This window comes from Brevundimonas balnearis (assembly GCF_042434805.1).
GTDB classification, from domain to species: Bacteria; Pseudomonadota; Alphaproteobacteria; order Caulobacterales; family Caulobacteraceae; genus Brevundimonas; species Brevundimonas balnearis.
Genome location: NZ_JBHLSW010000003.1, coordinates 214801 through 654822 on the forward strand (window position 1 = coordinate 214801; position 440022 = coordinate 654822).

General features: G+C 70.2%; 438 protein-coding genes, 8 tRNA genes, 1 other RNA gene, 3 pseudogenes and 1 riboswitch (1 of these 451 only partly in view). Of the genes and pseudogenes, 188 read left to right on the forward strand and 262 right to left on the reverse strand.

Features of this window, described 5'->3' with window-relative positions:
• Window positions 1-104 precede the first annotated feature (104 nt).
• Together ACFFGE_RS02140 and trpE are read left to right on the forward strand one after the other, a co-directional pair.
• On the forward strand, window positions 105-2003 hold the full coding sequence (locus ACFFGE_RS02140; RefSeq protein ID WP_376833850.1) for a peptidylprolyl isomerase: 1899 nt from the start codon (window positions 105-107) through the stop codon (window positions 2001-2003).
• Window positions 2000-3520, forward strand: coding sequence for an anthranilate synthase component I (gene trpE / locus ACFFGE_RS02145; RefSeq protein WP_376833852.1), 1521 nt, complete (start codon window positions 2000-2002; stop codon window positions 3518-3520). Before ACFFGE_RS02140 ends, trpE begins: the two co-directional genes overlap by 4 nt.
• On the opposite strand, the gene ACFFGE_RS02150 is transcribed toward trpE, so the two are convergent.
• Both ACFFGE_RS02150 and ACFFGE_RS02155 read right to left on the reverse strand, forming a co-directional pair.
• Window positions 3517-4512, reverse strand: a complete 996-nt coding sequence (locus ACFFGE_RS02150) for an NAD(P)/FAD-dependent oxidoreductase (protein WP_376833854.1) — start codon at window positions 4510-4512, stop codon at window positions 3517-3519. The two genes, trpE and ACFFGE_RS02150, sit on opposite strands and share 4 nt — an antisense overlap.
• Window positions 4513-4551: 39 nt before the next feature.
• Window positions 4552-6402, reverse strand: a complete 1851-nt coding sequence (locus tag ACFFGE_RS02155) for a phosphoenolpyruvate carboxykinase (GTP) (protein WP_446680606.1) — start codon at window positions 6400-6402, stop codon at window positions 4552-4554.
• 213 nt (window positions 6403-6615) lie between these two features.
• Here ACFFGE_RS02155 and ACFFGE_RS02160 point away from each other — a divergent pair, with 213 nt between their 5' ends.
• Window positions 6616-7248: a DUF938 domain-containing protein gene (locus tag ACFFGE_RS02160; RefSeq protein WP_376833856.1), complete on the forward strand. Its 633-nt coding sequence runs from the start codon at window positions 6616-6618 to the stop codon at window positions 7246-7248.
• A gap of 78 nt (window positions 7249-7326) precedes the next feature.
• Here the strand turns inward: ACFFGE_RS02160 and ACFFGE_RS02165 are convergent, their stop codons facing one another.
• The gene (locus ACFFGE_RS02165; RefSeq protein ID WP_376833858.1) at window positions 7327-7743 is read right to left on the reverse strand and encodes a type 1 glutamine amidotransferase family protein; all 417 of its coding nucleotides are present in this window, start codon (window positions 7741-7743) and stop codon (window positions 7327-7329) included.
• 301 nt (window positions 7744-8044) lie between these two features.
• Between ACFFGE_RS02165 and ACFFGE_RS02170 the strand changes: the two genes are divergently transcribed.
• Entirely contained in the window at window positions 8045-8803 is a 759-nt protein-coding gene (locus ACFFGE_RS02170) for a pseudouridine synthase (protein WP_376833859.1), read from the forward strand.
• Here ACFFGE_RS02170 and ACFFGE_RS02175 read toward each other — a convergent pair.
• The 4 genes from ACFFGE_RS02175 to ACFFGE_RS02190 are packed head-to-tail and all read right to left on the reverse strand — an operon-like array spanning window position 8800 to window position 13344.
• Entirely contained in the window at window positions 8800-9531 is a 732-nt protein-coding gene (locus ACFFGE_RS02175) for a class I SAM-dependent methyltransferase (RefSeq protein ID WP_376833861.1), read from the reverse strand. The genes ACFFGE_RS02170 and ACFFGE_RS02175 overlap by 4 nt on opposite strands.
• Before the next feature lie 49 nt (window positions 9532-9580).
• The gene (locus tag ACFFGE_RS02180) at window positions 9581-10648 is read right to left on the reverse strand and encodes an enoyl-CoA hydratase/isomerase family protein (RefSeq protein WP_376833863.1); all 1068 of its coding nucleotides are present in this window, start codon (window positions 10646-10648) and stop codon (window positions 9581-9583) included.
• Window positions 10649-10688: 40 nt separating this feature from the next.
• Entirely contained in the window at window positions 10689-12194 is a 1506-nt protein-coding gene (locus ACFFGE_RS02185) for a tryptophan halogenase family protein (RefSeq protein WP_376833865.1), read from the reverse strand.
• 10 nt (window positions 12195-12204) lie between these two features.
• A complete protein-coding gene (locus tag ACFFGE_RS02190) occupies window positions 12205-13344 on the reverse strand; it encodes an acyl-CoA dehydrogenase family protein (RefSeq protein ID WP_376833867.1) in 1140 nt (379 codons plus the stop codon).
• An 88-nt stretch (window positions 13345-13432) separates the two neighbouring features.
• Between ACFFGE_RS02190 and hemB the strand changes: the two genes are divergently transcribed.
• Window positions 13433-14434, forward strand: a complete 1002-nt coding sequence (gene hemB, locus ACFFGE_RS02195) for a porphobilinogen synthase (protein WP_376833869.1) — start codon at window positions 13433-13435, stop codon at window positions 14432-14434.
• A 3-nt stretch (window positions 14435-14437) separates the two neighbouring features.
• On the opposite strand, the gene ACFFGE_RS02200 is transcribed toward hemB, so the two are convergent.
• The 3 genes and pseudogenes from ACFFGE_RS02200 to ACFFGE_RS02210 all read right to left on the reverse strand — a co-directional run bounded on the left by ACFFGE_RS02200 (window position 14438) and on the right by ACFFGE_RS02210 (window position 16271).
• Entirely contained in the window at window positions 14438-14965 is a 528-nt protein-coding gene (locus ACFFGE_RS02200; RefSeq protein ID WP_376833871.1) for a hypothetical protein, read from the reverse strand.
• Window positions 14920-15807, reverse strand: a pseudogene (locus tag ACFFGE_RS02205) (NAD(P)-dependent oxidoreductase); the annotation flags it as partial. The pseudogene ACFFGE_RS02205 and the gene ACFFGE_RS02200, both read right to left, overlap by 46 nt.
• On the reverse strand, window positions 15777-16271 hold the full coding sequence (locus ACFFGE_RS02210) for a flavin reductase family protein (RefSeq protein ID WP_376833873.1): 495 nt from the start codon (window positions 16269-16271) through the stop codon (window positions 15777-15779). The pseudogene ACFFGE_RS02205 and the gene ACFFGE_RS02210, both read right to left, overlap by 31 nt.
• 114 nt (window positions 16272-16385) lie before the next feature.
• Here ACFFGE_RS02210 and ACFFGE_RS02215 point away from each other — a divergent pair, with 114 nt between their 5' ends.
• Together ACFFGE_RS02215 and ACFFGE_RS02220 are read left to right on the forward strand one after the other, a co-directional pair.
• A complete protein-coding gene (locus ACFFGE_RS02215) occupies window positions 16386-17288 on the forward strand; it encodes a flagellar motor protein MotB (protein ID WP_376833875.1) in 903 nt (300 codons plus the stop codon).
• 112 nt (window positions 17289-17400) lie between these two features.
• Complete coding sequence (locus tag ACFFGE_RS02220; RefSeq protein WP_376833876.1) at window positions 17401-18132, forward strand: arginyltransferase; 732 nt, start codon at window positions 17401-17403, stop codon at window positions 18130-18132.
• On the opposite strand, the gene hflX is transcribed toward ACFFGE_RS02220, so the two are convergent.
• The 6 genes from hflX to dusB form a co-directional block, all read right to left on the reverse strand.
• Complete coding sequence (gene hflX / locus ACFFGE_RS02225; protein ID WP_376833878.1) at window positions 18129-19439, reverse strand: GTPase HflX; 1311 nt, start codon at window positions 19437-19439, stop codon at window positions 18129-18131. The genes ACFFGE_RS02220 and hflX overlap by 4 nt on opposite strands.
• Window positions 19436-19684: an RNA chaperone Hfq gene (gene hfq, locus ACFFGE_RS02230; RefSeq protein ID WP_376833879.1), complete on the reverse strand. Its 249-nt coding sequence runs from the start codon at window positions 19682-19684 to the stop codon at window positions 19436-19438. The genes hflX and hfq overlap by 4 nt, the downstream gene beginning before the upstream one ends.
• A gap of 93 nt (window positions 19685-19777) precedes the next feature.
• The gene (locus ACFFGE_RS02235) at window positions 19778-20641 is read right to left on the reverse strand and encodes a D-amino-acid transaminase (RefSeq protein ID WP_376833881.1); all 864 of its coding nucleotides are present in this window, start codon (window positions 20639-20641) and stop codon (window positions 19778-19780) included.
• Window positions 20641-22050: a nitrogen assimilation response regulator NtrX gene (gene ntrX, locus ACFFGE_RS02240; RefSeq protein WP_376833883.1), complete on the reverse strand. Its 1410-nt coding sequence runs from the start codon at window positions 22048-22050 to the stop codon at window positions 20641-20643. Before ntrX ends, ACFFGE_RS02235 begins: the two co-directional genes overlap by 1 nt.
• 10 nt (window positions 22051-22060) lie before the next feature.
• Entirely contained in the window at window positions 22061-24307 is a 2247-nt protein-coding gene (locus ACFFGE_RS02245) for a sensor histidine kinase NtrY-like (protein ID WP_376833885.1), read from the reverse strand.
• A gap of 9 nt (window positions 24308-24316) precedes the next feature.
• Window positions 24317-25360, reverse strand: coding sequence for a tRNA dihydrouridine synthase DusB (gene dusB, locus ACFFGE_RS02250; RefSeq protein ID WP_376835190.1), 1044 nt, complete (start codon window positions 25358-25360; stop codon window positions 24317-24319).
• A 65-nt stretch (window positions 25361-25425) separates the two neighbouring features.
• Here dusB and ACFFGE_RS02255 point away from each other — a divergent pair, with 65 nt between their 5' ends.
• Window positions 25426-26568 carry a bifunctional 2-C-methyl-D-erythritol 4-phosphate cytidylyltransferase/2-C-methyl-D-erythritol 2,4-cyclodiphosphate synthase gene (locus ACFFGE_RS02255; RefSeq protein ID WP_376833887.1) on the forward strand — a complete coding sequence of 381 codons (1143 nt, stop codon included), beginning with the start codon at window positions 25426-25428 and terminating at the stop codon, window positions 26566-26568.
• Window positions 26569-26689: 121 nt separating this feature from the next.
• Here ACFFGE_RS02255 and ACFFGE_RS02260 read toward each other — a convergent pair whose 3' ends face one another.
• A complete protein-coding gene (locus ACFFGE_RS02260; RefSeq protein ID WP_376833889.1) occupies window positions 26690-28933 on the reverse strand; it encodes a spermidine synthase in 2244 nt (747 codons plus the stop codon).
• Between the two features lie 210 nt (window positions 28934-29143).
• Here ACFFGE_RS02260 and ACFFGE_RS02265 point away from each other — a divergent pair, with 210 nt between their 5' ends.
• On the forward strand, window positions 29144-29635 hold the full coding sequence (locus ACFFGE_RS02265; protein ID WP_376833891.1) for a CinA family protein: 492 nt from the start codon (window positions 29144-29146) through the stop codon (window positions 29633-29635).
• The gene (locus ACFFGE_RS02270) at window positions 29632-29868 is read left to right on the forward strand and encodes a sulfurtransferase TusA family protein (protein WP_376833893.1); all 237 of its coding nucleotides are present in this window, start codon (window positions 29632-29634) and stop codon (window positions 29866-29868) included. Before ACFFGE_RS02265 ends, ACFFGE_RS02270 begins: the two co-directional genes overlap by 4 nt.
• On the opposite strand, the gene ACFFGE_RS02275 is transcribed toward ACFFGE_RS02270, so the two are convergent.
• Window positions 29834-30757, reverse strand: coding sequence for a YihY/virulence factor BrkB family protein (locus ACFFGE_RS02275; RefSeq protein ID WP_376833895.1), 924 nt, complete (start codon window positions 30755-30757; stop codon window positions 29834-29836). The genes ACFFGE_RS02270 and ACFFGE_RS02275 overlap by 35 nt on opposite strands.
• A gap of 141 nt (window positions 30758-30898) precedes the next feature.
• Here ACFFGE_RS02275 and ACFFGE_RS02280 point away from each other — a divergent pair, with 141 nt between their 5' ends.
• Entirely contained in the window at window positions 30899-32203 is a 1305-nt protein-coding gene (locus tag ACFFGE_RS02280) for a diguanylate cyclase domain-containing protein (RefSeq protein WP_376833897.1), read from the forward strand.
• Window positions 32204-32211: 8 nt separating this feature from the next.
• Here the strand turns inward: ACFFGE_RS02280 and mfd are convergent, their stop codons facing one another.
• Both mfd and ACFFGE_RS02290 read right to left on the reverse strand, forming a co-directional pair.
• A complete protein-coding gene (mfd, locus tag ACFFGE_RS02285) occupies window positions 32212-35664 on the reverse strand; it encodes a transcription-repair coupling factor (RefSeq protein ID WP_376833899.1) in 3453 nt (1150 codons plus the stop codon).
• The gene (locus ACFFGE_RS02290; RefSeq protein WP_376833901.1) at window positions 35664-35951 is read right to left on the reverse strand and encodes an FAD assembly factor SdhE; all 288 of its coding nucleotides are present in this window, start codon (window positions 35949-35951) and stop codon (window positions 35664-35666) included. The genes mfd and ACFFGE_RS02290 overlap by 1 nt, the downstream gene beginning before the upstream one ends.
• Before the next feature lie 93 nt (window positions 35952-36044).
• On the opposite strand from ACFFGE_RS02290, the gene recG reads away from it, so the two are divergent.
• Window positions 36045-38129, forward strand: a complete 2085-nt coding sequence (recG, locus tag ACFFGE_RS02295) for an ATP-dependent DNA helicase RecG (protein WP_376833903.1) — start codon at window positions 36045-36047, stop codon at window positions 38127-38129.
• Here the strand turns inward: recG and ACFFGE_RS02300 are convergent.
• Window positions 38074-39225: a DUF3089 domain-containing protein gene (locus ACFFGE_RS02300; protein WP_376833905.1), complete on the reverse strand. Its 1152-nt coding sequence runs from the start codon at window positions 39223-39225 to the stop codon at window positions 38074-38076. The genes recG and ACFFGE_RS02300 overlap by 56 nt on opposite strands.
• Window positions 39222-40100 (reverse strand): 3-deoxy-8-phosphooctulonate synthase, encoded by an 879-nt coding sequence (gene kdsA, locus ACFFGE_RS02305; protein WP_376833907.1) that lies wholly within the window; start codon window positions 40098-40100, stop codon window positions 39222-39224. The genes ACFFGE_RS02300 and kdsA overlap by 4 nt, the downstream gene beginning before the upstream one ends.
• 99 nt (window positions 40101-40199) lie before the next feature.
• Between kdsA and ACFFGE_RS02310 the strand changes: the two genes are divergently transcribed.
• Window positions 40200-41663, forward strand: coding sequence for a cryptochrome/photolyase family protein (locus ACFFGE_RS02310; protein WP_376833909.1), 1464 nt, complete (start codon window positions 40200-40202; stop codon window positions 41661-41663).
• Between the two features lie 3 nt (window positions 41664-41666).
• On the opposite strand, the gene ACFFGE_RS02315 is transcribed toward ACFFGE_RS02310, so the two are convergent.
• Entirely contained in the window at window positions 41667-43229 is a 1563-nt protein-coding gene (locus ACFFGE_RS02315; protein WP_376833911.1) for a cryptochrome/photolyase family protein, read from the reverse strand.
• Here ACFFGE_RS02315 and sseA point away from each other — a divergent pair.
• Window positions 43228-44055 (forward strand): 3-mercaptopyruvate sulfurtransferase, encoded by an 828-nt coding sequence (sseA, locus tag ACFFGE_RS02320; RefSeq protein ID WP_376833913.1) that lies wholly within the window; start codon window positions 43228-43230, stop codon window positions 44053-44055. The genes ACFFGE_RS02315 and sseA overlap by 2 nt on opposite strands.
• Here the strand turns inward: sseA and ACFFGE_RS02325 are convergent.
• Together ACFFGE_RS02325 and ACFFGE_RS02330 are read right to left on the reverse strand one after the other, a co-directional pair.
• On the reverse strand, window positions 44052-45380 hold the full coding sequence (locus ACFFGE_RS02325) for a dicarboxylate/amino acid:cation symporter (protein ID WP_376833915.1): 1329 nt from the start codon (window positions 45378-45380) through the stop codon (window positions 44052-44054). The genes sseA and ACFFGE_RS02325 overlap by 4 nt on opposite strands.
• Before the next feature lie 34 nt (window positions 45381-45414).
• Window positions 45415-46500, reverse strand: a complete 1086-nt coding sequence (locus tag ACFFGE_RS02330) for an amino acid ABC transporter substrate-binding protein (RefSeq protein ID WP_376833917.1) — start codon at window positions 46498-46500, stop codon at window positions 45415-45417.
• Between the two features lie 77 nt (window positions 46501-46577).
• Here ACFFGE_RS02330 and metC point away from each other — a divergent pair, with 77 nt between their 5' ends.
• On the forward strand, window positions 46578-47729 hold the full coding sequence (metC, locus tag ACFFGE_RS02335; RefSeq protein ID WP_376833919.1) for a cystathionine beta-lyase: 1152 nt from the start codon (window positions 46578-46580) through the stop codon (window positions 47727-47729).
• A 3-nt stretch (window positions 47730-47732) separates the two neighbouring features.
• Here the strand turns inward: metC and ACFFGE_RS02340 are convergent.
• Both ACFFGE_RS02340 and ACFFGE_RS02345 read right to left on the reverse strand, forming a co-directional pair.
• Window positions 47733-47809, reverse strand: a tRNA-Arg gene (locus ACFFGE_RS02340).
• A gap of 14 nt (window positions 47810-47823) precedes the next feature.
• Window positions 47824-48129: an ETC complex I subunit gene (locus ACFFGE_RS02345; protein WP_376833921.1), complete on the reverse strand. Its 306-nt coding sequence runs from the start codon at window positions 48127-48129 to the stop codon at window positions 47824-47826.
• Window positions 48130-48226: 97 nt separating this feature from the next.
• Between ACFFGE_RS02345 and ACFFGE_RS02350 the strand changes: the two genes are divergently transcribed.
• A tRNA-Pro gene (locus tag ACFFGE_RS02350) sits at window positions 48227-48303 on the forward strand.
• Between the two features lie 5 nt (window positions 48304-48308).
• Here ACFFGE_RS02350 and ACFFGE_RS02355 read toward each other — a convergent pair.
• The 7 genes from ACFFGE_RS02355 to ACFFGE_RS02385 all read right to left on the reverse strand — a co-directional run bounded on the left by ACFFGE_RS02355 (window position 48309) and on the right by ACFFGE_RS02385 (window position 54576).
• On the reverse strand, window positions 48309-48785 hold the full coding sequence (locus ACFFGE_RS02355; protein WP_376833923.1) for a DUF192 domain-containing protein: 477 nt from the start codon (window positions 48783-48785) through the stop codon (window positions 48309-48311).
• A gap of 25 nt (window positions 48786-48810) precedes the next feature.
• On the reverse strand, window positions 48811-49314 hold the full coding sequence (locus ACFFGE_RS02360; RefSeq protein ID WP_376833925.1) for a cold-shock protein: 504 nt from the start codon (window positions 49312-49314) through the stop codon (window positions 48811-48813).
• Window positions 49315-49474: 160 nt separating this feature from the next.
• On the reverse strand, window positions 49475-51067 hold the full coding sequence (locus ACFFGE_RS02365; protein ID WP_376833927.1) for a histidine kinase famiy protein: 1593 nt from the start codon (window positions 51065-51067) through the stop codon (window positions 49475-49477).
• A gap of 106 nt (window positions 51068-51173) precedes the next feature.
• Window positions 51174-51248 (reverse strand) — tRNA-Glu (locus tag ACFFGE_RS02370).
• Between the two features lie 57 nt (window positions 51249-51305).
• A complete protein-coding gene (gene recJ, locus ACFFGE_RS02375) occupies window positions 51306-53117 on the reverse strand; it encodes a single-stranded-DNA-specific exonuclease RecJ (RefSeq protein WP_376833929.1) in 1812 nt (603 codons plus the stop codon).
• A gap of 3 nt (window positions 53118-53120) precedes the next feature.
• Window positions 53121-54074 carry a class II fructose-bisphosphatase gene (gene glpX, locus ACFFGE_RS02380; protein ID WP_376833931.1) on the reverse strand — a complete coding sequence of 318 codons (954 nt, stop codon included), beginning with the start codon at window positions 54072-54074 and terminating at the stop codon, window positions 53121-53123.
• 61 nt (window positions 54075-54135) lie between these two features.
• Window positions 54136-54576 carry a hypothetical protein gene (locus tag ACFFGE_RS02385; protein ID WP_376833933.1) on the reverse strand — a complete coding sequence of 147 codons (441 nt, stop codon included), beginning with the start codon at window positions 54574-54576 and terminating at the stop codon, window positions 54136-54138.
• Between the two features lie 72 nt (window positions 54577-54648).
• On the opposite strand from ACFFGE_RS02385, the gene phaC reads away from it, so the two are divergent.
• Window positions 54649-56631: a class I poly(R)-hydroxyalkanoic acid synthase gene (gene phaC, locus ACFFGE_RS02390; RefSeq protein ID WP_376833935.1), complete on the forward strand. Its 1983-nt coding sequence runs from the start codon at window positions 54649-54651 to the stop codon at window positions 56629-56631.
• The gene (locus ACFFGE_RS02395) at window positions 56628-57008 is read left to right on the forward strand and encodes a hypothetical protein (RefSeq protein ID WP_376833937.1); all 381 of its coding nucleotides are present in this window, start codon (window positions 56628-56630) and stop codon (window positions 57006-57008) included. The genes phaC and ACFFGE_RS02395 overlap by 4 nt, the downstream gene beginning before the upstream one ends.
• A gap of 9 nt (window positions 57009-57017) precedes the next feature.
• On the opposite strand, the gene msrB is transcribed toward ACFFGE_RS02395, so the two are convergent.
• From msrB to ACFFGE_RS02415, 4 genes are read right to left on the reverse strand one after another with little or no spacing between them, the layout of a single operon-like run.
• Window positions 57018-57506, reverse strand: a complete 489-nt coding sequence (gene msrB / locus ACFFGE_RS02400) for a peptide-methionine (R)-S-oxide reductase MsrB (RefSeq protein WP_376833939.1) — start codon at window positions 57504-57506, stop codon at window positions 57018-57020.
• Window positions 57507-57545: 39 nt separating this feature from the next.
• Window positions 57546-58523, reverse strand: coding sequence for an L-threonylcarbamoyladenylate synthase (locus tag ACFFGE_RS02405; protein WP_376833941.1), 978 nt, complete (start codon window positions 58521-58523; stop codon window positions 57546-57548).
• Complete coding sequence (locus tag ACFFGE_RS02410; protein WP_376833943.1) at window positions 58457-59014, reverse strand: YceI family protein; 558 nt, start codon at window positions 59012-59014, stop codon at window positions 58457-58459. Before ACFFGE_RS02410 ends, ACFFGE_RS02405 begins: the two co-directional genes overlap by 67 nt.
• Window positions 59014-59559 (reverse strand): cytochrome b, encoded by a 546-nt coding sequence (locus ACFFGE_RS02415; RefSeq protein ID WP_376833945.1) that lies wholly within the window; start codon window positions 59557-59559, stop codon window positions 59014-59016. Before ACFFGE_RS02415 ends, ACFFGE_RS02410 begins: the two co-directional genes overlap by 1 nt.
• Before the next feature lie 135 nt (window positions 59560-59694).
• Here ACFFGE_RS02415 and ACFFGE_RS02420 point away from each other — a divergent pair, with 135 nt between their 5' ends.
• Entirely contained in the window at window positions 59695-61485 is a 1791-nt protein-coding gene (locus tag ACFFGE_RS02420) for an acyl-CoA dehydrogenase (RefSeq protein WP_376833947.1), read from the forward strand.
• Here the strand turns inward: ACFFGE_RS02420 and ACFFGE_RS02425 are convergent.
• Window positions 61482-62279 (reverse strand): S1 family peptidase, encoded by a 798-nt coding sequence (locus tag ACFFGE_RS02425; RefSeq protein WP_376833949.1) that lies wholly within the window; start codon window positions 62277-62279, stop codon window positions 61482-61484. The genes ACFFGE_RS02420 and ACFFGE_RS02425 overlap by 4 nt on opposite strands.
• Window positions 62280-62364: 85 nt before the next feature.
• Here ACFFGE_RS02425 and ACFFGE_RS02430 point away from each other — a divergent pair, with 85 nt between their 5' ends.
• Window positions 62365-64533, forward strand: a complete 2169-nt coding sequence (locus ACFFGE_RS02430; protein ID WP_376833951.1) for a S9 family peptidase — start codon at window positions 62365-62367, stop codon at window positions 64531-64533.
• A gap of 39 nt (window positions 64534-64572) precedes the next feature.
• Here the strand turns inward: ACFFGE_RS02430 and ACFFGE_RS02435 are convergent, their stop codons facing one another.
• The gene (locus ACFFGE_RS02435) at window positions 64573-65043 is read right to left on the reverse strand and encodes a response regulator (RefSeq protein ID WP_376833953.1); all 471 of its coding nucleotides are present in this window, start codon (window positions 65041-65043) and stop codon (window positions 64573-64575) included.
• A 112-nt stretch (window positions 65044-65155) separates the two neighbouring features.
• Here ACFFGE_RS02435 and ACFFGE_RS02440 point away from each other — a divergent pair, with 112 nt between their 5' ends.
• Window positions 65156-65770: an ATP-binding protein gene (locus ACFFGE_RS02440; protein ID WP_376833955.1), complete on the forward strand. Its 615-nt coding sequence runs from the start codon at window positions 65156-65158 to the stop codon at window positions 65768-65770.
• A gap of 195 nt (window positions 65771-65965) precedes the next feature.
• On the opposite strand, the gene ACFFGE_RS02445 is transcribed toward ACFFGE_RS02440, so the two are convergent.
• Genes ACFFGE_RS02445 through ACFFGE_RS02465 form a run of 5 tightly spaced genes read right to left on the reverse strand, consistent with a single transcriptional unit; the run spans window position 65966 to window position 72060 of the window.
• Entirely contained in the window at window positions 65966-66733 is a 768-nt protein-coding gene (locus tag ACFFGE_RS02445) for a heme ABC transporter ATP-binding protein (protein WP_376833957.1), read from the reverse strand.
• Window positions 66734-66743: 10 nt separating this feature from the next.
• Window positions 66744-67826, reverse strand: coding sequence for a FecCD family ABC transporter permease (locus tag ACFFGE_RS02450; protein ID WP_376833959.1), 1083 nt, complete (start codon window positions 67824-67826; stop codon window positions 66744-66746).
• On the reverse strand, window positions 67823-68683 hold the full coding sequence (locus ACFFGE_RS02455; protein ID WP_376833961.1) for a heme/hemin ABC transporter substrate-binding protein: 861 nt from the start codon (window positions 68681-68683) through the stop codon (window positions 67823-67825). The genes ACFFGE_RS02450 and ACFFGE_RS02455 overlap by 4 nt, the downstream gene beginning before the upstream one ends.
• Window positions 68680-69744, reverse strand: coding sequence for a hemin-degrading factor (locus tag ACFFGE_RS02460; protein ID WP_376833963.1), 1065 nt, complete (start codon window positions 69742-69744; stop codon window positions 68680-68682). The genes ACFFGE_RS02455 and ACFFGE_RS02460 overlap by 4 nt, the downstream gene beginning before the upstream one ends.
• A gap of 54 nt (window positions 69745-69798) precedes the next feature.
• A complete protein-coding gene (locus ACFFGE_RS02465; protein ID WP_376833965.1) occupies window positions 69799-72060 on the reverse strand; it encodes a TonB-dependent hemoglobin/transferrin/lactoferrin family receptor in 2262 nt (753 codons plus the stop codon).
• A 164-nt stretch (window positions 72061-72224) separates the two neighbouring features.
• Window positions 72225-72332: riboswitch (SAM riboswitch) on the forward strand.
• Window positions 72333-72406: 74 nt separating this feature from the next.
• Between ACFFGE_RS02465 and ACFFGE_RS02470 the strand changes: the two genes are divergently transcribed.
• Window positions 72407-74863 carry a TonB-dependent receptor plug domain-containing protein gene (locus tag ACFFGE_RS02470; protein ID WP_376833967.1) on the forward strand — a complete coding sequence of 819 codons (2457 nt, stop codon included), beginning with the start codon at window positions 72407-72409 and terminating at the stop codon, window positions 74861-74863.
• 73 nt (window positions 74864-74936) lie between these two features.
• Window positions 74937-76214: pseudogene (locus ACFFGE_RS02475) on the forward strand (APC family permease).
• A gap of 211 nt (window positions 76215-76425) precedes the next feature.
• Here ACFFGE_RS02475 and ACFFGE_RS02480 read toward each other — a convergent pair.
• Window positions 76426-76499 (reverse strand) — tRNA-Gln (locus tag ACFFGE_RS02480).
• 154 nt (window positions 76500-76653) lie between these two features.
• Here ACFFGE_RS02480 and ACFFGE_RS02485 point away from each other — a divergent pair.
• Window positions 76654-76730 (forward strand) — tRNA-Pro (locus ACFFGE_RS02485).
• A 15-nt stretch (window positions 76731-76745) separates the two neighbouring features.
• Here ACFFGE_RS02485 and ilvC read toward each other — a convergent pair.
• Window positions 76746-77768, reverse strand: coding sequence for a ketol-acid reductoisomerase (gene ilvC / locus ACFFGE_RS02490; RefSeq protein ID WP_376833969.1), 1023 nt, complete (start codon window positions 77766-77768; stop codon window positions 76746-76748).
• On the opposite strand from ilvC, the gene ACFFGE_RS02495 reads away from it, so the two are divergent.
• Window positions 77767-78318, forward strand: a complete 552-nt coding sequence (locus ACFFGE_RS02495; RefSeq protein ID WP_376833971.1) for a DUF924 family protein — start codon at window positions 77767-77769, stop codon at window positions 78316-78318. The two genes, ilvC and ACFFGE_RS02495, sit on opposite strands and share 2 nt — an antisense overlap.
• On the opposite strand, the gene ACFFGE_RS02500 is transcribed toward ACFFGE_RS02495, so the two are convergent.
• Window positions 78309-78767 carry a hypothetical protein gene (locus tag ACFFGE_RS02500; RefSeq protein ID WP_376833973.1) on the reverse strand — a complete coding sequence of 153 codons (459 nt, stop codon included), beginning with the start codon at window positions 78765-78767 and terminating at the stop codon, window positions 78309-78311. The genes ACFFGE_RS02495 and ACFFGE_RS02500 overlap by 10 nt on opposite strands.
• A 105-nt stretch (window positions 78768-78872) precedes the next feature.
• Between ACFFGE_RS02500 and ACFFGE_RS02505 the strand changes: the two genes are divergently transcribed.
• From ACFFGE_RS02505 to ACFFGE_RS02515, 3 genes are read left to right on the forward strand one after another with little or no spacing between them, the layout of a single operon-like run.
• Window positions 78873-79724, forward strand: coding sequence for a thymidylate synthase (locus ACFFGE_RS02505; protein ID WP_376833975.1), 852 nt, complete (start codon window positions 78873-78875; stop codon window positions 79722-79724).
• Window positions 79721-80233: a dihydrofolate reductase gene (locus ACFFGE_RS02510; protein WP_376833977.1), complete on the forward strand. Its 513-nt coding sequence runs from the start codon at window positions 79721-79723 to the stop codon at window positions 80231-80233. The genes ACFFGE_RS02505 and ACFFGE_RS02510 overlap by 4 nt, the downstream gene beginning before the upstream one ends.
• A 19-nt stretch (window positions 80234-80252) precedes the next feature.
• A complete protein-coding gene (locus tag ACFFGE_RS02515; RefSeq protein ID WP_376833979.1) occupies window positions 80253-80573 on the forward strand; it encodes a YbjQ family protein in 321 nt (106 codons plus the stop codon).
• On the opposite strand, the gene ACFFGE_RS02520 is transcribed toward ACFFGE_RS02515, so the two are convergent.
• Complete coding sequence (locus tag ACFFGE_RS02520) at window positions 80540-81295, reverse strand: sterol desaturase family protein (RefSeq protein WP_376833981.1); 756 nt, start codon at window positions 81293-81295, stop codon at window positions 80540-80542. The two genes, ACFFGE_RS02515 and ACFFGE_RS02520, sit on opposite strands and share 34 nt — an antisense overlap.
• A gap of 9 nt (window positions 81296-81304) precedes the next feature.
• On the reverse strand, window positions 81305-82375 hold the full coding sequence (locus ACFFGE_RS02525; protein WP_376833983.1) for an Mrp/NBP35 family ATP-binding protein: 1071 nt from the start codon (window positions 82373-82375) through the stop codon (window positions 81305-81307).
• Between the two features lie 85 nt (window positions 82376-82460).
• Between ACFFGE_RS02525 and miaA the strand changes: the two genes are divergently transcribed.
• From miaA to ACFFGE_RS02550, 5 genes are all read left to right on the forward strand, one after another.
• On the forward strand, window positions 82461-83384 hold the full coding sequence (miaA, locus tag ACFFGE_RS02530) for a tRNA (adenosine(37)-N6)-dimethylallyltransferase MiaA (protein WP_376833985.1): 924 nt from the start codon (window positions 82461-82463) through the stop codon (window positions 83382-83384).
• A 10-nt stretch (window positions 83385-83394) separates the two neighbouring features.
• Window positions 83395-83685: a hypothetical protein gene (locus ACFFGE_RS02535; protein ID WP_376833987.1), complete on the forward strand. Its 291-nt coding sequence runs from the start codon at window positions 83395-83397 to the stop codon at window positions 83683-83685.
• Window positions 83685-84050: a transfer-messenger RNA gene (gene ssrA, locus ACFFGE_RS02540) on the forward strand. The genes ACFFGE_RS02535 and ssrA overlap by 1 nt, the downstream gene beginning before the upstream one ends.
• A gap of 81 nt (window positions 84051-84131) precedes the next feature.
• A complete protein-coding gene (locus ACFFGE_RS02545; protein ID WP_376833989.1) occupies window positions 84132-84614 on the forward strand; it encodes an SspB family protein in 483 nt (160 codons plus the stop codon).
• A 3-nt stretch (window positions 84615-84617) separates the two neighbouring features.
• Window positions 84618-85385: a C13 family peptidase gene (locus ACFFGE_RS02550; RefSeq protein WP_376833991.1), complete on the forward strand. Its 768-nt coding sequence runs from the start codon at window positions 84618-84620 to the stop codon at window positions 85383-85385.
• Here the strand turns inward: ACFFGE_RS02550 and ACFFGE_RS02555 are convergent.
• From ACFFGE_RS02555 to ACFFGE_RS02565, 3 genes are read right to left on the reverse strand one after another with little or no spacing between them, the layout of a single operon-like run.
• Complete coding sequence (locus ACFFGE_RS02555; RefSeq protein ID WP_376833992.1) at window positions 85354-85713, reverse strand: RusA family crossover junction endodeoxyribonuclease; 360 nt, start codon at window positions 85711-85713, stop codon at window positions 85354-85356. The two genes, ACFFGE_RS02550 and ACFFGE_RS02555, sit on opposite strands and share 32 nt — an antisense overlap.
• Window positions 85710-86129 carry a type II toxin-antitoxin system VapC family toxin gene (locus ACFFGE_RS02560; protein WP_376833994.1) on the reverse strand — a complete coding sequence of 140 codons (420 nt, stop codon included), beginning with the start codon at window positions 86127-86129 and terminating at the stop codon, window positions 85710-85712. Before ACFFGE_RS02560 ends, ACFFGE_RS02555 begins: the two co-directional genes overlap by 4 nt.
• The gene (locus tag ACFFGE_RS02565; protein WP_376833996.1) at window positions 86126-86365 is read right to left on the reverse strand and encodes a type II toxin-antitoxin system Phd/YefM family antitoxin; all 240 of its coding nucleotides are present in this window, start codon (window positions 86363-86365) and stop codon (window positions 86126-86128) included. Before ACFFGE_RS02565 ends, ACFFGE_RS02560 begins: the two co-directional genes overlap by 4 nt.
• A gap of 75 nt (window positions 86366-86440) precedes the next feature.
• On the opposite strand from ACFFGE_RS02565, the gene fumC reads away from it, so the two are divergent.
• Window positions 86441-87832 carry a class II fumarate hydratase gene (gene fumC / locus ACFFGE_RS02570; RefSeq protein ID WP_376833998.1) on the forward strand — a complete coding sequence of 464 codons (1392 nt, stop codon included), beginning with the start codon at window positions 86441-86443 and terminating at the stop codon, window positions 87830-87832.
• A gap of 4 nt (window positions 87833-87836) precedes the next feature.
• Window positions 87837-88025 carry a DUF4169 family protein gene (locus ACFFGE_RS02575; RefSeq protein ID WP_376834000.1) on the forward strand — a complete coding sequence of 63 codons (189 nt, stop codon included), beginning with the start codon at window positions 87837-87839 and terminating at the stop codon, window positions 88023-88025.
• On the opposite strand, the gene ACFFGE_RS02580 is transcribed toward ACFFGE_RS02575, so the two are convergent.
• The 3 genes from ACFFGE_RS02580 to ACFFGE_RS02590 form a co-directional block, all read right to left on the reverse strand.
• A complete protein-coding gene (locus ACFFGE_RS02580; protein ID WP_376834002.1) occupies window positions 88016-88906 on the reverse strand; it encodes an FAD:protein FMN transferase in 891 nt (296 codons plus the stop codon). The genes ACFFGE_RS02575 and ACFFGE_RS02580 overlap by 10 nt on opposite strands.
• 125 nt (window positions 88907-89031) lie before the next feature.
• Window positions 89032-91035 (reverse strand): TonB-dependent receptor, encoded by a 2004-nt coding sequence (locus ACFFGE_RS02585; RefSeq protein ID WP_376834004.1) that lies wholly within the window; start codon window positions 91033-91035, stop codon window positions 89032-89034.
• A gap of 70 nt (window positions 91036-91105) precedes the next feature.
• A tRNA-Lys gene (locus tag ACFFGE_RS02590) sits at window positions 91106-91181 on the reverse strand.
• 128 nt (window positions 91182-91309) lie between these two features.
• Here ACFFGE_RS02590 and ACFFGE_RS02595 point away from each other — a divergent pair.
• Window positions 91310-91651 (forward strand): Hpt domain-containing protein, encoded by a 342-nt coding sequence (locus ACFFGE_RS02595; RefSeq protein WP_376834006.1) that lies wholly within the window; start codon window positions 91310-91312, stop codon window positions 91649-91651.
• Here the strand turns inward: ACFFGE_RS02595 and ACFFGE_RS02600 are convergent.
• Both ACFFGE_RS02600 and ACFFGE_RS02605 read right to left on the reverse strand, forming a co-directional pair.
• Window positions 91648-91995, reverse strand: coding sequence for a chorismate mutase (locus tag ACFFGE_RS02600; protein ID WP_376834008.1), 348 nt, complete (start codon window positions 91993-91995; stop codon window positions 91648-91650). The genes ACFFGE_RS02595 and ACFFGE_RS02600 overlap by 4 nt on opposite strands.
• Window positions 91967-92782 carry a ferredoxin--NADP reductase gene (locus ACFFGE_RS02605; RefSeq protein WP_376834010.1) on the reverse strand — a complete coding sequence of 272 codons (816 nt, stop codon included), beginning with the start codon at window positions 92780-92782 and terminating at the stop codon, window positions 91967-91969. The genes ACFFGE_RS02600 and ACFFGE_RS02605 overlap by 29 nt, the downstream gene beginning before the upstream one ends.
• Before the next feature lie 103 nt (window positions 92783-92885).
• On the opposite strand from ACFFGE_RS02605, the gene ACFFGE_RS02610 reads away from it, so the two are divergent.
• The 3 genes from ACFFGE_RS02610 (at window position 92886) to ACFFGE_RS02620 (ending at window position 96950) form a co-directional block, all read left to right on the forward strand.
• Window positions 92886-95126 (forward strand): S9 family peptidase, encoded by a 2241-nt coding sequence (locus tag ACFFGE_RS02610; RefSeq protein ID WP_376834012.1) that lies wholly within the window; start codon window positions 92886-92888, stop codon window positions 95124-95126.
• A complete protein-coding gene (locus ACFFGE_RS02615) occupies window positions 95069-96613 on the forward strand; it encodes an amidase (protein ID WP_376834014.1) in 1545 nt (514 codons plus the stop codon). The genes ACFFGE_RS02610 and ACFFGE_RS02615 overlap by 58 nt, the downstream gene beginning before the upstream one ends.
• A 61-nt stretch (window positions 96614-96674) precedes the next feature.
• A complete protein-coding gene (locus ACFFGE_RS02620; RefSeq protein ID WP_376834016.1) occupies window positions 96675-96950 on the forward strand; it encodes an SWEET family sugar transporter in 276 nt (91 codons plus the stop codon).
• 42 nt (window positions 96951-96992) lie between these two features.
• Here the strand turns inward: ACFFGE_RS02620 and ACFFGE_RS02625 are convergent, their stop codons facing one another.
• Window positions 96993-97571 carry a sugar transferase gene (locus tag ACFFGE_RS02625; protein WP_376834018.1) on the reverse strand — a complete coding sequence of 193 codons (579 nt, stop codon included), beginning with the start codon at window positions 97569-97571 and terminating at the stop codon, window positions 96993-96995.
• Between the two features lie 416 nt (window positions 97572-97987).
• Here ACFFGE_RS02625 and ACFFGE_RS02630 point away from each other — a divergent pair, with 416 nt between their 5' ends.
• On the forward strand, window positions 97988-98155 hold the full coding sequence (locus tag ACFFGE_RS02630; protein ID WP_376834020.1) for a hypothetical protein: 168 nt from the start codon (window positions 97988-97990) through the stop codon (window positions 98153-98155).
• Between the two features lie 16 nt (window positions 98156-98171).
• Here ACFFGE_RS02630 and ACFFGE_RS02635 read toward each other — a convergent pair whose 3' ends face one another.
• The 5 genes and pseudogenes from ACFFGE_RS02635 to ACFFGE_RS02655 form a co-directional block, all read right to left on the reverse strand.
• Window positions 98172-99545, reverse strand: a complete 1374-nt coding sequence (locus tag ACFFGE_RS02635; protein WP_376834022.1) for an O-antigen ligase family protein — start codon at window positions 99543-99545, stop codon at window positions 98172-98174.
• Entirely contained in the window at window positions 99542-99730 is a 189-nt protein-coding gene (locus ACFFGE_RS02640; protein ID WP_376834024.1) for a hypothetical protein, read from the reverse strand. The genes ACFFGE_RS02635 and ACFFGE_RS02640 overlap by 4 nt, the downstream gene beginning before the upstream one ends.
• 127 nt (window positions 99731-99857) lie before the next feature.
• Window positions 99858-100400, reverse strand: a pseudogene (locus ACFFGE_RS02645) (NAD-dependent epimerase/dehydratase family protein); the annotation flags it as partial.
• Window positions 100401-100572: 172 nt separating this feature from the next.
• Complete coding sequence (locus ACFFGE_RS02650) at window positions 100573-101469, reverse strand: DMT family transporter (RefSeq protein WP_376834026.1); 897 nt, start codon at window positions 101467-101469, stop codon at window positions 100573-100575.
• Between the two features lie 59 nt (window positions 101470-101528).
• Window positions 101529-102281 (reverse strand): Coq4 family protein, encoded by a 753-nt coding sequence (locus ACFFGE_RS02655; protein WP_376834028.1) that lies wholly within the window; start codon window positions 102279-102281, stop codon window positions 101529-101531.
• A 43-nt stretch (window positions 102282-102324) separates the two neighbouring features.
• Here ACFFGE_RS02655 and ACFFGE_RS02660 point away from each other — a divergent pair, with 43 nt between their 5' ends.
• Window positions 102325-102609 (forward strand): ribbon-helix-helix domain-containing protein, encoded by a 285-nt coding sequence (locus ACFFGE_RS02660; protein ID WP_376834030.1) that lies wholly within the window; start codon window positions 102325-102327, stop codon window positions 102607-102609.
• Here the strand turns inward: ACFFGE_RS02660 and ACFFGE_RS02665 are convergent.
• Together ACFFGE_RS02665 and ACFFGE_RS02670 are read right to left on the reverse strand one after the other, a co-directional pair.
• The gene (locus tag ACFFGE_RS02665; RefSeq protein WP_376834032.1) at window positions 102525-102836 is read right to left on the reverse strand and encodes a hypothetical protein; all 312 of its coding nucleotides are present in this window, start codon (window positions 102834-102836) and stop codon (window positions 102525-102527) included. The genes ACFFGE_RS02660 and ACFFGE_RS02665 overlap by 85 nt on opposite strands.
• Before the next feature lie 2 nt (window positions 102837-102838).
• Entirely contained in the window at window positions 102839-103030 is a 192-nt protein-coding gene (locus tag ACFFGE_RS02670; RefSeq protein WP_376834034.1) for a hypothetical protein, read from the reverse strand.
• A 128-nt stretch (window positions 103031-103158) separates the two neighbouring features.
• On the opposite strand from ACFFGE_RS02670, the gene ACFFGE_RS02675 reads away from it, so the two are divergent.
• From ACFFGE_RS02675 to ACFFGE_RS02700, 6 genes are all read left to right on the forward strand, one after another.
• Window positions 103159-105480, forward strand: a complete 2322-nt coding sequence (locus ACFFGE_RS02675; protein ID WP_376834036.1) for an ATP-dependent helicase — start codon at window positions 103159-103161, stop codon at window positions 105478-105480.
• 35 nt (window positions 105481-105515) lie between these two features.
• Window positions 105516-105767: a hypothetical protein gene (locus ACFFGE_RS02680; protein WP_376834038.1), complete on the forward strand. Its 252-nt coding sequence runs from the start codon at window positions 105516-105518 to the stop codon at window positions 105765-105767.
• Window positions 105767-106045 (forward strand): type II toxin-antitoxin system RelE/ParE family toxin, encoded by a 279-nt coding sequence (locus tag ACFFGE_RS02685; RefSeq protein ID WP_376834040.1) that lies wholly within the window; start codon window positions 105767-105769, stop codon window positions 106043-106045. The genes ACFFGE_RS02680 and ACFFGE_RS02685 overlap by 1 nt, the downstream gene beginning before the upstream one ends.
• 131 nt (window positions 106046-106176) lie before the next feature.
• Entirely contained in the window at window positions 106177-107487 is a 1311-nt protein-coding gene (locus ACFFGE_RS02690; protein WP_376835192.1) for an O-antigen ligase family protein, read from the forward strand.
• Window positions 107405-109510: a DNA topoisomerase IV subunit B gene (parE, locus tag ACFFGE_RS02695; protein ID WP_376834042.1), complete on the forward strand. Its 2106-nt coding sequence runs from the start codon at window positions 107405-107407 to the stop codon at window positions 109508-109510. Before ACFFGE_RS02690 ends, parE begins: the two co-directional genes overlap by 83 nt.
• A gap of 72 nt (window positions 109511-109582) precedes the next feature.
• On the forward strand, window positions 109583-110386 hold the full coding sequence (locus ACFFGE_RS02700; RefSeq protein WP_376834044.1) for a hypothetical protein: 804 nt from the start codon (window positions 109583-109585) through the stop codon (window positions 110384-110386).
• A 1-nt stretch (window position 110387) separates the two neighbouring features.
• Here the strand turns inward: ACFFGE_RS02700 and ACFFGE_RS02705 are convergent, their stop codons facing one another.
• Complete coding sequence (locus tag ACFFGE_RS02705) at window positions 110388-110741, reverse strand: hypothetical protein (protein WP_376834046.1); 354 nt, start codon at window positions 110739-110741, stop codon at window positions 110388-110390.
• A gap of 232 nt (window positions 110742-110973) precedes the next feature.
• Here ACFFGE_RS02705 and ACFFGE_RS02710 point away from each other — a divergent pair, with 232 nt between their 5' ends.
• From ACFFGE_RS02710 to ACFFGE_RS02720, 3 genes are all read left to right on the forward strand, one after another.
• A complete protein-coding gene (locus ACFFGE_RS02710) occupies window positions 110974-112368 on the forward strand; it encodes a DEAD/DEAH box helicase (RefSeq protein ID WP_376834048.1) in 1395 nt (464 codons plus the stop codon).
• A 101-nt stretch (window positions 112369-112469) separates the two neighbouring features.
• Window positions 112470-113525 (forward strand): GGDEF domain-containing protein, encoded by a 1056-nt coding sequence (locus ACFFGE_RS02715; protein WP_376834050.1) that lies wholly within the window; start codon window positions 112470-112472, stop codon window positions 113523-113525.
• 6 nt (window positions 113526-113531) lie between these two features.
• Complete coding sequence (locus tag ACFFGE_RS02720) at window positions 113532-114302, forward strand: lysophospholipid acyltransferase family protein (RefSeq protein ID WP_376834051.1); 771 nt, start codon at window positions 113532-113534, stop codon at window positions 114300-114302.
• A 7-nt stretch (window positions 114303-114309) separates the two neighbouring features.
• Here ACFFGE_RS02720 and ACFFGE_RS02725 read toward each other — a convergent pair whose 3' ends face one another.
• Entirely contained in the window at window positions 114310-116154 is a 1845-nt protein-coding gene (locus ACFFGE_RS02725) for an ABC transporter transmembrane domain-containing protein (protein ID WP_376834053.1), read from the reverse strand.
• A 130-nt stretch (window positions 116155-116284) separates the two neighbouring features.
• Here ACFFGE_RS02725 and rpmE point away from each other — a divergent pair, with 130 nt between their 5' ends.
• The gene (gene rpmE, locus ACFFGE_RS02730; RefSeq protein ID WP_376834055.1) at window positions 116285-116509 is read left to right on the forward strand and encodes a 50S ribosomal protein L31; all 225 of its coding nucleotides are present in this window, start codon (window positions 116285-116287) and stop codon (window positions 116507-116509) included.
• A 160-nt stretch (window positions 116510-116669) separates the two neighbouring features.
• Window positions 116670-118238, forward strand: coding sequence for a L,D-transpeptidase family protein (locus ACFFGE_RS02735; protein ID WP_376834057.1), 1569 nt, complete (start codon window positions 116670-116672; stop codon window positions 118236-118238).
• Here ACFFGE_RS02735 and rcdA read toward each other — a convergent pair whose 3' ends face one another.
• Both rcdA and ACFFGE_RS02745 read right to left on the reverse strand, forming a co-directional pair.
• On the reverse strand, window positions 118239-118760 hold the full coding sequence (rcdA, locus tag ACFFGE_RS02740; RefSeq protein ID WP_376834059.1) for a protease adaptor protein RcdA: 522 nt from the start codon (window positions 118758-118760) through the stop codon (window positions 118239-118241). It lies immediately after the preceding gene.
• Window positions 118761-118834: 74 nt separating this feature from the next.
• The gene (locus ACFFGE_RS02745) at window positions 118835-119035 is read right to left on the reverse strand and encodes a DUF1192 domain-containing protein (protein ID WP_376834061.1); all 201 of its coding nucleotides are present in this window, start codon (window positions 119033-119035) and stop codon (window positions 118835-118837) included.
• 95 nt (window positions 119036-119130) lie between these two features.
• On the opposite strand from ACFFGE_RS02745, the gene ACFFGE_RS02750 reads away from it, so the two are divergent.
• Window positions 119131-120102: an NAD(P)H-quinone oxidoreductase gene (locus ACFFGE_RS02750; RefSeq protein ID WP_376834063.1), complete on the forward strand. Its 972-nt coding sequence runs from the start codon at window positions 119131-119133 to the stop codon at window positions 120100-120102.
• A 1-nt stretch (window position 120103) separates the two neighbouring features.
• Here ACFFGE_RS02750 and ACFFGE_RS02755 read toward each other — a convergent pair whose 3' ends face one another.
• Window positions 120104-120994 carry a beta/gamma crystallin-related protein gene (locus ACFFGE_RS02755; RefSeq protein ID WP_376834065.1) on the reverse strand — a complete coding sequence of 297 codons (891 nt, stop codon included), beginning with the start codon at window positions 120992-120994 and terminating at the stop codon, window positions 120104-120106.
• A gap of 225 nt (window positions 120995-121219) precedes the next feature.
• Between ACFFGE_RS02755 and ACFFGE_RS02760 the strand changes: the two genes are divergently transcribed.
• Complete coding sequence (locus ACFFGE_RS02760; RefSeq protein ID WP_376834067.1) at window positions 121220-121891, forward strand: DUF1013 domain-containing protein; 672 nt, start codon at window positions 121220-121222, stop codon at window positions 121889-121891.
• A gap of 65 nt (window positions 121892-121956) precedes the next feature.
• Here the strand turns inward: ACFFGE_RS02760 and ACFFGE_RS02765 are convergent, their stop codons facing one another.
• Window positions 121957-122130, reverse strand: coding sequence for a YdcH family protein (locus ACFFGE_RS02765; RefSeq protein ID WP_376834069.1), 174 nt, complete (start codon window positions 122128-122130; stop codon window positions 121957-121959).
• Window positions 122131-122258: 128 nt separating this feature from the next.
• On the opposite strand from ACFFGE_RS02765, the gene ACFFGE_RS02770 reads away from it, so the two are divergent.
• From ACFFGE_RS02770 to ACFFGE_RS02780, 3 genes are read left to right on the forward strand one after another with little or no spacing between them, the layout of a single operon-like run.
• Window positions 122259-122864, forward strand: a complete 606-nt coding sequence (locus tag ACFFGE_RS02770; protein WP_376834071.1) for a UbiX family flavin prenyltransferase — start codon at window positions 122259-122261, stop codon at window positions 122862-122864.
• Window positions 122857-123324, forward strand: a complete 468-nt coding sequence (locus tag ACFFGE_RS02775) for a TIGR02444 family protein (RefSeq protein WP_376834073.1) — start codon at window positions 122857-122859, stop codon at window positions 123322-123324. The genes ACFFGE_RS02770 and ACFFGE_RS02775 overlap by 8 nt, the downstream gene beginning before the upstream one ends.
• Before the next feature lie 41 nt (window positions 123325-123365).
• On the forward strand, window positions 123366-123590 hold the full coding sequence (locus tag ACFFGE_RS02780; protein WP_376834075.1) for a YdcH family protein: 225 nt from the start codon (window positions 123366-123368) through the stop codon (window positions 123588-123590).
• Window positions 123591-123603: 13 nt separating this feature from the next.
• Here ACFFGE_RS02780 and ACFFGE_RS02785 read toward each other — a convergent pair whose 3' ends face one another.
• A complete protein-coding gene (locus ACFFGE_RS02785) occupies window positions 123604-124173 on the reverse strand; it encodes a GGDEF domain-containing protein (RefSeq protein ID WP_376834076.1) in 570 nt (189 codons plus the stop codon).
• Window positions 124174-124290: 117 nt separating this feature from the next.
• Here ACFFGE_RS02785 and purE point away from each other — a divergent pair, with 117 nt between their 5' ends.
• Complete coding sequence (gene purE, locus ACFFGE_RS02790) at window positions 124291-124794, forward strand: 5-(carboxyamino)imidazole ribonucleotide mutase (protein ID WP_376834078.1); 504 nt, start codon at window positions 124291-124293, stop codon at window positions 124792-124794.
• A gap of 1 nt (window position 124795) precedes the next feature.
• Entirely contained in the window at window positions 124796-125887 is a 1092-nt protein-coding gene (locus ACFFGE_RS02795) for a 5-(carboxyamino)imidazole ribonucleotide synthase (RefSeq protein WP_376834080.1), read from the forward strand.
• Here ACFFGE_RS02795 and ACFFGE_RS02800 read toward each other — a convergent pair.
• Window positions 125884-126489, reverse strand: a complete 606-nt coding sequence (locus ACFFGE_RS02800; RefSeq protein WP_376834082.1) for an SOS response-associated peptidase family protein — start codon at window positions 126487-126489, stop codon at window positions 125884-125886. The two genes, ACFFGE_RS02795 and ACFFGE_RS02800, sit on opposite strands and share 4 nt — an antisense overlap.
• On the reverse strand, window positions 126489-127163 hold the full coding sequence (locus tag ACFFGE_RS02805) for a COQ9 family protein (RefSeq protein WP_376834084.1): 675 nt from the start codon (window positions 127161-127163) through the stop codon (window positions 126489-126491). Before ACFFGE_RS02805 ends, ACFFGE_RS02800 begins: the two co-directional genes overlap by 1 nt.
• 190 nt (window positions 127164-127353) lie before the next feature.
• On the opposite strand from ACFFGE_RS02805, the gene rpsU reads away from it, so the two are divergent.
• Entirely contained in the window at window positions 127354-127587 is a 234-nt protein-coding gene (gene rpsU, locus ACFFGE_RS02810) for a 30S ribosomal protein S21 (protein WP_292258513.1), read from the forward strand.
• Window positions 127588-127680: 93 nt separating this feature from the next.
• Here the strand turns inward: rpsU and ACFFGE_RS02815 are convergent, their stop codons facing one another.
• The 6 genes from ACFFGE_RS02815 to ACFFGE_RS02845 all read right to left on the reverse strand — a co-directional run bounded on the left by ACFFGE_RS02815 (window position 127681) and on the right by ACFFGE_RS02845 (window position 136116).
• Window positions 127681-129117 carry an ABC transporter permease gene (locus ACFFGE_RS02815; protein ID WP_376834086.1) on the reverse strand — a complete coding sequence of 479 codons (1437 nt, stop codon included), beginning with the start codon at window positions 129115-129117 and terminating at the stop codon, window positions 127681-127683.
• Window positions 129114-130064, reverse strand: a complete 951-nt coding sequence (locus ACFFGE_RS02820) for an ABC transporter ATP-binding protein (protein WP_376834087.1) — start codon at window positions 130062-130064, stop codon at window positions 129114-129116. The genes ACFFGE_RS02815 and ACFFGE_RS02820 overlap by 4 nt, the downstream gene beginning before the upstream one ends.
• Window positions 130065-130118: 54 nt before the next feature.
• Window positions 130119-130730: a M23 family metallopeptidase gene (locus tag ACFFGE_RS02825; protein WP_376834089.1), complete on the reverse strand. Its 612-nt coding sequence runs from the start codon at window positions 130728-130730 to the stop codon at window positions 130119-130121.
• A gap of 156 nt (window positions 130731-130886) precedes the next feature.
• Window positions 130887-132689, reverse strand: a complete 1803-nt coding sequence (locus tag ACFFGE_RS02830) for an autotransporter domain-containing protein (protein ID WP_376834091.1) — start codon at window positions 132687-132689, stop codon at window positions 130887-130889.
• A gap of 95 nt (window positions 132690-132784) precedes the next feature.
• Complete coding sequence (gene serA, locus ACFFGE_RS02835) at window positions 132785-134674, reverse strand: phosphoglycerate dehydrogenase (RefSeq protein WP_446680607.1); 1890 nt, start codon at window positions 134672-134674, stop codon at window positions 132785-132787.
• A gap of 53 nt (window positions 134675-134727) precedes the next feature.
• Window positions 134728-136116, reverse strand: coding sequence for an SDR family NAD(P)-dependent oxidoreductase (locus ACFFGE_RS02845; protein WP_376834093.1), 1389 nt, complete (start codon window positions 136114-136116; stop codon window positions 134728-134730).
• A 119-nt stretch (window positions 136117-136235) separates the two neighbouring features.
• Between ACFFGE_RS02845 and ACFFGE_RS02850 the strand changes: the two genes are divergently transcribed.
• Entirely contained in the window at window positions 136236-137156 is a 921-nt protein-coding gene (locus tag ACFFGE_RS02850; protein WP_376834095.1) for an Hsp33 family molecular chaperone, read from the forward strand.
• On the opposite strand, the gene ACFFGE_RS02855 is transcribed toward ACFFGE_RS02850, so the two are convergent.
• From ACFFGE_RS02855 to ACFFGE_RS02885, 7 genes are all read right to left on the reverse strand, one after another.
• Window positions 137157-138992, reverse strand: coding sequence for a gamma-glutamyltransferase family protein (locus ACFFGE_RS02855; RefSeq protein WP_376834097.1), 1836 nt, complete (start codon window positions 138990-138992; stop codon window positions 137157-137159).
• A gap of 62 nt (window positions 138993-139054) precedes the next feature.
• The gene (phoB, locus tag ACFFGE_RS02860; protein WP_376834099.1) at window positions 139055-139744 is read right to left on the reverse strand and encodes a phosphate regulon transcriptional regulator PhoB; all 690 of its coding nucleotides are present in this window, start codon (window positions 139742-139744) and stop codon (window positions 139055-139057) included.
• Between the two features lie 14 nt (window positions 139745-139758).
• A complete protein-coding gene (gene phoU, locus ACFFGE_RS02865; protein WP_376834101.1) occupies window positions 139759-140472 on the reverse strand; it encodes a phosphate signaling complex protein PhoU in 714 nt (237 codons plus the stop codon).
• 8 nt (window positions 140473-140480) lie between these two features.
• A complete protein-coding gene (pstB, locus tag ACFFGE_RS02870; protein WP_376834103.1) occupies window positions 140481-141440 on the reverse strand; it encodes a phosphate ABC transporter ATP-binding protein PstB in 960 nt (319 codons plus the stop codon).
• Window positions 141441-141444: 4 nt separating this feature from the next.
• A complete protein-coding gene (gene pstA, locus ACFFGE_RS02875; protein WP_376834105.1) occupies window positions 141445-142734 on the reverse strand; it encodes a phosphate ABC transporter permease PstA in 1290 nt (429 codons plus the stop codon).
• The gene (pstC, locus tag ACFFGE_RS02880; protein ID WP_376835197.1) at window positions 142727-144154 is read right to left on the reverse strand and encodes a phosphate ABC transporter permease subunit PstC; all 1428 of its coding nucleotides are present in this window, start codon (window positions 144152-144154) and stop codon (window positions 142727-142729) included. Before pstC ends, pstA begins: the two co-directional genes overlap by 8 nt.
• A gap of 117 nt (window positions 144155-144271) precedes the next feature.
• Window positions 144272-145702: a sensor histidine kinase gene (locus tag ACFFGE_RS02885; RefSeq protein ID WP_376834107.1), complete on the reverse strand. Its 1431-nt coding sequence runs from the start codon at window positions 145700-145702 to the stop codon at window positions 144272-144274.
• Between the two features lie 161 nt (window positions 145703-145863).
• On the opposite strand from ACFFGE_RS02885, the gene ACFFGE_RS02890 reads away from it, so the two are divergent.
• Window positions 145864-148149: a hybrid sensor histidine kinase/response regulator gene (locus tag ACFFGE_RS02890; protein ID WP_376834109.1), complete on the forward strand. Its 2286-nt coding sequence runs from the start codon at window positions 145864-145866 to the stop codon at window positions 148147-148149.
• Window positions 148150-148298: 149 nt separating this feature from the next.
• Here the strand turns inward: ACFFGE_RS02890 and ACFFGE_RS02895 are convergent, their stop codons facing one another.
• On the reverse strand, window positions 148299-149054 hold the full coding sequence (locus ACFFGE_RS02895; protein WP_376834111.1) for an SDR family oxidoreductase: 756 nt from the start codon (window positions 149052-149054) through the stop codon (window positions 148299-148301).
• 87 nt (window positions 149055-149141) lie between these two features.
• Between ACFFGE_RS02895 and ACFFGE_RS02900 the strand changes: the two genes are divergently transcribed.
• Window positions 149142-149486, forward strand: a complete 345-nt coding sequence (locus tag ACFFGE_RS02900; RefSeq protein ID WP_376834113.1) for an ArsR/SmtB family transcription factor — start codon at window positions 149142-149144, stop codon at window positions 149484-149486.
• Here the strand turns inward: ACFFGE_RS02900 and aceB are convergent.
• The 3 genes from aceB to aceA all read right to left on the reverse strand — a co-directional run bounded on the left by aceB (window position 149465) and on the right by aceA (window position 152708).
• On the reverse strand, window positions 149465-151048 hold the full coding sequence (gene aceB, locus ACFFGE_RS02905; RefSeq protein ID WP_376834115.1) for a malate synthase A: 1584 nt from the start codon (window positions 151046-151048) through the stop codon (window positions 149465-149467). The genes ACFFGE_RS02900 and aceB overlap by 22 nt on opposite strands.
• Window positions 151049-151206: 158 nt before the next feature.
• Window positions 151207-151413: a hypothetical protein gene (locus ACFFGE_RS02910; RefSeq protein ID WP_376834117.1), complete on the reverse strand. Its 207-nt coding sequence runs from the start codon at window positions 151411-151413 to the stop codon at window positions 151207-151209.
• A gap of 14 nt (window positions 151414-151427) precedes the next feature.
• The gene (aceA, locus tag ACFFGE_RS02915; protein ID WP_376834119.1) at window positions 151428-152708 is read right to left on the reverse strand and encodes an isocitrate lyase; all 1281 of its coding nucleotides are present in this window, start codon (window positions 152706-152708) and stop codon (window positions 151428-151430) included.
• 147 nt (window positions 152709-152855) lie between these two features.
• Between aceA and ACFFGE_RS02920 the strand changes: the two genes are divergently transcribed.
• The 5 genes from ACFFGE_RS02920 to ACFFGE_RS02940 all read left to right on the forward strand — a co-directional run bounded on the left by ACFFGE_RS02920 (window position 152856) and on the right by ACFFGE_RS02940 (window position 159174).
• Window positions 152856-154274 (forward strand): helix-turn-helix domain-containing protein, encoded by a 1419-nt coding sequence (locus tag ACFFGE_RS02920; RefSeq protein WP_376834121.1) that lies wholly within the window; start codon window positions 152856-152858, stop codon window positions 154272-154274.
• A gap of 61 nt (window positions 154275-154335) precedes the next feature.
• Window positions 154336-155862 (forward strand): exopolysaccharide biosynthesis polyprenyl glycosylphosphotransferase, encoded by a 1527-nt coding sequence (locus tag ACFFGE_RS02925; protein WP_376834123.1) that lies wholly within the window; start codon window positions 154336-154338, stop codon window positions 155860-155862.
• Entirely contained in the window at window positions 155862-157304 is a 1443-nt protein-coding gene (locus ACFFGE_RS02930) for a lipopolysaccharide biosynthesis protein (RefSeq protein ID WP_376834125.1), read from the forward strand. Before ACFFGE_RS02925 ends, ACFFGE_RS02930 begins: the two co-directional genes overlap by 1 nt.
• Window positions 157301-158239 carry a glycosyltransferase family 2 protein gene (locus ACFFGE_RS02935; protein ID WP_376834127.1) on the forward strand — a complete coding sequence of 313 codons (939 nt, stop codon included), beginning with the start codon at window positions 157301-157303 and terminating at the stop codon, window positions 158237-158239. Before ACFFGE_RS02930 ends, ACFFGE_RS02935 begins: the two co-directional genes overlap by 4 nt.
• Complete coding sequence (locus ACFFGE_RS02940) at window positions 158236-159174, forward strand: glycosyltransferase family 2 protein (RefSeq protein WP_376834129.1); 939 nt, start codon at window positions 158236-158238, stop codon at window positions 159172-159174. Before ACFFGE_RS02935 ends, ACFFGE_RS02940 begins: the two co-directional genes overlap by 4 nt.
• Window positions 159175-159405: 231 nt before the next feature.
• Here the strand turns inward: ACFFGE_RS02940 and ACFFGE_RS02945 are convergent, their stop codons facing one another.
• Together ACFFGE_RS02945 and ACFFGE_RS02950 are read right to left on the reverse strand one after the other, a co-directional pair.
• Window positions 159406-160107: a P-loop NTPase family protein gene (locus ACFFGE_RS02945; RefSeq protein WP_376834131.1), complete on the reverse strand. Its 702-nt coding sequence runs from the start codon at window positions 160105-160107 to the stop codon at window positions 159406-159408.
• A gap of 44 nt (window positions 160108-160151) precedes the next feature.
• A complete protein-coding gene (locus tag ACFFGE_RS02950) occupies window positions 160152-161573 on the reverse strand; it encodes a GumC family protein (RefSeq protein WP_376834132.1) in 1422 nt (473 codons plus the stop codon).
• A 135-nt stretch (window positions 161574-161708) separates the two neighbouring features.
• Here ACFFGE_RS02950 and ACFFGE_RS02955 point away from each other — a divergent pair, with 135 nt between their 5' ends.
• Complete coding sequence (locus tag ACFFGE_RS02955; RefSeq protein ID WP_376834134.1) at window positions 161709-162440, forward strand: polysaccharide biosynthesis/export family protein; 732 nt, start codon at window positions 161709-161711, stop codon at window positions 162438-162440.
• A gap of 108 nt (window positions 162441-162548) precedes the next feature.
• Here ACFFGE_RS02955 and ACFFGE_RS02960 read toward each other — a convergent pair whose 3' ends face one another.
• Window positions 162549-162848: a sel1 repeat family protein gene (locus ACFFGE_RS02960; RefSeq protein ID WP_376835199.1), complete on the reverse strand. Its 300-nt coding sequence runs from the start codon at window positions 162846-162848 to the stop codon at window positions 162549-162551.
• A 165-nt stretch (window positions 162849-163013) separates the two neighbouring features.
• Window positions 163014-163733, reverse strand: a complete 720-nt coding sequence (locus ACFFGE_RS02965) for a glutathione S-transferase N-terminal domain-containing protein (RefSeq protein WP_376834136.1) — start codon at window positions 163731-163733, stop codon at window positions 163014-163016.
• A gap of 126 nt (window positions 163734-163859) precedes the next feature.
• Between ACFFGE_RS02965 and ACFFGE_RS02970 the strand changes: the two genes are divergently transcribed.
• The 4 genes from ACFFGE_RS02970 to dprA all read left to right on the forward strand — a co-directional run bounded on the left by ACFFGE_RS02970 (window position 163860) and on the right by dprA (window position 166979).
• On the forward strand, window positions 163860-164117 hold the full coding sequence (locus ACFFGE_RS02970; protein ID WP_376834138.1) for a hypothetical protein: 258 nt from the start codon (window positions 163860-163862) through the stop codon (window positions 164115-164117).
• 91 nt (window positions 164118-164208) lie between these two features.
• Window positions 164209-165153, forward strand: a complete 945-nt coding sequence (locus tag ACFFGE_RS02975; protein WP_376834140.1) for an RcnB family protein — start codon at window positions 164209-164211, stop codon at window positions 165151-165153.
• Between the two features lie 111 nt (window positions 165154-165264).
• Entirely contained in the window at window positions 165265-165903 is a 639-nt protein-coding gene (gene plsY / locus ACFFGE_RS02980; RefSeq protein WP_376834142.1) for a glycerol-3-phosphate 1-O-acyltransferase PlsY, read from the forward strand.
• Window positions 165900-166979, forward strand: coding sequence for a DNA-processing protein DprA (gene dprA / locus ACFFGE_RS02985; RefSeq protein ID WP_376834144.1), 1080 nt, complete (start codon window positions 165900-165902; stop codon window positions 166977-166979). Before plsY ends, dprA begins: the two co-directional genes overlap by 4 nt.
• 3 nt (window positions 166980-166982) lie before the next feature.
• Here dprA and ACFFGE_RS02990 read toward each other — a convergent pair whose 3' ends face one another.
• Entirely contained in the window at window positions 166983-167141 is a 159-nt protein-coding gene (locus ACFFGE_RS02990) for a hypothetical protein (RefSeq protein ID WP_376834146.1), read from the reverse strand.
• A gap of 88 nt (window positions 167142-167229) precedes the next feature.
• On the opposite strand from ACFFGE_RS02990, the gene ACFFGE_RS02995 reads away from it, so the two are divergent.
• The 4 genes from ACFFGE_RS02995 (at window position 167230) to lexA (ending at window position 170417) form a co-directional block, all read left to right on the forward strand.
• Complete coding sequence (locus tag ACFFGE_RS02995; protein ID WP_376834148.1) at window positions 167230-167820, forward strand: anthranilate synthase component II; 591 nt, start codon at window positions 167230-167232, stop codon at window positions 167818-167820.
• Between the two features lie 8 nt (window positions 167821-167828).
• Complete coding sequence (gene trpD, locus ACFFGE_RS03000) at window positions 167829-168863, forward strand: anthranilate phosphoribosyltransferase (protein WP_376834150.1); 1035 nt, start codon at window positions 167829-167831, stop codon at window positions 168861-168863.
• A complete protein-coding gene (gene trpC / locus ACFFGE_RS03005) occupies window positions 168860-169654 on the forward strand; it encodes an indole-3-glycerol phosphate synthase TrpC (RefSeq protein ID WP_376834152.1) in 795 nt (264 codons plus the stop codon). Before trpD ends, trpC begins: the two co-directional genes overlap by 4 nt.
• A gap of 67 nt (window positions 169655-169721) precedes the next feature.
• On the forward strand, window positions 169722-170417 hold the full coding sequence (lexA, locus tag ACFFGE_RS03010) for a transcriptional repressor LexA (RefSeq protein WP_376834154.1): 696 nt from the start codon (window positions 169722-169724) through the stop codon (window positions 170415-170417).
• Here lexA and ACFFGE_RS03015 read toward each other — a convergent pair.
• Window positions 170414-172576, reverse strand: coding sequence for a ComEC/Rec2 family competence protein (locus ACFFGE_RS03015; RefSeq protein WP_376834156.1), 2163 nt, complete (start codon window positions 172574-172576; stop codon window positions 170414-170416). The genes lexA and ACFFGE_RS03015 overlap by 4 nt on opposite strands.
• On the opposite strand from ACFFGE_RS03015, the gene gltX reads away from it, so the two are divergent.
• A complete protein-coding gene (gene gltX / locus ACFFGE_RS03020; RefSeq protein WP_376834158.1) occupies window positions 172575-173981 on the forward strand; it encodes a glutamate--tRNA ligase in 1407 nt (468 codons plus the stop codon). The two genes, ACFFGE_RS03015 and gltX, sit on opposite strands and share 2 nt — an antisense overlap.
• A gap of 67 nt (window positions 173982-174048) precedes the next feature.
• A complete protein-coding gene (gene gltA / locus ACFFGE_RS03025; protein ID WP_376834159.1) occupies window positions 174049-175350 on the forward strand; it encodes a citrate synthase in 1302 nt (433 codons plus the stop codon).
• Window positions 175351-176547: 1197 nt separating this feature from the next.
• On the opposite strand, the gene ACFFGE_RS03030 is transcribed toward gltA, so the two are convergent.
• The 16 genes from ACFFGE_RS03030 to rpsB form a co-directional block, all read right to left on the reverse strand.
• The gene (locus ACFFGE_RS03030) at window positions 176548-176763 is read right to left on the reverse strand and encodes a cold-shock protein (RefSeq protein WP_376834161.1); all 216 of its coding nucleotides are present in this window, start codon (window positions 176761-176763) and stop codon (window positions 176548-176550) included.
• Between the two features lie 166 nt (window positions 176764-176929).
• Window positions 176930-178111, reverse strand: a complete 1182-nt coding sequence (gene lpxB / locus ACFFGE_RS03035; RefSeq protein WP_376834163.1) for a lipid-A-disaccharide synthase — start codon at window positions 178109-178111, stop codon at window positions 176930-176932.
• Window positions 178112-178291: 180 nt separating this feature from the next.
• A complete protein-coding gene (lpxI, locus tag ACFFGE_RS03040) occupies window positions 178292-179134 on the reverse strand; it encodes a UDP-2,3-diacylglucosamine diphosphatase (protein ID WP_376834165.1) in 843 nt (280 codons plus the stop codon).
• Complete coding sequence (gene lpxA, locus ACFFGE_RS03045) at window positions 179131-179916, reverse strand: acyl-ACP--UDP-N-acetylglucosamine O-acyltransferase (protein WP_376834166.1); 786 nt, start codon at window positions 179914-179916, stop codon at window positions 179131-179133. The genes lpxI and lpxA overlap by 4 nt, the downstream gene beginning before the upstream one ends.
• A 2-nt stretch (window positions 179917-179918) precedes the next feature.
• Window positions 179919-180386, reverse strand: a complete 468-nt coding sequence (gene fabZ, locus ACFFGE_RS03050; RefSeq protein WP_376834168.1) for a 3-hydroxyacyl-ACP dehydratase FabZ — start codon at window positions 180384-180386, stop codon at window positions 179919-179921.
• A gap of 1 nt (window position 180387) precedes the next feature.
• A complete protein-coding gene (gene lpxD, locus ACFFGE_RS03055) occupies window positions 180388-181398 on the reverse strand; it encodes a UDP-3-O-(3-hydroxymyristoyl)glucosamine N-acyltransferase (protein WP_376834170.1) in 1011 nt (336 codons plus the stop codon).
• Between the two features lie 3 nt (window positions 181399-181401).
• Window positions 181402-182001: an OmpH/Skp family outer membrane protein gene (locus tag ACFFGE_RS03060; RefSeq protein WP_376834172.1), complete on the reverse strand. Its 600-nt coding sequence runs from the start codon at window positions 181999-182001 to the stop codon at window positions 181402-181404.
• A gap of 33 nt (window positions 182002-182034) precedes the next feature.
• Window positions 182035-184428: an outer membrane protein assembly factor BamA gene (bamA, locus tag ACFFGE_RS03065; protein ID WP_376834174.1), complete on the reverse strand. Its 2394-nt coding sequence runs from the start codon at window positions 184426-184428 to the stop codon at window positions 182035-182037.
• A gap of 29 nt (window positions 184429-184457) precedes the next feature.
• Complete coding sequence (locus ACFFGE_RS03070) at window positions 184458-185675, reverse strand: M50 family metallopeptidase (protein WP_376834175.1); 1218 nt, start codon at window positions 185673-185675, stop codon at window positions 184458-184460.
• A gap of 22 nt (window positions 185676-185697) precedes the next feature.
• A complete protein-coding gene (dxr, locus tag ACFFGE_RS03075) occupies window positions 185698-186897 on the reverse strand; it encodes a 1-deoxy-D-xylulose-5-phosphate reductoisomerase (RefSeq protein ID WP_376834177.1) in 1200 nt (399 codons plus the stop codon).
• Window positions 186894-187709: a phosphatidate cytidylyltransferase gene (locus ACFFGE_RS03080; protein ID WP_376834179.1), complete on the reverse strand. Its 816-nt coding sequence runs from the start codon at window positions 187707-187709 to the stop codon at window positions 186894-186896. The genes dxr and ACFFGE_RS03080 overlap by 4 nt, the downstream gene beginning before the upstream one ends.
• A complete protein-coding gene (gene uppS, locus ACFFGE_RS03085; RefSeq protein WP_376835201.1) occupies window positions 187709-188482 on the reverse strand; it encodes a polyprenyl diphosphate synthase in 774 nt (257 codons plus the stop codon). Before uppS ends, ACFFGE_RS03080 begins: the two co-directional genes overlap by 1 nt.
• The gene (frr, locus tag ACFFGE_RS03090) at window positions 188482-189039 is read right to left on the reverse strand and encodes a ribosome recycling factor (RefSeq protein ID WP_376834181.1); all 558 of its coding nucleotides are present in this window, start codon (window positions 189037-189039) and stop codon (window positions 188482-188484) included. Before frr ends, uppS begins: the two co-directional genes overlap by 1 nt.
• 36 nt (window positions 189040-189075) lie before the next feature.
• Window positions 189076-189816 carry a UMP kinase gene (pyrH, locus tag ACFFGE_RS03095; protein ID WP_376834183.1) on the reverse strand — a complete coding sequence of 247 codons (741 nt, stop codon included), beginning with the start codon at window positions 189814-189816 and terminating at the stop codon, window positions 189076-189078.
• A gap of 125 nt (window positions 189817-189941) precedes the next feature.
• Window positions 189942-190877 (reverse strand): translation elongation factor Ts, encoded by a 936-nt coding sequence (gene tsf / locus ACFFGE_RS03100; RefSeq protein WP_376834184.1) that lies wholly within the window; start codon window positions 190875-190877, stop codon window positions 189942-189944.
• A gap of 92 nt (window positions 190878-190969) precedes the next feature.
• On the reverse strand, window positions 190970-191851 hold the full coding sequence (gene rpsB, locus ACFFGE_RS03105) for a 30S ribosomal protein S2 (RefSeq protein ID WP_376834186.1): 882 nt from the start codon (window positions 191849-191851) through the stop codon (window positions 190970-190972).
• 211 nt (window positions 191852-192062) lie between these two features.
• Here rpsB and ACFFGE_RS03110 point away from each other — a divergent pair, with 211 nt between their 5' ends.
• Window positions 192063-192749: a hypothetical protein gene (locus ACFFGE_RS03110; protein WP_376834188.1), complete on the forward strand. Its 687-nt coding sequence runs from the start codon at window positions 192063-192065 to the stop codon at window positions 192747-192749.
• Window positions 192749-193558 carry a M23 family metallopeptidase gene (locus tag ACFFGE_RS03115; RefSeq protein ID WP_376834192.1) on the forward strand — a complete coding sequence of 270 codons (810 nt, stop codon included), beginning with the start codon at window positions 192749-192751 and terminating at the stop codon, window positions 193556-193558. Before ACFFGE_RS03110 ends, ACFFGE_RS03115 begins: the two co-directional genes overlap by 1 nt.
• Window positions 193559-193570: 12 nt before the next feature.
• On the opposite strand, the gene ACFFGE_RS03120 is transcribed toward ACFFGE_RS03115, so the two are convergent.
• The 14 genes from ACFFGE_RS03120 to ACFFGE_RS03185 all read right to left on the reverse strand — a co-directional run bounded on the left by ACFFGE_RS03120 (window position 193571) and on the right by ACFFGE_RS03185 (window position 208775).
• A complete protein-coding gene (locus tag ACFFGE_RS03120; RefSeq protein WP_376834194.1) occupies window positions 193571-194143 on the reverse strand; it encodes a DUF4142 domain-containing protein in 573 nt (190 codons plus the stop codon).
• Window positions 194144-194204: 61 nt separating this feature from the next.
• Window positions 194205-197648 (reverse strand): DNA polymerase III subunit alpha, encoded by a 3444-nt coding sequence (dnaE, locus tag ACFFGE_RS03125; RefSeq protein ID WP_376834196.1) that lies wholly within the window; start codon window positions 197646-197648, stop codon window positions 194205-194207.
• 533 nt (window positions 197649-198181) lie between these two features.
• Window positions 198182-198889 (reverse strand): ABC transporter ATP-binding protein, encoded by a 708-nt coding sequence (locus tag ACFFGE_RS03130; protein WP_376834198.1) that lies wholly within the window; start codon window positions 198887-198889, stop codon window positions 198182-198184.
• Complete coding sequence (locus tag ACFFGE_RS03135; RefSeq protein WP_376834200.1) at window positions 198882-200156, reverse strand: lipoprotein-releasing ABC transporter permease subunit; 1275 nt, start codon at window positions 200154-200156, stop codon at window positions 198882-198884. The genes ACFFGE_RS03130 and ACFFGE_RS03135 overlap by 8 nt, the downstream gene beginning before the upstream one ends.
• Window positions 200157-200331: 175 nt before the next feature.
• Window positions 200332-201648 (reverse strand): proline--tRNA ligase, encoded by a 1317-nt coding sequence (gene proS, locus ACFFGE_RS03140; protein WP_376834202.1) that lies wholly within the window; start codon window positions 201646-201648, stop codon window positions 200332-200334.
• Window positions 201649-201819: 171 nt separating this feature from the next.
• Entirely contained in the window at window positions 201820-203235 is a 1416-nt protein-coding gene (locus ACFFGE_RS03145; protein ID WP_376834204.1) for an NAD(P)(+) transhydrogenase (Re/Si-specific) subunit beta, read from the reverse strand.
• A complete protein-coding gene (locus ACFFGE_RS03150; protein ID WP_376834206.1) occupies window positions 203232-203579 on the reverse strand; it encodes a HepT-like ribonuclease domain-containing protein in 348 nt (115 codons plus the stop codon). Before ACFFGE_RS03150 ends, ACFFGE_RS03145 begins: the two co-directional genes overlap by 4 nt.
• Complete coding sequence (locus tag ACFFGE_RS03155; RefSeq protein WP_376834208.1) at window positions 203576-203875, reverse strand: nucleotidyltransferase family protein; 300 nt, start codon at window positions 203873-203875, stop codon at window positions 203576-203578. The genes ACFFGE_RS03150 and ACFFGE_RS03155 overlap by 4 nt, the downstream gene beginning before the upstream one ends.
• Window positions 203872-204156 (reverse strand): hypothetical protein, encoded by a 285-nt coding sequence (locus tag ACFFGE_RS03160; RefSeq protein WP_376834210.1) that lies wholly within the window; start codon window positions 204154-204156, stop codon window positions 203872-203874. The genes ACFFGE_RS03155 and ACFFGE_RS03160 overlap by 4 nt, the downstream gene beginning before the upstream one ends.
• Window positions 204153-204488, reverse strand: a complete 336-nt coding sequence (locus tag ACFFGE_RS03165) for a proton-translocating transhydrogenase family protein (protein WP_376834212.1) — start codon at window positions 204486-204488, stop codon at window positions 204153-204155. Before ACFFGE_RS03165 ends, ACFFGE_RS03160 begins: the two co-directional genes overlap by 4 nt.
• Window positions 204489-204490: 2 nt before the next feature.
• Window positions 204491-205066, reverse strand: coding sequence for an endonuclease domain-containing protein (locus ACFFGE_RS03170; RefSeq protein ID WP_376834214.1), 576 nt, complete (start codon window positions 205064-205066; stop codon window positions 204491-204493).
• A 381-nt stretch (window positions 205067-205447) separates the two neighbouring features.
• Window positions 205448-206581, reverse strand: coding sequence for a Re/Si-specific NAD(P)(+) transhydrogenase subunit alpha (locus ACFFGE_RS03175; protein ID WP_376834216.1), 1134 nt, complete (start codon window positions 206579-206581; stop codon window positions 205448-205450).
• Between the two features lie 61 nt (window positions 206582-206642).
• On the reverse strand, window positions 206643-206903 hold the full coding sequence (locus ACFFGE_RS03180) for an aa3-type cytochrome c oxidase subunit IV (protein ID WP_376834218.1): 261 nt from the start codon (window positions 206901-206903) through the stop codon (window positions 206643-206645).
• Window positions 206904-206984: 81 nt separating this feature from the next.
• Window positions 206985-208775, reverse strand: coding sequence for a M3 family oligoendopeptidase (locus ACFFGE_RS03185; protein ID WP_376834220.1), 1791 nt, complete (start codon window positions 208773-208775; stop codon window positions 206985-206987).
• Window positions 208776-208918: 143 nt separating this feature from the next.
• Between ACFFGE_RS03185 and ACFFGE_RS03190 the strand changes: the two genes are divergently transcribed.
• Window positions 208919-210364: a sigma-54-dependent transcriptional regulator gene (locus ACFFGE_RS03190; protein ID WP_376834222.1), complete on the forward strand. Its 1446-nt coding sequence runs from the start codon at window positions 208919-208921 to the stop codon at window positions 210362-210364.
• Between the two features lie 111 nt (window positions 210365-210475).
• Window positions 210476-213142, forward strand: a complete 2667-nt coding sequence (locus ACFFGE_RS03195; RefSeq protein WP_376834224.1) for a TonB-dependent receptor — start codon at window positions 210476-210478, stop codon at window positions 213140-213142.
• A 6-nt stretch (window positions 213143-213148) separates the two neighbouring features.
• On the opposite strand, the gene ACFFGE_RS03200 is transcribed toward ACFFGE_RS03195, so the two are convergent.
• The 3 genes from ACFFGE_RS03200 to ykgO all read right to left on the reverse strand — a co-directional run bounded on the left by ACFFGE_RS03200 (window position 213149) and on the right by ykgO (window position 214048).
• Entirely contained in the window at window positions 213149-213454 is a 306-nt protein-coding gene (locus ACFFGE_RS03200; protein WP_376834226.1) for a hypothetical protein, read from the reverse strand.
• Window positions 213455-213482: 28 nt separating this feature from the next.
• On the reverse strand, window positions 213483-213755 hold the full coding sequence (gapR, locus tag ACFFGE_RS03205; protein WP_376834228.1) for a nucleoid-associated protein GapR: 273 nt from the start codon (window positions 213753-213755) through the stop codon (window positions 213483-213485).
• A 167-nt stretch (window positions 213756-213922) separates the two neighbouring features.
• Window positions 213923-214048, reverse strand: coding sequence for a type B 50S ribosomal protein L36 (ykgO, locus tag ACFFGE_RS03210; protein ID WP_031448545.1), 126 nt, complete (start codon window positions 214046-214048; stop codon window positions 213923-213925).
• A gap of 456 nt (window positions 214049-214504) precedes the next feature.
• On the opposite strand from ykgO, the gene ACFFGE_RS03215 reads away from it, so the two are divergent.
• From ACFFGE_RS03215 to ACFFGE_RS03230, 4 genes are all read left to right on the forward strand, one after another.
• Window positions 214505-215773: a lytic murein transglycosylase gene (locus ACFFGE_RS03215; RefSeq protein ID WP_376834230.1), complete on the forward strand. Its 1269-nt coding sequence runs from the start codon at window positions 214505-214507 to the stop codon at window positions 215771-215773.
• 76 nt (window positions 215774-215849) lie between these two features.
• A complete protein-coding gene (gene bcp / locus ACFFGE_RS03220) occupies window positions 215850-216314 on the forward strand; it encodes a thioredoxin-dependent thiol peroxidase (RefSeq protein ID WP_376834232.1) in 465 nt (154 codons plus the stop codon).
• Window positions 216315-216477: 163 nt separating this feature from the next.
• Window positions 216478-217623 carry a M23 family metallopeptidase gene (locus tag ACFFGE_RS03225; protein ID WP_376834234.1) on the forward strand — a complete coding sequence of 382 codons (1146 nt, stop codon included), beginning with the start codon at window positions 216478-216480 and terminating at the stop codon, window positions 217621-217623.
• Window positions 217607-218152, forward strand: coding sequence for a bactofilin family protein (locus ACFFGE_RS03230; protein ID WP_376834236.1), 546 nt, complete (start codon window positions 217607-217609; stop codon window positions 218150-218152). The genes ACFFGE_RS03225 and ACFFGE_RS03230 overlap by 17 nt, the downstream gene beginning before the upstream one ends.
• Window positions 218153-218197: 45 nt before the next feature.
• Here ACFFGE_RS03230 and prfB read toward each other — a convergent pair.
• From prfB to ACFFGE_RS03245, 3 genes are all read right to left on the reverse strand, one after another.
• Window positions 218198-219323 (reverse strand): peptide chain release factor 2 gene (prfB, locus tag ACFFGE_RS03235; RefSeq protein WP_376834238.1). Its coding sequence is split into 2 segments (ribosomal slippage): window positions 218198-219253 and window positions 219255-219323, totalling 1125 coding nucleotides; the frame shifts between segments, so codons are not numbered across the junction.
• Between the two features lie 75 nt (window positions 219324-219398).
• Window positions 219399-221825, reverse strand: coding sequence for a penicillin-binding protein 1A (locus ACFFGE_RS03240; protein WP_376834240.1), 2427 nt, complete (start codon window positions 221823-221825; stop codon window positions 219399-219401).
• A gap of 88 nt (window positions 221826-221913) precedes the next feature.
• On the reverse strand, window positions 221914-223125 hold the full coding sequence (locus ACFFGE_RS03245) for an N-acetylmuramoyl-L-alanine amidase family protein (RefSeq protein ID WP_376834242.1): 1212 nt from the start codon (window positions 223123-223125) through the stop codon (window positions 221914-221916).
• Window positions 223126-223562: 437 nt separating this feature from the next.
• Between ACFFGE_RS03245 and ACFFGE_RS03250 the strand changes: the two genes are divergently transcribed.
• The 3 genes from ACFFGE_RS03250 to ACFFGE_RS03260 are packed head-to-tail and all read left to right on the forward strand — an operon-like array spanning window position 223563 to window position 228374.
• Window positions 223563-226151, forward strand: a complete 2589-nt coding sequence (locus ACFFGE_RS03250) for an Rne/Rng family ribonuclease (protein WP_376834244.1) — start codon at window positions 223563-223565, stop codon at window positions 226149-226151.
• Window positions 226152-226209: 58 nt separating this feature from the next.
• Window positions 226210-227610 carry a M48 family metalloprotease gene (locus ACFFGE_RS03255; RefSeq protein WP_376834246.1) on the forward strand — a complete coding sequence of 467 codons (1401 nt, stop codon included), beginning with the start codon at window positions 226210-226212 and terminating at the stop codon, window positions 227608-227610.
• A gap of 14 nt (window positions 227611-227624) precedes the next feature.
• Entirely contained in the window at window positions 227625-228374 is a 750-nt protein-coding gene (locus ACFFGE_RS03260) for a thioredoxin domain-containing protein (protein ID WP_376834248.1), read from the forward strand.
• 161 nt (window positions 228375-228535) lie between these two features.
• Here ACFFGE_RS03260 and ACFFGE_RS03265 read toward each other — a convergent pair whose 3' ends face one another.
• Window positions 228536-229315 (reverse strand): thiazole synthase, encoded by a 780-nt coding sequence (locus ACFFGE_RS03265; RefSeq protein WP_376834250.1) that lies wholly within the window; start codon window positions 229313-229315, stop codon window positions 228536-228538.
• Between the two features lie 64 nt (window positions 229316-229379).
• On the opposite strand from ACFFGE_RS03265, the gene ligA reads away from it, so the two are divergent.
• Window positions 229380-231701, forward strand: coding sequence for an NAD-dependent DNA ligase LigA (gene ligA, locus ACFFGE_RS03270; RefSeq protein WP_376834252.1), 2322 nt, complete (start codon window positions 229380-229382; stop codon window positions 231699-231701).
• 89 nt (window positions 231702-231790) lie between these two features.
• Window positions 231791-232486, forward strand: a complete 696-nt coding sequence (locus tag ACFFGE_RS03275) for a pirin family protein (RefSeq protein WP_376834254.1) — start codon at window positions 231791-231793, stop codon at window positions 232484-232486.
• A gap of 78 nt (window positions 232487-232564) precedes the next feature.
• Here ACFFGE_RS03275 and ACFFGE_RS03280 read toward each other — a convergent pair whose 3' ends face one another.
• Genes ACFFGE_RS03280 through petA form a run of 3 tightly spaced genes read right to left on the reverse strand, consistent with a single transcriptional unit; the run spans window position 232565 to window position 235346 of the window.
• A complete protein-coding gene (locus ACFFGE_RS03280; protein WP_376834256.1) occupies window positions 232565-233443 on the reverse strand; it encodes a cytochrome c1 in 879 nt (292 codons plus the stop codon).
• A gap of 5 nt (window positions 233444-233448) precedes the next feature.
• Window positions 233449-234777, reverse strand: a complete 1329-nt coding sequence (locus tag ACFFGE_RS03285; RefSeq protein ID WP_376834258.1) for a cytochrome b — start codon at window positions 234775-234777, stop codon at window positions 233449-233451.
• Between the two features lie 14 nt (window positions 234778-234791).
• A complete protein-coding gene (gene petA / locus ACFFGE_RS03290; protein WP_376834260.1) occupies window positions 234792-235346 on the reverse strand; it encodes a ubiquinol-cytochrome c reductase iron-sulfur subunit in 555 nt (184 codons plus the stop codon).
• 193 nt (window positions 235347-235539) lie between these two features.
• Between petA and ACFFGE_RS03295 the strand changes: the two genes are divergently transcribed.
• From ACFFGE_RS03295 to ACFFGE_RS03305, 3 genes are all read left to right on the forward strand, one after another.
• Complete coding sequence (locus tag ACFFGE_RS03295; RefSeq protein ID WP_376834262.1) at window positions 235540-236001, forward strand: tRNA (cytidine(34)-2'-O)-methyltransferase; 462 nt, start codon at window positions 235540-235542, stop codon at window positions 235999-236001.
• Between the two features lie 17 nt (window positions 236002-236018).
• Window positions 236019-236417 carry a DUF1489 family protein gene (locus ACFFGE_RS03300; RefSeq protein WP_376834264.1) on the forward strand — a complete coding sequence of 133 codons (399 nt, stop codon included), beginning with the start codon at window positions 236019-236021 and terminating at the stop codon, window positions 236415-236417.
• 159 nt (window positions 236418-236576) lie between these two features.
• Window positions 236577-237908, forward strand: coding sequence for an MATE family efflux transporter (locus ACFFGE_RS03305; protein WP_376834266.1), 1332 nt, complete (start codon window positions 236577-236579; stop codon window positions 237906-237908).
• On the opposite strand, the gene ACFFGE_RS03310 is transcribed toward ACFFGE_RS03305, so the two are convergent.
• From ACFFGE_RS03310 to ACFFGE_RS03325, 4 genes are all read right to left on the reverse strand, one after another.
• Complete coding sequence (locus ACFFGE_RS03310; RefSeq protein WP_376834267.1) at window positions 237905-238807, reverse strand: cobalamin biosynthesis protein CbiG; 903 nt, start codon at window positions 238805-238807, stop codon at window positions 237905-237907. The genes ACFFGE_RS03305 and ACFFGE_RS03310 overlap by 4 nt on opposite strands.
• Before the next feature lie 85 nt (window positions 238808-238892).
• Window positions 238893-239408 carry a hypothetical protein gene (locus ACFFGE_RS03315; RefSeq protein WP_376834269.1) on the reverse strand — a complete coding sequence of 172 codons (516 nt, stop codon included), beginning with the start codon at window positions 239406-239408 and terminating at the stop codon, window positions 238893-238895.
• Complete coding sequence (gene xth, locus ACFFGE_RS03320; protein ID WP_376834271.1) at window positions 239408-240187, reverse strand: exodeoxyribonuclease III; 780 nt, start codon at window positions 240185-240187, stop codon at window positions 239408-239410. The genes ACFFGE_RS03315 and xth overlap by 1 nt, the downstream gene beginning before the upstream one ends.
• 113 nt (window positions 240188-240300) lie before the next feature.
• A complete protein-coding gene (locus ACFFGE_RS03325) occupies window positions 240301-241608 on the reverse strand; it encodes a hypothetical protein (protein ID WP_376834273.1) in 1308 nt (435 codons plus the stop codon).
• Window positions 241609-241741: 133 nt separating this feature from the next.
• On the opposite strand from ACFFGE_RS03325, the gene ACFFGE_RS03330 reads away from it, so the two are divergent.
• The 7 genes from ACFFGE_RS03330 to ACFFGE_RS03360 are packed head-to-tail and all read left to right on the forward strand — an operon-like array spanning window position 241742 to window position 247253.
• Complete coding sequence (locus ACFFGE_RS03330) at window positions 241742-242812, forward strand: MBL fold metallo-hydrolase (protein ID WP_376834275.1); 1071 nt, start codon at window positions 241742-241744, stop codon at window positions 242810-242812.
• Window positions 242809-243582: an enoyl-CoA hydratase gene (locus ACFFGE_RS03335; RefSeq protein ID WP_376834277.1), complete on the forward strand. Its 774-nt coding sequence runs from the start codon at window positions 242809-242811 to the stop codon at window positions 243580-243582. Before ACFFGE_RS03330 ends, ACFFGE_RS03335 begins: the two co-directional genes overlap by 4 nt.
• A 57-nt stretch (window positions 243583-243639) precedes the next feature.
• Window positions 243640-244125, forward strand: coding sequence for a GNAT family N-acetyltransferase (locus ACFFGE_RS03340; RefSeq protein WP_376834278.1), 486 nt, complete (start codon window positions 243640-243642; stop codon window positions 244123-244125).
• 41 nt (window positions 244126-244166) lie between these two features.
• Complete coding sequence (locus ACFFGE_RS03345; RefSeq protein WP_376834281.1) at window positions 244167-244724, forward strand: DUF1285 domain-containing protein; 558 nt, start codon at window positions 244167-244169, stop codon at window positions 244722-244724.
• Window positions 244721-245362, forward strand: coding sequence for a CoA pyrophosphatase (locus ACFFGE_RS03350; RefSeq protein ID WP_376834283.1), 642 nt, complete (start codon window positions 244721-244723; stop codon window positions 245360-245362). Before ACFFGE_RS03345 ends, ACFFGE_RS03350 begins: the two co-directional genes overlap by 4 nt.
• Entirely contained in the window at window positions 245359-246561 is a 1203-nt protein-coding gene (locus ACFFGE_RS03355; RefSeq protein WP_376834285.1) for a CCA tRNA nucleotidyltransferase, read from the forward strand. The genes ACFFGE_RS03350 and ACFFGE_RS03355 overlap by 4 nt, the downstream gene beginning before the upstream one ends.
• On the forward strand, window positions 246558-247253 hold the full coding sequence (locus ACFFGE_RS03360; RefSeq protein ID WP_376834287.1) for a type 1 glutamine amidotransferase: 696 nt from the start codon (window positions 246558-246560) through the stop codon (window positions 247251-247253). Before ACFFGE_RS03355 ends, ACFFGE_RS03360 begins: the two co-directional genes overlap by 4 nt.
• A gap of 60 nt (window positions 247254-247313) precedes the next feature.
• Here the strand turns inward: ACFFGE_RS03360 and rplA are convergent, their stop codons facing one another.
• Both rplA and rplK read right to left on the reverse strand, forming a co-directional pair.
• The gene (gene rplA, locus ACFFGE_RS03365; protein ID WP_376834289.1) at window positions 247314-248003 is read right to left on the reverse strand and encodes a 50S ribosomal protein L1; all 690 of its coding nucleotides are present in this window, start codon (window positions 248001-248003) and stop codon (window positions 247314-247316) included.
• A gap of 4 nt (window positions 248004-248007) precedes the next feature.
• On the reverse strand, window positions 248008-248439 hold the full coding sequence (gene rplK / locus ACFFGE_RS03370) for a 50S ribosomal protein L11 (RefSeq protein ID WP_376834291.1): 432 nt from the start codon (window positions 248437-248439) through the stop codon (window positions 248008-248010).
• Between the two features lie 148 nt (window positions 248440-248587).
• Between rplK and ACFFGE_RS03375 the strand changes: the two genes are divergently transcribed.
• Genes ACFFGE_RS03375 through ACFFGE_RS03390 form a run of 4 tightly spaced genes read left to right on the forward strand, consistent with a single transcriptional unit; the run spans window position 248588 to window position 251452 of the window.
• Window positions 248588-249028, forward strand: a complete 441-nt coding sequence (locus ACFFGE_RS03375; RefSeq protein WP_376834293.1) for a DUF3429 domain-containing protein — start codon at window positions 248588-248590, stop codon at window positions 249026-249028.
• A 9-nt stretch (window positions 249029-249037) separates the two neighbouring features.
• A complete protein-coding gene (locus tag ACFFGE_RS03380) occupies window positions 249038-249649 on the forward strand; it encodes a TIGR02466 family protein (protein ID WP_376834295.1) in 612 nt (203 codons plus the stop codon).
• A 47-nt stretch (window positions 249650-249696) separates the two neighbouring features.
• Entirely contained in the window at window positions 249697-250899 is a 1203-nt protein-coding gene (gene mnmA / locus ACFFGE_RS03385) for a tRNA 2-thiouridine(34) synthase MnmA (protein ID WP_376834297.1), read from the forward strand.
• On the forward strand, window positions 250892-251452 hold the full coding sequence (locus ACFFGE_RS03390; RefSeq protein ID WP_376834299.1) for a hemerythrin domain-containing protein: 561 nt from the start codon (window positions 250892-250894) through the stop codon (window positions 251450-251452). Before mnmA ends, ACFFGE_RS03390 begins: the two co-directional genes overlap by 8 nt.
• On the opposite strand, the gene ACFFGE_RS03395 is transcribed toward ACFFGE_RS03390, so the two are convergent.
• Complete coding sequence (locus ACFFGE_RS03395) at window positions 251449-251940, reverse strand: winged helix-turn-helix transcriptional regulator (RefSeq protein ID WP_376834301.1); 492 nt, start codon at window positions 251938-251940, stop codon at window positions 251449-251451. The genes ACFFGE_RS03390 and ACFFGE_RS03395 overlap by 4 nt on opposite strands.
• Window positions 251941-252110: 170 nt before the next feature.
• Between ACFFGE_RS03395 and ACFFGE_RS03400 the strand changes: the two genes are divergently transcribed.
• The 14 genes from ACFFGE_RS03400 (at window position 252111) to ACFFGE_RS03465 (ending at window position 261814) form a co-directional block, all read left to right on the forward strand.
• Window positions 252111-252947 carry an acyl-CoA thioesterase gene (locus ACFFGE_RS03400; protein WP_376834303.1) on the forward strand — a complete coding sequence of 279 codons (837 nt, stop codon included), beginning with the start codon at window positions 252111-252113 and terminating at the stop codon, window positions 252945-252947.
• Window positions 252948-253004: 57 nt separating this feature from the next.
• The gene (locus tag ACFFGE_RS03405; protein ID WP_376834304.1) at window positions 253005-254186 is read left to right on the forward strand and encodes an acetyl-CoA C-acyltransferase; all 1182 of its coding nucleotides are present in this window, start codon (window positions 253005-253007) and stop codon (window positions 254184-254186) included.
• Between the two features lie 14 nt (window positions 254187-254200).
• The gene (locus ACFFGE_RS03410; RefSeq protein ID WP_376834305.1) at window positions 254201-255076 is read left to right on the forward strand and encodes a 16S rRNA (uracil(1498)-N(3))-methyltransferase; all 876 of its coding nucleotides are present in this window, start codon (window positions 254201-254203) and stop codon (window positions 255074-255076) included.
• Window positions 255077-255145: 69 nt separating this feature from the next.
• Window positions 255146-256507, forward strand: a complete 1362-nt coding sequence (locus ACFFGE_RS03415) for a glutamate--cysteine ligase (RefSeq protein WP_376834307.1) — start codon at window positions 255146-255148, stop codon at window positions 256505-256507.
• A gap of 58 nt (window positions 256508-256565) precedes the next feature.
• Entirely contained in the window at window positions 256566-256850 is a 285-nt protein-coding gene (locus ACFFGE_RS03420; RefSeq protein WP_376834309.1) for a 2TM domain-containing protein, read from the forward strand.
• Window positions 256851-256887: 37 nt separating this feature from the next.
• A complete protein-coding gene (locus ACFFGE_RS03425; protein WP_376834311.1) occupies window positions 256888-257142 on the forward strand; it encodes a type II toxin-antitoxin system ParD family antitoxin in 255 nt (84 codons plus the stop codon).
• On the forward strand, window positions 257139-257441 hold the full coding sequence (locus ACFFGE_RS03430; RefSeq protein ID WP_376834313.1) for a type II toxin-antitoxin system RelE/ParE family toxin: 303 nt from the start codon (window positions 257139-257141) through the stop codon (window positions 257439-257441). Before ACFFGE_RS03425 ends, ACFFGE_RS03430 begins: the two co-directional genes overlap by 4 nt.
• Entirely contained in the window at window positions 257438-258187 is a 750-nt protein-coding gene (locus tag ACFFGE_RS03435) for a DUF72 domain-containing protein (protein WP_376834315.1), read from the forward strand. Before ACFFGE_RS03430 ends, ACFFGE_RS03435 begins: the two co-directional genes overlap by 4 nt.
• A gap of 64 nt (window positions 258188-258251) precedes the next feature.
• Window positions 258252-259316 (forward strand): NAD(P)-dependent alcohol dehydrogenase, encoded by a 1065-nt coding sequence (locus tag ACFFGE_RS03440; protein ID WP_376834317.1) that lies wholly within the window; start codon window positions 258252-258254, stop codon window positions 259314-259316.
• A gap of 100 nt (window positions 259317-259416) precedes the next feature.
• Complete coding sequence (locus tag ACFFGE_RS03445; RefSeq protein WP_376834319.1) at window positions 259417-259851, forward strand: hypothetical protein; 435 nt, start codon at window positions 259417-259419, stop codon at window positions 259849-259851.
• Between the two features lie 4 nt (window positions 259852-259855).
• On the forward strand, window positions 259856-260053 hold the full coding sequence (locus ACFFGE_RS03450) for a helix-turn-helix transcriptional regulator (protein ID WP_376834321.1): 198 nt from the start codon (window positions 259856-259858) through the stop codon (window positions 260051-260053).
• 2 nt (window positions 260054-260055) lie between these two features.
• A complete protein-coding gene (locus tag ACFFGE_RS03455; protein ID WP_376834322.1) occupies window positions 260056-260637 on the forward strand; it encodes a hypothetical protein in 582 nt (193 codons plus the stop codon).
• A 29-nt stretch (window positions 260638-260666) separates the two neighbouring features.
• The gene (locus ACFFGE_RS03460) at window positions 260667-261602 is read left to right on the forward strand and encodes a TraB/GumN family protein (RefSeq protein ID WP_376834324.1); all 936 of its coding nucleotides are present in this window, start codon (window positions 260667-260669) and stop codon (window positions 261600-261602) included.
• The gene (locus tag ACFFGE_RS03465) at window positions 261599-261814 is read left to right on the forward strand and encodes a hypothetical protein (RefSeq protein ID WP_376834326.1); all 216 of its coding nucleotides are present in this window, start codon (window positions 261599-261601) and stop codon (window positions 261812-261814) included. The genes ACFFGE_RS03460 and ACFFGE_RS03465 overlap by 4 nt, the downstream gene beginning before the upstream one ends.
• A 58-nt stretch (window positions 261815-261872) precedes the next feature.
• Here ACFFGE_RS03465 and gmk read toward each other — a convergent pair whose 3' ends face one another.
• The 7 genes from gmk to clpS all read right to left on the reverse strand — a co-directional run bounded on the left by gmk (window position 261873) and on the right by clpS (window position 268925).
• A complete protein-coding gene (gene gmk / locus ACFFGE_RS03470; RefSeq protein WP_376834328.1) occupies window positions 261873-262514 on the reverse strand; it encodes a guanylate kinase in 642 nt (213 codons plus the stop codon).
• 21 nt (window positions 262515-262535) lie between these two features.
• Window positions 262536-263693 carry an endolytic transglycosylase MltG gene (mltG, locus tag ACFFGE_RS03475; RefSeq protein ID WP_376834330.1) on the reverse strand — a complete coding sequence of 386 codons (1158 nt, stop codon included), beginning with the start codon at window positions 263691-263693 and terminating at the stop codon, window positions 262536-262538.
• A gap of 1 nt (window position 263694) precedes the next feature.
• Entirely contained in the window at window positions 263695-264975 is a 1281-nt protein-coding gene (gene fabF / locus ACFFGE_RS03480; RefSeq protein WP_376834332.1) for a beta-ketoacyl-ACP synthase II, read from the reverse strand.
• A 113-nt stretch (window positions 264976-265088) separates the two neighbouring features.
• Window positions 265089-265328 (reverse strand): acyl carrier protein, encoded by a 240-nt coding sequence (locus ACFFGE_RS03485; RefSeq protein ID WP_376834334.1) that lies wholly within the window; start codon window positions 265326-265328, stop codon window positions 265089-265091.
• A gap of 114 nt (window positions 265329-265442) precedes the next feature.
• Window positions 265443-266183 (reverse strand): 3-oxoacyl-[acyl-carrier-protein] reductase, encoded by a 741-nt coding sequence (gene fabG / locus ACFFGE_RS03490; protein WP_376834336.1) that lies wholly within the window; start codon window positions 266181-266183, stop codon window positions 265443-265445.
• A 92-nt stretch (window positions 266184-266275) separates the two neighbouring features.
• Window positions 266276-268585 carry an ATP-dependent Clp protease ATP-binding subunit ClpA gene (clpA, locus tag ACFFGE_RS03495; RefSeq protein WP_376834338.1) on the reverse strand — a complete coding sequence of 770 codons (2310 nt, stop codon included), beginning with the start codon at window positions 268583-268585 and terminating at the stop codon, window positions 266276-266278.
• A gap of 7 nt (window positions 268586-268592) precedes the next feature.
• Window positions 268593-268925 carry an ATP-dependent Clp protease adapter ClpS gene (clpS, locus tag ACFFGE_RS03500; protein WP_376834340.1) on the reverse strand — a complete coding sequence of 111 codons (333 nt, stop codon included), beginning with the start codon at window positions 268923-268925 and terminating at the stop codon, window positions 268593-268595.
• Window positions 268926-269057: 132 nt separating this feature from the next.
• On the opposite strand from clpS, the gene ubiA reads away from it, so the two are divergent.
• The gene (gene ubiA / locus ACFFGE_RS03505) at window positions 269058-269987 is read left to right on the forward strand and encodes a 4-hydroxybenzoate octaprenyltransferase (protein WP_376834342.1); all 930 of its coding nucleotides are present in this window, start codon (window positions 269058-269060) and stop codon (window positions 269985-269987) included.
• A gap of 13 nt (window positions 269988-270000) precedes the next feature.
• On the forward strand, window positions 270001-270822 hold the full coding sequence (locus ACFFGE_RS03510) for a PdaC/RsiV family protein (protein WP_376834344.1): 822 nt from the start codon (window positions 270001-270003) through the stop codon (window positions 270820-270822).
• Here the strand turns inward: ACFFGE_RS03510 and ACFFGE_RS03515 are convergent, their stop codons facing one another.
• Window positions 270823-272493, reverse strand: a complete 1671-nt coding sequence (locus tag ACFFGE_RS03515) for a sensor histidine kinase (RefSeq protein ID WP_376834345.1) — start codon at window positions 272491-272493, stop codon at window positions 270823-270825. It lies immediately after the preceding gene.
• Between the two features lie 121 nt (window positions 272494-272614).
• Between ACFFGE_RS03515 and ACFFGE_RS03520 the strand changes: the two genes are divergently transcribed.
• A complete protein-coding gene (locus ACFFGE_RS03520) occupies window positions 272615-273295 on the forward strand; it encodes a TorF family putative porin (protein ID WP_376834347.1) in 681 nt (226 codons plus the stop codon).
• A gap of 4 nt (window positions 273296-273299) precedes the next feature.
• Here the strand turns inward: ACFFGE_RS03520 and ACFFGE_RS03525 are convergent, their stop codons facing one another.
• The 3 genes from ACFFGE_RS03525 to ACFFGE_RS03535 are packed head-to-tail and all read right to left on the reverse strand — an operon-like array spanning window position 273300 to window position 274902.
• Window positions 273300-274265, reverse strand: a complete 966-nt coding sequence (locus ACFFGE_RS03525; RefSeq protein ID WP_376834350.1) for an alpha/beta fold hydrolase — start codon at window positions 274263-274265, stop codon at window positions 273300-273302.
• Between the two features lie 35 nt (window positions 274266-274300).
• Window positions 274301-274498 (reverse strand): helix-turn-helix transcriptional regulator, encoded by a 198-nt coding sequence (locus ACFFGE_RS03530; RefSeq protein WP_376834352.1) that lies wholly within the window; start codon window positions 274496-274498, stop codon window positions 274301-274303.
• Complete coding sequence (locus ACFFGE_RS03535; RefSeq protein WP_376834354.1) at window positions 274495-274902, reverse strand: hypothetical protein; 408 nt, start codon at window positions 274900-274902, stop codon at window positions 274495-274497. Before ACFFGE_RS03535 ends, ACFFGE_RS03530 begins: the two co-directional genes overlap by 4 nt.
• A gap of 133 nt (window positions 274903-275035) precedes the next feature.
• Here ACFFGE_RS03535 and ACFFGE_RS03540 point away from each other — a divergent pair, with 133 nt between their 5' ends.
• The 3 genes from ACFFGE_RS03540 to ACFFGE_RS03550 are packed head-to-tail and all read left to right on the forward strand — an operon-like array spanning window position 275036 to window position 277992.
• The gene (locus ACFFGE_RS03540; RefSeq protein ID WP_376834356.1) at window positions 275036-275974 is read left to right on the forward strand and encodes a fatty acid desaturase family protein; all 939 of its coding nucleotides are present in this window, start codon (window positions 275036-275038) and stop codon (window positions 275972-275974) included.
• Window positions 275975-276019: 45 nt separating this feature from the next.
• Window positions 276020-277339, forward strand: coding sequence for an ABC1 kinase family protein (locus ACFFGE_RS03545; protein WP_376834358.1), 1320 nt, complete (start codon window positions 276020-276022; stop codon window positions 277337-277339).
• Between the two features lie 2 nt (window positions 277340-277341).
• The gene (locus ACFFGE_RS03550; RefSeq protein ID WP_376834360.1) at window positions 277342-277992 is read left to right on the forward strand and encodes a class I SAM-dependent methyltransferase; all 651 of its coding nucleotides are present in this window, start codon (window positions 277342-277344) and stop codon (window positions 277990-277992) included.
• On the opposite strand, the gene ACFFGE_RS03555 is transcribed toward ACFFGE_RS03550, so the two are convergent.
• The 6 genes from ACFFGE_RS03555 to ACFFGE_RS03580 all read right to left on the reverse strand — a co-directional run bounded on the left by ACFFGE_RS03555 (window position 277989) and on the right by ACFFGE_RS03580 (window position 280688).
• Window positions 277989-278270 carry a GNAT family N-acetyltransferase gene (locus ACFFGE_RS03555; protein WP_376834362.1) on the reverse strand — a complete coding sequence of 94 codons (282 nt, stop codon included), beginning with the start codon at window positions 278268-278270 and terminating at the stop codon, window positions 277989-277991. The two genes, ACFFGE_RS03550 and ACFFGE_RS03555, sit on opposite strands and share 4 nt — an antisense overlap.
• The gene (locus ACFFGE_RS03560) at window positions 278267-278647 is read right to left on the reverse strand and encodes a hypothetical protein (protein ID WP_376834364.1); all 381 of its coding nucleotides are present in this window, start codon (window positions 278645-278647) and stop codon (window positions 278267-278269) included. The genes ACFFGE_RS03555 and ACFFGE_RS03560 overlap by 4 nt, the downstream gene beginning before the upstream one ends.
• A gap of 7 nt (window positions 278648-278654) precedes the next feature.
• Window positions 278655-279290 carry a DUF4870 family protein gene (locus ACFFGE_RS03565; protein ID WP_376834365.1) on the reverse strand — a complete coding sequence of 212 codons (636 nt, stop codon included), beginning with the start codon at window positions 279288-279290 and terminating at the stop codon, window positions 278655-278657.
• A gap of 66 nt (window positions 279291-279356) precedes the next feature.
• Window positions 279357-279755, reverse strand: coding sequence for a dihydroneopterin aldolase (gene folB, locus ACFFGE_RS03570; protein ID WP_376834367.1), 399 nt, complete (start codon window positions 279753-279755; stop codon window positions 279357-279359).
• Window positions 279756-279757: 2 nt separating this feature from the next.
• The gene (locus ACFFGE_RS03575) at window positions 279758-280513 is read right to left on the reverse strand and encodes an SDR family oxidoreductase (RefSeq protein ID WP_376834368.1); all 756 of its coding nucleotides are present in this window, start codon (window positions 280511-280513) and stop codon (window positions 279758-279760) included.
• Window positions 280506-280688, reverse strand: a complete 183-nt coding sequence (locus ACFFGE_RS03580; protein ID WP_376834370.1) for a hypothetical protein — start codon at window positions 280686-280688, stop codon at window positions 280506-280508. Before ACFFGE_RS03580 ends, ACFFGE_RS03575 begins: the two co-directional genes overlap by 8 nt.
• Between ACFFGE_RS03580 and ACFFGE_RS03585 the strand changes: the two genes are divergently transcribed.
• On the forward strand, window positions 280687-281157 hold the full coding sequence (locus ACFFGE_RS03585; protein ID WP_376834372.1) for an NUDIX domain-containing protein: 471 nt from the start codon (window positions 280687-280689) through the stop codon (window positions 281155-281157). The two genes, ACFFGE_RS03580 and ACFFGE_RS03585, sit on opposite strands and share 2 nt — an antisense overlap.
• On the opposite strand, the gene ACFFGE_RS03590 is transcribed toward ACFFGE_RS03585, so the two are convergent.
• Window positions 281158-281595, reverse strand: a complete 438-nt coding sequence (locus tag ACFFGE_RS03590) for a hypothetical protein (RefSeq protein WP_376834374.1) — start codon at window positions 281593-281595, stop codon at window positions 281158-281160.
• A gap of 120 nt (window positions 281596-281715) precedes the next feature.
• Between ACFFGE_RS03590 and ACFFGE_RS03595 the strand changes: the two genes are divergently transcribed.
• Window positions 281716-282171 (forward strand): DMT family transporter, encoded by a 456-nt coding sequence (locus tag ACFFGE_RS03595; protein WP_376834376.1) that lies wholly within the window; start codon window positions 281716-281718, stop codon window positions 282169-282171.
• Between the two features lie 16 nt (window positions 282172-282187).
• On the opposite strand, the gene ACFFGE_RS03600 is transcribed toward ACFFGE_RS03595, so the two are convergent.
• Entirely contained in the window at window positions 282188-282679 is a 492-nt protein-coding gene (locus tag ACFFGE_RS03600; RefSeq protein ID WP_376834377.1) for an Lrp/AsnC family transcriptional regulator, read from the reverse strand.
• Between the two features lie 145 nt (window positions 282680-282824).
• On the opposite strand from ACFFGE_RS03600, the gene ACFFGE_RS03605 reads away from it, so the two are divergent.
• The 6 genes from ACFFGE_RS03605 (at window position 282825) to lpdA (ending at window position 288514) form a co-directional block, all read left to right on the forward strand.
• Window positions 282825-284057, forward strand: a complete 1233-nt coding sequence (locus ACFFGE_RS03605; protein ID WP_376834379.1) for a 3-methyl-2-oxobutanoate dehydrogenase (2-methylpropanoyl-transferring) subunit alpha — start codon at window positions 282825-282827, stop codon at window positions 284055-284057.
• Between the two features lie 2 nt (window positions 284058-284059).
• The gene (locus tag ACFFGE_RS03610; protein WP_446680608.1) at window positions 284060-285184 is read left to right on the forward strand and encodes an alpha-ketoacid dehydrogenase subunit beta; all 1125 of its coding nucleotides are present in this window, start codon (window positions 284060-284062) and stop codon (window positions 285182-285184) included.
• Window positions 285184-286470: a dihydrolipoamide acetyltransferase family protein gene (locus ACFFGE_RS03615; protein WP_376834381.1), complete on the forward strand. Its 1287-nt coding sequence runs from the start codon at window positions 285184-285186 to the stop codon at window positions 286468-286470. Before ACFFGE_RS03610 ends, ACFFGE_RS03615 begins: the two co-directional genes overlap by 1 nt.
• 61 nt (window positions 286471-286531) lie before the next feature.
• Complete coding sequence (locus ACFFGE_RS03620; RefSeq protein ID WP_054110286.1) at window positions 286532-286750, forward strand: ribbon-helix-helix protein, CopG family; 219 nt, start codon at window positions 286532-286534, stop codon at window positions 286748-286750.
• On the forward strand, window positions 286744-287109 hold the full coding sequence (locus tag ACFFGE_RS03625; RefSeq protein WP_376834382.1) for a type II toxin-antitoxin system VapC family toxin: 366 nt from the start codon (window positions 286744-286746) through the stop codon (window positions 287107-287109). Before ACFFGE_RS03620 ends, ACFFGE_RS03625 begins: the two co-directional genes overlap by 7 nt.
• A 10-nt stretch (window positions 287110-287119) precedes the next feature.
• Window positions 287120-288514 carry a dihydrolipoyl dehydrogenase gene (gene lpdA, locus ACFFGE_RS03630; protein WP_376834384.1) on the forward strand — a complete coding sequence of 465 codons (1395 nt, stop codon included), beginning with the start codon at window positions 287120-287122 and terminating at the stop codon, window positions 288512-288514.
• 43 nt (window positions 288515-288557) lie between these two features.
• Here lpdA and pdeM read toward each other — a convergent pair whose 3' ends face one another.
• Together pdeM and ACFFGE_RS03640 are read right to left on the reverse strand one after the other, a co-directional pair.
• Complete coding sequence (gene pdeM / locus ACFFGE_RS03635) at window positions 288558-289289, reverse strand: ligase-associated DNA damage response endonuclease PdeM (protein ID WP_376834386.1); 732 nt, start codon at window positions 289287-289289, stop codon at window positions 288558-288560.
• 169 nt (window positions 289290-289458) lie between these two features.
• On the reverse strand, window positions 289459-292089 hold the full coding sequence (locus ACFFGE_RS03640) for a ligase-associated DNA damage response DEXH box helicase (protein WP_376834388.1): 2631 nt from the start codon (window positions 292087-292089) through the stop codon (window positions 289459-289461).
• A gap of 226 nt (window positions 292090-292315) precedes the next feature.
• Here ACFFGE_RS03640 and ACFFGE_RS03645 point away from each other — a divergent pair, with 226 nt between their 5' ends.
• Complete coding sequence (locus tag ACFFGE_RS03645; protein ID WP_376835205.1) at window positions 292316-295015, forward strand: ATP-dependent DNA helicase; 2700 nt, start codon at window positions 292316-292318, stop codon at window positions 295013-295015.
• Window positions 295016-295131: 116 nt separating this feature from the next.
• Here ACFFGE_RS03645 and ACFFGE_RS03650 read toward each other — a convergent pair whose 3' ends face one another.
• The 4 genes from ACFFGE_RS03650 to ACFFGE_RS03665 form a co-directional block, all read right to left on the reverse strand.
• A complete protein-coding gene (locus tag ACFFGE_RS03650) occupies window positions 295132-296043 on the reverse strand; it encodes a hypothetical protein (RefSeq protein WP_376834389.1) in 912 nt (303 codons plus the stop codon).
• Window positions 296044-296082: 39 nt separating this feature from the next.
• A complete protein-coding gene (locus ACFFGE_RS03655; RefSeq protein ID WP_376834390.1) occupies window positions 296083-296949 on the reverse strand; it encodes a 4-(cytidine 5'-diphospho)-2-C-methyl-D-erythritol kinase in 867 nt (288 codons plus the stop codon).
• Between the two features lie 6 nt (window positions 296950-296955).
• Window positions 296956-298713, reverse strand: a complete 1758-nt coding sequence (locus ACFFGE_RS03660) for a tetratricopeptide repeat protein (protein WP_376834392.1) — start codon at window positions 298711-298713, stop codon at window positions 296956-296958.
• Window positions 298714-298806: 93 nt separating this feature from the next.
• Window positions 298807-300567: an electron transfer flavoprotein-ubiquinone oxidoreductase gene (locus ACFFGE_RS03665; protein WP_376834395.1), complete on the reverse strand. Its 1761-nt coding sequence runs from the start codon at window positions 300565-300567 to the stop codon at window positions 298807-298809.
• Between the two features lie 89 nt (window positions 300568-300656).
• Between ACFFGE_RS03665 and ACFFGE_RS03670 the strand changes: the two genes are divergently transcribed.
• Entirely contained in the window at window positions 300657-301481 is an 825-nt protein-coding gene (locus tag ACFFGE_RS03670) for a uracil-DNA glycosylase (RefSeq protein WP_376834396.1), read from the forward strand.
• Window positions 301482-301483: 2 nt separating this feature from the next.
• On the opposite strand, the gene ACFFGE_RS03675 is transcribed toward ACFFGE_RS03670, so the two are convergent.
• The 5 genes from ACFFGE_RS03675 to ACFFGE_RS03695 form a co-directional block, all read right to left on the reverse strand.
• The gene (locus tag ACFFGE_RS03675; protein WP_446680609.1) at window positions 301484-302965 is read right to left on the reverse strand and encodes a DEAD/DEAH box helicase; all 1482 of its coding nucleotides are present in this window, start codon (window positions 302963-302965) and stop codon (window positions 301484-301486) included.
• Between the two features lie 256 nt (window positions 302966-303221).
• A complete protein-coding gene (locus ACFFGE_RS03680) occupies window positions 303222-303932 on the reverse strand; it encodes a lysophospholipid acyltransferase family protein (protein WP_376834398.1) in 711 nt (236 codons plus the stop codon).
• A 10-nt stretch (window positions 303933-303942) separates the two neighbouring features.
• Entirely contained in the window at window positions 303943-304605 is a 663-nt protein-coding gene (locus ACFFGE_RS03685; protein WP_376834400.1) for a YdcF family protein, read from the reverse strand.
• Entirely contained in the window at window positions 304602-305492 is an 891-nt protein-coding gene (locus ACFFGE_RS03690; RefSeq protein WP_376834402.1) for an ABC transporter permease, read from the reverse strand. The genes ACFFGE_RS03685 and ACFFGE_RS03690 overlap by 4 nt, the downstream gene beginning before the upstream one ends.
• Window positions 305489-306196 carry a cell division ATP-binding protein FtsE gene (locus ACFFGE_RS03695; protein ID WP_376834404.1) on the reverse strand — a complete coding sequence of 236 codons (708 nt, stop codon included), beginning with the start codon at window positions 306194-306196 and terminating at the stop codon, window positions 305489-305491. The genes ACFFGE_RS03690 and ACFFGE_RS03695 overlap by 4 nt, the downstream gene beginning before the upstream one ends.
• Window positions 306197-306265: 69 nt before the next feature.
• On the opposite strand from ACFFGE_RS03695, the gene ACFFGE_RS03700 reads away from it, so the two are divergent.
• Entirely contained in the window at window positions 306266-307219 is a 954-nt protein-coding gene (locus tag ACFFGE_RS03700; RefSeq protein ID WP_376834406.1) for an MJ0042-type zinc finger domain-containing protein, read from the forward strand.
• Window positions 307212-307748 carry a phosphoribosyltransferase gene (locus tag ACFFGE_RS03705; protein WP_376834408.1) on the forward strand — a complete coding sequence of 179 codons (537 nt, stop codon included), beginning with the start codon at window positions 307212-307214 and terminating at the stop codon, window positions 307746-307748. The genes ACFFGE_RS03700 and ACFFGE_RS03705 overlap by 8 nt, the downstream gene beginning before the upstream one ends.
• A 3-nt stretch (window positions 307749-307751) precedes the next feature.
• Here the strand turns inward: ACFFGE_RS03705 and ACFFGE_RS03710 are convergent, their stop codons facing one another.
• Entirely contained in the window at window positions 307752-309143 is a 1392-nt protein-coding gene (locus ACFFGE_RS03710) for a serine hydrolase (protein ID WP_376834410.1), read from the reverse strand.
• Between the two features lie 294 nt (window positions 309144-309437).
• Between ACFFGE_RS03710 and ACFFGE_RS03715 the strand changes: the two genes are divergently transcribed.
• Window positions 309438-309908, forward strand: a complete 471-nt coding sequence (locus ACFFGE_RS03715) for a phasin family protein (protein WP_376834412.1) — start codon at window positions 309438-309440, stop codon at window positions 309906-309908.
• Window positions 309909-309979: 71 nt separating this feature from the next.
• On the opposite strand, the gene ACFFGE_RS03720 is transcribed toward ACFFGE_RS03715, so the two are convergent.
• From ACFFGE_RS03720 to ACFFGE_RS03735, 4 genes are all read right to left on the reverse strand, one after another.
• On the reverse strand, window positions 309980-310501 hold the full coding sequence (locus ACFFGE_RS03720; RefSeq protein ID WP_376834414.1) for a methylated-DNA--[protein]-cysteine S-methyltransferase: 522 nt from the start codon (window positions 310499-310501) through the stop codon (window positions 309980-309982).
• A complete protein-coding gene (locus tag ACFFGE_RS03725; RefSeq protein WP_376834416.1) occupies window positions 310482-311573 on the reverse strand; it encodes a bifunctional transcriptional activator/DNA repair enzyme AdaA in 1092 nt (363 codons plus the stop codon). Before ACFFGE_RS03725 ends, ACFFGE_RS03720 begins: the two co-directional genes overlap by 20 nt.
• A 65-nt stretch (window positions 311574-311638) precedes the next feature.
• Complete coding sequence (locus ACFFGE_RS03730) at window positions 311639-312001, reverse strand: DUF6481 family protein (RefSeq protein WP_376834418.1); 363 nt, start codon at window positions 311999-312001, stop codon at window positions 311639-311641.
• A gap of 188 nt (window positions 312002-312189) precedes the next feature.
• A complete protein-coding gene (locus ACFFGE_RS03735; RefSeq protein WP_376834420.1) occupies window positions 312190-312381 on the reverse strand; it encodes a hypothetical protein in 192 nt (63 codons plus the stop codon).
• Here ACFFGE_RS03735 and ACFFGE_RS03740 point away from each other — a divergent pair.
• Both ACFFGE_RS03740 and ACFFGE_RS03745 read left to right on the forward strand, forming a co-directional pair.
• The gene (locus tag ACFFGE_RS03740) at window positions 312380-312541 is read left to right on the forward strand and encodes a hypothetical protein (protein ID WP_376834422.1); all 162 of its coding nucleotides are present in this window, start codon (window positions 312380-312382) and stop codon (window positions 312539-312541) included. The genes ACFFGE_RS03735 and ACFFGE_RS03740 overlap by 2 nt on opposite strands.
• A 287-nt stretch (window positions 312542-312828) precedes the next feature.
• Window positions 312829-313965, forward strand: coding sequence for a cell wall hydrolase (locus tag ACFFGE_RS03745; RefSeq protein WP_376834424.1), 1137 nt, complete (start codon window positions 312829-312831; stop codon window positions 313963-313965).
• Window positions 313966-314047: 82 nt separating this feature from the next.
• On the opposite strand, the gene ACFFGE_RS03750 is transcribed toward ACFFGE_RS03745, so the two are convergent.
• The 6 genes from ACFFGE_RS03750 to ACFFGE_RS03775 form a co-directional block, all read right to left on the reverse strand.
• Window positions 314048-314263: a hypothetical protein gene (locus tag ACFFGE_RS03750; RefSeq protein ID WP_376834426.1), complete on the reverse strand. Its 216-nt coding sequence runs from the start codon at window positions 314261-314263 to the stop codon at window positions 314048-314050.
• A gap of 60 nt (window positions 314264-314323) precedes the next feature.
• Complete coding sequence (gene nadC / locus ACFFGE_RS03755) at window positions 314324-315172, reverse strand: carboxylating nicotinate-nucleotide diphosphorylase (RefSeq protein ID WP_376834428.1); 849 nt, start codon at window positions 315170-315172, stop codon at window positions 314324-314326.
• On the reverse strand, window positions 315169-316683 hold the full coding sequence (locus ACFFGE_RS03760; RefSeq protein WP_376834431.1) for an L-aspartate oxidase: 1515 nt from the start codon (window positions 316681-316683) through the stop codon (window positions 315169-315171). Before ACFFGE_RS03760 ends, nadC begins: the two co-directional genes overlap by 4 nt.
• Complete coding sequence (locus ACFFGE_RS03765) at window positions 316683-317507, reverse strand: metalloprotease (RefSeq protein WP_376834433.1); 825 nt, start codon at window positions 317505-317507, stop codon at window positions 316683-316685. Before ACFFGE_RS03765 ends, ACFFGE_RS03760 begins: the two co-directional genes overlap by 1 nt.
• 52 nt (window positions 317508-317559) lie before the next feature.
• On the reverse strand, window positions 317560-318642 hold the full coding sequence (nadA, locus tag ACFFGE_RS03770) for a quinolinate synthase NadA (RefSeq protein WP_376834434.1): 1083 nt from the start codon (window positions 318640-318642) through the stop codon (window positions 317560-317562).
• Window positions 318643-318783: 141 nt separating this feature from the next.
• Window positions 318784-321870, reverse strand: coding sequence for a PAS domain S-box protein (locus ACFFGE_RS03775; protein ID WP_376834435.1), 3087 nt, complete (start codon window positions 321868-321870; stop codon window positions 318784-318786).
• A gap of 194 nt (window positions 321871-322064) precedes the next feature.
• Between ACFFGE_RS03775 and ACFFGE_RS03780 the strand changes: the two genes are divergently transcribed.
• The 4 genes from ACFFGE_RS03780 (at window position 322065) to ACFFGE_RS03795 (ending at window position 326261) form a co-directional block, all read left to right on the forward strand.
• Entirely contained in the window at window positions 322065-322544 is a 480-nt protein-coding gene (locus ACFFGE_RS03780) for a Dps family protein (RefSeq protein WP_376834437.1), read from the forward strand.
• Window positions 322545-322606: 62 nt separating this feature from the next.
• The gene (locus ACFFGE_RS03785; RefSeq protein WP_376834439.1) at window positions 322607-323782 is read left to right on the forward strand and encodes a cell wall hydrolase; all 1176 of its coding nucleotides are present in this window, start codon (window positions 322607-322609) and stop codon (window positions 323780-323782) included.
• A 79-nt stretch (window positions 323783-323861) separates the two neighbouring features.
• Window positions 323862-325802 carry a PAS domain-containing protein gene (locus tag ACFFGE_RS03790; RefSeq protein ID WP_376834442.1) on the forward strand — a complete coding sequence of 647 codons (1941 nt, stop codon included), beginning with the start codon at window positions 323862-323864 and terminating at the stop codon, window positions 325800-325802.
• A gap of 51 nt (window positions 325803-325853) precedes the next feature.
• Complete coding sequence (locus ACFFGE_RS03795; RefSeq protein ID WP_376834444.1) at window positions 325854-326261, forward strand: response regulator; 408 nt, start codon at window positions 325854-325856, stop codon at window positions 326259-326261.
• Between the two features lie 9 nt (window positions 326262-326270).
• Here ACFFGE_RS03795 and trxB read toward each other — a convergent pair whose 3' ends face one another.
• On the reverse strand, window positions 326271-327290 hold the full coding sequence (trxB, locus tag ACFFGE_RS03800; protein ID WP_376834446.1) for a thioredoxin-disulfide reductase: 1020 nt from the start codon (window positions 327288-327290) through the stop codon (window positions 326271-326273).
• 47 nt (window positions 327291-327337) lie between these two features.
• Here trxB and ACFFGE_RS03805 point away from each other — a divergent pair, with 47 nt between their 5' ends.
• A complete protein-coding gene (locus tag ACFFGE_RS03805) occupies window positions 327338-327643 on the forward strand; it encodes a glycine zipper domain-containing protein (RefSeq protein WP_376834448.1) in 306 nt (101 codons plus the stop codon).
• On the opposite strand, the gene ACFFGE_RS03810 is transcribed toward ACFFGE_RS03805, so the two are convergent.
• From ACFFGE_RS03810 to ACFFGE_RS03825, 4 genes are all read right to left on the reverse strand, one after another.
• Entirely contained in the window at window positions 327644-328594 is a 951-nt protein-coding gene (locus tag ACFFGE_RS03810) for a mitochondrial fission ELM1 family protein (protein ID WP_376834450.1), read from the reverse strand.
• 20 nt (window positions 328595-328614) lie between these two features.
• On the reverse strand, window positions 328615-329088 hold the full coding sequence (gene greA, locus ACFFGE_RS03815; protein ID WP_376834452.1) for a transcription elongation factor GreA: 474 nt from the start codon (window positions 329086-329088) through the stop codon (window positions 328615-328617).
• Window positions 329089-329205: 117 nt separating this feature from the next.
• Window positions 329206-329394, reverse strand: a complete 189-nt coding sequence (locus tag ACFFGE_RS03820; RefSeq protein WP_376834454.1) for a hypothetical protein — start codon at window positions 329392-329394, stop codon at window positions 329206-329208.
• Window positions 329395-329442: 48 nt separating this feature from the next.
• Window positions 329443-329871 carry a DoxX family protein gene (locus ACFFGE_RS03825; protein ID WP_376834456.1) on the reverse strand — a complete coding sequence of 143 codons (429 nt, stop codon included), beginning with the start codon at window positions 329869-329871 and terminating at the stop codon, window positions 329443-329445.
• A gap of 81 nt (window positions 329872-329952) precedes the next feature.
• Between ACFFGE_RS03825 and ACFFGE_RS03830 the strand changes: the two genes are divergently transcribed.
• Window positions 329953-330378, forward strand: a complete 426-nt coding sequence (locus ACFFGE_RS03830; protein WP_376834458.1) for a winged helix-turn-helix transcriptional regulator — start codon at window positions 329953-329955, stop codon at window positions 330376-330378.
• Window positions 330378-330542 (forward strand): DUF2256 domain-containing protein, encoded by a 165-nt coding sequence (locus ACFFGE_RS03835; protein ID WP_376834460.1) that lies wholly within the window; start codon window positions 330378-330380, stop codon window positions 330540-330542. Before ACFFGE_RS03830 ends, ACFFGE_RS03835 begins: the two co-directional genes overlap by 1 nt.
• Here the strand turns inward: ACFFGE_RS03835 and ACFFGE_RS03840 are convergent.
• Window positions 330506-331936, reverse strand: coding sequence for a protein adenylyltransferase SelO (locus ACFFGE_RS03840; RefSeq protein WP_376834462.1), 1431 nt, complete (start codon window positions 331934-331936; stop codon window positions 330506-330508). The genes ACFFGE_RS03835 and ACFFGE_RS03840 overlap by 37 nt on opposite strands.
• 227 nt (window positions 331937-332163) lie before the next feature.
• Between ACFFGE_RS03840 and nhaA the strand changes: the two genes are divergently transcribed.
• Window positions 332164-333363: a Na+/H+ antiporter NhaA gene (gene nhaA / locus ACFFGE_RS03845; protein ID WP_376834464.1), complete on the forward strand. Its 1200-nt coding sequence runs from the start codon at window positions 332164-332166 to the stop codon at window positions 333361-333363.
• Between the two features lie 197 nt (window positions 333364-333560).
• Window positions 333561-336158: a TonB-dependent receptor gene (locus ACFFGE_RS03850; protein ID WP_376834465.1), complete on the forward strand. Its 2598-nt coding sequence runs from the start codon at window positions 333561-333563 to the stop codon at window positions 336156-336158.
• Window positions 336159-336259: 101 nt separating this feature from the next.
• On the opposite strand, the gene ACFFGE_RS03855 is transcribed toward ACFFGE_RS03850, so the two are convergent.
• Window positions 336260-338059 carry a long-chain-acyl-CoA synthetase gene (locus tag ACFFGE_RS03855; RefSeq protein WP_376834467.1) on the reverse strand — a complete coding sequence of 600 codons (1800 nt, stop codon included), beginning with the start codon at window positions 338057-338059 and terminating at the stop codon, window positions 336260-336262.
• 162 nt (window positions 338060-338221) lie between these two features.
• Here ACFFGE_RS03855 and ACFFGE_RS03860 point away from each other — a divergent pair, with 162 nt between their 5' ends.
• The 5 genes from ACFFGE_RS03860 (at window position 338222) to ACFFGE_RS03880 (ending at window position 342627) form a co-directional block, all read left to right on the forward strand.
• Complete coding sequence (locus ACFFGE_RS03860; RefSeq protein WP_376834469.1) at window positions 338222-338707, forward strand: MerR family transcriptional regulator; 486 nt, start codon at window positions 338222-338224, stop codon at window positions 338705-338707.
• A 3-nt stretch (window positions 338708-338710) separates the two neighbouring features.
• Window positions 338711-340492 carry an acyl-CoA dehydrogenase C-terminal domain-containing protein gene (locus tag ACFFGE_RS03865; protein WP_376834471.1) on the forward strand — a complete coding sequence of 594 codons (1782 nt, stop codon included), beginning with the start codon at window positions 338711-338713 and terminating at the stop codon, window positions 340490-340492.
• A 2-nt stretch (window positions 340493-340494) separates the two neighbouring features.
• Complete coding sequence (locus ACFFGE_RS03870) at window positions 340495-341673, forward strand: acyl-CoA dehydrogenase family protein (protein WP_376834473.1); 1179 nt, start codon at window positions 340495-340497, stop codon at window positions 341671-341673.
• A gap of 89 nt (window positions 341674-341762) precedes the next feature.
• Window positions 341763-342224 (forward strand): peptidase S1, encoded by a 462-nt coding sequence (locus ACFFGE_RS03875; RefSeq protein WP_376834475.1) that lies wholly within the window; start codon window positions 341763-341765, stop codon window positions 342222-342224.
• 67 nt (window positions 342225-342291) lie between these two features.
• Entirely contained in the window at window positions 342292-342627 is a 336-nt protein-coding gene (locus ACFFGE_RS03880) for a VOC family protein (RefSeq protein ID WP_376834478.1), read from the forward strand.
• 16 nt (window positions 342628-342643) lie between these two features.
• Here the strand turns inward: ACFFGE_RS03880 and ACFFGE_RS03885 are convergent, their stop codons facing one another.
• The 7 genes from ACFFGE_RS03885 to ACFFGE_RS03915 all read right to left on the reverse strand — a co-directional run bounded on the left by ACFFGE_RS03885 (window position 342644) and on the right by ACFFGE_RS03915 (window position 347661).
• On the reverse strand, window positions 342644-343153 hold the full coding sequence (locus ACFFGE_RS03885; RefSeq protein ID WP_376834480.1) for a TspO protein: 510 nt from the start codon (window positions 343151-343153) through the stop codon (window positions 342644-342646).
• 58 nt (window positions 343154-343211) lie between these two features.
• Complete coding sequence (gene bfr, locus ACFFGE_RS03890; protein ID WP_376834482.1) at window positions 343212-343700, reverse strand: bacterioferritin; 489 nt, start codon at window positions 343698-343700, stop codon at window positions 343212-343214.
• A 134-nt stretch (window positions 343701-343834) separates the two neighbouring features.
• Complete coding sequence (locus ACFFGE_RS03895; RefSeq protein ID WP_376835209.1) at window positions 343835-344020, reverse strand: (2Fe-2S)-binding protein; 186 nt, start codon at window positions 344018-344020, stop codon at window positions 343835-343837.
• A 67-nt stretch (window positions 344021-344087) separates the two neighbouring features.
• Window positions 344088-344582, reverse strand: coding sequence for a hypothetical protein (locus ACFFGE_RS03900; RefSeq protein ID WP_376834485.1), 495 nt, complete (start codon window positions 344580-344582; stop codon window positions 344088-344090).
• A 13-nt stretch (window positions 344583-344595) separates the two neighbouring features.
• Window positions 344596-345996, reverse strand: a complete 1401-nt coding sequence (locus ACFFGE_RS03905; protein WP_376834488.1) for an MBOAT family O-acyltransferase — start codon at window positions 345994-345996, stop codon at window positions 344596-344598.
• Window position 345997: 1 nt separating this feature from the next.
• Window positions 345998-346771, reverse strand: a complete 774-nt coding sequence (locus tag ACFFGE_RS03910; protein WP_376834490.1) for a GDSL-type esterase/lipase family protein — start codon at window positions 346769-346771, stop codon at window positions 345998-346000.
• Window positions 346772-346773: 2 nt separating this feature from the next.
• Window positions 346774-347661: an SGNH/GDSL hydrolase family protein gene (locus tag ACFFGE_RS03915; protein ID WP_376834492.1), complete on the reverse strand. Its 888-nt coding sequence runs from the start codon at window positions 347659-347661 to the stop codon at window positions 346774-346776.
• Between the two features lie 186 nt (window positions 347662-347847).
• On the opposite strand from ACFFGE_RS03915, the gene ACFFGE_RS03920 reads away from it, so the two are divergent.
• The 5 genes from ACFFGE_RS03920 to ACFFGE_RS03940 are packed head-to-tail and all read left to right on the forward strand — an operon-like array spanning window position 347848 to window position 350942.
• Window positions 347848-348552: a CoA transferase subunit A gene (locus ACFFGE_RS03920; protein WP_376834494.1), complete on the forward strand. Its 705-nt coding sequence runs from the start codon at window positions 347848-347850 to the stop codon at window positions 348550-348552.
• A gap of 23 nt (window positions 348553-348575) precedes the next feature.
• Window positions 348576-348779, forward strand: a complete 204-nt coding sequence (locus tag ACFFGE_RS03925; protein WP_376834496.1) for a hypothetical protein — start codon at window positions 348576-348578, stop codon at window positions 348777-348779.
• Window positions 348776-349189, forward strand: coding sequence for a carboxymuconolactone decarboxylase family protein (locus tag ACFFGE_RS03930; protein ID WP_376834498.1), 414 nt, complete (start codon window positions 348776-348778; stop codon window positions 349187-349189). Before ACFFGE_RS03925 ends, ACFFGE_RS03930 begins: the two co-directional genes overlap by 4 nt.
• 4 nt (window positions 349190-349193) lie before the next feature.
• Window positions 349194-349853 carry a 3-oxoacid CoA-transferase subunit B gene (locus ACFFGE_RS03935; RefSeq protein ID WP_376834500.1) on the forward strand — a complete coding sequence of 220 codons (660 nt, stop codon included), beginning with the start codon at window positions 349194-349196 and terminating at the stop codon, window positions 349851-349853.
• Between the two features lie 39 nt (window positions 349854-349892).
• Window positions 349893-350942, forward strand: a complete 1050-nt coding sequence (locus ACFFGE_RS03940; protein ID WP_376834502.1) for a hypothetical protein — start codon at window positions 349893-349895, stop codon at window positions 350940-350942.
• A gap of 60 nt (window positions 350943-351002) precedes the next feature.
• Here ACFFGE_RS03940 and ACFFGE_RS03945 read toward each other — a convergent pair whose 3' ends face one another.
• Window positions 351003-351854: a DUF817 domain-containing protein gene (locus ACFFGE_RS03945; RefSeq protein ID WP_376834504.1), complete on the reverse strand. Its 852-nt coding sequence runs from the start codon at window positions 351852-351854 to the stop codon at window positions 351003-351005.
• Window positions 351855-351922: 68 nt separating this feature from the next.
• Window positions 351923-352384, reverse strand: a complete 462-nt coding sequence (queF, locus tag ACFFGE_RS03950; protein ID WP_376834507.1) for a preQ(1) synthase — start codon at window positions 352382-352384, stop codon at window positions 351923-351925.
• 237 nt (window positions 352385-352621) lie between these two features.
• On the opposite strand from queF, the gene ACFFGE_RS03955 reads away from it, so the two are divergent.
• Both ACFFGE_RS03955 and ACFFGE_RS03960 read left to right on the forward strand, forming a co-directional pair.
• Entirely contained in the window at window positions 352622-353554 is a 933-nt protein-coding gene (locus ACFFGE_RS03955; RefSeq protein ID WP_376834509.1) for an NAD(P)H-dependent flavin oxidoreductase, read from the forward strand.
• Window positions 353555-353660: 106 nt separating this feature from the next.
• A complete protein-coding gene (locus tag ACFFGE_RS03960) occupies window positions 353661-354236 on the forward strand; it encodes a fasciclin domain-containing protein (RefSeq protein ID WP_376834511.1) in 576 nt (191 codons plus the stop codon).
• Window positions 354237-354280: 44 nt separating this feature from the next.
• Here the strand turns inward: ACFFGE_RS03960 and ACFFGE_RS03965 are convergent, their stop codons facing one another.
• A complete protein-coding gene (locus tag ACFFGE_RS03965) occupies window positions 354281-355444 on the reverse strand; it encodes a cystathionine gamma-synthase (RefSeq protein ID WP_376834513.1) in 1164 nt (387 codons plus the stop codon).
• 4 nt (window positions 355445-355448) lie between these two features.
• Window positions 355449-356852: a pyridoxal-phosphate dependent enzyme gene (locus tag ACFFGE_RS03970; protein ID WP_376834515.1), complete on the reverse strand. Its 1404-nt coding sequence runs from the start codon at window positions 356850-356852 to the stop codon at window positions 355449-355451.
• Between the two features lie 193 nt (window positions 356853-357045).
• Here ACFFGE_RS03970 and rnr point away from each other — a divergent pair, with 193 nt between their 5' ends.
• From rnr to ACFFGE_RS03990, 4 genes are all read left to right on the forward strand, one after another.
• The gene (gene rnr / locus ACFFGE_RS03975; protein WP_376834517.1) at window positions 357046-359307 is read left to right on the forward strand and encodes a ribonuclease R; all 2262 of its coding nucleotides are present in this window, start codon (window positions 357046-357048) and stop codon (window positions 359305-359307) included.
• 15 nt (window positions 359308-359322) lie between these two features.
• Window positions 359323-360801 (forward strand): GSCFA domain-containing protein, encoded by a 1479-nt coding sequence (locus ACFFGE_RS03980; protein ID WP_376834519.1) that lies wholly within the window; start codon window positions 359323-359325, stop codon window positions 360799-360801.
• A gap of 87 nt (window positions 360802-360888) precedes the next feature.
• Entirely contained in the window at window positions 360889-361302 is a 414-nt protein-coding gene (locus ACFFGE_RS03985; protein WP_376834521.1) for a hypothetical protein, read from the forward strand.
• Window positions 361303-361335: 33 nt separating this feature from the next.
• On the forward strand, window positions 361336-362112 hold the full coding sequence (locus tag ACFFGE_RS03990; protein ID WP_376834523.1) for a helix-turn-helix domain-containing protein: 777 nt from the start codon (window positions 361336-361338) through the stop codon (window positions 362110-362112).
• 34 nt (window positions 362113-362146) lie between these two features.
• On the opposite strand, the gene ACFFGE_RS03995 is transcribed toward ACFFGE_RS03990, so the two are convergent.
• Window positions 362147-364981 carry a M16 family metallopeptidase gene (locus tag ACFFGE_RS03995; RefSeq protein WP_376834524.1) on the reverse strand — a complete coding sequence of 945 codons (2835 nt, stop codon included), beginning with the start codon at window positions 364979-364981 and terminating at the stop codon, window positions 362147-362149.
• Window positions 364982-365171: 190 nt separating this feature from the next.
• Here ACFFGE_RS03995 and ACFFGE_RS04000 point away from each other — a divergent pair, with 190 nt between their 5' ends.
• Window positions 365172-366836, forward strand: coding sequence for an MFS transporter (locus tag ACFFGE_RS04000; protein WP_376834526.1), 1665 nt, complete (start codon window positions 365172-365174; stop codon window positions 366834-366836).
• Window positions 366837-366848: 12 nt separating this feature from the next.
• Here ACFFGE_RS04000 and ACFFGE_RS04005 read toward each other — a convergent pair.
• Window positions 366849-366940 (reverse strand) — tRNA-Ser (locus ACFFGE_RS04005).
• A gap of 99 nt (window positions 366941-367039) precedes the next feature.
• Here ACFFGE_RS04005 and ACFFGE_RS04010 point away from each other — a divergent pair.
• On the forward strand, window positions 367040-367453 hold the full coding sequence (locus ACFFGE_RS04010; protein WP_376834528.1) for a VOC family protein: 414 nt from the start codon (window positions 367040-367042) through the stop codon (window positions 367451-367453).
• Between the two features lie 10 nt (window positions 367454-367463).
• On the opposite strand, the gene ACFFGE_RS04015 is transcribed toward ACFFGE_RS04010, so the two are convergent.
• Window positions 367464-368873 (reverse strand): trypsin-like peptidase domain-containing protein, encoded by a 1410-nt coding sequence (locus ACFFGE_RS04015; protein ID WP_376834530.1) that lies wholly within the window; start codon window positions 368871-368873, stop codon window positions 367464-367466.
• A 143-nt stretch (window positions 368874-369016) separates the two neighbouring features.
• Between ACFFGE_RS04015 and ACFFGE_RS04020 the strand changes: the two genes are divergently transcribed.
• Both ACFFGE_RS04020 and ACFFGE_RS04025 read left to right on the forward strand, forming a co-directional pair.
• Complete coding sequence (locus ACFFGE_RS04020; RefSeq protein ID WP_376834532.1) at window positions 369017-369943, forward strand: ABC transporter ATP-binding protein; 927 nt, start codon at window positions 369017-369019, stop codon at window positions 369941-369943.
• Window positions 369933-370805 carry an ABC-2 transporter permease gene (locus ACFFGE_RS04025; protein ID WP_376834534.1) on the forward strand — a complete coding sequence of 291 codons (873 nt, stop codon included), beginning with the start codon at window positions 369933-369935 and terminating at the stop codon, window positions 370803-370805. The genes ACFFGE_RS04020 and ACFFGE_RS04025 overlap by 11 nt, the downstream gene beginning before the upstream one ends.
• An 82-nt stretch (window positions 370806-370887) precedes the next feature.
• On the opposite strand, the gene rplQ is transcribed toward ACFFGE_RS04025, so the two are convergent.
• The 31 genes from rplQ to ACFFGE_RS04180 all read right to left on the reverse strand — a co-directional run bounded on the left by rplQ (window position 370888) and on the right by ACFFGE_RS04180 (window position 389462).
• Window positions 370888-371313 (reverse strand): 50S ribosomal protein L17, encoded by a 426-nt coding sequence (rplQ, locus tag ACFFGE_RS04030; protein ID WP_376834536.1) that lies wholly within the window; start codon window positions 371311-371313, stop codon window positions 370888-370890.
• A 114-nt stretch (window positions 371314-371427) separates the two neighbouring features.
• The gene (locus ACFFGE_RS04035) at window positions 371428-372447 is read right to left on the reverse strand and encodes a DNA-directed RNA polymerase subunit alpha (RefSeq protein ID WP_376834538.1); all 1020 of its coding nucleotides are present in this window, start codon (window positions 372445-372447) and stop codon (window positions 371428-371430) included.
• Between the two features lie 84 nt (window positions 372448-372531).
• Entirely contained in the window at window positions 372532-372921 is a 390-nt protein-coding gene (gene rpsK / locus ACFFGE_RS04040; RefSeq protein ID WP_092309809.1) for a 30S ribosomal protein S11, read from the reverse strand.
• Window positions 372922-372937: 16 nt separating this feature from the next.
• Entirely contained in the window at window positions 372938-373306 is a 369-nt protein-coding gene (rpsM, locus tag ACFFGE_RS04045; protein WP_376834540.1) for a 30S ribosomal protein S13, read from the reverse strand.
• A 134-nt stretch (window positions 373307-373440) separates the two neighbouring features.
• The gene (locus ACFFGE_RS04050; protein WP_376834542.1) at window positions 373441-374190 is read right to left on the reverse strand and encodes an energy transducer TonB; all 750 of its coding nucleotides are present in this window, start codon (window positions 374188-374190) and stop codon (window positions 373441-373443) included.
• 88 nt (window positions 374191-374278) lie between these two features.
• Window positions 374279-374842: an adenylate kinase gene (locus ACFFGE_RS04055; protein WP_376834544.1), complete on the reverse strand. Its 564-nt coding sequence runs from the start codon at window positions 374840-374842 to the stop codon at window positions 374279-374281.
• 25 nt (window positions 374843-374867) lie between these two features.
• The gene (gene secY / locus ACFFGE_RS04060) at window positions 374868-376244 is read right to left on the reverse strand and encodes a preprotein translocase subunit SecY (protein ID WP_376834546.1); all 1377 of its coding nucleotides are present in this window, start codon (window positions 376242-376244) and stop codon (window positions 374868-374870) included.
• Between the two features lie 92 nt (window positions 376245-376336).
• A complete protein-coding gene (rplO, locus tag ACFFGE_RS04065; RefSeq protein WP_446680613.1) occupies window positions 376337-376930 on the reverse strand; it encodes a 50S ribosomal protein L15 in 594 nt (197 codons plus the stop codon).
• A 168-nt stretch (window positions 376931-377098) separates the two neighbouring features.
• Window positions 377099-377290, reverse strand: coding sequence for a 50S ribosomal protein L30 (gene rpmD / locus ACFFGE_RS04070; protein WP_376834548.1), 192 nt, complete (start codon window positions 377288-377290; stop codon window positions 377099-377101).
• Window positions 377291-377293: 3 nt separating this feature from the next.
• Entirely contained in the window at window positions 377294-377896 is a 603-nt protein-coding gene (gene rpsE / locus ACFFGE_RS04075) for a 30S ribosomal protein S5 (RefSeq protein ID WP_376834550.1), read from the reverse strand.
• Between the two features lie 12 nt (window positions 377897-377908).
• Complete coding sequence (rplR, locus tag ACFFGE_RS04080; RefSeq protein ID WP_376834552.1) at window positions 377909-378265, reverse strand: 50S ribosomal protein L18; 357 nt, start codon at window positions 378263-378265, stop codon at window positions 377909-377911.
• A gap of 3 nt (window positions 378266-378268) precedes the next feature.
• Window positions 378269-378802: a 50S ribosomal protein L6 gene (gene rplF, locus ACFFGE_RS04085; RefSeq protein WP_376834554.1), complete on the reverse strand. Its 534-nt coding sequence runs from the start codon at window positions 378800-378802 to the stop codon at window positions 378269-378271.
• A 1-nt stretch (window position 378803) separates the two neighbouring features.
• Window positions 378804-379202 carry a 30S ribosomal protein S8 gene (rpsH, locus tag ACFFGE_RS04090; protein WP_376834556.1) on the reverse strand — a complete coding sequence of 133 codons (399 nt, stop codon included), beginning with the start codon at window positions 379200-379202 and terminating at the stop codon, window positions 378804-378806.
• Window positions 379203-379217: 15 nt separating this feature from the next.
• Window positions 379218-379523 carry a 30S ribosomal protein S14 gene (gene rpsN, locus ACFFGE_RS04095; protein WP_327445802.1) on the reverse strand — a complete coding sequence of 102 codons (306 nt, stop codon included), beginning with the start codon at window positions 379521-379523 and terminating at the stop codon, window positions 379218-379220.
• An 18-nt stretch (window positions 379524-379541) separates the two neighbouring features.
• Entirely contained in the window at window positions 379542-380099 is a 558-nt protein-coding gene (rplE, locus tag ACFFGE_RS04100; protein WP_376834558.1) for a 50S ribosomal protein L5, read from the reverse strand.
• On the reverse strand, window positions 380099-380407 hold the full coding sequence (rplX, locus tag ACFFGE_RS04105) for a 50S ribosomal protein L24 (RefSeq protein ID WP_376834561.1): 309 nt from the start codon (window positions 380405-380407) through the stop codon (window positions 380099-380101). Before rplX ends, rplE begins: the two co-directional genes overlap by 1 nt.
• 2 nt (window positions 380408-380409) lie before the next feature.
• Window positions 380410-380778 carry a 50S ribosomal protein L14 gene (rplN, locus tag ACFFGE_RS04110; protein ID WP_298278674.1) on the reverse strand — a complete coding sequence of 123 codons (369 nt, stop codon included), beginning with the start codon at window positions 380776-380778 and terminating at the stop codon, window positions 380410-380412.
• 69 nt (window positions 380779-380847) lie between these two features.
• Window positions 380848-381087, reverse strand: coding sequence for a 30S ribosomal protein S17 (gene rpsQ / locus ACFFGE_RS04115; RefSeq protein ID WP_298278677.1), 240 nt, complete (start codon window positions 381085-381087; stop codon window positions 380848-380850).
• Window positions 381088-381096: 9 nt separating this feature from the next.
• The gene (gene rpmC, locus ACFFGE_RS04120; RefSeq protein ID WP_376834564.1) at window positions 381097-381294 is read right to left on the reverse strand and encodes a 50S ribosomal protein L29; all 198 of its coding nucleotides are present in this window, start codon (window positions 381292-381294) and stop codon (window positions 381097-381099) included.
• Window positions 381291-381731: a 50S ribosomal protein L16 gene (gene rplP, locus ACFFGE_RS04125; protein WP_376834566.1), complete on the reverse strand. Its 441-nt coding sequence runs from the start codon at window positions 381729-381731 to the stop codon at window positions 381291-381293. Before rplP ends, rpmC begins: the two co-directional genes overlap by 4 nt.
• Before the next feature lie 3 nt (window positions 381732-381734).
• Complete coding sequence (gene rpsC, locus ACFFGE_RS04130) at window positions 381735-382490, reverse strand: 30S ribosomal protein S3 (protein WP_376834569.1); 756 nt, start codon at window positions 382488-382490, stop codon at window positions 381735-381737.
• On the reverse strand, window positions 382490-382870 hold the full coding sequence (gene rplV, locus ACFFGE_RS04135) for a 50S ribosomal protein L22 (RefSeq protein ID WP_376834571.1): 381 nt from the start codon (window positions 382868-382870) through the stop codon (window positions 382490-382492). Before rplV ends, rpsC begins: the two co-directional genes overlap by 1 nt.
• Window positions 382871-382873: 3 nt before the next feature.
• A complete protein-coding gene (rpsS, locus tag ACFFGE_RS04140; RefSeq protein WP_376834573.1) occupies window positions 382874-383152 on the reverse strand; it encodes a 30S ribosomal protein S19 in 279 nt (92 codons plus the stop codon).
• A 3-nt stretch (window positions 383153-383155) separates the two neighbouring features.
• Entirely contained in the window at window positions 383156-383992 is an 837-nt protein-coding gene (rplB, locus tag ACFFGE_RS04145; protein WP_376834574.1) for a 50S ribosomal protein L2, read from the reverse strand.
• 4 nt (window positions 383993-383996) lie between these two features.
• Window positions 383997-384302, reverse strand: coding sequence for a 50S ribosomal protein L23 (locus ACFFGE_RS04150; RefSeq protein WP_376834576.1), 306 nt, complete (start codon window positions 384300-384302; stop codon window positions 383997-383999).
• Complete coding sequence (rplD, locus tag ACFFGE_RS04155; protein ID WP_376834578.1) at window positions 384302-384952, reverse strand: 50S ribosomal protein L4; 651 nt, start codon at window positions 384950-384952, stop codon at window positions 384302-384304. The genes ACFFGE_RS04150 and rplD overlap by 1 nt, the downstream gene beginning before the upstream one ends.
• Window positions 384952-385737: a 50S ribosomal protein L3 gene (gene rplC, locus ACFFGE_RS04160; RefSeq protein ID WP_376834580.1), complete on the reverse strand. Its 786-nt coding sequence runs from the start codon at window positions 385735-385737 to the stop codon at window positions 384952-384954. Before rplC ends, rplD begins: the two co-directional genes overlap by 1 nt.
• Before the next feature lie 20 nt (window positions 385738-385757).
• Window positions 385758-386063 carry a 30S ribosomal protein S10 gene (gene rpsJ / locus ACFFGE_RS04165; protein WP_298278699.1) on the reverse strand — a complete coding sequence of 102 codons (306 nt, stop codon included), beginning with the start codon at window positions 386061-386063 and terminating at the stop codon, window positions 385758-385760.
• Between the two features lie 338 nt (window positions 386064-386401).
• Window positions 386402-387319: a GIN domain-containing protein gene (locus ACFFGE_RS04170; protein ID WP_376834582.1), complete on the reverse strand. Its 918-nt coding sequence runs from the start codon at window positions 387317-387319 to the stop codon at window positions 386402-386404.
• Window positions 387320-387398: 79 nt separating this feature from the next.
• Window positions 387399-388310 (reverse strand): transcriptional regulator, encoded by a 912-nt coding sequence (locus ACFFGE_RS04175; RefSeq protein WP_376834584.1) that lies wholly within the window; start codon window positions 388308-388310, stop codon window positions 387399-387401.
• 6 nt (window positions 388311-388316) lie between these two features.
• The gene (locus ACFFGE_RS04180; protein ID WP_376834586.1) at window positions 388317-389462 is read right to left on the reverse strand and encodes a GNAT family N-acetyltransferase; all 1146 of its coding nucleotides are present in this window, start codon (window positions 389460-389462) and stop codon (window positions 388317-388319) included.
• 140 nt (window positions 389463-389602) lie between these two features.
• Here ACFFGE_RS04180 and ACFFGE_RS04185 point away from each other — a divergent pair, with 140 nt between their 5' ends.
• Together ACFFGE_RS04185 and ACFFGE_RS04190 are read left to right on the forward strand one after the other, a co-directional pair.
• Window positions 389603-389767 (forward strand): hypothetical protein, encoded by a 165-nt coding sequence (locus ACFFGE_RS04185; RefSeq protein WP_376834588.1) that lies wholly within the window; start codon window positions 389603-389605, stop codon window positions 389765-389767.
• Entirely contained in the window at window positions 389764-390495 is a 732-nt protein-coding gene (locus ACFFGE_RS04190; RefSeq protein WP_376834589.1) for an SGNH/GDSL hydrolase family protein, read from the forward strand. Before ACFFGE_RS04185 ends, ACFFGE_RS04190 begins: the two co-directional genes overlap by 4 nt.
• Window positions 390496-390515: 20 nt before the next feature.
• On the opposite strand, the gene ACFFGE_RS04195 is transcribed toward ACFFGE_RS04190, so the two are convergent.
• The 8 genes from ACFFGE_RS04195 to flgK all read right to left on the reverse strand — a co-directional run bounded on the left by ACFFGE_RS04195 (window position 390516) and on the right by flgK (window position 399846).
• The gene (locus ACFFGE_RS04195; protein ID WP_376834591.1) at window positions 390516-391124 is read right to left on the reverse strand and encodes an ABC-type transport auxiliary lipoprotein family protein; all 609 of its coding nucleotides are present in this window, start codon (window positions 391122-391124) and stop codon (window positions 390516-390518) included.
• Window positions 391121-392059: an MlaD family protein gene (locus ACFFGE_RS04200; protein WP_376834593.1), complete on the reverse strand. Its 939-nt coding sequence runs from the start codon at window positions 392057-392059 to the stop codon at window positions 391121-391123. Before ACFFGE_RS04200 ends, ACFFGE_RS04195 begins: the two co-directional genes overlap by 4 nt.
• An 11-nt stretch (window positions 392060-392070) precedes the next feature.
• Window positions 392071-392868 (reverse strand): ABC transporter ATP-binding protein, encoded by a 798-nt coding sequence (locus ACFFGE_RS04205; RefSeq protein ID WP_376834595.1) that lies wholly within the window; start codon window positions 392866-392868, stop codon window positions 392071-392073.
• Window positions 392865-393983, reverse strand: a complete 1119-nt coding sequence (locus tag ACFFGE_RS04210; protein ID WP_376834597.1) for an MlaE family ABC transporter permease — start codon at window positions 393981-393983, stop codon at window positions 392865-392867. The genes ACFFGE_RS04205 and ACFFGE_RS04210 overlap by 4 nt, the downstream gene beginning before the upstream one ends.
• 82 nt (window positions 393984-394065) lie before the next feature.
• Complete coding sequence (locus ACFFGE_RS04215; RefSeq protein ID WP_376834599.1) at window positions 394066-395511, reverse strand: UdgX family uracil-DNA binding protein; 1446 nt, start codon at window positions 395509-395511, stop codon at window positions 394066-394068.
• Window positions 395511-396752, reverse strand: a complete 1242-nt coding sequence (locus ACFFGE_RS04220; RefSeq protein WP_376834601.1) for a putative DNA modification/repair radical SAM protein — start codon at window positions 396750-396752, stop codon at window positions 395511-395513. The genes ACFFGE_RS04215 and ACFFGE_RS04220 overlap by 1 nt, the downstream gene beginning before the upstream one ends.
• A 59-nt stretch (window positions 396753-396811) precedes the next feature.
• A complete protein-coding gene (locus ACFFGE_RS04225; protein WP_376834603.1) occupies window positions 396812-397732 on the reverse strand; it encodes a flagellin in 921 nt (306 codons plus the stop codon).
• Complete coding sequence (gene flgK / locus ACFFGE_RS04230; RefSeq protein ID WP_376834605.1) at window positions 397732-399846, reverse strand: flagellar hook-associated protein FlgK; 2115 nt, start codon at window positions 399844-399846, stop codon at window positions 397732-397734. The genes ACFFGE_RS04225 and flgK overlap by 1 nt, the downstream gene beginning before the upstream one ends.
• Before the next feature lie 327 nt (window positions 399847-400173).
• Between flgK and ACFFGE_RS04235 the strand changes: the two genes are divergently transcribed.
• The 6 genes from ACFFGE_RS04235 (at window position 400174) to tgt (ending at window position 406497) form a co-directional block, all read left to right on the forward strand.
• Window positions 400174-401679 (forward strand): flagellar hook-length control protein FliK, encoded by a 1506-nt coding sequence (locus tag ACFFGE_RS04235; RefSeq protein ID WP_376834607.1) that lies wholly within the window; start codon window positions 400174-400176, stop codon window positions 401677-401679.
• 3 nt (window positions 401680-401682) lie between these two features.
• The gene (locus ACFFGE_RS04240) at window positions 401683-402351 is read left to right on the forward strand and encodes a flagellar hook assembly protein FlgD (protein ID WP_376834609.1); all 669 of its coding nucleotides are present in this window, start codon (window positions 401683-401685) and stop codon (window positions 402349-402351) included.
• A 23-nt stretch (window positions 402352-402374) separates the two neighbouring features.
• A complete protein-coding gene (locus ACFFGE_RS04245) occupies window positions 402375-403784 on the forward strand; it encodes a flagellar hook-basal body complex protein (RefSeq protein ID WP_376834611.1) in 1410 nt (469 codons plus the stop codon).
• 173 nt (window positions 403785-403957) lie between these two features.
• Entirely contained in the window at window positions 403958-404242 is a 285-nt protein-coding gene (gene sciP, locus ACFFGE_RS04250; RefSeq protein WP_376835211.1) for a CtrA inhibitor SciP, read from the forward strand.
• A gap of 102 nt (window positions 404243-404344) precedes the next feature.
• On the forward strand, window positions 404345-405388 hold the full coding sequence (gene queA / locus ACFFGE_RS04255; protein WP_376834613.1) for a tRNA preQ1(34) S-adenosylmethionine ribosyltransferase-isomerase QueA: 1044 nt from the start codon (window positions 404345-404347) through the stop codon (window positions 405386-405388).
• On the forward strand, window positions 405388-406497 hold the full coding sequence (gene tgt / locus ACFFGE_RS04260) for a tRNA guanosine(34) transglycosylase Tgt (RefSeq protein WP_376834615.1): 1110 nt from the start codon (window positions 405388-405390) through the stop codon (window positions 406495-406497). Before queA ends, tgt begins: the two co-directional genes overlap by 1 nt.
• Here tgt and ACFFGE_RS04265 read toward each other — a convergent pair.
• Both ACFFGE_RS04265 and ACFFGE_RS04270 read right to left on the reverse strand, forming a co-directional pair.
• Entirely contained in the window at window positions 406494-407060 is a 567-nt protein-coding gene (locus ACFFGE_RS04265; RefSeq protein WP_376834617.1) for a hypothetical protein, read from the reverse strand. The two genes, tgt and ACFFGE_RS04265, sit on opposite strands and share 4 nt — an antisense overlap.
• 70 nt (window positions 407061-407130) lie before the next feature.
• Window positions 407131-408297, reverse strand: a complete 1167-nt coding sequence (locus tag ACFFGE_RS04270; protein WP_376834619.1) for a DegT/DnrJ/EryC1/StrS family aminotransferase — start codon at window positions 408295-408297, stop codon at window positions 407131-407133.
• 283 nt (window positions 408298-408580) lie between these two features.
• On the opposite strand from ACFFGE_RS04270, the gene ACFFGE_RS04275 reads away from it, so the two are divergent.
• Complete coding sequence (locus ACFFGE_RS04275; protein WP_376834621.1) at window positions 408581-409909, forward strand: UDP-glucose dehydrogenase family protein; 1329 nt, start codon at window positions 408581-408583, stop codon at window positions 409907-409909.
• Here ACFFGE_RS04275 and ACFFGE_RS04280 read toward each other — a convergent pair whose 3' ends face one another.
• The 14 genes from ACFFGE_RS04280 to ACFFGE_RS04345 form a co-directional block, all read right to left on the reverse strand.
• Window positions 409910-410926: an ABC transporter ATP-binding protein gene (locus tag ACFFGE_RS04280; RefSeq protein WP_376834623.1), complete on the reverse strand. Its 1017-nt coding sequence runs from the start codon at window positions 410924-410926 to the stop codon at window positions 409910-409912.
• The gene (locus ACFFGE_RS04285; protein WP_376834625.1) at window positions 410926-412413 is read right to left on the reverse strand and encodes an ABC transporter permease; all 1488 of its coding nucleotides are present in this window, start codon (window positions 412411-412413) and stop codon (window positions 410926-410928) included. The genes ACFFGE_RS04280 and ACFFGE_RS04285 overlap by 1 nt, the downstream gene beginning before the upstream one ends.
• 113 nt (window positions 412414-412526) lie before the next feature.
• On the reverse strand, window positions 412527-413573 hold the full coding sequence (locus ACFFGE_RS04290) for an extracellular solute-binding protein (protein WP_376834627.1): 1047 nt from the start codon (window positions 413571-413573) through the stop codon (window positions 412527-412529).
• A 75-nt stretch (window positions 413574-413648) separates the two neighbouring features.
• Entirely contained in the window at window positions 413649-415712 is a 2064-nt protein-coding gene (locus ACFFGE_RS04295; protein ID WP_376834629.1) for a TonB-dependent receptor, read from the reverse strand.
• Window positions 415713-415782: 70 nt separating this feature from the next.
• The gene (locus ACFFGE_RS04300; protein WP_376834631.1) at window positions 415783-416922 is read right to left on the reverse strand and encodes a DNA cytosine methyltransferase; all 1140 of its coding nucleotides are present in this window, start codon (window positions 416920-416922) and stop codon (window positions 415783-415785) included.
• A gap of 101 nt (window positions 416923-417023) precedes the next feature.
• Window positions 417024-419285, reverse strand: coding sequence for a glycoside hydrolase family 3 N-terminal domain-containing protein (locus tag ACFFGE_RS04305; protein ID WP_376834633.1), 2262 nt, complete (start codon window positions 419283-419285; stop codon window positions 417024-417026).
• A 43-nt stretch (window positions 419286-419328) separates the two neighbouring features.
• A complete protein-coding gene (locus ACFFGE_RS04310) occupies window positions 419329-422529 on the reverse strand; it encodes a discoidin domain-containing protein (RefSeq protein WP_376834635.1) in 3201 nt (1066 codons plus the stop codon).
• Between the two features lie 2 nt (window positions 422530-422531).
• Window positions 422532-423347 carry a carbohydrate ABC transporter permease gene (locus ACFFGE_RS04315; RefSeq protein ID WP_376834637.1) on the reverse strand — a complete coding sequence of 272 codons (816 nt, stop codon included), beginning with the start codon at window positions 423345-423347 and terminating at the stop codon, window positions 422532-422534.
• Window positions 423344-424246: a carbohydrate ABC transporter permease gene (locus ACFFGE_RS04320; protein ID WP_376834639.1), complete on the reverse strand. Its 903-nt coding sequence runs from the start codon at window positions 424244-424246 to the stop codon at window positions 423344-423346. The genes ACFFGE_RS04315 and ACFFGE_RS04320 overlap by 4 nt, the downstream gene beginning before the upstream one ends.
• Window positions 424243-425508: a sugar ABC transporter substrate-binding protein gene (locus tag ACFFGE_RS04325; RefSeq protein ID WP_376834641.1), complete on the reverse strand. Its 1266-nt coding sequence runs from the start codon at window positions 425506-425508 to the stop codon at window positions 424243-424245. Before ACFFGE_RS04325 ends, ACFFGE_RS04320 begins: the two co-directional genes overlap by 4 nt.
• Window positions 425505-426935, reverse strand: a complete 1431-nt coding sequence (locus ACFFGE_RS04330) for a glucoamylase family protein (protein WP_376834643.1) — start codon at window positions 426933-426935, stop codon at window positions 425505-425507. Before ACFFGE_RS04330 ends, ACFFGE_RS04325 begins: the two co-directional genes overlap by 4 nt.
• A gap of 84 nt (window positions 426936-427019) precedes the next feature.
• A complete protein-coding gene (locus ACFFGE_RS04335; RefSeq protein ID WP_376834645.1) occupies window positions 427020-430025 on the reverse strand; it encodes a TonB-dependent receptor in 3006 nt (1001 codons plus the stop codon).
• Complete coding sequence (locus ACFFGE_RS04340; protein WP_376834647.1) at window positions 430022-431122, reverse strand: LacI family DNA-binding transcriptional regulator; 1101 nt, start codon at window positions 431120-431122, stop codon at window positions 430022-430024. Before ACFFGE_RS04340 ends, ACFFGE_RS04335 begins: the two co-directional genes overlap by 4 nt.
• A 143-nt stretch (window positions 431123-431265) precedes the next feature.
• The gene (locus tag ACFFGE_RS04345; protein ID WP_376834649.1) at window positions 431266-432363 is read right to left on the reverse strand and encodes an ABC transporter ATP-binding protein; all 1098 of its coding nucleotides are present in this window, start codon (window positions 432361-432363) and stop codon (window positions 431266-431268) included.
• A 110-nt stretch (window positions 432364-432473) separates the two neighbouring features.
• Here ACFFGE_RS04345 and thiE point away from each other — a divergent pair, with 110 nt between their 5' ends.
• The 9 genes from thiE to ACFFGE_RS04400 all read left to right on the forward strand — a co-directional run.
• Window positions 432474-433106, forward strand: coding sequence for a thiamine phosphate synthase (thiE, locus tag ACFFGE_RS04350; RefSeq protein ID WP_376834651.1), 633 nt, complete (start codon window positions 432474-432476; stop codon window positions 433104-433106).
• Between the two features lie 66 nt (window positions 433107-433172).
• The gene (locus ACFFGE_RS04355; RefSeq protein WP_446680614.1) at window positions 433173-434867 is read left to right on the forward strand and encodes a sensor histidine kinase; all 1695 of its coding nucleotides are present in this window, start codon (window positions 433173-433175) and stop codon (window positions 434865-434867) included.
• Window positions 434868-434970: 103 nt separating this feature from the next.
• Window positions 434971-436389 carry a cytochrome ubiquinol oxidase subunit I gene (locus ACFFGE_RS04370; RefSeq protein WP_376834653.1) on the forward strand — a complete coding sequence of 473 codons (1419 nt, stop codon included), beginning with the start codon at window positions 434971-434973 and terminating at the stop codon, window positions 436387-436389.
• The gene (gene cydB / locus ACFFGE_RS04375; protein ID WP_376834655.1) at window positions 436386-437420 is read left to right on the forward strand and encodes a cytochrome d ubiquinol oxidase subunit II; all 1035 of its coding nucleotides are present in this window, start codon (window positions 436386-436388) and stop codon (window positions 437418-437420) included. Before ACFFGE_RS04370 ends, cydB begins: the two co-directional genes overlap by 4 nt.
• Window positions 437398-437562 carry a hypothetical protein gene (locus ACFFGE_RS04380; RefSeq protein ID WP_376834657.1) on the forward strand — a complete coding sequence of 55 codons (165 nt, stop codon included), beginning with the start codon at window positions 437398-437400 and terminating at the stop codon, window positions 437560-437562. The genes cydB and ACFFGE_RS04380 overlap by 23 nt, the downstream gene beginning before the upstream one ends.
• Window positions 437563-437579: 17 nt before the next feature.
• Entirely contained in the window at window positions 437580-438284 is a 705-nt protein-coding gene (locus ACFFGE_RS04385; RefSeq protein WP_376834659.1) for a hypothetical protein, read from the forward strand.
• 98 nt (window positions 438285-438382) lie between these two features.
• Window positions 438383-438949 (forward strand): elongation factor P, encoded by a 567-nt coding sequence (efp, locus tag ACFFGE_RS04390; RefSeq protein ID WP_376834661.1) that lies wholly within the window; start codon window positions 438383-438385, stop codon window positions 438947-438949.
• Between the two features lie 147 nt (window positions 438950-439096).
• Complete coding sequence (locus ACFFGE_RS04395; RefSeq protein ID WP_376834663.1) at window positions 439097-439900, forward strand: inositol monophosphatase family protein; 804 nt, start codon at window positions 439097-439099, stop codon at window positions 439898-439900.
• A 57-nt stretch (window positions 439901-439957) separates the two neighbouring features.
• Window positions 439958-440022 (forward strand) — tRNA-Val (locus ACFFGE_RS04400); it runs 10 nt beyond the window's last position.

A 440022-nucleotide genomic window follows, 5' to 3' on the forward strand; every position in this document is an offset into this window, starting at 1 on the left:
GCGCCGTCGCACGGCAAGCCAAGCCGTCGCTTGCGGGGCCCCTCGCCCCTCCCCTATAGGCACAGGCCACGTCCGGGCGCAGACGCCCAAGCTGAAGGTCGGCCATGATCTCCGTATTCCGCAAGTTCGCGAAGTCGCCGTGGGCGGTGGGTCTGATCGCGCTGGTCGCCATCGGCCTGCTGGTCACCGGCGGCAGCCAGATGGACATCCTGGGGTCGCTCGGCCCGCAGCATGTGATCTCGGCGGGCGACCGGTCGGTCGACCAGCAGGAGTTCCGAGTCTACGCCGAGCGGGTGCGCGGCTCCCAGGAGCAGCAGTCGGGCCAGCCGGTCACCTTCGAACAATTCGACGAAGCGGGCGTCATTCCCCAGATCGTCGAGGGCCGCGCGCAGGAGCTCGGCTTCCTGGCGTGGGCGTGGCGCGCCGGGGTCCGGCCCAGCGCCCAGTTGATCGTCGACCAGCTGCGCAACATCCCCGCCTTCTTCAACCAGGTCACCGGACAGTTCGACCAGACGGCCTACGAGTCGGCGCTGGGGCAGCAGAACATCACCGTCCCGCAGTTCGAGGAGAACGTGCGCGACGAGGTGATCGTGGGCCACATCCAGTCCGCCGCGCTCGGCGCGATCCGCATGCCCGCCATCTATGGCGCGCTGGCCGCCGCCCAGGCCCGCGAGACCCGCGACGGCCGCTGGTTCGAGATCACCCAGGCGATGGCGGGCTCGGCCCCCGCGCCGACGGACGCCCAGCTGACCGCCTTCCTGAACGAAAACGCCGAACAGCTGCGCCGACCGGAGTTCCGCACCGTCTCCCTGGTGCTGTTCAACACGGACGCGACCCCGGAGATCACCGACGCCCAGATTCAGGAGCGCTATGAGTTCCGCCGCGAAGCGCTGGCCAATCCCGAACAGCGCGCGTTCCTCACCATTCCGGCGGCGAGCGAAGCCGCCGCCCAGCGCATCGCCGCGGCCTTGCGCGCGGGCCAGTCTCCGGACGCCGTCGCGGAGGCCAACGGCGTCTCCGTCACGCGGAACTCGGCCCGGGCCCGCAGTCAGGTCGCGGACTCGGCCGTCGCCCAGGCCGTGTTCGATCTGCAGAGCGGCCAGGTGTCCGCTCCGATCCGCACCCAGGTCGGCTTCGTGGTCGCCCGCGTCGAGCAGATCCTGCCCGGCTCGACGCCGCAGCTGGCGGACGTGCGGGACCAGATCGTCGCCGAGCTGACCGAGGAAGCCCAGCGCTCGGCCGTCTATGAGCGTGTGGAGGCCTATGACGCGGCTCGCAACGACGGCGCCAACCTCGCCGACGCCGCCCAGCGCGCCGGCGCCCGCATCGTCCAGCTACCGCCCTTCACGGCCGAGGGCGCGCTTCCGAACGGCCAGCCCCTCCAGGCGCCGCCCGAGGTCCTGTCCACGGCCTTCTCCCTGCCGGCCAACGGCGAGAGCGAAGTCGTTGACGCGGGCCAGGGGCAGTACTTCGCGCTCCGGGTCGATCGCATCCAGCCACCGGCCCTGCCCTCGCTGGCCGACGTCCGCGCCCCCCTGGCCGCGGCCTGGACGCAGCGGGAGAACGGCCGCCGCCTGACGGCGCTTGCGGACCGCCTGGCGTCGCGGGTGCGGGGCGGCGAGGACATGGCCGCCGTGGCCCGGTCGGTCGGCTCCACCCTGGTGGACCGCGACGGCGTGCAGGCGACGCAGGAGACCCAGGCCGAGATCGGCGTCGGCGTCCTCAGGGGCCTGTTCGGTCAGTCGAAGGGCCAGGTCTTCAGCGAGACCCAGGGCCCCGGACGGATGGTCATCGGCCGGGTCGATGAGATCCGCGCGGCCGATCCGGCGCAGGCCGCGCCGCTGGTCGCACAGATCCGGCCCGCCCTGTCCCAGCAGCTGGCCCAGGACGTCCTCCAGACGCTGGTCATGGCCGGCGCCGCCAGGACGGGCGTGGAGACCGACCTGGAGCGCGCGCGCCAGGCGCTCGGGCTCCAGCCGCGGGCCGAACCTGCCGCCGAATGACCGCCGTTCCGGAGGCCTTCGGGCGCGGCTGGGCCGAGAACCAGCCCCAGCTCGTGGTCCGGCGCATCGTCGACGACCTCGAGACCCCCGTCTCCGCCTATCTGAAGCTGGGACGGGGCCGCAGGCACGCGTTCCTGCTCGAATCCGTCGAAGGCGGCGCGCTGAACGGGCGCTACTCCATCCTGACGCTGGACCCGGACGTGGTCTGGCGCGCCCGGGGCGGCGAGGCCGAGCTGGCGCGGGGTCGCGACGCGATCGCCGCCGGGCGGTTCGAGCGCGACGCACGGCCGGCGCTGGAGTCGCTGAGAGCCCTGATCGCCGAGACCCGCATCCCGCTGCCCGACGATCTGCCGCCCATGGCGGCCGGGCTCTTCGGCGTGTTCGGCTATGACATGGTCCGCCTGCTGGAGCCGCTGGGCGAGGCGCGGGCCGATCCGCTGGGCCTGCCCGACGCCGAGCTGACACGCCCCTCGCTCGTCGCGATCTTCGACTCGGTCAGGCGCGAGATCGTCGTGGTCGCCGCCTGCTTCCCCGACGGCCGCTCGGCCGAACAGGCCCACGACGACGCGATCCGGCGTCTGGACGCCTTCGAGGCCGATCTGCGCAAACCCCTCGTGGCGCGCGCGCCCGCCGAGCCGGTCCCCGCGCCGTCCTTCGTCTCGCCCGTCGACGAAGCCGGGTACGGCCGGATGGTGGCGCGCGCCAAGGACTACATCGCGGCCGGCGACATCTTCCAGGTGGTGCTGAGCCACCGCTTCTCCGCCGCGTGGGACCGCGACCCGTTCGCCTTCTACCGCTCGCTGCGGCGGCAGAACCCGTCGCCCTACCTGTTCTTCCTGGACTTCGGCGGGTTCCAGCTGGCGGGGTCCAGCCCCGAGATCCTGGTGCGGCTGAAGGACGGGCGGGTCACCATACGGCCGCTGGCGGGCACGCGGGCGCGGGGCGACACGCGCGAGGCCGACCAGGCGCTCGAGGCCGAGCTGCTGGCCGATCCCAAGGAGCGCGCCGAGCATCTGATGCTGCTGGACCTCGGCCGCAACGACGTCGGTCGCGTCTCCGCCCCGGGCGCCGTCGAGGTGACCGAGAGCTTCGTCGTCGAGCGCTACAGCCAGGTCATGCACATCGTCTCGAACGTAGAGGGTGTCGCCGATCCCAACCTCGACGCCGTGGACACCCTGCTCGCCGCCCTGCCCGCCGGCACCCTCTCGGGCGCCCCCAAGGTGCGCGCCATGGAGATCATCGACGAGCTCGAGGGGGTGAAGCGCGGCGTCGGCTACGGCGGCGGCGTCGGCTACATCTCGGCCGGGGGCGAGGCGGACATCTGCATCGTGCTCCGCACAGCCCTGTTCGCCGACGACAGGATCTTCATCCAGGCCGGCGCCGGCGTGGTCGCCGACTCCGACGCCCGGGCCGAGTACGCCGAGACCGTCGCCAAGGCGCGCGCGCCCATGCGGGCCGCCGAGGACGCCTGGCGCTTCGAGCTCGGCCGCCCGGTGAACACGCCCGGCGACGTCTAGACGGTCCTGAACGGATCCAAGGCCCGCGCCCACTTCGAGGGTCGCCCCTCGATCTGCTCGACGAGGGTGCGCGCGACCAGGGGGGCCAGCAGCCAGCCGTTCCGGCGCGGCGCCAGGGCGAGATACAGCCCGTCGCCCGCGCTCCCGGCGAGCGGCAGCCCGTCGGCCGTCGCGCCGCGAACGCCCACGTCGATCCCGATCACCTCGCCGGCGGCCCCGAAGGCGGCGGCGGCGGCGGCCTCGAAGCGGGCGGCGATCTCGGGGTCGGGCGCGGTGTCGCGCCGCCCGTGCTCCATGGTGGCGCCCAGCCGGCCCGCATCGCCCGCGGGCGCCCAGTAGACGTCGGCCGACCGCAGCACGCGCTCGGGCCGGCCCGCAGTGCGCACGATCTGACCGCGAATGGGCTGGACGCCCGCGATCACCCTGCGGACGTCCGGCGACAGGCCCTGGAGCGCCTCGGCCGCGCCGGTCGCGATGACGAGCGTCGCGGCCTCGACCGTCGCGCCCGAGTTCAGCGACGATCGCCACAGGCCGCCCTCGCGGGCGACCGCGTCCGCCCGGTGGCGAACGATGTTCACCGGCTCGGCGAGGATTCGGAGCGCGGTCGCAGCCTCGATGCGCAGGTCGTCGGGCGTGGTCAGCCGATCGCCGTCAACCTCGACCGAGAAGCCGAGGCCGGCCAGCTCCCGCGCCTTCTCCGCCGCGTCCGGCCCGACCCAGCCGGCGCCCTCCTGCAGAAGCGCCAGCCCGTGACGCGCCGCGAACGCCGGCCAGAGCGCCGCCGCCTCCTTGAGAAGTTCGACGTGGGGGCGCAGCAGGGGGTCGAGCAGCGACTCCATCGCCGGCGCGATCATGCCGGCCGCCACGGAGGAGGCGTTGCCCTCGCCCGGATCGACCACCCCCACGGCGCGCCCGGAGCGCGCCAGGTCCGCCGCCGTGGCGAGGCCCAGGACGCCGCCGCCGATCACCAGAACGTCGAACCGCTTCAGCACGCCCCGCACATCGTCCGGGGCGGGCCTGAATGCAAGGTGCTACTCCGCCGCCAGACGCGCCGCGCGGGCGTCCTCCAGCCGCGCCGACAGCGCCGCGTGCTGATCCCAGAGCGCGCCCGGAAGCCGGTCGCCGAACTGGGCGTAGAAGGCCGGGATCATGGCGGCTTCCTCGGTCCAGACGTCCGGATCGACATCCAGCAGGGTCGCGAGATCGCTCTCGGAAAGACCCAGGCCTTCCACATCCAGGGCGCCGGGGGCGGGAACCCGGCCGACCGGGGTGTCGAGCGCGGCCGCCCGGTCGTCCAGACGCTCGAAAATCCACTTCAGCACGCGGGCGTTCTCGCCGAAGCCCGGCCAGATGAAGCGGCCGTCGGCCCCCTTCCGGAACCAGTTGACGAAGAAGATGCGCGGCAGCTTGGCGGGATCAGTCCGACCCGCCATCGAAAGCCAATGGGCGAAATAGTCCCCCATGTTGTAGCCGCAGAAGGGCAGCATCGCGAACGGATCGCGTCGCAGCTCGCCGACCTTGTTCTCCGCCGCCGCCGTGCCCTCCGACGCCACGGTCGAGCCCATGAAGACGCCGTGGGCCCAGTCGAAGGCCTCGGTCACCAGCGGCACCGCGCTGGCGCGACGGCCGCCGAACAGGATCGCGTCGATGGGCACGCCCTTCGGGTCCTCCCATTCGGGCGCGATCGCCGGGCATTGGCCGGCGGCGACGGCGAAGCGGGCGTTGGGATGCGCGGCGGGCTCGCCCGAGGCGGGGTCGTGCGGCTGGCCCTTCCAGTTCGTCAGGCCGTCGGGCGGGGACTTCGACAAGCCCTCCCACCACACGTCGCCGTCGGCGGTCAGGGCGGTGTTGGTGTAGATCACGTCCCGGCTGAGCGTCTCGACCGCGTTGCGGTTGGTGTTGCGGCTGGTGCCCGGGGCCACGCCGAAGAAGCCGGCCTCCGGGTTGACGGCGTAGAGGCGTCCGTCGGCGCCGATCCGCATCCAGGCGATGTCGTCGCCGACGCACTCGGCCTTCCAGCCTTCCAGGCTCGGCTCCAGCATGGCCAGGTTGGTCTTGCCGCAGGCCGACGGGAAGGCGGCGGCGACATACTTCACCGCGCCCGTCGGGCTGGTCAGCTTCAGGATCAGCATGTGCTCGGCCAGCCAGCCCTCGTCGCGGGCCATGACCGAGGCGATCCGCAGGGCGTAGCACTTCTTGCCGAGCAGCGCGTTGCCGCCATAGCCCGAGCCGTAGGACCAGATCTCGCGCGTCTCGGGGAAGTGGACGATCCATTTCTCGTCGTTGCAGGGCCACGGCACGTCGGCCTGACCCTCGTCCAGCGGCGCGCCCAGGGTGTGAACGGCCGGAACGAAGGTTCCCGTCTCGCCCAGCTGCTCCAGCGCCGCGGCGCCCATGCGGGTCATCACCCCCATGGAGACGGCGACATAGCCGCTGTCGGTGATCTCGACCCCCAAGGCGCTGATGTCGGAGCCCAGAGGTCCCATGCAGAACGGCACGACGTACATCGTCCGGCCGCGCATGCAGCCGGCGAACAGCCCCTCCAGACGTCCGCGCATCTCCTGCGGATCGGCCCAGTTGTTCGTCGGACCCGCGTCGATCTCGTCCCGCGAGCAGATGAAGGTCCGGCTCTCGACCCGCGCCACATCCTTGGGGTCCGACGCGGCGTGGTAGCTGCCCGGCCGTTTGTCGGGATCGAGCGCCCTCAGCGTCCCCCGGGAGACCAGATCGGCGATGATCGCCTGCTTCTCGGCCTCGGAGCCATCGCACCAATGCACCCGGTCCGGCCTGGTCAGAGCGGCGATGCGTTCGACCCATTCGACCAGGCCGGCATGCCGGGTGGGCGCCGGATGGAGTCCGGGCGTCATGGCGATATTGGACACGTCTTGCTCTCCTGAACTGGCCCGACGGTTCTGAACGCCGCCGTGACCGCACGCCTCGGCGGCCGCGTCGTCGCGATCACGCCATGTAACAAGCAAGAGCATGTCTGGCGGGTTCCGGTCAAACCACGCAAGATTCCGCCTTGCAGCGGGCCCGGTCCGAGATTTTCCACCCGCCCATGTCGGCGCGCGCCGGTCCTGCGCTATGACGCGGTCATGCAGACCATGGATCCCGTCTCTCCATCCTCAGGCCCCGCGCGGTCTTCCCCGGCGGCGGACCGCAACGCCGAGGCGATCCTGGCGGTGCTTCGCGCCGCCCTGCCGGGTCAGGGGCGGGTGCTGGAGATCGCGTCGGGCACGGGCCAGCACGCGGCGCGGTTCGCCGCCGCCCTGCCCGGCCTGGTCTGGACGCCGACCGATGCGAGCCCGGAAGCCCTGGCCTCGATCTCGGCTTGGCGCGCATCGGTTCAGGCTGCAAACCTCGCGGCGCCGCTTCGTCTGGATGTGGAGGATCCGGTGGGCTGGCCCGCGGGTCCGTTCGAGGCGGTCGTCGCGATCAATCTGGTCCACATCAGCCCCTGGTCGGCGACTGAGGCCCTGATGGCCGGCGCCGCACGCGTCCTCGTCCCCGGCGGCCTGCTCTATCTCTATGGTCCCTATCGTGAGGCGGACACGCCGCTGGCGGACTCGAACGCCGCCTTCGACGCGTCCCTGACGGCGCGTGATCCCGCCTGGGGCCTGCGCGACCGCGACGAGGTCATCGCGGCCGCCCGGGCGCACGGGCTGGCCTTCACGCTCAGAAAGGCCATGCCCGCCAACAACCTCAGCCTGCTGTTCCGAAAGGTCTAGACCGAAATCGGTTCAGTCGGACGCACGTCCACCTGGGCTCGGATTTCGGTCCGATTTCAAGTGAGCGCCGATCAGGCTCTAGCCGATCGCGGCCGCGGCCGTGCCCAGCTGCTCCTCGTCACGGATCGGGAACACGTCGGCGTTGGAGAAGACGACGCCCGGAAAGTCCGACAGGCCCGCTGGATCGACCTCCATCGCCCGCGCAACCTGGGCCACGCCTTCGCCGAAGGCGAGGATCGGCAGGTTGCGAGCCCGCGCCGCCGCCACGAGCTCGGCGGTGCGACCCTCCGAGTCCGCGTCCGGCGCGCCGCCGGGGATGACGAGCGCCGCCAGACGCCCCTCGACGATGTCGCCGACCGTCGCGGTCGGGATCACGCTGATGCCGCCGATGGCCATGCTGGCGTCGCTGGTCGCGATGGGCGCCAGCGACAGCCCCTCGCCCTGCATCACCCGCTCGACGTCGCCCAGCGCCCCGAAGTTCATCGATCGTCGCATCGCCAATCCGACGCGCGCACGGATCGGACGGCGGTTGAAATGTCCACGGCGGTTGAAGGTCTGGCTGCTGGGGGCGCGTTGAGGTTTCAAATCTGCTCCAATGGTTGTTCAGTTCAAGAACCGCACGAATGCTGCTCGAGGTGCTCGCTTCACGAAAACGGAGCGCCGATCCGCGCCGGCGATATCGCGCGGACGGTCGAAGGGTGCTCACGGATGCGATATGAGCATCAACCTAGTCTCATGGGTCGATGATTTCAACCGCGGGCGTTGGCCGGGCCCCGACCCGGGGCTAGACAGCCGCATGACCTTTCGGCGGACCTATGACGGCGACGAGCCGCAACGCATCAACAAATGGCTGGCCCAGAGCGGCGTGTGCTCGAGGCGCGAGGCCGAGACGCTCATCGCCGAGGGGCTGGTCTCCATCGACGGCGAGGTCGTGTCGGACGCCGGCCGCAAGATCCTGAAGGGCCAGACGCTGACCCTCGCCGACGCGGCGACGTCGGCCCTCGCCGCCGACGCGATCGTGCTGAACAAGCCGGTCGGCTACGTGTCCGGCCAGCCCGAGCCGGGCAAGATTCCGGCCGCGCGTCTGCTGTCCGCCGCCAACGCCGAGGGCGATCTGCAGCCGCCGGGGCGCGACGCGGTCCTGCCGCCGCTCGGCCGGCTGGACGAGGACTCGCGCGGCCTCCTGCTGCTGTCGTCGGACGGCGTGCTGGCCAAGGCCGTGATCGGACCGCAGTCCCGTCTGGACAAGGAGTATCGGGTCCGCGTCGCCGGAAGGATCACCGAGTCGCGCATCGGCCGCCTGCGCTTCGGCCTGGCGATGGACGGCAAGCCGCTGAAACGCGCCGTCGTCGAACAGATCGGCGACCAGGACCTGCGCTTCGTGCTGACCGAGGGGCGTAACCGCCAGATCCGCAGGATGGCCGAAATGGTCGAGCTGCGCGTGGTGGACCTGCAACGTGTCCGCATAGGGCCGCTGGAGCTCGGCGACCTGCCCGAAGAACGCTGGCGGCGGCTGTCGGACGAGGAGCGCCGTCGCCTGATCCAGGCCTCCTAGTTCGGCTTCCGGAAGCGGTACACGAACTGGTCGGTCCGGCCCCGGATGGCGGGATCGAAGACGTTCAGGCTGTGGTCGTCCTCGGGATTGCGCACCGCCTCGCTCTCGCCTTCGAAGACGAATCCCGCCGCCTCGACCTCCCGGCGCAGCCAGGCGCCCTCGATGCGGTGCAGCGTCTGAACCACGTCCTTGCCCGCCCCCTCGGCCGCTTCGTGGTCGATCACCACATAGAGGCCGCCCGGCTTCAGGGCCTCGAAGGCGCGGCGGTTCATCTCCGCGACGTTCGTCTGGAAGCCAGGAATGTGGAAGTCGTGGTATTCCTGGGCCGTGAAGATCACGTCCAGCGGCTCGGGAAAGGTCATGGCGTCCAGCGCCCCGGTGATCCGCTCCACATTGCCGTAGGTCTGGGCCAGCGCGTCGGCGTAGGCGTCCTCACGCGCCGCCGTGCGCGTCGGCACGAAGGCGTAGACCCTGCCCTCCGGGCCCACGGCGACGGCGAACAGACGGGCGAAGAAACCTTCCTCGGGCCGGATGTCCGCCACGCGATCGCCCGGGCCGATCTCAGCGAAGGCCAGCATCTCGGCGCTGGCCCGCGCCGTGTCGCGCGCCACGTCCTCGGCGGGACGGCGGGGGTCGGCGATCGCGGCCTCGATCGGATCGGCGGACTGCGCCAGCGCCGCGGGCGCGGCGGCGAGCATCAGGGCGGCGAGTGCGGTCACGGCGCGCATGGGCGGTCTCCTCTTTGCCAGCGGACCCTGCGCGCGCCCTTGTCCGCGATCAAGGGTCGGCGACATCCGGAAGCGGCGTCCATTCGTCGCCAGAGTCGAGGGGCGCGAACAGGGCGTCGATGGTCGCATCATCGACGGCCTCTACCGACGCGGGCGACCATTTCGGCGCATTGTCCTTGTCGACGATGACCGCCCGCACCCCCTCCTGGAAGTCGTGGGTCCTCACCACCCGGCCGCCCAGCCGGTACTCCATGGCCATGTTCGCGGCGAAGCTCTTGAGCGACCGACCGAGCCGCAGCTGTCGCAGGGTCACCTTCAGCGACTGCGGCGACTTGGACCGGAGGATCTCCAGCTGGCCCGCCGCCCAGTCGGAGCCCTCGGCCGACAGCGCCGCCAGAATGTCCTCCACCCGATCGTGGGCGAACAGGCGGTCGATCGCCTCCCGAAGCGGCAGGTGCGGGGCCGGCCCCGCGTCTTCCGCGAAGCGATCGGCCACGGCTTGAGGATCAGCATCCTGAAGCAATTCAGACTTCAAGTCCTCGATCCGCTCGGATCGCACGAAGTGGGTGTGGATGCCCAAGGCCACCGTGTCCGCCGCCTTCAGCCGCGCGCCGGTCAGGGCCAGCCAGGTTCCGGTCTCGCCCGGCAGCCTCGGCAGGAACCAGCCGCCGCCGACGTCCGGAAAGAGGCCGATGCCGGTCTCCGGCATGGCGTAGGTGGTGCGCTCCGTGGCGATCCGCACGGCCGCCGGCTCAGAGATGCCCACGCCGCCGCCCATCACGATGCCGTCCACGATCGAGACGACCGGCTTGGGATAGACGACCAGCAGGTGGTTAAGCCGGTACTCCGCATGGAAGAAGGCCCTGGCCTCGGTCGCGTCGCCTGCCCCGCTCGCGGCGATCATGCGGATGTCGCCGCCGGCGCAGAAGCCGCGTTCGCCCGCGTGGTCAATCAGCACCGCGCGCACCCGGTCGTCCTCGCGCCACGCCAGCAGCGCCGCGATCATGGCGTCGCACATCGCCTTGTTCAGCGCATGGATGGCCCTGGGGCGGTTCAGGGTGATGCGCCCAACGCCGGTCTCGACGCGGGTCAGGACGGGAGCTTCGTGATCGGTCATGGGCCCCGTCCTAGGGCGATGCGCCCCGCCCGTCGAGTTGTCAGGCCGCCTCGGCCATCCCGCTCGCGCGAAGGAAGTCGTCGTGGAGCGGCAGCCGCGCCGCGACGTCGGCGAAGGCCTCCTCGATCCGCTTCAGCTGGGCGGCCTGGGTCTGCGGATTGTTCAGGTCATAGAGCGGATTGTGCGCCCTGGGCTCGACCCCCTGCCCGTTCATCACCGCCAGCCAGGAGGTCGGCGAGAAATAGTCGTCGGCGCTGAGGGGCAGCAGGATGCCGCGTTCGCGATACAGCTCCACGCGCTCGGCCAGGCTGTCCGGGATCGGCATGGCGGAGACGTAGCGCCAGAGCTCGGCGTCCTGACGCTGGGTCAGGTGGTAGTGCAGGATCACGAAGTCCCGCACCTGCTCCACGTCGCGGCCGACACGGCGGTTGTAGGCCGCGATATTGGCCTCGCTGAAGTCGGTGTCGGGGAAGTGCTGCAGCAGGCGGTTCAGGCCGACGTGGACCAGGTGGATGCTGGTGGACTCCAGCGGCTCGATGAAGCCCGACGACAGTCCCAGCGCCACCACGTTCTTCGCCCAATAGGCCTTTCGACGCCCGGTCACGAACCGCAGGTGGCGCGGTTCGGCCAGCAGCTCTCCGTCCAGCGTCTGGACCAGCCGGTCGGCGGCGGCCTGCTCGTCGATGAACTGGGACGAATAGACGTAGCCGTTGCCGGTGCGGTGCTGCAGCGGAATGCGCCAGCGCCAGCCGCCGGCGTCCGCGGTGGCGCGGGTGTAGGGCGTAATCGGCCCCACCTTGGCGCAGGGCGCGGCGACCGCTCTGTTCATCGGCAGCCAGTGGGACCAGTCCTCGTATCCCGCCTTCAGCGCGCCCTCGATCAGCAGTCCCCGAAAGCCGGTGCAGTCGATGAAAAGATCAGCATCCAGAGTGCGTTCGCCTTCCAGCCTCACCTGATCAACGAAGCCGTCCGGCCGCTGGATCACCTCTACGATCTTGCCCTCGACGCGCTCCACCCCCTTCGCCTCGCAGACCTTGCGAAGGTGAAGGGCGTAAAGCCCGGCGTCGAAATGGAAGGCGGAGGCGATCAGCCCCTCCGGCGTTCGGGGGTCGGGGTTCAGAGGGCCCACGCGACCCGCGTAGGCGGCCTGGGTGCACAGGGAATAGGCGTCGAGACCGGACGCCATCCCCCTGGCCCGCAGCGACAGCCAGACCTGGTGGAAATCGCCGAGGTCCCGCGCCGCGCCATAGGCGCCGAACGGATGGAAATACGTCGTGTTTTCAGAGCCCCAGCCGACGAACTGGATGCCGAGCTTCAGGCTGGCCTTGGTCTCGCGCATGAAGGCGACCTCGTCCAGGCCGATCATGCGGTTGAAGTCGCGGATGGTGGGCACCGTCGCCTCGCCCACGCCGACAATGCCGATGTCGTCGGACTCCACCAGCCGCACCCGGCAGTAGGGGCCCGTCGCGGTCTTCAGGGCGGCCGCGGCCATCCAGCCGGCGGTGCCCCCGCCCACCACCAGGATCGACCTGATCGGCTCGGCCATGCCGGTCCCCCTACTGCCGCATCATCTCGCGCGCGGTGATCACGCGCATGATCTCGTTGGTCCCTTCCAGAATGCGGTGGACGCGCAGGTCGCGAACGATCCGCTCCAGAGGATAGTCCTTCAGATAGCCGTAGCCGCCGTGAAGCTGCAGCGCCTCGTCGGCGATCTGGAAACAGGCGTCGGTGGCCAGCCGCTTGGCCATGGCGCACCACTTGGTCTTCTCCGGGTGGCCGGCGTCGATCGCCCAGGCGCCGCGCAGCACCATCAGCCGCGCCGCGTCGAGCTGGGTCGCCATGTCCGCAAGCTTGAACTGGACGTTCTGGAACTCCGCCAGAGACTTGCCGAACTGCTTTCGCGTGGCGACGTAGACCTGCGCCGTCTCCAGCGCCAGCCGCGCGCCGCCCAGCGAGCAGGCGGCGATGTTCAGGCGTCCGCCGTCCAGCCCCATCATGGCGTAGCGGAAGCCGTCACCTTCCTTGCCCAGCAGATTGGCGACCGGCACGCGGCAGTCGTCGAACTGGACGATGGCGGTCGGCTGGCTGTTCCAGCCCATCTTCCGTTCCTGGCCGCCGAAGGACAGGCCGGGCGTGTCCTTCTCGACCACGACGGCGCTGACGCCCTTCGGCCCCGGCTCGCCGGTCCGGCACATGACGACATAGACGTCGCTGGCGCCCGCGCCCGAGATGAAGGCCTTGGACCCGTTCAGCACCAGGTGATCGCCGTCCCGCGCCGCCGTCGTCCTCAGCGCCGCCGCGTCGGAGCCCGAGCCCGGTTCGGTCAGACAGTAGCTGCCGATCAGCTCCATGGTCGCCAGACGCGGCACGAAGCGCGCCCGCAGATCGTCCGAGCCGAAGCTGTCGACCATCCAGGTGACCATGTTGTGGATCGAGAGGAAGGCCGCCGTCGACACGTCGCCGCGCGACAGCTCCTCGAAGATCAGCGCCGCCTCGACCCGGCCCAGCGCCATGCCGCCGTGCTCTTCCCGCGCATAGATGGCCGCGAACCCGGTCTCGGCGGCGCGGCGCATGACGTCGATGGGAAAGTGCTTGGTCTCGTCCCACTCGGCGGAGTGGGGGGCGAGCTCCGCCTCGGCGAAGGCGCGCGCGGCGTCCTGAATGGCGCGCTGGTCCTCGGTCAGGGCGAAATCCATAAGGCGTGTCCTCTTGTCGTTGTTTCCGCGCTTCTAGCCGATGCGCCCGCCGGATGACGAGACGCCCCGGCTGCGATAAGCGGACGCGATGAGCACGCCCTTTGCGCCCGCCCCCTTTCCCCTCGCCCGCCCGCGTCGCCTGCGGGCCCAGCCGTGGATCCGGTCGCTGGTGGCCGAAACCACGCTGACGCCGGCCGACCTGGTGTGGCCGCTGATCGTTCACGACGGCGAGGAGGACGCTCAGCCCGTCCCGTCGATGCCCGGCGTCGACCGCCTGTCGCCCCGGGCGGCGGCGAAGGCGGCGGTGCGGGCGCGCGACCTCGGCATCCCGGCGGTGGCCCTGTTTCCGAACATCGCCAAGACCGCCAAGGACGCGGTCGGGACCGGCGCGACCGATCCGGACGGCCTGGTGCCGGAGTGCATCCGCGCCATCAAGGACGCGGCGCCGGAGGTCGGCGTCATCACCGACGTGGCGCTGGACTGCTACACCGACCATGGCCACGATGGCGTCCTGGAGGACCGCCGCATCGTCAACGACGCGACGCTGGAGCGGCTGGCGGAGCAGGCCTTCATCCACGCCCACGCCGGGGCCGACGTCGTGGCGCCGTCGGACATGATGGACGGGCGCGTCCAGGCGATCCGCGAGGCGCTGGAGGCCAACGGCTTTCAGGACACGCTGATCCTGTCCTATGCCGCGAAGTACGCGTCGGCCTTCTACGGCCCCTACCGCGACGCCGTCGGTTCGGCCCGCGCCCTGTCCGGCGACAAGAAGACCTATCAGATGGACTTCGCCAACTCCGACGAGGCGCTGCGCGAAGTCGCCATGGACATCGCCGAGGGCGCGGACTTGGTCATGGTCAAGCCGGGACTGCTCTACCTCGACATCGTGCGCCGGGTGTCCGAGACCTTCCGCGTGCCCACCCTCGCCTATCAGGTGTCGGGCGAGTACGCGATGATGAAGGCCGCCGTCGCGAACGGCTGGCTGGACGAAGACCGGGCGATCCTCGAGAGCCTGACCGCCTTCAAGCGCGCTGGCTGCGCGGGCGTGCTGACCTATTTCGCGCCGCGGGCGGCGGAGCTGCTGGGATAGGCGCTATCGGTCCGTCAGGCCTCGGCTGATCCGGATCAGCTCGATGACGCAGACGATCTGCCGCGCCCGCCACTGCGCCATCAGGTAGATCGCCACGCCGACGGCGAGGATGATCACCAGGTTGGCGACGGGGCCCGGGTTCTCCCGCACCAGCTGCAGCAGGCCGTCGCCCAGGATTTCGGACAACAGCGCCACGATCGTGACCGGGATCGTGACATAGAAGATCACCAGTATCCGCATGACCCAGTCGTGCCGCCGCTGGTTAAGCAGCGCCACGGCGTAGAGTCGCTCCACATCCTCGTCCGACAGCCCGGCCGTGGCCGCGAAGGCCTTGCGGGTCGAGGCGTTCGCCCGCAGCCCCGACACCAGGTCGTTGCCGAAGGTGGTCCAGGCCCCCGGCGTCGCCAGTCCCGTGGCCACAAACGACCAGGTCGCGAACATGCGTGTCAGCCGACGCCAGACCGGCCAGTAGGCCGCCTCGACCGTCAGCTCCGCCGCTGCAGCCTCGCCGCCAGGCTCGACGTGTCCCATCGCGATCCCCCCATCGCCTGCACCTCGGCGTAGAACTGATCCACGAGCGCGGTGAGCGCAAGGCGCGACCCGTTGCGACGCGCCTCGTCCAGCACCAGCCCCAGGTCCTTGCGCATCCAGTCGACGGCGAAGCCGAACTCGAACTCGCCGTTCGCCGCCGTCTTCCAGCGGTTGTCCATCTGCCACGACTGAGCCGCGCCCTTGGAGATCGCCTCGTAGACGGCGTCGGTCTCCAGCCCCGCCTGCTGGGCGAAATGGACCGCCTCGGCCAGACCCTGGACAACCCCGGCGATCGCGATCTGGTTGACCATCTTGGTCAGCTGGCCGGACCCGGCGGGGCCCATGTGACGGATCGCCCTGGAATAGGCGTCCAGCGCGGGGCGTACGCGGTCCAGCGCCCCGGCGTCGCCGCCGACCATGACGCTGAGCTGTCCCGTCTCGGCCCCCGCCTGGCCGCCGGACACGGGCGCGTCGAGGAACACGCGACCCGTCGCTTCAGCCATGGCCGCCATGTCGCGCGCCACGGTCGCGGAGGTGGTGGTGTGGTCCACGATCACCGCGCCCTCGGCCAGATGCGGCAGGGCCTCGGCCACCACCTGACGGACGTCGTCGTCGGCGCCGACGCACAGGATGAACAGCTCGGCCCCGGTCGCCGCCTCGGCCACCGTCGCGGCGAAGCGGCCGCCGTTCGCCTCGGCCCAGGCGCGCGCCTTGGCCGAGGTCCGGTTGAAGCCCGCGACATCATGCCCCGCGGTCAGGAGGCGCCGCGCCATCGGAGCGCCCATCACCCCCAGTCCGGCGAAACCGATCCTCATGCGTGGCTCCCGATGGCGCCGAAATGGCCCCGGTGGAACGTGAGGGCCGCGCCATCGTCGACGTCGAAATCGACCACCCGCCCGATGATGATGAGATGATCGCCCGCCTGGGCCTGACGTTCGGTCTCGCAGGCGAACCAGGCGAGCGACGCGGGCAGGCGCGGCATGTCGCCGACACGGCGGACCTCGGCCTCTCCCAGCGCCCAGTGGCCCTTGGCGAAGCGCGCGGCGAGATCCCGCTGCTCCGCCGCCAGGACCTGGATCACGAACCGGTTCGCCGCCGCGAAGAGCGGCGCCCGCTCCGAGCCGTCGTCAAGGCACCACAGGACTAGGCGAGGGTTCAGCGAGACCGAGGTGAAGGAGTTCACGGTGATGCCCACCGGACCGGACGGCGTGTCGGCCGTGACCACGCACACGCCCGTGGCGAAGGCGCCCAGAGCGTGCCGATAGGCCTTGGCGTCGTCGGGCGGGGTGGCGGCGGGTTCGGACACGGCGGCTCCTGGTTGCTTCCGGACTAGGCGGGGCCGTCGGCGCGCGCAAGGGCACGAAACGCCGCCTTAACCTTGTTCGCCGAGGGTTGGGCCCAGTTCCCGCCAGAGGCTCGCATGTCCGCCAGCGATCGTCCGATCCTGATCAAGAAAATCAAGAAGGGCGGCGGGCACGGCCATCACGGCGGCGCCTGGAAGGTGGCCTATGCGGACTTCGTGACCGCCATGATGGCCTTCTTTCTGCTGATGTGGCTGATCAACACGACCGACCCCGAGCAGAAGCGCGGCATCGCGGAGTATTTCGCGCCGGCCAGCGTGTCGGAGACGACCAGCGGCTCGGGCGGCATCCTGGGCGGCACCGCCCTCGGCGATCAGGGCTCCAAGGCCGAGGGATCGATGTCGGTCGTCAGCGAGCTCGCGCCCGAGGCGCCCGACAACGCGCCGGAGGAGGTGGGCCAGAGCGAGAACCTCGCGGCGGCCAGCGAAGAGGCCCTGCGGGCAGAGATCGCGCGGCGCGAGGCCGCCGACTTCGCCTCGGCCGCAGCGTCCCTGCGGCAAGCCATGCAGTCCCTGCCCGAGCTCGCCGAGCTGTCGAAACAGATGATCATCGACCAGACGCCGGAGGGCCTGCGCATCCAGTTGGTCGATCAGGAAGGGCGTTCCATGTTCGAGGAGAACTCGGCCCGCCCCAACGCCCGCGCCCAGGTGCTACTGCGCGCGGTCAGCCGGGTGGTGAACCAGCTGCCGAACCGCGTGTCCATCAGCGGCCATACGAGCGCGCGCGCGGGTTCCGGGGTCGCCAGCGCGCCGGCGGACTGGAGCCTGTCGGCCCAGCGCGCCAACGCCGCGCGCGAGATCATGCAGGGCGCCGGCGTCGATCCGGACCGCGTCTATCAGGTCGCGGGCAAGGCGGGCTCTGATCCGCTCTATCCCGACGACCCCAGCCTAGCCGGCAATCGCCGCATCGCCATCGTGCTGCTCAGGGAAGCGCCGGTGCTGCCGCGCGACACCAGCCTCTGAAGATGACCAGACCGGCGTCCAGAGGCTTGCGGGACTTCGGACTTTCGCCCCAAATCAGCGGCATGAGCACGGTCGTGAACCGCAGCGAGATCGTCCCCTCGGGAGGTTGGGCATGACCCAGCACATCCCGTCGCGACAGCTGCGCTTCTTCATGACCTCCAGCGCCCCCTGCCCGTATCTCGACGGCAAGTTCGAGCGGAAGGTCTTCGCCAACCTGCCCTTCGCGGACGGCGCGCGCGTCAACGACCAGCTGACCCACTCCGGCTTCCGGCGCAGCCAGAACATCGCCTACCGCCCGGCCTGCGAGGCCTGCGACGCCTGCGTGTCCGTCCGCGTGCCGGTGATGCGCTACGTGTTCAGCAAGTCGGAGCGCCGCACGCTGAGGCGCAACGCCGACCTCCAGCGCTGCCTGGTCGAGGCCGAGGCGACCGCCGAACAGTTCATGCTGCTCAAGCGCTACCTCGGCGCTCGTCATGCCGGCGGCGGGATGAGCGAGATGACCTGGCCCGACTACGTCGCCATGGTCGAAGACACCGCCGTTCGGACCCATCTCATCGAGTACCGCCTGCCGTCGACGGACGGCCCCGGCCGGCTGGTCGGCGTGGCCCTCACGGATCTGCTGCATGACGGCCTGTCGATGGTCTACAGCTTCTTCGATCCCGACCACGCGGATCGCAGCCTGGGGATGTTCGCGATCCTGGACCACCTGCGGCAGGCTGCGGCGGTGCGGCTGCCCTATGTCTACCTGGGCTACTGGGTGAAGAACTCGCCCAAGATGGACTACAAGGGCCGCTTCCGCCCCTTGGAGCAGCTGACGCCGCTCGGCTGGCGACCGCTGGACTAGATCAGGCTCGGAAACTGGCGCTCGAAGCGGCCCAGCGCCGCCGGATGCAGCCGCACCACCACATGGGTCCGTCCCGCCGGGTCGGTGTCGCGGAACGTCACGCGCCCATGCTGATACAGCCACGCCAGGGCCTCGCCCTGCTCGGGCTCGAGCGTCAACCGCGTCTCGGGATCGTCGTCGATCAGACCGGCGATCGCGGCCCTCAGGGTCTCGATCCCCTCCCCGGTCCAGGCGGACACCGCGACGGCGGTCTGTCGCGTCGCATGCCGCATCGCCTGGCCCAGCACCTCGTCGCGGTCGTCGGACGGCAGCAGGTCGATCTTGTTCCAGACCTCCAGCACCCGGCGTGTCTTGCCCTCAGGCGTCGGGATCTGCTTGAGAACCGCCTCGACGTCCTTGGCCTGGGCGTCGGTGTCCGGCGAGGCGATGTCGCGGACGTGCAGGATCAGGTCGGCCTCGCCCACCTCCTCCAGCGTCGCGCGGAAGCTTTCGACCAGTTCGTGCGGCAGGTCGGAGATGAAGCCCACGGTGTCGGCGATGATCGCCGGCCGGCCCTGCGGCAGCTTTATGGTCCGCTGGGTGGTGTCCAGGGTGGCGAACAGCAGGTCCTTGGCCAGAACCTCCGAACCGGTCAGCCGGTTGAACAGCGTCGACTTGCCCGCGTTGGTGTAGCCGACCAGTGCGACCGTCGGAAACGGCGCCCGCTTGCGCGCCTGCCGATGAAGCGCGCGGGTGCGGCGCACCTCCTCCAGCTCGCCCTTCAGCTTGACGATGCGGTCGGCGATCAGGCGCCGGTCCAGCTCGATCTGGGTTTCGCCGGGGCCGCCGGTCGAGCCGGTGCCGCCGCGCTGCCGCTCCAGGTGGGTCCAGGTGCGGACCAGGCGCGAGCGCTCGTAGTCGAGCCGGGCCAGCTCGACCTGCAGCCGGCCCTCCTTGGTCCGGGCGCGCCGGCCGAAGATCTCCAGGATCAGGCCGGTCCGGTCGACGACCTTGGCCTCCCAGGCCTTTTCGAGATTGCGCTGCTGCACGGGCGTCAGGGCGTCGTCGATGATGACGACCTCGGCTTCGGCGGCGCGGATCAGCGCGGCCAGTTCATCCACCTTGCCGGCGCCGAAAAGGGTGGCGGGCGTCACGCGCCGGATGCGCGCGATCTCGGCGGCGCGCACGTCGAGGTCCAGCGCCTGGGCCAGCCCGGTCGCCTCCTCAAGCCGCTCGGCGGCCTGGCGCGAGGCCTGCTCGCGACCGTCGGGATGGATGACGACGGCCTTCAGGACCGGGGCGGCGTGATCAATCAGTTTTTGGGTCAATCGTTCTCGTCGACGTCCGGCTCGTACAGCTGCACGGGCTGGGCGGGCATGATGGTGGAGATGGCGTGCTTGTACACAAGCTGCGACTGGCCGTCCCGACGCAGAAGCACGCAGAAGTTATCGAACCAGGTCACGATGCCCTGAAGCTTCACCCCGTTGACGAGGAAGATCGTCAGCGGCGTCTTCGTCTTGCGGACGCTGTTCAGGAAGGTGTCCTGGAGGTTCTGTCTCTTGTCTTGCGACATGGCAGGTTGATCCTGTCTTCGTTGGTCGCCGCGAAGGGGAGGCGCGGCGGCGGAGGCGCGACCTTAGACGGCGCGTCGCCCGACCCGCAATGGCTAGATGGCCTCTTCCCGCGCCCTTTCAAGGTAAAGGCGTCGCAGCTTCGTCGCGACGGGCCCCGGCTTGCCGTCGCCGATCTTCACCCCGTCGATGGACACCGTGGGCATCAGGAAAGCGCCGGCGGCGGTGAAGAAGGCTTCCTTCGCCTCCTTGGCCTCATCGACCGTGAAGGGGCGCTCCTCGAGTTCCAGGCCTTCCTGCGCCAGCAGGTCCAGGATCGCCGCGCGCGTCACGCCGCGCAGTATGTTGGCCTGGGTGTCGCGGGTGCGCACCTTTCCGTTCTTGTCGATGATCCAGGCGTTGGTCGACGACCCCTCCGTCACCAGCCCCAGTTCGTCCACCATCCAGGCTTCATAGGCCCCGGCCTCGCGCGCCGCCTGTTTGGCCAGCACGTTGGGCAGCAGGCCGACCGTCTTGATATCGCACCGGCCCCATCGAATGTCCGGCTGGGTCAGGACCGCGACGCCTTTTCGCGCCATGGCCTCGGCCTTCTGGAAGTCCACGCTTCTGGAGGTGGCCACCACGCTGGGCAGGGTCCCCGGCGCGGGGAACGGATGATCCCGGCGGGCGGCGCCGCGGGTCACCTGCAGATAGACGATGCCCTCCCGCACCCGGTTGCGCCGGATCGTCTCCTTCAGCACGACGGTCAGCGACTGGCGCGTCATGGGGATGGGAATGCGCAGCTCCGTCAGGCTGCGCGCCAGGCGGGTCATGTGACCTTCATAGTCGGCCAGCTTTCCGTCGAAGACCGACCAGACCTCATAGACCCCGTCGGCGAACTGGAAGCCCCGGTCCTCCACGCTGACGGACGCGTCCGAAAGCGGCACATACGCCCCGTTCACATAGGCCACGCGCGACATCAGTCCGTCGTCTCCTCGTCCTCGTCTCCGCCCCGCGAGGGCGCCACGCCCAGCGACTTGAGCTTGCGGTGCAGCGCCGATCTCTCCATGCCGATGAAGGCGGCGGTGCGCGAGATGTTTCCGCCGAAGCGCATGATCTGGGCCCCCAGATACTCCCGTTCGAACACCTCCCGGGCCTCGCGCAGCGGCAGGGCGATGACCCGCTCGGCCCCCAGTCCGCCGCCGCCGCTCCCGCTCGCGACCTCCTGCGGCAGCTGATCCGCGGTGATCGGCTCGGCGGGGTCGCCGCCGGCCAGGATCAGCAGACGCTCGATGTTGTTGCGCAGCTGGCGGACGTTGCCGGGCCACGGATGCACCTGGAGCACCGCGATGGCGTCGTCCGCGAGGGTGCGCCGGGGCAGGCCCTGGGCGTCGGCCAGCGCATCGACGAAATAGGCGCAAAGTTCGGCGATGTCCTCCCGGCGCTCAGCCAGCGCGGGAACCCGGATCGGCACCACGTTCAGGCGGTGGAACAGGTCCTCGCGGAATCGACCCTCGGCGATCTCGGTCTTCAGGTCGCGCGACGTGGACGAGATCACGCGGACGTCGACCTGAACGTCCTGTTCGCCGCCGACCCGACGGAACCTCTGCTCGACGAGCACCCGCAGGATGCGCCCCTGGCTTTCGCGGGGCATGTCGGCGACGTCGTCGAGATAGAGGGTGCCGTTATGGGCCCGCTCGAACACCCCGATCTTCCTCGGCTGTCCGTCCGCCCCCTCCTCGCCGAACAGTTCGACGTCCAGCCGCTCCGGCGTCATCCCGGCGGCCGAGATGGCGACGAAGACGCCGCGGGCGCGCCCGCTGGCCTCGTGGATCTGACGGGCCACCAGCTCCTTGCCCGAGCCCGGCGGGCCGGCGATCAGAATGCGGCTGTTGGCCGGCGCGACCTTGGCGATGGTGGCGCGGAGCTGCTGGGCCGCCGCCGACTTGCCGATGAGCCCGCTCGGCACGCTCGCCCTGGCTCTCAGCTGACGGTTCTCTCGCCGCAGCAGCGCCGCCTCCAGCGCCCGCTCCACCACGACGACCAGGCGGTCGGACTTGAACGGCTTCTCAAGGAAGTCGTAGGCGCCGCGCTTCAGCGCGCTGACGGCCGTTTCGATGTTGCCGTGCCCCGAGATCATGATGACGGGCAGATCGGGGTCCAGCTGCTTGACCAGGTCGAGCAGCTCCAGCCCGTCGAGGCCGCCGCCCTGCATCCAGATGTCCAGCAGGATCAGCGACGGCTTGCGCGCGCGGATGACGGCGAGCGCCTCCTCGGCGTTCGAGGCCGTTCGCACCGCGTGACCTTCGTCCTCCAGCAGGCCGGACACGAGATCGCGGATGTCCGCCTCGTCGTCCACCACCAGAATGTCGGCTCCGGATGATCGCATCTCGCCTCGCTCAGGCTGTCGTGAGGGCGGCCGTGTCGGGCTGGGACGCCGGCCGCTGGGGTTGCAAGGGAAGGACCAGACAGACGCGGGCGCCGCGCAGTCGCGCGGCGTCCGCGAGTTTCAATGCGCCCCCGTGGTCCTCACAGATACGGCGCACGATAGCGAGGCCGAGGCCCGTGCCCTTCTCGCGGGTGGTGACATAGGGCTCCGTCAGCCGGTCGCGGTCCTTGGCCGGCAAGCCGACGCCGTCGTCCTCGATGATGAAGGTCGCCACGCCGTCGACGATGTCCAGGTCGGCGGTGACGCCGGCCGTGTCGTGTCCCTTGTCCCGGCGCGCCTGGACCGCTTCGCCGGCGTTCTTGAGCACGTTCGCCAGGGCCTGCCCGATCATGGTGCGGTCGCAGGTTAGGACGGCCTTCGGCAGGTCCTCGGACAGACGCACCTCGATGTCGGGCGCCGCGACCCTCTGGGCGAACACGGCCTCGCGCAGCAGCTCCGCCGGATCGGCGCGAGTGAACCGGGGCGCCGGCATGCGGGCGAAGGCCGAGAACTCGTCGACCATGCGACCGATGTCGCCGACCTGGCGGATGATCGTCTCGGTGCAGCGGTCGAAGACCTCGACGTCGTCCTCGACGCGTCGGCGGTACTTGCGCCGCAGACGGTCGGCGGACAGCTGGATCGGCGTCAGCGGGTTCTTGATCTCGTGCGCGATGCGCCGCGCGACGTCGCGCCAGGCGGCGTTCCGCTGAGCGGTCACCAAGCGGGTGATGTCGTCGAAGGTCATGACCGCCTCGCCGCCCAGGCCGCCCTGCACCCGAACGCGCAGACGCCGGGTCTCGCCCTCGCGGGAGATGTCGACGTCCTCCTCGATCTGCGGCTCGCCCCGGCCGATCAGCGCGCCCAGCTCGGGGGCGAGTTCGGCGAGCGGTCGGCCGATCGGCTCCTCCGCCTGGATGGCCAGAAGCTCCCGTGCGCTGTCGTTGATGGCCGAGACCCGGCCCTCCCGGTCCAACCCGATCACGCCGGCCGAGACGCCCGACAGCACCGTTTCTGTGAACAGGCTGCGCGCCTGCGCCTCCTCGCTGGCCTGTCGCAGAGCCTTCTGCTGCGCTTCCAAATCCTCCGCCATGCCGTTGAAGGCGCTGGACAACATGTTGATCTCGGCCAGGTCGCGTTGGGTCGGCACCCGCGCGCCCAGGTCGCCGGCGGCGATCCGGTTGGCCGCATTGATCAGACGCGCCACGGGCCGGGAGATGGCGTTCGCCGCCGACATGCCCAGCCAGACGGCCCCGACCAAGACCAGGATGACGGTCTGGGCGTAGGCGAGGATGAAGGCGGCCTGGATTCGCGTGCGGCTATCCTCCGCCTCTCGATAGGCCTGGATAGCCTGATCGCTCTGGCGCATGCGGGCGATGAGGCCGTCCCCGACCGGACGGACTACGTAGAGATAGGCGTCCGGATAGCCCGGCAGCACGGTCACCGCCCGGATGACGTCCGGGTTCTCCGTGACCTCGACCGCCGCCTCGTCGCCCCCTTCGGCGACGGCGAAGGCGTCCTCCGGCGGAGCCACATAGGGCGGGGCCGCCGCCGTCTCGCCCCGGGCGAGCACCTGGCCGTTCCCGTCCAGCACATAGATGGCGGGGTAGCCGAAGAAGGCGGCGATCTGCGTCAGCGCCGCGCTGAATTGCAGCCTACGCTCGAACAGCGGGCGGACGCCGCCCAGCTCGGCGACGATGGTCGCCAGGTCGCCGGTCATGTCGTCGGAGACGTCCTCGACATAGGCCCGCCCCACCGTGGCCCCGTTCTCCACCGCCGCCCTGACGTTGTCGCTGAACCAGGCGTCGATCCCCCGGTTGACCAGAACCCCGAAGACCAGGGCCACCACAACCGCGGGGCCGACCGCGACGGCCGAAAACAGGGCGACGAAGCGCAGGTGCAGCCGCGCGCCCGCGTCGCTGGAACGCTCCCGCACCAGGCTCAGAACGCGAACGCCCACGATCGCGCCGATGATCGCCAGAGGGACCAGGTTGGCCAGCAGGATGAAAACGACGAGCCGGCCGGCGGACCCCCGCATCCCGCCGCCGCCGTCCGCCGAAGGCGCGGCGGCGAGGATCCACACCGTCAGGCCGATCAGGGCCAGAGCCAGGGTGAACAGGGCCGCGAAGACCAGACGCGCGCGGTCGTCCAGCGCCCCGCGCCGCAGCGCTTCGAGCGGCCGCAGCGGTTCGCGCACGACGCCAGGCTCGGCATGCCTCATGACCTGAGCTTAGGCCGCTCTGTTACCCGAAATCAACGGTGCGTCACCGAACTGCATCACTGGGCGCACCCCCCACCAGTCGGCCAGAGCAGGGACGACATCGGCCGGATCGTCCAGGCGGCAGAGACGGGCCTTGGCCTGGCGGCGCGCGTCGGCGGCCTCGGGCCACGGCGCCTGTTCGACGTACCAGCCGAGATGCTTGCGGAACATCTTCAGGCCCAGGGGCGCGCCGTAGAACGCCAGGCTTTCGGCCAGATGCCGCGCGACGATCTCCAGCCGCGCCTCCGGCCCGGGCTCCGGGAACGCGCCGCCGGTCGCGAGCGACGCCTCCAGCATCGCCGGCAGCCAGGGTCGACCGTAGACGCCCCGCCCCAGCATCAGGGCGTCGGCGCCGGACTGCTCAAGCGCGGCGCGGGCGTCATCGGCGGTCATGATGTCGCCGTTGACGATCACGGGGACGCCCACCGCCGCCTTCACCCTTCCGACCGCCGTCCAGTCCGCCACGCCGGTGTAGAACTGACTGCGGGTTCGGCCGTGAACCGTCACCGCCTTCACCCCGATCGCCTCGGCGTCGGCCGCCAGTTCCGGAGCGTTGATGGACTCGGGGTCCCAGCCCAGCCGCATCTTGACCGTCACCGGTCGGGACACCGCCTCCACCACCGCGCGCATGATCGCCCGCGCCCGGTCCGGGGTCCGCATCAGGGCCGAGCCGGAGGCGATGCCGGTCACTTCCTTCGACGGACAGCCGAAGTTCAGGTCGATGATGTCGGCGCCCGCCGCCTCCGCCATGCACGCGCCCTCGGCCATGGCGGCGGGATCGGCGCCGACCAGTTGGATGACGGTCAGCGGCAGGCCTTCGCCCACGGCGGCGCGTCGGACGACATCCGGCCGCCCTCGCGCCAGCTCCTTGGAGGCCACCATCTCGGTCGCGACGTAGGCGGCTCCCAGGCTCGAGGCGAGCCTGCGGAACGGCAGATCGGTCACGCCGGTCATGGGCGCGGTCAGGACGCGTCCGGGAATGCGGACGTCGCCGATCCAGAGCTCGCGGGCGATGCTGGCCATGCGGCTCTCTAGCCTGCCTCTCGCCAGCCGCCAAAGCGCTCTCTAGAAGGCCGTTCATGAGATTCGCGGGCGTGGTGGTGGCGGCGGGCTCGGGCTCGCGCGCGGGCGGGGCCAAGCAATGGCGGCTGCTCGGCGGCAAGCCCGTCGTCCGCTGGTCGGTCGAGGCCCTGCTCGACGCCGGTGCGGCCGAGGTGGTGGTGGTGATCCCCGGCGGCACGGACGCCGAGGCGGCGGAGGCCCTGTCCGGCCTGACCGGGTGGCGCGCCGAGGCGGGCGGCGCCACCCGAACCGCCTCGGTCATGGCCGGGCTGCGGCGCCTGTCCCTCGACGAACAGGACGCGGTCCTGATCCACGACGCCGCGCGCCCCCTCCTGTCGGCCGATGTCATCCGGCGGCTTCTGACGGCGCTTGAGACCGGCGACGCCGCCCTGCCCGTCCTGCCGGTCGCGGACTCCTTGAAGCGGGACGAAAAGGGCGTGTCGGGCGGCGCGGTGGATCGGGAGGGGCTGATGCGCGCCCAGACGCCCCAGGCTTTCCGGCTGGGGCCCCTGCGCGCCGCCTACGCCGTCTGGCCGGACGACGCCGCCGCGACCGACGACGCGAGCGTGTTCGAGGCGGCGGGCGGGGCCGTCGCACTGGTTCCGGGCGACGCCGCCCTCATGAAGCTCACCTATCCGGAGGATTTCGCCATGGCCGAGGCCCTGATCGCCCAAGAGACCCGTATGGGCCTGGGACTGGACGCCCATCGCTGGGGCCCCGGCGACACCGTCTGGCTGTGCGGCGTTCCCATCCAGCACGAACAGACCCTGATCGGTCACTCCGACGCCGACGCCGGCCTCCACGCTCTGACCGACGCGATCCTGGGCGCGCTCGGCGAAGGCGACATCGGCGACCACTTCCCGCCGACCGATCCGCAGTGGAAGGGCGCCAGCTCCGACCGGTTCCTGGTTCACGCGGTGGAGATGGTCCGCGCCCGCGGCGGGCGGATCGTCAATGTCGATGTGACCCTGGTCTGCGAGCGGCCGCGCATCAAGCCGCACCGGGCCGCCATGCGCGAACGCCTTTCCGAGCTTCTCGGCATTCCGTTGGACGCCGTCAGCGTGAAGGCCACCACGACCGAGGGCATGGGCTTCGCCGGTCGTCAGGAGGGGTTGGCGGCCCAGGCCATCGCCGCGGTGTCGCTGCCGGTCCGCGCCTAGAGCCTGATCGGCCTAAGTGGAATCGCTTCGCGATTCCGCTTGAGGCGTGAATCAGGCTCTCACTGGAACTGGACCGAAGTCTGAGCCCAGTTGGACTGCGTCCAACTGAACCGATTTCGGTCTAGCGCGCGAAGCTCCGCCACAGGGCGCCGACGAGGTTCACATAGTCGTCGGACCAAGGCCGGACGTCGGTCTCGGCCAGCTGTCGCCAGCGAGGATCGGCGCGGAAGGCCGCGATGCCCGCCTCGGTCGGCGACAGGATCAGCGCCTCGGTCGAGGCCTCGGCCAGCCCCTGCCCGCCCGCCTGCTCGAAGTAGATCTGGTGCAGCGCCGGAACGCCCAGCGCCTGGCTGGCCGCCTGGGCCGGCAGAGTGATCTCCAGGTTCCGGTTCGACAGGTGCAGCACCACCACCCCGTCGTCGGCCACGACGCGCAGGTACTCGGCGAGGGCCTCGGTCGTCAGCAGATGGGTCGGGACGGCGTCGGAACTGAAGGCGTCGATGATCAGGACGTCATAGCTGTCGTCCGGGACGTCCCCGAGCGACAGCCTCGCATCGCCCAGCACCGTCATCACCGGCCCCTCGGCGCAGTCCGAGATGAAGCTGAACCAGCGCGGGTCACGCGACAGCCGATCCACCGCCGGGTCGATCTCGAAGAAGGTCAGCCGGTCGCGCGGCCCGACGTAGGCCGCCAGCGCTCCGGCCCCCTGACCGATCACGGCCATGCGCGTGTCGGGCGCCCTGGCCTGGGTCATCTGCACCGCCTGTCCCAGCGGCGTCTGGGGCGTGTAGTACAGCGTCGGCCGACAGCGCTGGTCCGGGTTCAGGGACTGCGCGCCATGAAGCGTCGTTCCGTGCATCAGCACATGGACCTCGCCGCCGAGCCCGGGGTCGGGCGTGCGCGCCACGCGCATCACCCCGAAGAAGCTGCGCTCGCTGTAGGCCCAGTCGTAGCCCCGCGAGATGTGCTGCGCCGACCAGCACATCAGCGCCAGCACGAGCACGAACAGCGGCGCCCTGTCCCGGAGCAGATAGGCGCCCACCGCCGCCGTCCCGAGAATGCCCGCCGACACCCGCAGCAGGGGCTCGCCGCGCAGGCCGGGCAGGAACTCGGCGTTGTAGCGCATCATCTCCAAGAGCAGCGGCGGCGTCAGCGCGACCGGAACGGCGAGGAGCAGCGCGATCTTCTCCACGCGATCCAGGGGCGTCTTGGCCCAATGCCGGGCCAGGCCCACCAGCACCAGCACGATGGGGTACTCCCACACCGCCTCGAAGACGACCGGGGCCATCAGGGCCGTGAACGCCCCGCCCAGCACGCCGCCGAACGAGATCCAGAGGTAAAACTCCGTCAGCCGGTCGCTGGGCGGACGTCGGCCGGCCAGCCTCTGATGGCACAGCAGGGCGGCGAAGAAGAAGGCCGCGATGTTCGTGGCGACCAGCAGCAGCCACTCGCCGGTGCGAAACGCGATGAAGATCACCGCCACCGCCGCCGTCGCCGCCTGGAGCGCCAGCGTCACGTGGAAGGGCGGCCATGGCCGATCGCGGAACGCCAGCACGAACGTCAGCAGATACAGCGCGAGCGGCAGCACCCAAAGGAAGGGTGCGGACGCCACGTCGGTCGACAGGTGGGTGGTGACACCCAGCATCAGACTGGACGGCGCCGCCGCCAGCAGCACCAGAACGCCGCGCTCGCGCCACGACAGAGCGGGGCTGCGCGTCTCGCCTCGCGGCGTCGCCGATGCGCCTCGCCGCAAGGTGAAGGCCAGCCAGAGCAGGACCGACACGAACAGGCCATAGCCGACGGTCCACCCCAGACGCTGCCCGTCCAGCGTCGCGAGCGGCTCAACCGCCAGCGGATAGGCCAGAAGGGCCAGGAAACTGCCCAGATTGCTGGCGGCGTAGAGGCGATATGGGTTTCGGTCCGCCCGGGTCCGCGCGAACCAGGCCTGGATCAGCGGCGCCGTCGCCGACAGGATGGCGAACGGCGCGCCCAGCGAAAGCAGCAGCGTGGTCAGCAGCCACCCGATCGGACGGGCCGGATCGGGGTCCCCGGTCACGCCCGTGATCGCCAGCGGCAGGCTGAGCGCGGCCAGCAGCAGCAGCGCCAGATGAACGCCGATCTGGACGCGAAGATCGGCGATGCGCTGAAGCAGATGCGCGTACAGATATCCGGCCAGGAGCGCCGCCTGGAAGAATACCATCGCGGTGTTCCAGACCGCCGGCGAGCCGCCCAGGGTCGGCAGGACCAGCTTGGTCGCCATCGGCTGGAGCAGGAACACCAGGGACGCCGAGACGAACACCGCGACCACGTACGGCGCCTCGGCCCAGTCACCTACCGCTTTGCCCGGCGTCGTCGTCAGCGTCATGATGGTCTCCGCGTCGCCGGATCGCCGACTGGCGGCGATGTCGCAAACGCCATAGAGCCTGATCGGCTTAAGTGGAATCGCTTCGCGATTCCGCTTGCGTCGTGAATCAGGCTCTCACTCAAGTCGGACCGAAATCTGAGCCCAGTTGGACATGCGTCCAACTGAACCGATTTCGGTCTAGCTCGATTTCGCGCAGACGGAGGAGTCCCGATGTTTCCCGCCGAGATCGAAGACCTGGCCCAGGCCGTCGTCGCCCGCGCCCACGACGCGGGCTGGACGATCGCCACGGCGGAGAGCTGCACCGGGGGCCTTGTGGCGGGCGCGATCACCCAGGTGGCCGGATCCTCCATGGTGCTCGACCGGGGCTTCGTCACCTACAGCAACGCGGCCAAGACGGCGCTGCTGGGCGTCGGGCGAGAAGTGCTGGAGGCGCACGGCGCGGTGTCGCGCGAGACCGCCGAGGCTATGGCGGCGGGCGGGCTGACGCGGGCGGGCGTGAACCTGGCCGTGGCGATCACGGGCATAGCGGGCCCAGGCGGCGGCTCGCCCGAGAAGCCGGTCGGCCTGGTCCATTTCGCCACCGCGGCGGCCGACGGACTGATCTGGCGTGAAGCGCGTTTCGGCGACCTGGGCCGCGAGGCGGTGCGCACGGCGGCGGTTCGGCAGGCCCTGGAGATGCTGCTGGCGAGGCTCGACGGATGAGCCGGATCATCGACGCACGCGGCCACCGATGCCCGGTCCCCAGCCTTCGCCTGCGTCGCGCGCTTGAGGAGGCCGTGCCCGGTCAGATCGTCACGCTCCTGGCCACGGACGCCCTGGCGCGCATCGACGTCCCGCACATGCTCGCCGAAACTGGCGACCGGCTGATCGAGATCGAGGCCGAGGGAGTCGAGCTGAGGATCAGCGTCGAGAAGCGCGGCGCGCCTGGAGGTTGACCACGTCGGCGGCGGGCGGGTCCGCTTCGGGCTCAGGCCGGATCGCCTTCGCCCGCCATATGGTCTCCATTTCGGTGGCGAAGGCGCCGCCGTAGAAGACGGCGTTGATGTTCCACGACAGCCAGATCAGCAGCACCACGACCGCACCGACCGAGCCATAGGTCGCGCCGAAGGTCGGCATCTGCTCGACGTAGATGGCGCAGAGCCAGGACGAGATCGCCGACAGCACCGTCGCGACCGCGCCCCCGACGATCGCCGGCGCCCAGGCGACCCTGACCTGATGGCTCATGGCGTAGCGGTAGAGCGCCGTGAGGCCCAGCCACAGGCCCAGCGTCGGCCAAAGCCCGCCGGCGCCGATCGACCCCGCCGACTCCGAGGCGTGCGACACGATCCGCGACGTGACCACGGCGCCCGACACCGCCGTGAACAGGGCGAAGGCGAACAGGGCCACGAAGAAGGCCAGCAGGTTGAACTTCAGGAAGCCATGCGGCTCCTGCTCGTCGTGGATCAGGTTCAGCCCGGCCAGCAAGGCCTTGAATCCCCGATGCGCCGCATAGGCGCCGATCACCAACGCGATGGCGCTCTGCGCCGAGATGGCCTTCGCCGAGGCGCCCGCCAGCCGCTCCACCTCGCCCGCGAACAGGCCCCGCGCGGCGTGCGGGACCAGACTGGTCAGGGTCGCGACCTGCTCGGACGCCTGTCCGGTGGACAGCACGATCTTGTAGAAGCCGATCAAGAGGGCGATCGCCGGGAACACCGCCAGCAGGGCGAAGAAGGCCACCCCGCCCGTGTACAGCATCACGTCCCGCCCCCAGCTGCGCGCGAAGGCGCGGCCCGACAGGCGAATCCAGAAGGCGATAGACGTCAGATCGGGGGATTGGGCGCTCAAGCGTCCTCGCGGCGCGGTTCACGAAGCCGTCGCAAACTAGCGCGGATCGCGGCCGGCGTAACCCTTCTCGTTGCGTCCCCATCCCTCGCCTCGGTATGCTTCGCGCGTCGCGGGAGTCAGCGCGACTCGGGGGCGTGCCGCTTGATCTCTGAACCTCGCTTGCTGGTGCTCGCCAAGGACGACGCCCGTGTGGGAGCGCTCACGCGCGGCCTCGACGCGCTCGGCTGGCGAACGGTCACCGCCCGGGGCGTGGACTCCGCCGCCATGGCCCTGTCGGACCTGCCGCTCGAGGGCGCCGTCGTCGACGGTCGGGGGTTCGACCACACGGCCGTCCAGGCGCTGCGCGACGCCGCCAAGCCCCGGAGCCTGCCCGTCGTTTCGCTCGGCCACGGCGACGGCATCGGTGCGGACCTGCACATGAGCGGCGTGGCCCATCCGGTCCAGGTGGGCCTGCGCCTCGAACAGCTGATGCGGGCCAGCGTCGCCGAGGAGGAGTTCGTGCTGCGCCGGGCGACCTTCGCGCAGCGGGGTCAGGCGCTGGAGATCGAGCCCGACGGACGGCCGCTCAGGATCATGGCGGCGGGCGGGGCCGACCGGCGGTTCCTCGCCCTGTCCAACGCCATGGCGGCGAGCGGCGCCGACGTCGTGGCGGCGCCGACGCCCTACACCGCCTTCGACTACCTGCACGAAACGCCGTTCGACGCCGTGATCCTGTGGGGCGGCGCGGACCACACGCCGGCGCTGTCGATCGCGTCGGGCATGAAGCGGAACACCCGCCTGTTCCACATTCCGCTGATGCTCTACCTGCGCCAGAGCATCGAGATCGACCTCGCGGAAATCTACCATCGCGGCATCGCCGACGTCGCTTCCGCGGACGTGCCGGAGGACGAGACGGCGCGCCGGGCGCTCGCCCTGGCGGACAGCTACAGGCGCCAGCTGGGCATCCGCCGCACCCTGGAATCGGCCCGCTCCTCCGGCCTGACGGACCCGGCGACGGGCCTGTTCACCCGCGAGCTGTTCGCCGTGCATCTGGCGAGGATCGTCGAGGCGGCGGATCGCCGACGTCGTCCCGTGTCCGTCTGCGTGCTGCGGCTGTCGGCCAGCACGGAGGTGACGCGGGCCCGCGCCGGCGGCTGGCTCGATCGCGCCATGCCCCAGATCGGCTCCATGGTGTCCCGCCTCGTGCGGGCCGAGGACACCGCCGGTCGGCTGGCGGCGGAGGTGTTCGCCCTGGCGCTGCCGGCGACGCGCGCGCCCGCGGCGCGGATCGCGGCGGAGAGGATCGCCGCGGTCATCGGCTGCACGGCCTTCGACGGAGGGCCGGACCAGGCGCCCTTCGTCGTGGGCTTCGACGTCGGCGTGGCCGAGCTGCTGCCCGGCGACAATCCGGCGGGCCTGCTGGAACGGGCGACCGCGGACCTGGCGCGGCTCGAAACGGCCGGATAGCCGAGCCGTCAGGCGGCCTGCGCCACCCTGGCGAGATCGGCGGTGATCCGCTCGGCCACCTTCAGGCGTTCGTCCGCGTTCGGCCAGTCGCCCTTGACCACGATCTTCTGATCCGGCCGGATCTTCCAGCTGGCCTGGTTCTTCTGGATCAGTCCGATCAGCCCGGCCGGGTTGGGGAAGCGGTTGTCGCGCAGCGACAGCACCGCGCCCTTCGGACCGATGTCGATCTTCTCGATGCACGCTGTGCGGCAGTTGGCCTTGATGCCCACGATCCTCAGAAGCTGCTTCGCCTCATCCGGCAGGGGGCCGAACCGGTCGATCAGCTCGGCGGCCAGGGCCTCGCGGCTCTCGCTGTTCTCGGCGTCGGACAGGCGGCGATAGAGGCTCAGGCGGACGTTCAGGTCCGGGACGTAATCCTCTGGAATCAGGACGGCGGCGCCGACATTGATGGCGGGCGACCAGCCGCGATCCGCGTGCTCGCCGAGGCCCTTCTCCTTCAGCTCGGCGACCGCATCTTCGAGCATCTGCTGATACAGCTCGACGCCCACCTCGCGAATATGACCGGACTGCTCCTCGCCCAGCAGATTGCCGCCCCCGCGCTGATCCAGGTCGTGGCTGGCCAGCTGGAAGCCGGCGCCGAGATTGTCCAGCGACTGCAGCACCTGCAGCCGGCGCTCCGCCGACAAGGTGACGGGCTTCTTGTCATCGGTGGTGAGATAGGCGAAGGCCCGGGCCTTGGACCGTCCGACCCGGCCGCGGATCTGGTACAGCTGGGCCAGGCCGAACATGTCCGCCCTGTGCACGATCAAGGTGTTGGCGGTCGGGATGTCGAGTCCGCTCTCAACGATGGTGGTCGAGACCAGCACGTCGTATCGCCCGTCGTAGAAGGCGCTCATCACCTCCTCGAGCTGGGTCGCGGACATCTGACCGTGGCCGACGACGAAGCTGACCTCAGGGACCTGCTCGCGCAGGAATCGCTCGATGTCGGGCAGGTCCTTCAGGCGCGGCGCGACGTAGTAGGCCTGGCCGCCGCGATACTTCTCCCGCAGCAGGGCCTCGCGCACCGTCACGGGGTCCCACGGCAGCACATAGGTCCGCACCGCCAGCCGGTCGACGGGGGGCGTGGCGATGATCGACATCTCACGGATGCCGGTCAGCGCCATCTGCAGCGTGCGAGGGATCGGGGTCGCGGTGAGGGTCAAGAGGTGCACATCCGCGCGCAGCGTCTTCAGCTTCTCCTTGTGCTTGACGCCAAAGTGCTGCTCCTCGTCGACGATGACGAGGCCCAGGTTCTTGAAGCCGACCTGGTCCGACAGCACCGCATGGGTGCCGACGACGATCTCGACCGAGCCGTCCTTCAGGCCCGCGCGCGTCTCGCTCGCTTCCTTGGCGGGGACCATCCGCGACAGCTGGCGCACCTTCACGGGCCAGCCGGCGAAGCGCTCGGAGAAGGTCTTGAAGTGCTGGCGCGCGAGCAGCGTCGTCGGCGCAACGATGGCCACCTGCTGGCCCGACATGGCCACGACGAAGGCGGCCCGTAGCGCCACCTCGGTCTTGCCGAAGCCGACGTCGCCACAGATCAGCCGGTCCATCGGCTGGCCCTTGCCCAGATCCTCCAGCACGTCGCCGATGGCGTTCAGCTGATCGTCCGTCTCCTCATACGGGAAGCGGGCGCAGAACTCGTCGAACAGCCCTTGCGGCGGGGTGATCGCCTCGCTCTCGCGCAGGGCGCGCTTGGCCGCGAGCGCGATCAGCCCCTCGGCCATGGCGCGCAGGCGCTCCTTGGCCTTGGCCTTCCTCGACTGCCAGGCCGCGCCGCCGAGGCGGTCCAGCTGGACCCCGTCGGAATCCGCGCCGTAGCGGGTCAGAAGGTCGATGTTCTCGACCGGCAGGAACAGCTTTGAGTCGCCGGCGTAGAGGATTTCCAGACAGTCGTGAGGCGCTTCCTGGATGTCGAGGGTCTTCAGCCCCTCGTAACGGCCGATGCCGTGGTCCAGGTGCACGACCAGGTCGCCGGTGGTCAGCGCCGAGGCCTCCGCCAGGAAGTTCGACGCGCGGCGTTTCTTCCTGGGCCGCGCCAGCCGGTCGCCCAGGATGTCGGTCTCGGAGATGACCGCGAAGTCGTCGGCCACGAACCCGTGCTCCACCGGCAGTACGGCGCGCAGGTACAGGTCCCTCGGCGCCGCCTGAACGTCGACCCAGTCGCGCACGGCCACGACGTGCTCCAACCCGTGATCGCCGAGCATGGACGCCAGCCGCTCGGAGGAGCCCTCGGTCCAGGAGGCGAAGACGACCTTCCTGCCCTCGGCCTTCAGCGCCTCGGCGTGACGGGCCACGGCCTCGAACAGGTTGACGCTGTCCTGCGCCCGCTCGGCGGCGAAGCTCTTGCCCAGCCGACCGCCCGCGTCGTCTGCCGCCAAGGGCGAGAAGCGACGCACGGCCCGCCCGGCCAAAGCGCCGTTCCAGCCCTCGGCGTCGAGATAAAGCGCGGTCGGCTCCAGCGCGCGGTGCGCCTGGCCGCCCTTGGCCTTCGCGGCCTCCGAACGGGCGTCATGAGCGTCGGCGATGAGCTCCCACCGCTCGGCCCGCGCATTCTCGGCCTGATGGTCGATGAAGACCGGCGCGTCCGCGGGCAGATAGTCGAAGAGGGTGTCCAGCCGGTCGTAGAACAGCGGCAGGAAATGCTCGAAACCCTGGCGTCGCGCCCCCTCGCTGATCGCGGCGTATAGCGGGTCGTCGCCCGGCGCGCCGAAGCGCTTCAGGTAGCCGGTCCGGAAGCGGCTGATGCTGTCGGCGTCCAGCAGGGCTTCGGACACAGGCGTCAGATCGACCTCGGTGAGCTGGCGCGTGGACCGCTGCGTCTCCGGATCGAAGGCGCGAATGGACTCCAGCTCGGTTCCGAACAGGTCAAGCCGCACCGGCTCCTCGAAGCCGGGCGGGAAGACGTCGATGACCCCGCCCCGCACGGCGTACTCCCCCCGGTCGGAAACGGTGGAGGCGCGGACATAGCCGTTGCGGGCGAAATAGGCCTCCAGCTCGGCCGTATCCAGGTCACGCCCGACGCGCGCCTCGAAGCCGGCGGCGGTCGTGATCTCCCGCGGGGGGGTCCGCTGCGTCGCCGCCGCCGTGGTGGCGACGACCAGCAGGGGCGTCCGGTCCAAGGGATCGCGACGGGCCAGGCGGGCCAGGGTCGCCATCCTCTGCGCCGACACGCCGACCGTCGGGCTCAACCGATCGTACGGCAGGCAATCCCAGCTCGGGAACTCGAGAATTTCAACGGTCTTGGCGAAGAACTGGAAAGTCTGAACGAAAGACCCGAAGCGGGCGTAGTCCCGTGCGACGAAGAGGGCGACGCCCCCTTGGACGTCCAGGTGCTCGGCGATGGCGAGCGCGTCCAGGCCCTCGGGCCGGCCGTTCAGCTCCACGTCGCCGCGAGCGGGCAGTGTCGGCGATCCATCCATCAACCGGCGCCCTCGGCCACCGCCTGGGCCACATGCCCGCGCACGAAGGCCCTCAGCCGCGACATCAGCTCCGTGTCATGCTCCGGCGGCGTCGGCTCCCGGCCGATGATCCAGGCGTAGGAATGCTGGTCATCGACATCCAGCAGCGCCTCGAACGCCGTCAGCTCGGCCTGGGACAATTCCGGCCCCGCCTGATCCGCGAAGGGGCCCATCACCATGTCCGCCTCGCGGAAGCCGCGGCGCCAGGCGCGGAAGCGGATGCGGTCCAGCCGCGTCTTCGGGGTCATGTCGTCTGAAGTCACCTGAGGGGCCCGGGCTTTGCAACGGGGGCGTTCACATAGCGTTCCCTGCGGCCGCGCGCCAGTTATGCTGGGCGCGACATGCGGCCCGAGATTCTCTTCCCACTGTTCGCCGAGGTCGCGACGCTGAAGGGCGTCGGGCCGCGCATCGAGCCGCTGGTGAAAAGGCTCGCCGGGCCGTTGGTGCGCGACGTCCTGTTCACGGCTCCGACCAACCTGATCGTCCGCCGCCGCACCGTCTCGACCGAGGCGGCGGAGGGCGAGACGGCGATTTTCGAGGTGGTCGTCGATCGTCTGATCAAGCCGGCCAAGATCGGACAACCGATCAAGCTGAGGGCCCAGGACGCGGCGGGCTTCGTCCATCTGGTGTGGTTCCAGGGCTCTCCCCAGCAGATCGAGCGGCTGGCGCCGCCGGGATCGCGCCGCGTCGTCAGCGGCAAGGTGGAACGCTTCGGCGGCGAGGTGCAGATCCCGCACCCGGATTACATCGTCCCGGTGGAGCGCGCCGCCGAGGTGCCGCCGTTCGAGCCGGTCTATCCCCAGACACAGGGGCTGACCTCGCGCCAGTTCCGCAAGCTGGCGCTGGGCGCGCTGGAGGCCGCGCCCGAACTTCCGGAATGGCAGGACGCGGCCTGGCTCGCTCGGCGCGGCTTCCCGGGCTGGCGCGCCGCAGTCACCGCCCTGCACGCTCCCGGCGGGGCCGCGGATCTGGCCCCGGACGCTCCGGCGCGGGCGCGTCTGGCCTACGACGAAGTCCTGGCGCACCAGCTGGCCCTGGCGCGGCGTCGACGCGCTCGCGTGACTGTCGCGGCGCCGGTTCTGGCGGCGGGCCCGGTGTCCCAGCGGGTCGAGTCGGCCCTGCCGTTCACCCTGACAGGGGCGCAGAAACAGGCGCTTGTCGAGATTCGCTCGGACCTGACTTCAGGAGCCCAGATGGGGCGCCTGCTGCAGGGCGACGTCGGATCCGGGAAGACGGCGGTGGCGGCGCTGGCCATCGCCGACGCGGTGTCCAGCGGACATCAGGCGGCTCTGATGGCGCCGACGGAGATCCTGGCCCGCCAGCATATGGAGAAACTGGGCCGCCTGTTCGCCGCGGCGGGCGTGCGCGCCGTGTTGCTGACGGGGCGGGACACGGCCGGCGAGCGCCGCGACAAGCTGGCGGCGCTGGCCGACGGCGCCGTCCACGTCGCGATCGGCACCCACGCCCTGTTCCAGGACGCCGTGACCTTCCGGTCGCTGGCGCTGGCGGTCATCGACGAACAGCACCGCTTCGGCGTGTCCGAGCGCCAGCGGCTTCAGGCCAAGGGCGGCGACCACGGCGTGCACCTGCTGACCATGTCGGCCACGCCGATCCCGCGCACGCTGGAGATGACCCGCTTCGGAGACCTGGACGTGTCGCGGCTGACCGAGAAGCCGCCGGGTCGAACCCCGGCGACCACGGCCGTCCTGCCCCAGGCGCGGATCGGGGATGTGGTGCAGCGCCTCCGCGTCGCGGTCGCCCGGGGCGCCCAGGCCTATTGGATCTGCCCGCTGGTCGAGGAGTCCGAGGCTTCCGATCTCGCCGCGGCGACGGAGCGCGCGAACGACCTCCGACGTGCGCTGGGGGTGGAGGTGGGTCTCGCCCACGGCCGAATGCCGGGCCCGGATCGTGAACAGGTCATGGCCGCCTTCTCCGAGGGCAGACTGCCGGTGCTGGTGGCCACCACCGTCGTCGAGGTGGGCGTCGACGTGCCGAACGCCTCGATCATGATCATCGAGCATGCCGATCGGTTCGGTCTGGCCCAGTTGCACCAGTTGCGCGGGCGCGTGGGACGCGGGGCCAAGGCCAGCGCCTGCACCCTTCTGTACGGCGGCGAGGACGGCGGCCTGGGCGAGACCGCGCGGGCTCGGCTGGAGATCCTTCGCCGTACTGAGGACGGCTTCGAGATCGCCGAGGAGGATTTCCGGCTCAGGGGCGGCGGCGACCCGTTGGGCCTGCGTCAGAGCGGCTTCCCCGCCTATCGATTCGTCGATCCGGTACAGCATCGAGACTTGATGCTGGCGGCCCATGACGATGCGCGGCTGATCCTGTCGCGCGATCCCGAGCTGGGCTCTTCGAGAGGTGAGGCCATCAGGGTGCTGGAGGCGCTGTTCGATTGGCGCCAGGAGCGGGCGGCGTCCGACTGACGCCGTTCAGCGCCCGCCACGCGTCCAGCCGCACCTCAACGTCGTGTTCAATATCCGCATAGAAGAGGTTGTACGGCTTGACCTTCCGTCTGTCAGCCCATGAGCCGCGCTCGTCGAAGCTGTCCGAGTCCGGCATGGTCGGACGCAGGAAGCCGTCGCGGCATCGGGCGGCCACCTGCCGATCGAGGAAGGCCGGACGAACGCCCCATTCCAGAGCCGTCGCGTTCGCGGCGCCCCGGTGCAGGCGCGCCTCGGCGGGCTGATCCGAGCGACGGCCCAGCAGCGGGTTCACGCAGACGATGGATCGGTCGCCCAACTCGACCAGCCGGCCGCGGGAGTCCCACACGAGGGCGCGGTTCCGACGCCTTTGCTGGCGCGCGGTTTCGTCGGGCGTCAGCGCGACCCACGCCACCAAGCAGCCCGTCTGGTTCGCCCGCTCGCAGACCGGGAGGGTCTCCGGCGCCTGCTCGGTGGTCACCGCCGTCTCGATGAGATAGGCCGCCGCCAGCCGTCGTCTCAGCGCGGCGTCGGGGCTCACCACTTCACGGATCAGCCGGTCGGCCAGCTCGCCGCCCTGCTCGACCCCGGCGACGACGATCGGCCCCGTCGGATGGCGCGCCAGCCAGGTGTCGAACGCGGTCCTGACATCGCGATAGGCGAAGGCCCTCGCCTCGCGCGCGTCCTGCCGGATGGTCAGCCGGGTGTAGAGGCTGGCCTCGCGATAGTGGGGGGCGCTGATCGCACCCGCCCGGGCGAAGGGCGCGGCGTAGTTGGGCAGGATGACGCGCTCCAGGAACCGATCCGACGCCTCGTCCCGCACCGGAGAGTTCCACTCCGCGCCCCCGTCATAGGTCGTGGGGTGCACGAAGAAGACCGCCGCCTCCTCGGATCGCGGATCGCGCGATTCCAGGAGCGCCCAGCTGACGGCCTCGCCGTAGTCGGGCGCCGGCGGCGGCTCATAGGCCGGATAGGGAATCTCCGGGTCGAGCAGCGCCTGGAGGATGTCGCTGCGCCAGACGATCGCCGCCGTGGCGACGAGCGCGATCAGCGCCCCCGCCGTCCAGGCGGCGATTCGTCCTTTCCGGCCCAGTCTCACGCGGCGGCGGGCAGCGGTCCCTTGACCCCGGTCGAGCGCGCCAGGTCGTCAAAGGCGATGAGCTCGGCCGCCAGGCGCTCGAACTGATCCAGCGGAACCATGTTCGGGCCGTCCGAGGGCGCGTGGTCGGGATCCGGGTGGGTCTCCATGAAGACCGCATCGACGCCGACGGCGACGGCCGCGCGCGCCAGCACCGGCACGAACTCCCGCTGGCCGCCGGACGACGTGCCCTGACCGCCCGGCTGCTGCACGCTATGGGTCGCGTCGAACACGACCGGCGCCCCGATCTCGCGCAGCACCGGAAGGGCGCGCATGTCGGACACCAGGGTGTTGTAGCCGAAGCTGGCGCCCCGCTCGCACGTCAGGACGTTCGGATTGCCCGCGCCGGTGATCTTGGCCACCACGTTCTTCATGTCCCAAGGCGCCAGGAACTGGCCCTTCTTGACGTTGATCGCCTTGCCGGTCTTCGCGGCGGCGATCAGCAGGTCCGTCTGGCGGCTGAGGAAGGCGGGGATCTGCAGCACGTCGACCGCCTGCGCGGCGATGCCGCACTGCTCCTCGTTGTGCACGTCGGTCAGGACCGGCATGCCCGTGACCTCGCGGATCTCGGCGAAGATCGGCAGGGCGCCCTCGAGGCCGATGCCGCGCGCCGCGTTGGCGGAGGTGCGGTTGGCCTTGTCGAAGCTGGTCTTGTAGATGATCCCGACGTCCAGGCGGTCGCCGATCTCCTTCAGCGCATGCGCCGTCTCCAGCGCATGCTGGCGGCTTTCCATCTGGCAAGGGCCCGCGATGAAGGCGATGCGGGCGCCGCCCCCGATGTGGACGGGACGGCCGGTGTTCAGGCTGACGACGGCGTTGGGGGTCACGTTGGACAAGGTCTTCTCGATGATGACGCGGCCGTATCGCCGCAAGGCTGGCGGCGGTCAGGTGGACCAACCGCCTTCGGCTTTCAACCTATCATGTCGGAGTGCGCCGTGACCACCGAGCCGCCGGTCATCCTGTGGTTCCGCCGTGACCTTCGGCTGGCGGACAATCCTGCCCTGGAGCACGCCCACGCGACGGGCCGCCCCATCCTGCCGGTCTACGTCCTCGATGAGGCCACCGAGGGGCGACCGTTGGGCGGCGCGTCAAGCTGGTGGCTGGACAAGTCGCTGCGCGCGCTGTCGCGGGCGCTGGCCGAGCGCGGCGGCCGGCTGGTGCTCCGACGCGGCGACGCCGAGACCGAGTTGCGTCGGCTGATCCAGGAGACGGGAGCGGACGCGGTCTTCCTGAATCGCCTGTTCGAGCCCGCCGCCTTCGCGCGAGACGCCGACATCGCCCATGCGTTGAATGCCGACGGCGTAAACGTGAAGGGCTACAACGGCGCCCTGCTTTGCCGGCCAGGCTCGGTGCGGACCGGGTCCGGCGGTCCCTACAAGGTGTTCACGCCGTTCTTCCGGGCCCTCATGGCCAGTGCGGAGGCGCCGCCGCACACGCTGGGACCACGCCAGTTCCAGCCCGTGCCGAACCTCGAAAGCGAGGATCTGGACGACTGGCGCCTGCACCCCACCCTTCCGGACTGGTCCACCGGCTTCGATTGGACGCCCGGAGAGGACGGCGCGAGAGAGGCGCTCAGCCGGTTCACCTCCGGGCCGCTCGGCGACTATGCGCGGCTCCGGGACATTCCCGGCCAGAACGGGACCAGCCGCCTGTCGCCCCACCTGCACTGGGGCGAGATCAGTCCCTGGCGCGCGGTCACGGCCGCCCGCGACGCGGCGTCCCGGGGCAAGGTCAGCGAGGCCCAGGCGGAGAAGTTCATCGCCGAGATCGGCTGGCGCGAGTTCTCCGCCCACCTGTTGGCGGAGTTCCCCCAGATCACCGACACGGCCTTCCGGCCCGAGTACGACACGATGCCCTGGCGCAAGGACGAGGGGGCGTTGGAGGCCTGGAGACGGGGGCGGACCGGCTATCCCATCGTCGACGCCGGCATGCGCCAGCTCTGGTCGACCGGGTGGATGCATAACCGGGTGCGGATGATCGTGGCCAGCTTCCTGATCAAGCACCTCCTCATCGACTGGCGTGAGGGTGAAGCCTGGTTCTGGGACACGCTGGTCGACGCCGACCAGGCCTCCAACGCTCAGAACTGGCAGTGGGTGGCGGGGTCCGGCGCCGACGCCGCCCCCTATTTCCGCATCTTCAATCCGATCACCCAGGGCCAGAAGTTCGACGAGGACGGCCGCTATGTCCGCCTCTGGGTGCCCGAGCTGGCCCGGCTCGGCGACCGCTGGCTGCACGCGCCCTGGACAGCGCCGCCCGAGGTGCTGCGCGACGCCGGCGTCCGCCTCGGACACACCTACCCGAGGCCGATCGTCGAGCATGACGCCGCACGGAAGCGCGCCCTGGACGCCCTGAAGTCCATCGACAAGACCAAGGCCGAGGGGGATCCGAGCCACGCGTGAGGCTCACATCTCCCGCTTCACCGCCCCCAACCGCTCGCGGCACGCCTCGGCCTCGGCCAGCAGAGCCCGGCGCTTCTCGGGCCCGAACCCGTCCAGCGACCGGTACGGCATGGCCAGGCGTGGATTGTCCCGCAGCCGACCGCGGTTGCGCTCCAGGAACCCCCAGTACAGGCGGTTGAAAGGACAGGCCCCCTCGCCCGCCTTGGCCTTCACGTCATAGCGGCAGCCGCCGCAATAGTCGCTCATCCGGTTGATGTAGGCCCCGGACGCCGCATAGGGCTTCGACCCCACGATCCCGCCGTCGGCGTAGGTGGCCATGCCCCGGGTGTTGGGCATCTCCACCCACTCATAGGCGTCGGCGTAGACCACCATGTACCAGTCGTCGACCTCGTCGGGATGGACGCCCAGCAGCATCGCCAGATTGCCCGTCACCATCAGCCGCTGGATATGGTGGGCATAGGCGTGGTCGCGGGTCTGGCCGACAGCGTCGGCCACGCACGCCATGTCCGTCTGCCCGGACCAGTAGAACCACGGCAGCGTCCGGTCGGCGTCCAGGGCGTTGCGCCGCCGATATTCGGGCGCCTTCAGCCAGTAGATACCGCGCACATACTCCCGCCACCCCAGGATTTGGCGGACGAACCCTTCCACGGCGTTCAACGGCGCCCTGCCCGCCTCGTATTCCGCCGCCGCGCGCCGGCAGACCTCCAGCGGGTCGAGCAGACCCAGATTGATGGAGGTCGACACCATGCCGTGCCACATCCAGGGCCGGCCCGCGGACATGGTGTCCTGCCACTCGCCGAAGCCGGGCAGGATGTCCTTCAGGAAGGCGGCGAACACGGCCTCGGCCTCCTCCGCCGTCGTGGGCCAGCCGAAATCGGCGGTGTCGCCGAAGTGACCGGGGAACAGGCGCTCGACGTCGGCGATCGCCTCTCGGGTGATCTCATCCGGCGCGATCCGCAGCCGCTTCGGCGGCTTCAGGCCCTTGCCGGGACCGTTGCGGTTGTCCTTGTCGAAGTTCCACTGCCCGCCGACCGGCGCCTTGCCGTCCATCAGCAGGTCGGTCTCCCGCCGCATCTCGCGATAGAAGAACTCCATGCGAAGCTCCTTCTTGCCCGCCGCCCAGCGCCGGAACCGGTCGTGCGAGCAGATGAAGCGGTCGTCCTCGCGGATATCGACCGGGAGGTCGCGGCCTTGCGCGAAGGCGGCCAGCGCCTCGGCCAGGCGCCACTCGCCGCACTCGGTCATGACCACCCGCTCGAACCGGCCGTTCTCCAGCGCGCGGCCCAGCTCACCCGCGATCTCGCCGGTGTTGCCTTCGTCGTCGATGCGGACGTAGCGGACCTCGGTTCCGCGCGATCGCAGCCGCGCCGCGAACTTGCGCATGGCGGCGAAGATCAGGGCGATCTTCTGCTTGTGATGCCGGACATAGGTCGCCTCGCCCATCACCTCGGCCATCAGGACGAGGTCGGCGCCCGCGTCGAGATCCCTTAGCGCCGACAGGCCGTCGGACAGCTGGTCGCCCAGCACCAGTCGGAGCGCGCCGGTCCGCGTGCTAGGCTGGGGCATGAGCTCTCCTCTGATCCAGGCTGACGAACTCCTGGCCCGACTGGGCGATCCGGGACTGAAGGTCGCGGACGCCAGCTGGCATCTGGACGGCACGGACGCCCGCGCCGCCTACCTCTCGGGCCACGTCCCGGGCGCGGTGTTCTTCGACCTGGAGGCGGTGTCGGATCAAGCGAGCGACTTGCCGCACATGGCGCCCTCGCCCGAGGCGTTCGGCGCGGCGATGGGGGCGCTGGGTCTGAGCGAGACCGACGAGGTCGTCGTCTATGACACCAGCGGCCTGTTTTCGGCGGCGCGGGCGTGGTGGATGCTACGCACCTTTGGCGCGTTGAAGGCGCGGGTGCTCGACGGCGGGCTTCCGGCCTGGCGCGCCGCCGGTGGCGAGACGGAAACAGGCCCCGTCAACCCGGCGCCGGCCGGGTTCCTGGCGAGTCGCCCCGTGGGCGGCGTGGCGGCGTTCGAACACGTGAGGGCGGCGTTGGCGGCCGGACTGCCCGTTCTCGATGCGCGTGGCGCGGCCCGCTTCCGGGGCGAGGCCGCCGAGCCCCGCCCGGGCGTTCGTCCCGGTCACATGCCGGGCGCGGTAAATCTTCCCTACGCCACGCTGCTGCAGGCGGACGGCAGGTTGAAGTCCCCGGAAGGACTCAGGGCCGCGTTCGCGGCGATCGACCTGGATCCCGACCAGACGCCGATCGCCACCTGCGGCTCGGGCGTGACGGCGGCGATCATCGTCTTGGCGCTGGCCGTGCTGGGTCGCGACGCCCGGCTCTACGACGGCAGCTGGGCCGAATGGGGCGCCCGCCCGGACGCCCCGGTGGAGGTCGGCTAGGCCAGTTCCGGCACGGGTTCGGCCGCGCCGGGGTTCTCGGCGTTCGGCGGCAGGTCCTTCTCGCCGCGCGAGACGACCGTGGCGGCCACCAGATCGCCGACGACGTTCAGCGTGGTGCGGCACATGTCCAGGAAGCGGTCGACGCCCAGCACCAGGCCGATGCCCTCGGCGGGCACGCCCACCATCACCAGGATCAGCGCCACGACCGGCAGCGAACCCGCCGGCACCCCCGCCGTGCCGATGCCGCCCAGGATGCAGACCAGCATGACCACGATCTGCTGCGTCAGGCTCAGCTCCACGCCGAAAAACTGGGCCAGGAACAGCACCGTCACGCCCTCGAACAGGGCCGTGCCGTTCTGATTCGCCGTCGCGCCGACCGTCAACACGAAGCGCGCGATGCGGCGGGGCAGGTTCAGCCGCTCCTCGGCCGCCTTCAGGGCGATCGGCAGGGTGGCGTTGGACGAGGCCGTCGTGAAGGCGACGATGAAGGGCTCGCGCACATCCGAGAAGAACTTCAGCGGATTGCGACCCGCCAGCACCATGACCGCCAGCGGGTAGATGACGAACATGTGGATCGCCATCGCTCCCAGCGCGACGGCGGCGTAGCCGGCCAGCCGGATCAAGAGGTCCCAGCCGAACAGGGCCGCCAGATTGAACATCAGGCAGGCGATGGCGATGGGGGCCAGTTTGATGACGAGGTTGATGAGCTTCATCATCACCTCGAACAGGCCCTGTAGCGCCTCCTGGAGGCGATCCGTCGCGGCGGACCTCGCCATCACCAGGCCGACACCGAAGAACAGGGCGAACACCATCACCGGCAGAATCTGATTCTCGGCCGCCGCGGTGAAGACGTTCGACGGGATCAGGTCGAGGAAGAACTGCCCCGCCTCGATCGACTGGGGCGCGTTGCCGACGATGGCGCCGGCCGCCTCGCGGCTGTCTTCGAGCAGCGCCTGTGCCAGCGCCGGATCGACGCCGTCGCCGGGCCGGAAGGCGTTGACCATCCCCAGTCCGATCAGCACCGCGATCGCCGACAGGACGATCGTGAAGGCCAGCGTCTTGAACCCGACGCGCCCGAGCGACGAGAGGTCGCCCATCTCCGCCACCCCCACGGCCAGCGCCGAGAACAGCAGCGGGATGACCAGCATGAACAAGAGCTTCAGGAAGATCTGCCCGATCGGTCCCGTCACATTGTCCGTGACGGACTGGACCCAGGGCGTCTCCGCGCCGACGTACAGGTTCACATAGAGACCCGCGCCCATGCCGATCAGGAAGCCGAGCAGGATCCAGGCGTAAAGCGGCGCGCCGCCGCGCTTGCTGGTCATGATGAAGGCCCCCTGATGTGGTCGGTCTTGAGTTTCAGCGGATCGGCAAGGCGTACATCAGCCCGGCCGGTCGCGCGTTCCATTGTGCGTTCAGACCACGCGCGAGGTCGAGAGGCGAGTCCGGGCCCAGATTCCGCGCGAAAATCTCGCCGTAGTTGCCTCCGGCGGCCACGGCGTCGAGCGCCCAGGTCTGTTCCAGACCCAGGCTCGGGCCGAGGTCGCCCGCCGTGCCGAGCAGCCGTCGGACGCGCGGGTCGGGCGATACCTCCGCCAGGGTCGCGGCGTTGGCCTGCGTCACCCCCAGCTCCTCGGCGAGGATCAGCGCGTCGAGCGTCCAGCGAATGATTTCCGTCCAGGTCTGGTCGCCCTCGCGCACCACCGGTCCGAGGGCTTCCTTGGAGATCACGGTGGCGAGGATGATGTGGTCCTGGGGATTGGCGAGCGTCGTCCGCGCGGCGGCGAGCGCGGACACGTCGGCGGTGAAGGCGTCGCAGCCTTCACGCGCATAGAGCTCCCGCGCCTCGTTCTCGGAGTCGGCGACGACCGGGACATAGTCCAGATTTCGGCTCCTGAACCAGTCGGCCAGGTTCTCCTGACTGGTCGACCCGGCCTGGACGCAGACGCGCGCGCCGTTCAGCTCGGCCGCGTTGGCGACCTCCAGGGCCCGCCGAACCATGAAGCCCTGGCCGTCGTAGTAGTTGACCCCCGCGAAATCCACGCGTCCCGAGACGTCCCGACCCATGGTCCAGGAGGTGTTGCGCCACAGAACGTCGATACGTCCGGCGTTCAGGGCCTCGAACCGCTGCTGGGCCGTCAGGGGCACGAAGCGAACGGCGTCCGGATCGCCCAGAACAGCCGCCGCCGTCGCGCGACAGAAATCGACGTCGAAGCCTCGCCAACGTCCGCGGTTGTCGGTGTAGGCGAAGCCCACCAGGCCCTCGTGCACGCCGCAGTTCAGGCGTCCCCGACGCCTCACCGCCGCAAGGGTCTCGCTGGCCCCGCGCTCGACCGCCTGGATCGGGGTCTCGGCGATCTGGACGGGCGGTTCGGGCTCCCGCTCGCGCTCCCCGCACGCCGAGAGGGCGAGGGTCGCCAGGCACGTCGCCGCAATCCGCCGCATCGTTCACTCCGCTTCGCCAAAGCGCCCCGCGGCGTTTAGAACGCTCCGTCTCGCTTCACGCAACCCGGAAGGCGCCGATGCCGGAGACTGATCGCACTCGCCTGATCGCGTCGGCGACGCGACGGGGCCTCGGCCGGCGCGTGGTCAATCCGCCGCTCGAACGTGGCTCCACCTTGTTGAGCGATCGCGCCGAGGACATGCGGGACGCGTCGCTCGGCCCGGTCTACGGACTGGACGGCCTGGCGCCTCAGCGCGCCCTGGCGGACGCCCTCGCCGAGATGGAGGGCGCCTGTCGGACCCTCCTCGCGCCTTCTGGGCTCTCGGCGCTGACCACGCCGCTGCTCGCCCTGACCCGAGCGGGCGACGAGGTGGTGGCGTCGGACGCGATCTACGGACCGAGCCGCAGGTTCCTGACCCGCTTCCTCGCCACCCGCGGGGTGACGACCCGCTTTCATGCGCCGGGGGCCTCACCGGAAGAGATCGCGGGGTTCATCGGTCCCGCGACGCGGCTGATCCTGATCGAGTCGCCCGCCTCGCTGACCTTCGAGATGATGGACGTCGCCGCCCTGTCGGCCGTGGCGCGCGAGCGCGGTGCGCTGACGGTCATGGACAACACCTGGGCCGCCGGTCTGGCCTTCAAGCCGCTGCAGCATGGCGTCGACGTCAGCGTACAGGCGGTGACGAAGTACGTCGCGGGCCACTCCGATGTGCTGCTCGGCGCGATGTCGGTCGCGGACCCGACGATCGCGCGGGCGCTGGCGAACGCCGTCGAAGACCTCGGCCTGCATGTTTCGCCCGACGACGCCTGGCTGGCCCTGCGGGGCCTGAGAACCCTCCCCGTGCGCCTGCAGGCCCACGAGAAGGCCGCGCTTCGCGTCGCCGAGTGGCTCGAGCGTCGGCCGGAGGTCGCCCGGGTGCTCTATCCGCCCCTGCCCGGGTCGGAGGGGCATCCGCTATGGAGCCGCGACTATTCGGGCGCGGCCGGGCTCATGGGCGTGGTCATGCGGGACTGGGACGAGGCCCGGGCGCAGGCCTTCATGAACCGGCTGACCCTTTTCGGTCTCGGCTATTCCTGGGGCGGGTTCGAGAGCCTGATCACCCACGAGACGGGCCAACTGAGCCTGCGCGCGCGGCCGCCCCGGCTGGAGGGCGCGCTCCTGCGTCTGCATGTCGGACTGGAGGACCCGCACGACCTGATCGCCGACCTGTCTCGCGCCTTCACCGAGTGACGATGGCGCGCCCTGCAGGATTCGAACCTGCGACCCCATGCTTAGAAGGCACGTGCTCTATCCAACTGAGCTAAGGGCGCCCGCACCGTCCGGATCAGTGAGTCCAGGGCTGCTTGCGATTGTAGGCGAAGTTGTCGGCGTAGGCCTTGAGGATCACCGGGGCCTCCTGCGGATCATGCAGGCGGAAGGCGATGCCGTGCGTCTCGGCGTAGGCGATCGCCTCTTCCTTCGAGTCGAAGCGCAGGCGCACCTGACCGTTCATGTCGGTCGAAGACGTCCAGCCCATCAGCGGATCGAGGGCGCGCGCCGCCGCCGGTTCGAACTCCAGGATCCACTCCCGGGTCTTGGCCTTGCCGGACTGCATGGCGGTCTTGGCCGGTCTGAAAATGCGCGCGAGCATGGTCGGTCCTCTTCTCCCGGCTCTGATACAACGCTTTGGGCCGGGCTCAAGGCCCCGCGTTGCGGCCGGCGCCGCCGCGTGCCATGAGAGCCGCCCTCGGGGTGTAGCGCAGCCTGGTAGCGCATCTGCTTTGGGAGCAGAGGGTCGCAGGTTCGAATCCTGCCGCCCCGACCAACCGCCTAGCGGTCGAAGTGGGGGTGCTCGACCACGTCTCCGGGCTCGGCCCCGATCTCCTCGGACCGCCCCGCCCGCAGCTCGACGACCCCGGTCGCCGGGCCGTTCGACGGGTAGATGCCGTCGGAATAGGGCGTCGTGTGCCGCGCGATCGAGACGATCCGTCCGTCCGCGGCGACATAGATGATGTCGAGCGAACTCGGCGTGTTCCGCATCCAGAAGCCGCGCTCGGCGTTGTCCTGAAACTTGAAAAGCATGCCCTGGTCGTCGGGCAGCGGCGGCCGGAACATCAGCCCGCGTTCCCGCTCGGCCGCGTCGTCCGCGATCTCCACCCAGAAGGTGTGCCGGCCGCTGTCGGTGACGATGGTCAGCTGTTCCATCGGCTGGCCCTGGGGGTCCAGCGGCGGCCTCTCGGACGCGCACGCCCCCAACGCGACCGTGACGCCGGCGAGGCCGATGAGAAGTCTGCGAGTCAGCGGCATGCGCCCTCCGTTGGGCGCGCCGGGATCAGCCGCCCTGATCTATGTCGGCGACCACCAATCCCTTGGGGCCGCTGGCGAACCGGACGCGAACCGCCGCTCCAGGCTGAAGGTCCTCCAGGCCGCAGCGGCGAAGCGTCTCGATATGGACGAAGATATCGCCCGGATTGCTCTCGCACACAACGAAGCCGTACCCCTTGGTGCGATTGAACCACTTCACCTTCGCCTGCTCGAACGGACCGGTCGGCTCCGGCGTATCGACACGCGCGCGGCCCAGCGGCGCCGCCTTCAGCGAGGCGTAGCCGGAGCCGCGGGCCGAGGGCTGTCCCGCGCCGAGCGCGTGCACCGAGGTGACCTGCCAACCCTTGGGGCGCCGGGCCACGTCACAGGTGATGGGCGCGCCCTCATCGGCCGCGTCGCGACCGATGTCGCGCAGGCTCGATATGTGCAGCAACACGTCCGCCGCGTCGGTCGCGCTGGGGTCGTCAGGCACGATGAAGCCGTACCCCTTGCCTGCGTCGAACCATTTCACTTGGCCGCTGATACGAACGGTCGGTTGCGCGTCCGACTCTCTGAAATCCACTTCCGCCCCCTGCACCCGCTATGCGAGCGCGACATGCTTAACACGGTTCCGTGAACGAGCGGCAGGCGAAAAATCACGATTTTCGACAGTTGACGGCAAGATTGGCCCGTCAACTCACGCCGGTGGGGCCGTCCAGAAGAATCCTGACCTTCCGGGCCAGCTCGCCACGACGGTACGGTTTCGGAATTATGTCATAGCCGGCGCGCGCGTCCGAGCCCTCCAGCGCGCGGTCCGCCCAACCGGTGGTGAGCAGGACCGGCAGATTTGGCCGCAGTCGGCGCACCTCGTTGGCCAGGGTCACCCCGTTCATGCCACCCGGCATGACGATGTCGGTAAACAGAAGATCGATCTCCAGCCCTTCGCGCACGCGGGCCAGCGCCTCGGTCCCCTGTGTCGCGGCGACCACGTTGTAGCCGAAGTCCTCGAGGATGCCGCGACCCATCTCCATGACGTCGGCGTTGTCCTCGACCATGAGGATGGTCTCGTTGCCGCCGCGGGTATCCTGGCGTGGGCGCTCCTGGAGGCCCGCCGCCTCGCCCTGCACGGCGGGGAACAGCAACGTCACCGTCGTGCCCGCGCCCTCGGTGGAGTCGATGTGCAGGTAACCCTGGCTCTGACGCATGAAGCCGTAGACCATCGCCAGGCCCATGCCCGTGCCCTTGCCCACGTCCTTGGTCGTGAAGAAGGGCTCGGTGACCCGGTCCAGCACATTGGCCGGAATGCCCTCGCCGGTGTCCTGAATCGACAGGCACACGTACTCGCCCGCCCCCGCGCCGGAGGGGTGAGACTCCTCGGCGTCGACGGTCAGGTTGCGGGTCGAGATTCGCACCTCGCCGCCGTCGATCATGGCGTCGCGCGCATTGATCAGGATGTTCAGCAGCGCCACCTCGGCCTGGACCGAGTCGACCCGCGCCAGCCTGAGGCCCTCCGCGAAATCCAGCTCGATTTCGATCTGGCTACCGAGCGTGCGGTCCAGCATGTCCTTCAGGCCGCGCACAAGGATGTTCAGGTTGGTCGGGCGTCCGTCCAGCCGCTGCTTGCGCGCGAAGGCCAGCAGCTGGGAGGTCAGGGTCTCCGCCCGCCGCGCCCCATCCAGCGCGCGTTCCAGCCGCGTGCGCACGACATCGTCATCGGTCCGCTCCAGGGCGGAGTCGATGTTGCCCATGATGACGGTGAGCATGTTGTTGAAGTCATGGGCGATACCGCCCGTGAGCTGGCCCACCGCCTCCATCTTCTGCGCCTGGCGGAGCGCGTCCTCGGCGTCGCGGCGACGCGAAACGTCCAGCTGCGAGGCGAAGAAATACAGCAGCTCACCCTCGCCGTCGAAGACGGGGCTGATGAAGAGGGCGTTCCAGAAGGCCGATCCGTCCTTGCGATAGTTGAGGATCTCGACGGAGACGTCTGTCCGCGCCTCGATGGCGGAGCGAATCTGGGCGACCGTTTCGCGGTCGGTGCCGACGCCTTGCAGGAACCTGCAGTTCCTCCCGACGATCTCTTCGGAGCGGTAGCCGCTCAGCTCCTGGAACGCGACATTGGCGAAGACGATCGGATTGTCGTCCTGGTTCGGGTCGGTGACGATCATCGGCATCCGCGTCATCTCGACGGCGGCGAAGAAGATGTCGTCCTTGCCGGAGAACCCCTCGGCGGTGACCCGCGGCTTCGAGTTGAAGTGCGGCGAGTCGGGGGAAGTCGGGTCGGTCACGCGGCGCTCCAGACGAGGCCGTGCGCGGCCACGAAATGCACAACGCAGCTAGGCCATTTTGGCTCAGCTCGCAAAGGTCGCGACCGTACATTTGGGGAACCCCGCGTGGCAGTCCCTAGGGGAATCGAACCCCTCTTTTCAGGTTGAAAACCTGACGTCCTAACCGATAGACGAAGGGACCGCTGCGCGAGAGCCGGCGATATAGCGACCGATTCCGGCGGGCGCAAGCGTCAAAAAATCAGATGCGGCGCGGGTCGTGAACGTCCTCGATCTCCAGCTGGACGCCGCGTCGGCCGTTCCAGTCGTCGGGCTTCAGCCGTCCCGCGACGCTGAGACCCTGAGCGCCCGCGAGTAGAGCTTCGCCGCACGGCAGATCGGCGACACGCCAGGCGATCGCGCGGACCGGGGCGCCGTCCGCGCCGACCAGACGGCAGCGGACGTGCCCGCCGTTCATGACGACGGGTTCGCGGACCGACACGCCGCTCAGGGCGAACAGGGGCTCCGGATTGCCGGGTCCGAAGGGCTCCAGCGCGGCGAAGCTGTCCACCAGGTCGCGGGTCGCCGCGCGGGGGTCGATCAGGGCGTCGATCTCCAGCTGGTCGGCCTGCTGCGCCGCCGCCTGTTCGCCGCCCAGGCGTTCGCTCAGGAAACGCCGCACCTCTTCCAGCCGTGCGGCTTCGGCCGTCAGCCCGCAGGCCATGGCGTGGCCGCCGCCGGCGAGCAGAAGGCCCTCCTCCCAGGCCGCCTGGACCGCGCGACCGAGGTTCACGCCCGGCTGGGAACGGCCGGATCCCTTGGCGACGCCGCTGATCGGATCGACGCCCGCCACGATCACAGGCTTGCGCCACCGTTCCCGCAGACGTCCGGCCACGACTCCGACCACGCCCGGGTGCCAGCCGTCGCCCGCGACGACCACCACCGGCGCGTCCATGATCGAGGCGTCGGCCTCGACAAGCTCTACGGCGGCCTCGACGACCTCTCGCTCGACTTCCCGTCGCTCGGCGTTGAGCGCGTGGAGCTGTTCGGCGACGGCGCGCGCCTCATCGACATCGTCGGTGGCGAGCAGCCGCGCGCCGAGGTCGGCCCTGCCGATGCGCCCGGCGGCGTTGATTCGCGGCCCCAGGATGAAGCCGAGGTGGTTCACCGTCGCCGGCTTGAGCTCGGCCCCAGCCGCCGCCATGAGGGCCCGCAGCCCGGGATTCTCCCAGGCCGACATCACCCCGAGTCCGAGACGGGTCAGGGTGCGGTTGAAGCCGGTCAGCGCCGTCACGTCGCACACGGCGCCGAGCGCGGCGAGGTAGAGCCATTGCCGGATGTCCGGTTCGCCCAGGTCCTTGAACAGGCCTCTGCGGCGGGCTTCGCGATTGAGGGCCGCCAGTAGGACGAAGACGACCCCGGCGGCTGCGAGGTTCCCCTGCCCCGACTTGCAGTCCGGCCGGTTGGGATTGACGACGGCGGCGCAGGCCGGCGGCTGGTCCCGCATCAGGTGGTGATCGATCACCACCACCTTCAATCCGATCGCGCCCGCGTGGCGGACCGCCGCCGTCGCCGCCGCCCCGCAGTCCACTGTGATGACCAGGTCCGCGCCCAACGCCTTCAGCCGGTCGAACGCCAGGGAGCTGGGACCATAACCCTCCGTCAGGCGGTCGGGGACGTAGATCGGCAGATCACGACCCAGCGCCCGGAACCAGCGCACCAGCAAGGCCGCGCTGGACGCACCGTCGACGTCATAGTCCGCGAAGACATGCAGGCTCTGCCCGGCCTCGTACGCGTCGAGGATGGCGCCGGCCGCCGCGTCCATGTCCGCGAAACTGGAAGGGTCGGGGAACGAGCCCCTGAGCGTCGGGTTCAGGAAGCCGTCGGCCGTGTCCGCGTCGATGCCCCGCGCGACCAGCGCCCGCGCCAGGGGCTCGGTCAGGCCGTGCGCCTGCATCAGCCGACGGACGTCCTCCAGGGGGGCGGACCGCTGGCGCCAGGCGCGCCCGCTGAGCGATCGCTCGACGCCCAGGAAGGCCCCCGGCGTCCCCAGCCTGCCCGCCCCGTCCGCCATGGGTCAGATCGGACGCGTCATGCGGATGCGTCGCACCGTGCGGCTGGCGGAATCCATCACTAGCGTATGGGTGCTGACGAAGCCGCGCTCCATCGTGACCCCGTCCAGCATCGCGCCCTTGGTGACGCCGGTCGCGGCGAACACCGCGTCCTTGGACACCAGTTCGTGCAGGTCGTACTTGCGGTCGAAGTCGGTGACGCCCGTGCGCTCCGCCCGCGCCCGCTCGTCGTCGTTGCGGAACACCAGCCGGCCCTGGAACTGCCCGCCGACGCACTTCAACGCGGCGCAGGCCAGGACGCCCTCGGGCGCGCCGCCCTGCCCCAGATAGATGTCGATGCCGGTCTCCGGCTCGGCGGTGTGGATCACCCCCGCGACGTCGCCGTCGGTGATCAGCACGATGCGGCAGCCGACCTGGCGCAACGCGGCGATCAGCTCGGCGTGGCGCGGGCGATCCATGACGCACGCCGTGATCCGCTCGGGCGACACGCCCTTGGCCCTGGCCAGCGCTGCGATGTTGTCCTGCGGCGCGGCGTCCAGATCGACGACGCCCGCGTCGTAGCCCGGTCCGACCGCGATCTTGTCCATATAGGTGTCGGGGGCGTGCAGCAGCCCGCCCCCGGGCGACATGGCCAGAACCGCCAGGGCGTTGGCCATCGCCTTGGCCGTCAGGGTGGTGCCCTCCAGCGGGTCCAGCGCGATGTCGATGGCGGGCCCGGCGCCGGTCCCCACCTTCTCGCCGATGTAGAGCATCGGCGCCTCGTCGCGCTCACCCTCGCCGATGACGATCTTGCCGTCGATGGGAAGCGCGTTCAGCGCGGTGCGCATGGCGTCCACCGCGACCTGATCGGCGGCCTTCTCGTCGCCTCGGCCGATCTGGGGATAGGCGGCGATGGCCGCGAGCTCGGTGACCCCGGCGGCGTCCGCGGCGAGGGCGGCGAAAAAGGCCTGATCGGCCATGCGCGTCTCCTGAGAAATGCCGTCGGGTCTTTGCGCCCGGTCAGCGATGATTCGTCAAAGCCTATTGGCGACGCCGGATCGGCGGCGGGGCTCGCCCACGCTCCCGCAGAGCCTCGGCCCAGGCGTCCAGGGTCTCGCGCGTCTGCTGGGTGATCGGCGCGACCCGGGTCTGATCCACCCGCTCGCGCGTGGCGGCGGCGAAGGCCTCCGGGTCCTCAAGCGACCAGTCGATGGCGGCGACATCGCGGGTCAGCGCGGCCTGCTCGGCCCGCTGCGAGGCGACGGCGGCGGCGATCTCAACATCGCTCGGCAGACCGGTGGGCGCCGGCGGAAAGTCCGCCCAGCGGGGATAGCTTCGGTTCGCGTCCACCAGCGCCTGGACGCGAGCGGAGAGCTGGGGCGGCGCCGACCCCTCGGACGACGGCGCGACAGCGGACGCGCAGGCGCCGAGCGTCGCCGCGGCGAGCAGTCCGATGCCGAATTTGACCGTGCGGGCGTTCATCTCAGCCGCCCTCATATGCCATGATCGTGACGGCAGAAAGGGCGGGTGCGACCGCCTTCGACGGAGGACGCGATGGCCAAGGCGCCCAAGACCCGCGCGACGACCCCCCGGACCGCGGCCAAGGCCACGGCGAGGGACGGGACCAAGCCGCCCCCTCGCCCCAGGTCCAAACCGAAGCCCAGGCCCGCGCCGGAGTCCGCCCCTCCCATCGAGGCGTCCGCCCCGCAGAGGCAGGCCGCGTCGCCGCAACCGCAGGCCGAGGGCTGGGCCAACCCCGCCGACATGCTGTCGCCCGAGCAGCGTCAGATGCTGGAGACCCTGTCCCTGAACCTGGCCAGGGCGGCGATGACGGCGCAGGCGGCCATCGCGGAAGCCGCCCTGTCCCAAGCCGATCGGCCGGCCGCCATGTCGCCCGATCCTTTCAACGTCGCCCCGGCGATGACCGCCGTGATGTCCAGTCTCGCGGCGCGTCCGGACCGGGTCTTCAGGGCCCAGGCCGACCTGTTCAACCGCTACATGGACCTGTGGGCCTCGACGACGCGACGCGCCGCCGGCGAGGAACAGCCCAAACCGTCCTCGGACAAGCGGTTCAAGGACGCCGCCTGGAGCGACAATCCGGTCTTCGACGCCATGCGTCAGTCCTATTTGATCACGGCCGAGTGGATGAACGGGCTGGTGGCCCAGGCCGATGACGTCGACCCCCTGACCCGGCGGCGCGCCGAGTTCTTCATGAAGCTCCTGACCGACGCCTTCTCGCCGTCGAACTTCCTGGCCTCCAATCCCGTCGCCCTGAAGGCGTTGATGGAGTCGAGCGGGGAGAGCCTGGTCAAGGGCATGGAGAACTTCGCCGCCGACATCGAGCGCGGCGGCGGCAAGCTGAAGATCAGCCAGGCCGACTACGCCCGCTTCAAGGTGGGTGAGAACGTCGCCACCGCTCCGGGTCAGGTGGTCTGGCGCGACGAGCTGTTCGAGCTGATCCAGTACGACGCCGCCACCGACCAGCAGCACGCCGTCCCGCTGCTGATCTTCCCGCCGTGGATCAACAAGTTCTACATCCTGGACCTGCAGCCCGAGAACTCGATGATCCGCTGGCTTTCGGCCCAGGGGTTCACGGTCTTCGTCTGTTCGTGGGTGAACCCGGACATCGACAAGGCCGAGTTCGGCTTCGACGACTATCTGCACAAAGGCATCTATCGCGCCGTCGAGAAGACGCTGGAGCAATCCGGCTCGGATCGGGTCAACACGGTCGGCTACTGCATCGGCGGCACGCTTCTGGGCGCGGCCCTGGCGCACATGGCCGCCCGCGACGACGCGCGGATCGGGGCGGCGACCTTCTTCGCGGCCCAGCACGACTTCGCGGAGGCGGGCGACCTGCTGCTGTTCACGGACGAACACTGGCTCGCCGAGATCGAGAAGCAGATGGACGCCGCCGGCGGCGTCCTCCCGGGCGCGGCCATGGCGGACACCTTCAACGCGCTGCGGGCCAACGACCTGATCTGGTCGTTCTTCGTGTCGAACTACCTGATGGGCAAGGCGCCGCCGGCCTTCGACCTGTTGTTCTGGAACGCCGACCAGACCCGCATGCCCAAGCGCCTGCACATGGACTATCTGCGCTCCATGTACGGGCGGAACGCCCTGACCCAGGGCCTGTTCGAACTCGGCGGGGAGCGGATCGACCTGTCCAGGGTGACCATCCCGCTATACTTCCAGGCCAGCCGCGAGGATCACATCGCGCCGATGCGCTCGGTCTACCGTTCCGCGCGCGCCTTCCGGAACGCCCAGGTGACGTTGACGCTCGCCGGATCGGGGCACATCGCCGGCGTGATCAATCCGCCCTCGGCGCGCAAGTACCAGCACTGGATCAACCCGTCGCTGCCCGAGACGCTGGAGGACTGGCGCGCCGGGGCAGAGGAGCATCCGGGCAGCTGGTGGGACCACTGGGCCGGCTGGCTCCGCGAGCGATCGGGACCGAAGGTCGCGGCCCGCGACCCCAAAAAGGGCCCATTGCCCGCGATAGAACCGGCTCCCGGGAGCTATGTGAAAGTGAAGTCTTGAGCCGTCTCGAACCGAACCAGCTGCTGGCGCTGTCCACCGGTTTCGCCCTGATCGTTCTGGTCCTCAGCGCCGTAGCGAACGGCCCGGAGGGGACGGTGCTGAGGTATCCGATCCTGGCGGTCGTCTGCTCGCTCGGTTACGTCGTCCTGAACGGCCTCTGGTCGCGGCGGATGAAGCTGAACCGGCCGCCGATGATCCATCCGGACGCGCCCGGCACGGCGGTCTGGGCCAGTCTGTTTCCGATGCTGCTTCTTTTCGGCTCGATCATACCGGTGCTGTTCCCGGATCGGGACCTGGGTCTTCTGGTGATCGTCGCCGCCATCTGGTTCGGCCTGACGATGGAGAGCGCCTTCAAGGCCGCCCGGCGCGACGGCTAGTTCCGGGGCTCAGGCCGGTCGGAAGATCAGCGCCACGCCGTTGTTGCAGTAGCGCAGACCCGTCGGACGCGGCCCGTCCTGGAACACGTGACCGTGGTGGCCCAGGCAGCGGGCGCAATGATACTCCGTACGCGGAATACCGATCAGGTAGTCGGTCTTCGTGCCTATGTTGTTCGACATCACCTGCCAGAAACTGGGCCAGCCGGTGCCGCTGTCGTACTTCCAGTCGGAGCGGAACAGCGGCAGCTCGCAGCCCTTGCAGAGGAAGGTCCCGCGCCGGCCCTCTTCGTTCAAGGGCGAGGTGTAGGGTCGCTCGGTCGCCTCGTGCCGCAGCACCCGCCAGGCCGGATCGCCCAGACGCCGTCGCCACTCCGCGTCCGGAATGCGGCGGAACGGCGAATCCGCGAAACGCGCTTCGTCAGCGCCGGCCACCTGGGGCCCGCAGGCTCCCAGCGTCAGGGCGGCGGATCCCAGGATCAGGCGGCGGCGATCGAACATGGTCATGCTCCCCTATACGACGCGCCGGCTCGTCCGGTTTCACCCGACCCGGCCGGCGGCCCGCGACAAACGGTCGTTGATCGCCTCACCCAGGCCCGTCGCAGGCACGGGGGCGACGGCGATGCCTGTCGGCGTTTCCCGGTCCGCGTCGCGAAGCAGCCGGAACAACCGCGCCGCGGCCTCGGCAAGGTCGCCAGTCGGACTGAGGCTCCAGCGGGGATCGCCGGTCCCGGGACCGAAGCCGAGCAGAATCTCGCCGTCCCTCGCCTCCGCCGCGTTGATCCGAACCGGCGCGTCCGGCGCATAGTGGAGGGTCAGCCGCCCCGGCGAGCGATGGCCTTCGCCGGCTTCCACAAGCCGACCCACGACCGCGGTGAGATCCTCACGGGTGACCGCGCCCGGCCTCAGAAGGGCGACCCTGCCGTCCAGCACGGACGCGACCGTGCTTTCCACGCCCACCGCGCAGGGCCCGCCGTCGAGCCCCGCCGACGCGGCTGAGCCGGTCTCGGCCACGGCGTCCTGGAAGGTGGTCGGGCTGGGTCGGCCCGACCGATTGGCCGACGGCGCGACAACCGGGCCGCCGAAGGCCGACAGCAGCTCGCGCGCGAGGGCGTGGCCGGGGACGCGCACGGCGACCGTGTCGAGCCCCGCCCGGGCCAGGTCGCAGACCGCGCCGTCGCGGGCCGGCAGGACCAGGGTGAGCGGCCCCGGCCAGAAGGTCTCGGCGAGCGCGCGGGCGGCGGCGTCGAAGCGGGCGATCGCCTCGGCGGCCGCCGCGTCCGAAACGTGCGAAATCAGCGGATTGAAGCGCGGCCGTCCCTTGGCCTCGAAGATGCGGGCCACCGCGACCGGGTTCCGGGCGTCGGCGGCGAGCCCGTAGACCGTCTCGGTCGGCAGCAGCACCAGTTCGCCCGCGCGAAGCGCCGCGGCGGCCGCATCGACATCACGTGCTAACCGACGCGGCGCGCCGTCAGGTTCACGTCGATGCGCACCCGTCTGGAGATGAGGCGGTTCCAAGGTCCGTCCGTTCCTATGCCGAGCTCCGCCCGGTCCAGGTCGAAGCCGCCGCTCATCTGCGCCCTCCCCTCCTCGAAACGCAAGGCGCAGGGGAAGACGACCCGGGTCCGCCGGCCCTTGGCCGTCACCTCGGCGGCGGCCGTGTACCTGCCCGGTCCGGCGGGCGAGAGCGACAGGAGCCGGAAGCGCAGGGTCGGGTGCCGCCGGGCGTCCAGGAACCGCGGGCCGACAGCGCGAGACGTAAGCGCGCCGTTGCTCATCGCGAGGCTGGCCGCTGCGACCTCCACCTCCACCTCCGCCGACTGGGGCTGATGGGGATCCATCCGGATGAAGGCTTCGAAGGTCTCGAACCGGCCGCGCTGGGTCGAGCCCAGGGCCTGAACCGATAGCTCGATGGCGGACGTCGCCGGATCGGCCCGCCAGAGGGCGACGTCGGCCCGCGCGGGCGCGAAGGCGAGGAAGCAGACGAGAAGCGCCGCCAGCCCTCGCATCAACGTTTCGGCAGGACCGGGATCATGCGCCGCAGCACGTTGTCCTTATCCAGGAACTGGTGCTTCAGGGCGCCGCCGACATGCAGCGCGATCAGGACGTATAGCAGCTTCACCCCGTTCCTGTGCATGTCCATGAAGGCGCCCGCCAGGTCCCGGTCCGGGCCGATCGGCAACAGAGGCCAGTCGAACAACCCGAACCAGTCGATCGGGCGCTGCGCCGCCGAGGACGCCGCCCATCCGCCCAGCGGCAGGGCGATCAGCACGACGTAGAACAGCAGGTGGGTGAGCCGGGCGACCCGCTTCTGCCACCCAGGCGTGGACGGCGGCAGCGGAATGGCGGGATGGCGAAGGCGCCAGCCCAGCCGGATCAGCGTCAGGACCAGGATGCTTAGACCGTTGGCCTTGTGCACGCCGATCAGCTCTCGCGCCGCGCTCTCATTGGCGTCCGCCGCCATGATGAGCAGGATCTGCAGCAGCACCAGAATGGCGATGCCCCAGTGCAGGAACAGCGACACGGTGGAGTAGCGGTCCGCGGGTTCGGCCATGACGTCTCCTCTCGACGCGTCAGCTTGACCCACTCCGAGCCGCTCGCCAACCGCTTGCGCGCCGGGGCCGGTCGCGGCACTGAGATGTCAAAGACAACGGACCCGGTCCATCACAAGCCTCAGGGAGCTCTTCGTATGACCTACCGCGCCCCGGTCCGCGATCTCGCCTTCAGTCTGGAGGCGGTGGCGGGCGTCGACCGCGTGGCCGCGACCGGCGCCTTTCCCGACTACGATCGCGACGTGATGGGCGCCGTGCTGGAAGCGGCCGGTCAGGTGGCCGAGACGCTGCTGGCACCGCTGAACCGCATCGGTGACCAGAAGGGCGCGACCTACGCCAACGGCGCCGTGACGGCCGCCCCTGGCTTCGCGGACGCCTATCGCGAGTTCGCCGCCGGCGGCTGGACCGGCCTCGCCGCGTCGCCGGCCCACGGGGGCCAGGGCCTGCCGAAGGCGCTCGAACTGGCCGCGTTCGAACCGGTGCATTCCGCCAACATGGCGTTCGGCCTGTGCCCGATGCTCAGCCTGGCGGCCATCGAGGCGCTGGAGGCGCACGGCACGGACCGGCAGAAGGAGACCTATCTGACGAAGCTGGTGTCCGGCGAATGGACCGGGGCCATGTGCCTGACCGAACCGCAGGCCGGCTCTGACCTCGGGGCCCTGACGAGCCAGGCGGTCCCGAACGGCGACGGGTCCTACAGCCTGACGGGCCAGAAGATCTACATCACCTGGGGCGACCACGACGCCACGGACAACATCGTGCACATGGTGCTGGCCCGCCTGCCCGACGCGCCGCCCGGGCCCAAGGGGATCAGCCTGTTCCTGGCCCCGAAGGTGCTGGTGAATTCGGACGGGAGCCTGGGGGCGCGCAACGCCTTCCGGCCGGTCGGGGTGGAGCATAAGCTCGGCATCCACGCCTCCCCCACCTGCGTCATGGCCTATGAGGGCGCGACGGCCGAGCTGGTCGGTCGGCCGAACGAGGGCCTCGCGCACATGTTCACCATGATGAACGCCGCACGGGTCGCGGTGGGCGTCGAGGGCGTGGCCATCGCCGAGCGCGCCTTCCAGCAGGCGCTGGCCTATGCGCTGGATCGCCGTCAGGGCCGCTCGCCCTGGACCGGAGAGCCCGGCGCGCCGATCTTCGACCACCCGGACGTGCGCCGGATGCTGTCGGTGATGAAGGCCAGGATCGAAGCCGGCCGGGGCATCTGCCTGTCCACCGGCGTCGCCGCCGATCTGGCCAAGCACGCCGGCGACGCGGACGACCGCCGCTTCTGGAAGGGCCGCGAGGACCTCCTCACCCCCATCGCCAAGGCCTGGTCGACCGACATGGGCGTGGAGGTCGCCTCCATGGGGGTCCAGGTCCACGGGGGCATGGGCTTCATCGAGGAGACCGGCGCGGCCCAGCATTATCGCGACGCCCGCATCGCCCCGATCTATGAGGGCACGAACGGCATCCAGGCCATGGACCTCGTGGGGCGCAAGCTCAGCCAGGACGGCGGCGACTCCGCCAAGGCCATCATCGCCGACATGACGGCGACGCTCGCCGACCTGCATCATCTCTACCAGGGCAAGCCGGTCGAGCGCTTCGCCAACGCCATCGAGGCCGTGCGCGACGCCACCTTGTGGCTGTTGGATCGAAAACAGGATCCGGCACGGGCCGACGACGTGCTTGCGGCGGCCGACGCCTATCTGAAGCTCATGGGCGACGTCATCGGGGGCTGGATGTTGGCCAAGGGAGCCCTGGCGGCCGCCGACAGGCTGAAGGCCGGCGACGGCGACCCGGCCTGGCTCCAGGGCAAGATCGACCTCTACGAAGTCTACGCCGCCAATGTGCTGGGCCACGCGTCGAGCCGTCTGGCGGCGGTCGGCCAGGGGGGCGGGCTGCTGATGCGGATGACGGCCCAGGCGCTGGGGGCGGCGGCTTAAGGCAGAAGCGCGATCGTCTCGCGCACGAAGCGGGCGTGGGCGACCACCGCCAGCTCCAGCCCCTGCCCGCCGACCTCGACCTCCTGGGTCAGCACGCCGCCGATGAAGGGGTGCTCGGGCGGCGGCGCGTCCGGGCGTCGCCGGGCCGTGGGGCTCCAGAACACCGGTCCGCCCGAGTTGCCGGGGAACACGGCGAAATCCAGCAGGAAGGTCGGGAAGGCGTCCACCGGCGCGACCGGCCAGGAAGCCACCTTGCCGACTCTGAGGATCGGGAATCCCGCCCGGTTCGCCGACAGCCCCTGCGGAAACCCCAGACTGTAGAGCTCATCGCCGGGTCCGACGCCGAGCGCGTCGAAGGTGGCGTCGTCGGCCAGCCAGCCGACCGGTATGGCCGCCGCCGCGAAAGTTGGCGGCGCGACGATCTCCAGGACCGCCACGTCCTGGGTCGGGTGTTCGGTCCACAGCGGGCCGTCCTCGGCGCGGATGGCCACCATCGCCGGATCGAAGCGCCAGCCGCCGGTCGCCGTGGGCGCTCTCCAGCCGACGCGCATCTCCGCCCCCGGCATCCGCTCCAGCACATGTCGCGCGGTCACCAGCAGGACGCGGGGGCGCCCGTCGGCGTCCTGATCGGCGATCAGGAAGCCGGCGCCGACGGTGCGGGTGCCGTCTCCCAACGGCTGATCCAGCATCACCGTGGCGTTGATCATCCCGACCGTCAGGTCCCACGCGGGCGCGGCCGGCGCCGGGGCGATGACGGCGGGGGGATCCTGAACAATGAAGGGCTCGAACGGCACGGGGCTCCCTCAGCCATGTAGCGCTTGTCATTTGACGGCCTTCCGCCGCCCGCACAAGGTGCCGCCGCCTGAAGGGGGAGCCGCCATGAATCGCCGCCAGTTCGTCCAGACCACCACCGCCCTCGCCGCCGTCGCGGCCACGCCCGCCCTCGCCCAATCGCCCGGAGCCTCGATGCCAGTCCCGCCTGTCGCCAAGAAGATCCCCGTCCGCATCGAACAGCTGGGGCGCGTCCGCGTCGACGACTATCAGTGGATGAAGGACGACAACTGGCAGGCGGTTCTGCGCGACCCGACCCTGATCAAGGCCGACGTCAAGGATCACCTTGAAGCGGAGAACGCCTATCGCGAGGCGATGATGGCCTCGACCCTGCCGCTGCAGGAGACGATGTTCCAGGAGATGCGCGGACGCATCAAGGAGGACGACAGCTCCGTCCCCGCTCCGGATGGTCCGTGGGAGTACTACGTCCGCTATCGTACCGGCGACCAACATCCGCTGTATTGCCGCCGACCGCGCGGGCAGGAAACGGGCGAGGTCGTCCTGCTGGACGCCAACGCCCTGGCGGAGGGCAAGGCCTACTCCGAGGTGGGGCAGGCGAGCGCCAGCCCCGACCACGCCCTCTACGGCTACTCCGAGGACGCCCAGGGTTCGGAGTTCTATCGCATCTACGTGAAGGATCTGACGACCGGCCAGATGTTGGGCGAGCCGATCGAGGCGGCCTACGGCGGCTTCACCTTCTCGCCCGACAGCCAGTGGATCTTCTGGACCAACCGAAACGAGAACGGCCGCCCGGACAAGATCTTCCGTCGCCCCGCGCGCGGCGGCGAGACCACCCTTGTCTATGAGGAGATGGACGAGGGCATGTTCATCGGCGTGGGCCGCACGTCCGACGACCGCTTCCTCGTCATCGGCATCGGCGACCAGGTCACCTCCGAGGCGCGCTACATCCCGGGCGACGACCCGACGGCCGAGCCCGTCGTGCTGGAGCCGCGCGTCGTGGACCGTAAATACGACGCCGACCACTGGGGCGACCGCTGGGTCATCCACACCAACGCCGACGACGCGCTGGACTTCAAGATCGTCGCCGCCCCGACCGACGCGCCCGGCAAGGCCAATTGGACCGACCTCGTTCCGCACACGCCCGGCCGCTACATCGAGGGGCTGGCCCTGGTGAAGGATTTCATCGCCCGCCAGGAGCGCGCCGACGCCAACACCCGTATCGTCATCCGCGACCGCGCCGGCGCCGAACACGAGATCGCGGTCGACGAGCCCGCCTACAGCCTGTCGCTGTCCGGCGCGTCGGAGTTCGACACCACGGTCATGCGCTACGGCTACAACTCGCCGTCCACCCCGACCTCCACCTACGACTACGACCTCGCGACCCGCGAACGGACGCTGCGCAAGGTGCAGGAGGTGCCGTCGGGCCATGATCCGGCCGACTATGTGGTGGAGCGGCTGAACGCCCCGGCCGAGGACGGCGAGCTGGTGCCGGTCACGGTGCTGCGTCGGCGCACCACGCCGGTCGACGGCTCGGCGCCGGTGCTGCTGTACGGCTACGGCTCCTACGGCATTCCGATGCCGGCCAGCTTCTCGACCAGCCGGCTGTCGCTGGTGGACCGCGGCTTCATCTTCGCCATCGCCCACGTCCGCGGCGGCTCCGACAAGGGCTGGGACTGGTTCCTTCAGGCCCGGAAGTTCACCAAGAAGAACACCTTCACCGACTTCATCGCCGCCGCCGAGCACCTGATCGAGCGCGGCTACACGCGCGCGGGCCGCATCGTCGCTCAGGGCGGCTCGGCCGGCGGCCTGCTGATGGGGGCGGTCACGAACATGCGTCCCGACCTGTGGGGCGGCGTGATCGCCCAGGTGCCGTTCGTGGACGTCATCAACACCATGAGCGACACCTCGCTGCCGCTGACGCCGCCCGAATGGCCCGAGTGGGGCAATCCGCTCGAGGACCCCGAGGCCTACGACTACATGATGAGCTACAGCCCCTACGATCAGGTCTCGGCGATGGCCTACCCGCCGATCCTGGCGACGGGCGGCCTGTCGGACCCCCGCGTCACCTACTGGGAGCCCGAGAAGTGGGTGGCGAAGCTGCGCCCCGCCACCACCTCCGGCAATCCGGTGCTGCTGAAGATCAACATGGAGGCCGGCCACGGCGGGGCCTCGGGCCGGTTCGATTACCTGAAAGAGATCGCCCACGATTACGCGTTCGCCGTCTGGGCCCTCGAGCGGGGCTGGGCGAACGGCTGAGCGAGCGGGGCCGCCCCGCCCGGCCGGGCGGCCCCCGTCCTACTGAGGCGCGAGATCGGACGGCGGCGCGCCCAGCCAGGGCGCCAGGCGGAAGCGCGCCGGCGTGCGCGCGACGCGCCGCTCGCGGATGAAGATGCCGGCGAACGCCACCACGTCCTTGATCGTCTTCTCGTCGAACGGCTTGCAGACCGCGCCGAGCGCGCCGGAGAAGCCCTCGGGGATCTGTTCCGGATTGGCCGTCAGGAAGACCACCGCGCAGCCGTAGGTCGCCACGAGCTTGTGCGCGATCAACGGACCGGTCGAGCCGTCCCGCAGGTTGATATCGACAAGGGCCAGGTCCGGGCGCTCGCGCTCGGCCAGTTCGTAAGCGGACACGCGATCCATGGCGCAACCCACGACGTCGCAACCCGCTTCTTCCAGAAGCATTTCCAGCTCCATGGCGAGCATCGCCTGATCTTCGACGATTAGCGCCCTGAGCGGCCCGGCGTCTTCCACATCTTCCCCTAGCATAACGCGACGGCGTCTTGGTGCTTTTGTACGCCTGCGGACACATACAACGCGTGCTTTGCGGCTTCGTTCAATCGGGCTATCCAACTGCGACGTTGTAGCAGTGGGGGCGTGAATGGAACGGCGTGAGGACCATGCGACAGGCCTGGTCCGGCGACGGCTCGCGGGGGGATATCAGATCCTGCAGGCGCTGGTCGGGATTCGGCTGCGTACGGTGGCGGACCCCGAAAGCCGGCGACATCTCGTCTGGCTCAGCGACCTCACCGCCGCGCTCGGCCTGATGAGCCGCCGCCTGACCGCCGACGGCGAGATCGAGGTCGTGGACTATCTGCATGACCTCGCGCAGTTCTGGCGCCGCGCGGCGGGTCGCGACGATCTGCGGATCGAGGTGCGCGCCCAGCCCGGCCTGGCGCCGGAAACGCTGGCCCAGAGCCTGGCGATCATCGCGCACGAACTGGTCGGCAACGCGGCCCGCCACGCCTTCGCGGACGGCCGGAGCGGGGCGATCGCCATCGCCTTCACCCGCGCGAGCGACGGCGTCAGCCTGGTCGTGCGCGATACGGGGCTCGGAGCGGAAGGCCTGGATGAGGGCGAGGGACTGGGGCTCGTCCGCGGGCTCGTGGACCACCTGCGAGGACGTCTGGACGTGGAGACGGCCCCCGAACAGGGCGTCGGCGTCCGCGTCTGGCTGCCGATGCCCTCAAGTTCCGAAGGCGAGCGCCCGAACTGAACGGCGGACCGCGCGGCGGTGGCCGGGGAACCAGGACTCGAACCTGGGATGACGGCGTCAAAATCTGCGTCTCAAACAAGATCTAGATGCCGAGCTCGTAAAGCGCTGCCGGTGACGCGCCCGTTCAAACTGTCCCACCGCCACTGCAGCGCGCCGTCAGCGAACGGTCGTAGCGAGTGTTCAAGGTCTGAACCGTCAGGCGAACAGCGGCGCTCGCGCGGGGGGAAGGTCGAACAGGTCGGCGGCCCGCCCGGCGTCCAGCTCGGCCCCGAGAATCTCGCCCACGATGCGGCCGCCGCGCAGCAGCGCCACCCGGTCGGCATAGGCCCGCGCCAGGCGCAGGTCATGCAGGACGGCCACCACCCCGCCGCCCTCGCCGGCGAAGCGGCGCGCCGCCTCCAGCGCCGTCAGCTGGTGCGCCGGGTCGAGCGAGGCGGTCGGCTCGTCAAGCAGAAGGAAGCGCGAGGCGGCGTCGGTCGGGGCGTCCCAGACCTGGACCAGGGCGCGGGCCAGGTTGGCGCGCTGGCGCTCACCGCCGGACAGGGTGGTGACGTCACGCTCGGCCAGATGGCCGATGTCGAAGCGGGCCAAGGCTTGGTCGATGATCCATCCGTCGCGCATCCCGTCGCCGCCGCCGTGGGGGGCGCGGCCGAGCGCCACGATCTCGTGCACGCGGAAGGGAAACGCGATGTGCACACTCTGCAGCATCAGAGCGCGACGTCGGGCCAGGGTCTCCGGCGACATGTGTCTTATCGGCGTCCCGTCCAGCCGCACCTGACCGCTGTCCGGGGTGATCAGCCCGGACAGCACGTGCAGCAGGGTCGATTTGCCGGCGCCGTTGGGACCGAGAATGGCCAGCACCTCGCCCGGCCGTGCGGTCAGGCTGACACGATCGAGCAGCAGACGGCCGCGCCCGCGAACGACCACGACATCCTGCGCCGACAAGGTGCGATCGCCGCTCACGCCAGACCTTTCACGTCAGGCTCCGGCGCTTGTCGCGCAGCAACAGCCAGAAGAAGAAGGGCCCGCCGATCAGGGCCGTGACGACGCCGAGCGGCAGCTCGGTCGGGGCCACCGCCACCCGGGCGAGGGTGTCGGCGGCGACCAGCAGGCCACCGCCCAGCAGGGCCGAGGCCGGCAGCAGCACCCGGTGGTCCGGGCCCAGCACAAGCCGCACCAGATGCGGGGCCACGAGGCCCACGAAGCCGATGACGCCGCAGGCGGCGGTGGCGGCGGCGACGGCAAGGGCGGCGAAGGCGGCGGTGGTTCGGGTCAAGCGGGTCGGGTCGACGCCCAGCGCCCGCGCCTCGGTCTCGCCCAGGGCCATGGCGTTGAGCGCCGGGCCGAGGCGGACGAGGGCGGCGACGCTCAGGCCGGTCAGGGCGAGGGTCGGAAGAGCCGTCAGCCAGGTGGCCGCGCCGGCGCTGCCGAGGGTCCAGAAGGCCAGCATGCGCAGCTGCTGCTCGTCGGACAGGAAGGTCAGCCAGCCGATGCCGGCGCCGGCGAGCGCACCGGTGGCCACCCCGGTCAGCAACATGGTCGACACCACCAGCCGTCCCTCGCTGCGAGCGGCGACATAGACGACGGCGGTGGCGGCGAGCCCGCCGAGGAAGGCGGCGACCGGCAGGGCGGCGGCGCGGATCGCCGGCGACAGCTCGCCGAACAGGGCCGGGCCCAGGACTATCACGGCGACGGCCGCCAGCGCCGCGCCGGACGAGACCCCGATCAGGCCCGGGTCGGCCAGGGGGTTGCGGAACACCCCCTGCGCCGCCGCGCCGCTGACGGCGAGGGCGGCGCCGGCGGCGAAGGCCAGCATGACGCGGGGCGCGCGCACCTGCTCGAACACCGCCTGGGCCAGGGGGTCGGCCGCCACCGGCAGGCCCAGCCGCCGCAGCAGCAGGGCGCCGATCTCCAGCGGCGGGATGGCGACCGCCCCCTGGCCGAGCGCCAGCACGAGCACCACGAGAACCGCGACGGCCAGACCCGCGACGACGCGGCGCGCGCGCCGGCGATGACGGGCGACGAGGGCGCCGGTCTCGAGCGCGGCGCTGGTCACGCCGGGGTCCGGATCAGCTGCGCCAGCTCGCGCGCGGCCTGCGGCAGGCGCGGGCCGAAGCCCAGATGCAGCAGCGGGTCGAGCGGAAGGACATGACCCTCCCGGCCCGCCGGGGTCAGGGCGATCGCCGGAAGGGCCGCCACCCGCGCCGCCCCCCCGGCGGCGTCGAGGGCGTGGGACATCATCAGGATCACGTCCGGCGCGCCGGCCACCAGCGCCTCGGTCGAGATCGCCTTGTAGCCCTCGTGGTCGGCCCCGGCGTTGTCGCCGCCGGCGAGCCCGATGATGGCGTCGGCGGCGGTGCCGCGCCCGCCGGCCATGGGGCTGCCGGCGCCGACTGTGAGCAGGAACAGCACGCGCGGCCGGCCTGGGAGGGCGGCGATCTCCGCCTCCGCCGCGGCCCAGTCGCGCTCCAGGGTGGCGACCGCGGCGCCCGCCTCGGTCTGGCGGCCGAACGCCTCGCCGACCTGGCGCAGGTTGGCGGCCACGTCGGCGGCCGAGCGCGCGGGCGGCACGGTGATCACGCGCACGCCCGCCTGTTCGATCTGGGTCAGGGCCGAGGCCGGGCCGGCGTCGCCGCCGGCCACCAGCGTGGTGGGGCCGAGCGAGAGAATCCCCTCGGCGGCCAGCTGGCGGAAGTAGCCGACGCGGGGCAGAGCCTCGACGGCCGCCGGATAGCTGCTGGTGTCATCCACCGCGATCAGCTGCGGCCCGAGGCCGAGGGCGTAGACGATCTCGGTCACGTCGCCGCTGACGGCGATGATCCGCTCTCCCGCCGCCGCCTCGGGCCGGGGGCTGCAGGCGGCGGCGAGCAGGCCCGCCCCGGCCGACAGGAGGAGTTCGCGGCGGCCGATCACGCGAGGCTCTCCAGCTCGGCGCACAGGGCGCGCCAGGTCTCGAGCTCGGCCTGTTTCGGCTTGCGCTCGCCGAACACCATGGCGAAGTTCCGCCCCCCGGCGTCGAACAGCTCCAGCGAAGTGACGATCCCGTCGCGGGTCGGTTTGCGCACGATCCAGCTCGTCGCGATGGCGTCCTCGCGCAGGTGCAGGTTGAAGCCCTTGTCGAGCACGTTCAGCCACGGGCCCATGACCTTGATGGTCTGAACCGGGCCGGTGTGGATCTGTATGCAGCCGCGGTTGCCGACGAACACCATGATCGGCAGGGCGCGTTCGGCGGCCCGCTCCAGCAGGGCGCGCATGGCCGTGTTCGACACCGTCCGGGCGAAGGGCGCGCCGACGAGGCGGAAGGCCTGCTGCCGGCCGACGTTGAAGTCCTTGAGCAGGCCGAAGAAGTCGTGGGTATCCTGCAGCGCCTCCCAGTTGGCGCGCAGGCCGGCGACATCGATGTCCGCGTCGGGCCGGTCGACGGGCGCGTCGGGATAGGGGGTTGGGGTGAAGCCGTCGGTCTGGTCGGCGGCGGTGAAGGCCGCGACCAGCGCGTCCCAGGCGGCGAGGTCGGTGGTCTCGCGGGCGAACACCTTGTGCACCGCCTCGCCCTCGCCGTCGAAGATCTGCAGGCTGCGCCGCATGGCGCCGTCGGCGAGGGTGTCGTTGACGGCGAAGGCGTGGCGCCAGTGCTGCATGAACAGGCGCAGGTCGATGTCGTGGTTCAGCACCATGCCGGCGCCCGGGAAGATCTCGACATGGTCGAAGCTGCCGACCTTCTCGTGGACGCAGGACTCGTTGCGGGTCAGCACCATGACCTCGCCCACCACCGGCAGGCCGCGGACCAGGTCGGCGAAGTCGCCGTCCAGACGGACCGTATCCACGCCCACGCGGCTGGCGACCAGGGCCGCCTCCGACACGCCGAGCTGGCGCGCGGCGTCCCGGGCGCGCAGGCCCGGCTGGTCGTGACGGGCCCGGGCCCAGCGGGCGCGGAGGTCGGCGGCGGCGTCGGCAGCCACGTTGGCGAGGGTCATGGGCATCTCTTGAGAACGAGTCTGCGACGTAGTCGCATTCTTAGATAAATACATTCAGTAGCGGAACACCAGCGAGGCGCTGAAATTCCGGCCCGGCTGGGTCCAGGCGTCGAGCACGGTCGAGCTGGCGGCCAGGCCGCGCACGTCGCTCCACCAGGCGTAGGTTTCGTCCGTGAGGTTGAAGGCCCCGACCCGCAGGGTGGCCTGCTCCGTCAGGTCGATCCAGACAGTGGCGTCCAGCACGGTGAAGGCGTCCGGCCGCCAGCAGGCCGCGCGCGTGCCGCCCGGCGAGCAGGTTCCCCCGACGTCGCGGGCGTCCTTCTGCGCCGAATGGGTCGCTGAGACCTGACCGCCGAACCGGCCCGACGGGGCCGTGTAGCGCACGCCGGCGACGAGCTTCAGCGGGTCGACGCTGTCCAGCGGCAGGCTCACGCCGTTGCGCTGCTGCTCGCCCTCGGCGCTCGACACAGCGGCGGTGAAACCGAGGCCGCTGTCCCAGTCGGCGTCGATCCGGCCCTCGAAGCCGCGAATCTCCACCTCGGCCAGGTTCACGTACTGGAAGCACAGGGCGAAGGTCCCGCACGTTGTCGGGAAGGGACGGCTGAGCATCACCTGCTCGATGAAGTTCTCATACTCCCCTGAAAACACAGTGGCGCTGCCTCGCACCCGGGCGCCGCCGAGGTCGAGGTCGCGCAGGCGGACGCCCGCCTCCCAGGTCTTGCTGGTTTCCGGCTCCAGGTTCGGGTTCGACACCGAGATGTAGCCCGACGACGGGTTGGAGAAGCCGTTGTTGACCTCGGAGGGCGCCGGGGCGCGGAAGCCCTCGCCGTAGTTGGCGAACAGGCCCAGCACCGGCGTGGCCCAGAACACCGCGCCGATGCGCGGCGTCAGGCGGCTGTCGCTCGTCGACTCGGTGGCGCCGACATAGAGGGCGTCGGCCGTCGGCTCGACCTCGAAAGCGTCGTAGCGCAGCGACGGGTAGAGGCTCAGGCGCCCGTTCAGCAGCCGGATCTCGTCCTGGATGAACACCCCGGCGAGCCGGTAGTCGGTCAGCGGGAAGGGCCGCGCGGGGAAGGTCTCGCCGAACGGCGGCACGGTCCCGTCGCGGATCCCTTCCTGGGTGGTCTCCGAGGCGTCCGCCCCGATCGTGACGCGGTGACGAATGCCGAGGGCGTCGAAGCCCAGCCGGGCTTGGCCGCTGAAGCCCACGACCTCGCTGTGGAAGGTGTTTAGCCGGGTGCGGTCGGCGGCGCCGTTGCGGTCCTCGGCGGCGAACTGAACGACTTCGGCGTCCTGGTGATAGACGGTCAGGTGGGTTTCCTCGACCGGGCCCGAGGCCGGCCGCCAGGTGTGATCGAGCGCCAGCCGGGTGCGCTCGGTGGTGTCGCGGGCGTCGAGGTCGATCACCGCCGTGGTCGGCGGCACCGCCGGGGCGGCGACCGGCGCGGCCCGGCCGCTGAACACCTCGGTGAGAACCTCACGGTCCTGCAGTTCGGCGGTCAGGCGGAAGCGGTGGGCGGCGTTTGGCTGGAACACCAGCTTGCCCAGCCAGCTGTCGCCGCTGATCTCCTGCGGATTGGCGGCGGTGCGGCGGGCGTCGGGGGATTCGTCGGTCCCCTGCGTCTCCTGCTCGACGCCGTCGCGGCCGGTCCAGGCCAGCATGGCCGACCAGGGGCCGGTGCGGCCGGCGAGGGTCAGGCCGGTGGAGGTGCTCTCGTCGGCCGAGGCGTAGCCGACCCGGGCGCGGGCCCCGAAAGCCCGCTCCCCGCCCAGCAGGTCGGCCGGGTCCTGGGTGATGAAGCTGACCGCGCCGGCGACGCCGTCGCTGCCGTACAGGGCCGAGGCCGGACCGCGCAGGATCTCCACCGACTTGAGCAGGCCCAGATCGACATAGTCGCCGCGGCCCACGGCCTGGGGCCCGAACAGGAAGGCGTCGGGCAGGCGCACCCCGTCCACCTGGATCAGCACCCGGTTGCCCTCGAGGCCGCGGATGTTGAAGCCGGCGTTGCCGTCCCGGCCGGTGGAGCCGGAGGCGGCGCCGAAGCGGGCCGGCGCGCTGCGCACAGAGACGCCCGGCTCGTAGCGGACCAGATCCTTGATGTCGGTGAATAGCCCGTCCTCGATCTCGCGCTGCGTCGTGACGCTGACCGTCGCCGGGGCCTCGATCGGGTCCTGCTCGGTACGGCTGGCGGTGACCACCACCTCGCGCACAGTCACCGGATCCGACGCGGACGGATCGACGCCCGGCTCGCCGGCGAGTGCGGCGGCGGGCAAAATGAAGGCGGACGCGGCGGCGCCGAGGAGGAAGTGACGCATGGGGATCCCCTGAACTGGCTGAGGCGGCCGCTTATATGCGAACGACTCGCAGAGTCAATCGCGATAGAGGCAAGCTGTGCTGCGAGCACGGCGGCAACGGCCCGCCTAGACCCCCGAGACGTCTTCCCCATTGAAGGCTCAGCTTGTGCGTTGCACCATCGCGGTGCTCATCGAGACCGACCGAGGGACAGGCCCTTAGACGTCGGGGCAACCTCCGCCTCCAGCGAAAGGTGCCAACTCCTGCGGGACCTTCGGGTCGCGAGAGATGAGGGCGGCGCCGGCTGACGCTTGCCGCTGATCGATCCACCGCCGGAGCCTCGCGAGCGAGGTTGAAACGGGGGATCCCATGACCCATCGAACTTCAAAGCGCGCCGCCCTTCTGGTCAGCGCGGCCTCGTGCGTGCTGGCGTCGGTCGCCCAGGCCCAGACGCCGGCGGCGCAGGACCCGGTAGCGACCGTCGACGAGGTCGTCGTCACCGGCTCCCGAACCGCGCAGCGTAGCCGCCTGGAGACGGCGTCGCCCGTCGACGTGCTGACGGACGAGCAGATCACCCAGGCGGCCGCCGTCGGCGGCGAGTTGGGCTATGCGCTGCAGGTGCTGGCGCCCTCGTTCAACTTCCCGCGACAGTCCAACTCCGGTCCGGCCGATGTCGTCCGGGCGGCCCAGCTGCGCGGCCTGTCGCCCGACCAGACCCTGGTCCTGGTCAACGGTCGCCGGCGGCACACGACCGCGATCGTCAATCTGGAGTCCAAGATCGGCAAGGGGACGACGCCCGTCGACTTCAACGCCATTCCGGCCTCGGCCGTCGGCCGGATCGAGATCCTTCGCGACGGCGCAGGCGCCCAGTACGGCTCTGACGCGATCGCCGGCGTGGTGAACGTGCGGCTGAACGATTCGCGCGTGACCGGCGGCCGCTTCAGCGCCACCTACGGCGCTCACGTCACCGACTTCGAGCCCTTCGACGACGAGATCACCGACGGCGAGACGCTGGTGCTGACCGGCGACTACGGCTGGGGCCTGGATGGCGGCGGCTTCTTCCGTTTCGGCGGCGAGCACAAGACCCGCGAAGAGACCGAACGTGGCGGACCGGGCGTCCTGCCCTTCTTCGAGGATCAGACCGCCGACAACCTGGCGCTGGAGGGTCAGAGCCTGTTCCGCGCCGGCGATCCGGAGGTCGAACAGCTGAGCGGGTGGTTCAACACCGAGGTTCCGCTGTCGGAACGTTCCAGCCTCTACGCCTTCGGCACCTTCGACGACCGCGAGGGTCGAGGTACGGGCTTCTTCCGCTTCCCCGACAGCTCCGGAAACATCCGCGACATCTATCCCGACGGCTATCGGCCGATCACGGTGGTGGACAGCACCGACGTGCAGCTGGCCGGCGGCTGGCGGACGGTTGCGGCGGGCTGGGACCTGGACCTGGGGCTCAACTACGGCGTCAGCGAATATGACTTCGGCCTGGAGAATTCGCTGAACGCCTCGCTCGGCGCCGCCAGTCCGACGTCCTTCGACCTCGGCGACTATCGGACCGACCTGCTGGCCGCCAATCTGGACGTGACCCGGGGCTTCGCCGTGTCCGGTCTGGCCTCTCCGGTGTCGGTCGCCGCCGGCCTGGAGGTTCGCCGTGAGACCTTCGAGACGGGCGCGGGCGATCCGGCCTGCTACGCCGCCGGGCCGCTGACTGATCGGCCTGCGAACAGCCAAGCGGCGCCGGGGCTGCGGCCGGAGGACACGGTCGATATCGATCGCGATGTCTGGGGCGCCTATGTCGAGGTCTCGGCCGACCTGACCGACCGGCTGTTCGTCGATGCGTCCGCCCCGTTCGAGGACTATTCCGACTTCGGCGATGCCGTGGCGGGCAAGCTGGCGGCGCGCTACGCCCTGACCGACGCGGTGGCCCTGCGCGGCTCGGTCTCCAACAGCTTCCGTGCGCCTTCGCTCAGCCAGACCGGCTTCCAGTCCGCAGTCAGCGACCGGGGAGCCGGCGGGGCCCTGGTGACCGTACGCACCGTCCCGCCCGGCAGCGCCATCGGCCAAGCCCTCGGGGCCGAGCCGCTCCAGGCCGAAGAGTCGCTCAGCTTCACAGGCGGCGTCGTGTTCAATCTGGGTACGAACCTCAGTCTGACGATCGACGCCCACAGGGTCGATGTCGACGACCGCATCACCCTGTCGCGTCGCGTGGAGGGCGACGATGTCGCGACCTTCATCGAGGCTCAGACCGGCATCGCGGGAGTCACGGCGGTCAACCTGTTCACCAACGCGGTCGACACCCGCACCGAGGGTGTCGACGTGGTGGCGTCCTGGCGCACGGACCTGGCGGGCGGGCTGCTGAGCTTGCAGGGCGCCTACTCCTGGGCCGAAACGGAGATCCGCTCGGTGGACGCGCCCTCGGCCCAGTTCCAGTCGCTCGGCTTCGGGACCGATCTGATCGGGCTGGAAGAGCGCAATACCCTCGAGGACGCGGCCCCCAAGTCGAAGGTCTCGCTGGCGGCGGACTGGACCCGCGGTCCGCTAAGGCTCTCCAGCCGGATCACCCACTATGGCGAGACCACGCGCGTGTTCGATTTCGGCGGCGGCTTCGCCCCGGCCCAGACCTACGGGGCCGAGACCCAGGTCGATGTGGAGGCCGAATACGACTTCGGCGAAAGCTACAGCGTGGCGGTCGGGGCCAACAACCTGCTGGACGAGTATCCGGACGAGTCGAGCGCCGACATCGGCTACTTCGGCAACTTCCCCTACGATGTCCTTTCGCCGATCGGGTTCAACGGGCGCTATGTCTATGCGCGTGTGACTGCCCGTTTCTGAGGACCGCGTGACCGACGATGTCGCCGACCCAGCGGGCGGGCAAGTCCCCGCCCGCCGCCTGTCCAGCCTGTATGTGGCCGTCATCTCGGTCGGCATGGTCGTGGGCGCGGAGATCTTCAAGAGCCCCGCGCTCGTCGCCGCCAACGCCGGTTCGACCGAGTGGTTCTTCGCCGCCTGGCTGATCGGCGGCGTCGTCTCCCTGCTCGGCGCCCTGGTTTATGCGGAACTGGCGACGGCGTTTCCGAACGCGGGGGGCGACTATCACTTCCTGAAGAGAGCTTACGGGGCAAGGGTCGCCTTCCTCTTCGCCTGGGCCCGATTCGCGATCATCAACACGGGCTCCATCGCGCTGCTGGGCTTCGTGCTCGGCGACTATCTGAATGCGGTGTGGAGCCTGGGTCCCAATGGGTCGGCGCTCTACGCCGCCGGGGCGGTGATCCTGCTGACGCTATTCAATCTGCGCGGCGTCCACGGCTCCGCCGGGGCCAACTTCAGCCTGACGGGCCTGGAGGCGCTGGGCATGCTGCTGCTCGGGGCCGCCGCCGGATGGATGATCTTCACCGGTGCGCCGCCGCTCGACCCCGCCGAGCCCACGACCCCTGCGATGCCTCCCGCCACCTTCGGTCTGGCCCTGGTGTTCGTGCTGCTCGCCTTTGGAGGCTGGAGCGAAGTCTCCACGCTCTCCGCCGAGGTTCGGGACCCCCGGCGAGGCATGCTGAGGGCCCTGATGCTCGCCATCGGGACGATCACGCTCCTGTTCCTGATCGCCAACTGGGCCTTGTGGCGCGGGCTGGGCCTCGACGGACTGGCCGCCAGCGAGGCGCCGGCCGCCGATCTGATGTCGCGCGCGTTCGGCTCCCAGGCGGCGACCGTGCTGGCGCTCGGCGTCGCCTTCGCCACGATCACCTCCATCAACGCCACGATCGTCGTGGGCGCGCGCACCACCTAGGCCGCCGCTAAGGACTGGCCCGTGATCGGGCGAATGGCACGCTGGGACACGGCTCGGGGGGCGCCGACCCGCGCCATCGTCGCCCAGAGCGCCGTCGCACTGGCGCTCGTGGGCCTAGGGGCCGCGACGCGGAACGGGTTCGCGACCCTGGTGGACTTCACGGCACCCGTCTTCTGGCTGTTCTTGGCGGCGTCCGGCGTGGCGGTGATTGTCCTGCGCATCCGGCGGCCGGACGCGGAACGGCCGTTCCGAACTCCGCTTTATCCGCTCACGCCGGTGCTGTTCATCGCCTCCAGCCTTTACATGGTCTGGTCCAGCGTCGCCTACGTCCGGCTGGGCTCGCTCGTCGGCCTGGGACTACTCGGTGCTGGGCTCCTCATTGTCAGCCTCAGACAGCGATGAGTTCGGCGCGCCGACCCGGGCGACAGTGCCGGGAGACCTGCGAGCGCGTCAGCAGATAGAACTCGCGCCGGCACCCACATGGGCGCAGAGCGGGGTCGATCGGCGGGTCCACAGCACGATCAGGTCGCACCGTCTCGCGCCGACCGCAAATCCCTGTGTAGAGCCACCTCCCTCAGCAGGGATCGAAGGCGCTTAAATCCAGTGAGGGCGGTGGCTGGGGAACTAGGACTCGAACCTAGAATGACGGTACCAAAAACCGTAGTGTTACCATTACACCATTCCCCAGCAGGTCCGGCGTAGCCCGCCTCGGCGGCGGGAGGCGGTCAGATAGCTCAGCCCCCTGACGCTTGCAACAGGCAGCGATGCGGGAAATTTCGCCGCCCTCGCAAAGGGCCGCTTGCCGCCCGGGAGTCGCATGGCTATAAGCCGCGCCTCACGTCGGAGTGTGGCTCAGTCTGGTAGAGCACTGCGTTCGGGACGCAGGGGTCGCAGGTTCGAATCCTGCCACTCCGACCATCTTCTTCCCGCCCTTCAGTTCAGGTCGACGCCCGCCTTCGAGGCGGCGTCGAGGCGCCGGCCGGCCTGTTCGATCAGGCGCTCGGACAGCGCGCGACGACGCGTCCGCAGTTCGGGCGAACCGGCGTCGTAGTCGGCCATCAGCCGCTTCACGAAGGCGCCCGACCTCACCTCGGCCAGAACGTCGTCCATGGCGGCGCGGGACGCCTCGCCGATCACGCGGGGACCGGTCAGATAGGCGCCGTACTCCGCCGTGTTCGAGATGCGTGCGAAGGCGCCCGCCGGACCCAGCCGGTGCAGCAGGTCCGTCACCAGTTTCAGCTCGTAGAAGCACTCGAACCAGGCGACCTCCGCCGGATAGCCGGCCTCGACCAGCTTCATGAAGGCCGCGTCCACCAGTTCCACCGTGCCGCCGCACAGCACCACCTGCTCGCCGAACAGGTCGCTCTCGCATTCGGCCGCGAAGGTGGTCTCAAGGATTCCCTTGCGACCACAGCCGAGCGCGGCCGCATAGGACAGGCCCAGCGCATGCGCGCCGCCGGTCGCGTCCTGGTGGACCCCGAACAGGCAGAACACCCCCTCCCCGGCCTCATAGAGTTCCCGGATGCGCGGGCCGATGCCCTTCGGCGAGGCCAGGATCACATCGACCTCCGGCCCGGGCTCCACCAGGCCGAACCGCACCGACAGACCGTGGGCGAACACGACCGCCGCGCCGGGCTTCAGGTTCGGGGCGATCTCGTCGCGCCAGAGGTCCCGATGGGCCTCGTCCGAGACCATGACGGCGATCACATCGGCCCCGGCGGTCGCCTCTCCCGCGGTCATGACCTCGAACCCGTCCGCGCGCGCCGTCTCGCGGGTCGCCGAGTCGGTCTTGAGGCCCACCACGATGTCGGCGACGCCGGAGTCCCGGAGGTTCAGGGCATGGGTGCGCCCCTGGCTGCCGTAGCCGATCACCGCGACCCGCTTGCCGCGAATGATCGAAAGATCGCAGTCCCGGTCATGGAACACGGGAAGCGGCGCGCTTAGGTTCTGGCTCATGACCCATGACATAGCGCCAAACGACGTCGTCGCCTTCTGGAAAGCCGCCGGCCCCGACAAGTGGTTCGCCAAGAACGAGGCCTTCGACGTCGAGTTCGAGCGCCGCTTCATGGCCGCGCACCTGATGGCGGCGCGGCGGCGACTGGACGCCTGGAGCGAGACGGCGGAAGGGTCGCTCGCGCTGCTGATCCTGCTGGATCAGTTTCCGAGGAACGTCTGGCGCGACACCGGCCATGCCTTCGCGACCGATCCCCTGGCGCGGACGTTCGCCCGCCGCGCCGTCGCGGCCGATCAGGACCTGGCGCTGGAGAACGACCTTCGCCGCTTCATCTACCTGCCGTTCCAGCACTCGGAGGACATGGCCGACCAGGATCGCCAGGTGGAGCTGTTCCAGACCCGCATGACGCGCGAGCCGGACGACCGCTGGGCCGAGCATCACCGGGGCATCGTCGCCCGCTTCGGCCGCTTCCCGCACCGGAACGCGGCGCTCGGTCGCGAGACCACGCCGGAGGAAGCCGCCTACCTGCGCGAGGACGGTTTTCAGGGCTGAGCGGCCTGAGCTGGACCGGCGCTGGACCGGTCCAGAGAGTCCAGGGAGTCCAACTCGTCCGTCAGCGGCGGGTCGTGGGTGAAGGACTCGCTCCGAAGCTCGCGGATCATGGCCAGCCAGCCCGCGGCCTCCTTCGCGCGCCCCGACAGGATCGATTGCCGCAGTCGAAGCACCGCCATCTCGGACAGGTCGAAGAAGGTGGCCTCGGCCAAGTCGCCGGTGACGTGGATGAAGGGCGTGACGGTGCGCGGAGGCTGATCCTTGCGCCGCCAGCCTTCGCGTGCGGCACGGGCGTGGAGGGTCGAGCGCGCCAGCCCATACCGCTCGCAAACCTCGCTCGAGGAGAGCCCCGCGAGATAGTCTCGCCGCGCCAGTTCCCAGACCGGCTCCGCCACGACGGCGTATTGGTCGGTATCGCCCGAAGGCGTGGGGTCGTGCTGATCGATCATGGTGGCGACGCCTAGCAGGCGGCCACGTCAGTTCCGGACGGAGCGACTGTGGACAGTCCATCGCCACGGCTCGATTCGGCGGCGGCGAATCGGCAAGATGATCCGATGAACGCCCATGTCCTGATCGCCGATCCCGAGACCCCGCCGGCGCCGGTCCGACATCCCGAACGGCAGTACCTCGGCCTGCTGCGCGACATCCTGGACAACGGCGTGCGGCGCGACGACCGGACGGGCACCGGGACGCTGGGCGTGTTCGGCCGCCAGATCCGCTTCGACCTGGCCCAGGGCTTTCCGCTGCTGACCACCAAGAAGCTGCACCTGCGCTCCATCATCGTGGAGCTTCTGTGGTTCCTGAAGGGCGAGACGAACATCCGCTTCCTGAAGGAGAACGGCGTCAGCATCTGGGACGAATGGGCCGACGCCGAGGGCGAGCTCGGCCCCGTCTATGGCAAGCAGTGGCGCAGCTGGAGCGCGCCGGACGGCCGGATCATCGACCAGATCGAGACCCTGGTCCGCAACCTGAGGACCAATCCCAACAGCCGCCGCCACATCGTCACCGCCTGGAACCCGGCGGACGTGGACGACATGGCGCTGCCGCCCTGCCACTGCCTGTTCCAGTTCTTCGTGGCCGAGGGCAAGCTGAGCTGTCAGCTATACCAGCGCTCGGCCGACGTCTTCCTGGGCGTGCCGTTCAACATCGCGTCCTATGCCCTGCTGACGCTGATGGTGGCCAAGGCGACGGGGCTTCAGCCGGGCGAGTTCGTCCACACCTTCGGCGACGCGCATCTTTACCTGAACCATCTTGAGCAGGCCGAGACCCAGCTGGCGCGCGAGCCCCGCCCCTTCCCCACCATGCGCATCGCCGATCGGGACGACCTGTTCGCCTATGAGCCGGCGGACTTCACCCTCGAAGGCTACGAGCCCTGGCCGCACATCAAGGCCCCGGTGGCGGTTTGAAGCCTGACATCGTCCAGGTCGTCGCGCGGGGGCGGAACGGCGTGATCGGCCGGGACGGCGACCTGCCGTGGCGGCTGCGCTCGGACCTGCAGCGGTTCAAGGCGATCACCATCGGCAAGCCGTGCGTCATGGGCCGCGCGACCTGGCGGAGCCTGCCGCTGAAGCCCCTGCCCGGCCGGCTGAACGTGGTCCTGACGCGCGACGAGTCGTTCGAGGCGAAGGGCGCCCTGGTCGTGCATACCCTGGCCGACGCCCTGGAGATCGCCCGCGAACAGGCGCGCGAGGACGGCGTGGACGAGGTCTGCGTCATCGGCGGCGCCCAGATCTTCGAGACGACCCTGCCGAAGACGAAGCGGCTCTACATCACCGAGGTGGACGCGGCGCCCGACGGCGATGTGACGTTTCCGCCGTTCGACGAGGGCGACTTCGTCGAGGTATCGTCCGAGGCGCATCCGGCGGGCGAGAAGGACGACCACGCCTTCACCTTCCGGGTGCTGGAACGCCGCTGAAGCTTCAAGGAGCGCCGCCATGCTGACCACCACCGCCAACGATCTGCCCGGCCACCGCATCGTCCGCGTCATCGGGGTGACGCGCGGGATCACCGTCCGCTCCAGGAACGTCGTCTCGGACGCGATCGGCGGCCTGCAGTCCATGCTGGGCGGCCGGGTCGGCGCCTATGTGAAGCTGGCGGAGACCGCGCGGGCCGAGGCCTATGACTCGCTGATCCAGCACACACGCGAGGCCGGCGGGAACGCGATCGTGGCTCTGCGCTATGACGCCAACGAGATCATGCCCGGCATCACCGAGGTGCTCTGCTACGGCACCGCCGTGGTGGTCGAGCCTGCCTGAGACCTGACCTCAGGCATCGCATCGGTGCCGCACAGGCGGTCCCAGACCCGGAAGTAGAGCCCGAAGTTCGTCCGCATGTGCGTGTGATGGCGGCTGTGGTGAGTGGCGGTGATCAGCCAGCGGCCGACGCGGCCCCTGACCCAGTTCTGCGGCCACAGCTCCCAGCCGCAATGGTTCATCACCGCCGTCACGGTCATGAAGATGAGGAGCGCGACCAGCACCCCCAGGTGCACCGGCATGACGAACAGCAGCGCCGGGATCACCCAGGCGGTCAGCGCCGCCTCGGCCGGGTCGAACGAGAAGCTGGCGAAGGGGCTGGGGTCGCGCGACCGGTGATGCGCCGCGTGCGCCCAGCCGAAGATGCGCCGATCGTGCATCAGCCTGTGCGTCCAGTAGTAGTGGGTGTCCTGCACGACCAGCAGGACCAGGAAGCTGACCGGCAGCCACCATAGGCCGTACTGCGCCGGGTCCAGATAGATCGCCGTGCCGCCCGCCTTGAACGCCTCCAGCACGATGGCGGCGGGTAGCGCATAGATGGGCGTGGAGATCAGCGAATGAACGATCTCGTGGCGGATCAGCGCACGTGACGGCGCCACCGCATTGAGCCGCGTGCCCGCGCCCTGTCCGCGCCACAACCAGGCGTGCATCGCCCCGGCCACGATCAGGTAGCGCGCCCCGATGATGAGGCTGAGCCAGGCCGTGGTGACGAGCACGTCGATCATGGCCTGAGCCTAGGCGCGTTCCAGCGCCCCCGCCACCTGTTCCGCGATGGCCGCGAAGGCTTTCGCCACATCGCCGCCCGGGTCCGCCGCCACGACCGGCCGGCCGTCGTCGCCGCCCCGGCGGATCGCGGCGTCGAGCGGCAGGGCGCCGAGGAAGGGCGCGCCCAGACGCTCGGCCTCCCGCGCCGTCCCGCCCTCGCCGAAGACGGGGCCGCTCATGTTCTCGATCAGGCCGAGCGTGGGAACCTCGACCCGCTGGAACAGGGTGTGGGCCCGGCGGGCGTCGGCGAGCGCCACCTCCTGCGGCGTCGAGACGATCACCGCCCCGTCCAGCGGCGTCTTCTGGATCAGGGTCAGCTGCACGTCGCCGGTGCCCGGCGGCAGATCGACGACCAGCACGTCCAGGGGCTGATCCTCCGTCCCCCAGGCGGTCTGGGTCAGCATCTGGGTCAGGGCCTGGGACGCCATGGGTCCGCGCCAGATCATGGCGTCGTCCGCCTTCATCAGCAGCCCGACCGACATGGCCTTCAGCCCGTGGGCGATCTTGGGCTGAAGCGCGTCGTCGCGATACTCCGGCTGGCCGCCGATCCCCAGCATGGTCGGAATCGAGGGGCCATGGACGTCCGCGTCCAGCAGGCCGACCGAAAGGCCGCGCGCCTTGAGCGCCAGCGCCAGGTTCACGGCGACGGTCGACTTGCCGACCCCGCCCTTGCCCGAGGCCACCGCCAGCACGCGTCGCACATGGGCTGGCCGTTCCGTGGCCCTCGGCGCCTGCGGCCGGCCTTGCCGCTGAGCCTCCGGGGAGAGGCCGGCGGTGCGCGGCCGGGGCGAGGCCGGCGACTCCGTGGTCAGCACGACCGAGACCCTGGTCATGCCGGGCAACGCCCTGAGGGCCGCCTCCGCCGCGTCGCGGACAGGCGCATAGGCCGCGGCGTCCGCCGCCGCCACCTCGAGGACGAACCCCGCCCGGTCCTCGGCGACGACGAGGCCCTGGACCAGGCCCGCCTCCACCAGACCGCGTCCGGTCTTCGGGTCGCGCAGGGCGTCGAGGGCGGCCAGGACGTCGGATCGGTCAGGCAACGGAGACTCCGGGAAATCGGCGGCGGGCCTTGCGGCGCGGCGGGCGAGGCGTTCTATCGCCTCCGGACCCCGCATTTAAGCCCTGATGACGCGACCTCTGATCACCCTGCTGGCCGGCCCGACGGCGTCGGGCAAGTCGGCCCTGGCGCTGGCCTGGGCGCGACGCACCGGCGGGCTGATCGTCAACGCCGACAGCCAGCAGCTCTACGCCGACCTGCGCGTCCTGACCGCGCGGCCCAGCGCGGCGGACGAGGCGGAGGCCGAACACGCCCTCTACGGCGTCGCCGACGGGGCCGAGGCCTGGTCGGTGGGGCGGTGGACGCGGGCGGCCCTGCCGCTGCTCCAGAGGTGCGCCGCCGAAGGTCGGCCGGCGATCGTCGTCGGGGGGACGGGGCTCTATTTCAACGCCCTCACGGCGGGGCTGGCCGAGATCCCGGATCCGGGCCCGACGGCGCGCGCGGAGGCCGCCGCGCTGTTCGACGACAAGGGGGAACAGGCCGTCCGCTCGGCCCTGCTCGCGGGCGACCCCGCCGCCGAGCGGCGCATCGCGCCGCGCGACCGCCAGCGGCTGGTGCGGGCGCTCGCCGTCCTGAACGGCACCGGGCGTGCGCTGAGCGCCTGGCGGGCGGACACCCGCCCCCTGCTCGCGCCCGGGAGCTGGAGGGGCTGGGTCCTTCAGCCGGCCAGAGACAGGCTCTACGCCGCCTGCGACCGAAGGGTGGACTGGATGCTGGAGAACGGGGCTCTGCGAGAGGTCGAGGCCCTGCTGGCCCGGAATCTGTCTGCCGATCTGCCCGTCATGAAGGCCATCGGCGTCCCTGAGCTGGCCGAGGTCGTTCGCGGGAGCTCCGACCCGGAGGTCGCGGCCGACCAGATGCGGCAGGCGACGCGAAACTTCGCCAAGCGACAGATGACCTGGTTCAGGAATCAGATGATGTCCGACCGCTGGGTCAAGGAAGAGTCTATTGCGCTCGCGACACTGCTGAACGATGGTGGGTCTCAGCTTTGAGGAGATCTGTATGCTTGTCTTTACTGTAGCGCTTGCGCTCTCCGGGTTCGCGCAGGACGCGGCCCCTCAGGCGCCGACCGGCGCGGCCGTCCAGACTCCGGCCCCGGCCGCCGCCCCGGCGGAGCAACCGAACGAGCGCGAACGGATGGTCTGCCGTCGCGAACGCGTGGTCGGCTCCAACCGGCCGCAGCGCATCTGCATGACCCAGGCGCAGTGGGACGCCACGCGGGACCAGTCGCGCGAGCGCTTCAACGAAGTGACCCGCGGCCAGCCGGAGCGCCTGCCCGTCAGCGCGATGTAGGCCTTTGATTCCGGTCCGCCTCGCCCTATATTCATGAGGTCCGGGTTCGCCCGGACTATGGCGATAAACGCGCCTGCAATAAGCGGACCGGACCCGGGTGCGAATCCCGGCGGCTCCACCAATCTCTTCCGCGTTATCGGCGGGACTGTGCGGGGCCGACTAGCATCGACGGACGTGTAAAGAGGACTGCTTTCGCCCGTCCTGGCCCACCGTATCGGGCCATTAAACTACCTGCGAACGATAACTTCGCTGAAGAAGTCCGCCTCGCCGCGTAATGCGGTTCGGTTGATTTCGACCTTCAAGTCCTAGGGGTTCAGATCCCTGGGCGGGGCTCCCCGGGCGCCTGGCAACAGAAGCCCGGGACTTCTCCGAACATTGACGCTTTGCCGCCTTCCGCCGTCGCGCGCGGGGGGCTATCTCTGCGTCCAGTGAGCTCAGGGGTTGAGATGGCGCAGGAACGGCCACCGGTCGATGAGATGCATTACGAGGCGCTGGCGCAGGAGGCGCTTCGCGGCGTGATCCGGGCCGCGCTCGAACGCGCCGCGGGCCCGAGCGGCATTCCGGGCGCGCACCACTTCTACATCACCTTCCGCACCGACGCCGAAGGCGTGCAGGCGCCGGACGACATCCTTGAGAAGTATCCCGAGGAGATGACCATCGTCCTCCAGCACCAGTACTGGGATCTGGACGTTCGCGACGACGGCTTCTCGGTCATGCTGAAGTTCGGCGGATCGCCGAAGACCCTGAACGTGCCCTGGGTCGCCGTGGTGCGCTTCTACGACCCGTCGGTGCAGTTCCTGCTGCAGTTCGAGCCGCCGCCGGCGGCCCCCCGGAAGCCCGCGCTCGCCGCCCCCCCGCCGCCGGCCGAATCCGTTTCGGATGGAGAGGCCCCCAAGGTCATCTCCCTGGACCAGTTCCGCAAGAAGTAGGCGATGACGTCGGCGCTTATCGCAATCCTCGTCTGGATCGCCGGCGCTTCGGCCGGACAGACCGGGGTTTCGTCGCAGGCCGCATGGATCGGCGAATGGCGCGCCGTCGTCGTCGCGGGCGACTGGCGCGACACGCGGGGCCGCCCCATCGACGCCTTCGACAATGCGACGCGCGACGTCGCCGCCGCGCTGCGGGCCCGCGGCCTCGAGGCCGTGGACACCTTCAGTCTTCGGCCGGACGCCCCCCAACCCGTGGCGCCGATCGCGGCGATGCAGCGCGCGGCCGCGGGCCTGGGCGGGCCGCAGGCGCGGGGGGGCTGCCTGTTCTATCTGACCTCGCACGGCTCGACAGAAGGCGTGGTGTTCGGCCCCGGCACGTTCACGCCGACCGAGGCGGCGGTGCTGCTGAGATCGGCCTGCGGCGCCCGGCCCACGGTCGTCGTGGTGTCCGCCTGTTACTCCGGCGTTTTCCTCGGCGCCCTCTCCGGCCCCAACCGGATGGTCATGACCGCCGCCCGCCCGGACCGGAACTCGTTCGGCTGCGGAGAGGACGACGTCTACCCCTTCTTCGACGCCTGCGTGATCGAGAGCCTGCCGGTTGCGGCGGACTTCATCGACCTGGCCAACCGGACCCGCGCCTGTGTCGCGCGACGCGAGGCGGAGGAAGGCGCGACCCCGCCGTCGGAGCCCCAGATCCGCATCGGCCGCGACATGCAGCTGCTGCTGCCGCTGGTGCGCTTCAGGGACGGCAGGGGAACACCCGGATCGTGATCCGCTCCCGTTCGCCTTCCCGGCGCTCGACCAATAGGCGAGCAACCTGGGCGTCGTCATGGAACACATAGCCCTTGATGGCGTCGAGAAGCGCCTTGGCCAGGTTGTCGAGATCCATCCACGGCGGCTCCCCGACGTGCTCCATGAGAATCTCGACGGCGAAGTCGCCGTAGGACGGCCGCGCACCCCGCCATTCCTTGCGGAAGAACTCATAGACCAATGGCTTGTAGTATTTCGCCTGGGTGGTCAGGCCGTCGATCATGACAACGACCGAGGCCCCCTCCTCCCGCGCCCGGACCTTTCCGGAGACGATCCAGTCCGAGGTCATGCGCGGGCGACAGCGACGCCAAGCGCGGCGCCGGCCCGACGCAAGGCTTTGTCAAATGCGCCAAGGACCAGGCCCTCACGCTGCGCGAGCTCCAGATAGGCCGCGTCGTAAACGGTCAGACCGTGTCGATCCGCCAACTCCAACGTCTTCCGGTGTGCGACGCCCGGTTGCCGAGTTGCATCCAGTCGAAGACCGTAAGCCAAAAACCGCTCGACGGCCTCGTGTCGATAGTCGGCGCTGATCAGGCCGCGGCGCTGCTTCATCAGAAGCCCGTTCATCACTTCCAGAATGACGTGCCCAGGGGCGACCGCGCCCCCGACCTCCGCATCGATCAACAGGGCCCTGGCGACCTGAGTTCGCTCCTCCTCGACCAGACCTGCGATAAACACCGAAGCGTCGAGGACATAGCCTGTCAAAAGCGCCGACCAGCGTTGATGTCAGCCTTCGTCTGCTCGGTCGTCCCGACGGGTCCCTTGTAGCGAGCCCGCAAAGCATCCCATCGGGCCATCTCGGCCTCAGCCTCTTCGCGCGAAATCGGCTTGCGCAGCGGGGTCAGGACCACCTCGGGCTCGCCTCGCCGAGTGATCACGACCTCCTCGCCCGCCACTGCCCGGTCCAGCAGTTCGGACAGCCGGTTCTTCGCCTCGAGCACACCGAGTTTCATGTCGCACCTAGCCAGACCACTGGCTATATAGCCCGCGCACGCAGCCCGGACAACGAAAGCCCCATGACCGCCCACCGCACCGAGACCGACACCTTCGGCCCCATCGAGGTCGCCGCCGATCGCTACTGGGGCGCCCAGGCGCAGCGGTCGCTGGGCAACTTCAGGATCGGCTGGGAGAAGCAGCCCCTGCCGATCGTGCGGGCGCTGGGCGTCGTCAAGCGGGCGGCGGCCGAGACCAACATGGCGCTGGGCCGGCTGGACCCCGCGATCGGCAAGGCCATCGTCCAGGCGGCGGACGAAGTCATCGAGGGCAAGCTGAACGATCACTTCCCCCTGGTCGTCTGGCAGACGGGGTCGGGTACCCAGTCGAACATGAACGCCAATGAGGTGATCTCGAACCGGGCGATCGAGATCCTCGGGGGCGAGATGGGCTCCAAGAAGCCGGTCCACCCCAACGACCACGTCAACATGAGCCAGTCGTCCAACGACACCTATCCCACGGCCATGCACGTCGCCTGCGCCGAGGAGGTGGTGCATCGCCTGCTGCCGGCCCTGGCCAAGCTGAGGAACGCGCTCAACGACAAGGCCGAGGCGTGGAAGGGCGTCATCAAGATCGGCCGCACCCACACCCAGGACGCCACGCCCCTGACGCTCGGCCAGGAGTTCTCGGGCTACGTCCAGCAGGTGACGAAGGGCATTGAACGCATTGAACAAACTCTGCCCGACCTGATGCAGCTGGCCCAGGGCGGCACGGCGGTGGGCACCGGCCTGAACGCCCCGATCGGCTTCGCCGAGGGCGTGGCCGAGAAGATCGCCCAGATCACCGGGCTGAACTTCACCACGGCCCCGAACAAGTTCGAGGCGCTCGCCGCCCACGACGCCATGGTCATGAGCCACGGCGCGATCAACACGGTCGCCGCCAGCCTGTTCAAGATCGCCAACGACATCCGCTTCCTGGGCTCGGGCCCCCGCTCCGGCCTGGGCGAGCTGGCCCTGCCGGAGAACGAGCCGGGCAGCTCCATCATGCCGGGCAAGGTCAACCCGACCCAGTGCGAGGCCCTGACCCAGGTCTGCGTGCAGGTGTTCGGCAACCACGCGGCGATCACCTTCGCGGGCTCGCAGGGGCATTTCGAGCTGAACGTCTTCAACCCGGTCATGGCCTACAACTTCCTGCAGTCGGTGCGCCTGATGGCCGACGCGGCGGTCAGCTTCACCGACAACTGCGTGGTCGGCATCGAGCCGCGCGAGGACAACATCAAGCGGGGGCTGGAGAACAGCCTGATGCTGGTCACCGCCCTGAACGGCAAGCTGGGCTATGACGTGTGCGCCAAGATCGCCAAGACGGCGCACAGGAACGGCACCACCCTGCGCGAGGAGGCCGTCGGCGGCGGCTATCTGACCAATGAGGAGTTCGATCAGTACGTCCGTCCCGAGAAGATGATCTCGCCGGGCTGATCGAATGGGCGAGATCGTCAATCTGAACCGGGCGCGAAAGACGCGGGCCAGGGCGGCCGACAAGTCGCGCGCCGCCGCCAACCGCGCCGCCTTCGGCCGCACCAGGGCGGAACGGGAGGCTCAGGTCCTCAAGGACGAACTCGCCGCCCGGCGCCTGGACGGCGCGCGACGCGACGACGACGATCAGGCCTGACCGGCGTCGTCCTCCATCGCGGCCAGCGCCGGTGACAGACGCTCCACGATTCCATAGGGCGTGCGCTGGATGAACAGCGCCGGAATGTCCATCGCCGCGGCGATCTCCGGTCCCTCGAACGGGCCCATCACATGCAGCGCCCGCGCCATGGCCTGGGCCCGCAGGCCTGACGGGTCGAGCGCCACCACCCCCTGGAGATCATGATCGACAGGCCGACCCGAGGCGCCGTCGACCGGCGGTCGGCCGCCGAACCCGCTGACCCCCACCGCGAGGTCAAGCAGGGCCACGACCCAGCGCGGACCGCTCTCGCCGGCGCTCCAGATCTCCGCCCACCAGGGCATGGCGTCGGCCTGCAGGCCCCTGCCGATGACGTTGCGACCGATCCGGACGGACGCGGCCTCCACGCCTCGATCGACCAGGGCCCGGAGCACCCGGTCGCAGGCGATCGCGTCCACGACGTCGTCGAAGTCCAGTCGCGCGCCCCCCGGCTGGACGGCGGCCTGCGCGGGGCGGTTCAGCCGGAAGCGGCCCCAGCCGGACACGGCGCGGGGCGCCTCCAGCGCCGCGTCGTCCGGCGGCGTCAGGCTGAGGGCCGTCGCCGCCTCGGCCCAGACGTCGTTGAGCGCGCCCAGCGTCGGATCATAGGCGCCGCCGACGTCGTCCGCGAGGTCCAGCGCCTGGTTCAGCACCTCCCACAGGGGGTCCGACAGCATCCATGTGCCCGGGGGCGCGGCGTTGAAGCGGGCCAGTTCGCTGCTGGGAGAGCGGCGATCCAGCAGCGCCCTGACGGAGCCGGCGATGTCGGCGATCCCATCGCGGATCTCCTCCTCCTTCAAGCCCGAGCTCGCGACGACCTGCGCCTGGCCGCCGCCGGAATCCATGGACCAGATCAGCCTTCCCGCGGCGGGGCGCGGCCGGTGTTCCGGGCGAGGAATGAACAAACGATCCTGGCGACGAGGGGTGGTCATGCTGTCCCGATGCCCTGCCCGGCCGTTGGCGGCAAGGCTCAGTAGCGCAGGGTCAAGCCGACCTTGAATGTGCGTGGGGACGCCAGGCTCTCCACCCCGTCGGCGGTTTCACCGACCGCCACCTCCGCGTCCAGCAGATTGTCGGCCGCGAGATAGGCCGTTGTCCGGTCTCCCAGCCGATGCTCGACCCTCGCATCAAGGGTGAACGCCGCCTCCAGCTCGCGGCTGTTCAGATCGTCCTCGAAGCGCCGGCTCTCGTACCGCGCCGCCAGGATCAAGGCCGTTTCCGCCGTGGCGCGCCAATCCAGGCCAGCAGTGACGCTCCAGACCGGCGCCTGGGCGGGACGCAGGTCCGTCAGCTGCGGAGCCGCCGCGCCGCCGTCCACCCGCGCGTCCGTCGCCGACAGGGCGCCGCGCCAGCTGAACGAGTCCCGCTCGCCGCGCACCGACAGCTCGATGCCGAGCGCCTCGATGTCTCCGGCGTTGCGGCGTTGGCGCAGCACGCCGCCTGCGGGCACGAAGCCGACGACGGGGAAGGTCGCGGGCCCTTCGCCGATCGTGACATTGGTGATGGCGTCCTGGATGCGGTTGGCGAAGATCGTGGCGGACCAGGCGACCGCGCCCTCCCCGTCCAGCCCGATCTCCAGGCCCTGCAACCGCTCCGGCTCGAGCTCGGCGTTGGCCTCGGTGATGTCGTTGCCGACCCGGAACGGCCGGTGCAGCTCGTTCAGCGTCGGCGGACGGAAGCTGGAATAGGCCGCCAGCCGCAGGGCCGCGCCGCCGAACGCCCGGCGCACCGCCGCGCGTCCGGACGCCACCTCGCCGGAACGGTCCTCGGGCGTCAGGTCCAGCACGCCCGCGCCGGTCTGGCGATCGCGCTCGATGCGAAAGCCGCCGGAGGTCTCCCACCGGTCCACGCGCAGCCCGCCCACCAGCAGCCAGTCGCCCCGCGCCCAGGAGCCGTCGACGTAGAGCCCCGCGACCGAGCTCTCGCCCCCGGCGCGACGCGTACGGGTGAAGCCGCCGCCCAGATTGCGGAACAGCTCGCGCGTCTCGCCGTCGAAGCGACGCGCGTCCGCGCCGGCCTCGATCTCCCAGCCCTCGCCGACCAGGCGTGCGGCGGCCGCGCCGCCCCAACCGACGGCCGGGCTGCCGAACTGCTCGGCCGCCGGCGAGGTCGAGGATCGATCGTCCGACACGGCCACGAAGCGGTTCGACAGGTCGCTCTCATGGCGCCAGATCTGGGCGCGGAAGCCGGGCCGGCGCGCGTCGGGGGCCCGCGCCGCCGTCAGGCTGAGCAGAACGCCGTCCACCGTCGAGCCGGCGCCCGACAGGCCCGCCCCCCGCGCCTCGCTGTAGACTCCGGCGCGTCCCGACCAGGTCGCGCCCAGCGGCCCGGGCGCGTCCAGGCGGAACGAGGCCGCCCGGGCGCTGTAGTCCAGCGGCGTGTCGGCGGCCCCCGCCCCGTCTCCGCGCACGGCGCGATAGCCGTCGCTGTCCTCGACGACGATGGAGGCGACCGCCCGCACCGGGCCGATCCCGGCGCCGCCCGACGCCGCCGCGCGGCGACCCCCATCCTCCGCGACCGACAGGTCGAGAGCGCCGCCGCGGTCCCGCTCCACGAGCCGGATCACCCCGGTCAGGGCCCCGGCGCCGTAGGGACCGGCCCCCCCGCCGCGAACCAGGTCCACGCCCTGAAGGCTTTCCGGCGGAACCTGGGACCAGATCACCCACCCGCCGAACGGATCGTTCAGGGGCGCGCCGTCCAGGGTGACCAGCGTCCGGCCGGCCCCGGAGGGCGCGATGGCGCGCAGGCTGATCCCCTGGGTGGTCGGATTGGCGGACAGGCTGGTGGTTCGCCGAAACAGCGACACGGCCGGAACCTGGCGCAGCGCCTCGTCCAGCCGCGCGTCCCTGCGGAGCGTGCTTTGGTCGAGGCGAACGCGCGCGAAGGCGGCCTCGGACGCCGCCGTCGGCAGGCGGGCGCCGGTGATCACGACTTCATCGACGGTCGGGGCGGGAGGCGGCGCGTCCTGGAACATGAGCCGTTCCTAACGGCGCAGCGGCCGCATGGCTCCGGTCAAGCTGTCGCGATGTCGAAGAAAGGGACGATGGTGGGTGATGTAGGGTTCGAACCTACGACCCGCTGATTAAGAGTCAGCTGCTCTACCAACTGAGCTAATCACCCGTACCGTCGTCGGCCGCGCGCCGGGGCGTCGCGGGAGCGGGGGACATATAGGCGAACGGGCGACGATGCAAGCGGTATCGGCGGGAGGCGGTCCGCTCTAGGCTGAGACGCCTGAACAGGAGTCGCCCATGTCGCGTCGCGACCTGACCGGAGCCGTCGATTTCGGCGTGCTGGATCACACCACCGGCGGTGACGACGCCGTGGCCGAGGAGATTCTCGAACTGTTCGTGGAGCAGGCGGCCCTGTGGTCGCGTCTGCTGGACGAGCCGGAGGCGCGACGCGACGCTTGCCACACGATCCGGGGCACGGCGGCGGGTCTCGGCGCGCAGGCCCTGGCGGACGCCTGCGCGATCGCCGAGCGTGATCCCGCCCAGATCCATATCGACCGGGTCCGAGACGAACTGGATCGGGCGCTCGCCGACGTGGCGGCCTGGCGGCACGAGCTGATGCTGAGAAGTCTGAGGGCTTAGCGCCGCGTGGCGTCCCAGACGCCGAACTCGTGGGCGATGCACTGGGCGATCAGGGTGCGCCAGACCGGCTCGGCGATGGCCGGCGAAAGGCCCGCGCCCCGGGCCGCCTCCAGCACCTTGGCGATCACGTCCTCGATCCGGGCGTCGTCGTGGACCGCGTCGCGGCTCGGCTTGATGCGCGCGGCGGCCTCCATATAGCGCTGGCGCTCGGCGAGAAGCTGAACGAGGGCCCGGTCCAGCGCGTCCACGCCGTGGCGCACCTCGGCCATGTCGGCGCAAGCCTCGGGCGGCGTCCGTGCGTCGATCCTGACGGCCTCACCCGACAAAGGCGCGCTCCAGAACATAGTCGGCGGGTTCGGCGTTGGAGCCTTCCCTGAGCCCGAACTCTTCCAGCAGCGCCGCCGTCTCCTTGATCATGGCCATGGAGCCGCACAGCATGACGCGGTCGCGCGCGGGATCGAAGCCGCCGTCGATCCCCAGATCACGGAAGTAGTCGCCGGACTTGATGCGCTCGGTGATGCGGCCGGGCGTCTCGAACGGCTCACGCGTGACGGTCGGATAGTAGGTCAGCTGCGCCCTCGCCTCCTCGCCGACCAGGGGGTCGTCGTGGATGCCGGCGGAGAAGAAGTCGCGATAGGCCAGGTCGGCCACGTTGCGCACCGTGTGGCTGACGATCACCCGCCCGAAGCGCGCATAGGTGTCCGGGTCCCGCGCGACGCTGAGCCAGGGGGCCAGACCCGTGCCGGTCCCGATCAGATGCAGCCGCTCCCCGCCGGTCAGGGCGTCCAGCACCAGGGTGCCGGTCGGCTTCTTGCCCATCAGCACCCGATCACCGGCCTGGATCTTCTGCAGGCGCGAGGTCAGCGGGCCGTCGGGCACCTTGATGGAGAAGAACTCCAGCTCCTCCGCCCAGCAGGGGCTGGCCACCGAATAGGCGCGCAGCACCGGCTTTCCGCCGTCCTCGCCCGGCAGGCCGATCATGACGAACTCGCCCGAGCGGAAGCGGAAGTCCTCCGGCCGCTGGACGGCGAAGCTGAACAGCTGGTCGGTCCAGTGTCGGACCCACAGCACGGGCAGGTCGTGATAGGGGCTGGGCTTGGCCGGCGGCGGCGCGGCGAGGGCGTCGGTCATGGCGCCTCTTTAGGCAGGAAGGCCGAGGGGCGAAAGCCCGTGCGGCGTCTGGGCAGCGCCGCGCCCTCGACGACGCCGGATCGCGCCGCTAGCGTGCCGGTCCATGAGAACAGCGCTTCTGGCGACCGTCGCCGCCCTTGTCCTTCCCTTCACCGCCACGGCTCAGTCGCAGGACCCCGGGATCCTGACGCCGGAGCGGGTCTATGCGGACCCGGCGCTGAACGGGCCGGTGGCGCGCGGGGTCAGCCTGTCGCCGGACGGGGAGCTGGTCGCCTTCCTGCGCTCGCGCGAGGACGACGTGGACGTTCTGGACCTGTGGGCCGCGCCCGTGTCCGGCGGGGAGCCCTTCAAGCTGATCGACGCGCGCGCCCTCGTGCCCGACGCGGGCGAGCTGTCCGAGGCCGAGAGCGCGCGGCGCGAGCGCATGCGTATCAGCCAGCGCGGCGTGGTGGAGTACAGCTGGGACGAACAGGGCCGCTACATCCTCGCGCCGCTGGAGGGCGACATCTTCCTCGCCGCCCGGGCTGACGGCTCGGTGCGCCGCCTGACCGAGACCGAGGCCGACGAGATCGACGCCAAGGTCAGCCCCGAGGGCAACTTCGTCTCCTATGTGCGCGACCAGGATCTGGTCGTGTTCGACCTCGCCGCCGGGTCGGAGAGCCCGATCACCACCGACGGCGAAGGGCTGATCACCTGGGCCACCGCCGAGTTCATCGCCCAGGAGGAGATGGACCGCGACACCGGCTACTGGTGGAGCCCGGACGAGCGCTACATCGCGCTTCAACGCACCGACGAGTCCACCGTCGACGTGATCCCGCGCCTGGACATCACCGGCGGCGGCGCGACGGTGATCGAGCAGCGCTATCCCCGCGCGGGCCGTCCGAACGCCGTGGTCGAGCTCTACGTCCATGACCGCCGGACCGGCCGACGCATCCAGGTCGATCTGGGCGACGACCGCGACATCTATCTGGCGCGGGTGAACTGGTCCGCCGACGGCCGCACCCTCTATGTCCAGCGCCAGTCGCGGGATCAGAAGACGCTGGATCTGCTGGCGGTCGATCCGGCGACCGGTCAGGGCCGGGTTCTGACCACCCAGCGCGCCGACGCCTGGGTGGAGCTGACCCACGACTTCCATGCGCTGGAGGACGGCCGCTTCATCTGGTCGTCGGAAGACAGCGGCTGGCGACACCTCTATCTCCACGCCGCCGACGGGTCGGTGATCCGGCCGATCACCCGGGGCGAGTACCCGGTGAAGTCGCTGGACGGGGTGAACGAGGAGACCGGCGAGGTCTTCTTCACCGCCTCGATGCGGGACGGGCGCGAGCACCCGATCGAGCAGCAGCTGTTCCGCGCCAGCCTGAACGAGACCGTCACCCCGGTCGAGGTGACGCCGCGCGGCGGGTGGTGGAGCGCCTCGGTGAACGGCGCCGGCACGGCCTATGTCGGCAACTTCTCGAACCTCGACACCCCGCCGCAGTCGGCCCTCTATCGCGCCGACGGGACCTTCGTGCGCTGGATCGAGGAGAACGCGCTGGACGCGGACCACCCCTACGCCCCCTATGTGGCGCGCAAGCAGGACCCGACCTTCGGCACGCTCCAGAACGGCGGCGAGACCCTGGTCTGGCAGATGACCACGCCGCCGGGATTTGATCCATCGAAGACCTATCCGGTGGTCATGCAGGTCTATGGCGGGCCGTCCGGCGGCGGCGTGCGCAACGCCTGGCAGCCGGCGACGACCCAGTTGCTGACCGAGGCGGGCTACATCGTCTTCCGGCTCGATAACCGCGGCGAGGGCGACCGCTCGGTGGCCTTCAAGACCGCGCTGCATGAACGCATGGGCGGGCCCGAGGTCGAGGACCAGGTCGCGGCCGCCGACTATCTGCGCACCCTGCCCTACGTCGACGACGAGCGGATCGCGGCGATGGGCTGGAGCTACGGCGGCTTCATGACCCTGCATATGCTGACCGAGCCGGAGATGGGCCTGGCCTCGGCGATCTCGGGCGCGCCGGTCACCGACTGGAGCCTCTACGACACCCATTACACCGAGCGGTACATGTCGACGCCGGACGCCAACGTGGAGGGCTACGCCGCGTCCGACATCCTGAACCGCCTGGACGACATGACCGGCCGCCTGCTGCTGATCCACGGCATGGCGGACGACAACGTGATCTTCGAGAACACCACCCGCGTGCTGAACGCCCTGCAGGAGAAGAGCCTCCCGTTCGAGACGATGCTCTATCCTGGTCAGCGCCACGGCATCCGGGGCAATGAGAGGGGACTTCACCTGTGGCGCACCTACCTGGACTTCCTGGATCGCACCATCGGCTCGCGCGCACCGGACTGATCGCGGCCGCCGTCCTGCTCACTGCGGGCGGCGCGCGGGCGCAGGAGGGCTCGAGCCGCTGCGACGGGCTGAACGCGGCGGTTGAGGCGCTGTGCGAGCGTGACCTAGCCACCACCAACGCCGTCCTGCGCTGGGCCGATGTGGAGCTCGGGGACTGGGAGGCCGGCGACGGCGTCTCCGGCATGCCGATCCTGATCAAGGACAATGTCGAGACCCGCGACATGCCCACGACGGCGGGCTCCATGGCGCTGCTGAACAACGCGCCCGGGCGCGACGCCCCGCTGGTCGCGCGCCTGCGTCAGGCCGGCGCGGTGATCCTGGGCAAGGCCAACCTGTCGGAATGGGCCAACATCCGCTCCAACAACTCCATCAGCGGCTGGAGCGCCGTGGGGGGGCTGAGCCGCAATCCGCACGCGCTTGACCGCAACACCTGCGGCTCCTCGGCCGGGTCGGGGGCGGCGGTGGCGGCGGGGCTCGCCCCCGCGGCGATCGGCACCGAGACCGACGGCTCGATCACCTGCCCCGCCTCGATCAACGGCATCGTCGGCTTCAAGCCGACCGTCGGCATGGTGAGCCGCACCCACATCGTGCCGATCAGCCACAGCCAGGACACCGCCGGCCCCATGACCCGCACGGTCACGGACGCCGCCGCGATCATGACGGTCATCGCGGGCTCCGATCCCGCAGACCCGGCGACGGCCGAGGCGGACGCCCGCCGCACGGACTTCGTCGCAGCGCTGGATCGCGACAGCCTGCGGGGGACGCGGATCGGCGTCCTGCGTTTCCTCACCGGCTATTCGACCGGGACCGACGCCCTGTTCGAGCGGAACCTTCAGGCGCTGCGGGACGCCGGGGCCGAGCTGGTCGACATCGCCGAGGGCCCGAACCGGGGTCAGATCGGCCAGGCCGAGTTCGAGGTCCTGCTGACCGAGCTGAAGGCCGACCTGAACGCCTATCTGGCGTCGACGGACCCGAACCAGGTTCCCAGCCGCACCCTGGAGCAACTGATCGCCTTCAACGAGGCGACGCCGCGCGAGCTGGGCCTGTTCGGCCAGGAGCTGTTCGTCCTGGCGCAGTCCAAGGGCGGCCTGGACAGTCCGGAGTATGTCGCCGCGCGCGAGACGTCGCGCCGCCTGGCGGGACCCGAGGGCATCGACGCCCTGATGGCCGAGCACGGCGTCGTCGCCCTGGTGGCGCCGACCAACAGCCCGGCCTGGAGCATGGATGTGGTCAACGGCGACAACTACCTGGGCTCGGCCAGCCAGCTGGCGGCGGTGGCGGGCTACCCGCACCTGACCGTGCCCATGGGCTTCGTGCGCGGCCTGCCGGTGGGCCTGAGCTTCATCGGGGCGAAATGGGACGACGCCCGCATCCTCTCGCTGGGCTACGCCTTCGAGCAGGCGACGCAGGCGTTCCGGCCCGCGGCGATGCTCCGCTCGGTCGACGACCTGCCCGAGGTGGCGCCGCTGCTGGCGCCCCTGAACTGAGCGGAACCGGCAGGTCCGGCGGGGGTTCTCAGCCCATGCTGAACCCGCCGGGCCGACGCCCTTGAACGAGATCATCGCCAACGGCTTCGGCGTCGCCGCCGCGCTGTGCTCCATCACCAGTTTCGCGCCGCAGATGCTCAAGATCTGGCGTGAGCGGGACGCCTCTTCGGTGTCGCTGAAGACCTATGCGCTGACGGTCAGCTGTTTCGCCCTCTGGGTGGTCTACGGCGTCATGACCGGGGCCTGGCCGGTGACCTTCGCCAACAGCTGCGCGCTCGTCATGTCCGCCGGCGTGCTCCTGATGAAGTGGCGCTTCGGCCGGGAGCCCGACGCCTGAGATCACGCCGTCGAGGCGGCGGCGGCGGCCCCGACGACGCGATCAATAGGCGTTGGTGCGCGCCAGAAGCAGCGGCACGGTTCGCGCCATGATCGCCAGATCGCCGAAGAAGGACCAGCGCGCGGCGTACTCCGCGTCGGCCTGCACCCGGCGCGCCATGCATTCCAGCTGATGGATCTCGCCCCGATGCCCCTGCACCTGGGCCAGACCCGTCAGGCCCGGCCGCACGGCGAAGCGTTCGTGGTACCGCGGCAGCAGCGCGCCGTAATGGGTGTCATGGGCCAGGGCGTGCGGCCTGGGGCCGACCAGGGACATGTCGCCCAGAATGACGTTCAACAGTTGCGGCATCTCATCGAGACTGGTCTGGCGAATGAAGGCCCCGACCCGCGTGACACGTTGGTCGTTCTTCCTGGCGTGCGCGATGACGTCGCCGTCCTCGACCACCGTCATGCTGCGAAACTTGTAGATCGTGAAAACCTTGCCGTTCAGACCGGTCCGACGCTGCCGGAACAGGACGGGGCCGCGGCTTTCGAGGACGATCGCCACCGCGATCAGGGCGTACGCCCAGAACAGGGCGACCAGCAGGGCGGTCGCCACGACGACGTCGAAGGCCCGTTTCATGGCCGGACACAGGCCTGTTCTTGGGAACGTCGGACGCCAGCCGACGGCTTCGAGAGCCGCGCCGGGCCGAGCTCCAGTCGTCGCCCCTTGCAGGTTGTCGAACATCCTTATCCCCAGCCCAGCCCCGACAACGCACTTAAGCAGACGTTAAGTTCGCCTGTGTTGCGTCGCAACACGAAACGGTCCGGTCAACCCGTAACGCCGTTCTAAGTTTGGGCGGGTGACTGATTCGCCACAGTCGTCCGAGAACGGTTGTAGAGAGGCGGGGGGCGCCCACCGGACGGGTGAACCCGGCGCCGGCTCGGCCGGACCGAGCGCCGGCCCTGCCCTCCCGGCGTCGGAACACGCCGATTTTTTGGTCCCGATTAACCTCGCCCCTTCACGGTCCGCTCAACCTGCCGCGCGATGATGAGGCCATGAGCACCACCTTCTCAGCGTCCCTGTCGCGAAACCCGCCTGACGGCGCCGCCGTGAAGGGGCGCAAGGCTCGGTCGGGCGCCGTGCTGGGCTATGCGCTCGCCTTCGCCGCCTCCGCGACGACGTGGGCGGTTCTGTTCATGGCGGCGCGCCGCCTGATCGGCTGACGGCGGGCCGCGAAGGTCAGCCGCGTCCGCGGATCTGAGCGAAGCCGAACTGCGCGCCCAACAACAGCGCCCATGCGGCCGAGATCGACGGGACCTGCAGGGCGTAATCCGTCAATCCGTGGACCAGAATGACGACATTGGCCGCGATCATGGCGCGCAAGGCCCAGCCGCCTCGCGCGAGCGTTCGGGCGCGCAGCGCCGCGGCGGCGATCACTCCGCCGATCAGGGCGAACATCGGCAGGCTCCCCAGGAGCCCGGCTTCCTGGAGCCACTGTAGGTAGACGTTGTGGGTCGCCCGGATGCTCCACAGGGGGCCATAGGTCTCCGCCGACGTCAGATAGACGTTCACGTCCGTAAAGCTTCCCAGCCCCGAGCCCCAGACCGGCGCATCGATGAAGGCGCGCCAGTGGACGGCGAAGATCACCGACCGCACCTCCACGTCCTGATCCAGGGCGGCCACGCGTCGGAGCACCAGGTCGTTGCCCTGCCCCACGGCGACCGCCGCCATCAGGCATATCGCCGCCGCGACGCCCAACGTGCGCCACGAACGGGTCGGCTCGGCGAAGGCCTGCCAGACCACGAGCGTCAGCACGCCGGCCAGCGTCGCCAGGGAGCCCATCCGCGACCCGGTCAGGATCAAGGCGAACACCAGCAGCATGAGCGGGGCGACCGCCAGCGCCAGCCGGCTCCAGCGATCCGGTCCTCCGATCTCGGCGCTCTCGCGCAGGGCCTTGAACAACCACCCGGTCGCCATGACCACGAGGACCCCCAGCATCGTCGCGGCGCTGTTGGCCGAGAGGAAGCCGCCCGCCAGCCGGCCGCTGACGCCGATCTGGGCCCCGGACAGAAAGACAAGGATCGCGATCCCCGCCCAGATCGCGCCTCCGGCCAGGAACACGGTTGCCAACCTCACGCCCCAGATCCGCTGCCCGGCGATCAGGGCGCCGAAGACGAACAGGGCCGCCAGACCCAGCAGCTGCGATATGGCCAGCAGGGTCGCGCTGCGGTTCACGGTGATCGTCGGTGGCAGATCGGCCCAGGCCCAGATCGGGTGCGCCGCGCCCGGCGGTCCCGCGCCTAAGCTTACGATCGCGATCGACAGGGTGAGCGCGAAAAGGCCCGCGATCCACCAGAGGCCCTTGATCTGGGGCAAGGCCCTGCGCAGCCGCGGCACGGCCAGACCGACCAGCAGGATCGCGCCACACAGGGCGGTCAGCGCCTGGGCGGCCATGGGCTGGTTGGCGCCGAACAGCAGGTGTGCTCCGTACAGCGGAGCCACGGCCGCGGCCAGCAGCGCGGTTCCGCGCCAGCCGATCGCGGCGACGCCGGACCGCGAGGGTCCGAATTCCGTCGCCCGCGACGCGCCGGAGGCCCGCCGTCGACGGCTCAAGCGGCGTAGTACTTCTTGTAGTCGGCGTAGTAGTAACCGGCGTCGCCGTATCCGTACTTGGCCTGGGCGTTCATATCCACCTGGGTCAGGGCGAGGCCGGTGACGTGGGCCCCCGCCTGATCAAGGGTCTTGAGCGCGGTCGCGATCGCCTTTTCCGGCGTCTTGCGCCAGCGGGCCAGGAACACGGTCACATCGGCCTTGGCGGCCAGGATGCGGGTGTCCGAAACGGCGAGGGTCGGCGCGGTGTCCAGGATCACCATGTCGAACCGTTGACGGGCCTCGGCGAGCAGATTGTCCATGGCCGCGCTGCCGAAGACGTCCCTCGGGATCGGCCCCCGCCGCGTTGAAGTAGCGCAGTACGGCCGAGCGGAAACCGGCGTAGCGATCGAGGTCGGCGAGGACCTGCTCCACCATCAGCTTGGACCGGCCATAGGGGTTCAGCGGCGCCTGGGGATGGGTCTCGTCCATCGGCAGGCGCACCGGGTCGCCATACGTGGCGCAGGTCGAGGAGAAGACCATCCGCTCAACGCCCGCCGCACGAGCGGATGCGATCAGGTTCAGGGCGCCGCCCACGTTGGTCTCGTAGAAGGCCGCCGGCTCGCGAACCGACTCCCCCACCTCGATCAAGGCCGCGAAGTGCATCACGGCCACGGGGCGATGGGTGGCGAAGGCCGCGTCGAGCGCGTCCCGGTCACGGATGTCCCCCTGGATGAAGGGCCCCCACCGCACGAACGCCCGATGGCCGTTGGACAGGTTATCAAACACGACCGGGCTGAATCCGGCCTGCGCCAGCGCCAGACAGGCGTGGCTGCCGACATAGCCGGCGCCCCCCGTCACCAGAATGGTCTCGCTCATGCGCACAGCCCAGGAAAAAGAGGTGTCACCAAAACGGCGATCAAGACAGCAAACACCGTGCCACGAGATTTCGCGCCGCAACAACACGGGATCGTGACGCCACGGGCGTTATGCGGATCATGGACGACAGGCCGCCCTCACATGCCGGCTGGCTCGCGTCGGGGACGTGGAGTCAGGCCGTCTTCGGCGCCCTGAGCAGCAGCGCCTGACCGCCCAGCACCAGGCCGAGGCCGACGAACGCCAGCAGCCCGAACCGGGCGCCTTCCAGCACCACCGAGATCGCCATCGCCAGCGGCGGCGTCAGCGCCGAGATGTAGGACGCCATCGCATAACCTCGCGCTCTCGCCAGCCAGAAGTAGAGGCCGAACGCCACCACCGACCCCAGGATCGACAGGTGCAGCAGCGACAGGACGTAGGACCAGCTCGGCTCGAACCCGAACGGCGTGCCGGCGATCGCGGCGTAGATGAGCAGGAACCCGACCCCATAGGCCATGGCCCAGGCCGTCATGGGCAGCACCGCGCCGCCGACCTGCTGACCGCGCCAGGCGAACAGGTTGCCGATCCCCGCGCCCAGCACCGCCAGGACCGCCAGCAGCAGACCGATCGCGGCGCGGCTCTCCATCTCCGCCCGCAGCAGCTCCGCCCCGAACATCGCCGCCACCCCAAGCAGGCCCAGGAAGGCGCCGACCCACGCCAGCCGGGCCGCCTTCTGCCCCAGCACGAGGCGGAACAGCACGAGGTTCAGGAACGCCAGCCCGGCGAACACCACCGCCACCACGGCCGAGGCGATCCGCTCCTCGGACCAGTAGACGAAGGCGTAGTCGATGGCGAAGGTGAACAGCCCCTGCCCCACAGCGGCCAGATGCTGGGCCCGCGTCAGCTTCAACGACCGGCCGGTAAGGGCGCAGAAGCCCATGAGCACAACCGCCGCAAGGCCGAAGCGATAGACGATGCTGGCGATCGGATCGACGGCGCCGAGCTGCAGCGTGATCGCGTACCAGGTGGTGCCCCAGATGAGGGCGCAGACGATCACGGCGCCGAGCGCGAGGGAGGAGGAAACCGGCTTCATGGCGGCCGCCTAGCACGCGTCGCGGGCGGCCGTCGCCTCACGCTGTCGGACGATGTGTTTCAGGCCCGGAGCTTGAGCGCCAGCCGGGCCTCGGCCGGAACGGCGGCGTAGACGGTGGCCGGCCTGATGTTCAGCCGGCGGCGCACGATGTCCAGGGGCTCGGCGAACACAGCCTCATAGTCCAGGGCGGGCAGCCAGGCGGCCCTGCGACCGTTCCGATAGGCCTGCCAGACCGCCCGTCGCGCCGGGATCGCCGGGTTCTCGCGCTGGACCTCCCGCGCCGCGCCCCATCCGATGAAGGCGAAGCCGAGATTGCCGGTCTGGGCGTAGGAGAAGGACACGACGCACGCCTCGCCCAGGGCGTCGGTCTCGTAGCCGGTCAGCACGTGCCAGATGTCATGCACGTCGCGCAGGCGGCGCGAGTACCAGATCACGGGGTGGGGCGCGTCCACCGCGTCGGGCGCGACCTTCCTGGCCTCTTCCGCCAAGCCTTCGGCGGTGAAGCCCCTCGCCTCGCGGAAGGCGCGATAGGCCGCCCCGACGGTGCCCGGGCCGAACCGGGCGAGCCAGGTGGGATCGTCCAGCTTCGTCGCCAGCTCCTCGCGCAGGAACGCCTGACGACCGCCTTCGACCGTCCCGATCATCCGCTGATAGCCACGCGAGATCGAGCCGCCGGACAGGGCGCGCATGATCTCGAACACCTGGGCGGTGTCTTCCTTGTTCCGTATCAGTCGGCGGAAGGCCTGAAACGCCTTCAGCGGCTCGAGCGGCGGCGCGCGGAACGGGGTCAGTCCGGGGTCGATCGCGGTCATGCTCGCATTGTAGCGCGTCCCGGGCTCTGCGAGAACGCGGGCGATGCTGAAGAAGCGATCCTTCCTGCTGTCGGGCCACGCGACCTCGGTGGCGCTGGAGCCCGAGTTCTGGGCGGTGCTGGACCGCATGGCCGAGGAGGCCGGCGAGAGCCGCGCAGGCTTCATGGCGCGGCTGGACGCGGCGCGGGGCCGTCGTCCGCTGGCGTCCACCTGCCGGACGACGGCCCTGGCCTGGGCGCTCGCTCAGCCCGCCGGCGCGTCGGTCGACGGGGGCTCGGCAGGGGTCGGCAGCGAGGGGGCTTCCGGCGTGGGGATGTCCGGCAGCTGAGGCGCCTCGATGTCGACGTCGATGTCCGCGCTCGGGACCTCCGGCGTCGGGGTTCGACCGGAGTAGACGAAGAAGGCGATCACCGCGAGCAGCACCAGCAGGCCGCCGACGATAAAGGCCGTCGCCGAGCCGCCGCCGCCGCGCTGAGGCGGATTGTTGATCGTGGTGTGGATGTTCGGCCGGTCGTCGCGGCGCTCGTCCGGGGGCGGCAGGTTCGGATCGGTCATGATCACGCGCCTCCGGAGGTCGACGGGGCGGAGACCTCGGGCAGGCTGACGTCGACGTCGACCTGATCCGGCGCGGTCGGGGCGCCGCCGTTGGCGAACATGAACCAGGCGATGATGGCCACGACGACCACCAGGCCGCCGACGATGAAGGCGATGCCGGCGTTGCCGCCGCCGCTGCGAGTGTCTTCCGCCATGAAGGTCCTCCCTCTGTGGTCAAGGCGACAGACCGAACGGCGATCCCACGGCGACGGTTCCGTGAGCAGGCGCTGACATCCAACGCCGTGCCCCTTATGTTCCAGGGCCGACTCCACCAGGACCTGCTGTGACCGATCTCCCCACCCCGCGTATCTCCGACCTCGCCCGCCCCGCGCCGCCGCCCGGCGCGGACTACCTGGAGGGCCTGAACCCGGAACAGCGACGGGCGGTTGAGACCACCGAGGGGCCTGTCCTGGTGCTGGCGGGCGCCGGGACGGGCAAGACGCGGGTGCTGACCACGCGGCTGGCGCACATCCTGGCGACCGGCCGCGCCCGCCCGTGGGAGCTTCTGGCCGTCACCTTCACCAACAAGGCCGCGCGCGAGATGCGCGAGCGGATCACCCATCTGATCGGTCCGTCGGCCGAGGGCCTGCGTTGGCTCGGCACCTTCCACTCGATCGCCGCCCAGATCCTGCGCCGCCACGCCGAGCTGGTCGGGCTGAAATCCAGCTTCACCATCCTGGACACCGACGATCAGGAGCGGCTGATCAAGCAGCTGCTGGAAGCCGAGAACATCGACACCAAGCGCTGGACGCCGCGCTCGCTGGCCGGACTGATCGACCACTGGAAGAACCGCGGCTGGACGCCCGAGAAGCTGCCGACGACCGAGGACTTCGCCAACGGGAGGGGCCAGAAGCTTTATGCGGCCTATCAGGCCCGGCTTGTCACCCTGAACGCCTGCGACTTCGGCGACCTGCTTCTGCACAACCTGACGATCCTGTCGCAAAACGCTGATGTCGCGGAGGAATATCGCCGCCGTTTCCGCTACATCCTGGTGGACGAGTACCAGGACACCAACGTGGCCCAATATCTGTGGCTGCGGCTGCTGACGTCATCGACGGGCAACGTCTGCTGCGTCGGCGACGACGACCAGTCCATCTACGGCTGGCGCGGGGCGGAGGTGGACAACATCCTGCGCTTCGAGCGCGACTTTCCCGGCGCCAAGGTCATCAGACTTGAGCGCAACTATCGGTCCACGAAGCACATTCTGGGCGCGGCGTCCGGCCTGATCGCGGCCAACCGCGACCGGCTGGGCAAGACGCTGTGGACCGAGGACGACAGCGGCGACAAGGTGAAGGTGCGCGGCGTCTGGGACGGCGAGGCGGAGGCCCGCCTGATCGCCGACGAGATCGAGACCGCCCGGCGTTCCGGCTTGCGATACAAGGACATGTCGGTGCTTGTTCGGGCGTCGTTTCAGATGCGCGCCTTCGAAGAGCGGTTGGTCATGCTGGCGATTCCCTACGCCGTCATCGGCGGCCCGCGCTTCTTCGAGCGGGCGGAGATCAGGGATGCTCACGCCTATCTGCGCCTGATTCAGTCCGAGGACGACGACCTGGCGTTCGAACGGATCGTCAACACCCCCAAGCGCGGCGTCGGCGACACCTCGGTGCAGAAGATCCTGCAGATCGCCCGCGCCCAGGGCGTGTCGGCCATGACGGCGGTGCGCGCCCTGATCGGATCCGACGAGTTGCAGGCCCGCACCCGGACCGCCCTGTCGAACTTCGTGCGCGACCTGGACCGCTGGCGCGCCCAGGCCCAGCAGGTCCGTCACTGGGAGCTGGCCGAGACGGTGCTCGAGGAGAGCGGGTATGTCGACATGCAGCGCGCGGACCGCGCCACCGGTCAGACCCGCCTCGACAACCTCAAGGAGCTGGTCCAGTCGATGCAGGCCTTCGACAGCCTGACGGCCTATCTGGAGCATGTCTCGCTGGTGCTGGACCTCGACCGGGGCGCCGGCGAGGACGCGGTGCAGATCATGACCCTGCACGGCGCCAAGGGCCTGGAGTTCCCGCTCGTCTTCCTGCCGGGCTGGGAGGAAGGCGTCTTTCCCAGCCAGCGCAGCATCGACGAGAAGGGCGAGAAGGGCCTGGAGGAGGAACGCCGCCTGGCCTACGTCGGCGTCACCCGCGCCAAGCGCGAGGCGCGGATCAGCTTCGCCGCCAACCGCCAGGTCTATGGTCGCTGGACCAGCCAGCTGCCCAGCCGGTTCGTGGACGAGTTGCCGCTGGATCATGTCGAGGCCCAGTCGGACACAGGCTACTACGGCGCCCAGCCCGGTCTGAAGGAGGCCAAGAGCCGCTGGGACGACGCCCCGACCTTCGGCGCCGGCTATTCGTCCCCGGGCTGGAAGCGCGGCCAGGCCTTCGCCGCCTCGCAATCCCCCCGCCCCGCCTACGCCCGCAACGCCGTCATCGAGGGCGAGGGCCGACTGATCGCCACCGCCGACCCCGCGGCGGGCTCCAGCTGGTCGCGCGGCGACCGCGTCTTCCACCAGAAGTTCGGCTACGGCGCCGTGCGCGCCGTCGAGGGCAACAAGCTGCTCGTCGCCTTCGACAAGGCCGGCGAGAAGAAGGTCATCGATACGTTCGTGGAGCGGGTGGAGCGCTGATTGGCGAGCGCGTCGGCGGGGTGTATCTTCCGCCCATGGCCGACGGCGCTCTGAAGCTCACTCTCAATGATCCCTTGGCCTCGCGGCTGACCAAGCGGGCCGATGCCGCCGGGCTTTCACCGGAGGCTTTCGTCAGCGAGGTGCTGGCTCGCTTGCTGGACGAGGCCGATCGGATGGACCGCCCGCCCACCAGACCAGAAGACTACGAGGGGCCATACGTCGAACTGGAAGACGCATTGGGCCAGTTCAGCGCTGAACTCGATCGTCGGTTGGCCTCCCGCGGCTAATGAGGGTCGTCCTCAGCCGAAACCCCAACACGGACCTGCTGTCGCACATCGAGTGGCTGGCGTCTCAATCGCCAAGCGCGGCCCGGGCCGCTCAAACCGCCATTTTGAGCGGCTTGCGGACCTTGGCGCAGTTTCCGGCGTCCGGGCGCAAAACCGAGACGGGTGAACATGAGTGGCCCATTCGCTTCGGGCGCGGGGGCTTCATCGCCGTCTACAGGATCGAGCGCGACCGGGTGATCGTTGGGCGCATCTTCGACATGCGTCAGGATCGCCGCTGAGCAGCAGGCCTAACTCCGCCTTAACGGCGATCCGCCAGCATGCCTAAGTGCGCAACTCCGCTCCGAACGTAGTCCTATCCACTCACTCCCCCCCCTGGTGGGAGCAGCTCGCGGCGGGCTTCGTGGTGATCATGCTGACCGGCGCCTTCGTGGGGCCGGTGTTCGCGCCGACGCAGGACGAGACGCCGGTCCTGAGGCTGGTCTGGATTCCCGTCTATGCGGTGATCGCGGCCCTGTTCCTGCTGCGGCTCGACCGGGTGGTCAGGGCCTGGCCGGCGCTGATCCTGCTGGGGCTGACGGTGCTCCTGGCCTTCGCCTCGAAGTGGTGGTCGATCGACGCGGCGACGACCCAGCGGCGAGTGATCGCGCTCGCCATCGCCGGGGCCTTCGCCGTCTATCTGGGCAGCGTCTTTCGGGGCGTCGCCCTGCCGCGCCTGCTGACCCTGGCGGGGCTGGTCATGGCGGTGGGCAGCCTGGTCTTCGTCATCGCCTTTCCCGCCATCGGCATCCATCGCGACGTCAACGACGGCCTTTGGCGCGGCATGTGGTACGAGAAGAACCAGATGGGCCAGGTCATGGTCTGCGTGGCGGTGGCCGCCGCGGCCTGGCTGGCGTCCGGCGACAGCCGATGGCGCATTCCGGCGGCGACGCTGGTTCTGGCGACCTTCCTCATGGTCATGACCCAGTCCAAGACCTCGCTGCTGTGCCTGATGCTGGGGTTCGGGATAGTCGGCGCGATCTGGGCGGCGCGCCAGGGCGGCGCCGTGCTGGGCGTGTTCGCGGTCTGGGGCGCCGTGTTCACCGCGCTGGCGGTCGGCGTAGGATTCGCTCTTGAGGGGCCCACGATCCTGATCGCGCTCGGCAAGGATCCGTCCCTCACCGGCCGGACCGACATCTGGGCCGCCCTCATGGAGATGGTGCGCGAGCGGCCGTGGACCGGCTATGGCTACGCCGCCTTCTGGACCCGGGATTCCGTGCCCGCCGACATCATCCAGGCCCGCACCGGCTGGCTGGTGCCCTCGGCGCACAACGGCTGGATCGATCTGCTGATCCAGGTCGGCTGGCCCGGTGCGGCGCTGGTGGGGCTGATCTTCGTCGTCGCCGTCTTGGCGACGCTCGCGCGCCTGCGCGACGACGGGCTGGCCGAGGGCGGCTTCGGCCTGGCCTATATCGCCATCGTCATCACCCTCAGCCTCTCGGAGTCGGTGCTGATGCACCATCAGGACTTGGCCTGGGTGATGGTTCTGACGGTTCTGACGCGCGGCGTGATGATGCGCGGCTATCGCGCGTCCACAGCGGTTGCGCCGACCGGCCCCGGGGCCTACCAGACCCCCTCCCGAATCGCCGCATTGTCTGGTCATGGCCAAGCCCGCCGAAGCCCCGTCCCTGTTCGACCTCTCGCCCGCGCCCTCCCCGGCTCCGGCGCCCGTTCCGGCGTCTGAGGGCCCGCGCGCGGCTCAAGGGCGGTCGCCCTCCCCCGCGCCGGACAAGCCCCAGGCCCTGTCGTCCGCCGCGACCGCCCCCGTGGCCGCCGCCAGCGGCTATTCCGCCGCCTCGATCGAGGTGCTGGAGGGGCTGGAGCCGGTCCGCAAGCGTCCGGGCATGTACATCGGCGGCACCGACGAGCGCGCGCTGCACCATCTGTTCGCCGAGGTGCTGGACAACGCCATGGACGAGGCGGTCGCCCGCCACGCCAAGCGGATCGAGGTCGTGCTCGACGCCGAGGGCTTCCTGTCGGTCCGCGACGACGGCCGCGGCATCCCGGTCGATCCGCACCCCAAGCATCCGGGCAAGTCCGCGCTCGAGGTGGTGATGACGGTGCTGCACTCGGGCGGCAAGTTCTCGGGCAAGGCCTATGAGACGTCGGGCGGTCTGCACGGCGTCGGCGTCTCGGTCGTGAACGCCCTGTCGGAGCGACTGGAGGTCACCGTCTGGCGCGACGGGTTCGAATGGCGTCAGTCCTTCTCGCGCGGCCACGTGCTGGGTCCGGTCGAACAGGTCGGGCCGTCCAGGAAGCGCGGCACCCTGATCCGCTTCCGCCCCGACGAGGAGATCTTCGGCGTCGGGGCCGCCTTCAAACCCGCGCGCCTGTTCCGTATGGCGCGCTCCAAGGCCTACCTGTTCCGGGGCGTGGAGATTCGCTGGACGTGCGCGGCCGAGCGGATCACCGACCAGACGCCGACCGAGGCCTTGCTGCACTTCCCGGGCGGCCTGGCCGACGCTCTGGCCGAACGGATCGGCGAGGTCGAAACCGTCACCCCGGCCTTCGCCGGACGGGTCGAGCGTCAGGGCGAGGCGGGCGCGGTGGAATGGGCCGTCACCTGGACCGCGGCCGGCTTCGGCGAGGCCGACGGCTTCGTCAGCTCCTACTGCAACACCGTCTCCACGCCGGACGGCGGCACCCACGAGGCGGGCTTCCGCGCCGCCCTGGTCAAGGGTCTGAAGGCCTACGGCGAACTGACCGGCGAGAAGCGGGCCGGCCTGATCACCGCCGAGGACGTGATCGCCAACGCCGGCGCGCTGGTCAGCGTCTTCATCCGCAATCCCGAGTTCCAGGGCCAGACCAAGGACCGGCTGTCCTCGCCCGAGGGGCAGCGCATGGTCGAACAGCTGCTGCGCGACCCGTTCGACCATTGGCTGACGGAAAGCCCGAAGCAGGCCAACGCGCTGCTCGCCTTCATCATCGAACGCGCCGAGGAACGGCTGAAGCGCAGGAAAGACAAGGAGGTCCAGCGCGCCGCCGCCACCCGCAAGCTGCGTCTGCCGGGCAAGCTGGCGGACTGCACGCGCCAGGCCGCGGAAGGCACCGAGCTGTTCATCGTCGAGGGCGACTCGGCCGGCGGCTCCGCCAAGCAGGCGCGCGACCGCAACACCCAGGCGATCCTGCCGCTCAGGGGCAAGATCCTGAACGTCGCCTCGGCCACCGCCGACAAGCTGCGCCAGAACCAGGAGCTGTCGGACCTGGCGCTGGCGCTGGGGGTGCAGCCGGGCTCGCGCTTCCGTATCGAGGACCTGCGCTACGAGCGGATCGTCATCATGACCGACGCCGACGTGGACGGGGCCCACATCGCGGCGCTTCTGATCACCTTCTTCTATCGCTCCATGCCCGAGGCGATCCGCCAGGGGCGCGTGTTCCTGGCGCTGCCGCCGCTCTACCGGATTCAGGCCGGGGCGCTGTCGGAGTACGCCCGCGACGACGCGCACCGGGATGAACTTCTGGCGACCACCTTCAAGGGCAAGAAGGTCGAGATCGGGCGGTTCAAGGGGCTGGGCGAGATGATGGCGGCCCAGCTGAAGGAGACGACCATGGACCCGAAGAAGCGCACGCTGGCGCGGGTCACCCTCCCCGCCTCGGAGGAGGAGATCGAGGATCTGGTCGAGCGTCTGATGGGTCGAAAGGCCGAGGCCCGCTACCAGTTCATTCAGGAGAATGCGCGGTTCGCCACGGCCGACCTGGACGTCTGATCGGCGACGCTTGGGTTCGGCTGACGCTCGTGTCAGTCTGGCCCGGTCAATTCGCGTCTGAGTGAGCCCGGCATGCGACGTCTTCTGCTTCCGCTCGTCAGCGCCGCCCTGGTCTGGACGCCGCCCGCGCACGCCCAGACCTCATCCGACGCGCCGGTTCCGATCGAGGAATGGTCGCAGGAGCGGGTGTCGACGCTGGGACGGCGCATCTATCTGCATGACCGCGCCGCTTGGCTGGCGACCGAAGCCCTGCGCGAGACCCTGACCGCCGATGAAATCGACCAGGTCGAGGGCTGGATCGTGACGGAGGCCGCGGACGGACTGCGGGTCCGGTTCGCGCGCGAGGCCGACGGGGTGCTCGTTCCCGGCTGGGACGTGCCTGTCGGCGACAGCGCCGGTCCGGTGTCGGCGGTGGAGACGGGCAGCCTGTTCTCCGCCACCGAGCTCGCGCAGTTCGCCGCGCGCCAGACCGCCGCGCGCGAGATCGGCGCGCTTCGATGTTCCCGGGAGATGAACTCGGTCGTGTTCGAGGATCCGGACGGGGGCGGCTGGCTGGTCTGGCTGCTCGCCGCCTCGACGGAGCGCGGCGTCATCCCCGTTGGCGGCCACTATAGATTCAGGGTCAGCGCCGACGGCTCCACGCTGCTGCGGCGCGATCAGCTTTCGAACGGCTGTCTGAACATGCGCGACGACCGGCGAGGACCCAACGGCCAGCGCGCCGGACTGGTCGTCACCCATATCGTGTCCGACGGTCCCGTCGAGACCCACGTCTTCCTATCGCTGCTGAACCGGACTCCCGTCTACGTCGCGGCGGACGACAAGCTGATCGCCGTCGAGGGGGACAGAATCCGCTTCGTGCAGACGCTCGAAGACTGATTCAGCGCCCTCGCTGGAGGACGTTGCTCACGCGCCGTCCCAACGGATCGCGCGACGTCCATCGCGCGCCGACCTGGCCCTCGATCATGGGGGTGCAGAAACGGCGGATCAGCATGATCGACGGCGTGATGTCGTTCAGGCAGATGCGCTCGCCCTCGATCGTCCAGCGGCCCCGGATCTCGCGCCCGCTGGAGAAGCGTGCGCGATAGCTGCCGTCCGGGTCGAACCAGTGGCGGACCCAGCCGCCGTCCTCGTACTCGGAAATGACCGTATTGCCGAACGCCGCCGAGATCTCCGCGCGAGCCGACGGGGCCGCGACCACCAGCGCCGCCGACAGAACAAGTCCCAGACGCATACCGAACGCTCCCTCTCCCCGGCCTCAACATTAACGAATGGACAGGATTTGCAAGGGCGGCCCAGCCGAAAATACTTGACTGCGGCGTAGGGCTATCCATATAGCGCCGCGTGTCTGGAACAGGATGGCGATTCGCGCCGCCCGTTCGCCCTCAGCATCTCGGGCGGTTCCGCATGTGTCGATCCGATACGCGGGTCGATGGTTCGCTTCTCATCCTCGTTCGAAGGACTTCATGACCGAGTTCGCCAATCTGGGCCTCTCGCCCACCACGCTCAAGGCGGTGGCCGACACCGGCTACACCACCGCCACCCCCATCCAGGAACAGGCCATCCCCGTCGCCCTCGCGGGACGCGACGTGCTGGGCATCGCCCAGACGGGCACCGGCAAGACCGCCGCCTTCACCCTGCCGATGGTCGATCGCCTGGCCGCCGGGCGCGCCCGGGCGCGAATGCCCCGCGCCCTCGTCCTGGCGCCCACCCGCGAACTCGCCGACCAGGTGGCCGAGAGCTTCGCCAAATACGCCAAGGGCACGCGGCTGAACTGGGTTCTTCTGATCGGCGGCGTGTCGATGGGCGACCAGGTCGCCATGCTGACCAAGGGCGTCGACGTGCTGATCGCGACCCCGGGCCGGCTCCTGGACCTGTTCGAGCGAGGCAAGATCCTGCTGACCGGCGTCGAGATGATGGTCGTCGACGAGGCCGACCGCATGCTCGACATGGGCTTCATCCCCGACATCGAGCGCATCTTCAAGCTGACGCCGCCGCGCCGCCAGACCCTGTTCTTCTCCGCGACCATGCCGCCGGAGATCACGCGCCTGACCCAGCAGTTCCTCAAGGACCCGACGCGGGTCGAGGTCTCCCGCCCGGCCATGACCGCCGACACCATCAGCCAGTACGTCGCGCCTATCGGCTCGTCCGACCCCAAGGCGAAGCGCGAAGCGCTCCGCGCCCTGATCCGCCGATCGGATGTGAAGAACGGCATCGTCTTCTGCAACCGGAAGTCGGAAGTCGACATCGTCGCCAAATCCCTGAAGAATCACGGCTTCGACGCCGCGCCGATCCACGGCGACCTGGATCAGTCGCTGCGTACGAAGACGCTGGCGGCCTTCCGCGCCGGCGAGCTCAAGCTGCTGGTCGCCTCCGACGTCGCGGCGCGGGGGCTGGACATTCCGGACGTCAGCCACGTCTTCAACTACGACGTGCCGCACCACGCCGACGACTATGTGCACCGCATCGGCCGCACCGGTCGCGCCGGGCGCTCGGGCGAGGCCTTCATGATCGTCACCCCGGCGGACGAGAAGTCCTACGACAAGGTCCTGAAGCTCACCAAGAAGACGCCCGAGACGATCAGGCTCGAGCCCGCGCCGGCGCCCGCCCGCCCGGAGCGCAAGCGCGCCGAGCGCTCGCCCAAGGCCGACACGCCGGTCGCCGCCGCCGAGGTCGCGGCCCCGCGCGCGGAGCCGGAGGTCGTCGAACCGCGACCGGCCCCTCGGCCCGAGCGGACGCGCAACGCCGGCGAGCGCGGACGTAGAGACCGGGGCGGCGAGCGGACGCCTGCGGCGCCTCAGGGAACCCTCGGATTCGGCGACGACATTCCCGCCTTCCTGCGTCGCCCGGTCCGCGCCTAAGGTTGTTTTTCCTGATCTTTCCGGGCCGGTTAAGCCCGTGTTAGATGAGCGCGACTAGGCTGACCCGCGTCACGGCGCGACGGCGCTCAAGGGACCGGGACATGACTCAGGTGGAGACCACCCTGCGGGGCCCCTCGGGGTTCTCGTTGGCCAGACAGGCGCTGGTCGAGATGGAGTCGGCGGGGGTCTGGCCCACGCCGCTGAACTTCGAGCTGTGGCTTCACTATCTCGGCGCCCCCGACAGCCCGCTCGGCGCGGAGATGAAGCGCCTGATCGAGGAGCATGAACCCTTCACCGAATCCGTGGCCGAGCGGCTCGCCGCCGAGTTCCTGCCGCGGGGACGGCTCAGCGAAGAGATCCGGGACGCCGGAGCCGTGCTGAACCGTGAGCTGAGCACCGTCTCCCAGGCCATCGCCAGCGCCCAGGAATCACAGCGCGCCTATGGCCAGACCCTCGCCGAGGCCTCGGACAAGTTCATTCCCGACGCCGAGCCCGTCGCGCTGAAGGCGGTCGTGGACGGCCTGTCCAGCGCCACCGCCAAGGTGCGCGAGGAGAACGCCGTGCTCGAACGTCGCCTCGAAGCCTCCGTCAAGGAGGTCTCGCGTCTGCGCGAGCATCTGGAACAGGTGCGTCGCGACGCCCTCACGGACGCGCTCACGGGCCTGGCCAACCGGAAGGCCTTCGACGAGGCGCTCGATGCGGCCTGCGACGAGCAGGACGAGACCGGGGCTCCGATGACGCTGGCGGTGATCGACATCGACCACTTCAAGCGCTTCAACGACACCTGGGGGCATCAGACCGGGGATCAGGTCCTGCGGTACGTGGCCAGCGTGCTGGCTCGCATCGGCCGCACCCCCCGCGTCGCCGCCCGCTACGGGGGCGAGGAGTTCGCCGTGATCTTCCCCGGCGAGCTCTCCGGCATGGTCGAGGCGGAGCTGAACGCCGCGCGTGAGGAGATCGCATCGCGCCAGCTACGCCGCCGCTCGACCAATGATGAGCTCGGCGCCATCACCGTGTCCGCCGGCATCGCCCAGCGCCTGCCCGGGGAAAGCGCCCAGTCCCTCATCGATCGGGCCGACAGCGCCCTCTACGCTTCCAAGCGCGCGGGCCGTAACCGCGTCACCAACGCGCGCGCGATCAGTCACAAGGCCGCCTGAGCCCCGGTGCGCAGCGTCGCGTTCAACCTGGCCTACTGGATCCTGTCCATCGGCTACGGGCTCGCGGCCGCCTTCGCCGCGCTGGCGCCGGGTCGGGGGCCGACGACCTGGGTCATCCGTCGATACGTGCGCCGCATGGTGCAGGCGATGCGCCTGTTCGCCGGCATCCGGATCGAGGTTCGTGGACGCGAGCGCCTGCCTGCCGGCGCCTTCATCATTGCTTCGAAGCATCAGAGCTGGGGCGACGGCTTCGCCACCTACGACCAGTTCGAGGATCTGGCGTTCGTCACCGGGGATCACCTGGAGAAGTTTCCCCTGCTCGGCGCGGTGCTGAAGAAGCTCGGGGCCATCGTGGTCAACAACTGCGGCGGCCATCGCGCGCGCGAAGCCCTGAAGCAACGCGCCGCCGACGCCCATCGCGAGGGCCGTCGCATCCTGATCTATCCCGAGGGCAACCTGGCCAAGGTCGGGGAGAAGTTCCGATACCGGTCCGGGGTCTGGCACATGGCGCGGGACTTCGACCTTCCGGTCGTGCCCCTGGCCACGAACCTGGGCCTGTTCTGGCCGCAGGAGGCGTTCGCGAAACGCCCAGGCGTGGCGACGCTGGAGTTTCTGGACCCGATCCCGCCAGGACTGCCCAAGGACGAGTTCCTGGCGCGCCTCGAAGCGGCGGTCGAGGGCAGGACCGCGGAACTGATCGCCGAGGCCACCGGCCGGCCCGCGACGGCCGCCGTCCTCGTGCCCACGCCGGACGAGCTCAGGCGCGCTGCGACCTGAGGGCCGCTCAGTCGGCCCTGAACTGCAGATCGGCCAGTCGGGCGTAAAGTCCTCCGCGCGCCACCAGCTCGTGGTGGGTCCCCTCCTCCACCACCCGGCCGTCCTCCATCACGATGATGCGGTCGGCGCGCAGGACCGTGGCCAGTCGGTGGGCGATCACGAGGGTCGTGCGCTCCTCCATCGCCTGATCGAGGGCGGCCTGGACCAGCTGCTCGTTCTCGGCGTCGAGTGCGCTGGTGGCCTCGTCGAGCAGCAGGATGGGCGCGTGGCGGATCAGGGCGCGGGCGATGGCCAGCCGCTGGCGCTGCCCGCCGGACAGGCTCTTGGCGCGCTCGCCCAGCGGCGTGTCGAAGCCCTGCGGCAGGGCGTCGAGGAAGCCGGCGGCCTGGGCCCGGCCGGCGACGTCGCGAATGTCCTCGATCGAGGCGTCCTCGCGGCCGAAGCGGATGTTGTCCGCCGCCGAGCCGGAGAACAGCGGCGTTTCCTGACTGACCCAGGCGAACCGGCTGCGCACCTCGACGGGATCGGCGTGGCGCACATCCACCCCGTCGACCGAGACCGCGCCGCTCTGGGGATCGTAGAAGCGCAGGAGCAGGCGGAAGACCGTCGACTTGCCCGCGCCCGAGGGCCCGACCAGGGCCACCGTCTCGCCGGGGCGCACGGTGAGATCGAGGCCGTTCAAGGCGGGGAGGTCCGGCCGACCGGGATAGGCGAAGCGAACGCCGGCGAGCGTGACCTCCCCCCTCGGCGGCGACGGCAGGGGAATGGGCTCGTCCGGCGCGGCGATGCCCGGCTCGCTGCGCATCAGCTCGTCGATCCGCTCCATGGCGCCGGCGGCCTTCTGCACCTCGCCCCAGGTCTCGCCCAGCGCGCCCACGGCGCCGGCGGCGAACACGGACAGGAGCACGAACTGCAGGAGCGCTCCGGGTGACAGCACCCCCGCCACGACGTCGCGCGCGCCGAGCCAGAGCACGAAGGAAACCCCGCCGAACATCACCATGATGATCAGGGCGGTCATGACGGCGCGCGCCTTCATGCGGTCCAGGCTGGCGCGGAACGCGTCCTCGACCGAGGCGGCGAAGCGATCGATGACGCTGGCCTCGCGGCCGAAGGCCTGGACGGTCTCGATGGCGTCGACGCTCTCGCCCGCCAGACCGACCGCGCCGGCGAAGCGGTCCTGGCTGGCGACCGTCAGGCGACGCACCACGCGTCCGAACAGGAACAGCGGCAGGATCACCGCGGGCACGAGGACCGAAATCAGCAGCGTCAGCTTCGGATTGACGAAGAACAGCAGGATCACCGCGCCGATCAGCGTCACGATGTTGCGCAGGGCGAAGGACACGGAGGTGGTCAGGAGAGTCTCGACCAGCTGGATGTCGGTGGTCAGTCGCGACAGGACCTCGCCGGTCCGCATCTGGGCGTAGAAGCTGGGGTCCAGCGTCAGGACCCGGCCGAACAGGGCGCGACGCACATCGGCGATCACCCGCTCGCCGGTCTTGGTGACGTAGAAGTATCGGACGGCCGTGGCCAGGGCCAGGAACAGGGCGTTGGCGCCCAGGAGCGCGAACCACAGGTTCAACCTCGCCCCGCCGTCCTCGAAGCCCCGGTCGATCGCGCCCCGGGCCGTCGCGGTCAGGGCCAGGGACGCCGCGCTGGAGGCGATCAGCCAGAACAGGGCGATGAAAAGGTCGGCCTTGTGTCTGAGCGCGAAGGGGATCAGTCGAGCGAGCGGACGGATGTCGCGGCGGCGGGCCCGTTTCTCTCCGGCCTCCGCCATCCGTTCGGCCATGGTCTCGCCCGCGCCCGGGCGGTCGCGCAGGTCGGGGGCTCGGGCGGCGTCGGGCTGGCTCATGGCCGCGCCTCTTGCCTGATCAGGGCGTGCGGTGTAAACGCCCGCCCTCTCCCGTCGCACGTCGGCGGGTTTTCTCATTTCTGCGCACAGACGGTCGGAATCGTCGCCGCGCGCCAAGGGCCCGATCGACATGAAGCCGGACATTCACCCCGACTATCACTTCATCACCGTCACCCTGCCGAACGGCTCGAGCTATCAGACGCGCTCGACCTACGGCAAGGAAGGCGACAACCTCGCGCTCGACATCGACCCGTCGACGCACCCGGCCTGGACCGGCGGCAACCAGCAGATCATGGACCGCGGCGGCCGTGTGTCGCGCTTCAACAACAAGTTCGGCGGCTTCATCAAGAAGTGACCTGAAAAGCGCGGCTTCGTCGCCACATGTAAGCGCCGGTCCACGCGACCGGCGCTTTTTGTTTGCGCGGAACGCCGTTAATGTCGGCGGCGTTCGGACCCCGGGGGCGGACGTCGCGCCAAAGGCTCCGGCGTCAATGATTGAGAGAAGCAGGCCGCACATGAATCGACGCGAACTCGGGCTTGGCGCCGCCGCCGCGGCCCTGGCGAGCGCCGTCTCGACGCGAGCGGCGGCCCAGTCCGCCCGGCCCTACGCGCCGCAGGGCGCCCCGGCTCAGAACCAGGCGATGGTCGCCCAGGTGTCGCGGCTGGATCCGACGATCCAGGTGGACGTGCGCGCCTTCTATGACGCCAACGGGTGGCAGCCGGTCTGGAACGCCGAACGGGTGCGCGCCCTGGGCTCGGTGTCCGAACGGGCGGAGCGCCACGGCCTGTCGGGCGCCGAGTTCTTCGACTTCGCCGGACTGGCCGCCGACCCGGCCACCGCCGACGTCCGCATCACCGCCGCGGCGCTGACCTACGCCAGGGTGCTCGCCGAGGGTCGGGTCCGGCCCGAGACCGTCGAGGACCTGTGGGAGATGCGCAAGAACCGGGTCGACCTGCCGGGCGGACTGAGGGACGCCCTCGCCCGGACCCGGCTGCTCGACTGGTTCGAAAGCCTGGCCCCCATCGACATCGGCTACTCCAACCTGTCGGCCGGCTACGTCCGCTACCGGCGGATGATCGCGTCAGGCGGCGCATGGCCGGCGTTTCCGGCCGGGCCGACGATCGAACCCGGGTCCAGCGACAGGCGCATCCCCGCGCTCGTCGCCCGCCTGGTCGCGGAAGGCGACATCGACGAAAGCCAGGCGGCGGCGCTTCAGGGCAACCTGGCCTACACGCCCGAACTGGTCGAAGCCGTGCGCGGCTTCCAGGTGCGGCACGGCCTGGCCGCCGACGGCCGCATCGGCCAGGGCACCCAGCGGTCGCTCTCGGCCTCCGCCGAGGACCGCGCGCGGCAGATCGCCCTGAACCTGGAGCGCCGCCGCTGGCTGGCCCGCGACGTCGCGCCGGAGCGGATCGAGGTCAACACGGCCGCCGCCATCATGGTCTACTGGAAGGACGGTCGTCCGATCCATTCCAACCGCGTGGTGGTCGGCACGCCGGCCAACCAGACGCCGAGCCTTGAGAAGCCGTTCGCGTCCGTGGTGGCCAATCCGCCCTGGTACGTGCCCGCCTCGATCGCTCGCAACGAGATCCTGCCGCGCGGCCCGGGCTATCTGCGCGCCAACAACATGTTCATTTCGAACGGCACGGTGATTCAGCGGGCGGGGCCGAACGCGGCGCTGGGCTATGTGAAGTTTGAGCTGCAGGACAGCTACGCCATCTTCCTGCATGACACGCCCGCCAAGGCCGCCTTCAACAACGCCTATCGCCACCGCAGCCACGGCTGCGTCCGGGTTCAGGACGCCGTGGAGTTCGCGCGGCTGCTGCTGTCGCCCGACCCTGATCGCCTGGCCCAGTTCGACGACGCCCAGTCGACGCGCGAGACGAAGCGGATCACGACCGGACGGGAGATCGGCGTGCGCCTTCTGTACTGGACGGCGTTCGTCGACGGCCAGGGCCGCGTGGCCTTCCGCGAGGATGTCTACGAGCGCGACAACCGCCTGGCCCAGGCGCTCGGCATCGCCGTCAGCCTGCCGCGCCCGGTCGATGACGGTCGCAACGACGCCGACGACGTCGGCCCCTGATCAGGACCGGAAGGCGGCCTCGAGGCGACCCAGCTGCGCCTGCACCGGGTTGGACGCTTCGGCGGGAGTCTCGTCCAGATACATCCGCCGGTCCAGATGGACGATGCGGTCGTGCAGGCGGTCGGCGCGGACGCTGTACTCCACCAGCGCGATCGGCAGCTCAAGCGACGAAGGCTCGGCGTCGGGCTTGCGCTCGGCCAGCCGGTAGCGCGCGTCGCAGGCGGCGTCAGGCGACATGTCGCCTTCCCTGACCGCGCGCTGGACCAGAAGCCAGGAGGCGATCTGCATGAGGCGGGTCGTCAGCTTCATGCTTTCCCCGGCGTAGGCCAGGGCTCCGGCGCGGGACAGGAGCTTGGCTTCACGCCGCCCTTCCCCGTCGAGGTAATCCGCCGTCTCCTCCACCAGCTCCATGCCTTCGCGGAAGGTGCGGTCGAACAGCTCCGACGCGGCGAAGTCGGTCACGAGGGCGGCCCGGGACATCGGCGGCGAAGCATCGGAACTCATGGTCGAAAACATAGACATGGACGCGCGCCGAACTCCAGAGCGAGCCGCGGCCCGCGTTCAGCGATGCCGCCTGCAACGCTCGTGCCAGAGCGTCAGCCTCCGAGGTTGAAGAAGGCGTCCGCCGCCGATTTCTTGGCCGTCTTGGTCTGAATCGCGGCCTTGGCGCGCTCGATCTCGTTCTCCAGCGTCAGGATGCGCGCCTTCAGGTCCTCGACGGAATAGGCGTCCAGATCCTCTCGGGTCAGGGCCGTCAGCACGTCCCTGGACGGGCGGGGTTCAAGGTCTTCGAACATCGTCCCCTCCCCATCACGACGTGGCCGCACGTCGTCGAAACGACTATCTCAACGCCCAACGGACCGGCTTGGCAACCTTTGGAACGGAGCGGCGCATGCGGGTGATCGAGATCGACGGCGGCAGGGGGCCGGCCGAGGCGCTTCGCCCAGCCGAGCGGCCCGATCCCCGGCCGGGGCGGGGCGAGGTCCTCATCGACGTGCGGGCCGCCGGCGTGAACCGCCCGGACCTGCTGCAACGGGAAGGGCTGTATCCCGCGCCGGCCGGCGACTCCGACATCCTCGGGCTTGAAGTCGCGGGCGTCGTCTCAGGCGTCGGCGACAGGGTCGCGCGATGGAAGATCGGCGACCGGGTCTGCGCGCTCCTGGGCGGCGGCGGCTATGCCGAGCGGGTCGTCGTGGACGCCCGCCACGCGCTGCCGATCCCCGACACCCTCGACTTCGTGCAGGCCGCCGCCCTGCCGGAGACGGTCTTCACGGTCTGGGCGAACGTGTTCGAGGCGGGCCGTCTGCAGCCGGACGAGACGCTGCTGATCCACGGCGGGGCGAGCGGCATCGGCGTGACCGCGATCCAGATGGCCAAGGCGGCCGGCGCGCGGGTCGTCGCCACGGCCCGGGGCGCGGACAAGGCTCGAGCCTGCGCCGGGCTGGGCGCGGATGTGGCGCTGGACGCCGCCGCGCCTGATTTCGACGCCCGACTGGACGAGGCGGGCGGCGCCGACGTCATCCTCGACATGCTCGGCGCCGGCTATGCGCAGCGCAACCAGAGGGTCCTGAAGCCCGGCGGGCGCTGGGTGGTCATCGCGACCCTGACGGGGCCCCTGGCCCAGATCGATCTGATGCGGCTGATGCTGAAGCGCCAGGTCCTGACAGGCTCGACGCTGAGGGCGCGAGCGCCGGACGAGAAGGCCCGTCTGACGGCCGAGATCGAGCGCGTGGTCTGGCCTTGGGTCACTTCGGGCCAGGTGCGACCGCCGATCGAGGCGACGTTTCCCCTCCCGGATGCGAAGAGCGCCCACCTCCGGCTGGAAGCGGGCGCCCATGTCGGCAAGTTCGTGCTGACGGTCTAGATCACCAGCCCCAGCCGCCGCGCACCGGCCGCAGCGACGAGATGCGGTCGTTGAAACCGTAGTACTGGCTCAGGTTGCGGACATCGCCGTCGAACACCTGGCACTGGCCGCCGAAGTTGGCGTCGGTGCAGGCCTCCCACCGTCCGTTCAGACGGAAGGAGCTGATGGTGTCGTTGAGACCGAGCCGCGAAAGGTCCGCGATCTCACCCCGCAGGGTTTCCGAACCGCCCGAGAAGTTGGCGTCGCGATAGACGGTGATCGTCCCGCGCCCCCCGCCCCAGCCGCCGCCCCAGCCGCCGCCCCAGCCGCCGCCACCGCCGCCACCGCCGCGGGACGGACGCACCGACGAGATGCGGTCGTTCAGGCCATAATCGGCGAAGTTGCGCACGTCGCCGCTGATCCGCTCGCAGCGCCCGCCGAAGCGCGCGTCCTCGCATACTTCCCACGACCCGCGAACGCGGGCCGAGCTGGCGCGGTCGTTGAACATCGACAGGAACGAGCTCTCGCTGGTGATCGTGGTCGAGGCCCCGCGATAGTCGGCGTCGGCATAGAAGGTGACCGACGCGCCGCCGCCGTTCCCGCCGCCCCAGCCCCCGCCGTTCCCGCCGCCCGGGCGGTCCTCGTACTCGCCGCGATGGCCGTGACAGACCAGGAGGCCGTCATTGTTGCCGATATCGCTGCTGGAGCACCGCGCGAGTTCGATGGACGTCTCCCGCATCCGGCCGCGCTCGTCGCGACAGTCGGCGTAGAGCCGGCCCTGGTTGACGTAGGCCCCGGTGCAGCTCTGCTGGTAGCTGCCCCGCGGCGCGCCACGGGCCTGGGCCTCGGCCGGCTGGGGCGTCGCGGCCAGGGCGGCCGAGGCGACGCCGAGGGCGAGGATGAACTTGATCATGAGGGGTCTCCCTAATCCGCGCGGAGCGCCGCGCGTCCTCCAAACACCAGGATGGCGGAAGCCTGAGTGACCTTTCTACCATGAACCCGGGCTGTATGGCCGCGTCAGACGGCGTTTTCTTCCGGTGCGAAACAGCCTATAGAGAACGCTCCGCGCCCGGCCGAAAGGTCGGGCGCCGCCGTTTCCGGCGTCCGGCGACGCCCCTCATCCTCGGGACCGACTGTCATGACCGAAATCCTGATGCCCAAGGCCACCGCGGTCTGGCTGGTGGACAACACCTCGCTCACCTTCGAACAGATCGCGGACTTCTGCGGCCTGCACCCGCTCGAGGTTCGCGGCATCGCCGACGGCGACGTGGCCCGCGACATCCGCGGCGCCGACCCCCTGGTGAACGGCCAGCTGACCCGCGACGAACTGGACAAGGCGCAGGCGGATCCCAACTACCGCATGAAGGCCGTCGTCAGCCGTCACGCCGAGATGCTGAAGCCGGTGAAGGCGCCGCCGCGCTATACGCCCGTTTCGCGCCGGCAGGACCGTCCGGACGCGATCATGTGGTTCGTCAAGAACCACCCCGAGGTCACCGACGCCCAGATCGCCAAGCTCCTGGGCACCACCAAGGCCACGATCGAGACCGTCCGCAACCGCACCCACTGGAACGCCGCCAACATCAAGCCGGTCGATCCGGTGACGCTGGGCCTCGTCGGCCAGCTTCAGCTCGACGAGGTGGTTCGCAAGGCGGCGGAGAAGAAGGCCAAGGACGACGCCAGGAACGGCGGCGCCACTCTCCAGCCCGTCGGCGCCGAACCCGAGCCCGAACCCGAGGTGGTCGAGGACGAGCCCGATCCCCGCCGCGGGGCCGAGCCGACCGCCGAGTCGGTGTTCGGCACGCGCGACTGACGCGGCCAGGAAAAAGGCCCCGGGCGCGCGCCCGGGGCCTTCTTTTCTCTTGGGATGGAGCCCGTCTAGGGCGCTCGCATCTCCAGCTGACTGATCTCTTCCTTGAGCCGAAGCTTTCGCTGCTTGAGTTCCCTGAGCTGCAGCGAGTCCGTCGACGGGCTCCGCGTCGCCTGGTGGATGGCCTCGTCCAGAGTGCGGTGACGATTCCCCAGTTCGCGGATCCGAGCTTCGATGGTCATGGCTTGCGCCTCCATGTCTAAGGGACAAGAAGAGTGAGCGCCCATATTGACGAGCTGTGGAATCACTTCCGTGTGACGCCGAGGCTCGCCCGGACCCTCGGAGCCTGACCCCGAAAATGGCCGAAGATATGAACTCCGCCATAAGCCCGCGCCGGATCGTCGTCGGGGTCTCCGGCGCGTCCGGGGTGATGTACGGCGTGCGGGCGCTCGAGGCGCTTCGGGCGCTGGGAATCGAGACGCATCTGGTGGCCACCCGGGCGGCCATGCTGACCCTGGCGGAGGAGACGGACCTCTCTCCGGACGACCTGACGGCGCGGGCCGACGTGGTGCACAGGCTGGCGGACGTGGGGGCCTCGATTGCCTCCGGTTCTTTCCGGACGCTGGGCATGCTGGTCGCGCCCTGTTCGGTTCGGACCATGAGCGAGATCGCCACCGGCGTGACCTCCACGCTTCTGACGCGCGCCGCCGACGTGACGCTGAAGGAGCGCCGGCCCCTGGTGCTGATGGTGCGCGAGACGCCGTTCCACCTGGGCCACCTGCGGACCATGACCCAGCTGACGGAGATGGGGGCGATCATCGCCCCGCCGCTGCCCGCGCTCTACGCCCGGCCCGGGTCGGTGGAGGAGATCATCGACCAGTCGGTCGGGCGGGCGCTGGACCTGTTCGGCCTGGATTGGCGCGCGACCAGGCGGTGGGAAGGGCTGGGTCAGGCGCCGGGCCGCGACGATGACTGACCTCTGGAGCTGGGCGCTGGAGGCCTATGCGGCGGAGGGCGTGCAGGAGGCCTGTCTGGCCCTTCAGGACTCGGCCGATCAGGACGTGCCGTTGTTGCTCTGGGCCGCCTGGGCCGCGCGGTCCGGTCGGCCGCTGGACGAGGACGCTCTGGAGGCCGCCTGCGACCTGGCCCGTGCGTGGCGCGAGCGCGCCGTCGGGCCGCTCAGGGCCGTGCGGCGCGGCCTCAAGGTCCGGCATCCCGATCTGGACGACGCGGCCCGCGAGGCGGTGCGGGCGCAGGTGAAGGCGGCCGAGCTCGCCGCCGAGCGCGCGCTCCTGGAGGGGCTGGAGGCGCAGTCGCCGCCGAGCGCCGGGCCGCCGCTGGCGACGCTCGACGCCCTGATCGCGGCGTCCCGCGCCTGGTCCGCCCGCGTGCCCCGCGCGCTCCTGCAGACCCTGGCCGAGCGCCTTCCGGACTGACGCGGCCTGAGCTATAAGCCCGCCCTCCTGGGGCCCCACGCATGAACGACGACGCCACGCCGATCGACGAGGAGACCATCCTCCTGGCCGCGCGCGTGAAGGCGCTTCGCCAGGAGCATGCGGACCTCGACGCCTCGATCGAGGCGCTGGAGCGGATGCCGATCCCGGATCAGCTGCTGATCGCGCGGATGAAGCGCAGGAAGCTGTCCCTGCGCGACGAGATCGTGAAGATCGAGGCGCGCATCCTGCCGGACATCATCGCCTGAGGCAGAACGAGTCCTAAGCCCTACCGCCTCTCTTGCGCACCCACATCGCGGCGTCGGCCTCGGCGAGCCACACTTCCGGGTCCTCATGGCCGGCGAAGGCGCGCACGCCGATGGAGCCGCCCAGCGGCGCGACGCGGCCCTCCCATTCGAACGGGCTGGCGTCGAAGGCCTCGGCGAGGCGACGGGCCTTGTCGCGGCCCTCGTCGAGCCCGGCGTTGAGCATCAGGAGCGCGAACTCGTCGCCGCCCAGGCGTCCGACCGCGTCGGACTCGCGCACATTGGCCAGCAGCATCTCGGCCACCCTGACCAGCGCCGCGTCGCCCGCCGCGTGGCCCAGCGTGTCGTTCACGCCCTTGAAGCCGTCCAGATCCAGATAGAGCAGCACCGCCGGCGCGTCGTAGCGCCTGCAGTAGGCCATGGTCCGGCGCATCGCCTCGACGAAGCCGCGCCGGTTCAGCGCCGGGGTCAGGACGTCGTGATCCGCCGCCGCCTCCGCCGCCTCGGCCCGGGCCTTCAGGGCGGCGACCTCGGCGCGCAGGCGCTCGATCTCGGCGATCAGGTCCTTGTCGGCCGCGTCCAGCAATCGGAACTCCCCGCGCGACTCAAGCCATTCCGCGCCGCGGCAGGGTAGCCGCCTGAGTTGCGGGCGCAACGCGGGTGCTGTAAGCGCGCGCTTTCCCGAAGGCCAGGACGAGGCGACATGGCTCCTTCGCGTGCAGATCAGCGCCCGCCCGTGGCCATCGTGATGGGCAGCCGGTCCGACTGGCCCACCATGAAGCACGCCGCCGAGGTGCTGGAGCGCCTGGGGATCGCCTACGACGCCCGCGTGGTGTCGGCCCACCGCACGCCGGATCGGATGTACGCCTTCGCCAAGGGCGCGGCGGCGGAAGGGTTCAAGGTCATCATCGCGGGCGCCGGGGGCGCGGCGCACCTGCCCGGCATGATCGCGTCCCTGACCGCCCTGCCCGTGCTGGGCGTGCCGGTGAAGTCCAAGGCGCTGAAGGGTCTCGATTCGCTTCTGTCGATCGTCCAGATGCCCGGCGGGGTGCCGGTCGGCACGCTGGCCATCGGCGAGGCGGGGGCGACCAACGCCGGCCTCCTGGCGGCGCAGATCCTGGCCCTGTCCGACGGGGCGCTGGCCGAACGGGTCGCGGCGATGCGCCAGGCCCAGACCGACGGCGTGGCCGAGACGGTCGAGGATTAGGGTGGCCGTCGCCGCGCGTCGCCAGCCGCCGCTCGCGCCCGGCGCCGTCATCGGCGTGCTGGGTGGAGGCCAGCTGGGCCGGATGATGGCCGAGGCCGCCAGCCGCCTGGGCTTCGAGGTCGCCATCCTCGATCCCCAGCCCAGAAGCCCCGCCGCCCGCGTCGCCGCGCGCCAGATCATCGCCGCCTACGACGATCCCGCCGGTCTGGACGAACTCGGGCGCATCAGCGACGTCGTCACCTTCGAGTTCGAGAACGTCCCGGCCGCCTCGGTCGAGCGGCTGGCGGCGGGCGGCGCCCTGGTCGCGCCGGGTCCCAAGGCGCTGGCGACCGCGCAGGACCGGGTGGCGGAGAAGACCTTTCTCAACAGCGTCGGCGCGACGACCGTCAACTTCAGGCCGGTGGACAGCCTCGATGACCTACGTGCGGCCCTGAAGGGGCTCGGCGCGCCCGCGCTGCTCAAGACCCGGCGCGAGGGCTATGACGGCAAGGGCCAGGCCTGGGTTCGCTCCGACGCCGACGTCGAGACGGCCTGGCGCGCGGTCGGCGAGCGGCCCTCCATCCTGGAGGCCGGGGCCGACTTCCGTCGGGAGCTGTCGATCATCGCCGCCCGGGGCTGGGACGGCGCGACAGCCGCCTATCCGCTGGGCGAGAACCGTCACGAGGGCGGCATCCTGCGCACCACCCTGGCGCCCGCCGAGGCGGACCGGTCGACCGAGCAGGCCGCGCGAGACATCGCCGCGAAGGTGCTGAACGGACTGGACTATGTCGGCGTGATCGGGATCGAGCTTTTCGACCTCGGCGACCGGCTTCTGGTCAATGAGATCGCACCGCGCGTGCACAACACCGGCCACTGGACCCAGGACGGCTGCGCCTGCGACCAGTTCGAGCAGCATGTGCGCGCCATCGCCGGCTGGCCGCTGGGGCCGACGACGGCGCACGCGTGGATCGAGATGACCAATCTGCTGGGCCCCGAGGTCGAGCGCTGGCGCGATCTGGCGGGCGAGCCCGACGCCCGGCTGCACCTCTACGGCAAGGGCGAGGCGCGTCCCGGCCGCAAGATGGGGCACGTGAACCGCATCCGGCGAGGCTAGGCGCTCTTCGGCGGGCGCGGAGCGGCTTCGACGACCAGGGCGCCCGCGGGCGGCGGGACGAGCAGCGCCTCGGACGGGGCGCGGTCGAACAGCCAGTCCGCCCAGCGATCGGGCGGTAACGGCAGCACGCCCCGGTCATGATAGGGCGCGACGTCGGGACCGGGCTCCGCCGTCAGCAGCGAGAAGGCGTCCGCGCCCTCCCCCGCCCGCCAGACGGCGGCGAGCGCCAGGAACGGCTCGACGGGATCGCGGAAGATCCAGCGGGTCTTGGGATAGCGGTCGCCGGTGAACTCGTAGAAGCCGCTGACCGGTACGAGGCAGCGGCCCCGGCGCGGTCCGTTGCCGAAGCCGCGGCCCTCGCTCCTGAAGTTGACGATCGGCCCGGCCTTGGGTCGCGGCGGCGGAAAGCCAAAGCGCATCTTGGTCAGCCGAGCCCGCCCGTCCGCGTCGACCCGAACCGCGGGCGCCGTGTCGGTGGGCCGGATCTCGTCGACAGGCGCCAGGTTCGGCAGGCCGCCGGTGACGTCCAGCGGCGCGCCGATGCGGCTGAACAGATCGACGATCTCGCGGACGTTGAAGCGCGCCTCGTAGGAGGCGCACATCAGGCGGCGTCGCCGTAACGCAGGCGGCTGACGAAATCGAGGAAGCGGCGGCCCGGCGCGTCGAAATCCTTGCCGGCCTTCCATTTTTCGAAGGCCATGACGTTCTCGATGCGGGCGGCGACGAAGGCGTCGGCGGCGGCCCGGCCGTCGAACCAGCGCAGCGTCAGGGCCGGGATGAGGATGCCCGACAGGATGGCGCGCTTGGAGTAGTGGTTCCAGTCCGTGGCCGTGTCGCCCGCCCAGCGCCACAGGTGGTCCGCCGTCTCCCAAGCCAGCTTCAGCGCCAGGTCGGTGTTGGTCGGCAGGGCCAGGAAGCCCGCGCACCGGCGCGTCGCCTCCAGATCGTCCGCCCCCGCCTCCAGCCGGGCGGACACGGCCATGGCGATGCGCTCGCGGATCTTCAGGGCGTTCGCGTCGACCTGCGCCAGCGCCTCCAGGGCCCGCGCATCGTGGCGGCGGGACAGCAGCGCGGCCAGGTCCCGCGCGCTGTTGGGCAGCAGAAGCTCCTCGTCGCCCAGCGACAGCCCCTCGGCCTCGCAGGCGGCCCGGACCAGCCGGGCGTTCCAGCCGATCGAGGGCGCGCGGGCGATGGCGGCGTCCAGCACGCGCTGTTCCATCGCCTGAGCCCAGTCGGGCTCGTCCGGCGTGTTCGGCAGGGGTTCAGGGTCCGTCATCACGCCAGCATAACGCCGTCGGTCCGGGCTTTCGAGCGGGGCCGGAAGCGGCGCGACGATCTGGACAGCCCCGGCGGCATGGTGTATCCGCCCGCACTCACCCGAGGGGCGATCCCTTTCGGGACCGATTTCGTTTTGTCTGCCCGTCTTCCATGATCGGACGCGGCGGGCGGCCAAAGGAGAGTTGAACCTGGTTCAGATTTTCGTTCGCGACAACAACGTCGACCAAGCCCTGAAGGCGCTGAAGAAGAAGATGCAGCGCGAAGGCAGCTTCCGCGAGATGAAGCGCCACGTGCACTACGAGAAGCCGTCGGAGAAGCGCGCCCGCCAGAAGGCCGAGGCCGTTCGCCGCGCCCGCAAGCTGGCCAGGAAGCGCGCCCAGCGCGAGGGCCTGCTGCCCGCGCCGAAGCCGCGCGCCCGCTGATCCGGGCTCCCAGGCTGAACGATCAAGGGCCGTCCGGGCGACCGGACGGCCCTTTCGCTTGCCCGACGATCTCCGGCCAAACGGCGGAGGGCGTCACCGCTCCCCGCGAATCGCCGTGGCGAAGGTCTTCCAGCTGAGCTTGACGTCCGACAGGGCGCCGGCGCGGAACGCTCGGCCCGCGATCCAGACCATGAAGACGGCCATGGCGAACATGCCCGCCGTGGTGGCCGCGATCTCGACCGGGCCGACGCCGCCCGACGGGATCCGCGCGCTCATCAGGAAGGGCGTGAACAGCGGCACCCACGACAGCACCTTCACGAACAGGGCGTCGGGCGTCCTGAGCGCGAACTGCATGGCCAGGATCGGCACGATCAGCAGCATCATGATCGGCCCCATGAGCGTCTGGGCGTCGCGCGGCGTCTCGCAGAAGGCGCCGATGGCCGCGAACAGCACCGCGTACATCAGATAGCCGCCGGCCATATAGAGCAGGAAGTAGGCGATCAGCCCGTCCTCGCTGAGGATGTTCCAGAGGTCGCGCGCCACGTCGGGCACGCCCGCCGTCAGACCCACGGCGCCCAGGCCGCCCCAGGTCAGCATGACCGTCAGCGTCAGCGCCGCGACGCCCAGCACCTTGCCGGTCAGGATCTCGCCGGGCGACGCCGACGACAGCAGCACCTCGAGGATCTTGTTCGACTTCTCCTCCATCACGCTGTTGAGGAGGATCGAGGCGCCGGTGATCACCAGCGACCACAGCAGGAAGCCGAAGCCGAAACCGATGAGCGCCGGCAGGCGGTCACGGAACGACACCTCGCCGCCGCTCTGCGAACGCGGGCTCAGCAGCGCCACCTCGGGCCGGAGCGAATCGATGTCGCGCACCGTGTCGGCGCCGACGCCCAGCGCCGCGTAGCGCTCGGCCCGAACGACATCCCTCAGCGCCGAGGACACCGCGTCCTGCACCGTGTCGTCCGACGCCTTGGCCGACCAGACGCGCGCGGTCGGAGCCTCGCCCTCACGCGACAGCAGCACGACCGCGTCCAGCTCGCGCTCCTCGGCGTTCAGCAGATCGCGCACCACCGCCTCTCGGGCGTCGCCCGGCGCGGCCGCCAGGACCTCGGCCGGGGGCTCCTGAAGGGTCAGGCGGCTTCTGGGGGCGCGATAGTTGGCGGCGGCGGTCGGCGCGATCCGCCGGGCCTCGGCCAGGGCGGCCTCGATCCCCTCCCGCTCGCCCAGCGCGCGGATCCGACGGGACGCCTCGACCCCGGCCTCCGGGATCACCAGCGCGGCGATGGCGTCGACGGCGCGCTCCCGGTCGCGTTCGGTCATTCGGGCCTCGACGGCGGCCTTCAGCGGTGAGCCGGTGGGGGCCTCGACCACCGCCGCGACGCGCGTGGGCTCGCTGTTCATGGCCAGCAGCGGCAGGGCCCCGCCCAGCGCCGCGAACAGCGGCAGGGACAGCAGCGACAGCCAGAAGCCGACGGTGCGGACGTAGGCCAGATACTCGCGTCGCGCGATCAGAAGGGTGCGGTTCATGCCGAGGCCTCCTGGCGGGGCGCGCCCGCGTCGGGATCGTCGCCGGTCAGATGGATGAAGGCGTCATGCAGCGTGGGGGCCTTCAGCTCGAACCGTCGTACGTCCAGACCCTGAACGAAGGCCGCGCGCAGCGTCTCCTGGCCCTGGGCGCCGGCCGCCAGGGTGGCGCGCAGCACCTTGACCGGCCCGTGCACATGGATCGTCTCGACGTGGCTGACGCCCGGCAGGGCCGTGACCGCGCCGGCGGCGATGTCGCCCTCCAGCTCGAGGAACTGGCGCGTCGTGGCCTTGGCCTCGGCGACCGTGCCCTCGAAGGCCTTCCGGCCCCTGGCCAGCAGCACGACCTTGTCGCACAGCCGCTCGGCGTGCTGCATCACGTGCGTGGAGAACAACACCGTCGCGCCGCGATCGGCGAGGCCGCGGATCATCTCCTCCAGACCCTGCTGGTTCATGGGGTCGAGGCCGGAAAAAGGTTCGTCCAGGATCACGAAGTCCGGCCGGTGCGCCACGGCGGCGATCAGCTGGACCTTCTGGGCCATCCCCTTGGACAGCTCCTTCATCTTCTTGTTGCGGGCGGCGCCGAGCCCCTGGGCCTCCAGCATCTCGCGGGCGCGCTTGCGTCCCTCGCCCGCCGGAACGCCCTTCAGCGAAGCGAAGAAGGCGATCGCGTCCACGGGCGTCATCTTCTTGTAGAGGCCGCGTTCCTCGGGAAGGAAGCCGATCCGGTCGCGCACCTTGCGCCCATCCTCGGCGCCGAGGATCTCGATCCGTCCGGACGTCACGGGCTGGAGCCCCAGGATCATCCGCAGGGTGGACGTCTTGCCCGCCCCGTTGGGGCCCAGGAAGCCGCAGATGCGCCCGCGCTCGGCCGCGAAGGACAGGTCCTTCACCGCGTGAAACGCGCCGTAGCGCTTGTTGACGTCGTCGAGCCTGAGTGCTGCGTCCATGCCGCCTCCCCTTCAGGCCTAGGGGTAGCGAAGGCGTCCGGGACTGGCCAGACCTCAGGCCGAGGTTTCGAGCCTGACGACGTAGGATTCGCCCATCACCCGCTCCGGGTTCAGCTTGCCCCCGTTCCGGCGCACCTCGAAGTGCAGGTGGGGGCCGGTGGAGTAGCCGGTCGACCCGACGCGGCCGATCCGCTCGCCCTGCAGCACCCGGTCACCGCGACGCACGTCGACGCGGCTCAGATGGGCGTAGAAGGTGCGCATGCCGTTCGCGTGCTCCACCTCGATGAAGCGGCCGTAGCCCGAGGGTTCATAGCCGGTGCGCACCACTTCGCCCTCGGCGCTGGCGGTCACCGGGGTTCCTGTCGGGGCCGCGAAGTCGACCCCTTCGTGGCGGCGGGGCGCGGCCTCTCCGGCCAGGTGACGAACGCCGAAGCGCGAGTTGACGGGATGCGCGACCGGGGCGGCGAAGGTCAGGGTGGCCAAGACCGGCCCGGCGGGCTGGGCCATGGCCACGACCGGCGCGGGGGCCGGCGCCGTCTCGATCACGGCGCTTTCGTCCACGGACACGGGCCCGGCGGCGGCGGCCATGACGCCGACGCCCAGCAGCACGGCGGCGTGGGTCAGGTGGACGATGCTCGACCGCACGGCCGGCGTGAAAAATCGCATGCGCTCTCGGCTCCTCGGCGACGCTCGCGTCTGGGGCGCCGTTCGACGAAGCGCGATCGCGCTTTGTTTCACTTCGTAACGGCCGGGGCCGTTCTAAGGATCGATGGGGCGAGAATGGGACACCGGGTGCGACCTGCCGCCGCACCCGGGAACCCGTCAGAGCGCGAGCTTCAGCTGCACGCCGCCCGCGTGGCTGTCGGCCGCGTCGCTGAAGCGGCCGCGATAGCCCACCGCGAACGACAGCCGCTCCGTGATCGCGCCGCCCAGGCCGGCGTCCAGCATCAGTTGGCCGCCGTAAGGCGTATCGACCTGCCGCGAGAGGACCTGCGCGGGGTTGCCGTGGATGCCGGTCCTGACCGCGTCGCCGCTGTCGTCCAGGGCGTCGCGATAGCCGCCCTCGGCGAAGAAGCCGAAGCCGCCCAGATCGCCCTCGACGCGGACGGCGGCCTCGGCGGACACCACCTCCAGCGTCCGCTCCTGGTACTGATAGGCGGCCGCCGGGCCGACCTCGAACCAGCCCTCGACGTTGGTGGAGATCCAGTCCAGCCCCACGCGCGGCGAGATCGAAAGACCGCCGGCGGCCAGCCAGGCGCCCGCCTGGATGCGCGCGCCCTTGGACGAGCCGCCCGTCTCCGACTCGTGGCGGACAGGGGCGAGGCCGGTCAGGCGGCTGATCTCGTCATAGTTCTCGTTGGCGATCCCGGCGGCGGCGGTGACGAACATCCCGCTGTCGGAACGCCAGCCCCCATAGACGTCCAGCCCGATGCTCTCGACGTCGGCGACCACCGCGCCGGCTTCGATGTCGGCGATGTCGAAGGCGCCAGCCAAGCCGACGCGCCAGTTGGGCGACAGGCCGGTCTCGACCGCCATCCGGCCGCCATAACCCTCGCTGTCCGCCTCCCCGACCGGCCCGCGCGCGTCCATCTCGGTGGTGTCGTAGTGCGCGGAGACGGTGACCCTGGTCCCCGTGTCCCAGGCCTCGCGACCCGACAGGGCGGCCGTGGCCTCGCCCAGGCGCCGCTCGCGATGGCGATAGCCGGTCTCCCCCAGGACCGCCATCTGGGCACCGGCGTCGCCGTAGTACAGGTAGTCGGTCGCCAGCGCGGCGATCAGCTCGTGGCCGCGCCCGGTCGGGTGCACCCCGTCGAAGTAGAAGTAGCTCTCCGGATTCGAGCAGACCGTCACGCCGTTGAAGCAGGGCTGGGTCACGTTCGACAGGCCGAACAGGCCGGGGTTGTTGGCGATCAGGTCGCCGATCTTGAACGTGTCCATCAGGATGATGTTCGTGCCCGGCCGGGCGGCGGCCACGGTGTTCAACTGCGCCGCGAGCGCGGTGTTGAAGCCGCTGGCGGCGAAGTCGGCCAGCGGCGCCGCGGCGGTGTTGCGGAACTGCGGCGTGAGGCTGAGCTTGGGCAGGTTCGCCACCAGGATGGTCCCGGCCCCTGCGCCCGCGATCGAGTTGGTGATGAAGCCGATGTCGGCGGCCGCCGCGTTCGTGATGGGCGTGATGGCCGCCGTGGGGCTGGGCGATGCGCCGGCCGCCGCGAGGTTGTTGAAGATGTTGTTGGCCCCGCCCCAGACCGTCACCAGGTCCGAGGCCCCGAACCGCCCGCCGGCGCCGACATAGGCCGCCAGCTGGTTCCGCATCCCCGGCGGAAGGGCGGGAGAGCCCGTCTCCGCGCCGCCATAGGCGTAACCGATGCTGCCGGTCACCGGTCCGCCGACCCGCGCCACGGTGAAGCCCAGTCGCTCGATCCACACCGGTCCGCTGGAGAAGCGGCCCTGGAAGTAGGGCGGCGAGGCCGGCTGGCCCAGCACCGCGAAGAGATTGCCGTTGTCGCTGAGGCTGTCGCCGAAAGCGACGATGCGTCCATAGGTTTGAGCCGAAGCGGCGTCGGCCGCGCCCAGGGCGGCGAGCGCCAGGGCGCCGACGGCGGCCCCGCGAAGAAGACGAGACATGATGATCCTCCCGAGGCCGTCGAAGCGCGGCCCTTGGCGACAGTCTGCGCCACTTCCCGCGTGACGCAAGATGCCGCTACGGAAGGATTGTCATCTCAGTGCAACATTCGGAACCGCAGCGTGCCCGGCACGTCACGCAGGGGCCGCAACGCCTCCGGCGCGTAGTCGCGATCCACGTCGGTGATCACATAGCCGGTCCGTTCGTCCGTCTTCAGATGTTGCCCCAGGATGTTCAGGCCGGCCTCGGCGATGGCCCGGTTCAGCTCGGCCAGCACGCCGGGCTGGTTCCGGTGGATGTGCAGCAGCCGGTGAGCGCCGGTGACCTCGGCCAGCTGGACGTTGGGCAGATTGACGCTGAAGGTGGTGTCGCCCCGGTTGACGAAACCCAAGAGCCTTTCCGCCGCGAAATCGGCGATGGCCTCCTGGGCCTCTTCGGTCGAGCCGCCGATGTGGGGCGTCAGGATGACGTTCTTCAGCCCCCTGAGGGCGCTGTCGAAGGGGTCCGCGTTGGTGCGCGGCTCCTCGGGGAAGACATCGACCGCCGCGCCGCCGATCCGGCCCGAGCCGAGAGCCTGGGCGAGGGCGCCCACGTCGACCACATGGCCGCGCGACAGATTCAGCAGCAGGGCGCCCGGCTTCATCCGGGCGAACTGGGACGCGCCCATCAGATTCAGGTTCTCGGCGCGCCCGTCGACGTGAAGGCTGACCACGTCCGCCTCGGCCAGCAGCTGGTCCAGGCTCCGGAGCCGTCGCGCATTGCCCAGGGCCAGCCGCTCGGCCAGGTCATGGAAGACGACGCGCATGCCCAAGGCCTCGGCCAGCACCGACAGCTGGCTGCCGATCGCGCCATAGCCGACGATCCCCAGGGTCTTTCCGCGCAGCTCCCGCGATCCGGTCGCCGACTTGTTCCAGCGGCCCTGGTGCATGGCCGCCGACTTGTCGGCGACGTCGCGCATCAGGGAGATCATCAGCCCGATCGCGAGCTCCACCACCGACCGGGTGTTGGAATAGGGCGCATTGAAACAGGCGACGCCGTGATCCGACGCGGCCTCGAGGTCGATCTGGTTGGTGCCGATGCAGAAGGCGCCGATCGCCAGCAGCCGATCCGCGCTCTCGAGCACCCTGCGGCTGACGGTGGTCTTGGAGCGGATACCGAGCACATGGACGCCCCTCAGCCGCTCGATCAGCTCGCTCTCGTCCAGCGCGCCGGTTTCGGTCTCGACCGCATAACCCTCCTCCCGCAGCCGTTCGACGGCGGCCGGGTGGATGTTCTCCAGCAACAGGAAGCGGATGCGGCTGCGCGGATAGGACCAGCGGCCGGGCACGCCCTCGGCGTGGAGCACCTCGTCCAGCGAACGGGCCTCGGCGTCGGCGACCTCGACCACCGGCGCCCTGCGAACGACCTCGGTGAAGGCGTAGAATCGATCGGCCGCGCCCTTCAGCTTGACCTCGGCGTCGTTCCAGCCGTCGCCGACCATCACGACCTGCCCCTCCAGACCCAGGGCGCCGATCACCGTCGGCTTGCCGTTGTCCCGCGACAACGGATTGGCGTCGTCGACGCCCTCCACCGCGCCGGAAGCGCCATAACGGAGCCGGTTGCAGAACACGCGGTCGGGGTCCACGCCGAGGACCTCGGCGACCGGCAGGATGATCTCGTCGAACCCGCCCGAGAGGATCACCACCTGATCGGCATGGCGCCGGAAGAAGTCCAGGTTCCGACGGATGGACGGCGTCAGCTGGTCCACCGCGCGCTCGGCCAGACGTGCCACGTGCGCCCGGGTGGGCCGCAGGATCTCCAGCCGTCGCCGCAGCGCCTGGCCGAAGTCCAGCTCCCCGGCCATCGCCTGATCGGTGAGACGCGCGACCTCGGCCAGGCGAGCGTCGCGGTCGGCCGCGCCCTCCAGGGCGATCTCCCCCAGCGCCTCGAGCGTCTCGAAGCGCACCAGGGTGGAGTCGAAGTCGAAGATGAAGGTCACGCCGGGCATGGCCCAGCTATAGCGACCTTCGCAGGCGCAGCAACGTCAGGCGGTCGTGCAAATCACGAGCGGAGCGCGCGCCGCACGCGGCCGTCCGGGTTGCGGCTGTCCAGCGCCGCGGCCGCCACCGCCGCGGCGATGGTGGCGAGCGCCAACACGGCGCCGCCCTGCCTGGCGTGATCGCGGGCGTAGCGGCCGGCCTCGCCGGCGTAACGCTGCGCCTCGCGGGCGTACTTCCGGCGCCGGGGTTCCGACACCGCGCGACGTCCACGGCGAAGCAGCTTGCGGGCGCCGTAGCGCGCATCATCGCTCAGATCGCCGGCCCGCTCGCCGAGATCGGCGGCGCGATCACCCAGTCCGCGCGAGATGTCCTCAAACCGGTGGCGCAGCGCCTCGGCGTCGATCCAGCCGCGGGGATCGATGCGGTTGCGGATCGTCTCGAAGCGACGCGGCCCCGTGCGCTGGGTCAGCAGCACCGTGCCCACCGCCGCCAGCAGGATGACCGCCAGAGAGCCGGCGGTGATTCCGGGATGTTTCCTGACCTCGGCCAGGGCGCTGAAGTTGCGAACCATGGGATAGATGACCTCCTCGTCCGTGCCGCCGCCGTCCGGCCCGTCCAGGCCTTCCGCGTCCCATGCGGGGTCGTCGCCCCGCCGTGAGACAGGAGCGAACCGGGACAGCAATGGTTCCGCGACGTCCGGAGCGGCCGCCGAGATCATGGCGATAAGGCGGCCCGCGCCCCCGACCGTGATCTCCGTGATGGGGTGGCTGGCGCACCACAGGGCCGCGTCGGCGACAACCTCCGGCGCATAGACCGGCTGCGGCGGCAGGCCGGGCCGGCGAGCGCCGGCCACGTCGATCACCGGGCCGGGCTTGATCAGCGACACAGAAACGGGTCGGCCGTCACGCCTCAGGCGGGCGCGCAGGTCGTTCGTGAAGGCCTTGGTCGCCGCCTTGGCGGCCGCATGCGCGCTCCAGGCCGGATCGGGCAGATCGGACAGGCTGGGGCCGACGTTGACGATGGCCCCTCCCCCCACGCGTCGCGCCAGGTGCTCCGCCGCGATCAGGGAGCCGTTGACCAGCCCCTCGTACCCCGCGTGTTCGACCGCGCCGGGATCGTCGACGCCGCTGTCGTCGGGCGCCGGCGACGCGACCGCGCCGACGACGTTGATCCAGGTGCTGAACCCCTCGAACAGGCGTACGCACTTGTCGGCGGCGGCGGTCAGAGCCTCGTAGTCCGCGGGCTCCGCCGCGGCGTAGGCGGCGCGGCCGCCGGTCCTCTGGATGTCCTCGACCCGCCGACGCAGCGCCGCCTCGTCCGTGCCGATCAGGAACACGCAGGCGCCCGCCCCGGCGGCCCGGCGCGCGGCGGCCAGACCCACGCCATGGGTCGCCTCGGTGACGACGATGACCTGCTGTTTCAGGGGCTTGAGCGAGGGTCTGGCGAACATGGGCGGTCTTCCGGGCGGGCGAAGGCCTCACAGATAGCCATAGGGGCTGGGCCTTACCATCGCCCTCGTGGTTTCCTATCTTGCGCGCTTCTCCGATCTCCGCAGTCCAGGATACCGCCGTGACCGATCACGCGCCGGCGCCTTCCGCGCCCATCGACGACTTCGCCGCCGCCTTCCAGATCGACGGCTGGCCCGTGCGCGGCCGGCTGGTGCGCATGGGGGAGTCGATCGACCGCATCCTCGGCGCCCACGCCTATCCCGAGCCGGTGGCGGCCCTGCTGGGCGAAGCCTGCGCCCTGGCCGCCCTGATCGGTTCCAGCCTGAAATTCGAGGGCCGGCTCCTGATCCAGGCCCAGGGCGACGGCCCCGTGCGCTACCTGGTGGCCGACTACGGCACCGACGGGGACCTGCGGGGCTACTGCCGCTACGACGAGGCGGAGGTCGCCGCCGCCAGCCAGGGCTTCGCCCGTCCCGGCGCGAAGACCCTGCTCGGCCAGGGCGTCTTCATCATGACGCTGGATCGCGGCCCCGACTTCGAACGCACCCAGGGGATCACGCCGATCGAGGGCGAGAGCCTGTCGCTGTCGGCCGAGCACTTCTTCGCCCAGTCGGAACAGGTGCCGACCAAGGTGCGCCTGGCGGTCGGCTCCCTGCAGGGCGAAGGCCGCCCGCAATGGCGCGCCGGCGGGGCCATGATCCAGGTGATCGCCGCGGACGCCGCGCGCGGCTCCACCGAGGAGGTTTGGGAGCGCACCCAGGCCCTGTTCGAGACGCTGGGCGACGACGAGCTGATCGACCCGCTGCTGCCGGCCGACCGGCTGCTGTACCGGCTGTTTCACGAGGACGGCGTCCGTCTGGAGGGCGCCGCGCCGCTCAGGGCCAAGTGCCGCTGCTCGCTGGACCGCATCGAGACCGTGCTGAGAAGCTTCGGCCCCGAGGAGCGCGCCGACATGATCGAGCCGGACGGCAAGATCCGCGTCACCTGCGAGTACTGCTCCACCGTCTACGAGATCCAGCCGGCCACGGTCGAAGCCGGGTAGTCACCAGGCCAGGGCGAGGCCGTCCTTGCGCATCTCCGACGCCGCGCCATAGGTCCACGGGCCTCGGGCGTTCGACTGGCGCATAACGTTCTGGTAGCCGCCGAAACCGCCGTTTGGCGGGCCCAGCGTCCAACCCAGGGCGCGGAGCTGTTCCTTCGTCGATTCCGGCACGCCGGACTCGAGGTGAAGCACGCCGGATCCCTCGGCCGGCTCCCCGGTCGGTTCGGACGAGCCCTCGTGCTGCCAGCGGGGCGCGTCGCCGGCCTCCTGCGGGTCCAGCCCATAGTCGACCATGTTGATCACGATCTGGGCCTGGCCCTGGGGCTGCATGCCGCCGCCCATCACGCCGAAGGCCATCCACGGCTCGCCGTCCTTGGTCGCGAAGCCCGGGATGATCGTGTGGAAGGGCCGCTTTCCCGGCGCATAGAGGTTCGGGTGGCCGTCGGTCAGGGCGAACAGCTCGCCCCGATCCTGGAACATGAAGCCGAGCGTGCTCCCCTGCCCGTCGTCGGGGACAAGTCCAGATCCCATGCCGCGGAAGTTGGACTGGATCCAGCTTACCATCATCCCGTCGGCGTCCGCGACGCTGAAATAGGTGGTGTCGCCCTGGGTCGGGGCGTCGCCGGGCAGGACGCGATCCATCACCCGGTCCAGACGGATCAGAGCCGCGCGCTCGGCGGCGTAGGCCTTGGAGATCAGCCGCTCGACCGGGGTGCGGCTGAACTCCGGGTCGGCGAACCATCGGGCGCGGTCCTCGAAAGCCAGGCGCTTGGCCTCCGCCTGGACGTGGATCGCGGCGGCGGACTGAAAGCCCATTCCCTCCAGATCGAACCGCTCGCACACGTTGAGGATCTGCAGGGTCGACAGCCCCTGGGTGTTCGGGCCCAGCTGCCACACATCGACGCCGCGATAGTTGGAAACCAGCGGCTCGACCCACTCCGTCCGGTGCGCGGCCAGGTCGGCCCGGGTCATCCAGCCGCCGACACGCCGGAAATAGCCCTCGATCGCCTCGGCGATGGGGCCGTCGTAGAAGGCGTCGCGCCCGCCCTCGGCGATGACGCGATAGGTGCGAGCGAGATCCGGGTTGGCGAACAACTCGCCCACACGGGGCGTACGGCCGTCGGGGGCGTAGACCCGCCTGCGATTGTCGTTCTCCTCGATGATCGCGGCCGATCGATCGAAGTTCGCCATGTTCCGTTGCAGATACCAGGCGATCAGCTGGGGCGTCGCCTCGCCGCGTTCGCACAGTTCCGCCACCGGCAGCAGGACGTCGCGCCACGGCAGCTTGCCGTAGCGCTGGTGGGCGCTCCACCAGGCGTCGACGGTCCCCGGCACGTTTACGGTCACCGCTCCGTAGGATGGCAGGAAGCCCCTCTCGTTCGCCTTGCCGCGAGCCGCCGCCAGCGACAGTCCCCGCGGGCTGCGGCCTGAGCCGTTGAAGCCCACCACCTTGCGCTGCGCCGGATCCCACAACAGGCCGAATGCGTCGCCGCCGATGCCGTTCGCGACAGGCTCCAGGAACCCCAGGGCGGCGTTCACGGCGATGGCCGCGTCGATGGCCGAGCCACCGCGCCTCAAGGTGTCCAGACCGATCAGCGTGGCCGTCGGATGGGCCGTGGCGACGGCCCCGCGCGTTCCCCACACCGTCGAGCGTCCGGCGAAGGGCGCGCCCATGATCCGGTCGCCCGTGCCGACGCCGGAATAAGGATAGGCGTTCGCGCCGGTCGCCTGAGCCGGGATCGCGGCCGACGGCGCGGCGGGTGTGGCGGGCGCGCTCAGCACGCCCCCCGCCAGAGCGCCCGCGGGCAAGGTGGACAGAAAGGTGCGACGGCGCATCGGCGGTCTCCTCGGCCTGAGGACAGACTAGACCGCCCCGCCGCCGGGACGCCAGCGCCAGATCAGCCCTCCAGATCCAGGGCGTAGCCGGCCGAACGGACCGTGCGGATCGGATCCTGGGTGTCGGGCAGGTTCAGGGCCTTGCGCAGGCGACCCACGTGCACGTCCACCGTGCGCGCCTCGACGTAGACGTCCGACCCCCAGACCGCGTCCAGCAGCTGTTCGCGGCTGAACACCCGGCCCGGATGCTGCATGAAGTAGTCCAGAAGCCGGAACTCGGTCGGCCCCAGGTGAACCTCCTTGCCCGCCCGCTTCACCCGATGCGCCACCCGGTCGATCACGATGTCGCCATGCCCGACGCGGTCGTCGGCCAGGCCTGGACGGATGCGGCGCAGCACCGCCCGGATGCGGGCGATCAGCTCGGTCATCGAGAAGGGCTTGGTCAGATAGTCGTCGGCGCCGGTGTCGAGGCCGCGCACGCGGTCGGTCTCCTCCCCCCGCGCGGTCAGCATGATGATGGGCACGTTGCGCGTCTCGGGCCGCCCGCGCACGCGTCGGCAGACCTCGATGCCCGACACCTTGGGCAGCATCCAGTCGAGTAGGATCAGATCCGGCAGTCGCTCGTCGACCTGAACCAGGCCCTCCTCGCCGTCGCCGGCGACGACCACCTGATAGCCTTCCTTCTCGAGGTTGTACTGAAGGAGGGTCGCCAGGGCGTCCTCGTCCTCCATCACCAACACATAGGGTTGCAAGCGACTCTCCGGGCTCAGGTCAGCAGGTGCAGGTCGTCGTCTTGGGCGGGCGCGGCGCGCGGACGCTCGCCGGTCATCTCGCCGCCCGTGATCTCGTAGTGGATGGTCTCGGCGATGTTGGTCGCGTGGTCGCCGATGCGCTCCAGGTTCTTGGCGATGAACAGCAGGTGGGCGCAGCCGGTGATGGTGCGCGGATCGCCCATCATGTAGGTCAGAAGCTCGCGGAACAGGGCGTTGTAGTGCTCGTCCACCTCGTCGTCGGAGTTCCAGACCGCCAGGGCCCCGTCCACCTCCGACGCCGCATAGGCGTCCAGAACGTCCCGCAGCCGCAGCGACACCAGCCGCCCCATCCGCTCGATCGAACGCGTCAGCGGCTGCATCGGCTCGGCTTCGGCCAGGGTCAGGCCGCGCTTGGCGATGTTCTTGGCCAGATCGCCGGTGCGCTCGAGGTCGGTGGCCAGCCGCATCGCCGCGAGGGTCTTGCGCAGGTCGCTGGCCACGGGGTGGCGCAGCGCGATCAGGCGCGTGGCCTTCTTCTCGATCTCGTGCTGCATCGCGTCGAGCTTGACGTCGCGCTCCATCACCGCGCGCGCCAGGGCGATGTCGCGGCGGGCCAGCGATTCGACCGCGTCCGCCACCTGCGCCTCGGCGAGACCGCCCATGCGGGCGACCTCAGCCGTCAGCTGGTTCAACTCGTCGCCGTACGCCTTGACCGTGTGCTGGTTCATCGACGCCCTCAGCCGAACCGGCCGGTGATGTAGTCGAGGGTGCGACGTTCACGGGGATTCGTGAAGATTTCCTCGGTGGGACCGTGCTCGACCAGCCGGCCCATGTGGAAGAAGGCCGTCCGCTGGCTGACGCGGGCCGCCTGGGCCATCGAGTGGGTCACGATGACGATGCAGTACTGCTCGCGCAGCTCGTCGATCAGCTCCTCGATCTTGGCGGTGGCGATCGGGTCGAGCGCGGAACACGGCTCGTCCATCAGGATCACCTCCGGCTCCACGGCGATGGCGCGGGCGATCACCAGACGCTGCTGCTGGCCGCCCGATAGCCCGGTGCCCGGCTGGTGCAGGCGGTCGGCGACCTCCTCCCACAGCCCCGCGCGCTTGAGGGACCGCTCGACGATCTCCTCCATCTCGGACTTGGACTCGGTGATGCCGTGAATCCGGGGGCCGTACGCCACGTTCTCGAAGATCGACTTGGGGAAGGGGTTCGGCTTCTGGAACACCATCCCCACCCTGGCGCGAAGCAGCACCGGATCGACGGCCCGGGTGTTCACGTCGTCCCCGTCTATCAGGATCTTGCCGGAGACCCGGGCGATCGGGATGGTGTCGTTCATGCGGTTGATGCAGCGCAAGAACGTCGACTTGCCGCAGCCGGACGGGCCGATGAAGGCCGTCACCGTCTTGTCCGGGATGTCGAGGCTCACGTCATAGAGAGCCTGCTTGTCACCATAGAAAACCGAGACGTCCCGCGCGGCCACCTTGATGGGGCCCATCGGCTCGCCGTCCGAGGTCGCCGGGCGGACCGGCGTTTCGGGCGCCGGCTGATCGAAACCGATCTCCACGTCCTGGCGCTCGGCCGGCCGCTCGGCTTCGGCGTGCGGCAGCACCTGTCCGCCCATGCGCGGAACATCGGTGGGGTCCTTGGGGCCGCCCTCGGATCCGTTGGCGGAGCGGAAGATGTTGAACTTCATTGTCTTACCACCGCCGCTCGAAGCGGCTTCTCAGGATGATGGCCACGGCGTTCATGGCGATCATGAAGGTCAGCAAGACCATGATCGCGGCCGCGGTTCGCTCGTGGAAGGCCCGCTCTGAGGCGTTCTCCCAGATGTAGACCAGCACCGACAGGGCGCTGGACGGGTCGGTCACGGCGTCGGGAACCCCGGGCACGAAGCTTACCATGCCGATCAGCAGCAGCGGCGCGGTCTCGCCGAGCGCGTGGGCCAGGGCGATGATGGCGCCGGTCATGACCCCCGGCGCGGCGAGCGGCAGCACGTGATGGAACACCGCCTGAGTCCGGCTGGCCCCCAGGGCCAGCGCCGCCTCGCGGATCGACGGCGGCACCGCCTTCAGCGCCGAGCGGGTGGCGATGATGATGGTGGGTAGCGACATCAGGGCCAGCACCAGGCCCCCGACCAGCGGCGAAGACCGCGGCAGATGCATCCAGTTGATGAACAGCGCCACGCCCAGCAGGCCGTAGACGATCGAGGGCACGGCCGCGAGGTTGTTGATGTTGACCTCGATCAGGTCGGTCAGCCGGTTCCGGGGCGAAAACTCCTCGAGATACACCGCCGCCCCCACGCCGATCGGCAGGGCCAGGAGCGCGGTCACCAGCAGCATCAGGGCCGATCCGACCAGGGCGCCCAGCACGCCGGCCACCTCGGGCTGGGTGGAGTCGGAACGGGTGAACAGGGCGCTGTTGAACCGCGCCTCGATCAGCCCCTCAGCGCGCCAGGCGTCGAGCCAGTCGAGTTGCCGGTCCGACAGGACGCGCTGGTCCGCCGGCGTGTCCCGCTTGATCTCGCCCTTGAGATAGAGGTCGGCGCTGTCGTCGAGCGGCGCGTTGAGCGTGATGGTCTGGCCGATGCGGGACGGGTCGGCCTCCACCGCGTCGGCGGCGAGGAAGTTGAGCTCGGACGAGAACAGGTCGCGCACCTCGCGCACCGCCGTCGGATCGCCGGCGACGCCCAGATCCGCCGCCTCCTGCTCGGCCAGCAACTGCAGATAGTTGGCGCCGCCCGGATAGGCGCGGTCGACGCGCCCAGGATCGAGGAAGATCTCGCTCGTCGCCCGGTGGCTGTAGAAGGCGGTGTGGCCCTGCTCCACGATCCGCCCGACGAGCAGCATCAGGAAGGCCACCGCCACGCCGATGGCGAGCTGCCCATACAGCTTGAAGCGACGCTCCTTGGCGTAGCGCTTGCGCAGGCGCGCCGCCGCGCCCGAGCCGCTCCGCGCCGGAGCGTCGGAGGAGGACACGACGTCAGTCATACTGTTCCCGATAGGCTTGGACGATGCGCTGCGCGACGATGTTCAGCGCGAGGGTCAGGACGAAGAGCGTGAGACCCAGGCCGAAGGCGGCCAGGGTCTTGGGGCTGTCGAACTCCTGGTCGCCGGTCAGAAGGGTGACGATCTGCACCGTCACCGTGGTCACCGTGTCCAGGGGATTGAGGGTCAGGCGCGCGGCCAGGCCGGCGGCCATGGTGACGATCATGGTCTCGCCGATGGCGCGCGAAACGGCCAGCAGCAGGGCCCCGGCGATGCCGGGAAGCGCCGCCGGCATCAGCACCCGTCCGACCGTCTCGGACTTCGTCGCGCCCATCGCGTAGGAGCCGTCCCGCAGCGACTGCGGCACCGCGTTGATGATGTCGTCCGACAGGGAGCTGACGAAGGGGATGAGCATGATCCCCATGACCGCGCCCGCGACCAGGGCCATCTGGTTCTGCACCAGGAGAAGATACTGGCCGACGCCGTCGAGGGGCCCGCCCACCAACAGGCTCCCGATGCCGTTGAAGAAGCCCCTGAGCGCCGGCCCGACCGTCAGGGCCGCGAAGAAGCCGTAGACCACCGTCGGCACCCCGGCCAGGATCTCAAGCACCGGCTTGATCACGGCGCGGGCCGAGGGCCCGGCGTACTCCGAGAGATAGATCGCCGAGAACAGGCCGACCGGCGCGGCGACCAGCATGGCGATGGCCATGATCAGGAAGGTGCCGACGAACAGCGGCACGGCCCCGAAGGCGCCGGAGGACCCCACCTGGTCCGCCCGGATGGCGATCTGCGGGCTCCACTGGGTGCCGAACAGGAACTCCAGGATCGGAACGGCGCGGAAGAACCGCACGCTCTCGAACAGCAGGGACGCGACGATGCCGATGGTCGTCAGGATGGCCACCGCCGAGCAGATGAACAGCGCCGTGGCGATCCAGCCTTCGACGCGGTTCCGGGCGCGCACCTCCGGCCGGACCGACCAGAGGGCGTAGAGCGCGCCGATGATGCCCGCCAGGACGGACAGAACCGTGATTCCCCAGGTCCAGGTCGACTGGATGCGGGCGGACCGATCCGCCTCGGCCCGCAGGATCGTCGCGAGCTCGCCGCTCCAAATCTGTTGCGGCAGGCCGCCCTGCCCCATCAGGCGGGCGTCCGACAGGAAGGCCTGGCGTCTGAAGTCGTCCATCGCCGCGACCGGCCCCGGCAACCCGGACCGCATCACCTCGCCCCATACGACGTCCGCGAAGATGACGCCCGCCGCCAGGATCGCCAGAGAGGGCGCGAGCGTCCAGATCGCCGCCAGCAGGCCGTGGTAGCCGGCGCCCGAATGCCAGCTCCGGTCGCCGGCGCGACGCGCCCGACCCCGCGCGGCCGCGTAGGCGAGTCCGGCGAGCACCACCAGAATGGCGAGGGAAATTAGAAACATCATTGACCGAAGGGCGCCTTGGGGCCGAGAATCAGATCGCGCCGGAAGCCCAGCCGTTCCGGCGCGGAACCTGCCCGTGGTTGACTGTCGGATTAAGACGGCCGCGTGACACTTCTGTTACGCCGCCCGGGCCCTCGTCTGGGGCTCCGCCGTTCCGCTCCGGCCGGAGGCCTCGGGCGCGGGGAAGTAGGCGGTGAAGGCGGCGCCTTGTCCCGGCAGGCTCTCGACGATCAGGCCGCCGCGGTGACGGTTCGCGATGTGCTTGACGATCGCCAGGCCCAGCCCGGTACCCGGCCGCTCGCCGCTCTTCTGACCTTCGACCCGATAGAAGCGCTCGGTCAGCCGGGGCAGGTGCTCCCGCGCCAGGCCCGGTCCGCGGTCCCGCACGGTCACGGCCGCATAGCGGGCGTCCGTCTCGCGATCGGGGGTCAGCAGCGGGAGCCGCCAGGCGCCGGGGAAGCGGGGCGCCGCCGCGGCCTCGACGCTCTGGTCGGAGGTCAGTTCGACGTCGACCCGCCCGCCGACCGGCGAGTACTTCACGGCGTTGTCGATGAGGTTCTGCAACACCTGGACGATCTCGTCGCGATCGCCGATCACGGTCGCCCGACCCGCCGGCGCCGTGACGACGATCTCCACGCGCTTCTCGCGGGTGATGAGGGCGACCGCGTCCATCACGTCGGCCAGCGCCAGCGCCAGATCCACGCGGCCGGACGGGGGGATGTGCTCGTTCAGCTCGATCCGGCTCAGGGAGAGCAGGTCGCTGACCAGTCGGCTCATCCGGTTCGCCTGGGTCGACATGATGTCCAGGAAACGATCCCGCGCCACCGCGTCCTCACGCGCATGGCCCTTCAGCGTCTCGATGAACCCGGTGAGCGACGCCAGCGGGGTCTTCAACTCGTGACTGGCGTTGGCGAGGAAGTCCACGCGCATCATCGCCATGCGGCGCTGGTCGGTCTCGTCGCGCAGGATCAGCAGGGCCAGCCGTTCGCCGGTCGAGGCGTCGAGCGGCTGGACCCGCACCCGCCAGTGCACCTGACGGGCCCCGCCCGACTCCATCTCCGTCTCCGCCTCCACCCCGCCGAACAGGGCTTCGTCCACCGCCTCGAGCACCTTCGGGTCTCTCAGGACCGACACGAGGAGCGCGCCTTCGCGCTGAATCTTCAGCAGGTCGCGAGCCGCGCCGTTGGCCAGCCGCACGCGGCGCCCCGCGATGTCGTCCGCCTCTCCGCCGGTGACCAGCAGGATGGGATCGACCATCGCCTCGAACACCGCGTCCAGCAGGCCGTCGTCCCCAGGGGCCGCCAGCGCCCCGGCGGACATGTCCGGAGACGCGGACGGCGGATCGATCGGCCTGGCCCGCCGGGCGTTGATCGCCCAGGTCGCGACGGCCACGACCAGGGCGGCGATCAGAAGCTCCCGGGCCACGGCGGGATTGAGGACGGCCATCACGATCAGAGCGGTGCAGGCGACGCCCGCGCTCGCCCCCACGGTCCAGAGCCGCGACCCGACTTCGGGCGCGACCGGCGATGGACTGCTCTCGTACGGCATTCGCCTCCCCGGGGATCGGCCCGTCGCGACGCGTTCCGGCAGCCGAATCCTCCCTGTCATCCTTGAATGCCTCAAGCGTGTGACGGGCAAAAGGCGCCGCTCGCCCATCCTTTCTTCACCTCTCAAGGTCAAGCTGAGACGGAAACGGAGCAGAACGCGCCTTGAACTTCCTGATCGCCTGCCTGACCCAGCAACACGACCTGCGCCTCGTCGTCGTCGCGGCATGCCTCGCGCTGATCGGGTCGGCGGTGGGTTTCCGCCTCCTGCGCCTGGCGGCCCTGTCGCACGGCGCGAGGCGTATGGCGCTGTCCACGGGGTCCGCGCTCGCCATCGGCGTCGGCGCCTGGACCACTCATTTCGTCTCCATGCTGGCCTGGCTGCCGGGCATCCCGGTGCAGTACCAGGTGACCGGCGTCGTGGTCTCCCTGCTGGTCGCGGTCTCCGGCGCTGGTCTGGCGACACCTCTGGCCCTGTCTGAGAGCGTGGTCTCCAGGGTGCTGGCCGGCCTGGTGATGAGCTCGAGCCTCGCCGCCATGCATTTCATCGGGATGGACGGCCTGTTGCTGCCGGTCGCGATGACCTGGAGCCTGCCCATCGCCGGTCTGTCGATCGGCTGGATCATGCTGTTCGGCGTAGGCGCCTATGTCGTGTACAGCCGCCGGGCGTCCGCCCTCCAGCAGGTCTCCGCCCTGGTCGCCCTGACCGTGGGCATCGCGGGCCTGCATTACGGAGCCATGTCGGCGGTCCAGATGGACGCCAACTTCTCGGCCGCCGCCCTCAGCGAGAGCGGGCGAGCCCTGGCGTTCGCGGTCGGGCTCGCAGCCTCGATGGTCGTACTGACCGCCGGTCTCCTCACCGGCGTGGAGATGTGGGGACGCGTCGGCGCCCTGAGGCATCTGCGCGAAGCCATCGACGCCATGCCCGACGGCCTGGCCTTCTATGATTCAGACGACCGCCTGCGCATCTGGAATTCCCGCTACGCCGAACTGTGTCCTGAACTAGCGGAGCAACTGCGGCCGGGCATCCCGTTCACGGCTCTGATCGACGACGATCTGGCGCGGGGCGCGGTGAAGGATGCGCTGGGACGAGAGGCGGAATGGCGCGCAGAGCGACTGGCCGAGCGACGCCGGTTGAGCGCGACCATGGAGCAACGTCTTTCGGACGGTCGCTGGCTTAGGGTTCAGGACAGGCGCACCGCCGACGGCGGCGTGGTCACCGTGGTCAACGACATCACAGATCTGAAGCGCAACGCCGAGATTCTCTCGTCCGCGCGGGACGCCGCGGAGGCGGCGAACCGGGCCAAGAGCGAGTTCCTGGCCAACATGAGCCATGAGATCCGCACGCCCCTGAACGGCGTGATCGGCGTGGCTCAGGCGCTCGCGGCCACGGACCTGAGCGACCGACAAACCGAGATGCTGGAGCTCATTCGTTCGTCGGGGGCGACGTTGCAGACGCTGCTGAGCGATCTTCTGGACCTCGCCCGTGTCGAGTCCGGACGGATGACCCTGCGTGAGGAGCCGATCGACCTGGCCCGCGCCGTCCGGGAAGCGGCGGATCTCTACGAGGCCTCGGCGCGGGAGAAGGGCCTGCAGTTCTTCGTCGACATCGCGCCCGAGGCGCAGATCTGGGTCGAGGCGGACGTCGTACGCCTGAAGCAGATCCTGACGAACCTGGTCTCGAACGCCGTCAAGTTCACCGCCAAGGGGTTCGTCAGCCTCAGGGTCACGGCCGCGCCGCTCGCCGACGGGACCTCCTCCCTGCGGTTCTCCGTGGAGGACACCGGGGTGGGCTTCGACGCGGCCGCCAAGGCGCGACTGTTCGCCAGGTTCGAACAGGCGGACGGCACCATCACCCGGCGGTTCGGCGGCACGGGGCTGGGACTGGCGATCTGTCGACAGCTGGCCGAGATGATGGGCGGGCAGCTGGACTGCGAGAGCGAGCCGGGCGGCGGCTCGGCGTTCTTCCTCACCGTGCCCCTGAAGACGGCGGAGGCCCCGGCGCCTGTGCCGGCGCCCAAGTCCATGGACGCGGAAGCGCCCGCAGAACAGGCCCTGCGCATCCTGCTGGCCGACGACCACCCGACCAACCGCAAGGTCGTCGAGCTGATCCTGGCGCCCCTGGGCGTGGAGCTCGCGATCGCCGAGAACGGCGAGCAAGCCGTCGACCTTTACCGCGACCAGGCGTTCGACGTCGTGCTGATGGACATGCAGATGCCGGTCATGGACGGTCTCACGGCCACGCGCCGCATTCGCGCTTTCGAGACAGAGCAGCGGTCGAACAGGACGCCGGTGATCATGCTGACCGCCAACGCCCTGCCGGAGCACGTGCGCGCGGCCCACGACGCGGGGGCGGACGAGCACCTGGCCAAGCCGTTCAGCGCCCCCGAACTGATCGGCCTTCTGGCCGCGCTCACGTCGGACGCGGCCGCCGAGTCCGAGGCCGCCTAAACCCGCACCGAAGGGGCTCGGCCCTAGAGCCTGATCGGCCTAAGTGGAATCGCTTCGCGATTCCGCTTGAGTCGTGAATCAGGCTCTCACTCAAAACTGGACCGAAATCTGAGCCCAGTTGGACTGCGTCCAATTAAACCGATTTCGGTCTAGGCGAGGAAGCCCTGGTCCAGCGTCAGGGCGGCCCCGGTGACATAGCGCGCCTCCGGTCCGGACAGCCAGGCGACCAGGCCCGCGATGTCCTTGCCCTCGGCGTAAGTCGGGATCGCCAGGAAGGGCGTCAGCATCTCCGCGATCGGACCGTCGGCGGGGTTCATGTCGGTGTCGACCGGGCCGGGTTGGACGACATTGGCGGTGATGCCGCGAGGTCCGAAGTCACGGGCCAGACCGCGCACCATGCCCTGCACCGCGGCCTTGGACGCGCCATAGAGGGAGCCGCCCACGATCGGCATCCGGTCGGCGTTGACGCTGCCGATGACGATGAAGCGACCGCCGTCCGGCAGATGGGCCGCCGCGCCCTTCGCGGCGGCGAACACGCCCTTCACATTGATGTCGAAGGTCCGCTCGTAGTCCTCGATCGTGGCCTGATCGACCGGCGCGAAGATCGCCACCCCGGCGTTGGCGACGATGATGTCGAGCCCGCCCAGGGTCGAGGCCGCCTCGGCGACCGAGCGTTCGACCGCCCGGACGTCGCCGGAGTCCGCCGCGATGGCGACCGCCTTGCGACCCGCGGCGACGATCTCGTCCACGACCGCGTGCGCCTTGTCGGGGCTGCTGACATAGGTGATCGCCACATCGGCGCCGTCGGCGGCCAGTCGTCTGGCGATCGCCGCGCCGATGCCGCGGCTGCCCCCCGTGACCAGGGCGCGCTTACCGGCGAGCGGGGCGTTCGAATTCTGCGTCATGACCGTGTCTCCCTTGGTTTGACCCGCGTCAGATGGGCGCTTTGTTCGGTAATTCAAGATCATCGAACTATTGAATATAGAGCGGGCATGTCCGATGTTCAGGGCATGCGTCCGTTCGTGCATCCGCCGGTCGAGGACATCACACTGTCAGGCGTGCTCTACGCCCTGTCCGACCCCGCGCGGCTGGCGATCATCCGCGCGCTGGCGGGCGCCGGAGACTGTCTGAGCTGCAGCCAGGCCGCGCCCGGGGCCCTGCCCAAATCGACCCTGTCGCATCACTACCGCATCCTGCGCGAGGCGGGGCTGATCCGGTCCGAGCGCCGAGGCGCCGAGGTGCGGAACACCCTGAGATGCCAGGATGTGGACCGGCGCTTCCCCGGCCTCTTGGCCAAGGTGCTCGAAGCGGCGGGTCAGTCCGCCAGTCGGGCGTAGGCCGGCAGGGTCAGGAACTCTTCGCAGGTCTCGGCGAAGCACAGCTCGGTGAACAGGCCGACCGCCTCGGCCAGGCGCGGCAGGTCCCGGGGCATCTTCGTCACCTCGTCATCGATCAGGGCGCGGACCAGCGCCTCCTCGACGATCCGGCCGTCGTCCAGCGGCGCGGCGTGCCTGAGCCATTGCCACACCTGGGTGCGGCTGATCTCGGCGGTCGCGGCGTCCTCCATCAGATTGTAGAGCGGCACCGCGCCCCGGCCCCGCAGCCAGGCCTCCACATACTGCACGCCGACACGGATGTTCTCGCGCAGGCCCGCCTCGGTGCGAGGCCCCTGGTGGATCTCCAGCAGGCGATCCCTGCCGATGTCCTGACCCGACAGCGGCCGGTCCAGCTGGTTCGGTCCGGGCATCAGACGGTCGAACACCTCCATGGCGACGGGGACCAGGTCCGGGTGCGCGACCCAGGTGCCGTCGTGACCGTTGCCCGCCTCCCGCTCCTTGTCGGCTCGCACCTTGGCGAAGGCGGCGTCGTTGGCGGCCGGGTCGTTCTTGACCGGGATCTGCGCCGCCATCCCGCCCATCGCGAACGCGCCGCGCCGGTGGCAGGTGTCGATCAGCTTAAGCGAATAGGCGTTCAGGAAGGCCTCGCCCATCGTCATGCGCGCCCGGTCCGGCGTCAGGAAATCAGGATTGCCGCCCAGTCGCTTGATCGTGCTGAAGATGTAGTCCCAGCGGCCACAGTTCAGCCCGACGATATGGTCCTTCAGGGCGAACAGGATCTCGTCCATCTCGAAGGCCGCGGTGATCGTCTCGATCAGCACCGTCGCCTTGAAGGTCCCGGCGGGCAGGCCGAGCCGGTCCTGAGCGCGGCGGAAGACCTCGTCCCACAGCGCCGCCTCCTCCATGCTCTCCAGCTTGGGCAGGTAGAACCATAGGCCGGACCCGGCGGCGCCGGCGGCATGGGCATTGTGGAAGGCGTAGAGGCCGAAATCGAACAGGGCGCCCGACACCACCTGGCCGTCCACCGTCAGGTGCGCCTCGGGCAGGTGCCAGCCGCGCGGCCGGACCTTCAGCACCGCGCGTTTCTCGTTCAGCCGATAGGCCTTGCCAGTTTTCGGATCGTCGTACGACAGCGTTCCGGCCCACAGATCCTTCAGGTTCACCTGCCCCTCGAGCTGGTTGTCCCAGGTCGGGCTGGTGGCGTCCTCGAAGTCGGCCATGAAGACCTTGGCGCCCGAGTTCAGGGCGTTGATCACCATCTTGCGGTCCACCGGCCCGGTGATCTCCACCCGCCGGTCCAGCAGCTCGGCCGGGATCGACCCGACCCGCCAGTCGCCGTCGCGGATGTGCGCGGTATCGGTCCGGAAGTCCGGCGTCTCGCCCGCGTCGAACCGCGCCTGCCGCGCATCGCGCGCCGCCAGCAGCTCCCGCCGCCGCCCGTCGAAGCGGCGGTGCAGGTCGGCGACGAACGCCAGGGCGTCCGGCGTCAGGATCTCCTCGGCCCTGCCCTCGACCGGACCGAGGATGCGGATGGCGCTGTCGTTCAGGGTGTCCAGGGGCATTCCGTAACTTTCTCCCTCCCCCTGATGGGGAGGGTGGCTGGGCCGCAAGGCCGAAGACGGGTGGGGCGGCTCGGTCGACCGAGTGTCTGTTTCGCCGAGCCCTCCCCACCCGGCCCTTCGGGCCACCCTCCCCATCACGGGGAGGGGGAGGTCAGGACTCACTCGTACCCGTGAGCGGCCTCGTTGATCACCAGGGGCGGCATGGCGTTGAAGTCGACGCTGACAGGCTGGGGGATCTTGTTCTGGAACGTCTTGATCACGTGTTCCAGCCGGCGGCGCACCTCCCGCTCCGCATCGGTGCGGTCGGTCAGGTTCAGCGGGGCCAGGCAGAAGTCGATGATGGCCGAGGCGTTGCTGGTCTCCATGGTCGTCTCTCCTGTCATTCCGCCGCGACGAACTGCGCGGTCTCGGTGGAGTCCTTGAGCGCGGTCGTGGACGACCGGCCCGACGAGATCACGGTGGCGACGTCGTCGAAGTAGCCGGTGCCGACCTCGCGCTGGTGACGGGTGGCGGTGTAGCCGATGGCCTCGTTGTCGAACTCGCGCTGCTGCAGTTCCGAATAGGCCGCCATGCCCCGGTCGCGATAGCCGGTCGCCAGCTCGAACATGCCGTTGTTCAGGCTGTGGAAGCCGGCCAGGGTCACGAACTGGAACTTGTAGCCCATCGCCCCCAGCTCGCGCTGGAACTTCGCGATCGTGGCCTCGTCCAGCTTGGCCTTCCAGTTGAAGGAGGGCGAGCAGTTGTAGGCCAGAAGCTTGCCCGGGTGCTCCTTATGCACGGCCTCGGCGAACTTCCTCGCGTCATCCAGGTCGGGGTGGCTGGTCTCCCACCACAGCAGGTCCGCATATTTGGCGTAGGACAGGCCGCGGGCGATGCAGTGGTCCAGACCCGTGCCGGGCTTGAGGCGGAAGAAGCCCTCCGGCGTGCGGTTGTCGCGGTCGATGAACGGGTGATCCCGCTCGTCGATGTCGGAAGTGATCAGCTGGGCCGACTCCGCGTCGGTGCGGGCGACCGTGAGCGTCGGCGTGCCGCAGACGTCGGCCGCCAGGCGCGCCGCGATCAGGTTCCGCTCATGCGCCTGGGTCGGGATCAGCACCTTGCCGCCCAGGTGGCCGCACTTCTTCTCCGAGGCCAGCTGGTCCTCGAAGTGGACGCCCGCGGCGCCCGCCTCGATGAAGGCCTTCATGATCTCGAAGCTGTTCAGCGGGCCGCCGAAGCCGGCCTCCGCGTCGGCGACGATCGGGGCGAACCAGTCGCGCCTGGCCCCGCCCTCTGCGTGCTCGATCTGGTCGGCCCGCTGCAGGGTGCGGTTGATGCGGCGGCACAGCTCGGGCGCGGCGTTCGCCGGATAGAGCGACTGATCGGGGTACATGGCGCCGGCGGTGTTGGCGTCGGCCGCCACCTGCCAGCCCGACAGATAGATCGCCTTCAGCCCGGCCTTGACCATCTGCATGGCCTGGTTGCCGGTCACGGCGCCGAGCGCGTTGATGTAGGGCTCCGAGTGCAGCAGCTCCCACAGGCGGTTCGCCCCGCGCGTGGCCAGGGTGTAGGTGATCGGCACCGAACCGCGCAGGCGCTGCACATCCTGCGGCGAGTACGGACGCTCGATACCGTCGAAGCGGCCGGCGGGGGACGGAACCAGATCGGCGAAGGTGGTCATGGCTGTGTCTCTCGATCAGGCGCCTCAACGCGCCGTTCGGGACAGGGAACATGCCGGCGGTCAAAACTGATACAGCGTAAGGCGGTTTGTCGGCGTCATCATGTCATGATATGACACCAGTTATCTGTCACATTGCGACTACGCTCCATGGCCGACCGTAAGCTGTTCCTCGGCGCCCGCCTGAAGCGTCTGCGGCGCGAGCTGACATTGACCCAGACGGCCATGGCCGCCGACCTCGGCGTCTCGCCCAGCTATCTGAACCACATCGAGCGGAACCAGAGGCCGGTGTCGGCCCAGCTGCTGCTGAAACTGGCGGAGACCTATGACGTCGATCTGCGGGCGCTGGGCCAGGCGGGCGAGGCCGGCGAGGCCGAGATCGCCGAGGCCCTGTCCGATCCCCTGTTCAAGGGCTCGGCCCCGCCTCGCCACGAGATCCTGCAACTGATCGACGAGGCGCCGGGGATGGCCGACGCCTTCCTCAGGCTGTACCGGGCGTACGCCGAGCGTCGCACGCGGGACCGGATCGACGCCGAGCGGGGCGGCGGGGTCGGCGATCACACCCCCGCCGACTGGGTGCGCGAGTTCGTCCAATTCCGGCGCAATCACTTTCCGGAGCTGGACCGGCTGGGAGAAGCCTTGCATGAGGCTCTGGCGGGCGATCCCGCGGGGCCGGAATCTTTCGAGGCGGCGGCGCGCGCCCGGCTGAAGACGCGTCACGATCTCAGCGTCCGCACCATGCCCGCCGAGGTGATGGTGGAGTGGACCCGCCGCTTCGATCCGCACCGGCGCCGGCTCCTGCTGTCGGAGACGCTGGGTCCCTCCTCCCGCGCCTTCGCCCTGGCCTATCAGCTGGCGCAGGTCGAGCACGCGGCCGAGATCAATGCGATGGTCGAGGCCGCCTCCCCGCCCGACGATCCGTCGGCGCGGCTGCTGAAGGTGTCGCTGACCAACACCCTGGCCGCGGCGATCCTGATGCCCTACGCACCGTTTCACCGGCTGGCGGAGGAGACGGGCTACGACCTCGGCCGGCTGCAGGCTCGCTTCGGCGTCTCGTTCGAACAGGCGGCGCACCGGCTGACCACCCTGTCGCGGCCTTCGGCGCGCGGCGTGCCCTTCTTCCTGATGCGGGTGGATCAGGCGGGCAATGTCTCGAAGCGGTTCGCGTCCGAGGCCTTTCCCTTCGCCCGGTTCGGCGGCGCCTGCCCCAGATGGCGGCTGCATTCGGCCTTCAGGACGCCGGGCCGCATCGTCACGCAGATCATCGAGACGCCGGACGGCGGCCGCTGGTTCACGCTGTCGCGCACCGTCGACCGTCAGGGCCGGGACGCCTTCACCGAGGGTCAGGATCTGGCCATCGGTCTGGGTTGCGAGCTCAAGCACGCCCACCGGCTGGTGCATGCGCGCGGCCTCGACCTGAGGAACCCGGACGTCACCCCCATCGGCCCCGCCTGTCGCCTGTGCGAGCGGCACCCGTGCGCCGAGCGCGCCGCCCCGCCCGTGGATCACGCCCTGGCGGTCGACGACTGGGCCAAGTCGGTGAGCCCCTATCCGTTCAGCCGCGCCTAGCCGTTAACGCGATCTGCACGGCGGCCGGTGCAGGGTTCGGCGAAATGACCCCTCGGACGGCATGACCTCCACGACGCCCGACATCCTGGCCCGGAAGGCCGTGGCCGAGCCCGCGCGCGGCGGCGCGGAGAAGACGCGCGAGGTCAGGTCCCCCGGCTCGCGGCGCGGGCCGTTCCGCCCCGAGATGTGGAGGAGTTTGCGCCAGCGGGAAGGCGTGCGCCTCGCGCCCCATCTGTTCCGCCTGATCGACCTCGCCCTTCTGGCGGCGGTGACCGTCGCCGTGCTCGCGCGCCTGGCGCCCGAGCTCGCGGCGGCTCCGCTGGCGCTGGCCGGGCCGCTCGCCCTGGCGGCGGCGGCGGCCGCCGCCGGCCTCAAGGCGAGCGGAGCCTACGCCTTCCGCAGCGCCCGGCCGGAGCTGCACCAGCTGGGACGCGCCGCGGCCGCGACCCTCATCGGCGCAGGGGCGGCCGGCGCGGCGTTCCTGTTCCTGGGGTCAGATACGGACGCGGCGGCCCTGTGGGCTTCGGCGGCCTTTCTCGCCCTAGGCGGGGCCCACCTGATCTATGCGGGCCTCGTGCGACGCTGGCGCGAGGGCGGGCTTCTGACCTCCAGCGTGGTGGTGGTCGGCGCCACCAAGGAGGCCGAGACCCTGATCACGCGGGCGCTGGAGCAGCGCCGGCTGGCGGTGCTGGGCATCTTCGATGACCGGCGCGGTCGTGCGCCGGAGAACCTGGCCGGGGTGCCCGTGCTCGGCGGCTCACAGGAGCTCCTGACCCACCGGCTGACCGCCTATGTCGACCGGATCGTCATCGCCGTGGCCCCCGCCGCCCAGGCGCGGGTGCGCGAGCTGATCACGCGGCTGTCCGCGCTACCGACCGAGGTCACCCTGCTGTTCGACCCGCGCGCCGACCAGGACCTGGACGCCGCGCTGGACCGCCTCGCAGGTCCCGCCTTCGCGCCGCTGGAGCCGGTCAACCCCGCTCGCCGCGCCTTCAACAAGCGCATGCAGGACCTGCTCATCGGCGGGCTGGCGCTGATCCTGCTGGCCCCCGTGATGGCGCTGGTGGCGCTGGCCGTGCGGCTGGACAGCCCGGGTCCGATCTTCTTCCGCCAGCGTCGCCATGGCTTCAACCACGAGGAGATCGTGGTCTGGAAGTTCCGTTCCATGCGCCACGAGGCCGCCGACGCCACGGCCGCGCGGCAGGTGACCTCAGACGACGACCGCGTCACACGGGTCGGCCGGTTCATTCGCGCCACCAGCCTGGATGAGCTGCCCCAGCTGCTCAACGTCATCACAGGCGAGATGTCGCTGGTCGGGCCGCGCCCGCACGCGGTGGGGATGAAGACCGGCGACGTGGAGTCCGCCAAGCTGGTCGCCGACTACGCCTGGCGTCACCGGATCAAGCCCGGCCTGACCGGCTGGGCGGCGATCCACGGCTCGCGCGGGCCGCTGCACACGCCCGAGGACGTGCGCCGCCGGGTCAAGCTCGACATCGAATACATCGAGCGCCAGTCCCTGTGGCTGGACCTGCGCATCATGGCCGTGACCCTGCCGGTGCTGCTGGGCGACCGGCTGGCGGTGCGCTGATGTTCTGGCGTGGCGTCTGGGGCTACCTGCCGGCGAACATCGTCACCGGCGTGACGGGCTTTCTGGGCCTGGTGGTGTTCACCCGCCTGCTTCACCCCGACGACTACGGCCGCTACGCCCTGGCCTTCTCGGTGATGACGCTGAGCCATGTGGCCGTGTTCACCTGGCTCGAGGCGGCCATGGCGCGGTTCTGGGCGGCCGAGCGCGGCCAGGCGCTGAAGGACCACTTCCACAGCCTGTACCGGGCCACGCTGACGCTCGCGGCGGTGTTCGTTCCGGTGGCGGCGGCGGTGATCCTCGCCCTGCCCGTCGACGGGCCGCTGAAGGCCGCGATCGCCGCCGGAGTCCTGGGCGCGCCTCTGAGATGCCTGAACAAGCTGGCCCAGGAACGCTTCCGCGCGTCCGGAGAGGTGGCCCGCGCCGCGACCGTGGACATCGTCACGGCCGTCGCGGGCCTGGCGATCGGCGTCGGCTTCGCCCTGGCGGGGGCGGGAGGCGCAGCGCCGCTGCTGGGCCTGACGCTGGCGCCGCTGCTGACGCTGCCGTTCGTGCTGCCGACGGAGTGGCGGCGCGGCCTGGGCGGACGATATCTGCGCGACCGCCTCGGGGCCTACGCGGGCTACGGCTATCCGATCGCGGCGGCCCTGGCCTTGTCGCTGGTGCTGGCCTCGACCGACCGGTTCCTGCTGGCCGCCTTCCTCGACGAGGCGGCGGTCGGCGCCTACCATGCGGCCTACAGTCTCTCGAACCGGACGCTCGACGTCATGTTCATCTGGCTGGGCTCGGCCGGCGCGCCGGCCCTGGTCATGGCGCTGGAGCGCTCGGGCCGGAAGGGGCTGCAGGTCGCCGCCCGCGAGCAGGCCTCGACCTTCCTCCTGCTGGCCCTGCCTTCGGCGGCGGGCCTGGCGCTGGTCGCCCGGCCGCTCGCGGAGATCATGATCGGCGACGAACTCCGGGTCGCCACCGCCTCGGTGACGCCGCTGATCGCGCTGTCGGCCCTGATGGCGGGCCTGACCACCTACTACTTCGGCCAGGCCTTCACCCTGGCGCGGAACACCCGGCGGCTGTTCGCGGCGATGGCCATCCCGGCCGTGTCGAACATTGTCCTGAACCTCTTCCTGATCCCGCTGTTCGGCCTGATCGGCGCGGCGCTGGCGACGGTGCTCAGCTATGCGCTGGGACTGGCGGCGACGCTGGTGCTGGGCCGTCGCGTTCTGGCGCTGCCGATCCCCTGGCGGGCGCTGCTGAGCTGCGGCCTGGCGACCGGCGTGATGGCCGTCGCGGTCCTGACGCTGCCCAGTCCCGGCGGATGGGCCGAGCTGATCCTCAAGGCCGGCGTCGGCGCCGGGGTCTACGCCCTCGCCGCCCTGGCCTTCGACGCCGGGGGGGTCCGGCGGCTGGCGCGCAGCCGGCTGAGCCGCGCGGTGGAGCAGCCCGCATGAGCCGGCGCGCCGCCGTCAGCCCGAGCTGGAGCAAGGCCAGGCCCGCCCTGTCGGTCCTGATCCCCTTCCTGCGCGACGACCCGTCGGACCTGATCGACCTGCTGGACGAGGAGGCGCAGAGCGTCGCCGGCGCGGTTGAGGTCATTCTTCTCGACGACGGCACGAATGACCGCGAGCTGACCACCCGGCTGCAGGCCCGGATGCGGGCGATGCGGCTGCCGGCCAAGCTGATCACGCTCGAGGTGAACGCGGGCCGGTCGCGGGGGCGGAATCGCCTGGCCGAGGCGGCCCGGGGCGGGAGCTACCTTTTCCTGGACAGCGACATGCGGCCGGACCACCGCCGCTTCCTGTGGACCTGGGCGGAGCTGGTGGCGCGGGAGGATCCGGCGGTCGCCTTCGGCGGATTCTCCCTGCTGCAGGCGCCGGACGAGCCGCGCTTCGCGGTGCACCGGGCCCTGTCCCAGGCGTCAGAGTGCGTCCCCTACGCCGTCCGTGCCAGGACGCCCGAGAAGTACGTCTACACCTCGAACCTGCTGGTCCGCCGGGACGTCTTCGCCGCCGAGGCCTTCGACGCGGAGTTCGCCGGCTGGGGCTGGGAGGACGTGGAGTGGGGCATGCGGGTGTCGCGCCGGCACCGCATCGTCCACGTGGACAATCCCGCGACCCACATGGGTCTGGACACCGTCGACGCGCTGGCGGGCAAGTACGCCCAGTCGGGCGCGAACTTCGCCCGGGTGGTCGAGCGCCACCCCCAGATCGTGGCGGGTTACCCCAGCTACCGTGCGGCGCGGCTGCTCAAGCGGCTGCCGCTGGCCCCGCGCGCGCTTCAGGGGCTGGCCCGCCGGCTCGCCGGGGCGGCCTGGGCGCCGGTGCGGGCGCGCGCCTTCTCTCTGAGGCTGTACCGCGCGGCGGTCTATGCGGAGGCGCTGAGGTGAGCCGGGACGTCGCCGTCATCGTGCCGACGCTGCGGCGGCCCGAGAGCCTGGCCCGAGCTCTGGCGTCGCTTCAGGCGCAGGCGGGGGTCGCTGATCGGCTGGCGGAAATCGTGGTGGTCGATAACGACCCCTCCGGATCGGCCCAGGCGACCGTCGGAGCGGCCGCGGGCCCTGTCCCCTGCCGCTATGTGCACGCGCCGGTTCCGGGCGTGGCGACGGCGCGGAACGCGGGACTCGCCGCGACGGACGCGCCCCTGATCGCCTTCCTGGACGACGACGAGGCGGCCTCCTCCGGCTGGCTGAAGGCGCTGCTGGCCGCTCGGGCGACCACGGGAGCGGACGTGGTGTTCGGGCCGATCCAGGGCCGGGTCCCCGACGGCGCGGCGTGGCTCAGGCCGTATCTGGAGCATTTCTTCGGGCGTGAGGGGCCGTCGGAGGACCGGCTTGTCGAGGAGCCCTTCGGCTGCGGCAACAGCCTGATGGTGCGGGCGACCGCCCTGCCCGGCCCCGCGCCGTTTGACGTCGGGGCGGATCACGCGGGGGGCGAGGACGACGCCCTGTTCGCGGCCCTGAAGGCGCGCGGCGGCCGCTTCGGCTGGGCGGCGGACGCCTGGGTCGAGGAGTTCGCGCCCGCGCACCGGGCGACGCTGGCCTATGCCCTGACCCGCGCCTTCGCCTATGGCCAGGGCCCGAGCCAGACGGCGTGGCGGCGCAAGGACCCGCTGGGAGTCCTGAAGTGGATGCTGGTCGGCGGCGCGCAGGTCGTGGTGTTCGGACTCGCGGCGGGATGGGCCTTCCTGACCCGCGACCCGCGCCGCGCCTGGCGGCTGGACCGGGCCGTGCGCGGGCTTGGCAAGGTCCTGTGGATGCCCGGGCTGGAGCCCGCCTTCTATGGACAGGCCGAGATGAAGCGGCTGGCCCGGGCGGGGTTTTGAGACGGTCGCAGAGCGCGTCTCTATCGTCTCAAAAGTCTCAAAACCGGCTGTCGGGTCGTCCGCGCCGCTGGTGGCGAGTGGCAGACTAACACGCCGCCGAGGGACCGAAGGTCTGATTCCGCGCGAAGGCTTCAGGCGGATCGCGGTCCTGCGTCCGATCCTCGGGTGGGAGCTTGACCCGCATGCGGGGCATGCGGACGGCCCGAGGATGGCGGGGGAAGAGAGGCGCGATCACCGCGCCAGGCCGCGCAGCAGTTTCGGCGGTTCGTAGGCGAAGCGGTTCATGACGACGCCGGCGATGCGGCCGCCGGCGCTCTCGATCAGGTCGCGCAGGGCCGCGGCCTGGGCCGCCGGGGTGCTTTCGGCGGCGATCACCAGGACGTTCAGATCGACCAGCGGAGCCAGCGTCACGGCGACGTCGCTCCGGTCGGCGGCGGGCGCGTCGATGACCACGGTTTCCGCGTGACGGCGCATGGCGTCCCAGTAGGCGGGCTCGGCGGAGGTCTCGATCCGCTGGCCGGACCTCAGGGCCTCAGCGCGGAAACAGGTGATCCACAGGCGGCCGCCCAGCGCCGAGCGAGCGCTGAACAGGCGGCCGGGCGGGACTTCGCGGCCGTCGCGGGTCTTCACCGGCGGATGGACCGAGAAGAAGGTCGAACCGTCCGGGGTCGCCGCCGCCGGCTGGCCCAGCCGGCCGAAGCGCTCGGGCTCGGCCCCCACGGCCTCCATTTGCGAAGGCTGGGCCAGGTCGGCGTCCACCAGCCAGACCGGCCGTCGCGCCCGTACCGCCGCCAGCCGGGAGAACTCGCGCGTGACGGTGGAGACGCCCTCCCCGCTGGTCGCCGAGACGAACTGGATGACCCGGCCCCGACGCGCGGGGGCCGGGCCGAGCGCCGCCCACAGGGCCGCCATCTCGGACGTCAGGTCGACCATCGAATCGCCACGCGCACTCTGGGTCACGCCTCAGGCTAACACTTTCACGACTTGACCGGAGCGACCGCGAGCACGGGCAGGCCGAGCGTGCGCTCCGTCGTGCCGACGGTGGTCAGGCCCCTGCGCGTGAACACCCGCACCAGCCCCACGCAGACGGCGGTGAAGGCGGCGAACAGGAAGACCAGCGCCAGAAGCGGCGCCTTCAGGCTTCGGCCGCGGGTCGGGGTGGCGGCGCGGGCCAGAACGGTGATGGAGTCCGCCCCCTCCGCCGCCAGATTGTTCTCGGCCTGGCTGCGGGCCTCGCGCTGCTGGAACTCGCGGATGGAGGCGGTCAGGACCTCGCGGCTTGAGGCCAGGGTCGCGTTCTCGGACTCCAGATCGGTCAGCTCGGCCTGGCGCTGGCGGATCTGGACCAGTTGGCGGTCCAGAGCGGCGAGGCGGGCGGCGAGAGAGTCGCGCTCGGCCTGGGTGTTGATCCGCGTGGTCTCCAGCTCGACCCAGACCGGGTTCGGCCCCAGCCGGACCTCGCGCGCGCCGACGGCCGTGCCGGTGTCGACATAGGCCTGCAGCTGGGCGATGCGGGTCTCGATCTCGCGCACCGGCTGGGCGTCGGGCTGGTAGCGGGACAGGAGCTGCTCGCGCTCGGTGCGAAGCTGCAGGATCTGGTCCTGGGCCGAGATGTTCAGGTCCTGCTGGAGCGCCACCTCCGCCGGGGTGATCGCCTGCTGGCCCTCCAGCGTCGTCAGCCGCTGGCGCGCCTGGTTCAGCTGGGCCTCGATCGACAGCCGCTCGGCGAAGACGGTCTGGTAGGTGGCGGCCAGCGCGGCCTTGGCGGCGGTGAAGTCGCCGATGTTGTTGGTCCTGAGGAAGGTCTCGTAGGCCGCGTCGGCGTCGGCCAGATCGTCCTCGAACCGCAGGCGTTGTCCGCGCAGCAGCGGCGTGGCCGGGTCCTGGAAGATGTCGCGCCGGTACAGCAGGTACTGATCCACGGTGGCGTTCAGAATGCGGGCGGCGCGCTCGGCGTCCTCGTCCTCATAGGTCAGGTCCAGGATGCCGCTGGTGGGCGTCATGGCGACGTTGAGCCGATTGGAGAAGGCCCGGAGCGCCTGGACCTCGGTCCCCGGCTCGCCCAGCACCCCCTCAACGCCGACGGTGCGCACCACCCGCTGGGCCAGGGCCTGGCTGTTCAGGATGGTGGTCTCGGACTGGGCCACCTCGCCCGGCTGGGGCAGGTTGAAGGGCGGGGTCTCGCCCACGCGGGGCTGATAGACGTATTCCTGGCCGATGCCGACGAAGAGGCTGGCCTGGGCGGTGTAGGTCTTCTTCAGCGTCAGGACGGCCGCCGCGCCGATGGCGAACACCACCAGGAAGACGACGATCATCAGGACCGTCTCGCGCAGCATCAGGCCGACGACGTCCCAGAACCCGTAGCGCGGGCGTGCCGTGGCGTAGGCCGGGGTGCGCATGGGTGAACAGCGAATCCGCGAGACGAAGGACTGACGCCACAGTCCGGCGCCGCCGTTAACCACTGGTTACCCATGATCGCCGAACGTCCCTGGCGACGGGAGGAATGCCCGGCGGCGAGTCGTTTTGGAGTGGCGATGCTGGATCGGCGGATGATGCTTCTGGCCCTGACCGGGCTCAGCGCGACCGTCGCGGGCTGCGCCAGCTCCGGCCCGCCGGCTCGACCCGCGGGCGCGCGCGTCGTGACGCAGGCCGGCGCCTTCCCCGACATCGGCTTCGCCGACTGGACCGACGCGGAGCCGGAGTATCTGCTCTATCCCGGCGACCAGATCGACGTGGCCACGCCCACGGCGCCGGAGCTGAACCGGCAGGTGACCCTGGGGCCGGACGGTCGTATCGCCCTGCCCCTGATCGGCCAGGTGATGGCGGCGGACCGCAGCCTGTCGGAGCTGGAGGGGGCGCTGTCGAGCGCCTACGCCAGCCAGCTGCGCCGGCCGGTGGTGGAGGTCACCCTGCGCCAGGCGACGCCGCTGAAGGTCTGGGTGGACGGAGAGGTGCGAACCCCCGGCGTCTATGACATGCCCGGCGACATCGACGCCTATCAGGCGATCGTCCAGGCGGGCGGCTTCCTGCCCGGCGCGCGCCAGGACCAGGTGGCGCTGATCCGCAGGGGCCCGGGCGGCGTTCGAATGATGCGGCCGATCGATCTTCGGCCCCGGCGCGGCGAGGTGGTGGCGCTGAGACGCTCCGACATCCTGTTCGTGCCGCGCACGACGCTGGCGGAACTGGCGGTCTTCTTCAGCCAGATCCGCGACGCCCTGCCCATCGGCTTCAACTACACGATCAACGGGCAGTACCAGCAGTTCTAAGGGCGTCACTGCTCGGCTCGCGGAGCCTCGCTGCCTGGGCGCCATCAGCCTGCGCCAGAACTCGCGCTCACACAGCGAGCGACCGCGTCGCGAGCGCAAAGAAGATGTTCAGGCCGCGAGCCGCACCACGCCGTTGTCGATCCAGCGGCGCGCGGCGCGCTGGGCCTCGGCGATGTCGTCGCGATCCATCTCCTGGCTGAGCTCGCGGCGATAGATCCGCGCCTCGATCGAGCCCTTCAGGGCCGCCAGGTTGAAGATCATGTGGGCGGAGACCCGGTCCATCGGGCAGCCGCCCTGGCCGGTCGAGTACATCAGACCCAGCTTGAACAGGTCGTCGCCCGTCATGTCCGGGGTCGGCAGCGGCAGAGCGTTGTCCTCGGCCGGGATCGTCGTGTCTTGAGCCACCATCATGTGCCCTCCTGCGGCGTCGTTCTGACGCCCGTTGCACATGATCAAATACCGTCGCTCTTGCAGCGAGGTTAACGGCGGCGTTGACGAAAAATATTCTGAGTAAAGCGATGGTGAATACTTCGAACGGCATTCACCACCGCGCAAGACTCATGACCGGCGCGTTTACCGGGCGCGCTGGCCGAACAGGACCTTGCGCGCCTCCTCGGCGGCCTTGCCCGAGGCGGCGAGATTGGCGCGCAGCTCTTCGCCGACCGCCCGCCCCTTCTGGACCGCCGGGCGGGCCCCGACCCGCTCATGCCAGGCCTTCAGGTGGGGGAACTCATCGAGGTTCTGGCCCTGATGCTCCGGAAGGATCCAGGGCCAGGCCGCCATGTCGGCGATGGAGTAGTCGCCGGCCAGGTACTCGCGATCCTTCAGGCGGCGGTCCATCACGCCGTAGAGCCGGTGGGTCTCGTCTGTGTAGCGGCGCACGCCGTAGGCGATCTGGCGCTGGTCCTTGATCAGGGCCGGGGCGTACTGCCGGAAGTGGTGGGTCTGGCCCGCCATGGGGCCCAGGCCGCCGACCTGCCAGAACAGCCACTGGTCGATCTCGGCCTTCTCGCGCGCGGTCTGCGGATAGAAGCGGCCTGACTTGAGCCCCAGATACTGCAGGATCGCGCCGGACTCGAAGATCGACAGCGGCCTGCCGTCGTCGCCCTCGGGATCGACGATGGCCGGCATGCGGCCGTTGGGGCTGATGGCCTGGAACTCCGGCCTGAACTGCTCGCCGACGCCGATGTTCACCGGCTTGAGCGCGTAAGGCAGCTCCATCTCCTCCAGCGCGATGGAGATCTTCCAGCCGTTCGGCGTGGGCCAGTACCAGAGTTCGATCGGGGCGGGCATGGGCAGCTCCTTGAAGCGTCAGCGTGGCCGTTGAGGTGGGCGACGGGCGTGCGCCCCGCAACCGTTCAGGCCATGTTCAGGGCCGGTCGCTACCCTCGCGCCGCTCAAGTGTGTAAGGAGCTCGCCATGAACACGACCCGATCCGCCGTGCTTCTGGCCATCGCCATGGCCGCCGCCGCAGCCGCCCCGTCGCTCGCCGAGGCGCAGGAGAAGCGCGAGTGGCGCGAGCAGCGGCCTGCGCCTCGGCGGGAGGCCCCACGCCAGGAGAACCGCGAATGGCGGCAGGAACGGCGTGAGCAGCGTCAGGAGGCCCCCGCTCCTCGCCCCGAGAACCGCGAGTGGCGTCAGGAGCGCCGCGAGGAGCGGCGCGAGCCCGAGGCCTGAGGGCGACGCCCGGGCCGTTCAGACTGGGTTCATCCCGCGCCCGCCACCGTCCGATCGATCGCCAGGTGGGGCCCGGCAGGACGAAAACGACATGAAGACATGGCTGATGATGGCCGCGGCCACGGGCGCCTTCGCCCTGCCAGCCGCCGCCGCCGCGCCCGCGCTGGCCCAGGACGGCGACCGCGCTGAACGCCGCGAGCAGCGGCAAGAGCGTCGCGAGGAGCGTCGCGAGGCCCGGCAGGGCGGACAGGCTCGGGGCCCCGAGCTGCGTCAGGAACGGCGCGAGGAGCGACGCGAAGCCCGGCAGGAGCGTCGTGAGGACCGCCCGGAGGCTCGCCAGGAGCGCCGCGAGGACCGTCGCGAGTTCCGCCAGGAGCGCCGCGAGGATCGCCAGGACTTCCGCCAGGACAGGCGGGAGGACCGGCGCGAGTTCCGACAGGATCCGACGCCGAACCGTCCGGAGTTCCGGCAGGAGCGCCGCGAGGACCGGCGTGAGTTCCGCCAGGACCGCCGCGACGACCGCCGGGACTTCCGCCAGGACAGGCGGGAGGACCGCCGGGACTTCCGTCAGGACCGGCGTGATGATCGCTGGGATCGCCGGGACGATCGCCGCGACTTCAGGCAGGACCGCCGCGACGATCGGCGCGAGTACCGCCGCGATCGCCGCGACTATCGCGAATTCCAGCGCAGCTGGAACCGCGACCGCTGGCGCTCGGACTGGAGCCGCCGCCACCGCGACGACTGGTGGCGGTCGCACACCTGGTTCCGCAACTACACGGGGCTGCGGGTCGGGTTCTATTTCGCGCCGGGCTATGGCTACTATCAGGTTCCGCGGAACTACTGGGGAATCCGCTGGTCGGCGGGTGACTATCTGCCGTCGATCTTCTGGCGTTACCGCCTCAGCGACTGGAACTACTACGGCCTGCCCTATCCGCCGGCGGGTACGCGCTGGGTCTATGTCGACAACAACGTCTATCTGATCGACGAGTACGACGGCTACATCCTGGACGTCGTCTGGAACGTCTGGCGCTGGTGATCCCGGCGACAGCGAGCTGAAGGCGGGGCGGTCCGGAGACGGGCCGCCCCGTCGTCTTTCGCGCAGGGGCTGTGCTAGAGAACGCGCGACTCGTGTCGGAAGGACGCCTTCGTGCAGGATCTCGCATCCCTCGCCATGCTGACGCTCGGACTGGTGGCCGTGGGCGGCTATCTGCTGGGGTCGATCCCCTTCGGCGTCCTGCTGACGCGCGCGGCGGGGGCGGGCGACGTGCGCCGGATCGGCTCGGGCAACATCGGCGCGACCAATGTGCTGAGGACCGGCCGCAAGGACCTGGCCTTCGCCACCCTGATCCTGGACGCCGGTAAGGGCGCGGCGGCGCTGCTGATCGCGCGCGCCCTGTTCGACAATGAGGCGGCCGCCGCCGTCGCGGGCGGCGCGGCCTTCCTGGGGCACCTGTTTCCCGTCTGGCTGGGGTTCAAGGGCGGCAAGGGGGTGGCGACCTTCTTCGGCCTGCTGCTGGCGGCGGCCTGGCCGCTGGGGCTGATCGCCGGCGCCACCTGGCTCGCCACGGTGGCGATCACGCGCATCTCCTCGACCGGCGCTCTGGCGGCGGCCTTGCTGACGCCGGTCTATGGGGCGTGGCTGCTGCCCGCGCTGGGCGTGGAGGTCGCCACGCCGGTCGTCGTCCTGTCGGTGTTCACCGGCCTGCTGATCTACATCCGCCACCACGAGAACATCGGCCGCCTGCTGAAGGGCGCCGAGCCGCGCATCGGCGCGAAGAAGGCGTGAGCCTTGCGGAGCCGGAGCGCGTCGCGCGGCTCCGGCTGGCGCGCACCGACCGGGTCGGCCCGGTGGCGTTCCGGGACCTGATCGCCCGCTTCGGGAGCGCGGCGAAGGCGCTGGACGCCCTGCCCGCCCTGGCTCGCCGCGCGGGTTCGGAGCTGACGCCGCCCGCTGAGGACCGGATCGCGGCCGAGCTGGCGCGGGGCGAGCGCATCGGCGCGCGACTGGTCGTGCTGGGCGACCCCGACTATCCGCCGCTGCTGGCCGCGCTGGACGCCCCGCCGCCGGTGCTGTGGGCGCGCGGGCGCGTCGAGCTTCTGGCGCGCACGGACGCGATCGGCGTGGTCGGCGCCCGCATCGCCTCTGCGGGCGGGCAGCGCATCGCGCGCGGCCTGGCTCAGAGCCTGGGCGACGCGGGCTTTCTGGTGGTGTCCGGCATGGCGCGCGGCATCGACGCGGCGGCGCACGAGGGGTCGCTGGCGACCGGCACGGTCGCGGTGCTGGGCGGCGGCGTCGACGACGTCTACCCGTCCGAGAACGCGGGGCTCTACGAGCGCCTGATCGTCCAGGGACTGGTCCTGTCCGAAAGTCCCGTGGGGGCGCGGGCCCAGGCGCGCGACTTCCCTCGCCGCAACCGCATCATCTCCGGGCTCTCGCGCGGGGTGGTGGTGGTCGAGGCGGAGCTGCGATCGGGCTCGCTGATCACCGCCCGGCTGGCCAACGAGCAGGGGCGCGAGGTGTTCGCCGTGCCCGGCTCGCCGCTGGACCCGCGCGCGCGGGGAGTCAACGACCTGCTGCGCCAGGGGGCGCACATCTGTGAGGGTGTGGAGGACATCCTGGGCGGGCTGGAAGGCCCGCGCACCCTCGCCGAGCCGCCGTCGGCCTATACCCCCTCGCCCGGCGACGAGCCGGACGAGGCGCTCTTGGAACAGGTCGCCGCCCTGCTGTCTCCCACGCCGACGCCGCGCGACGAGATCGCCCGGGCGCTGGGCCTGCCGATCGGACTGGTGTCGGCCGCGCTCCTGGAGCTCAGCCTCGCCGGCCGCGCGGAGTTGCTGCCCGGCGGCCTGGTGAGTGGGTGAGGCCTAGACCCCCAGCACCATAATCCACGCCATCAGCACGGCCGATCCCGCCATCAGACCCGCCGCCGCCAGCGCGTTCAGCGAGCGGGCGGGCGCCTCGGGCTCGGCCAGCAGGGCGCGCGCGCGGGCGATGTGGTCGGAAACGTCGAGGCGGATCGTCATACCGCCACGCTGACCCGGCGCCGCTTAAGGAAGTGCTGATCGCCGCATCCGCTTGGCGCGGGCCTGCGAGCCGCCTACAAGCGCGGCCATGATCCTGGTCGTCGATAACTACGACAGCTTCACCTACAACCTCGTCCACTACCTCGCGGAGCTGGGCGCGACGACGCGCGTCATCAGGAACGACGACCTGACGGCGGCCGAGGCGCTGGCGCTGAAGCCCGAGGCGATCCTGCTGTCGCCGGGCCCGTGCACGCCGAACGAGGCGGGCATCTGTCTGGACCTGATCCGCGACGCGCCGGAGGATCTGCCGATCCTGGGCGTCTGCCTGGGGCACCAGGCGATCGGACAGGCGTTCGGCGGCGAGGTGGTGCGCGCCAAGACCCTGATGCACGGCAAGACCTCGCCGATGCACCACGAGGGCGAGAGCCTGTTCAAGGGCCTGCCCAGTCCCTTCACCGCCACCCGGTATCACAGCCTGGCGGTGCGTCGCGAAACCCTGCCGAACACGCTGAAGGTCACGGCCTGGACCGAGGACGGCGAGATCATGGGCTTCATGCACCATGAGCGCCCGATCCACGGGGTGCAGTTCCACCCGGAGTCGATCGCGACCGAGCACGGCCACGAGATGCTGGCCAACTTCCTGGACATCGCCGGGGTCAGCCGCCTGAAGGCGGCCTGAGCGTCCCCGTGTCCGACGCCCTGAAGCCCATACTGGCGCGGCTGGCCGAGGGCCGCAGTCTCGAGGCCGAACAGGCCCGCGCCTTCGCCGCCGCCTGCCTGGCGGGCGAGGCCACGCCGGGCCAGGTCGGCGCCGCCGTCGCCGCCATGCGGGTGCGCGGCGAGACGGTGGAGGAGATCGCCGCCTTCGCCGAGGCCATGCGCGCCGCCGCCAGCCGCATCCAGCCGCCGTTCGAGGTGATCGACACCTGCGGCACCGGCGGCGACGGGGCCCACACCTTCAACATCTCCACCGCCGCCGCGATCGTGGCGGCGGGGGCGGGCGCCAAGGTGGCCAAGCACGGCAACCGGGCGCTGAGCTCGAAGTCCGGATCGTCCGACGTCCTGGCCGCGCTGGGGGTCAACCTGCAGGCGACGCCGGAGCAGGAGATGGCGGCGCTGACCGAAGCGGGGATCGCCTTCCTGTTCGCGCCGTCGCACCACGGGGCGATGCGCCATGTGACGCCGATCCGGGCGGAGCTGGGGTTCCGGACGGTGTTCAACCTGCTCGGCCCGCTGACCAATCCGGCGGGCGCGACGCGCCAGCTGATGGGAGTCTATGACCCGCGCCTGCTCGAACCCCTGGCGGAGGTGCTCGGGCGGCTGGGGGCCAGGCGCGCCTGGGTGGTGCATGGCCAGGGGCTGGACGAGCTGACCACCACGGGGCCGAGCGAGGTCGCGGCGTGGGAGGACGGGACGGTCCGCCGGTTCACCCTGACGCCCGAGGCGCTGGGGCTGACGCCGGCGCGCGTCGAGGACCTGCGCGGCGGCGACGCGGAAGTGAACGCGGACGCCCTGCGGCGGCTTCTGGCGGGCGAGCCCGGCGCCTACCGCGACATCGTCCTGATGAACGCCGCCGCGGCCCTGACCGTCGCCGATCTGGCCGCCGATGCGGTGGAGGGGGTGCGGATGGCCGCCGCCGCCATCGACGACGGCCGCGCCGCCCGGGCGCTGGACGGGCTGGTCGCCGCCAGCCACCGCATCGTCGAGGCGCCCGAGGCATGACCGACGTTCTGGCGAGGATCGCCGCCTACAAGCGCGAGGACGTGGCGGCGCGGAAGGCCGCGACGTCACAAGCCGAGATCGAGGCGCGCGCCAGGGCGGCCGACGCCCCGCGCGGCTTTCGCCGGGCCCTGGCCGAGCGCGCGACCCCCGGCGGCCCGGCCCTGATCGCCGAGATCAAGAAGGCCAGCCCGTCCAAGGGCCTGATCCGCGCGAACTTCGATCCGCCGGCGCTTGCGCGCGCTTACGAGGCCGGGGGCGCCGCCTGCCTGTCGGTGCTGACCGACGGGCCGAGCTTCATGGGCGACGACGCCTATCTGGGTCAGGCGCGGGCGGCGACCGCCCTGCCCTGCCTGAGGAAGGACTTCCTGGTCGATCCCTGGCAGGTGGCCGAGAGCCGCGCGCTGGGCGCCGACTGCATCCTGATCATCCTCGCCATGATCGACGACGCTTTGGCGGGCGAGCTGCTGAGCGAAGCCCGGCGATTCGGCATGGACGCCCTGATCGAGACACACGACGAATCGGAGATGGCGCGCGCGGTGGCGCTCGGCGGCGATCTGGTGGGGGTGAACAACCGCTCGCTGAGGACCTTCGAGGTGGACCTGGCGACGACCGGGCGACTGGCGGCGACGGCGCCCGCCGACGCCCTGCTGGTGGCCGAGAGCGGAATCTTCACGCCGGACGACGTGGCCGAGGTCGCCCGCACCGGGGCGAGCGCGATCCTGGTGGGCGAAAGCCTGATGCGCCAGGCCGACGTGACGGCGGCCACGAGGACCCTGTTGTCGTTAGGTTGACATTAAGGAAGAACACTTACAGAACATCCACAGCGGTTCACGCCTTGTTCTGGAAGGTCTTCGCCCGATGCTCACGAAGAAGCAGCACGAGCTCCTGATGTTCATTCACGAACGTATCAAGGAGACGGGCGTGTCGCCGTCCTTCGACGAGATGAAGGAGGCGCTGGACCTGGCGTCCAAGTCGGGCATCCACCGGCTGATCACGGCGCTGGAGGAGCGGGGCTTCATCCGCCGGCTGGCGCATCGGGCTAGGGCGCTGGAGGTGCTGAAGCTGCCGGATCAGGCGACGGCCGGCGCGCCGCGCGGGGTCGCGGGCTTCCGGCCCGACGTGATCCAGGGCGGCCGCGTCGCCGCCGCCTCGGTCGAGGCCGCCAACGACACCCGCGACCTGCCGGTGTTGGGCAAGATCGCCGCCGGCACCCCCATCGCGGCCATCCAGCATGAGCGCGACCGCCTGCCGGTGCCCGAGGCCATGCTGGGCGCGGGCGAGCACTATGTGCTTGAGATCGAGGGCGATTCGATGATCGAGGCCGGCATCCTCGACGGCGACCTGGTAGTCATCAAGAAGGCGGACACGGCGTCCTCGGGCGAGATCGTCGTCGCCCTGGTCGAGGGCGAGGAGGCGACGCTGAAGCGCCTGCGCAAGAAGGGCCAGTCGATCGCGCTGGAGCCCGCCAACCGCGCCTATGAGACCCGCATCTTCGGCCCGGACCAGGTCGAGGTGCAGGGCAAGCTGGTCGGCCTGATCCGCCGGTATCACTAACCCCCGAAGCGGCTCCAGGGGCGCTCGCCGCGTACGTCGCGGGCCCAGATCGCGCGCCAGCCGTCGTCGCTCCGCCACAGCTCGACCGAGCCGTTCGCGGCGAAGTCCACGGCGTCCAGCACCAGCCGGCTCGCGCACTCGGGGGGCAGGGTCGGGAGCTCGGCCCTGACGGTCACGACCTCGGCCGAGGCGCACAGGGCGGCGACCCGCTCCGGGCTCGGCGCCCTGCGGCCCCAGGAGACCGCCAGCGGACCGCCCGCCACCGGCAGGCAGCTGGTGCGGTCGCAAGACCAGGCCTCAGCCGGGCGCGGCTCGGCGACCAGGCCGCGCCGGCGGCTCCAGACCTCCACCGCGAAGGCGCCGGCCGATCCGCGCACCACCTCGGCGACCCCGTCCCGGACGATCGCCGCATTGGCCCCGCCGTCGCCGATCCACAGGTCCGGCGGCTCCATCCGGGGCCACAACAGCACCGCGCAGGCGAAGGGCAAGCCCGCCCATCGCAGGGGCCCGCGCCACAGGCACAGGAACAGCACGCCGAGGAAGGCGACCGGCAGGGCGGCGGTCGGGGCGCTCGGGATCGTCACCACCGCGCCGGGCAGGGCCGCGATCCAGCCGCCCACCGCCAGCATGGCGCTGATCCCCTGCCCCGCGGCCCACAGGAACGGCGCGCCCAGGCCCAACGGCTCGAACACCGCCCCGAGCGCCAGCATCGGCATGATGAGGAAGTCCGACAGGGGGGCCACGATGAGGTTCGCCAGCAGCCCGAACATGGCCGTGCGGTTGAAGTGCTGCATGGCGAAGGGGCCGGTGGCGGCGCCGGCCACGAGACTGGCCAGGACGGCGATGACCAGCCAGACGCCGGCCCGCTGGACCACGACGATGACCAGCGGCGCGGAGATCTCCCTCGGCTGGCGCGGCCAGGCCTCGGCCAGCGCGACCAGGGCGGCGGTGGCGGCGAACGACATCTGAAAGCCCGGCGTGACGATGGCCTCCGGCTGCAGGATCAGCACGGCGACGGCGGCGACCGCCAGCGCATGCATGCTGATCGCCTGACGGTCGGCCAGGATGGCGATGAAGGCGATCGAGGCGGTGATCGCGGCCCGCTCGGCCGGCGGCGGCGCCCCGGAGATGACCAGATAGGCCCCGACCGCGATCAGGCCGACGACGGCGGCGGCCTTCTTGCCGTTGATCCTGAGCGCCAGCCACGGCCAGGCGGCGATGATCAGCCGCGCCAGGAAGAAGCTGAACCCGCCCACCACCGCCATGTGCAGGCCGGAGATCGACAGGATGTGCGCCAGACCGGACGCGCGCATGGCCTCGACCTGGTCCGGATCGAGCCACGCCTCCTGGCCCGTGACCATGGCGGCCGCGACCCCGCCTGAGGGCTGGCCCACACGCTCGACGATGCGGCGGGCCAGATCGTGGCGCACGCCGTTGACCGCCATCGTCAGCCGCAGCCGCCACGGCGGCGGAGCCGCCTGGATCCCGCGCGGGGCCGACAGGCCGAACGCGACCCCGCCCAGGCTCTGGAACCAGGCGACGCGGCCGAAGTCGTAGGCGCCGGGGCTGGCCGGGCTGGGCGACGGGTTCAGCAGGGCCAGCATGCCGACCGCCTGACCCGGCGCGGGCGGCGCGCCCCGCACGGTGGCGCGCACCCGGACCGGCGTCGCCTCCGGCGCGAGGCCGTCGATGCGGACCGGGGCCAGCACCACCCGCGCCGCGCCGCTGGCGCCCGGACTGTCGACGTCGACGACCCAGCCCTCGATCCAGACCGGCTCGCCCATCGCGGGGGCGACCGGCGCGGCGACCCGGTCGCTGCGCGCCTTGGCGAGCGACAGCCCGCCCGCGAAAGCGGCGAGCATCAGGACCGCCAGCGTCACGATCCGGGCCGCCGCCAGCCGCCGCGCGATCCCCCAGCCCGCGAGGGCCAGCAGCGCCACGAGATAAAGCGGCCACGCCGGCGGCTCGGTCGGCAGGGCGAAATAGGTCGCCGCGCCGCCGCCCAGCGCGACGGGGGTCCACAACCGCCAGCGATCCGCCTGCCGCTCGACCTGGGCGGCCAGCCAGGTCCGGGCGCGCGCCGCGAGGCTGGCCCGGGGCGCGTCCGGCGCTATAAGGGCCGCCCGGGCCGCCAGAGGCCCGTCCAGCCTGGACGCCATGACCTCCTCACCCGCCCCCGTCGTCACCCGCTTCGCCCCCTCGCCCACCGGCTATCTGCACATAGGCGGGGCAAGAACGGCGCTTTTCAACTGGCTTTACGCCCGGCGGCGCAACGGCAGGTTCCTGATCCGGGTGGAGGACACCGACCGCGAACGCTCGACCGAGGCGGCGGTGAAGGCCATCTTCGACGGGCTGGACTGGCTGGGCCTGACCGCCGACGAACCGCCGGTGTTCCAGTTCAGCCGCGCCGACCGCCACCGCGAGGTGGTGGACGAGCTGCTGGCCCGGGGCGCGGCCTACCGCGACTTCCTGACGGCCGAGGAGACCGGCGCCCTGCGCGACGCGGCGAAGGCCGAAGGCCGGTCGTTCGAGTCGCCGTGGCGCGACCGCGAGCCGACGCCCGAGGACCTGTCCAAGCCGTTCACCGTGCGCTTCCGCCGTCCGATGGACGCGCCGGTGGTGGTCGAGGACGCGGTGCAGGGCCAGGTGCGCTGGGATAGCTCGGCGCTGGACGATCTGGTGCTGCTGCGCTCGGACGGCGCGCCCACCTACAACCTCGCCGTGGTGGTGGATGATCACGACATGGGGGTGACCCATGTGATCCGCGGCGACGATCACCTGAACAACGCCGCGCGCCAGAGCCTGATCTACGACGCGCTGGGCTGGCCGCGTCCGGTGTTCGCCCACATCTCGCTGATCCACGGACCGGATGGGGCCAAGCTGTCCAAGCGGCACGGGGCGCAGGCCGTGCACGAGTACGCAGAGATGGGCTATCTGCCCGAGGCGATGCGCAACTACCTGGCCCGGCTGGGCTGGTCGCACGGGGACGCGGAGCTGTTCAGCGACGAAGAGGCGATCGCCTGGTTCGACCTGGACGGCGTGGGCAAGGCGCCGGCGCGGCTGGACTTCGACAAGCTGGCCTATGTCAACGCCCACTGGCTGCGCCAGGCGGACGACGACCGTCTGGTCGCCCTGACCGCTGAGGCCTTGGTTCGTCGCGGCGAGGCGGCCGACGCCGCCCGCCTGGCCGCCGCCATCCCGCAGGTGAAGGACCGGGCCAAGACCGTGCTCGACCTCGCGGACCAGACCGCCTTCGCCCGCGCCGAGCGCCCGCTGGCGCTCGACGACAAGGCGCGCGGCCTGATCGCCGGCGAGGCCCGCGACCGGCTGTCGCGCCTTCGGGACCGGCTGGGTGGTCAGACCGACTGGACCGCGCCGGCGCTCGAAGCCGAGCTGAAAGCCTTCGCCGAGGCCGAGGGCGTCGGGTTCGGCAAGATCGGCCCGGTCGCCCGCGCCGCCCTGACCGGCGGCCGCCCCTCGCCCGATCTGGGCAAGACCCTGGCGGCATTGGGGCGGGAAGAGTCGCTCGGGCGCTTGGATGACGCGCTGCAACAGACTAAGTGAACGCCACCAACGATGAGTGAGCGGCGTTAAGTCGTCGCCCGACGTACCCGGAACCTCAGGGGGCCAGATGACCGACCAGACCAAAGCCGCCGGCTCGGCGACGCTCAACTACGGCGGCAAGACCGTCGACCTGCCCGTCCTGTCCGGCACCACCGGCCCCGACGTGATCGACATCAGGAAGCTGTACGGCGCGACCGAGGCCTTCACCTACGACCCGGGCTTCACCTCGACGGCGGCCTGCGAGTCCGGCCTGACCTTCATCGACGGCGACAAGGGCACGCTGCTTCATCGCGGCTATCCGATCGACCAGCTGGCCAAGCACTCGAACTTCGTCGAGGTGTGCCACCTGCTGCTGCACGGCGAACTGCCGACCGCGTCGGAATACGAGTCGTTCGAGCGCAGCATCACCATGCACACGATGCTGCACTCCCAGTTCGACCGCTTCTTCGAGGGCTTCCGCCGCGACGCCCACCCGATGGCGATCATGGTGGGCACGGTCGGGGCGCTGTCGGCCTTCTATCACGACAGCCTGGACATCCACGATCCGGTCCAGCGCAACATCTCGGCCATCCGCCTGATCGCCAAGATGCCGACCATCGCGGCGCGCGCCTTCAAATACTCTGTCGGCCAGCCGTTCATCCACCCGAAGAACGACCTGAACTACGCCGAGAACTTCCTGCGCATGTGCTTCGCCGTGCCGGCGGAGGAATATGAGGTGAACCCGGTCCTGGCCAAGGCGATGGACCGCATCTTCATCCTGCACGCCGACCACGAGCAGAACGCCTCGACCTCCACGGTGCGTCTGGCGGGCTCGTCGGGGGCCAACCCCTTCGCCTGCATCGCCGCCGGCATCGCCTGCCTGTGGGGCCCCTCGCACGGGGGCGCCAACGAGGAGGCGCTGAACATGCTCAAGGAGATCGGCACGCCGGAGAAGATCCCGGAGTTCATCGCCGGGGTGAAGGACAAGCGCTACAAGCTCATGGGCTTCGGCCACCGGGTCTACAAGAACTACGACCCGCGCGCGAAGGTGATGCAGGAGAGCGCCAACGAGGTGCTGGCCGCCGTCGGCGATCCGAACGACCCGCTGTTCCAGGTCGCCAAGGAGCTGGAGCAGGTCGCGCTGAACGACGAGTACTTCATCGAGCGCAAGCTGTATCCGAACGTGGACTTCTATTCCGGCATCACCCTGTCGGCGATGGGCTTCCCGACCACCATGTTCACCGTGCTGTTCGCGCTGGCCCGCACCGTCGGCTGGATCGCCCAGTGGCAGGAGATGATGGCCGACCCGTCCCAGAAGATCGGCCGCCCGCGCCAGCTCTACACGGGCCCGACCGAGCGCGACTACGTGCCGATCAGCCAGCGGGGCTGAGGCTCGCTCATCCGAGAAAGACAACGCCGAGGCCGCCGCCTCGGCGTTGTCGTATCGGCTGACCAGCGGAACTGACGGAGGGCTGTAAGGGGTGGGAAGGAGACCAGGCAATCAGCCGGAAAGCAGCCGATAAGTGGCGTGGCTTTCGACCCACTCGCCCTGTCGTCGATCATTCCAGACTTTCCGCTCTGGAAGGAAATCGCATAGTTCGACGTGCACTGTCTCCGTGGGCTCCCATTTCGCGTCGGCGTATCGAAGCTGAAGCACAACCGTAGAGCCACTCCTGCTTTCGCCGCTGATTGGCTCGTCGAGTTGGACCACAACGGCAGGCGATCCATCCTGGCCCGGTATGAAGTCGGTCAACGTGCCAACAACTGCTGCTTTGCCGGAGAACCAGCCGGGGTTGGGTTCGTAACCGCCGTCAAGCTGCAAGCGGTCCCCGATAGTCAGACTGTCTTGAGTCACCATCGGGGAACAATGGATGGCTCTGCAAATGTCCGCAACGGATCGGGAGCCTATTGTCGCCCAGGGGTGGGAACCAGACGACAGCCCTACCGTTATTGGAACGGCGGGAGAGCTAGGAGCCGTCCATGGACACCGCAACTCTGTTGATCGCGCTCACAACCCTCGGCGCTCAGACGGCTCCGGTTCACCAAACGCCGGACACGCTTGTGATAGGCGAAACTCCTACGCTGCGCTCTTATCACCTGTCGGCCCGGACGCACTGCGGCGCCGCAGCCTTCGAGATCGAGATCAGCGTAGATGGAAGCACTTCGCGGGTCGTAAGATCCACTATCGATGGTCAAGCCACTCCGGTGACAGTGGGTGACGAGAGCCTCGAATCCTTGATCAGCCGGTCTAGGGTGATCGGCATCAGGCCGTCCTTTTGCAGCCCAGGCTCACCGTCGATAGGGCTTGCGGTGGAAACTTATAGCAGCGAACTGGATGCTGAAGTCGGATCGAATGGGCAGACGACGCTTAACGCTACGGTAGGTAGCTGGGACTAGCGCCGCTCCCCCAAACGTCCGCAACGGGTCGAAAAGAGCCTTCGCCGCAGGAGCCGGTACCCGACGCCAGAACGTCCGGCGCCGCCTCCGCCGCCATCTCCCGCGGGTCGCGCCCCTCACGCCAACCGCCGAAACGAAAAACGCCGGGGCGGTCGCCCCGGCGTTTCCGATCCGCGAACCCTGATCAGGTTCAGGCGGCTTCGACGGTCAGCTTGCCGGCCGATTCCTTGCCGGTGCGACGGTCGCGCTCCAGCTCGTAGCCGACGCGCTGGTTCTCGTTCAGGCTGCGCAGGCCGGCGGCCTCCAGAGCGGTGATGTGAACGAACACGTCCTTGCCGCCGTCTTCCGGCTGGATGAAGCCGTAGCCCTTGGTCGGGTTGAACCACTTTACGATGCCAGTCGCCATTTCAGGTCTCCACATGGCGTTCGCCGCCAGGAAGAGCCCTGGGCGACGTGTCGGGTCTGAATGGATCGGCCGGAAAACTCGTGCGTGCGCAGAGAGAACAGGGGCGTGACGCACAGAGATCGACGGGGGCTCTATAGGCGCAAAGGCCCGTCGGCGCAAATCGGGCTCAGGCGCCGGGGACGGCCGCGCCCCGATCACGCAGCACGTCGAGCACCGCCTCCGCCGCCAGGGCGGAGGGATCGGCCCCGCCCCGGCCCATCAGGCTGAGGGCCTCGGTCTGGCGCGAGGCCTGCGCGCGCGCGGCCGCCGGATCGTCCAGCAGGCGGGCGACGGCCCGGGCCAGGGCGTCGGGCGTGGCCTCGTCCTGGATGAACTCCGGCGCGATGCGGTCGTCGGCGGCGATGTTGAACAGGGTCACGTGCCGGGCCGTCACGAACCGCTTCATGAGGGCGTAGCTGAGCGGATCGATGCGATAGGCGACGACCATCGGCGCGCCGGCGAGCGCCAGCTCGGTCGAGACGGTGCCGGAGGTGGCGAGCGCCGCGTCCGCCGCCTTCATGGCCGCGTGCTTGCGCTCCTCGCCGACCAGATGCGCGCGGAAGGGCCAGGCGGCGATGCGGCCCCGCACGTCCTCGGCGACGGGGCCGGCGGCGACGACCACGACCTGAAGCCCCGGCCGCTCGGCCTTCAGCCGCGCCACCGCCTGTTCGTAGACGGGTGTCATGCGCGCGATCTCGCTGGGGCGGCTGCCTGGGAGGACCAGCAGCAGGGGGGCGTCGGGCGCTATGCCGAGATCGGCCCGCAGCCGCGCGGGATCGGCATCGCCCAGGTCGAGGTGCAGCGCCTGGGAGCCGACCACGGTGGTCTTCAGCCCCTCGCGCTCGAACCAGGGCGCATCGAACGCATAGAGCGCCAGCAGATGGTCGACCGCGCCCGCCAGCGTCCTGGCCCGGCCCGGACGGGACGCCCAGACCTGGGGGCCCACGTACTTGATCAGGGGCGTGTCCGGCGAGGCGGCGCGGATCGCCTTGGCCACGCGGATGGTGAAGCCCCAGCTGTCGATCAGGACGACCGCGTCGGGCCGCTCCCGCGCCGCCAGGGCCGCGGTCTCGGCCACCCGTCGCTTGACCCGGCCATAGGCCTTCAGGCCCTCGATCCAGCCCAGAATAGACAGCTCGGCGATGTCGAAGGGGCTGGCGACGCCCTCAGCCGCCATGCGCGGACCGCCGACCCCGACGAAGCGCACGCGGTCGCCCAGGCGAGCCTTCAGCGCCTTGGCCAGGCCGGCGCCGAGCGCGTCGCCGGACGCTTCGGCGGCCACCAGCATGAGGGTGAGCGGCGAGGTCATCATCGGCCTACTTTCCTTCTCCCCTCGTGGGAGAAGGTGGCATGCGGAGCATGACGGATGAGGGGGAGGCGGGCCCCAGGCTCATCGTCAAACGGCGAACGGACTGAAACAGCCCCCTCATCCGAGCGCCTCCGGCGCCCACCTTCTCGCACGAGGGGAGAAGGACTGAAGCAGCGCCCGTCACAGGCTCTCCCCCCACACGAACAGGCCGAGCCGGTCCGCCGCCTGCACGATGGCGTCGCGGTCGATCAGGATCAGACGCCCCGCCACCCCGCCGACGCCCGCAAGCCCGGCGGCGGCGGCCAGCTCCACCGTGCGGGGGCCCATGACGGGCATGTCCACGCGCAGGTCCTGGATCGGCTTGGGCGCCTTGCCGAGCGCGCCCTTGCGGGCGTCCTGCGAACCGCGCAGGTCGGCGGGCAGGCCGGCGGTGCGGGTCAGCATGGCGTCGGTGCCTTCCTGCGCCTCCACCGCCAGGACCAGGCCGTCGACCACGACCGCGCCCTGGCCGATATCCAGTTCCCCCGCCTTTTCGGCCACATGCAGCGCCTTCTTCAGGTCCGCCAGCTGATCCGCCGTCGGGCTGACGCGGCCGAGCGGCCCGGGCGGAAGCATCTCGCCGCCCAGGACGTCGTCGGCGCCTTCGATGGCGTAGCCCTCGCCCTCGAAGATCGAGAGGATCTTCCTCAGCAGGGCGTCGTCGCCCTTGGTCGCCGCCGCCACGATGCCGGGCAGCAGGGTGGCCCCCTTGAAGTCCGGCTTCAGGCTCTTGAAGTCCGGCCGGGCGACGTTGCCGGCGAAACAGACCGCGCCGCACCGTTCGCGCTTCAGGGCCGACAGGATGCCCCCGATCTCGGCCATGCCCAGCTCGGCGCCGGCGTATCGGACCAGATGGGGATCGGCGAAGCCGGCGAGGCGGATCACGAACACCTCGCGCCCCTCCTCCTCGCAGCGGGCGGCCACCTTCAGCGGCAGGTCGCCGCCGCCGGCGATCAGGCCGAGCTTCGAGGCGGGCGCGCTCATTCGCCGGGCAGGCAGAGGGGGCGGCGCGCGTCCTCGCGGATGAAGGCGATGATCTCGCCGATCTCCGGCAGGTCGGCGTAGGTTTCGGCCGCGCGGTCGACCCGGTCGGTGAAGACGCCATCGCCCTCGAACAGGTCGCGATAGGCCGCGAGCAGCCGCCGGATCGCGTCCTTGCCATAGCCCTTGCGCTTCAGGCCGACGAGGTTCAGCCCGTGCAGGCGCGCGTGGTTGCCCCAGGCGGAGCCGTAGGGGATCACGTCCCGCGTCACGGCCGCTAGGCCGCCGACGATCGCCCCCTGGCCCACCCGGCCGTTCTGGTGCACGGCGCAGAGCCCGCCCAGGAACACCTTGTCGCCCACCCGCGCGTGGCCGCCCAGGGTGGCGTTGTTGGCCATGACGACGTTGTCGCCGACCACCGCGTCATGGCCGACGTGGGCCCCGGTCATGAACAGGTTGTTCGAGCCGACCCGCGTGACGCCGCTCCCCTGGGGCGTGCCCCGGTTGAAGGTCGAGTGCTCGCGGATGACGTTGTCGGCGCCGATCTCGAGACGCACCGGCTCGCCCTTGTAGCCGTTGTGCTGGGGGTCCCCGCCGATCACGGCGAAGGGATGGATCACGGTGTGCTCGCCGACATGGGTGTCCTGCTGGACCACCACGTGGCTGATCAGGCGCACGCCGGCGGACAGGGTCACGCCGGGCCCCACCACGCACCAGGGGCCGACCTCGACGTCGGACGCCAGCTCGGCCTTCAGATCGACCTGGGCGGTCGCGTGGATCGCCATGGTCAGCTCACCGGCTGGTCGACGGTGACCGCCATGGCCATGAACTCGGCCTCGGCCGCCAGCTTGCCGTCGATGAAGGTCTCGCCCCGGAACTTGTAGGCGTCGCCGCGCGCGCGGGTGACCACCACCTGCATGCGCAGCTGATCGCCGGGACGGGCGGGCTTGCGGAAGCGGACGCCGTCGATCGACATGAACATGATGACCTTGTCGGCAACGTTCACGTCCAGCGACTTGGACATCAGCAACGCCCCGGTCTGGGCCATCGCCTCGACGATCAGCACGCCGGGCATGACCGGATCGATGGGGAAGTGCCCAGGGAAGAAGGGCTCGTTGTGGCTGACGTTCTTGATCCCGGTGATCGAGGTCGTGGCGACGAAATCCTCCGCCCGGTCCACCAGCAGGAAGGGATATCGATGCGGCAGCCGCCGCATCACCTCGGCGTAGTCGATCCTGCCGTCGTCCTCAGCCATCTCAATCCGCCCTGCCGCGTTGCTTGCCTGACGCCTGTTTGGCCAGCCAGACGGCTTCGCGCAAGGATTGTCGGATGGGCTTGGCCGGATAGCCGGACCAGGTCTCGCCCGCGGGCACGTCGGCGAGCACGCCCGCGCCGGCGGCGATGCGCGCGCCGTCGCCGATGGTGATGTGGTCGCCGACGCCCGCCCGGCCGCCGAACATCACGCCGTCGCCGACGATGACCGATCCGGAAACGCCGGTGTGCGCCGCCATCAGGCAGAAGCGTCCGATGCGGCAGTTGTGGCCGATCTGGACCAGGTTATCGATCTTGGTCCCCTCGCCGATCACCGTGTCGTCGAAGGCGCCCCGGTCGATGCAGGTGTTGGCGCCGACGGTGACGTGGTCCTGAAGGATCACGCGACCCAGCTGCGGCACGTCGATCGGGCCGACGGGCGACGCGGCGGCCCCGAAACCCGCCTCTCCGATCCGGGCGCCGGACAGGATGCGCACCCCGTCGCCGACCAGCGCGAAGCCCAGGGTGACATGGGCACCGATCGAGCAGCCGCGCCCGATCTGCACGCCGGGGCCGATCACCGAATTGGCGCCGATCCGCGTCCCGCGGCCGATCCGGACGCCCCGGCCCAGGACGACGCCCGGCTCGACGACGACGCTGTCGTCCTGGGCGGCCTCGACGACTTCGGCGGCTGAGTCCAGCTGCACCGGCGCGCACAGTCGGCCGGACGCCCGCGCCCAGAGGGCCTGGGGAAACCGGCTGACGACCACGGCGGCGGAAGGCGGCGCGTGATCGACCATGTCCGCGTTCACGACCACCGCGCCGGCCGCGGTGTCGGCGAGCCGTCCGGCCAGCTTGCGGTCCGACAGGAAGGCCAGGTCGTCGGCCCCGGCCGAGGCCAGGGGCGCGACCCCGGAGATCATGCGACCCCCGCCCCTCGCCACCTCGCCCCAATCCCCAACCAGATCGGCCAGGGCGACGGGGGGCAGGCGACGGAAGAAGCGGGGATCAGGCATGCCTTACTGGGCGGCGGTCGGCTGCTGCTGCTGCACCGGCACCTGCAGACGGTTGAACGTCAGCGTCGGCAGCTGGGCGTTCAGCCGCTGGATCACGGTGTCGGTGATGTCCATGGCCGGGTTGACGACATAGACGCTCTCGCGGTCGATCAGGATGCCGCAGCCGCGCTCCTGGTAGACGGCGACGATGATCGGATCGACCGCCTGGGCGATGGCCTGCAACTGCACGCCGCGGGTGTAGCGCAGCTCGTTGTCGCGCGTCTGCTCCAGCTGGCCGGCTTCCTGGACCCGCTGCTGCAGGGCGGTGCGGCGCTGCTCGAACTCCTGCGGCGGGATCGTGGACTGGCCCTGCTGCAGCGCCTGGGCCTCGGTCTCGATCTGGGCGGCGTAGGGCTGAAGCTCCGCGCGAACCTCCTCGACCAGGCGCTGAATGCCCGTCGCCAGCGACTGGCCGGCGGTCGACTGAGCGATCAGGCGCTCGTTGTGATAGACGCAGACGCCCGGGATGGCGGGGCCGGGGTTGGCCGGGCCGGCGGTCTGGGCGGACGCCGCCGAGGCGGCCAGCGAGACGAGGCCGAAGGCGGCCAGGGCGAGGGTCTTCATGGGGGTCACCTGTGTCCGGGGAAACCGGATCGCTTAGAACTGGGTCGAGGTCGAGAAGCGGAAGGTCTCCGTCTCGTCATAGTCTTCTCTAGAGAGAATGTGGCTGAGGTCGAAGCGGATCGGGCCCATCGGGGAGCGCCAGTGGATGCTCACGCCGGCCGAGGCCCTGAGCGAGGCGTCGTCGACGATCGAGGTGTCTATGACGCCGTTGTCGTTCACGGTGTAGCGGTCGTCCAGGCCGCCGATCGTGCCGACGTCGGCGAACAGCGAGGTGCGGATGCCGTACTCCTCCGGCAGGCCGTTCGGCACCGTGAGCTCCGCCGTGCCGATGGCGTAGAAGTTGCCGCCCAGGGCGTCGTTCGTGACCAGGTCGCGCGGGCCGATGCCGGCGGTCTCGAAGCCGCGGAAGGTGTTCCCGCCCTTGAAGAAGCGGTCGTTGATGCGGATCGCGTCGCCGGCCCAGCCGGCGACGTAGCCGGCCGACCCCTGCAGGCTGACGACCCAGCTGGGGGTCAGGCCCCAGTACCAGGCGGCGTCCACCTCGGTCTTGATGTAGTTCACGTCCCCGCCGATGCCGGCGAAGTCCTGGCGCAGGTTGCCCGACCAGCCGCGCGTCGGCCGCACCGGATCGTTGCGCCGATCGACGAACAGGGTGTAGCCGGCCGAGGAGTTGATCGAGGCGCCGATCTGGTCGCACAGCGCCCGCGAGCCGCCGGATTCGCAGTAGTTGCGGGGCACGATCACCTCGTCGTCCCGCAGGAAGTAGCGCACGCTGAACAGGGTCGACCGGTTCAGCGGGTAGGACAGGCGAAGCCCCGCGCCGGTCGAGCGATAGTCGAACGAGCTCTCTTCCTGGAAGTCGTAGCGCGAGTGGAACAGGTCGAAGCCGGCCCGCAGGTTGCGGCCCAGGAAGCGCGGCTCGGTGAAGCGGAAGTCGATCTGCTGGCGCAGCGAGCCCCATTCCAGGCGCGCCAGCAGGTTCTGGCCGCGGCCGCGGAAGTTGCGCTCGGAAATGCCGAGGTTGACCACGAAGGAGTCGACCGAGCTGAAGCCCGCGCCCACCGACAGCTCGCCGGTCGGCTGCTCGGTGACGTTGACGTTCAGGACGCTGCGGTCCGGCGCGCTGCCGCGCGCCTCCTCGATCTCGACCTCCTCGAAGAAGCCCAGCGCACGGAGGTTGTTTCGCGACAGGTCCATCAGCCGGCGATTGAAGGCGTCGCCCTCGACCAGCAGCAGCTCTCGACGGATCACCGGATCGATGGTGCGGGTGTTGCCGACCACGTTGATGCGCTCGACATAGACGCGCTCGCCCTCGGTGACGTTGAAGGTCACGTCGACGGTGTCGGTGTCGGGATTGGCGGTGTAGGTCGGATTGATGTCGACGAAGGCGTAGCCGGCGGAGCCCGCGGCGAACGTCAGGGCGTCGACGGAGTCCTCGATCAGGTCGCTGCGGTACAGCTGCCCGGTGCGGATCGGCAGCAGGGCCTCGAGGAAATCGGCGTTCAGGCGATCCGTCTGGGTCTGCACCGACACTTCGCCGAAGTTGTAGCGATCCCCCTCCTCGACCGTCAGGGTGATGCCGAAGGAGTCGTCGTCCGGAGACAGTTCGGCCACGCCCGACAGGATCCGGAAATCGTAGTAGCCCCGGTTGGTGTAGAAGGTCCGCAGCTGCTCGCGGTCGTAGTCGAGGCGATTGGGGTCGTAGTTGTCGTTAGAGGTGAACAGCCGCCACCAGCGTGACGTCTTGGTGACCATCACCTCGCGCAGGTCGCCGTCGGAATAGGCCTCATTGCCCAGGAAGGTGATCTGACGCACGCCCGTCTCGGGGCCCTCGTCGATCTCGAACACCACGTCGACCCGGTTCTGCTCGAGCTGGACCAGCTTGGGCGTGACCGACGCCGAGATGCGGCCCTGGAGCCGGTACAGCTCGACGATGCTCTGCACATCCTCCTGGACGCGGGCGCGGGTGAAGATCCCGCGCGGCTGCAGCGTGACCTCCTCGCGCAGCTTGTCCTCGCGGACGGCGTTGTTCCCCTCGAACACCACCTGGTTGATGATCGGGTTCTCGACGATGTCGATGATCAGGTCGCCGTTGGGCTGGACCCCCATCTGGACGTCGGAGAACAGATCGGTGCGGAACAGGGTGCGGACGGCGACGTCCAGGACCTGGGAGTCGACCGTGTCGCCAGCCTGGATCGGCAGGTACGAAAGCACCGTGGACTGATCGATCCGCTGGTTGCCGCGCACGATGATGCGGTTCACGCGCGCCTGGTCGGCGGGCGCGATCTCAACGACCGGCGGCTGGGCCTCGGGGGTCGCCGTCGGCGCGGCGTCCTGGGCCAGCGACGGTCCGGCCGCGAGCGCCAGCGCGCCCAGGCTGCAGCAGGCGCTCAGGCGCAGGAGATGACGGGATCGGACAGGGCTCATGCGGTCTACCATCGGGGGCTGGCGTCGGCTCAACTCGCGAGCCCGCCGAGGAAACGGAACAGGTTCAACTTCTGCAGGTCGTTCCAGGTGGCGAACAACATCAAAGCCGCCAGCAAAGCAAGACCGACCCGGTACCCCGCCTCCTGAACACCGGCCGCCACGGGCTTTCCGGCCACAGCCTCGTAGCCGTAGAAAACCAAGTGTCCGCCATCCAGGACGGGGATGGGCATCAGGTTGATGAAGCCGATTCCGATCGAAAGTATGGCCGCGAACTGCACCAGGGTGAGCAGAATGTTCAGGGCGGTGAACATCGGGTCGGGGTTGGCGTTGGCGGCCTGATCGGTCAGGGCCCCGGACGCCTTGGCGATGCCCAGCGGCCCGCTCAGCTGGTCGCCGCTCTCACGGCCCGTCACGAGGCGACCCAGATAGTGCAGCGTGGTGCCGATCACGTCGCCGACCTCGGCGACGCCGCGCCCGACGGCGGTGAGCGGATCGTAGCGGATGAAGCGCACCTCGTCGCGGCGGGCGCCCACCTCCAGGCCGATCCGGCCGACGGTCACGCGGCCGGCGACGGGATCGTTCTCCACCGTCCGCGCGGGCGTGGCGATGAGCTCCACCAGCCGCTCGCCGCGCTCCACCGTGAAGACCAGCGGTTCGCCGGCGTTCAGGCTGACGATGCGGATCATCTCGTTGGCGTCCTCGATGCGGCGGCCGTCGATCGCCGTGATGAGGTCGTTCGCCTGGAAGCCCGCCGCCGCCGCCGGGCCGTCGGGCGCGACGGTCGCCACCCGGGGCGGGGCCTGCTGGACGCCCAGGGTGGCGAACAGGACCGCGAAGATCAGGGTGGCCAGGACGAAGTTGGCGAACGGCCCGGCCGCCACAATTAGGGCGCGCTGCCACACCGGCTTGAAGTGGAAATAGTCGCCGACGGCGCCGGCCCCCTCCTCGCGCTCGATGCGCCCCCGCAGCTCGGCGAGACCCTTGTGGTCCGGCACGCTGGAGGCGTCCATGTCGCCGGCGAACTTGACGTAACCGCCGAGCGGCAGCCAGGCGAGACGCCACTCGATGCCGTGCCGGTCCTTGCGGCTGAGGATCGCCCGGCCGAACCCGATGGAGAAGCGCTCGACCTTCACGCCGAAGGCGCGCGCGGTCCAGAAGTGCCCCAGCTCGTGGATCGTGACGATGACCGTCAGGACCAGGAGGAACGGCACGACGTAGATCAGGACCTGACCGAGGGCGTCCAGCATGAAAATCGATGTCTCCCGTCCGTCAGGCCGCGGCCGCCATCTCGGCGATGACGTCCGAAGCGATGCCCCGCGCGACGGCGTCAACCTGAAGCGCCGCGCGACAGGCGTCCTCGGCGCTGAACTGTCCCCCCGCGCCGGTCACCCGCTCCAAGGTTTCCGCGACGACTGAGGCAATATTGAGAAAGGCCAGACGACGGTCAAGAAACGCGAAGGCCGCCGCCTCGTTGGCCGCGTTGAACACCGCCGGCGCCGCGCCCCCCGCCTCCAGCGCCTGCCGCGCCAGCGCGAGCGCGGGAAAGCGCTCCAGGTCCGGGGCCTCGAAGGTCAGCCCCCCCAGCGCCGCGAGGTCCAGCTTCGGCGCCGGCCAGGCCGCGCGGCCCGGCCAGGCCAGGGCGCAGGCGATCGGCGTCCTCATGTCCGGCGGCCCCATCTGGGCAAGCGTCGAGCCGTCGATCATCTCGACCAGGCTGTGGATGATCGACTCCGGGTGCACCACGACGTCGATCCGGGCCGAGGGCGTGTCGAACAGATAGGCCGCCTCGATCATCTCCAGGCCCTTGTTGGCCATGGTGGCGCTGTCGACCGAGATCTTGGCGCCCATGCTCCAGTTGGGATGGGCCACGGCCTGTTCGGGCGTGATCGCGCCCATGGCCGAGCGCGGCGTGCGGCGGAAAGGCCCGCCGGACGCGGTAAGGATGATCTTCTCGACCGTCTCGGGCCGGTCGTGCGGGAACACCTGGAAGATGGCCGAGTGCTCGGAATCGACCGGGATCAGACGACCGCCGGACGAAGCCACGCGCGCCTTCAGCGCCGGGCCGCAGCAGACCAGACTCTCCTTGTTGGCCAGCGCCAGGGTCGCGCCGGTCCCCGCCGCCGCCCAGGCCGAACGCAGGCCCGCCGCCCCGACGATGGCGGCCATGACCAGGTCCGTCGGCCGGACCGCCGCCTCGACGACGGCGTCGGACCCGGCGGCGACCTCGACCTCGAGGTCGGCGACGGCGGCGCGGAGCTCTTCCAGGCGGTCGGCGTCGGCGGTGACCACGACCCGAGGGCGCCAGCGGCGCGCCTGCTCGGCCAGTCGTCGGACGTTGCCCGCGCCGGTCAGGGCCACGACCTCGAACGGCTCGCCGCCGCCCGCCTCGATGGCGGCCATCAGGTCCAGCGTAGAGACGCCGACGGAGCCGGTGGAGCCCAGGACCGTGATGCGGCGGGCGCGCGTCATCCGCCCTGCCCCATCTGCACGAGGAAACGCCCGGCGGCGATGATCACGATGGCGAACATCAGGCCGTCGACGCGGTCCAGCAGGCCGCCGTGGCCGGGAATGATGTCGCCCGCGTCCTTGACCCCGAAGCGTCGCTTGAGCGCGGATTCCCACAGGTCGCCCGCCATGGCCGCCGCGCCGCCGGCCAGGCCCAGCATGGCCCCGACCACGAGGCTCTTCGTGCCCGCGTCGGGCAGCGCGGTCATGGCGACGCCGGCGGCGGTCGCGGCGAACAGGCCGGCGATGAAGCCGGACCAGGTCTTGTTGGGCGAAAAGCGCGGCCACAGCTTCGGCCCGCCGACGGTCGAACCCACCAGAAAGGCCATGATGTCCGCCGACCAGGTCACCGCGAAGGTCAGGGTGACCCAGTAGAAGCCCTCGACGCTGGTCCCGTCGCGCAGCCAGATGAAGAGCACCGCCGGCCAGCCGATGTAGAGGACCCCGTAGGCCGCATCGACCGGCGAGCGCTTGCGGCTCCAGGCGAACAGTCCGGCGAGCGCGGCGCCGGCGACCATCACGATCAACCCCAGCGAAAGCCCGACGAAATGGACCGCCGCGAGCGCCGCCAGCAGCGCGGCCGCCACGCCGACGACCACCGAGCGCCAGCTCTGCGGCGCGCTCATCCGCGCCCATTCGGCGGCAAGCAGCACGCAGGCGGCCGCCATGACGGCGAGAATCCACAGACCGCCCAGCCACACCGCGAAGATGGCCGGCGGCGCCAGGACGGCGGCGGACGCCGCGCGCAGGCCGAAGTCGCCGACCCGGATCGCCATCAGCCGGCCGCGAGCACAGGCTGGGCGGGTCGGCCGCCGAAGCGGCGCTGACGTCGCCGGTAATCCGCCACCGCCTGCCCCAGCGCCTCGGCGCCGTAATCGGGCCAGAGCACGTCCTGGAACACCAGTTCGGCGTAGGCGGCCTCCCACAGGAGGAAGTTCGACAGGCGCTGCTCGCCCGAGGTGCGCACGATCAGGTCCAGGGGCGGCGCTCCGGCGGTCGACAGCCCGGCGTCGAGGTCCGCCTCGCCCACCCTAAACCCGCCGTCGCGCGCGGCCCGGTCCACCAGCGCCTGGGCCGCGTCCACCAGATCGGCCTGACCGCCGTAGTTGAAGGCGACCTGCAACAGGAACCGGTCGTTGCCCGCCGTGCGACGCTCCGCCCGCTCCACGATCTCGGCGATGTCGGCCGGCAGTCCGGTGCGGCGGCCCAGAACCCTCACCCTCACGCCCTCGCGCGCGAGCCGGTCCAGATCGCTGGCCACATAGGCGCGGACCAGGCCCATCAGGTCGGAGACCTCCTCGGCCGGACGGCGCCAGTTCTCGGTCGAGAAGCCGAAGACCGTCAGGCAGCGGATACCGAAATCGGGCGCGGCCTGAACCGTGCGCTTCAGCGCCTGAACGCCCTCGCGATGCCCCACGGCGCGCGGCACGCCCCGCCGCTCGGCCCAGCGTCCGTTGCCGTCCATGATGATGGCGACGTGGCGGGGCCCCTCAGGACCCGGCCCGTCAGGGGCGTCGGTCATCGCGTGCGCTCCGGGGCTCAGGTCGATCAGACCTGCATGATCTCGGCTTCCTTGACCTTCAGGGCCTCGTCAATGCGCTTCACGGCGGCGTCGGTATCCTTCTGGACCTCGGCCTCCATCTTCTTCTGCTCGTCCTGGCTGATCTCACCGGCCTTTTCGGCCTTCTTCAGCTCGTCGTTGGCGTCGCGGCGCACGTTGCGCACGGCGATCTTCTGCTGCTCGGCGTATTTGGCCGCGAGCTTGACCAGGTCCTTGCGGCGCTCCTCGGTGAGCGGCGGGATCGGGATGCGCAGGGTCTGGCCGTCGACAACGGGATTCAGGCCCAGGCCCGCGGAACGGATGGCCTTCTCGACCGAGACCACCATCCCCTTGTCCCAGACGCTGACCGTGATCATGCGCGGCTCCGGCACGCTGATGGCGGCCACCGTGTTCAGGGGGGAGGTGGAGCCGTAGGCCTCGACCATCACCGGGTCCAGAAGTCCGGCGTTGGCGCGGCCGGTGCGCAGACCGGCGAACTCCTCCTTGAGGGCGCCCACCGCCTTGTCCATGCGGTCGCGGAAGGTCTTGAGGTCAGGCTTGGCCATGGCGTTTGTCCTCGCTCTCGTTTGTCCAAGTTCAGGTCAGGCGGCGGCCCGGGGCTCGCCGATGATGGTGAAGGTCCCCTGCCCGTTCAGGACCTTGCGCAGCGAATCCTCTTCGCGGATCGAGAAGACCACGATGGGGATCCGGCTCTCCCGCATCAGGGCGATGGCGGAGGCGTCCATCACGCGCAGGTCGCGCGACAGGACGTCGTGATAGGTGAGCGTGTCGTAGCGGGTGGCGCTGGGGTCCTTCTTCGGGTCGGCCGAATAGACGCCGTCCACGCTGGTGCCCTTCAGGAGCGCGTCACAGCCCATCTCGGCCGCCCTGAGCGCCGCCGCCGTGTCGGTCGTGAAATAGGGGTTGCCCGTGCCGGCGGCGAAGATGACCACGCGGCCCTTCTCCAGATGCCGGACCGCCCGCCGGCGGATGTAGGGCTCGGCGATCGCGGCCATGGGGATGGCGCTCTGCACCCGCGTGTCGACGCCGATCTTCTCCAGCGCGTTCTGCATGGCCAGCGCGTTCATGACCGTCGCCAGCATGCCCATGTAGTCGGCCGAGGCCCGCTCCATGCCCTTCGCCGCCGTCGACAGGCCGCGGAAGATGTTGCCGCCGCCGATCACCAGACAAACCTGCACGCCCGAACGGACCACGCGGGCGATCGCCTCGGCCACCGTGTCCACGGTCTTCATGTCGATGCCGTAGCCCTGATCGCCCATCAGGACTTCGCCGGAGACCTTCAGCAGCACCTTCTTGAACTTGGGCGTGGCGCTGTCGGACATGGGGGGCGGACTCTCGGGAATCGGGCGGCGGGGGCGGGGCACCATAGACGAAGGGCGCGCCGGCCTTCAAAGCCGAACGGGCCCCCGTTGTCACGCGATAAGCGGTCGCGACGCGCCCTGGGGCGTCAGCCCTTGGTCATCGAGGCGACTTCGGCCGCGAAGTCAGGCCCTTCGACCTTCTCCACGCCCTCGCCCAGCGCCATGCGCACGAAGCCGACCAGCTTCAGCGAACCGCCCAGCGACTTGGCCGTCTCGGCCACCAGCTGCTCGATCGTCTGGTCCGGGTTCATGACGAACGGCTGCTTGGACAGCACCACGTCCTTCTGGAACTTGGCGATCTGACCGTCGACGATCTTCTCGATCATGTTCTCGGGACGGCCTTCCTCCTTGGCCTTCTCGATCAGGACGGCGCGCTCGCGCTCGATGGCGGCCGGGTCCAGGTCGTCGGTGTTGAGCGACAGCGGGGCCGTGGCGGCCACGTGCATGGCGATCTTGCGGCCCAGCTCGCGCATCTGGGCCTTGTCGCCGGCGCCTTCCAGCGCGACCAGCACGCCGATGCGGCCCAGCGACGGGGCCACGGCGTTGTGGACGTAGGAGGCGACGACGCCTTCCTCGACCGACAGGCGCGCGGCGCGGCGCAGCTGCATGTTCTCGCCGACGGTGGCGATCAGGTTCGTCACCTCGTCCTGGACGGTCTTGCCGTTCTCCAGCTGGGCGCCGTGCAGGCCCTCCAGGTGGTGATGCTCCAGACCCAGCTGGGCGAACTGCTTGGCGGCGTTCTGGAACAGGTCGTTCCGGGCCACGAAGTCGGTCTCGGCGTTGAACTCGATCGCGGCGCCGATCTCGCCGGCCCCGTCCTCGCGGGTCGCCACGGCGACCAGGCCCTCGGCGGCGACGCGGTCGGCCTTCTTGGCGGCCTTGGACAGGCCCTTGGCGCGCAGCCAGTCGATGGCGGCCTGCAGGTCGCCGTTGGTCTCGGCCAGCGCCTTCTTGCAGTCCATCATGCCGACGCCGGTCTTCTCACGCAGCTCCTTCACGAGCGCGGCGGTGATCTCGGCCATGTTGTCTCTCCTAGAGTCAGGTCTTCGTAAGGTAACGGCCGGGCTGCATTAGCCCGGCCGTGTGTCGGTTTCGCCTCGGATCAGGCGAAGGCTCAGCCGGTGGCTTCCTCGGTCGCGACGGCGTCCAGGGCCTCGGTGTCGGCCGACGGATTCTCGCTGGCCAGCAGCTCCTCGGCGGCGCCTTCGGTCCCGGCCGGCGCAGCTTCGGCAGCGACCGGAGCGGGCTCACGCAGCGCCGGCTCGACCGGCGCCTCCGACGCGCCCAGGTCGATGCCCTGGGCCGAGGCGCCGGCGGCGAGACCGTCCAGCACCGCGTCGGCGATCAGGTCGCAGTAGGTCTGGATGGCGCGGGCGGCGTCGTCGTTGCCCGGGATCGGATAGGTGATGCCGTCCGGATCGCAGTTGGTGTCCAGGATGGCCACGATCGGGATGTTCAGCTTGCGGGCTTCCTGAATCGCGATCGCTTCTTTGTTGGTGTCGATCACGAACATGATGTCGGGGATGCCGCCCATGTCCTTGATGCCGCCGAGCGAGGCTTCCAGCTTGTCACGCTCGCGCTGCAGGCTGAGCAGTTCGCGCTTCTGACGGCCCTCGCCGCCCGACTCGAGCACCTGGTCCAGCTCGCGCAGACGCTGGATCGAACCGGACACGGTCTTCCAGTTGGTCAGGGTGCCGCCGAGCCAGCGGTTGTTCATGTAGTACTGAGCGCAGCGCTTGGCCGCCTCGGCGACCGGGTCGGCGGCCTGGCGCTTGGTGCCGACGAACAGCACGCGACCGCCCTTGGCGGCCACGTCGCGCACGGCGACCAGCGCCTGATGCATCAGCGGCATCGTCTGCGACAGGTCGATGATGTGGATGTTCGAGCGCGAGCCGAAGATGTAACGCTCCATCTTCGGGTTCCAGCGGTGCGTCTGGTGGCCGAAGTGGGCGCCCGCTTCGAGCAGGGTGCGCATGGAGAATTCAGGCAGAGCCATCTGCGTACGGTCCTTTTTCCGATCAATCCGCCGCAGGCGCTGTAAAGGTCGAAACCCTCGGAACGGAGCGAACCGGATGTCTCCCGGCACGCGCCACGCCTGCGTGTGAAGTGCGCCGGGCAGATAGGCGAAACCCCCGCCAAACGCAAGTCCGCCGTGGCCGTCGAGAGGTAACGGTGTTATCGTGCGACTTCCGCTCGGGGGAGCCGCCATGATCGCCTTGCGCAGATCCAGGATCCTGGGAGCCGCGGTGATCGCGGCCTCGGCCATCGCCGGCCTGGCGTCGTCCCAGGCCCCGGCGCCCCTCGGACCGGCCGCGACGCCCTTCGACCTACAGCCCGACAGGGCCGAGGCCGCCGCACTCGACCAGGCGCGGCAAAACCCCTTCATCGCGCGGCTGCGCGGCGTCTCGGCCAATCTGCCCCAGGTCGGCGTGGTGCTCGACCAGGCCGCGTCCTCGAACGTGCCGGTCCTGGCGCCCGCCGATCCCGGCCTGTTGCAGACGGCGCGGTTCTATCCCGCCGACACCCACTATACGCTCGTGGTCCGGCCGCCCGGCCGGATCGTCGAGATCTATGGGACGACCCGCGCCTTCCGCCCCGCCGACCCCGTGCGGCCCGGCGCGACCGCTCAGGCCCCGGTCGCGGCGCGCGCCCCGCAGAGGACGACCGCCGCCCGCGCAGAGGCCCAGGCTCAGGCTCTGGCCCAGGCCCGCGCCCGAGGGCTCGAGACCATCATCGCCGAGCGGACGGAGTATGGCGTCGACGTCGCCTTCAGCCGGTTCGGCGCGGCCTACAACGTCACCTTCGTGTGCGACGCCCAGGGGCCGCCCGATTGCGACGAGGCGGCGGCGATCCGCTTCGCCGCCGGGCTGGAGCTGATCGGCGGGGGCGGCTGATGCGCTGGCCCGTGCTCGCCGCCTGTCTGCTGCTCTCGGCCTGCGCTCCCGGCGGCTGTTCGGGGACCGGTCCCGCGCCGGCCCCCGCCCCCGAGACGCCGGAGCCGGACGCGCCCGCCCCGCCTCAACCCGAGCCGGAGCCCGAGCCGGAGCCTGAGCCCGTCACATGGCCTCACGAGCCGGCCGGCGCGTTGCACCCCGGCTCGGGAACCGGCGCGACCGATGCGACCCTTTGGGCGCCGGGCATGCGGTTTCCGATGGAGGCGGCCCCGGCCTACGCCAACTCCCAGGTCTACGGCTACGGCGGCTATGCTGCGCCGGGCCCGGGCGGCCAGTGCGACGCGCGCAACTACGCCTATCCCTGGCGCGACAACTTCTGTGAGACCCGGTCCTGGACCAACACCATGTGCCCCGCCGGCCAGGGGCACCAGGGCCAGGACATCCGCCCCGCGACCTGTGTGAAGAAGGTGCACTGGGTCGTCGCCGCCGAGAGCGGGGTCGTCACCTCGATCGGCTCGTACTCGGTGTTCATCGCCGGGGATTCCGGGCGCATCTACCGCTATCTGCACATGGATCCGGCCGGGGTGAACGCGCTGATCGACGAGGGTCAGCGGGTGTCCCGAGGCCAGCGGCTGGGCCAGGTGTCGGACGCCTTCGGCGGGAACGCCACGACCATCCACCTGCATTTCGAGATCAAGGCGCCGGTCGCCAGCGGCGGCTCCAGCGCGGTCATCTTCGTGCCGACCTATTCGAGCCTCGTGGACTCGTACCAGCGCCTGCTGACGGCGGCGCCGCCGCCGTCAGCCTGATCGCCCGTCGCTCTACTCGTCGAGCGCCTGGGCCTGTTGCAGGTGCGCCCGGATCTTCGGCAGCACCATGCGGGCGTGCTCGGCCAGTTGGGGCGCGTCCGTGTTGTCGGAGAAACCCTCGTGCAGGGTGACCGCTTCCTGGTGGGCGGCGACCTGCTGGTCGATGTAGACGCTGTCGAACGCCTCGGCCGAAGCCGAGCGCAGATTGTCGAGCAGGCCCTGGCGGCGCTCGTCCAGCTCGGTCGGAATCCGCGCGTCCGGCGCCGCCTGCGGGACGATGCCCCTCATGGCCTCGGCCGCCTGGGTGTGGTCGGTGCGGATCATGGTGGCCAGCTCGCGGATCTGCGGGTTTTGGCTGCGCTCCAGCGCGATCTCGGCGGCCTGGATCTCGTACATGTCGCCCTCCGCGGCATTGGAGACATAGGCCCCGACGCTGTTCGCGCCCATCGTCGCGGCCGAGGTCTGGCCGACGGGGGCGGCGGCGGCGTCCTGCACCGCGTCGACCGGGTTCTGGTTGGCGTCGTTGTCGCCGCAGGCGGCGAGCAGAAGGGCCGAGGCCGAGGCGGCCAGCAGCAGTCGGGTCATGTCAGGTCTCCCGTGGTGAAACTCGCCGCGACAACCGCGACGTCCCGCCAAGGTTCCCGGTTCAGGCGTCCTCGAGCATCAGCACGCCCGGGGCCGACTTCAGCGCGCCCCTGAGCGCCGCATCGAGCCGGTAGCGGCCCGGCAGGGTGAGCTCCACCTCGCGCCGGCCGTCCAGCGAGGCGACCAGGGAGATCGTCCCGCCCTTGCCCGGCGCGATCGCCCGGTCCAGCCGCGCCTTGATCGAGGCGGGGTCCGCCCCGCGCGCCGACAGATGCACCCGCAGCCCCGCGCCGGCGTCGTCCAGCACCGCGTCGAGCCGCGAGACCTCGTCGCCGAAGAAGCGCACCTCCCCGTCCGCCGCCTTGGCGCGCACCTTCACCAGCACCGAGGCGCCGGGCTCCAGCAGGTCGCGGCAGCGGCGCAGCGAGTCCGGGGTGAACAGGCACTCGAACTCGCCGGTCGGGTCGGAGAAGGCCACGAAGGCGAACTTCTCGCCGGTGCGCGCGCTGGTGCGCTCCTGCTTGCGGCGGATCACCCCCGCCATCTGGAAGGCCTCGTGGCCCTGCTCCGCCCGCGCGATGGCCTCGGCGACGAAGGTCACGCGCTTCCTGCGCAGCTGTCCCTCCAGGTCCTCCAGCGGGTGGCCCGACAGGTAGAAGCCGACCGCCGCCAGCTCCTGGTCCAGCCGCTCGGGGCCGACCCAGGGCTCGGTGCTCTTCAGGCGCGGCCGCGCGGCGTGCGCCTGATCGGCGCCGAAAAGGCTGACCTGGGAGGAGGCCCGTTCCGCCGCCACGCTCTGGCAATAGGCCATCAGGACGTCGGCCTGCTCCACCAGCTGGCGCCGGTTTGGATGGATCGAGTCGAAGGCCCCGGCGCGGGCCAGGTTCTCCAGCGCCCGCTTGTTGACCGCGCGCGGATCGACCCGCTCCAGGAAGTCGAAGATGTCGGCGAACGGCCCGCCCGCCTGGCGCACCTCCACCACGTGGCGCATGGCCTCCAGACCCACGTTGCGGATCGCGCCCAGCGCATAGAGCACCGCGCCCTCGCCCGCCTCGTCATAGGCCACGTCGAAGTCGGCCGACGACCGGTTCACGTCCGGCGCCACCACCTTCACCCCGAAGCGGCGCGCGTCCTGGTAGAAGACCGCCAGCTTGTCGGTGTTGGACAGGTCCAGGCTCATTGACGCGGCCATGAACTCGACCGAGTGATTGGCCTTCAGCCAGCCGGTCTGGAAGCTGATCAGCGCATAGGCCGCGGCGTGGGACTTGTTGAAGCCGTAGCCCGCGAACTTGGCCACCAGATCAAAGATGCCGCCGGACTGCGCCTCCGGCACGCCCTTCTCGGACGCGCCCTTGATGAAGCGGGCCCGCTGGACGTCCATCTCCTCCTTCTTCTTCTTGCCCATGGCGCGACGCAGCAGGTCGGCCTCGCCCAGGCTGTAGCCCGCCAGGATCTGGGCGATCTGCATCACCTGCTCCTGGTAGATGATGACGCCGTAGGTCTCCTTCAGCACCTCGGTCAGGCTGGGGTGCAGATAGTCGATCTCCGCCCGGCCGAACTTCCGGTCGATGTAGGTGTCGATCATCTCCATCGGGCCGGGGCGATAGAGCGAGATCAGCGCGGTGATCTCCTCGATGGAGCCGCAGCGCATCTTCCTCAGGGTGTCGCGCATGCCCTGGGATTCCAGCTGGAACACCCCGACGGTCTGGCCCGACGCCATCAGCTCATAGGTGCGCGGGTCGGTCAGCGGCAGGGCGTTCCAGTCGGGGGCCATGCCCCGGCGCTCCAGATACTGGCGCGCGCGGTCCAGCACCGTCAGGGTCTTCAGGCCCAGGAAGTCGAACTTCACCAGGCCGGCGGGCTCGACCCACTTCATGTTGAACTGGGTGGCCGGCAGCTCCGAGCGCGGGTCCTTGTAGAGCGGGCACAGTTCGACCAGCGGCCGGTCGCCGATGACGACGCCCGCCGCGTGGGTCGAGGCGTTGCGGTAAAGCCCCTCCAACTCGAGCGCGGTGGACAACAGGTTCGCCACCGAGGCCTCGGCGTCGCGGGCCTCCTTCAGACGCGGCTCGATCTCGATGGCCTGGGCCAGGGTCACCGGATTGGCCGGGTTGGCCGGCACCATCTTGGCGAGGCGGTCGACCTGACCCAGCGGCATCTGCAGCACCCGACCGACGTCGCGCAGCACCGCGCGCGCCTGAAGGGTGCCGAAGGTGATGATCTGGGCCACCCGGTCCTTGCCGTAGCGCTGCTGGACGTAGGCGATCACCTCCTCGCGCCGCTCCTGGCAGAAGTCCACGTCGAAGTCGGGCATCGACACCCGCTCCGGGTTCAGGAACCGCTCGAACAGCAGGCCGAAGCGAAGCGGATCCAGGTCGGTGATGGTCAGCGCCCAGGCCACCACCGAGCCGGCGCCGGAGCCCCGCCCCGGCCCCACCGGAATGCCGTTCAGCTTGGCCCATTTGATGAAGTCCGACACGATCAGGAAGTAGCCGGGGAACCCCATCTGCTGGATGATCCCGACCTCCCACTCCAGCCGTTCGAAGTAGGTTTCGGCCGGGGCCACCGGCTCGACCTGCTCCAGCCGCGCCTTTAGCCCCTCGCGGGCCTGGTGCAGCAGCTCCTCGCCCTCCGAGCGGCCCGCGCCGGTATCGAAGCGCGGCAGGATGGGCTTGCGCGTCTCCACCATGAAGGCGGTGCGGCGGGCGATGTCCAGCGTGGTGTCGCAAGCCTCGGGCAGGTCCGCGAACAGGCGGCGCATCTCCTCGGCGCCCTTGAACCAGTGCTGCTCGGTGACGCGGCGGCGATCGTCCTGGCCGATGAAGGCGCCGTCGGCGATGCACAGCAGGGCGTCGTGGCTTCGGGCCTGTTCGGCCCTGGCGTAGTGGACGTCGTTGGTGGCGACCAGCGGCACGTCGTGCGCGTAGGCGAAGGCGACCAGCCCTTTCTCCGCCGCCCCCTCCTCCGGCCGGCCGTGGCGTTGCAGCTCGACATAGAGGCGGTCGCCGAAGGCCGCGTGCATGGCGGCGAGCGCGCGGTCGCCCTCGGCGGCCTTGCCCTGGGCGTAGAGCGGATCGATCGGCCCGTCGGGACCGCCGGACAGCAGCAGCAGGCCCTCGGCATGAGCCGCGACCTCGGCCCAGTCCACGCCCGGCTCGCCGGTCTCGTCGGCGGCCATGTAGGCGGCGGTCGACAGGGCCGACAGATTCAGCCAGCCGGTCTCGTTCTGGACGATCAGGCAGATGGTGGGGATGCGCGCCCAGCGGGCCTCGATCCGGCCGCCGATGCCGGTGACCGGAAGCGCGCAGGCGATGATGGGCTGGACGCCCGCGTCCCGCGCCGCCTGACTGAACTCCAGCGCCCCGCACAGGTTGGCCCGGTCCGCCACGCCCACCGCCGGCATGCCCGCGTCGGCCGCCAGACGACCGATCTTGCCCGCCTTGATCGCGCCCTCCAGCAGCGAATAGGCGCTGCGCACCCGCAAGTGGACGAAACCCTCGGCCATCGACGTCCTTCACGCACCCGCGGCGATCTCGCCGATACGAACCCTATCGCGCGCGGACGATTCGGGGGCCAGCCGCGAGGGTCAGCGAGTTGTGGATGAATGGGAGGGGGTAGCCAGTAGGCAGTAGGCAGTAGGCAGTAGGCAGTGCCGAGGACCTTGAGGCTCCCTGCCTCAACAACCGCCCCCCTCTGGCTCGACCCGAGGGTCGGACTGTCCGCCGCACGTCCAGCGAAGACGGCCCGACAGCCAAAGCCCAAGCCCACACCGATCTTCGCCCTCGACCTCCGATCCTCGGGTCAAGCCAGAGGATGGCGGGGTGGATTCGGTCGAAGCCCTCGCCGACCGTCTACGCCGCCGTCGCCAGCAGCGCCGCCTGCCACACCACCCAAACGAAGCCGCCGCACGACGCCAGCGACATCAGATCCCGCACCCAGCCACGCATCAGACCGCTCCCAGCGCTTGTTCCGGGAATGTTCTATGTTGGCTTTTTGTTCCGGTCAAGCTCTAGAGGGGGACAGTCCGCTTTTTGGATATCAATAAGCCCGCCCCTCCGCCGGGCGTTCCTCCAGGTGCCCTTCCTTCAAGGCGAAGACCCGGTCCATGTGGCCGGCCAGCTCCATGTTGTGGGTGGCGATCAGGGCGGCGACGCCGGTGTCCTTGACCACGGCCTGGAGGGCTTCGAACACCGTCTGGCTGGTGGTCGGGTCCAGGTTGCCGGTGGGTTCGTCGGCGAGCAGCAGGCGCGGCCGGTTGGCGAGCGCGCGGGCCAGAGCCACGCGCTGCTGCTCCCCGCCCGACATCTGGGCCGGCTGGTGCAGCGCCCGATCCTTCAGGCCGAGCGTCGCCAGCAGGGCTTCGGCCCGCTCGCGCGCCTCGCGCTCGGGCACGCCGGCGATCCGCATCGGCAGGGCGACGTTGTCGCGCGCGTCGAACTCCGGCAGCAGGTGGTGGAACTGATAGACGAAGCCGACCTTGGCCAGGCGGATGCGGGTGCGGGCCCGTTCCGGCAGGGCGCCGACGGCCTCGCCCTCGATGGCGATCTCGCCGGACGTCGGATGCTCCAGAAGCCCGGCGGCGTGCAGCAGCGACGACTTGCCCGAGCCCGACGGCCCGATCAGGCCGACCACCTCGCCCGGATGGATGTCCAGGTTCACGCCCTTCAGCACCGTCAGCCCGCCCTGGGCGGTCGGATAGGTGCGGCTGACGTCGCGCAGCGACAGGACGGGGGTACGATCACTCATAACGCAGCGCCTCCACCGGATCGAGGCGGCTGGCCCGCCAGGACGGCGGCAGGCTGGCGACGCAGGACATCAGAAGCGACCAGAACACGACCCAGGCCACGTCCACCGGATCGACCAGCGCCGGCACGCGCGGCAGCAGATAGACCTCGGAGTTGAACACGCTGGCGCCCGTGATCGCCTCGATCGCCGCCTGGATCGAGCCGATGTTCCAGCAGAACAGCAGGCCCAGGATCACGCCCGCGATGGTGCCGCCGATGCCGATGGCGGCGCCGGCGACGAAGAAGACCCTGAGGATCGCCGACTGTCCGGCCCCGATGGTGCGCAGGATGGCGATGTCGCGGCCCTTGTTCTTCACCAGCATGACGATGCCGGAGATGATGTTCATGGCGGCGATGGCGACGACCAGGCTGAGGATGATGCTCATGGCCACGCGCTCGACCTTCAGCGCCTCCCAGAAGGCGGCGGAGCGGTCGCGCCAGTCGGTGATCACGGCGCGCGGACCGGCCGCCCGACGAACCCCGGGAATGATGTCGGAGACGCGGTCGGGATCGTCGACCTTGATCTCGATGACATCCCACAGGCCGTCCTTGCCGAAGAAGATCTGCGCCTGCTCCAGCGGCATGAAGATGAAGGCGCGGTCGTAGTCGGCCATGCCCGCCTGGAAGGTGCCGGTGACGATGTAGGTCTTCTCCAGCGGGCCGAGCGTGCCCAGAGCCGAGCCGCTGCCGGTCAGGGAGTAGATGGTCAGGGGGTCGCCCACCCGGATGCCGAGGGTGTCGGCGAGGGCCTGGCCGATGATCACGCCGTCGCCGCCGTACTCGCCCTCGCCGAACGACCGGATCGCCTCGGGCGTGACGGTCTCCTGCACGAACTCCAGCGCGCGCAGGTCCTCGGGCGTCGTGCCGCGCACGATCGCGCCCAGCACCTGCCCCCGGGCGCGGATGGCGGTCTGGTTCTCGACCAGGGGGATCGCCTCGGCCACGCCGGGCACGGCGCGGATACGCGCCAGCGTCCGGTCGCGGTCCTGAGCGTTCAGCACCTCGCCCTGGACGTACATGTGGCCGTTGAAATCCAGGATCCGCCCCAGCAGCTCGGCGCGGAAGCCGCCCATGATGCTCATCACGCTGATCAGCACCGCGACCGCGAGCATGATGCCGACGAAGCTGATGATGGCGATCAGGGCGACGCCGCCCTCCTTGCGCTTGGCGCGCAGGTAGCGGAACGCCAGCCCCAGCTCCCAGGCGGAAAACGGCCCGGCGGGCTTCATGACCACGCTCCTTCTCCCCTTGGGGGAGAAGGTGGCATGCGGAGCACGACGGATGAGGGGGCTGTGGGCCCCTCGCTCATCGTCAAGCATCTTGCGAGCTGAACCCGCCCCCTCATCCGAGCCGCGCTGCGGCCCACCTTCTCCCCCGGGGGGAGAAGGGGTGTCTGAGCGTTATTCATCCCACCAGCCTCGCGACGGCTTCGTCCAGCGACAGCGAGAGTTTCTCGCCGGTCGCGCGGCGCTTCAGCTCCACCACGCCGTCGGCCAGGCCCTTCGGCCCGATGGTCAGCTGCCACGGCGTGCCGATCAGGTCGGCGGTGGCGAACTTGCCGCCCGGCCGCTCGTCGGTGTCGTCGTAGAGCACCGCCTTGCCCGCCGCCTCCAGCCGCGACAGCGCCTGCTCGCAGGCGGCGGCCACGTCCGGCGCGTCGGGCCGCAGGCTGATCAGCTGGACGTCGAAGGGCGCGACCGCGTCCGGCCAGATGATGCCCGAGGCGTCGTGGCTGGCCTCGATGATGGCGCCGAGCAGGCGCGACACGCCGACGCCGTAGCTGCCCATGTGCACCTCGGTGTCGGCCCCGTCGGGGCCCGCGACCTTCGCCTTCATCGGCGCGGAGTATTTGGTGCCGAAATAGAAGATGTGGCCCACCTCGATGCCGCGCGCGGTCAGGCGGTCGGCCTCAGCCGTCTGGGCCTCGAAGGCCGAGGCGTCATGCATCTCCTCGGTCGCCGCGTAGAGCGAGGTTCGCTCATCAACGATTGATTGCAGGTCGTTCCAGTCCACGTCCGCGCCCGGCGCGGGCATCTCCACCAGCTTCCGATCACAGAAGACCTGGCTCTCTCCGGTGTCTGCGAGCACGATGAACTCGTGGCTCAGGTCGCCGCCGATCGGGCCGGTGTCGGCGCGCATCGGCACGGCCTTCAGACCCATGCGGGCGAAGGTGTTCAGATAGGCCACGAACATGCGGTTGTAGGCCCGCCGCGCGCCGGCCTCGTCCAAGTCGAAGGAATAGGCGTCCTTCATCAGGAACTCGCGCCCGCGCATGACGCCGAAGCGGGGGCGGCGCTCGTCGCGGAACTTCCACTGGATGTGGAAGAGGTTCAGCGGCAACTGCTTGTAGCTCTTCACATAGGCCCGGAAGATGTCGGTGATCATCTCCTCGTTGGTGGGGCCGTACAGCAGCTCGCGCTCGTGACGATCGGTGATGCGTAGCATCTCGGGGCCGTAGGCGTCGTAGCGGCCCGACTCGCGCCACAGGTCGGCCAGCTGCAGCGTCGGCATCAACAGCTCGACGGCCCCCGCCCTCACCTGCTCCTCGCGCACGATCTGCTCGATCTTCTTCAGCACCCGAAGGCCCAGCGGCAGCCAGGCGTAGATGCCGGCCGCCTCCTGCCGGATCAGGCCGGCGCGCAGCATCAGCTGGTGCGAGACGATCTGGGCGTCGGAGGGCGCCTCTTTGAGCGTGGGCAGGAAATAGCGCGACAGGCGCATCAGGACAGGTCCGTGTTCGGTGGGCTCCTCGTTTAGACGGGAGCCGAGGGCAAAAGCTAGGCCGACGTCGGCCGCATCGTTCGCATGGCGTCACGGCGAGGCGAACGCGACCGGCCCGACCTCGACGCGCGTCCCACAAAGGCGCGGAATCGCGGCGCTCGGCCTCTGCCGCTAAAGCTCCTTCACGATCCCCTCGACCATCTTCTTGGCGTCGGCGAAGAGCATCATGGTGTTGTCGCGGAAGAAGAGCTCGTTCTCGACCCCCGCATAGCCCGCCGCCATGCCGCGCTTGACGAACAGGACCGTGCCGGCCTTCTCCACGTCGAGGATCGGCATGCCGTAGATGGCGCTGGTCGGGTCGGTCTTGGCGGCGGGATTGGTCACGTCGTTGGCGCCGATGACGAAGGCGACGTCGGCGGAGGCGAACTCGGAGTTGATGTCCTCCAGCTCGAACACCTCGTCGTAGGGGACGTTGGCCTCGGCGAGCAGCACGTTCATGTGGCCGGGCATGCGGCCGGCGACGGGATGGATGGCGTATTTCACCTCGACGCCCTCCTCCTTCAGCTTGTCAGCCATTTCGCGCAGCGCATGCTGGGCCTGGGCGACCGCCATGCCGTAGCCGGGCACGATGATGACCTTGGAGGCGTTCTTCATGATGAAGGCGGCGTCGTCGGCCGAGCCCTGCTTGACCGGCCGCGTCTCGACCCGGCCCTCGCCGGCCGGCCCCGCATCGCCGCCGAAGCCGCCCAGGATGACCGAGACGAAGCTGCGGTTCATGCCCTTGCACATGATGTAGGACAGGATCGCGCCAGAGCTGCCGACCAGGGCCCCGGTGATGATCAGGGCGATGTTCTCCAGCGTGAAGCCCAGCGCCGCCGCCGCCCAGCCGGAATAGCTGTTCAGCATCGACACCACGACGGGCATGTCGGCCCCGCCGATGGGGATGATCAGGGTCGCGCCCAGGACGAGCGCGATGACGAACACGCCCCAGAAGGCCCAGGTCGCGGTGCCGCCCGAGCCGATCATGATCCCGATCAGGAAGATCAGGGCCAGCGCCAGGCCGATGTTGATCAGGTGCCGGGCGGGCAACAGGATCGGCGCGCCGCTCATGTTGCCGTTCAGCTTGGCGAAGGCGATGACCGAGCCGGTGAAGGTGATGGCGCCGATGGCGACGCCGAGGCTCAGCTCAACCACAGACAGCGCCTTTATCCCCCCCGCCCCGTCGCCGATGCCGAATGCGACCGGCGCATAGACCGCGCCGATGGCGACCAGGCACGCCGCCATGCCGACCAGGCTGTGGAAGGCGGCCACCAGCTGGGGCATCTGGGTCATCTGCACGCGCCCGGCGATGATCGCGCCGGCCCCGCCGCCGACGACCACGCCGCCGAGGATCAGGGCGGCGGTGAACAGGTCGAGCGCGCCGGAGGTCCACAGGGTCAGCAGAGTGACCAGCACCGCCAGCGCCATGCCGACCATGCCGAGCGTATTGCCCCGGCGACTGGTCTCGGGACTGGAGAGCCCGCGCAGCGACAGGATGAACAGGACGCCCGCGACCAGATAGGCCAGGGCGGCGATGGATGCGTTCATGTGTCCTGCTCCCCCAGGAGGCGTTCAAGGGCCGCGATCAATGGCGGAAAGTCATTGCGGATGGTGGCTACGAGCAGCCCGACGTCGACATCGCCATAGTCGTGCACGAGGATGTTGCGCATGCCGACCGACAAGCGCCAAGCGATGGACGGCGCCTTCGCCTGAACGGAAGGCGGCACCTTTCGGGCGGCCTCGCCCACGATCTGGACAGCCCGCGTTACGGCGAGAAGCCGGATGTCGTCGCTCCGGAGCTGATCAGGCGTCCGATCGCCGAGCATATCGACGGCCTTGGTCGCATACTCGATCATGTCGTTCAGACGGATTCGAGCGAGCTCCTCCATCATACGGTGACCAGATCACGCCCCATGAAGGCCCAGCGATCCGGTCTGATGGCGCGTCGGCCGACCATGTCCACTCGGCGGTCCAAGGCATCCTCCAGCGCCGCCGCAACGGCCGCCACGTCGAAGTAGCTCGGCTGCCCCACGACGTCGTAGACCACGTCGATGTCGCTGTCGGGTCTCGACTCACCCCTGGCGACCGATCCGACAACCCCCACGAGCCGCAATCCCTTTTCGCGTGCGAACGGTTGATGGCTGCGCACGACCTCGAGCACGCGGTCCAGCAGAGGCGCATCGCTCATCGCTCCGCTCCCCCCGCCGTGCGCCCCAGACGCCAGATGGCCGCGCCGATGAAGATCGGGCCGAGCGCCAGGACCAGCCAGTCGAAGGCGGTCAGGGCGCGCGCCGGGAAGAACACCCGGATCATCACCGCGGCGAACACCAGGACCACGCCGCAGTCCCGGTACCTGATCCGCTGGACCGGGCATTTCTCGCCGAACCAGCTCCACACCCACAGCGCCAGCCCCACCGCCGTGGCGGTCCAGGCGGCCCCGACGGCCAGGCTGACCGGGTCGGTGGTCAATGCCGCGCGGCCCCCGCCGGACGTTCCTTCTTCCGGTACATGGCCAGCATGCGGCGGGTGACCATGAAGCCGCCGAAGATGTTCACCGACGCCAGGGCCACCGCCGCGACGCCCGCCCCCTTGGCGATCCAGGCGTTGGGCCCCTCGGCCTGACCGGCCACCGCGGCCGCGGCGATCAGACCGCCGACGATGATCACCGAGGAGATGGCGTTGGTCACCGCCATCAGCGGCGTGTGCAGCGCAGGCGTCACCGACCAGACGACGTAGTAGCCGACGAAGATGGCCAGCACGAAGATCGCCAGGCGGAAGACGGTGGGATCGACGTGTTCCATGGTCAGGTACGCTCGCTGAGAAGCGGGTGGGCGGATCGGATCGTGTCCAGCACGATTTCCGGCTGGAGCAGAACCTGGTCGTTGGTGAAACGCAGGACGCGATAGCCCTGCCCTTCCAACCAGAACTGACGTTCATAGTCCCTGAGGGCGACGTCCTCGCGCGCGTGAACGCCTCCGTCCACTTCGATGATCAGGCGCGCCCGATGGCAGGCAAAATCGACGACGTACGGCCCGATGGGGGCTTCGCGGCGGAAGCGGACCTCGAACAGCCGCAGATGCTCCCAGAGACGGGCCTCAGCCAGGGTGGGCTCGGCGCGTAAGCGCCGGGTACGCTTGACGCCGCCCGACTTGATCTTTGGCGTCCGCGCGAACCTAGAAGTGAGCAAGCCCTCCCCCTCGAGGGGGGAGGGTTGGGAGGGGGTGGAGGCAGGGCGTTTGGATGCGTTCCCAGGAGACTCCGACCGAGTCTTCGGCGGCTCGATGGAGCCGCCGGTGACTCCACCCCATCCCCCAACCCCTTCCCCCTCGAGGGGAAGGGGAGTCGATGGGCAGAAGGCGGTGGGGTCGACTTGGTCCATGGGCGAGGCCTTACATCGGTTCGCGGCTGATGGGCTGAACATCGATGCATACAATGTCGCCGAGATGCCAAGCAGTGTGTGGCTCGAAACACCTGCCAGCCACCACCACCAGATCCCCCGGATAGGGCTGACTTCCGATTTGCTCTGCTGACCAGCTCACTTGTACCCAACTACCCGACGCAACGTGCGGCTCGCCGGTCTCCATGCCTTCGTAGACAACACAGACGGACTCGGGCGTCTTCACGACACTGTAGCGCAAGTTCGTGCCGTTGGGATGGCGCGACTCAACGTACCGGAACTCGCCGGAAATCCTGTCCCCATCGCGTAGGCAACTGAGCGGTTGGGGGTTGGGCGTCATCAGGAGGGCAAGGAAGGTGGCTATCATCCCTTCACCCCCTCATGCACCACCGCCCCGCCATGCGTCACGACGGCGGCCTTCAGGATCTCGTCCTCAAGGTCCACGCTCAGCGCCCCGTCCTTGATCATCAGGCCCAGGAAGGCGACCAGATTGCGGGCGTAGAGCGCCGAGGCGTCGGCGGCGATGCGGCCGGGCAGGTTGGCGTGGCCGACGATGGTGACGCCGTTCGGCGTCGTGACGATCTCGTTCAGCTTCGCGCCCTCGACGTTGCCGCCGTTCTCGATGGCCAGATCGACGATGACCGAGCCGGGCTTCATCGAGGCGACATGGGCGGCGGTGACCAGGCGGGGCGCCGGGCGGCCCGGGATCAGGGCGGTGGTGATGACCACGTCCTGCTTGGTGATGTGGGAGGCCGTGAGTTCCGCCTGCTTGGCCTTGTAGGCGTCGGACATCTCCTTGGCGTAGCCGCCGGAGGTCTCGGCGGCCTTGAACTCCTCGTCCTCGACGGCGATGAACTTGGCCCCCAGGCTCTCGACCTGTTCCTTGGCCGCGGGACGGACGTCGGTGGCGGTGACCACGGCGCCGAGACGCCGGGCGGTGGCGACGGCCTGCAGCCCCGCGACGCCCGCGCCCATGACGAAGACCTTGGCGGCGGCGACCGTGCCCGCCGCCGTCATCATCATGGGAAAGCCCTTGCCGTAGGCGTTGGCCGCCTCGATCACCGCGCGATAGCCGGCCAGGTTCGCCTGGGACGACAGCACGTCCATGACCTGGGCCCGGGTGATGCGGGGCACGAACTCCATCGCGAAGGCGGTGGCGCCCGCGCCGGCCAGCGCCTTGACCGTCTCCTTCTCGCGCCAGGCGTCGAGCATGGCGACGACGATCGCGCCGGGCTTCAGGGCGCTGGTCTCCTGGGCGGTGGGGCCGCGCACCTTCAGCAGGATGTCGGCGCCGGACAGCGTCGCCTTGGTGTCGGCGACGACCGTCGCGCCCGCCTCGGCGTAGTCCTGATCGGGAATGGAGGAGCCGGCGCCGGTCCCGGCCTCGACCCGGACCTCGGCGCCCAGGGCGATCAGCTTCTTCACCGTCTCCGGCGTGACGGCGCAGCGGGTCTCGCCTTCGCGGCGTTCGCGGGTGGCGGCGATGGTGACGGCCAAGGGCGACTCCCGACTGGACAGCGTCGGGAGCTTAGGCGGTTATTGAAGGGGCCGTAAAGGCTCAGTGCGCCTGCGGCTTCTCGCGCAGAAACCACCAGCCCGCGACGGCCAGGACCGCCGCCGCGATGAATCCGGGGATGAAGCCGCCGCCGCGCGGCATGAACCACACCGTCAGCAGCAGAAGCGCGCAGGCGACCGCCAGCGAGCCCCATTTGGTCAGGCCGCCGAACAGGGCCCACGTCGCCTGTTGCTCCTCGATGGGCATGGCGCCGCGCTGATAGGCTTCGGCGTCGTGGTCGGCGGGAGCGTTGTGGTCGGCCATGTCGTCAGTCCGGATGAGTCTGTGACGCCGCCTTATAGGGCCTGTTCGGCAGGGCTCAAGCCGTCAGGTCGGCGCACCCGATCAGACCAGCCTCTCGAACTGGTCGATGAGCCGCTCCAGCCGCTTGCAGCCGGCTGACCAGAAGGCGGGGCCGCGCGGGTTCAGGCCGAACGGCTTGAGCGCCTCCACGTAGGTCCGCGTCCCTCCGGCGGCGAGCAGCTCGCGATACAGCGGCGCGAACCCGGCCGGATCGGCGCGGCGCGCCTCCATCAGGGCGGACACCAGGAGGTCCCCGAAGGCGTAGGCGTAGACGTAGAAGGGCGCGTGCACGAAGTGGCTGACGTAGGCCCACCAGTGCTCGTAGCCGGGGTTCAGGGTCACGGCGGGCCCGAGGCTGAGGCCCATCTCCTGCAGCCAGATCTCGCCGATGCGCTCGCGGGACACCTCGCCCTTCAGCCGCTCGTCGTGGAAGCGGGTCTCGAACCGGTGGAACGCGATCTGACGCACCACCGTGTTCAGTCCGTCCTCGATGCGGCCGGCCAGCAGCGCGCGTTGCTCGCCCTTTTCGGCGCCGGCGAGGAGGCGGTCGAAGGTCAGGCCCTCGGCGAAGATCGAGGCGGTTTCGGCGAGCGTCAGGGGCGTGTCGGCCAGCAGCGTCCCCTGCCCCGCCGCCAGGGTCTGGTGCACCCCGTGGCCCAGTTCGTGGGCGAGGGTCAGGACGTCCCGCCGCTCGCCCATCCAGTTCAGGAAGACATAGGGGTGGCGGTTCGCGGTGACCGGGTGGGCGTAGGCGCCGGACTGCTTGCCCGGCCGCGCGCGGGCGTCGATCCAGGGCCGTTCGAAGAACCCCTTCGCCCGATCAGCGAACTCCGGCCCCAGGTCGGCGAAGCTGTCGAGCACCAGATCCCGGCCCTGATCCCAGGAGAACTGACGCGGCGGGGCGGCGTCCAGCGGCGCGTTGCGGTCCCAGTGGTTCAGGGTCCTGAGCCCCATCAGCCGGGCCTTCACGGCGTAGTAGCGGTGCGACAGGCGCGGATAGGCCTCGGCCACCGCTTCGGCCATGGCGTCGACCGCCTCGCCGTCGACCTCATTGGCCAGGTGGCGGCTGTCGGCGGGCCGCTTGAAGCCGCGCTTCCTGTCCTCCAGCGCCTTCTCCTGGGCGACCACGTTGAGCACGAGGCCCAGCGTCGGCGCGCGCTCCGAGAGGGCCGCGGTCAGGCCCTCGGCGGCGGCCTTGCGGCGCTCGGCCTTGGGGTCGGACAGCCGGTTCAGCGCCTCGGCGAGCGTCAGCTCCTCCTTGCCGACGCGGGCGCGCAGCGCCGCCAGCTGCTCGTCGAACAGGCGGGGCCACTGGGCGGTGATCGGCGCCTGCTCGGCGATGAAGGTCTCGAGCTCGGCCGACAGCTCGTGGGGCTTCATCTGGCGCACCCGGCGCAGCCAGGGAGCCCAGCGACCGGCCGGCCCGGTCTCGAGCGCGGCCTTGAGGACGGCGTCATCCAGTTGATTGATCTCGAGCGTCAGCCAGACGGTCGGGGTGGCGATGTCGGAGATTTTCTGGCGCAGGTCGGCCTCGAACCCTTGCGCCTTCGCATCGTCGCGCGCGGTCGAGGCCCGGAGGAAGGCGTAGGCGCCGATCCCGCCCAGCAGGTCGGATGCGCGCTCGTACAGGCCGATCGCCCGGTCCAGCCGTTCCGAGAGCTGCGCCGCCCCGTCAGCGGCGATGAGCTGTCCCTGCAGCCCGTTCAGCTCCGCGACCGCCGCCCGGGCCGCGTCGAGATCGCTCTGGATTCTGGCGTCCGTCGGATCGGCGTAGAGGTCGGACAGATCCCACAGCGGGGCGTCGGCGTCGGTCGGCGTGAAGGGGGCGTTCATGGCGAGAGGTATGGGAGCGCACCCGGATAGCCGCAAGGCGTTGAGACGCCGTTCACCACGCCCGATGACCCGATCTTCACCGCGTCGGGCCTAGAACCGTCCCGAAATGGGTCGCCCTCTCGCGACCGCACGGGACCAAACTCATGGCCAAGACGATCCTGGTGGTCGACGACGATCCGACGCAGCGCCGGCTGGCGCAGGCGGTGCTGGAGCGCGAGGGCTACCAGGTCGCGCACGCCGAGAACGGCGGCCAATGCATCGACCGTCAGACCTCGGGCGCGCCGGCGGACCTGATCCTGCTGGACCTCGTCATGCCGGGCCTGTCGGGGATGGACACCCTGAAGGAGCTGCGCGCGGCGGGCGTCTCCACGCCCGTCATCGTGCTGACGGCCAACGGCGGCATCGACACGGTCGTCAAGGCCATGCAGGCCGGGGCCCAGGACTTCTTCATCAAGCCGGCGAGCCCGGAGCGGATCCTGGTGGGCGTACGCAACGCGCTGCAGCTGGGCGCCTTCGAGCAGGAGGTCGGCCGCCTGAAGAAGCGGGCGACCGGGCGCACCTCCTTCGACGATCTGGTCGGAAAGTCCGCGCCGATGCGGATGGTCAAGGCGCTGGGCGAGCGGGCGGCGAGGTCGAACATCCCGGTGCTGATCACCGGCGAGAGCGGAGTCGGCAAGGAGGTCATCGCGCGCGCCCTGCACGGCGCCTCGGACCGCGCCGGCAAGCCGTTCGTCGCGGTCAACTGCGGCGCCCTGCCGGCCAATCTGATCGAATCGATCCTGTTCGGCCACGAGAAGGGCGCCTTCACCGGAGCGGTGGAGAAGCATCTGGGCAAGTTCGTCGAGGCGTCCGGCGGCACCCTGTTCCTGGACGAGATCGGCGAGCTGCCCCTGGACATGCAGGTCAAGCTGCTGCGGGCCATCCAGGAGGGCGAGGTCGATCCGGTCGGCGGCAAGCGGCCGGTGAAGGTCGATCTGCGCATCGTCTCGGCCACCAACCGCGACCTGGCCGATCAGGTGAAGGCCGGGCAGTTCCGCGAGGACTTGTTCTATCGCCTGAACGTCTTTCCGATCGAAGCTCCGGCCCTGCGCGAACGTCGCGACGACATCCCGGCGCTGGTCGAGCACTTCGTGGCCCGGTTCAATCTGGAGGAAGGCAAGCGGGTTCAGGGCTGCGCGCCGGAGACCCTGACGATGCTGCAGGCCTTCGACTGGCCCGGCAACGTCCGTCAGCTGGAAAACGCCGTCTATCGCGCGATCATCCTGGCGGACTCGCCCTGGCTCCAGCCGCACGACTTCCCCTCCGTGTCCGGCCTGGCCGCGCCGATGCCGGAACAGGCCGCGTCCGAAGCGGCCGCCGGCGCGCCGGAGCCGCTGCCGCCCCTGCCCGACACGCCGGTCCGGGTGCTGGACGAGCGTGGACACCTGCGCACGCTGGAGGACATCGAGCGCGACCTGATCCAGCACGCGATCGAGGTCTACGCCGGGCACATGACCGAGATCGCGCGGCGCCTGGGGATCGGCCGCTCGACCCTGTATCGCAAGGTGCGCGAGCAGGGGCTGGAAGAGGCCATTCGCGAAGCCGGCTGACGTCCTGCGACGGATTCCCGCAACTGCGCCGTGTGAAGGTTGTTCTAGGGAGCCGAGGCGCGTTCAGCGCGCCGCGACCCCTCACCGCCTCCCCAGCGATCGGACCGACGCATGCTGCTTTCCACCACGGCGCTCTACGGCGCCGCCGCGCTCTTCTTGACCCAGACGCCGTCTCAGGAGGCGTCGGCGGACCCCCAAGGGGGCGTGACGACCGTGGAGCAGGTGGTGGTCACGGGCGCGCGGCCGCGCGGCGCGGTGGACACCGACATCGCCCCGGAGGTCGAGCTCGACGAGGCGGAGATCGCCGCCTACGGCGCGTCCGACATCGCCCAACTGCTCGAGTTCCTCGAGCCTGTCACCCGCAGCTCGCGCGGCAGCGGCCCGCCGGTTTTCCTGGTCAACGGCCGCAGGATTTCGGGCTTCCGGGAAATCCGGGGACTCCCGACCGAGGCCATCCAGCGGGTCCAGGTGCTGCCCGAGGAGGTCGCCCTGCAGTTCGGCTATCGCGCTGATCAGCGGGTGGTGAACTTCATCCTCAAGGACCCTTTCCGCTCGACCACGGCCGAGGTGGAGCTGCGCGGCGCCACTGAGGGCGGGCGAAGCGGCTATGAGATCGAGAGCGACGTCGTCCGCATCCAGGGCGACAACCGCTGGTCCTTCGACATCGAGTACGAGCGCGACAGTCCGCTGTACGAAACCGAGCGCGACATCGTGCGCGAGCCGGGGTCCTCTCCCTTCGACCTGACCGGTAACGTTTCGGCCCCGACGTTCGGCGACGAGATCGACCCGGCGCTCTCCGCTCTGGTGGGGGAGACGGCGGTCTTGGCGCCGGTCCCAGCTGGAGGGTCTTCGCTCGCCGACTTCGCCGCCGCCTACGGCCCGGCGCGATCGGACGACCTGACCGCTTACCGGACCCTGCAACCGCTGACGGAGCAGCTTCAGATCAGCGGAACCCTGAAGCGGGGCTTTGGGCGCGACATTCAGGCGACCCTCAGCGGCGAACTGACCGACCGGTCGACGGAGCGCTTCAACGGCTTGCCCGGCGTGACCCTGACCGTGCCCGCGGGCGAAGGCGGATCGCCGTTCTCATCGCCGGTCCAGGCGTTCCGCTATCTGGACGCGCCGTCGGCCCTGATGTCCCGCAGCGACAGCCTGTCGGGCGAGATCGGCGTGGTCCTGGACGGCTTTCTGGGCGACGACTGGCGCTGGACGGTCAACGGCGACTACAGCCGCAGCGAGACGGACACGGAGACGGGGCGCGGCTACTCGGCCGCCGACTACCAGGCGCGGCTGTCGGCCGGCGGTTCGGGCCTAGCGCCGTTCGGGCCTCTGGATCCCGGTGACTTCGACGCCCTGCCGATCGACACCGCCAGCTCGATCAACAGCGTGTGGAGCGCCGAGGTGGTGTTGAACGGCGACCTGTTCGAACTGCCGGCGGGCGACGTCCGCTCGACCCTCACCTTCGGCGCGGAACGGCAGGATCAGGACTCGGAGAGCCTGCGCTCCGGCGTGTTCTCGGCGCGCTCGCTGTCCCGCGACCGGCTGAACGCCCAGGCCAGCCTCGACGTGCCGCTGTTCGAGCAGGACGAGGAGACGCCGAACCTGCTGGGCGACATCTCGCTGAACCTCAACGCCGGCTATGAGGACGTGTCCGACTTCGGCGGTCTGGAACGCCTCGGCTTCAATCTGAACTGGTCGCCCATGGAGGGCCTGTCCTTCCTCGGCGGGCTGTCCGAGGAGAACGAGGCGCCCAGCCTGGGACAGCTGAACGACCCGGTCATCTCGACGCCCAACACGCCGGTGTTCGACTTCGCGACCGGCGAGACGGTGCTGGTGACGCGGATCACCGGCGGCAACGCGAATCTCGAGGCCGAGTCGCGTCGAGTCAGCCGTCTTGGCGTCAACTGGCAGCCGCTGGAGGACCAGGACCTGCGCCTGACCTCGACCTGGACCCGGACCGTCATCGAGAACGACGTGAACAGCTTCCCGGCCGTCACCGCCGCGCTCGAGGCCGCCCTGCCCGACCGCTTCGAGCGTGACGCGAGCGGAGTGCTGATCTCGGTGGACGCCCGGCCGCTCAACTTCGCCGAGGTGGAGCGCGAGGACCTCAGGACCGGCTTCAACTTCTCCCGGGCGTTCGGGACCCCGGACCCGAGCCAGGCGCGGGGCGGTCCGGGCGGATTCGGCGGTCCGCCGCCGGGCGGTCCGGGAGGCCCCCGGTTCGGCGGCGGCCCCGGCTTCGGCGGGCCCGGCGGCGGCCCGGGGGGGAGAGGCAGAGGCGGCGGCATGCAGCCCGGCCAGGGCCGCTTCAACATCTCGGTCTTCCACACCTGGCGTCTGGCCGACGAAATCCTGATCGCGCCCGGAGTGCCCGTCTTGGACCTGCTCGACGGCGACGCCACCGACGCCAACGGCGGCAGCCCCCGGCATCAGATCGAGGTGCAAGGCGGGGTCTTCCGCAACGGTGTGGGCATGTTCCTGAACGCGTCGTGGCGCGAAGGCACGCAGGTGGACGGCGGGACGGGTCCCGACCTGTTCTTCGACGACCGGGCGACCGTGAACCTCAACGCCTTCGTCAATCTGGATCAGAGGGAGGCGCTGGTGGATCGCTTCCCCTGGCTGCGGGGCGGCAGGATCCAGCTCGGCGTGCAGAACCTGTTCGACAGCGAACAGCGCGTGGTGAGCAGCGACGGCGAGACTCCGTTGAACTATCAGCCGGATTACCTCGACTCGACCGGCCGGCGGATCAGCGTGAGCTTCCGCAAGATCTTGTTCTAGTCGGAACTAGCGACGCCCCCAGGGCCGCCTGGGAGCGTCGCCCTTGGCCTTGGCCGCGATCTCCTTGAGCTTGCGTCCCTGCATGGCCGAGAGCGCCTGACCCGGCGCGCCTTTTTCCGGATCGGCGAAGGCGCGGCCGTGGGTCTTCACGCGATCGGAGACCGAATCGAGGAACTCGCCCTCCCATTCGGACAGGGCGACGCCGGCCTTATCGGCGGCGCGGCGCGCGCGCTTCAGCGCGTTCAGGGCGGCGCGTTGGGCCGCCTTGCGCTGGGCTTCGAAAGGGCTGTCGGACGGCGGCTTCCGCTTCACGCAGCCGGGTATATCAGGCTTCGCCCGATCACGCCTCGCCCAGCGCGGAGAGGTAGAGGTCGAGGATCGCCTCCTCCTCCTGGCGCTTGGCCCGGTCCTGCTTGCGGATGCGCAGCACCTTGCGCAGCGTCTTGACGTCGTAGCCCTCGCCCTTGGCCTCGGCGAAGACCTCCTTCATGTCGCCCATGATGGCCTGCTTGTCCTCCTCCAGGCGCTCCAGGCGCTCGACGATCGTGCGCAGACGTCCCTGCGCGGACGCGGTCAGGACATCGGGATTGGCGAAGGAAGCGTCGTCGGCCACGGCGGGAACCTGAGGAATGGAATGGGAGGGCGACGCTAACCACGACCATCGGCCGCGCTCAACGCCGGACAAGCAAAAGGCTGCGGATCATCTCCGCAGCCTTGGGATAACCTCTGAGCTCAATCAGCGCGCGACCGCGTCGGCAGCGGTCGCCTCGCCAACAAGCCTCAGCCCTGCTTCGCCTTGAAGCGCGGGTCGGTCTTGTTGATGACGTAGACGCGGCCCTTGCGGCGCACGACCTTGCAGTCGCGGTGGCGGGTCTTCAGCGACTTCAGCGAGCTACGGACCTTCATGGTCGTCGGGGCCTCAAAATCGAAACAGAAAAGCCGCTGAGGCGGACCTCGCGGCGGGAGCGGTGCCTATAGATAAGCCCGCCTCCGCCGTCAACACCGTGTTCAAGCAGCGCGCGAGCGCGTCGCGAGCGGTAGCCCAACATCCGCGCTCGAACAGCGAGCCGCCGCGCGGCGAGCGGTAGCGCAACAGGAATGGAGGCCTGGCCTCCGAGTCGAACGGAGGGTGTGCGGGGTTGCACCCCCGCCGCGTCGCCACTCCGCCACCAGGCCGCTGAGTGAGCGCTGGGACATACGCCCGCCCCCGTGAGCGGCCCAACAAGATTCGAGGTTAACGACGGCCGTTGGGGAACGGAGGGCGGTGGATTTCGCGTCGTCGGCGCAACGGTGCGTCCAGCTCAACCGTTCTCGCGCATCTGTGAGGTCGGCGCCGACGCCGATGGGCCTTAGGATGCGGTCATGCGCAACAGCCTTCGCCTTCTATTGATCGCCACCGTCGCCGCCTGTGCGCCGATGCTGCCGGAGCCGCCGCCGCTCACGCCCGCGCCCCAGCCCACGCCGCAGCCGGCCCCCGCGCCGATCCAGCCTTCGACGGCGCCCGCGACGCCGGACGCCGCCGGTTTCGAGGGCTGGAAGCAGGGATTTCTGGCGCGGCACGGCGGGGCGCGACGCGCGGCCTATGAGGCCCAGCTGGCCGGGTTGACGCCCGACCCCACGGTCATCCGACTGGACGGCAACCAGCCCGAGTTCTCGCGCCCGGCCGGAGCCTATGTGCAGAACGCCGTCAGCGCCGCGCGCGTGGCCGAGGCGCGTCAGCGCACCGACGCCGTGCCCTGGCCGGTCATCCAGCGGTATGGCGTGCCGGCCGAGATCCTGGTGGCCATCTGGGCCCAGGAAAGCTCTTTCGGCCGGATCCAGGGCGACATGGATGTGATCCGCTCCCTGGCCACCCTCGCCTACGACGGTCGCCGCCGCGACTGGGCCGAGGGCCAGCTGAAGCATGCGCTGGACATCGTCATCGACGGCCGGCGTTCGCGGGAAGGCCTGAAGGGCAGCTGGGCCGGCGCGATGGGCCAGACCCAGTTCATGCCCGACAACTATCTGCGGCTGGGCGTGGACCAGAACGGCGACGGCTTCGTCGATATCTGGGGCTCCGACGCCGACGCGCTGGCGTCCGCCGCCAATCTGCTGGCCGACGCGGGCTGGAAGCGGGGTCAGAGCTGGGGCTACGAGGTCATCCTGCCGTCCGGCTTCGACTACGCCGAGGCCGAGGGGCCGCGTCATCCCTGGAGCTACTGGGCCCAGCGGGGCGTCCGGCTGGCCCAGGGCGGCGAGCCCACGGCGGCCGAGGCGGCGGAACCGGCGACCATCCTGCTGCCCCAGGGCGCGCGAGGGCCGGCCTTCCTGGCCCTGCCGAACCATTATGTGATCCGGCGCTACAACAACTCGGTCAGCTATGCGCTGGCGATCGGCCTGACCGCCGACCGCGTGCAGGGCAAGCCGGGGCTCACGGCCACCTGGCCCGACGACGCGCCCCTGTCGCGGGAGCAGCGCATCGGCGCGCAGCGGGCGCTGACGGCGCTGGGCTACGACACCCAGGGGATCGACGGAGTCATCGGTTCGAACACGCGCGCGGCCCTGCGGCGCTGGCAGTCCGCCAACGGCAGGATCGCGGACGGCTACCTCACCGCCGCCCTGGCCGACGAGCTGGTCCGCCTGGCGTCCTGATCCATCTGCGACCTTGCGACCGCTGCGCGCGGTCCCGCGAGGCGCTATGCGACGGTCAAGCTATCCGGAGGCCCACATGACCGCGATCACCCCAGGCGTCGCCGCGCCCGACTTCGACATGCCCGCCGACGGCGGGGGCCGCGCCCGGCTTGCCGACCTCTCGGGCAAGCGGGTGGTGCTGTACTTCTATCCCAAGGCGGATACGCCCGGCTGCACCAACGAAGCCAAGGATTTCACGGACCAGATCGGCGCGTTCGACGCGGCCGGGGCCGTGATCATCGGCGTGTCCAAGGACCCGGTGAAGAAGCTCGACAAGTTTAAGGCCAAGTACGACCTCAAGGTCGTCCTCGCCTCGGATGAGAACACCGACGTCTGCGAGCGTTACGGCGTCTGGGTCGAGAAGAGCATGTACGGAAAGACCTACATGGGGATCGAGCGCGCCACCTTCCTGATCGGCGCGGACGGCAAGGTTGAGCGCGTGTGGCGCAAGGTGTCCGTAAAGGGTCACGCCGAAGAGGTGCTCGCCGCCGTTTCTGGCTGAGCGAAGTGGAGCGTCCCGACGAATCTTCGCTCGGAAGGCGAAAAACATCGTTCGACTTAGCCCGCAGGCCGTCATCGATCTGAAATGATGGTTAACTCATCGTGAACAGCCTTGCCCACTCCCCCGGCATTGGGGATAACCCTTGTCGTCCGGGGGGTGTGGCATGCGTAAATCAACAGAACCTCGCAGACGCCTGATCCAGGACGTCTGGTTTCCCGAACGTCATCTCTACGTCAGGGCTCACGGCGAGATCCGCGGCTATGTCCTGACCACGGGCAGACAGATCGCCATGGCCTCGGCGGGGCTGGTGGCGGCCGTCTGGGCCCTGATCGCGACCGGCGGCTTTCTGTTCGACCTGGCTTATCAGACCCAGGCGGAAACGGCCGTGGCGAGAGCCCGGGCGGCGTCCGAGCGGGTCAATGCGGACCTGCAGGCGCGTCTGGACAGCGCCGTCGTGCGGATGACCTCGACGACCGGTTCGCTCGAAGAGACGGCCTCGATGGTGGAGCGCCGCCACGCCGCCCTGGTCGGCGTCATGAGCATGTTCCGCGACGTCCAGGGCGCGGAGCAGGCGCTGCGTCCCGCCCCGCCGCTGGACAGCGCCAGCCCCGTGCGCCGCATGGCCGCGGTCAAGCTGGATCAGGAACGGCTGCTCGCCCGCGCGCAGGACTTCGCCCAAAGCCGCGCCGAGCGGCTGCGCCTGGCGTTTCGCCTGGCCGGCCTGAACCCCGCCGCCTATGTGAACGCCTCCTCGGGTCTCGGCGGCCCTCTGGTCCAGGGCGACGATCCCCAGGCGCTGGCCGCCGTGCTCGACGTGGATGAAGCCTTCGCCGCCCGGATCCAGCGCGCCGCCGACGACCTGTCGGACATGCGGCAACTGGCCGACGCATCCCGCGCCATTCCCTTCGGCCGCCCGGCGGAGGCCCGCATCACGTCCGGCTTCGGCCTGCGCTTCGATCCCTTCAACCGTCGCCCCGCGCTGCATCAGGGCCAGGATTTCGCCGCGCCGATCAACACGCCCATCGTCGCGACGGCGCCCGGCGTCGTCTCTTTCGCCGGGGTCCGTTCAGGGTATGGCAAGACCGTCGAGATAGACCACGGGGACGGTTTCAAGACGCGCTACGCCCACCTCAACACCATCTCGGTCGCCGCCGGCCAGCGCGTGTCGCTGGGCCAGCGTCTGGGCGGGATGGGCACCACCGGCCGCTCGACCGGCGTTCACCTGCACTACGAGGTGTGGATGGACGGCCGCCCGCACAATCCCGCCCGCTTCATCCGCGCAGGAGATCAAATTGTTCAACAAGACTAAGGCCCCGACCCCCGAACGCTCGACCACGCCCACACCCATCCCGCCGCTGCCCGATCTGCCCGCGCCGGGCCAGACGAGCCGGGCGCCGGCGCCGGTCGCACCCTCTCCGACGCCGATGACGCCCGGTCGCGGCCTGTCGACCCTGTCGGCGGATCTGCAGTTCGACGGCGACGTCTCGGGCCAGGGCGATCTGCAGGTCGACGGCGCCGTGAAGGGCGACGTGCGGGTCGGTCGCCTGATCGTGGGCGAGACCGGCGCGATCGAGGGCGGCGTCTCGGCGGACTACGTCGAGGTGCGCGGCCGTGTCGTCGGCGCGGTGTCGGGCAAGCAGGTGAAGCTGGTCTCCACCGCCTATGTCGACGGCGACATCACCGCCGAACAGCTGTCGATCGACATCGGCGCCTATTTCCAGGGCCGCGTGCTGCAGGGCCGCCGCGAGGCGCCGAAGGCCGCCGCGCCCCAGCCCGCGCCGACCCCCGCGCCCGCCGAACCGGCGCCGACCGTCATCGACATGAAGCCGGCGAGCTGACGCCGCGCTGACCTTCGCCCTCCCCTTCACGGGGAGGGCGAATGCCTACTCCTCCGCCGTCGAGCCGCGCGTCGCGCCGACGCGGGCCGCCAGCGCCGCGCCCATGAAGGCGTCGAGATCGCCGTCCAGCACGCCCTGCGTATCCGACGTCTCCACGTTGGTGCGCAGGTCCTTCACCATCTGATACGGCTGAAGCACGTAGGATCGGATCTGGTGGCCCCAGCCGATGTCGGTCTTGGCATCGGCGAGCGCCTGGGCCGCCGCCTCGCGCTTCTGAAGCTCCAGCTCGTACAGGCGGGCGCGCAGCATCTTCCACGCCTGCTCGCGGTTCTGGTGCTGGGAGCGCCCGGCCTGACAGGCCACTACAGTGTTGGTCGGGATGTGGGTGAGACGCACGGCGGAGTCCGTCTTGTTGACGTGCTGGCCGCCGGCGCCGGAGGCCCGATAGGTGTCGGTGCGCACGTCCGCCGGATTGATCTCGATCTCGATGGCGTCGTCCACGACCGGCGAGACGCCGACCGAGGCGAACGAGGTGTGCCGCTTGGCCGCCGCGTCATAGGGGCTGATGCGGACCAGGCGATGCACCCCTGATTCCGACTTCAGCCAGCCGTAGGCGTTCGGCCCCTTGATCTGGATGGTGGCGGACTTGATGCCGGCCTGTTCGCCCGCTTCCTCGGCCTCGACCTCGACCTCATAGCCGTGCGCCTTGGCCCAGCGGCTGTACATCCGCAGCAGCATTCCGGCCCAGTCGTTGGACTCGGTTCCGCCGGCGCCGGAGTTGACCTCGAGATAGGCGTCGTTGCCGTCCGCCTCGCCGGAGAGCAGAGCTTCCAGTTCAGCGCGGGCGGCGCGTTCCTTGATGGCGCGCAGGCTCTGGCGCGCCTCCTCCAGCGTCGCCTCGTCGCCTTCCTCGTCGGCCATCTCGGAGAGCATCACGCCCTCCTCCAGCGCCGTCTCCATCTCGCGGACGGCGTTGATCTGCGTCTCCAACCGCGAGCGTTCGCGGCTGACGGCCTGGGCCTGATCCGGGTCGTCCCACAGGGTGGGGTCCTCGACACGGGCGTTCAGCTCATCGAGCTTCCTTAGAGCGACATCCCAGTCAAAGTCGCCTCCTGAGCAGAGCCAGGCTCTGCTCGATGTCGGCCTTCATGGCCTCGACATCCAGTCTCATGGATTTCTCCGCATCCGAAACGAGGGGCCGAGATAGAGGCCGCCGCCCCCGAGGGGAAGGCCCAATCCGCCCGGCTCAATAAAGTCCGCTCAGGTCCTCGGCGGGTTCCTTCTCCGGCGGCGGCGGCGTGGGCGCGGTCGGGGTCGGAACCGTGACCGGCTCGCCGGCGGCTTCCTGTTCGCGGCGGATGACGTCGTAGTAGCTCTGCGGCCCCTCCACGACCTCCGGCGCGCGTTCCTCCACGCGGGCGCGCTCGGTGCCCGGGCGGAACGCCTCCTCGATGCCGTTCACCGTGCGGAAGATGGCGTTGCGAGGCCGCACGAACGGACGCGCCGGCCGCTCCTCGAGCGCCGTCTGCATGAATTCGATGAAGACGGGCACGGCGGCGGTCGTCCCGGTCTCGCCCGAGCCGAGCGGCCGGTTGTCGTCGAAGCCGATGAATATCCCCACGACGATGTCGGTGGTGAAGCCCACGAACCAGGCCGAACGGTATTCGTTGGTCGTGCCGGTCTTGCCCCCGACCCAGCGTCCCAGCCCGCGCGCCGATGCGGCGGTGCCGCGCTGGACGACGCCCTCGAGCATGGAACTGATCTGGTAGGCGGTGATGGGATCGATGATCTGTTCGCCCCGCGGATTCAGGCGAGGCGACGCCTGCCCGCTGAAGCCGCGGCGACATTCGCGGCAGCTTCGGCCGTCGGCGCGATAGATGGTCTCGCCGTCCCGGTCCTGGACCACCTCGATCATGTAGGGGTCGATGCGCCGCCCGCCGTTGACGAAGGTCGCATAGGCGGCGGTCAGCCGGTAAGGCGTCGTCTCCCCGGCGCCCAGCGAGACCGACAGGTTGGCCGGCAGGTCGTCGGCCACGCCGAACCGCTCCGCGCTGCGCACGATCTGGCTCATGCCGATCTCGTTCGCCAGGCGCACCGTCATGACGTTGCGCGACAGCTCCAGGCCGCGTCGCAGGGTCTGGGGGCCGTAGTACTCCCGGCTGTAGTTCTGCGGGGTCCACCGCTCGCCGTTGGCCCCTCCGGCGAAGCTGATCGGCGCGTCCAGCACGATGGACGCGGGCGTGAAGTCGCCCTCGAGCGCCGTGGCGTAGACGATGGGCTTGAACGCCGACCCGGGCTGGCGCTCCGCCTGGGTCACGCGGTTGAAGCTCGACAGGGCGTAGGAATAGCCGCCCACCATCGCCAGAACTCGGCCGGTCTGGGGATCGATCGCCACGAGCGCGCCGTTCACCGCCGGCACCTGACGCAAAGCGAACTGCCCGCCTTCGGGCTCGACGAAGATCAGGTCGCCGCGGCGAAGCTGTCGGTTGGCGTTGGCCCAGGCGGCGTCCGAGGCCAGCAGGGCCCCCGTGCGGTCGTCTCGGGCGACGCGGACCCGCACATTATTGCCCGACACGCTCTCGACCGCGGCGGCCAGCCACGTCCGACGCTCGGGTGGAATCTGCCGCGCCTGCGCCTCCTCGCGCCAGTTCGGGCCAAAGTCAGTCTGGCCCCACGCGCCCCGCCAGCCGTGGCGTCGATCGTACTGCTCCAGGCCGCGCATCAGCGCCCGGCGCGCCGCCGACTGGAGCTCCGGGTCCAGGGTGGTGCGCATGTAGTAGCCGCCGCGGTTGACCTGTTCGCGCCCGAACAGCGCGATGGCGCGGCGCCGCGCCTCCTCCACGAAGAAGTCGGCGTCCTGGTACTGCGCCCGGCGAGGCGCGTCCTGGGTGCGCAAGGGGCGCGCGATGGCGGCCTCCGCGACCTCTCGGCTGATGAAGCGGTTGTCGGCCATCTCGCCGAGAACCCAGTCGCGACGGGCCTTGGCGGCCTCCGGCTGGCGGCGCGGGTGATAGTTGTTCGGCCCCTTCGGCAGGGCGGCGAGGAACGCCGCCTCCTCCACCGTCAGCTGGCTCAGCGACTTGCCGAAGTAGTTGTAGGCCGCCGAGGCGACGCCGTAGGACCGGTAGCCGAGGAAGATCTCGTTGAGATACAGCTCGACGATCTGCTCCTTCGTCAGCGTGGCCTCGAGCCGGCTGGCCAGGATGGCTTCCTTGAGCTTGCGGTTGATGCTCGATTCGTTCGTCAGCAGGACGTTCTTCGCCACCTGCTGGGTGATGGTCGAGCCGCCCTCGAGACGCCGGCCGGTCAGCACGTTGAAGACGTTCTTGGCCATGGCCCGGCCGATGCCCGACACGTCGATGCCGCCGTGCTGGAAGAAGTTGCGGTCCTCGGCGGCGAGAAAGGCCTGCACGACCGTCACGGGGATCTGGTCGTACGACACATAGATCCGGCGTTCGTCGGAATACTCGCCGATCAGGGTGCCGTCGGCGGCGAACACGCGAGTCGCCGTGGCCGGGCGGTAGTCCGCCAGCTCGGACGCGTCCGGCAGGTCGTGGAACAGCCAGGCGGCGTAGATGGTGACGACGACCCCCGCCAGCGCGATGGCGCTGAGGAAGGCGATCCCCGCCGCCACGAACCACTTCTGTTGAATTTCAATCGCCGGCAGCTTCACCGCGCGCTCCGATAGACGCCCGCTGCGGGTTTAGCCCGCGTCGCCGCCGACGCAAAGACGTGTCGCGGGAACGACGTTCTATCGGCCCCTACGGACTTCCGGCGGTCGGGCCCGCCTCGGCGATCCGCAGCGGCTCGCCGCCCGCGAAATAGCGGTCGATGCCGCGCGCGACCGACTGCATCAGGCGTCGGCGCTGACGAGGGTCCGTGAGCGCCCGCTCGTCCTCGGGATTGGTGATGAAGCCCATCTCGAGCAGCACGGCGGGCACGTCCGGGGCCAGCAGCACGGCCAGGCCCGCGTCGCGGTGGCTGCGGCGCAGCAGCGGATGATCGCCGCGCTCGATCTCGCCCAGCAGGGTGCGGGCGAACAGGGCCGAGCGATTCTGGGTCGCGCGCTGGGTGATGTCGAGCAGGATGCGATCGACGGAAGGGTCCCGCCCCGGCAGATGCAGCTCCCGGTGCCAGTCGTCGCGACCGGTGAACTCCCGCACCGCCCGGCCGGCGCCCTGTTCGGACAGGGTGTAGACGCTCGCGCCCCGCGTGGCGGGATCCGAGCCCGCGTCGGCGTGCAGCGAGATGAACAGGTCGGCGTCGGCCTGGCGCGCGATGGCCACGCGACGGTAGAGGTCCACATAGGTGTTGTCGGTGCGGGTCAGACGCACGCGGTAACGCCCGCGCCGCTCCAGCTCGGCGGCGAGCTCCCGGGCGGCGGCCAGGGTGATGTCGGCTTCGCGGGCGGTCTGGCCCGAAGCGCCCGGATCACGGCCGCCGTGCCCGGCGTCGATGACCACGAGCGGCCGTTCGGACCGCGCCTCACGCCGCGCGATCGCGATCGGCGCGGGGGCCGCGGCCCGCCCGTTGGCGCGGACGTCGATGACGTAGCGATAGTGCCCGACCCCGTCGCCGGGGGGCAGCAGGAAGCGGCGCTCCACCTCGACCGCCGAGGTCAGCGCCACCTCGACGCGGGCGGCCGCACCGCGTCCCTCGACGCGGTAGTCGCGCACGAGGCCGAGGCCCCGCCCCGAAAGGGGCGCCTCCGGCGCGACGCCGCTCAACTCCAGCACGAGGCGACCCGACCGGCCGTCCTCCAGCACCCGGCCCTGGGCCGTGCGGTCCATGTCCAGAACGATGCGGGTGCGCTCGCCGTCGCCGCCGAGGCGCAGGCGCATCAGATCCCCGGCCGCGCCGGAGGCCAGGCCCTGCCCGGCCGCCAGCAAACCGGCGGCGAAGACGCCGACAGCAACGGTCGCCAGCCGGCGACGGCGCAGGAAAGCGCCCAAGCGTGTGATGAGGTCCTTCATGACCCGGCTCGCACAGACCACCATTCTTGTTGACCCCATGGTGCACGAGTGCGGTGATCAAGGGGTTAAGCGGCGCGCGCGCTTTGCATTCGGCTCAGGCCGGACTATGTTCCGGGAGTCCGGAAGCGACCGGCCCGGTTCGGGTCGGCTCCCGCGTCCAGGCGTTCGCTATCCGACCAATTCTGCGGAGCGACGGGATCGAACGATCCAGCGCGCCGCCGGGCCGAGCGGACCGCCGCCCTCGTCGAGGGCGCGCCCCGGTCCAGGAATGAAGACGACCATGGGCCTTTCAGGCTGCGCCTCCCACCGGTTCCTCAAGACCGAGATCGCCGTCACCGGCGATGGATTCGCGCGCGCCCGGCCCCTCACCCCCATTCGGCGAGCCGCGACGGGAGCCCTGACCGGGCCCGCGCCGGCGCGCCAGAGAGAGACCCTTGATGTCAAAGACTATGTTGATCGACGCGGCGCACGCGGAAGAAACGCGCGTCGCGATCGTGGACGGCCGCCAGGTCGAGGAATTCGACTTTGAATCCAAGGCGCGGCGCCAGCTGCGTGGGAACATCTACCTCGCCAAGGTCACGCGCGTAGAGCCCAGCCTGCAGGCGGCGTTCGTCGAATACGGCGGCAACCGCCACGGCTTCCTGGCCTTCAACGAGATCCACCCGGACTACTACCAGATCCCGGTCGCCGACCGCGAAGCCATCATGGCCGAGGCGGGCGACGACGAGGACGAGGACGACCTGGGTCGCGAAAGCCTCGACGACGAGGCCGATCCCGAGGCCAAACTGGCCGACGAGGAGCGCCTGAAGCGTCGCCTGATGCGGCGCTACAAGATCCAGGACGTCATCAAGCGCCGCCAGATCCTGCTGGTTCAGGTCGTCAAGGACGAGCGCGGAGCCAAGGGCGCGGCCCTGACCACCTGGCTGTCGCTGGCCGGCCGCTACTGCGTGCTCATGCCCAACACCGGCAAGGGCGGCGGCATCAGCCGCAAGATCACCAACGCAGCCGACCGCAAGCGCCTGAAGGCCGCCGCCCAGAGCCTGGACGTGCCGCGCGGGATGGGGCTGATCATCCGCACCGCCGGGGCCAAGCGCACCAAGGCGGAGATCAAGCGCGACTACGAGTACCTGCTGCGCCTGTGGGAGACGATCCGCGAGACCACCCTGAAGTCGCATGCGCCGGCTCTGATCTACGAAGAAGAGAACCTGGTCCGTCGCGCGGTGCGCGACATGTTCGACAAGGACTTCGACGGCATCCAGGTCGAAGGGGTCGAGGGCTGGAAGCAGGCCCGCGACTTCATGCGGGTGCTGATGCCGTCCCAGGCGTCGAAGGTTCACCTGTACCGGGGCGCCAAGCCGCTGTTCGCCGCCAACGGCATCGAGGACCTGCTGCACCAGATCCACCAGCCGGTCGTGCCGCTGAAGTCCGGCGGCTATCTGGTGATCAACCAGACCGAGGCGCTGGTCGCCATCGACGTCAACTCCGGGCGCGCCACCAAGGAACGCAACGTCGAGGCCACGGCCACCAAGACCAACCTGGAAGCCGCCGTCGAGGCCGCGCGCCAGCTGCGCCTGCGCGACCTGGCGGGCCTGATCGTCATCGACTTCATCGACATGGAGGAGTCGAAGAACAACCGAGCCGTCGAGAAGGCGCTGAAGGACGCGCTGGCGGGGGACCGGGCGCGCATCCAGATGGGCAAGATCTCCGGCTTCGGCCTGATGGAGATCAGCCGCCAGCGTCGTCGGCTGGGCGTGCTGGAGGGCGCGACCGAAATCTGCCCGCACTGCAACGGCGCCGGTCGCATCCGCTCGGCCGAGTCGGCGGCCCTGACCGCGCTCAGGGCCATCGACATCGAAGTCGGCAAGAACGGCGCGGGGCTGGTGAACCTGAAGGTTCCCGCGGCCGTGGCCCTCTACATCCTGAACCACAAGCGCTCGCACCTGCAGCGGCTGCTGGAGCGGCGCGGCCTGGAGGTCGTGGTGCTGATCGACGCCGGCCTGGCCCAGGCCGAGCACGCGATCGAGCGGCTCGAGACCAACGAGGACTTCGTCGCGCCGGAGATCGATCTCGACGCCGAGATCGCGGCCCTGCCCGACTCGCCGGACATGCCGGGCTTCGACCTGGATGACGACTTCGACGACGAGGACGAGGACGAGGAGGACTTCGAGGACGAGGACGGCGAGGACCGCGAGGACGCCGATGATGACGAGCCGCGCGAGCGCGCGGAGCGACACGACGGCGAAGGCCGGGGTCGCGGCCGCCGCCGCCGCCGCCGCGGCGGGCGTCGCGAGGAGGAGGCCGTGGTCGCCGCCCCCGAGAGCGACGAGGACGAGGCCGGTCGCCGCCGTCGCCGGGGCCGCCGGGGCGGTCGCCGAGTCCGCGAGGACGGGGATCGCGACGTCTACACCTGGGTGCGCGGCCGCACGCCGTCGCTGGACCAGCCCTATCTCTGGTTCGATCCGCTGAACCCTCACGCCGCGCTGGACGAGGCGCGGGACGCCGAAGCCGCGGACGAGGGCGCGCCTGTCGCCGGGTCCGGCGAGCCGGACCAGCCCCGCGAGGAGCGCGGCGGTCGCCGGCGTCGACGTCGGGGTCGCGGACGGGGCGGCGATCGCGCGCCGTTCGAGATGACGGGCGAAACGGACGTCGCCGAAGCGGCCGCCGACGCCGAGTCGGAAGTCGCCTCCGCCGAGCTGGAGACCGCGCCCGTCGCCATTCCGCCGGAGCCCCAGCGCCGTCGCGTCCGCCGCAAGACGCGCGGCGACGCGCCGTCGGCGGAGACGGCCGAACCGGAGACCCTCGACCCGGCGCCCGAACCCGAGCCTGTCGCGGAGGTCGAGATCGAGTCGGCGCCCGAACCGGAGTTGGAGCCGGAGCCCGCTCCGGTCGCGGCGGAAGCCCCGACCGAGGCGGCGCCGGAGCCCGCGCCCCAGCCGGTCGTGAGCGTCGCGGAGCTGATCGCCGAGGATCCGGCGCAGATCACGGCGCCCCCGCCGAAGCCTAAGCGCGGGTGGTGGCGCCGTTGAGCGCGGGCCGCTAGATTGGAGTGACCGGCGGGGGCGCCGAAGCGGAGTGGAGATCGCCATGAGCTGGCTGTCCCGACGAATGTCGCCCCTGACGGGCGCCCTGAAGGGCGTCGCGGCCGTCGCGGCGGCGGCCGCGACGCTCGCCCTGCCCGGTCAGGCCTCGGCCCAGAGCATCATCCGCGACACCGAGATCGAGGCGATCATCCGGGAATGGTCCGATCCGGTCCTGTCGGCGATGGGCCTGATCCCGGCCGATGTCGAGATCCTGCTGGTCAACGATCCCAGCCTGAACGCCTTCGCCACGCGCGGGCGGATCATGGGCATCCACACCGGCCTGATCCTCGAGACCGATACGCCGAACCAGCTGCTGGGCGTGATCGCGCACGAGGGCGGGCACATCAAGAACCGCCATACCCTGCGGGACGGCGCCTCCGACGCGGCGCGCCAGCCCTTCCTCGTCTCGATGGCGCTGGGGGCCCTGGCGATCGCCGCCGGAGCGCCCGACGCCGGCGCGGCCCTGCTGGGTTCGAGCCAGTACTTCGGCACCCTCAGCGCGCTTCGCTATCTGCAGAGCCAGGAGGGCGAGGCGGACCTGACCGGGGCCCGGGCGCTGGAGGCCGCGGGCGAATCCGGACGCGGCCTGGTCGAGTTCTTCGAGAACTTCCGCTCGCAGGAGGTGTTCTCGGATTCCAGGCGGTACCCCTACTTCCGCAGCCACCCGCTCTCGTCGGACCGGATCGAGGCCCTGCGCCGGCCGGTGGCCGCGGCATCCAACTACGAGCGTCGCGACAGTCCCGAGCGTATGGCCCAGCACGCGCTGATGCTGGCCAAGATTCGGGCGTTCCTTGATCTGCCCACCTACACCTACCGCGCCTATCCGGAGACGGATCAGTCCCTGCCGGCCCGCTATGCGCGGGCCATCGCCTGGTACCGGGACGGTCGGACCGACCGCGCCCTCGCGGCGGTCGACGAACTGATGCAGGGCGACCCGGACAACCCCTATTTCTGGGAGTTGCGCGGCCAGATCCTTTTCGAGGAGGGTCGGCCCGCCGAGGCCGTCGACGCCCATCGACGCGCGGTCGAGCTGAAGCCCGACGCGCCCCTGCTGCGGATCAATCTGGCCCACGCCCTGATCGAGACGAACGATCCCGCGCGGCTGGACGACGCGATCAACGAACTCAAGCTCGCGACCGCGCGCGAGACCGACAACCCGCTGGGCTGGCGGCTTCTGGGGCAGGCCTTCGCGGCGCAGGGCAAGGAGGGCGAGGCCCGGCTGGCCTCTGCCGAGTACTATTTCGCGCTCGGACGCGAGCGGGAGGCGGTGCAGTTCGCCCTGAGAGCGCGGGCGATGCTGGAGACCGGCACGCCCGAGTGGCGTCGCGCCGTCGATATCGTGCTGGCGTCGGGCGCGACGCCCGAGGATCTGGCGGACCTGGATCGCCGCACCACCCGCAACTGATCGCCGGAGACCGAATGTCCGACACCCCCTCGCCCGCCCCCGCGCGCGCGCTGTTCGACTGGCTGGGCCCCATCCTGGGCGCCGTGGCGATCGTCATCGCGCTGGCGGGCCAGCTCGGCTTCGAGGGGCGCGTCCGGGCCTATCTGCTGGAGAACCCCCAGCTGGTCCAGGAGATGGTCCAGGCGGGCCAGGCTCAGCAGGCGGCGCTGGCCGCCGAGGAGACGACGCGGCGGGCCCAGGCCAACCCCTCGCTGGTCGCCGTCGATCCGCGCGACCCCGCCTTCGGCCCTGCGGACGCCGAGGTGACGGTGATCGAGTATTTCGACTTCCAGTGCCCGGGCTGCAAGGCCGTGGCCCCGGAGTTCCTGGCGCTGATGCAGGCGAATCCGGACGTGCGGTTCGTGTTCAGGGACTGGGCGATCCTGGACCGTGAGCCGGGCGGGACGTCGGACTACGCCGCCCGCGCGGCGCTGGCGGCGCACCGTCAGGGCCGCTACCTGCCGGTCTATCAGGCGCTGCTGGCCGAGCCGGCGCTGTCGCCCGAGACGATCGATCAGCTGCTGGTCGAGAACGGCGTCGATCTGGCGCGGGCAAGGGCGGACATGGACAGCGCCGAAATCCGCGATCAGGTGGCCGACATCGACGCGACGGCCCAGGCGCTGGCGTTGCAGGGCACGCCGACCTTCCTGGTCAACGGCCGCGCGACCGAGAGCATCCAGCCCGCCGCGATCGCGGAAGCCATCGCCGCAGCGAAGGCGCGATAAGTCTCCCTTCTCCCCGCGTGGCAGAAGGTGGGCGCCAGAGGCGCTCGGATGAGGGGGCTCCCTCGGCTCGCAAACCGTCAGACGATGAGCGCGCGGCTGCATCCCCCCTCATCCGTCATGCTCCGCATGCCACCTTCTCCCACAAGGGGAGAAGGTGGATTCTAGATCAACCCCGCCAGCGGTGAGGACGGATCGGCGTACATGCGCTTCTTCATCCGGCCGGCGAGGTAAGCCTCGCGCCCGGCGATCACCGCGTGCTTCATGGCGGAGGCCATGAGGACGGGGTCGCGCGCTTCGGCGATGGCGGTGTTCATCAGCACGCCGTCGCAGCCCAGCTCCATGGCGACGGCGGCGTCCGAGGCGGTGCCGACGCCCGCGTCGACCAGCACAGGCACCTTGGACTGCTCGACGATCAGGCGGATGTTCACGGGGTTCTGCACCCCCAGGCCCGAGCCGATCGGCGCGCCCAGCGGCATGACGGCGACGGCCCCCGCGTCCTCTAACTTCCGCGCGTAGACGACGTCGTCGGTGCAGTAGACCATGACCTCGAAGCCCTCGGCGGTCAGCAGCTTCAGCGCCCGCAGCGTCTCCTCCATGTCGGGGAACAGGGTCTTGGGGTCGCTGAGCACCTCGAGCTTCACCAGGGTCCAGCCGCCCGCCTCGCGCGCCAGGCGCAGGGTGCGGACCGCGTCCTCACCGGTGAAGCAGCCGGCGGTGTTGGGCAGGTAGGTGTAGCGTTTGGGATCCAGGAAGTCGGTCAGCACCGGCTGGCCCGGATCGGTCAGGTTCACGCGCCGCACCGCCACGGTGACGATCTCGGCGCCCGAGGCCTCGGCCGCGGCGGCGTTCTGGGCGTAGTCCCTGTACTTGCCGGTGCCGACGATCAGGCGCGAGCTGAAGGTCCGGCCGGCGACGGTCCAGGTGTCGTTGGAAGTGGTCATGGGCGCTGTTTAGGCTCCTGTGTTCGGAGTCGAAAGCCCGGCGGCGGCGCGCTAATCAGACGTGATGACCGACACCCCGATCGCCGATCTGTCCCGCGAAGAGGCCGAGGCCGAACTGGCGCGCCTGGCCGAGGAGATCGCGCGGCACGACGCCCTCTACTACGTCGGGGACGCGCCGGAGGTCAGCGACGCGGACTATGACGCTCTGAGGCGGCGCAACGCCGAGATCGAGGCGCGCTTTCCAGAACTGACGCGAGCCGATTCGCCCTCCGCGCGGGTCGGCGTGGCGGGGTCGCAGGCCTTCGCCGAGGTGCGCCACGGCGTGCCCATGCTGTCTCTGGACAACGCGTTCAACGAGGACGAGGTGCGCGACTTCGTCGCCCGCGTCGCGCGCTTCCTGAAGTTGCCGGCGGACGAGGCGGTCGCCTTCACCGCCGAGCCCAAGATCGACGGCCTGTCGGCCAGCCTGCGCTACGAAAACGGCGTGCTGGTGCAGGGCGCGACGCGCGGCGATGGACGCGCGGGCGAGGACGTCACGGCGAACCTCTTGACCCTCGGCGACATTCCGCGCCGTCTGGCGGGGTCCGGCTGGCCGAAGCGGATCGAGGTGCGGGGCGAGGTCTATGCCGGCACGGACGCCTTCGCCGCCTTCAACGCCGCCGCCGAGGCCGAAGGCAAGCGCACCTACGCCAATCCCCGGAACTTCGCCGCCGGATCGCTGCGCCAGATCGACGCCAAGGTGACGGCGACGCGGCCGCTCAGCTTCTTCGCCTATGCCTGGGGCGAGACGTCCGAGCCTTTCGCCGAGACCCAGAGCGAGGCCCTGGAGGCGCTGGCGAGCTGGGGGTTCAGGACCAATCCTCGATCGACGCGGGTCGAGGGCGCCGAGGGGCTGCTGAAGGTTTATCGCGGGCTGGAGGCCGATCGGGCGACGCTCGGCTATGACATCGACGGGGTGGTCTACAAGGTCGACCGGCTGGACTGGCAGCAGCGGCTGGGCTTCGTCGCCCGAAGCCCGCGCTGGGCCATCGCCCACAAGTTCCCGGCCCAGCAGGCGACCACGCTGCTGGAGGGCATCGATATCCAGGTGGGGCGCACGGGCTCGCTCACCCCGGTCGCGCGGCTGGCGCCCGTCACCGTCGGCGGCGTGGTGGTCAGGAACGCGACCCTGCACAACGAGGACGAGATCGCCCGCAAGGACGTGCGGATCGGCGACACGGTGGTGCTTCAGCGCGCCGGGGACGTGATCCCGCAGATCGTCTCGGTCGTCATCGACCGCCGTCCGGCGGGGGCCGAGCCGTTCGTCTTCCCCACCCGCTGCCCGGCGTGTGGCTCGGAAGCCGTGCGCGAAGAGGGCGAGGCGCGGCGGCGCTGCACCGGCGGCCTGATCTGTCCGGCCCAGATCGTCGAGCGGCTGAAGCACTTCGTCGGGCGGCGCGCCTTCGACATCGAGGGGTTGGGCGAGAAGCAGTTGATCGCGTTTTCCGAGCGCGGCTGGATCCGCGAGCCCGCCGACATCTTCCGCCTGGCGCGAGACGACGCCAAGCTGGAGGCGCTGCGCGCCGAGGACGGATACGGCGAGACCAGTGTGCGCAATCTGGTCGCGGGCATCGAGGCGCGGCGGACCATCGCCCTGGAGCGCCTGATCTTCGCGCTGGGCATCCGCGAGATCGGGGAGCAGACGTCGCTGCTGCTGGCCCGCGAGTTCGGGACCTGGGAGGCCTTCGAGGCGGCCGGGCGAGAGGCGGCGGCCGGGATTCCCTCGCCGGAGTGGACCCGGCTGGCCGAGCGCCACGGAGTCTCGGCGCGCGTCATGGCGACCTTGGCCGAGGCGACGCCGCCCGACGCCGATCCTTGGCCGGATGCGTCGATGGATCAGAAGCTGTCGCTGGCGTTCCCCGGCCTCGCCGCGCCCGCACGTAGGGCATTGGCGCTGCTCGCCGACGACTGGGCGGGCGTCCGGCGACTGGCGGAGATCGCGCGCAACGAAGGCCCCTCGGAGACCCTGGGGCGGATCGCCGGCGTTTCCGGGGTGGGGCCCGTGGCGGCGCGAGCGGTGGCCGAGTTCTTCCACGAACCGCACAATCGGGCAGTGGTCGAGGCGCTGGTCGAGCAGCTCGACTCCGTCCAGGCGGCCGAGCGCCCTAAGACCGACACGCCGGTGGCGGGCAAGACCGTGGTCTTCACCGGCGCCCTGGAGCGCTTCACCCGCGACGAGGCCAAGGCGCGGGCCGAGGGCCTGGGGGCCAAGGTCTCCGGCTCGGTGTCGAAGAAGACGGACTATGTGGTCGCCGGCCCCGGCGCGGGTTCCAAGCTGGCGGACGCCCGGAAGCACGGCGTGGCGGTCCTGTCCGAGGACGAATGGCTGGCGCTGATCGGCGGATGAGGCCGCGACAAACGCCCCCCTTCCGCAACAGTTCCTGTTACCTATATCCTCGCCAAACGAGGCCTGAGCGCCTCCAGGGAGAGTGACACATGATCGACGTTCGCCCCTTCAACAGCCTCGGCGGCGCGGACTACGGCTGGCTGAAGGCCCGCCACCACTTCTCGTTCGCCAACTACTACGACCCGTCGCGCATGGGCTGGGGCCGGCTGCGCGTGTGGAACGACGACGAGATCGCGGCCAAGTCGGGCTTCCCGCCCCACCCGCACGCGGACATGGAGATCATCACCTACGTCCGGACCGGCGCGATCACGCACCAGGACTCCATGGGCAACCAGGGCCGCACCGGCGCGGGCGACGTGCAGGTGATGAGCGCGGGGACCGGCGTGCGGCACGCGGAGTACAATCTGGAGGACGAGCTGACGACCATCTTCCAGATCTGGATCGAGACGGACCGGCCCGGCGCCCAGCCGTCCTGGGGCGCCAAGCCGTTCCCGAAGGCCGACCGAAGCGGCAAGTTCCAGGTGCTGGCGTCCGGCGACGCGGCCGACGAGGCCCTGCCGATCAACGCCGACGCCCGGGTTCTGGGCGCCACACTGAACGCCGGCGAGACGATCCGCTATCCCCTCAAGCAGGGCCGCCGGGCCTATCTGGTCCCGGCCGTCGGCGAGGTCGAGGTGAACGGCGCGGTCCTCAAGGCGCGCGACGGCGCGGCGATCAAGGACGAGGCCGAACTGGTCATCACGGCCAAGGCCGACGCCGAACTGGTGATGGTCGACAGCCTGTAGGTCGACATCGACGGCGTTTACGAAAAAGCCCGCCGGAGCGATCCGGCGGGCTTTGTCCGTTCAGGCGGGAGCCGCGCCTCAGTGGGCGACGTTCTTCCAGATCTGGCGGTAGCTGGCGTAGGTCAGGCCGGCGAAGATGGCGAGATAGGCGAGCACCGCCATGCCGGTCTTCTTGCGCTCGACCGCCTTGGGGTCCGAGGCCCAGGCGATGAAGGCGGCGACGTCCTTGGAGTATTGATCGACCGTCTCCGGCGCGTCGTCGTCGTAGGTCACCTGGCCGTCGGTGAGCGGCGCGGGCATGGCGATGAAGCCGCCGGCCGGCACCTTATCCGGATCGCCCTCCCAGAACGGGGTCAGGTCGCCCGGCATGTAGGGGTTGTAGTACTGGCCCGGCGCGATCCGCAGGCCCGCCGGCGGGGCCTGGTAGCCCGACAGCAGCGAGTACATGTAGTTGGCGCCGTCGTGGCGGGCCTTGGCCATGACCGACAGGTCCGGCGGGGCGGCCCCGCCGTTGGCCGCCGCGGCGGCCGTGGCGTTCGGATAGGGGTTCGGGAAGCGGTCGGCCGGCGTGCCCGGACGGGTGATCGGCTCGCCGGTCTCGGAGTCGATGTCGGCGATCTCGAACTCGGCCGCGAGCGCGCGCACGAAACGGTTCTCGTTCGGGTTCTCGACGTGCGGATCCCAGAACGGCCCGCCGTCCGCCGCCAGGTTGCGGAAATGCAGCAGGTTCATCGAGTGGCACGAGGCGCACACTTCGCGATAGACCTTGTAGCCGCGCTGCAGCTGGCCCTGATCGAAGGTGCCGAACGGCCCCTCGAAGCTGAAGCCCGCATGGCGCGGCTCCTTGGCGCCGGCGCCCGCGGCCTGGGCGGCGGGCGCGGCCAGCGCCAGGCCGGCGGCGGCGAGAACCGGGATCAGGATGGACTTCACGGCGGTGTTCTTTCCGAAGAAGGTCATGACGATCAGCCCCGGGTCTCGGGCTGGGCCGCGGCGCCGGCGGGCACGGCGGCGGGACCGCTGAGCACCGGCTCGGAGATCGACTGCGGGATCGGCAGCGGCGTCTCGCGCAGGCCCACCAGCGGCATGATCACCACGAAGAAGGCGAAGTAGTAGAGCGTCGCCAATCGGCCCAGCCACAGATAGCTGTTCAGGTCGCCGTCGATCAGGATGAAGGTCGAGAACTCGCCGATCACCGGCTCGTCCGGCAGCTTGGCGCCGCACAGGCCCAGGATGAAGGCGTTCACGACAAAGATGTAGAAGAACACCCGCATCGTCGGGCGGTAGCGCATCGAGCGCACCCGCGAGGTGTCCAGCCACGGCAGCACGAACAGCACCGCGATGGCGCCGAACATGGCCACCACGCCGCCGAACTTGTCCGGCACGGCCCGCAGGATCGCGTAGAAGGGCAGCAGGTACCACTCCGGCACGATGTGCGCCGGGGTCACCAGCGGGTTGGCCGGGATGTAGTTGTCGGCGTGACCCAGCGCGTTCGGCAGGAAGAACACGAACACGGCGAACATCATCAGGAACAGGATCAGGGCGAAGCCGTCCTTGACCGTGTAGTAGGGATGGAACGGCACCGTGTCCTTGGCCGTGCGGTCCTTGGGGATCAGGATGCCGACGGGGTTGTTCTGGCCCGCGTGGTGGAGCGCCCAGAGGTGCAGGACCACGCAGCCGGCGATCACGAACGGCAGCAGGTAGTGCAGCGAGAAGAACCGGTTCAGCGTCGCATTGTCGATCGCCGGACCGCCCTGCAGCCAGGTCAGGATGGGCCCGCCGACCACCGGGATCGAGCCGATCAGGTTGGTGATCACGACCGCGCCGTGGAACGACATCTGGCCCCAGGGCAGGACATAGCCGAGGAAGGCCGTGGCGATCAGCAGGAAGAAGATCACGCAGCCGACGATCCAGATCATCTCGCGCGGCGCCTTGTACGAGCCGTAGTACAGGCCGCGCAGCATGTGGATGTAGACGGCGATGAAGAACATCGACGCGCCGTTGGAGTGGACGTAGCGGATCAGCCAGCCGCCGTTGACGTCGCGCATGATGCGCTCGACCGAGGCGAAGGCCAGTTCGGTGTTCGGCACATAGTGCATGGCCAGGACGACGCCGGTGATGATCTGGGTCATCAGGCAGATCGTCAGGATGGCGCCGAAGGTGTACCAGTAGTTCAGGTTCTTCGGCGTCGGCAGCGACATGTAGTCGGCCCCGAAGCGGATGATCGGCAGCCGGCTGTCCATCCACCGCTCGAAAGCGGTCTTGGGCACGTAGGTGGATTGATGCTCGCTCATGATCTCGTCCCGCCTCAGCCGATCCGCACCGCGGTGTCGGAGACGTATTCATAGTTCGGCACGACCAGGTTCGTCGGCGCCGGGCCCTTACGGATGCGGCCGGAGGTGTCGTAGTGCGACCCGTGGCAGGGGCAGAACCAGCCGCCGTAATCGCCGGTGCCGAACGTCGGCACGCAGCCCAGGTGCGTGCACGACCCGACCAGCACCAGATACTGCTCGCGGCCTTCCTTGACGCGGTCTGCGTCGGACTGGGGGTCCTTCAGGGCCGACATCGGGGTCTCACGCGCGGCCTGGATCTCGGCCGGGGTGCGATAGCGCACGAACACCGGCTTGCCCTGCCACTTCACCACGACCTGCTGGCCCTCGGCGACCTTGGTCAGGTCGAAATCGATGACGGACAGCGCCAGGGTGTCGGCGGCGGGGTTCATCTGGTTGACCAACGGCCAGGCGATCATGACGCCCGCGCCGGCGGCCGCGGCGCCCGCGGCGATATGGATGAAGTCCCGACGGGTGGCGTCGCCGCCCTGGCCTTCCGGATGACCGTCTGAATGCACGACCGATTCGGTCACGTCTCACCTCTGACCTGCCGCGCCGGAGCCCGCCATCGGGTCCGTTTCGGCGCAAAACCTTTTAGCGCAATCACGAAAGGCCTGTCCGGCCCGACTTTGCGACGGATCGCCGCTCGACGCGGACGACGCTGAGACATGCTCGCAAAAACAGACCGCGACAGGCCCGATGGCCGCGCTTAGACGTGGCCTTAGAATGCGTCTCGCCCTTTTTCAACCGGCCATCCCGCAGAACGTCGGCGCCTGTATCCGCCTGTCGGCCTGTTTCGGCTTCGAGCTGCACGTGATCGGCCCCACCGCCTTTCCCCTCGACGACCGATCCTTGAAGCGGGCCGCGCTGGATTACGGCCCCCTGGGGCACATGACCGTCCATGAGTCCTGGGCGGCGTTCCAGGCGGATCGCGCCCCCGGGCGACTGGTCCTGTTCACCACGAAGGGGGCGACGCCGCTGGATCGTTTTCCGTTCGAGCGGGACGACGTGCTGCTGTTCGGCTCCGAGCCCACGGGCGCGCCGGACTTCGTGCACGCCGCCGCCGACGCCCGCGTGGTGATCCCGCTGGAGCCCGGCGCGCGATCGCTGAACCTCGCCGTCAGCGCGGGCATCGCCTGCTGGGAGGTCCGGCGCGGCCAAAGGGCCCACTGGACGGCGCCGGGCTGATCGCGCATCTGCGGCCCATGCCGCTGCACATGATCAAGCTCTGCGTCGGGGTCTCGGACGTCGCGTGGCTCGAGACGCGCGCCCGGACCGGGCGCCCCTTGGTCATCACCACCCGCATGACGCCGAAGCGGGCCGCGGAGATCGAGGACGGCGGCTCCTTGTACTGGGTCATCAAGGGCGCCGTGCTGTGCCGCCAGCCGATCCTGGACATCACCACCCATGGTGAAGGCCGAACCAGCCATTGCGACATCACCCTTGCGCCCGAGGTGATCCGCACCGCGCCGCTGGCGCGGCGCCCGTTCCAGGGATGGCGCTATCTCGAGGCCAAGGAGGCGCCGCCGGATCTGACCTCGGCGGAGGCGACCAGCCTGCCGGACGATCTGGTCAGGCAGCTGCGCGAGCTCGGGGCTTGGTGAACAGTGAGCGAGAGGTGAGCCGAGGGGTGAATCGTGAGCGATGGGTAGTGCTTCGGCTGATTGGCCTATATGGGCCGGGCCCGACCTGAACCTGACCTCTGTCGCAGGGGCGTCCCGGCTCACTCGTCACCCCTTCGCTCACCCCTCGCTCACCACTCCATGTCCCCCGCCGTCCGCGCCACCACCCGTGAACTCCTGACGCTGGCCTGGCCGGTGGTGCTGGCGCGCATCGGCATCATGGTCATGGGGCTGACCGACGCCATCGTGGTCGGGAACTATTCCGCCGAGGAGCTGGGATTTCACGCCATCGCCTGGGCGCCGACCTCGGTGGTGGTGACGACCGCCGTCGGGCTGATGCTGGGCGTGCAGGTGATGACGGCCCGGTTCATCGGCGAGGGGCGACAGGAACAGACGGGCGCGGTCCTACGGCGCGGCTTGGTCTATGCGCTTCAGATCGGCGTCGGGTCCATGATCGGGCTGATCGTGCTCGGCCCCTGGGCGCTGTCGCAGGCGGGGCTGGAGGATGGTTTGGCGGAGGGCGCGTCGCCGGCCCTGATCGTCTTCGCCCTGTCGATGCCGGTCTATCTGGTCTACGTCGCCTGCCAGTTCTTCCTGGAGGCCCTGTCGAAGCCCAAGCCGGGCATGATCGCCATGTGGGTCGCCAATGCGGTGAACCTGGGCCTCAATCTGGTGCTGGTGCCGGACCTGCTCGGGCTGGGCGTGGACGGGGCGGTGGCCTCGGCCTGGTCGACCTTCGGCGCACGGCTGGCGCTGATGCTGTTCCTGGTCTGGATCATCCTGCGGCTGCCGGAGGCGAAGGGCCTGAACATCTTCGCCAAGCCGCGGCCCGATCCGGTCGCGGCGCGCGAACAGACCCGCGTGGGCCTGGGCGCCGGCGCCTCCTATTTCGTCGAGGTCGGGGCCTTCGCCGCCATGACCTTCATCGCCGGACGGATCGGCGGGGCGGAGACGGCCGCCTGGGCCATCGTGCTGAACATCGCCGCGATCGTCTTCATGGCGCCGATGGGCCTGTCGTCGGCCACGGCGGTGCTGGTGGGCCGGGCCTATGGCGCGCAGGACCGCGCGGGCGTGCTGAGGGCGGGGCTGGTCGGGCTGGCGGTCGTGGCGGCCCTGACGTTCGTGGTCGCGCTGGCGATCTGGCCGACCGCGCCGTGGGTCATCGGGGCCTATAGCCGCGAGGCGACGCTGATCGCCATCGCCGTGCCGGCGCTGGTGCTGTCCACCCTGTTCTTCGTCGCCGACGGCATACAGGTGGTTGCGGCCCAGGCGCTGAGGGCCGCCGGCGACGTCTGGTGGCCGACGGCGATGCACGTGGTCAGCTATGGGCTGGTGATGCTGCCGCTGGGCTGGATCTTCGCCCTGACGCTGGGCCTGGGCGTGGACGGCATCGTGTGGAGCGTGATCGTGGCCAGCCTCGTGTCCGCCGGGCTGCTGACGGGCCGGTTCCTGCGCGTGGCGCGGCGGGTCTAGACGGTCAGGATCCAGCCCTCTTCGCCCTCGACGCGGGCGATGAGGTCGTCGCTCGCGCCCTTGGGCGGGCCGAAGGCGGGACCGAGCAGGCCCTTGTCGTCCATCTCGGCCAGCGCCATCGCGGTGGTCCGCACCTGGGCCTGGTCCTTGAACTCGCCGGGCTCGGGCCGGGTCGGATAGAGCGACGGCCAGACCTCGGCGACGACCAGCGACAGGGGCTCGACGTCGGCTGCGGTCAGAGCGCGCCAGCCCGTGCCGAACGGCCAGACGGCGCCCGAGGCGCCCGCCTTGTCCAGCAGGCGTCGCACGGCCGGGATCCCGACCAGGGTCTGGCCGCCGACGACGCCGGCGCCGTGCATCTGCCAGACGCTCTTGGGCTGAAGCTTGCCCTTCCTCGCCGCGTCCTCGGTGGCGCGGAACTCCGGGATGTCGTGGGCCGCGGTCGGCTTGGTCGCGGTCAGCCAGCGCTGCGTCTGCTTGGCCGGCGCGCCCCAGAAGGGCCAGGCCTGATCGGTCATCAGCCGGTTCATCTTGGCCGCGACCTGATAGCGGTTGTTGGTGTTGTCGGGCTTGTCGACCACGTTCTGGGCCAGGAACTTCCAGGTCTCGGACCAGGCCGGCTCGCCCTTCAGGCCCAACCGCGCGGCCGTGCCCGCCGGGAAGCCCAGGCAGAAGTCGAAGCCCGCCAGGACGCGGTCCCCGCGCTTTCTGTGATCGGCCAGGAGGGAGGCCAGCAGCGCCTCGGCCTCGGCGCGCGTGGCGACGTTGTGGGTCTCGGCGTAGAGGCGGAAGCGCACGTCGCGCTTGGCCACGCCGATCCACAGGGACTGATCGCCCAGCTTCTTCGTCTCGGCGGCGGTCCAGTCGGCGATGATGACGGCGTCGAACAGGCGGGCCACGAAGGCTCCTTGGGCGAAACTGCGGGGAACGGTGGCGGCGGTTTAGCTCGCCGGAGACGCGAACGAAAGCGGGGCCGCGCGATCGTCAGCCCTGTTTGGTCAGGGCCTCGACATGGGACAGCCAGCGCCGGCCCAGCCGGAGCGCCTCGGGCGGCGTCGAGGGCTCGACGGGGACGCGGACGTCGTAGAGCGACAGTTCGAACTCCGGGTGACGGGCGTCGGCGAAGATCAGCCGCATCACCACCTGCGAGGCGTCCGGCGCCATGACGTCGAGCTCGCGGCGTTGTTCGCCGCGCCGGACGCGCGCGACCACGCAACCGTCGACGATGAGCTCGGCGCCGTCGACCTCCTCGAAGGGATACACCAGGCCCTCGGCGCCCCGGTCCCACAGCACGAGCGCCTGACCGGAGCTGAAATCCAGCGCGGCCGCCTTGCCTTCGGCGGGGGCGAAGGCCTCGGCCTCGGCGACGCGCCCGATCGCCTTGTCCATCGCCCGGCGCAGCCGACGAGCCGGCTCCATCCACCAGCCGAGCGCGAGCACGCCGGTGGTCAGGGCCGCGGCCGCCAGACAGATCAGCAGGATGAGGCGGAGCGCCTCCATCAGTCGGCGATCTCGACGACGACGGGGACGTGGTCGGACGGCTTCTCCATGTCGCGGGCGTCGCGGTGCGTCTCGATGCCGACGAAGCGGTCCGCCGCCTGGGCCGACATCAGGACGTGGTCGATGCGGATGCCGTGATCCCGCTGCCAGGCGCCGGCCTGATAGTCCCAGAAGGTGTAGGTCCCGTCGGGCTCGTTCCCCGCCTCGTGGGCGTCGGTGAAGCCCTGGAACTTCAGGGCGCGCCAGGCCGCGCGGCTCTCGGGCTGGAACAGGGCGTCGTCGGTCCAGGCCTTGGGATTGCGGGCGTCCTCCGGCTCGGGGATGACGTTGTAGTCGCCGCACAGCAGCAGCGCCTCCTCCAGGGCCAGGAGCTCAGCCGCGTGACGCTGGAGGCGCTCGAACCAGGCGAGCTTGTAGGCGAACTTCTCCGTGCCGATCGGATTGCCGTTCGGCAGATAGATCGAGGCGACGCGGACGGGCCGGGCCCCTTCGATCACCGCCTCGATGTAGCGGGCCTGTTCGTCGGACGGGTCGCCCGGCAGTCCGCGCCGAAGGTCGGACACAGGCAGCTTCGAGAGCAGCGCGACGCCGTTGTAGGTCTTCTGGCCGTGGGTCTCGACGTTGTAGCCCAGGCTCTCGAAGGGCTCGCGGGGGAACTTCTCGTCGACGCACTTCAGCTCCTGCAGGCAGAGGACGTCGGGCGAAGCCGCCTCGACCCAGGCCAGCACCGTCGGCAGCCGGGCGTTGACGGAGTTCACGTTCCAAGTGGCGATCCGCATCGGGGCTCCGGCGCTTGAGTCTTTGATCAGGTTAGCGCGCCCGCGCGTCGCGCAAAACAAAAGGCCCGCCGGATCGCCGGCGGGCCCCTGTCAGAGACGCTCGAACGGTTCGGTCAGAGCTCGCACTCGAAGCCGTACAGCAGGCGGGCGCGGGCGCAGATCATGACATCGCCGGCCGCGCGGGTCCGGTTGTGCGGGAACTGGCCGAACAGGCTGCGGTCGTCCTCGCACTTCACCTCGATGAAATCGCCCGTCAGATCGTCGGTGCGGCCATGCACCAGGAACTCGCGCACCGGGCACGGCATGTTCCCGGCGTCCATCTGGCGCTGCACCGCGGCCTTCACCTGGTCGGCGGTGGTGAGCTGGCAGTTGATCCGACGCAGGGTGGCGGTGACGCAGTCCAGCACCTCGCTGGAGTCGCCGCCGGCGGCCAGGAAGCCGACCACGCCGACGGGCTGAGCCGCGCAGACGAACTCCACCACGTCGCGCAGGTCGCCGGTGGTCTCGCGACCGATCAGCCGGCTGTCGCCGGGCTGGCAGTTCGGCGCCAGGCGCGACAGGGCCGCCGCGCGCGCGGCGCTGGCCTCGGCGAGGGCCGCGCTGGTGTCGACGAAGGTGCAGCCGCCGCCGATGTTCACCGCCTCGATGCAGGGAATGGCCCGATCCAGCGCGCCGTCGGCGAGCAGGGTGCGCAGGAAGTAGCCGTCCCCGCTCTCGCACTTCACCTCATAGAACTTGGCCTGCTGGTTGGCGCCGGCGACGCGGACCTGGGCGGGCACGCAGCCGGAGCCGATGGTCGGGTACTTGGCGGCGATCCAGGCGGTCTGCTCCTCCGGGGTGGTGAACCGGCAGGTGCGGGCGCCGGCCACCTCCAGGCAGGGAATGACGTTGCTGGCCGCGGCCGCGGTCTTGGGCACGTCGATCCAGTAGCCCTCGCTGCCGGCGCAGCCGATCTCGTAGCGGTCCTCGCCGGACGGCAGCTGTCCGATCCAGGCGGCCTGGTCGATCTCGCAGGAGACGTTGGAGGCCTGGGCCAGGGGGCGGATGGTGGCCAGGGCGTCGAGGTTGCGCTCCAGGGTGCACTGGGCGGCGCCTTCCTCGGTGGCCGACACGGCGAGGGCCAGGCAGTTGAACGCCTGGGTCGTCTCGCCCGAGATGAGCAGGTAGCCGGGACCGCTCTCGCAGGCGACCTCGTAGGCGGTGCCCGCGTCGTTCACGCCGAGCCGCTTGGCCTCGGACACGGAGCAGACCACGCCGGCGGCGGCGATCGCCGTCTGCGCGTCGGCCTGGACCTGCGCCGGATCGGCGGCGGGCTCGGCGGCCTGGCGGCGGCCGCGCGTCTGGGCGTCCGCGGGCGTCACGGCCATCACGAGGGCGGCGAGCGCGCCCAAGGCGAAGGATGAACTCAACTTGATCGACATCAGGCCTTCCTGGTTCTTCGTCCCGGCGCACGGTTGGCGCGGGCGGCGACGGGGGTCAAGCGCATGATCGAACAAAACTTTGACGACGGCGCGGCGAACGGGCAGTGTCGGCGCGTTGCGATTGGAGACTGACGTGGCCGACGGCCAGACCGCCCCGACCGACGCCTCCCGAGGCCTCGTCTACCCGTTCCAGATTCCGGCGGACGGCGCGGCCGCGCAGGTCGCCGACGGCGTGCTGTGGATGCGCGTGGCGCTGCCGATGGCGCTGAACCACGTCAATCTCTACGCCATCGAGGACGGCGACGGCTGGACGGTCGTCGACACGGGCCTGCGGACGCCGGACACCATCGCGTCGTGGGAGGCGCTGCTGGCGGGCCCCCTCGCCGGCCGGCCGGTGCGGCGGCTGATCTGCACCCACATGCACCCGGATCACATCGGCCTGGCGGGCTGGCTGTGCGCGCGGTTCGAGGCCCCGCTGCTGATGACGCGGCTGGAGTATGTCACCGCCCGCATGCTGCTGGCCGACGTCGGCCCCGCCCCGCGCGAGGGCGAGGTCTTCTACCGCGCCGCCGGATGGACGGACGACCAGATCGAGGGGTGGCGCAGGCGCTACGGCCTGTTCGGACGAGGGGTCGCGCCGCTGCCGCACAGCTATCAACGGTTGACGGATGGCGACGTGCTGAAGATCGGCGGCCGCGACTGGCGCGTCGTCGTCGGCGACGGCCACAGTCCGGAGCACGCCTGCCTCTGGCGGGAGGAGGACGACGTCTTCATCGCCGGCGACCAGATCCTGCCGCGCATCTCGTCCAACATATCGATCTGGCCGATCGAGCCGGACGCCGACCCGCTGGGCGACTGGCTGCGGTCGATCGACAAGCTGGAGGCGCTGCTGCCGGAGGACCTGCTGGCGCTGCCGTCCCACGGCGAGCCGTTCACCGGCGTTCTGACCCGGCTGGAGCAGCTGCGGCGCGGACACGACGTCTCGCTGAAGCGGCTCGAGCGCAGCCTGAAGGCCCCGAAGCGTGCGATCGACGTGTTCGGCAGCCTGTTCGCCCGCCCCGTCGACGACGGCCTCCTGGGCATGGCCACCGGCGAGGCGCTGGCCCACCTCAATCACCTGATCCGCCAGGGGCGCGCCGAGCGGACGCGCGACGCCGACGGCATGGACTGGTGGACCTCAACCCAAGACGGAGCCGACACGTGACCGACCACGTCCTGACCCACCTGTCCGACGGCGTGCTGAGCGTCAGCCTGAACCGGGCGGACAAGAAGAACGCCATCACCCAGGCCATGTACACGGCGCTGGCGGAGGCGACCGAGCGCGCCCAGACCGATCCGGCGGTGCGGGTGATCCTGTTCCGGGGCGAGGGCGACGCCTTCTCGGCCGGAAACGACATCGGCGACTTCATCGCCCTGGGCTCCCAGGCGGCCGGGCCGGACGACATGCCGGTGTTCCGCTTCCTGAAGGCCCTGGCCCATCTGGAGAAGCCGGCGGTGGGGGCGGTCAGGGGCCGCGCGGTCGGCATCGGCCTGACGTTGCTGCTCCACTGCGACATGGTGGTGGTGGCCGAGGACGCGCTGCTGTCGGCGCCCTTCATCAATCTGGCGCTGGCGCCCGAGGCGGCGTCGAGCCTGTTGTTGCCCGCCATCGTGGGCCACCCGCGCGCGTTCGAGATCTTCGCCCTGGGCGAGCCGATCACGGGGGCGAAGGCCGAGGCCTGGGGCCTGGCCAACCGGGCGGTTCCCGCCGGTCAGGTGGACGAGACGGCCCGCGAGCTGGCGGCCAAGCTGGCGTCGCGCGCCCCGAATTCGATCCGCAAGACCAAGGCCCTGATGCGCGACGCCGAGCGCATGTGGTCCCTGATGCTGCGCGAGGGCGAGGCGTTCGGCAGCCAGATGCGCAGTCCCGAGGCGATGGAGGCCTTCATGGCCTTCCAGCAGAAGCGCCAGCCGGTGTTCGACAAGGCGAGCTGACGTCGTCGCGCGATCGCGATTGCGCGGCCCGGCGTGAAGCCCTAAGGGCGCGCGGCCATGCTCGCGCCCGCGTCCACGACCTCCTTTCTGATCACCCCGGAAACGCCGGACGACGCGGCGCGCGTGGAGGCCGTCGTCACCGCCGCCTTCGGGCCCGGACGGTTCGCCAAGACGGCGGAGCGGCTGCGTGAACGCGCGGCGTTCGCGGCGGGCTTCACGGCGGCGGACGCGGGACGGCTCGTGGGATCGGTCCGCATGTGGCGCATCCGGATCGGAGACACCCCCGCCCTGTTCCTCGGCCCCATCGCGGTGGAGGAGAGCCACCGCAAGGCCGGCCTCGGCGCGGACCTCGTCGCCGCCTGTCTGGACTGGGCGCGGTCGCAAGCGGCGGCGGGCGTCCTGCTGGTCGGCGACGCTCCCTATTTCGGCCGCTTCGGCTTCGAGACGGCCGGGGACGTGCGGCTGCCGGGGCCGGCCGATCCGCGCCGGGTCCTGTGGCTGTCGCTGAGCGGCGCGACGGCGATCGGGGACGTCACGGCCTGAGGGCGCTTCAAACCGGGCGCGACGCACCCTAGCTTGGGCCCATGGCGCAGAGCGGCACGGCGGACGGACTGGCGGCGGCGGCGAAGGCGGCGCGGGAGGCCGCGCGCGCCGGACGCGGGCTGCCGCCCGTCCATCTGTGGAACCCGGAGCACTGCGGCGACATCGACATCGTCATCCGCGCCGACGGGGTGTGGATGCACGAGGGGTCGCCCATCGGGCGGGCCGAGCTGGTGCGGCTGTTCTCCACCATCCTGCGGCTCGATCCCGACGGCTATCGGCTCGTGACCCCCGTCGAGAAGCTGAGCATCCGGGTGGAGGACCTGCCGTTCCGGGCCGTCCTGATGCGGCGGGAGGGCGAGGACCTGATCTTCACCACCGACGTCGGGGACGAGGTCCGGGCCGACGCCGAGCATCCGATCGAGGTGTCGGTCGATCCGGCGACCGGAGAGCCGCGTCCCAGCCTTCACGTACGGCGGGGCCTGAAGGCCCGGATCGCCCGCAGCGTCTTCTACGAGCTGGTCGAGATGGCCCAGCTGAGGGACGGGCGGCTGTCGGTGCGCTCGGGCGGCGCGAGCTTCGACCTGGGGGCCGCCGCATGACGGGCGAGGCGTTGCGCGCGCGCCTGATCGCCGCGCTCGACCCGGTGGAGAGCTGGAGCCCGGAGCGCCGCGCGGGACGATCCGACTACGACCTGAACCCGGACGCGACCCGACGGCCGCCGGGCGAACTGAGGCCCGCGGCCGTGCTGGTGCCGGTCCTGCCGCGGCCGGAGGGCGCCGCCGTCGTCCTGACCCGTCGCGCCGACGAACTGACGAGTCATTCCGGGCAGGTGGCCTTCCCGGGCGGACGGCTGGATCCCGGCGAGACCGCGGTGGACGCCGCCCTGCGGGAAGCCTGGGAGGAGGTCGGGCTGGACCCGGCGCGGGTCGAGCCGCTCGGCCTGTCGGACGCCTATGAGACGGTGACGGGCTTCATCGTCACGCCGGTGATCGGCTGGGTGGCGCGGCCGGTGGAGTTGCGGCCCTCCCCGAGCGAGGTGGCCGAGATCTTCGAGCCGCCGCTGCAGTTCCTGCTGGACCGCGCCAATCACCGAGAGGACCACTACGACGCCGACGACGGCCGCCGCCGGCGCTTCTGGGCCATGCCCTGGGAGGGGCGCTACATCTGGGGGGCCACCGCCGGGATGCTGCGCGCCCTGGCCCTGCGTCTGGACGCGGCCGGCGAGGCCGCCGCGTGACCCGCCTGACCGGCCAGCCCTGGCTGACCGCGCCCGCCACGCGCGCGGTGCTGGACGCGCTGGAGGCCGAGGGCGGGGCCGGCTGCGCCCGCTTCGTCGGCGGCTCGGTCCGGAACGCCCTGATGGGCCGTGCGGTCGACGACGTGGACATCGCCACCCCCCTGACGCCGGAGCGGGTGATCGCGGCCCTGGAGCGCGCGGGGCTGAAGGCCGTGCCGACGGGAGTGGAGCACGGCACGGTCACGGCGGTGGCTGAGCGGCGGCCGTTCGAGATCACCACCCTGCGCCGCGACGTCTCCACGGACGGACGGCGCGCGACCGTGGCCTTCACCGACGACTGGGCCGAGGACGCGGCGCGGCGGGACTTCCGCCTGAACGCGCTCTACGCCGACGGCGACGGCCAGGTGTTCGACCCCACGGGGCTGGGCGTCGAGGACGCGCAGGCGGGCCGGATCGTCTTCGTCGGCGAGCCGGAGCGACGCATCCGCGAGGACTATCTGCGCATCCTGCGCTTCTTCCGCTTCATGGCCTGGTACGGCCGGGGCGCGCCGGACGCCGAGGGTCTGGCGGCCTGCGCCGCGTTGAAGGACGGCCTGAAGCAGCTGTCGGCCGAGCGGGTGTCGAAGGAGCTGCTGAAGCTCCTGTCCGCGCCCGATCCGCGCCGGGCGGTCCAGGCCATGGCCGATGCGGGCGTGCTGGCCGAGGTGCTGCCGGAGGTCGGCGATCTGGCCCGGTTCGCGGCGTTGAGCGTGGAACACGACGACCCTCTGCTGCGGCTCGCCGCGCTGCTGCCGGACGAGGCGGCGGGCGCCGAGGCGGTGGCGCGGCGTCTGCGGCTGTCGAACGCGCAGCGGGCGCGGCTCGTGGCGGCGCTCGATCCGTCCGCGGCGGTGCGTCCGACGATGGGACCCGAGGCCGGGCGCGCGGCCCTCTATCGGCTGGGGCGGGAGACGGCGCTGGATCGGCTGGCGCTGGCGGAGGCGGTGGAGGGAGCCGCCTCACCCGCCCTGCGTCGCCTGTTCGAGACCTGGCCGATCCCCCGGATGCCGGTGGGCGGCGCGGACCTGGCCCGGCTCGGCGTGGCGCCCGGGCCGGAGACGGGACGGCTGCTGAAGCGGTTCGAAGAGGACTGGATCGCGGCAGACTTCCCGGCCAGCGGACATGCGGCGCGACTTCAACAGCTTCTGGAGACCCCTTGACCCGCATCGCCATTCTGGAGACCGGTCGTCCGCCCGAGCTGCTGCGGGCCGAGTTCGGCGGCTATCCCGACATGTTCGGCGCCCTGCTGGGCGAAGGCTTCGAGACGGAGGTTTTCGACGCGACGACGGGGGCCCTGCCCGATCCCGACGCCTTCGACGGCGCGATCATCACCGGGTCGCCGGCGGGGGTCTATGAGGACCACGCGTGGATCCCGCCGCTGCTCGACTGGATCCGGGCGGCGCGGGGCCGGCTCAGGCTGGTGGGCGTCTGCTTCGGCCACCAGGCGATGGCCCAGGCGCTGGGCGGCCGGGTGGAGAAGTCCGAGCGCGGCTGGGGCGTGGGCCTGCACGCCTATGAGATCGCCGACCAAGCCGAGTGGATGAGCCCGCCCGCGCGCCGGATCGCCATTCCGGTGTCGCACCAGGATCAGGTCGTCGTCGCGCCGCCGGACGCCCGGGTGATCGCCCGCAGCGACTTCACGCCCTACGCCGGCCTCGCCTACGGCGACGACGCGATCAGCTTCCAGTGCCACCCGGAGTTCAGCCCCGCCTTCGCCGCCGCCCTGTACGAGGGGCGCCGGGGACGGATCGCGGCGCCGCTGGTCGATCAGGCGTTGCGAAGCCTGGACACGGGCCAGGACGACCGCGCGACGGTCACGCGCTGGATCCGGACCTTCCTCGGCCGCGCCTGAAACGAGAACGGCCCCGGAGATCGCTCTCCGGGGCCGCTTCGAAGTGGGATCAGGGATCGATCAGGCGTTCAGCGACGCCGGGTCGATCTTGAAGCCCGGGCCCATGGTGGACGACAGGCTGATCTTCTTGACGTAGGTGCCCTTGGCCCCCGACGGCTTGGCGCGGTTCAGGGCGTCGACGAAGGCCTTCACGTTGGCCTCCAGGGCGTCCTGGGTGAAGCTGGCCTTGCCGATGCCGCCGTGCACGATGCCGGCCTTCTCGACGCGGAACTCCACGGCGCCGCCCTTGGCGTCCTTGACCGCCTGGCCGACGTTCGGGGTGACGGTGCCGACCTTCGGGTTCGGCATCAGGCCGCGCGGGCCCAGCACCTTACCCAGACGACCGACCAGGCCCATCATGTCCGGGGTCGCGATGACCCGGTCGAACTCCATGAAGCCGCCGTTGATCTTCTCGAACAGGTCCTCGGCGCCGACGTGTTCGGCGCCGGCGGCCCTGGCCTCATCGGCCTTGGCGTCCTTGGCGAAGACGGCGACGCGGACGTCGCGGCCGGTGCCCGAGGGCAGATTGACCACGCCGCGGACCTGCTGGTCGGCGTGACGCGGATCGACGCCCAGGTTGACGGCGATCTCGATCGTCTCGTCGAACTTGGCCTTGGCGTTGTCCTTGACGGCCTTGATGGCGTCGTTGAACGGCATCAGCGCCTCGCGGTCGCCGGTCCAGGCTTGAATGCGCTTGGGTTGCTTGGCCATGAGCTTAGCCCTCCACCACTTGCAGGCCCATCGCGCGGGCCGAGCCCTCGATGATCTTGGACGCGGCGTCCAGATCGTTCGCGTTGAGGTCCTTCATCTTCTTTTCGGCGATCTCGCGCAGCTGGGTGCGGGTGATCTTGCCGGCGGTCTCGCGGCCGGTCGCCTTGGCGCCCGACTTAATCTTCGCGGCTTCCTTCAGATAGAAGGTGGCGGGCGGGGTCTTGGTGACGAAGGTGAAGCTCTTGTCCTGATAGACCGTGATGACGGTCGGCAGGGGCGTGCCCTTGGGTTCCTTCTCGGTGCGGGCGTTGAACTCCTTGCAGAAGCCCATGATGTTGACGCCGCGCTGACCCAGCGCCGGGCCGATCGGCGGCGACGGGGTGGCGGAGCCGGCGGGCACCTGCAGTTTGATGTAGCCCAGAATCTTCTTGGCCATCGGTCTCTCCTATGAAGCGGCGAAGCTAATCGCCACGGATGAGCCGTGGTGCGGCATGGCGGCCTCCCACGGATTTACGCGCCCCGGACGGGTGGTCCGAAGCGCGAGCGCGCGCCTATACAGGCTTCTCAATCCCAGGGCAAACGCCATGACCGAAGCCTCGACCGCGATTCCCCGCCCCGCCCTGCTGCTGGGCTGGGCCGGGGTGATCCCCTTCGCCGCCTTCGCGCTCGCATCGGCTCTGGAGGTGCGCCTGCCGGGGCTCAGGCCCGAGCCGGTGCTGATCGCCTATGCGGCCGCGATCCTGTCGTTCATGGGCGGGGCGCAGTGGGGCCTGGCCTCGGCGGAGGCGAAGGTTGACGGCCAGCGCCTGGCGGTGTCGGTGATCCCGGCCCTGGTCGCCTGGGCGGCGCTGCTGCAACCGCGCGAGGTCGGTCTGACGCTGTGTCTGGTCGCGTTCCTGGCTCTTCTGGCCTACGACCTGCTGACCGTCCGCCAGGGACGCAGTCCCGGCTGGTACGGCGCGCTCAGGCTTCAGCTCACGGGCGCGGTCGTGGGGTGCCTCGCGCTGGCTCTCGTGTTCGATTAAGCGGGGCGCATGAGCCTTCGTCCCCTCTTCGTCACCCAGGTCTATGAGGCGACGCTCGCAGAAGACCCGGACTTCGCCGAGCTGAACGGCGCGCTGGCCGACATGTGCCGGGTGCTGGCCCAGGAAGACGGGGCCGGCCGCACCTGGTGCAAGGCGCACGCCTATCGCGGCTACACCTCCTACGGCTCCCTGACCGACCTGCCCCGGCGCTTTCCGGAGTTCGCCGAGTTGAAGCGGCGGCTGGACCGGCATGCGGCGACCTACGCCCGCGCCCTGAACTTCGATCTGGCGCGGAAGCCCCGGCTGGACAATCTGTGGGTCAACATCCTGAAGCCCGGGGCCGGCCACAGCGGCCATATCCACCCGCACGCGATCCTGTCCGGCACCGTCTATGTGGAGACCCCGCCCGGCGCCTCGGCGCTGAAGCTGGAGGATCCGCGTCTGGCCATGATGATGGCGCGGCCGTCGGTCCGCCCCGACGCGCCGATCCCCGAACAGCCCTTCGTCTATCTGACGCCCCAGCCCGGCACGGTCCTGATGTGGGAAAGCTGGCTGCGCCACGAGGTGCCGCCGAACGCGGCCAAGTCGGAGCGCATCTCGATCAGCTTCAACTACGGCTGATCGGCCCCGCCCTCGAAATCGGCGCCGTTCGCGCCTAAATGGCGGCCATGTCGCTCGTCGAGCCCATCTGCCCGGTCCCGACCATCGCCCCCGCCGATATGGACGGGGCGGTCGAGGCCGCGCGCGCGGCGGTCGGGCTGCCAGTCGGCGCCCGCGTCGTGGCGGCGATGTCCGGCGGGGTGGACTCCACCGTCGTCGCGGCGCTGCTGGCGCGCGCGGGATACGACGTCGTGGGCGTGACGCTGCAGCTCTACGATCATGGTGCCGCGCTGAAGAAGAAGGGCGCCTGCTGCGCCGGTCAGGACATCCACGACGCGCGTCTGGCGGCGGACACCATCGGCATCCCGCACTATGTGCTGGACTACGAAAGCCGCTTCCGCGACGCGGTGATCGACCAGTTCGCCGACAGCTATCTCAGGGGCCAGACGCCGGTCCCCTGCATCCGCTGCAATCAGACGGTGAAGTTCCGCGACCTGCTGGACGTCGCCCGCGACCTGGGCGCGGACGCCATGGCGACCGGGCACTACGTACGCCGCGCGGTCGGTCACGACGGGCGTCCGCAGCTGAGGAAGGCGATCGATCCGGCGCGGGACCAGTCCTACTTCCTGTTCGCCACGACGCCCGCACAGCTGGACTATCTCCGCTTCCCCCTGGCCGATCTGGAGAAGCCCCAGGTGCGGGGTGTGGCGGCGCAGCTGGGTCTGAAGCTCGCCGCCAAGCCGGACAGCCAGGACATCTGCTTCGTGCCGAGCGGCGACTATCGCACCCTGATCGACCGGCTTCGGCCTCAGGGGCGCGAGGCGGGCGAGATCGTGCACCTGGACGGCCGGGTGCTGGGCGCCCACGCGGGGATCACGGACTACACCATCGGCCAGCGGCGCGGGCTGAACGTGGCGGTCGGCGAGCCCCTGTTCGTCGTGCGGCTGGAGCCGGAGACGCGGCGCGTCGTCGTCGGCCCGCGCGAGGCGCTGCTGACCGCGTCCCTGACGCTGGAAGAAGTCAACTGGCTGGGGGACGAACCCTCGCTGGACGCTGCGGCCGAAGCCGGCCGGCCGGTGCTGGCCCGCGTGCGCTCCACCCGCCAGCCGTCGCCGGCGCGCCTGCGGCGCGACGAGGGCGGCCCCGTGGTCGTCTTCGACCAGGGCGAGGAAGGCGTGGCGCCGGGCCAGGCCTGCGTGCTGTACGATCCGGCCGATCCGGACCGGGTGCTGGGCGGCGGCTTCATCGCGACGACCCGCGGCCTTGTCTGATCCGTTGCAGCTGGGCGTCCGGAGCGGGCTGCCCGAGGCGATGCGCTTCCTGCTGCCGGCACGGCCGCGCGACACCTGGGGTGGGGACGACCTGCATCCAACCGCGCGTTTCTGGCTGCGGATGCACGACGGCTTCCGCGCCCAGCAGGCGGAGATGGAGCGGCTGACGACGGCGGTCCGGGCCGGGAACGCCGACGCGGCGACCACGCACCCGCGCCTGATCGGGCTGCTGGGCGGCTTCCTGCAGCACCTGGATCACCACCACCGGATCGAGAGCGGTCACTACTTTCCGCAGTTCAGGACCATCGAGCCCCGCGTGGCCGAGGGTCTGGCGCTGCTCGACGCGGACCATGACGTGGTCCACGGCCGGCTGGAAACTTTGCACGCCAGGGGGCTGGCCTATCACCAGGCGGTGCTGGGCCGGTCCCCGGACGCACGGGACGCCCTGCTCGTGTTCGCCGACACGCTGGAGGCCGCCACGCCCCTGCTGGACCGCCACCTGGACGACGAGGAAGAGATCGTCATCCCGCTGATCGCGACGCGCGGCGGCTAGGCCGCCTCTTCCCTTGGCAGGACGTCGCCGACGGTCGGGCGGTCGGCGGCGATGGTCAGGCGGATGTCGCGGGGCTTCACGATCTCGCCGCAGCAGGCGCAGGCGATCTTCGGCTCGAGCGTATGGCCGCAGGTCTTGTGCACCATGTCGACGCCGCTGTCGGCCTCGCCATAGACGTGCTTGGCGCCCCAGCCGTGCAGCGTCACCAGCACGCCGTACAGGTCCTTGCCCTTGGCGGTCAGAACGTACTCGTTGCGGGGCGGGCGCTCGGAATACAGGCGCGGCTCCAGCACGCCGTGCTGCACCAGGCTCTTCAGACGGGCCGCCAGCACGTTGCGCGCCACGCCCAGCCGCTCCTGCCACTGTTCGAACCGGGTCAGGCCGTTGAAGGCGTCGCGGATGACGAGCAGGGTCCAGGGATCGCCGATGACCTCGAGCGTCGCGGCGATGGAACAGGACTGGCGGGAATAGTCTGCGGTGCGGCCCATGGACCGAAAGTGACCCTGCGTCAGCCATTTGGCAAGTGGGTTGCCAATCCGAACCCAGCAGGTAAGTATTGAAACGCAACGGTGTGGCGTCCCCGCGCCGTTCGCGTTCCTCACCTGCGGCCGGCCGATCCCGTGCTAGATCGCCGGCCGACTTCCTGTGCGGAGAGATGATGACCGAGGTCACGCTGGAGACCGCCTTCGCCCTCGACGCGGCGGACGACGGGCTGAGCGCGCGCGTGTCGCCGCGGTTCTCGAACGCGCCCCTCTCCATGCCGGCCGAGCGCGGCGGGCCGTTCGGCGGCCTGATGGCGGCGCTGGCGACGCGGGCGGCGCGGGACGGCCTCGCGATCGAGCCGCCGCTCCGGTCGCTGACCGTGCAGTATGTGGCCGCGGCCGCCTTTGACGCGCCGGTGCTGTTCCGGCCGCACCTGACCCGGGGCGGCCGTTCGGCCGCCTTCGCCACGGTCGCGGCGACCCAGGGCGACCGCCATATCCTGAGCGCACTGGCGACGTTCGGGCGGGAGTTCTCCGGCCCGACGCTGACGCCGCTGCGCCGCGCGCCGGGCGGTCCCGAATCGCTGCCGTCCCTGCCGCTGGATCCGCGCTACGGCCCCTGGTTCACCCCTTTCATGGAGTACCGCTTCGAGGACGGGCCCAAGCTGTTCGGCCACAATCCGCCCGACGATCCGACGCTCAGGGTCTGGGTCCGCATCGCTGACGGCGCGCCTCTGGATGAGGCGCGGCTGTGCTTCCTGCTGGACGGGGTCTATCCGACCTACTGGACCGCCCTGCCCGCCCCGCCCGCGATCGCCGCCAGCGTGGACCTGAGGATCGACGTGCTGAAGCCGATCACGCCCGATACAGCGCCGGACGGCTGGGTGTTCTTCGAGTACGCGACGCGGGACCTGGGCGGCGGCTGGGCGGTGGAGGACGGCGGCGCCTTCGCCCGTGGCGGCGCGCCGATCGCCCTGGTGCGCCAGCGTCGGAAGCTGTCGGCCGTGCGATAGCGCCGCTTGCCATTCGTGGCCGCCCTCCCCTAATCCGCGCCCAAAGAGAGGTTCCTCATGTCCGATCCGGTCGTCATCTGCTCCTTCGCCCGCACGCCGATGGGCGGCTTCCAGGGCGCGCTGTCCGGCGTGAAGTCGACCGAGCTGGGCGCCGCGGCCGTCAAGGCGGCGGTGGAGCGCGCGGGCGTCGAGGCCGAGCGGATCGAGCAGATCCTGATGGGGTGCGTCCTGCCGGCGGGCCTGGGCCAGGCCCCGGCGCGCCAGGCGGCGATCGGCGCCGGACTGGGCCTGCATGTCGAGGCGACCACGCTCAACAAGATGTGCGGCTCGGGGCTTCAGGCCGCCGCCATGGCGCACGACGCCCTGGCGGCCGGAACCGTCGACGTGATCGTCGCGGGCGGCATGGAGTCGATGACCGGGGCCCCCTACCTGATGGCCAAGCACCGCGGCGGAGCCCGCATCGGCCACGACGTGATCAGTGACAGCATGTACCTGGACGGGCTGGAGGACGCCTACACCCCCGGAAAGCTGATGGGCGCCTTCGCCGAGGACACGGCCCGTCAGTACCAGTTCACGCGGGAGGCGCAGGACGCCTACGCCATCGAGAGCCTGAACCGGGCGCGCAAGGCGACGGAGACCGGCGCCTTCTCCGCCGAGATCGTGCCGGTGGAGGTCACGACCCGCAAGGGCGTGGACGTGGTCAGCCAGGACGAACAGCCGATGAAGGCCGACCCGGCCAAGATCCCGAACCTGAAGCCCGCCTTCGCCAAGGACGGCACGATCACGGCGGCCAACGCCAGCTCCATCTCCGACGGCGCCGCGGCGCTGGTCATGACGCGTGAGAGCGTGGCCAGGGCGCTGAACCTGCCCATCGTCGCCCGGGTCGTCGCCCACGCCGCCCACGCCCACGAGCCGTCGCTGTTCACCACCGCCCCCGTGCCCGCGATGCAGAAGGCGCTGAAGAAGGCCGGCTGGTCGGTCGAGGATGTCGATCTGTGGGAGGTCAACGAGGCCTTCGCCGTCGTGCCCATGATCGCCATGCGCGAGATGGACATCGACCACGCGCGGCTGAACGTGAACGGCGGGGCCTGCGCTCTGGGGCACCCCATCGGCGCGTCCGGCGCGCGGGTCATGGCCACCCTGCTGGCGGCGCTGCAGGCCCACGGCAAATCCAGGGGCATGGCGTCGCTCTGCATCGGCGGCGGCGAGGCCCTCGCCATGGCCGTCGAACTGGCCTGATAGCGAACGAGCCGATGATCCGGCTGCACGTCACGAGCGAGCTCGCGCCCGGCGCGGCGATCGCGCCGACCCTGGAGCAGTCGCGCTATCTGACCCAGGTCATGCGGCTGAAGACCGGGGACGCCCTGCTGGTCTTCAACGGGCGGGACGGCGAGTGGCGCGCCGTCGTGGCCGAGGTGCTGAAGAAGGGCGTGATCCTGCGCGCCGAAGCCAGGATGCGCGAGCAGATCACACCGCCGGACGTGGAACTGCTGATCGCCACGGTGAAGAAGTCGGCGCTGGAGTTCGCGGTTGAGAAGGCGACCGAGCTGGGCGTCGCGCGCATCCGCCTGATCACCACCGCCCGCACCCAGCCTCAGCACCTGCGGCTGGATCGGCTGGACGCCATCGCCGAGGAGAGCGCCGAGCAGACGGGACGGATGGACGTGCCCGCCGTGCTGGATCCCGAAAGGCTGTCGGCGGTGCTGGACGGCTGGGACCCGGCGCGGCGGCTGATGTTCTGCGACGAGACGGGCGGGCCGCCGGCGATAAGGGCGCTGCTAGAGCCCTCCCCCTCGATGGGGGAGGGTTGGGTGGGGGTGGATCCGCAATCGTCGAAGCATGAGGCGCGAGAGGCGAGGGCGTCTGGAGATCAGCGCCTCATGCGCCACGACGACGAGTACGGTGCGAGCACCCCCATCCCCGACCCTTCCCCCATCGAGGGGGAAGGGAGGAAATGGGCCATCCTGATCGGTCCCGAGGGCGGCTTCACGCCGGAGGAGCGAGAGCGCCTGCGGGGCCTGCCCTTCACCACGCCCGTGTCCTTGGGACCGCGCGTGCTTCGCGCCGACACGGCCGCGGTCGTCGCCCTGACCCTGTGGCAGGCCACGCTCGGGGACTGGGAACGGTAGCCCCACCGACGACCCTCTTGAGCGGCGACGCTTTCCCGCCCATCTAGCCGCGACACTCGGGGATTCCGCATGACCGACCAGGCGCCGCTCTCGCTAGACGATCTCGTCGGCGTCATGGCCAAGGGCATCAAGCCGCGTGAGCAATGGCGGATCGGCGCGGAGCACGAGAAGTTCGGCTTCGACCGCTCGACCCTGCGGCGCCCGACCTACGACGGCCCCGGCGGGATCCGCGAGATGCTGGACGGCCTGACGCGGTTCGGCTGGGCGCCGGTGCGCGAGGGCGACAAGGTCATCGCCCTGGAGCGGGTCAACGGCGAGGGCTTCACCGCCTCGATCAGCCTGGAGCCCGGCGGTCAGTTCGAGCTGTCGGGCGCGCCGCTGACGACCATTCACGACATCTGCAACGAGACCGGCCAGCACCTCCTGGAGGTCAAGCAGGTCGCCGACCAGCTGGGCCTGGGATTCCTGGGCCTCGGCTTCGATCCGATGTGGCGCCGCGAGGACATCCCGGTGATGCCGAAGGGCCGCTACGACATCATGCGCGCCTACATGCCCAAGGTCGGGTCGATGGGCCTGGACATGATGCTGCGGACCTCGACGATCCAGGCGAACCTGGACTTCGAGTCCGAGGCCGACATGGTGGAGAAGTTCCGCGTCAGCCTGGCGCTGCAGCCGGTGGCCACGGCCCTGTTCGCCAACAGCCCCTTCACCGAAGGGCGGCCGAACGGCTTCCTGTCGGCGCGGGCCAACGTCTGGACCGACACCGACGGCGACCGGACCGGGATGCTGAACTTCGTCTTCGAGGACGGCTTCGGCTTCGAGCGGTACGCCCAGTACGCCCTTGACGTGCCGATGTACTTCGCCAAGCGCGACGGGCGGTACGTCGATCTGGCGGGCCGGTCGTTCCGCCACTTCATCGACGGCGGGCTGGACGAGCTGCCGGGGGAACGGGCCACGCTGAAGGACTGGGGCGACCACCTGACCACCCTGTTCCCGGAGGTGCGGCTGAAGTCCTATCTGGAGATGCGCGGCGCCGACGGCGGACCCTGGAGCCGCATCTGCGCCCTGCCCGCGCTGTGGGCCGGCATCCTCTATGACGCGCCGTCGCAGGCGGCCGCGTGGGACCTGTGCAAGGACTGGGACGTGGAGGACCACGAGCGTCTGCGCAGGGACGTGACGCGTCTGGGCCTGCGCGCCGAGGTGGGCGGACGGATCCTGCGCGACGTCGCCGTCGACATGGTCGCCATCGCCAAGCAGGGCCTGAAGAACCGCGCGCGCTTCTCGGGCGGGATGGTGGACGAGCGCGGCTATCTGGCCGAGCTGGAGGACATCGCCGATTCCGGCGTGACCCCGGCCGAGCGCCTGCTGGATCTGTATCATGGCGACTGGGCCGGCGACGTCAGCCGGGTCTATCGCGACTTCGCCTACTGATCTTCCGGCCGTCGCCGATCGGCGCCATCCTCGGCCCGGGAGCATGACGGGGGACCCCATGACCGACGACGAAGCCTCACTGCGGGAAACGGCCGAGCGGCGCGCCGCCGCGCGGATGAGCGTGCAGGCGCATCTTCTGACCTATGTGCTGGTGAACGCCGGCCTGATCGGGCTGGACTGGTTCGTGGACGGCAGGGTGGACTGGGCCTTCTGGTCGCTGTTCGGCTGGGGCATCGGGCTCGTCGCCCACGCGGTGAGCGTCAGCTACAGCCTGTCCGGCGCCCATGAGCGCACCGTGGAGCGCGAGATGGAGCGGCTGCGGCGCCGGCAGCGCGGCGGGTAGTCGTTGACAAACTTTGCCAAGGGGTGAGACTCGCGCCATGGCGACGATGAACATCTCCCTGCCCGATCAGATGAAGGCCTGGGTCGAGGCCCAGTCCGCCGACGGCCGCTACGCCAACGCCAGCGACTATGTCCGGGACCTGATCCGCCGGGACCAGGTCCGGGCGGACAAGATCGCCCAGATGCAGCGGCTGATCGACGAGGGCCGGGCGTCGGGCATCAGCGACCGGACGCCCCGCCAGATCTTCGAAGAGGCCAAGGCCGAGTTCGAGCGTAGCAAGGGCGCGGCGTGAGCTACCGCCTCTCGCGGGAGGCCGACGATGATCTCTCGGCGATCTTTTGGGACGGGCTTGAGCGCTTCGGCGCCGCTCGAACCGAACGCTATCTGGAAGAGCTGGAGAAGCTTTTCGCTTTCCTGGCCGACTTCCCTGACGCCGCCAGATTGCGGACCGAGATCGACCCGCCGGTCCGCGCCTATCCGCACGAAGCGCACATGATCCTGTACGAGACCGAGGGGCCAGACATCGTCATCGTCCGCATTCGATTCGCGCGCGAGAACTGGATCGCCGCCCCCTATGGAGACGCGCCATGACCCACCCCATCCGCGTCGGCGTCGGCGGCTGGACCTATGAGCCGTGGCGCGGCGTCTTCTATCCGGAGAAGCTGAGCCAGAAGAAGGAGCTGGAGTTCGCCAGCCGGGCCCTGACCTCCATCGAGATCAACGGCACCTACTATTCGACCTTCAAGCCCGACAGCTGGATGAAGTGGCGCGACGAGACGCCGGACGGCTTCGTCTTCTCGGTCAAGGCCAGCCGCTACTGCACCAACCGCAAGGTGCTGGCCGACATGGGCGAGTCGATGGACCGGTTCCTGGGCCAGGGACTGACCGCGCTGGGCGACAAGCTCGGCCCCGTGAACTGGCAGTTCATGGGCACGAAGCGATTCGACGCGGAAGACTTCGAGGGGTTCCTCAAGCTCCTGCCCGAGGAGCGCGACGGGGTGCGCCTGCGTCATGCGCTGGAGGTGCGCCACCCCAGCTTCGACACCCCCGCCTTCTTCGATCTGGCGGCGAAGTACGGCGCCGCCATCGTCTACGCCGAGGACGACGAGGCGCCGGAGTGGCCGCGCATCGACCAGCCGACCGCCGACTTCACCTACGCCCGGCTGATGTCCAGCCGGGAGGAGGAGCCGACCGGCATGACCTCGGGCGAACTGGACGCGGTCGCGGACCGCGCGCGAGCCTGGGCGAAACGCGGCGAAGTCTTCGCCTACTTCATCGCCGGCGCGAAGGTGCGCAATCCGGCGGCGGCGCAGGCCCTGATCGAACGGCTGACGTAGTTGCGACGGCGGGCCGGCGACCTATGTGCAGCCGAGCCGTTCCGCCCCCCTGAAAGGACCTCCCATGCCGATCGCCACGCGCGCCTTCGCCGCCGTCGCCGCCGACAAGCCGCTGGAGCCCTACCGCTTCGACCGGCGCGACCCCGGCCCGGACGACGTGGCGATCGAGATCAAGTTCTGCGGCGTCTGCCATTCGGATCTGCACGTCGCCAAGAACGATCTGGGCGGCACCCGCTACCCGATCGTGCCGGGCCACGAGATCGCGGGCGTGGTCACCGCCGTCGGCGACAACGTCACCCGCTTCAAGGTGGGCGACCGGGTGGGCGTGGGCTGCATGGTGGACAGCTGCCGGGTCTGCGAACCCTGCCGCGCCGGCGAGGAGCAGTACTGCGTCCCCGGCATGACCCAGACCTACGGCTCGGCCGATCCGAAGGGCGGGCCGGTCGGCCAGACCATCACCCAGGGCGGCTATTCCGACCGGATCACGGTCGACCAGAACTACGTCCTGCGGATTCCCGACAGCCTGCCGCTCGACGCCGCCGCGCCCCTGCTCTGCGCGGGCATCACCACCTATTCGCCGCTCAGGCACTGGAAAGTCGGTCCGGGCTCCAAGGTGGCGGTGGTGGGGCTGGGGGGCCTCGGGCACATGGCGGTCAAGTTGGCCGTAGCGATGGGGGCCGAGGTGACGGTGCTGTCCACCTCGGACCGCAAGAAGGCGGACGCGGAGCGGATGGGCGCGAAGCACTTCCTGATCAACTCCGACGCCCAGGCGATGAAGGCGGCGGGCGAGACCTTCGACCTGATCATCAACACCGTCTCGGCCACCCACGAGATCGCGGGCCATCTGCAGCTGCTGGCCAAGGACGGCACGATGGTCATGCTGGGCCTCACGACCGAGGGCCTTCCGGTGTTCGCCATGCCGCTGCTCTGGCGGCGCCGCTCGGTGGCCGGGTCGCTGATCGGCGGCATCCGCGAGACCCAGGAGATGCTCGACTTCTGCGCCGCGCACGGCATCGCCTGCGACATCGAGCTGATCGCGCCCGACCAGATCAACGAGGCCTACGCGCGGATGGAGCGGTCGGACGTCCGCTATCGCTTCGTCATCGACATGGCGCGCATGGCGGCCTGAACGGCGCGGTGTCGCTAACACTTTGCATAATGACAATGTCGCTTGACAGTGCGTCGAGCGCCAGGTAAAGCACCCTTGTCACAACGACGAGGATGTCTTCATGTCGAGTCGATCGCCCAACTGGGGCAGCTTTGCAGGGGTCATGGGCATATGCCTGGCGGCCGGCGCGGTCGCGGGCGGGGTGTCGGTCTATCTGGACGACGTCGACGGTCCGGCGGGCCTCCTGGGCACCATGGCGGTCGTCGCCGTCGCCCTGGCGGTCGGATTCTACGTCTGCATGGGATGGTGGCGACGCCTGGATGAGGCGGCCCGCGAGGCCCACAAGTGGGCCTGGTTCTGGGGCGGCTCCGGCGGGATGGCGGCGGGCCTCATCATCCTGATCGCGGTTCAGTTCCGCAGCGATCCGGCGGCGTTGGGCCCGCTGTCCGACATGCCCGCGACCGAAGCGCTGTACAACGGCGCGATGTTCATGGTGCTGAGCCAGGCGGTCGGATACGCGATCGCCTGGGCCGTCTGGTGGCTGAGGCATCGGTGATCCCATGAACAACCGTCTGAAAGTCCTGCGCGCCGAGCGCAGCTGGAGCCAGGCCGAGCTCGCGGAGCGGCTGGGGGTGTCCCGCCAGACCGTCAACGCCCTCGAGACCGGCCGCTACGATCCGTCCCTTCCCCTCGCCTTCAAGATCGCGCGCGTCTTCGGACAGCCGATCGAGAGCATCTTCATCGATCAGGAGAGCTGAACATGATCGCTGACGACGAAAGACCCGTCCCCCTCGCCCGCAAGATCGCCGTCGGCGTCGGGCTGGGCGCGCTGGGCGCCGTGGTGGGCGCAGTGGTGGCCCGGTACACCTTCCTCGGCGAGACGAACGCGCCGGACACCGTGGCCGGTCTGGTGGCCGTGGCGCTCCTGGGCATGGCGGTCATCAGCGTCTTCGTGATGCTGAACCGGCCGACCCATGTCGCCAAGGGGTGCGGGGTTCTGCAGATCACGGTGACGGCGCTGGCGGGGATCATGCTGCTGGCCCCCATCGCCCCGCTGGGCCTGTCGCCCGAGGTGACCTTCCTCGGCATCGCCGTGCTCCTCGCCATCCAGACCGCCGCCAACCTCCTCCTGTGGCGTCGCGCGGACGAGCTTCTGCGCCGCATCACCGTGGAGGCCGGGGCCCTCACCTTCTGGCTCGCTCAGGGGGTGCTGTTCCTCTACGCCGCCGCCGAGCGGCTGGGTCTCGCGCCCGAGGTCAACGCCTGGAGCCTGATCGGCATCATGATGGCCCTCTACATCCTCGCCTCCTCGATCGTCGCGACCCGCCGCGGTCTCGGATGACCCCCTCTTCCCCGAAAGGAGATCTCACGATGACCCTGCCCCCCCTTCTCAAGTCCGCCGCCCGCAACGTGGTGGGCGTGGCCGCCGGCCTGGCCCTGACCTTCGCCATCGTCGACGGCGCCGCCGCCCAGACGGCCGCCCCGGCCGTGACCCCCGCGACCGGCGACGGCCCGGCCCTGTGGCTGATCCAGGACGACGACTCGCGCATCTGGCTGTTCGGCACCGTGCACGTCCTGCGCCCGAACACGCCCTGGGGCTCCGCCAAGGTCGACCAGGCCCTGGCCGAAGCCGACAAGCTGGTGCTCGAGATCACCAATCCGGACGACCAGGCCGCCGCCGCGCCGATCGTCCAGCAGTACGGCGTGTCGCCGCAGACGCCCCTGTCCAGCCTGCTGACGGCCGCCGAGCTGGCCGAGCTGGACGAAGCCGCGAAGGCCCTGGGCGCCAGCGCGGCCCAGCTCGATCCGCTGCGCCCCTGGCTCGCCGGTCTGACCATTTCGATCGCCCCGGTGATCACTGCCGGCTACGACCCCCAGTCCGGCGTGGAGCTGGTAATGAGGGCGCGCGCCCAAGCCGACGGCAAGCCCGTCGAGGGGCTGGAGACGCTGGAAGGGCAGATCCGCATGCTGGCGGGCCTGTCCGAGGAGACGCAGCTCGCCTTCCTGCGGTCCGCCATCCGCGACTACAAGGAGGCGACGACCGTCCTCGACGGTCTGGTGGGCGCCTGGGCCAGCGGCGACGTCGAAGGCATCGAGAGCATCGGCGTGACCCGCATGCGAGAAGAGTCGCAGGAGCTCTACGACGCCCTTCTGACGAACCGGAACCGCGACTGGGCCGACCAGATCCAGACCATGCTGGCCGGATCGGGCGACGTCTTCATCGCGGTGGGCGCGGCGCACCTCGCCGGTGACGACAGCGTCCAGGAGATCCTCGAGGACCGCGGCGTCCAGGCGGTGCGCCAATGACCGGGTCGCCCTGCGAAACACGCCGCGACGGGCGTCATCGGTCGGTGATCATCGGCGCGGCGGCCGGCGTCCTGCTGGTCTACGGGCTGGTGGTGCTTCAGGCCTTGCAGGCCGGAGACCGGACCGAGGCGCTGATCTGGTTCGCGGCGGGCAGCTGCATCGTCATCGCGACGGCCGCCCCCCTTTGGACGTCGGAAAAGCGGAAGCGCTGAAACACCCCACGTGGGGAAGGCCCGACCGCCCGGTCGGGCCTTTCGCCGTGCGGCGTCCTCAGACCGCCTCGTTCAGCAGGGCCTGGCGATAGGCCTCCACCCACAGGTTCCGGAACCGGCGGCTGCGCTCGGCGTGATAGATGTGGGCCAGCTCGGCGTAGGACCGGTCGAAGTCGTCGTTGACGAAGACGTAGTCGAACTCGTCCGCGTGCTCGATCTCGCCCTTGGCGTTCGTCACCCGCCGCTCGATGACGTCCATGGAGTCCTGCGAGCGGGTGACCAGCCGGCGCTTCAGCTCCTCCAGGCTGGGCGGCAGGATGAAGACGCGCACCGCGTCCTCGGGGCATTTCCTCGCCACCTCGCGCGCGCCCTGCCAGTCGATGTCGAACAGCACGTCGCGACCCTCGGCCAAGGCGCGGTCGATCGGCGCGCGGGGCGAGCCGTACAGGTTGCCGTGCACGTCGGCCCACTCCAGGAACGCGTCCTCGTCGATCAGCCGCTGAAAGGCCTCGCGGTCGACGAAGTGATAGTCGCGACCGTCCACCTCGCCCGGGCGGATGCCGCGGGTGGTCATGGAGATCGACAGCTCGAGCCCCGCATGATCGGCCATCAACCGGCGGCACAGCGAGGTCTTCCCCGCGCCCGACGGGCTGGCGACGATCAAGAGGACGCCCCGGCGGGGGCTGCGGTCATTGGACATTCGAAGCGGACTCGCTGGATCTCAGGGCTGGGCCGGGGTTGGGCGCAGGGCGCCCGAGCCCTCGGGCTGAAGGGTGATCACCGCCTCGCCCTCGGCGACCGCCTCGGCCTCGGGACTCATGGGCGCGACCTCGGGCGGCAGCTCGCCGGCCGGCGTCTCGCCCCGCTCGATCGCGCGCCAGCGGGCGACGTTCCTGAGGTGCTCGTCGTAGGTGCGGGCGAAGGCGTGGCCGCCCGAGCCGTCGGCGACGAAGAACAGTTCGTCGGTCTGGGGCGGGTTGAGCACCGCCCGCAGCGCGTCGCGCCCCGGATTGGCGATCGGCGTGGGCGGAAGGCCGTCGATCAGATAGGTGTTCCAGGGCGTCTCGCGCCGCAGCTCCGACAGGCGGATGCCGCGGCCCAGCGGCCGCCCTTGGGTGATGCCGTAGACGATGGTGGGATCGCTCTCCAGCCGCATGCCCTGGCGCAGCCGGTTGGTGAAGACCGCCGCCACGCGCGGGCGCTCGGCGGCCACGCCCGTCTCCTTCTCGACGATCGAAGCGAGGATCACCGCCTCCTCGGGCGTGCGGACGGGCAGGTTGGCCGCGCGCTGGGCCCACAGCTGGGCGAGGTTCTCCTCCGCCGCCCGCTGCATGCGCGCGATCACCGACTGGCGCGTCTCGCCGCGCGTGATCTCATAGGTCTCGGGCCAGAGGGATCCCTCCTCCGGCACGCCCTCGATCTCGCCGGTCAGGATGTCCTCGGCCATCAGGATGTCGACGGCCTGGGCCGAGGACCAGCCCTCGGGCAGGGTCACGAAATGGCGCACCACCCGCCCCTCGGTCAGGGTCCGGATCACCGTGGCCAGCGAGGCTCGGGAGGGGATTTCGTACTCGCCGGCCCTCAGGCGGCGATCGGCGCCCGTCAGGCTGACGGCGGCCTTGAACATGTCGGTGGAGCGGATCACCCCGGCGCGTCTCAGCGAGGCGCCGATGGCGTCCACGTTGGAGCCCGAGGCCAGGGTGACGATCGTGGTCTCGCCCCGGCGCGCGCCGGGGCCCGGCCCGTAGTAGACGCTCCAGGCCCAGATCAGGCCGGCGATGAGGAACAGGCTGACGGTGGCCGAGGCGGCCAGCAGCCCCGCGAACAACCCCGGCCGACGGCGCGCGGCCTCCCGGCCCTTGCCCCCCCACAGCGCCACGTCAGGCGACCTTCCGGAAGACGACGGAGGCGTTCGTGCCGCCGAAGCCGAAGCTGTTGGACATGACCACGTCGATCTTCATCGGCTTGGCCTTGTGCGGCACCAGATCCATCGCGGTCTCGTGCTCCGGGTCGTCGAGATTGATCGTGGGCGGGGCGATCTGGTCGCGGATCGCCAGGATCGAGAAGATGCTCTCGATGGCGCCGGCGGCCCCCAGCAGATGGCCCGTCATGGACTTGGTCGAGGACATGGCCACGTTGGCCGCGTGGTTCCCCACCAGCCGCTCGACCGCTCTGGCCTCGATCCAGTCGGCCATGGTCGAGGTGCCGTGGGCGTTGACGTAGTCGATGTCGGAAGGCTGCAGCCCCGCCCGCCTCAGCGCCGCGACCATGGCCCGATAGCCGCCCTCGCCGTCCTCCGACGGGGCGGTGATGTGGTAGGCGTCGCCCGACAGGCCGTAGCCGACCACCTCGGCGTAGATCTTGGCGCCGCGCGCGACGGCGTGGTCGTAGTCCTCGAGCACCACGACGCCGGCCCCCTCGCCCATGACGAAGCCGTCGCGGGCGCGGTCGTAGGGCCGGCTGGCGGCCGACGGGCTGTCGTTGTAGGCGGTGCACAGCGCCCGGCACGCCAGGAAGCCGGCGATGCCGATCGGCACGATGGAGCTCTCCGCGCCTCCGGCCACCATCACGTCGGCGTCGCCCAGCGCGATCAGGCGGGCCGCGTCGCCGATGGCGTGGGCGCCGGTGGCGCAGGCCGTGACCACCGAGTGGTTGGGCCCCTTCAGGCCGTGGCGGATCGAGATCTGGCCGGACGCCAGGTTGATCAGGGCGGACGGAATGAAGAAGGGGCTGACCCGGCGGACCCCCTGCTCCTTCAGGACGATGGCGGTGTCGGCGATGGGCCCCAGGCCGCCGATGCCGGAGCCGACCATGACCCCGGTCCGCTCCTTGTCCTCGTCGCTCTCGGGCTTCCACCCGGCGTCGTGGAGCGCCTCGTCGGCGGCGGCGATGGCGAACAGGATGAAGTCGTCGACGCGCTTCCTGTCCTTGGCGGACATCACCTGGTCCGGATCGAAGACGCCCGGCCGGCCGGGGGCGCCCCCGCCGCGTCCATCGACCGACGGCACCTCGCCGGCGATGGTGCAGCCGTAGCCCTCGGTGTCGAAGACGGTGATCGGCCGGATGCCGGAGCGCCCCTCGACGATGCCCTTCCAGCTGTGCTCGACACCCCAGCCCAGGGGGGTGATCAGGCCGAGGCCGGTGACGACGACGCGGCGCATGCTCCGCTCCTTCGAATCCTCAACGCGTTAGGTCCGGAAACATTAATGGCCGCCCGGGCTGCCCGCTAGGGCGCGCCGGACGGCCACGAATGCCGCTCAAGACGTGGAAGGCCTCAGGCCGCCGTCTTGGAATCGATGAACTTCACCGCGTCGCCGACGGTCTGGATGTGCTCGGCGGCGTCGTCCGGGATCTCGATGTCGAATTCTTCTTCGAAAGCCATGACCAGCTCGACGTTGTCGAGCGAGTCGGCGCCCAGATCGTCGATGAAGCTGGCCTTCTCCGTCACCTTGTCCGGATCGGCGTCCAGGTGTTCGATGACGATCTTGCGGACGCGTTCAAGCGTGTCGGACATGTCTCTGCCTTCAGTTCGCGCCCGAGAGCGCTTCGTTGGTCTTGCGCCCGGGCTTTAGCACAGCCGACGGGCGAGGAAATAGCCTGTTGCGCGGTGTGATCGGCGTCTCCGCCGTCAGAGCATCGCCATGCCGCCGTTCACGTGAAGAGTCTGCCCGGTGACGTAGGCGCCTTCGTCGGACGCCAGATAGACCGCCGCCGCGGCGATCTCGTCGCCCGTGCCCAGCCGGCCCAGCGGAATGCGGTTCAGGATGGTCTCGCGCTGCTGGTCGTTCAGCACATCGGTCATGGGCGAGGCGATGAAGCCGGGGGCGATGCAGTTCACGGTGATGCCCCTGGAGCCCACCTCCTGGGCCAGCGACTTCGAAAACCCGATCATCCCGGCCTTGGAGGCGGCGTAGTTGGTCTGGCCCGGGTTGCCGGTGACGCCGACGACCGAGGTGATGCCGATGATGCGGCCCGCGCGGCGCTTCATCATGCCCTTCACCGCCGCCCGCGACAGGCGGAAGTAGCTCTCCAGATTGACCTTCAGCACCTGCTCGAAGTCCTCGTCCTTCATGCGCAGGATCAGGCCGTCGCGGGTGATGCCGGCGTTGGCGACCAGGATGTCGAGCGGCGCGCCGGCCGCGGCCTCCGCCGCGCCGACCAGGCCGTCGACCGATTCGGGATCGGACAGGTTCGCCGCCGCGAAATGCGCGCGCTCGCCCAGCTCTCCGGCCAGATCCGCCAGCACCGCCTCGCGGGTGCCCGACAGCACCACCGTCGCGCCCCGGGCGTGCAGGGCGCGCGCGATCGCGCCCCCGATGCCGCCGGTCGCGCCCGTGACCAGCGCGGTCTTGCCGGTGAGATTGAACATGCGTGGACCCTCCATGGCTCTGGAGGGCGTTCATAGGATGCGGGGACGGCGGACGCGAGCCCCGTCGCCGGAGCTCGCGTCGCCTCGGATCGTCAGGCCGTGACGTCCTCGTCCTCTTCGGCCGGGGCGCCCGTCGCGTCGCTGATGTCGAAGGCGATCTTGCCGTCCTTCAGCACCACCTGGACGTGCCCGCCCTTGGTCAGGCGGCCGAACAGGATGTCGTCGGCCAGGGGCTTCTTGATGTGCTCCTGGATGACCCGGGCCAGCGGCCGGGCGCCGTAGAGCTCGTCGAAGCCGTTCTTGGCCAGCCAGTCCGTCGCCTCGTCGGTCAGGGCGATGGTGATGTTCCGGTCCGCCAGCTGGGCCTCCAGCTGCAGGATGAACTTGGTCACCACCGACTTGATCGTCTCGGAGTCCAGCGCCTTGAAGGCCACGATGGCGTCCAGGCGGTTCCTGAACTCCGGCGCGAACAGCCGCTGGATGGCCTTCTCGTCCTCGCCTTCCACCTTGCCGCGGCCGAAGCCGATGGCCGCCCGCGCGTTGTCGGCGGCGCCGGCGTTGGTGGTCATGATCAGGACGACGTTCCTGAAGTCGACCTTCTTGCCGACCGCGTCGGTCAGCTGGCCGTTGTCCATCACCTGCAACAGGATGTTGTAGACGTCCGGGTGCGCCTTCTCGATCTCGTCCAGCAGGACGACCGCGTGCGGGTGCTGGTCGACCGCATCGGTGAGCAGGCCGCCCTGGTCATGGCCGACGTAGCCCGGAGGGGCGCCGATCAGGCGGCTGACGGTGTGGCGCTCCATGTACTCGGACATGTCGAAGCGCAGCATCTCGATGCCCAGCGTGCCCGCCAGCTGCTTGGCCACCTCGGTCTTGCCGACGCCGGTGGGGCCGGAGAACAGGAAGCAGCCGATCGGCTTCTGCGGATCGCGAAGGCCCGCGCGCGCCAGCTTCATGGCGGCGGTGACCTGTTCGATCGCCGCCTCCTGGCCGAAGACGACGCGATTCAGGTCGGCCTTCAGCTCGCGCAGCGCCTCGGTGTCGGACTTGGAGACCGACTTCGGCGGGATGCGGGCCATCTTGGCGATGACGCTCTCGACCTCCTTCAGGCCGATCACCTTCTTGCGCCGGGACTCCGGCAGCAGCTTCTGGCTGGCGCCCGCCTCGTCGATGACGTCGATCGCCTTGTCCGGCAGCTTGCGGTCGGACATGTAGCGCGCCGACAACTCGACCGCCGTGCGCACCGCCGCCTCGGTGTAGCGGACCTTGTGATGGTCCTCGTAGTAGCTCTTGAGGCCCCGCAGGATCTTCACCGAGTCCTCGACCGTCGGCTCGTTGACGTCGATCTTCTGGAAGCGCCGGACCAGGGCGCGGTCCTTCTCGAAGTGCTGGCGGTACTCCTTGTAGGTCGTCGAGCCCATGCAGCGCAGGCTGCCGGCCGCGAGCGCCGGCTTCAACAGGTTCGAGGCGTCCATCGCCCCGCCCGAGGTGGCGCCGGCCCCGATCACCGTGTGGATCTCGTCGATGAACAGGATGGCGTTGTCGTGGGTCTCGAGCTCCTTGACGACCTGCTTGAGGCGCTCCTCGAAGTCGCCGCGATAGCGGGTGCCGGCCAAGAGCGCCCCCATGTCGAGCGAGTAGATGGTGGCGTCCTTCAGGATGTCCGGCACCTCGCCGTTGACGATCTTGCGCGCCAGCCCCTCCGCGATCGCGGTCTTGCCGACGCCCGGATCGCCGACCAGCAGCGGGTTGTTCTTGGTCCTGCGGCACAGGATCTGGATGGAGCGCTCGACCTCCGCCTGGCGGCCGATCAGCGGATCGACCTTGCCCTGGCGCGACTTCTCGTTGAGGTCGACGCAATAGGCCTCCAGCGCCTCGCCGCCGGACTTCACGGCCTGGGCGTCCTCGGCGTCCTCACGCGAGCCGCCCGTGGCGCGCGCCGGGCGGGTCTCGCCGGCGCCCGGCTTCTTGGCGATGCCGTGGGCGATGTAGTTGACCGCGTCGTAGCGCGTCATGTCCTGCTCCTGCAGGAAGTAGGCGGCGTGGCTCTCGCGCTCGGAGAAGATGGCCACCAGCACATTGGCGCCGGTCACCTCCTCCCTGCCCGAGGACTGGACGTGGATCACGGCGCGCTGGATCACGCGCTGGAAGCCCGCGGTGGGCTTGGCGTCGTCGCCGTCGGAGGTGGCGAGCGCCGAAAGATCGGTGTCGACGTAGAGCGTCAGCGCGCCGCGCAGGGACGCCAGGTCCACGTTGCAGGCCTGCATGACGCCGGCGGCGTCGGGATCGTCGATCAGCGCCAGAAGCAGATGCTCCAGCGTCGCGTATTCGTGCCGACGCGCGTTGGCGTAGGCGACGGCGCGATGCAGGGTCTCTTCGAGGGGGCGCGAGAAGGAGGGCAAGGGAATCTCAGTCCTTTTCCATCGTGCATTGCAGGGGATGCTGGTGACGGCGGGCGGTTTCGACGACCTGGGCGACCTTGGTCTCGGCCACCTCATAGGTGTAGACGCCGCAGACCCCGACGCCATGCTGATGCACGTGCAGCATGATGCGGGTCGCGTCCTCGCGGCTCTTCTGGAAGAACCGCTCCAGCACGTAGACGACGAATTCCATCGGCGTGTAGTCGTCGTTCAGGATGAGCACCCGGTACAGCGAAGGCTTCTGCACCTTCGGCTTGGTCTCGGTGACCGTCGCGGCGCCTAGGCCGCCTCCGGCGTTCTCACCTGGTCTCCTGTTGGGCATTCGTCGTCCGGTTTCGGGGGAGTCGTGGCCTGAGATAGGGAATGATGGCCGGTTTTGAAGCGGCGTCCAGTCACAGCTTGGGTGATCGGCGCGCCGGGGCGACTTTCCCGGCAGGCGTGATATTCCCCGCTCATGACCAGCGCCCCCCTGCCCGACGCCGGCCGCAACTGGGTCGACGAGCACGCGCCCGAAGGGTTGAAGCCCTGGCTCAAGCTAGGCCGCTTCGACCGGCCGATCGGCATCTGGCTGCTGCTCCTGCCCGGCTGGCAGGGGATCGCGCTGGCCCTTGCGGCGGAGCGTCGCGCGCCGGCCCTGTACGATCTGTGGCTGATCCTCGGCTTCGCGCTCGGCGCCTGCCTGATGCGGGCGGCGGGCTGCGCCTACAACGACATCGTCGACCGCGACATCGACGCCCGGGTGACCCGCACCGCCGGCCGCCCGATCCCGTCTGGCCGCATCTCGGTCAAGCAGGCCTGGGGCTTCCTGGTCGGGTGCAGCCTGGTCAGCTTCCTAATCCTGCTCACCCTGCCGCCGGTCGCGATAGCCCTGGGGATCGGGTCGCTGGCGCCGGTGGCCGCCTATCCGTTCATGAAGCGGATCACCTGGTGGCCGCAGGCCTGGCTCGGCCTGACCTTCAACTGGGGCGCGCTGATGGGCTTCGCGGCGGCCGGGGGAGAGCCGTGGGCGGCGGCGCTGCTGCTCTATGCGTCCGGGGTGTTCTGGACGCTGGGTTACGACACGATCTACGCGCTCCAGGACATAGAGGACGACGCCCTGGTCGGCGTCAGGTCGACCGCGCGTCGGCTCGGGGGGAGCGTGCGGGCCGGGGTCGCCCTGTTCTATGTCGTCAGCGTCCTGTTCCTGGCCGCCGCGGTCACGGTCGCCGGCCTCGGGGTCTGGGCCTGGGCGGGCGTGGCGCTCGCGGCGCTGCATCTCGTCTGGCAGACGACCCGCCTGAGGCCCCAAGACGGCGCTCTGGCGCTCAGGCTCTTCAAGTCCAATCGCGAGACGGGCATTCTGTCGCTGATCGCGCTCATGCTGGGGGCGCTTCGCCTGCCCTGACCGGAGTTCGCCGATGACCGCCCGTTTGCTGCTGACATGCGCCCTCGTCGCCACGCTCGCGGGCTGCCAGCGCCGTGAGGAGGCCGCCGAACCGGCGCCGGGCCCCGCGCCCGCGCAGCCGACCGTGACGCCGGCCGATGCCGCCGCCCCGCTGAACTTCGACTCCAAGACCCAGTACGCGGAGGTGAAGCTCGCGCTGCCCGAGGCGATCAAGACCCAGCCGGACCTGCACGCCCGCCTGTACGCCGCCGACGTGCGCGACCTGCGCCAGTTCGCCGAGGGGGCCCAGGCGGACCTGTCCGAGTTCGGCGGCTCCGGCATGCCCGGCTATTATCGCAACATCGACTGGACCTCGGGCGCCGAGACCGGGAAACTGCTGTCGCTGGGCCGCGAGGTGGCGGAGTACACCGGCGGAGCCCACGGCAACGTGGCCTTCTCCTCGGTGCTCTGGGACAAGGCCCTGAAGCGCACGCTCCAGCCCGCGCAGCTGTTCCGCCCGGGCGCGGATCTGGCGGCGCTGGATCGGGCGCTGTGCGACGCCGTCAACCTGGCCAAGAAGGCCAAGGACCCGACGATCCCGCCCGTCCGGCTGGGCGCGACCGACACCTTCGGCTGCCCCCGCGCCATCGAGACGCCGTTCGTGCTGGCCCCGTCGACGACGCCCGGCAAGGCGGGCGGCCTGACGTTCCTGATCGCCCCCTACACGGTCGGGCCCTGGGCCGAGGGGACCTATCAGGTGCAGGTGCCGCAGAGCGCCTTCCGCGCCCTGGTCGCGCCCGCCTATGTCGACGAGTTCGCGGGCCAGCCGGTCAAGCCGCCGGCGTCGGCCGGCTGATCAGCCGGCGATCTGAAGCGACGCTTCGCGAAACGACCGGGCGTCGGCCGGCGGCGCGTCCTGGCCGTCGGTCCGGCCGGCGGGCGGCAAGGGCAGTTCAACCACGAACCTCGACCCCTCTCCCGGCTTGCTGTCGGCCAGCACGCGGCCCCCCATGGCCACGACCAGCATGCGGCATAGCGGCAGCCCGGCGCCCAGCCCCTCCGCCGGTTTGGTCAGGCTGTCGTCGCCCTGGACGAAGAGGCCGAACACTTCCGCCAGCTTCGCCGCCTCGAGGCCGGCGCCGGTATCCTCGACGGTGAAACGGACGACACCGTCCGTGTCCGCCACCGCAAGCTCGACGTGACCCGCCGAGGTGTAGGTGACCGCGTTCTCCATGAGCTGGTTGAGCGCCTGGGCCAAATGTTCGGGATCGCCCCTGCGCAGTCCGAGCTTCGGCGCGCGTTGCCGCAGCGCGACGCCCTTGGCCGCCGCCGCCGGCCTCTGTCGCTCGACGACCGACGACGCCAGGGCGTCCAGATCGAACACCTCAGCGCGGGTCACGATCTGACCGCGCTCCAGTCGCGAGAGTTGCAGCAGTTCCTCGATCAGTTCGGTCAAACGGCCGCCGGACGATCGGATGAGATCCAGGTGTTGCTTCTGCACCGGCGTCAGATCCTGCGTCGCCATGACCTCGGCGATGCCCACGATTCCGTTCAGCGGCGTGCGCAGTTCATGGCTGACGTTGGCCAGGAACCGCGATTTGACCGCGTTGGCGGCCTCCGCGGCGTTCTTGGCGCGGATCAGGGAGTCCTCGGCTTCGGCCATCGCGGTCGTCGTCCGTCGCAACCAGAGCATCAGCCAGGCCCAGCCCAGCGCGAGAAGCGCGATCACACAGGCCATGATCCGGGCGCCTTCGGCCAGGAGGCTCAGCCCGATCCGTTCAGGCGTCCAGGTGAGGCCGCCGATCCATTCCCCGTTCGGCCCGGCCAGGCTCAGGCGCGCGGCCTCGGGATCGGGGGTGAAGGCGACGTCCCTGAGATCGAGATCATGGCCGATCGACGCGATCAGCGCATCGAGGGGATAACCGGAGACGACGATCGGATCCGCGTCGAGCCGGGCCACCACGGCGTCTTCCGGCGTGATCGTCGCGGCGCCGACCAGCCAGACCTCGCCCTCGACGCGCACCAGCCCCGTGGCGGACACCGCGCCCTCGAATCCCAGCGCGCCGCGTCTGGCCGGCGTCGCGCTCTCGTCGCGAACCCGCGCCACCAGGGGCTGGGCGGCCTGGTGGAACGTCGCGAGTTCGTGGACCCCGACGGGCTCGCTGTCGCGCGACGCGAGCACCACGGCCCCGTCGCCGTCCAGCACCAGGGTGGCGGCGTGATCCATGTAGTCGGCGAAATAATCGCCGAAGTTGACCTGCAGCCATCGCAGGTCCGGGTCGCCGGTCATGGCGACGACGGATTCGTTCCAGATCGCGGCGGAGTTGATGTCTTCCGAGATCCGCTCCAGGGCCGCTGCCGTTCGGCGCTGCACCAGATTCTGCTCGCGAACCACCTCCACCCGATCCACGGACAGGGCGGCCCAGGCGATCAGCATCGCCACCCCCGCCATGGCGGCGACGCCCACCAGAGCGGCGGCCAACAGCACACGGCCGAGCTTCTGCTTGTGCGAAGCGACGATTTCCATGCCGCCGAGGCTACCGGCCAGTCCATAAGTCAGCCTTATCGGACATGGTGAAAGATGTGTTGGCGTTACCGCCCCTTAACCCGTCGTTCCGCTAGCGTGCGGAAAAGACGGGGAGAACGCCATGAAGTCTCTGGGCCTGACGATCGCGGGCGCGGCCCTGCTGATCGGGACGCCGACGATCGCCCAGGACGGCGGCTGGGCGCTGAGCGGTCGCGTCGGTGCGGTCTCGGACTACTATGATCGCGGTTACATGCTGTCCGAAGGCGTCACGGCCCAGGGCGAGGTCACGGCGTCGCGTGCGACGGGGGCCTACGCCGGCGTGTGGCTGTCCGGGATCGACCCCTACGGCGTCGACGCCGACGGCGAGGGCGCGCGGGTCGAGGTCACGGCCTATGCGGGCTGGGCGGGCGAGGCCGTGGGCTTCGAGGTCGACGTCGGGGTGTGGAGCAACCACTACCCCGACGGGACCGACGTCGACTACGTGGAGTTTCCGGTGCAGATCGCGCGGGCCATCGGCCCGGCCCGACTGAGCGCCGGGGTCATCTACGCGCCGGATCAGACCGGCGTCGGCGGCGAAGACAACACCTGGGCGTGGCTGGGCGCGGACTACGCCCCGATCGCCTGGCCGGTGTCGCTGCACGCCCGGGTCGGCCACGAGCGCGGCGGCTTCGCCCCCGACGGCAAGGTCGACTGGCGCCTAGGGGCCGAGGCGCCGGCCGGTCCCCTGACCCTGGGCCTGGACTGGATCGACAGCGACATCGACGACGGCGCCCTCGTGGCCCGGGTCTTCTTCGACTTCTGAGCCGTCACTCCGCCAGAAAGGCGTCGACCGCCTCGGCGAACCGGGCGGGCTGGTCGGCCATGATGAAGTGGCGGCTGCCGTCGACCCGGACCAGCGTCTTATCCGGCAGCGCCGCATAGGCGTTGGCCCACATCGCGTCGGCCATGGCGGCGGGCGCGCCGCCGTCGGCGTCGGCGGCGTAGACGGCGGTCACCGGAACCCGGATTCCGGACAGGCGCGGGCCGATGTCCGTGGTCATAACCTCCGAGATCGCCGCCGCCAGCGCCTGGCGGTCCGACGCCATCGACCACTCCACCATCGCCTCGCGGGCGGCCGGGCTGCGGGCCAGGCCGATCGCGGTCTGGGCCTGCTGCCGGCGGAAGGTCGCCTCGTCGGCGGACAGGATGGCGGCGGCCGTCGCCTGCGCCGCCGGACGCACCGTCTCGGGCGTCGCCGTCGGCCCGAACAGGGCGCCGAAGAACGGCAGGCTGTCGACGCTCATCACCCTGGAGACCGCTTCGGGCGCCGCGTCCGCCAGCATCAGCGACAACAGCCCGCCCATGGAGTGGCCGATCACCGCCGGACGCTTCAGCCCGCGCTCGCGGATGTAGCGTTCCAGCTCGCCGACGACGGGCGCCAGGAACGGCCCGCCCTGCCCGTGCGCCCAGGGCTCTCCGGCGAACCCGGCCAGCTGAACCAGATGGACCCGGTGAGCGGCGCTCAGGCGCTCGGCCTCGGCCCGCCATACCTCCCGCGAGGACGCGAAGCCCGGGATCAGGATGACGTCCGGTCCCTGGCCCAGCACCTCGACCGACAGCCGGTCCGACGCGAAGGCCGCCGGGCTCTGCACCGGGGCTGGATGGGCGAAGGCGGCGACGGCGACCGCCAGGGAGGGCGTGGCCGCCATCATTCCGATCAGGGCGGCCCGCCAGGGCTTGAGCGTCGTCTTGGCGTGCGCGGTCGGGCGCGCCGGTTGAACGGCGTTGAACATGGTCGTCTCCATTCAGGGGTTTGATCGCCGCCGTCTCAGGCGTGCGGGTTCTCGAAGATGTCTTCCACCGGCCGTCCAAACAGGGCGGCGATGCGGTAGGCGAGGTCGAGCGACGGGTCGTGCTTGTCGCTTTCCAAGGCGATGATCGCCTGGCGCGAGACGCCCAGCCGTTCGCCGAGCTCGGCCTGGGTCCAGTCGCGCTCGACCCTGAGCAGCTTCAGCCGGTTCTTCATCGCGTCGTCCGGATCAGCGGCGTGATGAGACCGTACAGGCCCCAGAACAGCGGATAGATCATCCAGCCCGGCGCATGCGGCGCGCCGCCGTAGCTCTCGACGAAGCCCCAGCCGCTGAACAGCGCCATCGCCAGACCCGACGCGGCGATGAAGCGCTTGGCCGTCAGCACGCGCACGAACTCGTCGCTCTCGACCATCAGCCTGAGCGTGGCCCAGATCTGGCCCGCGACCGGGGCCGCCACCGCCAGCCCCAGGATCCAGCCGGCCGGCTCGCCGACGATCTCGTCGAAGGCGCCGAGGATGGCGAGGACGTTCACGGCCACATACCCGCCCATGAACATCAGCGTCCGCGTGACGTAGCGCTTCTGCGGCGCGTCAAGGGGGGCGGCGGTCGAGTAGTTCATGACAGGTTCTCCTGACTTGATGTCAGGCTGACATTACATCAACGAGATGTAATGTCAACATTACATTCAGTAAGGCGGACATGACGTCTGGCCCCGGCTTTGCGCGCGCCGCCGCGCGGCGTATCCTGCATCCATGCCCGCCGCGCCCCGCATCGCGCCGTCCGCCGTCTTCACGGCCGAGGAGTGGGCGCCGTTCCAGAGCCGGTCCGGCGCGGTCGGGCTGTTGCTGGTGGCGCACTGCTGGGGCGTGATCGCGCTGGCCATCGGCGCCGCCGTGGTCTGGCCCGTGCTGATCCCGATCGCGGTCATGGTCGTCGGCACGCGGCAGCTGGGCCTGGCCATCCTGATGCACGAGGCCGCGCACGGGGCCCTGTCGAGGAACCTGAAGCTGAACGATTTCGTCGGCCACTGGCTGTGCGCCGTGCCGGTGGGGGCGTCGCTGCACGCCTATCGCCCCTATCACCTCAGCCACCACCGCTTCGCCCAGCAGCCGGAGGATCCGGACAAGATCCTGTCCGATCCCTTCCCCGTCAGCCCGGCGTCCCTGCGTCGGAAGATGCTGCGCGACCTGACGGGCCAGACCTTCTTCAAGCAGCGGGTGCTGCTGCCGCTGGCCATGATGCGCCGGGCCAGGGTCGAGGGCGCGAACCACGCCTATGACGCCGTGGTCACCGGCCGCTCGATCGTCGCCTTCCTGGCGGTGAACGCCGTGCTGGCCGCAGGTCTGGCGCTGGCCGGCGCCTGGTGGGCCTATTGGGTGCTGTGGCTGCTGCCCATGGCGACCTGGTTCCCGCTGGTCACGCGCATCCGCAACATCGCCGAGCACGCCTGCGTCGAGGGCTCGGCCGAAGACGCCTTCCGCGCGGCGCGCACGACGCGGGCGTCCTGGTGGGAGCGGGCCTTCATCGCCCCCTATTGGGTCAACTTCCACGCCGAGCATCACCTGTTCATGCACGTGCCCTGCTGGAAGCTGCCGCGCCTGCATCGGCTGCTGAGATCCAAGCCCGACGCCAGCGGCATGGAGGTCGCCCCCGGCTATCTTTCGGTGCTGCGGCTGGCCACGCGCGGCTGATCGGCCGCATCGCCCGCGAACTCCGGCGGGCCTAGGAACCTGAACATGCGACCTCCCTCCTCTCTCGGTCCCGGCCGCGCGGTGCCGTCCGGGCGTCTGAACCGGATGCTGAGGTTCGGCGGCATGGCGGCGGGCGTGGCGGGCGCGGCCCTGGGCGAGGGGGCGCGTCAGATGGCGGGCGGCAAGCGGCCCTCCCTGAGCGATGTCCTGCTGACCCCGGCCACGGCCCTGCGCGTCACCGACGAGCTGGCGCGGCTGCGCGGCGCGGCGATGAAGATGGGCCAGCTGCTGTCGATGGACGCCGGCGAGATGCTGCCGCCCGAGCTCGCCGACATCCTCGCCCGCCTGCGCGCCGAGGCCCGGCCGATGCCGCCCGCCCAGCTGGAGGCGGCGCTGAACCGCCGCTGGGGCCGGGGGTGGGAGGCGAACTTCGCCCGCTTCGATCGCGAACCCATGGCCGCCGCCTCGATCGGCCAGGTCCACCGGGCCGTGACCACCGACGGACATGAGCTGGCGATCAAGGTGCAGTATCCGGGCGTGGCGCGCAGCATCGACAGCGACCTGGACAATGTCTCGGGCCTGCTGAAGCTGTCCGGCGCCCTGCCGAAGTCGCTGGAGATCGAGCCCCTGCTGACCGAGGCCAAGCGACAGCTGCACGAGGAGGCCGACTACGTCCGCGAGGCGGCGCAGATGGCCCGCTTCGCCGCCCTGGTCGCCGACGACGCCCGCTTCGTCACGCCGGAGCCCTACGCGCCCCTGCTGCGCGCGGACGTCCTGCCCATGACCCTGCTTCAGGGACGACCGATCGAGACGCTGGCGAGCGCGGATCAGGCGGTCCGGGACGAGGTGGTCGCGCGCCTGCTGGAGCTCACGCTGCGCGAGCTGTTCGAGTTCGGCCTGATGCAGACCGACCCGAACTTCGCCAACTATCTGCACGCGCCCGACGGCCGGATCGTGCTGCTGGACTTCGGCGCCACGCGGGAGATCGCGCCATTGACGGCCGAGGCCTATCGCGGCCTTCTGCGGGCGGGGCTGTCGGGCGATCGGGAGGCGACGATCGCGGCGGCCATGCGGGTGGGCTTCTTCGACGAACGGCTGGTCGAGCGGCAGGGGGCGGTCGTCAACGACATCTTCGACCTGACGATGGCCCCGCTCCGGCAGGCCGGCCCCTTCGACTTCGGCGACCCGTCCGTGGTGCGGGCGCTGCGGGAACGCGGCATGGCCTTCGCCGAGGATCGCGACGTGTGGAAGGCGCCGCCGCCCGACCTGATGTTCGTGCAGAGGAAGCTGGGCGGCATGTATCTGCTGGCGGCGCGGCTGAAGGCGCGGGTGGATGTCCGCGCGCTGATGTCCGCCTACGCCTGACCATGGCCATTTCCGACCCGCGCGGCTTCATCCTGGCCAACACGCGCCTGACGACCGTGCCGCACGCGCCGGAGATCCGCCTGTGGCTGGCGGACGAGGTCACGCCGCTGTGGCGCCTGACGGAGGAGGAGCTGGGCGAGATGGGCGTGGCGCCGCCGTTCTGGGCCTTCGCCTGGGCGGGCGGACAGGCGCTGGCCCGCTGGCTGCTGGACCATCCGCAAGAGGTGGCGGGGCGCACGGTCGTCGACCTGGCCACGGGCTCCGGCCTCGTCGCCATCGCGGCGATGAAGGCGGGCGCCGCCTCGGTCCTGGCGGCCGACATCGACGCCTTCTGCGGGCCGGCGGTGGCGCTGAACGCGGAGGCCAACGGGGTGGAGGTGCGCTTCACGGACACCGATCTGCTGGACGCCGCGGCCCCCGAGGCGGAGGTGATCCTCGCCGGGGACGTCTTCTACGAGCGGCCGATGGCGGAGCGGGTGCTGGCGTGGCTGACGGCGGCGCGACGCAGGGGCGCGCGCGTGCTCGTGGGCGATCCGGGGCGGAGCTACTTCCCGAAGGCCGGTCTGACGATGCTGGCGGAATACACCGTGCCCACGACGCGCGAGCTGGAGGACCAGGAGGTCAAGCGCACGCGGGTATGGGCGCTGGACTAGGCCAGCACGTCGGCCGCGTCGGGATGCCTGCGGAACCAGGCGACCGCATAGCCGCAGACCGGCGTGAACGTCAGGCCGTGGGCGCGGCCGTGCTCGACCAGCGCCGCCATGAACTGTCCCGCCGCGCCTGAGCCGCGCAGGTCGGGGTCCGCCTCCACATGCAGCAGCGCCCTCACCTCGCCGCGCGAGGCGTAGTCGCAGAACACCTCGCCGCCCTCGAAGGGCTGGACGAAGCGCTTGCCCTCGGCCTCATCGATGAGCGGCCCCGTCGCGCTCACGCCGGGCGGTCCTGCAGCAGGTTCAGCAGGCCGATGACGCTCTTCACGGTGAACCAGAGGTGCAGCAGCAGCAGGGCCAGGCCGAACAGGATCGCGAACGGAATGCCGATCAGCACGAACGACAGGATGATGCTGACGCCGAGCAGGATCCAAAGCCCGATCGTCCACCAGAACACCGACCAGAAGAACCGGATTTGCTCGTCCATGTGCTGGCGCGGGACGCCCGTCGCGCCCCCGCGCGCCGCATAGGCGACCAGCAGGCCGACGATGACGAGCAGGTTCGCCGACGGGATCGACAGGATGTAGAGCAGCCACGCCACCGCCGCGGCGGGCTTGCCCGCAGCCTCGTGGCTGGCGTCGTAGCGGGGCTGGGTCATCTCGGCCTCAGAGGAAGGGAGTCATGGGGTTGTCGATGGGGCGGGCCGCCTTGAGCTTGAACACGCCCACCGCGCCCCGGATCAGGGTCCAGACCGCCGCCAGGAACAGCACGAAGACGCCCAGGTTCACGACGATCAGGATCAGCCCGACCCCCGCCGCCAGCGCCGCGCCCCACAGGGTCCGCTTCTGGAAGATGAAGTGGCTGCCCGCCAGCGGATCGGACGGCGCCTCGCGCCCCATCACCGCCAGGATGCCGATGACGGCCGAGACGCCCAGCGTCGGCACGGCGAACAGGATCAGCGCATAGAGGGTGACGGCCCGGATGCCCTCGGGCGTGTCCGCGATCTCGTCACGACGACGCACCGGCGGGCGCGACGGGGGCGCGACGGCGACGACCGGCTCGGGGCCGGCGATCATGGAAGGCTCCGGCGGAGGGGGCGGCGCATCGGGCACGGACTGGGAACGCGGGGTCTCCAGCGGCGGTTCCGGCTCGACCGGAGCCGCGGTGGGCTCCGGCGACGGCGCGGGCCGTGATTCGCCGCGCAGGTGGTCGGGGCTGGCGAAGCCGATCTGGCGGTCCAGCTCGTCGCACGGGTCCCGGCCGTCGGGAGCCTTGTCGTCGGGATTGTCAGGCGTGGCCATCGGCCCTCCTCGCTACGCCGGGCGAACGGTCGGACAATGGCGAGCGCGGCCGTTCCGCGCAACTGATCAGCGGGCGTAGGCGACCTCGCAACCCGCCGCCACCGCGCCGGGCAGGCAGCCCGGCTTCTCCACCCGCACCGTCACGCGTCGCACGCGAGGGTCGTCCAGGCACGCCAGCGCCAGCCGTTCGGCGAAGGTCTCCACCAGACCGATGTGGCCGTCCGCGACCAGCGCGGCGGCGGCCTGGGCCACCGTCTCATAGTTGACCGTATCGGACAGCCGCTCGACGGGGCGGGGGCCGAGCTCGAGCGTCACGTCCAGGATGAGCGTCTGCAGCACCCCCTGCTCGTGCGCGTGCACGCCGATGCCGGCCTGGACCTCCAGGCCGCGCACGAAGACGGTCAGGCCCTCACGACGCGCCGCGACAGGACCGGGGAAGGGCGCGAGCGGTTCGGGCAGGGACACGGTCACTCCAGGATGTCGGGGGTCTTCCAGGCGAGGTGCTGGCCCCCGTCGACGGCGATCATCTGACCGGTCACCATCGTGGCGTCAATCAGCCAGAGCACCGCGTCGGCGATCATCGCCGGCGTCGCCGCGCGCTGGAGCGGCACCGCCGCCGCCTCGGCCGCGAAGTCGTCCTCGCTCTGGTGGATGGACTGCAGCGTCGGGCCCGGCCCCACGCCATTGACGCGGATGCGCGGCGCCAGCGCCTGGGCCAGGGTGCGCGTCGCCCACCACAGGCCGTTGCGGGACAGGGCGTAGGAGAAGAATCGCGGGTCCGGCTTCAGCACCCGCTGGTCCAGCAGATTCACGATCGCCGACCCGTCCGGCGCCTGGGCGGCGAAGGCTTCCGCCAGCACGACCGGAGCCCGCAGGTTGGTCTCGATGTGCCGGTCCCAGCTGTCGCGCGACAGCGACCCCACACGATCGTCCTCGAACACGGAGGCGTTGTTGACCAGAGCCGACAAGGGCCCGAGGGCGCCTGCGGCCGCCGGGACGAGGCCGCGCACCGCGTCCTCGTTCATCAGATCGCACTGGACGGCGACCGCGCGACGGCCCAGCGTCTCGATTTCGCGGACCACATCCTGCGCGGCCTCGGCTGATCCGCCGTAGTGGACGGCGACGTCGAAGCCCGCCTTCGCCAGCGTCAGGGCGATCTCCCGCCCGATCCGCCTGCCCGCGCCGGTGACCAGCGCGGCCCCGCGCGGCGAGGGCTCAGTCAACCCGGCCGAACTCGAAGACGTTGATGGCCGCGACGACGGCGACGAAGCCGAGAATGATGTAGAGGGCGATCATGGGGCGGCGCTCCGAAACGTTCGGCCGGTGATTAGTCCGCGCCGCCGCGCTGTTCAAGGCGCGCGAGGCCGCATATCGAGGGCGACCGACCGGAGCTTTCATGACCTGGCGTCGCCATATCGAGCCCTTCACCCGACCCCTGTTCTTCACCTGGTCGAGACTGACACGCGGCATGACCCTGGGCGTGCGCGGACTGGTGGTCGATCCCGACGGGCGTGTGCTGCTTGTCGAGCACACCTACCTGCCGGGCTGGTGGCTGCCGGGCGGCGGGGTGGATCGCGGAGAGACGGCGCACGACGCGGTGATCCGCGAGCTGCGCGAGGAGGCGCACGTGAGGGTCGTCGGCCCGCCCCGCCTGGTCTCGGTGCACTCCAACAAGGCCTTCTTCCCCGGCGACCACGTGCTCCTGTTCCGCGTCGATGACTTCGAGGCGGACCCTTTCCAGCCCTCGGGCGAGATTTCGCGCATCGGGTGGTTCCCGCCCGACGCCCTGCCCGAACCGATGAACCGCGCCAGCCGCGACCGGATCCGCGAGGCGATGACCGGTGCGCCGACGACGGCGCTCTGGTGATCAATGGACGGCGGTGAAAGCGAAGTAGCAGACCTCAGTGGCGCAGCTTTCCATCGTCAGCACCGCCACCAGATGCCGGTTGGCGCCTGGGCTGACCGTCATCTCGATCGATTTTCCGTAACCGCGGCGCTGGCCGAGAGATTGTCCGCTGGCGCGATCGAAAACGATCAGGGACAGGCCGCTGCAGTCCTGATCGCAGCCCGCCACGAGGGAGACCGTGCTCGCACCGCTGACGAAACTCTGCGTCCACGATGCGCCCTGGCCCATGTTGTTCTGGGTGATGAAATAGGAGCGGGTGTAGGGCCGGTCGGCCCACTGGTACTCCATCTGATCAAGGGCGTGCCGGACATATGAGGCCAGCTCACCGGCGCCAGCCGGACCACCGATCGCCAACGCGCCGCTCAGAACCGCTGCGACGCCTACCGATTGAAGCCTCATCGCGTCCCCTCCTGATCCCGCTCGTATTCAAGGTCGCCTCGGCGCTCGGCGTCAATCCGCCTGATGGGCGTGGTCAGGACAGGCTGGACGACAGGTCGCGGACACCGCACTGGTGACGCCATGACGCTCAGCAACGCCACCGCCTTCGCCATCGCCGCCGTGATCGTGGGCGGCGCCTTCACCGCGCTGCAGGGGCCGACGAACGCGCGGCTGGCGGGGGCGGTCGCCTCTCCGGTCAACGCGGCGCTGATCTCGTTCGCGGTCGGCACGGCGGTGCTCGCCGCGCTGGCCTTGGTGCTGCGCACCCCGCCGGATCCGGCGGCGACGCGCGCCCTGCCCTTCTGGGCCTGGCTGGGCGGGGCCTATGGCGCGGTCTTCGTGGTCGCCGCCGCCTTCGCCGTGCCGAGGCTGGGCGTGGCCTCCACCATCACCCTGATGATCGCGGGGCAGCTGGTGCTGAGCCTGGTGCTCGACCACTTCGGCTGGCTGGGCGTGCCGCGCCAGCCCATGAGCATGGGCCGTCTGGCGGGCGTGGTCCTGGTGTTGCTCGGCGTCTTCCTGGTGCGGCGCCCCTGACGCTCGCTGCTGATGCTCAGGCGACGTGGGGCGTGACGATCCCCAGTGGAAGGGTGGTGACGTTCTTCACCCCGCGCGTGACGATGTGGCTTTCGCAGTCCGACACCACCGCCAGGGCCAGCAGCTTCTCACGCAGGAACTTGTCGAAGGCGTGCATGTCCGAGGTGACGATCCGCAGCACATAGTCCTCACGCCCCGTGATCGTGGCGCACTGGACGACCTCCGGCCAGTGTTCGACCGCCGCCTCGAAGGCGATGAGATTGTCGGTGGACGGAAGGCTCAGCTTGACGATCGCATAGACCTCGAAGTCCAGGCCCAGCTTCGTGGCGTCCAGCAGCGTCACGCGCTTGCGGATGAAGCCCTGGTCCTCCAGCCTCTTGATCCGGCGCCAGCAGGGTGAAGCGGACAGCCCGACCCGGTCAGCGACCTCGGCGACGGACAGGCCGGCGTCCTGTTGCAGGATATCCAGGATGCGGGCGTCGATGGCGTCCAGGTCTTCCGCGAGCATCATTCCTCCTGATTTGTATTTCTTAGAACAAAATACCTCAAATCGCCGTTTGGCAAGGCGGATTTGAGCGAGCGTTCGGCGCGGCCTCGTGCTATTGCCCCGGCTTGGAGTGAAACGCCGATCGGATCAACCGAGGGCAGGACGAATGAAAAAGAACAGCAAGCCCCTATCGTTGCGGATTCCCGAGCCCTCGGGCCGTCCGGGCGATACGCCGGACTTCAGCCACATCAAGCTCGACGCCGCCGGCGCGGTGGATCGACCGCCGACGGATTCGCGGCCGGCCGCCATGCTCGACCTCGCCTTCCGCCTGGTGCGGGTGCTGGACGAGGACGGCAAGGCCGTGGGCCCGTGGGACCCCAAGCTCGACGCCGAGACCCTGAAGAAGGGCCTGAAGGCGATGATCCTGACCCGCGCCTTCGACGACCGGATGCACCGCGCCCACCGCCAGGGCAAAACCAGCTTCTACATGAAGTGCACCGGCGAGGAGGCCATCGCGGTCGCGCAAGGCATGATTCTGAGCCGCGAGGACATGGGCTTCCCGACCTATCGCCAGCAGGGGCTGCTGATCGCGCGCGACTATCCGCTGGTCGATATGATGCACCAGATCTATTCGAATGCGTCGGACCCGATCAAAGGCCGCCAGCTGCCGATCATGTACTCCTCAAAGGAGTACGGCTTCTTCACCATCTCGGGGAACCTCGGCACCCAGGTGCCCCAGGCGGTGGGCTGGGCCATGGCCTCGGCCTACAAGGGCGACGACAAGATCGCCATCACCTGGATCGGCGACGGGGCGACGGCGGAAGGGGATTTCCACAACGCCCTGACCTTCGCCGCCGTCTATCGCGCGCCGGTGATCCTGAACATCGTCAACAACCAGTGGGCCATCAGTTCCTTCCAGGGCATCGCGGGCGGTCTGGAGACGACCTTCGCGTCCAAGGCCATCGGCTACGGGCTGCCGGCGCTGCGGGTCGACGGCAATGACTTCCTGGCGGTCTGGGCGGCGACCCAGTGGGCCGAGGAGCGCGCGCGCGCCAACCTGGGCGCCACGGTGATCGAGCTGTTCACCTATCGCGCCGCGCCGCACTCCACCTCCGACGATCCCAGCCGGTACCGGCCGGGCGACGAGTTCGAGAAGTGGCCGCTGGGCGACCCCGTCGCGCGGCTGAAGCAGCACCTGATCGCGCTCGGCGAATGGTCCGAGGACCAGCACGAGGCGGAACTCAAGTCCGCCGACGAGGCTGTCCGCGCCGCCGGCAAGCAGGCGGAGGCCGTCGGCACGCTCGGCCAGTCGCGGCCCAGCGTGAAGACCATGTTCGAGGACGTCTTCGCCACCGAGGACTGGCGCCTGGTCGAACAGCGGCGCGAGGTGGGGGTCTGATCATGAGCGAGCAAGCCTTCACCGAAGCGGACCGCACGGACGGCATCGAGCCCGACATGGTCGATCAGGACGCCGCGCCGGCCTCGACCGTCGGCGACAGTCCCGCCGTCGTGCCCATGAACATGATCCAGGCGCTCAACTCGGCGCTGGATGTGAAGATGACCGAGGACCCGAACGTGCTGTCGTTCGGCGAGGACGCCGGCTATTTCGGCGGCGTCTTCCGCGTCACCGACAAGCTGCAGCAGAAGCACGGCCTGATCCGCAGTTTCGACGCGCCGATCAGCGAGTGCGGCATCGTCGCCGCCGCCATCGGCATGGGCGCCTACGGCCTGCGCCCGGTCGTGGAGATCCAGTTCGCCGACTACATCTATCCGGCCTACGACCAGATCGTGTCCGAGGCGGCCAAGCTGCGCTACCGCTCGGCCGGCCAGTTCACCGCGCCCATCGTGGTGCGCTCGCCCTACGGCGGCGGCATCTTCGGCGGCCAGACGCATAGCCAGAGCCCGGAGAGCCTGTTCACCCACATCGCCGGGCTGAAGGTGGTGATCCCGTCCAACCCCTATGACGCCAAGGGCCTGTTGACGGCGGCGATCGAGGACGACGATCCGGTCATCTTCTTCGAGCCCAAGCGCCTCTACAACGGCCCCTTCGACGGCTGGCACGAGAAGCCGGTGTCGCCCTGGAAGGCCCAGGACCTGGCCCAGGTGCCGACAGGCCGGGTCGTCGAGCCGCTGGGCAAGGCGCGGATCATGCGCGAGGGCGCCGACGTCACCATCCTGGCCTACGGCACGATGGTCTGGGTCTCGCTGGCGGGCGCGGAGCACGCGGGCGTGGACGCCGAGGTCATCGACCTGCGCTCGCTCGTGCCGCTGGACATCGAGGCGATCGAGGCCTCGGTGAAGAAGACCGGCCGCTGCGTCATCGTGCATGAGGCGCCCAGGACCTCGGGCTTCGGCGCCGAGCTGTCGGCCCTGGTGCAGGAACGCTGCTTCCACCATCTGGAGGCTCCGATCACCCGCGTGACCGGCTGGGACACGCCCTACCCCCACGCCTTCGAGTGGGAATACTTCCCCGGCCCCGAGCGGGTGGCCGAGGCGCTGAAAGCCGTGATGTCGGGAGGTCGCTGATGGGTCGTTTCGTCTTCAAGCTGCCCGACGTGGGCGAAGGCACCGCCGAGGCCGAACTGGCCGCCTGGCACGTCAAGGTCGGCGACGTCGTGGCCGAGGACCAGGTCGTGGCCGACGTCATGACCGACAAGGCCACGGTCGAGATCACCAGCCCGGTGTCCGGCACCGTCTCCAAGCTCCACGGCGAACCCGGGCAGATGATGGCCGTGCGCGGCCCGCTGGTGGAGTTCGAGGTCGAAGGCGACGGCAACGCCGCGGCGGAGGAGTCGTCGCCGGCGCCGGTCCCGGCGGCCCCTGCCCCCGAACCCAAGTCCCTCGCTGCACAGATTGAGGTCGCCGGCGCCGCCCCGCCGAGCGCTCCCGCCCCCGCGCCGGCCCGACGTTCGGACGTCGCGCGCGATCCCAACCAGAAGCCCCTCGCCTCGCCTGCCGTGCGCAACCGCGCGCGGGAGCTGGGGATCGAGCTGCAGTTCGTCACGGGCTCCGGCCCGGCCGGGCGTATCGAGCACGCGGACCTGGACGCCTATATCGCCGGCGGCGCGCGCCCGGCGGCGCGCGGCGGCGCGGCGACCTACGCCAGGGCCGAGGGCTCAACCGAGGTCCGCATCATCGGCCTGCGCCGCAAGATCGCGGAGAAGATGGCCGAAAGCGTCCGGCGCATCCCGCACATCACCTACGTCGAGGAGATCGACGTCACGGCGCTGGAGGAGCTGCGGGCTCATCTGAACGCCCAGAACAAGGGCACGGACAGGCCGAAGCTGAACGTCCTGCCCTTCATCGCCCGCGCCATCGTCGTGGCGCTCCGCGACCAGCCGCAGATCAATGCCTGGTATGACGACGAGGCCGGGATCCTGACCCAGCACGCCGCCGTCCACCTGGGCATCGCCGCCCAGACGCCGAACGGACTGATGGTGCCGGTGGTCCGCCACGCCGAGGCGCGCGACGTCTATGACACCGCCGACGAGATCGCGCGGGTGTCCGGCGCGGCCAAGTCGGGCAAGGCGGCGAAGGAGGAGCTCAGCGGCTCGACCATCACCATCACCTCGCTGGGCACGCTCGGCGGCGTCGTCCACACCCCCATCATCAACCACCCCGAGGTCGCCATCGTCGGCCCGAACAAGATCCAGGAGCGGGTCGTGGTGAGGGACGGCCAGATTGTCGTGCGCAAGATGATGAACCTGTCGTCGTCCTTCGATCACCGCATCGTCGACGGCCACGACGCGGCGGTCTTCGTGCAGCGGATCAAGGGCCTCTTGGAACAGCCGGCGACGTTGTGGATGGGGTGAGACTGGCGGTTCGTCCCTGCACCGCTATATGATATACACAACGTATATCACGGAGGTCGAAATGCGAATTCTCGTGGACGCCGATGAGGGTCAAGTCGCGGCGCTGGACGCTTTGGCCAAGCGCGAGAAGCGGCCGCGCGCGGCTGTCATTAGAGCCGCGATCGACGACTATGTGGCCCGCCACAAACAGCCGGCGCCGCTCGCGGATTCGTTCGGCCTGTGGGGCAAGGACGGCGAGGACGGGCTCGCCTACCAGGAAAGGCTGCGCAGCGAGTGGTAGCGGCCCTTCTGGACTCCAACATTCTGGTCGATCACCTCAAGGGCTATCCCCAGGCGACGGCGGAAATCGAGCGATATCCGAATCCAGCGATCAGCATCGTGACCTGGATCGAGGTGATGGTTGGGGTGGGGGATGACTCGTCCGAACGCACTCGACAGTTTCTTGATCGGTTTATCGTCGTCGGGCTTACTGATGCCGTCGCGGAGCGCGCCGTCGAGATTCGCAAGGCGCGCCGCCTGAAGTTTCCGGACGCCGTGATCTGGGCCTCCGCCCAGACCACCGGCCGCCTCCTGGTCACCCGCAACACCAAGGACTTTCCGGCCGACGAGCCGGGCGTTCGCGCCCCTTACGCCCTCTGACAGGTTTCCGATGCAGCAGCTCAAGACGAAGGTCCTCATCATCGGCGCCGGCACCGGCGGCTATGTCGCGGGCATCCGCTGCGGGCAGCTGGGGCTGGAGACCGTGCTCGTGGACGGCGGCGACGGGCTGGGCGGCACCTGCCTGAACGTCGGCTGCATTCCGTCCAAGGCGATCATCCATGCGGCGGGCAAGTACGAGACGGTCGCCAAGGCGGCGGGCGACGGCGCCCTGGGCATCACGGCGTCAGCGCCCGCCATCGATCTGGTCAAGACGCGGGAGTGGAAGGACGGCATCGTCAGGAAGCTCAACGCCGGCGTCGCGGCCCTGCTGAAGAAGGCCAAGGTCAAGGTGATCAAGGGCTGGGCGACCTTCCAGGACGCCAAGACCTGTCGCGTCGAGACCGAGGACGGTCCGATCACCATCACCGCCGAGCACGTCATCCTGGCCACGGGGTCGGAGCCGGTCGAACTGCCCTTCCTGCCGTTCGGCGGCGACGTGATCTCCTCGACGGAGGCCCTGTCGCTGGACAAGGTGCCGGGCAGGCTGGTCGTGGTCGGCGGCGGCTACATCGGGCTGGAGCTCGGCATCGCATATCGCAAGCTGGGGGCCCAGGTCGCCATCGTCGAAATGGCCGACCGCATCCTGCCGCTCTACGACAAGGCCCTGACCGATCCGGTCGCCAAGTGGCTGACCGCCCATGGCGTCGAGCTGCATCTGGGGGCGAAAGCCGGGTCGTTCGGGGACGGCCGGCTGAACGTCACCACCAAGGACGGCGAGGCGGTCAAGCGGGACGCCGACAAGGTGCTGGTCACCGTGGGCCGAAAGCCCCGGACCCAGGGCTGGGGCCTGGAGACCATGGGCCTGGCCATGGATGGCCCGTTCGTGAAGGTCGACGACCGCTGCGCCACCAGCATGAAAAATGTCTGGGCCGTCGGCGACCTGACCGGCGAACCCATGCTGGCCCACAAGGGCTCGGCCCAGGGCGAGATGGTCGCCGAGATCATCGCCGGCAAACCCCGCCGGTTCGATCCGGTCTCGATCGCCGCCGTCTGCTTCACCGAGCCGGAGATCGTCTCGGCGGGCCTCGGTCCGGCGGATGTCGAGGGGCGCGACGACGTGATCACCTCGGTCTTTCCGCTGATGGCCATCGGCCGGGCGCTGGCCATCGAGGCGGGCGAGGACGGCGGCTTCGTGCGCGTGATCGCGTCCAAGACCGACCACCGCCTGCTGGGCATCCAGGCCGTCGGCCAGCACGTGTCGGAGCTGTCGAACAGCTTCGCCCAGATGCTGGAGATGGGCGCCCTGCTTGAGGACGTCGCCGGGACCATCCACGTCCACCCGACGTTGGGCGAGGCCTTCCACGAGGCGTCGCTGCGGGCGCTGGGCCACGCGATCCATATCTAACGAGCGCAATCATTCCTCCCCCTCTCTCGAGGGGGAGGAATGTTCAGGCCAGCCGCTCCCACGCCAGGGCGTGCACCTTCTCGCGGCCCAGCGCGGCGACGAGGGGCGGCGCGGAGAACAGTCCGGTGATGGCGGCATGGCGGACGTCGAGGCCGCCGGTGAAGGCGCCGAAGGCGGGCAGGATGATGCGGCGGCCGTCGGTCACGAAACACGGGCGGCGCACGCCCCGGCCATAGGCGGCGACGCGGGCGGCGGGGTGCAGGTGGCCTGCGACCTCGCCGACGGCCTCGCCCGGCTGGGGTTCGTGGATCAGGTGCAGCGCGCCCACCCGAAGCGTGGTGACCACCTCGCCGGTCAGCCGGTCCAGCGCGCCGGCCAGCGCCTGAAGGTCGTGGTTGCCCTCCAGCCAGATCCAGCGCCGCCCGGTCGCCAGGCGCGTCAGCCGGGCGTGTTCCGCCTCCCCCAGCCGCTCGACGGCGCGGGCGTCGTGGAAGCTGTCGCCCAGCAGCACGATCGTGGCGGGACCGAGGTCCTCGATCTCCGCCTCCAGCTTGGCCAGGGTCGCCGGACTGTCGTAGGGCGGCAGCATCTGGCCCCGAACGGCGAAGGCGGAGCCCTTCTCCAGGTGCAGGTCGGACGCGATCAGGGTCCGATGCGCCGGAACCCACAGGGCGCCCGAGCAGCGCAGGACGCAGGCTTCGCCCGCGACCGTCACCTTCAGGCCGCCGCAGGGATGGCGATAGGGTGACAGGGTCTGGCGCAGGGCCGCGTTCATCTTCCTTCTCCCCTTGTGGGAGAAGGTGGCATGCGGAGCATGACGGATGAGGGAGAGGCCGGCCCCAGGCTCATCGTCAAACGGCGAGCGGACTGAAACAGCGCCCTCATCCGAGCCGCGCTGCGGCCCACCTTCTCCCACGAGGGGAGAAGGAAAGTCGCGGCGACGCTCAAGACATCACCTCGGCCACCAGCGCCTCTTCGGAGAACTCCAGCGCGGTCTCGTCCAGGATCATCTCGGCCGCGCCGCCGCCCACCCGCTCGCGCCCGATCTGGACCAGCACCGGCACGCAGAAGGGCGACGGCCGCTCCAGCGGCTGATGGCGAATGCGGCCCTGGATGCGAGTCAACAGTTGACCCAGCCGCGCCACGTCCAGAAGCCCCGAGGCGGCGTCGGCCCGGGCGGTGCGGAGCAGCAGATGATCGGGCTGATGGCGGCGGAGCACGTCGTAGATCAGGTCGGTGGAGAAGGTCACCTGCCGCCCTGTCTTCTCGGCGCCCGGCTGGCGGCGCTCGATCAAGCCCGCGATCAGGGCGCAATTGCGGAAGGTGCGCTTCATCATGAAGCTCTCCTCCAGCCAGGTCTCCAGGTCGTCGCCCAGCATGTCGGGCTCGAACAGCCCGTCGAGGTCCAGCCCGCCCATTGGACGGATCGACCAGATGGCCAGGGAGTAGTCCGTGACCACGAAACCCAGCGGCCCCACCCCTAGGCGGTCCAGCCGGCGGGTCAGCAGCATGCACAGGGTCGAGTGCGCCAGCCGTCCCTCGAAGGGATAGGCGACGAGGAAGTTGCGCGACCCTCGGGGAAAGGTCTCGACCAGCATGGTGCCGGCGTCGGGGATGACCGAACGCGCCGCCTGAAGCTCAAGCCACTCCTGCACGTCGGGCGGCAGAACGCGCCAATGGTCGCGGTCCTGGATCATGTCGCGCACCCGCTCGGCCAGGCTGGTGCCGAGCGGGAACTTCGAGCCGCCCCAGGACGGAATCTTCGGGTCCACGTCGCGGGCGTGGGTCACCAGGGCGTCCGTCCCGCTGATGCCCTGATAGGCCCAGACCTGGCCGGCGAAGACGAAGGTGTCGCCGGGCGACAGCTGCTCGAAGTACCACTCCTCCGCCTCGCCGACCTTGCGCCCCGCGGTCCAGCGGGCGGCGCCGGTTCCGCCTCCACGACGATGGGCCACCTTGATGCTGAGCGTGCCCGCCGAGACGATGGCGCCGACGTTCATGCGGTGGCGCTGGGCGACCTGGGCGTTCCGGACCTTCCACAGACCCTCGCGCGTCCGCACGATGCGGGCGAAGCGCTCGTAGGTCCTCAGCGCATAGCCGCCGGTCGCGACCAGATCGACGACCTCCTCGAACGTCTCCCACCTGAGCTCGCGATAGGGCCCGGCGGAGCGGACCTCGTCGAACAGGTCGGCCATGTCGAAGGGTTCGGAACAGGCGCAGCCCATGACGTGCTGGGCCAGGGTGTCGAGGGTGCCCATGTGGACGGGCTCCCAGTCGAAGGCGTTCTCCGCCACCGCCTCGCGGGCGGCCTGGCATTCCAGCATCTCGAAGCGGCTGGCGGGCACCATCAGGGCGCGGGACGGTTCGTCCAGCCGGTGATTGGCGCGACCGATGCGCTGGACCAGGCGGCTCGCCCCCTTGGGCGCCGCGAGCTGGATGACCAGGTCCACGTCGCCCCAGTCGATGCCCAGGTCGAGGGTGGAGGTGCAGACCACCGCGCGCAGCTCGCCCCGCGCCATGGCCGCCTCGACCTTCCTGCGCTGCTCCGCCGCCAGGGATCCGTGATGCAGGCCGATGGGCAGGTTGTCCTCGTTGATCGCCCACAGCTGCTGGAACACGAACTCGGACTGCCAGCGCGTGTTGACGAAGATCAGGCTCATCCCCGAGCGCTTGATCGCCTCATAGACCTCCGGGATCGCATGGACGCCGGTATGGCCCGCCCACGGCACGCGCCCTTGGGAGATCAGCACGTCCACCACCGGCGGCGCGCCGGGATCGCCCTTGACTACTCGCACGCCTTCTCCCCTCGGGGGAGAAGGTGGCTCGCGGAGCGAGACGGATGAGGGGGCTGTTCGATCGGCCTCCCCGCCAGCCGATCCGTCCCCGGCCTCCCCCTCATCCGAGCGGCTCCGCCGCCCACCTTCTCCCCCGAGGGGAGAAGGACGATCCGGCGACAGCCACCCGGCGATCTTGTCCGGATCGTCCACCGTCGCCGACAGGGCCACCCGGCGCATGGCCGGCGCGAACCGCTGCAGCCGGGCCAGGCCGAGGCACAGCAGGTCGCCGCGCTTGCCGGACCAGATGGCGTGCACCTCGTCGATGACGACGCACTTCAGGTCCGCGAAATAGGCCCGCGCCCCGTCCCAGGCGAGGAACAGCGCCAGCTGTTCGGGCGTGGTCAGAAGGATGTCCGGGGGCTTCTGCCGCTGGCGCTGGCGCTTGGAGACATTGGTGTCGCCGGTGCGGCTCTCGACATGGATGTTCAGCCCGATCTGGCGGATCGGCGTCATCAGGTTGCGCTCGACATCCACCGTCAGCGCCTTGAGCGGCGACAGGTAAAGGGTGTGCACCCCCGACCCCGGCCCGCTCTCCGGCCGTATGCCGCGCGCGCTGAGCTCGATCAGGCTGGGCAGGAAGCCCGCCAGCGTCTTGCCGCCCCCCGTCGGCGCGACCAGCAGGGCGTGCTCGCCGGCCTCGGCCGCCGCGACCATCTCCAGCTGATGCCGACGCGGCGCCCAGCCACGCGAGGCGAACCAGTCGGCGAAGAGGGGGGGAAGGACGGGCGACGCGCTCACATCGTCCTGATACCATGTTCCCGTTCCGTTTCAGCCCCCAAGCGGCTATCTGTCTCGCGTGAATCCGCTTTCGCCTGACATCGACGCCGAGGCCCGACCGACGACGCTCGCCGCCCTGCCACCCGCGCTGGCCACGCCGCCGGGCGCGGGCGCGGTGGCGGACGCCGACGGGGCGCGCCGGATCGGACGGGGGGCGGCGGAGGCGCTGTTCACCGGCCCTGGCGTGATGGTGGCGCATGCGGGGCTGACGGCGCGGCGGCTGGGGCTGGCGCCGCCGGCGCGGTCGGCGACGGTCCTGGACGTGCTGGAGCTCTACGCCTTCGTGCGGCCGGCGACCTTCTGCGCCCCCTCCCCGACCGGTCTGGCGCTGGCGGTGGGCCTGGCCGAGCCGCGCGGGGCCGAGGCGCAGGCGCTCGCGCTGAGGGAGGCCGCGGGCCTGCTGCTGGCGGAGCTGGCGCGGCCCGACTATCCGAACCGGGAGACCGCCTACACCCTGAACGAGACGCTGGGCCGCGCCGGGTGGGCCTGGGCCGACCACGTCCGCGCGGCGCTGGCCGCCCAGCCGATGCGCGAGCGGCGCGAACGCGGCTCTGGCCTCGACGTCTGGGCGCGCCTGCCGGAGTGGGAGGATGAGGCGCCGCGCGGCGAGGCGGGCTCCGCGCCCGTCGACTCCGAGTCCGCGCGCATCCGGCTGGAAAAGCTGTTGCAGGCGTCGGGGCTGGACGAGGCCCGGCCCACCCAATCCGACTACGCGGCGGAGGCCGCCTTCGCCTTTTCGCCGCGCGACGAGGAGGGCCGGCCGCGCGTGCTGCTGGCCGAGGCCGGGACCGGGACCGGCAAGACCCTGGGCTATCTGGCGCCCGCGTCCCTCTGGGCCGAGCGGAACCAGGGGGCGGCCTGGGTCTCGACCTACACCCGCGCGCTCCAGCGCCAGATCGACCGCGAGAGCGCCAGCCTGTGGCCCGATCCGGACGTGCGGCGCAGGAAGGCCGTGGTCAGGAAAGGGCGCGAGAACTACGTCTGCCTGCTGAACCTGCAGGAGACCGTTCAGGCGGCGCAACTGGGGAACGGCGACCTGATCGGGGCGGCCCTGGTCGCGCGCTGGGCGCTGCACACCCGCGACGGGGACATGACCGGCGGCGACTTCCCCGGCTGGCTGCCCGGCCTGTTCGCGGTGTCGCCGGGCCAACAGGCCTCGGCCGCCAATCTGGTGGACCGGCGCGGCGAGTGCGTCCACGCCGCCTGTCCCCACTACCGCACCTGTTTCGTCGAGAAGACCATCCGCGCCAGTCGCCGCGCGGATCTGGTCATCGCCAACCACGCGCTGGTCATGACCCAGGCGGCCTTCGACGGGGCCCGCGCCGCGCGGGGCCTGAAGACCGACCAGGAGACGGCGGCGCTGAAGCGGATCGTGTTCGACGAGGGCCACCACCTGTTCGAAGCCGCCGACAGCGCCTTTTCCGCCTGCCTGTCCGGCCAGGAGGCGGCGGAGCTGCGCCGCTGGATCCGGGGGCCGGAAGGACGAGGACGACGCGGGCGCGGGCTGGAGCAGCGGCTCGGCGAGCTGTGCGCCGACAACGAGCAAGCTTCGAAGGCCCTGAATGACGCTCTCCGCGCCGCCGCGGCCCTACCCGGCGAGGGGGTGTCCGGCCGGATCGCGCCGCCGTCGGGCGAGGTGAACCCCATCGGGCCGATCGAGCGCTTCCTCGCCGCCGCCCTGGCCCAGCTGCGGGCGCGGGCGGGCGAGACCAACGTCTCCACCGAGTTCGGCCTGGAGTGCGCGCTGCGCCCCGTCACCGACCAGGTGGCCGAGACCGCGCGAGAAGCGGCGCAGGCGCTGGCCGCCATCGAGGCGCCGCTGCTCGCCCTGTCGCGTCACCTGGAGGACATCCTCGACGACGAGGCGGCCGAGCTGGAGAGCGCGGTGCGGGCCCGGATCGAGGGCGCGCTGCGCGGTCTGGACCGGCGCGCGCGGATGACCCTGCCCGGCTGGCGCGCGATGCTGGCGGCGCTGGAGGAGAGCTCGGACGAGCCCGACCCCGACTTCGTGGACTGGCTGTCGGCCGAGGCCGCGTTCGGCCGCATCCAGGACGTGGCCCTGCGCCGACACTGGATCGACCCCACCGTGCCGCTGGAGGCCGCGGTGGTGATGCCCTCGCACGGGGTGCTGGTGACCTCGGCGACCCTCAGCGATCCGCTGGCGGAGGATCCGTTCGACATGGCGCGGCTGCGCACCGGCTCGGCCCGCCTGGTCGAGCCCGCGCGCACCCTGAAGGTCGAGAGCCCCTTCGACTACGCCGCCAACAGCCGCGTCATCGTGGTCAACGACCTGACCAAGGACGATCCGCGCCAGACGGCGGCGGCCATGAGGGAGCTGTTCCTGGCGGCCGGCGGGGGGGCGCTGGGCCTGTTCACCGCCATCCGACGTTTGAAGGCGGTCTATGAGCGGCTGGGGCCCGAGCTGGCGAAGGCCGGCCTGCCGCTCTACGCCCAGCACGTCGATCCGCTGGAGGTCGGGGCGCTGGTCGACGTGTTCCGGGCGGAGGAGGACAGCTGCTTGCTGGGCACCGACGCGGTCAGGGACGGGGTGGACGTGCCCGGCCGCTCCCTGCGCCTGCTGGCTTTCGACCGCGCGCCGTGGCCGCGGCCGGACCTGCTGCACCGCGCGCGGCGCCAGAGGTTCGGCGGCGAGGGCGCGGCGGGCCGGCTCTATGACGACGCGCTCGCCCGCGCCCGGATCGCCCAGGCGTTCGGGCGCCTGATCCGGCGCGCCGACGACCGGGGCGTGTTCGTCATGCTGGACGCCGCCACCCCGACGCGGCTGTTCGCGGCCCTGCCGCCCGGCGCGGAGGTGCTGCGCATGGGGCTGGCCGAGGCGGTGGAGGCGGTGGAGCGATTTCTCGGATCATCTCCTCCCCCATCGTGATGGGGGAGGGGGACCGCGAAGCGGTGGAGGGGGCGACTCCAGACACCGGAGCTTGATCTCGCCCCCTCCACCATGCTGCGCATGGTCCCCCTCCCCCGCGCGCGGGGGAGGAATGATCAGGCCGCCGCTTGCCGGCGGGCGTCGGCCCAGCGGATCAGCGCCGCCCGCGGCCAGGCGACGATCCAGGACCGGGCCGTGTACTCGCCCGCCTCGATCAGGGCGCGGCGCGTGGGCGAGGAGGCGGCCGCGCGCTGGGTGTGGATCTCGTCCGGGCCCTGATGGACCATGAAGGCGCCGTGCTTCAGCGGATTGACCCGGAGGTAGGCGAGCCTCGGGCTGATCTCCTCCAGCGGCGGATCATAGAACCAGCTGGAGCCGAGCATGCCCGCCATGTGCGGCCGGCGCTTCAGGATTTCGGCCGCGGTGGCCCAGGCGCGGTCCCATCCGGCCTCGTTGAAGTCCGACAGCTCGCGGCTCTCGGTGTGCACCTCCAGCCAGGGCCTCCAGGCCTGGGCGCGGGCGTAATCCACGACCGAGGACCAGCCCCAGCCCTCGCGCGCGTGGCGCAGCACCTGGCCGGCCCCGAGCGGCGAGGTCAGGTCGATCATCTGGGTGCGGGCGCCGGGCACGCTGAGCGCCAGCGACAGCCGCACGTCCTTGGCCCAGAAGTCCGGATCGTAGGGCTCCGCCGCCTCGGCCAGGAAGGCGGCCATCCGGCCGGTCCACTCCGGATAGAGGGCGTGCACCTCGGGCGGCAGGTCTTCGGCCGCGGCGCGACCGGGCAGCTCCAGCGCCCAGAAGGCCACCAGTGCGCGGCGGTGGGCGTCGGTCAGACCGTCGCCGAAGTGCGCCTGAAGCGCCGCCTCGGCCGCGTGGCCCGGCAGGTCGAAGTTCCAGTGGGGCGCCGCCGCCGCCGCGTCGCGGGCGGCGAAAGGGGCGATGGCCTCGACGGCCGCCGCATCCTCGGGCGACAGTTCGGCCAGAACGGCCCGGAAGGCCGCGATATGATCGGGAGCGAGCGTTTCCATGCGGGCACGCTACCGCACGGCGGTGTGCGAAGGCTTAAGTCAGCCGCCCAGGCCACACCGCGCGACCCACCAGTCCGGCCGCTGGGCCGACACCCGCGCCGCCAGCGAGGCCGCGTCCGACCCGGATCGGCACAGGGCGAAGACCGTGGCCCCCGAACCGGACATGCGCGTGAGCGCCGCCTCCGGCGCCTCCCCGACGAGGCTCAACACCTCTCCGATGCGCGGCTCGAGGCGCACGGCCGGCGCCTCCAGATCGTTGCGCTGGGACCTGAGCCAGTCGATCACCCCGTCGAGCGTCCATGACGCCGGCGGATCGGGCAGGTCGGCCGACCCGCGCACCTCGACGTCATAGGCGCGGTAGACGGCGCCGGTCGGGGACGGCGCGCGCGGGTTGACGAGCACGGCGGGCAGACGCGGCAGCCGCGCTTCGGGCGCGAGCGCGTCGCCCCGTCCCGTCGCCCATGCCGTCTCCATCCTGAGGCACATCGGACCGTCCGCGCCGAGCGCGCCGGCGATCTTCTCCAGTTCACCCGCCGAGACGAGATCGCCGGTCAACTGATTGGCGAGCCTCAGCGCGGCGCCGGCGTCGGACGACCCGCCGCCCAGACCCGCGGCCACCGGCAGCCGCTTGTCGAGCGTCGCCGCGAAAGCCGGGCCCGGACGCCCCGCCGCCGCCGCGAAGAGGCCGAGCGCCCGCGCCACCAGATTGTCGACCTCGCCGACCAGGGCGTCGGCGAACGGTCCGGTGACCTCGAACGACATGCGGTCCGCGAGCGTCAACGAGACCTTGTCGCCGACATCGGCGAAGGCGACCAGACTGGCCAGGGGGTGATAGCCGTCGGCGCCCGGCGGGCCGACGTGCAGGAACAGGTTGACCTTGGCCGGCGCCAGGGCGGTCAGAGGCATGCGGGCCTAGCGATCCATGCCGGCGGTCTGGACCGGCGCGCCGCCGCCCGCCGCCTCGATGCGGGCCTCATAGGCGTCCAGACCGACCTCCAGCTTGGCCTCGGCGGCCGCGCGCTGGTCCTCGTCCGCATCCAGGGTCAGCACGCGCGACCAAAGGAAGCCCGCCTCGCGCCGACGCCCGACCTGCCAGTAGGCGTCGGCCAGGTGGCCGACGATCTCGGCGTTGGCGGGCTCCTTGGCCACGGCCCCCTCCAGGGTCTGCACCGCCGCCTCGTACTGCCCCTGCCGATACTGGGCCCAGCCCAGGGAGTCCTGGATGTTCCCGTTGTCCGGGGCGGCGGCGAAGGCGCGGGCGATCATCTCGGCCCCCTCCTCCACGCGCCCGCCGCGATCAACCCAGAGGTAGCCGAGATAGTTCAGAATATTGGGGTCGTTCGGCGCGGCCTGAAGCGCGGCCCAGAGCTCGGCTTCGGCCTCCGGGCCGCGGCCCACCGACTCATAGGCCGCGCCGCGCAGGAAACGGACGTCAGGGCCCTGGTTCGCCGTGTTCAGGACCGGTCCGTTCAGGAGCTCGAGCGCGGCGTCGAACTGTTCGGTCTGCATCAACAGGCCGGCCAGGCCGTAGTGGGTCGCGGCCGCGTCCGGCGTCGCGGCCAGCGCGCGCCGGGCCTCGGCGACCGCCGCGTCCGCCTCGCCGGCGGCTTCGAGGTTGTAGGCGATCGCCATGCGCGCCTGAGCATAGAACTCCGGCTGGTCAGGAGAGACCTCGGCGTAGACCAGTCGCGCGGGCAGGCTCATGCCCGCCTCGGTGAGGGTCTGTCCCAGCAGCAGCCGCGCGCCCTCGTCGTCGTTCAGGGCCAGCGACATGTGCAGATAGGCGATGGCGAACTCGTAGGCCCGGTCTCCGATCGCGGCCGTCGCCGCCGCCGTCAGGGCCGCGCCCGCCCGTTCGCGCAGTCCCGGGAGGGCCGGAGGGCGTCCGTTGCGGGAGAGGCGCTCGATCCCCTCCTCGACCCGGCCCTGGGGGCGCCCTTCGGCCTGATAGACCGCCAGGGCGGCGTCCCGTCGACGGGTTCTTTCCAGAAAGGCGCCGTAGGCCGATCGGAACAGGGCGATGTCCGGCGAGGCCGCCACCAGCTCGGCGTAGGCGGCGTCGGCCTCGGACCGGCGGCCCCGCGCCTCGAGCAGCTGCGCCCGCTGGAACCGCGCGAACACGGCCGTGCGGGCGTCGGAGCCGGCCTCGACCGGCGCCAGCGCCGTGTCCCAGTCGCCGGCCGCCGCCGCGATCCAGGGTGCGATGAAGCGGGCGGCGCGCGCATGCGGTTCGGCGATCGGCGCGGCTTGCAGCTGGCGATGAGCGTCCCTGGCCCGGCCTTCGGCGAAGGCGTGCACCACCGTGGCGAGCCGACCCGCCTCGATCAGCACCGGGGGAAGCTCGTCGCCGGTGGGAGCCGTGGCCGCCGCCTGGGCCACGTCGCCGGTCAGTAGCGCCGCGGTGAACGCCTGCTGGCGCACCCTCGCCTCGCCGTCCGCGATATCGGCGACCTGACCGAAATAGTCGGCCGCCAATGCCGTCTCGCCGGCGCCCACGGCCGAGCGCCCCGCGAGGAACAGGCCGTAGGCGGAGCGGCCTTCGGCATCGGCGAGGCGGCCGCTGAGATCGGGCTGGAGGGTGATGCGGGGCGGGCCGTCATCGGCGACCGCGCCGCCGGCGAGGGCCAGGATCGCGCCCGCGAGGGCGAAGGACTTCAGGCGATCAGACATTCAGGCATCCACGGCCGCCGGGAGGCGCGGCTGACCCACCCTTCCCGTTTTCCGTGGCGCCCGCAAGGCGCGGCCGGGCGATCGCGGCCGTCCTCACATGTTCGGATAGTTCGGCCCGCCGCCGCCCTCGGGCGTGGTCCAGACGATGTTCTGCGACGGGTCCTTGATGTCGCAGGTTTTGCAGTGGACGCAGTTCTGGGCGTTGATGACGAAGCGCGGGTCGGTCTTCGCCGCCTCGTCGCCGTACACGACCTCATAGACCCCGGCCGGGCAGTACAGGCGCGCCGGCTCTCCATACTTCGGCAGGTTCACCCGGATCGGCACGGTCGGGTCGATCAGCTTCAGGTGCGCCGGCTGATCCTCGGCGTGGTTGGTGTTGGAGATGAACACCGAGCTCAGCTTGTCGAAGCTCAGCCTTCCGTCGGGCTTGGGATAGGCGATCGGCTTGTGGTTCGCCGCCGGCTCGGTCGAGGCGGCGTCGGACTTGCCGTGCTTGACGGTGCCGAAGGGCGACCAGCCGCCGAACAGCTGGGTGATCTGCATGTCGATCCCCCCCAGCAGGGTGCCGAACGTGGCGCCGAACTTCGACAGCAGCGGCTTGACGTTCCGGACCAGCTTCAGCTCGCGGGCGATGTCGGACGCCTCATAGGCGGCCTGGTACTCGTCGAGCGTATCGCCCGCCCGGCCCGCGCCGATGGCGTCGAAGGCCGCATCGGCGGCCAGTATGCCGGACTTGATGGCGTTGTGGCTGCCCTTGATCCTGGGCACGTTCACCAGGCCCGCCGAGCAGCCGAGCAGCACGCCGCCGGGGAAGGCCAGCTTCGGCACCGACTGGAAGCCGCCCTCGACGATGGCGCGGGCGCCGTAGGAGATGCGCTCGCCGCCCTCCAGGTGCTCGGCGATCGCCGGGTGGTGCTTGAAGCGCTGGAACTCGTCGAACGGCGACAGGTGGGGGTTGCGATAGTTCAGGTGCACCACGAACCCGACCGACACATAGCGATCGCCGAAGTGGTACATCCAGGAGCCGCCGCCGGTCTTGTCGTCAAGCGGCCAGCCGAGGGTGTGCTGGACATAGCCCGGCCGGTGTTTCTCGGCCGGCACCTGCCACAGCTCCTTGACGCCGATGCCGTACTTCTGGTGGTCGCGGCCGTCGTTCAGCCTGTGGCGCGAGATGATGGTCTTGGCCAGCGACCCGCGCACGCCCTCGGCGATGAAGACGTACTTGCCGTTCAGCTCGATGCCCGGCTGGAAGTCGTCGGTCGGCTTGCCCTCGCGGTCGATGCCGAAGACGCCGGCGATGACGCCCTTCACCCGACCGGACGGTTCGTCCCAGACGACGTGGCTGGCGGCCATGCCGGGATAGATCTCCACGCCCAGCCCCTCGGCCTGCTCGGCCAGCCAGCGGCACAGGTTGCCCAGCGACCCGGCGTAGCAGCCGTGGTTCTTCATATAGGCGGGCTGCGGCAGCCAGCTGATGTCCAGCTGCCCCTGCGGCCCCAGCACCAGGAACTTGTCCTCGGTCACCGGCGTGTCCAAGGGCGCGCCGCGCGCCTTCCAGTCGGGAAACAGCCGGCTGAGGCCCGACGGGTCGATCACGGCGCCCGACAGGATGTGCGCCCCGACCTCTGAGCCCTTCTCGAGCACCGCGACGGAGACCTCGCGGCCTTCCTTCTCCGCCCGCTGCTTCAGGCGGATGGCCGCGGCGAGACCGGCCGGGCCGGCCCCGACGATGACGACGTCGTACTCCATCACGTCGCGCTCGACGCCCTGCAGCGCCTCCAGCGGCGGCAGGTTGTCCAGGATGGCTTCCTGACGGGCGTCGGCGGCGCCGCCCTCGATCGCTTGTTCGGCCACGTTGGACGTATCCTCGTTTCTTGAAGGGTCTTTGACCCGCTTATCGGGAGGTGACGCCGGGGCGGTCAAGGACTATCCCGGTCCTGACGATGAACGCACCCGCCGACATATCGCCTCAGGAGGCCCAGGCGCTGGAGGCGTTTCTCGCCTTCTGGGCCGACGCAGGGGTCGAGGCGGCCTATGACGACGCGCCCATCGACCGCACGATCCAGATCGCGCCCCCGCCGCCCGCGCCCGTGACGGCGAGGCCCACGCCGGTGGCGACGCTGGCCGCCGCGGGCGTGCCCGACGCCGACGAAGCGGCGGCCGAAGCGCGCCGGCTGGCGGCGGCTTGCGATGATCTCGAGGCGCTGAAGGCGGCGATCGCCGGCTTCGAAGGCTGCCCGTTGAAGCTGATGGGCGCGCGTCAGGCGGTGTTCGCGCGCGGTCGCCCCGACGCCCCCCTGCTGCTGATCGGCGAAGGGCCGGGCGCCGAGGAAGACGCGCAGGGCCTGCCGTTCGTGGGGCGCGCGGGGCGGCTGCTGGACCTGATGCTGGAGGCGGCGGGCCTGAAGGATCAGGTGCTCATCACCAACACCGTCTTCTGGCGACCGCCGGGCAACCGCACCCCGTCACCGGACGAGCAGCGGGTGTGCGCCCCGTTCGTGGAGCGGACCTTCGCCCTGGTCCGGCCACGCGCCGTGCTGCTGCTGGGCGCGGCGGCGGCGCGATCGGTGCTGAAGACCGACGACGGGGTGATGAAGCTGCGCGGGCGCTGGCGGGACTGGCGACTGCCCGAGGGGGGCCCGGACGGGATGATCGAGGCGCCGGTGATGACGACCCTTCACCCCGCCTTCCTGCTGCGCCAGCCCCAGGCCAAGGCGGCCGCATGGGCCGACGTGCTGGAGGTGGCGGCGAAGCTGGACGAGGGCTGAGCTCAGCCCTTCTTCTCGCCCCAGCCCTTGCCGCCGTTGGACGGCCGGCGACGGCGGCGCTTCAGCTTGGCGACCGCGGCCGGCTCGCCCGCCGCGTTGGTCTTGGGCCGCTCGCCGGACATCGGGTCGTAGTTGGACGGCGTGGACGGCCCGCGCTCGCGACGCTCGCCCTTCCTGGGGCGATGGGGCTGGCCGCCGTTCGCGGGACGCTGACCGCGACGGCGCTTGCGGCCGGGCCCGTCCTCGCCGCGCGGCTTGGTCTCGGCCTCGGGCAGGGTCGGCTTCTTGCCGACGCCCGCCGCCATGATGGCGGCGTCCAGGCGGCCCAGCTCGGCGTCGTTGCGACGGTCCGTGGCCGGGATCTTCTGACGCGTGACCTTCTCGATGTCCTTCAGCAGCTTCATCTCGTCGCCGGCGACGAAGCTGATCGCCGAGCCGTCCGCGCCCGCGCGGGCCGTCCGGCCGATACGGTGCACATAGGCCTCGGGCACATAGGGCAGCTCGTAGTTGACGACGTGGGTGACGCCGTCGATGTCGATGCCGCGCGCGGCGATGTCGGTGGCGACCAGCACCCGGAGCTTGCCGGCCTTGAAGGCCGCCAGGGTCCGCTCGCGCTGGGACTGGCTCTTGTTGCCGTGGATGGCCCCCGCGCCGACGCCGCCGGCTTCCAGATAGGCCGCGACCTTGTCGGCGCCGTGCTTGGTCTTTGTGAAGACCAGCACGCGGTTGAAGGCGTCGTCGGCGAACAGCTCCTGCAGCAGGGCGCGCTTGCGACCCTGCTCCACCCACACGACCGACTGCTTGATGCGCTCGACGGTGGTGGACTGGGGCGTGACCTGGACCTTGACCGGGTCCTTCAGCAGCTCGCCCGCCAGCTTGCCGATCTCGGTCGGCATGGTCGCCGAGAAGAACAGGTTCTGGCGGCGCACGGGCAGGCGCGAGGTCACCTGGCGGATCGGCTTGATAAAGCCGAGGTCCAGCATCTGGTCGGCCTCGTCCAGGACGAAGATCTCCGTCGCCGACAGGTCGACGTTCTTCTGCTGCACATGGTCCAGCAGGCGGCCGGGGGCGGCGACCAGCACGTCCAGACCCTGTTGCAGGGCGCGGATCTGCGGGCCGTAGCTGACGCCGCCGAAGATCACGGCGACGCGGAAGCCGAGGTGCTGGCCGTAGGCCTTGAAGCTTTCGGCGATCTGGCTGGCCAGCTCGCGCGTGGGCGACAGGATCAGGCAGCGGGTGGTGCGCGGCGTCGGCGCGATCCGGTTGGCGGCCAGCCGATGCAGGATCGGCAGGGCGAAGGCGGCGGTCTTGCCGGTGCCCGTCTGGGCGATGCCGAGCAGGTCCTTGCCGGTCATCACCTGGGGGATGGCCTGGGTCTGGATCGGGGTGGGCCGCTCATAGCCTTCGGCCTTCAGGGCCTGAAGAAGGAGCGGATTCAGGCCCATGCTTTCAAAGCCTTGGGCCGGGGTCTTGATGTCTGACACTCGGTCGATCGTCTTTCGCGTGCGACGGGGCGCAGGCGAGACCGGACAGGTCTCATGGGCCGCGCGCCGCCTTGGCCCCGGATGTCGGAGCCAGTTTCGGGCGCCGCCCCGCGTGTCCGGGCGACAGATGGAGTTTGAGGACCCGGCGGCTTCTACAGAGCGGCTCTCGGTCAGACCGAAAACCCACACGCGCTGGAGCACGCCGAAGGTCGCGAGAGTGCGACGGGGCGGCAGATGGGCCCGAATGACGGCGAAGTCAAGGCGCGAGCAGCAGGCGGGTCGAGGCGCTCTCGATCGAATGCTCCAGGCGGGCCATGAACTCGGCGCGCTTGAGCCCGGCCTCGATGGGCGGCAGGAACTCGAACACCACGGTCCCCGGCCGGCGCATGAACCCGTGCGCGGGCCAGTGAAGGCCGGAGTTGGTGGCGACGGGCCAGCAGGGCCCCTCCAGATCCCGATAGATGGCGGCCACGCCCGGCTTGTAGTCCGCCGGCTGGCCCGGCTGGGTGCGGGTGCCCTCGGGGAAGATCACGATCTGGCGGCCGTCCGCCAGCCGGGCGCGGGCCTGACGGGCCATGTCCTTCAACGCCTTGGCGTGGCCGGAGCGATCCACCGCGATCATCCGCGTCTTCCAGGCGAACCAGCCGAAGAAGGGCAGCGGCATCAGCTCCTTCTTCAGCACGAAGCAGGCGTCGGGCAGCAGCGCCAGCAGCGCGACGACGTCGAGCATGCCCTGATGCTTGGACGCCACCAGCGCGGCCCCGCGCGGCCGGTGCTCCAGCCCCCGGACCTCCACCTTCACGCCGGCGATCCAGCGCAGGCCGAACAGCACGAACTTCGCCCAGCCGCGCACCACGCCCATGGCCGGCCGGTGCGGCCCGAGCAGCGCCGGAGACAGGCCGACGGCGAACAGCACCATCGACAGATAGAGCCACAGCACGAACAGTAGCGAACGCAGCGCGGTCATCGAGACGAACTCACTTCTGGGCCGCCAGGGCCTGATCCGCCGTCTCGGCCGCCGCCTTCATGGCCTCGCGCGTGGCCTCCGCCGAACGGTCGCCGAAGACGCGGCGGATGCCTTCCCGGACCATCACGCCGAGGTACTTGTTGTATTCCAGCGTCATCCGGCGCGCCGTCTCCGCCGCGCGCCACCAGCGCGAACTGTGCAGCGAGGGGGTGGAGACCGCATAGGGCGTCAGTTCGACCCCCGGCGCGGCGCTGCGGATCTCCAGCAGGCTGCGCGGCATGTGATAGTCGGAGGTTACGACGATCAGACTGTCGTAGCCCTTGGCCTCGGCCCAGGCGGCGATCTCCTGGGCGTTGCCGAGCGTGTCCTCGGCGTCGAAGCCCAGATCGACGCAGCAGTCGAACAGCCGGTTCGAGCCGGGGGTCAGGGCCCGCAACTCCTGGCGGCGCACCTCCCGGTTCACGCCGGACACGAGCAGGCGCTCGGCCTTGTCCCGCTCGAGCAGGCGGATCGCGGCGTTGATTCGCTCGGCCGAGGGGCCGGTCAGGGCGACGATCCCGTCGGCGCCCGCGGGCTCGGTCGCGGGCGTGAAGTCGCGCACCCGCTCGGCGAAGGCGAACAGGCCCGCCAGCCAGATCAGGGCGACGATGGCGATGGCCGCCAGAAGCTTCATCGATACTCCTCGGCCACGGCGATCGCCCGGCGCGCGGCGAGCCTAGCCGCGACGGCCGCCACGGTAAACGCGATGGGCGGACACGCCAGCGTCAGCCACAGGTCCCGCCACGCCACCGGCAGCGCCGGAGTCAGGCCCCCCTCCCCACCCAGCAGGCGCACGAGCGCCACGAGGACGACGGCCGCCACGCCGCCGCCGAAGGCCGCGCCGGCCGCGAGCAGGGCGAATCGCCGCTGGAACAGCCCGGCGATGGTCGAATCGGTCGCCCCGTTCAGGCTCAGCACCTGGATCACCGGCGCGGCCGCCGCGACGCCCGCCTGGGTGGCGTAGGCGATGGCGGCGCCGGCCGCGAACGCGATCAGCAGGAAGGCGGCGCCCGCCAGCATCACGACGGTCAGCGCCGACCGCTCCACCCCCCGCCGCCAAAGGCTGTGATCGTCGACCACCGCGTCGACCCCGGCGGCGGCCAGCGCCCGGCTGAGCGTGGGGGCGCTGGCGGGGGCGTCGGGCGTCAGGCGCACGGCCACCAGGGTGGGCGTCGGCAGGTCGTCGGGCAGGCGTTCGCCCAGCCAGGGCCGCAGCAGGTCGCTCGCCTCCTCCTCGGTCAGGGCCGCCGCCTCTTCGACGCCGGCGACGCCGGCGAGCGTCTCCGCCGCCCGGGCGGCCGCGCCCGCCGGCGTCTCGTCGGCTCGGGGGCGCACGATGACGGTGGCCTCGGACCGCAGCTGACGCGCCCAGCCGTCCGCCGCCCGGTCCGCCGCCGCCGCGCCGATGGCGGCCAGGCAGGCCAGGAAACATAGAACCCCGATCACCGCCGCCAGCCAGGGCGCGCCCGCGGCCTGGGGCGGCAGCAGGGGCCCGCCGCGCTGAACGAACCGGCCGATCACGACGACGCCTCCAGACGACCCTTCGCCAGCCTGAGCCTGCGGGCCCCGGATCGCGCCGCCAGGGCTTCGTCGTGACTGGCGATCAGCACCGTCGCGCCGAGCCGGTTCAGCGACTGGAACAGCTTGAGCAGCCGCGTCGCCATGGCGGAATCGACGCTGCCCGTGGGCTCGTCGGCCAGGATCAGCTCCGGACGGTTGATGACGGCCCGCGCGATCGCCAGCCGCTGCTTCTCGCCGCCGGAGAGCTGGGGCGGGGTCGCCTCCGACGCCTCGGCCAGGCCGACCCACGCCAGCATCTCGTGCACGTCCGCCGCATAGTCGTCCGCCCGCCGTCCCGACAGGCGCAGGGGCAGCGCGACGTTGTCGAAGGCGCTGAGATGATCAAGCAGCCGGAAATCCTGGAACACCAGACCCATGCGGCGGCGGAACTCGGGACGGCGCCCCCGCGCGAGACGGCCCATATCCTGGCCGAACAGCTCGAGCGTCCCCGACGTCGGACGCGCCGACAGGGTCAGCAGCTTCAGCAGCGAGGACTTCCCCGCCCCGCTCGCCCCGGTAAGGAAGTGGAAAGAGCCGCGCGGCAGAATGAGGTTAACGTCCCGAAGCACCGGGTCCGCGCCGTCGTAGCCGAAGGTCATCCCCTCCAGGCGGACGGTCGGTAACGCGGATGGCGCTTCGGCGGCGCGACGGGTCGGCTCGGTCATGGATTTCGCGGATATGGCGCCCGGCGCGCGCCGACAGGAGGGAGGCGGCGCGCCTCGTATGCTTCGGCCATGATACTGACCTGTCCGGAGTGCGCCACAAGCTATTCAGTGCCGGACGAGGCGCTGGGCGCCAAGGGCCGGCGCGTGCGCTGCCAGTCGTGCGGCCACGTCTGGACCGCGACGGCCGACGAGCCCCTGGCCCTGACGCCGCTCGCCTCGCCCACGACTCCGGCGGGCGCCAAGCCGGCCCCGGAGCCGGCGCCGTCCGAATCCCTCGCCGAGACCCCCGCGCCGGAACTGCCTCGCGCCTACCGGGCCCGCGCCGAGCAGCAGCGCCGCATCCGCCGCGCGGCGGCGCACGGGGCGGTCTGGGCCGGCCTGGCCAGCGCCTTCGTCGGCATTCTCGGCGCCGCGTGGCTGTTCCGGGTCGATGTGGTGGAGGTCTTCCCCCGCGCGGCCGCCGCCTACGCCGCGGTCGGCGTGCCGGTGAACCCCGTGGGGCTGGAGTTCGAGGCGCTGAGCGCGCGTCAGTCCCTGCGGAACCCCGAGATGGTCGTGGTCTCCGGCGCGCTTCGCAACGTGCGGGATCATGAGGTCGGGGCGCCGGCGGTGCGGGTGGCGCTGCTGGACTCCCACGGCGGGGAGATCGGACACGCGGTGGTGCAGATCGACTCCGCCCCCGTCCTGCCCGGCGGCGTGCAGGGCTTCGCGGTCCTGATCCGCGACGCCGGCGGCAAGGCGGCCGACGTGGGCGTCGATTTCCTCCTGGAGCAGACGACGCCCACGGCGGCTCCCGCCCACGCGACCCCGGCCGAAGATGAAGAGCATGCGCCCGCCGAGGAGCCGCCGCCCGCCCCCGCTCACGGGGCCGTGACGGCCCACGCCGGAGAGCCCGGGCCGGCGTCCGGCCTGCGACCGGCGCTCGACATCGACCACGGCGCGCCGGTCGACGTGGCCACGCCGTCGGCCGCGGCCCTCGACAGCCACGCGGGCGAGGCGGTATCCGCCCCGCATCATGGCTGATCCCCGACCGGCGCACGGAACCGTTCTCCTGACCGAAGCCGAGGTGGCTGCGCGCGTGGCCGACCTGGCGCGCCGGATCGCGCCGCGCATCGACGACGACACCGTCGCCGCGGTGCTGCTGACCGGCGGGATCTGGTTCGCGGCCGACCTGACCCGCGCCCTGGCGCGCGAGGGGCGGACGGTGCGGTTCGACGCCCTTTGGCTGTCCTCCTATGGCGACGACAAGACCAGCCGGGGCCGCATCGAGGTGCGCGCGCCGTTCCAGCGCGAGATGCGGGGACGGCGGGTGCTTATCCTGGACGATGTGTTCGACACGGGCCTGTCACTGGCCGAGGCGGCCCGCCTCGCGGGCGAGGCGGGCGCGTCCGAGGTCCTGACCTGCGTCTTCGCCCGCAAGCCGTGGCCGGAGCCGCGCGCGATCGCGCCGGACTTCGTCGGATGGGAGGCGCCCGCGCGCTATCTTGTCGGCTACGGCCTGGACTCGGCGGGCGCGCTCAGGGGCCTGCCCGACATCCGGGCGCTGGACTGAGGCTCAGTCCGGCCGCACCACGGAACAGGTCACCCGGCGTTCCGACAAGGTCGCGCACGCGTCCCGAGCGGCCTGTTCGGTCAGCCCGATGAAGCGCGAGCGGTACCACTCGCCGGCGGCCTGGACGGTCTGCTCGGCGCCGCGGAACTGGGTGCGGAAGCGGCGATTCACCTCGGTGAGCCACCCCTGAGCGACGTCGCGGTCGCGGAAGGCCCCCACCTGGACCGCCCAGCGTTGGGCCGGTTCACGCGCGGGCTCGCGGGCGGGCGTCGCCGCCTCCCGCACGCCGCCGTTCAGCCGGTCCGTCAGGCTGCCGCCGGCGTCCGCGCGCACGGCCGACGGGGGCGGCGTCACCCGAGCGGGGGGCTCGGCGCGCGCCGGCAGGGCCGTATAGGCGACGAGCGCGGAGCCCACGGCGTCGTCCGCCGCATCGACGGGGGCGGGCGTGTTTCGAACCTCGGCGTAGGCGACCGGTCCGTCGCCGCTCAGCCCGCCGCCGCCGCCCAGGCCGAAGCCGCGCTGTTCGAAGAAGCTCTGCGCCACCTGGATCGGCTGGCCCTGCGCGCGCAGGCGCTCCAGCTCGAATCCCGTGTTCATCAAATCGGCCACGTGCTCGTTGCGCGACGCGGTCGAACGCCCGCCCAGTACGATGGTGTTGATCCGTCGCCCGTTCCGCACGGCCGAGGCCGCGAGGTTGTAGCCCGACGCGTTGGTGTAGCCGGTCTTGATGCCGTCATACCCCTGGCCGCTGTGCAGCAGGCCGTTGGTGTTGGAGTACTCCCGCCCGTTATAGACCCAGTGCTGCTGGCCGAAGTAGTGGTAATACTGGGGGAAATCCCGCATGACGGCGCGCGTCAGGATCGCCAGGTCCCGCGCGGTGGTCAGTTGTCTGGCGTCCGGCAGTCCGTGGGGATTGGCGAACCGGGTCTGGCTCATGCCCAGCTGCTGGGCCTTCAGCGTCATCTGGGCGCAGAACCTCGCCTCGGACCCGCCCACGTGCTCGGCCAGGGCGACCGCCATGTCGTTGGCCGACCGGACCGCCAGGGAGCGCATGGCGTCATCGACCGTGATGGTCTGGCCGGCCGCGAGACCCAGCTTCGACGGCGGCTGCGACGCCGCCCGGGGCGAGACCGTGATCTCGTCGGTCAGCTTGATGCGGCCTTCGGCCAGGGCCTCAAAGGTCATGTAAAGGGTCATGACCTTGGTGATCGAGGCCGGGTAGCGACGGGCGTCCGCGTGACGGGCGAACAGCACCTCGCCGGTCGCCGCGTCCACCACGATGGCGGCGTAGCGGACGTTCTCGCCCGACTGGGCGACCACCGGATCGGGAGACGGCGCGGCGACCGAGGCCAGGAGGGCGACGGCCCCGATGGGGAGAGCTCGGCGAAGAGACATCATCTTCGTACGTGCGGCCTCTGCTGCGGCTAGGCGACGACGGCCCCCCGTCGCGACGCGATCGCGAAAACTCTATCATGGCCTCGGGGCCTTGCACGTCGGTTAACGCGGTCTGAACGCAGATGTGAAGCCCTATCCCCGCTCGATTGAACGGTTATCGCCGTTCATATTGTGCGGTGCACAAAAACTCTTGACCGTTGTTCGCGCTTGCAGCATAAGGCCGGCACGCGAGGGCTCGCCCATCGCGAGAAAAATCATAACCGGCTGAACCCCACTCGTTTCAGGAGCATCCCCATGGCCGACACCGCCGAAACCGTGAAGAAGACCGTCGAACAAGCCACCGCCACCGCCAAGGTCAACGCCGAGAAGGCCCAGGCCGCCGGCGCCCAGGCGTTCCGCGAAACCGTCGACCGCTCGGTCGCGGGCATGACCGAGCTGTCGACCCACGGCAAGAAGAACCTGGAAGCCATGGTCGAGTCGGCCACGGCCGCCCAGCGCGGCGCCGAAGCCCTGTCGCAGCAGGCTCTGAACTACTCCAAGAAGACCTGGGAACAGAACCTGTCGGCCGCCCAGTCGATGGCCCAGGCTCGTTCGGTCCAGGAGCTGGTCGAGCTGCAGACCAACTTCGCCAAGTCGTCGATCGAGACCTACCTGTCGGAAGTCACCAAGATGACCGACACCCTGACGGCCTCGATGAAGGACAGCTTCAAGCCGATCAACGAGCGCGTGACCGCCTCGGTCGAGCGCTTCCAGGCCGCCCGCTAAGTCGAGCGACCTGACGGCGACCGAAGGGCCTCCGGGGCGACCCGGGGCCCTTTTCGCGTCCTGGCGCGGGATCACGCCGCCAGCGCCCCCTCGTGGCGCAGCAGCCAGGCCTTGCGCTCCACGCCGCCCGCATAGCCCGTCAGCTTGCCGCCCGTCCCGATCACCCGATGACAGGGCACGACGACGCCGACGGGATTGGCGCCGTTGGCCAGGCCGACCGCCCGCACCGCAGACGGCGCGCCGATGGCGGCGGCCAGCTGTCCGTAGGTGCGCGTCGTCCCGGCGGGGATGCGGCGCAGCTCGGCCCACACCCGGCGCTGGAAGACCGTCCCGCCGGTCCGCACCTCGAGCCCGTCGAGCGCGGTCGATGCGCCCGCGAAATAGGCGGCCAGCGCTTCCGCGACGGCCCACGGGGCCGCGCCGTCGGTCAGTCGCACGGCCCCGTAGTGCCGGGCCAACAGCCGGTGAAGACGCGGCGCGTGGTCCTCGAACTCCAGCGCGCGCAAGGCCCCCTCCCCGTCCGAGACCACGAGCAGCGGCGTCAGCGGGCTGTCGATGCGCGACAGGATCAGATCAAGCGGCTCGGTCGGCATGGACAGGCTCCAGGTTCGGCAGATCGCGCGGGTCGATCCCGGCGAGTTCGAGATGGCGAAGGGCGTAGGCCTGCCACGGCCGCCACGCCTCGGCGCGTGGCCCCGGGGCGACGGCGTCGAGCCCGGCGGGGTCCGCACCCCACGCCCCGACGACCCTCAATCCGGGCCGAGCGGCGACCAACGGCGCCAGCACGGGATCCGCCGACAGGTCTCGAACGATCGCCTCCGGATCGGCCGACAGGTCGAACAGGCGCCGGACCCGGGCCAGCAATCGCGGCAGGACCCGCAGGTCGGAGACTTCGGCCCGCACGTCCAGACGGCCCATGGCGAACTCCGCCTGGATCCAGCCCTCGGCTCCGTCTTCAGCAGTCAGGCGACGGCGCCAGACCTTGCCGAGCACCTCCTCCCCCGCCGCTTTCAGGTCGGCGAGGACCAGCTCGCGATCGCAGGGCTCCCGAAGCGGCAAGCCGAGCCGGACTCCGCCGTGTTCGGCCGTATCGACGGCACGACGCCTGAGGGCCGACGGGGGGCGGCCGTAAAGCGCCTGGAAGGTCTCGTTGAAGCGACGCACGCTGCCGAAGCCGGCGGCGAGGGCGACCTCGGCCATGCTGAGCGCGCTGTCGTGGATCAGGGTCTTGGCCAGCAGCACGCGGCGGGTCTGGGCGACGCTGACGGGCGCGGCCCCCAGATGCTGGCGGAACAATCTGCGCAGATGCCGGCCCCCCACGCCGAGGCGGGCGGCCAGGGTCTCCACGTCCCCGTCGTCCAGCGCTCCGGCCTCGATGAGGGCCAGGCCGCGCGTCACGGTGTTGGACGACCCCCGCCACGCGCCCATGTCCGGCGCGGTCTCGGGCCGGCAGCGAAGGCAGGCGCGGAAACCCAGCTCCTCGGCCGCGGCGGCGGTCTCCGCGAAACGGACGTTCTCGAAGCGCGGCGTGCGCGCCGGGCAGACCGGACGGCAATAGATCCCCGTGGTGGTGACGCAGATGAAGAAGCGGCCGTCGAAGCGGACGTCGCGCGTCAGCAGCGCGCGGTAACAGACCTGCGGATCGAGGGGAGCGGCGGCGTCCATGCGGGAACCATGCGCCGGATCGGCGGCGAGGTCTCGCGGTTTTCGGACACGACCGTGCGGTCAGGTCAGCGCTGGCGCGCCTTGCGAGCGGCGTAGCGGGCGTCGCGGCGGGCCTTCTGCTCTTCCTTGGTGAGCTGCTTGCGCGCCTTGCGCTCGGCGCGCTTTGCGGCGAGCTCTTCTTCCTCGGACTGGCGCGCCGCCTCCATGCGCGCAGCCTCGGCCTCGGCCTTCTGACGCCGCTTCTCGGCCCGTTCCAGTTCACGCTGGCGGCGCAGCTCTTCCTTCTCGGCTTCCTGCTTGGCCTTGAGCGCCTCGAAGTCAGCGGCGGGCGCATGAGCCTTCGGCTTGAACTTGGCCAGAAGGGCCTTCTTGGCCTCGGCCTGAGCGGCCAGGCGGTCGGTGAATCCGGTCTGCTTAAGATCGCGCATTCGCGGTGTGTCGTTCCTCGGGCGACGAGACGCCGTCGGCCGGCGCGGGAGCGTCGGCGTCGAGGCGCTTCATGGGCTGGGGGCCGCCGACATCCGATCGAACGACCGAACAGGGCGGGCGAGCGGGCGCGCCCGCTTCGGCGGCTCACATAAGGTCAGACGGCCGCGACGGCAAGCCGCGACGTGGGTCAGTCGGGCTTCTGCGCCTGTCCGACGACCGTTCCGGCCGCGCCTCCGACCGCGGCGCCGACGGGTCCGCCCACGACCGCGCCGGCCACCGCACCGGTCGCGGCCTTCTGTTCGATCGTCGTGCCGCAGGCCGAGAGCGCGAGCCCGATGGCGGAGACGGCGAGGACGGCGACTTTGCGTTGGCTTTGCATGGTCCAGCTCCTGGATGTGCCGAACGAAGATGTGCCGAACGAACGTGAGACCCGAGGCGCGGGTTCCACGACGGTGGAGCGCGCCGGCGCCGAGATCGACGGGGCGGCGGCGCGCCTCTCAGCAGCAGGCTTCGACGAAGAGTTCAATCCCGTGAAGTGAGACGATAGATTTGCTCATCAGTATTGCGACGAATGTCCGCCAGACGCTTGTGCGGGTGATGCTTTTTCCATTGCCCCCGGCGGCGTATCGACACGGCTATGCTGCGGCGCCGAACTCGATTGCGAATCGAACACATTGAGGCCATAAACGCTGGTATATAGGCGCGCTCTTCGCGGCTCCGGATCCGGGCCGCAGACTACCGACGCCGGCCGTCCGTGAATGCGGTCGCCGGAGGTCGAGACGACCCGGGGGCGACGTTTCCCGCCCTGTCGAACAGGACGTGTCCATTGTCGATCCTTCCGCCCGGCGCTTCCGCTCGCGCCCTGTCCGCCGCCCGCATCAAGCCCTCGCACGCCGCAGCCGCGGTGGGGGTGGTCGCGGGCCTGGCGATCGGATGCGCCTACGCGGGGGGGATGGCGGCCAAGGCGACGACGGTTCGGGCCCAGGCCGAACGCCTCGACGGCGCCGCCTCGGCCGGCTTCACCGAGGAAGCGCTCGCGGCGGCCGCGGGCGGTCTGGACGCCAGCGCCCTGAAGATCGCGCAGCGGCACGATCCCTACAGCGTCGCGGGCCCGACGCAGCGGGACCGTCAGGCCGAGATGATGACGGCCCGGCTGGAGCAGCTGCGCACGCGCGACAGCGGCGACGTGGGCCTGCGCCGGGTGAGCTACACCAGCCCCGCGCGACCGTTCCACCTGGGCAGTTCGCTCGACGCGTCGCGCGACCTCGAGTGCCTGACCCAGGCCGTCTACTACGAGGCGCGGGGCGAAGGCCGCGCCGGCATGCAGGCGGTGGCCCAGGTCGTCCTGAACCGCGCGCGCCACCCGGCCTTCCCCAAGACCGTCTGCGGCGTCGTGTTCCAGGGCGCGGCCCGTCGGACCGGCTGCCAGTTCAGCTTCACCTGCAACGGCGCCATGCGCGGCAGGGTCAACACCGCCGCCTGGAACCGCGCCCGCGACGTGGCCGCCCGAGCCCTGTCGGGCGAGGTCTCTGCGGCGGTCGGCAACGCCACCCACTTCCACACCACCGCCGTGTCGCCGCGCTGGCGCAACTCGCTGCTGCGCGTGACCCAGGTGGGTCAGCACGTCTTCTATCGCTTCGGCGGTCGATCCGGCTCGAGCGCGGCCTTCGCCTATGAGCCCGCGCCGTCGCTGAGCCGCGACGCCGAGCAGCCGGTCCTGGCGAGCCTGGATCCGACCCAGCCGGTTCGCCAGGCCGGTCAGGCGGTCGCCTATTCGCTGGTGCTGGCCCAGGAGGGGCTGGCGCTGCCGACGCCCGCCGCCCCGGCGGCCGCGCAGCCGGCGGGCCAACCCGCGGCGGACCGCGCGGCGGCCGACCGCGCGGCCGGTCAGGCTCCGGCTCAGCGACCCGCCCCGGCGCCCCAGCCGGCCGCAGCCGCCCCGGAGACGCCGCCCGTCGCCTGACGTCGATCGGGTGGCGCGGCGCCCGTTCGGCATCGGCGGACGTCGCCACGGCTGCGCTTCACCTCCGCCGCTGGAGCCCGTCTCAGCGGTCCTGCGTCTTCCACTGGGTGGTCAGGTTCTGGCTCAGATTGCCGAAACGGCCCTGCGTCTTGGGGTTGACCCCCGCGTCGCCCGGCTGACCGGTCTGGACGCCGGTCTGGCGATCGCGACGATCCTCCAGACCTTCGTCCTGCGCGTCCGGCTTCTCGCTGGAGATGAAGCTGCGCTGTTCTTTCGGGATCGGCGGGGGGCGGGTCATCGGCGCTCTCCATAGGGGGTGTGCCTGACCTAACCGATTGCGCGCGCTGGCGGTTCCGCCTCAGACGGCGTCCAGGCCGACGTCCAGGGACGCGGCGGAGTGGGTCAAGGCCCCGACGGAGATCACGTCCACGCCTGTCGCGGCGACGGCGCGGACCGTCCGCAGGTTGACCCCGCCCGAGGCCTCCAGAACCGGCCGGACGCCCACGCCCTGAACCCGGTTAACCGCCGCCCGCAGGTCGTCGAGGCCGAAGTTGTCGAGCATGACGACGTCCGGCGCTTCGGCCAACGCCTCGTCGAGCTGGATCAGGTCATCGACCTCGACCTCCACCTTGACCAGGTGCCCTGCACGGGCGCGCGCGGCGCGGATCGCCTGGGCCACGCCGCCGCAGACGGCGATGTGGTTGTCCTTGATCAGGATGGCGTCATCCAGCCCGAAGCGATGATTGACCCCGCCGCCGCAGCGCACCGCGTGCTTCTCCAGGGCGCGCAGGCCGGGGGTCGTCTTGCGGGTGTCCGCGATCCGGGCGCCGGTCCCTTCGACAGCGCGGACGTACTCCCGCGTCAGGGTGGCGACGCCGCACATCCGGCCGATCAGGTTCAGCGCCGTCCGCTCGGCGGCCAGCAGCGCCCGCGCGTTCGCCTCGATCTCGACCAGCACGGCGCCCGCCTCGAAGGCGTCGCCGTCCTCGGCCTTGAAGACGACCTCGGCCGCCGGATCCAGCATTCCGATCGCGATCCTCGCGACCGACAGACCGGCCGCCACGCCCGCCTGACGCGCGGCGATCACGGCCCGCAATCGCGCGTCGGATGGAATGCAGGCCTGAGCCGTCAGATCGCCGGCGCGGCCCAGGTCCTCGGCCAGAGCCGTCCGCACGACGGGCTCGATCAACAGGTCAGGCGGCGTCATGCGGCGGCGATGCTCGCGTCGGGCTCGAGGACGAACCGGGTATGGCGCGCCTCGGCGGAGGTTTGCGGGAAGTCCGAGCGATAGTGGCCGCCCCGGCTCTCGCGACGGTCCAGCGCGCCCTGCGCCATGAGGCGCGCGGCGACCAGCACCGGCGCCGACGGCGTCCCGCGCTCCAGCCGCGCGATGAGGTCCAGCAGGCGGCCGAGCCCATCGGCGTCGCGGATGACGCCCAGTTCGGCGGTCATGGCGGACCTGAGCGTCGCCAGCGCGTCGGCGTCGAGGTCAGCTCCGACCCGCGCCGTCGGAAGCGGGGCCGAGCCCGCGGTCTCCGCCGCCGCCGTCCGCCCCGCCCGCCGACCGAAGGCCGCCGCCTCGAGAAGGGAGTTGGACGCCAGCCGGTTGGCGCCGTGCACGCCCGTCGCGGCGCACTCGCCGACGGCGAACAGCCCGGCGAGGCCCGTGCGGCCGTCGGCGTCAGCGGCGATCCCGCCCATGTGATAGTGCGCCGCCGCCGCGACCGGGATCGGCTGCACGCGAGGGTCCAGCCCCGCCCCCATGCAGGCGGCGAAAACGGCCGGGAAATGCTCGGGAAAGCGGTCGCCGATGGCGCGGGTGGCGTCCAGATAGGCGCCCCGGCCGGACGCGCGCGCGGCGTGGACGGCGCGGGCCACGACGTCACGGGGCGCGAGGTCGGCGTCCGCCGCCTCGCCCAGCAGGAAGGCGCCGGCGCCGTCGATCAGGCGCGCGCCCTCACCCCTCAGGGCCTCGGTCGCCAGGGGCGCGGGGTCCAGCCCGACGTCTATCGCGGTTGGGTGGAACTGCACGAACTCCGGGTCGAGGATCTCCGCGCCGGCGAGGGCGGCGAGGCCGAGCCCCTCGCCCTTCAGGGCGGCGGGGGTGGTCGTCACCGCATAGAGGCCGCCGACGCCGCCGGTCGCCAGAGTCACGGCCGGCGCCAGCACCTCGATCAGGCGCCCCGCCCGCTCGACGACCGCGCCGCGCACGCGTCCGGTGGCGTCCTGGATGAGGGCGCGCAGGCGGCCGTCCTCGATCGTGCGGATATGCGGCGCCGCCCGCGCGGCGGTGACCAGGGCCGACAGGATCGCCCTGCCCGCCCCGTCCCCGCCGACCCGCGCGACGCGGGCCACGCTGTGCGCCGCCTCCAGGCTGACGGCGAAGCCGCCGGCGTCGTCGCGGTCGAACGGCGCGCCCAGGGCGGCGAGCCATTCCACCGTCTCGCGCCCCTGCGCGGTCAGGACCCGCGCCGCCACGTCCTCGACCAGACCCGCCCCGGCGCGGGCGGTGTCGGCGGCGTGCAGCGCCGGGGTGTCCCCGGCGGAGAGGGCGGCGGCCATGCCGCCCTGGGCCCAGGCGGAAGAACACGCCTGGAGCAGCGGGCTCGGCGTCACCACCAGCGTCGGGCGCGGCGCCGACTCGAGCGCGGCGGACAGGCCCGCCAGCCCCCCGCCGATGATCAGCGGCCCGTCGTGGCGCAGGCGCTCGGCGCCCATCAGGCGATGTCCAGCAGCGGCATGGAGACGTCCGAGCCGATCAGCGGCAGGACGCCCGCCGCGCCGACGCCGACGCAGGCGACCGCCGTCAGCAGGAACAGACCCACGCTCTTGGCCGCCTCGCCCCAGGTCAGCCGTCGGCCCTCTGGCCGCCAGACCCCGCGCCGGAGATGCCCGATCAGGGCGAGCGTCAGGAAGGCGGCGAAGATCAGGGCGCCGTTGGTGAATCCCCACCAGACGACCAGCGCGCCGACGCCCACCATCGCCGCCATCTCGAGCATCGGATGGATGCGGGCCAGCACGGGCCCCAGCGCCTTGGAGCCGTCAAGCGGCGGCGCGGGCGCGAGGTTGACCAGATTGAGGAAGGCGATCGCCGACACGCCCTGGAGCCAAAGCGCGTCGCGCGTCGCATAGTAGCCGGCCATGAACGGGATGGCGGCCAGAAGGCCGAAGGCGGGCCCCGCCAAGGCCACCTTGACCCCGTCCCATTCGCTGGCGGGCAGGCGCTGGCTCTTCGCCAGGCCGCCGAGGAACGGGATGATGTAGATGCGCGCCGGGCCCATCCCCAGCCGGTTCATCGCCAGAACATGGCCGTACTCATGAACGAACAGGCCGAACACGGCGGCGATGGCGATCATCCAGCTCTGGGTGATCCACCAGATGAAGCCGCCCAGCAGCAGGGTGGAGATGATCGCCCACGCCGGATGCTGGCCCTTGTCCAGCGGCGGTTCACCGGCGCGCGGCTGGGCCGGCGCGGCGGGCGTGGGCGCGGGCCGCAGCCCGGAACGGGGGCCCCAGGGGCCGGAGGCGTCGGTGTCGCTCATGGGACGAACGTGGAAAGCGGCACACGCCCGCACAAGGCGGCGGGAGCGCGCATCAGATCAGCTCCACGTCCACATGATGCCGCGCCCGCACGAGATCGTAGCGCGCCGGGATCGGGGGCGGCGGCAGATCGACCATCCTCTGCACCGCCTGGCGGGCGCGCGCGGCGATGTCCTCGGGCACCGTCACTTCGAACTGGCGGTTCACCAGGCAGTCGCGGATGTTCTCAAGCGTGATTCGCTTCATGTGCGGGCACAGGTTGCAGGGGCCGATGAACTCCACCCCCGGCACGTCGCCCGCGACGTTGGAGGCCATGGAGCATTCGGTGATCAGCACCACCTGCTTCGGCTTCTTGGTCGCGACATAGTCGCTCATCGCCGCCGTCGATCCGGCGAAGTCCGAGGCGGCCAGCACCTCTTCGGGGCATTCCGGATGCGCCAGGATCTCCGCGCCGGGATAGGCCTCGCGCATGTCGGCGATGTCCTGGGCCGTGAAGCGCTCGTGCACCTCGCACCGCCCCTTCCAGGCGATGATCCCCACCGTCGTCTGGGCCGCCACGTTGCGCGCCAGATACTCGTCGGGGATCAGGATGACGCGATCCACGCCCCACTCGCGCGCGGCCCACTCGACCACCTGCACGGCGTTGGCCGAGGTGCAGCAGATGTCGGTCTCGGCCTTCACGTCGGCGGTGGTGTTCACATAGGTGACGACCGGCAGACCGGGGCGCCGCGCCTTGATCAGCCGCACGTCGGCCCCGGTGATGGACGACGCCAGCGAACAGCCCGCGCGCAGGTCCGGGATCAGCACGGTCTTCTCCGGCGACAGGATCTTCGACGTCTCGGCCATGAAATGCACGCCGGCCTGGACGATGATCTTCGCGTCGGAGCGCGCCGCCTCCTTCGCCAGGCCCAGGCTGTCGCCGACGTAGTCGCCCACGCCGTGGAAGATTTCCGGCGTCATGTAGTTGTGGGCCAGAATGACGGCCCCCGCCTGCCGCTTCAGGCGGTTGATCTCCGCGATCAGCGGGGCCTGCAGTCGCCATTCCAGCGGGGTGACGCGACCCTTCACCTTGTCCCAGACGTGGGCGGTGTCGCGGGCGGTGGCTTCATCCAGTCCGAGGGCGTCGCCGTAGGCCATGTCCATCTCTCCCGCCACTTATGCTCGATCTGAGCAAATCAGGCGCCTGAAGAAGGCCGGGAGAGCGCCGGCCAACGACTTATGCTCAGATATAGCATAAGCCCGCTGAAGATAGCGGTTCGGCGCGGGGATGCAAGGTCCTCAGGCTTCCGCCTCCAGAACCTGGCGCAGCTCCTCGGCCGAGTAGGGTTTGCGCAGGAACGGCCAGGGGGCCGTCGCCAAGGCGCGGTCGGCGTCCTCGCCGGCGTATCCGGATGTCAGAACGATCCGCAGCCCCGGATGTCGGTCCGCCACGAGCCGGCCGAGCTCGATGCCGCTGATCGCGCCCGGCATGACCACGTCGCTCAGCATGATGTCGAACCGACCGTCCGCCAGCGTCGCCAGGGCGGCGTCGGGTCCATCGACCGAGACGACCTCGTAGCCCAGCCCGCCGAGCAGTTCCTCCGCGACCGCCGACACGGCGAGGTCGTCCTCCACCAGCAGCACCCGGCCGCCCCTGACCACCGGATGCGCGGGCTCCGGCTCGCTCGCGGCCACCGCGCCCTCCAGGGCCGGGAGCCACAGGGCGATGGTCGTCCCCTTCCCGACCGTCGAGTGCACCCGGACGTCGCCGCCGCTCTGCCGGGCGAAGCCATAGACCTGGCTCAGGCCCAGGCCGGTGCCCTTGCCCACCGCCTTGGTGGTGAAGAAGGGCTCGAACACGCGGGCCAGCACCTCCGGCGGCATGCCCGAGCCGTCGTCGGCGACGTTCAGGCGGACATAGTCGCCCGGCGGCAACCCCGGCTGGGCGTCCGCATCGACCGCCTCGCGGGCCGTCGACACCACGATCCGCCCGTCGTCGCCCACGGCGTCGGCCGCGTTCACGATCAGGTTCAGCAGCGCCGCCTCGAGCTGCGCCGGATCGACGTTGGCGGCGATGTCGCCCTCGGCGAGGTCGAGATGGAAATCCACGTGCGGCCCGACCGCGCGACGGAGCAGCGGCTCGCTGTGACTGATCTGCGCGTTGAGATCGACCGGCTGCGGCCGCAGGGCCTGCCGGCGCGAGAAGGCCAGCAGCTGGTGCGTCAGGCTCTCGCCGCGCCGCGCCGCGCTCAGGGCCGCCTGCCCCAGCTTCTCCCGCTTCTTCGGGTCGTCGCTGCGCAGGATGATGTCCAGCGCGCCGATCACCACCGTCAGCAGGTTGTTGAAGTCGTGGGCGACCCCGCCGGTCAGTCGCCCGACCGCCTCCATGCGCTGGGCGTGCATCAGATCGGCCTCGGCCTTGGCCTTCTCCGCCAGAGCGTCGCCCACCCGCTCCTCCAGAAGCTCGTTGACGCGCTTCAGATCGTCTTCCGCCCGCTTGGCCTCGCTAACATCGAGGTTGGCCCCGACGAATCCCCGGAATACGCCGCCGGCGTCGAAACGGGGCGCGCCTTCACACCGCAGCCAGCGCACGCCCAGCTCGGAATGCAGGACCCTGACCGTCAGCGTGACACGCTCTCGCGCTTCGAAGCCCGCCATGAAGTCGGCGTAGAAGGCGTCCACGTCGTCGGGGTGGACGATCTGGCGCCAGCCGTCCCCCAGCATCTCCTCGGCGTCGATGCCGAAGAACTCCTTGTAGCGACGGTTGGCGAAGATGATCTGGGCGTTCTCGTCGCTCATCCAGATCAGGGCCGGCGCACTGTCGGCGACCGTCCGGAAGCGTGTTTCCGACTCCTGGAGCCGGTTCTCCGCCTCGATCCGGGCCGTTTCGTCGCGCAGGGTCAGGACCGCGCCGATGGTGTCTCCGTCCTGACCCTGAACCGGCCGGGCGTTGCCCACCGCCACGACCTCCGATCCATCCGGCCGACGGATGCGCCAGCGGGCGTCCGTAACCGTCTCGCCTCTCTGGACGGCGCGCGCCAGAGGCAGGTCGTCCGGCGGATAAGGGTCGCCTGCCTCGGTGAGCAGGCCGTAGCTTTCGGAGTATGCGCCCGGCTCGACGCCCAGCTTCGCCACCCCGTGGATGCGCCGCGCCGCATCGTTCACGAACAGGATGCCGCCCCCCGGGTCCGTGATGATCACGCCCTCCGCCAGCTGGCCGAGGATCGCGTCGCGCTGGGCGACGATCGCCGCCAGACGGGCGTTGGTCTCGCGGATGTCGGTGACGTCGAAGGCGACCCCCACGAAGCCGATGACCTCTCCGTCCCCGTCCAGCCTCGGACGCGAGAAGGATTTCAGCCACCGGTACTCCCCGTCATGACGGAGATAGCGGGCCTCAAGCGAAAAGGGTTGCCGCGTCGCCTCGCCGGCCATGGACTCCGCCACCAGCCGGTCCTGGTCCTCGGGATGGATGAAGTCACGCCAGTTCGCGGTGCGGACCGCCTCGTACTCGCCGCCCATGAACCGGACGTAGGCCTCGTTCACGAACTCGCGGGAGCGATCCTTCGCGGTGACCCAGATCAGGACCGGCGCGGTGTCGGCGATCGCCCGGAAACGCTCCTCGCTTTCGCGGGCTTCCGCCACGGCTTCGCGCTGGTCGGTCAGGTCGAAGGACATGCCGACGTAGCCGAGGAAGGCGCCGTCGGCGTCGAACCGGGGGTTCACGGAGCAGCGCATCCAGCGCCAGGCCCCGTCGGCGCGGCGGAACCTCGCCTCGAAGGCGTAGGGCAGCCGCGCCGGGCGCCGCTCCGCCTGGATGGCGTCGACCGCGGCGACATCGTCCGGATGCATCGCCCCCCGCCAGACGTGGCCCTGAATGGCCTCCGCCGGCTGGCCGTAGAACTCGACCAGGGCCTGGTTGGCGAACTCCACCCGGGCCTCGGCGTCGGTCATCCAGACCGGCGACGGCGCGGTGTCCGCCATCAACCTGAACCTCGCCTCGCTCTCCCGGCGCGCGGACGAGGTGAGATCGAGATCCCGGATCGTCCTCCTCAGCGCGGCGCCCACCCAGGTCACGAACAGGCCCACGATGATGAAGTTCACGGTGGCGACCCGTCGCGTGTGGGCGAAAGGACTCACGCCGCTGTCACCGAACATCACCAGCAACCAGCCGCCGACGAGGCAGGCGACCAGGGCCGACACTCCCCCCAGCGGACCCGCCGCGAGCGACGCGACGATCACCGCGGGCAACAGGATCATGAACCCCGAGGCCTCGCCGTAGAAGGCGGTCAGGGCCCAGCGCACGAAGAGCACGACGCAGGCCGCGGCCAGGGCGATACCGACCGCCTGGACGCGCGAAGGCGCGCCGCGCGCCAGGACGCCGACCAAGCGACTCGGCCCGTTTGCCGAGGACCCCTCGATGAAGCGGGCCATGTTCCCCCAGAATGCGGCGTTTCGCCGTTATGTCGCGACAACGGCAACGGTCGGCCGACTGGAACGTTCCCCCGGACCACGCGAGGGCGCAAGCTTGGCTATCGGCTGATCGCGCCTATCTGAGTTCCGGACGCTTCAAGGAGACCGACATGACCGCCACGCTCGACACCGGCATCACCAAGGACCAGCGCGGCCGGGTGGCTCGCGAACTCAGCAAGGTGCTGGCCGACAGCTTCGCCGTCTATCAGAAGACCCACGGGTATCACTGGAACGTGCGGGGTCCGGAGTTCTTCAGCTACCACAAACTGCTGGAGCAGCAGTACCGGGAGATCTGGGAGGCGCTGGACGACCTGGCCGAGCGGATCCGGGCTCTTGGCGAGTTCGCGCCGCAAGGCGCCTCGACCTTCGCCAACCTGACCAGCATCAAGGACGGCGATCCCGAGAAGGACGCCCAGGAGATGCTGAAGGAGCTCATGCGCGACCATGAGACCGTCATCGCCACCGCCCGGGCCGCCGTGGAGATCGGCGAAGCCGCCGACGACGGCGCGTCCGTCGATCTGCTGAACGCCCGCCTGGCGGCGCACGAGCAGCACGCCTGGATGTTGCGATCGAGCCTGAGTTCGAAGTAACGGCGCTCGGCGGGCGCCGGGCGGTCACGATCTCGCCCGGATGAAACGCTAGGGGCGGCGCGATGAAACGCTTGGCCATCATGACCAGAAGCGGCGCGCGCCGCCTGTTCGCCGCGGCGCCCGCCGCCGGCGCGGCGTTGGGCGTAGCCCTGGCCGCGAGTTCCGCCCCCCGCCCCGAGAGCGATCGCACCGCCGAGGCGGTGGCGCGCGTGACCGGGGGCGATCTGGGCGAGGCCGGTCTGGCGCGGCTGAAGGCGCGGCTGGACCCGTCGCAGGCGGCGCTCGCGGCCCGGTTCGATCCCGCCGGCGGACCCCAAGCCCAGCGACTGGGCCTGACGCCGGGTTGGGAGAGCCTCTCGATGAACGGCAAGCCCGTGCCGAATCCCGGCCCGGCGGGCCTGGAGGCCCGACGCATCAACGCCTCCGTCGCCGCCGACGCCGCCGCCCTGCGGCCCGCGCGCCCGTTCGTCTTCACCCCCCGCACGGCCGAGGACCGGCGCCGCGCCCTGCGCTGCCTGACCCAGGCGATCTATTACGAGGCGGCGCTGGAGAGCACCGACGGTCAGGAGGCGGTCGCCCAGGTGATCCTCAACCGCGTGCGCGATCCCAACTACGCCAATACGGTGTGCGGGGTCGTCTTCGAGGGCGCGGAGCGGACCACCGGCTGTCAGTTCAGCTTCACCTGCGACGGCTCCCTGTCGCAGCCGCCGGTCGCCTGGGCCTGGAACCGCGCGGCCGTCGTGGCCGAGCGGGCCCTGGCGGGTCACGTGGCGGCCGAGGTCGGCACGGCGACCCACTACCACGCCGATTATGTGAACCCCTGGTGGCGGCCGAGTCTGACCAAGATCAACCAGATCGGGACGCACATCTTCTATCGCTGGAAGGGCTGGGCCGGAGAGACCCGCGCCTTCAGCCAGCGCTACGCCGGGGTCGAGCCAAGGATCGACGAGGCGCGCTTCTCCCGCCCGCGCCTGCTGCGCGCTTCGGCCGAGGCTCCCGCGGCCGTCGCGCCCCAGCCGGGGCTCGCCGGGCAGCTTCGCACCGTCGAGGTGGAGGGTCAGACCCGCGTCGTCGGCGCCGCCAGCCTGGGCGGACGTCGTCCGCCGACCCCCGAGGAGATCGCGGCGATCAACCGGAGCCTCGCCGACTTCGAAGCGCCTCGACAGCCGGCTGCGCCCGCGCCGGCGGGTGTCCCGGTGCTGGAGGTCGAAGAGGTCGGCCGGCCGACGGCTCGCTAAGGCGGAGCTTGCAACAAAAAGTCGCGGTCCGCATTTTCACGACGGATGCGACGCGGGGCGTCGTGGCTCGAGGAATCGCGTGGCTGACGGACGGAACGACGCTCCCACCCCCGGGGAGCCCTGGGACGACGCGCGGCGCGTCGCCGAGCTTCGCGACTACGGCGTGCTGGACACCGAGGCGGAGGCCGCGTTCGACGAGCTGGCCACCTTGGCGGCCAGGCTTTGCGACGCGCCGATCGCCCTGGTCAGCCTCATCGACGACACCCGGCAATGGTTCAAGGCGCGCACCGGGCTGGACCTGACCCAGACCGAACGCCGCGTGTCCTTCTGCGACCACGCGATCCGCCAGTCGGGGGTCATGGTCGTGCCGGACGCGACCGCCGACGCGCGTTTCGCCGACAACCCGCTCGTCACCGGCAGCCCCCGGATCCGCTTCTACGCCGGGGCGCCGATCGTCACCGGGTCGGGCCTGCCGCTCGGCTCCGTCTGCGTGATCGACACCAAGCCGCGCGCCGATCTCACGCCCGTGCAGAGACAGGCGCTGGAGACCCTGGCGCGCCAGGTCATGGCCCAGCTCGAACTCCGGCGCGACCTGCTGAGGGCGCGCGAGCGGGAGGAGCGGCTGGAGCGGGCGCTCGACGCCTCCGCCCACGTCGGCGCCTGGGACTGGGAGATTCAACCGGACCGCGTCGTGGCCGACGAACGCTTCGCGCGCATGTTCGGCGTCGATCCCGAAGAGGCGGCGCGCGGCGTGCCGATCGACACCTTCGTCCGCGCCATCCATCCGGACGATCGTCCGGCGGTCGAACAGGCGATCCAGACGGCCGTGGAGACGCTCGGCCACTACGAGGTTGAGTACCGCGTCGTAACCTCCGACCGGGCGCGGTGGGTGCTCGCGCGGGGTCAGGTCTATGGCGACCCTCACGGCCAGCCGATCCGTTTCGCCGGCACGGTCGCCGACATCAGCCAGCGCAAGGCCGTCGAGGCCGAGCTGGCCAAGGCCGTCGACGACCTCGCCGAAAGCGAGGCCAAGTTCCGCGCGATCGCGGACTCGATGCCCCAGATGGTCTGGTCCACCCTGCCGGACGGGTTCCACGACTACTACAACGCCCGCTGGTACGAGTTCACCGGCGTGCCCTTCGGCTCGACGGACGGCGAGGGATGGAACGACATGTTCCATCCGGAGGATCAGGAGCGGGCCTGGACGCGCTGGCGCCATTCGCTGGAGACCGGCGAGCCCTATGAGATCGAGTACCGCTTGAAGCACCACTCCGGCGTCTATCGCTGGACCCTCGGGCGGGCCATGCCGATCCGCGACGGTCAGGGCCGCATCACCCGGTGGTTCGGCACCTGCACCGACATTGACGACATCAAGAAGATGGAGTCGGCCCAGAACCTGATCAGTCAGGAACTGAGCCACCGCATCAAGAACATCTTCGCGGTGGTGTCGGCCCTGATCGCCCTGTCGGCGCGCCAGCACCCGGAGGCCGCCGATTTCGCCCGGGCGCTGAAGACCCGCGTCGGGGCCCTGGCCCGGGCGCACGAGTTCGTGCGCCCCCATACGGAGTCGTCACGTCCCACGGTGGGCTCCATGACCCTCCACGCTTTCCTGCGCGACCTGTTCAAGGCCTACGCGGGAGAGGACGGGCTGGAACGCGTGATGGTGAGCGGCGACGACGCCGTCTTCGACGACCAGGCCGCCACCTCGGTCGCCCTGCTGTTCCATGAGCTGGCGACGAACGCGGCGAAGTACGGCGCGCTCTCCGTCGACGGCGGTCGCGTCACGCTGGAGACCCGGACGGTCGGCGATCGTTTCGTTCTGGAGTGGCGCGAGGCCGGCGGCCCGCCCGTGGCCCCTCCGACGCGGACCGGCTTCGGCTCCTCCCTGGCGGCGCTGTCGGTCGAGGGACAGCTCGGCGGCAGCCTGTCCCGGGACTGGTCGCCGGACGGCCTTCGCGTGATCGTGGACCTGCCCGTGACCGCCCTGTCACGCCGCCGCGCCGCGATGAAGGTGGCGTGAAACCTGCAACTGCGATGTGCGTTGAGACGACAACCAGGCCCTGTTGAGTCGATGACTGCCCGAATTCTGATCGTTGAGGACGAAGCCCTGGTGGCGATGGAGCTCCGCTTCGTCCTCGAGGACCTGGCGCATGAGGTGGTGCGCGTGGTCGCCGACGCCCGCTCGGCCCGCGACGTGGTGCGCGAGACGGAGGTGGACCTGGCCCTGGTCGATATCCACCTGTCCGACGGTCCGAGCGGTGTGGAGCTGGGTCGGGCCCTGGCCGAGGAAGGCGTGACGGTAATCTTCATGACCGCGAACCCGGGCATGGTGCGCGACGGCGTGGCGGGCACGATCGGCGTGCTGTCCAAGCCCAGCGACGAGCACGCGGTGGAGAAGGCCGTGGCCTTCGCCCTGGGACGTCGGCTGGGCCAGCCGGTCGAGTACGCGCCGCCGGAGCTTCAGCTCTTCAGCGCCTGATCCCGGGCGTCAGTCCCAGGCGCCGATCTTCTCGGCTTCCTTGTGGCTGATGGGGCGGCCCTCGGCCTTGTGATCCTCCTCGGCGAGGAAGCGGACCGCCTCCAGCGCCGCCATGCAGCCCATGCCGGCGGCGGTCACGGCCTGGCGATAGACGTCGTCGGTGACGTCGCCCGCCGCATAGACGCCCTCGATCGCCGTCGAGGCCGAGCCCGCCCTGACCTTGAGATAGCCGCTCGAATTCATCTCGAGCTGCCCGGCGAACAGCTCCGAGGCCGGGGCGTGGCCGATGGCGACGAAGACGCCGTCGCAGGGGACCTCCCGGGTCTCGCCGGTCTTGACGTTCAGGAGGCGCACGCCGGTCACGTTCGAGGCGACGCCGTCCCTGACCCCCAGCACTTCCTCGACGGCGGAATCCCAGATCGTCTCGACCTTGGGATTGGACAGCAGGCGATCCTGCAGGATGCGTTCGGCCCTGAGCTCGTCACGGCGGTGGACCAGCGTCACCTTGGCCGCGAAGTTGGTGAGGAACAGGGCCTCCTCCACCGCCGTGTTGCCGCCGCCCACGACCACGACGTTCTTGCCGCGATAGAAGAAGCCGTCGCAGGTGGCGCAGGCCGACACGCCGAAGCCGCGATAGGCCTGCTCCGATTCCAGTCCCAGCCACTTGGCCTGGGCGCCGGTCGAGATGATCACCGTCTCGGCCAGCATCTCGGCGCCCGAGTCGAGCGTCAGGCGGAAGGGACGCTTCGACAGGTCGGCCTTGACCACGATGTCGTGGATCACCTCGGTTCCGACGTGCTCGGCCTGCTTCTGCATCTGCTCCATCAGCCAGGGGCCCTGGATGACGTCGGCGAAGCCCGGATAGTTCTCCACGTCGGTCGTGATCGTCAGCTGTCCGCCCGGCTGCAGGCCCGCGATGACGACAGGCTTCAACAGGGCGCGGGCCGCATAGATGGCGGCGGTCCAGCCGGCGGGGCCGGAGCCGATGATGGCGACGCGGACGGAACGGGGTTCAGCGGGAATCGACATGAGGCTAATCTAGGGGCGATCCCTCAAAGATGCGACGGACGCGCGACATGGCCGATGTGGAAAATCCCCCGCCCACCACCCGCCTGGGCGTGGGTCTGGCGCTGGGGGCGGGCATCGGCGCGGCGGTCGGGCTGGCGACGGACAATCTGGCGGTCTGGCTGGCGGTGGGCGTCGCCGTCGGCGTGGCGATCGGCGCGGCGATGGACGCCAGGATCAAGCAGACCCGGGGGCGACGCGACGGCGGCGACGGCGCGGCCGTCTATCCCGTCATGTCGGATACGGGCGGCAAGTCCAAGGACTCCGGCTTTGACGGCTCCGACGGCGGGGATGGCGGCGGGGGCGGCGGCGACTAGTCACCGACGCGCGCGATAGGCCTCGAGCGCGGCCACGGCGGCGCGACGGGTCTCGTCGAGCGGCACATAGGTCCACGTCTGAAGCGGCTCCGCGAACGGGCGCGCGGCGCCGGCCTCCGAAAGACTGGTCCTGAGCCGCTCGAACTTGGGCGCGCGCCGCAGCGGAACCATGGGCAGCAGGTGCACGGGTTTGCCCGTCGAGGCCGCCTCCGTCGCCATGTTGGCGCTGTCCTCGGTCACCAGGATGTGGTCGGCGGCGCTCAGGAAGGCGAACAGGGGGTTCTCGCCCTCCCCGTCCCAGATCCAGCCGGGCGTTTCGGCCAGCACGGCCGACATCGCCGCCCTGGCCGCCTCCGGCGTGCGGCGGGAATAGGTCAGCATAAGGGATCCTTGGGCGGCGGCGACCGCGTCGGCGATCCGTCGGCCCAGCCGGCCGGCGTGCGCCGCCGTCAGATCGAACGCCTTCGACCGCCCGCCGATCATGGCGGCGATCCGGGGCCGGGGAAGCGGATCGATGCGTCGCGCGAACGCGGAAGCGGCCTCGGCCAGCCGCTCGGGCGTGACCCGGTGCGGCGAGCCGATGATCTCCAGCACGTTGTCGCCGTCCAGCCGGTCATGCGCCGGCGCCACCACCATGTCGAACAGCTTCGGCGGAAGCCGCGGATCCTGCACCTGCACGACGAAAGGGCCCGCCGCCTGCCGTTTGGCCCGAATGGACAAGGGAAGGCTCGCGCGACCGCAGCCGATCCACAGGTCGCAGCCCGGATCGAGCGCATCGGCGCCGAGCGCCAGCATCGACAGACGCTTGGCGCGCGCGGGAAGGCCGTCGAAAGGTTCGCGCCAGGCGACCCGACGCACATCGATCTCGGCCGGCGCCAGCCGCGCGATCGCCTCGGCCAGCCCGAGCGCCTGGTTCTCGATGCCCGCGCGGCCGTCGGTGACGACCCGCACGCGAAGGGGAGACCCCTGGGTCAGATCCACTCGACCTTGAGGATTTCGTACGCCTTGACGCCGCCGGGCGTGTTCACCTCGACCACGTCGCCGGCCTCCTTGGAGATCAGGGCGCGGGCGATGGGGCTGGCGATGGAGATGCGGCCGGACTTCACGTCCGCCTCATGCTCGCCGACGATCTGATAGCGGTGCTCTTCCTCGGTGTCCTCGTCCACGACCGTCACGGTGGCGCCGAACTTGACCTGCGACCCGTTCAGCTTGGAGACGTCGATCACCTGGGCGCGGCTGATCTTGTCCTCGATCTCGGCGATCTGGCCCTCGATCCAGCCCTGGCGCTCCTTGGCGGCGTGGTACTCGGCGTTCTCCGACAGGTCGCCGTGCGCGCGCGCCTCGGCGATCGCGGCGATGACGCTGGGCCGCTCCACCGACTTCAATTGCTTCAGTTGATCGTCGAGGACGCGATAGCCCTCGGCCGTCATCGGCACTTTTTCCATTGTGACGTGGGTTTCCGTCTGACGCCCGAAAAAGAAAGGGAACTCGTTAAGGCCGAACACCCCGACCGCTGGGCGTGAGCGATCGGGGCGAAAGGATAGGGGCGGCCCCCGCGATGTTCAAGCAGTGTTATTTCGCGTCCGCGAGATGCGCCGTCTGGCCAGGCTGTACACCAGCCAGACCAGCAGCGCGGCGGCTCCGACCGCAATGAGGAAGGCCGCCGCGCCGGCCCCCGCCGCGATGAAGGCGAACAGAAGCGCCACGGCGGCGGCCAGGCCGGCCAGAATGTGAAGGGTGGTGAGTCGCATGGCCCCGCAACGGACGAACCCGCCGCGGGGTTGCAGAACGGCGTGCCGTCAGACGGAACGGCCCTTCACGACCGTGGCCGCCAGCGCGAACAGCGCCGCATTCACCACGGCGCCGGCCCACTCGAGCCGCATCAGGTGAACGCCGAACATGATCAGCGACAACGCCGCGGCCATGGCGGCGGCGGCCAGCATGGGCGTCCGGCCCAGTTTCCATGACGCCAAGGGCGCCAAGACCAGGAGGCCGACGACGATCTCCAGGCCCCCGGTTCCGCGCACGAGCCACGCCGGCGCGCCCTCGGCCCAGCCCAGCAGCGCCTCGAGGTTCGCCATCGGTTCGGTGAGCTTCGCGTACCCAGCGGCCGTGAAGAACATGGCCAGCCAGCCCTGGAAGGTCCACAGGGCCATGTTGATCTGGGTCGCGCGCAGGCGGGCGCGGCGCGGGGTGGTCGTCAGGTTCGAGGCGTTGAGAGCACGCATGGGAGGATTCGGGGGACTGGTATATGTTTGTGACCGCCCCTAGGTCAGAGCGGCCATGTCGCAGTGCAAGAAGGCACAAAAATGTTACCGCAACGCTTTCCGCAGAAGCCGTCGGCCATTTGCCCGAACAGCCCCGACATCGACGATCAGGCCTGCCTCGCCGTGCGCGAGGTTCTGAACCGTGTGGGCGACAAATGGAGCCTGCTGATCGTCGGCTATCTCGCTGAAGGGCCCCTGCGCTTCAACGAGCTGCGCCGGTCGGTCGAGGGCATCTCGCAGCGGATGCTGACCCTGACCCTGCGGGGGCTGGAACGGGACGGTCTGGTCGCCCGCAGCGTCCAGGCCACAACGCCGCCCCGGGTGGATTACGCCCTGACCCCCATCGGCCTGACGCTGCTGGAGCCGGTCCGCGCCCTGGTGGCCTGGGCGGACCAGAACCGGGTGGCGATCACCGACGCGCGCACGGCCTTCGACGCCGAGCAACAGGGCCAGGACCGCGCCGCCTGATGGGGCGCAAGCACGTCAATCAGGGCAAGGTGCCCGCGAAGGCGGACCTGCCCACGAAGGTCTGCGCCGCCTGCGCCCGCCCCTTCGCTTGGCGAAAGAAATGGGCCCGCGACTGGGACCAGGTCCGCTACTGCTCGGATCGCTGTCGGGCCTCGAAGTCGTAAGCGATCCCCGCGGCCCCGAGCCGGTCGAGCTTCGTGTTGAACACGGTCCAGTCGTCGTCGCGGTCGATGGCGGACCAGATGGCCTCGACCTCGTCGATCAGCATCTCCTCGGGCTCGGCGGCGCGGAAAACGTCCGCCTCCAGCCGTTCCGGCCGATCTGGTTCGTGCTCGAACAGGGCGAAGCGGAAGGCGTCGAACGCCTCGCCCTGATAGACCCCGCGTCGGGGCCCGCGCAGGGCGCGCTCCGATGACGCAAAGCCGGAGAACCAGTCGAAGAACAAGGGCTCCCAGCGCAGGGCGTCCCCGCCGGCGCGCAGCAGAGCCAGCGTCGTGTCGACCAGCCTCTGGTCCGCCGCCTCTCCGACGCTCTTCACCCCGAGCCGCATGAGGAAGGCGGTCCTGAGCTCGCCGATGTAGGCCGGCCCGAAACCGTTGAGCGCCGCCGTCAGCGTCTCGGCGTCCGACAGGGGCTTCAAGGCTCCGGCCAGTTGCGTCAGCGCCCAGAACACGGCCTCGGGCTGGCGCGCGAAGGCGTAGAGGCCGAACTGGTCGAAATAGGCGGCGGTGAAGCCGGGCTCGTAGCGGGGCAGGAAGCGCCAAGGGCCGTAGTCGAAACTCTCCCCGGTGACGTTCAGATTGTCGGTGTTCAGCACGCCGTGGACAAAGCCCGCCGCCACCCATCGCGCGGCCAGCCGCGCCGACGCCTGGACCACGGCGGACAGGAGGCCGGCGGCATCCCCCGCCGCGACGCCGGGGTGGTAGAGGGTCCGCGCATGCTCGACCAGCGCCTCGAGCATGTCGGTCCGACCGAGATAGGCGGCGCGCTGGAAGGTCCCGAAGCGGACGTGGCTGTGCGACAGCCGCACGAGCACGGCGGACCGGGTCGGCGAGGGCTCGTCGCCCCGCTGCAGCGCCTCGCCGGTCTCGATCAGGCTGAAGGCCCGGCTGGTCGGCACGCCGAGGGTCTCCAGCATCGTCGCGGCCAGCACCTCGCGCACGCCGCCCTTGAGCGTCAGCCGCCCGTCAGCCCCGCGCGACCAGGGCGTCTGCCCCGAGCCCTTGGTCCCGAGGTCCAGCAGTCGTCCGGCATCGTCGCGCAGCTGCGCCGCCAGAAAGCCCCGTCCATCGCCGAGATCGGGGTTGTAGGTCCGGAACTGGTGCCCGTGGTAGCGCATGGCCAGCGGGCCCGGCTGTCCCGGAAGCGGTTCGAACCGACCGAAGCCCTTGATCCACTCCTCGTCGGTCAGGGCGTCCAGACCGACCGTCGCGGCGGCGCGATCGTTCCTGAATCTCAGCCGGGTCTCGGGGAAGTCCGCCGGCCGCACCGGGTCGCCGTAATCCCCGCCGAGGGCGGCGAAACGGGGCTCGGGGCGATAGGAGTCTGAAACCGGCATCGACCGCACATGCGACCCGAAAGCTCGCGCCGCAAGCGTCGGTTTTCGTTGAACCGCCGTTCCTGCACGCTATGCTGCGCCGCAGAGATCGGGCCCGATCCCGCCGTTCGGCGGCGCCGGAGGGTCCGGCCGGGCGGTGCGCGCGTCAGTTTGCGAACCGGAACCGGTCTGGCGGCCGTCGATAACCGGCCGTCGCGACTGTCGATGAAATCTCTGGGAGGCTCGCCTTGGCGCGCAGGATCACGCTCGAATTCCTCAAGACCGAAGCCGCGTCGGGCGCGGTGCTCGGCGTCGCCGCCCTGATCGCCCTGATCGTGGCGAACTCCGCCCTGTCAGACCAGTACTTCGCCTTCCTGAAGGGCTACCAGACGCTGCAACTGGGTCCGATCGCCCTGACGATGCCGCTGTCGGACTGGGTCAAGGAAGGCCTGATGGCGATCTTCTTCCTCGTCGTCGGCCTGGAGATCAAATACGAAATTCTGAAGGGCGAGCTCAGCGACCCGCGCCGGCTGGCCACCCCCGTGCTGGCCGCGATCGGCGGCATGATCGCGCCGGCCGCCGTCTATCTGGCCTTCTCGAACGCCTTCGACGGGCCGAGTCAGGGGTGGCCGATCCCGCTGGCCACGGACATCGCCTTCGCCCTGGCGGTCTTCGCCATGGTGGCGCGCAAGCTGCCGACCTCGCTGAGGGTGTTCCTGCTGACCCTGGCGATCGTCGACGACCTCGGGGCCATCGCCCTGATCGCGGTCCTGTTCAGCGGCGGCGTCCAGCTTCAGCCGCTCCTGATCGCTGTCGGCCTTCTGGGGGTCGGAGCCGTCATTTCCCGGTGGCGGATCACGCCGCCGTTCTGGGTGCTGGGTTTCGCCCTGGTCTGGTGGTTCACGGTGCAGGCGGAGCTGTCGACCTCGCTCGCGGCGGTGGCGTTCGCGCTGATCGTCCCGGTCAACGCCCGCAAGGAGGGCCAGGAGAGCCCGCTGAAGGAGGCGATGCACGAACTGCACCCCTACGTCGCCTATGTCGTCCTGCCGATCTTCGCCTTCTCCAAGGCGGGGGTCTCGTTCCAGGGCGTGAACCTGGAGGCCCTCCTCACGCCGCTCGTGCTCGGCATCGCGCTCGGCCTGTTCGTCGGCAAGCAGATCGGCGTGTTCGGGATGGCCTGGCTGGCGTCGGCGCTCAGGATCGGGGCCAAGCCGCGCGGCGCCACCTGGGCACAGGTCTACGGCGTCAGCCTGCTGTGCGGCGTCGGCTTCACGATGAGCCTGTTCATCGGCGCCCTCGCCTTCCCCGGCCCGATCGACTCGCCGGAGCAGGTCCAGGTGAAGCTGGGCGTTCTGGGCGGCTCGATCGTGTCCGCGATCCTCGGCGCCCTGGTGCTGGCGAGATCACCCCGGCGAGCCAGCGAACCCTCGGACCTTGACGCCAGGTAATCCTTTTTGTCGCTTTCGCGTCACACCTGCGTCATCTGAGGCGGATTCAGGGCGAGCCGAGGGTCGGATTTCTTGTCGGTGACACGGCCTTGGACTACGCCAAAGGTTCCAGGGCGCGCGTCCGGATTCGAAAGAAGGCGCGGCTTTAGGCAGGAACGCACAGGCCATCTGGCCTCATCAGGAGCGGGGACGCACACATGCGCTTCAACCGGATTCTTCGTACGACGGTGTCGACCGCCGCGGTCGGCATCGGACTGATCGCCGCCGGCGGCGCGGCGCAGGCCCAGGATGGGCAGGTCACGACGGTCGACGAGATCATCGTCACCGCGCAGCTGCGCGAACAGAGCCTTCAGGAAGTCCCGGTGGTGGTCACGACCATCTCCGAGGAGCTGCTTGAAGCGGCCGGCGTCGCCGACATCAAGGATCTCCAGATCCTGACCCCGGGCCTGCAGGTCACCTCGACCACGACCGAAGCCTCGACCACCGCGCGTATCCGCGGCGTCGGCACGGTGGGCGACAACCCGGGCCTGGAGAGCTCGGTCGGCATCGTCATCGACGGCGTGTACCGGTCGCGCAACTCGGTGTCGTTCGGCGACCTGGGCGAGCTGCAGCGCATCGAGGTGCTGAAGGGGCCGCAAGGCACCCTGTTCGGCAAGAACACCTCCGCCGGCGTCATCAATATCATCACCGAGGCCCCGTCCTTCACCCCGGGCTTCGAAGCCGAACTGACCGCCGGCAACTACGGCGCCTTCGGGATCGCCGGCTCGGCGACGGGTCCGCTCAGCGAACAGCTCGCCGGCCGCATCTATGTGGCGGCGCGCCAGCGTGACGGCTTCTACGACATCGACGTCGGCGACGGCCCGCGCACGGAAACCGACGACGCCAACCAGGACTACTGGACCGCGCGCGGCCAGCTGCTGTGGCTGCCGAACGACGCGACCTCGATCCGGTTCATCGCCGACTACACCAAGCGGGACGAATACTGCTGCGTCGGCGTCCAGGTCCGTTCCGGCCCGACGGCCGCTCTGGTCGACCTGCTGACCACCAACGGCACTGGCGTCGCCCCGGCGACGCCCGGCTTCGGCCGCAACGCGTTCACCCGCCAGGCCTACGCCAACCGGTCCACCGAGCAGGAGATCGAGGACTACGGCGTGTCGGGCGAGGTCAACGTCGATATCGACGCCTGGAACGCCCGGTTCACCTCGATCACCTCGTTCCGGGAATGGTCGACGGTCAACGGTCAGGACACCGACTTCTCCGGCGCGGACATCGCCTATCGCGTAGCCGACGGAGACTTCGGCACCGACCTGGACAACTTCACCCAGGAGTTCCGCCTGGCTGGAACCAGCGACCGCGCCGACTGGCTGCTGGGCATGTACATCAGCAAGGAGAACATCCAGCGTCGGGACACCTTCTATCTCGGCTCCGACTACGCGCCGATCCTGTCGCTGCAGCTGACCTCCGCGCTGAACGCCGCCGTGCCGGCCTTCGCGGTCAGCCCGAACAGCCTGCCCTGCTTCAGCGCGGCCGGACAGACCGCGCTCGGCCTGCAGACCTGTCTCGCCACCGGCGGGGCCGCGGGTCCGCGCGGTCCGAACATCGTCGCCGGCCAGTCGCTGCGTGACGTGTACGACCAGAGCTCGGACACCTTCGCCCTGTTCACCAACAACACCTTCCGTCTGACCGACACCTGGGACGTGACGGTGGGCCTGCGCTACACCTGGGACGAGAAGGCGATCCGGGGCCTGCAGCAGAACCTCGGCGCGGCGCAGCTCGCCTGCGCCGGCACGCTCGGCAACGCCGCCCTGATCAACGGGACCTTCGGCGCTGTCACCGGCGGTTCGATCATCGGCCGGATGTGCCTGCCCTGGACCAACCCGCTGTACAACAACCGTCGTGTCGCCGAGGACGCCGAAGCCAATGAGGCGACCGGCACCTTCAAGACCAGCTGGCGCCCGATCGAGGGCCTGATGCTCTACGCCTCGTACGCGCGCGGCTACAAGAGCTTCGGCTTCAACATGGACCGCGTGCAGGCCGGCGTGACGCCGACGGCTTCGCTGCTGTTCCCGTCCGAGATCGTCGAGGCCTATGAGGCGGGCTTCAAGTCCACGCTCTTCAACGGCTCCCTGCTGTTCAACGCCACCTACTTCGACCAGTCGTTCGAAGACTTCCAGCTGAACACCTTCCTCGGCACCGCCTTCGTGGTGGAGTCGATCCCGGAGCTGACCAGCAAGGGCGTCGACATGGACTTCGTCTGGTTCAGCCCCTTCGAGGGTCTGACCATGCAGGGCGGCCTGACCTACACCGACGCGCGATATGGCGACTTCACGGCCGCCGACCTGGCCATCCCGGGCAACTTCGGCCAGCTGTCTCTGCTGCCGGGCGCGCGGCCGTCGTTCGCGCCGGAATGGTCCGGCTCGCTGGCGATGAACTACGAGCGTTCGCTGGGCTCGGGCCTGCGCGGCGGGTTCAACCTGTCGGCCAAGTACGTCAGCGAATACAACACCGGCTCCGACCTGCTGCCGTTCAAGTCGCAGGACGCCTTCACCACGGTGAACGGCCGCATCACCATCGGCGCCGAGAACGATCGGTGGGCCATCGACCTGTGGGCGCAGAACCTGCTGGACGAGGAATACACTCAGGTGGCCTACAACGCCTTCCTGCAAGGCTCGGCCTTCCAGTCCACGCCGAACGCCCAGGGCCAGTACTATGTGCCCGCCGGCGACACCCTGACCTATGACGCTTTCCTGGGCGCGCCGCGGACCTACGGCGTCACCCTGCGCGTCAGCTACTGAGCCCTTCGAGGTTCATGTGAACGCGGAACGGCCGGGCGAAAGCCCGGCCGTTTTCGTTCGCGACGGCGGGTTCGGCGACAACCCGCCGAAGCCCTCGGACTCTAGAGTCTGAAAGTCCCCTCGAGGATCGCCGCGTGCGTCGCCGGCGTCAGCTTCTGGTAGCCCGCCCTGCCGCCACGCACGTACAGGCCGGACCCGGCCAGGGCGGGGTCGAAACCCTCCGCGATCAGGTCGGTCTTGCGATACTTGAACGTACCCGTCGTGTCGGCCGACTTCAGAATCCGGACGAACACCGGTTGGGCATAGGCGGGCAGCTCCTGCCCCACCCAGTCGGCGAAGGCCTGGGCCCCGAAACGCCCGTCGAGGATGAGGGCCGCCATGCCCGCCTTGCCGTCGTAGCCCGGCACGGAGACGCCGTAGACGACGGCCTCCTCGACGCCCGGCGCGGCGCTCAGGCGCTCCTGAACCTCCGTCGTCGACACATTCTCCCCCTTCCAGCGGAAGGTGTCGCCGACCCGGTCGATGAAATAGAAATAGCCGTCGGAGTCCTGACGCATCAGATCGCCGGTCCTGAACCAGCGGTCGCCGCGCTGGAACACGTCCTCCAGCACCTTCTTCTTCGAAGCGGCCGCGTCGGCGTAGCCGGAATAGCTGTGACGCGTGTCCTCGCCGATCAGCCCGATCGCCTCGCCGACCTGACCCACGCCGACGGGGATGCACAGCCCGTTCGCCGCGCGGACGGGCTCCTCGGTGTCCACGTCGAACGCCACCAGGCGGATGTTGATCTGCCGCTTGACGAACCAAGGAACCCGGCCGATCGCGCCCGCGCGGCCGTCGAAGTTGAAGAGCGAGACGTTGCCTTCGGTCGAGCCGTAGAACTCGAGGATCTCGCGGATGCCGAACCGCGACTTGAACTCGTCCCACACCTCGGGGCGCAGGCCGTTGCCGAAGGCGAGCCGCAGCTTATGGGCCCGCTCGTCCGGATGCTGGGGACTGTTCACCAGATAACGGCACAGTTCGCCGATATAGACGAAGGTCGTCGCCCCGCTGGCCGCGACGTCGGCCCAGAAGGACCCGGCCGAGAACTTCCTGCGGATGATCACGGCCCCGCCGTTCAGCAGGGTCGATCCCACCCCGACCAGGCCGCCCGTGGAGTGGTAGAGCGGCAGGACGTTGAAGACCCGGTCCTTGGCCGTCGACGCCGTCGCGCCGGCGAAGGCGCGCATGTAGGTGCGGGCCCGGGCGTGGATGATCTTGGCCGCCTTCGGCAGCCCCGTGGTGCCGGAGGTGTAGATGTAGAGCGCCACGTCCTTGTTGGTCAGCCCCTCGCGGACCAGGCGGGCCGGGCGAACCGAGGATGCGCCGCGAACACCGGCCTCCAGGCTGCGGCGGTCGCCCGTCTCGTCCGCCGCGCCGAGCCCCAGCACCCAGAGCGAGAGGGTCTTGGCCGCCATGGGGCGCGCCGTTTCGATGGCGTCGGCGCATTCCGCGTCGCAGATGATCTGAGAGGCCGCCACCAGGTTCAGGCAATGCGCCAGCGGCGCGCCCGACAGGTTGGTGTTGATCAGGGCGCACGGCACGCCGACCTTGGAGAGCCCCAGCCAGGCGGCGATGTACTCGATGCGGTTGTGCATCATCAGGGCGACGACGTCGGAGCGCCGCAGCCCCCTGCCCCGCGCCCAGTGACCGAATCGGTTCGCGAGGCTGTCGAGCTCGCGATAGGTGACCTTGCGCGTCTCGTCCTCGAGCGCGACGTTGTCCGGAAACTGGTCGCAAACCTCCTCGAAGTCGTCGCAGACGAGATCGGGGCTGTCCATCCGGATGGGCTTGATGCGTTGCAGCAGCCGACGAAGGCCGCCTGCGAACTTCAGGTCACGTCGCAGGTTGGCCATCATGTTCATCGTCGGGTCGTCTCCAAACTCAGGCGCCTGTTGGTGATGGAGAACCGCACGGGCGCGGTCAACCGGGAGGCGAAAACGCACGGCGTTCTTTAGACGGCGGTGTCGCGGATGCCGCGCCTCAAGAACCTTCCCTTTACGTCCGCGTCAAGTTATGAAGCGCGCATGGCGAGCGCCGACGACCATCGCACCTACACGATCCGCCAACTGTGCCGCGAGTTCGGGGCCACGGCGCGGGCGCTGCGCTTCTATGAGGACAAGGGCCTGCTCAGCCCCGCGCGCAAGGGTCAGAGCCGCGTGTACGACGCCCGCGACCGGGCGCGGCTGAAGCTGATCCTGCGCGGCCGGCGCATCGGCTTCACGCTGCACGAGATCCAGGAGATGCTGGATCTCTATGACCACAAGGATCACAACGCCCATCAGATGGCGGTCGCCCTGCGCCGCCACCGCGCCCAGATCGAGCAGCTGAAGCTGCAGCGGAAGGATCTGGACGAGGCGATCGCGACCGCCGAGGAGGCCTGCCGCGTCATGGAGACGCGCCTGGGCGAATTCCGTCCCGATCTGCTGCCCGGCGCCGACGAATACGCCAATCTGCTGAAGCAGCGGCTGAATCCCAACCACACCCATCACGCCTTCAAAGCGAGAGCCTGACCCATGCCCTACAAGGCCCCCGTCCGCGACCTGACGTTCTTCCTGAACGAGGTGCTGGAGATCGACCGCTACACCAATCAGGCGGGCTTCTCGGAGGTCTCGTCCGACCTCGTGCAGCAGATCCTGGAGGAAGGGGCCAAGTTCGCGGAAGAGGTCATCGCCCCGCTGAACCGCACCGGCGACGCCGAGGGCTGCAAGCTCGAGGCCGGCGTCGTGACCGGCCCCACGGGCTGGAAGGAAGCCTATCACCAGATGGTCGAGGCCGGCTGGCCCAGCCTGACCTGCGATCCGGAGTTCGGCGGACAGGGCATGCCCTCGATCGTCGGCATGGCCTTCGGCCAGTTCACCGCCGCGGCGTCCGCGGCCTTTTCCATGTACCCGGGCCTGACCCACGGCTGCTACGAGGCGCTGCACGCCAACGGCAGCCCGGAGCAGAAGGCCAAATACCTGCCCAAGCTGGCCACCGGCGAGTGGGGCGGCACCATGAACCTGACCGAGCCCCAGTGCGGCACCGACCTGGGCCTGATCCGCACCAAGGCCGTGCCGAACGCGGACGGCAGCTATTCGATCACCGGCCAGAAGATCTGGATCAGCTCGGGCGAGCACGACTTCGTCGACAACATCGTCCACCTGGTGCTGGCCCGCATCGAGGGCGCGCCGGCGGGGATCAAGGGCATCAGCCTGTTCGTCGTGCCCAAGTTCTTGGTCAACGACGACGGCTCGCTGGGCGAACGCAACGGCGTCGAGTGCGTGGGCCTTGAGCACAAGATGGGCATCCACGGCAACGCCACCTGCGTCATGCAGTACGAAGGCGCCAAGGGCTGGCTGGTGGGCCAGGAGAACAAGGGCATGGCCGCCATGTTCGTCATGATGAACGAGGCGCGCCTGGGCACCGGCCTGCAGGGCCTCGCCATCGCCACCGCCGCCTATCAGGCCGCCGTGGAGTTCGCCAACGACCGCCTGCAGGGCCGCAGCCTGACCGGCCCGAAGAACGCCGACGGCCCGGCCGACCCGATCATCGTCCACCCGGACGTGCGCCGCATGCTGCTGGAGGCCAAGGCCATCGTCGAGGGCGGCCAGGGCTTCGTGCTGTGGACCGCGCTCCAGGCCGATCTGCAGCGCTCCGAGGACGAGGCGGTCGCCACCAAGGCCAAGGACTACATGGCGCTGATCACCCCGGTGGTGAAGGCCTATCTGACCGATCGCGGCTTCCACGCCACCAGCCTGGCGATGCAGGTGCACGGCGGATCTGGCTACACCGAGCACTTCCCGGCCAGCCAGTATCTGCGCGATGCGCGCATCACCATGATCTACGAGGGCGCCAACGGCATCCAGGCGCTGGACCTCGTGGGCCGCAAGCTGCCCCAGAACGGCGGCCGCGCCATCATGAGTTGGTTCGGCGACATCGACGCCTACGTGAACGAACAGAGCGGCAATGAGGCCGTGAAGCCCTTCATCGAGGGCCTGGCCGAGTCCAAGAAGGCGCTGCAGGAGGCCACCATGTGGCTGATGCAGAACGGCATGCAGAACCCGGACAACGCCGGCGCCGCCTCGACCGACTATCTGCACATCTTCGGCCTGACCGCACTGGCCTACGTCTGGGCGCAGATGGCGGTCGCCGCCCAGAAGCAGATCGACGCGGGCTCGAGCGATCCCTTCTACGCCGGCAAGATCGCCACCGGCCGCTACTTCGTCGAGCGCATGCTGCCCGACGTCGGCGCCCACCTGAAGAAGCTCAAGACCGGCGCCGACGTGCTGATGAGCGTCCCGGCGGCGGCGTTCTGATCATGAACGTCCTGAACCTGCCCGATCCCGACTTCATGCTTGAGGAGGAGATCACCCTCTTCTCCGACTCCGTCGCCAAGTGGATCGACGAGCATGCGCCGCCCGAGAAGGTGGCGACGTGGCTGGAGAACGGCTCGGTGCCGCGCGAGCTCTGGACGCAAGCCGGTCAGGACGGGCTGATGGGCCTGTCCATGCCCGAGGCCGACGGCGGCATGGGCGGCGATTACCGCCATGAGACCGTGCTGATGCGCCAGCTGGGCTGGAAGGGCGCGGACCACTTCGGCATCTCGCTGCACAACGCCATCGTCGCCCCCTACATCTGGCACTACGGCACCGACGAGCAGAAGAAGCGCTGGCTGCCGCGTCTGGCGTCGGGCGAGCTGGTCGGGGCGATCGCCATGACCGAACCGGGCGCGGGCTCCGACCTTCAGGGCGTGAAGACCACGGCCCTGAAGCAGGGCAACCAGTATGTGGTGAACGGGTCCAAGACCTTCATCACCAATGGCCAGCTGGCCAACTTCATCATCGTGGTGGCCAAGACCGATCCGGCCGAGGGGGCCAAGGGCGTGTCCCTGATCGTCGTCGAGACCGACGGCGCCCCCGGTGAAAACGTGGAAGGCTTCGAACGCGGCCGCAACCTCCACAAGATCGGCATGGAGGGCAACGACACCTCCGAGCTGTTCTTCAACGACGTGAAGGTGCCCGGCGAAAACATCATCGGCGGGGCCGAGGGCCGCGGCTTCTATCAGCTGATGGAGCAGCTGCCACAGGAGCGCCTGAACATCGCGGTTCAGGGCCTGGCGGCCGCCGAGCGCGGGCTGGAGCACACCCTGGCCTACGTCAAGGAGCGCAAGGCCTTCGGCAAGCGCATCCTCGACTTCCAGAACACCCAGTTCAAGCTGGCCGAGGTCAAGACCAAGCTGACCGTCGCCAAGGCCTTCGTCGACCGTTGCATCGAGCTGCACCTGGCCGGCAGGCTGGACGCCGCCACCGCCTCGATGGCCAAATACTGGGTCACCGACATCCAGGGCGAGACGCTGGACGAGATGCTCCAGCTGTTCGGCGGCTACGGCTACATGACCGAGTATCCGATCGCCCAGCTCTACAAGGACGCCCGCGTCCAGCGCATCTACGGCGGCACCAACGAGATCATGAAGGTGCTGATCGCGCGCACCCTGTGAGGCCAGAGAGAAAATCGGCGTTGCGAAGTGAACGCCGTTCCCTCTAGTTAGGCCGAACGGCAAGGGGGCCGTGAACGGGAGGGATTCTCATGCGTACTCAGTTCGCCGCGATGGCGGCCTTTTCCATGCTGGTCATGGCCGGTCCGGCCGCCGCGCAGGACACCAGCCTGTCGCCGGTTTCGGGGTCGATCACGCTGAACGCCGGGTTCGACCCGGATCCCTATCGCATCAGCGTCACGCCCGGCGGATCGATCAACGCCCAGGACGATGTGAGCTCGAACTGCCGGGGCTACATCAGCAACGCCGCCGACGTGGAGCTGACCTATCGCGCGGGCAACTGGCCGCTGACGATCGAGGTCCAGTCAAACACGGACACGACCCTGGTCATCAATGGCCCGGACGGGCGCTGGTACTGCGACGACGACGGCGGCGACGGGTCCAATCCGCGCGTCCATTTCAACAATCCGCAGGGCGGGGTCTACGATATCTGGGTGGGGACCTATGGCGGCGGACTGGCGTCCGGCACGCTGATGATCACCGAGCTGAACTGACCGTTGGCCGGCGCGCTTGCGAAAGCGCGCCGGTCGTCGTATTCCTGAACAAAACGGGAACACGAACATGCGTCGCGACGGCAAGCTGGATTATCTGGAGTTCCGCGCCCCCAATCTGGCGGAGGTCCGGGCGTTCTACGCCAAGGCCTTCGACTGGCGATTCCAGGATTATGGGCCGACCTACATGGCTTTCGACGAAGGCCTGGAAGGCGGCTTCGACGGCGACGCGGGCGAGGGTCCGCCGACCCCGGTGCTGTACGCCTCCGACCTCGAAGCCATGCAGGCCCGGGTCGAGGCGGCCGGCGGCGTGATCGTGAAGCCGATATTCGACTTCCCGGGCGGCCGGCGGTTTCACTTCCGCGATCCGGCCGGATGCGAGCTGGCGGTTTGGTCCGACGCATGACGCCGGGGCCGACCCGCTAGTGCAGGGTCGGCTGCTCTTCGACCGCCTTGTCGATACGGTTGCCCATGCGCACGCCGCCGCCGATGGGCGACGCCAGCTTGCCGGAGGTCTCGTCGATGCGACGGGCGCGGTGGGCGAAGGCCGCCGCCAGGCCCGCGCTGGTCATGGCGGCCGTCATCTGACCGGCCATGGAGCGCGGACGAAGCGCCAGGAGCAGCGCATTGGCCACCTGCGCCACGCCCCACAGCCGCAGGGCCGCGCCACGATCCGACGACGGCGGCGCATTCCAGACCCTGAGCGCCGAAAACGTGGTGGCCGACAGCACCGCCGGCAGGATCAGGCCGAACGGACCGCGCGGCCGCTCGGTCACCGCCCTGCCCCGGCTCGGCGGCACGACCCGGGTGGCGACCGCGCTGGCCAGCAGGCCCAGCCCCACCGTGGCGACGACGCCCAGCGCCACGTGGCCGGGATCGCGTCCCTCCGCGTTCAGCGCCTTGCGCACCCTGCCCGTCGCGTCCTGCCACATCGTCTCGCTCCCTTGAGGCTCGGGAACGAAATGGCCGCGGTCACGACGGGGTTCCGCCTCAGTAGGTCTCGCCGGTGAGTTCGCCGAGCGCCGACTGCAGGTAGTTCTGCTCGCCCAGTTGGGCCACCAGTTGCAGCTGCGTCTCGAGGAAGTCGATATGCTCCTCGGTGTCCTTGAGGATGTCGGTCAGGATGTCGCGGCTGACGTAGTCCTTGGCCTCTTCGAACTGGGCGATGGCGGCGACCTGAGCGGTGCGGCCGTCCAGCTCCAGCTGCAGATCCGCCTGCAGACACTCCACGCAGCTCTCGCCGATCTTGAGCTTGTGCAGGTCCTGCAGGTTGGGAAGGCCGTCCAGGAACAGCACCCGCTTGATGAGCAGGTCGGCGTGCTTCATCTCGCCGATCGATTCCTTGTAGACGATCTCGCCCAGGCGCTTCAGGCCCCAGTTCTCGAACATGCGGGCGTGCAGGAAGTACTGGTTCACCGCCGTCAGCTCATTGGTCAGAATGCCGTTGAGCGTGCGGATGATCGCGGGGTCGCCACGCATGGGGGAGGTCCTGTCAACTTCGCGCGGGACGGCCCGCGCCGGGTGTCACGACCACCATAGCACGCGATTCCGGCTCCGGCGCATTTGCGAGCGCTTTTCAAGCATTTGAAAACGCGTGTGAAAATCGTCCGCAGTTACTCGGCGGCGAGGGCGTAGGCGGCCGTCTGCTCCTGGATCATCTGGCGCATCTCGCAGACGCACTTGGCGCACTGGGCGGCGCAGCCGTGGCGTTGGAAGACGTCGCGAGGCCGACGGGCCCCCGCTTCGATGGCGGCGGCGACATCCCTCTGGCGAATGCCGTTGCAGTTGCAGACGTACACGGGCGTCAGACCCATTCAGATGCGAATGGTTCTCCTTACCACGTCCGCGCGTGATTGCAACGCGTTCTCAGCTACGCGACGAGCCGTCGTTTCCGGCCCCGACGAAGCGCTGGCCGCGCAAGGCCTCATAGGCCTCGCGCACGCCTTGGCGCGGCTGATCCGCGCCCAGCTGTTCCAGCTGCGCCGCCCAGACGTCGCCCAGCTGACGGACGGTGGAGGTGGTCCAGCCAGGCGGCTGCTGACGCGCCCAGTTCTGGATGGACGCGGCGTTGAAGATCAGCAGGAACAGGGTCGCGACCAGGATCACCCGCGTGGTCCAGCGCTGGTCCCGGGCCGCCAGCTCCGGCTCGCCGGGCGGCTCGTCCGGCGGGAAGGCGAAGCGGCCGAGCGCCTTCAGCCGGCTCTCACGGGTCGGCAGGTCGTGGGCGTCGGCCCCGGCGTTCCAGTCGCTGGGCGGATCGGGCGGCCTCCCCTGGTCCGCCAGCGCTGGAAACGGAGACGCCGCCGGCTGGGTCGGGAACGGCGCCAGAGGCGGATCTTCGGGATCGTTCGGATCGCTCATCTCGCCGCCTCCCTCAGAACTGGAAATAGATGAAGGGCGCCACGCCCTCCGGCCGAACCGCCTCGACCAGAAGGATGGCCACGCCGATCAGAACGCCGAGGGTCAGCGACGGCGCCGCCTGCAGCCGGACCGCCAGCCCCTCGACCGCGCGCGGCGGCAGCCAGTGCATGGCGAGGCCGCCGACGATGAGCGTCAGCAGGAAGGGGGTCAGCAGCTCAACCGGCCCCATGCGGCCGAGGCCCTGCAGCATCTGCATGGCCATGCCGAAGGTCTCGGCCCGGAACAGGATCCAGCCGAGGCACACGATGTGGAAGGTCAGGATCACGCCCAGCCACTGAGGCAGGCTGGCCCTGCCCTCCATGAAGTGGCGCCACACGCGCTCGACCACCTGGACCGCGCCGTGCAGCGCGCCCCAGGCGACGAAGGTCCAGGCCGCGCCGTGCCACAGCCCGCCCAGCAGCATGGTGATCATCACATTGCGGCACGAGGCGAATAGCCCCTTTCGGCCGCCGCCCAGCGGCACGTACAGGTAGTCGCGCAGCCAGCTGGACAGGCTGATGTGCCAGCGCCGCCAGAAGCTCTGCATCGAGTTGGCGCGATAGGGCTGGTCGAAGTTCCGGGGGAACGAATAGCCGAGCAGCGCGGCGGTCCCGATCGCCATGTCAGAATAGGCCGAGAAGTCGCAGTAGATCTGCACCGCATAGCCATAGGTCGCCGCGGCGATATCGACGGCGGAGTGCGCCGAGGGATCGAAGAACACCGGATCGACCAGGTTCACCGCCAGCTCGGACGCGATCACCGTCTTCTTGAACAGGCCCCAGGCGATCAGCAGCAGGCCATGCGTGGCCATCTCTCGCGTCAGACGCGGCACCCGCTCGAACTGCGGCAGCAGGTCCGAGGCCCGCACGATCGGCCCCGCGACCAGGTGCGGGAAGAAGGACATCAGCAGCATGACGTCCAGCAGCGAGCGCGCCGGCGGCGTCTTGCCCCGCCAGACGTCCACCACGTAGCTGATGCCTTGGAAGGTGAAGAAGCTGATCCCGACCGGAAGCACGATCTCCAGCAGCGGCAGGTCCCGCTCCCAGCCGAACCGCGCCAGCAGCTCCCCGGCCTGTTCGACGAAGAAGCCGTAGTATTTGAAGATCCCCAGGATCAGCAGGTTGGCCGCGACGCCCAGGCCGACCAGCAGCTTCTTCCGTCCCACGTCGTCCCGCGCGATCAGCGCCGCGACGCCCCAGTTCAGCACCGCGCTGAGGATCAGAAGGCCGACGAAGCGCCAGTCCCACTGGGCGTAGAAGAACCAGCTGGCCAGCAGCAGGAACAGCTTGCGCCGTCCGTTCTCTCGATCAAGGCTCCAGGCGACCACATAGACGAAGAGGAAGAACAGGCCGAAGGCGAGGGTCGGGAACAGCATCTCAGCGCCCCCGGACGGCCGAGATTATGTCGGCGGCGAGCAGGCCCCCCAGCCAGTCGGCGCCCGCCTCGTTGAAATGCACGTGGTCGCGGCGCATCAGCGGCTCGGGCCCGAGCGTCAGCCGATGCGCCGAACAGGCTCCGCCCATTCTTCCCCGCCAGTCCCAGAACGCGACGCCCGTCTCGGCCGCGACCCGGTGTTGCACGTCCCGCACCAGCGGCAGCAGGCCCGGCTCCCGCCAGCGACCCTCGGGATCGTCGGGACAGGTTCCGCCGCCTTCCCCCCGCATCGCCTCCGGCGCCCCCAGGATCAGGATGGCGGCGGCCGGCGCCTCGGCCTTGGCGCGCGCGATCTCGCCCCGCAGCCGATCCTCGAAGGCGCCGAGGTCCAGGGCGTCGTCGAAGCCGTCGTTGGTGCCGTAGGCGATCACGATCAGGTCGGGGCGCGGCGCATTGAGATCGAGGAGCGGCGTCCGCCCGGACAGCGCCCCGATCGTCGCCCCCACCTCGGCGTGCGCGGCGAGCTCCACGGGCCGGCCGAGGTCGGCCTCCAGCCGCCGGCGATAGGCTTCGGTCAGCCACCCGGACGCGGTGTGGCTGTCGCCGAACTGCACGATGCGGAGCGGCCCGGACGCGCGCGCGAGCCCGCCCAGCGCTTCAGGCTGGCACACGCCTCGCGGACAGGTCGCGCTGACCGGCGAGGGCAGAGGCTGATACGGTCGCTCCTGGGCCGGCGCGCCGAGCAGCATCGCCGCCATGACCGCGCCCGCGATCACGCTCAGGCGCCCGCCTCGGCCCGCTCCAGCCCGGCGTCGGCGCGCAGCCGCTCGGCCACCGGCCGCCCGATGCGCAGATAGCCGGCCATGCTCATGTGGATGCCGTCATTGGCCCGCATCAGGCGCGGCCGACCGCCCGCCTCATCGGCCAGATAGGCCTCATAGTCGCCGTCGGGGCCCGAGGTCAGCTCGGACGTCTCGATGTAGGGCACGCCGAGCGCCCGCATGCGCGCGCCGGTGACCTCGTTGATCAGCCGCATCTTCTCGTCGAAGGAGGCGCGCTTCATCTTGGGCAGGCCGACCCAGTAGACCGCCACGCCCCGGCTCCTGAGCAGCCCGACCAGGTCGTCGATCCGGCGCGCATAGGCCGCCCTCCATCCCGGCGTGCCGAAGGCGTGGATCGTTCCGTCCAGCTCGATGCCTTGCGCGTCGTTAGTGCCGAACAGGATCACCGCCACGTCGATCGGCTGTTCCGAGATCTGGCCTGCGGTCTTGGCCTGGATGTTCACATAGTCGTAGCGCGACAGGCCGGTGGAGACCTCGCTGAACTTGATCACCTCCGCGCCCTGGCCGTTGAGGTCGCGATAGAGCGCCGTCCACAGGCCGTCAGCCATGGAGTCCCCGAACACCCCGATCCGCAGTCGCCCATCCGCCGCGCGGGCGCGCAGTGCGGGTTGAGCCGGCGGTGGCGCCTCGATCGGCGTCGCCGCGGGCTGAAGGGCTTCCACCTCGGGTCGGGCCGCCGGGCCCGGCGACGCCGAGGCGTTGGCGCTGCCGCCCAGCATCAGGGTCGGATGGCGCAGCCATGCCCGCCCGTCGGGCGTGAGCATCAGGCCCAGCACCACGCCGACCAGCAGCGCCGCCGTCAGTCCGTTGATCCAGGCCCGCACGTCGCCTCCCCTCGGAACGCCGCTATGTCTTAACCCAATGCGGCCGTCCGTATCCATCACGGGCGCGTGACAGGCGAGGAACGGGGTTAACGCGCCCCGCGACGGCCGAACCCTTGCCCGTCGGAGCGGTCCGGCCTAATCACCGGACAGGCCCCGGTTATTCATCAGACGGTGAAAAGAAACGGCATGCGCAAGATCTTCCCCGACGCCCGCTCCGCCCTGGATGGCCTTACGTTCGACGGCATGACCGTGATGTCGGGCGGCTTCGGCCTGTGCGGCATCCCGGAGAACCTGATCGCGGCGCTGCGCGACAGTGGGGTCAAGGGCCTGACCGTCATCTCCAACAACGCGGGCGTGGACGGCTTCGGCCTCGGCCAGCTGCTGGAGACCCGTCAGATCAAGAAGATGATCTCGTCCTACGTGGGGGAGAACAAGGAGTTCGAGCGCCAATATCTGGCGGGCGAGCTGGAGCTGGAGTTCAATCCCCAGGGCACCCTGGCCGAGCGCATCCGCGCGGGCGGCGCGGGCATCCCGGCCTTCTTCACCGCCACCGGAGTCGGCACCCTGGTGGCCGAGGGCAAGGAGGTGCGGACCTTCGGCGAGCGCGAATATGTGATGGAGACCGGGCTGGTCGCCGACCTGTCGATCGTCAAGGCCTGGAAGGCGGACGAGGCGGGGAACCTCATCTACCGAAAGACGGCGCGGAACTTCAATCCGATGATGGCAACGGCGGGCAAGGTCTGCGTCGTCGAGGTCGAGGAGATCGTGCCGGTCGGAACCCTTGACCCGGATCATGTCCACACGCCCGGCATCTATGTCGATCGGCTGATCCAGGGGTCATTCGAAAAGCGCATCGAACAGCGTACCGTGCGGGCGCGCGCCGACGCCTGAACCAGACCAGCGGGGGAAACCGAATGTCCGAACGCTCCGACAATCAGCACCTCAAGAGCATCAGCGACAAGCTGACCTGGGCGCTGATCTTCCTGTTCATCATCATGCTGAACACCTGCTCGCTCAGCGACGACATCGAGGACGCCATCCGTGATCGCGGCGGCGACACGGCCGCGCCGGCGGCGCCTCCTCAGCCGGTCGAGCCGGCCGCGCCCGCCGCCTCGTGACCGACGGTCGCCGCGCGCGCGGTTCCGCCCGGCTGGCCGAGCTGGACCCGGGGCTGGAAGCCGCCATCGAGAAGGGCCTGGCGCCCGTCGCGCCGGACTTCGCCCGCTTCATGGTCGAGTTCGGCTTCGGCGATGTCTACGCCCGGCCGGGGCTGGCGCTGAAACAGCGCCAGCTGGTCACGATGGCCTCGCTCGCGACGCTCGGCACCGCGCCGAAGCAGCTGCGCGGCCATATCAAGGGCGCGCTGAACGTCGGCCTGACGCCGACCGAGATCGTCGAGGCCCTGATGCAGGTCGCGCTCTACGCCGGTTTCCCCAACGCCCTCAACGCCCTGATGATCGCCAAGGAGGTGTTCGCCGAAGCCGGCGTCGCCCCTCACAACGCCCCCACCCCCGACCACGAGGCCTGATCCCATGCCCCGCACCCGTGACGACCTCGCCGCCCGCGCCGCCAAGGAGCTTCAGGACGGCTTCTATGTGAACCTGGGCATCGGCATCCCGACGCTGGTGGCGAACCACATTCCAGAAGGCGTGTCCGTCACCCTGCAGTCCGAGAACGGCATGCTGGGCATGGGGCCCTTCCCTTATGACGACGAGGTCGACGCCGACCTGATCAACGCGGGCAAGCAGACGATCACCGCCCTGCCGGAGACCAGCTTCTTCTCGTCGTCGGACAGCTTCGCGATGATCCGGGGCGGCCACATCGATCTGTCGATCCTCGGCGCGATGGAGGTGTCGGAGACCGGCGACATCGCCAACTGGATGATCCCGGGCAAGCTGGTGAAGGGCATGGGCGGGGCCATGGACCTTGTCGCCGGCGTCAAGCGCGTCGTCGTGGTCATGGAGCACGCCAACAAGCACGGCCAGTCCAAGGTGCTGAAGGCCTGCACCCTGCCGCTGACCGGCAGGGGCGTCGTGGACCGGATCATCACCGACCTGGCGGTGTTCGACGTGAAGCCGGAAGGCGCGGGCCTGGAGCTCGTCGAGCTGGCGCCCGGCGTCACCCTGGAAGAGGTCGCCGCCAAGACCGAGGCGGCCTACACGATTTCACCATCGGTTAAGACTTTGGCATAGTGCGCCCGGCCGGCTGAGGGGGCCGGATAGGAGGGTGTGATGGAGCCATCGTCGCTGGAGGCGCGGGTCCGCGAATTGTCGCCGGGCGGGGCCGCCGATCCCGAGCGGGTCGAGGCGCTCCGTCAGGAGGCGCTGACCGATCCGGACGACGCCTTCGCCGAGCGGGCGCTCGCGGGTCTTCGCGGCGCGGTCGAGCGCCTGCTGGCCGAGGCGCGACATGGCGATTTCGTCGAGGCGACGGACCTGATCCGGCACGCGCGTCACCTGCTGGCGGGGCTCGATCCCCGGACGCTGGAGCCGCGTAAAGGGCTCGCCGGACTGTTCGACAGCCGGGGTCGCCGGCTGAAGCGCTTCCGCGCCGAGTATCTCGCGGCGGCCGCCAGCGCGGCGGACACCGGATCGTCGCTGGCTGAACGCGGCGCCTCGGCCTCGCGCCGTTCGGCCTCGCTCGACACCCTGCATGCGGACGCCCGCCGGGCCATCGACGAGGCCGACGCCGCCATCGCCGCGGGAGCGGGTCTGCTGAAGGACCGCATCGACGCGGCGCGTCTCGAGCCGGAAGTCGCTCCGACGGCGGAGATCGGCGAGGGCCGGATCGAAGCACAGGCGGACGCGGAAGCCGCGGCCCCGCACGAGACGCGGGTCGAACGCCTGACCCCGGACGAGGCCGAGGCCGCCGTCGAGCCGGACGCGGCGCAGGAGACCGACGACGAGGACATGGGCCCGGAACGCCGCGCCGAACGGCTGGCCCGGCTCATCGCCGCCCTGATCGCCGCGCGTTCGGCGGGCGTCGGCCAGCTGCCGCTGGCGCGCGCGGTGCAGAACGCGGAGCACAGCGCGCCCGAGCAGTTGGGGGCCGCCGCCGCCGCCCTGACCGCCTGGGTCGAGGACTGGCGCGTCGGCCTGGGTCTGGCGGGGCGCAAGCCCCGGCGCCTGCGGCCCGACGCGGTGGGCCTGGCGAGGAGCCGGGACTCCGCGCTCGAGGCGCTTGAACAGGCGGAAGCCCGGCTGGCGGAGATCCGCGCCAGAGGGGCGGAGACCGAAGCCCGGATGACGCGCGTGGTCGAACGCGTCCGCAGAGCCGCCTGACCGGAGCCGCAGCGCCGGTTCGGGCCTCGGCGCGTGGCGGGGACCTTCGGGCCCGCGCCGTCACCGCTCCGCTTCGGGGCGGTGGACGATCGACACCAGCACCACCGAGATGATCATCAGCAGATACCAGCTGCCCAGCTTGGCCAGCGACACCGGCGTCCACGCCTCCGTCTGATCCGGATAGACCCAGGCGCGACCGAAGGTGCCCAGGTTCTCGGCGAACCAGATGAACAGGGCGACCAGGCCGTAGCCCAGCAGCAGCGGCATCCTGAGCCTCGCCCGATCGGCGGTGAACCAGAACCAGCCCCGCCCGAACAGCAGCGCCGTCGCCGCGAACAGCGCGATACGCACGTCCGGCAGCCAGTGATGGGCGAAGAAGTTCACATAGATGGCCGCCGCAAGAACCCAGGTCGTCCACAGCGGCGGATACCCCCTCACCCGGATGTGGAAGATGCGCTGGACCCGCGCGATGTAGCTGCCGACCGCCGCGTACATGAAGCCCGAGAACAGGGGCACGGCGCCGATCCGAAGCGCCGAGTCCTCCGGATACATCCAGGAGCCGTGGGCCGTCTTGAACAGCTCCATGAGGGTGCCCGCCACATGGAACAGCAGGATCACCCGCGCCTCGCCCCAGGTCTCCAGCCGCAGCGCCAGCATGGCGATCTGGATGGCGACCGCGCCGACGACCAGGAAGTCGTAGCGGCTGACCGGCGCCGTCTCTGGCCAGAACAGGAAGGTGCCGAGGATCAGCGCCAGCATCAGTCCGCCGAACAGGCAGGCCCACGCCTGTTTCAGCCCGAACCACAGGAACTCGAACGCGTACCGCCGCCATCGTCCGCCGTCGGCCCACGCCTGAGCCCGCGCGAGCGAGCGGCGGCCCCAGGTTTCGAGGGGTGGACGGGCATGGGTCATGCGCGGGACGCTAGGCCCTCACGACGTGCCCGGTCATGAGCGCCGGGTGAGCGAACGCTGAAAAGCGCCTATCCCCGCCCGCGATAGGTCGGCACGCCTTGGTCCGGCAGCCACAGGCCTTCCGGCGGGCTGCCAGTCTGCCAGAAGACGTCGATGGGGATGCCGCCGCGCGGGTACCAGTAGCCGCCGATCCTCAGCCACTTCGGCTCAAGCAGCGCGGCCAACCGCTTGCCGACGGCCACGGTGCAGTCCTCGTGAAAGGCGCCGTGGTTGCGGAAGCTGGTCAGGTAGAGCTTCAGCGACTTGGACTCCACCAGCCAGTCGCCCGGCGCATAGTCGATCACCAGATGGGCGAAGTCCGGCTGGCCCGTCACGGGGCAAAGGCTCGTGAATTCCGGCGCGGTGAAGCGGGCCAGATACAGGGTGTCCGCGTGCGGATTGGGCACGCGCTCCAGAACCGCCGTCTCGGGATCGGTCGGCTGGGCCGTCTGGGCGCCGAGCTGGGACAGGCCTTCGGTGTAGTGGGTCATGGCGGCGATTTAGTCGCTTGTGAGGGCGGTGAAAATGGCGGTCGCCACGGGTCCGGCCCTCAGGCCTTCCCCGCCGTGCGCCGTGATAGAGTCCGACCCTCCGCCTTCGCAGGGGTTTTGAGAGTTTTGAGAGTTTTGAGACGATAGAGACGCGTTTGTCGCCGTCTCAAAACCCGCCCGTTGCGCTTCCCCCATAACGCCCGCTATGCGTAGTCAAAGACAACGGAGGAGACGCCCGTGGCCATTCCCGCTTCGCTGCAAAAGGGCCTGAAGCTGCCCGTGATCGCGGCGCCCATGTTCCTGGTGTCCGGACCCGACCTGGTGGTCGAGGCCTGCAACGCCGGGGTGATCGGCACCTTCCCGTCGCTGAACCAGCGCACCACCGAGGGCTATCGGGAGTGGCTGCAGGAGATCAAATCCCGGCTGACGCCCGACGCGGCGGCCTTCGGCGTCAACCACATCGTCCATCCGACCAATCCGCGCCTGATGGCCGACATGATGGTCTCGGTCGAGGAGAAGGTGCCGCTGATCATCACCTCGCTGGGCGCCGTGCGCGACGTGGTCGACGCGGTCCACGGCTATGGCGGCGTGGTCTTCCACGACATCGCCAATGTGCGCCACGCCCGGAAGGCGGCCGAGAGCGGTGTGGACGGTCTGATCCTGGTCGCCAACGGCGCGGGCGGCCATGCCGGGATCATCAACCCGTTCGCCCTGATCAACGAGGTCCGCGCCTTCTTCAAGGGCACGATCATCCTGTCCGGCTGTCTGTCGACGGGCCAGGACGTGGCCGGCGCCCTGATGATGGGGGCCGACTTCGCCTACATGGGCACCCGCTTCATCAACACCACCGAGGCCATGGCGCCGGCTGCCTACAAGGACATGATCATCGAGTCCGGCGCGACCGACATCGTCCATACCCCGGCGGTCTCGGGCATCCCGGCCAACTTCATGATCAAGTCGCTTCAGGCCAACGGCATCGACCCCAAGACCCTGCCCGAGCACAAGCTGGACATGGGCGACGAGGCCAAGGCGTGGAAGACGGTCTGGTCGGCCGGCCAGGGCGCGGGCGCGGTCCACGACGTCCTGCCGGCGGGCGAACTGGTCGGGCGTCTGATCAGCGAATACCGTCAGGCGGCGGAGGGCTTCCGCGCCCGCTCGCTGGTGGCCTGACGACGCGCAGGTGCGGCGCTCGGCCGCGTCGGTGCATCCGGCGCGGCCCCTGCCTCGTCTCTTGGCTCGACCGCGAGAAGACGGTCGCCAAACGGAGACACCCACGATGCAAGCTTCCCGGATCGCCCTCGCCGCTGTCGCGGCTGGCTTCGCCCTGACCACCGCCGCCTGCGCCCAGAGCATGATGGCCGACGAGCAGGCGGTCGTCACCGTCGGCGGCGCGCCGATGTACCCGACCCGCAACATCGTCGAGAACGCCGTCAACTCGGCCGACCACACGACGCTGGTCGCCGCCGTCCAGGCCGCGGGGCTGGTCGACACCCTGTCGGGCCCGGGCCCCTTCACCGTCTTCGCCCCGACCAATGACGCCTTCGCCGCCCTGCCGGCGGGGACCGTCGACACCCTGCTGCAGCCCGCCAACCGCGCGACCCTGACCAAGGTGCTGACCTATCACGTGGTGCCGGGCCGCACCTCGGCCGCCGATCTGACGGCCGCGATCCGCGCCGGCGGCGGCAGCGCGCGCCTGACCACCGTCTCGGGCGACACCCTGGTCGCGCGCATCGAGGGCGGCAACGTCGTCCTGACCGACGAAAAGGGCGGCAAGGCCACGGTCACCCAGGCCGACGTCTTCCAGTCCAACGGCGTGATCCACGTCACCGACGCCGTGTCGATCCCGGAATAAGCCACCGGTGCGAGGGGGCCGTCGGTCCCCTCGCCTCTCGCCCCTCAGCCCAGCGCCTGATCCAGGTCCGCGATGAGGTCGTCGACCTCCTCGACTCCGACGGACAGGCGGATGAGCGTATCGGTGACCCCGCCCGCCTCGCGCACCTCCCTGGGCACCGAGGCGTGGGTCATGATGGCGGGGTGGTTCACCAGGCTTTCGACGCCGCCCAGCGACTCCGCCAGGGTGAAGACCTGAACCCGCTCGAGCACCCGCTTCGTCCGCTCCAGGTCGCCGTCGATCCGCACGCTCACCATGCCTCCGAAACCGCCGCTCATCTGTCGGGTAGCGAGTTCGTGCTGGGGGTGCGAGATCAGGCCCGGATAGATCACCTCGGCCACGCCCGACCGGTCCTCAAGCCAGCGCGCGACGGCCAGGGCGCCCTCGCAGTGCGCCCTCATGCGCAGGCCCAGGGTCTTCAGCCCCCGGTTCACCAGGAAGGCGTCGAACGGCCCCATCACCCCGCCGACCGAGTTCTGAAGGAACTTGATCCGCGTCGCGAGCTCGGGATCGGCCGTGACCAGCGCCCCGCCGATCACGTCGGAATGGCCGTTCAGATACTTCGTCGCCGAGTGCATGACCACGTCCGCGCCCAGCGCCAGCGGCTGCTGGCAGAAGGGCGTGGCGAAGGTGTTGTCGACCACCAGCAGCAGGCCCCGCGCCTTCGCCAGTCCGGACAGGGCCGCGATGTCGGCCAGCTTCATCAGCGGATTGGTCGGGGTCTCGACCCACAGCATGCGGGTCCTGTCCGTGATCGCCGCCTCGACCGCCGCGACGTCGCTCATGTCCACATAGTCGAAGTCCAGCCCCATGGACCGGCGCCGGACCCGCTCGAACAGCCGCCACGAGCCGCCGTACAGGTCGTCGCCCGTGACCACGTGATCGCCCGCGTCCAGCAGCTCCAGCGCCGTCGCCGTGGCCGCCATGCCCGAGGCGAAGCCGAAGCCGTGCGTCCCGCCCTCCAGGTCCGCCAGGCAGGCCTCGAACGCCTCCCGCGTCGGGTTCTTGCCGCGCGCGTACTCATAGCCCTTGTTCACGCCCGGGCTCTCCTGGGCGTAGGTCGAGGTGGCGTAGATCGGCGTCATGACCGCCCCGGTGGTCGGGTCGGGCCGCTGGCCGGCGTGGATGGCGCGGGTGGAGAAGCCCTGCCGGTTCTTCAGGTTCGCCATCGGGTCAGCGGTTCAGGCTCAGGTGATTGATCAGGTCGGTGCGGGTGATCAGGCCCACGAACCGCTCTCCGTCCAGCACGATCGCCACCCGGTCGCGGTCGAACAGCGGGATCAGGGCGTCCAGCGGTTCTCCGACCTGAACCGTGTCCAGGTCGCGGGTCATCACCTCGCCGACCGATCGCTTGAACCGCGCCTCGCGGGTGATCTCGTCGGTGTTCATGACATGGACGATGTCGCTCTCGTCGAGAATGCCGACCAGCCGACCCTCGTCCAGCACTGGCAGCTGGCTGACGTCCGCGCCGCGCATGCGCTTGAAGGCCGTGTCCAGCGTGTCGTTCGGCCCGACCGACACCACCTCGCCCTTGTCCGGTCGCCGCGTGATCAGGTCCGACAGGTCGCCGTGGATCTCGCGCTCGCCCAGGCCCTGATCCGCCAGCCAGGCGTCGTTGTAGACCTTCGACAGGTACTTGGCCCCGGTGTCGCAGACGAAGGTGACGCAGGTCTTCGCTTCCGTCTGCTCCCGGCACCAGCGCAGCGCCGCCGCGATCAGGGTGCCGGACGACGAGCCCGCCAGGATGCCTTCCTTCAGCAGCAGCTCGCGCACCGTGGCGATCGCCTCGGCGTCGGGGATCGAATAGGCCTTGTCGATCAGGTCCATGTCCGCGGTCTCCGGCACGAAGTTCTGGCCGATGCCCTCGACGGTGTAGCTGCCCTCCGGCCCCGGCACGCCCTCGTTGACGATGCCCGCCAGGGTCGAGCCGACCGGGTCCGCCAGAATGATCTCGGCGTTCGATCCCTTGCTCTTCAGGAACTTGGCGACCCCGGTGATGGTGCCGCCGGAACCGATCCCGGCGACGAAACCGTCGACCTTGCCGCCCAGCTGGTCCCAGATCTCGGGGCCGGTGGTCTTCACATGGGCGGCCCAGTTGGCGGGATTGTTGAACTGATTGACGTAGAAGCCGCCCGGAATCGACTGCGCCAGCCGCTCGGCCATGTCCGTATAGTACTCCGGGTGCCCGTGCGGCACGTCCGAGCGAGTCAGGCGCACCTCGGCGCCCATGGCCCGCAGGTGCTGGATCTTCTCCTTGGACATCTTGTCCGGGATCACGAGGAGCACCTTGTAGCCCTTGGCCTGACCGACCAGCGTCAGGGCCAGGCCCGTGTTGCCGGCGGTCGCCTCCACGATCGTGCCGCCCGGCTTCAGCCATCCCTCGGCCTCCGCCGCCTCGATCATCGACAGGGCGATGCGGTCCTTGATGGAGCCGCCGGGATTCTGGCTCTCCAGCTTCAGGAACAGACGGCATTTGCCGGTGTCGATGCGCGTCACCTCGACCATCGGCGTCTTGCCGATCAGGTCCAGCAACGACCCCGAGGGACCGGTCAGGACGGGCGCGGGCGCGAGGGTCATTCGGAAGGCTCCAGTCGGCGAAATCGCGCGGCAAGCTCGCCGGGCGCCCGACCCAGGTCAAGCGGCGCAACATTCGACCCGATGGATGTCCGGCGGACGCCTGAGGTCGTCCGTCGGCGCTGACGCCGTCTCTCCGAGGACCGCCTCGGCGCAAAGTTCAACCCGCGAGCCGATTCTCGCGTTATCAGAACATATGGCTCGCCCCCCTCGCCGTCCGCAGAACAGAACGCCCGCCGGTGTCCCGGACAAGGAGACTCTGGTTCGCTTCCTTTCCGAGGCCGGCGAGCAGGGAAAGGCCGACATCGCGCGCGCCTTCGGCCTGAAGGGCGTCGAGCGGCGTGCGCTGCGCGAGATGCTGAAAGAGCTTGAGGACGAGGGCCGTCTGGGCCGCCGCGGCCGGCGCGGCTTCGTCGAGGCCGGCGCCCTACCCCCGGTCGGCGTCGCCGACGTCGTCGATCGAGACGCCGACGGCGAGCTCTACGTCCAGCTGGTCAAGGCCGGAGAGGATGCGCCGCGCGCGGTGCTCGTGCCCGACCGCAAGGCTGATCGCGGCCCCGCGCCGGGGATCGGCGACCGGCTGCTGGTCAAGTTCAGCCGCTCCGCCAACGGCTGGGAGGCGCGGCTGGTCAAGCGGCTGGACTCCGCAGGCCCCGGCCGGGTGCTGGGCGTGGTCAGGAAGGCCGCGCGCGAGACCCGTATCGAGCCGGTGGACCGCCGATCGAAGGACGTGCTGGTCATCCCCCAGGCCTTCGCCGACGAGCTTCGCGACGGCGATCTGGTGCTGGCCACGCCCGAGCGGGGCGAGCACCGCTACGGGCCCAAGCGCGGCAAGGTCATCGAGACCATCGGCCGCGAGGACGACCCCCGCGCCGCCTCCCTGATCGCCATTCACGCCCACGGGGTGCCGACGGGCTTCTCCGACCTGGTCGAGCGCGAGGCCGAGGATCAGGCGCTGCCGACCCTGAAGGGGCGCGAGGACCTGCGCGAGGTCCCGTTCATCACCATCGACCCGGCCGACGCGCGCGACCACGACGACGCCGTCTTCGCCGAGCGCGACGAGGATCCCAAGAACGAGGGCGGCTGGATCGTCTGGGTCGCCATCGCCGACGTCGCCGCCTATGTGCGCCCCGGCTCGGCGCTGGACCGCGAGGCGCGGGCCAAGGGCAACTCAACCTACTTCCCCGACCGGGTCGAGCCCATGCTGCCGGAGGTGCTGTCGAACGGCCTGTGCAGTCTGAAGGCCGGCGAGAACCGCGCCTGTCTCGCGGTGCGGATGGTGTTCTCGAAGGATGGGCGGAAGCTCTCCCACCGCTTCGTGCGCGGCCTGATGCGCAGCCACGCCAAGCTGGCCTACGAACAGGCGCAGGCCGCGATCGACGGGCAGCCGGACGACGCGACCCGTCCGATCATGGACACGATCCTTTATCCCCTCTGGAACGCCTACGCCGCCATGCTGAAGGGGCGCGAGCGGCGCGCGCCCCTGGCCATCGAAAGCCCGGAACGTCGCGTCCGCATGGACCCCGAGGGCGGCATCGCCTCCATCGAACCCCGCGTCAGCCTCCAGGCCCACCGGCTGATCGAGGAGATGATGATCCAAGCCAATGTCGCCGCCGCCGAGACGCTGGAGCAGAGGAACACGCCCCTGATCTATCGGGTGCACGAAGCGCCCAGCCAGGAGAAGATCTTCAACCTCGCCGACTTCCTGCAGACGCTCGGCAAGCCCTGGACCAAGGGCGAACCGGCCACCACCAAGCGCTTCAACCGCCTGCTTGAGGAGATGCGCGATACGCCCCACGCCGAGGTGGTCAACGAGGTGGTGCTGCGCAGCCAGATGCAGGCCATCTACAGCCCCGAGAACATCGGCCACTTCGGCCTGAACCTGGACCGCTACGCCCACTTCACCTCGCCGATCCGGCGCTACTCGGACCTGATCGTGCATCGGGGCCTGATCCGGGCGCTGAAGCTGGGCTCGGACGGCCTGACGGACCGCGAGATCGCCGAGCTGCCAGCGATCGCCGAGCAGGTGACCCAGACCGAGCGGCGCTCCATGGCCGCCGAGCGCGACGCGATGGACCGCTACATGGCCGCCTATCTGGCCGACCGAATCGGCGGCGCCTTCCCGGGTCGGATCACGGGCGTGCCGCGCTTCGGCCTGTTCATCCGCCTGAACGAGACGGGGGCGGACGGCCTCGTCCCGGTCTCCAGCCTGGGCGACGAGTACTTCGTCCACGACGACCGCGCCCATGCCCTCGTCGGCCAGCGCACCGGCCGCCGCTGGCCGCTCGGCAAGACGGTCGAGGTCAAGCTGGTGGAGGCTACGCCCGTCACCGGCGGCCTGCTGTTCGAGATGCTGTCCGATCCCGACCCGCGCGACCCGAACGCCGCCCAGCCCCGGCTCGGCGTGCGCGACCGCAGCCGGCATCGGCCGGGCAAGCACGCCCGTCGCAACCGTTAGATCGGAGAGACTGAGATGCCCACGACCGTCATTCCGGGAACGGAAGCGATCGCCCGGCTGAAGGATCAGAACCTGCAGCGCTGGTGGCCGTCCGGAAGGACGCCGGACCCACGGCTTGAGGCCATCGCCGACGTCACTTTCGAAGCGCCGACGACCTTGCGGCCGGGTGAGCCTGTTTTCACCATGGGCTCCTGCTTCGCGCGCAACATTGAACGCAGTCTGTCGGAGCGTGGATTCGATACCTTCATGTTGTCCGACGGCGTGGCCGAAGCGCTGGCGAACGACGGCCTGAGCCGCTCGTTTCTCAACAAGTACAGTGTGGCGGCCATGTGCGCGGAGCTGTCGCTGTTTCTGAACGGCGGCGGCGAGGACAGGCTCGTCGAACGCGCCGACGGGACGGCGTACGACCTGTTGCTCAATCAGGGCTCCGATCGCCTATCGCGAGACCAGGCGCTGAAATGGGCCCGCATGATCGAGGCCCAGCTTGAGACGCTCCGGTCCACCCGTATCGGGATCATCACGCTGGGCGTGGCCGAGGTGTGGCGGGATCTCGAGACCGGACTACCCTGCAACGCCACGCCGCCGGCGGATCTGATCGACCGCGCGCCTGATCGATTCGTCGTCGAAATCATGGATCACGAGGATATCCTCGGCGACCTCGAGCGACTTAGATCGAGCTTGAAGTCCATTGCGAGCGAGGACTTCCACCTGATCGTGAGCGTCTCGCCGGTTCCGCTACGTCTCACATTCCGGGACATGGATGTGCTCGCCGCCAACGGATACAGCAAATCCGTTCAGCGCGCCGCCGCCGACGTCTTCTGTTCGGCCCACACGGACGTCACCTATTTCCCGAGTTATGAGATGGTCACCCTGTCCGACCGCAGGCTGGCCTTCGAGAGCGACAACAGACACGTCCAGGACGAGATGGTCGATGTGATCGTGAGTCGGTTCACCAAGGCCTACTCACCCCTTGATCACGTCCCGCGATCCATCTCGATCACGCCGTCACGCACGAGCGACACCAGTGATCCCGAACACTTGTGGCACACGGCCAAGTATCACCTTCATCGGGGCGATCCCCTGTCGGCGATCGGCTACCTTGAGAAACTGCTGGCGATGGGGACGCAGCCGCCCGGCGTGACCGAACACACGCTGCGCCAACGCCTTTTTGCGGCGCGGATGCGGGGCGGGGCCGAGAAGGACGCCCGAGCGACGCTCGCTGAAATGGAGACGGAGGCGCTGGATGACGAACAGCGTCTTTGGCTCGTCGACGCTCACCTGAAGTGTCGGGACGCGGTCGCCGCCGAAGGCGCGCTCGGACCACTCGCCGTGTCCCACCCGGATAGCTCGGCGGTGCTCCTGAGGCGAGGGATCGCCGCCGCCATCCAGGCGCGATCGGAGGAGGCTTCGACTTCGCTCAGGACCGTCATCGATCGGAACGACCTTGGCGAGCACGACATGGCGCGGGCGTCCGCCTGGCTCAGGAAGGTCTGATGAGCGCCGTCCGGAATGGAGGCATCATGTCGCGTTCTCCCAGAGCCGCCTGCCTTCAATATTCGCATCCTGAGGAGGAGCGCGCCGATGCGACTTAAGGCTGTTGTCCTGGCCGCCGCCGCGGCTCTGGCCGTGACGGGATGCGGCGAGGTGAACCTGGCGGAGGCTGGCCAGAACGCCGCCCTCGCGGCGCTCGAGGCGAGCAATCCGGAGATCGTCGAGGGCCTGCGCGCGGCGCAGACCCTGAGACAGGCCGCCGCCACCTGCGGCTGGCGGGACGTCGACGCCAGGAGCCTGGCGGAGGCGGCGGTGAGCGGAATCGAGGAGGCGCCCGTTCGCGCCGCGGCCTCCAGCCTCGTTCAGGACCTCCTGGTCACCGATGCGCCGCCTGACCCGACGACCGCGCCGAGCGACTGCTCGCCGGAGACCCGGCGCGCTCTGGAGGCCCGGATCGCCGCGATCGCCCAGGGCGCGGGCCAGGCCGAAGCGGAAGGCGGTTGATCCCGGCGGGCGGCGGCGCGTAGGCCTGACAGCATGAACTCCCTTGGGCATGCGCCGGACGAGCGGTTGGATCGGCTCTCCTCCACGGAGCGCGATCTGCTGCGTCTTCTCGGGGAAGGGCATACCGCCAAGTCGATCGCGGCCCTGACAGGCCTCAGCCCGGCCGCCGTCAACGAGCGTTTCCGCGCCGCCCGCCGCAAGACCGGGCTGGGCAGCAGCCGCGAGATCGCGCGCCTGATCCTGGCCCAAGAAAATCGTGACGACTTTATCGGACTGGAGCCGACCTCCGACACGCGGCCAGCCTCCCCCCGAGCCGACGCGACGAGACGACGCGTCCGCATCGACCGATGGAGGTATCCGATGATCATCGCCACCCTGGCCGCCGTGGCCGTTCTCGCCGAACAGAGCGTCCGCACCGAGGCCCCGCCGCCCTCTCCCCTCGCGCAAGTCGTACTGGCTGACGAGACCCTTGCCCCGAACATCGCCGAACTGCACACGCAGGTGTCGAGCGAACCTGCCGATCCCGACTGGGCGCCCGGCGCTGAGGCCGCGTTGCGCGCCGCCTATCTGTCGCTTCCCGATTTCGACCGCATCTTCGCGCAGACCACCGTCAGGTGCGCCGCCAGCCTGTGCGAGATCCTGGCGGCGACGCCGAATGACGCCGACGTCGAGGGCTACACGGCGATCATCCAGACGCTGCAGGAGACGCGGCCGCCGCAGGGCCTCGGCTTCGTGACGTCGAGGTTCGGGACATCGGCTGGCGGCACGACGCCGCTGACCTACGCCGCCTACTTCCGCAGGGAGGACTGAGGGCCCGGCCGCCGAGCCGGCCAGGCCCCAGGGGTCACAGCCCCAGCGTCGGGCTGTTCAGGTCGATGTCGTCGATGGAGATCACCTCGACCTGCGGATGGGCGGCGCGCAGCGGCTCCAGGAACTGGGCGGCGTCGCCGACCACGACCACATAGGCCCGGTCCGGCGACATCGTCTCGGCGGCCACCGCCCGCAGGCTTTCCGGCGTGGTGGCGCGGACCCGCTGCGGATAGGCCTGGACCTCCGACAGCGGCAGTCCGAGCTGCACCGTGTTCGCCAGGAAGCCGCCCAACCCGCCGGTGGTCTCCAGGCTGCGAGAGAAGCCCCCCGTCAGGAAGGTCTCGCGAGCATCGACGGCCTGTTCGCTGATCGGCTCGTCGATCACGCGCTGGAACTGCGCCAGGACGATGTCGACCACCTCGGCGGCGCTTTCGTGCTTGGTCTGGGTCGAGGCGGTCAGCAACGCCCGGTCGCGGCGCTGGGCCAGGTCGGCGTAGGCGCCGTAGCTGAGGCCGCGCTTGGCCCGGACCTCCTGGAACAGGTGGCCGTTCTGGCCGGCGCCGAGCACGGCGGTCGCGACCGACAGCGGATACCACGCCGCCTCCGAGCGGGACGGCGCGGGCACGGCCGCGGTGACGGCCGCCTGACCGGCGCTCGGCATGTCCACCACGATCACCCGGGGCGGCAGGACCTCGCCGGCGCGTTGCCCGACCTGGGGCGTCGGCTCGGCGGGCGCGCGCCAGTCGCCCAGCGCCTCTTCGGCGAAGGCGAAGGCCTGCTCCGGCGTCATGCCGCCGGTGACCACCAGCGTCGCATTGTCCGGCCGCCACCAGCGCTCGTGATAGGCCTCCACGTCCTCCCGCGTGATCGCGCCGACGCTCTCGGGCGTGCCCGACGCGGTCTGTCCGTAGGGCGAGGTTCCGTACGCCAGGCGGTCCAGCACCGCCGAGGCGATGGGCCCCGGCTGGCGGAAATTCACGCGCAGGGCGTTCACCGTGCGGGTCCGGCTCCGATTCAGTTCGGCCTCGGCGAAGGTCGGCTCGGTCACCACGTCGCCCAGGACCTCGGCGACCGTCGAGGCCGAAGCGATCGGCATGGAGGCCGACAGCACCGTGCCGTCCGAACCGGCGCCCCCGCCAATCTGGGCGCCCGCGGCCTCCAGGGTCCGGGCGATCTCGACGGCGCTTCGGCCGCCGGCCCCCTGGGTGGCGAGGCCGGCGGTGAACTCCGACAGGCCCGCGCGGTCGGCGGGGTCGGACGCCGCGCCCCCGCCGATGACCAGCTGGACGCTGGCGATCGGCAGGTCGGTCGAGGTCGCCGCGATGACCCGGAGGCCGTTGGACAGGGTGCGTTCCGCGATCGCCGGGGCGGGGATTTCGCGCGGCGTACCCGGGGCCGGGGGCGCGTCGCGTTCGCCCTCCGGCCTCAGCTCGTTCGGCGGCAGGACGGCGGGCGGAACCGTCAGGAAGGTCGGCATCGGCGCGGGATTGCGCCAGCTGTCCTCCGGCACGCCCTCCGGCCGCTGGCTCTCATCGAGATAGCGGATGGAGACGCGCGCCTGGTCGTTCAGATACTGGCGCGCCACCCGCTGCACGTCGGCGGCGGTGACCGCCTGGACCGCCGCCAGGTTCTGGTCGGCGGCGCGCGGATCGTTCTCCGACACCAGCCCCTGGCCCAGGATGAAGGCGCGCCCGGACGCGGTCTCGCGCTGGCGCAACTGGGAGGTCACGATCTCGGTCTTGGCCTCCGCCAGTTCGGCGTCGGTGACGAGCGTGGCGCGCATCCGCTCCAGCTCCGCGTCCAGCGCGCCCTCGGCGGCGTCGATGTCCTGGCCCTGCGCCACGATCACCGTGGCGGTCAGGGTTCCCGCCTCCTCGTTGAAGCCGGCGAACAGGCTGGCGGACGAGGCCAGCTGCCGCTCATAGACCAGCGACTGGTAGAGGCGGCTGCTCTGGCCCCGAGACAGGATCGCCTGCATCACCTCCAGCGCGGCGGTGTCGGGGTGGTTGGCGGGAACGCCCGGCCAGATCGCCGCCACGGCCGGCAGCGGCACGTTCGGCGCATAGGCCACCACCTCGCGGGGCTGGGTGCGGGGCGTCGGAACCGGCCGTTCGAACACCGGCGTCGGCCGGTCGGGGTTGCGGATGTCGCCGAAGTACTGATCGACCCATCGGTCCAGCTGCGCCTGGTCGAAAGCCCCCGAAACGATCAGGGTGGCGTTGGCCGGGCGGTAGTAGGCCTCGTGGAAGGCGCGGGCGTCGTCGATCTGCGCGGCGTTCAGCTCCTCCAGCGACCCGATCACCGAGCGGCGATAGATCGACTCGTCGTAGGCGTTGTCGCCGATGACGAACCGCTGCAGCCGGCCGTACGGCGGCGCATAGACGCGCTGGCGCAGCTCCTCCTGAACGATCGACCGCTCGGCGTCGAACACCGCCTGGTCCACCACCGGGCGCGCCATCCGCTCGGCGTGGGTCCACAGCATCGTCTCCAGATACTGCGGCGGCACCGTCTCATAGTAGTTCGTGAAGTCCTGGCCGGTCGAGGCGTTGCGCGTTCCGCCGGAGTCCTCGACCATGGTCGAGATCCCGCCGTAGGGGATGTTCACGGTCTTGCGGCTGAGGATGTGTTCGAACAGGTGGGCGAAGCCGGAGCGGCCTTCCGGGTCGTCCTTGCCGCCGACGTCGTACCAGACCTGGACCGTCACCGTGCCGGCGGTCGAGTCGGGCATGGCGTAGACGTCCAGGCCGTTCGACAGCTCGCGATGGGTGAACTCGAGCGGCGGAACCTCCACCGCCTGCGCCAACGCGGCCGTGCCCGCGCTCCACAGCAGGGCCGCCACGCCCGCCGTCGCCATCACCTTGCGCAACATCTCGAACTCCCCTCAACCAACGAGGGGGGCACCTTGACCGAGGGGCCGCCGTCGAAAAAGTTACGACGGCGTAATGCAGCGGCGCACGGCGGGCGGCCGGCGGCTTGATCGCGGTCTTGCGTCGCGCGCCCCGCCGGTGCTGTCATGCGACGCGTGTTAGCGCTCACAGAAAGCGCGGGAGGACATCGGAATGAGCGACGTCGCGGCGGGCAGGCCCCCGGAGCACAGGGTCGATCGCAATGACCGCATGGTCATTCTGGCGTCGTCCGTCGGGACGGTCATCGAGTGGTACGACTTCTATCTCTACGGCTCGCTAGCGGCGATCATCACAGCCCAGTTCTTCTCGGGCGTAAACGAGACTACGGGCTTCATCTTCGCCCTGATGGCGTTCGCGGCGGGTTTCGCGGTGCGGCCGTTCGGCGCCATCGTGTTCGGTCGGCTGGGCGACCTGTGGGGCCGCAAGAACACCTTCCTCGTCACCATGGTGCTGATGGGGGTGTCGACCTTCGTGGTCGGGCTGCTGCCGCCCTACGCCGCCATCGGCGTCGCGGCGCCGATCATCCTGGTGCTGATGCGCCTGATCCAGGGCCTGGCGCTGGGGGGCGAGTACGGGGGCGCCGCCACCTACGTCGCCGAGCACGCCCCGCCAGGGAAGCGGGGGTTCTACACCTCCTTCATCCAGATCACCGCGACGGCGGGCCTGATGCTCAGCCTCGTGGTGATCCTGGGCGTCCGCCTGGCGGTCGGCGAAGAGGCCTTCGCCGATTGGGGCTGGCGCATTCCCTTCCTGGTCTCGATCCTGCTGCTCGGCGTATCGCTGTGGATCCGGCTCAAGCTCAGCGAGAGCCCGGCCTTCCAGCGCATGAAGGCCGAGGGCAAGGGGTCCGCCACCCCGCTGAAGGACTCCTTCGGCGCCTGGCCCAACCTCAAGCTCGTCCTGATCGCGCTCCTGGGGCTCGCGGCCGGCCAGGCGGTCGTCTGGTACACCGGCCAGTTCTACGCCCTGTTCTTCCTCGAGCGGGTGCTCAAGGTCGACGCGGCGCTGGCCAACACCCTGGTGGCGATCGCCCTGCTGCTGGCCACGCCCTTCTTCGTCCTCTTCGGCTGGCTGTCGGACAAGGTGGGGCGCAAGCCGATCATCCTGCTGGGGTGTTTGCTGGCGGCGGCGACCTATTTCCCGCTGTTCAACGGCCTGACCCAGGCGGCCAATCCTCGGCTGGCCGCGGCGGTCGCGGCGGCGCCCGTCTCCGTCGTCGCCGATCCCCGCGACTGTTCGCTGCAGTTCGATCCGATCGGCCGGGCGGTGTTCGACTCCAGCTGCGACATCGCCAAGAGCGCGCTCGCGAGGGCCGGGGTGACCTATGACAACGTCGCCGCTCCGGCGGGGACGACGGCGCGGGTTCTGATCGGCGGCCAGGTGGTCGAAAGCTTCGACGGGCAGAGCCTGCCCCGGGACCAGTTCGCGGCGGCGAAGGCCGAGTGGGACGCGCGTCTGGCCGTCGCCCTGACCGAGGCCGGCTACCCCGCCAAGGCCGACAGCGCGATGGTGAACAGGCCGCTCGTCGTGGCGATCCTGTTCGTGCTCGTCTTCTATGTGACCATGGTCTACGGGCCGATCGCGGCGGCGCTGGTGGAGATGTTCCCGACGCGCATCCGCTACACCTCCATGTCCCTGCCCTACCACATCGGCAACGGCTGGTTCGGCGGCTTCCTGCCGACCACGGCCTTCGCCATCGTGGCGGCCACGGGCGACGTCTACGCCGGGCTCTGGTACCCGATCGGCATCGCCCTGCTGACGGTGGTCGTGGGCGTGCTGTTCGTCCGCGAGGGCAAGGACGCCGACATCCACGCGTGAGGCCGGATAGTCTGGCGGAGACGGAGGGATTCGAACCCTCGGTACCCCTTACAGGGTACGACGATTTAGCAAACCGTTGCCTTCAGCCACTCGGCCACGTCTCCGGCAGGCGGTGTCGATAGCGGCTCGGACGTTCCGGCGCAACGTGGTTTCGGCGCCGCGCCCACTGGCGAGGCGTGAGGGCCCACGCCATTATCCCGACCATGACACAAGCGGCGCCCCCGACCCCCATCGGCCTGATCCCCTACCTCACCATTCCGTCGCGCGGCGGCCAGGCGGCGGTGGAGTTCTATCGGGCGGCCTTCGGGGCCGAGGAGCTGTTCCGGAACCTGGCCGATGACGGCGAGCGCCTGCTGCACGCGCGGCTCAGGATCAACGGCTCCCTGGTGTTCCTGTCCGACGAGTTCCCCGAATACGGCCAGCCGGCGGACATCGTCCCGACCGGGTTGACGATGCACCTTCAGGTCGATGACGCCGACGAATGGTGGAACCGCGCCCTCGCCGCCGGCGCCGTGCCGGAGATGCCGCTGGCCGACGCCTTCTGGGGCGACCGCTACGGCCGGCTGAAGGATCCCTTCGGCCACAGCTGGTCGATCGGGGCGCCGATCAAGGCGTAGAAGCCGCAGTCTAGCGGACGATCAGGATGCCCTGCTGGCCGCGCCGCTGGACCGTCAGCTGCGTCCTGCGGGGCAGATCCGCCAGCTGACCCGCCGAGGACACCGGACGGCCGTTCACCTCCAGGATGATGTCGCCGGCCCTCAAGCCCACGCCCCGGGCGGCGTAGCTGTTGCGGGACACGCCGGTGACGACGACGCCGCGAACGAAGGGGTCGATTCCGATGACGTCGGCCAGCGCGGGGTTGCTGACCTTGATCCGCGCGCCCGAAAGACCGCCGCTGTCGATCAGCGTCCCGTCATCGACGTCGGGGTCGCCCGGGAGCCGCTCCACCCGCGCCCGCACGGTGCGCGGCTCGCCGTCGCGCAGCAGCGTGACCTGCACGGCCGAGCCCGGCTCCTGGCTGCCGATGCGGAAGTTCAGGCCCCCCTGGTCATTGACCTCGGCGCCGTCGACGGCGGTGATGATGTCCCCTTGCCGGATGCCCGCCCGGTCGCCCGGACCGCCGTCGTAGACGTTCGTCACCACCAGCCCCTGCGGCCGTTCCAGGCCGAGGCTGCGCGCCACGTCCGCCGACACGGTCTCGCCCTGCACGCCCAGCCATGGCCGGACGACGGCGGTGGCGCCGCCGACGGCGGAATCCACCACCTGCCGCACCGTCGTCGCGGGCACCGCGAAGCCGACGCCGGACGAGGTTCCCGTCCGTGAGAAGATGGCGGTGTTGATGCCGATCAGGTCGCCGTCCATGTCGATCAGGGCGCCGCCCGAGTTGCCGGGATTGATGGCCGCGTCCGTCTGGATGAAGGAGCCGGAATCCGAGATGCCCGTCTCGGTCCGGTTCAGGGCCGAGATGATGCCGTTGGTCACCGTCTGTCCCACGCCGAAGGGGTTGCCGATGGCCAGGACCAGGTCGCCGATCTGCTGCTCTTCGCGATCGTCGATCCGGAGCGTCGGCAGGGCCTCGTTGACGCCCTCCAACTGCAGCACCGCGATGTCGGAGCGCGCGTCGGCGAGAACGACGCGCGCCGGGAACTCCCGACGGTCGTTCAGGGTGACTCGGATCTCGCTCATGCCCTCGATCACGTGGTTGTTGGTGACCACCACGCCGCTCGGCCGCACGATGACGCCGGAGCCGACCGACCCGGTCTGGCGCTGGCCGGGAATGCCCCAGAAGGGATCGCGGAACCGCTGCACGCCCCGGGCGGCGATGTTGACGACCGCCGGCGCCGCCTCGCGCACCACCGGGGCGAAGCTCGCCTTCATGCCCATGGCGTCCGACGGGACCACCCGCTCGCTCTCGGCGAACACGCCGTCCTGGGCGTTGGACGGGTCGGCCTGACCGCAGGCGGCGAGCGACAGGGCGAGCAGGAGCGCGGCGGAGCTGGTCTTCATCGACGACACGACCTCGGGCTTGATGGGCATGGCTGCATATCTGCGATCCTTTGGGGCCGGTTCAAGGCTGGGTGGGGGAATCGCCGGCGCCGAGCATTGCCGATCCTTAATGGCCGGGCCCCTTGACCGCGGGGGCCGAAACCCTGCCCGATGGCGTCGGAGCGGAGGGCGGCATGACAGCGGTGATCGAAACGCGGGGGCTGACCAAGGCCTATGGCGACGTCCGGGCGCTGGACGGGCTCGACCTGTCGATCCCCCGAGGCGGCATCTATGGCGTGCTGGGGCCCAACGGCGCGGGCAAGTCCACCCTGTTCCGCATCCTGCTGGGCCTGATCCGTCCGACCGAGGGCCAGGCGACGGTTCTGGGCGGCGCCGTGGACGCGGCCGGAACGCTTCGCCGCACCGGCTCCATGATCGAGACGCCGCGTTTCCCGCCCTTCCTGACCGCGCGCCAGGTGCTGGGCTGGCTGGCCCGGGCGCAGGGCGTCTCGCCGGACGCGGCGGAGATCGGCCGGTGGCTGGATCGCGTCGGCCTGAGTTCGGCGGCGGATCGCCGGGTGCGGGGCTTCTCGGTCGGCATGATGCAGCGGCTGGGCGTCGCCGCCGCCCTGCTGCACCGCCCGGATCTCGTCATCCTGGACGAACCGACCAGCGGCATGGACCCGCCCGGCATTCAGGAGATGCGCGCCCTGATCCGATCCCTCGCCGCCGACGACGGGGTGACCGTGGTGCTCGCCAGCCACCAGCTGCTGGAGGTCCAGCGCGTCTGCGACCGCGTGGCGATCCTCAACAAGGGCCGCCTGGTGCGAGAAGGCGCGGTGAGCGAGCTGACCTCGGTCGGTGAGCGGTTGCGGCTCCAGGCCACGCCCATCGCCCGCATCCTCGACCGCCTCGGCCCCAAGGGCGTGCTGGAAGGCGACGCGGTTCTGGCGGACATTCCGCGCGACGAGGCGCCGGCCCTGATCCGGGCTCTGGTCGAGGCCGGGGTCGACATCACCGAAGCCCGATGGGTCGGTGCGGACCTGGAAGGCGTGTTCTTCACCGAAACCGGGGTCGCGCGCGCGCCCGAACCGATCCAGGGGGTGTCCCATGTGGGCTGACGCGACCCGCGCGGAGGCGTTCCGCCTGATCCACAGCCGCACTACCTGGTTCTGGAGCGTGCTGTTCCTGCCGATCCTGACCCTCGTGTTCGGGGTGATCGCCTCCTATGTGATCAAGGCCAACACCGAGCGGCTCGCCCAGGACACGGACGCGCCGCCCGAGATCACGGCGATGCTGGCTGAGGGTCCGCTGAACCTGGGCGGGTCCGTGCTGGCGAACGCGGCCGAACTGGCCGGCCCGGGCCTGCTGCTGTTCGTGCTGATCGGCGCCGCGACGGTCTACGCCGGCGACTACCGCTGGGAGACCTGGCGCCTGCTGCGTCCCCGCAGCGATCGCACGGCGCTGATCGTCGGCAAGCTGCTGGTCGTCACCGGCCTGTCGGTCGCGGCGATGGGTCTGCTGGCCGTGGCGACCCTGGTCTCTGAGGCCGTTCGCGGCTTCGTCTTCGAACGGTCTGTGACCTTCACCCTGACCGGCGAGGAGGTCGGCGCCCTTTTCGGGCTGTGGGGCCTGGCCTTCCTGCGGACGGTCCAGTTCCTGATGCTCAGCCTGCTCGCGGCGATCTTCACCCGCTCTCTTCTGGCGGCCCTGTTCGTCCCGCTCGCCATCGGCGTGGCCCAATTCTTCGTGCCCAATGTGTTCAGCATGATGGGCCAGACGCCGGACAGCTGGCTGACCGTCCTGGCCAGCCCTGGCCATGCCGTCAGTCTTCTGCAGGGATCTCTGGCGCCTGACACGGTCACCCTGACCGGACAGGGCGCGCTTCTGGCCAAGACCTGGATCAGCCTGATCGGCTGGATCGTCATCCCCCTGGCGGGCGCCGTCCTGCTGTTCCGGCGACAGGACCTGTCGAAGGAATAAGCCTCCGCTCAAGACAAAGGGCGGCCGGATCGCTCCTGCCGCCCTTCATACTTTCAGCCGAACCTCCGGCCCGGCCGGCCGATCAGGCCGCGTCGTCGGCGTCGAAGCCCGCGTCCTGCACCGGTCCGGAATCCTGACCCTTGGCCGAGACGTCGCGATCGACGAACTCGATCACCGCCATCGGCGCGTTGTCCCCCCGGCGGAAGCCGGCCTTCATGATGCGGATGTAGCCGCCGTTTCGCTCGGCGTAGCGCGGGCCCAGCGTCTCGAACAGCTTGCCGACCTGCGGCACGTCGCGGACGGCGCTGATGGCCTGGCGACGGGCGTGCAGATCGCCGCGCTTGGCGAGCGTGACCAGCTTCTCCACGAAGGGCCGCAGCTCCTTCGCCTTGGGCAGGGTCGTGGTGATCTGCTCATGCTTGATCAGGCTCGCCGCCATATTGGCGAACATGGCCTGGCGGTGGCTGACCGTGCGGCCGAGCTTGCGATGTGCGGCGCCGTGGCGCATCGGGGTCTCTCCTACTCAACCCTGGTTTCCACGACTGCGCCGCGGACCTGGGGCCTCTCTCATTCTAACCGCCCCTGCCGCGAACCCGAAGGACGCTGGGCGGAGGGGTTGAACTCAGATCTGGTCTTCGAACTTCTTGGCGAGGTCCTCGATGTTTTCCGGCGGCCAGTTCGGCACGTCCATGCCGAGGCTGAGCCCCATGGTCATCAGGACTTCCTTGATCTCGTTCAGCGACTTGCGGCCGAAGTTCGGGGTGCGAAGCATCTCGCCCTCGGTCTTCTGGATCAGGTCGCCGATGTAGACGATGTTGTCGTTCTTCAGGCAGTTGGCCGAACGGACCGACAGCTCCAGCTCGTCGACCTTCTTCAGCAGCGCCGGGTTGAACGGCAGGTCGGGCTTGCCGTCCTGCGCCTCGACCGCCGCCTTCGGCTCCTCGAAGGTGATGAAGATCTGCAGCTGGTCCTGCAGGATGCGCGAAGCGTAGGCCACCGCGTCCACCGGCGAAACCGCGCCGTTGGTTTCGACTTCCATGACCAGCTTGTCGTAGTCGAGCGACTGGCCCTGACGGGTCGGCTCGACGCGATAGGCGACGCGCTTCACCGGCGAGTACAGGGCGTCGACCGCGATCAGGCCGATCGGGGCGTCTTCCGGACGGTTGAACTCGGCGGCGACATAGCCTTTGCCAGTTTGGACGGTCAGCTCCATGCGCACCGAGGCGCCGTCGTCCAGCGTGCAGATGACGTGGTCCGGGTTCAGGATCTCGATGTCCGACGGGGCGTCGATCTGACCGGCGGTGACCGCGCCCGGGCCCGTCGCGCGCAGCATCATGCGCTTCGGGCCCTCGGCGTGCATGCGCAGGGCCAGCTGCTTGATGTTAAGGACGATATCGACGACGTCCTCACGGACACCTTCGAGCGACGAAAATTCGTGCACCACGCCGTCGATCTGGATGGCGGTCACGGCCGCGCCCTGCAGCGACGACAGAAGCACCCGACGCAGGGCGTTGCCGAGCGTCACGCCGAAGCCGCGCTCGAGGGGTTCGGCGACCAGGCGCGCCTTGCGCTGCGGGTCGGAACCGGCGTCGATCTGCGGCTTCTCGGGACGGATCAGCTCTTGCCAGTTACGTTCGATCATATGTGTCCCTCGAAACGGGTTTCGCCGGCCCCGGGCCTGAGTTCAGGCGCGCGGAACCGGCGGGAGAATGGATATGCGGACGGCTTAGACGCGGCGGCGCTTCGGCGGGCGGCAGCCGTTGTGCGGCATGGGCGTGACGTCGCGGATCGTCGTGATGGTCATGCCGACGGACTGGAGCGCGCGCAGCGCCGACTCGCGGCCCGAACCGGGGCCCGAGACGTTCACTTCCAGGGTCTTCACCCCGTGCTCAGCCGCCTTGCGACCCGCGTCCTCGGCCGCCATCTGGGCGGCGTACGGGGTCGACTTGCGCGAGCCCTTGAAGCCCATGTGCCCGGCCGAGGACCAGGAGATGGCGTTCCCCTGAGCGTCGGTGATGGTCACCATGGTGTTGTTGAAGCTGGCGTTCACATGCGCCACGCCCGAGGTGATGTTCTTGCGTTCGCGGCGCTTAACGCGACCCGGTTCCTTGGCCATCGGTCAGGTCTTTCTCTTACTTCTTCTTGCCGGCGATCGGCTTGGCCGGACCCTTGCGGGTGCGGGCGTTGGTGTGGGTGCGCTGGCCGCGCACCGGCAGGCCCTTGCGGTGACGCAGGCCGCGATAGCAGGCCAGGTCCATCAGCCGCTTGATGTTCATCGACGTCTCGCGGCGCAGGTCGCCCTCGACGGTGTGGTCGCGGTCGATCGTCTCGCGGATCTGCAGGATCTCGGCGTCGGTCAGCTGGTTCACGCGACGCGCCGATTCGATGCCGACCTTCTCGGTGATCGACTTGGCGGCCGCCGGGCCGATGCCGTGGATGTACTGCAGCGCGATTTCCACGCGCTTGTTGGTCGGGATATTGACGCCAGCGATACGGGCCACGAATGTCTCCAGATGCGCGTGTTCAGACGCATAAAACGCTCCGGTCGACAGACCTGGAGCGTGACGCGCCCTTCGCGGAAGCGGGCGTTATACAGGGGATTCACCGCCCGTCAACGGGTGGACGCCCGATCGGTTCAACGACGGCCCAGCCGGGGCGCGTCGCGGCCGAACGACAGCTCGATCACCGCGCGCAGCCGGTCGTCGGGCCGGCCATCGACCATGGCCGGTCGGAAGCGATACAGATCAACCGCCGCGCGCACCCCGGCCTGGCCGAAGCCCTGCCCCGCCGGGGACTCCTCCAGCACCCGGCAGTCGTCCAGCCGCGTGTCCTCACGAATGCGACAACTGACCAGCGCCGCCCCCGACACGTTGCGACGCAAGGCTTCGGGCGGATGATAGCGGCGCAGTTCGATCATGGCCGGCTCGCGGAGGTTCCGGGGCGGCGAGCGAACGCCGGAGCCCGGACCGTCGCCCGCCCCGACGCCCTCGCCGCGTCCGGTCCCCTCCCCGCCCTGGCCGAAACCCGGCTCCGGATCGGCGGTCGGGGCGACCCCGACGGTCAACGCCGGCTCAGGCGCTCGGGCGACGGGCGGCGGGATTTCAGGTTCGACTGGACGCGGCGGCGGTTCCGGCGTCCGTAGTCGGGTGGGCGCGGCCGGGGCGCCCCCGCCGCTCTCGGGCGCGGGCTCGGCCTCGGGGGGCGGCGGCGGTGCGGGCGGCGCGATCAGGGTCAGGTCGAACACCGGCGGCTCGACCAGCGGCGGCGGCGCGTCTCGCAGGGAGGCGGCGGCCAGGAGCAGCCCATGCGCCAGGATCACGCCCAGCGTCAGCCCGGCCTTGCGGCCGCGACCGTCGGCGAAAGGATCAGCGGGCAGTCTCAGCACCGGCTCCATGAGGACATCGAACCACGATGCGCCTGAACGCGCGAACCGGCGTGTGGGTCAGGCGCGGTTCATCCGCCGGATGGCGATCTCAGCCCGCCAGCGCCTCGTCGATGGCGCGGGCGACCTCGTCGATCGAACCCATGCCGTCCAGCTCCGTCAGCTTTCCCTGCGCCTCATAGTAGGGGAGCAGCGGCGCGGTGTTGCGGTTGTAGGCGTCCAGCCGAACGCCGAAGCTGTCGGGATTGTCGTCGGGCCGGCCCTGTTCGGCGAAGCGTTTGGCGATCCGCGCGGTCAGGGCGGCGTCGTCGACCTTGAGTCGCAGCACCTTGTCGATCCGGCGGCCGCGTCCGGCCAGCATGCGGTCCAGCGCCTCGGCCTGGGCGACGGTGCGGGGAAAGCCGTCGAAGATGGCGCCGCCGGCGGCCTCGGCTTCGGGAAGCCGCTCCTCGATCAGGGCGATGACGATGTCGTCCGACACCAGATCGCCCCGCGCCATGATCCCCTTGACGCGCTCGCCCAGCTCCGACCCGGACGAGATAGCCGCGCGCAGCATGTCGCCGGTCGACAGCTGGACCATGCCCCGCTCCTCGACCAGACGCTTGGCCTGCGTGCCCTTGCCGGCCGCGGGCGGCCCGAACAGGATCAGGTTCATCGTCCCCTCCCCGGGTTCAGAAGCCTTAGCGGCGCACCGGCGTCGGCACGCCCCGTCCCCCACGACGCAGCTTGGCCTTCTTGATGAGGCCCTCGTACTGGTGCGCCAGAAGGTGCGACTGGATCTGCGCCACCGTGTCCATCGTCACGGACACGACGATCAGGATCGAGGTGCCGCCGAAGTAGAGGCTGTTGCCCATCTGGGCGACCATGAACTCGGGCAGCAGGCAGACCAGGGTGATGTAGGCCGCGCCGATCACCGTCAGGCGCGTCAGCACATAGTCCAGATACTCCGCCGTGCGCTTGCCCGGCCGGATGCCCGGCAAGAAGCCGCCGTACTTCCGCAGGTTCTCGGCCGTGTCCTCCGGATTGAAGGTGATCGAGGTATAGAAGAAGCAGAAGAAGACGATCAGGACGGCGTAAAGCGCCATGAACAGCGGCTGGCCGTGGGTCAGCTGGCCCGTCACGGTGGGCAGCCAGCCCATCCACGACGGCAGGTCGGCGTTCGCGGTCATCTGGGCCACCGTGGTGGGCAGCAGCAACAGCGAGGAGGCGAAGATCGGCGGGATCACGCCCGCGGTGTTCACCTTCAGCGGCAGGAAGCTGCGCTCCCCGCCGGCCATGCGGTTGCCTTCCTGACGCTTCGGATACTGGATCAGCAGCCGGCGCTGGGCGCGCTCCATGAAGACGATGAAGACGATCGTCGCGACCGCGAGCAGAGCGATGAACAGAAGGGCGAAGGCCGACATCTGGCCTTCCTGGGCCAGGCCCAGCAGGCGCGCGATGGTGGCCGGCAGAACCGCCACGATGCCCGCGAAGATGATCAGCGAGATGCCGTTGCCGACGCCGCGCGCGGTCACCTGCTCGCCCAGCCACATCAGGAACATGGTGCCGCCGGTCAGGGTCACGACCGTGGTGGCGATGAAGAACAGGCCGGGGCTGTCGACCAGGCCGGGGCTGGCGTTCAGGCCGACCGCGATGCCGAACGACTGGGCGATGGCCAGGACGACCGTCAGGTAACGGGTGTACTGGTTCAGCTGCTTCCTGCCCGCCTCGCCGCCTTCCTTCCTGAGCTTCTCCCAGGGGCCGTACACAGCCGCCATCAGCTGCACGATGATCGAGGCCGAGATGTAGGGCATCACGTTCAGCGCGAAGACCGCCATCCGCTCCACGGCGCCGCCCGAGAACATGTTGACCATGTCCAGGATGCCGCGCTGCCCGTCCGGGTTCTGGAAGAACTGCAGGAAGGCCTGGGAGTTGATGCCCGGGATCGGCACGAAGGTCCCGATCCGGTAGACGATCAGCGCGCCCAGCGTGAACAGCAGGCGCTTGTGCAGCTCGGTCGCGCGCGCGAACGAGCCCATGTTCATATTGGCGGCAAGTTGTTCAGCGGCCGAAGCCATTACGCGTCCCCACGACTCTGAAGGTCGTCAGATAGGTGAAAAGCGGCCCCCATGCGAGAGCCGCCCTCACGTTTCATCAGCAGGCGGCCGGCTTAAGTCTTGGCGGCGGTGCGACGGGCGCGGGCGGAGACCTTGTTGGCATCGCCCTTGGGCTCCTTCTTCGGCGGAGCCTTGCCCTTGGCGGCGTTGCGCTTCTCGACGCGCGCGGCGGCCTTGGCCTCTTCTTCCGGACGGATCTGGCGAACCGAACCGCCGGCGGCCTCGATGGCCTTGACCGCGCCCGAGGACGCCGACCAGACGACCAGGTTCAGTTTGGCCTTCAGCTCGCCGGTGCCGAGCAGGCGAACGCCGTCCTTGACGCGGCGGATCACGCCGGCGGCGACGAGAGCCTCGCCGTTGATCTCGGCCTTCGGGTCCAGCTTCTTGGCGTCCACGGCGTCCTGCAGGCGCCACAGGTTCACTTCCGCCAGCTTCAGGGCGTTCGGATTGTTGAAGCCGCGCTTCGGCATGCGCATGTAGAGCGGCATCTGACCGCCCTCGAAGCCGCCGATGGCCACGCCCGAGCGGGACTTCTGGCCCTTGACGCCGCGGCCCGACGTCTTGCCCTTGCCCGAGCCCGGGCCCCGGCCGACGCGCAGGCGCTTCTTGTGGGCGCCCTCGTTGTCGCGGATTTCGTTCAGTTTCATGTGCCTGATCCTTTCGGTTTCTAGCGCCCGCTGTGGCAGCGGACTCGGCTTTCGACGGGTGAGGAGTGCTAGTGAGCAAGGCGTGAGCGAGACAGCGCTTGGCTTGGCTCACCTCTCGCTCACTAGCACTTTTCACTTAAGGCGAGCGCCGACGCGCGCCCGCTGACCTTACTTCTCGACCACTTCCACCATGTGGGCGACCTTGGCGATCATGCCGCGCACGGAGGGGGTGTCCTCCAGCGTGACCTCGCGGCCCAGGCGGTTCAGGCCCAGGCCCTGCAGGGTGGCGCGCTGATCCGACTTGCGCCGGATCGGGCTGCCGACCTGGCGGACGGTGACGGTGTTCTTCTTGTCGGCCATCTATCAGCCCTCGATCGCTTCGGGCGCCGAGGCGCCGTCGTTGCGGCGGCCGAGCAGGTCCGAGACCTTCTTGCCACGCTTGGAGGCGACCTGACGCGGCGAGGACTGAACCTTCAGGGCCTCGAAGGTCGCGCGGATCATGTTGTACGGGTTCGACGAGCCGGTCGACTTGCCGACCACGTCCTGCACGCCCAGCGTTTCCAGAACGGCGCGCATCGGGCCGCCCGCGATGACGCCGGTGCCCGGAGGGGCCGCGCGCATCATGATCTTGCCGGCGCCCCAACGGCCATTGCCGTCGTGGTGCAGGGTCCGGTTCTCGCGCAGCGGGACCCGGATCATGGTCTTCTTGGCTTCCTCGGTCGCCTTTCGGATCGCTTCCGGCACTTCACGGGCCTTGCCGTGGCCGAAGCCGACGCGGCCCTTGCCGTCGCCCACCACCATCAGGGCGGCGAACGAGAAACGGCGGCCGCCCTTCACGGTCGCGGCGACGCGGTTGATGTGGACCAGCTTCTCGACCAGTTCGGAGTCGGCGCCGGCTTCCGGAGCGTTGCGGTTGTCGCGCCGGTTGCGGTCGCCGCCGCCGCCGCGTTGGGGTTCACGAGCCATGCTTCTCGTCCCTTAGAAGTTCAGGCCGGCTTCGCGCGCGGCCTCCGCCAGGGCCTTGACCCGGCCGTGATAGATGTAGCCGCCGCGATCGAAGACGACGTCCTTGACGCCCTTCTCCAGCGCGCGCTCGGCGACCAGCTTGCCGATCTTGGCCGCGGCCGCGACGTCGGAGCCCTTCGAGCCCTTGCCGCCTTCCAGCGACGAGGCCGAGGCGACGGTCACGCCCTTCTCGTCGTCGATGACCTGGGCCGAGATGTTCTTGTCCGAGCGATGGACCGACAGGCGCAGACGGCCGTTCGCGACGGCCTTCAGGCGGCGACGCGTGCGCTCGGCGCGACGCTTGGCGTTTTGCTTGAGAGTCGTGGCCATGGCTTACTTCTTCTTGCCTTCCTTGCGCCGCACGGACTCGCCGGCGTAGCGCACGCCCTTGCCCTTGTAGGGTTCCGGCGGACGCAGCTTGCGGATGACCGCCGCGATCTGACCGACCGCCTGCTTGTCGTTGCCCTGGATCTTGATCTCGGTCTGCTTCGGCACGGCGAAGGTGATGCCTTCCGGCGCCTTGATGTCGACGTCGTGGCTGAAGCCGAGCTGCAGCGACAGGTCCTTGCCCTTCATGGCGGCGCGGTAGCCGACGCCGACCAGCTCCAGGCTGCGCTCGAAGCCCTCGGTCACGCCGGTGACCATATTGGCCACGAGCGTGCGCGACAGGCCCCACATGGCGCGGGCGCGCTGGGTGTCCGAGCGCGGGGTCAGCGACAGCTCGTCGCCGTCCTGCTTGACCTCGATCTCGTCGGCGACGGTCCAGGTGCGTTCGCCCTTGGGGCCCTTCACCGAGACGGTCTGGCCGTTGAGCGTGACGGTCACGCCCTTCGGAATGGAGATGGTCTTCTTACCGATACGGGACATCTTAGTAGACCCTGCACAGGACTTCGCCGCCCACGTTGGCCTCGCGGGCCGCGGTGTCGGACATGACGCCCTTGGACGTCGAAAGGATCGAGATACCCAGCCCGTTCTTCACCGGCTTCAGGTCGCTGATGGCCGAATAGACGCGGCGGCCGGGCTTCGACACGCGGCTGATCTCCGCGATCACGGGCTCGCCGTCGAAGTACTTCAGCTCGATCTCGAACTGCGGAAACTCGCCCGGGTTCTGAACCAGGTTGTAGCCGCGGATGTAGCCCTCGTCCTGCAGCACGTCGAGGACGCGCTGGCGCAGACGCGAGGCCGGGGTCAGCACCTTCGAACGCTTGCGGGTCGCGGCGTTCTTGATGCGGGCGATCATGTCGCTCAGGGGGTCGTTGATCATCATGACTGTATGCTCCCCTTACCAGCTCGACTTCGTCAGGCCGGGGATCTGACCCAGGTTGCCCAGCTGGCGCAGGGCGATCCGGCTCATCTTCAGCTTGCGGTAGTAGCCGCGCGGACGTCCGGTCACTTCGCAGCGGTTGCGGATGCGGTTCGGAGCCGAGTTGCGCGGTAGGGCGGCCAGCTTGAGGCGCGCCTCGAAGCGCTCCTCGAGCGGCAGGCTCTCGTCGTTGGCCTTCGCCTTCAGGTCGGCGCGCTTGGCGGCGTACTGGGCCACCAGCTTCTTGACCCGCTCGTTGCGGTTGACGGCGCTCTTCTTAGCCATGGTGCTCTTCCCTTCCCGTCAGTTCACGAACGGGAACTTGAACTCGGCGAGAAGGGCCTTGGCCTCCTCGTCGGTCTTGGCCGTGGTGCAGACGACGATGTCCATGCCCCACATCTGGTCGATCTGGTCGTAGTTGATCTCCGGGAACACGATGTGCTCCTTCAGACCCGTGGCGTAGTTGCCGCGACCGTCGAACGAGGTGCCCTTCAGGCCCCGGAAGTCCTTCACCCGCGGCAGGGCCACGGTGATGAAGCGGTCCAGGAACTCGTACATGCGGTCGCCGCGCAGGGTGACCTTGCCGCCGATGACCATGCCCTCGCGCAGCTTGAAGCCGGCGATGGAGTTGCGGGCCTTGGTCGGCACGGCCTTCTGACCGGCGATCGCCGTCAGGTCCTTCAGCGCGGCCTGGGCCTTCTTGGAGTCCGCCACGGCTTCGCCGACACCCATGTTCAGGACGATCTTGTCCAGCTTGGGCACCTGCATCTCGTTGGTGTAGCCGAACTTGTCCTTCAGCACGGCCCGGATGCGGGACTCGTACTCGGACTTCAGGCGCGGCGTGTACTTCTCGGTCGCCATCAGATGACGTCTCCCGTCGTCTTGGCGAAGCGGACCTTCTTGTCGCCTTCCATGCGGAAGCCGACGCGGGCCGCCTTGCCGTTGGCGTCAGCGATCGCGACGTTCGAGACGTGGATCGACGCTTCCTTGTTCTTGATGCCGCCCTGCGGGTCGAGCTGGCTCGGGCGGGTGTGGCGCTGGACCACGTTGATGCCCTCGACGACGACGCGGTTCTCGGTCGGCAGGACGCGCAGGACCTGGCCGGTGCGGCCCTTGTCCTTGCCCGTCAGCACGACGACGCGGTCGCCCTTCTTGATCTTCGCGGCCATGGTTACAGCACCTCCGGGGCCAGCGAGATGATCTTCATGTGGTTCCGGGCGCGCAGCTCGCGCGGCACCGGGCCGAAGATCCGGGTGCCGACCGGTTCGTTCTGCTTGTTGACGATGACGGCCGCCGACTTGTCGAAGCGGATGACCGAGCCGTCCTTGCGCTGGATGTCCTTGGCGGTCCGCACGACGATGGCGCGCACGACGTCGCCCTTCTTCACGCGGCCGCGCGGAATGGCTTCCTTCACCGAGGCGACGATGGTGTCGCCGATCGAGGCGTAGCGGCGCTTGGAGCCGCCCAGCACCTTGATGCACATGACCCGGCGAGCGCCCGAATTGTCGGCCACCTCCAGGTTAGTTTGCATCTGGATCATGGGATCCGATCCTTCTTTACGTTTGGCCTGACGCTCGCCTCGCGGAGGCTCGCTTTCTGAGGCCGGTGATTACGAGGCCGGAGCGGCGAGGACTTCCCACCGCTTCAGCTTGGACTTCGGGGCGCACTCGACGATGCGGGCCACGTCGCCGACCTTCAGCGCATTGGCCTCGTCGTGGGCGTGGTACTTCTTGGACAGGCGCACGGTCTTCTTCAGGACCGGGTGCAGCAGGGTCCGCTCGACCTTGACGACGACGGTCTTGTCGCCCTTGTCGGAGACGACGACGCCTTCGAGAATTCGCTTCGGCATGGTCTTTCCTTACGCGGCCGGCTGCTTGGTGCGCAGCAGGGTCTGCAGGCGGGCGATGTCCTTGCGGACCTCGCCCACGCGGTGGGTCTTCTCGAGCTGGCCGGTGGCGGCCTGGAAGCGCAGGTTGAACTGCTCCTTCTTCAGCTTCAGCAGCTCGTCGGACAGCTGGTCCGGGGTCATGGCCCGGAAGTCGGCGATCTTGGTCATGCCGCTTGCTCCGAATGGGCGACGCCGGCGTCGATACGGGTCACCACCTTGGTGCGCACCGGCAGCTTGGCGGCGCCGAGACGCAGCGCCTCGCGGGCGACGTCGTCCGGCACGCCGTCGATTTCGAACATGATGCGGCCCGGGGCCACGCGGGCGGCCCAGTGGTCCACCGCGCCCTTACCCGAGCCCATCCGCACCTCGGCCGGCTTGCCGGAGACCGGCACGTCCGGGAAGATGCGGATCCACACCCGGCCCTGACGCTTCATCTGGCGGGTGATCGCGCGGCGGGCCGCCTCGATCTGACGCGCCGTGATGCGCTCCGGCTCCATGGACTTCAGCCCGTACGAGCCGAAGTTCAGCGAGAAGCCGCCCTTGGCCGAACCGTGGATGCGGCCCTTGAAGGCCTTGCGGTACTTGGTCTTCTTCGGTTGCAGCATGACTTAGTTCTCACGTCCCCGGTCGCGACGCGGACCGCGGTCGCCGCGGGGGCCGCCGCGCTCGCGGCCTTCGTTGGACGACGGGCCCGAGGCTTCCTGGGCCCAGCGCTTGTCCTGCGCCATCGGGTCGTGCTCCAGGACCTCGCCCTTGAAGACCCAGACCTTGATGCCGATGATGCCGTAGGTCGTCTTGGCCTCGACGAAGCCGTAGTCGATGTCGGCGCGCAGCGTGTGCAGCGGCACGCGGCCTTCGCGGTACCACTCCATCCGGGCGATTTCGGCGCCGCCCAGGCGACCCGAGACGTTCATCCGGATGCCCTTGGCGCCCAGACGCATGGCCGACTGGATGGCGCGCTTCATCGCGCGGCGGAAGGCCACGCGGCGCTCCAGCTGCTGGGCGATGTTCTCGGCGATCAGCTGGGCGTCGGTCTCGGGCTTGCGCACCTCGACGATGTTCAGGTGAACCTCGCCCTCGGTCATGGCCGAGATGTCGCGGCGCAGCTTCTCGATGTCGGCGCCCTTCTTGCCGATCACGACGCCCGGGCGGGCGGCGTAGATCGTCACGCGGCACTTCTTGTGCGGGCGCTCGATGATGATGCGCGACACGCCGGCGCCCGACAGGCGCTCCTTCAGCCACGTGCGCAGCTTCAGGTCCTGGTGCAGCAGACGGGCGTAGTCGGCCCCGCCGGCGAACCAGCGGCTGTCCCAGGTGCGGTTGACGCCGAGCCGCAGCCCGACCGGATTGACTTTCTGACCCATCAGGCGGCCTCGCCGGCTTCACGGACCACGATGGTGATCTCGCTGAACGGTTTCAGGATGCGCGAAGAGCGACCGCGAGCGCGGCTCGCGAAGCGCTTCATCACCAGGTTCTTGCCCACGAAGGCCTCGGCGACGACCAGGTTGTCGATGTCGAGGTTGTGGTTGTTTTCGGCGTTCGAGATGGCCGAGTAGAGCACCTTGCGGACGTCGCCGGCGATGCGCTTGCGGCTGAACTCGAGCTCGTTGAGCGCCTTCTGCACCGGCAGGCCGCGGATCGACTGGGCGACCAGGTTCAGCTTCTGGGGGCTGATCCGGACGTTCACCAGCTTGGCGCGGGCTTCGGTCGTGGCGACACGACGGGGGTTCTTGGTCTGGGCCATCGGTTACTTCCTCTTGGCCTTCTTGTCCGCCGCGTGACCCGGGAAGTTCCGGGTCGGGGCGAACTCGCCGAACTTCATGCCGACCATGTCTTCCGACACCAGCACCGGCACATGCTTCTGGCCGTTGTGGACGCCGAACGTCAGGCCGACGAACTGCGGCAGGATGGTGGAGCGACGCGACCAGGTCTTGATCACGTCCTTGCGGCCCGAGGACTGAGCCGCGTCGGCCTTCTTGAGCAGGTACCCGTCGACGAACGGGCCTTTCCAGGAGGAGCGGGCCATGTCTTAGCGAGCCTTCTTCACGTGACGGCTACGGATGATGAACTTGTCCGTGGCCTTGTTCTTGCGGGTGCGGGTGCCCTTGGTGTCCTTGCCCCAGGGCGTGACCGGCGTGCGGCCGCCCGAGGTCCGGCCCTCACCACCACCGTGCGGGTGGTCGATCGGGTTCATGGCGACGCCGCGGACGTGCGGACGCCAGCCCATGTGACGCTTGCGGCCCGCCTTGCCGAGGTTCTGGTTCATGTGGTCGGGGTTCGACACCGCGCCCACCGTGGCCATGCAGGTGTCCAGCACCATGCGCAGCTCGCCGGAACCGAGACGGATCTGGGCGTAGCCCTGATCGCGGCCGACCAACTGGGCGTAGGCGCCGGCGGCGCGCGCCAGCTGGGCGCCCTTGCCCGGCTTCATCTCGATGTTGTGGATGATCGTGCCCACCGGCATCGAGCGCAGCGGCATGGCGTTGCCCGGCTTCACGTCGACCTTCTCGCCGGCGACGACCTGGTCGCCCGCCTTAAGGCGTTGCGGCGCGATGATGTAGGTCTTCTCGCCGTCCTCATAGGTCACGAGCGCGATGAAGGCCGACCGGTTGGGGTCGTACTCCAGGCGTTCGACCGTGCCGACCGCGTCGAACTTGCGACGCTTGAAGTCGATCTTGCGGTACAGGGTCTTGGCCCCGCCGCCACGGAAGCGAACGGCCACGCGACCGCCCTGCCCGCGACCGCCCGACTTGGTCAGACCCTCGACGAGCGACTTCTCCGGACGGCCCTTGTGGAGCTCGGAGCGGTCGACCAGCACCAGGGCGCGACGGCCCGGCGAGGTCGGATTGTAAGTCTTCAGAGCCATCGGATCAGAGCCCCGTGGTGACGTCGATCGACTGGCCGTCGGCCAGCGTCACGATCGCTTTCTTGATGTCGACGCGGCGACCCAGGATGCCCCGGAACCGCTTGGTCTTGCCCTTCTGCACCAGGGTGTTGACCTTCACGACGTTGACCTTGAACAGGCTTTCGACCGCCGCGGCGATCTCGTCCTTGGTCGCGGTGTCGGCGACGCGGAAGACGACCTTGTTCTGCTCGGACAGGATCGTGGACTTCTCGGTGATCACCGGAGCCAGGATCGTGTCGTAGTGCTTGGCGGTGGGTTGAGCGCCGGCCATCACGCGGCCTCCTTCCCAGAAGCGGTTTCAGAGAAGCGCGCCTCGATCGCCTCGACGGCGGCCTTGGTCAGCACCAGCTTGTCCGCCCGCAGGATGTCGTAGACGTTCAGGCCGGCGTTCGGCAGCACGTCCACGTGCGGGATGTTGCGCGCGGCCAGGCCGAAGTTGGTCTCGACCTCCGGACCGGCGATGATCAGGGCCTTGGTCCAGCCCAGCTTGCCGAAGGTCTCGCGCAGCGCCGCGGTCTTGGCGTCCTTGACCGACAGGCTGTCGACCACGACCAGCTCGCCCGCCTTCACCTTGGACGACAGGGCGTGCTTCAGGGCCAGGGCGCGGATCTTCTTCGGCAGCGAGAAGCCGTGGTCGCGGACGACCGGACCGAAGGCGCGCGAACCGCCGACGAACTGCGGCGCACGGCGCGAACCGTGACGGGCGCCGCCGGTGCCCTTCTGCTTGTACATCTTCTTGCCCGTACGAGAGTTCTCGTTGCGGGTCTGGACCTTGTGCGTGCCGGCGCGGCGCTTGGCCAGCTGCCAGTTGACGGTGCGGGCCAGCAGGTCGCCGCGGATGGTGTCGATGCCGAAGACGGCGTCCGACACTTCCACGTCGCCGGCCGCCTTGCCGTCGAGCTTGATGACCGAGAGTTTCATTACGCTTCACCGCCTTCGGTCGCTTCGGCCGCCACGTCTTCAGAAACTTGCGCTTCTTCAGCCGGCGTCTCAGCGGGTTGAGCAGCCTCGGCCTTCGCCGACTTGATCGCGCCCGGATACGGAGCGTCCGCCGGGCGGGCCTTCTTGATGGAGTCGCGAACCTTGACGTAGCTGCCCTCGTGGCCGGGGACGGCGCCCTTGACCAGGATCAGGCCGCGCTCGGCGTCGACGCGCACGATGGTGAGGTTCTGCTGGGTCACCACTTCCTGACCCAGGTGACCGGCCATCTTCTTGCCCGGGAACGTCCGGCCCGGATCCTGACGGTTACCGGTCGAACCGTGCGAGCGGTGCGAGACCGAGACGCCGTGGGTGGCGCGCAGGCCGCCGAAGTTCCACCGCTTCATGGCGCCGGCGAAGCCCTTGCCGATGGTCTCGCCCTGGATGTCGACCTTCTGGCCCGGGACGAAGTGGTCCGCCGTCAGCTCGGCGCCGACGTCCAGCATCGCGTCCTCGGCCACGCGGAACTCCGCGACATAGGCCTTGGGCTCGACTTCGAGCTTGGCGAACGCCTCGCGTTGCGGCTTCGGCGTGTTCTTGGCCTTGACGGCCCCGGCGCCCAGCTGAAGCGCGACGTAGCCGTCACGCTCGCGGGTGCGTTGACCCACCACTTGGCATTTGTCGAGCTGGAGCACGGTGACCGGCACGTGGGCGCCGTCATCGGCGAACACGCGGGTCATGCCCAGCTTCTTGGCGATCACGCCCGTTCGTAGCGCTGCGTCGCGCATCGGATCCCGCCTCTCCTCGATTAAATCTTGATCTCGACGTCCACGCCGGCGGACAGGTCGAGCTTCATCAGCGCGTCCACGGTCTGCGGGGTGGGGTCGACGATGTCGAGCACGCGCTTGTGCGTGCGGATTTCGAACTGCTCGCGCGACTTCTTGTCGACGTGCGGCGAGCGGTTCACGGTGAACTTTTCGATCAGGGTCGGCAGCGGGATCGGCCCGCGCACCTGCGCGCCCGTCCGCTTGGCCGTGTTGACGATCTCGCGCGTGGAATGGTCCAGGACGCGGTGATCGAAGGCCTTCAGCCTGATGCGGATGCTTTGATCCATATCTCTAGCTATTCCCAAGCAGGTCGGAACCCGCGTCCCTGTGAACCATTTCAAAGACCGGAGCCTTCGGGCCGAAGCCCTCAGGGTACGCACGTCCGCAAAAACGATCGGCCCACGCGGATGCCCGCGAAGGCCGCAAATCCCTGGAGCGCTGCAAAGAACAGATACTCAGGTCGTTCCTGCGGACCGCGTCTGCGCCCGAAAGCGCACAGCCGGCCCAACAAGAGGTGGGGCTTATGACCTCCGATTCCGCTCTCGTCAAGCGCCGGATATGACGAAGGCCCGGGGGTCCCGTCCCGGGCCTTCGCGTGTCCGGGACTGGCGGCCCGGAACCTCGATCAGCTCCCCACGCGGATGGAGCCCGAGCCCATCACCCGACGGGTCACCTCGCCCCGGGCGCGCGCTACTGAGATGTCGCCCGAACCGGCGATGTTGGCTTGGACCGCGCCGACCTCGCCCTCGTGACGAACGTCGCCGGACCCCACGATGTTTGCGTTGAGGTCCCCCGACCGGCCGCCCCGGACCACCAGGGAGCCGCTGCCCGCCATGGAGGCGTTTACGGGGCCGCCCACGGACGCGACGATGACGTCGCCCGATCCGCGGAGCGAGAGATCGAGCTCTCCGGACACCGCGGCCAGCCTGACGTCGCCGGAGCCGGCAAGGCTCACCTCCGCCACCCGACTGGCGCCCGCGATGATGTCGCCCGAGCCGGCCAGGGAAAGGTCGAGCTCGGCCGCCCGCCCGGCGGCCAGCTCTCCGGACCCGGCCATGGCGGCCTTCAGCCCGCCTTGGACGTCCGCCACGGTCCAGTCCCCGCATCCGGCCGAGGCCAGGTCCACCGAGCTCGCGCCCCGTCCGATCGCGCCATAGACGGCCCTGTCCGCCTCCACCTTCACCGCGCGCGGCGTCCTGAGCACCACCAGCGGCGCGTCGTTCAGCGCGACGCGGCCGCGCCCGCGCAGCTCCACCGTCGCTCCGTCGCCGGGCTGGGTCGCATTGGTCCGGGTCGAGGAGCAGTTCCTGAGGTCGCGTTGGTCCACATCGCCCCGGATGACGACATCGGCCCCGCGCCGCTCCAGCGTCAGCGGCAGGACGCCGCTCGCGCCCGGCGTGATCTCGACGCCGATGTCACTGCGATCCTCGACGATGACGATGACGCGGGCCACCGCGTCCTCGATCCGGGCTTCCTGAGCGTTCGCGGCGCCTGCGGCGAACAGGGCGGCCGTGGCGGCGCCAAGCATGGCGATGCGGGTCATGGGTTGCTCCTCCTGCCTGGCGCGGAAGGTGCGGACCCCAGGCCAGGAAGTCACTTTAACTCGAGGTCATGACGCCGATTTAAGCTTCGGCCTGCAAGGTCCCGGCGCCGTCCGGCGCCCCGACCATGGGCGTAAAGTCGCGCCGGAAGCCGGCCAGCCGGCTGGGCATGACGCCGGCCTTCTTCAGCGCGACGGACGCGGCCCACCGCGCCGCCAGTTCAGGGCGGCGCATGCGATCGGTCGATCTCGGGCTGACGCCGCGGCTTCTCAGCACGGCGTTGGTGAACAGGGCCCCGTTGCGCAGGCGGCTGTCCCAGGTCTGGAAGTCCATTGACAGGGAGACGCAGAAGGCCTCGGTGTTGCGCACCCGGTGGGGCGCATACAGCGGCCAGGTCAGGGCCTGCCCGGGCTCCAGGTCGATCACCTGCGCGTCCGCCTCGAAGTCCGGGCTGTAGGGGATCTCCTCGGTCGTCTGTCGCGCGACCACCTGCTCCATGTCCCGCTCGGGCAGATGCGCCTCGTCGCCCGGATAGACGAACACGCGCTTGCGTCCCCTCAGGTGGAACAGCACCACCCCGGCGGCGTCGAAGTGATAGGGCGCGCCCGACTTCGGCGAGGACAGGATCAGCTGACCGGCGTTGGTAACCGTCTTCAGGCCCGGATAGCGCGCCTCGATGACGCGGAACTCTGACATCGCCGCCGCCCACAGATCCGGGCACCCCCGCTCGACCGAGCGCAGATTGACCCACAGCCGCCCGGCCTTGATCGCCTCCAGCAGCTCGGCGCCCGACAGCTCGCCGCGCGCGCCGGTGCGCAGCGAGACCTGACCGTCGTCGGCGAAGTCGTACAGGTTGATGTCGAACAGCTCGGCCGGATAGCGGTCCAGCACCTCGGCCAGCCAGGCGTCCTCGGCGAAGCCGCGCTGGACCAGGCCATGCGGATGGACCTGCGCCTTCTGGATCGGACCGGCGTAGCGGGTGCGTGGGCTCATTGGGGGTCAGGCTCTCGCGGTCTGAGGCGGCTTCAGCTTGGCGGCGGCGGCGCGGACGGCGTCGAGGGCGCCGCGCAGTTGGGCGGCGGGCGTGGGCTCACAGGCCTCGATGACGGCCCAGCGGCGCCGCACGCTGGCGCGAAGGCGTTCGCCCCGGCCCTCGCCGGCCAGGTTCAGCAGGCCGACCGCCGCGCCGCTGACCGCCGACGCCAGGCCGGGCCGCACGATCACGGCCTCGGCGACCTGGCGACGCCCGTCGCAGAAGTACTTCTTGTAGCCCTCGCCCTGGAATCCGTAGTCGAAGGTCCGGTAGCCCTCGGCCGAGGCCTGGCGCATGGTGTCCAGGCTCAGGAGGATGCCGGGCGAGCAGCGCGCCCACCTGGGCTCATAGGCCGGGAACCAGAAATGGTACTCGTCGCCGCCGTGCAGCGAGGCCTCGATCGCGGCCAGCTTGTCCCCGCCCCACAACGCGCCCAGCGACACGCCGAACCGGCCGGTCGGCGCGGCCATCAGGGCGTGCAGAAGATCCCGCGTCCAGCCGCAGGCGAAGACGTCGTGGCGGCCGGTGCGGCGGTACTGCTCGCGCTTCAGATCGATCAGGTGGTCCAGCAGGCCGGCGTCGCGCAGACCGACCTCGACGCGGATGGGGCCGAGCTCGGCCTCCAGGCTGCGGCGCGCCCGCTCCTTGTCCTTGAAATATTTGCCGAAGGCGGCCCGCCGTTCGGCGTACCAGGCGTCGTAGCCGTCGGGCATGACGGCCTGCACCGTCTCGCGCGCCTGGCCGCCCGTCGCGGGGCCGACCCAGCCCCCGACGTTCAGCCGACCGGCCTTGAGCAACCGCGCCACGTCCGACAGGTCCGGCGCCTCGCCGGGACGGGCGATCACGCCGTGGTAGTCGTTCAGCGGCGCCGCCAGCGGCTGCATCGCCGAGCCCCGCCGCTGGTGCGGAAAGAAGCCGACGACCTCGCCGCGTCGGTGGAACACGGCCACCGCGGCCCCCGGCGTCACCGCACCGCCGAGGATCGTGAACTCAGGCTGGAAGTAGGGCGAGGTCAACACAGGGTTCGCCGCCAGCAGGGCGCGCCAGGTCGCGACCAGACCCTCGTCCAGATCGTCCGGCTTGATGATGTCGACCGTCAGGGGATGGGACATGCGCCGCTCCTGGGGCCCGCCGCGTGCAAGACCGTCGCCAGCCTAGGCGCCCCCGCTTGCGACGCGGTTTAGGGGGATGGTGAACGAAACCTCAGCGCGGCGGCAGGCGTTGCCGTTGGACCTGAAACGCGAGACCCGTCATGTCCGAACCCCGTGCTCCCGGTCGCCAGAACGAGTATGAAGAAGAGAAGCCCGTCCGCGACGGCGAACCCCCGCATCCGGCGCAGGAGCCGCGCCGGGGCGAGGACTCCAGCAATAGCGGCGAGACCCTGACCGACCCCGCCACCGGAGAACCCAACCCTTGACCCGGACCGCGCTCGCCGTCGCACTCGCCGCCATGTCCTCGCCCATGCAGGCGGTTCCCGCCGCCTGTCCCGTCACCCCCGATCACGTGACGGCCAACGGGGGGCTGGAGCGCGCGCGGGCCGCCGCCGCCGCCGGCGAGTTGCGAATCCTGGCGGTCGGATCCTCCTCCATCGAAGGGGTGGGAGCCAGTCGGCAAGAGCTCGGCTTCACGCCCCTGCTCGAGACCGGACTGGAGCAGCGCCTGCCCGGCGTCGACGTCACCGTCGTCAATCGCGGAATCGGCGGCGAGACCGCGAAGGACACCGCCGACCGGATGGCCCGCGAGATCGAAGCCGCCTCGCCGCATCTCGTGATCTGGCAGCTGGGCACGAACGACGTGCTGCTGGACCGGTCGATGGACGACATCTTCGCCGACTATCGCCGGGGACAGGCGATCCTGGACGCCGCGGACGTCGACGTCATGGTCATCGATCCGCAGAAGCTGCCGGACGCGGCGCGGAACCCGAACTTCGCGGGACGCAATCCGGCGCTGGCGGAGGCCTCCCGCCTGATCGCGCTCGAGGCCGGACGGGTGGGCTATGCGGCGTCGCACCGGTTCGCGGCCATGCAGGGGTGGAGCGGTCTGCCGGGCGGCGGCGTGGGGCCGGACGAGCTGCATCTGAACGACGCCGGCTACGCCTGCTGGGCGGCCGTCACGGCTGAAGGCCTGGCCGGCGCGCTGCGCTGAGGCGATTGGGCTCGCCGGGACTAACCGCCCGCGTGAGCCTCGGCCCACCGCACAATCTCGCCGTTCACCTCCGCCGCCGCGGCGTCGAAGGCGGCCACGATGGACGAGACGCGGTTCTGGTCGGCCGGCTGATCGACCGTGAAAACCTCTTCGGCGACCACGCCGCGATCCGCCCGGCTGATCATGCGGGCGCGAACGGCCACCCTCACGGTCGGCGCGGCGCCCGGCGCCGAGTAGCGGGCCTCGAAGGTGCGGACGTCCAAATCCAGGATACGCGGCGAGGGCGACAGCTCACGCCTGCCGGCCAGGCGCACCCGCGTGGCCTGGGCCGCGAAGGTGTTCTCGATGGCTTCCTGGTAGAGCGTTTCCGCGCGTTCGATCCAGCGCGCCCCGGCGATGTAGGCCGCCTCGGACCCCGTGACGCCCAGGATGCGGTCATCAGCCGCCGCCTCGGTGAACTGCACCCGCCGCAACTGCAGCTGCGTCGCCGCGCCCGGCGTGACGGCCCGCTCGGGATCGCTGGCCCCGAAGCGGTACAGCTGCACCGGGTCGGGGCTCGACAGCAGGGCACAGCCGGACAGAGCCGCCGTAAGGACGACCGCGAGCGTCACGCGCGCGAAACGGATCATGGCTGAACCTCCAACTCTTGCGACGCCGGCCTGGAGATGAAGTCGCGCGGGCTGGACCGCACCTCCTCCAGCAGGCTCTCCAGGGACTCGGTGGCTTCCTGCAGGCTCTGCACCGTCTCCGTGAGCTGCGGCAGCCCGGTCTGGGCGAAGTCTCCGACCGGCCGTTCCAGGCCGGAGACCGTTCGGTTCAGCGACTCCATCGCCGCCTGGGCCTCGGCCGACGCCGCGTTGATGTTGGCGATCGCCTCACGCGCGTCGGTGTCGATCAGTTGGTTCGTCGTCTGCGCGACCCTCTGGTACTCGAGGATGGCGTTGTTGGCGTTCTGCAGGGCCTCCTCCAGCTCCGCCAGCATCCCCTTGCGCGCCTGAAGCTCCGCCGAGACCTCCTCGACATTGGCCAGGGTGGTCGAGAAGCTGCGGATGTTGTCGTCGGACAGCACCCGGTTCACCCGGTTCAGGGCGTCCACCGCCTGGGCCAGCAGGGTGCCGGATCCGCTCAGCAGCTCCGCCAGGGGACTGGGCTGGCTCTGGATGACGGGCACCACGCCCTCCGGATACTGCGCCTTCAGCAGGGCGCTCTCCGGATTGCCGGCGGTGATCTGAATGTAATTCAGGCCCGTGATGCCCTGCGGCTCCAGTTGCGCCCGGCTGGTCACGCGCACGGGCGTCTGGCCGTCCAGCCGAACCCGCGCGATGACCTGGTCGCCCTTCTCGGGATCGAGGTTCAGCGCCGTCACCTCACCGACGCGGATGCCGTTGAAGTGCACCTCGCCCCCCTCGGACAGACCGCGCACGGGTCCATAGAAGACGATGTCGTAGAGGTCGTAGTCGTTGTTGAACTGCAGCCGGGCCAGCCAGATGGCGAACACCGCCAGCGCCGCGATCAGGGCGACTGTGGCGATGCCGACGGTGGCGTAGTGGGCGTCTCTTTCCATGTCCGCGCTCCTCAGGCGGCCTTGTGCGCGGCGCGGCCGCGGGGACCCAGGAAATATTCCCGGATCCAGGGGTGGTCCGATGTCTCGAGCTCCGCCACCGGCGCCTTGGCGACGACCCGCTTGTCGGCGAGCACGGCGACCTTGTCGCAGATGGCGTATAGGCTGTCCAAGTCGTGGGTGATCATGAAAACCGTCAATCCGAGATCATCGGACAGACCACGGATCAGTTCGTCGAAGGCGGCCGCTCCGATCGGATCGAGCCCGGCGGTGGGTTCGTCCAGATAGAGCAGGTCCGGATCCAGGGCGAGCGCGCGCGCCAGGCCGACGCGCTTCTTCATGCCGCCCGACAGCTCGGCCGGCTTCAGGTGATGGGACTCCGGTCCCAGCCCGACCATGGCGATCTTCATCTCCGCGATGTCCCGGATCACCCGGCGGCTCAGCTTCGTATGCTCGACCAGCGGCGAGGCGACGTTCTCGAGCACGCTGAGCGACGAGAACAGCGCTCCGGCCTGGAACAGCACGCCCGACCTGCGCTCGACCTCGGCGGCCTGGGCGGAGGTCATGTCGGACACGTCGTGGCCGAAGACCCGAATGGTCCCGCCCTCGGGCTCCTTCAGACCGAGGATGGAGTTCAGAAGCACGGTCTTGCCCGTGCCCGACCCGCCGACCACGCCCAGCACCTCGCCGCGCAGCACGTCGAGGTCCAGATTCTCGTGGATGGTCCGCTCGCCGAACTGGCTCAGCAGACCGCGGACCTCGATCAGGACCTCGGGTGTTTCTGGGGCCTCGCTCGCCGCCGACCGGGTCAATAGTTCAACTCCAGGAACAGGAGCGCGAACACGGCGTCCAGGAAGATGATGGCGAAGATCGCCTGCACGACCGCCGCCGTCACGCGCTGCCCCAGGCTCTCCACGTCTCCGGCCACCGCCATGCCCTGCCGGCAGCCGATCGCGGCCACCACCAGGGCGAAAACCGGCGCCTTGGACAGGCCCACCACGAGATGGTTCGCCACGTCCGGCGTGTTGGAGATGCGGTCCAGATAGAAGGCCGGCCCCAGGTTCAGCTGGCTCCAGCACACCAGCATGCCGCCGAACAGGCCCGCCACCATCGCCGCGAAGGTCAGGAGCGGCAGCATCAGCAGCAGCGCGGCCAGACGGGGGATGACCAGCGCCTGGAACGGGTTGACGCCCATCACCTCCATCGCGTCGACCTCCTGGTTCATCCGCATCGCCCCGACCTCGGCGGCGAAGGCGGAGGCCGAGCGACCGGCCAGGAGCACCGCCGTGATCACCACCGCGAACTCGCGCAGCACAGCCACGGCGATCAGCTCGACGGTGAACACCGCCGCGCCGAAGTCCGCCAGCAGGTCGGCCCCCAGGAACGCCACGACCGCCCCGATGAAGAAGCTGGTGACGACCACGATGGGCAGGGCGTCCAGGCCCGCCCGGTCGGCCTGGCTGAACCAGGCGGGCCAGCGGATCTTGTCCGGTCGTACGGCGGCGCGGCCCACCGCCACGATCAGGCGTCCGAGAAAAGCGAGCGACAGTAGGGCCTCGTGGCCCGCGTCGATCACGCCGTGGCCGATCTTGGCGAACGTCCGGGTGACGGCGTCGGGCCGTTTCGGCGGCGGCGCGGTCTGGCGCTCCAGACGCTCGACCATGGCGTAGACGCGCCCGGCCTCCGGACGCTCCGCCCATGTCTCGGGCGCGATGGTGAAGTGGGAGGCCTGAACCAGAACCAGGGCCCCTGCCGTGTCGAGCCGACCCATGTCGGAGATATCCACGGCCTCGACCGCGCGGCCGTGGGTGGCCGCGTCCAGTCGCGCGGCGGCGCGACCCAGCGACCCGGTCGTCCAGTCGCCGATCAGGCGAAGGCGCACGGCGTCTTCACCGGCGTCCGCGATCTCGAAATCGGCTGGCCTCATGCCCCCACCTTAGCGTCGCGGCGGCGCATGCCTATCGCAAGTTTGCGACGCACAAGGAGAAAAGCGCAAGAATGGCGAAGGTTCACCCGGCCGCGTCGAGCAGCGCCTTGGCTCGTCGCAGGTCCTCCACGAAGGCGGCGCGCTCTCGCGCCTTACCTTCAGCGTCCGGCAACCGCAGCAGATAGGAGGGATGCACCGTCAACATCGCCACGCCGCCGTCCTGCAGAGCGATCGGCGCGCCGCGCTCCCTCTGAACCGCCGGCTTGCGCCCGAGCACCGCCAGGCCGGCCGTGGCGCCCAAGGCCAGAACCACCCGTGGCTTCACCAGCCGCCGCTCATGATCCAGCCACCAGCGACAGGCGGTCACCTCTCCGGCGTTGGGGGTCTTGTGCAGACGCCGCTTGCCGGTCGGCTCGTGTTTGAAGTGCTTGACCGCATTGGTCACGTAGACGTCGCGCCGGTCGATGCCGGCCTCCTGAAGCGCGCCGTCAAGCACCTTGCCCGCCGGTCCCACGAAAGGCTGACCGGCCAGATCCTCCTGGTCGCCCGGCTGCTCGCCCACGATCATCAGGCGCGCCGCCGCCGGCCCCTCGCCCGCCACCCCTTGGGTCGCGTCCCGCCACAGGGGGCAGCGGCGGCATCCCTGAACGGCGGCCGCGAGCCCATCGATGGTCTCGGGGGCGCGGTCGGACGGGTCGGGGCCGCGCGCGGGGGCGGGCACGGCGCGCGCCAGCTTGGCGTTGGGTTCGGGCGCGGGGGCGCAGACCATTTCCTCGGTCCGAACCGACGACCGCGCCACCAGTTCCGGGATCAGCGAGGCCTCCGGCAGGTTCTTCCAGTAACGCTTGGGCATCTCGCCCTGCATAGCCTTCGTCCGCAGCCGCGCCGGATTGAAGGTCGAGGCGTAGTAGGTGCGCCAGAAGTCCTCCACCTCGTCGTCCCGGGGCGCCATATCGGCGGTGGCGGCCGGCCCGAAGCTCAGCGCCGCGCCGTCCCACCGCGCGGAGCCGTCGGGCGTCAGGATCGTCCAGTCCAGATTGGTGAAGCGCCGCGCGAAGAAGGGCGCGGTCTTCTCCACCACCCGGTGCGCCGGCTCGAACCAGGCGATCCAGGCCTCTCCCGCCTCGGACTCGACCCGGCGGAAGCGGACGAAGGCCTTCATCTTGTGGCTGGCGCGCGAGACGTTCTTGGCGCGCTCGAAGGCGTCCGCGACGTCCCGGTCGGAGACCACGCGCATCAGATCCGGTTCGTCCTTCAGCCGCCACAGCAGCCGGTACATGAGATCGAAGCGATCGCCGGACCGGTGGAGCACTACCTCTTTCGCCAGATCGACGAAGGCGCGCGGCGTGGCGAAGGTCGCAGGCGGCTCCCCTGACGGCGCGGCGACGTCGTCGAACAGCCCGCCCTGCCCGCCCGAGCCGACGGAGAAGCTCACCTCGCCGGGCCTGACACCCTGAGCGCGCAGGGACCGCGCGGCCTCGCGCCAGCCGTCGAAGTCCGTCTCGTGAGCCAGCACGACGCGCCGCATCAGAACAGGCTCAGCTGTTCCGGCGCGGGCCCGGGCGCGATCCGGGCGCGCAGGTCGGTCGCGTCGGTCAGGCCGCCGGGCGTCCAGTCCAGCGCGGCGATGAAGGGCCGCACCTTGTCCAGCGACCGGGTCAGGCGCGCGACGTCCTCCAGTCGCAGGGTCCGCCAGCGGCGCACCTGGATGATGCGATTGACCGACTTCACCCCAAGGCCCGGCACCCTCAGCAGCATTTCCCGATCCGCCCGGTTCACATCGACGGGGAACAGGTCGCGCCGGCCCAGCGCCCACGCCAGTTTCGGATCGATCGCCAGGTCCAGCATCCCGCCGGGCGACGCCTCGGCGATCTCCGGCGCGGAGAAGCCGTAGAACCGCATCAGCCAGTCCGCCTGGTAGAGCCGATGCTCCCGCATCAGCGGCGGCTTTGACAGCGGCAGCGCGGCGCTGGCGTCCGGGATGGGGCTGAAGGCGGAGTAGTAGACGCGGCGCAGGCCATAGCCGCCATACAGCGACGCGCTGCGCTCCAGGATCTCCGCGTCGGGCGCGCCGTCGGCGCCGACGATAAGCTGGGTGCTTTGGCCGGCGGGCGCGAACTTCGGCGGTTTCGCCTTCGCACGCCTGTCCGGCTTCGCCTCCAGCGACTTCAGTCGGACCCGTCCCATCGCCGACTTGATGACCCGCAGGTCCTTCTGCGGCGCGAACCGCTCCAGCGCCTCCTCGCGGGGCAGCTCGATGTTCGCCGACAGCCGGTCCGCGTATAGGCCCGCCAGCTCCACCAGCTTCGGATCGGCCTCGGGGATCAGCTTGAGGTGGATATAGCCGCGAAAGTCGTGCTCCTCGCGCAGCTTCCTGGCCACCTCGACCAGTTGCTCCATGGTGTAGTCGCCGGAGCGGATGATGCCCGACGACAGGAACAGCCCCTCGATATAGTTCCGCTTGTAGAAGGCGAGGGTCAGGTCGACGACCTCATCCACCGTGAACCGCGCCCGCCGCACGTTCGAGCTGGCCCGGTTGATGCAATAGGCGCAGTCGTAGATGCACAGGTTCGTCAGCAGGATCTTCAGCAGGCTGACGCAGCGCCCGTCCGGCGTATAGGCGTGGCAGATGCCCATGCCTTCGGTCGAACCGACGCCCTTGCCGCCGACCGAATTCCGCTTGCTGGCCCCCGACGAGGCGCAGGAGGCGTCGTACTTCGCCGCGTCGGCGAGGATCGACAGTTTCTGACGCAAATCCAACTGGGCCATGTTCGCTTTATGTTCCAGTCTGGATCAGGCGTCCAGCGGAGCCGTGGCGAGCGCGGCGATCAGCGCAGGAAGTTCAGCAGCGAAGTGTCGCGCAGTCCGGAGATCACCTGCGCCGAGGCCTGGATCGCGATCTGGGCCGCCTCGAGGTCGGTGATCGCCTTGGCCATGTCCGCATCGGTGCGCTTGCCCACCAGCTCGTTCAGGGCGTCGAGCTGATCCTGTTGTCCCTTCAGGATCTGGTCCACCCGGTTCTGGATGCCGCCGTTGCGCGCCGCGTGGTTGGTGAGGCCTTCATAGGCGGCGTCGAGGCGCGACATGACGTCCTTCAGGAAGGTCTCAACCGTGGCGTCGGTCTGACCCGTGAGGGGTGTCGCCTCGTGGTAGGCCTGGATGTCTCGGAAGATCTCGAAGCTCTCGAGCCCCAGTTCGTCCGCCAGGAAGTTGGTCTGGATGGCGGTGCCCTCGTCCAGGCGCGACTGGGTGCGCAGGGTGTCGTTGTCGAAGGCGTCGGCCGCCGCCGGCACGACCGTGAGGTCCGATAGCGTGGCGGTGTTCACGGGCGCGGTGTTCACCGATCCGCCCGAGAACAGATAGCGCCCCTGGTGCTTGGAGTTGAGACCGTCCTGGGTGATCTGGAAGTAGGTCTGCATCTCCTGCATCAGCCCCTCCAATCGGCCAGACGCCAGGGCGTTGGCGATCGCCTCGCGCGCGCCCAGAACGCCGTCGCCGATGCGCTCCATCGCCAGATCCTGCGCCGTCAGCCGGGCGGCGGTCGCCTCGGCGGTGTCGATGAAGCCCTGCACCCGCGCCTCCGCCGACTTCAGGGCGGTGAGGGTCTCCGCGCCGCGCCCGAACCCCTCCAGGTTCGTCGCCACCTTCTGGCTGGACACGCGCTGGTTGGCCTCGAGCTGGCGCTGCTGCGCCGCCATCAGGTCCAGCAGGGCCGACTGATAGTTGCCGTAGGTCGAAACGCGGCTCATCACACCATCCCCAGAAGCGTGTCGTACATCTCACGCGCGGCCTGGATCATCCGCGCTGAAGCGTTGAAGGCCTGTTGATAGGTCGTCAGCAGCACCAGCTCCTCGTCCAGGTTCACGCCCTCCTGGGCCACCTGACGGGACTTTGCCTCGTCGAAGACGGCGGCCGCCGCCTCGCTCTGCCGCTTCATCGAGGCGGCGCGACCGCCGATGTCCCCCGACAGCTCCGAGGCGTAGCGGGAGACCGACAGCACCCCGCCGACCGAGCCGCCCGCCGCATCGAAGCGGATGTTGTTCTGGCTGGCCTGGGACAGCCGCTGGGCCCCGCGTCCGTCCCCGGCGCTGACCGCGAGGGCGCCCACGCCCGCCGCCGGATCCATCTCCGCGAGCGCCAGCGAGGCGGGATTCCTCAGGATGTCGGCACGGACGGAAAAGCTGTCCGCGCGCGACGCCCGCGTCCCGCCGCCGATGCCGAAAAGGGCGGACAGCGAGACCCCCGACGGGACCTGTTCGGTCCGGTCCTGGGCGACCGAGAGCCGGTAACTCGCGCCGGGCTGCGGCGTGAAGCTGAGCGCGCCGTTGGCGTCAAGGCTGAAGCTGCCGAACCGCCCCACGCCGGTCACCGGGCTGTTCAGCTGGGCGAGCAGGCTGGCCATGTCGCCGCCGGCCGGGATCGACACCTCGACGTCCCTCAGCAGGGCGCCGTTCTCGGCGTTGAAGCGGAAGGTGATCGTCTCGCCCGCCGGGAAGCCGTGAGCCGAGGCCGACGTCAGGCCGGTGTCGTAGACCGAGGGCGCGGTCGTGCTGACCAGGTCGTTCAGGCCGAAGAAGTGCGAGAAGCCTCGCCCGACCTTGTTCGACGGCGTCGTGGCGTCATCGACCACCGCGACGCCGTTGGCGCCGGCGGCCTCGAGCGTCAGCGCGCCGTTGGTGAAGCTCGCCGTGGCGGCTCCGCCCAGCTGGGCGTTCAGCGTCGCCAGGAAGGTCGCGGGGGTCGCGGCGACGCCGTTGACCGTCATCGTGCCACCCGAGAAGACGATGTCCGCCCTCGCCTGGACGACCCCGGAGCCGTTGGTCACGACCACGCTCGAAGCGCCGGTGAAGCCCGCGATCGCGCTTTCGAAGGTCTGGCCGACGTTCTTGCCGGTGAGCGTCTTCGGCGGCGGCGCGGCGGTGTTGGCGTTGTGCGCCCGGTTCAGCTCGTCCGCCACCTTCGACATCAGTTCGGCGAGCCGCTCCGCCGCCGCCGGGGCGTCGGAGTCCCTGAGCTCGATCAGACCCTTCATCTCGCCCGAGTTCAGGTCGTCCATAAGGGTGCGTCGCACCCCACGCGGCTCAGTAATGTAGATGTCGCCGAAGGTCGTCTCCGGCTGGATGTCGCCGGAATAGCCGTACTCCAGCGTGGCGTAGCCCTGTCCCGCCAGCACCGTCCCCGCGCCCGTGCGGACCGTCACCCCGCCCAGGTCCCGCACCGAGATGCGGATGTCCATCAGCTCGCCCAGCTGGCCCAGCAGGGCGGCCTGGGCGCTCTCCGCGCCGGAGGCGTCGCCGCTGACCGCCTTGGACTTGGCGATCTCGTCGTTCAGCGCCTCGATCTGCTTCAGCAGGTCGTTGACCTCGTCCACCGCCCCGTGGAGCCGCTGGTCGGCGTCCGCGCGCGCGGCCTGGATCTGGGTCGAGATGCGCGAGGCCTCGTCGAACACAGCCTGGGCCTTGTACAGCGCGTCCTGCCGACGTGGCGTGGAGGTCGGCTCTTCCGCCAGGCTGGTGAAGGCGGCGAACACGTCGTCCACCTGGGCGAAGAAGCTCGACGTGCCGCCCGGGTCGCCGAACAGGGACTGGATACGGTCGTAGAGTTCGTAGCGCACGCCCTGCCGCGCCGCCTCAGAACTGGCGTTCAGAGACGCGGCCTGTAGGAACTTGTCGGTCGCCAGCCGGACGCGCGCGATGTCGGCGCCCGTGCCGATCCCCTGGGTCGTCACCGACACCTGGTCCGCGATCTTGCGGACGTAGCCGGGCGTGTTGACGTTGGCGACGTTGTCCGAAACCACCCGCAGCTGGGTCTGAGCGGCCATCATGCCGCTCGTCGAGGTGTTCATGATGAGGCTGAGCGACATCAGACAGCTCCGCCCGGCAGGCGTTGCGCGGCGCACGGCGGATCTTGCCGGGCTGCGGCCAGGCTGGACCGCGCCAACATCTTGAATTCATTACGCATGGGCCAGAAACCTCGCGAACCCTGAACGTCGAGAGGCAAGCGGCGGGCCACGGCCGCCGTGCCCGCCCCAGCGCGGCAAAAAAGACCAAGGCCCGGACCAACGCTGCCGGGCGAGCTGAAACGGCCTTCATGTTTTCAACGGGTTAGCCATGGCCCGCGCCTTGCGTGGAGGGCTCGAACATCGCGGCGCAGCAGGCGCCTTCCCCTTGCCTGACGGTTCAACCGCGTCATGTCCGACGTCGCCTTCGCCCTACAGACCCTGCTTCCCGGCGCCGGACCGCCCGGCGCGTGGGCGACGGCGTCTGCGGACGCCGAGGGCGCGGCCGGCGCCTTCGCCTCGGCGCTCGCGGCCCAGACCGGATCGCTGAACGTCGGCGCGCTGGTCGGGGGGACGGTCGGCGGGCCGACGCAGGTCGCGCCCGCGGCTCGCGCTTCCGCCGCGCCGTCGGCCCCTCCCGGAAAGCCGTCCGTCCCTGGGCGCGCCTCCCCCGCGGCCTTCGCGGAGGCGACGGCGCCGGCCGCTCCAGTCGCGCAGGCGACAGCGCCGATCGAGACCCCCGTCTCCGGCGGGGTGAAGTCGTCGATCGCGGACGCGGAAGAGACACCCGATCCCATCTCGACGTCCCTGGCCGACACCGTCGCGCTCGACCAGGCCGGCGACGGCGCTCTCGCCAGCCAGACGCAGGTGGGACCGCGGCCGGCGCCTGAGCCGCGTCCCGCCCCCGCCGCATCCGTCACGCCGGCTGGGACAGGCGCGCCCGGCCAGCCGGCTCCGGAAGCCCTGGCCCAGGCGCCCCGGACCCAGGCGCTCCCCACGGACGGGCCGGCCGAGGCGGCCGCCCTTCAGACGCTCGAGGAGACGCCCCGCCCCGCGACCCCGATCTCGCCTGGCGCCGGCTTGTCTTCGGTCGTGGCGTCGACGGCCCCGACGGGTCGTCGCTCCGCCGACGCGGCGTCGCTCGGCGCGCTTTCGACCAAGGGCGCGGATCGTGCGTCCGAAGCGCTGTCTGCAGACGACAAGCGACCGTCCGTGCGCCGGGCCGCGCAGGGTTCGTCATCCGCCGGTATGGGTGAGACGGCCTCGCTCGCGAACGCCGTCGCGGCGCCTTCCGCCGGTCCCGCCGGCCCGGCCGGATCCGCCCCCGGCGCGATCGACGGCCAGCGGGCCCAGGCCCCGGTCGAGGCCGCATCGCCGCTCGACCCGGCCGCGCTCGAGACATCAGCCGATGAGGCCGCCGCGAGCGGTTCGCTCGACGGCGAAAGCAGCGCTCCAGGCGACGTTCACGCGCCGGACGCCCGCGTGGCGGACCCCGGCCTGCACGGCCGCCTCAACGCCATCGCCCAGATCTCGGCGCAGATACTGCGCCGCATCGAGGGGAACGCGACCCGCTTCGAGGTCGCGCTGACGCCGGAGGATCTCGGACGCGTCGACGTCAGTCTTGAGATCGACGCCGAAGGCTCGCTGGTCGCCCGTCTGGCCTTCGACAATCCCGCCGCCGCCGCCGAGCTGCGCGGCCAGGCGGACCAGCTGCGGCGCGAACTGGAGTCCGCCGGACTTCAGCTGGCGCGCGACGCCCTGGAATTCACCGAGCGCCGTGACGGCGACGGCTCTCAGCGCTTCGACCGTCGCGGGTCCCGCGCCTTCGCGGGCGCCGTCGAACTGGCCGCCGAGATCGACGCGCCGCCCGCCTACCAATCATCCATGACGCCGCGCGGCGTCGATCTGAGGGTCTGATCAATGGTTGACGCCGTCACCACGAGCGACGCCGCCAGTCGGGTGTCTTCCGGCCGCACCAGCCTGGTCTCCAACTTCGAGACCTTCCTTCAGCTGCTGACCGCGCAGTTGAAGAACCAGGACCCCCTGTCGCCGCTCGACTCCAACGAGTTCACCGCCCAGCTGACCCAGATGGCCGGCGTGGAGCAGCAGTTGCTGACCAACGACCTGCTCACCAGCCTGCTCGACCAGAACCAGCAGGGCATAGGCGGAGCCGCCAACTATCTCGGACAGGACGTGACGGCGGCCTGGTCCGCCACCCGCCTAGAGGACGGCGCCGCCAACTGGAGCTACGAGCTCGCCGCCGACGCCTCGAACACCACGCTGGAGGTTCTGGACGGCTCCGGCCGCGTGGTCTGGTCCGGACCTGCGCCGGAGACCGAGAGCGGCCTGCACGGCTTCACCTGGGACGGCAGGACCACGGCGGGCGGCCAGGCGTCGGACGGCGGCGTCTACTCGCTGAGGGTCTCCGCCAAGACCGCCTCGGGCCAGACCGTCGACGCCCAGGTCCTGACCACCGGCCGCGTCAGCGGCGTCGAGATGTACGACGGCGAGCCCTACCTCGTCGTCGGCGCCTCCATCCTTCCCGTCAACACCGTGATCGCCCTGAGCGCGCCTCAGGACGACGCCTGATCTTCTCGTAAGGAGTCCATCGGATGAGCATCAACAGCGCCATGCTGGCGGGGGTTTCGGGCCTGACGGCCAACTCCTCCGCCCTCGCCGCGATCTCTCAGAACATCGCGAACGTGAACACCGTCGGCTACAAGCGCAGTGCGGCGGAGTTCCAGACGGTCGTCAACAGCCAGACCCGCGGCACCGGCTATTCCGCGGGCGGGGTGCTGGCGACGGCCCGGCACTACACCAGCCAGCTGGGCCAGCTGCAGCGCACCACGTCGGGTACGGACCTCGCGATCGACGGGCAGGGCTTCTTCGTCGTGACCGAGCGGCCCGAGGACATCGGCCGCACAGACAGTCGCCTGTTCACGCGGGCGGGCGCGTTCCAGATCGACAACCTCGGCTACCTCAAGAACTCGGCCGGCCTCTACCTCCAGGGCTGGCCGGTCGATGCCGACGGCAACGTCGATTACGACCCTTCCGACCTCTCGCGTCTGGGCTCGATCAACGTCGGCTCTGTCGGCGGCGCGGCGGAGCCGACGACCCGCGTGCAGTTGAACGCCAACCTGATGTCCAGCCAGGAGGCCAACCCCGCCAACCCGGCCATCGGGACCTATGTGGCCGGGGCCATGGCTGACGGGACCTTCATTCCCGACTTCGAGATCTCGGTGCCCGTCTCCGACTCCAAGGGCGGACAGCGCAACGTGATCATGTCCCTGCTGAAGAGCGACCAGCCGAACGAGTGGTACGTCGAAATCCGCTCGGCCGACCCCGCCGACATCGAGCCGGCGGCCGCCAACGGGCTGATCCAGTCCGGCGTGATCGCCTTCACGCCGAGCGGACGTCTGGACACCGACGGCATGGCGGCGGCCGCCACGTCCGCTTCGGGCCCCGGCTGGCTCTTCGACTACGCGGCGGGCGACACCACCATCTCGATCGGCGCCTCGACCGACACCACCGGCGTCCGCTGGGCCTCTGGACTCGGCATCGCCGCCCAGGACATCTCGTTCGACCTCGCCGCCGCGGCGGGCGGCCTGACCCAGTACGACAGCGCCTCGATCGTCCAGGCCACGCTGACCAACGGCACCGCCTTCGGCAACCTCAGCGAGATCGAGATCGACAACCAGGGCTTCGTCACGGCCATCTTCGACAACGGCGTGACCCGCCGCATCGCCCAGGTCGCCATCGCCACCTTCCCCAGCCCGGACAACCTGATCCAGCAGGGCGGCAACGCCTACCAGGTCAGCCAGAGCTCCGGCACCTTCAATCTGAAGACCCCGGGCGCGGGCGGAGCCGGGGCCATCGCCGCCTCTCAACTGGAGGCCTCGACCGTCGACCTGTCGTCCGAGTTCACCGGCCTGATCACGACCCAGCGCGCCTATTCGGCGTCGTCCAAAATCATCACGACGGCGGACGAGATGCTTGAAGAACTCATCCGCATCAAACGCTGATCGGTGAGTAACTCCGACTTCATCTCCATGAATCGTCGCGCAACCAGAATGAAGCTTTCGCTTCGCCCGAGGCGTCGGCTTAGGCGTTCCTTCACCACGACGCTTAAACGGCCCTTAGGCGGACACCGCTACGTTCACGATCCATACGGTGGTGGTGAATGAGGCAAAAGCCCATGCTGCAAGAGCGACGCCTGAACAGCAAAGGCGAACAGTACGTGGTCGGACCGACGGGCACGCCTCTGACGATGGCGGACCTCCCGCCGCCGAACACCGACCGCTGGGTCATCCGCCGCAAGGCCGAGGTGGTGGCCGCCGTGCGCGGCGGGCTGCTGTCGCTGGAGGACGCGCTGGCCCGCTATCGGCTGACGGCCGAGGAGTTCCTCGCCTGGCAGAAGGCCATCGACAAATGGGGCATGCAGGGTCTGCGCACGACCCGCATCCAGCACTATCGATCCTGACCCCTCCCGACGGATCGACTGATGCGGCCGCGTTTCCTCGAGGGACGCGGCCGTTGTCATTGTCTTGACCCCCGGCCGGCGCCGTGCCCTTAGCGCGGCCCGATGAAGACCGCCGACTTCGATTTCGACCTGCCGGAGGACCGGATCGCGCTGCGCCCGGCCGAGCCCCGCGACAGCGCCCGCCTGCTGGTGGTGCGCGACGGGTGCCTGTCGGACCGGGTCGTGCGCGACCTTCCGGACCTGCTCCAGCCCGGCGACGCCCTGGTGTTCAATGACACGCGGGTGATCCCCGCCCGCATGGACGGGGTGCGCGAGCGCGACGGCCTGACCGTGGAGGTCGAGGCGACGCTGCACCAGCGGCGCGGGCCAAGCGGCTGGTCGGCGTTCATGAAGCCCGGCAAGCGGCTGAAGGTCGGCGACACGGTGCGCTTCGAGACCCTGACGGCGACCGTCGCGGCCAAGGGCGAGGACGGCCTGGTCGACCTGGACTTCGACCTTCAGGGACCCGCGCTGGACGACGCGATCCGCGCCGTCGGTCACATGCCGCTGCCGCCCTACATCGCCGCGCGCCGACCGGAAGACGCGCGGGACGATGAGGACTATCAGACCGTCTTCGCCACCCACGACGGCTCCGTCGCCGCTCCCACGGCGGGCCTGCACTTCACGCCCGGGCTGTTGGAGGCGCTGAAGGCGCGGGGCGTCTCGACCCATGCCGTGACGCTGCACGTGGGCGCGGGCACCTTCCTGCCGGTCAAGGCCGATGACGTCGCCGACCACCGCATGCACAGCGAATGGGGTGAGGTCTCGCCCGAGACCGCGGACGCCCTGAACGCGGCGCGCGCCGCCGGAGGCCGCATCGTCTGCGTCGGCACCACCTCGCTGCGCCTGCTGGAAAGCGCGACCGGCGCGGACGGCGTGATCCGCCCCTTCCACGGAGACACGGCGATCTTCATCACGCCCGGCTATCGTTTCCGGGCCGCCGACGTGCTGATGACCAACTTCCACCTGCCGAGGTCGACGCTGTTCATGCTGGTCAGCGCCTTCTGCGGGCTGGAGACGATGAAGGCCGCCTACGCCCACGCGGTGGGACGCGGCTATCGCTTCTATTCCTACGGCGACGGCTCCCTGCTGTTCAGGAGCGCCTAATGGGTCTCGAATTCACGCTTCACGCCACCGACGGCCGCGCCCGCACCGGCGTGATCTCCACGCCGCGCGGCGAGATCCGCACCCCCGCCTTCATGCCCGTGGGCACCGCCGCCACGGTCAAGGCGCTGACGGTAGATCAGGTGGCCCAGACCGGCGCCGACATCATCCTGGGGAACACCTACCACCTCATGCTCCGCCCGGGGCCGGAGCGGATACAGCGGCTGGGCGGGCTGCATCGCTTCATGCGCTGGGACAGGCCGATCCTGACGGACTCCGGCGGGTTCCAGGTGATGAGCCTGTCGGGCATCTCCAGGGTGACCGAGGAGGCCGTGACCTTCTCCAGCCACATCGACGGCTCCAAGCACGTGCTGACGCCGGAGCGCTCGATCGAGATCCAGGCCGATCGGCTGGGCTCGGATATCGTCATGCAGCTGGACGAATGCGTGTCCTGGCCCGCCGAGCGCGACCGGGCGGACGCGGCCATGAAGCTGTCGGCCCGCTGGGGCGCCCGGTCCAAGGCGGCGTTCGGCGCCCGGGAGGCTCAGGCGCTATTCGGCATCCAGCAGGGTTCGACCTTCGAGGACCTGCGTCGCGAGTCCGCCGAGCGGCTGATCGAGATCGGCTTCGACGGCTACGCCATCGGCGGGCTGGCGGTCGGCGAGGGGCACCAGGCGATGTGCGAGGTGCTGGACTACGCCCCCGCCATGCTGCCGCAGGACCGGCCGCGCTATCTGATGGGCGTCGGCAAGCCGATCGATCTGGTAGAGGCGGTCTGGCGCGGGCTGGACATGTTCGACTGCGTGCTGCCGACCCGCGCGGGGCGTCACGGCCAGGCCTGGACCTGGTCCGGGCCGATCAATCTGAAGAACGCCCGCTTCGCCGAGGATGACGCGCCGCTGGACGAGGCCGTCCCGTGCCCCGCCAGCCGCGACTATTCGCGGGCCTATCTGCACCACCTGATCCGGGCCGACGAGATCCTGGGGAAGACGCTGCTGACGTGGCACAACATCGCCTTCTATCAGGCGCTGACGGGCGCCATGCGCACAGCGATCGCCCAAGGCCGCTTCGACGCCTTTCGCGCCGATTTCCACGCCCGCCAGGGCGCCTAGCCCCGCCGCCGGCGCTCCGGCTGGAACCAGCTGGGCGCCGCCGGCGGCGCGCAGTTCCGCTGCATGCCGACGCCCTTCAGATACGCCCGGCGCAGGCGACCGGCCTGGATCGCCGCCTGAACCTCGCGGCTGTGCGCCTCGGCGCCGCTGAGACGCCGCACCCAGCTGCGCAGCGGGATGAAGTCCGTGGCGGTGTCGCGAATGGCCTCGAGCGTCGCGTCGGCGGCGGCGTCCGAGGCCCGCTCGCTCATCAATCGGCCGTCCGGCGCCGGCTGTTCGTCCGCGTCCGGGCCCAGCGCGTCGTCCAGCCGCCGGACCTCCGCCGCGATGCTGGCGCAGCGGGTCAGGTTGCGGGTGTCATAAGGCGCGGCCTCGGCCTGGAGCAGGACGGTCGGGATCTCGTCGCGACGCAGGTTCAGGTCTTCGAGCGGCGCCGCGGCGGCGTCCACGAAACCCTCCCGCACCGTGCTGGCCCCCTCGCCGGCGGAGCGCATGGCGGCGCAGCCGCCGAGCGCGAGGGGCGCGGCCAGGCAGATCGACAGGATGAAAGCGGTTCGGATCATGCGCCGCAAACGGCCAAGCCTCGGTTCGGGTTCATTTCGGCCAGGGATCATCCACGTTCCCCGACCGCGTTCAACGGGTCCCAGCGTTCGTCGCGGCTCCGGCCGCCTCGACCACGGCCGCGCATACCCGATCCATGTCGTCGTCCGTGATGGTCGGATGGGTCAGGAACGCCAGCGACGTCTCCCCCAGCGCGCGCGCCGTCGGCAGGCGCCCCGCGGGCCGCGCGCCCTCGAACGCGCCCTCCAGATAGATTTCCGGCGCCGAACCATGGACGCAGAAGCCGCCCCTGGCGTTGATCTCCTCGATGAGGCGATCGCGGGTCCAGCCCTCGGCCAACCGCTCCGGTCGCACGAAGGCGTAGAACCGGTACCAGGCATGGGTCACGCCCTCGCTCACCGGGGGAACCCGAAACAGCGACAGAGGCTCGACGGCCGCGCGCAGCCGCTCCGCCAGCGCGGCGCGGCGCGCCGTCCACGCCGGCATGCGGTCCAGCTGGATCAGCCCGATCGCCGCCTGCATCTCGATCATGCGGCCGTTGCCGCCGACATGGTCGTGGACCAGCCGAGGGCCGGGCGGGTGGGGGCGCTCGTACATAGCCTCCCAGCTCTTGCCGTGATCCTTCAGCGACCAGACGCGAGCCCACAGCGCCGCGTCGTCGGTCGTGATCATGCCGCCCTCGCCGCCGGTGGTCATGATCTTGTCCTGGCAGAACGACCACGCGCCCACATGCCCGATGGAGCCGACCGATCGACCGCGATAGCGCGCCCCATGGGCTTGGGCGCAGTCCTCGATCACCTTCAGCCCGCGCTCGGCCGCCAGGGCCAGGATCGGGTCCATATCGCACGGCATCCCGCCCAGATGGACGCAGATGACGGCCCGGGTTCGCTCCGTCAGCACGGCTCGGATCGTGTCGGCGGTGATGTTCTGGCTGTCCGCATCCACGTCGGCGAAGACCGGCCTCGCCCCAGTCATGAGGATCGAGGACGCCGAGGCGACGAAGGTGCGCGGCGTCGTCACCACCTCGTGGCCCGGTCCGATGCCAAGGCCCTTCAGCGCCAGATCCAGGGCGATCGTTCCGTTGGCCAGCGCCACGGCGTGGCGGACGCCGACCCAGTCGGCGAAGGCGTGCTCGAACCTCCGGCACAGTTCACCGGTCCAGTAGTTCACCCGGTTGGACCGCAGCACGTCGGCCACGGCCTCGACCTCTTCCGGCGTGTAGCTCGGCCAGGGCGGCAAGGGCGCGTTCAACATCGACCTGAGGCTCCGCGTCGCGGCCGTGCTGCGCCCCGACTCACGGCCTGACGCTAGAGCCTGATCGGCTTGAGTGGAATCGCCTGGCGATTCCGATTGAGTCGTGGCTCAGGCTCTCACTCGAGACTGGACCGTAGTCGGCGGACGAAGGGAGGAATTGTGCAGCGCGGTCACGGTTGAGGCGCCGCGCGCGCGGACGGGGGCGTCGAGAGTTGTCGAGATCGGGACGCGCCTCTAAGGAAACAGGCGTCACCGGGGGATATTCACCATGCGCGTCGCGATGATCGGGACCGGCTATGTAGGGCTGGTGTCCGGAGCCTGTTTCGCGGACTTCGGCCATGTCGTGACGTGCATCGACAAGGACCCTTCCAAGATCGAGCGCCTGGAGCGGGGCGAAATCCCGATCTTCGAGCCGGGGCTGGACGATCTGGTGGCGCGTAACGTGCGCGAGGGTCGACTGTTCTTCACGCTCGAGGGCGCCGAGGCGATCCGCGAGGCCGACGCGGTGTTCATAGCCGTCGGCACGCCGTCCCGGCGTGGGGACGGCCATGCGGACCTGTCCTACGTCTACGCCGCGGCCGAAGAGATCGCGGGTCTGATTCAGGGCTTCACCGTCGTCGTCACCAAATCGACCGTCCCGGTCGGCACAGGCGACGAGGTCGAGGCCATCATCCGTCGCGTGAACCCGGACGCCCGGTTCGCGGTGGTGTCCAATCCGGAGTTCCTGCGCGAGGGCGCGGCGATCGGCGACTTCAAGCGTCCCGACCGGGTGGTGGTGGGCGTCAATGACATCGACAGCGAGACCGGCCGGCGCGCGAAGGCCGTCATGAACGAGCTCTACCGCCCGCTGAACCTGAACGAGAGCCCATTGCTCTTCGTCGGGCGCCGCACCTCGGAGCTGATCAAGTATGCGGCCAACGCCTTCCTGGCCATGAAGATCACCTTCATCAACGAGATGGCGGACCTGTGCGAGGCGGTGGGCGCCGACGTGCAGCAGGTCGCTCGCGGTATCGGCCTGGACAAGCGCATCGGCGCCAAGTTCCTGCACGCCGGGCCGGGCTACGGCGGCAGCTGCTTTCCGAAGGACACCATCGCCCTGGTCCGGACGGCCCAGCAGTACGGCGCCCCGACCCGCCTGATCGAGACGACGGTGGAGGTCAACGACAGCCGCAAGAAGGCCATGGCCGGCCGCGTCGAGGCGGCGCTGGGCGAGGCGGTGAAGGGCAAGACCGTCGCCCTGCTGGGTCTGACCTTCAAGCCCAATACCGACGACATGCGCGACGCCCCCAGCCTCGATATCGCCAAGGCCCTCATTGCGTCCGGCGCCCGGGTCCAGGCTTTCGACCCCGAGGGCATGCACGAGGCCGCCAAGATGCTGGACGGCGTGGAGATGAAGGCGGACGCCTACGACGCCGCCCAGGGCGCCGACGCCGTCGTCATCGTCACCGAATGGGACCCGTTCCGGGCCCTGGACCTGGACCGGCTGAAGGGACTGATGGCGCAGCCCGTGCTCGTCGATCTCAGGAACATCTACCGCCCGGAGGACATGGCCGCGCGGGGGTTCCGCTACTCCGGCGTCGGACGGGGCGCGGCCTGATCAGTCCAGGGTGACGGCGCGGGCGACATCCAGCCTGACCCGAACCGCGTCCCCGACACGCACCGCGCCCGGCGCGGCCAGCAGCGTCGCGCGCGCGCCCTGCCTCTCTACATCCACCTCGGCCTGATCGCCGGCGTAGGCGACAGACACGACCGCAGCCTCCAGTCCGTCGGCAGACAAGCTCAACGCCTCGGGGCGGAACATCACATGGGCGGGACCCTCCGGACCGTCGGACGCCACCTCGCCCCAGGGCGTGAGCACCCGCCCGCCGGCACGGTCGCCCATCGCCACCTCGACATCGCCCAGCAGGCGCGCCGCCGAAAGCGACACAGGGCGCGCGTAGCAGTCCTCTGGCGAGCCCGCCTGCAAGACCCTGCCCTGATCCATCAGTATGAGGTCGTCGGCCATCAGCATGGCGTCGCGGGCGTCGTGGGTGACGATCAGGGCGGCGACCCCGGCGGCCTTCAGCGTACGGGCCAGGTCCTCGCGCACCTCGGCCCGGAGGTAGGCGTCGAGGCTGGAGAAGGGCTCGTCCAGCAGGATCGCGCGCGGTTCGGGCGCCAGCGCCCGCGCGAGCGCGACGCGCTGCTGCTGTCCGCCCGAGAGCTGATGCGGCCAGTCCCCGCCACGGTCGCCGATGCCGACCCGCTCCAGCCAGTGCGCGGCCTGTTCGCGGCGCGCCGCGCGCGGCAGATGCGCCAAGCCGAACGCCACATTGTCGATGACGCTCAGATGGGGAAACAGCGCATGGTCCTGGAACACCAGCCCGATGCGTCGCCGCTCGGGCGGAACGGCGCGGCGCGTCGAAGCGATCAGGGTCTCGCCGTGGCGAATGACGCCGCCGTCCAGCGGCTCCAGCCCGGCGATCATCCGCAGAAGCGTGCTCTTGCCGCAGCCGGACGGCCCCAGCAGCGCCGTGATGCGCCCAGGCTCCAGCCGCAGGCTGACGCCGTCCACGGCGGTGCGTCGTCCGAAACGGCGCGTCAGGTCTTCGCAGATCAGGGGCTCGGCGGTCACTAGGTCGGTCCCGGCCGTCCGGCGGCCACGCGACGGCTAAGCCACATCACGCCCGGCAAGGCCAGAAGGATGATCATCAGCGACGGCGGCCCCGCCTGCGCCAGCCGCTCGTCCTGGGCGTAGTTCGACGCCAGCACCGCCAGGGTGTCGAAGTCGAAGGGCCGGAGGATCAGGGTCGCCGGCAGTTCCTTCAGCACGTCGACGAAGACGATGATCAGGGCGGTGAAGACGGCCCCGCGCGCGGCGGGCAGGCGCACTCCGAAGGCGGCCGCCGTCTCGCTGCGGCCGAGGAGGCGCGCGGCCCCCACCATCGAGGGGGTGGCCCGCAGCAAGCCAGCCTCGACCGGCTCGAGCGCGGCGGCGGCCAGTCGGGCTGCGTAGGCGTAGATCAGGAGCGCCACGCCCCAGCCGAAGCCCGACGCCGCCCCCGGCGCGACGCTCCAGACCACGGCCGCGGGGGCAAGCAGGCCGATCGCCATCACGGCGCCCGGCGTCGCATAGCCCAGGCTGACCGCACGCCCGACCGGTCCCAGCCTCGCCAGCGTCAGGGCCAGCAGCGTCGCCAGCAGCACCGTCGCCGCCGCGCCGCCGACGCCGAGCGTCAGGGTGCGGACCGCCGCCGGGACCAGCCGGCTCCACGCCGGCTCGATCTCCAGGGCCGAGAGGAACAGCCAGGTCGCCGGGATCAGCAGGGCGAAGGCCAGGAGCAGGGTGCAGAACAGGGTCGCCGCGAGCGCCGCGAGACCCGTCAGCCGCGCGGGCTGGAACGGCCGCTGCCCTGCCCGCCCGTAGCGGCGCTTGCCCCGCGACGCCCGCTCGATCCAGATCAGCAGGGCGGCGGTCGCCAGAAGCGGCAGGGCGAAGCGGGCGGCGGCGGCCGGCGAGCCATAGACCGACCAGGCCCGCACCACGCCGGTGGTCAGGGTCTGGACGTTCAGGAACTGCACCGCGCCGTAGTCCGCCAGCGTCTCCATCACCGTCAGCGACAGCCCCGCCGCCAACGCCGGCCAGGCCATCGGCAGGGCGACGCCGGCGAAGGCGCGCCACGGCCCCGCGCCCAGCGTGCGCGCCGCCTCAACGGCCTGCGCCGCCTGGGCTTCCAAAGCCGCGCGCAGCGTCAGATAGGTGTAGGGATAGAAGGCCAGCCCGAGCACCAACGCCGCGCCCCACAAGGATCGCAGGGACAGCGGCAGATCAAATCCCGCCTCCGCCCTCAGGAAGGTCCGGAACGGGCCCGCCACGTCCAGCAGATCCGCATAGCCATAGGCCACGGCGAAGGCGGGCGCCGCCAGCGGCAGGGCCAGCGCCCAGGTGAACAGCCCCCGCCCCGGGAACCGGTGCATCGCCACCAGCCAGGCGGCGACGGCCCCCAAACCCCCGGCGATGACCGCGACCAGCACGACCAGCGCGGCAGAGGTCGCCGCATAGCGCGCCACGTCCGCCGCCGCGATGTCCGCGGCGCCCGGCCTCAGCGCCGCCGCGACCACGCCGCCCAGCGGCAGAAGCAGCGCGAGCGTGACCAGCAGGCCCAGCCACGTCAGCGGCGAGGCCAGCCACTCCCCGAGCGCGCGGCGCGCCGGGCCGGTGAGGGCGAGGTCGCTTATCGCCAGCCCGCCGCGCTCATCATCGACTGCGCCTCGGCCTGACGCGGGCCATAGGTCGAGACCGCCATCGGATTGGCCTGGAAGTCGGCATAGGCGTCGACCGGCGCGGGGGCGGGCACGTCGGGGCTGGCGGGGAACTCGTTGTTCATCCGCGACACCAGCGTCTGGGACTCCGGCGACGACAGGAATTCCAGCAGGCGGACGGCGTTGTCGCGGTTCGGCGCATTAGCCGTCACCCCGCCGCCCGACACGTTCACATGCGCCCCCTGCCCGTTCAGCGACGGGAACGACAGACGCAGCTTGCCGGTCACCTCCTGATCGGCCGCCTCGCCGTTGGCCATGCGGATGAAATAGTAGCTGTTGGTCAGGGCGATCTCGCACACGCCCGCCGCGACGGCGCGGATCTGGTCGCGGTCGCCGCCCTCGGGCGGACGGGCCATGTTGGCGACCACGCCCTCGACCCACTGACGCGCCCGTTCCGGACCCCAGGCCTCGATCAGCGCCCCGACCAGCGACAGGTTGTAGACGCTGTCCGACGAGCGGACGCACAGCCGGCCCCGGAAGCGCGGCGAGGCGATCTCCTCATAGGTGTCGATCTCTTCGGGCCGCACCCGCGCCGGATCATAGGCGACGATGCGGGCGCGGCGGGCGAAGCCGAACCACTCGCCGTTCGGCGCGCGCAGGTTCGCGGGTATGCGGCCGTTGATGGTGTCCGACGTCGTCGGCTGGAACAGCCCCGCGTTCTGGGCCCGCCACAGAGCGCCGGCGTCGGCGGCCACGAAGACGTCGGCCGGGCTGGCCTGGCCCTCGGCCTGCATCCGCGCGATCAGCTGGTCGGGATTGCCCTCGACCACATTGACGCGAATGCCCGTCTCCTCGGTGAACCGCTCATACAGCGCCTCGTCGGCGTCGTAGTGGCGAGCGGAATAGACGTTCACCACCCCGGCGTCGGCCGGGGCCGCCTGCTCGGTGTTCTGTCCGCAGGCCGCGAGCACGAGCGCGGTCACGGCGGCCGCGGCGAGGTGGGTGAGGCGCAGGGTCATGGAGGTCTCCTTCGAAGATAAGGCCCTACCAGCGCTGAGAACGGGTCGCAACGCTGGCGGGGGTCGCGGGCGGCGTCAGAACCTCGCGGCGAGGGTGAGCCGCGCGTTCAGGGGCGCGCCCGGGGTTAGATTGTTGTTGTTGTGCGCATCGGCCCAGTAGTCCTCGTCCAGCAGGTTCTCGACGTTCAACTGCACATCGACGCTCGGCGTCAGCGCATAGAAGACCGCCGCGTCGACCCGGGTGAAGCCCGGCAGGCGCGTGGTGGCGGCCGTGGTCCGGATCGCCGCCCACTGGTCGGACTGATGGGTCACGCCGAGGCCGAGGCCCAGCCGCTCATTGACCTCGAACCGGTTCCAGAGGGCGATGCTGGTCTTCGGGGTCTGGGCAAGGTCGATCAGATCGTTGCCCTCCAGATGCGCGTCTTGCCAGGCGTAGCCGCCCGACACGGTCCAGCGCTCCGTGATCCGCCCCGCGACGCCGAGCTCCAATCCCCGGGTCACCGTCTCGCCGACATTGATCGTAACGGTCGGGTCCGCCGGATCGGGCGTCGTGGCGTTGGTGCGGCGGAGCTCGAACAGGGCGGCGGTCAGGCTGAACAGCGGAGACACGTCCCACTTGGCGCCGACCTCCACGTTCTCGAACTCTTCCGGCTCAAGGTTCTGGGTGGTCGGCGTCAGCGAGCCGAACTGCTCCCCCGAGCGGGGCAGGAAGGACCGGCTGTAGCTGGCGTAGAGGGACGCGGTCTCGACCGGCTTGTAGACCAGTCCGACCCGCGGAGAGACCTCCTCGTCGACCCGGGCGAACGGGCGATCCGGGTTCGGCAGGAAGTCGACGCCCTCGATGTCGAACCGGTCCCATCGCAGCCCGAGGATCAGGTCGACATGGCGCCCCAGGCCGATCTGGTCCTGGGCGTAGACCGAGGTGGTGCGCACCCGGCTGGTGGTCTCACGCGAGGGGGTGGTGAACTCCACCGTCGGGTAGACCGGGTTGCTGAGGCTGAGCGTCGGCGCGGACAGCACGCCGTTCAGGCGCAAGCCATCGGTCTCCTGGTCGCCGTACTCGAAGCCGACCATCACCCGATGCTCGATCGGACCGCCAAGGTGTTCCCAGATCAGGTTGGACTGGAACAGCCAGTTGCGGCGGTCGGTGGTGTCCAGATAGTTGGCCAGCGGCACCTCGCCCGTGGGCGACGTCGCCGGCCCGCCGGGGAAGACGTTGGCGTAGAGCTTGTCGTAGTCGGCGCCGACGAGGGTGGCGTTCAGGCTGAGCGCGTCGCTGAGCCGCCCCTCGACCCGCAGCTTGGCGATGTGGGCCTTCAGCGTCGTGACGTTGGCGCCCGGCACGCCGAAGAAGCGTTCGTCGTAACCTTCCAGGGGACGTCCCTGGAACGACGGCACGCCCCGGTCCGTCGTGCGTTCGTCGTCGATGTATTCGTAGGACAGGCCGGCGTTCCAACCCGGCGCGATCTCCGCGGCGAGGTAGGGGTTGATGGCGAAGCGCTCGCCCTCGACGAAGTCGCGGAAGCTCTCGCTCCGCTCGGCCATCATGTTCAGGCGCAGCGCCGTGGCGTCGTTCAGCGGCCGGTTCACGTCGGCCCAGACGCCGTAGCCGCCGAAGCTGTCGGCGAAGACCCGTCCGCCGCCGAAGGCCGCGTCGGCGCTCGGAGCCTTCTGCACGCGGTTGATGATGCCGCCGCCGCCGCCCCGGCCGAAGATCAGCGCGTACGGCCCTCGCAGCACCTCGACCCGCTCCAGGTTGTAGAGCGGCCGGTAGTACTGGACGTCGTCCCGCACCCCGTCGATGAAGAAGTCGGCGGTGGTGTTCTGGCCGCGCAGGGTGATCTGGTCGCGGTTGCCCTCCCCCTGACCGACGGTGACGCCGGGCACATACCGCAGCACGTCGCCCAGGCTGTCCATCGCCTGATCCTGAATCTGGCGGCGCGTGACGACGGTCACGCTCTGGGGCACGTCGATCAGGGGCGTGTCCGTCTTGGTCGCGGTGATGGTGTTGACCGCCAGATAGCCGCGTTGCTCTCCGGTCACGACGATCGGAGCCACCTGCGTCGCCTCCGGACCCCCGGGATCCAAGGCTCCCACGCCCAGCAAGGCGGATGCGGCGACCGTGACAAGAAGGCTCATGAGATTGACTCGCAAAACGACGGAGCGTCGCTTTATTGCAAGCCGTTCGCACTTGCAAGCGGGGTGGCGGTCAGGCCGCCTTCAGCCTCAGGCGCGCCTTCAGCAGCGGCTCGAAGAGGGCCCGGGCGAGATGCCGCACCACCGGGACCGCCACGCCATCGCCCGTGACATGGTAGGCGTCCGTGGCGCTCCTCGGCAGCACGAAGTCGTCGCCCAGTCCCATCAGCCGCGCCGTCTCGCGCGGGGTCATCAGCCGCGTCCGCACCCGCTGCTGCTCCACCACCATCAGGACCTGGCGACTCGAACCGCCGGCCGGAGTGCGCAGGCAGCCGGCGCGTCCGTCGAAGCGCACCTCGGCCCGCTGTATCCGTCCGCCTCGCCCGTCGGGACGGGTTCGGCGATACACCGCCCCCACCGTGCGCTGAGGCTTCGCCAAAGCCGCGCGGACCTGCTCGAGGTGTGACGGCGCCATCAGGTCGAGGATCGCCTTGGTGCGGGCCTGGCTGTGCCAGAGCGCGGGCTCCCGCACCTCTTCGATCAACTCGACCAGCGGAGCGACAGGGTCGGAGGGCGGCGCCACGCGCCACCACGCCATCCGCTCGCGCAGAGACTGGGGCAAGCCCGCGACGGCCCTGACCAGAGCCGGGGTGTGAAACGGCGCTTCAGGCCCGCCGGCGTCCGCCATCCGCCAGTCGGCGTCCTCCCGCACGCCGATGACGAACAGGCGCGGGCGGCTCTGCGGCACGAACAGGTCAGCGTTGATGACCAGGGCCCCGACGCGATAGCCGCTGTCGACGAAGGCGCGGCAGATCACCCCGAAATCCGCGCCGCCGCGCGAGGTCAGGGTCCCGCAGACGTTCTCGACCGCCACGATCCGGGGCGCGCGGCCCTCGCCGATCAGCCCGTCCACGAGTCGCCAGAAGCCGTGAAAGGCGCCCGATCGCTGCCCCGCCAGCCCCGCGCCCGCTCCGGCCAGAGACAGGTCCTGACAGGGAAACGACCCCCACATCAGGTCCGCCACGCCGGGCAGCCGCGCCACCTCGATCCCGTGGATGTCCCCGACATGCAGCTCCGCGCCGTCGCCCCAGTTGGCGCGATAGGTCTCGGCCTTCTTGGGATCGATGTCGTTGGCGAAGACGCAGCGCCAGGCGTCACCCAGCCCGGCGCGAACCATCCCGCCGCCGGCGAAGAACTCATAGACCTCAGGCATCGCGGGAATCGCCCATGGTTTCAGGCTGGGGCCTGGGGCTCACGACGTCCAGATGGCCGCCGATGTCCGACCGGGACGCGTCGATCGCATTCGGCGTCCGGTCAAGCCAAGGTCAGGGTGACCGGCTCGCCCGCCACGGCGGAGGGCGCGATCCAGACGTCGAACTCGCCCGGCTCGGCCACCCGGCGCAGGTCCGGATTGACGAAGGCCAGGTGATCGCGGCCGATGGTGAACTCCACCGTGATGGACTGGCCGGGCGCCAGTCGCACCTTGCGGAAGTCCTTCAGCTCGCGCACCGGCCGGGCCAGGCTCGCGACCCGGTCGTGGACATAGAGCTGGGCGACTTCCTCGCCCTCGCGCCCGCCCACATTGGTGATCCGGCAGCGCGCCGTCACCGATCCGTCGGCGTTCATCCGCGCCGCGCTCAGCTCGACCGGGCCGTACTCGAAGCGGGTGTAGGTCAGGCCGAAGCCGAACGGATACAGCGCCTCGTGCGTGACCTCGCGATAGCGCGCCTTGTACTCCGCCCCCTCCGGCGTCAGCTGCGGGCGGCCGGTCCGGCGATGGTTGTAGAAATAGGGCTGCTGGCCCGAGGCCTGCGGGAAGCTGACCGGCAGGCGGCCGCTGGGCGCGTGCTCGCCGAAAAGGATGTCGGCGATGGAATGGCCTGTCTCCGACCCCAGGAACCAGGTCGCCAGAATGGCCTGGGCCTCGCGCACCGCACCCTCGATCGCCAGCGCCCGTCCGTGCCTGAGCAGCACCACCACCGGCTTGCCGGTGGCGATCACGGCTTCCGCCAGCGCCTGTTGCGGCGCGGGCAGGCCGATGTCGATGCGCGACTGGGCCTCGCCGGACATGTTCTGGGTCTCGCCGACGGCCAGCAGCACCACGTCCGCCGCTTGGGCCGCCCGCACCGCGGCTTCGATCCCGCCGTCGATCGGCGCCTCGACGTCGGAACCCTTCACTGTCGTGAAGGTGGCGCCGGCCGCGCGCAGGCCGGCCTCGAGGCTGACCACGTTCTCCTTGCCGCCGAGCCAGGCCCAGGGGCCGAACAGATTGTCCTCGTCCGCGCCGAACGGGCCGATCAACGCCAGGCGCCGGTCCTTGGAAAGGGGCAGCAGGTCGCCCTCGTTCCTCAGCATCACGATCGACTTGCGCCCCGCCTCGCGGCCCAGGGCACGGATGTCGGCGGGGGCGGCGCCCGCCTCCTCCCGCGCCGGGTCCAGCGAACGGTACGGGTTGTCGAACAGGCCGATCACCGCCTTGATGCGCAGCAGCCGCCGCACCGCCTCGTCGACCACGGCCTCGCTCAGCCGCCCCGACCGGACCAGGTCCGGCACGTGGTCGCGGTAGAAGCCAGACGCCATGCTCATGTCGACGCCCGCATAGAGGGCCTTCAGCGTCGCGTCCGGCGCGTCGGCGGCATAGCCGTGCGCGATCAGCTCCATATCGGCGGTGTAGTCCGAGACCACGAAGCCGTCGAAGCCCATCTCGCCGCGCAGCATGTCGGTCATCAGCTTGCGGCTGCCGCTGGCGGGGACGCCGGCGATGTCGTTGAAGGCGCTCATCACCGTCAGCGCCCCGGCCTCAAAGGCGGCGACGAACGGCGGCAGGTGCACCTCGCGCAGCGTCGTCTCCGGGATGTCGGCGCTGGCGTAGTCCATGCCGCCGGTCACCGCGCCATAGGCGGCGAAGTGCTTCGGGCAGGCCAGCATGGAGTCGTCGGCCAGCAGGTCCGGCCCCTGGAAGCCCTTGACCCGCGCCGCGGCGAAGACGCAGCCCAGGTGCACGTCCTCGCCGGCGCCCTCGGCAACCCGGCCCCAGCGCTGGTCCCGCGCCACGTCCACCATGGGCGCGAAGGTCCAGTGCAACCCCGCCGCCGACGCCTCGATCGCCGCGTAGCGGGCGGTGCGCTCGGCCAACTCCGGCTCGAAGCTGGCGCTCTCGCCCAGCGGGATCGGGAACACGGTCTTGTAGCCGTGGATGATGTCGGCCCCGAAGATCAGCGGGATCTTCAGCCGGCTCTCCTCCACCGCGATCCGCTGCAGCTCGCGCGCACCCGCCGCGCCGACCCCGTTGAACAGGCCGCCGACTTCGCCGTCGCGCACCTGGTCCAGGATCTCGGCCCGTTCCGCCAACTGAGTGGGATTGGCGTTGGCGAAGGCGCCGGCGCGCGACAGGTCGGGCATGATGGTCAGCTGACCGGCCTTCTCCTCCAACGTCATCCGCCGGATCAGGTCCTCGATCCGCGCCTCGTCCGCCGCGCTGGCCCGGACGGGGGGCGCGGTCATAGCGATGGCCAATGCGCTCGCGCCCATCAGAACGCTCCGCCGGTCGAGGTTGAGGGCGGGACGGTCGGGCATGGCGAACTCCAGTCGTGGGTCATGGGCGTCACTCGGGCGAAGATCATCGGGTCAGAACCACCAGCCGTCCTGGGGTCGAAAGGGTGAAGGCGCCGTCCCTGGGGCTGAGGGGACGTCCGTCGAACGTGGCGGAAAGCGCCGTGGATTCCAAAGGCCAGGGCAGGACGAAGCCGCCGGGCGGGGCGGCGCCCTCCACCGTCAGCTCCAGCCCGCCGTCGGTGCGGCGCAGACGATAGGTCAACGCACCATAGGGCGTGCGTACGTTCTCCACGCCGACGCCCTCCCCGTCCAGCCACGCCTCGGGCACGCCGGCGGCCAGCACCAGCGCCTGGTCCTGCGCGCGCTCGTAAACCAGCAGGTCCAGCGCCGAGCGGATGTAGTCGGAGCTGATCCAGGCGTGGGGCATGTCGCCGATGAAGCGCGGCTCGCGCAGATGGCGTCCCACCACCTCGGCCCAGCCGTTCCAGGGCCGGGGCCGCATATCGCTGAAATAGAAGTCGAGCGCCGCGACGGCCTGATCCCGCCGTCCCAGCCGAACCAGGGCGCCGACGTTCCTCAGCTCATAAGGCGTGTAGTCGGCCCATTCCGCGCGGTTCGACAGCCGCGCCTCGAAGTTGGCCCACCAGCGGTCGAAGGTGTTCCGCAGTAGGTCCTGCGGCAGCTCGGCCTGCAGCCCGCCGGGCGACAGGGCGATGGTGGTCGAGGTGGCGTCGAAGTCGCCCCGGTCGGCGGCGCCAGCGATCCAGTCGATGCCGTGATGCTCGGCCGTGGCCAGGATACTTGCCATCACATCGGCGGCGAACTCCGCCTCGGAGCGGCGGAACGCCTCGGCCGCGTCGGTCTCGCCGAGCTGTTCGGCGACATAGATCGCCTCGCGGTAGCCGAGCAGGCCCCAGAAGTCGTCCCAGTACGAATAGGCCGGCTTGTCCGAATATCCCTCATGGCTGATCGACGGCGGCAGAAGCCCGTAGAGATGTCTCGTCTCCGGCGTCTGGTTCGCAGGCGTGCGTGTTTCGGCGCGCAGCTGGTCCATGTAGCGGATCGCGCCCTGCACGCCCGGCCACGCCCGGCGCAGCAGCTCCCGGTCGCCGGTGTAGCGATAGGTTTCGGCCGCCAGGAACACATACTCGCCGTGGCTGTCGTTCTCCGGCACCGGGTCGGCGCCACGCCGGTCCACGCAGCAGGGCACCTTGCCGTTGTCGAAGAGATAGGGCGTGTACCAGTCCAGATAGGCCGCCGAGAGGTCGGCGTGGCCCAGCCGGTTCAGCCCCTCGGCCATCATGGCCCCGTCGCGGATCCAGGAGCGGTTGTAGCTGCGCGTGCCCGGCTGCAGCACCGGCCCCTGCCGCGACATCAGCATGTGGGCCAGCGAAGAGCGCATGACGTCCTCGATCCGCTGCGCCTGGGGCGGCAAGATCAGGTCGAACCGGTCCAGTTTCTCCCGCCATTCGGCGGCCACGCGCTGTTCCACCGTGTCCCACGCGGCCTCGACCGAACCGACCGGCACCATGTCCGGCGCGCCGCCCGACAGCGGGCTCATGAAGCCGAAGGTTCGGGTCTGGCCGGGCTGAAGCTCCACGTCGAACGTCAGGCCGCCGGCCATCAGGCTGGAGGCGTCGGACTCCACCAGCGGCTCCGACGCCGAACGGACGCGCGCCGAAGCGAACAGCGCCTGGGGATCGGCGCCCGCCTCGAAGGTCGAGGCGATCACGCCGTCGGGGGCGACCAGAGGATTGATGCGGATGCCGTCGTTCAGGATCAGCGTCGCGCCGTTCCACTGCATCTGCTCGATCGGCCCGACCCCTCCCGGAACGGCCAGGAATTGGCGCGGCCCGTTGACCTGGAACGGCCGCGCGGCGAGCGCCAGCGTCAGCCGGACCGGCCGGGGGCTCGTGTTGGTCAGGCGATAGCGGGTCCAAAGTTGCGCCCGCTCCGGCTGCCCGTCCGCCAGCGCCGTGATCTCCAGACGCCAGTCGTCGGCGGTCCATGTCACGGTCGGGATCGGCAGGTCGCCGTCCTTCAGGCTCTGCGCGATGTCGACGTCGGCCCAGCTGACGACCCGCCCGTTGTCGATGACGAAGGGCTCGATCGACGGCCCGGCCCGGCGCAGCTCCACCACCCCGTCCTCGCCGATCAGGGCGCTCTCCCCGCCCCCGTCGACGCCGACCAGGGTCCAGTAGGGCTGCTCCCCGTGAAAGCCGCGCGGATAGGTCCCCCGCCGGCTATCGGCCGCCACCTCCAGCATGAAAGTCGTGGGCGTCTCGCCGAACGCGATCGGCTCGATCCGAACGTCCCGCAGGACATAGGCCGCGTCGGCCCCGGCGCCGAGCCGCTGGCCCGCGCCCATCTGCTGGCCCTCCCGCGCCGCCTGGCCCCTTTCCAGATCCAGCCTCAGCCAGCGGGCCGAGCTATCGGGCGCCCGCAGCCAGTCGGTCCCGCCGTCGCCGTCGCGCACCCGCGCGATCTCGCGCCAGGTCTCCCGGTCCGACGACGCCATGATCCTATAGGCCGAGGCCGCTCCGTTCGGCGCCCATTGCAGCGTAAGACCCCCGAACTCCCGCTCGTAACCCAGGTCGAGCGTCAGGCTCTGCGCCCCCTGCCCCTCGGATCGCCAGGCGCTCTGGACATCGTCGTCGACGGCGCGCGACGCCGCGAAGTCTCCATCCGTGCTCGTCGCCGAGGCGACCGGGCGCGGCGGCACGCTCGGCTCCGGCGGCAGCTCGCGGATCGTCAGGTCGTCGATCTCGATGAAGCCGGCCCCGCCCTGGTCGGCGACGACCACGAACTCCATCCGCTCCGCGCCCCGGAAGGTGCGATCCGGGTCGGGCCCCCAGGCCCAGGTGATCTGGCGGCGGCGGATGACCACCTCGGTCCAGTCCGACGGCGGGGTCCAGTCGCGGATCTGGCGCCAGTGGACGTTCTCCGCGCCCGCGTCGGTGAACTTGATCTCGAAGGTGTTCGACAGGCCCTCGCCACGCACCTTGAACCGGATCTCGTAGTTCTCCGGCACAGCCACGTCGATCAGTCGCGCCGCGAAGGCGTAGCCCGACCGGCCGTTGAAGTCATAGGTCAGCCGCATCGCCTGACCATCCGCGCCCCCGACCTGCGAGATGGCCGAGCTGACGTCGGTGGAGGCGTCGGCGCGCCAGTCCGACAGGCTCTCGAACCCGTCCAGCAGACGGGTCTGGGCGACGGAAGGCAGGGCCGTCAGGGCCCAGATCAGGAGGATCGCCAGGGCGCGCATCATCATCCTTTCACGCTCCCCGCCAGCATCCCCCGGATGTAGAAACGCTGCAGGGCCAGGAAGAGGATCAGCACCGGCGCCACCGTGATCACCGCGCCCGCCATCATCATCTCGATGTCCTGCACGTGCTCGCGCGACAGGGCCGCCAGGGCCACCGGCAGGGTGTAGTTCGACTGGTCCGTCAGGATGATCAAAGGCCACAGGAAGTCGTTCCAGCTGCCCAGGAATACGAACAGCGCGAGCGTGATGAGGATCGGGGTCAGGTTCGGCAGCACCACCCGGCGGAAGATCTGCCCCTCCGTCGCGCCGTCCAGACGGGCGGCCTCCAGCATCTCGTCGGGGATCGACAGGGCGTACTGGCGGATCAGGAACAGGCCGAAGATCGACGCCAGCCACGGCACCAGCGCGCCGGCGTAGGTGTTCACCAGCCCCATCCCCTTCAGCATCAGGAACAGCGGCAGGGTGCCGATCTGGGCGGGGACGACCAGCGCCGCGACCAGGAACTGGAACAGGCGCTCGCGGCCCCTGAACCTCAGCTTGGCGAAGGCGTAGCCGGCGGGCACCGTGAAGGCGAGCGCCAGAAGCGTCGCCAGCGACGCCAGGGCGAAGCTGTTCCACAGGTAGCGCCCCATCCCCCGGGTGACGAACAGGTCGCGATAGTGCTCCAGCGTCGGGCGCGTCGGCAGCAGCGGCGGCGGGAAGGTCGCGGCCTCGCCCGTGGACATGAAGCTGACCGACACCATCCAGGCCAGCGGGAACAGCACGATCAGTCCGATCGCCGCCACGGCCAGGTTCAGCAGGATGGCGCGGGGCTTCATTGGTAGGCCCCCAACCGCCGCGCGACCGCCAGCTGCACCAGCGTCACCGCCAGGATGATCAGGAACAGGATGAAGGCGACGGCCGAGGCGGAGCCGAGATTCCACCATTTGAAGCCCTCTTCGTACATGAAGTAGAGCACCGTCACGGTGGACTGGGCCGGCCCGCCTTGGGTCATCACATAGGGCTCGGCGAACAGCTGGAAGAAGCTCGCCACCGAGATGATCGACACCAGGAGGAACGTCGGCGCGATGGCCGGCAGCGTCACATGGCGGAAGCGCATCCACGCCCCGGCCCCGTCGATGCGCGCCGCCTCGTGCAGGTCGTCCGGCACGGTCTGCAGAACCGCCAGAAAGATCAGCATGTTGTAGCCGAAGGTCTTCCACACCACGAACATCAGGATCGCCGGGATCGACGTCTGCGGGTTCCCAAGCCAGTCGACGGCGGGCAGACCGACCGAGGTGATCGCCCAGTTGATCACGCCGTAGCGGGTGTTCAGCAGGTAGTTCCACAGCACCGCCGTGGCCACGAGCGTGGTCACGAAGGGCGCGAAGAACACCACCCGCCAGACCGGGCGCCACTTCACCACCCGCGCGTTCAGCGCCAGCGCCGCGACCAGCGACGCCCCGACCGTCAGCGGCACGCCGATCACCGCGAACAGCGCCGTGTTACGCAGCGCGCCCCAGAACAGCGGATTGCCGAGCAGCCGCTCATAGTTCTGCAGGCCTACGAACCTGAGGTTCGACAGATCCGCCAGCGCGTAGATGTCGAAGTCGGTCAGGCTGAGCAGCAGCGCCGAAACGACCGGGATCACGAAGAACAGGCCGATCGCGATCATCGCCGGGGCGACGAAGCCCCAGGCGGCGCGTTCCCTTTGTCGGGTGAGGACCAGTCCGCTCATGCGTCCCGCTCCAGCATCCAGCGGCGCTTTTCCAGCAGGCGGTCGGTGCGGCGGTCGATCTCGGCGGCGGCGGCCTCGGGCGTGTGCTCGCCCCGCACCATGCGCTCGGCCACGATCTGCATCTCGGTGACGATACGCTCCCACTCCGGCACCTTCGGCACGGCCTCGGCGCGGGCCAGCTGTGCGCGGAAGGGCTGGAGCATCGGATCGTTCGCCACCGTGGGCGCGGACCAGGCGCTCTGCCGGGCCGGCAGGTTGCCAGTGATGCCGTTGAAGCGCGCCTGCACCGACGGCTCGGACAGATAGCGCACCAGCCGCCAGGCCGCGTCCTGATTGGGCGAGGAGCGATAGACCACCAGCGACGATCCGCCGGGCGCGGAGGCCCCGGGTCCGATCGGCCCGGGCACGCCGGCGGTCATCCATTCCGTCTCCGGCGGCAGGCGCCGGCGGAAGTCGCCGATGGTCCACGGCCCGGAGAAGTAGAAGCTGAACCAGCCGCGCTGGAACTCGGTCCAGACGTTGGAGATCTGGCTGGCCGAAGCGACCGGGGCCAGCCCCTCGTCGAACAGGCTCTTGTAAAAGGCTAGCGCCGCCACGAACGAGGCGCTGGAGAAATTCCCCCGCGTGCCCTCGTCGCGAAGCAAGGGTTGATTTCCCTGAAGCCCCAGCGTCAGAAGCTGCTCGAATTCGTTGAGCGGCAACAGGATCGCGTAACGGTCAGGCCCGACCAGGCGCTTGATGTCGAGCATCTGCGCCTTCCAGTCGGCCCAGGTGACGGCGGGCGCCTCATGGCCCGCCTCGGCCAGCAGATCGGTGCGATAGAACAGCAGGCGCGTGTCCACGTACCATGGCGTCGCCACCGGCCGGCCGTCGATGGTGTTGGTGTCCAGCACCGCCTCGAACTGGTCCGACAGCAGGTCCGACGCCGAGCGCGGCAGCGGGCTGATGGCGCCGATCGCGGCCATCTCCGAGACCCAGGTGTTGCCCACCTGGCTCACGTCCGGCAGCGAGTCGCCCGCATAGGCGGTCAGCAGCTTCTGGTGCGCGGCGGTCCACGGCAGGGCCTGCACCGTCACCTCGACGTCGGGGTGCAGCCGGTGGAACTCGGGCAGCAGCTGCGGGACATTGGTCGCCTCGTTGCCCATGGCCCAGAAGCTCAGACGCGTGACCCCGTCCCGGGCGCGCGGCGAGCAGGCGGCCGCCGTGGCCCCGGCGGCTAGAAGACCGAGCGCATATCTGCGATGCGGCCGCCCGTCGATCATGCCTGGTCCAGCCACCCGCCCGTGAAGCCAGCGACCTTCAGCCCGCGCGTCAGGTTCGGCTCGCCCCGCATGTGCCGCCAGACCAGGTCCGAGCGGTGGTTCTCGATCATGATGATGATCGGCCCCTGGTCGATGCCCAGATAGTCGCCGTCGATCCAGCCGGTCCCCGGCACGACGCGCCCGTGCAGCAGCGGCCCTTCGCGCTCCGTCAGGGTCGGATTGAACGAATCCAGGAAGCCGTAGCGGGTATAGACCGCCGGATAGATCGCCTTCATCGCCTTCAGGCACGGCGTGACGATCTCCGGCGCGAAGGGCATGGCCCCGATCGCGGCCGTGGGCGCGAGCGTCCCGTCGTCCCGGTCGCCCGGGCCGCGCGCCGAATAGCTGAAGAACTGCCGCTCGCGCCCGGCGATCGTCTGGCGGAAGTCCCCCGGCCCGTCGCAGGCGGTCAAGCCCCAGACCTCGCCCGAATAGCCCACCCAGCCGCCGGGGTTCTGGATGGCGTACTCGCGCTGGGCGTAGGTCGCGCGGCGGCTGTTCTCGAAGTAGTCGAACGCCACGCCCAGCTCGGCGGACTTGGCGCGCATGAAGGCGTCGCGGATGCCGCGGAAGTCGACCCACATGTGGCTGTACTGGTGGCCAAACAGCGGCGCGAACTGCAGGTGCGGCTCGCCCCATTCGGCGCCCCAGCTGCGATCGTAGACCGAGCACCACTCATCCCAGATCGCCTTGCCAAGCGGATGGGTGCGGCTGCCCATGGCCAGCAGCAGGACGATCATGCCCTCGTTGTACACGTGCCAGTCGGCCTCGATGAAGCCGGTCTCCGGATGCCAGCCCATGGAGATGCGGTTGGGCCGCACGACGACCCAGTCCCACTCCACCCGGTCGTAGATGGCCTGAGCCAGCCGCCGGATCTCGGCCTCGGCAGGGTCGGCGCCGTCGAAATAGCGCGCGGCGAACAGCATGCCGCCGATCAGCAGCGCAGTGTCCACCGTCGACAGCTCGGTGCGGGCGAAGCGATGGCCCGTCCTCATGTCGAGGAAATGATAGAAGAAGCCCTTGTACCCCCCGACGCCGGTCGGCTCGGGTCCCTGGGGCAAGTCGTGGAAGAAGCGCAGCGTGTTCAGCGTGCGCTCGCGCGCCTGATCGCGCGTGATCCAGCCCCGCTCCACGCCGACGGGCCAGGAGGTCAGGGCGAAACCCACGGCGGCGACGGAGCAGAAGCTCTCGGTCGGCCAGCGGTCCGGCGTCAGGCCGGTCTCGTGCGGGGTGACGTCCCACATCCAGCGGAACGTGCGTTCCTGCACCTCATGGACGTCGGGATCCACATCGACGCCGGCGAAGGCGCCGCTCGTCGCGCAGGCCGACAGGGCGCCGGCGGAGGCCGCGAGGGCGGCGGAGGAAAGAAGGAAGGCGCGGCGGTCCATCAAGGGCATCCTGCCTCTGGTAAGCGAACAGAAAAAAGGCGGCCGCCCCCGCGAGCGAGGGCGGCCAAGGGGCTCAGGAGCGGGTTACCAGCTGTAGCGCAGGCCCACCTGGAACGTCCGCTGCGGCGAGAACACCGCTGTCGGGCGACCGAAGTTGGCGCTGGTGAAGTTCTGATCGAAGCCGGAGTAGTTCTTGAAGTCGAAGATGTTGATGGCGTCGAGGATCAGGTCGAGGTTGTGGCCCTCGAAGGTCTCGAACGTCTTCGTCAGACGCAGGTCCAGCTGGCGGAAGGCGAAGGCGTTCGGGATGATGAAGTTCTCCTTCTCCGGGAACTGATCGAACCAGCAGATGTTCGGACCCGGCGCCGCCGGCGTCGGGCAGTTGAACACCGTGTAGGGGCGTCCAGAACCCAGGGTCAGGATGCCTGACAGGCGGAAGTCCGCCGGCAGCGCCACGGTGCCCGAGGCGACGATACGGTGACGCTCGACACCCGGCGTGTTGAACCAGGGACTTTGATCCAGGGTCGCGTAGTCGAAGTCGAAGGCGCCCAGACCCTGATCACGGCTGCCGTTCTGCTCGCCCTCGGCGTAGGTGTAGGCCACGTTGAAGCCGTAACCGTCGCGGAACGGACGGTCGACCGTCAGGTAGATCGCCTTGTACTTCCGCTCGCGATTGTGGTCCGAGTAGAAGACGCTGTCGTTGAACGCGTAGGGCTGGCCCGTCGCCGGGTTTGTGAACTGCGACGGACGGGCGACGAGCTGGTTCGAGCTGTTGACGTTCAGACGGTACCAGCCGAACTCGTCCTGGGTGTGCGAGTAGGCGAAGGTCAACGCCGTCTGGATATCGCCGAACCGCTGACGAACGCCAAGGTTGAACTGGTCGGTGAAGGGCACCGGCGCGTCGTTCTTCACCAGGAAGATTTCGCCACGTCCCTGGGTGCCGGCCAGCAGGGTGTCGAGATTTTCGCGATCCAGATAACTCGGGTCCCAAGCGACCGTATCGGTCCGCCCGCCGAACGTCCCGCCGGAGGGCGAGAAGTAGATCGTCCGCGACAGGTTGAAGGGCGAGAACCGTTCCGAGAAGGCGAAGTTGAAGCCGATCCGGTCATAGTAGCGGCCGGCGCCCCCGAACAGAACCGTGCTCTCGTCGCCGAACCAGTCGTAGCTGAAGCCGACCCGGGGCTGAATGGCCCCCATGAAGGCGTCGCGGTCGCCGTCGGAGATATAGTCGTTGACATCGACCGGCGGATCATAGGCCGCGACCGTCTCGAAAGCGGCCAGCACGCCGCGGATCGAGTCCGGCGTGACCCAGTCGGCGTTGGCGGCGTTGTCCTCGTAATCCCAGCGGATGCCGAGGTTGAGCTCCAGCTTGTCGGTGATCTGCCAATCGTCCTGGATGTAGATGCCGAAGGTGTTGTTCGACACGTCGGCCGGATCGGTCGGCAGGTTCAGCGAGACCTGGGTCGGGATCGCCGAGGATCCGAAGATTTCCGGGCGGGCCTCGATGTCGTAGCGGAACTGCGGGTTCCGGTTGAAGAACTTCTGGACATAGTAGTCCCGGGCGGAATAGCGCACGCCCATTTTGATGGTGTGGCTGCCGTTCCACTCCAGCCCGTAGAGGGTCAGGTCGTTGCGGAAGGTGAGCGCCTCGTCCCGGATTTCCTGATTGTTCGTACCGCCGCCCAGGTTGAAGACCGTCGCCTGGACCTGATTGTAGTCGAAGTTGAAGGCGCCGCCGGCCGTCGCGTCACGATAGATGACGTAGTTCTCGCCCGAGAGATCGAAGTTGACCGCTTGGGGATTGTATTCGTTGAAGAACCAGTCGATCGAGAACTCGTTCAGGAAGTTGTCGCCCTGGTAGGTGTGGCGCAGGACGACGTTGCTGACGTCCTGATTGACCTCGTTGGCGCGGCTGAACGCGTTCACGCCGCCGAAATCACGGATATCCGTGGCGCTGTTGTAGGTGGCGCTCAGGTCAAGGCGCTGGCGGTCGTCGATCTGCCAGGACAGCTTGCCGAAGAAGAGATCCTGTTCGAACGGGGCCTCGAACGTGCCGAGCTCGTCCTCGAACAACGGGGTGTACTGCGCCACGTTCTGGTTAAGGTTGACGGTGCTCGCCCGCGTCTCGTCCTTGCGCTCGTAAGAGAGGAAGTAGTGGAGCCTGTCCTCGATGATCGGCCCGCCGAACGCGGCGCCCCACTGCTCGCGGTCCAGCTGCGGCTTGGGCTCGCCACGACGCTCGGAGAAGACGTTCTGGGTGTACCAGTCGGTATCGGAGTAGAAGCCGAAGATCTCGCCGGTGAAGTCGTTTGTTCCTGAGCGCGTCACCGACGTGATGACGGCCGATCCGGCCTGTTCGTACTCGGCCTTGAAGTTTTGGCTCAGCACCCGGAACTCGGCCACGGCGGCCTGCGGGAACGGGTTGCCGCGGTTGTCGTCCTGACCGGCGATCCCGCCGTCGAGGATGTTGGACTTCTGGTTGGCGCCGTCGATGAAGACGTTCACCGCGTTGGCCGACTGGGCGCCGGCGTAGATGGTCCGCTCAGCCGGGTCCTCACGCACCACCAGGCTGGGAGCCAGGGCGGCGAAGTTCAGGAAGTTACGGTTGATCTGCGGCAGGTCGTTGATCTGCTGTCTGGTGACGTTGGTGGCCACCTCCGAGGTCCGCACCTCCACCACGCGCTCGGCGCGGACGATGATCTCGTCGACGGTCGTCACGCCGGCGTCGGCCGTCGAGGCCGCGGCGACGTCGAGGTTCAGGGTGCCGGTCTGGCCCAGGCCGACCGTGACGGTCTGGCTGGCCGTCTGGCCGTCGCCCGAGGTGACGCTGACGGTGTAGGTGCCCGGGCGCAGGCCCGGAAGCACGTAGCGGCCCTGGGCGTCGACGTTGCTGCGCGAGACGTAGCCGGTGGCGACCTCGGTGGCGGTGATCACCCCGCCGGCCTCGGCGACGCCGCCCTCGGTGATCTGACCCCTGAGGGTGCCGGTGGCGGTTTGCGCCGCCGCCATGCCCGCGAACGCCATCGAGGCGGCCACGGCCAGAGCCGAAGCGCAGGCGAGACGCGCGGCCTTTCCGTTGAACTTGGTCATCTTGCTCCTCCCTGAGAGACTGGATCGGCGGCCCGGGATGCTGTCGCCCCGATATCGCCGGCTGAAAGACTGGACTCGCGTGCGACCAACTGCGGCCGCACGATCTCACGCATGGGCTGCTGGCCCGTCGCAGCGCCGCCGATGCGGTCGGCCAGGCGCCCCAGGGCGCGGCGGCCGACGTCGGCGATGCTGATCCTCATGGTGGTCAGGCCCGGGCTGACGAGCGCGGCGATCGGCACGTCGTCGAAGCCGCACAGGGCCACGTCCTGGGGGCAGCGCAGCCCGGCCTCCCGGAACGCCAGGAGCGCGCCCACCGCCATCATGTCGTTGCCGGCGAAGACCGCGTCCGGCCGTTCGGCCTCGCTCGCCAGCACGCGCCCGGCGCGGTGGCCCGAGGCCTGGTCGAAATCGCCGTCGATCACCCGCGACGGCAGGCCAGCGTCGGCCATCGCCTCGAGATAGCCGGCCAGACGGGCCTCGGCCTCCAGGTTGCCTGCCGGGCCGGCGATATGGGCGATGGAGCGACGGCCGCCGGCGATCAGGTGACGCGTCGCCTCCGCGGCCCCGCCGTGGTTGTCGACCACGATGGACGGCTGGGTTTCGTCGTCCAGCGCGCCGTTCAGCGTCAGGGTCGGCAGATTGCCGACCAGGCTGGCCGCGAGGTTGGCGGACGCCAGGTGCGGCGACATGACGATCAGCCCGTCCACGCGCCCGCGCAGGTTCCTGACGGCGGCGGCGGCGTCGTCGGCGTGGTCGTGCGAGCTCGACACCAGCAGGTGCAGCCCGCGTTCGCGCGCGGCGACGTCCAGGCCCCGGATCAGCTCCGAGAAGAACTCTCCGAACAGGTCCGGCAGGATCACGCCGACCGTGTCGGTCCGGCTGGTGGACAGGCTGCGGGCGCCGCTGTGGGGCACGTAGCGAAGCTCGGCGGCGGCGTCGAAGACCTTGCGGCGCGTGTGCTCGGTCACCGGGCCCAGGCCGTTGAGCACGCGCGACACCGACGCCACGGACACGCCGGCCACCCTGGCCACGTCGCGGATCGTGGGCGCCTTGGCCGACGCGCCGTCAACGCCCTGCGCACCCTTGGACTGCCGCAATTTCGCCTCTCCCCAGTTGCGCCGCCAGCCTTTTTGGCCGGTCTTTTGTCGCGAGTAAGCGGTTACATGACCGATGTAACCGTTTTCGGCAAGGGCCTATTCCGCCGCACCCCCGCCGCAATTACAGCAAAGCTTTCCTTGGCTTAGTGATTCAGACGGCGCGGGAAGGCGAGATCGTCGCGTCCGAACAGATGGGCGTCGGCCGACGAAAATCTCACCGTCAACGGCTCCGCGGCGACGATGCGCGCGTCGGCCGGCGCCTGCACCACCAGCCGCCCCTCGCCGTCGCCCGCGTCCAGATAGGCATAGGTCGCGCCGCCCAGCGCCTCGACGAATCGCACCGGCAGGGTCAGGGCGTTCTCCCCCTCCCCGATCGCCCAGGCTTCGGGCCGCACGCCCAGGGTGACCTCGTCGCCGCGCGACGCGGCGTGCGCATCGACCGCCGCCGTGACCCGGACGCCGCCGTCCAGCTCGACGGTCGCCAGGTCCGCGGTCGCCTCGACCAGCCGACCCGGCAGCATGTTCATGGCCGGATTGCCGATGAAGCCGGCGACGAACCGGTTCACCGGCCGCTGGTACAGCTCCATGGGCGCGCCGACCTGCTGCACCCGCCCGCCGGACAGGACCACGATGCGGTCCGCCAGGGTCATCGCCTCGACCTGGTCGTGGGTGACGTAGATCATGGTGCGGCCCAGCTGCTGGTGCAGGCGCGCGAACTCATAGCGCATCCGGCCGCGCAGCTCGGCGTCCAGGTTCGACAGCGGCTCGTCGAACAGGAACACCTCGGGGCTGCGCACGATGGCCCGGCCGATCGCCACCCGCTGGCGCTGGCCGCCAGACAGGGCTTTCGGCTTGCGGTCGAGCAGGTGCGAGATCGACAGCACCTCCGCGGCCGCCCTCACCGCCTGATCGACCTCCGCCTGCGGCCGCTTCGCCAGACGCAGCGCGAACGCCATGTTCTCGTAGACGCTGAGGTGCGGGTAGAGCGCGTAGGACTGGAACACCATCGCCACGCCGCGCTCCGCCGGGCTGACGTCCGATACGTCCCGTCCCCCGATGGCGATCGCCCCGTCGGTGGGGTCGTCCAGGCCCGCGATCAGGCGCAGCAGCGTCGACTTCCCACAGCCGGAGGGGCCCACGAACACCACCGCCTCGCCGTCCTCGACGCGAAGGTCGACGCGGTCCAGCACCGCGGTCTCGCCGAAGCGCTTGCTGACCCCCGAGAGTTCGACCACCGCCATGCGCAACGCTCCTTCACCGACGCCGAAGGCCGCGGATCACGTCAGAGAAGCGGCGACCGCGCAAGGGCTTGGCTCTTGACCCGTGCCGAACGACCGCGCACGGCAGGGGCATGTCGGACCCGCGCTGCCAGCTCTATCTCGTCACGCCGCCGTCGCTGCGTAACCCGGCCGACTTCGCGGAGTCGCTGAGGGCCGCGCTGGACGCGGGCCCCGTGGCGGCGCTGCAGATCCGCCTCAAGCCGGCCGACGACGACACCCTGCGCCGTGCCGTCGATCTGCTGCGGCCGATCGCCCAGGACCGGGGCGTGGCCGTGATCCTCAACGACCGCCCCGACCTCGCCCAGCAGACCGGCTGCGACGGGGTTCATCTCGGTCAGGACGACATGCCGGTGGCCCAGGCGCGCCGGATCCTCGGCCGGGGCTTCATGATCGGCGCGACATGTCACGACAGCCGGCACCTGGCCATGGAGGCGGGGGAAGCCGGGGCGGACTACATCGCCTTCGGCGCCTTCTTCCCCACCTCGACCAAGGCGACGAGCCACAGGCCCGACCCGGAGATCCTGACCATCTGGCGCGAGACCATGGAGATTCCGTCGGTCGCGATCGGCGGCGTCACCGTCGCGAACGCGCCCGTTCTGATCGAGGCCGGCGCGGATTTCCTGGCCGTCAGCGCCGGGGTCTGGACCCACCCGGAAGGACCGGCCGCGGCGGTCGAGGCCTTTGGCAGACTGATGTCCACCTAGGGTAGATGTCCTTCAGCGGATGTTAGGAGAGGCGCGCTAACGACCAGGGGAGTTCAGGAACCTCCCATGCGTTCGCCCCGTACGCTCGACCTCGAAACGATGCCGGTGAGCCGACCGCTCGAACGGCCCGTCAGGGCCGCGCCGCGCCTTCCCGAGGGCATGGAGATGTTCGCGCGGCCGACCACGCCGCTGCTGATCGTCCTCACCCTCGCCGCGCTCGTGTTCTTCGGCATCACCCTCGCGCGGTCGGCCGGTCTGGTCGCGGCGCTGTGGGGCGCGTCGGCGTTCGCCGTGGCGTGCTGGCTGCGGGGCGGCAAGGGTCGCGCCTTCGACCTGGCCTTCGGTGGGCTGATCACCGTCGGGGTCGCCGCCGGCGAGCTGATGGCCGGGAACGACGCGGCGCTCACGCTGATGTTCACCACGGCGCAGCTGATCGAGATCGTCACCGCCCTGGTGCTGATCCGGCGCTTCTCCAGCCTGGACCCGTTCAGCACCGTCGAGGGCGCGAGCCGCTTCCTCCTGTGCGCCGCCGTGCTGGCGCCGATTCCCGCCGGTCTGTTCGCGACCACCTATCTGACCTACGTCCAGGGTCAGGCCTTCGCGGAGACGTTCCAGACTTGGTGGTTCGGCCACGCCCTGGGCTTCGCGATCTTGACGCCGTTCGCCATGAGCCTCACGCGCCAGCGCCTGCGGACGCTGCGACGTCCGCTGCGTCTGCTGGAGACCATCGCGCTCCAGATCGGGCTCGGCGCCGCGACGGTGACCCTGTTCTGGCAAAGCCAGGCGCCGATCAGCTTCCTGCTGACCCCTCTGCTGATCCTCGCCGCCGTCCGCCTGCGCCTGCTGGGCGCCACCTTCGCCCTGGCCATGGTGGCCATCATCGCGGTCGGGCTGACGATGCACGGCCACGGCCCCTTCACCATCGACGGCGGCCTGACCCGATCCGAGCAGGTCATGGTGTGTCAGCTGTTCGTCGTGCTGGGCTGTCTGCCGACCCTGTTGGTCTCATCCGTGCTGGAGGAACGGGACCGGCTGGCCCAGGCGGCGGAGGCCGGCCGGCGTCGCGCCGAGGCCGCCTCGGGCGCCAAGTCGCGGCTGCTCGCCAACGTCGCGCACGAGATCAAGAGCCCGATCGGGGGCGTGATCGGCATTGGCGACCTGTGGTCGTCGGGCCAGCTGGGTCCGGTCACCCCCACCCAGGCCGAGATGGCCACCATGCTGGTCAAGACCGCGCGTCAGGTCGAGGCGCTGGCGCATGACCTTCTTGACGTGGCGCGCGCCGAGGCCGGCGCCGTCTCCGTCCAGCTTCGCCCGACCGACGTTGTGGGCATCGTTCAGGACCTCCGGCGATCATGGGCGGTCCGCCCCGAGACCGGCGCGATCAAGCTGGAGGTGGACGCCGAGCACAAGACGCTGGTGGCCCAGGCCGACAGCCAGCGGCTGGCCCAGGTGCTGGACAATCTCACCTCCAACGCCGTGAAGTACGGCGCTTCAGGGGGTGAGGTCCGCTATGTCCTAACGAGCACCCCCGACGTCGTGCGGATCGAGGTCCGCGACCGCGGACCGGGCCTGTCGCCCGAGAAGCAGACCCAACTGTTCGAGCCGTTCAACCGTCTGGGTCTGGAGCGCTCGACCATCGAAGGCCACGGCATCGGCCTGGCGCTGGCGCGCCGGCTGGTCGAACTGCAGCACGGCCGCATCGGCGTGACGTCCGCACCGGGCCAGGGGGCCACGTTCTGGGTCGAACTTCCCGCCGCCTGAGCCGTTGGTGCGGCGAGCCGCCGCGCGACCGATCGTCGGAGCAGGGTCCTGCGGCCCTCTCGATATGCTAATTCAGCATCTGATGATTTTTTGAGGCCGAGCGATGGACTTCGACGCCCTCCTGCTGTCGCGGATGCAGTTCGCCTTCACCGTGGCGTTCCACATCCTGTTCCCCGCCTTCACCATCGGGCTGGCGAGCTATCTCGCCGTGCTGGAGGGTCTGTGGCTCCGAACCAAGAAGGACGTCTTCAAGACCCTCTACCTTTTCTGGGTGAAGATCTTCGCGCTCAGCTTCGGCATGGGCGTCGTCTCGGGCGTGGTGCTCAGCTACCAGTTCGGCACCAACTGGTCGGAGTTCATCCGGCTGACCGGCGGCGTCATCGGCCCCCTCATGGCCTATGAGGTGCTGACCGCCTTCTTCCTGGAGGCCTCGTTCCTCGGCGTCATGCTGTTCGGCTGGAGCAAGGTCGGCAATCGGCTGCATTTCGTCGCCACGGTGCTGGTCGCCGTCGGCACCGCCATCTCCGCCTTCTGGATCCTGGCCGCCAACAGCTGGATGCAGACGCCGGTCGGTTACGAGATCCTCCCCGACGGCCGCTTCGCCGCCACCGACTACTGGCAGGTGATCTTCAACCCCAGCTTCCCGTCGCGTTTCGTGCACATGATGCTGGCGGCCTATCTGACCACGGCGCTGGTGGTCGGCGCGGTGTCGGCCTGGCATCTGCTGAAGGGCCGCAAGGACCCCGCCCGGCCGGGCCTGCCCGAAAGTCGAGTTGCCCTGACCATGGCGGTCGGCCTGATCGCCGTCGCCGCCCCGCTGCAGCTCTGGGCCGGCCACTGGTCCGGCGAGGTGGCGCACGAGCATCAGCCGTCCAAGCTCGCCGCCATCGAGGGCTACTGGGAGACCCGTCCGGACCAGCCGCTACACCTGTTCGCCATCCCCGACCGCTCGATCCAGGGCAATCGGTTCGAGGTCTCCATCCCCGGCGTGGGCAACATGATCCAGGGCGTGCCGCGCGACGAGCCGATCACCGGCCTGGACCAGTTCGCGCCGGAGGATCAGCCGCCGCCGGTCATCCCCTTCTTCGGCTTCAGGATCATGGTGGGCCTGGGCCTGCTGATGATCGGCCTGGGGCTGTGGGGCGCCTGGCTGGTCTGGCGGCGACGCCTGTTCGAGAGCCCATGGTTCATGCGCTTCGCCGTAGCCATGGGACCGGCGGGCTTCATCGCCGTGCTGGCCGGCTGGATGGTGACCGAGGTCGGACGCCAGCCTTGGGTCGTCTACGGCGTTCTGCGCACGTCCGACGCGGTGTCCGCGGTGTTGGCCAGCCAGGTGGCGACGTCGCTCCTGACTTACATCGTGGTCTACGCCATCGTCTTCACGGCCGGCGCCCTGTTCATCCTCAGGCTGATGCACGAGGGTCCGGTCGCCGCCGCCACCGAACCCGCGCCGCGCCAGGACCGCCCGCCCGGCTGGGCCTTGTCCCACGCTCCAGAGGACACGCCAGGAGATCCGTCATGAGCCTGGACCTCCCGCTGATCTGGGCCGGGATCATCGCCTTCGCGGTGCTGATGTACGTGATCCTCGACGGCTTCGACCTGGGCATCGGCATCCTCTTCCCCTTCGCGCGATCGAAGGAGGAACGGGACGTGATGATGAACACCGTCGCGCCGGTGTGGGACGGCAATGAGACCTGGCTGGTGCTGGGCGGCGGCGGGCTTCTGGCCGCCTTCCCGCTGGCCTATTCCATCCTGATGCCGGCGCTCTATCTCCCGGTGCTGTTGATGCTCGGCGGCCTGATCCTCAGGGGTGTGGCGTTCGAGTTCAGGTTCCGGGCGCGTCAGCGCGGTCGCGCCTTCTGGACACAGATGTTCTCGGGCGGATCAATCCTGACCACCTTCGCCCAGGGGCTGATCCTCGGCGGCTTCATCCAGGGGGTGACCGTTCGCGACGACCGCTTCGCCGGCGGCCCGTACGACTGGCTGACGCCGTACACGATGCTCGTCGCCGCCGGCCTGCTCGCCGGCTACGCGCTGCTGGGCGCCGCCTGGCTGATGCTCAAGACCAAGGACAACCTGCACGGCGACGCCCGGCGCTGGACCGGCTGGTCCGCCTTCGCCACGGCGGTCCTGCTGGGCGCCGTCAGCGTCGCCACCCTGTTCGCGCACCCCCGCGTCGCCGATCGCTGGGGGCTGAACCTGGGGGCGAGCGCCGGCGTCGACTGGAGCGTGCTGACGCCGCTGCTGATCATTCCGCTGATCGGCACGGCGGGTCTGTTCCTGATCCTGGACGGCGTCCGCAGGGGCTCGCACAGCCGGCCCTTTATCGGGGCGCTCGTCGTCTTCCTGTCCGGCTACCTCGGACTGGCCGTGGGCTTCGCCCCCTACGTCGTGCCCTACGCCGTCGATTTCCGTGTCGCCGCCGCGCCCGACAACGCGCTGGGGCTTATGCTGGCTGGGGCGGCGTTCATCGTGCCCATGATCCTGGCCTACACCGCCTGGGTCTATTGGGTCTTCAGAGGCAAGATCGATGAGGATTCGGGATATCATTGAACCTCGCCCGCCCGCCGAACCGGGCGTTCAGCCGGGCCCGCTGTGGCGACGGCTCGCCTGGTTCGCAGGGCTGTCCCTGGCCGCGGCCGCCGTGACGGCCGTGGTCGCCTACACCCTGCGGGCCTTGCCGTTCATGGGCTGAGGGGCGATGGTCGGTCCATGACCCGCATCCTGTTCGCCGCCGTCCTCATGGCCGGCCTTCCGGCCGTCGCCGCCGCCCAGACGCCGCCCGCCGGCTCGAGCCGTACCGCCGAAGAACTGACCCGCGACCTGAACAGCGGCCCGCCGTTCGTCGCCCCGCCGGTTCAGCGGCCCGCCGCGACGCCGGCCGCGACGGCGGCCGAGACGCCGCCCGCGCCGACCTCCTCGACGACGGCTCCGACGAGCCCGCCGGACGAAATCAGGCTGGTGGGCCGGCCGCCGAACCTCCCGCCGGGGAACGGCCGCCTCGCGCCCGAAGCCGAGGCGCCCGCGGCGGAGCCCGCCGCGCCGGGCCCCATACCGTTGGACGCGGCGGCCCGCGCGCGCCTTCCCTTCACCCTGGCCCTGCCCGCCGGAACCGAAATCGTGGAGACGCCTTCCGGTCCCAGCTTCGACACCTGGGCCGTGCGCCGGGGCGAGACCACGCTGGTGCGCCTCTACGCCGGCCCCGCGTCTCAGTTTCCCGTCTACGGCGGCGAGATCCGCACCCTGAATGGCCGCTCCACGGTGGTCGTCACCGAGGGGACCGCCCGGCGGGCGCTCGAGCACCTCTTCGAGCGGGACGGCATGACCCCGCGCGAAATCCACGTCATGGTCGCGACCCTGTCCGGCCCCGATCAGGCGCTCGCCGAGAGCATCGGACAGTCGGTGGATCCACGCTGAAGCCCGCTCGCCTTGCCCTCGTCGCCCCGCTCGTCTAGAGGCGGGGCCCGATTTGGCGCGGCCTTTCCGGCCCCGGCGCCCGCTAATCCGAGCATCCGATGAAGATCAACGGCAACACCATCAAGCCCGGCATGGTCCTGCAGCACGAGGGCGGCCTTTGGGTCGTCACCAAGACCAACCACGTCAAGCCCGGCAAGGGCGGCGCCTTCGCCCAGGTCGAGGCCAAGAACCTCGAGACCGGCTCCAAGCTGAACGAGCGCTTCCGCTCGGACGACAAGGTCGAGCGCGTGACGCTGGAGCAGAAGGACTATTCCTTCCTGTTCGACAACGGCGACAGCCTGGTCTTCATGGACGACGCCTCCTACGAACAGATCGAGCTGCAGAAGGACTGGGTCGGCGAGGACCGCATTCCCTACCTGCAGGACGGCATGAAGGTGGTGATCGAGAGCCACGAGGGCCGCCCGATCGGCCTGTCGCTGCCCGACCAGGTGGTGTTGGAGATCGCCGAGACCGAGCCGACGGTGAAGGGCCAGACCGCCTCTTCGTCCTACAAGCCCGCCACGGCGTCGAACGGCATCCGCATCATGATCCCGCCCTATATGAGCGCGGGCGAGAAGATCGTCGTCGACACCGCCACCGGCGAGTACGTGCGCCGCGCTGACTAACTTCGGGTGAGCAAGGGGTGCTAGTGAGCGAGAGGTGAGCCCGGCTCCCTCTCGCTCACCCCTTGCTCACTGGCGCTCTTCACTCGAACTTCTCCGCATCTCCGGGCCAGAGCGCCTTTTCAGGACCTGCGGATCAGGAGATCCACCATGGCCCTCGCCTCCTCCCTGCTCCAGGTGATCATCGACGCGGTTCGCAAGACCGCTCGGCCGATCATGCGCGACTTCGGCGAGGTGTCGCAGCTGCAGGTGTCGCGCAAGGGCCCCGGCGACTTCGTCACCGCGGCCGACATCAAGGCCGAGCAGACCCTGTTCGAGCTGCTGACCAAGGCCCGGCCGGGCTACGGCTTCCTGGGCGAGGAGCGGGGCCTGGTCGAGGGCACGGACAAGACCCACACCTGGATCGTCGATCCGATCGACGGCACGACGAACTTCATGCACGCCATGCCGCACTTCGCCATCACCGTGGCGCTGGAGCGGACCCATCCGGACGGCTCGGCCGAGATCGTCGCCGGAGTGACCTACAATCCGATCCTGAACGAGATGTTCTGGGCCGAGAAGGGCAAGGGCTGCTACCTCAACGACAGCCGCATCCGGGTCGCGGGCCGGAAGGACCTGTCCGAAAGCCTCGTGGCCACCGGCCTGCCCTTCATCGGCAAGACCGGCCACGCCCAGGCCATCAAGGACATCCACGCGGTGGGCCAGCGGGTCGCCGGCATCCGACGCCTGGGCTCGGCGGCGCTGGACTTCGCCTGGGTCGCGGCCGGCCGCTACGACGCCTACTTCGAGCGGAACCTCAAGCCCTGGGACGTGGCGGCGGGCCTTCTGTTCGTCACCGAGGCCGGCGGCGTGGTGACCACCATCGACGACCAGGGCCACCCCCGCTCGGGCGCCTCGATCCTGGCGTCCAACCCCGATCTCCACCCCCAGCTCAAGCGCGTGCTGAACGGCTGATCACGGGGCTTGCCCCGCCGGGCGACGCGGGCTATGTCCGCGCTCCCCGACCGAGATGGATGCGTAGCTCAGCGGGAGAGCACCTCGTTCACACCGAGGGGGTCACAGGTTCAATCCCTGTC

Coding starts and splice junctions, on each gene's coding strand:
- ACFFGE_RS03440 (WP_376834317.1), top strand. CDS start 258,252: ATGCCGATCGCCACGCGCGCCTTCGCCGCCGTCGCCGCCGACAAGCCG.
- ACFFGE_RS02440 (WP_376833955.1), top strand. CDS start 65,156: ATGGAACGGCGTGAGGACCATGCGACAGGCCTGGTCCGGCGACGGCTC.
- ACFFGE_RS03725 (WP_376834416.1), bottom strand. CDS start 311,573: ATGGACGCCGCCGCTCCCCTCGATCCGCAGGTCTGTTACCGCGCGCTG.
- ACFFGE_RS03170 (WP_376834214.1), bottom strand. CDS start 205,066: ATGGACCAAGTCGACCCCACCGCCTTCTGCCCATCGACTCCCCTTCCC.
- bamA (WP_376834174.1), bottom strand. CDS start 184,428: ATGAGCCCTGTCCGATCCCGTCATCTCCTGCGCCTGAGCGCCTGCTGC.
- ACFFGE_RS03400 (WP_376834303.1), top strand. CDS start 252,111: ATGACCGAGGTCACGCTGGAGACCGCCTTCGCCCTCGACGCGGCGGAC.
- ACFFGE_RS03540 (WP_376834356.1), top strand. CDS start 275,036: ATGCCCGCCGCGCCCCGCATCGCGCCGTCCGCCGTCTTCACGGCCGAG.
- ACFFGE_RS03215 (WP_376834230.1), top strand. CDS start 214,505: ATGCGCAACAGCCTTCGCCTTCTATTGATCGCCACCGTCGCCGCCTGT.
- ACFFGE_RS02765 (WP_376834069.1), bottom strand. CDS start 122,130: ATGACCATCGAAGCTCGGATCCGCGAACTGGGGAATCGTCACCGCACT.
- ACFFGE_RS03465 (WP_376834326.1), top strand. CDS start 261,599: ATGACCGGGTCGCCCTGCGAAACACGCCGCGACGGGCGTCATCGGTCG.
- aceA (WP_376834119.1), bottom strand. CDS start 152,708: ATGACCACCTTCGCCGATCTGGTTCCGTCCCCCGCCGGCCGCTTCGAC.
- ACFFGE_RS04290 (WP_376834627.1), bottom strand. CDS start 413,573: ATGACCCTGCGCCTCACCCACCTCGCCGCGGCCGCCGTGACCGCGCTC.
- phaC (WP_376833935.1), top strand. CDS start 54,649: ATGGCCAAGGCGCCCAAGACCCGCGCGACGACCCCCCGGACCGCGGCC.
- ACFFGE_RS03740 (WP_376834422.1), top strand. CDS start 312,380: ATGGTCCAGCTCCTGGATGTGCCGAACGAAGATGTGCCGAACGAACGT.
- flgK (WP_376834605.1), bottom strand. CDS start 399,846: ATGTCGCTCAGCCTCATCATGAACACCTCGACGAGCGGCATGATGGCC.
- ACFFGE_RS04395 (WP_376834663.1), top strand. CDS start 439,097: ATGGCCCTCGCCTCCTCCCTGCTCCAGGTGATCATCGACGCGGTTCGC.
- ACFFGE_RS02170 (WP_376833859.1), top strand. CDS start 8,045: ATGACCTTTCGGCGGACCTATGACGGCGACGAGCCGCAACGCATCAAC.
- ACFFGE_RS03710 (WP_376834410.1), bottom strand. CDS start 309,143: ATGTCTCTTCGCCGAGCTCTCCCCATCGGGGCCGTCGCCCTCCTGGCC.
- ACFFGE_RS02885 (WP_376834107.1), bottom strand. CDS start 145,702: ATGCCGTACGAGAGCAGTCCATCGCCGGTCGCGCCCGAAGTCGGGTCG.
- ACFFGE_RS03420 (WP_376834309.1), top strand. CDS start 256,566: ATGACCGACGACGAAGCCTCACTGCGGGAAACGGCCGAGCGGCGCGCC.
- msrB (WP_376833939.1), bottom strand. CDS start 57,506: ATGTTCGATCGCCGCCGCCTGATCCTGGGATCCGCCGCCCTGACGCTG.
- ACFFGE_RS02470 (WP_376833967.1), top strand. CDS start 72,407: ATGACCCATCGAACTTCAAAGCGCGCCGCCCTTCTGGTCAGCGCGGCC.
- lpxB (WP_376834163.1), bottom strand. CDS start 178,111: ATGACCTCGCCGCTCACCCTCATGCTGGTGGCCGCCGAAGCGTCCGGC.
- mfd (WP_376833899.1), bottom strand. CDS start 35,664: ATGGATGGATCGCCGACACTGCCCGCTCGCGGCGACGTGGAGCTGAAC.
- ACFFGE_RS04380 (WP_376834657.1), top strand. CDS start 437,398: ATGAGGATTCGGGATATCATTGAACCTCGCCCGCCCGCCGAACCGGGC.
- ACFFGE_RS04345 (WP_376834649.1), bottom strand. CDS start 432,363: ATGGCGGTGGTCGAACTCTCGGGGGTCAGCAAGCGCTTCGGCGAGACC.
- ACFFGE_RS02990 (WP_376834146.1), bottom strand. CDS start 167,141: ATGACGATCCGCCTCGACGTTTCCGACCACATCGCCCGCGCGCGCGCC.
- ilvC (WP_376833969.1), bottom strand. CDS start 77,768: ATGAGCCAGAACCTAAGCGCGCCGCTTCCCGTGTTCCATGACCGGGAC.
- rpsK (WP_092309809.1), bottom strand. CDS start 372,921: ATGGCCAAGGAACCGGGTCGCGTTAAGCGCCGCGAACGCAAGAACATC.
- ACFFGE_RS03875 (WP_376834475.1), top strand. CDS start 341,763: ATGCGTACTCAGTTCGCCGCGATGGCGGCCTTTTCCATGCTGGTCATG.
- ACFFGE_RS02750 (WP_376834063.1), top strand. CDS start 119,131: ATGCGGGTGATCGAGATCGACGGCGGCAGGGGGCCGGCCGAGGCGCTT.
- ACFFGE_RS02255 (WP_376833887.1), top strand. CDS start 25,426: ATGAGATTCGCGGGCGTGGTGGTGGCGGCGGGCTCGGGCTCGCGCGCG.
- ACFFGE_RS02235 (WP_376833881.1), bottom strand. CDS start 20,641: ATGTCGCGCGTGGCCTATGTGAACGGGGCGTATGTGCCGCTTTCGGAC.
- ACFFGE_RS04210 (WP_376834597.1), bottom strand. CDS start 393,983: ATGAGGCCAGCCGATTTCGAGATCGCGGACGCCGGTGAAGACGCCGTG.
- ACFFGE_RS03155 (WP_376834208.1), bottom strand. CDS start 203,875: ATGAGCGATGCGCCTCTGCTGGACCGCGTGCTCGAGGTCGTGCGCAGC.
- sseA (WP_376833913.1), top strand. CDS start 43,228: ATGAGCTCTCCTCTGATCCAGGCTGACGAACTCCTGGCCCGACTGGGC.
- cydB (WP_376834655.1), top strand. CDS start 436,386: ATGAGCCTGGACCTCCCGCTGATCTGGGCCGGGATCATCGCCTTCGCG.
- metC (WP_376833919.1), top strand. CDS start 46,578: ATGCCGGAGACTGATCGCACTCGCCTGATCGCGTCGGCGACGCGACGG.
- ACFFGE_RS02820 (WP_376834087.1), bottom strand. CDS start 130,064: ATGGACGCAGCACTCAGGCTCGACGACGTCAACAAGCGCTACGGCGCG.
- miaA (WP_376833985.1), top strand. CDS start 82,461: ATGACGCGACCTCTGATCACCCTGCTGGCCGGCCCGACGGCGTCGGGC.
- ACFFGE_RS02680 (WP_376834038.1), top strand. CDS start 105,516: ATGGCCGACGGCGCTCTGAAGCTCACTCTCAATGATCCCTTGGCCTCG.
- ACFFGE_RS02935 (WP_376834127.1), top strand. CDS start 157,301: ATGAGCCGGCGCGCCGCCGTCAGCCCGAGCTGGAGCAAGGCCAGGCCC.
- ACFFGE_RS02260 (WP_376833889.1), bottom strand. CDS start 28,933: ATGACGCTGACGACGACGCCGGGCAAAGCGGTAGGTGACTGGGCCGAG.
- ACFFGE_RS03080 (WP_376834179.1), bottom strand. CDS start 187,709: ATGGCGATCCGGGTCGGCGACTTCGGCCTGCGCGCGGCGTCCGCCGCC.
- ACFFGE_RS04035 (WP_376834538.1), bottom strand. CDS start 372,447: ATGATCGAACGTAACTGGCAAGAGCTGATCCGTCCCGAGAAGCCGCAG.
- ACFFGE_RS02345 (WP_376833921.1), bottom strand. CDS start 48,129: ATGCTCGCGCGCATTTTCAGACCGGCCAAGACCGCCATGCAGTCCGGC.
- ACFFGE_RS02780 (WP_376834075.1), top strand. CDS start 123,366: ATGAACGACGACGCCACGCCGATCGACGAGGAGACCATCCTCCTGGCC.
- ACFFGE_RS03165 (WP_376834212.1), bottom strand. CDS start 204,488: ATGGAACACGTCGATCCCACCGTCTTCCGCCTGGCGATCTTCGTGCTG.
- ACFFGE_RS03115 (WP_376834192.1), top strand. CDS start 192,749: ATGCGCTGGCCCGTGCTCGCCGCCTGTCTGCTGCTCTCGGCCTGCGCT.
- ACFFGE_RS02545 (WP_376833989.1), top strand. CDS start 84,132: ATGGCGCAGGAACGGCCACCGGTCGATGAGATGCATTACGAGGCGCTG.
- ACFFGE_RS02415 (WP_376833945.1), bottom strand. CDS start 59,559: ATGGCCGAACCCGCGGACCGCTACTCCACCGTGTCGCTGTTCCTGCAC.
- ACFFGE_RS03920 (WP_376834494.1), top strand. CDS start 347,848: ATGCGCAAGATCTTCCCCGACGCCCGCTCCGCCCTGGATGGCCTTACG.
- nadC (WP_376834428.1), bottom strand. CDS start 315,172: ATGACGCCGCCTGACCTGTTGATCGAGCCCGTCGTGCGGACGGCTCTG.
- thiE (WP_376834651.1), top strand. CDS start 432,474: ATGTCGGACCCGCGCTGCCAGCTCTATCTCGTCACGCCGCCGTCGCTG.
- ACFFGE_RS02995 (WP_376834148.1), top strand. CDS start 167,230: ATGATCCTGGTCGTCGATAACTACGACAGCTTCACCTACAACCTCGTC.
- ACFFGE_RS03070 (WP_376834175.1), bottom strand. CDS start 185,675: ATGCTGGACGCCCTCGGTCAGGTCCTGATCTACGTCGTGCCGTTCCTC.
- ACFFGE_RS03685 (WP_376834400.1), bottom strand. CDS start 304,605: ATGAAGCTTCTGGCGGCCATCGCCATCGTCGCCCTGATCTGGCTGGCG.
- ACFFGE_RS02325 (WP_376833915.1), bottom strand. CDS start 45,380: ATGACCAGCAAGCGCGGCGGCGCGCCGCTTTACGCCTGGATCCTGCTC.
- ACFFGE_RS03525 (WP_376834350.1), bottom strand. CDS start 274,265: ATGTTCAACGCCGTTCAACCGGCGCGCCCGACCGCGCACGCCAAGACG.
- ACFFGE_RS03130 (WP_376834198.1), bottom strand. CDS start 198,889: ATGAGTGATCGTACCCCCGTCCTGTCGCTGCGCGACGTCAGCCGCACC.
- ACFFGE_RS03110 (WP_376834188.1), top strand. CDS start 192,063: ATGATCGCCTTGCGCAGATCCAGGATCCTGGGAGCCGCGGTGATCGCG.
- ACFFGE_RS03515 (WP_376834345.1), bottom strand. CDS start 272,493: ATGGAAATCGTCGCTTCGCACAAGCAGAAGCTCGGCCGTGTGCTGTTG.
- ACFFGE_RS02910 (WP_376834117.1), bottom strand. CDS start 151,413: ATGGAGACCAGCAACGCCTCGGCCATCATCGACTTCTGCCTGGCCCCG.
- ACFFGE_RS02970 (WP_376834138.1), top strand. CDS start 163,860: ATGAACACGACCCGATCCGCCGTGCTTCTGGCCATCGCCATGGCCGCC.
- rpmD (WP_376834548.1), bottom strand. CDS start 377,290: ATGGCCGACAAGAAGAACACCGTCACCGTCCGCCAGGTCGGCAGCCCG.
- ACFFGE_RS03645 (WP_376835205.1), top strand. CDS start 292,316: ATGGTGGCGCATGCGGGGCTGACGGCGCGGCGGCTGGGGCTGGCGCCG.
- ACFFGE_RS02200 (WP_376833871.1), bottom strand. CDS start 14,965: ATGGGACACGTCGAGCCTGGCGGCGAGGCTGCAGCGGCGGAGCTGACG.
- ACFFGE_RS02625 (WP_376834018.1), bottom strand. CDS start 97,571: ATGAAACGGGCCTTCGACGTCGTCGTGGCGACCGCCCTGCTGGTCGCC.
- ACFFGE_RS02435 (WP_376833953.1), bottom strand. CDS start 65,043: ATGCTAGGGGAAGATGTGGAAGACGCCGGGCCGCTCAGGGCGCTAATC.
- ACFFGE_RS03295 (WP_376834262.1), top strand. CDS start 235,540: ATGCGTCTCGCCCTTTTTCAACCGGCCATCCCGCAGAACGTCGGCGCC.
- ACFFGE_RS03435 (WP_376834315.1), top strand. CDS start 257,438: ATGACCCACCCCATCCGCGTCGGCGTCGGCGGCTGGACCTATGAGCCG.
- ACFFGE_RS04240 (WP_376834609.1), top strand. CDS start 401,683: ATGGTTGACGCCGTCACCACGAGCGACGCCGCCAGTCGGGTGTCTTCC.
- ACFFGE_RS03460 (WP_376834324.1), top strand. CDS start 260,667: ATGACCCTGCCCCCCCTTCTCAAGTCCGCCGCCCGCAACGTGGTGGGC.
- dxr (WP_376834177.1), bottom strand. CDS start 186,897: ATGACGCGCGCCCGCCGCATCACGGTCCTGGGCTCCACCGGCTCCGTC.
- ACFFGE_RS04000 (WP_376834526.1), top strand. CDS start 365,172: ATGAGCGACGTCGCGGCGGGCAGGCCCCCGGAGCACAGGGTCGATCGC.
- ACFFGE_RS02845 (WP_376834093.1), bottom strand. CDS start 136,116: ATGTTCGCCAGACCCTCGCTCAAGCCCCTGAAACAGCAGGTCATCGTC.
- recG (WP_376833903.1), top strand. CDS start 36,045: ATGCGGCCCGAGATTCTCTTCCCACTGTTCGCCGAGGTCGCGACGCTG.
- serA (WP_446680607.1), bottom strand. CDS start 134,674: ATGCCCGGCGTGACCTTCATCTTCGACTTCGACTCCACCCTGGTGCGC.
- ACFFGE_RS03455 (WP_376834322.1), top strand. CDS start 260,056: ATGATCGCTGACGACGAAAGACCCGTCCCCCTCGCCCGCAAGATCGCC.
- ACFFGE_RS03060 (WP_376834172.1), bottom strand. CDS start 182,001: ATGAAGACCCTCGCCCTGGCCGCCTTCGGCCTCGTCTCGCTGGCCGCC.
- fabF (WP_376834332.1), bottom strand. CDS start 264,975: ATGCGCCGCGTCGTCGTCACCGGCCTCGGCCTGATCACCCCCCTGGGC.
- ACFFGE_RS04305 (WP_376834633.1), bottom strand. CDS start 419,285: ATGCCCGACCGTCCCGCCCTCAACCTCGACCGGCGGAGCGTTCTGATG.
- trpE (WP_376833852.1), top strand. CDS start 2,000: ATGACCGCCGTTCCGGAGGCCTTCGGGCGCGGCTGGGCCGAGAACCAG.
- ACFFGE_RS03820 (WP_376834454.1), bottom strand. CDS start 329,394: ATGCGACTCACCACCCTTCACATTCTGGCCGGCCTGGCCGCCGCCGTG.
- bcp (WP_376834232.1), top strand. CDS start 215,850: ATGACCGCGATCACCCCAGGCGTCGCCGCGCCCGACTTCGACATGCCC.
- ACFFGE_RS02800 (WP_376834082.1), bottom strand. CDS start 126,489: ATGTGCGCCTCCTACGAGGCGCGCTTCAACGTCCGCGAGATCGTCGAT.
- ACFFGE_RS02855 (WP_376834097.1), bottom strand. CDS start 138,992: ATGCGCCGTCGCACCTTTCTGTCCACCTTGCCCGCGGGCGCTCTGGCG.
- pstB (WP_376834103.1), bottom strand. CDS start 141,440: ATGAAGTTCAACATCTTCCGCTCCGCCAACGGATCCGAGGGCGGCCCC.
- fabZ (WP_376834168.1), bottom strand. CDS start 180,386: ATGGCTGAGGACGACGGCAGGATCGACTACGCCGAGGTGATGCGGCGG.
- ACFFGE_RS03840 (WP_376834462.1), bottom strand. CDS start 331,936: ATGCCGGTTTCAGACTCCTATCGCCCCGAGCCCCGTTTCGCCGCCCTC.
- rpsB (WP_376834186.1), bottom strand. CDS start 191,851: ATGGCTCTGCCTGAATTCTCCATGCGCACCCTGCTCGAAGCGGGCGCC.
- hemB (WP_376833869.1), top strand. CDS start 13,433: ATGAGCACGCCCTTTGCGCCCGCCCCCTTTCCCCTCGCCCGCCCGCGT.
- mnmA (WP_376834297.1), top strand. CDS start 249,697: ATGTCGCTCGTCGAGCCCATCTGCCCGGTCCCGACCATCGCCCCCGCC.
- ACFFGE_RS03315 (WP_376834269.1), bottom strand. CDS start 239,408: ATGGAGGCGCTCCGCCTCATCCTGCTGATCTGTCTGGCGGCCGCGGCC.
- ubiA (WP_376834342.1), top strand. CDS start 269,058: ATGACCAGCGCCCCCCTGCCCGACGCCGGCCGCAACTGGGTCGACGAG.
- rplA (WP_376834289.1), bottom strand. CDS start 248,003: ATGGCCAAGCAACCCAAGCGCATTCAAGCCTGGACCGGCGACCGCGAG.
- ACFFGE_RS03660 (WP_376834392.1), bottom strand. CDS start 298,713: ATGTCTGATCGCCTGAAGTCCTTCGCCCTCGCGGGCGCGATCCTGGCC.
- ACFFGE_RS03410 (WP_376834305.1), top strand. CDS start 254,201: ATGATCCGGCTGCACGTCACGAGCGAGCTCGCGCCCGGCGCGGCGATC.
- ACFFGE_RS03760 (WP_376834431.1), bottom strand. CDS start 316,683: ATGGGCGCCGAGCGCCTGCGCCACGACGGGCCGCTGATCATCGGCGGG.
- ACFFGE_RS02555 (WP_376833992.1), bottom strand. CDS start 85,713: ATGACCTCGGACTGGATCGTCTCCGGAAAGGTCCGGGCGCGGGAGGAG.
- ACFFGE_RS02945 (WP_376834131.1), bottom strand. CDS start 160,107: ATGGTCGACCTGACGTCCGAGATGGCGGCCCTGTGGGCGGCGCTCGGC.
- ACFFGE_RS03650 (WP_376834389.1), bottom strand. CDS start 296,043: ATGGAAACGCTCGCTCCCGATCATATCGCGGCCTTCCGGGCCGTTCTG.
- ACFFGE_RS02355 (WP_376833923.1), bottom strand. CDS start 48,785: ATGCCGCTGACTCGCAGACTTCTCATCGGCCTCGCCGGCGTCACGGTC.
- ACFFGE_RS04225 (WP_376834603.1), bottom strand. CDS start 397,732: ATGAGCCGCGTTTCGACCTACGGCAACTATCAGTCGGCCCTGCTGGAC.
- ACFFGE_RS03415 (WP_376834307.1), top strand. CDS start 255,146: ATGACCGACCAGGCGCCGCTCTCGCTAGACGATCTCGTCGGCGTCATG.
- ACFFGE_RS03830 (WP_376834458.1), top strand. CDS start 329,953: ATGTTACCGCAACGCTTTCCGCAGAAGCCGTCGGCCATTTGCCCGAAC.
- ACFFGE_RS02710 (WP_376834048.1), top strand. CDS start 110,974: ATGACCGAGTTCGCCAATCTGGGCCTCTCGCCCACCACGCTCAAGGCG.
- purE (WP_376834078.1), top strand. CDS start 124,291: ATGGCTCCTTCGCGTGCAGATCAGCGCCCGCCCGTGGCCATCGTGATG.
- ACFFGE_RS03145 (WP_376834204.1), bottom strand. CDS start 203,235: ATGAACGCATCCATCGCCGCCCTGGCCTATCTGGTCGCGGGCGTCCTG.
- trpC (WP_376834152.1), top strand. CDS start 168,860: ATGACCGACGTTCTGGCGAGGATCGCCGCCTACAAGCGCGAGGACGTG.
- rplX (WP_376834561.1), bottom strand. CDS start 380,407: ATGGCCGCGAAGATCAAGAAGGGCGACCGCGTCGTCGTGCTGACGGGC.
- ACFFGE_RS03120 (WP_376834194.1), bottom strand. CDS start 194,143: ATGACCCGACTGCTGCTGGCCGCCTCGGCCTCGGCCCTTCTGCTCGCC.
- rplP (WP_376834566.1), bottom strand. CDS start 381,731: ATGCTGCAACCGAAGAAGACCAAGTACCGCAAGGCCTTCAAGGGCCGC.
- ACFFGE_RS02270 (WP_376833893.1), top strand. CDS start 29,632: ATGAGCCGGATCATCGACGCACGCGGCCACCGATGCCCGGTCCCCAGC.
- ACFFGE_RS03805 (WP_376834448.1), top strand. CDS start 327,338: ATGGCCGATGTGGAAAATCCCCCGCCCACCACCCGCCTGGGCGTGGGT.
- ACFFGE_RS02180 (WP_376833863.1), bottom strand. CDS start 10,648: ATGACCGATCACGAAGCTCCCGTCCTGACCCGCGTCGAGACCGGCGTT.
- ACFFGE_RS03245 (WP_376834242.1), bottom strand. CDS start 223,125: ATGAAGGACCTCATCACACGCTTGGGCGCTTTCCTGCGCCGTCGCCGG.
- ACFFGE_RS02805 (WP_376834084.1), bottom strand. CDS start 127,163: ATGACGGACCCTGAACCCCTGCCGAACACGCCGGACGAGCCCGACTGG.
- ACFFGE_RS03900 (WP_376834485.1), bottom strand. CDS start 344,582: ATGAGCGATCCGAACGATCCCGAAGATCCGCCTCTGGCGCCGTTCCCG.
- ACFFGE_RS03960 (WP_376834511.1), top strand. CDS start 353,661: ATGCAAGCTTCCCGGATCGCCCTCGCCGCTGTCGCGGCTGGCTTCGCC.
- queF (WP_376834507.1), bottom strand. CDS start 352,384: ATGACCCACTACACCGAAGGCCTGTCCCAGCTCGGCGCCCAGACGGCC.
- ACFFGE_RS02515 (WP_376833979.1), top strand. CDS start 80,253: ATGCTGACCACCACCGCCAACGATCTGCCCGGCCACCGCATCGTCCGC.
- ACFFGE_RS03185 (WP_376834220.1), bottom strand. CDS start 208,775: ATGAACGCCCCCTTCACGCCGACCGACGCCGACGCCCCGCTGTGGGAT.
- pstC (WP_376835197.1), bottom strand. CDS start 144,154: ATGTTTCTAATTTCCCTCGCCATTCTGGTGGTGCTCGCCGGACTCGCC.
- ACFFGE_RS04330 (WP_376834643.1), bottom strand. CDS start 426,935: ATGGACCGCCGCGCCTTCCTTCTTTCCTCCGCCGCCCTCGCGGCCTCC.
- ACFFGE_RS03535 (WP_376834354.1), bottom strand. CDS start 274,902: ATGAACTACTCGACCGCCGCCCCCCTTGACGCGCCGCAGAAGCGCTAC.
- rplB (WP_376834574.1), bottom strand. CDS start 383,992: ATGGCTCTGAAGACTTACAATCCGACCTCGCCGGGCCGTCGCGCCCTG.
- rpsE (WP_376834550.1), bottom strand. CDS start 377,896: ATGGCTCGTGAACCCCAACGCGGCGGCGGCGGCGACCGCAACCGGCGC.
- ACFFGE_RS03600 (WP_376834377.1), bottom strand. CDS start 282,679: ATGCTCGCGGAAGACCTGGACGCCATCGACGCCCGCATCCTGGATATC.
- ACFFGE_RS04320 (WP_376834639.1), bottom strand. CDS start 424,246: ATGAGCGGACTGGTCCTCACCCGACAAAGGGAACGCGCCGCCTGGGGC.
- ACFFGE_RS03225 (WP_376834234.1), top strand. CDS start 216,478: ATGCGTAAATCAACAGAACCTCGCAGACGCCTGATCCAGGACGTCTGG.
- frr (WP_376834181.1), bottom strand. CDS start 189,039: ATGGCCAAGCCTGACCTCAAGACCTTCCGCGACCGCATGGACAAGGCG.
- ACFFGE_RS02495 (WP_376833971.1), top strand. CDS start 77,767: ATGACCCATGACATAGCGCCAAACGACGTCGTCGCCTTCTGGAAAGCC.
- ACFFGE_RS02550 (WP_376833991.1), top strand. CDS start 84,618: ATGACGTCGGCGCTTATCGCAATCCTCGTCTGGATCGCCGGCGCTTCG.
- ACFFGE_RS02465 (WP_376833965.1), bottom strand. CDS start 72,060: ATGCGTCACTTCCTCCTCGGCGCCGCCGCGTCCGCCTTCATTTTGCCC.
- ACFFGE_RS03765 (WP_376834433.1), bottom strand. CDS start 317,507: ATGAGCGACACCGACGCCTCCGGCCCCTGGGGCCCCCGTTCCGGGCTG.
- ACFFGE_RS03425 (WP_376834311.1), top strand. CDS start 256,888: ATGGCGACGATGAACATCTCCCTGCCCGATCAGATGAAGGCCTGGGTC.
- hfq (WP_376833879.1), bottom strand. CDS start 19,684: ATGTCGCAAGACAAGAGACAGAACCTCCAGGACACCTTCCTGAACAGC.
- ACFFGE_RS02420 (WP_376833947.1), top strand. CDS start 59,695: ATGACCTACCGCGCCCCGGTCCGCGATCTCGCCTTCAGTCTGGAGGCG.
- fumC (WP_376833998.1), top strand. CDS start 86,441: ATGACCGCCCACCGCACCGAGACCGACACCTTCGGCCCCATCGAGGTC.
- ACFFGE_RS02580 (WP_376834002.1), bottom strand. CDS start 88,906: ATGGATTCCGGCGGCGGCCAGGCGCAGGTCGTCGCGAGCTCGGGCTTG.
- ACFFGE_RS02735 (WP_376834057.1), top strand. CDS start 116,670: ATGAATCGACGCGAACTCGGGCTTGGCGCCGCCGCCGCGGCCCTGGCG.
- ACFFGE_RS04180 (WP_376834586.1), bottom strand. CDS start 389,462: ATGTCCCATCCCCTGACGGTCGACATCATCAAGCCGGACGATCTGGAC.
- ACFFGE_RS03530 (WP_376834352.1), bottom strand. CDS start 274,498: ATGAAGAACCGGCTGAAGCTGCTCAGGGTCGAGCGCGACTGGACCCAG.
- ACFFGE_RS04170 (WP_376834582.1), bottom strand. CDS start 387,319: ATGACCCGCATCGCCATGCTTGGCGCCGCCACGGCCGCCCTGTTCGCC.
- rplF (WP_376834554.1), bottom strand. CDS start 378,802: ATGTCCCGTATCGGTAAGAAGACCATCTCCATTCCGAAGGGCGTGACC.
- ACFFGE_RS03305 (WP_376834266.1), top strand. CDS start 236,577: ATGTCCCCCGCCGTCCGCGCCACCACCCGTGAACTCCTGACGCTGGCC.
- ACFFGE_RS02500 (WP_376833973.1), bottom strand. CDS start 78,767: ATGATCGATCAGCACGACCCCACGCCTTCGGGCGATACCGACCAATAC.
- ACFFGE_RS04295 (WP_376834629.1), bottom strand. CDS start 415,712: ATGAGCCTTCTTGTCACGGTCGCCGCATCCGCCTTGCTGGGCGTGGGA.
- ACFFGE_RS02830 (WP_376834091.1), bottom strand. CDS start 132,689: ATGTCTCGTCTTCTTCGCGGGGCCGCCGTCGGCGCCCTGGCGCTCGCC.
- ACFFGE_RS03280 (WP_376834256.1), bottom strand. CDS start 233,443: ATGACCTTCTTCGGAAAGAACACCGCCGTGAAGTCCATCCTGATCCCG.
- ACFFGE_RS02140 (WP_376833850.1), top strand. CDS start 105: ATGATCTCCGTATTCCGCAAGTTCGCGAAGTCGCCGTGGGCGGTGGGT.
- recJ (WP_376833929.1), bottom strand. CDS start 53,117: ATGGCGGACGGGGCGGGCAGGCTGGGGACGCCGGGGGCCTTCCTGGGC.
- ACFFGE_RS04335 (WP_376834645.1), bottom strand. CDS start 430,025: ATGACCAAGTTCAACGGAAAGGCCGCGCGTCTCGCCTGCGCTTCGGCT.
- ACFFGE_RS03905 (WP_376834488.1), bottom strand. CDS start 345,996: ATGCTGTTCCCGACCCTCGCCTTCGGCCTGTTCTTCCTCTTCGTCTAT.
- ACFFGE_RS03850 (WP_376834465.1), top strand. CDS start 333,561: ATGCGCTTCAACCGGATTCTTCGTACGACGGTGTCGACCGCCGCGGTC.
- glpX (WP_376833931.1), bottom strand. CDS start 54,074: ATGGCCGATCAGGCCTTTTTCGCCGCCCTCGCCGCGGACGCCGCCGGG.
- ACFFGE_RS02290 (WP_376833901.1), bottom strand. CDS start 35,951: ATGACCCCGAAGACGCGGCTGGACCGCATCCGCTTCCGCGCCTGGCGC.
- ACFFGE_RS02630 (WP_376834020.1), top strand. CDS start 97,988: ATGAGCACCACCTTCTCAGCGTCCCTGTCGCGAAACCCGCCTGACGGC.
- ACFFGE_RS04175 (WP_376834584.1), bottom strand. CDS start 388,310: ATGAGCCCACGCACCCGCTACGCCGGTCCGATCCAGAAGGCGCAGGTC.
- ACFFGE_RS03395 (WP_376834301.1), bottom strand. CDS start 251,940: ATGGGCCGCACCGCAGACTATTCCCGCCAGTCCTGTTCCATCGCCGCG.
- ACFFGE_RS04385 (WP_376834659.1), top strand. CDS start 437,580: ATGACCCGCATCCTGTTCGCCGCCGTCCTCATGGCCGGCCTTCCGGCC.
- ACFFGE_RS02715 (WP_376834050.1), top strand. CDS start 112,470: ATGACTCAGGTGGAGACCACCCTGCGGGGCCCCTCGGGGTTCTCGTTG.
- ACFFGE_RS02900 (WP_376834113.1), top strand. CDS start 149,142: ATGTCCGATGTTCAGGGCATGCGTCCGTTCGTGCATCCGCCGGTCGAG.
- ACFFGE_RS02410 (WP_376833943.1), bottom strand. CDS start 59,014: ATGCGAGGGCTGGCGGCGCTTCTCGTCTGCTTCCTCGCCTTCGCGCCC.
- ACFFGE_RS03965 (WP_376834513.1), bottom strand. CDS start 355,444: ATGGCGAACCTGAAGAACCGGCAGGGCTTCTCCACCCGCGCCATCCAC.
- rplQ (WP_376834536.1), bottom strand. CDS start 371,313: ATGCGCCACGGCGCCGCACATCGCAAGCTCGGCCGCACGGTCAGCCAC.
- ACFFGE_RS02775 (WP_376834073.1), top strand. CDS start 122,857: ATGACTGACCTCTGGAGCTGGGCGCTGGAGGCCTATGCGGCGGAGGGC.
- ACFFGE_RS03030 (WP_376834161.1), bottom strand. CDS start 176,763: ATGGCGACTGGCATCGTAAAGTGGTTCAACCCGACCAAGGGCTACGGC.
- ACFFGE_RS03855 (WP_376834467.1), bottom strand. CDS start 338,059: ATGAACATGATGGCCAACCTGCGACGTGACCTGAAGTTCGCAGGCGGC.
- greA (WP_376834452.1), bottom strand. CDS start 329,088: ATGGAAAAAGTGCCGATGACGGCCGAGGGCTATCGCGTCCTCGACGAT.
- ACFFGE_RS02955 (WP_376834134.1), top strand. CDS start 161,709: ATGCTGGATCGGCGGATGATGCTTCTGGCCCTGACCGGGCTCAGCGCG.
- rpsC (WP_376834569.1), bottom strand. CDS start 382,490: ATGGGTCAGAAAGTCAATCCGGTCGGGCTGCGGCTCGGCGTCAACCGC.
- ACFFGE_RS04200 (WP_376834593.1), bottom strand. CDS start 392,059: ATGGAAAGAGACGCCCACTACGCCACCGTCGGCATCGCCACAGTCGCC.
- ACFFGE_RS02685 (WP_376834040.1), top strand. CDS start 105,767: ATGAGGGTCGTCCTCAGCCGAAACCCCAACACGGACCTGCTGTCGCAC.
- rpsS (WP_376834573.1), bottom strand. CDS start 383,152: ATGGCCCGCTCCTCCTGGAAAGGCCCGTTCGTCGACGGGTACCTGCTC.
- ACFFGE_RS03405 (WP_376834304.1), top strand. CDS start 253,005: ATGTCCGATCCGGTCGTCATCTGCTCCTTCGCCCGCACGCCGATGGGC.
- gmk (WP_376834328.1), bottom strand. CDS start 262,514: ATGTCCAATGACCGCAGCCCCCGCCGGGGCGTCCTCTTGATCGTCGCC.
- ACFFGE_RS03325 (WP_376834273.1), bottom strand. CDS start 241,608: ATGTCGATCAAGTTGAGTTCATCCTTCGCCTTGGGCGCGCTCGCCGCC.
- ACFFGE_RS03265 (WP_376834250.1), bottom strand. CDS start 229,315: ATGACCACTTCCAACGACACCTGGACCGTCGCCGGCCGGACCTTCAGC.
- rplO (WP_446680613.1), bottom strand. CDS start 376,930: ATGAAACTGAACGAAATCCGCGACAACGAGGGCGCCCACAAGAAGCGC.
- ACFFGE_RS04300 (WP_376834631.1), bottom strand. CDS start 416,922: ATGCCTGAGGTCTATGAGTTCTTCGCCGGCGGCGGGATGGTTCGCGCC.
- ACFFGE_RS04325 (WP_376834641.1), bottom strand. CDS start 425,508: ATGATCGACGGGCGGCCGCATCGCAGATATGCGCTCGGTCTTCTAGCC.
- efp (WP_376834661.1), top strand. CDS start 438,383: ATGAAGATCAACGGCAACACCATCAAGCCCGGCATGGTCCTGCAGCAC.
- dnaE (WP_376834196.1), bottom strand. CDS start 197,648: ATGGCCGAGGGTTTCGTCCACTTGCGGGTGCGCAGCGCCTATTCGCTG.
- ACFFGE_RS03605 (WP_376834379.1), top strand. CDS start 282,825: ATGAAAAAGAACAGCAAGCCCCTATCGTTGCGGATTCCCGAGCCCTCG.
- rpmC (WP_376834564.1), bottom strand. CDS start 381,294: ATGACCAAGATCGCCGACTTCCGGGCCATGACCCCGGACCAGCTGTCC.
- ACFFGE_RS03795 (WP_376834444.1), top strand. CDS start 325,854: ATGACTGCCCGAATTCTGATCGTTGAGGACGAAGCCCTGGTGGCGATG.
- ACFFGE_RS04015 (WP_376834530.1), bottom strand. CDS start 368,873: ATGCCCATCAAGCCCGAGGTCGTGTCGTCGATGAAGACCAGCTCCGCC.
- ACFFGE_RS02330 (WP_376833917.1), bottom strand. CDS start 46,500: ATGCGGCGGATTGCGGCGACGTGCCTGGCGACCCTCGCCCTCTCGGCG.
- rpsH (WP_376834556.1), bottom strand. CDS start 379,202: ATGATGATCAACGACCCCCTGAGCGACATGATCGCCCGCATCAAGAAC.
- ACFFGE_RS03985 (WP_376834521.1), top strand. CDS start 360,889: ATGCGACTTAAGGCTGTTGTCCTGGCCGCCGCCGCGGCTCTGGCCGTG.
- ACFFGE_RS02160 (WP_376833856.1), top strand. CDS start 6,616: ATGCAGACCATGGATCCCGTCTCTCCATCCTCAGGCCCCGCGCGGTCT.
- ACFFGE_RS02655 (WP_376834028.1), bottom strand. CDS start 102,281: ATGACCGCGATCGACCCCGGACTGACCCCGTTCCGCGCGCCGCCGCTC.
- ACFFGE_RS03695 (WP_376834404.1), bottom strand. CDS start 306,196: ATGACCGAGCCGACCCGTCGCGCCGCCGAAGCGCCATCCGCGTTACCG.
- rplN (WP_298278674.1), bottom strand. CDS start 380,778: ATGATCCAGATGCAAACTAACCTGGAGGTGGCCGACAATTCGGGCGCT.
- ACFFGE_RS03580 (WP_376834370.1), bottom strand. CDS start 280,688: ATGAAAGCTCCGGTCGGTCGCCCTCGATATGCGGCCTCGCGCGCCTTG.
- ACFFGE_RS03700 (WP_376834406.1), top strand. CDS start 306,266: ATGATACTGACCTGTCCGGAGTGCGCCACAAGCTATTCAGTGCCGGAC.
- ACFFGE_RS02600 (WP_376834008.1), bottom strand. CDS start 91,995: ATGTTCTGGAGCGCGCCTTTGTCGGGTGAGGCCGTCAGGATCGACGCA.
- ACFFGE_RS03190 (WP_376834222.1), top strand. CDS start 208,919: ATGGCCAAGACGATCCTGGTGGTCGACGACGATCCGACGCAGCGCCGG.
- ACFFGE_RS02895 (WP_376834111.1), bottom strand. CDS start 149,054: ATGACGCAGAATTCGAACGCCCCGCTCGCCGGTAAGCGCGCCCTGGTC.
- ACFFGE_RS03380 (WP_376834295.1), top strand. CDS start 249,038: ATGAGCCTTCGTCCCCTCTTCGTCACCCAGGTCTATGAGGCGACGCTC.
- ACFFGE_RS04195 (WP_376834591.1), bottom strand. CDS start 391,124: ATGATCCGTTTCGCGCGCGTGACGCTCGCGGTCGTCCTTACGGCGGCT.
- ACFFGE_RS03590 (WP_376834374.1), bottom strand. CDS start 281,595: ATGAGGCTTCAATCGGTAGGCGTCGCAGCGGTTCTGAGCGGCGCGTTG.
- ACFFGE_RS04150 (WP_376834576.1), bottom strand. CDS start 384,302: ATGGCCGGCGCTCAACCCACCGCCAAGCACTACGACACGATCCTGGCT.
- rplK (WP_376834291.1), bottom strand. CDS start 248,439: ATGGCCAAGAAGATTCTGGGCTACATCAAACTGCAGGTGCCCGCCGGC.
- ACFFGE_RS04185 (WP_376834588.1), top strand. CDS start 389,603: ATGTCCGAACCCCGTGCTCCCGGTCGCCAGAACGAGTATGAAGAAGAG.
- ACFFGE_RS03670 (WP_376834396.1), top strand. CDS start 300,657: ATGAACGCACCCGCCGACATATCGCCTCAGGAGGCCCAGGCGCTGGAG.
- ACFFGE_RS03550 (WP_376834360.1), top strand. CDS start 277,342: ATGGCCATTTCCGACCCGCGCGGCTTCATCCTGGCCAACACGCGCCTG.
- phoU (WP_376834101.1), bottom strand. CDS start 140,472: ATGAACCAGCACACGGTCAAGGCGTACGGCGACGAGTTGAACCAGCTG.
- ACFFGE_RS03735 (WP_376834420.1), bottom strand. CDS start 312,381: ATGCAAAGCCAACGCAAAGTCGCCGTCCTCGCCGTCTCCGCCATCGGG.
- fabG (WP_376834336.1), bottom strand. CDS start 266,183: ATGTTCAATCTCACCGGCAAGACCGCGCTGGTCACGGGCGCGACCGGC.
- ACFFGE_RS02315 (WP_376833911.1), bottom strand. CDS start 43,229: ATGCCCCAGCCTAGCACGCGGACCGGCGCGCTCCGACTGGTGCTGGGC.
- bfr (WP_376834482.1), bottom strand. CDS start 343,700: ATGCGTGGCGACCCCGCGATCATCCGCACGCTCAACGGCATTCTGACC.
- ACFFGE_RS02665 (WP_376834032.1), bottom strand. CDS start 102,836: ATGACCGATCCGAACCTGCCGCCCCCGGACGAGCGCCGCGACGACCGG.
- ACFFGE_RS03300 (WP_376834264.1), top strand. CDS start 236,019: ATGCCGCTGCACATGATCAAGCTCTGCGTCGGGGTCTCGGACGTCGCG.
- ACFFGE_RS03285 (WP_376834258.1), bottom strand. CDS start 234,777: ATGAGCGAGCATCAATCCACCTACGTGCCCAAGACCGCTTTCGAGCGG.
- ACFFGE_RS04245 (WP_376834611.1), top strand. CDS start 402,375: ATGAGCATCAACAGCGCCATGCTGGCGGGGGTTTCGGGCCTGACGGCC.
- ACFFGE_RS02190 (WP_376833867.1), bottom strand. CDS start 13,344: ATGGATTTCGCCCTGACCGAGGACCAGCGCGCCATTCAGGACGCCGCG.
- ACFFGE_RS03995 (WP_376834524.1), bottom strand. CDS start 364,981: ATGTTGCGCAAGGTGATGGCGACGGCGGGCGTGGCGGCCCTGCTGTGG.
- ACFFGE_RS02930 (WP_376834125.1), top strand. CDS start 155,862: ATGTTCTGGCGTGGCGTCTGGGGCTACCTGCCGGCGAACATCGTCACC.
- ACFFGE_RS03990 (WP_376834523.1), top strand. CDS start 361,336: ATGAACTCCCTTGGGCATGCGCCGGACGAGCGGTTGGATCGGCTCTCC.
- ACFFGE_RS02610 (WP_376834012.1), top strand. CDS start 92,886: ATGAGAACAGCGCTTCTGGCGACCGTCGCCGCCCTTGTCCTTCCCTTC.
- ACFFGE_RS02690 (WP_376835192.1), top strand. CDS start 106,177: ATGCTGACCGGCGCCTTCGTGGGGCCGGTGTTCGCGCCGACGCAGGAC.
- trxB (WP_376834446.1), bottom strand. CDS start 327,290: ATGTCGATTCCCGCTGAACCCCGTTCCGTCCGCGTCGCCATCATCGGC.
- tsf (WP_376834184.1), bottom strand. CDS start 190,877: ATGGCCGAGATCACCGCCGCGCTCGTGAAGGAGCTGCGTGAGAAGACC.
- lpxD (WP_376834170.1), bottom strand. CDS start 181,398: ATGCCTGATCCCCGCTTCTTCCGTCGCCTGCCCCCCGTCGCCCTGGCC.
- ACFFGE_RS03275 (WP_376834254.1), top strand. CDS start 231,791: ATGATCGACGTTCGCCCCTTCAACAGCCTCGGCGGCGCGGACTACGGC.
- ACFFGE_RS02755 (WP_376834065.1), bottom strand. CDS start 120,994: ATGATCAAGTTCATCCTCGCCCTCGGCGTCGCCTCGGCCGCCCTGGCC.
- rplC (WP_376834580.1), bottom strand. CDS start 385,737: ATGCGCGACGCAGCGCTACGAACGGGCGTGATCGCCAAGAAGCTGGGC.
- ACFFGE_RS02220 (WP_376833876.1), top strand. CDS start 17,401: ATGACCCAGCACATCCCGTCGCGACAGCTGCGCTTCTTCATGACCTCC.
- ACFFGE_RS02660 (WP_376834030.1), top strand. CDS start 102,325: ATGCTGAAGAAGCGATCCTTCCTGCTGTCGGGCCACGCGACCTCGGTG.
- ACFFGE_RS03835 (WP_376834460.1), top strand. CDS start 330,378: ATGGGGCGCAAGCACGTCAATCAGGGCAAGGTGCCCGCGAAGGCGGAC.
- ACFFGE_RS02430 (WP_376833951.1), top strand. CDS start 62,365: ATGAATCGCCGCCAGTTCGTCCAGACCACCACCGCCCTCGCCGCCGTC.
- secY (WP_376834546.1), bottom strand. CDS start 376,244: ATGGCTTCGGCCGCTGAACAACTTGCCGCCAATATGAACATGGGCTCG.
- ACFFGE_RS02700 (WP_376834044.1), top strand. CDS start 109,583: ATGCGACGTCTTCTGCTTCCGCTCGTCAGCGCCGCCCTGGTCTGGACG.
- ACFFGE_RS02670 (WP_376834034.1), bottom strand. CDS start 103,030: ATGGCGGAAGACACTCGCAGCGGCGGCGGCAACGCCGGCATCGCCTTC.
- ACFFGE_RS02165 (WP_376833858.1), bottom strand. CDS start 7,743: ATGCGACGATCGATGAACTTCGGGGCGCTGGGCGACGTCGAGCGGGTG.
- ACFFGE_RS03560 (WP_376834364.1), bottom strand. CDS start 278,647: ATGACCCAGCCCCGCTACGACGCCAGCCACGAGGCTGCGGGCAAGCCC.
- rcdA (WP_376834059.1), bottom strand. CDS start 118,760: ATGTCTATGTTTTCGACCATGAGTTCCGATGCTTCGCCGCCGATGTCC.
- ACFFGE_RS03340 (WP_376834278.1), top strand. CDS start 243,640: ATGCTCGCGCCCGCGTCCACGACCTCCTTTCTGATCACCCCGGAAACG.
- ACFFGE_RS03615 (WP_376834381.1), top strand. CDS start 285,184: ATGGGTCGTTTCGTCTTCAAGCTGCCCGACGTGGGCGAAGGCACCGCC.
- ACFFGE_RS02965 (WP_376834136.1), bottom strand. CDS start 163,733: ATGCCCGCCCCGATCGAACTCTGGTACTGGCCCACGCCGAACGGCTGG.
- ACFFGE_RS02215 (WP_376833875.1), top strand. CDS start 16,386: ATGTCCGCCAGCGATCGTCCGATCCTGATCAAGAAAATCAAGAAGGGC.
- ACFFGE_RS02175 (WP_376833861.1), bottom strand. CDS start 9,531: ATGCGCGCCGTGACCGCACTCGCCGCCCTGATGCTCGCCGCCGCGCCC.
- ACFFGE_RS03015 (WP_376834156.1), bottom strand. CDS start 172,576: ATGGCGTCCAGGCTGGACGGGCCTCTGGCGGCCCGGGCGGCCCTTATA.
- ACFFGE_RS02825 (WP_376834089.1), bottom strand. CDS start 130,730: ATGCGATTTTTCACGCCGGCCGTGCGGTCGAGCATCGTCCACCTGACC.
- ACFFGE_RS03860 (WP_376834469.1), top strand. CDS start 338,222: ATGGCGAGCGCCGACGACCATCGCACCTACACGATCCGCCAACTGTGC.
- ACFFGE_RS04310 (WP_376834635.1), bottom strand. CDS start 422,529: ATGCGCGCCCTGGCGATCCTCCTGATCTGGGCCCTGACGGCCCTGCCT.
- ACFFGE_RS02725 (WP_376834053.1), bottom strand. CDS start 116,154: ATGAGCCAGCCCGACGCCGCCCGAGCCCCCGACCTGCGCGACCGCCCG.
- ACFFGE_RS04020 (WP_376834532.1), top strand. CDS start 369,017: ATGACAGCGGTGATCGAAACGCGGGGGCTGACCAAGGCCTATGGCGAC.
- clpS (WP_376834340.1), bottom strand. CDS start 268,925: ATGCCCAACAGGAGACCAGGTGAGAACGCCGGAGGCGGCCTAGGCGCC.
- nadA (WP_376834434.1), bottom strand. CDS start 318,642: ATGGCCTACGGCGACGCCCTCGGACTGGATGAAGCCACCGCCCGCGAC.
- ACFFGE_RS03870 (WP_376834473.1), top strand. CDS start 340,495: ATGAACGTCCTGAACCTGCCCGATCCCGACTTCATGCTTGAGGAGGAG.
- ACFFGE_RS02460 (WP_376833963.1), bottom strand. CDS start 69,744: ATGACCCTCGCCAACGTGGCTGCCGACGCCGCCGCCGACCTCCGCGCC.
- ACFFGE_RS03585 (WP_376834372.1), top strand. CDS start 280,687: ATGACCTGGCGTCGCCATATCGAGCCCTTCACCCGACCCCTGTTCTTC.
- rpsN (WP_327445802.1), bottom strand. CDS start 379,523: ATGGCTAAGAAGAGCGCCGTCAACCGCAACGAGCGGGTCAAGAAGCTG.
- ACFFGE_RS04275 (WP_376834621.1), top strand. CDS start 408,581: ATGCGCGTCGCGATGATCGGGACCGGCTATGTAGGGCTGGTGTCCGGA.
- ACFFGE_RS03750 (WP_376834426.1), bottom strand. CDS start 314,263: ATGACCCGCCCCCCGCCGATCCCGAAAGAACAGCGCAGCTTCATCTCC.
- ACFFGE_RS02585 (WP_376834004.1), bottom strand. CDS start 91,035: ATGTTCCAGGACGCGCCGCCTCCCGCCCCGACCGTCGATGAAGTCGTG.
- ACFFGE_RS02950 (WP_376834132.1), bottom strand. CDS start 161,573: ATGCGCACCCCGGCCTACGCCACGGCACGCCCGCGCTACGGGTTCTGG.
- ACFFGE_RS03345 (WP_376834281.1), top strand. CDS start 244,167: ATGGCGCAGAGCGGCACGGCGGACGGACTGGCGGCGGCGGCGAAGGCG.
- ACFFGE_RS03715 (WP_376834412.1), top strand. CDS start 309,438: ATGGCCGACACCGCCGAAACCGTGAAGAAGACCGTCGAACAAGCCACC.
- ACFFGE_RS03610 (WP_446680608.1), top strand. CDS start 284,060: ATGAGCGAGCAAGCCTTCACCGAAGCGGACCGCACGGACGGCATCGAG.
- ACFFGE_RS02815 (WP_376834086.1), bottom strand. CDS start 129,117: ATGAACCGCACCCTTCTGATCGCGCGACGCGAGTATCTGGCCTACGTC.
- ACFFGE_RS02975 (WP_376834140.1), top strand. CDS start 164,209: ATGAAGACATGGCTGATGATGGCCGCGGCCACGGGCGCCTTCGCCCTG.
- ACFFGE_RS02505 (WP_376833975.1), top strand. CDS start 78,873: ATGAACGCCCATGTCCTGATCGCCGATCCCGAGACCCCGCCGGCGCCG.
- proS (WP_376834202.1), bottom strand. CDS start 201,648: ATGCGCCTGTCGCGCTATTTCCTGCCCACGCTCAAAGAGGCGCCCTCC.
- ACFFGE_RS03970 (WP_376834515.1), bottom strand. CDS start 356,852: ATGACCCTCGCGCCCGCGCCCGTCCTGACCGGTCCCTCGGGGTCGTTG.
- rplE (WP_376834558.1), bottom strand. CDS start 380,099: ATGGCGACCGAGAAGTACACGCCGCGCCTGAAGTCCGAGTACGAGTCC.
- ACFFGE_RS04235 (WP_376834607.1), top strand. CDS start 400,174: ATGTCCGACGTCGCCTTCGCCCTACAGACCCTGCTTCCCGGCGCCGGA.
- rplD (WP_376834578.1), bottom strand. CDS start 384,952: ATGAAACTCTCGGTCATCAAGCTCGACGGCAAGGCGGCCGGCGACGTG.
- ACFFGE_RS04215 (WP_376834599.1), bottom strand. CDS start 395,511: ATGCGGCGCGTCGTGCTGGCTCACGAGACGGACTTCGACGGCTGGCGC.
- ACFFGE_RS02920 (WP_376834121.1), top strand. CDS start 152,856: ATGGCCGACCGTAAGCTGTTCCTCGGCGCCCGCCTGAAGCGTCTGCGG.
- ACFFGE_RS03195 (WP_376834224.1), top strand. CDS start 210,476: ATGCTGCTTTCCACCACGGCGCTCTACGGCGCCGCCGCGCTCTTCTTG.
- ACFFGE_RS03825 (WP_376834456.1), bottom strand. CDS start 329,871: ATGCGTGCTCTCAACGCCTCGAACCTGACGACCACCCCGCGCCGCGCC.
- rplV (WP_376834571.1), bottom strand. CDS start 382,870: ATGGCCCAGACCAAGAACCCCCGTCGTGTCGCCACGACCGAAGCCCGC.
- ACFFGE_RS02535 (WP_376833987.1), top strand. CDS start 83,395: ATGCTTGTCTTTACTGTAGCGCTTGCGCTCTCCGGGTTCGCGCAGGAC.
- lpxI (WP_376834165.1), bottom strand. CDS start 179,134: ATGAGCGCGCCCGCCTCGAAGCTCGGCCTGATCGCCGGCGGCGGCGAC.
- ACFFGE_RS03620 (WP_054110286.1), top strand. CDS start 286,532: ATGCGAATTCTCGTGGACGCCGATGAGGGTCAAGTCGCGGCGCTGGAC.
- ACFFGE_RS02595 (WP_376834006.1), top strand. CDS start 91,310: ATGTCGCGTCGCGACCTGACCGGAGCCGTCGATTTCGGCGTGCTGGAT.
- sciP (WP_376835211.1), top strand. CDS start 403,958: ATGCTGCAAGAGCGACGCCTGAACAGCAAAGGCGAACAGTACGTGGTC.
- ACFFGE_RS03450 (WP_376834321.1), top strand. CDS start 259,856: ATGAACAACCGTCTGAAAGTCCTGCGCGCCGAGCGCAGCTGGAGCCAG.
- lpxA (WP_376834166.1), bottom strand. CDS start 179,916: ATGGCGATCCACGCGACCGCCCAGGTCGATCTGAAGGCCGAGCTGGCG.
- ACFFGE_RS04370 (WP_376834653.1), top strand. CDS start 434,971: ATGGACTTCGACGCCCTCCTGCTGTCGCGGATGCAGTTCGCCTTCACC.
- ACFFGE_RS03520 (WP_376834347.1), top strand. CDS start 272,615: ATGAAGTCTCTGGGCCTGACGATCGCGGGCGCGGCCCTGCTGATCGGG.
- ACFFGE_RS04055 (WP_376834544.1), bottom strand. CDS start 374,842: ATGAACCTGATCCTGTTCGGGCCGCCCGCGGCCGGCAAGGGCACGCAG.
- ACFFGE_RS03260 (WP_376834248.1), top strand. CDS start 227,625: ATGTCCGACACCCCCTCGCCCGCCCCCGCGCGCGCGCTGTTCGACTGG.
- rnr (WP_376834517.1), top strand. CDS start 357,046: ATGGCTCGCCCCCCTCGCCGTCCGCAGAACAGAACGCCCGCCGGTGTC.
- lexA (WP_376834154.1), top strand. CDS start 169,722: ATGCTCACGAAGAAGCAGCACGAGCTCCTGATGTTCATTCACGAACGT.
- ACFFGE_RS02265 (WP_376833891.1), top strand. CDS start 29,144: ATGTTTCCCGCCGAGATCGAAGACCTGGCCCAGGCCGTCGTCGCCCGC.
- ACFFGE_RS03135 (WP_376834200.1), bottom strand. CDS start 200,156: ATGAAGCCCGCCGGGCCGTTTTCCGCCTGGGAGCTGGGGCTGGCGTTC.
- rpsJ (WP_298278699.1), bottom strand. CDS start 386,063: ATGGATCAAAGCATCCGCATCAGGCTGAAGGCCTTCGATCACCGCGTC.
- ACFFGE_RS02705 (WP_376834046.1), bottom strand. CDS start 110,741: ATGCGTCTGGGACTTGTTCTGTCGGCGGCGCTGGTGGTCGCGGCCCCG.
- ACFFGE_RS04265 (WP_376834617.1), bottom strand. CDS start 407,060: ATGATCCGAACCGCTTTCATCCTGTCGATCTGCCTGGCCGCGCCCCTC.
- ACFFGE_RS04220 (WP_376834601.1), bottom strand. CDS start 396,752: ATGGCCCAGTTGGATTTGCGTCAGAAACTGTCGATCCTCGCCGACGCG.
- ACFFGE_RS03720 (WP_376834414.1), bottom strand. CDS start 310,501: ATGCCGACCGAGCCGCTTGATCTGATCCTGTCGCGCATCGACAGCCCG.
- ligA (WP_376834252.1), top strand. CDS start 229,380: ATGACCGACACCCCGATCGCCGATCTGTCCCGCGAAGAGGCCGAGGCC.
- ACFFGE_RS03150 (WP_376834206.1), bottom strand. CDS start 203,579: ATGATGGAGGAGCTCGCTCGAATCCGTCTGAACGACATGATCGAGTAT.
- ACFFGE_RS03935 (WP_376834500.1), top strand. CDS start 349,194: ATGCCCCGCACCCGTGACGACCTCGCCGCCCGCGCCGCCAAGGAGCTT.
- parE (WP_376834042.1), top strand. CDS start 107,405: ATGGCCAAGCCCGCCGAAGCCCCGTCCCTGTTCGACCTCTCGCCCGCG.
- ACFFGE_RS03255 (WP_376834246.1), top strand. CDS start 226,210: ATGAGCTGGCTGTCCCGACGAATGTCGCCCCTGACGGGCGCCCTGAAG.
- ACFFGE_RS03250 (WP_376834244.1), top strand. CDS start 223,563: ATGTCAAAGACTATGTTGATCGACGCGGCGCACGCGGAAGAAACGCGC.
- ACFFGE_RS04010 (WP_376834528.1), top strand. CDS start 367,040: ATGACACAAGCGGCGCCCCCGACCCCCATCGGCCTGATCCCCTACCTC.
- pstA (WP_376834105.1), bottom strand. CDS start 142,734: ATGACTGACGTCGTGTCCTCCTCCGACGCTCCGGCGCGGAGCGGCTCG.
- ACFFGE_RS03865 (WP_376834471.1), top strand. CDS start 338,711: ATGCCCTACAAGGCCCCCGTCCGCGACCTGACGTTCTTCCTGAACGAG.
- ACFFGE_RS04355 (WP_446680614.1), top strand. CDS start 433,173: ATGCGTTCGCCCCGTACGCTCGACCTCGAAACGATGCCGGTGAGCCGA.
- ACFFGE_RS02650 (WP_376834026.1), bottom strand. CDS start 101,469: ATGAAGCCGGTTTCCTCCTCCCTCGCGCTCGGCGCCGTGATCGTCTGC.
- ACFFGE_RS02575 (WP_376834000.1), top strand. CDS start 87,837: ATGGGCGAGATCGTCAATCTGAACCGGGCGCGAAAGACGCGGGCCAGG.
- ACFFGE_RS03565 (WP_376834365.1), bottom strand. CDS start 279,290: ATGGCCACGCCTGACAATCCCGACGACAAGGCTCCCGACGGCCGGGAC.
- aceB (WP_376834115.1), bottom strand. CDS start 151,048: ATGCCCCTGGACACCCTGAACGACAGCGCCATCCGCATCCTCGGTCCG.
- ACFFGE_RS02185 (WP_376833865.1), bottom strand. CDS start 12,194: ATGGCCGAGCCGATCAGGTCGATCCTGGTGGTGGGCGGGGGCACCGCC.
- ACFFGE_RS03595 (WP_376834376.1), top strand. CDS start 281,716: ATGACGCTCAGCAACGCCACCGCCTTCGCCATCGCCGCCGTGATCGTG.
- ACFFGE_RS03780 (WP_376834437.1), top strand. CDS start 322,065: ATGACCGCCACGCTCGACACCGGCATCACCAAGGACCAGCGCGGCCGG.
- ACFFGE_RS02770 (WP_376834071.1), top strand. CDS start 122,259: ATGAACTCCGCCATAAGCCCGCGCCGGATCGTCGTCGGGGTCTCCGGC.
- ACFFGE_RS02925 (WP_376834123.1), top strand. CDS start 154,336: ATGACCTCCACGACGCCCGACATCCTGGCCCGGAAGGCCGTGGCCGAG.
- ACFFGE_RS03510 (WP_376834344.1), top strand. CDS start 270,001: ATGACCGCCCGTTTGCTGCTGACATGCGCCCTCGTCGCCACGCTCGCG.
- rpmE (WP_376834055.1), top strand. CDS start 116,285: ATGAAGCCGGACATTCACCCCGACTATCACTTCATCACCGTCACCCTG.
- ACFFGE_RS03375 (WP_376834293.1), top strand. CDS start 248,588: ATGACCGAAGCCTCGACCGCGATTCCCCGCCCCGCCCTGCTGCTGGGC.
- ACFFGE_RS03885 (WP_376834480.1), bottom strand. CDS start 343,153: ATGTGGCAGGACGCGACGGGCAGGGTGCGCAAGGCGCTGAACGCGGAG.
- ACFFGE_RS03445 (WP_376834319.1), top strand. CDS start 259,417: ATGTCGAGTCGATCGCCCAACTGGGGCAGCTTTGCAGGGGTCATGGGC.
- ACFFGE_RS03545 (WP_376834358.1), top strand. CDS start 276,020: ATGCGACCTCCCTCCTCTCTCGGTCCCGGCCGCGCGGTGCCGTCCGGG.
- ACFFGE_RS04315 (WP_376834637.1), bottom strand. CDS start 423,347: ATGAAGCCCCGCGCCATCCTGCTGAACCTGGCCGTGGCGGCGATCGGA.
- ykgO (WP_031448545.1), bottom strand. CDS start 214,048: ATGAAGGTCCGTAGCTCGCTGAAGTCGCTGAAGACCCGCCACCGCGAC.
- ACFFGE_RS03485 (WP_376834334.1), bottom strand. CDS start 265,328: ATGTCCGACACGCTTGAACGCGTCCGCAAGATCGTCATCGAACACCTG.
- ACFFGE_RS03705 (WP_376834408.1), top strand. CDS start 307,212: ATGGCTGATCCCCGACCGGCGCACGGAACCGTTCTCCTGACCGAAGCC.
- ACFFGE_RS02605 (WP_376834010.1), bottom strand. CDS start 92,782: ATGACCGACGCCCTCGCCGCGCCGCCGCCGGCCAAGCCCAGCCCCTAT.
- ACFFGE_RS03350 (WP_376834283.1), top strand. CDS start 244,721: ATGACGGGCGAGGCGTTGCGCGCGCGCCTGATCGCCGCGCTCGACCCG.
- ACFFGE_RS03940 (WP_376834502.1), top strand. CDS start 349,893: ATGGAGCCATCGTCGCTGGAGGCGCGGGTCCGCGAATTGTCGCCGGGC.
- queA (WP_376834613.1), top strand. CDS start 404,345: ATGAAGACCGCCGACTTCGATTTCGACCTGCCGGAGGACCGGATCGCG.
- ACFFGE_RS02245 (WP_376833885.1), bottom strand. CDS start 24,307: ATGAGGCATGCCGAGCCTGGCGTCGTGCGCGAACCGCTGCGGCCGCTC.
- ACFFGE_RS03925 (WP_376834496.1), top strand. CDS start 348,576: ATGTCCGAACGCTCCGACAATCAGCACCTCAAGAGCATCAGCGACAAG.
- ACFFGE_RS03680 (WP_376834398.1), bottom strand. CDS start 303,932: ATGACCGCGCTGCGTTCGCTACTGTTCGTGCTGTGGCTCTATCTGTCG.
- ntrX (WP_376833883.1), bottom strand. CDS start 22,050: ATGCGATCATCCGGAGCCGACATTCTGGTGGTGGACGACGAGGCGGAC.
- ACFFGE_RS04025 (WP_376834534.1), top strand. CDS start 369,933: ATGTGGGCTGACGCGACCCGCGCGGAGGCGTTCCGCCTGATCCACAGC.
- pyrH (WP_376834183.1), bottom strand. CDS start 189,816: ATGTCCGACAGCGCCACGCCCAAGTTCAAGAAGGTGCTGCTGAAGGTC.
- ACFFGE_RS03180 (WP_376834218.1), bottom strand. CDS start 206,903: ATGGCCGACCACAACGCTCCCGCCGACCACGACGCCGAAGCCTATCAG.
- ACFFGE_RS03980 (WP_376834519.1), top strand. CDS start 359,323: ATGCCCACGACCGTCATTCCGGGAACGGAAGCGATCGCCCGGCTGAAG.
- ACFFGE_RS03730 (WP_376834418.1), bottom strand. CDS start 312,001: ATGCGCGATCTTAAGCAGACCGGATTCACCGACCGCCTGGCCGCTCAG.
- gltX (WP_376834158.1), top strand. CDS start 172,575: ATGACCTCCTCACCCGCCCCCGTCGTCACCCGCTTCGCCCCCTCGCCC.
- tgt (WP_376834615.1), top strand. CDS start 405,388: ATGGGTCTCGAATTCACGCTTCACGCCACCGACGGCCGCGCCCGCACC.
- rpsQ (WP_298278677.1), bottom strand. CDS start 381,087: ATGCCGAAGCGAATTCTCGAAGGCGTCGTCGTCTCCGACAAGGGCGAC.
- rplR (WP_376834552.1), bottom strand. CDS start 378,265: ATGGCCACGACTCTCAAGCAAAACGCCAAGCGTCGCGCCGAGCGCACG.
- ACFFGE_RS03945 (WP_376834504.1), bottom strand. CDS start 351,854: ATGACCCATGCCCGTCCACCCCTCGAAACCTGGGGCCGCCGCTCGCTC.
- ACFFGE_RS03785 (WP_376834439.1), top strand. CDS start 322,607: ATGAAACGCTTGGCCATCATGACCAGAAGCGGCGCGCGCCGCCTGTTC.
- xth (WP_376834271.1), bottom strand. CDS start 240,187: ATGCGGATCGCCACTTGGAACGTGAACTCCGTCAACGCCCGGCTGCCG.
- ACFFGE_RS02520 (WP_376833981.1), bottom strand. CDS start 81,295: ATGATCGACGTGCTCGTCACCACGGCCTGGCTCAGCCTCATCATCGGG.
- ACFFGE_RS03655 (WP_376834390.1), bottom strand. CDS start 296,949: ATGCCTCTGACCGCCCTGGCGCCGGCCAAGGTCAACCTGTTCCTGCAC.
- ACFFGE_RS02760 (WP_376834067.1), top strand. CDS start 121,220: ATGACCGAAATCCTGATGCCCAAGGCCACCGCGGTCTGGCTGGTGGAC.
- ACFFGE_RS02745 (WP_376834061.1), bottom strand. CDS start 119,035: ATGTTCGAAGACCTTGAACCCCGCCCGTCCAGGGACGTGCTGACGGCC.
- ACFFGE_RS02385 (WP_376833933.1), bottom strand. CDS start 54,576: ATGAACGCCCGCACGGTCAAATTCGGCATCGGACTGCTCGCCGCGGCG.
- pdeM (WP_376834386.1), bottom strand. CDS start 289,289: ATGAACGCGGCCCTGCGCCAGACCCTGTCACCCTATCGCCATCCCTGC.
- ACFFGE_RS02960 (WP_376835199.1), bottom strand. CDS start 162,848: ATGGTGGCTCAAGACACGACGATCCCGGCCGAGGACAACGCTCTGCCG.
- lpdA (WP_376834384.1), top strand. CDS start 287,120: ATGCAGCAGCTCAAGACGAAGGTCCTCATCATCGGCGCCGGCACCGGC.
- gltA (WP_376834159.1), top strand. CDS start 174,049: ATGACCGACCAGACCAAAGCCGCCGGCTCGGCGACGCTCAACTACGGC.
- ACFFGE_RS03880 (WP_376834478.1), top strand. CDS start 342,292: ATGCGTCGCGACGGCAAGCTGGATTATCTGGAGTTCCGCGCCCCCAAT.